Origin of the sequence: Pseudomonas sp. W4I3 (genome assembly GCF_030816195.1) — a bacterium.
Taxonomy (GTDB): domain Bacteria; phylum Pseudomonadota; class Gammaproteobacteria; order Pseudomonadales; family Pseudomonadaceae; genus Aquipseudomonas.
Map to the genome: position 1 here is coordinate 2,137,959 of NZ_JAUSXS010000001.1, position 451,394 is coordinate 2,589,352.

Genomic DNA, 451,394 nt, shown 5'->3' on the forward strand with positions numbered 1-451,394 from the left:
TGTGGTCATGTCGAATCTCCCAAAGGTTTTGCTGGACTCTAGGTTATTCGTCGCGCAAATTTAAATTCCGAGTTCTTATGCCGAGCATGCAGCTGATGAATGATCTCAGGCGCGTCGACCTCAACCTGCTGGTGGTGCTCGACGCGTTGCTCAGCGAGCAACACGTCACCCGCGCCGCCGAACGGCTGCACCTGAGCCAACCGGCGGTCAGCCATGCGCTGGCGCGCTTGCGTGACCTGCTGGGTGACCCGTTGCTGGTGCGCCAGGGTGGCTCTTTGATACCGACTGCCCGTGCGCTGGAACTGGCCACGCCGTTGGCAGAGGCGCTGGCCCAGGTGCAGGCATTGCTGGCGCCGAACCGCTTTGATCCGGCTTTGGCCAAGCGTCGGTTTCGCGTGGCGATGTCGGACTACGGCGCGGCGATTTTCCTGCCTGGTTTGGTGCGCCTGTTGCGCCGTGAAGCGCCAGGCATCGACGTGCAGGTCATCCAGGCCAGCCGCGAAGGCATGGTCGACGGCGTGCTCAATGGCGACCTGGACCTGGCCGCCGGGGTTTTCCCTGACCTGCCTGCCGAACTGCGCACCACGCCATTATTCGAAGAGCATTACACTTGCGTGGTCGACCGCGACAGCTTGCCGGCAACGGGTGTGCTGGACCTGCCCACCTACTTGTCACGCCCCCATGTCCTGCTGGAAATGCGCGGCAGCGGCACGCCGGAAATCGAGCGTGCGCTGGCCGCGATTCGTGAGCGGCGGCACGTGGCCGTCAGCCTGCCGCACTGGGGGGTGGCGCCGCAGTTGATTCAGGGCACGGATTTGATTCTGACCGTCTCGTCCCGAGGCCTGCTGAATATTGATCACGCTCATCTGATTGCGGTGCCACCGCCGTTTCATATTCCATCGTTTGCGTTTGAGCTGGCCTGGCATGCGCGACGCGGTGGAGACGCAGGGTTGCAGTGGTTGAGTGAGCGGGTGCAAGGTGTGCTGTCTGGTCATGAACCCTAGGAAAAATACGGAAGAATGGCGCGATAACCGCAGTGAAGGCGCCTCGTTCTATTTTCTCGACCCCGATGGCCATAAGCTCGAACTTCATGTGGGCGACCTGGCCTCGCGGCTGCAGGCTTGTCGCGCCAAGCCTTATGCCGGCATGAGGTTTTACCCTTAGCCTGTTAAGGCAGTGCCTGCGCCTTTGAACGGCTATCGGTGGGTGGTCGACGCCCAGCGTGCGCGTACGCGGTATCAGCGTCACGAAATCCTCATTGCCAAACGGTACGGCCAGCAAGCCTGCCTGTTTTTGTCACGACCGTTCGTCGCACTGGAAAGTTTTTTCTAAACCTTTGCCGCCCGTAAAATTCGAATCCAGGGCGAGGTGCAATTGCCTCGCACTCATTTTTGCCCTGGAGGAACTCATCATGAGCCGCATGGCTATCCGGTTACGCACCGCCAGTTTCGCGATGCTGCTGGGCCTCGGCGCCAGCAATGCTTTCGCCCAGACGCCTGCCGAATTTATCGAGCAGGCTTCGGCCAAAGGCATGGCCGATATCGAAACCAGTCGCATGGCCCACGCCAGGACCTCGTCCCAGGAAATCAAGGATTACACCATCGAGGTGATCAACGAGCGCACCCTGGCCAACCAGCACCTGGCGGCTATTGCGAAAAAACTCGACTTGCCGGTGGCCCCGCGCGAGAAGATCGTGGACAAAGCCGAAACCCTGATGCCCGAACTCAAGGACGGCGACTCTTTCGACGCCGCCTATACCGCGCAGCAGGTCAAGGAAAGTGAAGACGCCATCGCCCTGTTCAAGCAGGAAGGTGCTGCGTCGTCAGTGCCGGAGATAAAAGCGCTGGTGGATGAAACGCTGCCCAAGCTGGAGGAGCGTCTGCAAAAAGCCCGCGCCCTGGCATCGACCTACGGCAAGGGGCACCAAGGCGACGGTTGACTCTGTCGCTGGACATGAAAACGGCGGTTGGATCCTCTCCAACCGCCGTTTTTTTAGGCCTGGTTCAAATCGGTTTTGTGCTGGGCAGCGTCGGCGGCGGGGCCACTGCTGCTGTAGGGGTTCAAGCCGCCGGCTTTGCCGATATCGCGATATTCCTGGCGCAGTTTTTCAAGCTCTTTACGGTCCAGGCCGTCCAGGCTCAACACGGCGTTCTGCGCATCCTTGGACACACGCAACAACTCGTCGATCTTGATGTGCAGGATGTCATTGTCGCGGTTCTGGGTGTTCTGGATCAGGAACACCATCAGGAAGGTGATGATGGTGGTCGAGGTGTTGATGATCAGTTGCCAGGTGTCGTTGTAGTGAAAGTACGGCCCGCTCAGGCTCCACGCCAGGATCAATGCCACCGCCGTGTAGAACGTCCGGGGGCTCCCGGCCCAGCGCGAAAGGGTTTGGGAGACTGCGGAGAATTTCATGACCGTTTTCCTCAAAAGGGGGGTGATGAAAATACTGACCGCAGGCCGTCGCTGAAATTTCTTTTTACAACTTAATCTTCGGACGAGAGACTTCGAGTCTTACCCGCAATGCCGCCGTCAGAACGGCATTTTTACCTGACTGCGGTCCTCAAGCGTCAACAGATACTGCTTAGCCTCAAGCCCTCCGGCGAACCCGGTCAGCCCGCCCGAAGCCCCCACCACTCGGTGACACGGTGCGATGATTGAAATCGGATTACGCCCATTCGCCGCGCCGACCGCGCGCACGGCTTTGGGGTTGCCGATCTGCTGGGCTATCTGGCTGTAGCTGCGGGTTTCGCCGAAGGGAATGGTCAGCAGCGCCTGCCAGACTTGTTTCTGAAAGTCGGTGCCGGCGAAGTCCAGCTCCAGCTCGAACTGGCGGCGTGTTCCGGCGAAGTATTGCGTCAGTTGACGTTCGGCTTCCACTAACACCGGGTTGTGATTGGCCTCGAGCCGTTCACCCAGGCGCACACGGTTGGCGCGCTCTGTTTCCCAGAGGATGGCGCCAAGTTTGCCCTGGCGCGCCACCAGGGTGAGTTCGCCGACAGGGGAGGGCATCAGTTTGTACTCGTAGTGCATGAGCGGGCTCCTCGAAGGAATGTGCAAGCGTACAACGCCACTGTAGGCCCGTCAGCGTATGTGCAAACTACGTTTCTTGCGCTCGAATTCTCGGATCGTTCCCACGCGTGGGAACGAGCAAGCGTGGTTAGTCCTAAAGAACCGAATTCAGCGAAAACGGAATGCGCAACCCACCAATCGGCCCTTCGCGGACCCCGCACATCTCATCGTGCACGCTGTGTTGCACCAGCACGCAGGGAAACGCGGGCAACCCATGCAGCAGGTCGCGCAAGTGAGTGGTGGAGCGGATGCGCAGCGGCTGTTGATCATCGCCCAGCAGCGTCTTCTCGACGCTGTCCAGCCGGACCCGCGCCAGGTAAAAGCCGCCCTCCAGCGAAAGCAACTGCAGCTCGGTGATATGTCCCTTCACGGCCAGCTCGGTGAGCATTTGCACGTTCATGACTCGCCCCTCATTCAGTGTTTACTGACGCCGAAAAAACAACGTGACCTGACCCCATTCGACGCCGAACTTGGACATGCTCGAACGGTTGATCAAAGTGTCTTCGTCCATCAGGTACATCCAGTCGTCAAAGCTGACTTCGTACACCGAACCGTCTACCGGCAGGTTGAGCCGGTAGCGCCACCGCAGCGCGTTGCCGGCCACTTCGCCGATGGCCTCGCCCACCACATCTCCAGCCCGCCCACGCCAGCGGTTCGGGCCATCGGGCGTGAGCGTCCATACCCGACGCTGACGTGTGCCGTCGCTGTACAGAAAGCGTTCGTCGAGAATCAGATTATTGCCCTCGCGCCAGCTGGCAATATCCACTTCAAAGCGCTTGGCCACTTCGCCGGAACGCTTTTCGAAGATGCCCCAGGCCTTGACCGGTTTACTGAAGAAGCGCTCAAGGTCCAGGGACGGTTGCTGGTCGGCGTAGTGCTCGACGCCGACGCCAGTGCAACTGCACAGGCTCAGCATCAAGAACAGTGAAGCCAGAAGACGTAGCATGGCCCTGCTCCTCGATCGCGCCAGGCGGAGTGTCCGCGCTCAAGTTTTAATACTTGTACATATTTTAAGATTTGTACAGGTTTGCTCGGCGGCGAGGAGACAGGTGTCATCGGTAGCTGAACGACGGCCATAAAAAAACCGGCCACCAGGGGCCGGTTTCTTATGCATCCCGTGTCCGCCAGGGCGTGACAGGAAAGCCAATGTGAGTGGAGCGGGTAGAGGGAATCGAACCCTCAACTAAAGCTTGGGAAGCTTTCGTTTTACCACTAAACTATACCCGCTCAAAGCGGCTGACTTTGTACCAGATGTTCACCTGGATTTGAAGTTTTTCTTCGAAAAAATCGCAAGTTGCGCCCGCACCCTCCGCCGATAAGCGGTGCCACTGCAGGAACCTGCTCCTACAGTGGGCCTCACTTCAGACCGCAAATGCATGTTGCGTCTGACCGGGTTGATAGCGTAACCGACTCACCGGTCGCTGCCCCTTCAAGAAACCTACCACTGCCTCCCGACTGTCCCGGCACGCGGCTTTGTGCTCCATGTCCAGGAAATGCCCCGTGGCCTGGACAGTGCTGAAGCTGCTGTTGGTTATATGCTGCCCAAACAGCCTGGCATCCTGGGCACTGGTGTACTCGTCCCATTCGCCGTTCACGAACAGCACCGGAATATCGATCTGCCTGGCAGCATTGAGGTAGCACAACCGGTCGCTGTTGAGCACGTGGCTGATGTGGAAGTGCATCTGGCCGTATTCGTGCTCGGCCAGGCTGCTCACGTGCTTGTAGTTGAAACGCTTGAACAGTGACGGCAGGTGTTTGCCGATGGTGCTGTTGACCAGATGGCCGACGCGGTCGCGGTCGAGGTTGCCGAGGTAGTCGACGCCGCGTTCGAGGTAGTCGCGCATGGGCGCGTTGATCACCGGAGAGAACGAACTGATCACGGCCTTCTCAACGCGTTGCGGGCGTTGGGCGAGGGCGAGCAGGGTAGCGGCACCCGCCCCACGAGAAGGAGAGCACGTGTTCGGCGGCAAAGCGGTCGATCAGCTCCAGCAGGATCTGGCCTTCGACTTCCTTGGTCAGCATCCGCTCGTGGCGGTTGTGGATTTTGGAGCGGCCGGCGTAGGGCTGGTCGTACAACACCACATTGAACTGCGGGTACAGGCTTTTTACGGTCTGGGCGAAAGAGGCCGTGGTGGCCATCGAGCCGTTGACCAGGATGATGGTCTTTTCAGCGGCATCCGCGCGATAGAACTCCGTGTAAACCCGGTACTGACCCTGTATATCCAACACAGCGATTTCTGGCCTCATGTCGTAAGACTCCTGGCAAGCGGGTAGGGCGCGCAAACAACTTTGCACGAGCTTTATGACAGGTAGGCATACGCCTGGAAGATGAGCGCCCATGTCGGTCCGATTGCGGCAGGCCGACAGCGGTTGTCAGGGCGGGTGGTTTGCCGGGAAAGCCCGTTGATCAAGCGCGGGCGGGGCAAGGTGTTTCTTGGAGGTTATAGGTGACTCGCCGGTCATGGCTGAACGGTTGAAGTTGATTCAAGCACAGACTCGGCAGGCCGCAAGCTGCTTGGCTGGGTTTTCGCTGCCAGCGGCTGAACGGTCGTCAGACTTGCCGGATTTCGTCGTCAGTCAGGGCTCGGTACTCACCTGGCGCAAGAGACGTATCCAGTTGCAGCGGCCCCATGCGCTCACGATGCAACGCGATCACCTTGTTATCGAAGTGCCCGAACATGCGTTTGACCTGGTGATAACGGCCTTCGATGATGCTCAACCGCGCCGTGTTCGGCCCCAGTAATGCCAGTTCGGCGGGTTGGGTGGTGAGGTCTTCGAATGCGAAGTACAGGCCAGCCTTGAAGGTCTCTGCGTACTCGGGGCCGATTGGCTGCTCTGTTTCCACGCGGTAGACCTTGGGCAGCTTGGTGGACGGTTGGGTCAGGCGCCGCGACCACTGCCCATCGTTGGTGATCAAGATCAGCCCGGTGGTGTTGTAATCCAGACGCCCCGCAATATGCAGCGTGTGTTTGTCCGGCTCATCGAGCAGGTCGAGCACGGTAGGGTGTTGCGGATCCGAGGTGGCGCTGACGCAGCCTTGTGGCTTATGCAGCATGAAATAGCGCGCCTGTGTGCCGGCCTGTAGCATTTCGCCATCCACGCACACCCGGCTGAACGCACGTACTTCATGGTGGGGATCACTGACTGTCACACCGTCAACGCTGACGCGACGCTCCACCAACAGCAGCCGTACCTGCTTGCGATTGAATCGCGGCAGGTTGCTGAGAAACCGATCAACGCGCATCAGGGGTTCGCAACTGCTCGTCCACTTGGGCGCAACGCGGGCACAGGCAGGCCTTATTACGCAGTTCGTCAGGTAGCGCCTGAAGTACTGCCGGGTCGATGCTGACACTGAAGCACCAGCACGCCCGGTCAGCCGTACGTGGGTCGGCCAGGGTGCAGTCGTTGACGGCGCCGCAAGCGGGGCAAAGTGTGGGTGTGGTCATGGCAGGGTCGGGCTGTATCAGAAGGTGTGCGTGGCCTTGCACGATACAGCGCCGACCTGCGGCGGGCTACTTACAGTTTGAACTTGCTGACCAGCACGCTGAACGAGGTAGCCAGGCGCGACAGGTCCTGACTTGAGGCGTTGGTTTGATGCGCGCCGGCGGCGGTCTGGGTCGACAGGTCCTGGATATTGAGCAGGTTGCGGTCGACTTCACGCGCAACCTGGGCCTGTTCCTCCGACGCGGAAGCGATCACCAGGTTGCGTTCGTTGATCATCGCCACGCTGGCGGTGATACGTTCCAGCGCTTGGCCGGCGTTCTGCGCCATCGCCTGGGTGTTATTGGCCCAGTTCAGGCTCTTGTTCATCGCGGCGACAGCTTCATCGGCACCGATCTGCACGTTACCGATCATTTTTTCAATGTCCACCGTGGACACCTGGGTGCGATGGGCCAGTGCCCGAACTTCATCGGCGACCACCGCAAACCCGCGGCCCCTGCTCACCTGCACGGGCTGCCTCGATCGCGGCGTTCAGGGCCAGCAGGTTGGTTTGGTCGGCAATCCCACGGATGACATCAATCACCTTGCCGATCTCCCGTACCTGGTTGGCAAGACCCTCCACCGACTGCGTCGAATCGGTGATCTCCACCACCATCGAATTCATGCCGGAGACGGCCTGTGCCACTTGCGCTCGACCCTCCTCGGCTTCGGTGGTGGCCTGGTTTGATGCTTGCGAGGTAGACACCGCGTTGCCGGCCACTTCGTCGACGGCTGCGGTCATCTGGTTCACCGCCGTGGCGGCTTGTTGAATTTCGTCATTCTGACGGGTCAGGCCGCGGGTGCTTTCTTCAGTAACCGCGCTGAGTTCCTCGGCTGCGGAAGCCAGTTGATCGGAGGCGTTGGCGATCTCCAGCAGGGTATGCTTCAAGCCACCCTGCATGTCTGACAGTGCCATCAGCAATTGCCCGGCTTCATCGGTGCGCTCAGTGGTAATGGCCTGGGTCAGGTCGCCCCCGGCGATACGTTGTGCGCTTGTTACGGCCTGGGCGATAGGGCGCGTGATCAGGCGCGTAATCAGCGTGCCGACGATGAGGGCGATGATGAAGGCCAGAACGATGCCGCTGATCATCCAGGTAAGCGCACTGTTGCGCAGTGCCTGGGCGGCGACTGCGCCTTCGTTGATCTGGCGGCTGTTGGAGTCGACCATGATGCGGATCAGTTCGCGGGCCTGGCGGAACAGCTCATTATTGGTGGTGTTGAGCTCCGCGCGGGCCTGGTCGACCTGGCCCTTGTCGAGCATCGTCAGCACACGCTCGGAGCTACTGAGGTAGGTCGGCCAGACCTGGTCGAACTTGTCACCCGCCACTCGTTCATCCTCTTCCAGTGGCGTTGCGCGGTAGGCCGCGTATGCCGTCTGGCTGCGCTTGAGTTCGTTGGCGATGTCCTGGCGCACGCGGTCGCGGTCTTGCTGGCTGACGTGGCCGTTATCGGCATCCAGTAACCGGTACAAGCCTCGGTTGTGGGCGACCACGCCGTTGAGGGTGGCGGCGGTGTTGCCCACGGACACCAGGTTGTTGGAAAACGTGGATTCCAGGGCTGTAGAGAGCCGGACAACCCCTTTGATGCCCAGCAGGCCCACCCCTAGGGTGACCATGGCACACAGGAAAAATGAGAGCAGCAGTTTGGCGGAGATTTTCATGGCGCGAATCCGACGATAGGGAGCGGGAAGGGCACACTAGGGCCTCCCTGGCATTGTGCAGTATCACAATGACATCATCCAGGCCGGCAAAGTTTCTCTTCGACGAAAATGGCTGAAACGATACAGCCCGCGTTGGCGCCCAGGGCCACGTGAGAGGGCCTGCGCGTTGATGTATCAAGTTGTTACTAAAACGCACCAGATGTTGTTTTTGATGTCAGATATTTCGTCATTCGGTGCAAGCTGAATGCCGCTCTCCAGCGTCGCTGGAGGTGCTCTTCCGCGGTCCAGGAGGCCGCCATGTATCGACGACTGCTGCTCACTGCATTACTCGGCCTGACCCTTTCAGCCTGCGTGCCCTACTACGATGGAGGCGCCACTTACTATCGCTCCGAGGTGTATACCGCACCGGCACCTGCCTATTACTACGGCGGCCCTCGCTATTACGGGCGCAACTACTACACGCCGGCGCCGCGTTACTATCCGGCCCCGCGCTACTACTCGGCGCCGCGTTATTACCAACCCGCGCCACGTTATTACCCAAGGTCTGCCTACCGGTCGTATCCGAACCAGGGTTGGGGAGGAGATCGCTGGAGCAATGGCGGTCACGGACGGGGCGGCGAGCGTGGCGGTGGGCATGGTGGCCACCGCTGAAGAAAGGCTTTGTACCCAGCGGCGCATGATGCGCCGCTTTTTTTCGTCTGTTATTTTTAGATACTGTCAGATTTAACAGCTATCTTTGCGGCTCAAGATGTATTTCACTGCGCAAAACACGGTGTGCCTGTCGAAGGGAGCCTTCTATGTCCAAACACCTTATTTGTGCGTTTTTATTGTTCGGCTGCGTCATCGACCAAGTGTGTGCGAAGCAGTTTTGTCCGGACAAATCCATGATCCGCAACGTCAATGGCTACTTTCAATACCAGCGTGATGGAGTGCTCTGGCAAGGACCCAAGATTGACCCTAACGAATACATAAACGGCTTTCTTGGCGCTGTGTTCGCGCCAGAGAAGGGGGCTGATCGGAAAGTCGGCTACGTGGAAAGGTGTGTTTATAAAAACCACCGTGAAGAGCTGGTTGTCCTGCGCCCGTGCTTATCTCGCGGTGTGAACAGCATGTCGCTGACCGATAGTTTGCATTGGGCGCTCGGCGAGAGTTCATTCGATCAGCCGGTTTATGTGTGCCAGGACAATCAGCCGGATAACTGCGCATTCACGGTCAACGATTCGCGCCTATGAACTGTCAATAATCGGATAAGTCTGCCAGAGGATTCCTACCCTCCCAGGCTTTATCGAAATGCCGCCTGCACCACCGCCTCTGGAACGGTGTTGATGTCCGGCCAATGCCAGTGCGGTGTCTGGTCCTTGTCGATCAACCGCGCCCGTACCCCTTCGGCGAATTCCGGATGGCGGCAGCAATTGAGGCTCAGGGTGTACTCCATCTGGAACACTTGGGCCAACGACAGGTGGCGAGCCCGCCGGATTTGCTCCCACACCAGATGGGCGGTCAGCGGGCAGCCTTCGCTCAGTGTCTTGCCGGCGCGAGCCAGCAGCGGATCAGCGTGATCACGCAGCAGCGCCAACGCACGCCAGGCGCAGCGTACGTCACCTACATCCAGCCAGTTGTCGATCTGCCCGCGGCGTGGCAACCATTGCGCTTCGGATTGCTGGTCGACGGCTTCCTGGGCCAGGGCCTTGAGCAAGCTGTTGAGCTGCATCGCGGTCTGTTCCTGCCAGTTCAATTGCAGCAGGCCGTCGAGCAATTCGTCTTGCTGGTCATCGCGCAGGAAGCGGTCGGCCAGGCCCAGGTCCAGGGCGTCGCGACCATTGATATGGGCGCCGGTCAGACCCAGGAACAACCCGAGCTTGCCAGGCAGGCGCGACAGGAACCAGCTGGCGCCCACATCCGGGTACAGGCCGATACTGATTTCCGGCATCGCCAGACGACTGGTCGGCGTCACGATTCGCACGGACGCGCTTTGCAGCAGCCCCATGCCGCCGCCCAGTACATAGCCGTGGGCCCAACAGATCAGCGGTTTGGGGTAGGTATGCAGGCGATAATCGAGGCGATACTCCGCAGCAAAGAATTGCGCGGCCAGGGCGGGCACTTCACCGGGTTGTTCACGACAGGACTGCGCCAGGCTGCGGACTTCGCCACCGGCGCAAAAGGCCTTGGCGCCGTTGCCGCGCAGCAGTACGCAGACAATGTTCGGATCCTTGGCCCAGGCATCCAGGCGTTCGCTCAAGGCCTGGATCATCGGCAGGGAGAGGGCGTTGAGGGACTTTTCAGCGTCGAGGCTGGCGACGCCGATGCGGGCGCCACCACTGCCGGTCAGCTCTTCGAAGTGCAGGTTCATTGGGACCTCAGTCGAGAAGGTGAAGGATCAGTATGATCGCTTGGCGGGAAACTGCCGCTGATGCGTCGGATCAATTGACAAGCGGGGTCGGCTTTCCTAGGGTGCGCCCATTCTTTTTAGATGATGAACCCACCATGACCGAAGGCGACCGTATCAAACTCGAACCCAGCTGGAAACACGCCCTGCGCGATGAGTTCGAGAAGCCCTACATGGCCCAATTGCGCGAGTTCCTGCGCCAGGAACATGCGGCCGGCAAGGAGATCTACCCGCCCGGCCCGTTGATTTTCAACGCCCTCAACTCGACGCCGCTGGACAAGGTCAAGGTGGTGATCCTCGGCCAGGACCCGTACCACGGCCCCGGCCAGGCCCACGGCCTGTGCTTCTCGGTACAGCCTGGCGTGCCGACGCCGCCGTCGCTGGTCAATATCTATAAAGAACTCAAGCGTGACCTGAACATCGACATCCCCAATCACGGCTACCTGCAAAGCTGGGCCGATCAGGGCGTGCTGATGCTCAACACCACCATGACCGTGGAACGCGCCAATGCCAATGCCCATGCGGGCAAGGGCTGGCAGTTCTTTACCGACCGGGTCATCGAAGTGGTCAGCGAGCATCAGCCACATCTGGTGTTTTTGTTATGGGGCGCCCATGCCCAGAGCAAGCAGAAACTGATCGATGCAACCAAGCACCTGGTGCTGACGTCAGTGCATCCATCACCATTGTCGGCGTATCGCGGCTTCCTGGGCTGCGGGCATTTCAGCCGCACCAACAAGTTTCTCGAGCAGAATGGCGAGACGCCGATCGAGTGGCGGTTGCCGCCTATCTAAAAGCTGCGCAATTCAAAATGTGGGAGGGGGCTTGCCCTAATGCCAGTCAGTTAAGCGAAAGTAGTTCACTGTAGGAACGAGCTTGCTCGCGAAAAACTTCCAGGCAACACGTTCATTCTGGATAAACGCGGGAGGCCTGAGTTCTTCGCGAGCAAGCTCGCTCCTACAAAAAGCTTTAACTGTACAGCGCCATCGGGAGCAAGCCCCCTCCCGCCTTTGAACTGCGGTAAGTATTCAGATTGTTTCCGGCCGGCGGTTCCACTGCCTGAACAGCGGCTCCGCCAGAAACAGCACGAACAACAAACGCATCACCTGCATCGCCGTCACTAACGGCACCGACAGTTGCAACGTCTCGGCGGTGAGGCTCATTTCAGCAATGCCGCCGGGCATCATGCCCAAGGTGAGTGAGCGCGCGTCCAACAGTGTCAGGGCGCTCAAGGCCGCGGCCGCCAAGGTCGCCAGCGCCATGGTGAGTGCGGTGCCGACCAGGGTGCGGGCCATGAACGAAGGCGCGCGGCGGAAGAACTGCCGGTTGAAGTGGCAGCCCAGGCCGCTGCCGATCAGCCATTGGCCGATCTGGCTGCCGCCGTCGGGCAGGCCGATGTGCAGGTCCCACCCAACGCTGGCGGTCGCGCTCACCAGCAACGGCCCGAACAGCCAGGGGTTGGGCTGGCGCAGACGTTGCCATCCCCAGGCAACCAGCGCGCCGAGGGGAAACAGCACGGCCAACCATGCCCAGCTCACGGGCGCCGGATGAAACTGCGGCGCGCCAGTATCCAGCAGATACTTGAAGATCGCCGGCACGCACAGCACCACCGCCAGCACGCGCAAACTCTGGCCCGCCGCGACACGGCTGAGCACCGCGCCATTGCGTGCGCCGAGGTTGACCATCTCACCGGAGCCACCGGGCATGCTGGAGAAAAACGCCGTGGCGCGGTCTTCACCGCTGCGGCGCATCAACCACACGCCGACCACGCTCGATAAACTGGTCACCAAGGCACCGAAGAAGATCAACCCAAAGTGGCTCATCACCTGTTCGATCACCATCGGCGTGAAGTGCAGGCCGATGCCGATGCCCACCACCCATTGGCCGCATTTGCGCCCGCCGGGAATTTCGGCCAACTGCCACGGCGTCAGGCAACGCACCAGGATGATCGCCAGTAACGAACCAACCATGTAGGGCAAAGGCCAGCCGACGAGGCTGGCCAGGAAACCGCCGGCCAGGCCGACCAGCGGTGTTCCCCACCATTGCTTGAAGGTGACGTCAGACATCGGCCACGGCACGACGCTGCAAGGCACGTTTGCGGTAGATGCGCACCAGCGGGAACATCAACATCAGCGCGGTCAGCACCCAGACGCCAAAGGTGATCGGGCTCGACCACAAGATGTCCAGCGCACCGTTGGAGATCGACAGCGCCCGGCGCAGGTTCTGCTCCATCAGGCCGCCGAGGATAAAGCCCAGCAATACCGGCGACAGCGGGAAGTCCAGCTTGCGCAGGATGTAGCCGAAGATGCCGATACCGACCATCAGGAACAGGTCGAACGTGGTGGCGTGAACCGCGTATACACCAATCGCGGTGATGATGGCGATCACCGGCACCAGCGCCCAGTTCGGCACGGCGAGGATACGCGTGAAGATGCGGATCATCGGGATGTTGAGGATCACCAGCATGATGTTGGCGATGAACAACGACGCGATCAGGCCCCAGACGATGTCCGGTTGTTGTTGAAACAGCAGCGGGCCGGGCGTGATGTTGTACAGCGACAGGGCGCCGATCATCACGGCGGTGGTGCCCGAGCCGGGTACGCCCAGGGTCAGCATCGGTACGAGCGCGCCGCAGGCGGATGCGCCGATCGCGGTTTCCGGGGCGGCCAGGCCCCGCATGTCGCCCTGGCCGAATTTGCCGCTGGCGCCGGCCAAGCGTTTTTCGGTCATGTAGGCCACGGCGGACGCCAAGGTAGCACCGGCACCCGGCAATACGCCCATGATGAAACCGAGCAAGCCGCAGCGGATATTAACCACGAACACCGCACCGGCTTCCTTCAGGTTGAACATCATGCGTCCGGTGGCCTTGACTGCTTCCTGGCCACGGTGGGTTTTTTCCAGCAGCAACAGGATCTCACTGATGGAAAACAGGCCCAGTACCAACACCACGAACTGGATGCCGTCGGTAAGGTGGATGTTGTCGCCGGTAAACCGATACACGCCGCTGTTGGCGTCAATGCCCACTGCGGAGAGGAACAGGCCAATCAGCGCCGCGACGAAGGTCTTCAGCGGCTTGTCGCCCGCCATGCCGCCTAGGCACACAATCGCGAACACCATCAGCACGAAATATTCCGCCGGGCCGAAGGCAATTGCCCATTTGGCCAGCAGTGGGGCAAACAGCACCATGCCGCAGGTGGCGATAAAGGCACCGATGAACGAGCTCCACGCCGACAGTGACAGCGCCACGCCAGCCAGGCCTTTGCGGGCCATCGGGTAGCCGTCGAGGGTGGTCATCACGGTGGAGGCTTCGCCCGGAATATTGAGCAGGATCGAGCTGATACGGCCGCCGTATTCGCAGCCCAGGTACACCGCTGCAAGCAGGATCAAGGCCGACTCGGGCGGCAGGCCCAGGGCGAATGCAATGGGGATCAACAGTGCCACGCCATTGATCGGCCCCAGGCCCGGCAACAGGCCCACCACGGTGCCGATCAGCGTGCCGCACAGGGCGGTCACCAGGTTGTACGGGCTCAGCGCGACGCCGAAGCCCTGGCCCAAATAGCCAAAAGTATCCATATCAGTTCTCCAGTACGTCGAGCAGTCCGAGGGGCAGCGGCACATCCATGGCTTTGTCGAACAGCAGGTACAGGCCGATGGCCATCAGGCCGACGATCACCACGCTGGGCAGCCAACGTCCGCCGTACAGGCGCGCCATCGGGATACCGATCAGCATGCTGCTGAGGATGAAACCCAGCGATTCGAAGGTGGCGGCGAACACAATCAGCAGCGTGACGCAAATGCCGATCTTGATCAGCGTGTCGCGGTCCAGCGCCGGTTCTTCTTCGGTGTGCTTGGTCGGCTGCGGGCGAAACAGCATGTAGATCAGCGCCAGGCTCATCAGCCCGAGCATCAGCAGCGGATAGGCGCGGGGCCCGACCGGCTCGTAGGAAAACGCCGCCTGATAAGGCCAGGCCATCAGGGCGAGGCCGGCGCAGGCCAGCAGCAGTATGGCGGCAAAAATGCGTTGTGAGAGCATAGTGAACTCCTGGGCCACGCCGCTTGTGTAAGCGGGCGTGGCCGCGCGAAAGAGGTGGGCGTTTACTGGATCAGGCCGAACTCTTTGGCCAGCACTTTGTAGTCAGCCACCTGTTTTTTCACGTAGGTGTCCAGTTCCGGGCCCGTCATGGCGAACGGGAACAGCTCGCGCTGGTCACGCAGCTTGGCGAACTCGTCGGAGGCCAGCAGTTTGTCGAACGCTTCTTTCCACCAGGCATAGTCGGCATCGCTGACTTTTGGCCCGAGGTAGAACCCGCGCACCACTGGCCAGACGATGTCGTAGCCTTGCTCCTTGGCGGTCGGGATGTCCTTCATTTCCGGCTCGTCCAGGCGCTGTTCGGAGAACACCGCCAGCAGGGCGCATATCACCGCTGAGGATGTGGGGCATGGAGTCGGAGATGTCGGTACTGCCTACCTGAATGTGGCCGCCGAGCAGCGCGGTCGCGATTTCGCCACCGCCTTCGAGCGCGACGTAACGCAGCTCGCGCGGGTTGATGCCCGCGGCCTTGGCGATCAGGGCGGTTTGCATCCAGTCCTGGCTGCCGACCGTGCCGCCGGAACCGATCACCACGCTGCCAGGATCTTTCTTCAAGGCTTTTACGAGATCGTCGAGGTTCTTGTAGGGTGAATCGCTTTTCACCGCGATGGCACCGTAACTGGTGCCCACCGCCGCGAGCCAGCGTACGGCGCTTTCATCGAAGCGACCAAACTTGCCTTGGGCCAGGTTCAGCAACGAACCACTGGACCAGGCCACCAGGGTTCCGGCATCGGCAGGGCGCTGCGCGACCACCGCGTTGTAGGCCACGGCGCCCACGCCGCCTGGCATGTAGGTCACGCGCATCGGCTTGCTCAGCAGCTTCTCGTTGACCAGCGCGCTTTGCACCAGTTTGCAGGTCAGGTCAAACCCACCGCCTGGCGAGGCCGGGGCGATGCACTCGGGGCGCTTGGGCTCGTCGGCCGCCAGTAGTTGGCCGGCAAACAGCATGCAGCCGGCGGTGAGTGCAAATTTACGCAGTGAAAGGGTCATGGTGATCTCCATCTTGTTGTTATGAGTGGCTTACCAGAGTGCGATGCTGTACCTGGCGTTGCGCGAGCGCATGGCCATACGCTTGAACGTGCCGCTTTGCACCGTCATGTCAGTCATGGTTGAAGTACAGGTTGCGAGTTTCCAGGGGCGCACCACCGTCTTCGGAGACGGCAGCCTGGCCAAACGGCGAAAAGCCGGCAAGGGTAGAGCGGTGTGAGCGAGGCGGGAATTATGAACAGGCGGGCAAGCCTGGGGCTGTGTCGACAGCATCGTGGTGCACTCCGTTATTGTTCTTATTTTGGCGAAAACGCATCGAGGCGTTTTTCGGGCGCTACGGGTGAGGTAGCTGGGCGGGCGTAAACCACCGTAGCTGGATGCTAAAGGGCGAAGCTTTCACTAACCTTTCAGTTGCCTTTCAATGTTTTCGGGCTTCACAGGGCAGGTTGCGCCTGTAAACTGCCCGCCAAAGCGTGGCGTTGACCACTCCTGAACGAGGTAGAAATCCATGCGCGTCCTTCTGGTTGAAGACCATTTGCAGCTCGCCGAAAGTGTCGCCCAGGCGCTCAAGAGCACGGGTTTGACCGTCGACGTGCTGCACGATGGCGTGGCTGCGGACCTGGCCTTGAGCAGCGAGGACTACGCGGCGGCGATTCTCGATGTGGGGCTACCGCGCATGGATGGTTTCGAGGTGCTGGCGCGCTTGCGGGCCCGCGGAAAAAACTTGCCGGTGTTGATGCTGACGGCGCGCAGCGATGTCAAAGACCGCGTGCATGGCTTGAATCTGGGGGCCGACGATTACCTTGCCAAACCGTTCGAGCTGACGGAACTGGAAGCGCGGGTCAAGGCGCTGCTACGGCGCAGCGTGCTGGGCGGTGAGCGCCAGCAGGCGTGCGGCGTGCTGGTTTACGACCTCGACACGCGGCGCTTCACGGTCGGTGGCGAATTGCTCACGCTGACCTCCCGCGAGCAAGCGGTGCTTGAAGCACTGATCGCCCGGCCCGGCCGCGTAATGAGCAAGGAGCAACTGGCTTCGCAGGTGTTCGGTCTCGACGAAGAAGCCAGCCCCGACGCGATCGAAATTTACGTGCACCGCCTGCGCAAGAAACTCGACGGCCAGCCCATCGCCATTGTTACCTTCCGTGGCCTGGGCTACCTGCTGGAAGCCCGCGATGCATAAGCCCAGCAGCCTGCGTTGGCGCCTGCTGTGGAACCTGGCATTGCTGCTCGTGCTGCTGATGCTTGCCAGCGGCATGAGTGCCTACTGGAATGGTCGCGAAGCGGCCGACACCGCCTACGACCGCACGCTGCTGGCCTCGGCGCGCACCATTGCCGCCGGCTTGACCCAAGTGGACGGCACGCTCAGTGCCAACGTGCCCTACGTGGCCCTGGACACCTTTGCCTACGACAGTGCCGGGCGTATCTATTACCAGGTCAATGACATCGACCAAAAGCTGATATCCGGCTACGAAAATCTTCCCGGTCCGCCGCCCGGCACGCCGCGCACGGATGATTACCCGGCCCTGGCGCGGTTCTACGACGCCGTGTACCAGGGCCAGCCGGTGCGTGTGGTGAGCCTGCTCAAGGCCGTCTCCGAGCCGAACATGAACGGCATGGCGGAGATCCGTGTGGCGGAAACGGACGAAGCGCGCGTCGCCATGGCCCGCAGTCTGATGGCCGACACCTTGTTGCGCCTGGGCATGCTTGCCATTGGTGCGCTGTTGCTGGTGTGGTTTGCCGTCAGCGCGGCGCTGCGTCCGCTGGAGCGCCTGCGCACGGCGGTGGAGGAACGTCAGCCTGACGACCTGCGACCCTTGCCGCTGGTGGAGGTGCAGGATGAGTTCGGCCCGCTGGTGCGTTCTCTCAATCATTTCACCGAACGCCTGCGCGGCCAGTTCGAACGCCAGGCGCAGTTCATTGCCGACGCCGCCCACGAGTTGCGCACGCCTCTGGCCGCGCTCAAGGCCCGCCTGGAGCTGGGCCTGCGCGCCGAAGAACCGGCCACGTGGCGCAGCACCCTGGAAACCGCCGCCCAGGGCACCGACCGTCTCACTCACCTGGCTAATCAGTTGCTGTCCCTGGCCCGCATCGAAAACGGCGCCAGGGCCATTGCCGAAGGCGGCGCGCAGTTGCTCGACCTCAGTCAATTGGCCCGGGAACTGGGCATGGCCATGGCGCCGTTGGCCCATGCGCGGGGTGTTGCCTTGGCATTGGAGGCGGACGAGCCGGTGTGGCTGCGCGGCGAGCCGACGCTGCTCAATGAGCTATTGAGCAACCTGGTGGACAACGCGCTGGCTCATACCCCACCGGGTGGTAACGTGATTTTGCGGGTGACGGCGCCGGCGGTGCTGGAGGTAGAAGACGATGGTCCGGGTATCCCGCTGGATGAGCGGGACCGGGTGTTCGAGCGTTTTTATCGGCGCAGTCAGCAGGGTATGGGGTCGGGCCTGGGGCTGGCGATTGTCGGGGAGATCTGCCGTGCGCATCTGGCGCAGATCAGCCTGCATGACGGCGAGTCAGCGGGGTTGAAAGTGCGAGTGAGCTTTATCGCTGGTTGATCAGTAGAACATCGAACGTGCTTCGTCCAGCTCAAGACGCAATGTCTCGCTGTAGGGATCAATCCGCAGTTTTTGCATGGCCGGCACCAGGGTCACGTCGACTTTCGCCAAGGGGTGTTCGGTGTTGTGGTGACAATACAGCACGGCGATCTGCACCAGGTCGATGTAGTCGAGCTGGGCGCTGTCGCGTTCCAGGCTGAGGTACTGGCCCGGCAGTTTTGCCAGCATTTCAGGGAAGTCCCAGCCACCGAGCAACTTGTCGCCCAAAACCGGGTGAATGCTGTCGATCACGTGGTTGAGGCTGACCGGGTCGGACAGCAGCTCGTAATGGTCTTCGGCGTAGGTGAGGATCGGCAGCACGCCGATCTGGTGCACCAGGCCGCCCAGAGCCGCCTGGTCCGGCTTGAGATGGCTGTACCGGCGACACAAGGCATAGCTGACGCCCGCCACCTCCAGACTGCGGCGCCACACATCGCGCATTTTCTGTTCTACCACCTCGGAGCGGGCGTGGAAGATCTGCTCCATGACCAGGCCGATGGCCAGGTTGCTGCTGTAATTGGTGCCGAGCCGTGTGATGGCTGTGTGCAGGTCGGTGACTTCCTGGGTCGCCCTCAGCAACGGGCTGTTGACCACTTTGATCAGGCGCGCCGACAGCGCGGTATCGCGACTGATCACTTTACTCAAGTGGCTGATGCTGATTTCCGGGTCTTCGGCGGCCTGACGAATTTTCAGGGCCACCTCCGGTAATGTCGGCAGAACCAGGTCATCGTTGTCGATGGCCTTCATCAAAGCCTGTTGGACTTTTTCCGCCAGCTTGTTCATTCATGCTCTCTAGGGGTGCTACAAAAAAGTGCGGCGGTTAACGCTGGATCTCGCGGTCACGATCCAACGGGTAGGGCAGGTCGAGCATTTGCAGGCCGGGGCCTTCCAGGCTGCCCAGGCGCACGTCGCCATGGTCGGCAGCTTCGGCTTGCAACACGGCGAGAAGTTCAATGGACTGGTCGGCTTTTGCCGCAATGACCACTTCGCCGACCGAACTGTTATGGCTGGGGGAAAACAGCGCGGTGCCCGGTTCGGGTAGCTCGGCGGCTGCCAGGCTCAGGCGGTAGAGTCGGCGTTTGAGCTTGCCCAGGTACTGCATGCGCGCAACGATTTCCTGGCCGGTGTAGCAGCCTTTCTTGAAGCTGACACCGCCCACGGCTTGCAGGTTGAGCATCTGCGGGATGAACAGTTCGCGGGTCTGTGGCATCACCTGACCGATGCCGGCGCGGATTTGCGCCCAGCAGCCATTCGTTCAGATCGGCTTGCGGCAGGGTTGCCGCTAATTGGTTGCGCAGTTGGTCGGCCTGTTCGGCGGGCGCCCAGAGTTCGGCGCGGCCAGGCGATACGCGGATGGCGATCAGCGCCTCGGTGCGCGCTACGCTGTCAGTCTCGACCGGTAACGCCAGGCCAAGCGCGGACAGGGCCTGGTCGGCATTTGCCAGGCCGAAACGCACCCAGGCGGCGCTTTCGTCGGTGAGTTTGGATTTGGAGAACACTGCGTATTTCTTCAGGTCCGCCAGTTGCGGTTCGAGCAGTTCGCTGGCCATGGCCAGCAACACGCCGTCACCTTGTAACAGGATGCGAAAACTCGACTGCATCCGGCCTTTTTGCGTGCAGCGCGCGCCCAGGCTGGCCTGGGTGTCACTCAGGTAATTGAGGTTGCAGGTCAGTTGGCCCTGCAGGAACTTGGCAGCGTCAGCGCCGCGGACGGCAAGAACGCCTTCATGGGTCAGTGGGCAGAAAAAAGCAGAGTCGGCCATGGGTCATCGCAGGTTAAAAAGTCATAGGTGCATCATAGAGGGGCGCCCGGCAAATGCATAGTTTCCATGGGGCGCGACCAAAGCCGACTGTTCCGGTGCCGTCGTGCCTGTATACTCGCGCTCTATTTGAGGAGCGCTCCATGGTCGAAGATGTAGAAATCAATCGCCTCTACTGGCACAGCCGTCGCGGCATGCTGGAATTGGACGTGTTGCTGGTGCCTTTCACCAAAGAAGTCTACGCGACGCTCAACAAGGTCGATCGCGACCTTTACGTACGGCTGCTGGAATGCGAAGACCAGGACATGTTCGGCTGGTTCATGGAGCGCGCCGAATCGGAAGACCCGGAACTGCAGCGCATGGTTCGGATGATCCTGGATCGTGTCCAGCCCAAGTAACCGTTTCGAATGCCGCTGGCAGGCCTCCCGGCTGTTGCTGGCGGCGTATCTGTTTGCCCAGCTGTTCGCGTTGGGTGCCTGCCTGGCTGTCGACCTTCCTTTCGCCTCCCTGGGCATGCTGGTGTGCGTGGCCCATGCCGCCTGGGTGTTGCCGCGGCATGTCCTGCTGACTCACCGCTCGTCGGTGCAGGGCCTGCGCCGCGACGATGACGGCTGGCAATTGTTCAGCGCCGAACGCGGCTGGCACAGCGTGCAGTTACGGCCCGACAGCCTGGCGCTACCGCTGGTGGTAGTGCTGCGTTATCGCGTGCAGGGTGAGCGCTGGGTGCGCTCGACATGCATGCCCCGCGATGCGCAGACCGCCGATATGCACCGGCGCCTGCGCGTACGCTTGAAGTTCAGTCGCCGTAGGTGGCTGGCACCAGAATAGTGTCGCGGGCCTCGGGCAGCATCTGCGGGTAGTCGAGGGTGTAATGCAGGCCGCGGCTTTCCTTGCGCTCCATGGCCGAGCGAATCATCAGCTCGGCGACTTGAGCCAGGTTGCGCAGTTCGATCAGGTCGCGGCTGACTTTATAGTTGCTGTAAAACTCGTCGATTTCATCCAGCAGCAAACGCACCCGGTGCTGTGCCCGTTGCAGGCGCTTGTTGGTGCGCACGATTCCCACGTAGTCCCACATGAAACGCCGCAGCTCGTCCCAGTTGTGCGCGATGATCACGTCTTCGTCCGAATCCGTCACCTGGCTGGCATCCCAGCGCGGCAGGGCGGCCGGCACCGGGACGCGCGGCAATTGTTCAAGGATGTCCGCCGCCGCGGAACGCGCGTACACAAAGCATTCGAGCAACGAGTTGCTGGCCATGCGATTGGCGCCGTGCAGGCCGGTGAAGCTGGTTTCGCCGATGGCGTACAGGCCGGGCACGTCGGTGCGGCCATGCTGGTCGACCATCACGCCGCCGCAGGTGTAATGCGCGGCGGGCACCACCGGGATCGGGCCTTTGGTGATGTCGATGTTGAAGGTCAGGCAGCGTTCGTAGACGGTGGGGAAGTGCGTCTTGATGAAGGCTTCCGGTTTGTGGCTGATGTCCAGGTAGACGCAGTCGATGCCCAGGCGTTTCATTTCATGGTCAATGGCGCGGGCGACGATGTCGCGCGGCGCCAGTTCTGCGCGTGGGTCGAAGCGTTGCATGAAGCGTTCGCCGTTGGGCAACTTCAGGTGCGCGCCTTCACCGCGCAGGGCCTCGGTGATGAGGAAACTCTTGGCTTGGGGGTGATACAGGCAAGTGGGGTGAAACTGGTTGAATTCCAGGTTCGCCACTCGGCAGCCCGAGCGCCAGGCCATGGCAATGCCGTCACCGCAGGCGCCGTCGGGGTTGCTGGTATAGAGGTAGACCTTGGCTGCCCCACCGGAGGCGAGAATGGTGAAGCGTGCGCCGTAGGTGTCGACTTCGCCGCTGGTGCGGTTGAGCACGTAGGCGCCGAGGCAGCGCTCACCGCTGAGGCCCAGGCGCTTTTCGGTGATCAGGTCAACGGCCACGCGTTGCTCCAATAACTCGATGTTGGGGCGTTGGCGGGCCTGGTCGAGCAAGGTCTTGAAGATCGCGGCGCCGGTGGCGTCGGCGGCATGGATGATACGGCGGTGGCTATGGCCGCCTTCGCGGGTCAGGTGAAACTCGAAACCGCCATCGTCGTTGCCTGAATGCTCGTCGCGTGTGAAAGGCACCCCCTGGTCGATCAGCCATTGGATGGCTTCGCGGCTATGCTCGACCGTGAAGCGCACCGCGTCCTCATTGCACAGGCCACCGCCGGCATTGAGGGTGTCTTCGACATGGGACTGTACGGTGTCGGTGTCGTCCAGCACGGCAGCGACGCCGCCCTGGGCCCAGAATGTAGAACCGTTGGCCAGGTCGCCTTTGCTCAGTACGGCAATACGCAAGTGGCTGGGGAGGGTCAGTGCCAGGCTCAAGCCGGCGGCGCCGCTGCCGATCACCAGAACATCGTGTTGAAACTGTTGGCTCATTGAATGGATTCCGCAAAAAGCGATCCGAAGAGGAGGCGCAAGCAGGACGCCTGGATCGGCGAATCAAAGGGGCACACGGGCCACTAGTATATAGAGGGGTGGAGCGGCACAATAGCCAGGCATTCGTGGCATTGTGAGATTACGGTGCACAGCTTTGGTTAAACAGCCAGTCAGCGAGCGGGAACTTTTTGCATAAGCCCCGACTCAATAGCAGGTTGCCCGAAAGCTGGGAAAACGTTGAGTTTATTGGCCCGTCGGGAGCATTGGACGCGTCAGAAGACCGGCGACAAGATTATTCGCGCAGCCGGCGTTGCCTGAGCTGCGTTTTTCGTGTGTGCCAAATCAGTGCGTGCCGGAAACTTGCTTGAAGGGGGAGAACTTTTGCGAAAAGCCCGAGTCTATGTTTGCAAGCCTGATCGTTTAGTTATGCAAGCCTCCTTCGAGCACAACGAGGAGTGTTCATGCTAACCCAGGAAGAGGATCAGCAGCTGGTCGAGCGCGTACAACGCGGCGACAAGCGAGCATTTGATCTGCTAGTGCTGAAATATCAGCACAAAATTCTCGGGTTGATCGTGCGGTTTGTGCACGACACCCATGAAGCGCAGGACGTTGCACAGGAAGCCTTTATCAAGGCTTACCGTGCACTGGGCAATTTTCGCGGTGACAGTGCGTTTTATACGTGGCTGTACCGCATCGCCATCAACACGGCGAAGAACTATCTGGTGTCTCGCGGCCGCCGCCCACCAGACAGTGATGTCAGTTCAGAAGATGCTGAATTCTACGATGGTGATCACGGCCTCAAAGATCTCGAGTCGCCGGAGCGAGCATTGCTGCGCGACGAAATCGAGGGAACCGTTCATCGAACAATTCAGCAACTGCCAGAAGATTTACGTACGGCGTTAACTTTACGTGAATTCGATGGTCTGAGTTATGAAGACATTGCGAGCGTCATGCAATGTCCGGTGGGGACTGTAAGGTCACGGATTTTCCGGGCCCGGGAAGCCATCGACAAAGCCTTGCAACCGTTGTTGCAGGAAAACTAAAGACAGCGGCGACAGCCAAGAGAGGAACCGCCATGAGTCGTGATGCCCTGCAGGAATCGCTGTCCGCAGTGATGGATAACGAAGCGGATGAACTGGAACTTCGTCGAGTGCTCAACGCATTTGATGATGCCGAAACCCGTGATACCTGGTCTCGTTACCAAGTCGCTCGGGCGGTGATGCACAAGGATCTTCTAATCCCTCGTCTGGATATTGCTGCGGCCGTTTCTGCCGCGCTGGCCGATGAAGCCGTTCCGGCAAAAGCTGCTCGTGGTCCATGGCGTAGCCTGGGTCGTCTGGCAGTCGCTGCTTCGGTGACCGTCGCCGTACTGGCAGGTGTTCGTCTGTACAACCAGGACGAAATTGCGGGTGCCGAACTGGCCCAGCAGACTCAGCAACCGGTCATGGCCGGTCCGCAGGTCAAAGGCCCGGCTGTACTGGCTGGCTACAAGGAAAGCTCTGATACCGCTGGCCCTATGGCTAACGGTGTACTCCAAGGGCAATCCGGATGGCAGGATCAGCGTCTACCAGGCTACCTGCGCCAACACGCACAGGAAGCGGCCGGGAAGAATGCTGAAAGTGCTCTGCCATACGCTCGCGCAGCAAGCCTGGAAAACCGCTGAACCGCTAAGGAGCCCTATGCGCGCCATACCGCTCCTTACGCTTTTGCTCAGTAGTTGGTTTGCAGTACCCGCCCATGCCGATGACGCCCAAGACTGGCTGATTCGACTTGGGCGTGCAGAGCAGCAGCAAAGCTTTCAAGGTACGTTCATCTACGAGCGTAACGGTAGTTTTTCTACCCATGACATCTGGCAACGTGTCCAGAATGGACAGGTTCGCGAGCGGCTATTGCAGCTTGATGGCTCTGCTCAGGAAGTCGTGCGAGTAGACGGTAATACCCAATGTGTAAGCGGCACTCTTGTGGCCGGCATGGGAAACTCCCGTGACACTGCTTCACGTTCGCTGGACCCGCAAAAACTCAATCAATTCTATGACTTGGCCATCATTGGCAAATCTCGCGTGGCCGGTCGTAATGCGGTGATTGTTTCGATTACCCCGCGTGACCATTACCGTTATGGTTTCGAACTCCACCTGGATCGTGAGACGGCATTACCGCTCAAGTCGTTGCTACTCAGCGAGCAGGGTCAACTGCTGGAGCGCTTTCAATTCGTTCGATTGAATACGTCCGCAATTCCCTCTGATCGCGATTTGCAGCCCAGTGGTGAATGCACGCCGGTTGCGGTTGGCCGCGGCAAGGCAGCGCAAGCAACCGCTTCCAATGCGTGGCACCTGGATTGGTTGCCCCCTGGCTTTGAGCTGACCAACAGTACATCTCGCAAAGATCTACAGACCAAGTCCACCATCGACAGCTTGATGTATGACGATGGGCTCGCACATTTCTCGATATTTCTTGAATCGACCGAAGGCGCAAGCGTGCCGGAGACCCGCACTCAGCTTGGACCTACGGTTGCGGTGTCTCGGCACCTGAATACGGTGGACGGCGAAATGATGGTAACCGTAGTGGGGGGGAAATCCCAATCGGCACTGCCGAGCGCATCGCGTTGTCGGTTCGCGGTGAAAAGAACGCAGCCAAGCCGTGAGTCGTTAATCCAGTGTTCATCCTGATGTTGCACGCTGCGCCATGTTGCACGCTGCGCCCATGTCAGAGCGCGTACCGAGAGCATGAAATGTCTGGATCAGCATTTTCACTTGCAAAAAATCCGTATGTTTTTTATAGGTCAGGGCTTCTCGGCCCTGGCCTTGTTTTGTTCGCGGAACATGAAGAGTCGGTCGCGTTTCCGGCGTCTTTTTGAACCCTGTCGCTCAACCCTGCTCGTCGTAACGGGAGCTGTATGTCGATACCACGTTTGAAGTCTTACCTATCCATAGTCGCCACGGTGCTGGTGCTGGGTCAGGCCGTGCCCGCGCAAGCGGTCGAGCTGCCTGACTTCACCCAACTGGTGGAGCAGGCCTCACCTGCGGTGGTGAATATCAGTACCACGCAGAAGTTGCCGGATCGCAAAGTTTCGAACCAGCAGATGCCTGACCTTGAAGGCCTGCCGCCGATGCTGCGCGAGTTCTTCGAACGAGGCATGCCGCAACCGCGCTCGCCGCGTGGTGGTGGCGGTGGGCAGCGCGAAGCACAGTCTCTGGGTTCCGGGTTCATCATCTCGCCTGATGGTTATATCCTGACCAACAACCACGTGATTGCCGATGCTGACGAGATCCTCGTGCGCCTGGCCGATCGCAGTGAGTTGAAAGCCAAGCTGGTCGGCACCGACCCACGTTCCGACGTGGCCTTGCTGAAAATCGAAGGCAAAGACTTGCCGGTGCTCAAGCTGGGCAAGTCCCAGGACCTGAAAGCGGGCCAATGGGTGGTGGCGATCGGTTCGCCGTTCGGGTTTGACCATACCGTCACCCAAGGCATCGTCAGCGCCATTGGCCGCAGCCTGCCCAATGAAAACTATGTGCCGTTCATCCAGACCGACGTGCCGATCAACCCGGGCAACTCCGGTGGTCCGTTGTTCAACCTGGCGGGCGAAGTGGTAGGGATCAACTCGCAGATCTACACCCGTTCCGGTGGTTTTATGGGGGTGTCTTTCGCGATTCCGATCGACGTGGCCATGGACGTCTCCAATCAGCTCAAAGCCGGTGGCAAAGTGAGTCGCGGTTGGCTGGGCGTGGTGATTCAGGAAGTGAACAAGGATCTTGCAGAGTCTTTCGGTCTCGATAAGCCGGCAGGCGCGCTGGTCGCGCAGATCCAGGATGACGGCCCGGCTGCCAAAGGTGGCCTGCAGGTTGGCGACGTGATCCTGAGCATGAACGGCCAGCCGATCATCATGTCGGCCGACTTGCCGCATCTGGTAGGCGCGCTCAAGGCCGGCAGCAAAGCCAAGCTGGAAGTGATTCGTGACGGCAAGCGTCAGAATGTCGAACTCACCGTCGGCGCAATCCCGGAAGAGGGCGCGACCCTGGACGCCCTGGGTAACGCCAAGCCAGGTGCGGAGCGCAGCAGCAACCGCCTGGGCATTGCCGTGGTTGAGCTGACTGCCGAGCAGAAGAAAACCTACGACCTCAAGAGTGGCGTTGTAATCAAGGAAGTTCAGGACGGCCCAGCCGCGTTGATCGGCCTGCAGCCGGGCGACGTGATCACCCACCTGAACAACCAGGCAATCGATAACACCAAGGAGTTCACCGACATCGCCAAGGCGTTGCCGAAGAATCGCTCGGTGTCGATGCGCGTGCTGCGTCAAGGGCGTGCGAGCTTCATCACCTTCAAGCTGGCCGAGTAACTTTCCAGCCCAATAAAAAGCCCCGCTATCGGTAAACGATAGCGGGGCTTTTTTGTGGGCGATGGGTTTAGCTCATCATCCCTTTCACCAGGCGTTCCTGCTCAATCAACTCACGCTGGCGCGCATCGATTCGCGAGGACAACGGGAAATTATTGCCGGCGCGACGCTTGGCAAAGTCCAACTGCTGAATGGCCTGCTGGAAGTCGCCCACCAAGGCGAAATACTCGGCGCGTGCCTGGTGCAATCCAATGATGTTGCCCGACAAGCCGCGCGTTTCGGCGACCTGATACCACACGTCTGGATCATCCGGGCGCGACTTGAGCAAGCCATCCAGGGCTTTTTCCGCATCAGCCGTACGGTTCTGCTTCAGCAACAGGTCTACGCGGACCTGGTTCAGCGGATAGTTGCTCGGATACTGGGTAAGCATGCGGTCAGTGCGTTGTTGTGCGTCCGGCATGCGATTGCTGGTGATATCCAGCTCGATCTGCGCCAGGTTGTAGGTGATATCGTTGGGCGATTTGGCCAGCAACGGCGCCAGGCTTTCCCGCGCTTCCTTGAGCTGTGTGCCTTTGATCTGGGCGATGGCCAGGCCATAGCGCGCCACATCGTTCTTCGGATTCTCGTCTAGCTGTGCCTGGAAACGCTTGGCGGCGAGGCCTGGCGTGTCTTCGTACTTCAACTGCACCCGCGCGCGGATCAGTTGATAGCGCAGGCTGTCTTCCTTTCCACCGGGTTTGGCCTGCTCGGCGCGGTTACGGGTGTCGGCGATCCGCGATTCTGTCACCGGGTGAGTCAACAGAAATTCCGGTGGTTTGGCGTCGAAGCGATACTGGCGCATCAGGCGCTCGAACATGGTGGGCATTGAGCGCGGGTCGTAGCCGGCTTTCTCCAGGTTGAGAATGCCGATACGGTCGGCTTCCTGTTCATTCTGCCGGGAGAATCGACGTTGCTCCTGGATCGCGGCGGCCTGGGAGCCGGCAATCGCGGCAATGCCTGCATCGCCAGCACCGGCTGCGGCAGCAATGATGCCGCCGAGCAGGGCCGCCATCATCGGGATCTGCATGCGCGACTGCGCTTCCACGCCTCGGGCAAAGTGACGCTGGGATAAGTGCGCCAACTCGTGGGCCAGCACCGATGCGTATTCGCCTTCGGTCTGGGCATTGAGGAACAGGCCACCATTGACCCCGACGATCCCGCCGGGCGCCGCGAAGGCGTTGAGCTGAGGGCTGTTGATCAGAATGAATTCCAGGCGCCGGTCATTGACCTGGCTGGTCTCCACCAGCTTGTACACGCTGGTTTCGACGTAATCCTTGAGCTGCGGGTCATTGAGCTGCGAGACCTGGCCCCGCAGGTAGGCCAGCCATGCGCGGCCCAATTGATATTCCTGTTGTGGGGAGACAATGGCAGAACTGGCGTCGCCGAGTGACGGCAGCTCGTCAGCGAAGGCCGGGGAGGCCAGCAGGCAGGCCAGCGTCAGCAGGGTAGGGCGCAAAAAATTCATGCACGAAGCCTTTCGACAAAGAGCTTACTGTAGCCGGACACTGAGCTTCGGACCAGATATTCTAAGCAGCTCAAATGTTTGCCTGGAGTAACACCATGACCGACGCTGTAGCCTTTGACGCCGAACTCGATGCCAGCGGCCTCAACTGTCCGTTGCCCTTGCTCAAGGCCAAGCTGGAGCTCAATCGACTGGCCAGCGGCGACGTACTCAAGGTGACCGCCACCGACGCAGGCTCCCAGCGCGATTTTCGGACCTTCGCCAAGCTGGCGGGCCATACGCTGGTCCAGGAAGACGAGGCAGCAGGTGTGTACCGTTACTGGTTACGCAAGGCCTGATGCCCGCTAGGTCAGGCCTTGTTCAGTGCCTGTGCCGCCGCCAGAACCGCGTCCACATGCCCGGGCACTTTCACGCCGCGCCATTCCTGGCGCAGTACGCCTTCGCTGTCGATCAGAAAGGTGCTGCGATCCACGCCCAAGTATTCCTTGCCGTATAGCTTTTTCAGCTTGATCACATCAAACAGCTGACATACCGCTTCGTCCTTGTCGCTGATCAGTTCGAACGGAAATGCCTGCTTGCCCTTGAAGTTCTCGTGGGACTTAACGCTGTCGCGCGAAACGCCAAACACTTCGGTATTGGCAGCCTTGAATGCGGCGTATTGATCACGAAAACCCTGGCCCTCGGTGGTGCAACCCGGGGTGCTGTCCTTGGGGTAGAAATAGATCACCACTTGCTTGCCCTTGAGGGCGGCAAGGCTGAAGGTCTGGCCGCTGGTGGCCTGGGCTTCGAAATCGGCTACGGGTGTGTCGATGGCTACCGGCATATATACGTCCTTACATGGGGTTCTGTGGGCGCCAAGGCTCGATCAGGGCGTCAAGGTTCAGGGCGTCGGCGAAATCCAGGAACTGGTCGCGCAACCAGCTGATCTGCACGCCGGCCGGCAAGGTCACGGTGAAGGTGGCGTTGAGCATGGTGCCGCCGGTTTGTGGCGCCTGGTAGGTGTCGCAGGTGAGGTTCTCCAACTCGACGTTGTGGTCGATGAAGAACTGGCACAGCTCGTTGACGATGTCCGAGCGATAGGCCGAACTGACATACGCCACGTAAGGCAAGGCCTGCGGGCGATTTTCCAGGGCTGCGCTGCGTACCACGTTAACGGTGAAGTCGTGCTTCTTGGCCAGGCCCGGCAGGCCGGTCTCCAGGCGTGCGAGGGCGTCCCAGCTGCCGGAAATTTGCAGCACCAGCGCACTGCACTCGCCATGGCGGGTCAGGCGGGAGGTCACCACGGCGCAGCGGTTTTCATGGCTGGCGCGGCACAGGACGTTGGTCAGCTCCATGGGGTTGGCGCCGAGGGCACTGATAACAAGGAATTGTTCGCGAACTGTGGGGGTGGACATGCAGCCTTCCTAAAGCGATGAGCGGTCGATACCGCCAGAGCTGTATCGATCAAAGGATCAAGGGTAGCGAAAACCATCGCCAAGGGCTAGGAGGTGGCGTTTTCATTACGTGAACGACCCGCTTGAAGTGGTGCCTAGGCCTAATGATGGCATTGCCTGTCGTTTAGTTGCGCCAGAACGCATCCTCGCACGGTACTTCGCTTGTACAAGCATCTTGGCGCCAGTACCATTACGGCTCTCTTTTTCCGGCAGGAGCGGTTGCATGATTGCGGGCAGTATGGTGGCACTGGTCACACCCATGGATGCACAAGGTCATCTCGACTGGGACAGCCTGGGCAAACTGGTGGACTTCCACCTGCAAGAAGGCACCAACGCCATCGTGGCGGTCGGCACCACAGGTGAGTCGGCCACCCTCGATGTGGAAGAACACATCCAGGTGATCGAGTTCGTGGTCAAGCGCGTTGCGGGCCGCATCGCCGTGATCGCCGGTACCGGCGCCAACTCGACGCGTGAAGCGATCGAACTGACCCGCAACGCCAAGAAGGCCGGCGCCGATGCCTGCCTGCTGGTGACGCCGTACTACAACAAGCCGACTCAGGAAGGCCTGTACCAGCACTTTCGCACCATTGCCGAAGCTGTCGACATCCCGCAGATCCTCTACAACGTACCCGGCCGCACCGCGTGCGACATGAAAGCCGAGACGGTGATCCGCCTGTCCACCGTGCCGAACATCATCGGTATCAAGGAAGCCACTGGCGATCTGCAGCGCGCCAAGGACATCCTGGCCGGCGTGAGCAGCGATTTCCTGCTGTATTCCGGTGACGACGCCACTGCGGTCGAGCTGATCCTGCTGGGTGGCAAGGGCAACATTTCCGTGACCGCCAACGTCGCCCCGCGCGCCATGAGCGAAATGTGCGCCGCCGCCATTGCCGGTGACGCCGCGACCGCGCGTGCGATCCACGAGAAGCTCATGCCGCTCAACAAGACACTGTTTATCGAATCCAACCCTATTCCCGTGAAATGGGCGCTTTTTGAGATGGGCCTGATGCCGGACGGTATCCGTCTGCCGCTCACCCCGCTCAGCGAAGCCTGTCACGAACCGCTGCGACAGGCCCTGCGCCAGTCCGGCGTCCTGGTTTAATTGAGGAAGCACTACGCATGAAGCGATTGGCCGGACTTTCCGCACTTGCCTTGATTATCTCCAGCACCAGTGGCTGCGGTTGGGTATGGGGCCCGGAAGGCTACTTCCGTGACCGTGGCAGCGATTACCTGGAAGCGCAAGCAACCAAACCCATGCAACTGCCGCCTGACGTGAGCGTCGCCAAGCGCCTCGACCCGTTGCTTCCGATTCCGCGCAATGTCGCCGACGACACCGTCAAGGGTGAGTACGTGGTGCCACGCCCACAGCCGATCACGGCGGTGGCCGATGCCAGCGACTACAGCCTGCAAAAGAGCGGTGACAACCGCTGGATCGTGGCTCAGCGCCCACCCGCCGAAGTCTGGCCGGTGGCCGTGCAGTTCTTCCAGGACAACGGTTTCCGTCTCGACCAGCAGCGTCCGCAGACCGGCGAGTTCACCACAGCCTGGCAACACGGCAGCGAACTGTCCGCCAACATGGCCCAGCGTCTGCAGGCCAGTGGTGTAGCTGCCGATAACGAAGCCCGAGTGCGTGTGCGCATCGAGCCTGGCGTGCAACGTAATACCAGTGAAGTCTATGTGGTCAGCGCCGAGCGTCCTGCCGGCAGCACCGCCAACGTCGATTTCACCAACCGCTCGGTCAATACCGGCGTCGACGCCGCGCTGGTCGACGAGATGCTCGCCAGCATGAGCCGCATCTCCGAGAAAGGCGGCTCGGTTTCCCTGCTCGCCGCACGTGATTACGACACCCCTAGCCGCGTCAGCCTTACCGAAGACGGCAGCGGCAACGTGGTGCTGAACCTGGGTGAAGACCTGGACCGTGCCTGGGCCAGTGTGGGGCGCGCGTTGGAGCAGGGCCCTTGGCGGGTTGAAGACATCAACCGCAGCCTGGGCCTGTATTACATCAACGTGGCTGAAAAGGCCGAGAAAAAAGACGACGAGCCAGGTTTCTTCGGCAAGTTGTTCGGCAGTCAGCCGACCAAGGAAGAAGTCGAGACCCGCGCCGAGCGTTACCAGGTTCGTTTGAGCAAGGTCGGCGAAAGCGTTCAAGTCACCGTCGAGAAGAACATCAATACCGTCGCGCCAGCTGAAACAGCGCGCAAAGTGTTGGGCGTGATTCAGGACAACCTGGGCTGATCCGATGCGTTTTGCTGTTCTCGGTAGCGGTAGCCAAGGGAACGGCACGCTGGTCGCCCACGACGATACGTACGTACTGGTGGATTGTGGTTTCTCGTTAAGAGAAACCGAGCGGCGCCTGCTGCGCCTGGGGGTTCATCCTGCGCAACTGAGCGCGATTTTGGTGACCCACGAACATGCCGATCACGTGCATGGCGTGGGTTTGCTGTCTCGGCGCTACAATCTTCCGGTGTACTTGAGTCGCGGCACGTTGCGCGGGATGCGCAAACCCATTGAGCCCGCAGGTTTCCTGGCCGGTGGCGAGCAATTGCAGATCGGTGCCCTGAGCATCAATGTTGTCGCGGTGGCTCACGACGCCCAGGAACCCACGCAATATGTATTCAGTGACGGCGAGCGGCGCTTCGGTGTACTCACTGACCTCGGGTCCTACTGTGCCAAGGTGCTGGACGGTTACCGCGACCTCGATGCCTTGATGATCGAGTCCAATCACTGCCGAGACCTGCTGGCTCGCGGTCATTACCCCTACTTTCTCAAGCAGCGGGTGGGTGGCGAGCTGGGACATTTGAACAACCACCAGGCGGCGTACCTGGTGTACGAGTTGGGCTGGCAAGACCTGCAACACCTGGTCCTGGCCCACCTGAGCAGCAAGAACAACCTGCCGACGCTTGCCCGGCAATGTTTTGTCGACACCCTAGGGTGCGACCCGGACTGGCTGCAACTGGCCGATCAAGATTCAGGGCTCGACTGGCGACACATCGCCTAGCCCACCTCACTCAAAGCGGAGCCCATCATGGAAAAACGTGAAGAACTCTACCGCGGCAAAGCCAAGTCGGTATACAAGACCGACGACGCCAACCGCCTGATCCTGCTGTTTCGCAACGACACCTCGGCGTTCGACGGCAAGCGCATCGAACAACTTGATCGCAAGGGCATGGTAAACAACAAGTTCAACGCCTTCATCATGCAGAAACTCGAAGAGGCCGGTATTCCGACTCAGTTCGACAAACTGCTCGGCGACAACGAGTGCCTGGTCAAGAAACTCGACATGATCCCGGTCGAATGCGTCGTGCGTAACTACGCTGCCGGCAGCCTGGTCAAGCGCCTGGGCGTGGAGGAGGGCCTAAAGCTCAATCCTTACACCTTCGAACTGTTCCTGAAGGACGACGCCAAGGGCGACCCGTTCATCAACGAATCCCACGTCGTGGCCTTCGGCTGGGGCACCGCTGAACAACTGGCGCGCATGAAAGAGTTGTCCCTCAAGGTCAACGATGTGCTGAGCAAGCTGTTCGACGACGCCGGCCTGTTGCTGGTGGATTTCAAACTCGAATTCGGCGTTTTCCACGACGGTTCCATCGTCCTGGGCGACGAGTTCAGCCCCGACGGCTGCCGCCTGTGGGACAAAGACACCAAGAAGAAGATGGACAAAGACCGCTTCCGCCAGGGCCTCGGTGACGTCATCGAAGCTTACGAAGAAGTCGCCAATCGTCTCGGCGTACCGCTGTAATCGACGCAAGCATCTGATAGCACGGAAAAAAACCGCTTCGGCGCTTTGCATCCACGAACCATGCTGTTATGATGCGCGCCGTTGGAGAGATGCCAGAGTGGCCGAATGGGACGGATTCGAAATCCGTTGTACCTTCACCGGTACCTAGGGTTCGAATCCCTATCTCTCCGCCATTATTTATAAACGAAAACCCCCAATAGCTTAGATGTTATTGGGGGTTTTTGTTTTTGTAGCAGAAATCCCCGGGTGAATTCTGCTACGGTCGTCATCACCTGATGGCAGTGCGGGTCGGTCATGAATTTTGAAAAAGTGCTCACGCATTTGCAGGCGAATCTTGCGGGGCTGTTGGCTGTGTACGTCTTTGGCAGCCGAGTCACGGGCGATGCGAATGCTGACAGCGATCTCGACGTGGCTGTGCTGATAGAAGGGAGCATCGACCCCCTACAATTGTGGCGTTTATCCGGAGAGTTGGCGGATATCGTCAAAGCCCCTGTCGACCTGCTGGACTTGCGTGCGGCTTCGACGGTCATGCAATACCAGGTTATAACCACGGGGCGTCGACTCTGGAGTAAAGACAGCCAGGCCGGTATTTTTGAAAGTTATATTCTCAGCGAGAAGACTGCGCTGGATTCTGCCAGGGCTGGGCTGCTAGTCGACATTCATAAGGACGGGACGGTATATGGCCGATGATGTACTCATTAACAAGGCGGCCAGCATCGAACGTTGCGTTGCTCGGGCTCGCGAGGAATACGAAAAAGGCCCCCGCCAGTTTTGCCACCGATCTTACTCGTCAGGATGCGGCCATTTTGAACATTCAGCGCGCCTGTGAAGCCGCTCTGGACATGGGACAGCATCTTATCCGCCGCGAGCGTCTTGGCGTTCCCCAGGGAGCTCGTGACGTGTTCGAGCTGCTGGCACAGGGCGGATGGGTGAACCCTTCCTTGTTGACCAATCTGAAAAATATGGTTGGTTTCCGCAATATCGCAGTGCATGAGTATCAAACGCTGCAGCTGCCGATCACGGTTGCGATCATTACCAAACACTTGGGCGACTTTCTGGCCTTCAGCTCACAGGTTTTAACCAGGGACTCTGGTCAGCCAGGCGCTTCAAAAGCTCCTCCATGACACGTTACTGCGCCATGGAGCAAGCCTTTGAAGTGGGAGGGGCCACGCGGTCAGTGGTTTCAGTGCGACGCCTGAAGCTTCGATTTCTTACTCTGTGATTTTGCTGATGGCTTTTTATCCGTTTCCCTCACCGTTTCCCGCGGCCTCTTCTTCGCCTCATCCTCCGTCACATACTCTCCCGTAACCGCATCCCGATATTTCGTTGGCATATAAGCTCCTTGCAGTACGTCGCCACATCAGCGACCTTTTCAGGTTAGCCGAGGCACTTACGCGCACCAGCGTTACTGCGGGAATTGTGGTTACCAGGCTTTTCAAAAGCGGGTTCAATCATCTCCCGCACCCGAAATAAAAAAGCCTGCTGAACTCAACGCTCAGCAGGTTATTCAGTCACGCCTATCGGGTCAGCAGGGCTGCGCCACCAGGCTATTGCTCACCTTACGCCCGAGCACCAGTACGGTGGCAAAACCACATCCCACCAACACCGTGGCCAGGCTCAACAACACCGAGCTACCCATCTGATCGACGATGCGCCCACCGAAGAACGAGCCCAGGGCGATGATCACCTGAAACAGCGCCACAAACAGTGGCATGCCACGCTCTACGTCCTTGGGCGCCACGACGAACATCCAGATGCTGGCGCAGGCCGGGAACGCACCGAAGGCGAAGCCCCAAAGGGCGATCAGCATGGCTGCACCGGTCATGCCGGTGGCGAAGTAGGGGAACAGCGCGGTGCTGGTGCCGATCATCAGCGCAACCAGCAGCAGGGTGTTGCGTACGCTGCGGTTGGCGGCGAAGCCAGCGAAGATATTACCCATCACGCCCGCCACGCCATACAGCAGCAATAGTGAACCAATGGTCGGCCCGTCAAAGCCTGAACTGTGTTTGAAAAACGGGGCGACATAGGTGTAAGCGGCGAAGTGTGCCAGGCCGATCAGCAAGACGGCGATCAACCCCACCCGAGCTTGAGGGTTGATAAACAGGGCCGGCAGGTCGCGGACCTGAATGGCTTTTTCCGGGGTGAGTCGGGGCAGCAGGAAGACCTGCGCCAGCAGCACCGGAATGCCCACCAGCGCGGTGACCAGAAAGGTCATGCGCCAGCCCATCAGGCCACTGAGCCAGGTACCCACAGGCACGCCCAATACGGTGGCCAGGGTCACGCCCATCATGATGATCGAAGTGGCTTTCGCAACCCCCACGCCCTTGGGCGCCAGTCGCCCGCTGAGCGCGATGGCCGTCGCCCAGAAGCCACCAATGCTGATGCCGAGCAAGACGCGGCCGAACAGCAGCAGGCTGAAGTCACTGGCGAAGGCCACCACTGAGTTGGCGATGATCATCACCAGCGTCAGACCGATCAGCAAATAGCGACGGTCCATCGCGCCGATGCTCACCGACAGAAACGGCGCGGCGAGGGCGGCCATGATACCGGGCAGTGTCACCATCAAGCCCGCGTGACCAGCGCTGATGCCCAGGTCGCTGGCGACATCGTTGAGCACGCCCACCGGGAGAAATTCGCTGGTCACCAAGGCAAAAGCGCCCACGGCGACCGAAAGAATCGCCAGCCACTGCTGTTTGACGCTTTGTTGATTATGTTCGGGAAGCCCGCTAGGGGCCTGGCTCGCGCTTGGCATGGGATTGGGTTCCAGGAGGAAGTTCGCCTGAAGCCAGGCGGGAAGGGAATTTGGAAGGGATTATAGGAATCAGTATCGGCAATCGAGCAGGCGCTCGTTTCGATAGTAATCATCAGTGCTATCGATGTGACGAGGAGTCGGTTGTTCAATCGGCACTGTGAACGAAAGGCCTGCTGATCAGTTTCAGCAGGCTGTTTTCATCCATCGTTGGTGTTAATTTCCATCTCCCTGCAATAGCGCAGCGTAGTCTTGCCCCCCGTAAAATACGCCCACGATGGATACCGTTTTGCAATCAGGCCTCACCCTGAATGCAATGAGTGTACTGCGACGATAATGAGTGATGCGCAAGCCTGTCAGCAGGTCGTCGCGGCGCACGCCACGCAAGGGAAACAGGGCAAGGCTTTCGCAGTGGCCGACGAGGTTGTCTATGAAACGCGCGGCTACGGATGGGGAGCCGACATCGCTGATGTAATCTTCCAGGGCATCGAGTTGCGCCAGGACCTCAGGCGAAAAGACGACCGAGTGGCTCACGCTTTCCCTGTGCCTCTGCGCTGGCGCTTGACTGCCATATGTGCGCGCACCTGCTCAGCGGACAACCCGAGCTCCGGCTCAGCCTCGAGGGCGGTCGCTGCGGGAATGACTTCATCCCTCAGCCAGTTTTCCATGGCACGGTCACGCGCCAGCAGCGCTCGCAGACCGTCGCGAATCACTTCGCTTTCAGTGGCATATTCGCCGCAAGCCACCTTGGCTTTGACCAGAGCAGCCATTTCGAGAGGAAGCGTGATGCTCATTTGCTGGGTTGAACGCATTGGGGTGTCCGCCGGCAGTGGGTAGGATTCAATCCTACTTGACCATTGGCGCGATGCAAGAAGCAACTGATCGATGCCGATATCCGGCGTCTCTTCGTCCATCCAGAACTGATAGGTTTCCATGAGTACTACATCTCCTGTTGTGTTAGTCAGGCCGCAAGTATTGACCTGTTTTGGCGGTTGCGTGGTCGTGGGCGGCTGATAACCTGCTGATATGTATGACTCGATATGTGTAACAGGGTTATCCGGACAAAGCCGTCCCGGCACGCGTGGCGTCCCACCGGCTCCCATACGATAATGCTCGCCATCCCGACCACTTTGGCTCCCTCCCGTGATCATCAACTTCGACCTCAACGACCTCCAAGCCTTCCGCGCAGTCGTAGACAAGGGCAGTTTTCGCGGCGCCGCCGAAGCCATCCGAATCTCGCAGCCGGCCCTCAGCCGACGTATCGAAAAGCTTGAGTCCGCACTCGATGTAAAGCTGTTCGAACGCACCACGCGCAGGGTCAGCCTGACCATGGTCGGGCGGGCGTTCCTGCCCCAGGTCGAACGTATGCTAGACGACCTCGACATTGCCTTGATGGGCATCAGCAACGTCGCGTCCACGCGCATGGGCAACGTCACCATTGCCTGCGTGCCGTCCACCGCGTACTACTTCATGCCCCATGTCATTTCCGAATTCCACAAGCTGTATCCGAAGATTCGCCTGCGGGTACTGGATGCCAGTGCCGGTGAGGTGTGCAACGCGGTAGAAAGTGGCGAAGCGGATTTTGGCGTGAGCTTCAGCGGCAGCCTGGCTGATGAAGTGGAGTTCGAGTTGTTGCTGCAGGAGCGTTATGTACTGGCCTGTCGGCGTGACCATCCGTTGGCCACGCGTGAGAGCGTGACGTGGACCGAAGCCTACGAGCATGACTACATCACCGTGGACAAAACCTCGGGCAACCGCTTCCTGCTGGACCAGGCCCTGCGCGGTGTACGCGTGAAAAAACCGAGTATCTGCGAGACCCACCACGTGACCACGATGATCGGTTTGGTGGAGGCGGGGTTGGGCGTGGCAATGGTGCCGTCGATTGCAATGCCGGCGTGCGAACACCCAATTCTGGTGAGCGTGCCGCTGGTGGAGCCGCACGTGATGCGCAATGTGGGCTTGATCAAGCGCCGCGGGCGGACATTGCCGCCAGCGGCGCTGGAGTTGGAACGATTAGTGCGGGAGATGCCGTTTCGCTCAGCGTGACACCGAGTCCAGGCCGGTGGATTGCACCACCGGTTGAGCTTCGGGCGATGCCATGAACTGCAGCAGCGCCTTGGCCTCTTCCGGGTGTTCGGCATTGACCGGAATGCCCGCTGCAAAACGCGTAACGGACTGCACGTCTTCCGGGATCTTGCCGACAAACGTCACGCCCTTGACCGGCAATAATTCCGCCACCTGCTGCAAGCCGACTTCGTAGTCACCCTTGGCCACCTGCTCGCCCACCGGTACGCGTTCGATCATGGTGCCCTTGGCCGGCATGCCGAGCTTTTTGAACAGCTCTTTCTCCACATACACACCGCTGGCGCTGTCCGAGTACGCCACCGACTTGGCCTTGCTCAACACGGCCTTGAGTTCGGCATCGGTGCCGATGGAAGGTTTGACCGCACCTTCCTTCACCACCAAGCCAATCCGCGAATCCGCCAGTTCCACGCGTGAGGCGGGGTCGACCTTGCCTTGTTTGATCAGCTCATCCAGAGCGTAGCCGACCATGATCACCACATCAGCATGCTCACCACGGGCCAGGCGGTTGGGAATCGCTTCCGGCGCCTTGCCCATTGACGGGCCGAGAATGGTGTCGAGGGTGTCACCGCTATGCTTGGCATATTGCGGGCCGAGCAATTTATACGCGGCGGTGAAGCCACCGGAGGTCATCACCTTAAGTTCTTCAGCCTGGGCTGACAGCGCCAGGGCGCCGAGCACCATGGCGGTGAGGGTTTTGAACAGCGGCTTCATTGCGCGGCCCCCTGCATGACCTGGCCACGGGTGTTGGCACGGCGATACAGCGCCAGGGTAGAACACAGCGCGCACAGCGCAGCGAACATCATCCAGTAGGCTGGCGAAGCCTTGTCTTCGGTGATGTGAATGAACCACGTGGAGATCGCAGGCGTGAAGCCACCGAAAACCGCGGTGGCCAGGCTGTAGGCCAGGGAGAAGCCGGCAACGCGCACTTCCACCGGCATGATTTCAGTCAGTGCCGGGATCATTGCGCCGTTGTACATGCCGTAGAGGAAGGAGAACCACAGCAGGGTTTCCAGCATGTGTGCAAAGCTTGGCGCGTTGACCACGTAGGACAACGCTGGATAAGCCGTGAGAACGGTCAACACGGTCATGGCGATCAGTACCGGCTTGCGGCCAAAGCGGTCGCTCAGGGTGCCGCCGATCGGTAGCCAGACGAAGTTGGACACCGCCACCAGCAAGGTCACCAGCAGCGCATCGGAGGTGCTCAGTTGCAGCACGGTCTTGCCGAAGGTGGGGGCGTACACGGTGATCAGGTAGAACGCGGTGGTGGTCATCGCCACCATCAGCATGCCGCCAATCACCACGGTCCAGTTTTTCACCAGGGTGGCCATGACTTCACGCATGGTCGGGCGATGTTTGCGTTTGGCGAACTCTTCGGTTTCCTGCAGGTTACGTCGCAGCACGAAGATAAACGGAATGATCACGCAACCGACGGCGAACGGGATGCGCCAGCCCCAGTCGGCAACGACGGCCGGTTCCATCCAGACATTCAAGCCATAGCCCAGTGCGGCGGCGACCACGATGGAGATCTGCTGACTGCCCGACTGCCAACTGGTGTAGAAGCCCTTGCGACCAGGCGTGGCCATCTCGGACAGGTACACCGACACACCGCCCAGTTCCGCACCGGCCGAGAAGCCCTGCAACAGACGACCCAGCAGCACCAGCAACGGCGCCCATAGGCCAATGGTGTGATAACCGGGCACCAGCACGATCAACAGCGTGCCGCTGGCCATGATCGACAGGGTTACGATCAGGCCTTTGCGCCGTCCCACGTCATCGATATAGGCACCCAGAATGATCGCGCCCAACGGACGCATCAGGAAGCCTGCACCGAACACGGCAAAGGTCATCATCAAGGATGCAAATTCGTTGGCGGCGGGGAAGAAGGCAGCAGCGATGTAGGTGGCGTAGAACCCGAACAGAAAGAAATCGAACTGTTCGAGGAAGTTGCCCGAAGTGACGCGCAATACGGCGCCTACTTTTGAGGGGGCAGCCGCAGGCCGGGAAGGGCTAGTCATGGTTTTGTGTCTCCAGCGTTCTTTTTAAAGTGCTTGTTTCGCTTAAGACTTGGGATAGTGGCTGACACATTTAGAAATGATAAGTGACAAATTTGGATAGATTGATGCGCCATAGCTATCAATCGAAGCGCCCTGCTGAAAGCCGGTCCTTGTTCTATGCTTGAAACTGTGTCCAATTCTTATGGATGGGAGGTGGCTATGGGCAATGAACCGAAGCAGCACAACGAGCAGGAGAGCGAGCAACCCCGGCAGTGGCCTGAGGAAGAAAAACCGCAAACCTGGAAGCACCCGGACGACGGCACGGAGCTCTCCGAGCGGGATCAGGAGTTTCCGCTGAAACCTTGAGTTGCAAACCAAGGCGTACAAATTGTGGGGTGGGCTTGCCCTAATGCGGGTCAACAGGAAGCAGCCCAAGCGAGAAGTAACCTGTGGCGAGGGAGCTTGCTCCCGCTGGGTCGCGAAGCGGCCCTAAACAATGGGCCTGCTGCGCAGTCCAGCGGCAGCAAGCTTCCTCGCCACGGCTACGGTTTTCACCTCACATCAGGGCAAGCCCAGCTTTCACAATGGCTATAAATCTTTCCGGGAGCCCATAAAACCTGCGCCCAAATAAAACTGATGCGTCTACCGACATAGACGCCGCCCCATTGCCTTTCTAAACTGCGGCTTGTCTTGGGGAAGGGGCAGGCGCCGATGAATCGCAATGAATTACGCAAGGCTGATATCAACCTGATGGTGGTCTTCGAAGCGCTGATGCTCGAGCGCAACGTGACGCGTGTAGCGGAGAAGCTGTTTCTCGGCCAGCCGACCATCAGTTCGGCCCTCAATCGTCTGCGCACGTTGTTCAACGACCCGTTGTTCATCCGTGTCGGGCATCGCATGGAACCCACCGCGCGCGCCGAGGAAATTATCCAGCACTTGTCGCCGGCGCTGGATTCGCTGTCGTCGGCCTTGAGCCTGACCCACGATTTTGACCCGTCCATCAGCACCATGACCTTTCGTATCGGCCTGTCCGATGATGTTGAATTCGGTCTGCTGCCGCCGTTGCTGCGGGCGCTGCGCCAGGAAGCGCCGCAGGTGGTGTTCGTCGTGCAGCATGTGGATTACTGGCGCATTCCCGACCTGCTGGCCTCCGGCGATATCACCGTCGGCATCACCCAGACCCGCGGCCTGCCAGCCAATGCCAAGCGTAAGCTGTTGCGTCATATCCGGCCTTGCCTGCTGCGCGCCGATGCATCCGATACACCGCTGACCCTCGATGAATATTGCGCACGGCCCCATGTGCTGGTGTCCCACACCGCCAACGTGGCCGGGTTTGCCGATGAATGGCTGGCGGAGATCGGCCGCAAGCGGCACGTGGTGCTGTCGGTGCCGCAATACAGTTCGCTTCCGGCGTTGCTCGCCGGCACCGACATGATCGCCAGCCTGCCGGACTACACCGCCCAGGCCATGGCCGCTGGCGGGAATCTGTTCTGCGAGGCGTTTCCATTTGAGACGCCGACCCTGGACTTGTCGATGGTCTGGCTCAGCCACGTCGACACCGACCCGGCGGAACGCTGGATGCGCTCGCGACTGGAGGCGTTCATGAGTGATCGAGGGCTCGGCTTACAGGTCTGAGGCCTGCTTGCTTGTTGTATATTCAGCCAACTTCCTACAAAAAAATCGGAGAAACCCATGCCACATCTGCACTTGGAATACACCGCCAACCTGGCGCAACTGGACACCGATAAGGCTCTGTTGCGCCTTAACCATGCGCTGGTGGCTTCCGGTCAGTTTGGCGCCGAGTTCGACATCAAGAGCCGTACGGTGAAAGTCGAGAGCTTTCGCGTAGGCACCGGCTTGGGCGCGCGGGCTTTTGTCGCGGTACGCTTGGCATTGCTCAGTGGGCGCTCGCCGCAGATCAAGCAGCAACTGTCGCAAAGCCTGCTGGCGGTGCTGCAGGACCTGGGCCCCTGGCCTGAGGGTGTGCAGGTGCAACTGAGCGTCGAACTGCGGGATATGGACCGCGACGCCTATAGCAAAGAAGCAGTGGGGAGTTAACAGCTGCAAGCGCCAAGCTCACAGCGACCCTGCAACCTCTTGCCGCTTTCAACTTGCTGCTTGCAGCTGCTCCTCACACACCTTCACCACTTGCTCGCGAAACCAGGTATTGGCGTTGTCCTGTTCGCTGGTTTCGTTCCACTGCATCTGCAGGGTAAAGCCCGGCAAGCCGTTCGGGGCTTCGCAAAACCCGTACGTCGAGGTCGACGCCAACAGCTTTTGCACGCGGCGCGGCAGGGTCACGATGAAGTCGGTGCCGCTGATCAACTTCAACGCTGCGCTGTAGCTATTGGCGCGCGCAATCACCTGGCGTTTGTGGGCTTGTCGCGCCAGCCAGCCGTCGATCATGTTGGTGTCGGACGTCCAGGGGGTGGGAAACACGTGGCGTCGCTCAACGAAGGCTTGCAGGCTGAAGGCCGGTTCCCGGGGCGCCGCGCGTTTGTCGAAGACGCACACCAGGTCGTCTTCGAGCAGCATCTGGGTTTTGAAGTCTTTATGGGCGCGGTGAAAGTTCGGGCCGAAGCAGATCACCAGATCGAGGCGGCCTTCGCGCAAGTCGTCGGCGGGAATCTCGGTTTCCAGCTTCTGTACGTTGACGATGACCGGCAGGTCGGCGCGGTCGAAATTTTTCAGCAGGCGCGGCAGGATCAGCTGTTCGAAGTATTCCGGGGCGCACACATTGAAGGTCACAGCGTTGCGGGTTGGGTCGAAGTCTTGGCCACCGGCGTGACACAGGTTGATGCTCTCGAGGATTTTCTGCACATGGCCGTACATTGTGGTGGCCTTGTACGTGGGACGCATGCCCGCGCGCGTGTTGATAAACAGCTCGTCTTCGAAACTGGTGCGCAATTTCTTCAGGCTGTAGCTCACCGTGGACTGGCTGACGAACAGTGTTTCGGACACGTCGGTAACACTGCTCTGGTCGTAGACAGCGATAAACACCATCAAGTCCTGCATATCGAGCTTTCTGAGCAAGTTACTGTTTAGCATCGGTTTCGTCCGTAAACCCTTTGTACCGAACTCAGTACAAGACTGACCAAAATGTTAACGGAACGCTCGTACCAATAGAAAGCTCTGTAGGACTCTTCTATGTTTTGAGTGGGACAAATACTGTTTACAACACGACCTCAGCGGATATGTGTCGCGTAATGCTGCGGATTAAAGCGTGTGACCATCAGCAGCATGACCACCACCACTGCCGCCAATGACCACCAGGCCCATTCGAAGCTGCCCAACCCGTCGCGAATCATCCCGGCAACCAGCGGCGAGAGCCCGGCGATCAGGTAGCCGATGCCCTGCACGAACGCGGTGAGGCCACCGGCACGGCGCGGGTTGTCGAGGTGGTCCAGGGACAGGATCAAGCTCATCGGAAACAGGCCGCCGATACCCAGGCCGAGCAGGCACGGCCACAGCAGGCTGACGTGCTGCGGGCTGAGGATCAGGCCGCAGAAGCCGAGGATGATCAGCACCAGCAATACCGCGAACACGCCGCGTTTATCCCGGCGGCGGTTGGCGATGGCGGGGGTTGCAAGGCCCGAGACGACCTCCATGGCGGTGAGCAAACCCAAGAGCAAGCCGGCCTGCTGTTCACTCCAGCCCTGCTCGACGTAATACGGCGCCAGCCACGCCAGCACACAGGTGTAGCACGCCGTGCCGAAGCCAAAAAACAGGGCCAGCAGCCAGGCCCGGCGATTGCCAAAAAAAGACCCCTGCGGGCCGCTGTCGACCTGCGGCAAGGGCGGTAGCGCCGAGAGCTGGGCGTACCAGACCGCCATCGCCAGCAACGCCAGCCCTGACCATATCGCCAGGCCGATGCGCCAACTGCCGGTGTGCACTTGCACAAACGGCGAAAACGACGCGGCCAGTGCGGCGCCGCCCATGATCGCCGTGACATACAAACCCATGAACAACGAGACGTTATCGCCAAAGCGCGACTTGATCAGTGCCGGCATCAACGCCTGGATCAGCGCGATCCCTACGCCTGCCGCGATGGCACTGACGATCAACTCCAGCGCCGAATCCAGCCACAACCGCGACAGTGTCGCCGCCCCAATCACCAGCAGCGACACCACGATACTGCGGTGCTCGCCAATGCGCCTGGCCAGGCCCATGCCAAAGAACATCGCCAGGCCCATCCCCATCACCGGCAACATGGTCAGCAAGGCCGCGCTGCTGAAACTCAGCGGCACATCCGTGCGAATCGACGACAACAACGGACCCACAGCCGCCATTGACGGGCGCAGGTTAAGGGCGACCAGCACCACACTGATCATCAGCCACACGGCGGTGGTGGGTTTTGCGTGAAGGTTTTCCATGGGCCTGCCTTGAATGAACAAGCGTGAATCAGGCCACGGGCGCAGCGGTGGAGCAAATCAGAAAGTCGCAGACGCTATTGAAAAATTGCGGCCAGCTGAGCGTCGCTTATAGAGGGGGGAACGTCCAACTTTATGGGGTCAGTTCAGAGCGTGGGAACGATCAAATAAAAAGTGGGCACAGTCAAATGTGGGAGGGGGCTTGCTCCCGATGGCGGCCTTACAGCCGACCATGGTGTTGGATCAGAGCGAGTACATATCCGTTGCTGCGGTAACGGCGGCTTAGGGTTCCGCCCTTACGGCGGGTCACTTTTGGAAAAGAGCCCCAAAAGTAACCAAAAGGGCTCTTGCCCCACCACTCGGCACCTCGCTCACGCTCGGTGTGCCCATAATCCGACATTGATTTGGAGGGCCGCCGCCACGCGCCATCCATGGCGCGGGGCGGCTAAACCGGCATCCCTGCCGGTTCACCCCCCAAATCACTGTCGAATTCCGGCCAGCGTGGTTTAACGGGGCGCCAAAGATCAAGAGCAAGATCAAGAGCGGCTCGCTTCGCATCGTGGTTACTGTAGGCTGCTACAAAGTTGTGTAGATACCTATGCCCCGATGAGGGAGTGCCTGCTTATGCATTTCTCACTGAACCACCGCTATCGGGAGCAAGCCCCCTCCCACAATTTTTACCCGGTTGTGTCAGTAGCCTACGGTGAAGCGCTTGCGCGAGTGCTCGGGTGTTTCCACTTCATCGAGCATGGCAATGGCGTAGTCGGCAAAACTGATCGAGCTGTTACCGTCACTGCTGACCAGCAGATCATCCTCGCCCAGGCGGAATTTACCCGTGCGCTCGGTGCCATCGAACAGCGCCGACGGCGACAGGAAGGTCCAGTCCAGTTCCTGCTCCTGACGCAGCGCGTCGAGAAACGCAGCCCCTGCACTGGCTTCAGCTTTGTACTCGGCCGGGAAGCCCGGGCTGTCGATCACGCGGCTGCCGTCCGGCAGCAGCAGCGAACCCGCGCCACCCACTACCAGCAGGCGTTTGACTCCGGCCTTCTTCACCGGGCCGATCACGGCACTGGCGGGCAAAGTGGCAAAGTGCGCCGCACTGATCACCACATCGCTGCCGCTGATGGCCTGTTGCAAGGCGTCGGCATCCAGGGCATCGACTTGCCTGGCGGTGACGCCAGGGCGTACGGCCAGCTTGTCGGTATGGCGTGCGATGGCGGTGACGGTATGCCCACGGCGCAGCGCTTCTTCCAGCAGTTGGCTACCGGCACGGCCGGTGGCACCAATAATTGCGATCTTGCTCATGAGGTTCTCCAGTCAGGTCAGGGTTTAAAACCAATCACCACTTCATTTCGCCCTTGGCGACTTTGGCGCTCAGTTCCAGCGAGCTCTCGTCGGCGAGGGTCGGGTAACGTTTTTTCATGGCCGCGATCAGGGCGGCGGAATCCTTGGCCTTGGCGGTTTCGATGTCGAAGGCCTTGATGTAGTCGGCGGTAAATTTGACCGAAGCGGGCGACGGCGTGCCCAGGTAGTGGCCCGGAATCACGGTTGCAGGCTTCAGGTCTTCAATGCGTTGCAGGGTGGCCAGCCAATCCTGATGGGACTGCGCGGTCTGGGTGTCGGCCATCCACAGGTGAATGTTCTGCGCGACCACTACACCACCGACCACGGCCTTGATCGACGGAATCCACACGAAGCTGCGGTCCGGCTGCGGGCCGTCCAGGCCGATGACTTCCAGTTGCTGCCCTTCCAGCGTCAGGCTGTGGCCTTGGAGTACTTGCGGTACGAGGGTCTTGGCCGGTTTGTCGGCGCCCATTTTCGGGCCCCAGAACGCCAGCTTGTCGGCGACGGTGGCGTTGATATGGTCGACCACCGCTTGGGGTGCCAGTACGTTAGCGTCGGGGAAGGCGGTGGTGAGAGTGTCGAGGCCGAAGTAGTAGTCCGGGTCGCCATGGCTGATGTAGATGGTGGTCAGGTGCTTGCCACTGGCGCGGATTTTCTGCACCAGTTGCTCGGCCTGGCCCTTGCCGAATTGAGCGTCTACCAGGATCGCGTCCTTGGCGCCGCTGACCAGCACCGAACTGACCGGGAAAATCGCCGCTTCGCCCGGGTTGTACACGTCGAGCTTCAAGTCCGCCGCCATCGTGCTGGCGGCGAAGGCCAGGGCAGCCGTAGCCAGGGTCAGGCGTTTAACAGTCGAAAACATGGGGCAGCTCCTGCCATCGGTAAGGGATGCACAGAGCTTAGTTGCATAAAACACCACAAAAAATGCGATGCTGGGACATAGTTTGTTTCTGAAACCGGGCAAATCATGGATCGTCTTCAAGCAATGCGCGTGTTTGTCACCGTGGTGGACCTGGGCAGTCAATCCGCCGCCGCCGATCATCTGGACCTTTCGCGGCCGGTGGTCTCGCGCTATCTGGCCGAACTGGAAGATTGGGTCGGCGCGCGCCTGCTGCACCGCACCACGCGCAAGCTCAGCCTGACCGCCGCCGGCAGTGAAACCCTGCCACGTTGTCGGCAATTGCTTGAATTGAGCGCGGATATGCAGGCCGCCGTCAGCGAGCCCGATGACGCCCCTCGGGGCCTGTTGCGCCTGAGTGTCAGCACCTCCTTCGGTCAGGCGCAGCTGGGCGCTGCGATTGCCGAGTACGTCAAACGCTACCCGTTGGTGACGGTCGATCTGCAGATGCTTGATCGCACGGTGAACCTGGTGGATGAGCGCATCGACCTGGCGATCCGCACCAGCAATGACCTGGATCCTAATTTGATCGCCCGACGCCTGACGGTGTGTCGCTCGGTGGTCTGCGCCACGCCGGCTTATCTGCTGGAGCATCCGGCGCCGCAGAAAGTCGAAGACCTGGCCCGGCACAACTGCCTGACTCATTCCTACTTCGGCAAGAGCCTGTGGCATTTCGAGGAAAACGGCGAGCACGTGTCGGTGCCGGTGCACGGCAACATCACCGCCAACGAGGCCAGTACTTTATTGCGGATAACCCTGGCTGGGGCAGGGGTGGCGATGCTCCCCAGCTATCAGGCCGGCGACTTGATCCGCAGCGGCGAGTTGGTGCGCCTGCTGCCTGACGCCGAGCCACGGCAGATGAATATTTACGCGGTATACGCCTCGCGCAAGCACATGCCCTCGGCGTTGCGCAGCCTGCTGGATTTCCTGGTGCTGCGGTTTCCAGAGGCGCCTGTGTGGGACGTCGGTCTATAGGGATATAAACGCGCTGAATGGCCTGCGATCATGGCAACTTGCCCTGAGTGACCTATGCTTTAAACAGCACCGTGTAGATCCGCCAGGAGGTGTGCCATGAGCATCAAGACCAGAAAGTACCTGATGATTGTCAGCCTGTGCGCATTAGCCAGCGCACTGTACGGGACGGCTGCCTACCGGGTGGAACAGACCCGCATGCAGCCAACCTTTGCGATCAGTTGCCATCAGGACCTGTGCCTGCCCCGCAGCGGCAGTTTCAGCGCGTTGCGTTGATCAATAAGCTGATTGATTGAAGTTCCCGTGGGAGCGCTTTACGCCTGGTCAGCCTTTAGCTGCTCGCGAAACGCCTTCGGTGAAAACCCCACCCTGCGGCGGAACAGTCGCGAAAAGTTGGTGGGGTCGGAAAACCCCAGCACTTCCGACATTTCATTGATCGTCATGCTGGTGTAGGTCAGCAGGCGCTTGGCCTCCAGCAACTGGCGGTCATGCATGATCTGCAAGGCTGGCTGCCCACCCAATTCCCGACACGTGCCATTGAGGTGTGAGACCGAGATACCCAGTTTGTGGGCCAGGTCTTCAATTTTGGGGTGTTCGCGATAATGCTGTTCGACCAACTGGGTGAAACGCCGGAAATATTCACGGCTACGTGGCGCCCTGGGGTGGCGGCGCTGGATCGCCTGGCGGCTGACCCATACCAGCAGCACACTGACCAGCGCGTGCATCATCATGTCCCGTGCCGGTTGTTCGTCGGCGTATTCATCCTGCAAGCGGGTGAACAGGTTATTGAGGTAGTCGCTGTCCTTGCCCGCCGGGTAGTTGCCGAGGGTGTGCAGGCCATCGACCGTGCTGCCCAGTTGCGCCTGCAAGTGGCTGACCAAGGGCGCCGACAGCGTTACCACGTAACCTTCGACATCTTCGGAAAAGCGAAATCCATGCACACACAACGGCGGCAGCACCTGCAGGCTCGCTTCGTTGAGCGTGGTGCGCTGGCCTTCGATTTCCAGGTGTGCCTGGCCTTTGTGCACGTAGAGCAACTGGCACAGGTCCGCGTGCCGGTGGGGTTGGATCTCCCACTGGTATTCCCGACTGCGCCGGGAAATGGTTTCGCAGTGCAACAAATCGGGGGTTGGCCACTGTTGGCTTTCCCCGTAAAGCTTGAAGACCGGAATCGCGGTGTTGGTCATGGTTTCAATCCGATACTCAGGATAGTGGTTCGGTAATCGCCCCGATTGGCAAAAAGCGCAGGCTTTTAAGCAGTTTTCACCTTCTTATGCTGCTCGCTCAAGTGAAAAATGTCAGCCACACGTCCAATGACAACTCTTTCACTCGTTCGGTTCGGGTGAAGCTTGCAGGCCATAAAAATAATGAAAACGCTGAAAACCCAAGTCGCCATTATTGGCGCCGGTCCCTCCGGATTACTGCTCGGCCAGCTGCTGCACAATGCGGGCATCCACACCCTTATCCTAGAGCGCCAGAGCGCCGATTACGTGCAAGGCCGCATCCGCGCCGGGGTGTTGGAGCAAGGCATGGTCGACCTGCTGCGCGAGGCCGGTGTCAACCGACGCATGGACAGCGAGGGCCTGGTGCACGACGGTTTCGCCGTGGCGCGTGACGGTCGACTCACCCACATTGACCTCAAGGCTCTGACCGGCGGCCAGTCGGTGATGATTTACGGCCAGACCGAAGTCACCCGCGACCTGATGGACGCCCGTGCCGCTGCCGGCGCCACCACCTTATATGAAGCCTCCAACGTGCAACCCCATGACCTGAAAAGCGATCGCCCCTGGCTGACCTTCGAGCATCAGGGCCAGGCGTTTCGCCTGGAGTGCGATTACGTCGCTGGCTGCGATGGTTTTCACGGCGTGGCCCGTCAGTCGATTCCGCCCGAGGCGCTGCAGGTGTTCGAGCGCGTCTATCCGTTTGGCTGGCTGGGCATCCTGGCCGATACGCCGCCGGTGCACCCAGAACTGGTATACGCCACGCATCCGCGAGGCTTTGCGCTGTGCAGCATGCGCTCGCCGACCCGCAGCCGTTACTACTTGCAAGTGCCTGCGCAGGAGCCGTTGGCCGACTGGTCGGACGAGCGTTTCTGGGCGGAGCTGAAAACCCGTTTGCCCGTCGACCTGGCGCAACAGCTGGTCACTGGCCCATCCATTGAAAAAAGCATCGCCCCGCTGCGCAGCTTCGTGGTGGAACCGATGCAGTACGGGCGCCTGTTCCTGCTCGGTGATGCCGCGCACATCGTGCCGCCGACCGGAGCCAAGGGCTTGAACCTGGCGGCCAGTGATGTGAACACGTTGTTTCGGATCTTGCTCAAAGTGTATCGCGAAGGGCGCGTGGAATTGCTCGAGCAGTACTCGGCCATCTGCCTGCGGCGGGTGTGGAAGGCCGAGCGGTTTTCCTGGTGGATGACCTCGATGCTGCATCAATTTCCCGAAGCGGACGGCTTCAGCCAGCGCATTGCCGAGAGCGAACTGGACTACTTCATTCATTCCGAGGCGGGGCGCAAGACCATCGCGGAAAATTACGTCGGGCTTCCTTACGAGGCTATCCAATAGCCTGCTATCGTATTGAGCATTCCCGCAGGCTGCCATGGCCTGCGGGCCCTGCTCGAAGGTTCTGCCGTGACCCATCTCAATCAGCCCGCTCCAACCGTTCCCGCCGTGCGCAGCATTCTCGCCGCACTGATGTTGGCCATCTTTCTCGGTGCGCTGGACCAGACCATCGTTGCCGTGTCGATGCCGGCCATTTCCGCGCAGTTTCATGACGTCCACCTGTTGGCCTGGGTGATCTCCGGCTACATGGTGGCGATGACGGTGGCGGTGCCGATCTACGGCAAGCTCGGCGACCTGTATGGGCGTCGGCCGATGATGTTGATCGGCATGGGCGTGTTCACCGTCGCCTCGCTGTTCTGTGGCGTGGCGCAAAGCATGGAACAACTGGTGCTGGCGCGGATTATCCAGGGCATCGGTGCCGGCGGGATGGTCTCGGTGAGCCAGGCGATCATCGGCGACATCATCCCACCCCGTGAACGCGGGCGTTATCAGGGGTATTTCAGCAGCATGTACGCGGTGGCCAGCGTCGCCGGGCCGGTATTGGGCGGTTACATGACCCAGTACCTGTCCTGGCGCTGGGTGTTCCTGATCAACCTGCCGTTGGGCGCGGTCGCCTGGTATGTGGCCCACCGCACCCTCGTGGGACTGCCGGTGCCACAACGCAAGCCGATCATCGATTACCTCGGCACCGTGCTGATGATCATCGGCTTGACCGCCTTGTTGCTCGGCATCACCCAAATCGGCCAGGGCCATGCCTGGCATGACGACCAGGTGCTCGGGCTGCTGGCCTGTGCGCTGTTGGCGTTGAGCGTGTTCGTATGGCATGAACGCCGCACACGCGAGCCTTTGTTGCCAATGCACCTGTTCGTCAACCGCAGCGCGGTGTTGTGCTGGTGCACGATTTTCATCACCAGCTTCCAGGCAATTTCCCTGACGGTGCTGATGCCGTTGCGTTACCAGACCGTGACCGGCGCCGGGGCTGACAGCGCGGCCCTGCACTTGCTGCCTTTGGCGATGGGGTTGCCGATGGGGGCCTATTTCGCTGGGCGTATGACTTCCGTGACTGGCCGCTATAAACCGATGATTCTCAGTGGTGCTGTGTTGAGTCCGTTGGCGATTCTTGGCATGGCCTACTGTGCGCCCGAGGCAGTGGGGCTCACGTCGTTGTTTATGCTGTTGTGCGGAATTGCGGCGGGCATGCAGTTTCCGACGTCGTTGGTGGGGACGCAGAACTCGGTGGAACAGCGTGATATTGGCGTGGCTACCAGCACGACGAACCTGTTTCGCTCCCTGGGTGGTGCGGTGGGGGTGGCGTGTATGTCGGCGTTGCTGCTGGCGCTGCTGCAGGATGTGAGTTTTGCCCATTTCGCCAACGGGGCGCTGATGGGGGAGGGAGGCTCGGGCAATGCGTTGCTTGATGGGCTCAATGCTGCGCCTGGGGTGGCGCGGGATGCGTTGCGGGGGGAGTTGGCGGTGACGTTTCGGCATTTGCTGATGGTGAGTGCGGGGGTGTCGTTGTTTGGGTTGGCGGCGGCGGTTGCGATGCCGGATCGGGTGTTGCGGGGGCGTGAGGATAAGGTTGATCGGTGACTGGGGATTGGGTACATATCCGTTATTTAGGTCATGGCGGCCCCCCAAATCACTGTCGGATTACGGGCACACCGAGCCTGAGCGAGGTGCCGAGTGGTGGGGCAAGAGCCCTTTTGGTTACTTTTGGGGCTCTTTTCCAAAAGTGACCCGCCGTAAGGGCGGAACCCAAAGCCGCCGTTACCGCAGAACTGGATATGTACCCGGTCAACCCCACTCCCCATCAGGGACTGTAATACCCCACCGCCACCATCAAACGCCCCGTCTTACGCAAATAAGCATGCTTATTCTCAACCTTCCCCGTCACCGGATTCTTCCACCGATATTTGTACTCCCCCTGATCCTGCTCGCTCATCAGCTGAAGAATCGGCTCCCCCACAGGCTTGCCATCCGGGTCCTTGACCTTGGCAAAATCCGTATTGATCAAACGCAAGTTCGTGCCATGCGCCACATAGCGCCGCGTCTCCAGGTCCACCACAAACACATAGAGATCATCCTGCAGAAACCCTCCCCGCAATGAGTTGATCGCCTTGAGCGTACCCGCTTCATCCTTCACCAGCGCGTTCACCGCCTTGTTACGCAGCGCCCGCGCCTGTTCCGGCGTGGCCCGCGGCAGGTAATAACCGACCGCCAGGATGCGCTCGCCCACCCGCTGGTAAAACACGTGCTTGTTTTCGACCTTGCCGTCATTCCAGTTCTGCCAGCGATAATCGGCTTGCTGGATACCCTGGCCTTCCGGCGCGCTGATGGCTTGTTTGAACGAGGCTTGCAGATCAGGCCCGAGTACCTCGGACACGTCGCGACCGATCAACGCCGAAGAGGGGCCGCCGCTGGCCAGCAGCACGCCTTTTGTGTCGACCACGAAGACGTAGCGGTCCTGGTCGATGAATTCACCCTGGCGGCTGAACGCGGCCAGCGCCTTGTCGCCATTGCTCTGGTAGTACGCCAGGGCTTTTTCCAGCAACGCCTTGGCCGCTTGAGCGTCTGCATCCTGGGCCGTAACGGCGTGCACCTGGCTACCGCACAACAGCAGCAGCCAGGTGAGTCGCAGCAGTGTCTTCATTTACCCGTCCCTCGCGCTTGTTGGAATCACAAGAGCGTAGACGGTCAATCAGTGATCAGAAGGGTTTGGTTGGCAGGTATTTGCCGTCCAGGGTGATCACTGCGCGGGAGCCGCCGTCCGGGTCCTCGACTTTCTTGATGTCCAGCTTGAAATTGATCGCGCTGATGATGCCGTCGCCAAACTGCTCATGCACCAACGCCTTGAGGGTGGTGCCGTAGACCTGCAGCATTTCATAGAAACGGTACATCGTCGGGTCAGTCGGCACGCCGCCGGGGAAGCTGCCGCGCAGGGGTACGCTTTGCAGCAGGCGGCTGGCATCCTGGTCCAGGCCGAGCTTTTCGCACACGATGTCGGCGGCGTCCTTGGGCAGCGGGTGCTGGCCGAGCAGGGCGGCAGTGACGAACGCCAGGCTAAGGCCGGTGCCGTCGGCGAGGTCTTGCCAGGACAGGTCCTTGCGCGCCTTGAGGTCGATAACGGTGTCGGCCAGGGCCAGGCGTGGGGTTTGGGAAAAGTTGGATTGCAGCATGGTGATGTCCTCTGGGTTGAATAGGGTTCAGGCGGCGTGGGCGCGGGTGGTCGGGTGTTCAAGCAGGGACTGGAAGCGTCCGCTGCGTCCATCCAGTGCGTCGATGCCACCGGTTTCGATGTCGTACACCCAGCCGTGCAGGTTCAGCCGGCCTTGCTCCAGCGCCAGCGCGACGGACGGGTGAGTCTTGAGATTAGCCAATTGGGCGACCACGTTTTCACGCACCAGGGAATCCAGGCGCGCTGCGTCCGAGGCATGCTGGCGCGCCGCATTGATCACTTTGGCCGACTCGGCATGGCGCAACCAGTTGGCCACGGCGGGCAGGTGGTCCAGGCATTTGCAAGTGGAGATGGCAGTCATCGCGCCGCAGTCGGAGTGGCCGCAGATCACGATGTCGCTCACACCGAGTACGGCCACCGCGTATTCGACCGTGGCCGATACGCCACCCGGTTCCGGTCCGTAGGACGGCACGATGTTGCCGGCATTGCGGATGACGAACAGGTCGCCAGGTTCCTGCTGGGTCAGCAGCTCCGGGACGACACGGCTGTCGGAGCAAGACACGAACAGCGTGCCGGGGTTCTGCGTGGTGGCCAGGTGTTTGAACAGGCCGCTGCGCGGGGCAAAGGCTTCGCTCTGGAATTTGCGGAAGCCGTCGATGAGATGCTGCATGGTGTTTCTCCTTGCGTTGCTGATGGGGCAAGGATGAAAGTTTTCAGCTATAGCGTCCAAGACCGGCTTATTATGGTTTCTATAAGTACTGCCTATAGCTGGAGCGTCTTCGATGTTGCTGCGCCATATCCGTTACCTGCTGGCCGTCGCCGAGCACCGCAATTTCACCCGCGCCGCCGAAGCGCTGCATGTGTCGCAGCCGACGCTGTCGCAACAGATCAAGCAATTGGAAGACAGCTTGGGCGCGCCACTGCTCGATCGCTCCGGGCGCAGCGTCAGCCTGACGGATGCGGGGCAGGCCTATGTGCGCTTTGCGCGGCTGGCGTTGCAGGACCTGCAAGCCGGCACCCGTGCGATGCATGACGTGCAGGACCTCAGTCGTGGGCACCTGCGCCTGGCGATCACGCCGACGTTCACGGCCTACCTGATCGGCCCGTTGCTGGCGCGGTTTCATGGGCTGTACCCGGGCATCAGCGTGAGCGTCGAGGAATTGACCCAGGACCGCATCGAGGCCGCGCTGGGTGAGGATTTGCTGGATATCGGCATCGGCTTTACCGGCGAGCACGGTGCGGATATCGACTGCGAAGCGCTGTTTGACGAGGCGCTGAGCGTGGTGGTGCGGGCGGATCATCCCGAAGTGGATCGCCTGGCATGGTTCGAGCAGCCGCTGGTACTGCTCGATTCGGGTTTTGCCACGCGCCGCTATATCGATGACTACTGCCGCGAGCAAGGCGTGAAACCGCACATTGCCATGCAGGCCAATTCCATCAGCGCGATCATTGAAGTGGTGCGCAACACGTCACTGGCAACCATCCTGCCCCAGGCGCTGGCCGAGGCGCAGGCTGGGTTACGCGCCGTGGCCATCGAGCCGCCGTTGCCGCACCGCACGGCGGCGCTGCTGAGCCGCCGGGGTGCCTATCGCAGCGCCGCGTGCGCGGCCTTTGTCGAGTTGATCAAGGCGCCGCCAGCCACTGACTGACAATGCCGTCATACACTCCGGTCGCCACGCTCAGGTGCAGCCATTGGTCGACGTAGCTTTTCCAGGCCACATCGTCGCGAGGCAACAGGAAGGCTTTCTGGCTATATTGCATCTGCCGCTCGGGGTTCACCGCACACAGCCCCGGTTTTTGCTTTTGCTGGTAACGCGCTTCGCTGGCGTCGGTGATCATCACGTCGGCCTTGCCCGCCAGCAGTTCGTCAAAAATCGTCACGTTGTCGTGCAGGCGTATCTGCGCCTGGCCCAGGTGGGTGCGGGCAAACACCTCGTTGGTGCCACCGGCCGGTTCGATCACCCGCACCTGTGGCTGGTTGATCTGTTCGACGCTCTGGTAGCGCTGCACATCAGCGCAGCGCACCAGCGGGATCTTGCCGTCGACACCCAGTGGCTCGCTGAAGAAGGCTTTCTTCTGGCGTTCCAGCGACACCGAAATTCCGCCCACGGCAATGTCGCAGCGCTGCGCAAGAAAATCCGGCATCAGGGTTTTCCAGGTGGTGGGCACCCAGGTAATCGTCGCGTTGAGGCTCTTGGCCAGGGACTCGGCCATGGCGATGTCGATGCCTTGATAGCGGCCATCGGCACGCAGCGAGGTGTAAGGCATGTAGTCGCCGGTGGTGCACACGGTCAGCGTGCCGCGCTGAACAACTTCATCAAGGCGTGACGGGCTGGGATCGGCCAGGGCGGCGGTTGCCACGCTCGCCAATACACACAGGGCTAGAGGAGCTTTCATGCGGTCGAGTCCTTGGGGCAGGTCGGGCGGTCATTATTTCCAGCGCCGGGCAGGGTGGCAAGGCACAACCCACAGCGTTGCGGATTATCAACAACATGCACCGAAGGGCTTTCGACCTTTTTTTCACGTTGCAGTGGTTAAGCTGCGGATCAAGGTCGTTCACTTCCGTTATATCCACATGAGCCCGCGATGTCGTCACAACCTCCATCCACCATCGAGACCGAATTCACCGAACGCTATGACCGTGAGCATGCCAGGGTCTGCGGTGACACACGTCCGCCTCGGCTGTTGCAGCGCCTGGGCGCGTGGCGCGATGCACGGTTGGTGCGCCATGCGTTGAAGGTCGCCGGGGAGCCGGGCTTGATCCTGGACCTGGCTTGCGGCTCCGGGCGGTTCTGGCCGGTGCTGGGTGAACACGTCAATCGTGTAATCCTGGCGTCGGACCATTCCCAGGAAATGCTCGACCATGCCCGCACCCATCATCCGGCGGCTTTGCTCAAACGCGTCAAGACGTTTCCCGGTTCGGCATTTTCCATCGGCCTCTCGGCGAACGCGGTGGATTGCATCTTCTGCCTGGAGTTGTTTCGCCATGTGCCAAGCACTGAGGTGCGCCTGGCGTTGCTGCGTGAATTTCACCGCGTGAGTCGTGACACCGTGATTGTCTCCGTGGACTCGCGCACCCCGGTTGAGGATGAGTTTCGCCAGGCCGGCTTCAAAGTGTTGAATCGCCAGGAGTTCATGCCGGGCTCCACGCTGTGGTGTGTGTATGTCCTACGTAAGAAGGGATAACTCCCGCTTGTCGGACTATTCTTTATCTCCTGCCTGAGTTTTCATGGTTGCCTGTGCACTGCGGATGCTCGCAAGTCCCTTTCGCGATATATACTGCGCGCCATTCTTCAAGGGAGAGCCGTGTGGCCATCGATATTCACTGGATCTGCGACAACGATAGCCTCGGCCAGCATTGCGCCGAATGGCAGCAGTTGCCATTCGTCGCCCTCGACACCGAATTCATGCGGGTCGACACCTTCTATCCCATTGCCGGGCTGATCCAGATCGGTGATGGCGTGCGCGCTTACCTGATCGATCCCCTGACCATCGACAACTGGCAACCCTTGGCCGCCTTGCTGGAAAATCCGGCGGTGATCAAGGTGGTGCACGCCTGCAGCGAAGACCTGGAAGTGCTGTTGCGCCTGACCGGCAGCCTGCCGGTGCCGTTGTTCGACACCCAATTGGCGGCGGCTTACCTGAACCTGGGTTTCTCCATGGGTTACTCGCGCCTGGTGCAAGCGGTGCTCGACATCGACTTGCCCAAGGGCGAGACGCGCTCTGACTGGCTGCAGCGGCCCTTGTCCGAAACCCAGGTGAGCTACGCCGCCGAAGACGCTGTGCACCTGGCCGAGGTGTATATCCGCCTGCGCCCGCGTTTGTCGGATGACAAGTACGCCTGGGTGCTGGAAGACGGTGCCGAACTGGTGGCCAACCTGCGTCGCGAAGTCGACCCGTATGAGGTGTACCGCGACGCCAAGCTGGCCTGGAAACTGTCCCGCGCCCAGCTCGCCGTGCTGCGTGAACTGTGCGCCTGGCGTGAGCAGCAGGCCCGTGCCCGCGACCTGCCGCGCAACCGCATCATCCGTGAACACTCGTTATGGCCCCTGGCCAAATCCCAGCCGGATAACCTCGCCGCCCTGGGCAAGATCGAAGACATGCACCCGCGCACCGTCCGTCAGGATGGCCAGTTCCTGCTGGACCTGATCAAGCGTGCGGGCAGCGTGTCCATGGACCAATGGCCACCTGCCGTGCCTGAACCGCTGCCGGTCGACGCCGCTGCGCTGATCAAGCAACTGCGGGCCCTGGGCCAGGCCGAAGCCGAACGCCTGGACATGGCGCCGGAATTGATGCTGCGCAAGAAAACCCTCGAAGCCCTGGTTAAAAGCGGCTACCCCGATGGGCCTTACCAATTGCCAGACTCGCTGCGTGGCTGGCGCCGCGAGTTGATGGGCCAGGCGCTGCTCGACAGCCTGGCCACTGCCGGAGAACAGCCTTGAAACGTATCTGCTCCATTTATCGCAGCCTGAAAAAAGACGGCATGTACCTTTACGTCCTCAAAAGTGACGCCTTGGAGCGGGTGCCGGAGCCGCTGATGGCTGCCTTCGGCAAGCCGCATCATGCGTTCGATATGGTGCTGACACCGGAGCGCAAGCTGTCGCGCGAAGACATCGCCGTGGTCCTGGAAAACCTCGACAAGCAGGGCTACCACCTGCAGATGCCACCGGCCGAGGACGAGTACATCGAACACTTGCCCGAAGAACTGCTGCGCCGCAACGACCCGATGTGATCGGTGGGTGCCCGGTGCCGGGCACAGTCTTCAACGCAATCGTAATGAGTTGGCGGTGGCCGTAAGGATGCGGGCGGCCGTCTGCACTGTTTTTGAAAGGTTTGAACCATGCGTGTTCTGATTGCTGAACAGGATCACCCGCTCTACGCCCAACTGCTTCGCGACGCCGCACCGGACCTTGAGGTGCTGACCAGCGGCGACTCGGCCGAACTGTCGCGCCTGGCCGCCGATTGCCCGGTGTGGCTGGGTCAGCCGGACCTGCTCGCGACGCTGTTGCGCCAGGGCCATCACCCGCAATGGTTGCAATCGACCTGGGCCGGCATTACACCGCTGCTGGCCGAGGGCCTGCCGCGTGATTATCGTCTGACCCGCGCGGTCGGCATCTTTGGCCAGGTCATGGCCGAATTCGTCCTGACCTACATGCTCGGCCACGAACGTGAAGTGCTGGCGCGGCTGGTCAGCCAGGTTGAGCGCAAGTGGGACAACCGCATGGGCCAGAGCCTGGCGGGGCGCAAGGTGCTGGTGGTGGGTACCGGCGATATCGGCCAGAGTGTGGCGCAGTTTCTGCTGCCGTTTGGCGTAAAGCTGTACGGCATTGCCAGCACTGCTCGCGAGCAGGCGCCATTTATCGAAGTTGCCGGGCTCGACCAATTGGGCCGGCTGGTGGGCGAGGTGGATTATGTGGTCAACCTGCTACCCAACACGCCGGAAACCCACGATCTGTACGACGCTGCGCTGTTCAAGCAATTCAAGCCGACCGGGTTGTTTATCAACGTCGGGCGCGGCGTGGCGGTGGTCGATGCCGACTTGGTCGAGGCGCTGAAAGAAGGGCACCTGGCCGGTGCGGTGATCGACGTATGCCGCCAGGAGCCGCTGCCGCAGCGTCACCCGTTCTGGACCGCGTGGGGCTTGTTGTTGACAGGGCACAGCTCGGCGCCGACCTCGCCGTCGATGATGGTGGAGTTGTTCGTGCAGAACGTACGTGCGTACCAGGCTAAACAAGCCCTGCGCGGGGAAGTGGATTTCGAGCGCGGCTACTGATACGAACGCGGGCGTGGACAAAATGTGGGAGGGGGCTTGCCCCCGATAGCAGTGTGTCAGTCAATGCATAAGTTGGCTGATCCACCGCAATCGGGGGCAAGCCCCCTCCCACATGGGTTCTGCGCATAACTTAGAGAGTGAAGTCGCCTTCCGAGACCAGCTCGCTCAGCGGCTTGCGCGGGCTCGGCACCTCGCGGCCCTGCAGGTACTCCGGCAGGGTCGACTTGTCGCCCAGCTTGCCGATGGCCACGGCGGCATGCAGTGCATAACCTTGCGGAATCTTCAGCTCTTTGCGGGTCAGTTCCTGATCGAAGCCGGCCATGCCGTGGGTGTGCCAGCCGCTCAGGCTGGCTTGCAGCGCCAGGTGGCCCCAGGCCGAACCGGTGTCGAAGGTGTGCCACAGGGCAGGGGTTTCTTCCGTGGCGCCGGGGGCGATGAAGTCGGTTTTCGAGGCGATGATCACCAGCGCCGACGCATGCTGCGCCCAGCCCCGATTGAACTCGTTCAGCAGGCCCAGAAAACGCTCCCAATCCGGCGTATCGCGACGGGCGTAGAGAAAGCGCCACGGCTGCGAGTTGTAGGCCGAAGGTGCCCAGCGCGCAGCTTCGAAGAAGCTCAGCAGGGTGTCCTGGGAGATGTTCTCGCCCGTAAAGGCGCGAGGCGACCAGCGGTCGGTGAACTGGGTATGGATCGGATAGTCGGCAACACGTGTCATAAGCAGTTCCTGATCGTCAATTCGGCGCACAAAACTACTGCGCCGCCACTAGGCTGACAAGTGTTGTTACACCGCCAGTCGTAAGCGCTTGGCCCCAGAAGCCTTGGGCACTAGACTGGCGGCCTTTCCACCTACCGATACTGATGCAGAGCCATGGCCGCCAAAGTCGAACCTTTCTGGATACGCAAAACCCTCGAACACCTCGACCAGGAGGAATGGGAGTCGTTGTGCGACGGATGTGGCCTGTGCTGCCTGCAAAAGCTTGAGGATGAAGACGACAACAGCGTCTATTACACGCGCATCGCCTGCAAACTGCTGGACCTGAAAACCTGCCAGTGCACTGACTATCCCAATCGCCGCGCGTCGGTGCCGGACTGTATCCAGCTCACGCCGGGGCAGGCCGACCAGTTCAAGTGGCTGCCGCCCACCTGCGGCTACCGCCTGGTCAGCGAGCGCAAGGATTTGCCACTGTGGCACCACCTGGTCTGCGGCGACCGCGACGCCGTGCACCACGAACGCATTTCCCAGTCCGGGCGCATGCTCAGTGAAGGCAGCGTGCCAGAGGACGACTGGGAGGATTACCTGATCTTCCGCGCGGGTTGAACAAGGAGTGCGTATGAGGGTGCAATTCAAGCTGGCGACCTGTGCCCTGTTGCTGGCGCTGAGCATGCCGGCATGGAGCGCCAGGAAAGTCGACCTGGATTACCACGTCAAACTCCTGCCCCAGAGCGATCAGGCCGAAGTGCGCGTGAGCCTGTCCCAGGGTTCGGCGGTGCGCAGCCTGGATTTTGACCTGGGCCGCGACGGCGACTACAGCGACTTCAAGGCCGATGGGCAATGGAAGGTCAGTGGCCATCGTGGTCATTGGCAACCCAGCGCCGACAAGGCCAGCCTGAGCTACCGCGTACGCCTGACCCATGGGCACAAACCGGGCGTCTTCGAGGCGCGGATGACGCCGGGCTGGGCGCTGTTTCGTGGCGACGACCTGGTACCCACCGCACGGCTGGACCAGCAGGACGGCGTCGAGCTGGTCTCGCGGTTGATGTTCGAACTGCCGCCGGGTTGGAAAAGCATCGAAACCGCCTGGCCGCGTATCGGCAAGAACCGATTCCGCATCGACAACGTGTCCCGCCTGTTCGACCGCCCCACCGGCTGGATGCTCGCGGGTAACCTGGGCAGCCGCCGCATGCGCCTGGGGGAAACCGACGTCACCGTGACCTCGCCCAAGGGCCAGGGCATGCGGCGCATGGATGTGCTGACGCTGTTGACCTTCGTGTGGCCGCAAGTGGAGGCCGCGTTCCCGCGCCACCCGGCCAAGTTGCTGGTAGTGGGCGCCAGCGATCCGATGCGCCGTGGCGCATTTGCCGCGCGTGACTCGATCTACCTCAACAGCCGCACGCCGCTGGTCAGCGAAGACGGCAGCAGCCCGTTGATCCGCGAAGTGGTACAGGCGATCGCCCGCTTCAATGACCACGACACCAGTGACTGGATCAGCGAAGGCCTGGCCGAGTACTACGCCATCGAGCTGGTACGCCGCGCCGGAGGAATCACCGATGAGCGGTATCAGGCGATACAGGCGCGCTTGGCCAGGGAGGGCAAGGACGTGACCAGCCTGCGCGGAGAACGCGTGAGCGGTGCGGCGGTGGCACGCGCGGTGGTGGTGTTGCAGGAGCTGGACCAGGAGATCCGCCTGAAAACCCACAACAAGCGCTCGCTGGATGATCTGGCGCAAGCAGTGATGCGTGACGACAGCATCACGACAACAGCGTTTGTGCAGTTGGCCGAGAACATCATCGGCGAGTCATCGGTGGTACTGGATTCCAGATTATTACGCTGAATCCCGGCCATCCACATAGCAAAATGTGGGAGGGGGCTTGCCCCCGATCGCGATGGGTCAGCTAGAAACAGGCTAGCTGGCACTCTGCTATCGGGAGCAAGCCCCCTCCCACATTTGGATCTTCAATAGGCCGCAAACGTGGGTTAACCCGCAGTTTTCGTGACCTTCTCAGCCGCCACTTCGGCCTTGGTCTTCAGGTTTTTCAGTTCCGCGCCGGCCTGCTCAATCTTCGTGCGCACGCTGTTCATTTCCTGGCGACCGTGCTCCAGCTTGTCCTTCATCGAGCAGTGTCCGGTGAAACCACGGACCAGCGCCATGCCGCCGATTGCCACTTGAATCAGTCCGAAAAGCCCGCCACGACGCAGGCCTTTGCCGGCCATTATCGCCCCACCGGCCACCGAGCCGATGCGTTCCCAGCCGTGCACGTTCTGTGTGCGTAAGGCTGCAGGCTGCTGATGTTCGATGATAGGTCGCAGGGTTTGGCTGTCGCTCATGATCCGTCTCCAACAAAGGGGCAAGTGTAAGTAGCTGACTGTTCCCGAGCGCTGGATGTTCCCGATATTTCAGTATTTGGGGCCCGAGCGGGTGTTGTTGCCCTTGGCCAGGCGGTCGTAGAGCACCACGTTGACCGTGGCGGCGAGGTTCATGCAGCCGGTGGTCGGAATGTAAACCACGTCTTCGCACCAGTCGCGGATCTCTTTATCCAGCGAGCCGTCTTCCGGGCCGAAGATATACAGCGCGCGGTCGGGGTGGGTGTATTCGGGCAGCGGGCGGGCGCCTTCCACCAGCTCCACCGCGACAGGGATGCAGCCCAGGGGCAGGATTTTCTTCAGGTCATCAATGCCGATCAGCGGAATATCGTGATGAACCTTCTTGGTGTCGGTGATGAAATCCCGCGCGCGCTCGTAACGCACGCCGGTATAGAACACCGAAGCCACGCCGTAGCAGCCGGCGGCGCGCATCACCGAACCGACGTTTTCAGGGGATTTGGGGTTATACAGACCGATGCAGCTGTAGCGTTTATTGCCCACGGGGAAAGGTGCCTTGGAGAAAAGCCGCGATTATACGGCCTTGGGGCATCGTGGTGCTGGGTCGATCGCTATCGGGAGCAAGCCCCCTCCCACATTTGACTGTATTCACAAATCATAATGTGGGACGGGGGCTTGCTCCCGATGAGGCCAGAACGGGCAACAAAATTCTCAGTTGTCTTTCTTCATCAACCCCGCCAACGCCGCAAACGGGTTGTGCGTTGCCTTTGCAATCGTCGGGCTGCTGGTGGAGCCTTCGCCGAAATACTGCTGGTCGGTATAGCGCGAGTGCTCGTTGTCATGGCAGTACAGGCAGAGCAATTCCCAGTTGGAGCCGTCCTGGGGGTTGTCGTCATGATTATGGTTGCGGTGATGCACGGTCAGTTCGCTCAGGCGCTTGCCGGCGAACTCACGGGCGCAGCGGCCGCACACATGGGGGTACATTTTCAGGGCTTTGTCGCGGTAGCCCATTTCCCGGTCGCGCTGGGCATCGGCGAGGATGCGGTCCAGCTTGGCGGTGTGGGAGGGCGGGTTGGTCGAGCTCATCATGGCTCCTGGCTGTTTGGTGGTTCACGGATAGCGTTGATTCTAGCCGCAGACCGCTCACTTGGCTGCGGCTTTTTAACCCAGGTTTTGTCAAACCATGGCTACCCAGCACACGGTCACGCTGCGTCCCCGACACATTATGTACACCAATACCTGGGGGAGCGCGGCGGACAGCATTCGAGCCTTGTGTAACATCGCTTGCTCCAATTCATCGGACCGCAGAGGCGCGAATATGCCCCGTATCACTCCTTCAAACACCCTGTGGCCCACACACGGCCCTACGCCCGGCGATGGGGATCATCGGTCATCCCCAAAGCGCTCGATCATCTCCAGCTCGTTGCAGAGCGCGAGAAATCTGTTCCGCCCCGCCCATGGCACCGCTTGGCAAAAGGCAATGCCCTCCCATCCCACTACGGTCTCGGTCGACATGGGGCATTCCTTGACGCTCAACGGCGACCCCTCGACCCTGTCCACCCAGCACCTGTCCTACTGCTCGGCCTTGGCGGTGCTTTCAGACTGGAACGGATGCACCTTCGACACGCGTACGTTGATGCACCTGACCGGTAGCAGCCTGGAGCATGGCCTGTTCAATCAGGATGCCGGCGAGCTTATCGCCATGCTCAAGGATTCCCTGGCCAGCGGCGGCAAGATCATTTGGGTGGGCGGGGTGGATTCACAATCGGATTTCTCATTGGCGATGAGCCTTGATCAGACCCATGCCGGGCGCCAGCCCCTGCGGGAGTTGTTGGATTCACCGGGAGTGTGCGTCACCATTGCAGGGGCCAGCGGCATTGAGATCAAGGCAGACGGCACCTTCACGCTGACGGAAAACATCGGTCGCGGCGTACTGAGTGAGCAAGAGGTAGAGCGCCTGAATCATTTTGCGTAAAACAGGCGGCTGCGGGATCAGCCCTTGAGTTTCTCCGCAATCCAGATGGTGTGCCGCGTGCCTCTGTTGCCATGGGCAAACACCTGCACTTCTTCGGCCTTGAAACCGGCCTTGCGCAGTTTGTCGCTAAACAGTTTGTCGGCGCTGGCCGACCACACGGCCAGTACGCCCTTGGGGCGCAGGGCCTTGGCACAGGCGGCCAGGCCACCGGCCGAATACAGCCAGCTGTTGGCCTTCTGCGTGAGGCCTTCGGGGCCGTTGTCCACATCCAGCATGATCGCATCGAACCCTTGGGGTTCAGCCTGCAGCACCTTGGCCACGTCTTCCAGGCGGATCACCGTGCGTGGGTCAAGCAAGGGGCGGCCGGACTTTTCGCCCAGCGGCCCACGGTTCCACTCCACCACACCCGGCACCAGTTCGGCGACGACTACTTCGGCGCTCTTGCCCAAGTGCTTGAGCGCCGACGCCAGGGTAAACCCCATGCCCAAACCACCGATCAGCACCCGCGAGTTCGGGCGCCCGGCGACTTTACGGCAGGGAATCTCCGCCAGGGCGTCTTCAGAACCGTGCATGCGCGTGTTCATCAACTGACCACCGTCACCGCCCTGGATCTTGATGACGAAATCCTCGCCGTATTCGAACAGGCACAAGGCACCGCCGTTATCGGGGATCGGAGTGGTGTCCAGCAGAATGAAACGTTTCATGGAAATCTCATTGGGAAGGGCATTCTTGCGCGGTTGGGAGTAGCCTTGTGACATTCCGGTCAGGCCATGGAGCCATCGATGAAGTGCAGCATTCTAACGGTCATTGTGCTTGGCGCGCTCACATTGGGTGCAGCGCAGGCGCAGGAGTTGCAAACCGTGCCGGTCGCACCTGCGCCAACCCCTGGCGCGCCGGGGACGCCAACGCCCACGTTGTACCCGCAGGTCACGCCGCCCGTGGTGCCTAAAACCAACGGTTCGCCGCCCCTGGCGCCCATCGTGCTGCCGGCACCGCCAAAGGACCAGACCGTCCCAGGCTTGCAGCAGAACGACAGCAAGCCGAAGTCCCCCGGCGGTTAAAACTGTTGCGACAGCAGTTGCCCGTCCGCCATGCGCAAGCGCTTGGACAGGGCGATGGCAATCGCACGAATGATCTTGGCCGCCACCCTGGGCGCTTCGTTGAGCATTTTTTCCAGCGCGTCCTTGCCCAGGTTCAGCAGCACACAGTCGGTGGCCGCCACGCAGCTGGCCGAGCGCCGTTCACCGTCGAGCACCGCCATTTCGCCAAAGGCCCGACCGCTGCGCAAGGTGGCGATGGTCAGGCGTTCGCCGGTGTGGTTGGTTTTCTGCACCGCCACCTGGCCGCTGTGAAGGATGCACATGAAGGTGCCGGCATCGCCCTCGAGGAAAATCACCTCATCCTGGGCAATGCTGCTGATATTGAAATAGCCTGCGGCGATATGAAAATCTTCCGGCAACAGCGGGTCGAACAAGCCGCAGTCCATCAGCATGTCGCGGATTTCGTCGTTAAGCAGAGTGGGTTGTGACATAGCAGCAATCTTGATCCATCAATTTGGTAGGCGGTCCTGTGGTCAGACGGGGCCGCCTCACACTAAGTTCTCAAATCATTTCCAGCGCCTTGAACACAAAGGCGTATTCGAGCGCTACGTCACGTAATCCCTGGTAACGACCGCTCATGCCACCGTGCCCGGCACCCAGTTCGGTCTTGAGCAGCAGCAGGTTGTCGTCCGTCTTGGTGTCACGCAGTTTGGCCACCCATTTGGCCGCTTCCCAGTACTGCACGCGACTGTCGTTGTAGCCGGCAATCACCAGCATGTGCGGGTAGGCCTGGGCACGCACGTTTTCGTAAGGCGCATACGCCTTGATGCGCGCATAGACCTCGGGCTCCTGCGGGTTGCCCCATTCGTCGTACTCGGTGACGGTCAGCGGCAGCTCCGGGTCGAGCATGGTGTTGAGTACGTCCACAAACGGCACTTCGGCGATCGCCGCCTGGAACAGCTCCGGACGCTGGTTGAGCACGGCGCCGATCAACAGGCCGCCGGCGCTGCCGCCGCTGATCGCCAGTTGCCTGGAGGTGGTCATGCCCTGGGCGATGAGGTGTTCGGCGCAGGCGATGAAGTCACTGAACGTGTTCTGTTTGTGTTCCTGCTTGCCGTTGCGATACCAGGCCTCACCCAGTTCGCCGCCGCCGCGTACATGCGCGATGGCAAACGCCACGCCACGGTCCAGCAGGCTCAGGCGTGCGTGGGAGAACCACGGGTCGAGGCTTTGGCCGTAAGCGCCGTAGCCATACAGGTACAACGGCGTGGGCTTGCCCAGCTGGTCGCGCCGAACGACCAGGCTGATCGGCACCTGGGTGCCGTCGACGGACGTGGCCCACAGGCGTTGGCTGACGTAGTCGTCGGCATTGAACACGCCGAGAACCGGGGTTTGCTTGAGCACCTGCTGGGCACCGCTGGCCAGCTCCAGCTGGCGCACTTGGGCCGGGCGGTTCAGGGCTTCATAGCGCAGGCGGATCTTGTCGCTGGCAAATTCCAGACTGTTCTGTACGTAGAGGCTGTAAGCCGCGTCAGGCAATTCCACGCGATAGGCCGGCACGTCCTGGGGGTGCACTTCGATCACCGCGCAGGCCGCCAATGCGCAGGCTCAAGGTCATGGCGCTGGCATTCAGGCTGACGCCGTCCAGCATCACCTCGTCGCTGTGGGGGATCAGGTTGTGCCAGTCGGCTTCGGTGGGCACCGCGCCCGTGTCGGCGGCGACGAACAGCGCGTAGTTGATACCGTCGCGGTTGCTGCGGATAAACCAGGTCCACTGGCCGTTGAGCTGGCCGTGGTCGACATCGTATTCGTGGTCTTCCACCCGCGGCGCCAGGCAGGTGAAGTCCAGGTGCGGCTGGTCGGCGTCCAGCGCCCAGATTTCGCTGGTGGTCTTGCTGCCCAGGGCCAGCAGCAGCTGGCGCTCGGAGCTGGAGCGGTAGCAGTGCAGGAAGAAACGTCCGTCGGGCTCGTGGAACACTTCCTGCGCCGCTGTGCCGTCCAGGCGGTAGCGATAGAGTTTGTGCGGACGATGGGTGTCGTCCAGTTCGCCGAAGAACAGCGTGAGGCTGTCGTTGGCCCAGGTCATGCTGCCGTCGCAGTTGTCGAACGCCAGTTCGCTGACCTTGTCCGTCGCCAATTCCTTCACGTACAGGGTGTAGATCTCTTCACCGCTGGTGTCGAGGCTGTAGGCCAGGCGCTGATGGTCGGGGCTGATGCTGAATGCACCGAGGGAAAAAAAGCCGCCATTGGCCAGCACGTTTGGGTCCAGCAACAGTTCTTCGCTGCTTTCGTCCACCTGATTGCTGTCATCGGCCGGGCGACGGCAGCGGTAGTGGCGCGCGTACTCGTCACCGGCGGTGGTGCGGGTGTAATACAGATACGGGCCCCAGGGGGAGGGCAGGGACAAGTCGGTTTCCAGGATACGGCCCTTGATCTCGTCGAACAGGCTCTCGCGCAGCGCCTGCTGGTCGGCGAGCTGCGCTTCTTGCCAGGCGTTTTCGGCCTTGAGGTAATCGAGGACTTCAGTGCTGTCACGTTCCTGCAGCCAGGCGTAAGGGTCTGGGCCTGGGGCCTTGCGGGCAATCGGATGCGGTCGAAATAGGCATGGACAATTCTCTATCTGGCGGACGGTGGCCGGCATTGCAGCCGCGACACGCAAAAGTCGTTATCATAGCCGCCTCTTTGCCAGCCTTGCCATGGACACCATGACCGAGAACGACTATCTGACCGCTTGGGGCCTTTACGCCTTCGCCGCATTGGGCTGCCTGTTAGTGTGGTGGCGCATGACCCGCTGGATCTGGCGCTGGCTGCGCGAGCCGTTGCAGTTGCTGATGGCGGTGCTGTTGCTCAGCCCCACCATCGTCGACCCGGTCAAGACCCAGTTTGCGCCGGCCGTGGCGATCACGGCCCTGGACCTGCTGCTCAAGGTCGGCAATAACGCCTGGCGCGCCATCTCCGATCTGTTCATGTACACGATGATCGTGTTCGGGCTGTACATCGTGTTCGTGCTGATCCGCTGGCCCATCGAGCGCGCCGCCAAGGCCCGCCGCGAGCGCAAGGCTGCCACGGATGCCGCGTTGGCTGCCGAGCCGGAGGAAGACGAACCGTTCCGTCGCCCGGCGCCCACTGGTGGCATGCGGGTCGAACCGCGCCTTTAACGTTGTCTGCCCTGCAGCGAGAGCCCTGGCATGTGTGAATTATTGGGCATGAGTGCCAACGTCCCGACCGATATCGTGTTCAGCTTCACCGGGCTGATGCAGCGGGGTGGGCGGACCGGTCCGCACCGCGACGGCTGGGGCATCGCCTTCTACGAAGGCCGTGGCCTGCGCCTGTTCCAGGACCCGGCCGCGAGCAGCGAGTCGGAAGTCGCGTTGCTGGTGCAGCGTTATCCCATCAAGAGTGAAGTGGTGATCGGGCACATCCGCCAGGCCAACGTCGGCAAGGTGAGCCTGGCCAACACCCACCCGTTCGTGCGCGAGCTGTGGGGGCGCAACTGGTGTTTTGCGCACAACGGTCAACTGGCAGACTTCAACCCCCGCGCCACCTTCTACCGACCGGTAGGCGATACCGACAGTGAAGCGGCGTTCTGCGACCTGCTGAACCGCGTGCGCGAAGCCTTCCCGGAGCCGGTGGACATCGAGCAGATGCTGCCTGACCTGACCGCCGCCTGTGCCGAATACCGCAGCAAAGGCGTGTTCAACTGCCTGCTCAGCGATGGCGACTGGCTGTTTTGCTACTGTTCGACCAAGCTGGCGCAGATTACCCGACGCGCCCCGTTTGGCCCGGCCCGCTTGAAAGATGTCGACGTGATCGTCGATTTTCAGGCCGAAACCACGCCTAATGACGTAGTGACGGTGATCGCCACCGAACCGTTGACCGACAACGAAAACTGGACCCGCTACGAGCCGGGCCAATGGAGCCTGTGGCGGCGCGGTGAATGCGTCAGCCAGGGCGTTACCGAATAAGGAATCGACCATGTTGCTCAGTTATCTGCGGTTGGTGCTGTTTGCCATTGGCTTGTTGGTCGGCGTGCAAGTGCCGGGGTTTATCAACGATTACGCCAAACGCGTCGAAGCCCACCTGATCGAGGCCCAGACAGGCCTGCGCGGGTTTGAGTCCACCGCGCAGCAGTTCTTCAACGGCGACCTGCAAGCCCTGGTGGCGCATTACCGCGCCAGCGATGACCCGGTGTTCCAGAGCGACGCCAGCAGCCTGGGCGCGATGCTTGATCGGCAGCTGGCGTTGGACAAGCAGTTCCAGGCCATGCAAGGTCCCTGGTACATCCGCGCCCTGCAAGTGGCGGTGGCCGCCGACCCGGATATCCGCCTGGAAACCTGGAATGGCTACAGCTACCAGATCCTGCTGACCCCCGAAGCCATGGGCTGGGGCCTGGGCGGGGCGATGCTGTTGTCGTTCGGCATCGAATGCCTGTATCGACTGATCGACTGGGTGGTGCTGGGCGGCCGACGCCTGCGCCAGAGCCGGCCGATCGAAGAGCGGGACCTGAAGGGCCTTTAACGACCGACACAAAACCAATGTGGGAGGGGGCTTGCTCCCGATAGCGGTGGGTCAGATGTCAATAGACTGACTGACACCCTGCTATCGGGAGCAAGCCCCCTCCCACATTTGAATCCGGTTTAGTCAGTTGCTCAGTACCATCCGCTCTCTACCGACCTCCTCGGCATAGCGGGCAACGACGGTCTGGCACAACCCCACAATCTCCTCCACCAGTTCCACCCCGACCCGCCACGACACCACCACCTGCAGGTTCGGCAGTTTTTGCGCCATCGGCAGCATCACCAGCTCTCCACGTTCCAGCTCTTCGCTGACCAGCACCGGCGGCAGCGCGCCAATGCCGAAACCATCGCGCAGCAAGCGAGTGATGGCGGATACCGAGTTCACGCAGTTCATCCGCGGCGCGGCGACGCCATTGGCCTGCATCAGGCTCAGTACATCCTGGTGCGGGTGGGAGTTTTTCGAATAAGTAATGATGCGCTCCTGAGCCAATTCGGCGAGGGATGCGTAATCGCGGTTGTAGATCGAGTGGCTGGCGACAATCCAGGCCATGGGGTGGCTGGCCAGTTCCAGGCTGCGGACAGTTTCGAGGCGCAGCAGGTCGGTTTGCAGGATCAAATCGAGGAAGCCTTTTTGCAGCTGATCGCTTAAGTTCAGTGCGGTATCGGCGACCAGCTCGATTTCCACCAGCGGGTACAGGTTCATCAACTCGGCGACCAACGGGCTCAGCCAGGTGTGGATTACGGTGTCCATCGCGCCGATGCGAATCCGTCCGACCTTGCTGCTGGTGGTTTCCAGGGACTGCTTCAAGCCCTGCATGGTCACCATCATCTGCTCGGCATAATCGAGCACCTTCAAGCCTTCCGGAGTCAGGCTGACGCCGCGCGAGTCGCGCAGGAACAGCTTCACTCCCAACTCGCTTTCCAGCACAGCAATGCGGCTGGAAATCGAAGCCTGAGTGGTGAACAGCTTTTCGGCGGTCAGGCGGAAACTCTTGAGCTTGGCCACCCAGACGAAGGTTTCGAGGAACTTCAAATTCATGGGATCAACTTTTTCTTATGCTTGGATCGGTTTTTATTAGTTGGACGCCGCACCGGGCCAGCGCCAAAAATCGAAGCGTTCCACGATAAGCGTCGTTGGGTTTGAGGACAACATCGTTGCGAGATGTTGGTAAAAGATCCCACACTACAAAAAAACAAAGCCTACAGGAGCGACCCCGTGAGCCGCCTGCTATTGAATTGCGACATCGGCGAGAGTTTTGGCAACTGGACGATGGGTCTGGACGCCGAAGTCATGCCGTTCATCGATTGCGCCAACGTGGCCTGCGGCTTCCATGCCGGCGACCCGAGCATCATGCGCAAGACCGTCAGCCTGGCACTCAAGCACGGCGTAAAAATAGGCGCACACCCGGCCTACCAGGACCTGCAGGGGTTCGGCCGGCGCTCCATGAATTACACGCCCCAGGAAATCCAGGACCTGCTGCACTACCAGATCGGTGCGCTGGAGGGGATCTGCCGGGCACAAGGTGGCCGCGTCAGTTACGTGAAACCCCACGGTGCGATGTACAACGACATGATGGCCAACCCCGCACAGCTGCGCGCGGTGATCCAGGCCGTGGCCGCCTACGGCGATCTGCCGCTGATGGTGCTGGCCATGCGCGACAACAGCGCGGCCCAGGCGCTGGCTGATGAATTCGGCGTGAGCCTGTGGTTCGAAGCCTTCGCCGACCGCGCTTATGACAGCAGGGGCCACTTGGTTTCGCGCCAGTTGCCGGGCGCGGTGCACCACGATGCCGAGACCATCGTCAACCAGGCGGTGACCCTCTCCCGTGGCGAGGCGCTGACCGCCAGCGACGGCAGCGCGCTGGTGCTGCAAGCCAACACCTTGTGCGTCCACGGTGATAACACCAGCTCGGTGGCCGCGGTGCAGCGTATCCGCCAGGCGTTGACGCCAGCATGAAGTTACGGATTGAAGTGGTGGCCATCGACTGCCTGATGGTGCGCCTGTTTGATGAGATTGCCGAAGCCAACATGCCGTGGATGCTTGCCGCCACCCAGCGCCTGCGCAGCGGGTTTGGCAGTGCCTTGGTCGATCTGGTGCCGTCCTACACCACCCTGATGGTGCATTACGACCTCGCCGCGCTGGACCCGGCCCAGGCACGGGCGTTGATCGACCAGGCCCTGACCGATTTGCAGCCCAAGGCTCAAAGTGATGGCCGCTGTCATGTGCTGCCGGTCTGGTACGACCTGAGCGTCGGCCCGGAACTGACCTTGCTGGCCCAGCGCAGCGGGCTTGCGGTGGCTGAAGTGATTCGTCGCCACAGCACCCATACCTATCAAGTGTTCGCCCTCGGCTTCGCCCCCGGTTTCGCCTTTATGGGGCTGGTGGACGAAAGCCTCGCCACGCCGCGCCTGAGCACTCCGCGTAAGCGCGTCGCGGCCGGCAGCGTGGGGATTGCCGAGCGGCAAACCGCCGCCTATCCGGTGGTGTCCCCCGGTGGCTGGAACCTGATCGGACGCACACCGGCCAAACTGTTTGACCGCGAGCGTGACGGTTACAGCCTGATGCAGCCGGGCGACACAGTGCGCTTCGAGGCGGTCGGCCATGCGGAGTTCGTCAACCTGGGCGGCGATGACACGCCTTTGGAGGCGCAGGCATGAGCCGCTTGATGATCGAGGCCAGCACGCCGCTGTGCCTGTTGCAGGATGCCGGGCGTTTCGGCGTGCGCCACCTGGGCGTGACCCAGGGCGGTGCGTTGGACTGGGTGTCGATGTCGTGGGCTAACTGGCTGTTGGGTAACGCGCTGGATGCGCCGGTGGTGGAAATCACCCTGGGCGGTTTTACCGTGCAGGCGCAGGAGTACTGCCTGCTGGCCCTGGCCGGTGCCGACCTTGGCGCCTTTATCGACGAGCGCGCAATCAGCCCTGGGCGCAGTTTTATCCTGCAAAAAGGCCAGCGCTTGCGTTTTACCCAGCCGTTCAAGGGCGCGCGGGCTTACCTGGCGGCGCCGGGTGGGTTCGATGCGCCTGATGTGCTGGGCAGTTGCGCGACGGTGGTGCGTGAGGAGCTGGGCGGCGTCGACGGTTTGGGCAAGGCGCTGGCTGAAGGCGGGCGCTTGGCCTATTCCGGCACTGGGGGAGCGATGAAAGTGCTGACTCACCCGGATCTGCCATCCGCTGCATCACTGGACGTAATCGTTGGCGCACAGATCGGCCAGTTCAGCGGCCAAAGCCTGTTCGACGCCTTCAATACCGAATGGGTGCTGGACAGCCGCGCCGACCGCATGGGCATGCGCCTGCTGGGCGCGCCGTTGCAGTATCAGGGGCCGTCGTTGATTTCCGAAGGGATTCCCCTGGGCGCGGTCCAGGTCCCGCCGGATGGGCAGCCGATTGTGTTGCTCAATGATCGGCAGACCATTGGTGGTTACCCAAGGTTGGGGGCGCTGACGCCATTGGCGCTGGCGCGGCTGGCGCAGTGCCTGCCGGGGGAGAAGGTGCGCTTGGCACCGGTGGTGCAGCAAACCGCGCATCGACAGCACGTCGAGTACTTGCGCCGGTTCAACTAAACACCACAGTCCAAAGTGTGAGAGGGGGCTTGCTCCCGATGGCGGTGTGCCAGTCAACTCATCAGTGACTGGACTATGGCTATCGGGAGCAAGCCCCCTCCCACATTAGATCTTTGCAGGGCTTGGATTTTCATTCACTTGGACAGAAAGCGCATGCCTTCTTCCAAACCGCGCAACGTCAGCGGATACATCTGGTCTTCCACCAACTCCCGCACGATTCCCGTCGATGCCGTGTACCCCCAGGTCTCCTTGGGATACGGATTTATCCAGATCAGCTTCTTGTACTTGGCCATGAAGCGCTGCATCCACACATACCCAGGCTCCTCGTTCCAGTGCTCGACGCTGCCGCCGGCCTGGGTGATCTCGTAGGGCGCCATGGACGCGTCGCCAATGAAGATCACTTTGTAGTCGGCGCCGTACTTGTGCAGCAGGTCCTGGGTGGAGGTGCGTTCCGAAGTGCGGCGCTGGTTGTTCTTCCAGACCGACTCGTACACGAAGTTATGAAAGTAGAAGTACTCCAGGTGCTTGAACTCGGTCTTGCACGCGGAGAACAGCTCTTCGCAGATCTTCACATGGGCGTCCATCGAGCCGCCGATATCGAACAGCAGCAACAGCTTGATGGTGTTGCGCCGTTCGGGGCGCATCTGGATATTCAACAGCCCGGCGTCGCGTGCGGTGTGGTCGATGGTGCCATCGATGTCCAGCTCTTCGGCCGCGCCCTGGCGGGCAAACTTGCGCAGGCGGCGCAGGGCGATCTTGATGTTGCGCGTGCCGAGTTCCACCTGATCGTCGAGGTTCTTGTACTCGCGCTGGTCCCATACTTTCACCGCCTTGCCCTGGCGCTTGCCGGCATCGCCGACGCGGATGCCTTCCGGGTTGTAGCCGCCGGAGCCGAAGGGGCTGGTGCCACCGGTGCCGATCCACTTGTTGCCGCCGGCGTGGCGTTCCTTCTGTTCTTCCAGGCGTTTCTTGAATTCCTCGATCAGCTTGTCGAGGCCGCCGAGGGACTGGATCTGCGCGCGTTCTTCATCGCTCAGCGAACGTTCGAACTCCTTGCGCAGCCACTCCTCGGGAATCAGCGCCTGCAGGTGATCATCGAGCTTTTCCAGGCCATTGAAGTAGGCGCCGAAAGCCCGGTCGAACTTGTCGAAATGCCGTTCATCCTTGACCAGGATCGTCCGCGCCAAGTAGTAGAACTCGTCCATGTCGGCGAAGGTCACGCGCTGTTTCAGCGCGTTGATCAGGTCGAGCAGCTCGCGCACCGACACCGGCACCTTGGCGGCACGCATTTCGTTGAACAGGTTGAGCAGCATCAGCGATTACCGCGACGGCTCATGAACGCCAGACGCTCCAGCAATTGTACGTCCTGCTCGTTCTTCACCAGGGCGCCGGCCAGCGGCGGGATGGCTTTGGTCGGGTCGCGCTCGCGCAGCACGGCTTCGCCGATATTGTCGGCCATCAGCAGCTTGAGCCAATCCACCAGTTCGGAGGTGGAAGGCTTCTTCTTCAGGCCCGGGACCTTGCGCACGTCGAAGAACACGTCCAGCGCTTCGCTGACCAGGTCTTTCTTGATGTCCGGGTAGTGCACATCGACGATTTTCTGCAAGGTCGTGCGGTCGGGGAAGGCAATGTAGTGGAAGAAACAGCGACGCAGGAACGCGTCCGGCAGCTCTTTCTCGTTGTTGGACGTAATGATGATGATCGGGCGTTTCTTGGCCTTGATGGTCTCGTCGATTTCGTAGACGTAGAACTCCATCTTGTCGAGCTCTTGCAACAGGTCGTTGGGGAATTCGATGTCGGCCTTGTCGATTTCGTCGATCAGCAGAATCACCCGCTCATCGGACTCGAAGGCTTCCCAGAGCTTGCCCTTCTTCAGGTAATTGCGTACGTCGTGCACTTTGTCCACTCCCAACTGCGAGTCGCGCAGGCGGCTGACCGCATCGTACTCGTAAAGGCCCTGGTGGGCCTTGGTGGTGGACTTGATGTGCCAGGTGATCAATTTGGCGCCAAAGGACTCGGCCAGTTGCTCGGCGAGCATGGTCTTGCCGGTACCGGGTTCGCCCTTGACCAACAGCGGCCGCTCCAGGGTGATGGCGGCGTTGACGGCCAGTTTCAGGTCATCGGTAGCCACATAGGCCTGGGTGCCTTCGAACTTCATCGGTCATTCCTCGAATTCATCAATGCCCGACTATACCGCGCAGCCCCGGCGACTGTGAACGCAGACGGATTATTCAGTCTCTGAATGGCCGGTCACGTCAATCTTCTGGCCAATGGGGGAAATGTGGGAGGGGGCTTGCTCCCGATAGCAGTGTGTCAGGTTTATAGCTGTACCTGATCCACCGCCATCGGGAGCAAGCCCCCTCCCACAGTTTTAATCGGCGCTGGGCTTGGGTTGTTCATAACGGGCATTGAAGGCCTGGATGAAGCCATTGCGCAGAATCGCGATCACCGCGGAAAACGCGCTGACATTTTGCTGATGCACGCTTCCGCTCAGCTCCACGCGGGTGGCGAACTGGTTTTTGCGCTGGTTCTTCAACACCGTCTCGCTGGCGCCGACCACGGCCTCCCAGATCGAGCGGAAGATGTTCTTGTCTTTGTTTTCCACGTCCTGCTGCCAGTCGAACACTTCGACATCGCGCAGCAGCGGCTTGATATAGCCGGTCAGTTGGCCTTTTTCCGCCTGGGCTTCGATCACTACATCGCCGGTGCCGGCCTTGAAATCGAACTTGCCGTAGGCCGAGGCAAAGTCATTCATGCGCTTGAGTTGCAGGTCACGGGCGCGAAAGCGCAGCTCAAACTCTTCAAAATCGCTCAACGGGTCAAAGGTGGCGTTGGCTTCCAGCGGCGCCTGGCCTTGCAGCAGCGCCTTGCCTTCAAAGCGCGCGTCGCGCTTGCCTTGCACATCCACCACGTTAGTCAGGTTGTAGAAGCTGGCGTTGACCCCGGTGGCGTTGATGTTCACCTGGGGCTTGGAGTTGAAATTATGAAAAGCGATCTTGCCGTCTTCGATGCGCACCTCGTTGAGGGTGATCGGCAGCAGCTTGCTCAGTTGTTCCTGCCAGTCGGTGCCCTTACCTGTCTGGGATGCCTGCTTGTTGGCGCCACCGTCGACGAAGTTGATCTCTGGCCGCACGAAATGCCCCTCGGCCACCACCGCATGGTCGTACCACAGTGAATGCCAGCTCACCGCAAACTCGATCAGCGGAGCCTTGACGAACGGCACTGGCACCTTACCGTCCACCTTGACGATCTGCAGGCCGTTGATCCGATAGGCGCCGCGCCATAAGGCCAGGTCCACGTCGGCAATTTCGCCACGGTAATCGCCCATGTCGGCGAGCTTTTCATTCAGGTAGTTGCGCACCAGGTAAGGCAGCGCGATGTTCACGGCAACCAGGACCAGCACCAGCCCGGCGACGGTCCAGAGCGGCCAACTGTAGCGACGTTTCATGGGGCAGTTCTCCTTGCTCGTAGGAGATGGACTGCTGTGGGAGGCGCAACGTTCCTCTGACTGGACGCCCAAGGGCACGAGGCATACCCTTGGGACCTTTCCGGACATTGCCCAATAGGACCCGTCATGAGCCGCATCTTTGCAGACAACGCGCACTCCATCGGTAATACGCCCCTGGTGCAGATCAACCGCATCGCACCACGCGGGGTCACCATCCTGGCCAAGATCGAGGGGCGTAACCCAGGCTACTCGGTGAAGTGCCGCATTGGCGCCAACATGATCTGGGACGCGGAAAGCAGCGGCAAACTCAAGCCGGGCATGACTATCGTCGAACCCACCTCCGGCAATACCGGGATCGGCCTGGCGTTCGTGGCGGCGGCGCGTGGTTACAAGCTGCTGCTGACCATGCCGGCGTCCATGAGCATCGAGCGCCGTAAAGTGCTCAAGGCCCTTGGCGCCGAGCTGGTGTTGACCGAACCGGCCAAGGGCATGAAAGGCGCGATTGAAAAGGCGGCTGACATTGTCGCCGGCGACCCCGGCACCTATTTCATGCCGGCCCAGTTCGAAAACCCGGCAAACCCGGCGATCCACGAGAAAACCACGGGTCCGGAAATCTGGAACGACACCGATGGCGCGGTGGACGTGCTGGTAGCGGGCGTGGGCACCGGCGGCACCATTACCGGTGTGTCGCGTTATATCAAACACACGGCGGGCAAGCCGATCCTGTCGGTGGCGGTGGAGCCGCTCGTCTCGCCGGTGATCACCCAGGCGCTGGCCGGCGACGAAATCAAGCCGAGCCCGCACAAGATCCAGGGCATTGGCGCCGGTTTCGTGCCAAAAAACCTCGACCTGTCCATAGTCGATCGCGTGGAGCTGGTCACCGACGAAGAATCCAAGACCATGGCCCGGCGCTTGATGCAGGAAGAAGGCATTCTGTGCGGCATCTCTTGCGGCGCCGCGATGGCCGTGGCGGTGCGCCTGGCCGAGAAACCGGAAATGCAAGGCAAGACCATCGTGGTGATCCTGCCGGACTCGGGTGAGCGCTACCTGTCGAGCATGCTGTTCAGCGATTTGTTCACCGAGCAGGAAAACCAGGCTTGATACAGATCACGCTGTTTTCCCGGGCCTTCTGCATAATGCTCCAAGTGTTTATCATGGCTGGCTGCTACGTCTGGTTTCCCCGCGACGGGAAGCTGTTGGCCAGGCGCTTATTTCCAGGAGTTGCTGCATGACCTTTTCTTTGGCCGCCAAACTGTCGGTGTTGCTGCTGTTTATCGGCAGCACGCTGTATGTGCACCTGCGCGGCAAGGCCCGTTTGCCGATGTTGCGCCAGTTCGTCAATCATTCGGCGCTGTTCGCCCCCTATAACGCCTTGATGTACCTGTTTTCCGCGGTGCCGTCCAAGCCCTACCTGGACCGCAGCAAGTTCCCGGAACTGGACGTGCTCAAGGACAATTGGGAAGTGATCCGCGAAGAGGCCATGCACTTGTTCGACGAGGGCTACATCCGCGCCGCCGAAAAGAACAACGACGCCGGTTTCGGTTCGTTTTTCAAGAAGGGCTGGAAGCGCTTCTACCTCAAGTGGTACGACAAACCCCTGCCATCGGCCGAGGCCCTGTGCCCGAAAACCGTGGCGCTGGTCAGCAGTATTCCCAACGTCAAGGGCGCGATGTTCGCGCTGTTGCCGGGCGGCAGCCACTTGAACCCGCACCGCGACCCGTTCGCCGGCTCCCTGCGCTATCACCTGGGCCTGTCCACGCCGAACTCCGACGACTGCCGCATCTTTGTCGACGGTCAGGTCTACGCCTGGCGCGACGGCGAAGACGTGATGTTCGACGAAACCTACGTGCACTGGGTGAAAAACGAAACGGATAAAACCCGCGTGATCCTGTTCTGCGACATCGAACGCCCGCTGAGCAACCGCGTCATGACCCGTGTCAACCGTTGGGTCAGCAAGCAGCTGGGACGTGCGACCGCGCCGCAGAACCTGGACGACGAACGCGTGGGTGGGATCAACCAGGCGTATGCCTGGAGCAAGACCTTCAGCGACAAGTTCAGCGGCCAGGTCAAACAATGGAAGCGCAAGCACCCCAAGGCCTACCGCATCGCGCGCCCGGTGTTGGCGGTGGTTGTGCTGGTATTGCTGTGGAAGTGGCTGTTCGGCTGATCTGACATCTGGAATGCCATCAATGTGGGAGGGGGCTTGCCCCCGATAGCGGTGTATCAGTCAGCTTATCTTCAGCTGACCCACTGCTATTGGGGGCAAGCCCCCTCCCACATTTGATCTCCAGTGTGACTTAAGAGGCAATCAACTGGCGCAGCACGTAGTGCAGGATGCCGCCTGATTTGAAGTATTCCACTTCATTGAGGGTATCGATCCGGCACAGCACCTCGACCTTCTCGCTGCTGCCATCTTCCCGGGTAATCACCAGCGTCAGGTTCATCCGTGGTTCAATCTCGGCGTCCGTCAGCCCGAGGATATCGACCTTTTCCTTGCCGGTGAGCTTGAGCGACTTGCGGTTCTGGTCCAGTTTGAACTGCAACGGCAGCACGCCCATGCCTACCAGGTTGGAGCGGTGGATGCGCTCGAAGCTTTCGGCGATCACCGCCTTGACCCCGAGCAAATTGGTGCCCTTGGCCGCCCAGTCGCGGCTTGAGCCGGTGCCGTATTCCTGGCCCGCGATCACCACCAACGGTGTACCTGACGCCTGATACTTCATTGCCGCATCGTAGATCGCCATCTTCTCGCCGGTTGGGATATACAGCGTATTACCGCCTTCTTCGCCGCCGAGCATTTCGTTGCGGATACGGATGTTGGCAAACGTGCCGCGCATCATCACTTCATGATTGCCCCGGCGCGAGCCGTAGGAGTTGAAGTCCCGTGGGTCCACGCCTTGCTCGCGCAGGTAGCGGCCGGCGGGGCTGTCGGTCTTGATGTTGCCGGCGGGGGAGATGTGGTCGGTGGTCACCGAGTCGCCGAGCAGGGCCAGCACGTTGGCGCCCTTGACGTCCTCGATCACCGGCAGCGGGCCGCCAATATCGTCGAAGAACGGCGGGTGCTGGATGTAAGTGGAATCCTTCTGCCATACGTAGGTCGCCGCCTGCGGCACTTCAATCGCTTGCCACTGTTCGTCGCCGGCAAACACCTCGGCGTATTCCTTGTGGAACATGCCGGTGCTGACCTGGGCCACTGCGTCGGCAATCTCCTGGCTGCTGGGCCAGATGTCCTTGAGGTACACCGGGTTGCCGTGCGGGTCGTTGCCCAGTGGCTCGCTGCTGATATCGATCCGCACCGTACCGGCCAGGGCGTAGGCCACCACCAGGGGCGGCGAGGCCAGCCAGTTGGTTTTCACCAATGGGTGCACGCGACCTTCGAAGTTACGGTTACCCGACAGCACCGAGGCGACAGTGAGGTCGGCTTTCTGGATGGCTTTTTCAATCGGCTCGGGCAGCGGCCCGGAGTTGCCGATGCAGGTGGTGCAGCCGTAGCCCACCAGGTCGAAGCCGAGCTTGTCCAGGTACTGGGTGAGGCCGGCCGCCTTATAATAGTCGGTGACCACTTTCGAGCCCGGCGCCAGTGAACTCTTGACCCATGGCTTGCGCGTCAGGCCTTTTTCCACCGCTTTCTTCGCCACCAGCCCGGCGGCCATCATCACGCTGGGGTTGGAGGTGTTGGTGCAGGAAGTGATGGCGGCGATCACCACCGCGCCGTTTTTCAGGCGATAGGTGTTACCTTCGTATTCGTAGTCGGCTTCGCCCACCAAGTCGGCATTGCCTACGGCGACGCCGCCACCGCCTTCGCTTTCCAGGCGACCTTCTTCCTTGGTGGTGGGTTTGAATTGCAAGTCGAGGAAATCACTGAACGCCTGGCCCACGTTGGGCAGGGCGACACGGTCCTGCGGGCGTTTGGGCCCGGCGAGGCTGGCTTCGACGCTGCCCATGTCCAGGGCCAGGGTGTCGGTGAAGATCGGCTCCTGGCCGGCGTTGCGCCACAGGCCCTGGGCCTTGGTGTAGGCCTCGACCAGCTTGACGGTCTCCGCCGGGCGCCCGGACAGGCGCAGGTAGTCCAGCGTCACTTCGTCTACCGGGAAAAAGCCGCAGGTCGCGCCGTATTCAGGCGCCATGTTGGCGATGGTGGCGCGGTCGGCCAAAGGCAGGTCGGCCAGGCCGTCGCCATAGAATTCGACGAATTTACCCACCACGCCCTTTTTGCGCAGCATCTGGGTGACGGTCAGCACCAGGTCGGTGGCGGTGATGCCTTCTTGCAATTTGCCGGTGAGTTTGAAACCGATCACTTCCGGGATCAGCATCGACACCGGTTGGCCGAGCATCGCCGCTTCCGCTTCGATCCCGCCCACGCCCCAGCCCAGTACGCCCAGGCCGTTGATCATGGTGGTGTGGGAGTCGGTGCCCACCAGGGTGTCAGGAAAGGCGTAGGTGCGGCCGTCTTCCTCCTTGGTCCACACGGTGCGGCCCAGGTATTCCAGGTTGACCTGGTGGCAGATGCCGGTGCCCGGCGGCACGACGCTGAAGTTGTCAAAGGCGCTCTGGCCCCAACGCAGGAAGGCGTAGCGTTCGCCGTTGCGCTGCATTTCGATGTCGACGTTCTGTTCAAAGGCATCGGCGTTGCCGAACTTGTCGACCATCACCGAGTGGTCAATCACCAGGTCGACCGGCGACAGCGGGTTGATGCGCTGCGGATCGCCGCCGGCCTTGGCCACGGCGGCGCGCATGGCGGCCAGGTCGACCACGGCGGGCACGCCGGTGAAATCCTGCATCAGCACGCGGGCAGGGCGGTACTGGATCTCACGGTCAGACTGGCGTTCCCTGAGCCAGGCGGCGAGGGCCTTCAGGTCAGTGCCGGTGACGGTCTTGGCGTCTTCCCAGCGCAGCAGGTTTTCCAGCAGCACTTTGAGCGACATCGGCAGCTTGTCCAGGTCACCCAGGCTCTTGGCGGCTTCGGGCAGGCTGAAGTAGTGGTAGGTCTTACTGTCTATTTGCAGGGTTTTAAGGGTTCTCAGGCTATCAAGGGATGACATTACATGACTCCTTTTGATCCGCACGGCCACGGACCTGACGGGACGAACAGAGCGTTCAACTTAGCGCGGTTTTGCTTAGCAGGCTAATAACTGGACTCTATGGTTAAGTCCAAGGTTCCGAACTCGGCTATCATGCGCGCGTTTTCATGACAGGTATTGCGATAGAGCAATCCAGTTGCCAGGAGATTCAATTGAACACCCTTTTTATGCACTGCCGTCCGGGTTTTGAAGGCGAAGTCTGTTCCGAGATCGCGGAACACGCCGCGCGCCTGAACGTTTCCGGCTACGCCAAGGCCAAGACCGGCAGCGCTTGCGCCGAATTCGTCTGCACTGAAGAAGACGGCGCGCAACGCTTGATGCACGGCCAGCGCTTCGCCGAGCTGATTTTTCCTCGGCAGTGGGCGCGCGGGGTGTTCATCGACCTGCCGGAAACCGACCGCATCAGCGTGATCCTCGCGCACCTGCGCCAATTTCCGGTGTGCGGCAGCCTGTGGCTGGAGATGGTTGACACTAACGACGGCAAGGAACTGTCGAACTTCTGCAAGAAATTCGAAGTGCACCTGCGCAAAGCCTTGCTGAACGCCGGCAAGCTGGTGGACGACCCGAGCAAGCCGCGCCTGCTGCTGACGTTCAAGAGCGGCCGCGAAGTGTTCATGGGCCTGGCTGAGTCGAACAACTCGGCGATGTGGCCGATGGGGATTCCACGGTTGAAGTTCCCGCGTGAAGCGCCCAGCCGCTCGACCCTGAAGCTGGAAGAGGCCTGGCACCACTTCATTCCCCGTGAGCAATGGGACGAACGCCTGCACGGCGACATGACCGGTGTCGACCTGGGGGCGGCACCCGGTGGCTGGACGTGGCAGTTGGTCAACCGTGGCATGCTGGTGACCGCCATCGACAACGGCCCCATGGCCGAAAGCCTGATGGACACCGGCCTGGTGCAGCACCTGATGGCCGACGGCTTCACCTTCGTGCCCAAGCAGCCGGTGGACTGGATGGTGTGCGACATCGTCGAGAAGCCCGCGCGCAATGCGGCTTTGCTGGAAACCTGGATCGGCGAGGGCCATTGCCGCGAGGCAGTGGTCAACCTCAAGCTGCCGATGAAGCAGCGTTATGCCGAAGTGAAACGTTTGCTCGAGCGCATCGAAGACGGCTTCAAGGCACGCGGCATCCGGGTGGAGATCGGCTGCAAGCAGCTGTATCACGACCGCGAAGAAGTGACGTGCCACCTGCGCCGCCTCGTGGACGTCAAGAAATCGAGAAAGCACTGATCTCAATTGCCAGGAGTGAACTATGAGCGTTGATCTACCCGTCGATAGCATCCTCGATGCCACCGGCCTCAATTGCCCGGAGCCGGTGATGATGCTGCACCAGCACATCCGTGACCTGCCTGCGGGCGGCCTGCTCAAGGTGATCGCGACCGACCCGTCGACCCGTCGCGATATCCCCAAGTTTTGCGTGTTCCTTGACCACGAACTGGTCAGTCAACAGGAAGACGCCGGCACGTACCTTTACTGGATCCGCAAGAAAGCCGATTGACCGCCGACCCCTTGTAGGAGCGAGCTTGCTCGCGAAAAACCTGAGAGCGCCGCGTTAAACCAGAAGCGCTGCGTTATTGTTAGCGTTTTTCGCGAGCAAGGGCTAGCCGCCCGCCTCGCTCCTACAGTGCGCGCCTGAGCGCGTTGCCTGCCCGAATGCGCCTGCGTGCACTGCGCGCCAGGCGCACCAGCAGCATGCCGGCGGCGCAGCTCAGGCCGACGATCAGGCCTTGCCACAAGCCGCTTGGACCGCTGGGTTCGCCCAGCCAGTTGGTCAGCCCCAGGGCATAACCCACCGGCAAGCCCACACCCCAGTAGGCGAGCAGGGTCAGCAGCATGGTCACCCGGGTGTCCTGATAGCCGCGCAGTGCACCGGCAGCGGTCACCTGGATCGAGTCGGAGAACTGGAACAGCGCCGAGAACACAATCAGCGTCGAGGCCAGGTGGATGACCACCGGGTCTGGGGTATAGATCGCCGCAATCTGCTCGCGAAACACCAGCATCAGGCTGCAGGACAGGAAGGCATAGGCCAGTGCGGTGCCCATGCCGACCCCGGCGGCGAAGCGTGCTTCACGCGGTTCGCCACGGCCCAGGGCCTGCCCGACACGCACGGTGATGGCCATGCTCAGGGAATAGGGCACCATGAACACCAATGAGCTGACATTCAGCGCGATCTGATGGCCGGACACCACGGTGGCCCCCAGGCTGCCCAGCAGCAGCGCGATCACCGCGAAGATGCTCGACTCGGCGAAGATCGCCACGCCAATCGGCAGGCCAATGCCCAAGACACGTTTGATCACCGCCCATTGCGGCCAGTCGAAGCGCTTGAACACTTCACTGCTCTGATACGCCGCGCCCCAGCGCGTCCACCCAACCAGGCCGAGCATCATCACCCACATCGCAATCGCCGTGGCCCAGCCGCAGCCTACGCCGCCCATGGCCGGCAGGCCGAAGTGACCGTAGATGAAGATGTAGTTCAGCGGAATGTTCAGCGCCAGCCCGCACAAACCCATGACCATGCTCGGCCGCGTACGGCCCAGGCCGTCGCTGAAACAGCGGAACACGTAATACAGCGCAATGGCTGGCATCCCGGCCGCGATGCCCTGCAGATAGCCCATGGACGGTGCGATCAGGTCGGGCTCGACTTTCATCGCGTGCAGCACCGGTTCGGCGCACAGCAGCAACAGTGCGCCGCAGAGGCCGACCACCACGGCCAGCCACAATGACTGGCGCACCAATGGCCCGATTTCGTTGTACTGGCCGGCGCCGTAGCGCTGCGCGACTTTCGGTGTGGTGGCCAGCAGAGTGCCGGTCATCAATAGGTAGACCGGAATCCAGATCGAGTTACCCAGGCCAACCGCCGCCAGGTCCTTGGGGCTGACACGTCCGGCCATCACCGCATCGACAAAGCTCATTGCGGTGGTTGCCAGTTGGCCGATGATGATCGGCAGGGCCAGCGTCAGCAGGCCGCGCACTTCCCGGCTGATGCGGGCGGGGCGGGTGAGGGTAGCGGTAGCAGTGTTCACGTACAGGTGTCCAATAAAAAGGCAGTCGCAAGGACGGCGGATTCTACGCTTTGACGCAACGGTCAGGAAAAAACCTGTGTTGCTGATTTGTAATGCGGTATCGCAGGCACCTTGTAAACCCTGTGGGAGGGGGCTTGACCCCGATAGCAATGGCTCAGTCACAAATGCATCAACTGACCCACCGCCATCGGGAGCAAGCCCCCTCCCACATGGAATACTCACAAGGCTGTACACTGCTGATCCGCCAAAAGGAGCCTGCCATGCTGATTGTTGCCGACGAAAATATCCCGCTGCTCGATGCATTTTTCCAGGGGTTTGGCGAGATTCGCCGTGTCCCCGGCCGCTCCATCGACCGGGCCACGGTCGAGCAGGCCGATGTGCTGCTGGTACGTTCGGTGACCAACGTCAACCGGGCCTTGCTCGAGGGCACGAAGGTGGGTTTTGTCGGCACCTGCACCATCGGCACCGATCATCTGGACCTCGATTATTTCAGGCAGGCCGGTATCCAGTGGTCCAGCGCGCCCGGCTGTAACGCCCGAGGCGTGGTGGATTACGTGCTGGGCAGCTTGCAGACCCTGGCTGAAATCGAAGGCGTCGACCTCACACAGCGCACCTATGGCATCGTTGGCGCCGGTGAGGTCGGCGGGCGGCTGGTCAAGGTGCTCAAGGGCCTGGGCTGGAACGTGCGGGTATGCGACCCGCCCCGGCAGATTGCCGAAGACGGCGACTACGTCAGCCTGGAGCAGATCATCGAGCAATGCGATGTCATCAGTCTGCACACGCCGCTGACCAAGTCCGGCAATGGTTCCACCTGGCATCTGTTTGATCGTGAGCGCCTGGCGCAGCTCAAGCCTGGCACCTGGCTGATCAACGCCAGCCGGGGCGCGGTCGTGGACAACGCTGCCCTGCGCGAGGTGTTGCGCGAGCGCGAAGACCTGCAAGCGGTGCTGGATGTTTGGGAGGGCGAGCCCCAGGTGGATGCCGACCTGGCCGATCTGTGCGTGCTGGCCACGCCGCATATCGCCGGGTACAGCCTCGATGGCAAGCAGCGCGGCACGGCGCAGATCTACCAGGCGTTCTGCGCGCATCTGGGCCAGCAACCGAGCATTCAGTTGAGCGATTTGTTGCCGACGCCATGGCTGGCCGAGGTGCACTTGAATGCCTCAACCGATCCGGCCTGGGCGCTGGCGACCTTGTGTCGCAGTGTGTACGACCCACGTCGGGATGATGCGGACTTTCGGCGCAGCCTTGTAGGAACCGTAGAAGAGCAGCGCAAGGCCTTCGACCTGCTGCGCAAGCACTACCCCGAGCGCCGTGAAATCGATGGCTTGAAGGTGCGCATCAACGGTGAATCCTCAGCCCTGTCCGGCATCGTCGCCGCCTTGGGCGCCGAAGCGGTTTAACGCGTATAAAAAACCCGGCCACCGGGGCCGGGTTCGAAAGAGCGTGGGCGCTTCAGCCTTGCTGGGCAGGCTTGACCAGTTTCTCTTCCAGTTCGCTGCACGCTTGCTGGATCATTTCTTCGGTGATCTGCACCTCGCAGCCCTTGGCGTCGATGTACGAGCACGGCAATTGCTGCGGCTGGCGGATCACTTCAATTTTGGCATCGCTGCTGTTTTGCAAGGTCATGGCCTGTCTCCTCATCAGGTTGTGTACCTACTTTAATTCCCCCGCGTGACCGAGCTATTACAACTCCTTACACGATCATCGGTTCGAACGCCTAGTCCACCAGAAACCGGTCCATATTTCCAGATCAGTCTTAGACCGATAGCCTCTAGCGGCATAAGTCGGCGAGCATAATTAACCTGACTCATTGCTATTGGCCCAAGTTCCCCCAATGTTCATGAACAAACTCCTCATCGGTGAAGCCCTCCATGTTCTCAGTCCGTCAACGCCGTGCGATTCGCCTGGCCAGCCGCTTCATTGCGCCTTACCGCTGGCAGGCGCTGGGTGCCCTGTTGGCGCTGATCGTCACCGCCGGCATCACCTTGTCCATGGGGCAGGGTATCCGCCTGCTGGTTGACCAGGGTTTCATGACCCAGTCACCGCACCTGCTCAACCAATCCATCGCGCTGTTCATGCTGCTGGTGCTGGGCCTGGCGGTGGGCACGTTCACGCGCTTCTACCTGGTGTCGTGGATCGGCGAGCGGGTGGTGGCGGACATCCGCCGACAAGTGTTCAACCACCTGATCTACCTGCACCCGGGCTTCTACGAGAACAACCGCAGCTCGGAAATCCAGTCACGCCTGACCACCGACACCACCTTGCTGCAATCGGTGATCGGCTCATCACTGTCGCTGTTTCTGCGCAATGCCTTGATGGTGATCGGCGGCATCGTGCTGTTGTTCATCACCAACCCCAAGCTCACCAGCATTGTCGTGGTGGCGTTGCCGCTGGTGCTGGCGCCGATCCTGATCTTTGGCCGGCGCGTGCGCAGCCTGTCGCGGCAGAGCCAGGACCGTATCGCCGATGTCGGCAGCTATGTGTCCGAAACCCTGGGCCAGATCAAGACCGTGCAGGCCTATAACCATCAGGTCCAGGACGAACAGCGTTTCGCCCTGACCGTGGAGGAGGCATTCACCACGGCCCGCAAACGCATCCTGCAACGGTCGTGGCTGATCACCCTGGTGATCATGCTGGTGCTCGGCGCCGTGGGCGTGATGCTGTGGGTTGGCGGGATGGACGTGATCAGCGGGCGCATTTCCGGCGGTGAGCTGGCGGCGTTTGTGTTCTACAGCTTGATCGTTGGCAGCGCCGTCGGCACCTTGAGTGAAGTGCTTGGCGAGTTGCAGCGGGCCGCCGGTGCGGCTGAACGGATTGGCGAACTGTTGCAGTCAAGCAACGAAATCCAGGCCCCGGCCAGCGGCAGTGTGCGCTTGCCGGAGCGCGTCAGCGGGCGCATGGAATTGCAGGGCGTGCGCTTTTCCTACCCGTCACGGCCCGACAGCTTCGCCATCGACGGCCTTAACCTGACCGTCAATCCAGGTGAAACCCTCGCCTTGGTCGGCCCTTCCGGCGCAGGTAAGTCCACGATCTTCGACTTGCTGCTGCGCTTCTACGACCCCCAGCATGGCCGCATCCTGCTTGAAGGCCAGCCGCTGCCCGAGCTCGACCCGCTGGACCTGCGCCGCCACTTCGCGCTGGTTTCCCAGAGCCCGGCGCTGTTTTTCGGCAGCGTCGAAGACAACATCCGCTACGGTAACCCCACGGCCACCCGCGAACAGGTCGAAGCTGCGGCACGCATCGCCCACGCCCACGACTTCATCCTGCAAATGCCCGACGGCTACCAGACCCACCTGGGCGACGGTGGCCTGGGCCTCTCCGGTGGTCAGCGCCAACGCCTGGCCATCGCCCGCGCCTTGTTGGTGGATGCGCCGATCCTGCTGCTGGACGAAGCCACCAGCGCCCTTGATGCGCAGAGTGAACACCTGATCCAGCAAGCCCTGCCGCGATTGATGCAGGGCCGCACCACCCTGGTGATCGCGCACCGCCTGGCCACGGTGAAGAACGCCGACCGGATTGCGGTGATGGACCAGGGCAAGCTGGTGGCGGTGGGTACGCATCAGCAGCTGATTGCGAGCAATCCGTTGTATGCGCGCTTGGCGGCGCTGCAGTTCAGTGCAGATGACCCGCGCCAATAGCCTCACGGAAATACCAATGTGGGAGGGGCTTGCCCCCGATAGCGGTGTATCAGTCACCCGATGTATCAACTGACAGATTGCTATCGGGGGCAAGCCCCCTCCCACATTAGATATTCGGCAGATCCAGTGCCCTTACTGATCGTCAAAATACCGCTCATGCCAATCCACCAACGGCTGCGGTGAGTTGAGCTTCTGCCCGTAGATCACCGAATAAGACAGCACGTTTTGCACATACTGGCGGGTTTCGTCGAACGGGATGCTTTCCACCCACACGTCGAAACTCAGGTGGTCCGCACCGCGCAGCCATTGGCGCACGCGGCCGGGGCCGGCGTTGTAGGCGGCGGAGGCGAGCACGCGATTGCCGTTGAATTGGCTGTGCACCTGGCTCAGGTAGGCTGCGCCGAGCTGGATGTTTTTGTCCGGGTCCAGTACCTGGGCCGGGGAGGCCAGGGGAATGCTGAACTTGCGCGCGGTTTCCTTGGCGGTGCCGGGCATCAGTTGCATCAAGCCGCTGGCGCCGACGCCGGAGCGGGCGTCATCCATGAAGGCGCTTTCCTGGCGGGTAATGGCGAACACCCAGCTCGAATGCAGGCCACGCACCTTGGCTTCGCGCACCAGGGTATCGCGGTGGGCCATCGGGAAGCGGATGTCCAGGTCGTCCCAGTATTGCGCTTGGCTGATCGTGCGGATCGCCGGGAAGTACCATTTCATGTCATAGGCCAGCTTCGCCTGGGCGACCATTTCATCACGGTTGAAGTGACGGCTGACGTGGTACCACTCGCGGCGGCCGTCGACGATCTGGCCACGCGCATAGAATTCCAGGGCACGGCGCACGCCTGGGGTATTGCGCACTTTGTTGATCAGCGCCTGGCTCATCACCAGCGGTTTGTTGTTCAACTGGTAAGGGGTCTTGGAGCGGTCGGCGGCGAGGAAGCCGTAGAAGTCGCGCTCCTTGGCCACGTTTTTATACAGCACCAACGCTTGCGGGTTTTTCGGTTCGGCCAGCTCCAGGCTGCGCGCCTGCCAATAGCGCCAACGGTTGGTGGTGGCCAGGTCCTGCGGCAGCTTGCGGGTCAGCTGGTAGGCCTCTTCCCAGCGCGCCAGCCGCAACAGCAGGCGCAGGCGCCATTCGGAGACGGTGTTGTCACGCAGTTCCGGGTCGTATTTGGTCATCACGTCCAGGGCACGAGGATCGTAGCGACGGGCCAGGGTCAGGCCGATTTCCCGGGCAATCGAGACTTTTTCGTCACGGGAGAAGTGCATGCTGCTGGCGTAACCGTCCAGCAGGGCCATGGCCTTGTCCGGGTCCTGGCGTGCCAGCCGACGCAGGCCCAGGCCTACGGCGTCAGACATGGCTTCGGTGGCCGGCAGAAAGCGCGACGGGTCGCTGAGCATGTCGGGCTTTTGCGCCACGTCGATCATCAGGCGGCCCTGGGCGCCGAGCGTGGGCAGGGTTTTCACCAGGCTGTTAGCCAGCGCGTAGTTGCGCGCTTCGGCGGCGAGCTTGGTGCGGTCCCAGATTTTCTGCTCGGTCAGTTGCCCGTCGGATGCCCACTGGCCAAAGGTCACGTCACAGGCGGCGGGTTGGGATTTGCCGGTCATCCACAGCTTTTCGGCGGTCTTGTAGCCTTCGGCCTTGAGGTTGTGGGTGAGTTGATACTGGCCGTGCAGGCAGTCCAGTTCGACGAAATTGAGCTTGGTATCGTAGTACTTTTCAAAGGTCTGCCAGTCACCGCGCTCGGCCAGCCAGCGCAACCAGCGCAGCTTCATCCAGTTCGCTTGGGGCAGGTCGCCGTTTTTGGCGAGAAATTGCTCGATTTCCTGATTGCTCGCGCTTTTAAGGCGCGCGGTCAGCTCGTCATACGCCAGGTACGGCGTCAGCGGGTAGTCGGCCAGGGCCTGGCTGTATTGCATGTACGGGCCGCTGTCGCCCTTGGCCAGGGCCCGCTTGGCTTCATCGTAATATTGACGTTGGGTGGTGAGGTCCACGGCCTGGGCAGATTGAACGGCGGTGGCAGAAAGAAGCAGGCAGGATAAAAAGTTGAAAAGGCGACTGCGCATGAGACGTCCGTGCAGAGAAATCACGACTAGCACCGGCATCGCCGACACTGATTGCCCCTAGCTTAGCCTTTTGCCAGCGGCCGGCGAAAGCTTTGCCGGCCGGTTGGTTCAAGTTCGCGGCAAATGTCCTACGGAACGTGTCGGCAGCGAAAATGCTGGCCGCATCCAACCCTCAACTCAGGTAGAATGCGCGCCCAGTTTTTGGAGAAGCGTATGACCCTGCTCAAATTCAGCGATGTGTCCCTTGCTTTCGGCGCTATGCCGTTGTTGGACAAGGTGTCCTGGCAGATCGCCCGTGGTGAGCGGGTGTGCATCATCGGCCGCAACGGTACCGGCAAGTCCAGCATGATGAAGCTGGTCAAGGGCGACCAGAAGCCCGATGACGGCTCTGTCTGGCGTGCTCCCGGCCTCAAGATCGGCGAATTGCCGCAGGAATTGCCGGTAGCCGACGAGCGGACAGTGTTCGACGTGGTTGCCGAAGGCCTGGACGGCGTAGGCGAATTGCTGGCGCAATACCATCACCTCGCGCAGAACTGCGTCACCGAAGAAGACCTGGACAAGTTGATGCACGTCCAGCAAGACCTCGAAGCCCGTGATGGCTGGCGCCTGCAGCAACTGGTGGACAGCACCCTGAGCCGCCTGCAATTGCCGGCCGACAAGACCCTCGCCCAATTGTCCGGCGGCTGGCGTCGTCGCGTGCTGCTGGCCCAGGCGTTGGTGTCCGAGCCAGACCTGCTGCTGCTCGACGAACCGACCAACCACCTGGACATCGGCGCTATCGCCTGGCTCGAAGAAGCCCTGAAGGATTTCCAGGGCGCGGTGCTGTTCATCACGCACGACCGGTCCTTCCTGCAAAACCTGGCCACGCGCATCCTGGAACTGGACCGCGGTGGCCTGATCGACTGGAACGGCGACTACGCCAGCTTCCTGGTGCACAAGGAAGCTGCACTCTCGGCTGAAGAGACCGCCAACGCCCTGTTCGACAAGAAACTGGCCCAGGAAGAAGTCTGGATCCGCCAGGGTATCAAGGCACGCCGCACCCGTAATGAAGGTCGCGTGCGTGCGTTGAAAGCGCTGCGGGTTGAGCGCAGCGAACGTCGTGAACGCACCGGCAAGGCCAATATCCAACTCGATACCGCCGATAAGTCGGGCAAGCAGGTGATGGTGCTGGAAAACGTCAGCTTCCATCACCCGGACGGTCCGTTCCTGATCAAGGACTTCTCCATGGTCCTGGCGCGCGGCGACCGTATCGGCCTGCTGGGCGCCAACGGTACCGGCAAGACCACCTTGCTCAAGCTGATGCTTGGCGGTCTGCAGCCGACCAGTGGCACGGTGGAAGAGGGCACGCGCATCGACGTGGCCTACTTCGATCAGCTGCGCCATCAGTTGGACCTGGAAAAAACCGTGATCGACAACGTCGCCGAAGGTCGCGACTTTATCGACATCGACGGCCAGAGCCGCCACGTACTCAGCTACCTGGGCGATTTCCTGTTCAGCCCGCAACGTGCGCGGACCCCGGTGAAAGCCTTGTCCGGTGGCGAGCGTGCGCGCCTGCTGCTGGCCAAGCTGTTCAGCAAGCCGGCCAACCTGCTGGTGCTCGACGAACCGACCAACGACCTCGACGTGGAAACCCTGGAGCTGTTGGAAGAGGTCTTGCTGACCTTCAACGGCACCGTGCTGATGGTCAGCCACGACCGGGCATTCCTCGACAACGTGGTCACCAGCACCCTGGTTTTCGAGGGCGAAGGCAAGGTGCGCGAGTACGTCGGTGGTTATCAGGACTGGCTGCGCCAGGGCGGTTCGCCGCGCCTGCTGGGCGTGACCGAGAGCAAGTCCGGCAAGGCCGACTTGAACTCGGCGGTAGTGATGCCTGTGGCGGCTGCGGCCCCTGCACCGGAAGCTGCGCCTGCGGCCAACAAGAAAAAGCTCAGCTATAAGCTGCAGCGCGAACTGGAAGCCTTGCCGGCTGAGATCGACGCCAAGGAGCAGCAGATCGCCGCAGTAGAAGCAGAAATGGCTGACGCCGGTTTCTACCAGCGCCCGGCGGCGGAAACCGCCAAGGTCATCGCCTCCCTGGAAACGTTGAATCAGGAGCTGGAAGCACTGGTTGAGCGCTGGGCCGAGCTGGATGCCTGAGTGATTCCAAGGCATTAAAAACCCGGTGTTCATCTGATGAACACCGGGTTTTTTATATGAATTGCGGTAAAAATGTGGGAGGGGGCTTGCCCCCGATAGCGGTGTATCACTCACCTGATGCATCAACTGACAGACTGCTATCGGGGGTAAGCCCCCTCCCACATGGGTTCTGCGGTGTACTTAAGTATTTTTTACCAACCTTACCGCCAGCACATCGCACGGCGCGCCATGCAGCACATCATTGGCGGTAGAGCCCAGCAGCAGCGCCAGACCGTGTCGGCCATGGCTGCCCACCACGATCAGGTCGCAGCCTTGCTCCTTGGCGATGTGGTGGATTTCCTGGCGCGGTTGGCCGTAGGTGAGGTGGGAATTTTCCTTCTTTAACTCGGGATACTTGATGATCAACCGCTCCAGGCGCTCCTTGGCCTGGTCGAACTGTTGCTGCTGTAGCTGGGAAAGGTCCATCGGCACGTCGCCACCGAAGGCCATGGCCATGGGTTCGACGATATGCACCAGGGACAGTTTGGCGCCATTGGCAACGGCGGATTCCCGTGCACGCTTGATCACTGGATCGCACTCTTCGGTCAGGTCGACAGCGACCAGAATATGTTCGTAGGGCATGGGGCGTTCCTCCAGGGGGACTGCAATAAATTCAGTATGGCTGCTTTCAAGCGGATCGGCTTGCGTCAGATCAAGTCCGCTCATCAGGAAATTCGGGAGTACACATATGACGGTCTGGATAGTGGTGTCAATCCTTGTGGTGGTTCTGAGCCCTCTGGCATGGTTGCGCCCATCGCGCCATCAGAGCGGGCGCATGGCCTTGCGCATGGAGGCACGACGCATCGGGCTGGCCATGCAGCTGGCGCCCCAGGAGTGGCCGCACTGGCTCAAGCAAGAGCCGCCGAGCCCCTGCGCGCAGTATTGCCGGCCACGACGCGGCAGTACGCCGGCCATCTGGAGTTACTGGCAGTTGGAACCCGGGGTGTGGGTCAACCAATGGCGTGAGGTTTGCGTGGACGAGAAGTTGTTGCCGTATTTTTCTACGCTGCCGGCCAACGTCTACAAGGTCGAGGCCGACAGGCAAATGATCGCCCTGTATTGGGGCGAGAAGGGCGAGGCAAGCGTGTTGAAGGATATTGATGCGCTGCTCAAAGCATTGGCCTGACGCCGCCGCTTCCCTGTAGGAGCGAGCTTGCTCGCGAAGATCGTCAACGATGACGCAGGCATTTCAGGGTATCCGGGTCGCCCTCACGTTTTTCGCGAGCAAGCTCGCTCCTACAAAAAGCCAGGCAATAAAAAGCCCGACATATCATCGGGCTGGAGTTGGCCAGGCAGGCCGGTAAATTCATTCGAAAGCATTTGGGTTGCAGCTAGCCTAGCCGCATATCCCATTGCGTACAGCCTTTTCCGACAACTTTCCTATTATTGATCCTGTGAATATTTGAATATTGACGGGTGGCGGGCTTAGGGTTGGGGTTCTGAAATGACTGGAAAGTCGCGTTTTTCCTAGCCTTTGGAGCGATTGACAATTGCCCGGAATTGGATGAAGGTGGCGTACCCAAATCAAACGGGCGTATGAATTGAGCGTTTGTCCTACAGGCGACTCTGACATAACCCCGACTATCGCACTGGCGGGTGTGCCTGGCGTATTGGCGTGAGCATTGACGCAGCTGTCAATGTCAAACCAGAGGCCAGCGTCCGGTGTGTACTGTTCAGCTTCCATATCGTGGAGATCAGTTGATGATTTACGAAGGTAAAGCCATCACGGTTAAGGCTCTTGAAAGTGGCATCGTCGAATTGAAATTCGACCTCAAGGGTGAGTCCGTCAACAAGTTCAACCGTCTAACCCTGAACGAACTGCGTCAGGCTGTAGATACCATCAAAGCAGATGCTTCGGTCAAGGGCGTGATCGTCTCCAGCGGCAAGGACGTGTTTATCGTCGGCGCTGACATCACCGAATTCGTCGAAAACTTCAAGCTGCCCGATGCCGAGCTGGTGGCTGGCAACCTCGAAGCCAACAAGATTTTCAGCGATTTCGAAGACCTCAACGTACCTACCGTTGCTGCGATCAACGGCATCGCCCTGGGCGGTGGCCTGGAAATGTGCCTGGCGGCCGACTTCCGTGTGATGTCCGCGACCGCCAAGATCGGCCTGCCTGAAGTCAAGCTCGGCATCTACCCAGGCTTTGGCGGCACTGTGCGTTTGCCACGTCTGATTGGTGCCGACAACGCCATCGAATGGATTGCCGCCGGCAAGGAAAACAACGCTGAAGACGCGCTGAAAGTGGGTGCTGTCGATGCTGTGGTTGCCCCGGACAAACTCGCTGAAGCCGCGCTGAACCTGATCAAGGGCGCCATCAGCGGCGAATTCGACTACAAGGCCAAGCGTCAGCCGAAGCTGGAAAAACTCAAGCTCAACGCCATCGAACAAATGATGTCGTTCGAAACCGCCAAGGGTTTCGTAGCGGGCCAGGCCGGTCCTAACTACCCGGCGCCGGTCGAGGCGATCAAGACGATCCAGAAGGCGGCGAACTTCGGTCGCGACAAAGCCCTGGAAGTGGAAGCGGCGGGCTTCGCCAAACTGGCGAAAACCTCGGCTGCACAGAGCCTGATCGGCTTGTTCCTGAACGATCAGGAACTGAAGAAAAAAGCCAAGGCCTACGACGAAATCGCCAAGGACGTGAAGCAGGCCGCCGTACTGGGCGCCGGTATCATGGGTGGCGGTATCGCTTACCAGTCGGCGTCCAAAGGCACGCCGATCCTGATGAAAGACATCAATGAACACGGCATCGAGCAGGGCCTGGCGGAAGCCGCCAAGCTGCTGGTGGGCCGCGTTGATAAAGGTCGTATGACCGCCGCGAAAATGGCCGAAGTGCTTAACGGCATCCGTCCCACGCTGTCCTACGGCGATTTCGGCCACGTCGACCTGGTGGTCGAAGCCGTTGTCGAAAACCCGAAGGTCAAGCAGGCGGTACTGGCTGAAGTCGAAGCCCAGGTCAAAGACGACACCATCCTGGCCTCCAACACCTCGACCATTTCCATCAGCTTGCTGGCCAAGGCCCTCAAGCGTCCGGAAAACTTCGTCGGCATGCACTTCTTCAACCCGGTGCACATGATGCCGCTGGTGGAAGTGATCCGTGGCGAGAAGTCCAGCGAGTTGGCCGTTGCCACCACCGTTGCCTACGCCAAGAAAATGGGCAAGAACCCGATCGTGGTCAATGACTGCCCGGGCTTTTTGGTCAACCGCGTGCTGTTCCCTTACTTCGGCGGTTTCGCCAAGCTGGTCAGCGCGGGTGTGGATTTCGTGCGCATCGACAAGGTCATGGAAAAGTTCGGCTGGCCGATGGGCCCGGCGTACCTGATGGACGTGGTCGGCATCGACACCGGGCACCACGGTCGCGACGTCATGGCTGAAGGCTTCCCGGACCGCATGAAAGACGACCGTCGTTCGGCCGTCGACGCCCTCTACGAAGCCAAGCGCCTGGGCCAGAAGAATGGCAAGGGCTTCTACGCCTACGAGACCGACAAGAAGGGCAAGCAGAAGAAAGTCGCCGACCCGTCGGTACTGGAAGTGCTCAAGCCGATCATCTACGAACAGCGTGAGGTGTCCGACGAGGACATCATCAACTGGATGATGATCGCCCTGTGCCTGGAAACCGTGCGTTGCCTGGAAGACGGCATCGTCGAGACCGCCGCCGAAGCCGATATGGGCCTGGTGTACGGTATTGGTTTCCCTCCATTCCGTGGTGGTGCGCTGCGTTACATCGATTCGATCGGTGTGGCTGAGTTCGTTGCCCTGGCTGACAAATACGCTGATTTGGGCCCGCTGTACCACCCGACCGCGAAGCTGCGTGAAATGGCCAAGAACGGCCAGAGCTTCTTCGGTTAAGCGCCCAATCGACTAGAGCGAGAATATTTATGAGCTTGAATCCAAGAGACGTCGTGATTGTCGACTTCGGTCGTACGCCGATGGGCCGCTCCAAGGGCGGCATGCACCGCAACACCCGCGCCGAAGATATGTCGGCGCACCTGATCAGTAAGCTGCTGGAACGCAACGTCAAGGTTGACCCGAACGAAGTCGAAGACGTGATCTGGGGCTGCGTGAACCAGACCCTGGAGCAGGGCTGGAACATCGCGCGCATGGCCTCCTTGATGACGCAGATCCCGCACACCGCGGCCGGCCAGACCGTGAGCCGCTTGTGCGGTTCGTCGATGAGCGCGCTGCACACCGCCGCCCAGGCGATCATGACCGGTAACGGTGATGTGTTCGTGGTCGGTGGCGTGGAGCACATGGGCCACGTCAGCATGATGCACGGCGTCGACCCTAACCCGCACATGTCGCTGTACGCGGCAAAAGCCTCGGGCATGATGGGCCTGACCGCGGAAATGCTCGGCAAGATGCACGGCATTACCCGCGAAGCCCAGGACGCGTTCGGCCTGCGCTCCCACCAGCTCGCTCATAAGGCGACCGTGGAAGGCAAGTTCAAGGATGAAATCATCCCGATGAACGGCTACGACGAGAACGGCTTCCTGAAGTTGTTCGACTACGACGAAACCATTCGTCCGGACACCACCCTGGAAAGCCTGGCGGCGCTCAAGCCAGCCTTCAATCCAAAGGGCGGCACCGTGACTGCCGGTACGTCGTCGCAAATCACCGACGGTGCTTCGTGCATGATCGTGATGTCGGCGCAGCGTGCCCAGGACCTGGGTATCCAGCCGATGGCCGTCATCCGTTCGATGGCCGTTGCGGGTGTGGACCCGGCGATCATGGGCTATGGTCCAGTACCGGCCACACAAAAAGCCTTGAAGCGCGCGGGCCTGACCATCTCCGATATCGACTTCTTCGAGCTCAACGAAGCTTTCGCCGCACAGGCCCTGCCAGTGCTGAAAGATCTGAAAGTACTCGACAAGATGAATGAGAAGGTTAACCTGCACGGCGGCGCGATTGCCCTGGGCCACCCATTCGGTTGCTCCGGTGCGCGCATTTCCGGCACATTGCTTAACGTGATGAAGCAAAATGGCGGCAACCTTGGGGTTGCAACCATGTGCATTGGTCTCGGCCAAGGCATTACCACCGTCTTCGAACGCGTCTAAGCGTTAGGTTGACGGAAGCCGGGGCCCAGTGCCCCGGTTTTTGTTTTTTGGAATTTTTAATTTTTTTTCGACAAATTTTGTAGGGAGGTCAGAGCATGAAAGTCGAACCCGGGCTCTACCAACATTATAAGGGCCCGCAGTACCGCGTTTTCAGCGTGGCGCGGCACTCTGAAACCGAAGAAGAAGTGGTGTTCTACCAAGCACTGTATGGTGAATACGGCTTTTGGGTGCGCCCCTTGAGCATGTTCCTGGAGTCCGTCGAAGTTGACGGCGAGCAGGTCCCGCGCTTTGCTTTGGTCCAGGCCGAACCCAGTCTTTTTAAAGGGCAATAACGGCAGGTCGCGCAGAATGCTGCGCTTGACCTCACCCGGTTGCCACTATATATAGCGTTGCCGCGTCAGGCGCCAACTGCCTTTCACTTCTCGAATTCAGGAATTTTCCGATCCATGGGCAAATCGCTGGTCATTGTGGAATCCCCGGCTAAGGCCAAGACCATCAACAAGTACTTGGGCAACGAGTACGTGGTGAAGTCGAGTATCGGCCATATCCGAGACCTGCCCACCAGCGGTTCGGCTAGCGCCAGCAAGGAGCCTGCCGCCAAGCGCGGCAAGGCCGCCGCGGGCGAAGGTCCGGTGCTCACGCCCAAAGAGAAAGCGCGCAAGCAGCTGGTCTCGCGCATGGGTGTGGACCCGGATCATGGCTGGAAGGCCAAGTACGAAATCCTTCCGGGCAAGGAAAAGGTCATCGAAGAGCTGCGCCGGCTCGCCAAGGATGCTGACACCATCTATCTCGCAACCGACTTGGACCGCGAAGGGGAAGCCATTGCCTGGCACCTGCGGGAAGCTATCGGCGGTGACGACAGCCGCTACAAGCGTGTGGTGTTCAACGAAATCACCAAGAAAGCCATCCAGGAAGCCTTCTCCAAGCCGGGCGAGCTGGACATCGATCGCGTCAACGCCCAGCAGGCACGGCGTTTCCTCGATCGCGTGGTGGGTTATATGGTTTCGCCATTGCTGTGGGCCAAGATTGCCCGCGGCCTGTCTGCCGGCCGTGTGCAATCGGTAGCGGTCAAGCTGGTGGTGGAGCGTGAGCGCGAGATTCGTGCGTTCATCCCTGAAGAGTATTGGGAAGTCCACGCCGACCTCGGCACCGCCAAGGGCGCCAATGTGCGCTTTGAAGTGGCCCGCGAAAAAGGCGAAGCCTTCAAGCCGCTGAACGAAGCCCAGGCCATGGCCGCGCTGGAGAAGCTCAAGGCCTCCAGCTACAGCATCGTCAAGCGTGAAGACAAACCGACCAGCAGCAAGCCGTCGGCGCCGTTCATCACCTCCACCCTGCAGCAGGCGGCGAGCAACCGCCTGGGCTTCGGTGTGAAGAAAACCATGATGATGGCCCAGCGTCTGTACGAAGCCGGCTACATCACTTATATGCGTACCGACTCCACCAACCTGTCGCAAGACGCGGTAGCGATGGCGCGCACCTATATTGAAAGCGAATTCGGCAAGAAGTACCTGCCGGAGAAGCCCAACGTCTACAGCAGTAAGGAAGGCGCCCAAGAGGCTCACGAAGCGATTCGTCCTTCAGACGCCAACACCACGCCCGCCAAACTGAGCGGCATGGAACGCGACGCTGAGCGCCTCTACGAGCTGATCTGGCGCCAATTCCTGGCTTGCCAGATGCTGCCGGCGCAATACCTGTCCACCACCGTGAGCGTTGCTGCGTCCGACTTCGAGCTGCGTGCCAAGGGCCGTATCCTCAAGTTCGACGGCTACACCCGCGTTATGCCGCAGATCGCCAAGCCGGGCGATGATGATGTGCTGCCTGACATGGCCCAGGGCGACACGTTGAAGCTGATCAAGCTTGACCCGTCCCAGCACTTCACCAAGCCACCGGCGCGTTATTCGGAAGCCAGCCTGGTCAAGGAGATGGAAAAGCGCGGTATCGGTCGTCCTTCGACCTACGCGGCGATCATCTCCACCATCCAGGACCGTGGCTACGTGGCGCTGCACAACCGTCGTTTCTACTCGGAAAAGATGGGCGATATCGTCACTGAGCGGCTGTCCGAGAGTTTCTCCAACCTCATGGACTACGGCTTCACCGCCGGCATGGAAGAGAACCTCGATGACGTGGCCCAGGGCGAGCGCGACTGGAAAAGCGTGCTGGACGAGTTCTACGGTGACTTCAAGAAAAAACTCGAAGTGGCCGAAAGCCCTGAGAGCGGCATGCGTGCCAACCAGCCGGTGATGACGGATATTCCGTGTACCACGTGTGGCCGGCCGATGCAGATTCGTACGGCGTCCACCGGCGTGTTCCTGGGTTGCTCCGGCTACAGTCTGCCGCCTAAAGAGCGCTGCAAGGCCACCGTCAACCTGGTGCCGGGTGATGAAATCGCCGCCGATGACGAGGGTGAATCCGAGTCTCTGGTACTGCGCGGCAAGCACCGCTGCCCGATCTGCAGCACGGCGATGGACGCCTACCTGCTGGACGAGAAGCACAAGCTGCACATCTGCGGTAATAACCCCGATTGCAATGGTTACGAGATTGAAGAGGGCACCTATCGCATCAAGGGCTACGAAGGTCCGAGCCTGGAATGCGACAAGTGCGGCAGTGAGATGCAGCTCAAGACCGGCCGTTTCGGCAAGTTCTTCGGTTGCACCAACCCAACCTGCAAGAACACCCGCAAACTGCTGAAAAGCGGTGACGCGGCGCCGCCGAAGATGGACCCGGTGAAGATGCCCGAGCTCAAGTGCGAGAAGGTCAACGACACCTACATCCTGCGCGACGGTGCTTCGGGCCTGTTCCTGGCCGCCAGCCAGTTCCCGAAAAACCGCGAGACCCGTGCACCGCTGGTGATGGAGATCGTGCCGCACAAGGACGAGATCGATCCGAAGTACCACTTCCTGTGTGAAGCGCCGAAGAAGGACCCGGATGGTCGCCCAGCCGTGATCCGCTATAGCCGCAAGACCAAGGAGCAGTACGTGCAGACCGAAGTCGACGGCAAGCCTACCGGCTGGAAAGCGTTTTACGACGGTGGCAAGTGGAAGGTCGAGGACAAGCGCCAGGGCGCTTGATCCGCTAGTCTGATAACTTCAAAAGCCGTCTGCATAGGCGGCTTTTGCTTACTGTAGGAGCGAGCTTGCTCGCGAAAGTCGTTAACGAAAACGCGGAAGGTCTGACATCCCGCGGTGTCTTAAGGTTTCTCGCGAGCAAGCTCGCTCCTACACAGCCAGCATCACGCTTAATTCGTTGTGGAGATTGCCGTCGTGGCCCACGAGCTCTATACCCGTACCAACCAGAAAATCTACTTCGCGGGTTTGTCCCTGGAAGCCCTTGGTCGTGCCGAGGCGGGCAAGGAGATGAATGCCATCGCGCTGGTCCAGGCGGGGCGCGAAGCTGCTCTGTTCCACCTGTACGGCGCGTTGCTGGGGCTATGCCATGAAATCGCCGGGTTCTACCGCTTGCCCCAGGCCGGTTCGCCCCGCGCCGAAATGATCATGACCCGGGAAGTGCTGGAAACCATGGCCATCCCGGAACTGGCCGAACTGGTGGAAATGGCCCAGAGCCCGGACAGTTGGGTAGCCCGCCTGCTCAAGGCGCATGCCGACATGTTCCAGCCGCCGCGCGTTCCTCATGTACCCAAAGGTGATGTGACGCAGCCGCTGATCGTGGCAGTTGCGTTGGAAACGGATGAGCCCAAGCCTTTGAGCCGGGAAGAGCTGGAAAGCTGGCGCCAGGAGCTGAAAAAGCTGGCATTGCGCTTTCGTGAAGGCTTGAACGAGTGCTGAGCGGGCAAGCCTGCACGCCACAACACTGATATAATCCCGCGCTTTCGTGGAGAACAGACTTTTATGCCAACGTCCTTTCTGGAAATTGTTGAACTGCCTGACGGCCGAATCGAGCTGCGCCGGGCTGAGGACGAAGGTTCTCTGGTTATCCTGGACTTTTCCGAAGACGCAAAAGCGTTCCTGCAAGGCCAGCATGTGGAAGTGGCCAAAGCCATGTTGAGCGTTGGCGTGCAAATGGCAGGTCGCCTAGCTGAAGGCGAGCCTGAGAAGGAAGATGGGCCACGGATTCTTCACTGAGCCCTGTGTAACCCGCCTACCTTTTATCCCAGTCGAATATTCAAGCTTTGCGCATCGCCTGTGTGGGCGGCGCTGATCAACTGCTGCTTGGCCGTTGCATTCAACGGGTTCAGCCAGCTCACTACCGTATGGCTACGACCCAGGCGCAAGGCTTCGCAGGTCAATTGCTGGGCACTTTGCGCGCCCCGTGGCTGCAGCAACAGAATACGCTCACGGTTGAGGCCGGCATCCCGCAACCACGCCTGTGTCAGGCTGGCGGGCGGGGCGATCAGGGTCAACCAGCGCGCATCCTGCTCCTCGCTGAGTTCGCGCAGAATCGGCGCCAATAAGCTCAGGCAGCTCCCGGCAGCCCCACGCAACGACAATTCACTGAATACCTCGGGCTCGCAGCTCCAGGGAGCTTCGACCGTTTCCTTGAGGATGGGCGCAAGGGGTTGAGCCATAAAGGCCTCGAACAGCGACAGTTGTGTGTGTTGTGGGGTGTGCACGAGCTGCATGATGTCTCCTTTAGCGGCGAATAACGCCGACACTCAAGCCTTCGATCACCAGGTCCTGGTCTTTCAGGTTCACTTCAATCGGCGCGAACTCCGGGTTTTCCGCCATGAGCCAGACCTTGCTGCCTTCACGCTTGAAACGCTTGACGGTGACTTCATCACCGATCCGCGCCACCACGATCTGGCCATTACGGGCTTCGCGGGTGGTGTGTACGGCCAGAAGGTCACCGTCGAAGATGCCCACGTCCTTCATGCTCATGCCATGCACCCGCAACAGGTAATCGGCACGCGGATGAAAGAAGGTCGGGTTAATGTTGCAGGACTCTTCGACGTGCTGTTGCGCCAGGATCGGCGCACCGGCGGCCACTCGACCGATGATCGGCAGTGTCGATTCGTCGGCCTTGGCTTCGAAGCCAGGGATACGAATGCCGCGTGAAGCACCGGGGGTCATCTCGATCGCGCCTTTGCGAGCGAGGGCCTTGAGGTGCTCTTCGGCAGCGTTGGGAGACTTGAAACCCAGTTCCTGCGCAATTTCGGCGCGTGTCGGTGGGTAACCATTGTCATCAAGACAGCGCTTGATAAACCCCAGAATCTCAGCTTGGCGTGGCGTCAGTTTTAGCATGTTGATCGCTCTGGCTTTTTATACAGTGACTGGGATTATATACAGTGAACGGCGCTTGGCAATCATCCTTTTGTGCGGCCCCGCTGGACGGTCATTCATCACCTGTACTACAAGGCACGGATAGCGCTGCCTACAGACCGCGCAGGATGTGATTAAATAGCGACGAAATAGATGACTGACCGGCCGGAAAACGGACCCGCAGGCTTGACAAGACATACCCTGAAACGTATGTTTCAAACAAGTGTTTGTCAGGCGGAGTAGCCATGGCCCAGTCGGAAACCGTTGAACGCATTCTCGATGCTGCCGAGCAATTGTTCGCGGAAAAAGGATTTGCTGAAACTTCATTGCGGCTGATCACCAGCAAGGCCGGGGTCAATCTCGCTGCTGTGAACTACCATTTCGGCTCAAAAAAAGCCCTGATCCAAGCGGTGTTCTCGCGCTTCCTGGGGCCGTTCTGTGCCAGCCTCGATCGCGAGCTGGAGCGTCGCCAGGCCAAGGCCGACAACAAGCCAAGCCTGGAAGAGCTGCTGGAAATCCTGGTTGAGCAAGCCCTGGTGGTGCAGCCACGCAGCGGCAACGACTTGTCTATCTTCATGCGCCTTTTGGGCTTGGCGTTCAGCCAGAGCCAGGGCCACCTGCGCCGGTATCTGGAAGACATGTACGGCAAGGTGTTTCGCCGCTATATGCTGCTGGTCAATGAAGCCGCCCCGCGTATCCCGCCGATCGAACTGTTCTGGCGCGTGCACTTCATGCTCGGCGCTGCGGCCTTCAGCATGTCCGGGATCAAGGCGCTGCGTGCAATTGCCGAGACCGATTTCGGCGTCAATACGTCCATCGAGCAGGTGATGCGCCTGATGGTGCCGTTCCTCGCCGCGGGCATGCGCGCCGAAACCGGCGTGACCGACCAGGCCATGGCCGTCGCCCAATTGCGCCCGCGCAGCAAATCCACACCCACCCTCGCCAAGGTTTGACCGCAACGGGTGTGCGCGGCCGCTTGCATCCGCTAAGCTAGCCGCCATGTCGATTTCAGCTATTTATGGGCAACCCCTCGTGCTTACCGAATCGGGTAGGAATGGCGGGTTGCGCGCGTTATTTAAGGAAGGTTTATGACTGCTGCCCTGCAAGGTTCTTTGATGGTCGACGTGGCGGGTACCTGGCTGACGGCCGAGGATCGCCATCTGTTGCGTCAGCCGGAAGTGGGCGGCTTGATCATTTTTGCGCGCAACATCGAGCACCCGCGCCAGGTCCGCGAGTTGAGCGCTGCGATTCGTGCGGTGCGCCCGGACCTGCTGCTGGCGGTCGACCAGGAAGGCGGTCGCGTGCAGCGCCTGCGCCAGGGCTTTGTGCGCTTGCCGGCCATGCGCGCGCTGGCTGATAACCCCAATGCCGAATACCTGGCCGAACAATGTGGCTGGGTCATGGCCACCGAAGTCCTCGCCGTGGGCCTGGACCTCAGCTTCGCTCCGGTGCTGGACCTGGACTACCAGCGCAGCGCCGTGGTCGGCACCCGCTCGTTCGAAGGCGACCCCGAGCGCGCTGCCGTGCTCGCCGGTGCCTTTATCCGCGGCATGAACAGCGCCGGCATGGCCGCCACCGGTAAGCATTTCCCTGGCCACGGTTGGGCCGAAGCCGATTCCCACGTCGCGATTCCCAACGACGAGCGCAGCCTGGAACAGATTCGCGCCAACGACCTCGTACCGTTCGCCCGCCTGAGCAAGCAATTGGCGGCGGTGATGCCGGCCCATGTCATCTATCCGCAAGTCGATGCCCAGCCTGCAGGCTTCTCACGCCGTTGGCTGCAGGACATCCTGCGCGGCGAATTGCAGTTCGACGGAGTGATTTTCAGTGACGACCTGTCCATGGCCGGTGCCCATGTGGTGGGCGATGCCGCCAGCCGTATCGAAGCCGCGCTGACGGCGGGCTGCGACATGGGGCTGGTGTGCAACGATCGTGCGGCTGCCGAACTGGCGCTGAGTGCGGCGCAGCGGATGAAGGTCAAACCCTCGGCGCGGATTGCGCGTATGCGCGGGCAGGCGATTGCCTCGACGGAATACAAACAGGATCCACGTTGGCTGACAGCGCTTGGAGCGTTGCGGGATGCTCAACTGATCGAATAAGTATTGTTGAACGCTTGGTGTAGGAAACATCCGAATAAGGCTGTAGCTATCTCTTGCCGTAGTGTCAGAGTTGTCCTGCTTAAGTCCCATTGCTGGTGGCTGTAGAGTTCAGTTTTATGAACGACCTGATTGCCCGTATCGTCGAGTTGGATTGGCAAGCGTACTTTGAGCCTCGCTCGCTGGAGCGCGGGTTTGAGTACGCCGGCGAAAATCGCATTGAGATAAAAGAATTCGGACCTCACAGGTTGATCGCACGTTGCAAGGGCTCGGGCCGTAATGTCTATGGCCTGTCGATTGCCCTGGAGGGTGCACCATCCCGTTTGACGGGCATCAGGTGTGTGTGTTCTTGCCCGGTGGCGATCAATTGCAAGCACGCGGCTGCGGTCTTGTTTACGTTGACTGTGCTGTACGAAGAGCTGAACGAGACGAAAAAGCCGGTGGGTAATCGCCTGAGTCCGCAGCTCGAAAACTGGCTTGAAAGTATCCCCAAGCCCACCCCGCCAGGTGAGGCTGCGCCCAAGAACACCGGTACTTGTTTGCTGTACCAAGTCACTCCCGAGGTTTATTCCAGTGGCTGGACATTCGAGGTGTACCGGGCGCGCGTGACCAAAAAAGGTGAGTACAGCGATATCAAGCCCTTGTACTCGATAGATGAGACATTACGGCGTGCACCCAGCTACATGCATGAGCTGGATACGCGCATTGGTCGATTATTGTTGTTGGGCCGATCTTATGGCAGCTACGGCAGCAGTTTTCAGTTGGCCGGCGAGACGGGGGCCGAAATCCTCCAATTGGCGTTAAAAACCCAACGCCTGTTTCTTGAGCTGGGCCCAAGACTAGCGCTTAATCCCGGTCCGGCTCGCACTGGTCGTTTCGATTGGGCGGTGACACCCGATGGCGATTACATCCCCCGCTGGACCAGCGATGGCCGTGAGTTGGATGATATGTTTCCGCTCAAACCGCTTCACTATCTTGACCTCGACAACATGGAAGTCGGGGTGCTCGAGCATGGGCTGGATGAGAATCTGGCCATGCATCTTTGCGGCTTGCCGCTGATTCCAGCTGATCAAGCCGCGTTATTCAGTCAACGTATCAGTGCGGTGTCCAAGGTGATTCCTCCACCGCAGGAGCTGACCGAGCGCGTCGTGGATACGTTAGAACCCCAAGGATGTCTTACCTTGGGAAGCGACGAAGCCTACGTTTACGGCCGGTTCCATAGGGAGCATCGCGCGTTGTTGGCTTTCCGCTATGACACCAGCCTGACCAGCGGCAAGGGCACTGAGGATATCCAACTACTCAACGGCACCGAAACCCAGCGTATCCAACGCAAGCCTGAGGCCGAAAAAGCGCTGCGCAAGGCGCTCACGAAGATCGGATTCAAAGCGATCAATCGCAAAACCCGTGCGCTGCCTGAAAGCGCTGGGGAAATGTTCGATCTCCCCACCGATGAAGCCTGGCTGGGTTTCGTTGAAAACGATCTGGCGGCTTTGCGTGAAGCTGGGTGGGACATTGTGATCCAGCCCGGCTTTTATTACGACGTGGACGCGGTGGACCATTGGTATGCGGACATCGAGGAAGCGTCGGGTAATGAATGGTTCGATCTTGAGCTGGGCATTGAGGTCAATGGCGAGCGGCATAGCCTGTTGCCAATCATGCTCGACTTGATGCGACGTCAGCCCAAGCTGCTCGATGCCGCCTACTTGGCCGAACGTAACGACGATGAGCGCGTGTTGGTGAGTTTGGGCGCCCGCACTCAAACAAAGGTTGCGTTGCCTTACGGGCGACTCAAGCCCCTGATGGCAACCCTCGGCGAACTCTACCTGGGCGCAACCGAAGGTGATGCATTACGGCTGAGTGCGCCCGATGCGGCTCGGCTCAGTCATTTGGATGCAATGCCCTTGGTGTGGCGGGGTGGCGAGCGACTGCGTGATTTCGCCAGGCGCCTCAAGGACTCCACCCATGCCCAGGTATCTGCCCCGGAGGGCCTGAACGCCGAACTTCGTGGCTATCAGCTCGAAGGCCTGAACTGGATGCAGACTTTGCGCGAGCTGGAAGTCGGCGGGATTCTCGGGGATGACATGGGCCTGGGCAAAACTCTGCAAGCTCTTGCGCACTTGCTCTTGGAAAAACAGGCAGGTCGATTGCAAACGCCCGCATTGGCCGTAATGCCTACCAGCCTGATCCCGAACTGGATCGACGAAGCTGCACGGTTCACGCCGCAGCTCAGAGTCCTGGCGCTGCACGGTGCACAGCGTCAGGCTGACTTCGCACGTTTGACCGATTACGACCTGGTACTCACCACCTACGCGCTGCTGCCGCGAGACCTTGAAGTCTTGCAGCCTCAGCGCTGGAGCGTGCTGATCCTCGACGAAGCGCAAAATATCAAAAATCCCAACAGCAAGGCGGCCCAGGCCGCTCGCCAACTGGATGCCGGCCAGCGGCTGTGCCTGAGCGGGACGCCGTTGGAAAACCATTTGGGCGAACTCTGGTCGCTGTTTCATTTCCTGTTGCCGGGGTGGCTGGGTGACAGCAAAACCTTCAATCGCAATTACCGCACACCGATTGAAAAGCACGGTAATGCGCAACGCATGCAGCACCTGACGGCGAAGATCAAACCCTTCCTGTTGCGCCGTAAAAAAGAACAGGTTGCCACCGAGTTGCCGGCCAAGACCGAGATCGTGCACTGGGTGGACTTGAGCGACGCCCAGCGTGACGTGTATGAAACCGTGCGGGTGGCGATGGACAAAAAAGTGCGCGACGAGATTGCCCGGCAGGGTGTCGCCCGCAGCCAAATCATTATTCTCGAAGCGCTGCTCAAGTTGCGCCAGGTCTGCTGCGACTTGCGCCTGGTCAAGAGTGCACCAGCGTCCAAACTGGCGCGAGCGGGTACCGGCAAACTTGGCAGTTTGATGGAAATGCTCGAAGAATTGCTCAGCGAAGGGCGGCGCGTCCTGCTGTTCTCGCAGTTCACCTCGATGCTGGCGTTAATCGAAGAGGAACTGAAGCTGCGTGAGGTCGACTATTCAATCCTGACCGGTGAAACCCTAGACCGGCGCACCCCCGTGAAAGACTTTCAGGACGGCAAGACGCCGCTGTTCCTGATCAGCCTGAAAGCGGGCGGAACGGGCTTGAATTTGACGGCGGCGGATACGGTGATTCATTACGACCCCTGGTGGAACCCGGCTGTGGAAAATCAAGCCACGGACCGGGCTTACCGGATCGGGCAGGATAAGCCGGTGTTTGTTTACAAGATGATTGCCAGGGGCACGGTGGAAGAAAAGATTCAGGCGTTGCAATTGGAAAAGGCAGCGCTGGCCGACGGCGTGCTTGAAGGGGGCTCCAGTGCTGGCTGGAAGCTGGAGCAGCGGGATATTGAGGCGCTGTTCGCGCCGTTGCCTTAAGCCATCATGCCAGTAACGCTTTTTGTAGGAGCGAGCTTGCTCGCGAAGAACTCAGGGCCACCGCGTTTATCCAAAATGAACGCGTTGCCTGGATTTTTTTCGCGAGCAAGCTCGCTCCTACAGCGAACCACTTTCGCTTAACTGGCTCAGCGCTTCTCTTGCTTGTTGGGCAGCGGTGCGAAAAGCGCTTCGATATCCTCATTGCCCAACTGCCAGTCCCCAGTTGTTCGCCCATCCAGCACACCCGCAGCCAGATCGGATTTTTCCTTCTGCAAGTGCTGAATTTTCTCCTCCACCGTGCCCCTGGCAATCATCTTGTAGACGAACACCGGCTTCTCTTGCCCGATGCGGTACGCACGGTCGGTGGCCTGGTTTTCGGTTGCCGGATTCCACCACGGGTCGTAGTGGATCACGGTGTCGGCTTCGGTCAGGTTCAGACCGACGCCGCCCGCTTTCAAGCTGATCAGGAAAATCTGCAGCGTGCCGCTCTGGAACTCTTTCACGGGGGTGCGCCGGTCACGGGTCTGGCCGGTCAGCAGTGCGTAGGCGATCTGGCGTTTCTTCAGTTCAGCCTCAATCAGGCTCAGCATCGAGGTGAACTGCGAGAACAGCAGAATGCGCCGCCCCTCGGCGAACAACTCGTCGAGCATCTCCATCAAGCTGTCGAGCTTGCCCGAGCTGCTGCCACGGGCGGGCAGGGTGGCGTCGTTGACCAGGCGCAAATCGCAGCACACCTGGCGCAGCTTGAGCAGCGCCTCAAGGATGATGATCTGGCTGCGCGCCACGCCTTTGCGGGTAATCTCGTCGCGCACCTTTTTATCCATGGCCAGGCGCATGGTTTCGTACACGTCGCGCTGTGCTTCGTTAAGGTCGACCCAGTGGATAATCTCGGTCTTGGGCGGCAGTTCGGTTGCCACCTGTTCCTTGGTGCGGCGCAGCAGGAACGGCTTGATCCGACCGTTGAGGTGCTGCAATCGCACCTCGCTGGCGCGTTTTTCGATGGGGACGCGGTAATCGCGGTTGAAGCTTTTCACATCGCCGAGCCAGCCTGGCAGCAGGAAGTGGAACAACGACCATAGCTCACCCAGGTGGTTTTCCAGCGGCGTACCGCTCAGGCACAGGCGCTGGCGCGCATTCAACTCGCGCGCCGCTTGAGCCGCCTTGCTGGTCGGGTTCTTGATGTACTGGGCCTCATCGAGAATCAGCACGTGCAAAGGCTGGGCGGCGAGGGTGTCGATGTCTTTGGGCAACAGTGCGTAGGTGGTCAACAGCAGGTCAAAGTCCTGCAGATTGGCGAAGTGTTTCTTACGCCCTGCGCCGTACAGGGCCTGCACTCGCAGTTGCGGGGTGAAATGCGCGGCTTCATCCAGCCAATTGGGAATCAGGCTGGTGGGCATGACCACCATGCACGGTCGATCCAGGCGCCCGGCATTCTTCTCCGTAAGAATATGCGCAAGGGTCTGCAAGGTTTTACCCAGGCCCATGTCGTCCGCGAGAATCCCGCCCACGTCCAACTGGCGCAGCGACTGCATCCAGCTCAGGCCTTCCAGTTGGTAAGGGCGCAAGGTTGCATTCAGTCCTTCAGGCGCCACACAGGTGAAATCCTGGATATCGCGCAGGCGCTGGGCGAAATGGCGAATTTTCTCGCCGCCTTCCCATTGCAGCGGCAGGTCTTCCAACGGGTTCAAGCGGATCGCATCGGCCTTGGCCAGGCGCAAGGCCGTGGTGCCCGGTTCCTGCAGGTAGAACTCGCCCAAGGTGGCCAGTACCGGCTTCAAGCGTCCGTAGGGCAGCGCCACTTGCAGCGGGCCGTGGCCGTTGGGCAGGCCGGGAATATTCACCAGGATCAATTCATCATCGCGGCGCCGTGCGAGCTTTTCCGGGTTAAGGATTTCGGTGTGGGAGCGCATCAGGTTCAGCAGGATCGGCAGCAGGCTCAGCCGCTCGCCGTTGACGATAATACCCAGCTCCAGGTCGAACCAGTCGCGCTCGGGGGCTTCATCGACGCTGGCGTACCAGTCGTCCACCGGGCTGAGGTCGAAGCCGAAGTCTTCATCGATTTGCAGCTCCCAACCTTCGGCCCGCAGTGTAGGTGATGAGTTGAGGGTGAAATTCAGCCAGGCGCTGTCATTGACCATCTCGAACAGATCGCCGGCACTTTCCGGCAAGGCCTTGCTCTGGCGCGTGGCGATCTTGAAGCCGAGCAGGCGCAGTTGCTCGCGATAACGCTGTTCCAGCTCGGGGTGGCGCTTGATCCGCAGGCTCTGGGTTTCCTGGCGCACGATGATGTCGGCATTCTTTTGCCCGCTGATATAATTGCCCAGGTAGTTGAACGACAGCGCCGCACGATGCTGGATGTAACGCTGCATCTTGCCGTTGCGCGGCTCGAACGCGCTGAACTCCACGCTGGCCAGCCACAGGCGCGGCACCGGGTGCACATCCTCCATGACCACCTGCGGCAGTACCACGCGGCTATCCAGTACCGCCTGGAGTTTGCCCAGCAACTCGGCGTCCTGGGCTGCGGCCGGGTAGGCCAGGGTTTCCTGGACCTTGAGCAGCACCGCGGCGATATGTTTGCAATTGGTGTGCACCGGGCAGGTACAGCGGCTGTCTACCAGGATCAGCATGCCTTTGGCCGATTCGCGCAAGGAGATGGTCTGGCGGTAAACGTTGCCGCCCGAACCTTCGCAACTGGCCGTGATGGTGCTGTCGCCGGATTCGACGATGCGCACCCGATTCTCCAGCGCATAACGCCGCCCGCGCTGCAGGCTTTGCTCTTTGAAGCGATTGGCCCAGGAAGGCGCCAGGGGTTTGGTCAGTGACGATGTCAGGGGCATGGCGCTGGATCAGTCCTGCATGTCGGGCGGCGGTGCGCTGGGAGGCTTGGCGGTCAGCGAGGTGATCTTGATCAGCAGCGCCAGGTGGCCGCCATCCAGGTAATTGAGTTGGTTGTTCTTGGTGCGCACGTCCTTTTGGCTCAAATGTTCGCTGGCGATCACGCTGCCGTTACCGTCGAACTGGTTGATCCAGAAATCGGCGTCGATGTCAGTGAAACGACCCAGTTGCAGGTTCAGTACGCCTTCGATGGGGAACTGACCGAATTGCTCCTGGCCGTCGGTGATCGCGATTTTCACTGGCTGCTCGCCGAGGCTCTGCTCCCAGGCTTTGTGCGCGAGCACGGTGTAGTTGGCGTCGGAGCGCAGTTTTTCGACAATGTTGCCCAGGCGCGGCGGGCTCATCCGCTCGCCCAGGCGCTGCGCACCGCCATCCCAGTCTTCCGGGGCGGCGCGGCTGTTGATCACCGGCTCTGCATTCTGGCGCACCAGGATCATTTCCACCTGGTAAGGGCTGTCGGCAAATGCCGAAGGCGCAATGACCACCAACATCAGGCTCAGAATGCGGAACATGCGCATGGGGCGTCCTTCAAGCAGATTTCGGAATGAGGCGCTCAAACAGCGCCTCCAAGGTATTGAAGCGTTCTTCGGCGCGTTCCATCGGCACCATGAACTTGAACAGCGTAGCCCCTTCGAACTTGTAACGGTTGGGCTGGCCCTGGATCAGTTTGATCAGCACCAACGGGTCCACCGGGGTCTGCGCTTCGAATTCGATACGCCCGCCTTGCGGCCCGGCATCGACTTTCTTGATGCCCAACTGCTCGGCCTGCAGTTTAAGCAGGGTCAGGCGCACCAGGTTCTTGGTCGGTTCCGGCAGCAGGCCGAAGCGGTCGATCATTTCCACCTGCAAATCCTTGAGACCTTCTTCGTCGGTGGCCGACGCGATGCGCTTGTACAGGATCAGTCGTGCGTGCACATCCGGCAGGTAGTTCTCGGGGATCAACGCGGGCAAGCGCAGGTTGATCTCCGGGCCACCGCCCAGCGGTTGATCGAGGTTCGGCTGTTCGCCCTTGCGAATGGCTTTCACCGCGCGCTCGAGCATTTCCATATACAAGGTGAAACCCACCGCCTGGATCTGGCCGCTCTGGCCGTCGCCGAGCAGTTCGCCAGCACCACGGATTTCCAGGTCGTTGGTGGCCAGCACAAAACCGGCGCCGAGGTCCTGGGTGTTGGCGATCGCTTCCAGGCGCTTTTCCGCATCGGACGTGATCTGTTGGCGCGGTGGCGTCAGCAGGTAGGCATACGCCTGGTGGTGACTGCGTCCGACCCGGCCGCGCAGTTGATGCAGTTGGGCCAGGCCGAACTTGTCGGCGCGCTCGATGATGATGGTGTTGGCGCTGGGCACGTCGATACCGGTCTCGATGATGGTCGAGGCGATCAGTACGTTGAAGCGCTTGTGATAGAAGTCGCTCATCACCTGTTCGAGTTCGCGCTCGCGCATCTGCCCATGGCCGATGGCAATACGCGCTTCCGGCACCAGTTCGGCGAGGTCGGCGGCGCACTTTTCGATGGTCTTCACGTCGTTGTGCAGGTAATACACCTGGCCACCTCGCAGCAGTTCACGCAGCAGCGCCTCCTTGACCGTGCTTTTGTTCTGCTCCATCACGAAGGTACGCACCGACAGACGGCGCGCCGGTGGCGTGGCGATGATCGACAAGTCGCGCATGCCCGACACCGCCATGTTCAGCGTCCGTGGAATCGGCGTGGCGGTGAGGGTAAGAATGTCGACTTCGCTGCGCAGGGCCTTGAGCTGTTCTTTCTGGCGCACGCCGAAACGGTGTTCTTCGTCGATGATGACCAGGCCCAGGTTCTTGATTTTCACGTCGTCCGACAGCAGCTTGTGCGTGCCGATCACGATGTCGATCTTGCCTTCGGCCAGATCAGCGACCGCCGCGTTCACTTCCTTGGCGGACTTGAAGCGGCTCATCACTTCCACGGTCACCGGCCAGTCGGCAAAGCGGTCGCGGAAGCTGTTGTAGTGCTGCTGGGCGAGCAGGGTGGTCGGCACCAGGATCGCCACCTGACGACCACCGTGCACCGCAATGAAAGCGGCACGCATCGCCACTTCGGTCTTGCCGAAGCCGACGTCGCCACACACCAGGCGGTCCATCGGCTTGGGCGCGAGCATGTCGGCACGCACCGCTTCGATGGTGGTTTGCTGGTCGGGAGTCTCTTCGAAGGCGAAGCCGGCGCTGAATGTGGCGTAGTCGGCTTTCGGGTCGGCGAATGCATAACCTTCGCGCGCCGCACGGCGCGCATAAATGTCGAGCAATTCGGCGGCGACGTCGCGCACCTGTTCGGCGGCCTTGCGCTTGGCTTTCTGCCAGGTCTCGGAGCCCAGGCGGTGCAGGGGCGCCAATGCGTCATCGCTGCCGGTGTAGCGCGCGATCAGGTGCAGGCTGGCCACCGGCACGTAAAGTTTGGCGCCCTCGGCGTATTCCATGGTGAGGAATTCGGCGGCCTGGTTGTCGATCTCCAGGGTCTGCAAGCCGAGGTAGCGGCCCACGCCGTGGTCGATGTGCACCACCGGCGCGCCTTCACGCAACTCGGTGAGGTTCTTGATCACCGCGTCGTTGTTGGCGTCGGCGCGTTTTTCGCGACGGCGGCGCTGCATCACGCGCTGGCCGAACAACGGGCTTTCGGCGATCAGCGCCAGGGCCGGGTCGTCCAGCAACAAGCCCTCATCCAATGGCGCGATGGTGATCGCCAGGCGCTCTTTGCTCTTGACAAAATCCGGCCAGCTATCGACCGTTTTCGGGCGCAGCTTGAGGCGCTCCAGCAGTTCCAGCAGCACTTCGCGGCGCCCGGCGGATTCGGCGGTAAACAGCACGCGGCCGGGGAAATCGCCAAGGAAGTTGGACAGTGCTTCCAGCGGTTGCGTGGCTTTGGCCTGAATCGCCAGGTCCGGCAACGTGCCGGCCGGGAAGCGCTCGCGGCCACTGCCAGCATCCACATCCTGCTGGCTGGCGACCACGCGTGGCCAGTTTTTCAGGCGGGCGAAGCAGTCTTCCACCGGCAGGAACAATTCGGCGGGTGGCAATAAAGGCCGAGACGGGTCGACGCGGCGCTCTTCATAGCGGTTGCGCACGTCGTTCCAGAAGTTTTCCGCGGCCTGCTCGATACCCGGCAGCGAGAACACCTGGGTGTCCTGGGGCAGGTAATCGAAAAGGGTCGAGGTTTCATCGAAGAACAGCGGCAGGTAGTACTCGATACCCGCCGGTGTAATCCCGCTGCTCAGGTCCTGGAAGATCGGGCAGCGACGGAAGTCCACATCGAAGCGTTCGCGAAAGCGTGCCTTGAAACGTGTGACCGCATCTTTTTGCAGCGGGAACTCACGCGCCGGCAACAGCTTGATCGAGTCGACCTTGTCGATGGAGCGCTGGTTTTCCGGATCGAAGGTGCGCAGGGTCTCGATTTCGTCATCGAACAGGTCGATGCGGTACGGCAGTTTGCTGCCCATCGGGAACAGGTCGATCAACGCACCGCGTACGGTGAATTCGCCGTGCTCGTACACCGTGTCGACATACCGGTAGCCCGTAGCTTCCAGGCGCGTGCGCATCTGCTCCACGTCGAGTTTCTGGCCGACATCCAGCACCAGGCTGCTGCCGAGCAGGAACTTGGTCGGCGCCAGGCGGTGCAGCGCCGTGGTGATCGGCACCACCAGCACGCCGTGGGCCAGTTCCGGCAGGCGGTACAGGCTGGCGATGCGCTGGGAAATGATGTCCTGATGCGGCGAAAACAGGTCGTAGGGCAGGGTTTCCCAGTCGGGAAAGTGCAGCACCGGCAAATCCGGGGCGAAGAAGCTCAGCTCCTGCTCCAGCCGTTCGGCGCTTTGGCTGTCGGCGGTGAGCAGCAGGGTAAAGCGCTTGGCTGCGCTGGCAGCCTCGGCGATGGCCAGGCTCAGGGCGGCACCGGGCAGGTTGCCCCAGTGCTGTTTACCTGCCGCGGCAGGGAGTAGCGGTAGACGCAGAACGGGCACGGAAGGTTGAGCTCCAAGCGTTGCGACAAAGTCGGTAATTGTAACGGCCAGAGGTGCCGCCTGTCAGTTGCTGACTGTGCCTATTACGGTTTGTAGGAAATGTAGTGGCTAAGACAAACAATCGTCGGTTTTGACTCAATATGTAGTGCCAAAATGCGCGAATGTTTAGGAGGGTTACGGACAAGTTGGTCGCCTCGCCAAACTAGTGGCCTTCTGGAACCCGCGTGTTTCCTGGGCTGTAGCGGGGTGGTATTTTTTTGCAAGGGCTTTTTGTTGCCTGACGCGCATTGCTCAACCGGCACTCGGGCGACATAATGTAGCCCCTTTTTTCTGCCCCTACATGTGGAAGGTTCCCGTGACTCAGAAGCCCGACCAGTGTCTTGGTGAATGGATCGACCGTGAAGCACTCGCAGAAGCGATGATTCCGCTTATCGGCCAGCTGTACCGCAATAACAATGTGGTGAGCTCGATCTATGGCCGCAGCCTGATCAACCAGTCCGTCATCGCGATTCTCAAGGCTCACCGCTTTGCGCGCCATCGCTCTGCCGACGACAGCGAACTCTCCGTCCACGAAACATTCCCACTGCTTAAAGCCATGAGCGAGCTCAAGCTCGGCGCGGCTTCGGTAGACCTGGGCAAGTTGGCGTACAAATTCCGCAAAGAAGGCGCTGGCCGCAGCGCCGAGCAGTTCGTGCGTGAAGAAATGGCTGATGTGGTCGGCCAGCAGAACGCCGCTGCCCGCAAAGGCACTGACGTGGTGCTGTACGGCTTCGGTCGTATCGGCCGTCTGCTGGCGCGCATCCTGATCGAAAAAACCGGCGGCGGCGACGGCCTGCGCCTGCGGGCCATCGTGGTGCGCAAAGGCGCCGAGAACGACCTGACCAAGCGTGCCAGCCTGCTGCGTCGCGACTCGGTACACGGTCCGTTCAACGGCACCATCGTCATCGACGAAGAAAACAACACCATCACCGCCAACGGTAACCTGATCCAGGTGATCTACGCGAAGAACCCGTCCGAGGTGGACTACACCCAGTACGGCATCAAGGACGCCCTGCTGGTGGACAACACCGGTGTATGGCGTGATGCCGAGGGCCTGGGCCAGCACCTGGCCTGCCCGGGTGTCGACCGCGTCGTGCTGACCGCGCCTGGCAAGGGCAAGCTCAAGAACATCGTGCACGGTATCAACCACGCCGAAATCACCGCTGACGACAAGATCGTATCCGCCGCTTCCTGCACCACCAACGCCATCGTGCCGGTGCTGAAGGCCGTGAATGACAAGTTCGGTATCGTCAACGGCCACGTCGAAACCGTTCACTCGTACACCAACGACCAGAACCTGATCGACAACTTCCACAAGGGCGACCGCCGTGGTCGCAGCGCCGCGCTGAACATGGTGATCACCGAGACCGGTGCCGCCACTGCTGCCGCCAAGGCGCTGCCTGAGCTGGCCGGTAAGCTGACCGGTAACGCGATCCGCGTGCCGACGCCAAACGTGTCGATGGCCATTCTCAACCTGAACCTCGAGAAAGCCGCCACCCGTGAAGAGATGAACGAGTACCTGCGCTACATGGCGCTGCACTCCGATCTGCACAAGCAGATCGACTTCGTCAATTCGCAGGAAGTGGTGTCCACCGACTTCGTTGGCTCGCGCCACGCAGGTGTGGTGGACGCCGAAGCGACCATCAGCCAGGACAACCGCGTTGTGCTGTACGTGTGGTACGACAACGAGTTCGGCTACAGCTGCCAGGTGGTTCGCGTGATGGAAGACATGGCTGGGGTCAACCCGCCGGCGTTTCCGCGCTAAGCATCAACAGTAAATGAAAAAGCCCCGACTGGTTCGGGGCTTTTTTTGCCTGGGATTTGTAGGGTGGCTGAGGGCCCTATCGGGGGCAAGCCCCCTCCCACAGTTTGATTTGTGAACACAGTCAAAATGTGGGAGGGGGGCTTGCCCCCGATGAGGGCGGTGCAGTCGACTCACTTCAGCAGTTTGCCACGCAACTCATCCGACAACCCCTTGGGCGCCAACCAGATCCCCAGATAAGCACGCGCCAGCGCGTCGTTGCGACTGCTGAACACGACCTGCCCATTGATCTGTAAATTCAAGCCACGGCCCGGCCGAAAATCCAGGGCATAGCGATCGCCACTGCGGATGTTGCGAAAGCTGGCGTGCAGTTGATCCAGTTCCGGCTTCAATTCGGTGCTGGCCTGCTGGCGCTCCAGGGTGGTGTTGGCGGCCTTGATCACGTCATTACGGTCGATGTCGCGAAAGTAATACAGCTCAAGTCGCAGCGCCTGTTGCTGGTCCCAGGCCTGCTTCGCTGGGGTGGCGGCTGGCGCATACAGCGCAGCAGCGTACACATCCGCCCAAAGATAAGTGAGCACTGCCTGGTTTTTCAGGGTCAATTCCTGAGACTGTCTGGGGAAGTTAGCTTGCTTGAGCCGATCCGCATCGCTGGCCTGCGCGGTGATCGACAGCAACAGCATCAAACAGATAAAGAGTTGTCGCATAATGGCTCATCCTGAAATCGGCGCTGATTTGCGTGCTGTTAGTATGGCAAGACTGGCCTACGACGCGACCAAGGGTTAATGTGCGCGGCGTTGAGGCTTATATAGACTGTGCCCCGGTTCACACACTTGAGCCAAATTGTCCTTCATGCCCGCTGGCCGCGGCATGATTTAGCCCGGCGTCCAACCGTACGCCTGGCCTGTTCTGAGGAGTACGCATGGCTGTCTACAACTATGACGTGGTGGTACTGGGTTCCGGCCCGGCTGGAGAAGGCGCGGCGATGAACGCTGCAAAGGCAGGGCGCAAGGTGGCGATGGTCGATAGCCGTCGCCAGGTCGGCGGTAACTGCACCCACCTGGGTACCATCCCGTCCAAGGCGTTGCGTCACTCCGTGCGCCAGATCATGCAATTCAACACCAACCCGATGTTCCGGGCCATTGGCGAGCCGCGCTGGTTCTCGTTCCCGGACGTGTTGAAGAGTGCTGAAAAGGTCATCTCCAAGCAAGTCGCTTCGCGTACTGGTTACTACGCCCGTAACCGCGTCGACCTGTTCTTCGGTACCGGCAGCTTCGCCGACGAGCAAACCGTCGAAGTGGTCTGTGCCAACGGTGTGGTCGAGAAACTGGTGGCCAAGCACATCATCATCGCCACCGGTTCGCGTCCGTATCGTCCGGCGGATATCGATTTTCACCACCCGCGTATCTACGATAGCGACACCATCCTCAGCCTGGGCCATACCCCGCGCAAACTGATCATCTACGGCGCCGGCGTGATCGGCTGCGAATACGCGTCGATCTTCAGTGGCCTGGGTGTACTGGTGGAGCTGGTGGACAACCGTGACCAGTTGCTGAGCTTCCTCGACTCGGAAATCTCCCAGGCGTTGAGCTACCACTTCAGCAATAACAACATCACCGTGCGCCACAACGAAGAGTATGAGCGCGTCGAAGGCCTGGACAACGGTGTGATCCTGCACCTCAAGTCCGGCAAGAAGATCAAGGCCGACGCCTTGCTGTGGTGCAACGGGCGCACCGGCAACACCGACAAGCTGGGCATGGAAAACATCGGGGTCAAGGTCAACAGCCGTGGCCAGATCGAAGTGGACGAGAACTACCGCACCTGCGTGCCGAACATCTACGGTGCCGGTGACGTGATCGGCTGGCCAAGCCTGGCCAGCGCCGCCCATGACCAGGGCCGCTCAGCCGCTGGCAGCATTGTCGACAACGGCAGTTGGCGCTACGTGAACGACGTGCCGACCGGGATCTACACCATTCCCGAGATCAGCTCGATCGGCAAGAACGAGCACGAACTGACCAAGGCCAAGGTGCCTTACGAAGTGGGCAAGGCGTTCTTCAAGAGCATGGCGCGTGCGCAGATCGCCGGTGAGCCGCAAGGCATGCTGAAGATCCTGTTCCACCGCGAAACCCTGGAAGTCCTTGGTGTGCATTGCTTCGGCTACCAGGCTTCGGAAATCGTGCACATCGGCCAGGCGATAATGAACCAGCCGGGTGAGCAAAATACCCTGAAGTATTTCGTGAACACCACGTTCAACTACCCGACCATGGCGGAAGCCTATCGGGTAGCCGCGTACGACGGCCTCAACCGGCTTTTTTGAGCGGCTCCGGCCGGTGGCCTGAGCCGGCCGGGGAGACCGATTTCAGTAATTCCCGAGGGTGGCAGTGGCCAAACCGGGAAAGTCTGTAATCAGGCTATCTACGCCGAAGTCGGCGAGCCTGCGCATCAGCGCGGGTTCGTTGACCGTCCACACCGACACGTGCAGGCCCTGGCGCTGGGCTTTCTCCAGACGCTCAGGGGTGCACAGCGTCCAGTTCAAGGCCAGGAATTCACAGCCGTAGTTCTGCGCGACCTTCAACGGGTCGAGCCAGGCGTACTCGGCCACCAGCCCGCGTGACAGGTCTGGCGTGAGTTCAACCGCCGCTTTCAGGACTTCCCGCGAACTTGAGGTCACCGTGACCTTGTCCATCAGGCCATAACGCACGGCCATCTCGCGGATCGCCAGCACCGTTGTGGCGGCGCGGGTGCGCGAGGCGCTTTTGACTTCCAGTTGCCAGTGATCGAAGTCGCATTTTTCGAACAGCTCTTCCAGGCGCGGGATCGGGCAGGGGCTGACCCAGCCTGGGCCGCCTTTGCGCGCGTCCATCTTCACCAGGTCCGCCGCCGAGTACTCGACGACCTTGCCGCGCCGGTCAGTGGTGCGCTTGAGGGTAGGGTCATGAATGACCATCAGCTCGCCGTCCATGGACAGGTGCAGGTCCAGTTCGCAACGGCGCACGCCGTGTTTGAGGCATTCCTGAAAGCTGGTCAGGGTATTTTCCGGTGCTTCGCCTTTGGCACCGCGATGGCCGTAAATCAGGGTCACAGTTGCTCCTTTGCGCCAGGATGGCTGGCGTCGTGAATACGCATTCAGAGATCGTCGCTTTGTTCTCGTGCCAGGCGGCGTTCCTGGGCCTGTTTCTGCAGGATGTAGCGCGCCAGCAGCTGGCGTTGGGCATCGGTCATGAATTCGAATTCGGTGCCCACGTCAAAGCCGTCGCCCTTGGGGTCGCAATGGGTGACCCGCGCCCGCAGCAGCAGACCGAGCGCCTGGGGCATCAGCACCAGCTTGACCGCCAGGTGGGCGTTGGGGGTCAGCGGTTCGGGGTGATGGAAGTCGATACCGCCTTCGGAAATGATCACCGGCTGCGGCGCGCCGACTTCGCTGAGTAGCCCGCGCGCCATGACCTGGCTGAGCAGGTCCAGGCGTTTGTTCTGCACTTTGAGGAACGCTGCCAGGCTGCGGTCTTTTTCGTTGATCTGGCGCAGCAGGTGCTGGGCTTCGAATTCGCTCAGGTGCAATTCACTGAGCAGATTGAACAGCGGCGAATCATCCAGCAACACTTCCTTGCTCGCCGCGTCGGGGGCCGACAGGCTTTTGATTTGGAGTGCGATCATGTCGTCGATACGGTAGTATTCGCGGCGCTCTTCTTCATCTAATGTCGACATGGCGAACCCCAGGTAACGGTAATGGTCTGAGTGTAAAGCTGCTGACCAGACCCCGCCACCGGGACGTCTTCTTTTCCTCCGAACAAGCCCCGACATGTTCAGACCTCTCTTCGTATTTATTGGCACGCGTTATACCCGTGCAAAGCGTCGCAATCATTTTGTGTCGTTCATTTCCCTGACCTCGATGATCGGTCTCGCCCTGGGCGTGGTCGTGATGATTGTGGTGCTGTCGGTGATGAACGGCTTCGATCATGAGATGCGCACCCGCGTGCTGGGCATGGTGCCCCACGCGACCATCGAGGGCGATGCGCCCATCAGTGACTGGCAAAGCCTGGCCGACAAGGTCAAGCAGAACCCCAAGGTGGTGGCCGTTGCGCCGTTTACCCAGATGCAGGGGTTGCTGACCAACGATGGCAAGGTGCAGAAAATCCTGCTCAATGCGGTCGACCCGGCCCAGGAGCGCAACGTCTCGATCATCGACAAGTTCATGCTGCAGGGCAAACTCGACGCGTTGGCGCCCGGCAGTTTCGGCATCATCATCGGCGACAAGGCCGCGGCCAAGCTCGGTGTGAGTGTCGGCGACAAGCTGACCTTCGTCGCGCCGGAGGTCACCGTGACCCCGGCTGGCATGTTCCCGCGCATGAAGCGGTTTACCGTGGTCGGCACCTTCCATGTCGGCGCCGGTGAGATCGACGGCTACCTCGGCTTGACCAACCTCACTGACCTGGCGCGCCTGCATCGCTGGCAGCCGGACCAGGTGCAGGGCCTGCGCCTGAAGTTCAACGACCTGTTCGACGCCCCGCGCGGCGCCTGGGAAATCGCCCAGCACCTGGGCGAATCGCAGTATTACGCCCGCGACTGGACCCGTACCCACGGCAACCTGTACCAGGCCATTCGCATGGAAAAAGCCATGATCGGCCTGCTGTTGCTGCTGATCGTCGCCGTAGCCGCGTTCAACATCATTTCCACGCTGGTGATGGTGGTGAACGACAAGAAGGGCGACATCGCCATCCTGCGCACGCTTGGCGCCACGCCGGGGCAGATCATGGCGATCTTCATGGTGCAGGGCACGGTGATCGGCGTGGTCGGCACCCTGATCGGCACCGCCGTGGGGATCCTGGCCGCACTGAATGTCAGCGCCGCCATCGCCGCGCTGGAAAAAGTGCTCGGCCACAAATTCCTCAACGCCGACGTCTACTTCATCGACTACTTGCCGTCCCAGGTTCAGGCCCAGGACGTGCTGATGGTGGGCGGCGCCGCGTTGGTCCTGAGTTTCCTTGCCACCCTGTATCCAGCCTGGCGCGCGGCACGCACCCAGCCAGCACAGGCATTACGTTATGAGTGAATCGGGCATGAGTGAAAAAGCAATCCTGAGCTGCCGCAACCTGGGCAAATCCTACGAGGAAGGCCCGGAATCCGTGGTAGTGCTGGCCAACCTGCAACTTGAACTGCACCCCGGCGAGCGCGTGGCGATCGTCGGCAGTTCCGGTTCCGGCAAAAGTACCTTGCTCAACCTGTTGGGCGGCCTCGATACGCCGTCCCAGGGCAGTGTGTGGCTGGCCGGTGAAGAACTGTCGGCCTTGAATGAAAAGGCCCGCGGCCAGTTGCGCAACCGTTCGCTGGGTTTTGTGTACCAATTCCACCACCTGCTGCCGGAATTCACCGCCCTGGAAAACGTGTGCATGCCGCTGTTGATCGGCAAGACCGCCATTCCAGAGGCGCGCCAGCGTGCCACGGCCTTGCTGGAACGCGTCGGCCTGGGCCATCGCCTGGAGCACAAACCGGCCGAGTTGTCCGGTGGCGAGCGTCAGCGCGTGGCAATCGCCCGCGCCCTGGTGAACAACCCGGGCCTGGTGATGCTCGATGAGCCAACCGGCAACCTGGACTCGCACACGGCCCAGGGCATCAAGGACTTGATGCTGGAGCTGAGCACTCAGATGCGCACCGCGTTCCTGGTGGTGACCCATGACATGAGCATGGCCCGTCAGATGGACCGTGTACTGCATTTGCAGGAAGGTCATCTGGTCGCTATCTGACCTGCTGCAAGCCCGCTTTTTTGAAAGCGGGCTTTTTCATTTTTTCAACGGTGCCCGCGAATGTTCAGACCGTTATCGATTTTCATCGGCACGCGCTATACCCGCGCCAAGCGCCGCAACCGTTTTGTCTCGTTTATCTCGATGACCTCGATGATCGGCCTCGCCCTGGGCGTGTTGGCGATGATCGTGGTGCTCTCGGTGATGAACGGCTTCCAGCGCGAAATGAGCTCGCGCATTCTCGGCATGGTGCCCCACGCCACCATCGTGGGCGTGAACCCGATTGACGACTGGCAGCCGGTGGCCGCCGCAGCACTGAAGAACCCGCAAGTCACCGCGGCGGTGCCCTTCACACAGATGGACGGTATGTTCTCCTACAAGGGCGCGATGCAGCCGATCGAGATCAGCGGCGTCGACCCGGCCCAGGAAGGCAAGGTGTCGATCGTCGCCCAGCATATCGTGCGCGGCAAACTGGAAGACTTGAAACCCGGCGAATTCGGTGTGGTGATCGGCGACATCACCGCGCGTCGCTTTCGCCTGAACGTGGGCGACAAACTGACGTTGATCGTGCCGGAAGTCAGCACCGCGCCGGGGGGCATCACCCCGCGCATGCAGCGCTTGAACGTGGTGGGTATCTTCAAGGTGGGCGCCGAGCTGGACGGCTCCATGGCCTTGATCAACAGGGCCGACGCGGCTGAGATACAGCATTGGCAACCGAACCAGGTACAAAGCGTGCGGCTGGCGGTGACGGACCTGTACGCGGCGCCCAAGGTTTCGGCGGACATCGCTGCCAGCCTCGGCGCCGGGTATAAGGCGGATGACTGGACCCACACCCAGGGCAGCCTGTTCAGCGCGATGAAGATGGAAAAGACCATGATCGGCCTGTTGCTGCTGATGATCGTCGCCGTGGCCGCGTTCAACATCATCGCCACCTTGATCATGGTGGTGAACGACAAGGGCGCGGACATCGCGATCCTGCGCACCATCGGCGCCACGCCACGCCAGATCATGGCGATCTTCATGGTGCAGGGCACGGTGATCGGCGTGGTCGGCACCTTGATCGGCGGCGTGCTGGGCGTGATTGCGGCGCTGAACGTGAGTGAACTGGTGGGCTGGCTGGAGCGCGTGAGCGGGCAGCATATCTTCAGTTCGGATGTGTACTTCGTCAGCAACCTGCCGTCCGAGCTGCAGGGTGGGGATGTGTTGCTGATTTGCTCGGCGGGGTTTGTGCTGAGCTTTCTGGCGACGATTTACCCGGCGTATCGGGCGGCGAAGATCGAGCCGGCGCATGCGCTGAGATATTCGTAAGTATTGAGACCGCTATCGGGAGCAAGCCCCCTCCCACATGTTGACCTCATTCTTCCTGCAAATGAGGGCCACTGTGGGAGGGGGCTTGCCCCCGATAGGGCCGGCCCAGCCAACATCAATTCCCCTGAGGCAACTCGATCACAAACCGTGTCCATCCCACCTCGGATTCACAAAAGATCCGCCCCCCATGCGCCCGCACAATCGACTGGGTAATCGCCAACCCCAGCCCTGCATGTTCGCTGCTGCCTTCATGACGCGCCGGGTCGGCCCGGTAGAACCGGTCGAACAACCGCGGTAGCAACTCCGCTGGGATGCCTTCTCCGGTGTTCTCAACAGTGAGTGTCACGCCATCCACCATGCGTACCCGCACTTCGCCACCCGCTGGCGTAAATCGCAGCGCGTTATCGAGCAGGTTCGACAGCGCTCGACGCAACATACCGCGATCACCCATCGTATGGGCTGTGCCTTCTCGCACCAGGCTGACGTGGGCTTCTTCGGCCAGCAGCGCAAAAAACTCCAGCAAAGCCTCCACTTCATCGGCCAGCGCCAACGGCTCGCGCTTGGGCGTGAGCAAGCCGTGATCGGCCTTGGCCAGGTACAGCATGTCGTTCACCAACTGCGCCATCCGCTGCAATTCCTCCAGGTTGCTGTGCAGCGCTTCGCGGTAGTCCTCCAAGGGGCGCGGCTGGGTGAGGATGACCTGGGTCTGGGTCAGCAGGTTCGACAGCGGTGTGCGCAGTTCGTGGGCGATATCGGCGGAGAACGCCGAGAGACGCTGGAACGCGTCGTCCAACCGGCCCAGCATGGCATTGAAGGTCTGCGCCAGCTCCGCCAGTTCTGCCGGCATTTGCTGCTGCGGCAAGCGTTGCGTCAGAGAGTGCGCGGATACCCCGGCGGCGACTTCACCCATGCGCCGCAAGGGCCGCAATCCGCTGCGCGCCGCCCAGGCGCCGAGCAGTGCGGTGGCCAGGGCCGAGAGGCCGACGGTCAGCCAGATCAGGCGCTGCATGCGTTGCAGGAAATGCTGGTGGTGGGTGATGTCGAGTATCAGGGTCAATTGAGCTGAGCCGGGTTGGTCAGGGCTCAACGGCGCGTTATACACGCGATAGGCGGTGCCTGCGTTTTGCAGGCTATGCAGGCCGGGGGCATCGGGCAGCGCCATGCCCGGTGCATTGTCGAGCCAGCGCTGGCCGGCCGCGGTGATGCGCAAGGTGAGGTCGGGTTGATGGCTGAGGTCGGCGCGCAGTTGGGGTTCGCGCTGGGCGAAGGCCTGCGGCGAGTCGACACCCTGCAATGTACTGCGCAGCGCCACCAGCTTGCTGTCCAGTTGCTGCTGGTCCAGCTCGATGAAGTGCGCCTCACTGGCGTGGTTGAACAGCACGCCGGCCAGCAGCGAGACTACGGCGGTGCAGCCGGCAAACAGCAGCGCCAGGCGGCTGGCGAGGGACAGGCGCTGGATCACGTGAAACGCTCCTCCAGTACGTAGCCCATGCCGCGCACGGTGTGGATCAGCTTGTTGGGATAGGCATCGTCGACTTTCAGGCGCAGGCGGCGGATCGCGACTTCGATGATGTTGGTGTCGCTGTCGAAATTCATGTCCCAGACCTGCGAGGCGATCAACGACTTGGGCAGCACTTCACCTTGACGGCGCAGCAGCAGCTCCAGCAGGGAGAACTCCTTGGCGGTGAGATCGATACGCTGGCCGCTGCGTTCGACGCGGCGGCGGATCAGGTCCAGGCGCAGGTCGGCCATTTGCAGGTGGGTTTCCTGCGGCGCACTGCTGCCGCGCCGTAACAGGCTACGCACGCGGGCGAGCAGTTCGGAAAAGGCGAAGGGCTTGACCAGGTAATCGTCGGCGCCCAGTTCCAGGCCGTGCACGCGGTCCTCTACTGCGTCGCGCGCGGTCAGGAACAGCACCGGAATGTCCAGGCCGGCACTGCGCACCGCCTGCAGGATTTGCCAGCCATCGCGACCGGGCAGCATCACATCGAGGATCAACAGGTCATAGTCGCCGGTCAGCGCCAGGTGCTGCCCGCTGGTGCCGTCGGCCACGAGTTCCGTGGTAAAGCCCGCCTCGGCCAGGCCCTGGCGCAGATAATGGCCGGTCTTCGGTTGGTCTTCGACAATCAGCAGTTTCATTCAAGGCTCTTGGTAGTCGGGTACAGGACTATGTAGGCGCGAGCTTGCTCGCGAAAACGCCAACGATAACGTGGGCTGTCTGGCTTAACGTGTCGTGCTTAAACCCTTCGCGAGCAAGCTCGCTCCTACAAAAAAACATCGGGCTTTATACCGTGGGTTTCAGGGTATGGGCGCAACCTGACAAAGTTGTAATCTAGCAGTCAGTTGGCTGGCAGCGAGGCCATCTTAAAGTGCCATTCAAACGAGTCACCCATTTTGGAGCGTGAAAGATGGCGTTGCGTACACCTGTGTTCTTGGCCGGCTGCCTGTTGGCGCTGAGCTTCGATGCCATGGCCGATGCGGCTCACACCTATGCATTCGGCCAGCCGGCGGCGGCTGATAAAGCCACGCGCACGGTGGAAGTGGTGCTGCAGGACATTTCTTTTTCGCCCACGTCCCTGGACGTCAAGGCCGGTGAGACGGTGCGTTTTGTGCTGACCAATAAAGGTCGGTTGCTGCATGAGTTCAACCTCGGCGACGCGGCCATGCACGCCGCACACCAGAAGGAAATGCTGCAGATGCAGGCCAGCGGCATGCTCACGGCGACCGGTATGGGCGAAATGGACCACAGCAAGATGGACCATGGCGCCATGAAGCACGATGACCCGAACAGTGTGCTGGTCGAGCCCGGCAAAACCGCCGAGCTGACCTGGACGTTCTCCAAGGCCACCGGCCTTGAGTTCGCCTGCAACCTCCCTGGGCATTACCAGGCGGGCATGGTCGGCAAACTGACCGTTGAGTAAGGCGTTCCTTAAGGGCGGGAGCAAAGGCTGGTAGACTGGCGCGGTTTATTTAGCCAGGTTTCCGCCATGCATCCCGCAGCCGAACATTCGCCGCTGGGCAAGTCCAGTGAATACATCTCCACTTACACCCCTTCGTTGCTATTCCCGATCCCTCGCGCCGCCAAGTGGGCTGAGCTGGGCCTGTGCGCCGAGACCCTGCCTTACAAGGGTGTGGACTTCTGGAACTGCTTTGAACTGTCCTGGTTGCTGCCGTCCGGTAAGCCGGTGGTGGCCATCGGTGAATTCAGCATCCCCGCCGACTCGCCGAACATCATCGAGTCCAAGTCGTTCAAGCTGTACCTCAACTCGTTGAACCAGACAGCCTTTGCCGATACGCAGCGTCTGGAAGCGACCTTGCGCGAGGACCTCAGTGCGGCCGCCGGCAAGCCGGTCAGCGTGCGCATTCGCAGCCTGGCCGAGGTCGAGGCTGAAGGCGTGATGGCGTTGCCGGGCGTGTGCATCGATGAATTGGATATCAACGTCAGCAGCTACGAGCACCCGCGTCCGGAATTGTTGCGCTGTGACGATTCGCGCGTGGTGGAAGAGAGCGTGCACAGCCACCTGCTCAAATCCAACTGCCCGGTTACCAGCCAACCCGATTGGGGCAGTGTGGCGGTGGAATATCGCGGTGCGGCGCTGGATCACGCCAGCCTGTTGGAATACCTGGTGAGCTTTCGCCAGCACTCGGATTTCCATGAACAGTGCGTGGAACGCATCTTCCTGGACCTGCAGCGTTTGCTCAAACCTGAGAAATTGACCGTGTACGCGCGGTATGTGCGGCGGGGCGGGTTGGATATCAACCCGTATCGCAGTACCGAAGACGTGGCGTTCCAGAACGTACGCCTGGCGCGTCAGTAAGCCTGGATACAAAACCACATGTGGGAGGGGGCTTGCCCCCTCCCACATTTTGGATCGGTGCTTGGCGGCAGATCAGATGCCGATATTGCCCAGCGTGATCACGATATTGCGCAACGTTCCGGCAATGCCCGGATGGTCCAGTTCGAAGCCTTCCACCGCCCGGTTCACATCGTCGGCGATGCTGGGGGTCTGAGTGGCAGGTTCCAACTCAAGTTGCACGTCGAATTTGGCAATCAGCTCTTCAAGCGCTTCACGTTTTTCAGCGGGCAGCTCTGGATGATCTTCCAGCTGCTTGCGCACGATATCGGCCTGCTGTTGTAACTTCTCGCGATCAGGCATGACATTCTTTCCTTTTATCGATAGGCACTGGCATAGACCGCGGCACGCCGAGAAAGGTCTACGGGCTGGATTGTAGATTAATCCACAGCGGCCAAGCGTGCATGATCTCGATCAGGGCTTCTCGCCTTTGAGCCGGCGCAGGCGGATGTCGGCCAGGCAGGTGCCGAGTTCACCGAGGTGATCAATGACAGAGTGCACGCCCAATCCATAGAGTGCCACGGTGGCCTTCCCGCGTTTGTGCTCGCGTTCCTTATCGCTCAGTGCCTGCCACTGCTGCGGCGCCACCCCGCACAGCGAACCGCAGGAGGCGAGGCCAATGGTCCACAACCCCGCATTCAGACCCGCTTGCAAAAGGCGCGGTTCGCCGCTGACCAGCACACAGCCTTCCAGACGCGTGATGTTCAGCTCCATCAAGGCTTGCCAGCAGGCGTGGGGCGCCGGCCAGCGAATGGCGCAGGGCGAGGCGGCCTTGAGCCAGGCGGGCAGGGTGGCGGCCAGTGGCGTTGTGATGGAGGCGGGCAGCTCATCCAGCCAGGCGCAGGGCACGCCTTGCTCCTTCAGACTGCGCAGGATTTTCAGCGCCCCAGGCGTGGCCTGGGAGTCGGGAGAGGGTGCGTCGCTACGGGCCCGGGAACCGAAATCCACCAGGCAGCCACTCAGCCCAAACAACACGGCAGTCAACGCGGGGGCAGTAGCGACGGCTATCTCGGCATGTGGCATCTGAACGTCCCTGAAATAATTGCAACGCTATCGGGGCGGCATGACAGGTGCATGACATCGGCGGAATTTGTAGGAATTTTGTGCAAATCATGAAAGTCGTTTCCTTGCGACTGCCTAAATCGACACTTCCGTCATATACTGACGGCCTTATTCAGGGCATAGCGCCCATGACAGACCATCCAAGGAGCAAAAGCTATGCGCTGGAGCCAGTATTTCGCTCAGCTGTCGGTGTGTGCCACCGTCCTGTTGGCACCGTTCGCCGCCCAAGCAGCGACGGAAGACGACCCATGGGAAAGCGTCAACCGCCCGATCTTCACCTTCAACGACACCGTTGACACCTACGCGCTCAAGCCAATCGCCCAGGGCTATCAGTTCGTCACCCCGCAATTCGTGCAGGACGGCGTTCACAACTTCTTCCGCAACATCGGCGATGTCGGCAACCTGGCCAACAACGTCCTGCAGCTCAAACCGCACAATGCAGGCGTCGACACGGCCCGCCTGCTGGTCAACACCACGTTCGGCGTGCTGGGCTTCATTGATGTCGGCACCAAAATGGGGCTGCAGCGCAGCGACGAAGACTTCGGCCAAACCCTCGGCTACTGGGGCGTTGGCAGCGGTCCCTACGTGATGATCCCGCTGCTGGGCCCAAGCACCTTGCGTGATGCGCCGTCCAAGTACGTGGACAGCTACACCCAACCGTACCGCTACATGAACGATATCGGCTGGCGCAACAGCACCTTTGGCCTGAACATCGTCGATGTGCGTGCCAGCCTGCTCGACAGCGAGAAGCTGATCAGCGGCGACAAGTACACCTTTATCCGTAACGCCTATCTGCAGAACCGTGAATTCAAGGTCAAGGACGGCAAGGTCGTCGACGACTTTTAAGCTGTGACGTTTTGAAACGAAAAAGGCGACCTGTGCACGGTCGCCTTTTTTGTGGGCGCTGATCAGCGCATTTTCAGAATCCTGAGGCCCAGGTGCTGCTCGTCGCCCGCCGCCTTGGTCCACACCACCTCGGTATCGGCCTCGAGCCCCTTGAGTGCGGCGTGCTCTGAATCGATGCGCACGGTCAGCAAGTCGCCCACGCTGAACTGGCGCGGTGCCTGCACCTGCATGCCGGAGCTGGAAAGGTCCAGGCAGACCCCTGTAATCTCCTGCCCGGCGTGGATCAAGGACACATCGGCATCAACCCGCATGCGGATGAAATCGCGTTTTTCGGCGTAGTCGCGCTCGTGTTCGCTCACAGCATCCATCCTTACTTTGCGTTGTGGTGGTGAGCGTTCTTATAACTCCCGGTGATTTGCGGTGTAAAGACGTCCGGCGACCATCGGCATGAGCTTGAAACCCCTCACGGATGGGAGTACCGTCTGCGCCTTAGAAGGGCACCTCTGCTTTACCGTTGTGCATGGGCTAAATCCCAATGCTTTGTAGGACAGAGAGGCTAGAAAGCGAATCCAGTACGTGAGCCCGGCCATTGCCGAGCCGCCTACGCCAACCTAATTCTGGCGCCGTTTGCCCACATGCAAAAAACCAGTGCCACGCTGCTGATAATCGATGACGACGAAGTAGTGCGCGCGAGTCTCGCGGCCTATTTGGAAGACAGTGGCTTCAGCGTCCTGCAGGCCGGCAACGGCCAACAGGGTCTCCAGGTATTCGAGCGCGACAAGCCCGACCTTGTGATCTGCGACTTGCGCATGCCCCAAATGGGCGGCCTCGAGCTGATTCGCCAGGTGACCGAGCTCGCCCCGCAGACGCCGGTGATTGTCGTGTCCGGTGCCGGGGTCATGAATGACGCCGTTGAAGCCCTGCGCCTGGGCGCCGCCGATTACCTGATCAAACCCCTGGAAGACCTTGCGGTGCTGGAGCACTCGGTGCGCCGCGCCCTGGACCGTGCACGCCTGCTGGTCGAAAACCAGCGCTACCGCGAAAAGCTCGAAACCGCCAACCGCGAGCTCGAAGCCAGCCTGAACTTGCTCCAAGAGGATCAGAACGCCGGTCGCCAGGTGCAGATGAACATGCTGCCGGTCAGCCCTTGGACCATTGATGAGTTCAAGTTTGCCCACCAGATCATCCCGTCGTTGTACCTGTCGGGCGATTTTGTCGACTATTTCCGTGTGGATGAGCGGCGCGTGGCGTTCTACCTGGCCGACGTCTCTGGCCACGGTGCTTCCTCAGCTTTTGTTACCGTGTTGTTGAAATTCATGACAACGCGGTTATTGTTTGAATCCAAGCGCAACGGTACCTTGCCGGAGTTCACCCCCTCCGAGGTGCTGGGCCACATCAACCGGGGCCTGATCAGCTGCAAGCTGGGCAAGCACGTGACGATGGTGGGCGGCGTGATCGATGAAGAAACCGGTCTTTTGACCTACAGCATCGGCGGTCACCTGCCGATGCCGGTTTTATACACTCCTGACAGTGTGCGTTACCTGGAAGGGCGTGGCCTGCCGGTGGGCTTGTTCAATGAAGCCACCTACGAAGACCACATCCTGGAACTGCCGCCGACCTTCAGCCTGACGCTGATGTCCGACGGTATCCTGGACCTGCTTCCAGAGCCTACACTCAAAGAGAAAGAAGCCGCCTTGCCCCAAAAGGTCAAGTCGGCGGGCGGCAGCCTGGATGGTCTGCGGCAGGTTTTTGGATTGGCCACGCTAGGGGAGATGCCGGATGATATCGCCCTATTGGTGTTGAGCAGGAATCTTTGATGAGTACCGGAAGAATCCAATTCGCCGAGCAAGACGGGACCTTCGTCCTCAAGTTTGTCGGTGAAGTGCGCCTGACCTTGTGTTCGGCGCTGGATGCGACGATTGAGCGGATCTTCACAGCGCTGAACTTCTCGGCGATCGTGATCGATCTGACCGAAACCCGCAGCATCGATAGCACCACCCTGGGCCTGTTGGCCAAGTTGTCCATTCTGTCTCGGCAGAAGGTCGGCCTGCTGCCGACCGTCGTCACCACCCACGAAGACATCACCCGGCTGCTGCAGTCCATGGGTTTTGACCAGGTGTTCAACATCGTTGACCGCCCGATCCCCTGCCCGGAATGCCTGACCGACCTGCCTTCCCAGGATCAGTCCGAGGAAATCGTACGGGTCAAGGTGCTGGAAGCGCACAAGATCCTGATGGGCTTGAACGAGTCCAATCGCGAAGCCTTCCACGACCTCGTCAACGCCCTCGAACGCCACTGACCCCCACTTGAATGCAATCAAAATGTGGGAGGGGGCTTGCCCCCGATAGCGGTGTGTCAGTTATGAATAGCTGACTGACACTCTGCCATCGGGGGCAAGCCCCCTCCCACATTGACCTGCGACAGGCTTGAGACCGGCGCACACAAAAAAAGGGCGGCACCCGCGAAGGTGCCGCCCTTTTTGCCGACTAGGCTTTACAGCTTGGCCGACAACAACGCCTCCAGCTTCTCCTGGTCCCGAGCAAACTGACGAATCCCCTCCGCCAGCTTCTCAGTTGCCATCGCATCCTCGTTGGACTCCCAGCGGAACTGCGCTTCAGTCATGTGCACCCGCGCTTCACCGGCGTGGCCTGGCGACAACTTGCGCTCCAGCTTGCCTTCATCGGCCGCCAGCTTCTCCAGCAAATCCGGGCTGATGGTCAAGCGATCGCAACCCGCCAACTCCTCGATCTGGCTCAGGTTACGGAAGCTCGCACCCATCACTACAGTCTTATAGCCATTGGCCTTGTAGTAGTTGTAAATACGCGTTACCGACTGCACGCCCGGGTCATCGGAACCGGTGTAGTCGTTGCCGTTGGCCTTCTTGTACCAGTCGTAGATACGGCCCACGAACGGCGAGATCAGGAATACACCCGCTTCAGCACACGCCACGGCCTGAGCGAAGGAGAACAGCAGCGTCAGGTTGGTCTGGATGCCTTCTTTTTCCAGCTTTTCCGCGGCGCGGATCCCTTCCCAAGTGGAAGCGATCTTGATCAGCACACGATCACGGCTAACGCCGGCCTTGTCGTACAGGTCGATCAGACGATGCGCACGCTTGAGAATAGCGCCCTCGTCGAACGACAAGCGGGCATCCACTTCAGTGGAAATACGGCCCGGTACGACTTTAAGGATTTCCTGGCCTACCGCCACCGCGAAACGGTCACTGGCCAGGCCCACGTCGCCGTTGCAGTCCTGCACACATTCATCCAGCAGCTTGGCATAGCCTGCGATCGACGCAGCCTTGAGCAGCAGGGAAGGGTTGGTCGTAGCGTCTTGCGGCTTGAGCTTGGCGAGCGTGGAGAAATCGCCGGTATCGGCTACAACGGTGGTGAATTGCTTGAGTTGTTCCAGCTTGGAAGTCATGGGCGTGCTCTGTCCTGTGGGTCTGATGACATTACCCGAGCGCTGGCAGGCGCTCAAGGGCGCAAATGCGATAGGTCGTTTGCGAGGGCAATAACCTGAAAACAGCCGTTTGAATGGCGGCCGTACTGCTCAATAGGAGGGCAAAACCGCCGGCAGGTTCAACACAACTGCCCGATGACACGCAGATCAAACTGGGGAGCTGGCTTGCCTGCCATACCCCTGACACACACTGCACCAAATGGGGGAGGGGGCTTGCCCCTGATAGCAATGTGTCAGCCAATCCATAACCCACTGACCCCCGGCAAGCTACCCAGTCACCGCCCTTCCAACAACTCCCCAGCCTGGTCCAGCAACGCCAACGGATCCGCCGCCTTATGAATATCCACCGACAACAACTGCCTGAACCTGCGCGCCCCCCGGAAAACCAGTGCCTAACCCCAACACATGCCGCGTAATGTGATGCATCGTCCCACCACTGGCCAAATGCTCAGCAATATAAGGCCGCAATTGCGCCAACGCCTCAGCACGGCTAATCACCGGCGCCTCACTACCAAACAACCGCTGATCCACCTCCGCCAGCAGATACGGATTGTGATAAGCCTCCCGCCCCAGCATCACCCCGTCAAACGTCTGCAAGTGCTCCTGGCACTGCTCCAACGTCTTGATCCCACCGTTGAGAATAAACTCAAGCTCCGGGAAATCCTGCTTCAACTGCGCCGCCACGTCATAGCGCAACGGCGGAATGTCCCGATTCTCCTTCGGCGACAACCCCTCCAGAATCGCAATCCGCGCATGCACGGTAAAACTGGTGCAACCGGCGTCCCTCACCGTGCCGACGAAATCACACAACTCGGCATAACTGTCCCGCCCATTGATGCCGATACGATGCTTCACCGTCACCGGAATCGACACCGCATCGCGCATCGCCTTCACGCAATCGGCAACCAGGGCAGGGTGCGCCATGAGGATCGCGCCGATCATATTGTTCTGCACACGGTCGCTGGGGCAGCCGACGTTCAGATTCACTTCGTCGTAACCGGCCGCCTCGGCCATACGGGCGCACGCGGCCAGATCGGCGGGAACACTGCCGCCCAACTGCAGCGCCAAGGGGTGCTCGGCTTCGTTGTGACGCAGGAAGCGCTCGTGGTCGCCATGGAGGATCGCGCCAGTGGTGACCATCTCGGTGTAGAGCAGGGCGTGCTTGGAGAGCAGGCGCAGGAAGTACCGGCAGTGGCGGTCGGTCCAGTCCATCATGGGGGCAACGCTAAAGCGCCGAGACAGTGCGGGGCTTGATTCTGCTGGGCTAAAGCTTTGTTTATCTAGCATTTTTCTCAACGTGTTCTAGGCGTGTTTTCGGGCGTTTTCAGGCGTTTTTCAGGTCTCGGTGGTACGATGTACCACTTCAAAACTGACGCGTACCACTTTCAATATGGCGACTATCAGGGCAAGAAAACTGGCGGATGGGACTGTGAGCTACACGGCACAGATCCGCATCAAGCGCGACGGATTGCAAGTCTACCAAGAGAGCCAGACCTTCGCCCGAAAACAGGCCGCGCAGGCTTGGGCACGTAAGCGTGAGTCGGAGCTGGATGAGCCTGGTGCGATCGAGCGCGCAAACCGTAAGGGTGCCACGCTCAAAGAGATGACCGACCGCTACCTCGTCGAAGTTGAGAAAGCCAAGCCGCTGGGCAAAACCAAGCGCGGTACGCTCAATGCGATTGGCGAGACTTACCTTGGAAAGTTGACCGATACGGATATCAACACCCAGTGCCTGGTCGATTACGCACTCTGGCGGATGAGTGCGGAAGGCGGTGGTGTTCAGCCACAAACCGCCGGCAACGACCTGGCGCACCTCGGCGCTGTGCTGGCGATTGCCAAAGACGCATGGGGCTATCAAGTCGATCCGCTCGCCATGGGCGGTGCGCGGCGTGTGTTACGCAAGCTGGGCTACAACCTAAAAAGTCGTGAGCGTGACCGCCGGCCAACACTGGATGAGCTGGGAAGCGTGCTGACGCACTACCAGGCCATGCAGGCGAGGCGGCCGACCGTCATATGTATGCTGAAGGTTGTGGGCTTTGCCCTGTTCTCCACCCGCCGGCTCGATGAGATCACCCGGATTCGCTGGGCAGACCTCGACGAGGCCGGCCAGCGAGTGCTGGTGCGTGACATGAAAAATCCAGGGCAAAAGATCGGCAACGATGTTTGGTGTTACCTGCCGGACGAGGCGTGGCAGATCCTCCAGACAATGCCGAAGGCCGGCGAAGATATATTCCCCTATAGCCCTGAGTCGATCTCCACGTCCTGGACGAAAGCCTGCAAGTTTCTGGAAATCCAGGACCTGCACTTCCACGACCTTCGGCATGAAGGCATCAGCCGCCTGTTTGAAATGAGTTGGGACATCCCGCGTGTGGCGAGTGTTTCCGGCCATCGGGATTGGAATTCGATGCGGCGATACACCCACCTGCGGGGCAAGGGGGATCGCTATTTGGGATGGGAGTGGCACGACAAGATATTGAGGGCGCCCGTCCAACTGGGCGCCGCGTCAATGAAATGGCTCAAACGACGTGTTTTAACCCGTTGAGCTGGTTGTGCTCTTTAACCGCTGCGGCGCGTTGCAGGTCGAGGTAAGCCGCCAGGTCGGTGAGGTGGACGCCCTTCGCCGACTTCTGACTCGGCTCCAGTCGCGTGATGGGCAACTTGATCTGACCACTCATTACCTTGCGCTGGAACATGTCCGGCGTGAGGTGGGTGAAATAATCCCGGCACACCAGCTCCAGCGAGATAATCGCCTGACCATCATATTGGGCCATCAGGATAAAGGCTGTGTTCATGGTGACTCCCTCACATCCAAAAGGCTTGATTAATGAATGCCGGCTGAGCCCTGTTTTTCATAGACTTCACGCCATCATCCTGTATCTCGCAAACGAAGCGATGCCGCTTCCGGTTCAGCGCAGTAAGGGCCTCCGTCAGGCCGGGCACGACGTCGGCGCAGTGCTCGTAGGCGTGAGGGCCGCTCCAGCTATCAGTTCTCATCACCTGGCAATCTGTTCGGGTCGCATCCGCGCACAGGTAAAACAGCAGGAAAACAGTCATACCGCCTCCAAAATATTGACCGGCTCCCAGGCCGACTCGCAGAGTCCATAGGCGCTCGCGCAGGCCGTGCTGTCCGAGCTCGTCGATAGAAGGTCATACTGGATTCCGCCTCGGGCCGTCTTGGACCATTCAACTGCCTGGCGGATACTGGCAATCTCCATCACCTCCAGGGCAGTCATGTCGGAAATTGAGCCTTTCGGATGTTTGGCGTTGGAGCCAGCAAAGAACGTTGCCGCGCCGCGTTTACTTGCCTGCTGGACAATCCGCTCCCAATGGTCGATACGGTCAATCACCTCGGGGAAGCGCAAGGCGATTTCTCGCAGTTCGTCCTTCCTGCAGTTGATGCAGGGCATGCATCCGACGCGCCCCATGCCTTGGGAATAAAGCGGGTTCGGTTTGACGCCCATGTAACGATGAGCTTCGAACACAGCGGGGATATTCCACTTCAAGATCGGTCGATAATTAAACAGACCGCCGCCTACTTCGTCACATTCGGGCAAATATCGCCTGTTGATCGATTCGTCAGCACGTACACCCTGCCAGCTCATGATCATGTCGCCGACACCCATCAAGGGCATGACTACCTGTTCAAGCATCGGGTCTCGCTTCAGCTCCATAGTGCAGAACTGGGCCTTGCGGCTGGGGAATCTCCCTTTCCAAATGCACAGGTCGAGGAATGGATTGCCAGTGGGCTGTAGGACGGCCAGAGCTGCCAGGACCACCTCCTCGGAGATACCTTGTTCTCGCCACTTTGTTTCGATGAATCGGCGTTTACCTTCGATGCGCCGGCTGAAGTCGGCCTTGACTCGGGTTATTGGTATGCCGGTACGTTGTTCCAGGTAGTCCAGATACAAGTAGGTCTGGTCATGTTCGTTGCCGGTATCGGCAAAAACGGCCTGAAGATTCTCAGTTTCCAGTGCAATGGCTACCAATAGGGTGGCCGTGCTGTCCTTGCCACCGCTTACGCTGACAATATTCTGAGTATTCATTGTTGCTGCTCCAGCTGGGCTACGCTCAGCGCAATTGCCACCGGCTGCACCCAAACTGAAACGTTGCTGAGCATGAACGTCTCCCCCGCCTCCGAAAGCAGCAGCGTCATGCCGAACACGTCCGCCATCGCCCTTGCCGCCGCGCGCGGCACAGCATTACCAATCCGCTCCCGGTGGTGGCCGTCGTTGATACCGTCAAGCCGAAAGACCCCGGCCTGTTCAATCTTGCGAACCCGCTGCATACGCTCAATCTCCTGAGCGGTCTGCGGATCTGCCGACCAGTAATCTTCCGGATCAAACAGCGATTGCAGCGCGGCCAGCTCCAGGGTGGTGAACGGTCGGTGCCAGGTGTCGTCGAGGCTGGTGATCATGCAGGTCAGTCGGTCGTTGGGCGCCGGCATACGCTGATCGGCAACCGACCAGCGGCCGTTGTCGTGGCAGGCACTGGCGGACACGGCACCTGCCGGCGTGTTGTAGTCGACGACTCCGTAATGCCCACCGGTCAGGTAGGCATCGCCCTTGGTACGCGACATGCCTGGGCGCGGATCTGCGATCGATAAAGCCCCGCTGGCAACCTGCTGTGAGCCGGTCACGGTCTTGGCGCTCTCGCACCAGGGCGTGATGCGCAGCTTTTGAGTGCTGGCTCTCGGGTGCCAGTTTTTGAAGGCGGGATCTGCCACGGCAAAAGCGCCTTGACCGGTGGTGCTGCCGGCAATGACGGTGCCGGCTGGCTTGCTGTAGTCGGTGACCAGGTACTTGCCGAACCCCTTGGACGGTTGCCGAGGATCTGCAACTGCCTGCCCGCCGGAGCTGGGGCCGTGGCCTGCGGTAACCGTGCCGGCGGCTTGGTCATTGCGTACCACGCGGAATACATTATTGTGGCGCTCGCCGCCCATGCGCGGGTCAGCAACGCTAAATGTCCCTTGTCCTGGGCTGCGCTGGCCGGTGACCACACCGCAGTGGCGGTCAAAGGGCAACACTCCGTACTGGGTGTATTCGAATTTGCTAGTCGGGCGCGGATCTGCCACGGAAAACTTGCCGTTCATGGGCCGGCTCGCACCTGCAACCACGCCGGCTGTATCGTCCCAATCGACAACCCCGAGCACGCCGTTGTGGTATTCCGGCACGATCACGAAGTCACGAAGATGACCGTCCTCGATCGCAAACCGACTCAGGCTGCGCCAGTCCTTCCCGGCCTCAACCAGGGCCAGGCGCACCCAGGTTTTCCACTGCAACGCCGGCACCCGGTGCATCGGCCCTGCCTGATCAATATCGCCGGCCAGCGGCATGCGACTCAGCACGTCACCGACAGCGCGCAGGCTGCGCTTTTCAGGTTCATACAAAAATGCGGGGACCTGCTCGACGTGCCTGGCCACCAGCAAGAAACGCTTGCGACTCTGTGCCAGCCCACCGATTTCGCCACAGTCGTGTGTAGTTTCCGCCACCGCGTAGCCGTAATGGCGGAGCAGCTTGGTGATCTGGTCCAGCAGGTAGCGGCCACGGGTTGCCAGGCGCGGCACGTTTTCGAACACGATCAGCTTCACCGGTTTGTGCTTCCAGGCTTCGCACATCAGCCACACACACCGCAACGTCAGTTCGTTGAGCGCCCGGTATTTGGGAGTTTGGCTCATTGTCTCGGAAAGCAGGCCCGATGCGCCTTTGCAGGGGCTGCTTATGAACACCGCGTCCGGGTCTTCGTTGCCGGCAGCGCGGCGCAGATCCTCGGCGGTGGCCTCGCTCCAGCCGGCTGGTGGCTGCTGGCCGTGAAACGCTGTGTATTGTTCGCGTGTGAACAGGTCCATCAGCGTGCCAGGCACACCGGTCATCATCTGGAAGTCGCGCAAGCCGGCGGGGTCGACGTCGACGCCGCCCAGGCAGCGCCATTCAGCTTGGACGGGGCCCAGGACTGGTTTGGAGTCGCTGAAGCCAGCAGCGCCGCTGCCGAGTCCGCAGCAGAGGTGGAAGTGGGTAAGGGTGCGCTTAATCATTACCAGACCCTCCCGGCGGCGATACATCCATCGCAAAAGCCAACAGGCCAATCGCTGCAGGTTGGACATTCTTGCTCGGTCGCGTCTTCCGATAGTGCTTCGTCTCCCGGAAACCCCGGAAAGTCATCGTTGGTGTCGAGTTCGGCGTAAGCAAACACCCTCCAATGGATACCGCGACGAAGGTAGTGGCCGAGCATCCAGTGGATGACAGCGGCTTGCTCATCTTCACTACGCTCCGCAATACAGTGCCCCTTCTGCCGCAGTAGCTGGGCTGTATTGGCTAATTTGGTGTGAGGAATACCAAGGATGTAGCGCAGGTCAGCGGTCAGTTCCAATGGTGCCGATACGGGTGTCACTGGCTCGAAAGAGTTAAAAGTGCGGGTGTCGCTCGAGTTTTGATTTGAACGCATGGTGCTTCTCCTTTCAGGCGGTGGGGGAGTTGCAGCTCCCCGTGTCTCGCCTGTGTTGGGTATCAGTGTGCGTATCGACGCGGTTTGTTTTGTTTGGCCGCTTCACGCTCTGCCATGTATGCAGCCCACTCCGCCGTTTTGGTCTGCTGGCGGATACGGCTACAGAGCTGGTGTTTGCGGGTGGAGCGGGCATTGCCGCAGATGTCGCAACGGCTGGGCAGGTCAAGCCGATGGCTTGCCATAGCTGGGCGCTCGCGTTCAGGGCTGGCGTGCTCAGGCATTTGCCACCTCAATTGCCTTCAATTTTGCGAGGCGCGCGGTCTCGTATTCGCTGGCCAGGATCTCTATTGCACCGTCGATCCACCCGCTTGTTGGCTGGCCCGCCGCGACCAGGGAGTCGTGCTCGGCTTTGTTGATTTGAAAGCCCAGGTGGAAATAAGCGACTCCGTTGAGTTCAAACTTGATACCGCCACACATCCACAGGTTGCCGGTATTAATGCCAAGCCGATCCCAATAGTCGCTTCCGCTCAGCCGTCCTGGGCAATGCTCATTCCACTGAGCGATAAGGCGCTCGTGTTCCGCTCGAATCGCTGCTCGATCCTCCTTTGAAATGCCTTTGCCAGGCTTCGCAGCCGCACGCAGTGAGCGATAGCCGTGGTCATCAGGACGACACCAGTGCACATCCAGTTCTGCGCCGCCGCTGAGTTTCACGCCGCCGGCGTAGTTGGAGTCAACGTCGCGCATCGGGGCGACCTTGCCGCCGAACATCGAGCCGAGAACGGCCAGTTTGGCTAGGAAAATCTCCTTCTGAACATAGAAGTCGCGGACAATCGAAACGGCCGTGGGCTCGTTGGATTTGTAGAAGAAGTCAGCCATGATCACTGTCCTCCCATAAGCATGCGCGTCAGCGCATTGGGCTGGTCCGCAGGCGTCAATTTACTCAGCGGCTGTGTTGTGGTTCTGCCATTTGCACTGCGCAGTGTCGCGATGTCGTCAGTGATTGCCTCGATTACGGCTTTGCGAGCGCTGAAACGGTAGTTTCGACCACCTCCACTGATGGCGACGTAACTGACCTCGTCGCCGACGGCGAGCTGTGTTGTGGTAGCCTCTGCGGTGCCGCCTTGGGGTTGATTCACTTGCATGGTGCTTCTCCTTTGGGTGGTCGGTGTCGAGGGGTTGCAGCCCCTCGGCACCACCTTCTTACTGGCTTTCGCCGGTTGGGTTTTGCTGCCGCACCAAGTGCAGCAGCAGGTTTTCAAATTCAACAACGTCATCTGTTGCCGACTGCCATTCCAGCACTGCCTGGATCTGATCCCGGCTGCACTCCAACACCAGAATTTCTTTGTCGCTCACCGCACGAACCTCAAGGATTGCGACCAGGCCAGTTGGGTCGTAGGCTTCGGCGTGAACAATTTTCCCGGACTCGTTAAACCAGTCCTTCAGCTCTTTCAGGTGTCGAAGACGGTTGGTTTCGCCCTGTTGGCCGTCACCGGTGATGACTTGTACGTGCATGGTGCTTCTCCTTTGGGTGGTGTCAGATGTTGCAGCGCCTGGCGGGTAGGGCAGGTGATATGTCAGGCCTGGAAGTGCCAGCACTTCACGATGGGTTGCTTCGTGATAACGGCGTTGGTTTTGCTGGCCTGGTGAGCCCGTACCGCGCTGTCGGTCGCCTTGTTGACGTCGAGCAGCTTCCGCGAGCGGGAGTCCTTCAAGCGCTCGCGCAGCTCGCTGACATCAGCGATTTTTTGCCGGTTTTCTGCTGCGCATTTCACGAAGTCGTTGAGGTTGATGGCGATGATGTGGTCTTTCTTGCTGTGGTTGACCACTGGGCCTTCGGCGTCCAGGCCTTCCAGGTATTCGTAAACCTCCCAGAATTCAGCCACCACCGGATGGTCGGAACTGATCGAGGCCTGGCGCTCAATTGCCATGCGGATGATCTGCGAGCGGGTGTGCTCGACCTGGGCGTCGGTGAGGGGCACCACCATGCACAGACAGTCCAGCAGGGCGAGCATTTGGGCGTGGTTCTTGTTGATCCGCTCCACTCGGATGTAGCCGCGCAGCTTGTTGCCGCAATGGCTACATTCGCTGTGCTCGTCTTTGAACGGGGTGTCGCAGGCAAAGCAGTGGGAGTGCAAATTGCGCAACTTCGCCTCGTAGCCAGCTATCCGCTGGCCGAACAGCTCCATCACCTCCAGCTCTTTACGTACCGCCTGCAACACAAAGTTGCTGAGTCTCGAACCTTCCAGCGCATTGAGCCGATCTGCCGCCGCACGGCTTTCAGCGGTGACGTTCGGACGCACAAAGTGCAGTTTGACGATCCGGGTCATGATCGCTTCTGATGCCACAACAGGGGCGTTCTGGCTGATGGCGATGGTGCCGCGAAACGGTGGCTCGTAGGTTTCGTTACCGGCGGTTTTCACACCCTTGGTCGCCAGGGTGCCGCCGCCGTAGTAATCCTTGAGTTCGTCCCATTCGAAGGTTTTGGCATGGGCCTTGTCGTCGCCGCTGCGGTCTGATTCCAGCAGCACAATGGGCATGCCGGATACTTGGCCCATCAAGCGGCTGCGGCCGGCCTTTGTGGATTTGGACGGGTCGAACCCTTCGTATCCGTCGCGCCCCGCGAGTTTCCATAGCAGCGTGAGCAACGTGGTCTTGCCGGCGCCGGCCTCGCCAGTGGCCTCAAGGAAAGGAAACGACTGGTACCGGCCGCGGATCTGTTCGGCGAACAGCGAGCCAAACCAGAACGTCAACGCCACGATGCCCTGGGCACCGAAGCACTGCCACAGAAGCCCAAGCCACTGGTCATCGTATTTTTTGCCATCCTTCTCCAGATCGATCTTCACACCCTTTTGTAGAGTCTTGAGCTTCAACTTGCCCATCTCAAAAAACTCTTCCTCATTGATGTGAATTACCTGGCCTTCGCGGATGGCGACGTCGTTGAATACGTAGCAGTGGTATTCCTTGCTGTAGCCCACGTAGTCGATGGTCTGAACGGTCTTGATGCCGAAAAGTTGGTCTTTCATGAGTTTGTCCAATTGCTGTCCACTGCCGGTGAACACGGCTCCAGCACCCATGCCGAGAAGTCTTTTCTTGAATTCGCTGGCAGCGGCGACCTGACCACCCGTGAACGTGTTTTTCACTGAACCGCCGTCGTGCGGAAAGTCGACGCGGAAGAAGTACCAGGACTCGTCGGTAATCTCGTTGCGCTGGAAATAGAGGGCTTTGGGGTAGCAGTTGGCGATCTCGACGACGCAGCCGGCGACGTTCAGCGCCTTCTCCCGAAGCTGCTTTTCATTGAGTGTCTGGGCTTCGTGGCCATCGCTCTTTTCGAGGGCCTGCTTGGCGCTGTTGTATTTCGCCAAGTCCAATTTCCACCAGTACAGGCGGGAGTCGAAACAGAAGTGGAATTCCTCCCGTTCACGCCACTGGTACATGAGCAATGCCTTGTCGCTGGCACTTTCTGCGATCAGCAGGGCGCCCTGGTGGCGGGCTTCTTTCAAGTCCTTTTCGATGCGATCAGCGCGGACTTTTTCATCGTCGATAAATGCCCAGCGTTGATGCAGATCGTTCCAATCAACCTTGCGGGCGTCAGGCTGTGACACCTGAGCAGCCTCGCAAATAAAACCGAGTTCGCGGGCACGGTTGACCCACATACGGGTGTACTTGTGAGCGCCTGGCTCGTTATCCAGAGCCCAAACCAGCTTGGGAGTTTTACCGCCGCGAGCGGTGATCAGGTCCTTGAGTGATTCCTCTGGAAAGGCGTTTGAGGACAGCGCCGCAACCGCAGAGATACCGTTTTGAATGAGCGCTATGGCGTCGAAGATGCCTTCAACGATCCACAGCTCAGTTACTTCCAGCAGATCCACGCACGGCGGGCACCACCAGTGCCCCCTGTAGCTCTTGAGGGGTTGGAAGCGGGCCTTCTTCTTACCGAACCGTGACGGCTGGTCAATCAAGCGCTCCCAGTACCCGCCGTGTTCCAGGGGGAAGCGCACGGTGGCAGAGCCAATATTTAGGTCGCGATCAAAGTAGCTTTCCTGGGTGTACCAGCCCTCTATCAGCTCAACGCGGAAACCTCGGGCAAACGTCAGGTACGCTTTTGCGCTGGCGGCAGGCTCGTCACGGGTAGCCGGTGCGCGCTTGCTCCAGTCGTCGAACAGGTCTGGGTAAAGCTCTTTGGTGGGAGCCATGAAGCGGCAATTTTTCTCGCGGCCACAGCGGATGAACCAGGGTTCATCGTGGCGCGAAAACAAACGTTTCTGATTGCACTGCGGGCAGGTGCCCTTACGCATGTAATGCGTGCCTTTCATGTGCTGAAGGCCGTAATCAGATTCCAGGCGCTGAAGCACGTCAGCGCGGATCTTGTCTTCCATGGGCTTGCGAATCACTGCACATGCTCCGCAGCCGTAACAACGAGCTGTTTTTTCAGCTCGCTGCGCGTCCTGCAGATGCCTGCCAGGTAGGGCAAGTCCTCAAGAACCTTGGGCGCCCGCTGACCGCTCGGCACATTCCGGTAGCGGTCGGAGTACCAAATATCAGCCATCGTGACTTCGTACTGGCTGGTCAACCACAACAGATAGTGCTGCGCCTGTAGTTCGTCCAGCTCCAGTTTTATGGTGATTTTGCTCATTTCGGCCACCAGTAAGTTGCAAATTTCCCCTACCCACGCGGTGCGGGCATCAAACAGGGAGGGTTTTGGATTAGTGCGGGAGGTTGCGCGTCAGCAGCAGGCGTGTAGGAAGCAGGCGTGCTGAAATTGGGTGTCGCTGTTGGGTGCAGTTGTCGAGCAGCCAGATCACCGGACGGAACGGGCCGCTGGTGGGGTAGATGCCCAGCCAGGCAATACGCTTGCACGTCATGCTTTCGAACTCAGCCACCGCCAGCTCAGCAATGCGTTGCACCAGGTGCGTGGGCACCTCAAGCGACAGGGTCAAGTACCTGGTGCAGTTCTCTAAGAGCTGGCTGTCGCCAGCAAGATGCTCACAACGGTGGCGGTATAGATACGCCACGGCTGCTTGCTGCATCGCGGCTCGGTAGTCGGTAGCGGGGTTGGTAGTCAGGGCGACGGTGTTCATACAGTTGCGGCCTCCATATCCAGTTGGTCCAACAGATCGGGTTGATCGTTTTTTGCCGTGAGGTTTTGTCGAGCAAGCAGGCGCACTTTGGTGGGCGCCATGGGCAAAACGGTGAGGGGACGCTCGATGCCTGACGGGCTGAGCTGGTATTCCCAAACCAAGGAACCGGAGAACGTGGCGCCGCATAGCAGGTTGGTGCATTCCGAGTACATCGATCGGAAGCAAGGCGTTTGTCCTTCGGAGGTACGAATGCGCATCGAACTGCTGCAGCAGGGGCAAACCAGTTTGTACGTACTCACTAAACGGCTCCCTGGCTGTAAAGCTGGATGGTTGCGAACACTTCGGCGTAACGGGCTGACATGTACGTGATCAGGGCGGCGACAATCGCGTCGGCTTCACGTTTTTCGATAACCCCGTCATCCAGTGCCGCAGCCATGATCTGATCAACCTTGCCCCGTTGAGCCGAAGCTTTGAGCGAGCGGCTGTACAGCTCGACGTTGTCCAAGGTCTCCGGGAGGCTCAGCGGCACGAACATGCCGCCATACATAGAGGCGATGTAGTCGGCAAGGTAGGTAGTGCCGGCGACTTGCTCCAGGCGGTGAATGTGTTCGTCCGTCAGTGGGCGACTGCCCGCGTTCTCGTAGGCTTGGTTGTCGAACTTCTTAAGCGGCATGCCGAGGTCGGCCGAGGCGTACATCCGACCGCCAGGGTAGGCGCCGATGACGGCCATAACGACGCTCTTTCTGCTGTCTAGAACTGGGCGTTTCATCTTCTGGTTTCCCCTTGGAGCCAGAGGCCCTAATTTGCAATCTCGCCGTCTTTGATGCCGAGCAGTACGGCAGCGCGATGAGCTTCACCGCGCAGGCACTTTTTCTGTCCGTTCAAAACCGCGTAGACCGTCGATGGGTTGAATTCATGTTCTTCGGCCCAGTCTTTGGCTGAGATCCCGAGACGTGCGAGACGATCACGGGCCTCTTGGCATGCTTGCTCGATGGGGGATGCGTTCGGCATAGTCTCGTTTCGTGTGGTTTCGTGTGATGACAGGGGGAGAATATTCAACAAGCGTTGAATAGTCAACTCCATAAGGGGTCGTTTTGTTGAATATCGGTGAAAGGCTGAGGGAGGAGCGTGTCCGCTTGGGATTCAATCAAGCCGACTTCGCCGCATTGGCAGGCGTCGCCAAGACATCTCAGTTCAACTATGAAAAGGGCGAGCGAAGCCCTGACGCGGCTTATCTAGCAGCAGTTGCCAGTAAAGGCGTGGACGTTCTTTATGTCGTTACTGGCGAGCGGCTTTCGGTAGGAGAGGGGACTCTGTCAGCCGGTGAGCTGGAGATGGTCGAGGTCGTTCGCTCGTTGGATGAAGAAGACAAAGGTGCAGTCAAACGCTTGCTGCAAGCGTTCAATCAAAAGAAGTAGGGACCATGGGATGATTCAAGGAATGAAGTTTCTCGTAATCGCAGCAGCTTTGATGACGGGAATTAACTGTGCTGCGGATGTGAAGGTACACACTGTTTCCAGCTCCGACTTCGGTGACGCCTGGCCGTTTACAGTCGAAAGCGTTGATCTGATGTGCGACGGGCCATCGCCTAAAGCGCTAGCGCGGACGGCTGACGGGACTGTCTACGCCCTTAACGGGAGCGCCCGCAGAATCGCGAATGACCGAGGGTGGGCGGATGGGTTTGATATTACAAAACCCAGCTCTACGATGCCTTCTGTGAAGATGGACTACAGCGATATCGTTCAAATCGCGCAGGACCTTTGCTCCACCCCCTGACCTTTTTTCCGAAAGGCGTGTGCCAAACTGATTAAGCGGGGAGGGACAGTTGAAAATTACGCGACCTCCAGGTGCTTTTGTTGGCGCCTAGGTTGGTGCCGGGCACCCGGTTGTGTTGAAAGGAGTAACACATGTCGGTGCGTAAAGAGGTCCAGTCAAACCAGTCGGAAAACGTTGAGTTCACGGAGCTGACTCAGCTTGAAAGAATGGTGCTTCAATTGTTCAGACGACTGGATCATCAACAGCAGAAGGATATCGTGCGTTTCATTAACGTGCTGTTGAAAAAGTAAAAGGAAGCCCGGCATTGCCGGGCTTCTCATTCATCAAGCTTTCGTGGACTGCATCCTTGCCCACTCCCGATCTACTGCCCGCTTCGCTGTCTTCTCACTGGCGTACAACCATCGCAACCGCCTCGGCTTCGACTGATCCCCTGCTGTAACCGTTTTTTCCTTCCCGGTTTTCTGGTCGCGGTAGTAGGCGATGATGCCCGTGTAATCGCCCTTGTTTTCTTCCGCCAGGTCTTCGACGTTGTCTTCTGGCAACTTGCTTTCCAGTTCCAGGCTGACGGTGTAGCCGCCATCCGGGCTCAGGCTGTGCTGCACGTTGCCGCCGTACCAAATGATCTCGTCGATTTCCTCCTTAACCCCCTGGAGCGTGTAAGTCAGTTCGGGGATCAGGTCCGGCCGGCCCATTGCCAGGGTATAGCTGAGGGTGGCGCTACCACGTTGCAGTCGGCGGAACTCCGCGCGGGCGGCACGCAGTGCTGACTGCTGATCGCTGTAGGTGTGGCGCAGGTCCTTGAGATTCTCGCCACCGCCGGCAATCGCTTCCTGTTTCTTGGCACTGTGCACGTCGTAGAAATACGCGCGCACGCCGTCGTAGCTGTCCCGGTCAGCCTGCAGGTAACGGTGCTGGTCGCCGTCTGCGCGGGTGAGCGTGATGTGGGGTAGGGGAAGCCCACTGGCTGTCTTTCCACCGCCTGCAGGGATGCATAGCAGGCACCCGGCCTTCACGCTGGCTACCGCGTCGAACTCTTCGCCCAGGCGGGTGATCAGGTTGGCGTCCGATTCGTTGGCCTGGTCAAGCTGGAGGATCGGCAGCGCACCGAGCGCGCCGGCAACCGTTGAGGTCAAGTTGTTTCCCATGGCGATATCGCCGATGACCTTGCCCAGCGTGGTATTGCTCCAGCTACGTTCGCGCTTGGTCTTCAGCCCTTTGCGCAGGTCTGCCGATCGAGCGCGGATGCTGAGCACATCCGGCGCGCCGCTGTGCTCCGTCTCGTCGACGGTGTAAGTGCCCTTGTCCACCAAGCCTGTGTCGCTCCAGCCCAACCACAAGCGAAGTACCGCGCCTTTGGGCGGAATGGACAAAAGCCCGTCGTGGTCGCTCAGCGTGATCGTGAGCTGGTCAGCCTCAACGCCACGGTTATCGGTTAGATCCAGGCTCATCAGCCGCGGGCTCACCTTCATGGCGATATCGTTGCCATCGACCGTGAGGCGGAATGCCGGAACAGGATAGGCAGCGTCCCGAACGAAGCGTTCCGCCGTATCCACAAGGTAACCCGTGACTTTGGACAGCGCGGCCTCTATCACAGCAACCCCCGCAGAACGCTGAGCCCGGTGCTTGTAGCAGCGCCGAGAAGGTCGATACGGTCATCATCGGTACGCTTCAGCGTAAGGGTGAACTCGATACGGCGCGGCGTGCCGTCTCTGAAGAAGACAGTTTTAGTCTCGCTCAGGCTTTCTATCACCCACAGCCCGTATATCCGGCCGGTACCTTCAACCATCGGCCAGGCCTTGCCGGTGTTCGCCATCAACCGCAGAGCGTCCAGACTGAGAACACTGCCTGCCAATTCCGGGAGGATGATGCCGGGGAGGGTGATGGTGTCCTCGCCACGGCCAACAAACTGCAGCGCAGGGGATGTGCCGACGCGGCTGTTGCTGGCATGGCGCCAATTTGTTTGGCGCTGCAGCTCCTGGTAAGCGAGGGTCGATAGGCTGAACACGAACATGCCGAGGCTGAGCATCATGGCGATTAATCCCGGTCCGATAACTTGCTGCGCTGACGTGCGCGCTTTTCGTTTTCAATCTTGTTGAGCATGGCGCGCAGGCTTTTCTCCATGGCTTGCATGTCCATGCCAGGCGCTGCCGCGATGGTGATTTGGTAGGTGTCGTGGCTGTCGTAGACCGCCGATGTACCCGCGCTGCTGATGGGAGGACGATCATCAACCGCCAATGCCGGCATGGCTGTTGCGGTTAAAGCCAGAGTGCCGGCCGCTGTCAGTTGCTTGCCCATGCTCGACAACGCATTGAGCGGCCCCTTTTGTCCACCCTCCAAGCCCTTTGTCAGCCCCGCCATGGTGAAGCCGCCCAGCTCAGCAAACACCCGCGAAGGGCTGTGGATACCGAGCTTTTCCTTGAACCATCCGATGCTGGAATCGCCAATGGAGCTGATAGTGCTTTTGACGGCGCCGAGGCCAGCTTTCAGTCCGTTGACCAAACCATTGACGATCATCCCGCCGAATTCGGTGAATTTCCCCGGCAGCTCCACGCCGAAGTAACTCATCACCCCGGCGAACGCCTGGTAGAACAAGCCAAGCGGGCTGAAGTTGGTGATCATTTGCAGGATGCCGGCAAGGCCCTGGTCAAAGCTGGTTTTGATAGTGGTCCACACATTGACCGCGCCGGTTGCCATGGCGCCAATGCTTTTCAGCAGCGTCATGATCATGTTGCCGATGGCTGCGCCGAAGCGTTGACCCATCGACTGGGCGGCGCCGCCGACGTCGTCGACCGGTTTCAACAGGTCGGTGAACCAACCGATAACTCCGCTGATGCCGGAAGAGATCAAGTTGAACAAGGGGCGGACGATGCTGCCGAGCAGACGCAACGCAAAACCGATAACCGGAATCGAGTAGGCAGCTTTCGCCAGGCTGATCAGCAGCCCGCCGAACTTACCAAACCCTGCGAGCACCGGCTGCAGGGCTTCGGTGAGTCCCTGACAGAAACCGAGGAAGAAACCCTTCATCGGTTTCCAGTATTTGTAAATCAGCAACGCACCCGCGACCAGGCCCGCGACAGCGGCGATCAACCATCCGACCGGGGTTGCCAGAATAGCTGCACCGACCGCACTGATAGCGCTGCCGAGCATTGGTAATACGCTGACCGCCGCAAGCCGCGCGGAACTGATCAGCGTAGGAATGACGCCCATGATCCCGCCGACGGCCCGGCTGGCAGTGACGGTTCTCCAGACTTTTCCCATCCGGCCAACCTCTACGCCGGCGCCTGCGGCTGCGATACGGGTTCCGATCAGTTGAGCTTTGATACTACCCAAACGAATGCCGAACATCGCCATGCCATAACGCAGCACGGCGAAAGGGCCGAGCATGCTCGCCATGGTCAATGCCAGCGTGCCGAAGACCAGCGCTGCAGCCGCGACAGCCGCGACGACTTTTACCAGGCCGCCGGCTAACTTTGGGTTTTCCCTGGCCCAGGCTCCTACGCCGTTGGCAAGATCGCCCAGCGTATTGATCAGCCCTTTAAGCTCGGGAGCAACTGCGGCTCCGAACTCCGCCATGGCATTGGTAAAGCTGCCCTCGGCCGCTTCCATAACGTTGGTCAGGGTTCCGAGCTGCTCGTTAACGCGGGTACGCAGATCGGCCTGATTTTGCAGCTTCTGCTGTACCTCCCTATACCCGGCCAGACCCTTGCTCATCATTGTGTTCAAGGTAGTCATTGTTTCGGAGTCATCGCCGAACAAACTCTTGATGGTCGCGGTGCGGTCTTCATCGTTCAGTGTCTTGAGCTTCTCAACCTGAGCGAAAAGGTTTTCCAGTCCGGCGAAGTTGCCCTTGTCATCGGTAAACTTGAAGCGGATGGATTTACCTTCCAGCGCCATGATCTCGTTGACGTCCTTGACCCCGTCCTTGTCCAGGCCTGCCTGAAAGATCTTCCGGTACGCGTTGCCAGCGGCACCGCCTTCCATGCCTGCCTGGTCCATCATGACCAGGAGGGGGGCCAGCTCAGCGGCGGCGTCGATTCCCGATTTTTTGATGGTGTCCATCACCGGGGCAATTTTACTGAATCCCTGCAGCATGTTGGTCGGGTCAACGCCGGCATAGAAGCCTCGCTGGATGGTGTCCATCAGCGACATCATGTCTTTCTCTGACGTGCGCGTAGCGTCCTGCATCTTGGCAGCGAACTCAGCCGCGTCGGTGGCTTCCATCTTCAACTGCACGCCGAGGTAAGCAGCCGCCTCACCGGTGCCGCCCAGGATGCTTTGCGCGCTCAGGCCCTGGCGCCGAAGCATCGTCATCATGTTCTGGAAGTCGGCCGTGGTGCCTGGCAGGCGGTCGCCCAGCTTGGTCGCCAGGTCGGTGATCCTCTGGAAGTCTTCCGACACTTTGCCGGTGTCGCTCATCATCGACACTTTTAGCTGCGTGGCCGAGTCTTCATTTGGGGCAAAGGCTTTGATTGCCGACACCACGGGGCGGCTGGCGGCGTAGCCCGCGCCGAGGCTGCCGGCTCCGGCTACCGCAACGCTGCCGGCCAGACTCTGGGTTTTGTCGTAGGTGGCACGCGCCTTTGCCAGGCTGTCCTGCTTGCGCTTCAACGCATCCAGGTGGTCCATCTGCATTTTCATGGCCTGGGTGGCGGTGTCGATATCGCGCTTCAGCTTCAGTTCGTGCGCGCCCAGGGCATTGGTGTTGATGCCGGCGTTTTTGAGCTGCATGCCAAGGTTGGCAAGTTTTACTTGCTGCTGGCCGTACTGCTCGCCCAAGCGTTTCGACTCGGCGGTGTGCTGTTTCAGCAGCGCGAGCTGGTCCTTGAACGGGCTTTCCAGGCGGCGGATCTCGTCGCGCAGGCTGGCGTGGCCCGCACGACTGGTGCGCAACTGCGCGTTGTTGAGTGTGAACCGGTCAGCCAGGGCCTTTTCCTTGGCGGCGAGCTGGTCCAGCTGGGTCTTGCGCTCCCGCTGGGCGGCTGTGAGGCGGGTGTATTCGTCGTGCTGCGCTCGGGTCAGGGCGTTGCCCTTTTGCATCACGGTATTGAGCGCGGCGATCTGGCTGGCTGATTGGCGGTGTTCGTCGCTCATCAACCCCAGGGCATTGCGTGTCCCGGTGAGTTCGCGCTTGAGGTCGGTCTGACTGGTTTTGAGCGCGTCGACCTTCTGCCGGGACTTGTCGAACAGCGCCTGGGTCGGCGCGAGCTGCTGCCGGACTTTGGCCGTTTCGCGGGCGAGTTCGCCTACCTTGGTGTTGTTGGCGGCGAGCGCCTCGGATGTCGCGCGGGTTGCGGCCTGCAGTTCACGCCATGCGCCGACGTCGCGTTGCTGGGTGTTGAGTTCTTTCAGGCGGTCGCGAGCGGCTTTGAGGGCGCGGGCGGTTTCCTTGCTACCGCCCGTGATTTTGTTCAGCGGACCTGTGGCCTTGTCGATGGCGCTGAGCAGCACCTGAAGTCTCAGATCATTCGCCATCGTTGGCACTCCGCACCCTGGCGCGCTCGCGCCAGTCCATCAGGTCTTGCAGGCCCAACTGATCCATATCAGCCGGGGCCCAGTGAAAAACCACGGCCAGATCGGCCATGGCGTCTTCTACGCGACGAGGGATGCATCCGTCTTCGCCGACTTCTGCAACAAAAAACCAGAGATTTTGCTGCTCAAGGCCAGCAGATCGGCAGGGTCCATGCCGGTGACTTCGACGGCGGTAAGGCTCGGAGAGCTGATGCGCGGCAGAACCTTGATCAGACTGCCGACGTCCATCTGCAGTAGCTCCACCAGGCTCACGCCGCGCAACTCGCCGGAGTTCGGTTTGCGCAGGGTGATGCTGTCGATGGTGGTGATGCCGCGACGGATTGGCGTGTCGAGGATGACGGTGTTGTCGTCGGCCAGCTGCTGCACGTCGGGCTGTTCGATGGTTTCGTTCTTCATTGGATTTGCTCCTGGTGATTAAAGGGTGAGTCTCGATCGAGCGGGTGCTTCAAATGCCCATGCCGGTGCGGTGCTTCTCCAGCATGTCCACGCCGTTGACCTTCTCGACAAAGTTGAGCAGGTCGATTTCGATGATTTCTTCGCCATCCACGGTCAGCTTGTAGTAGCTGCAGGTGGTGGTCATGGAGTGCTCAGTGTCTTCACCGGGCTGGGCGTCGCCCATTTCGATGGTTTCGTGGCGACCGCGCACAACCACTTCCACGTTGCTGACTTCGCCAGTGTCGTCTTGCTGGTAAGGGCCAGAGAATCGCAGGGCCACGCTGGAGGCGTTGACCGCGCCGAACTGACGCAGAGAGATCAGATCGAGCCCACCGGTTTTCCATTCGAACTGGATGCCGTCGTCGGACATGCCCAGGTCAGCTTTGACCGGGCCATTCATGCCGCCGCCGCGATAGCCTTCCATCTTGCGGCCGAGGGCGGGCAGGGTGAGGGACTTCACCAAGCCGAGGTAGCTGTTGCCGTCATTGAACAGGTTGAGGTTTTTGAGCTTGCGTGGCATTGCCATGGCGGTGTTCTCCGGGATACGGGGTCAGGGTGAACTCCCCTTGCGGGGAGGCCCGGTTTAGCTGTTGATGCCTTTGGCGAAGTCGATCAGGTAACGGTCGGTGATTCGCTGGCGGAAGGTGAGGTTTTCAAGCGGCGGGACGGGGGTGTAGTCGTAATCCACCCACAGCTTGCCGTCCTTGAGGGTGTCCTTTGTGTTGACGTCGTCGGGGTACCAGCAGCCGCCGCCGATTAGATAGCCCTGGGACTTCAGCTCGCGCATCTTGGCGTTCACACCTTCGACCAGGTCGCGTGCCAGGGAGGCGTGCATAGGTCTGTCGATAGCCCACATGTGCGCTTCGCCCATGGTGTCCGCGATGATTTGCGCGGTGCGGGTATAGTTTTCGAAGGCGAATAGCGGGTCATCGCTGCAGGTGCGGCTACCCCAGAAGCGGAAGCCGTTGGCGTTGATCAGGGTGGTGACGTCGTTGCTGTTGAGGTAGTTGGCGTCCGTTGCCGGGTTTTGCAGATCCCAGAACACGTCGGCGCTGATACCCGTCACGCCGCTGACGGCCACGTTGGACAGGGTTTTATGCCAGCCTGTCTCCTGATCGATCTTGGCGCGCAGGCCAAGCGCACGGGCCACGGCCGAGGCGGTAGTGGTCTTGTTGGCGACGGTGTCCCAGTTCTGGAAGTCGGGCCAAATCACCATCATTTCGCGGGCGCCGAAGTTCGCGCGGTAAGCGACCACCTCTTCCTTGGTTTTGCAGCCCCAGGCGCTGACGTAGGCAAAGGCACGAAGGTCTTTGGCAATCGCACCGAGCGCGGTGGCCACCGGCAAACTGTCCAGGCCAGGCACCCCGAGAATGCGTGGCGCCATGCCCACACGGGACTTGGCGGCGAGCAGAGCTTTCATGCCGGTGTACTGGCCGTTGGGCGTGGTTCCGCCGATCAGGGCGCTGGTGGTGGCCGCTTCGTCGGCGCCTTCCTTGACCCGTACCACGATAACGTAGGGCTTGGTCTGGTCAGCGATGCCTTGCAGGCTCGCGGCCAGGGTGCCCTTGACGCCGGCTTTGCCGACGGCGGTTTGCACGTTGGTGAGCAGGACGGGCGTGTCCAGGGGGAAAACAAGCGGGTCCGCATCTTCAGCCGTGCAAACCATGCCGATAACTGCGGTGGGAATAGTGCGAATGGGGCGGGTGCCGTCGTTGAGTTCGATGACCCGCACGCCGTGGAGATAATCGGCCATGGGTTATGCCTGCGCTGTGATGGAATGACAGTGCAGAGGTTGCCGCGCGCGCGCCTGCTGGGCGAGCGCGGCACCTTGTAGGGGCCGCGTTTACAGGGGGAGTTCTATTGAACCTGATCTTTGATCCAGGCGGGAGGTACTGGACGGTTGCCGGCGTCTGGAAAATTGTCTGACTGGGGCCAGTCGCGCAGCTGCTGCATGTACGTCAGCAGTTCGCTGTATTGGTCTGCAGTGAGCGTTGTGTCTGAACCCAGCTCGGTCTGGTCCCTGTGACGCTCACGAAGCCAAGCGACGCCTTGTAGCTCCAAGTCTCGCCAGCGGCGCTCTTCCATGGCCGCTTCTTCAGTGGTCGATTTGGGTAGAGTTTGACCGCCGTCGGCAACCCATTCCAAGTAGGCCACCCAGTCTTTGTTGCCCATATCTTCCGGGATGAACACACGGTCACTCATGCGCCGAACGCCGGCTGGGGTGAATCGGTACTCAGTTGTATTCATAGTCATAACCTCAAAGTTCCGCGTCGGCGGTCCACTCGATCTGTAGGGTATAGCCAGGAATGGACCCAGCCGGCGGCAGGCATGAAAGCGCAAAGCCTGTTGCCCATAAGCTCTGGATATTCGTGGAGGTGCAGGGTTTGGCGGAGGACTGTGCCCAGATCTCCGACGAGTTATCACCAGGTGAAAACAATTTCAACGTAGGAACAACGCGTTTCACTTCCCGGAAGTCCATACGCAAGGCTGACTGCGAGGCCTGTGCTGCTGCGGATTGCGTGAAGGTGGCGATACAGGTCGACGGACCGTTGTTCGATTTCAGTGGGTGATCCTGCAGGAAAGACTTTTCGAAGTAGCGCAGGCATGCGCGGTACTCCTCCTGGTGCGTCCTGTAATCGTATGGCGTCGCCACGCTGCCGGACTCGATCTGAACGTTGGTAATGTCCGTGTAGTGGGCACCCGTGCCCCAGCTGGCAAAGATAACTTCCAGGAAGTCATTCGCGACGCCCTTGTTCTTGTTCACCACGCCGCCCAAGTCGAGGGTCACGACGTATTTTTTGTATACCGTCGTCAACTCCACCGAGGTGCCCACATCGACGTTCGGCTCGGTTGAGTTCACCCCGAAGTTCTGGCGAAGAATCACCGCACACGTATGTGGAACGCTGGTTTTCATATAAAACGAGACGGTGACCTTCCCGCCGGCCAGTGTTTCGACGTTCTCGATACGCTGACTGAGGTTCCAGCCCTGGCCTTCACCCTGGCGCGAAAGTCTCAAGGCAAACTTTGCCTCGTTGATATTGGCATCCTGCTCGAGAGGCAGCTGGCTCCAATTGCAGGTGGCGTTTTTTGGGCTGTAAATCATCCAGCGGTCCGGGCCGAACGTGCTTTCGGGGTCACCGTTGGCCTTTCCGACGATGCCTGACTTGCCTCGCTGCCAAATCTGGAAAGCGCCATTAATCAGCCGGTTCTTGCGGAAGACGTGCACCGGGAACTGCTGAAGTGCGCTCTCGATTTGGTTGCGCACTGCCTCGGTGTTGGTCACTCGTTTGGAACGGTCATTAATCGGCGGCGTTGGTGCGTTCTGCCCTCCTGCCCACTGGAACGACAGAGGCGTAGTGCCCAGGACGATGGGCGCGTCAGTGACCAGGTGCCAGAGCGTGTCGCCATTGGCGGCGCCCCGTTCGACGTGGACCAACAAACCAGGGGTCACCTCGCTGCCGATATCGGCATCCGTCGTGCGGGTCCAGATGTCGGCGGTGGTCAGGTACAAACCGTTGTCTTTACCCTGGATTTGGTCTTTCACCAACACCCGAGAGCCCACTGGCACTGCCACGCCGTCAATTGTCTGCGCACCGGCCAGGACGATTGGCCCCGTGGTGGCTACCAGAACGGACTGTTTCACATCCCGCTGATTGATGGCGTCAGTGATGGAGTCGGTCACGAACTTGCGAGTCGCGAGCACAACCGCCGGATCGATCATCAGCACGACGTTTGCCGCGCTGGACACGATGAAGTTCATGCGTATCACCTGGGTCCGGCCAGAACCCTGGGACATCAGCGGCTTGTAGCTGGGGGCGCAGTTCGCCACGGCCACCAGATCGCCGTCAACGTCGTACAGCCCGATCTCCCGCATCCACCATCCGCCTTCGTCGGCCGGAATGATTTGCTCGGCGATAAGGATATTGGGATTGGCGGGGTCGATCAAAAGCTGGTTCAACGGCCGACGGCGGCGCTCATTGATCAGCTTTTTTTGGTTCCGATCTGGAATAGGGTTGGTCTCATTGGCATCGCCCACGCCCATGTCGGTGAGTTTCCAGGGGATGCCGAGCGCGTCCGCGTTGGCCTGCTTTGCTTCACCGACAGCGGTGAGAATCGCAAAAAACTGAGAGGTGGGATCGATCATGGGTAGATGTCCAGTGTGTCGATGGAGTGTTCCCGGCCAGCGGCGCCGATGTAGCACGTAAGGTTGATAGGCCCTGGTACTGGCGGATAAATGTCGAGGGTGTCGATGGTGTGCTCTCGCCCTGGTGCGCGAATAACGCCCGTGGTGACGATGTCGCGAAGAACTGGCGGATAGACGTCGATTTCATCGCCGTCGTAAGTGCTCGCGAAAACGTTGATGCGGCCGGTGGTTTCGAGGCTGATGGCCAGGCCTGTCAGGTGGCGCGTAACGGGCCTGGCGTCGTCAATCAGCCAGGTCAGCTCCTGATACATTTCCTCGGTAATACCGGTTTCCAATACGCCCACCTTGATGGCGAACGTGCCCGGTACGCCGTTCGGCGTGGTTTGCCACCACTCCAGCACCTCGATCAAGTAACCGAGCGGTTCCACCACGCGGCGCAGGGCGCCGATGGTGCCTTTGCGCGAGTGGACGTAATGGGAGGAACGGATTGCTGCGCGTTTCGCAGCCTCGGTCCACTTGCTGTCCCAGCGATCAACCGAAAAAGCCCAAGCTAGATAGGGCAATAGGTCGACGGGACAGGTGTTCGGGTTGCAGAGTTGGCGCAGGGGGATCGGCACGCGCTGGATCTGCGCAAGTGCCTGCGCCGCCTGGCGTTCAAGCGGTGTAGCGTTTCCGGGCAACAGCTGCTGTGCACCCATTACTCGGCGCCTCGGCTAAGTGTGATGCCGGTGCAGAACGGCGCTTGGGCCTTGGTCGCGACAATGTCCACCCAGCCCTCCAGTTCGACCTTGCGCACGCCTTCGACGTGTAGTGCGGCGTGCAGGGCCGACTCGGAAACCTCCATGCCCAGGCGACGGCGCTGATGAACGTAGTCCAGCAGACGCTGTTCGGCAGCAGCCAAGATAGGCTCCGACTCCGGTCCGCTCGACAGCAGATAGAGCTTGGCCTTGACCTGGTAATTCAGGATCTGCGCGCCCTGAACGGTGAGACGATCGGCCACCGGCCGGCGGTCATCGTCGCTCAGATAAGCGTTGACGATGGCAAGCAGGTCGGGGGGGGCCGCTCCATCGCCCAGCAATGACTGAACCGTGACCACGGCAACAGCAGGCGAGGGGCTTTCGGCGGTGGCATCGGCCACCCGCCCATCCGCAGCCCTGGCGTGAAAGATGTAGCTATTTCGCGGGCCGGCGGTGCTCAAGCCTTCCCAGGCCATCTGCGCTCGTTCGCGCAGGCTGTCTTCGCCTTCCATCAGCTTCGGGATCGGCGGCACAGCATTGGCTTTGCCTTCCTGGATGACCAGGCGCTTGACGTTGAAGTTTGCGGCCAACTGCTCCAGGTCAGTGCCCCGCGCGGTGGCGAGCAGGTTGGCAAGCGACGCTTCGTTGACCCGCTGACGCCAGACGGTCTCGCGGTAGGCGTTTTCCTGCAGCAGCTTGGTCAGTGGCTCCGACTCAATCTCCAGGCGGGCCGCGATTTGGGCCTGCTCGTCGGCCGGCCATAGGCTGATCATGTACGTCTTTCGCTCGGCCAGGATCTGTTCGAAGTCGATCTGCTCGACGATCTGCGGCGGCGGCAGTTGGCTGAGGTCGATGGCTGCAAAACTGTTCATACACTGCCCCCCAGCTGCAGCGGCACGCTGAGGCTCAGCGGCTCATTCGTATCCACCTCGGTGCCCTCCACATCGATCGAGGCCTGGCCCTGCATGTTTGCGCCTGCAAACTGCACGCGGCTCAAGCTGATGCGGGGTTCCCAGCGCATAAGGGACATGACCGTGGCTGCATAAACCCGCAGGCGGTTGACGTCGTTGAAAGGGTGGTCGACCAGCTCGGGCACCAGGCTGCCGTATTCGCGGCGCATTACACGCGTGCCAATGCGGGTGGTCAGGATGTCGGTGATGGACTGACTGATGTGCTCGCGCTCGCTGATGGCGCCGCCGGTTTGTCGGTTCATGATGGGATGGGCACCCCGGACTGCTCGCTGCCGGCCTTGACGCCGGTGTGCGGGTGTTTGACCAGGCTGACGCCGGCTGCGACCACGTCAATCGACACGTCAACCCGACCGGTGACGGTCTGATTCCCGGTTTGGATGTAGTCGCCCTGGTGCGTAATGTCGCCGACCAGGTTGATGCCGCCCTTGCTGATCAGGTTGGTTGTGCCGCCGTCGACCAGCGTGGCGTTGAGGTGGTGGGCCACACTGTCGTATTCGATCACCGTGCCGTCGGCGTAGGTACGACGGTGCAGGCCTGGGCGGTTGCCGTTGGCCGGGATGTGGTCACTGAATACGCCAGTCACGGCGATGCCGTTGGCAAGTTGGCCGGATGGGCTGAGCAGGACCACTTGTTCTCCGAGCGTGGGCGGATCCCATTCACGGTCGGCCCCGGCGCGCCAAGCGAGCCATGGTAGCCAGGCAGTGGTCAGCGTCCCGGTTTTTACCTGCACGCGCGGGGGCTCCATCTGCACAGCGGCGATGACGCCGAAGCGGATGAGGTTTTCGAGCATGCGGGCGAGGGCGGCTAAGTCGTTCATGGCGCCGATGGTGGCGCCACGCGCGTGCGGGCGCAGCTTCGGCGCCTTGTAGGAAGGGGGGTTACAGTGTCAGGTGGGTCAATAAGCTGTCGCGGATCAAATCGAGGTCTTCGTCCGTAAAGCCCAGCAACTCGCGTTGTTCGTAGCGTACTTCGGGCGCGTCGCGCTCTGCGCGGTCCTTTAAACCGAGTTGGTGAACTCTGGCGATCCGGGCAATGCGCCCAGTGAAACTAACGATAGCGGCGTCGCCATCGCCTCGGGCTTTCATGTAGGTCGCGGTGCGCAGCTTTTTGAACATCTCAACCTTGCGCCGGATGCGGCCTTGCTTGCCGCGCAAGTCCCGCTTTTTCCGTGGTGCGAACTTGCTACCATCCGGGTTTTGCTGCATCAGCACACGCTTCTGCTGGCTACGCCGCAGGTCCTGAGCGATGGAGCGGGCGAGTTGATTGCGCGCACTTGGCTGTAGCTGCTCAAGCAGGCCGGACGCCCAGGTCTCAAGCGCTTCCAGCTTATTTGTCATCGGGGACCATCCATTCGCTGGCGTTGCCTTGGGAACCCGGTATCCAATTCGGATCGAGATAACCCGCCACTCGTTGTGGCTCACCGACATGACGAACAGTGGTTTTACCTTGCTCATCCGTGCCTACCACCACCCGTTCCGTTAGGCGCAATGTAAGGCCGAGATCCACTTTTTCTTTGTCGAGAATGTCAGCTTCGAACTGAATACCGTTCTGCATTTTTTCGTAGTTTTCCAGCAGCTCCGGTTGGTTGATGCTGATCCACCCCAATACGGGCAGCATCACACTGTCAGGGTGCCCCGCAAAGGCGGTCAAGATGATCTGCAGATCGTAGCTGTATTCAAAAGAAAGGGTTGCCGCAGCAGTGCAGCGGACCTTGCCGTTGTCGATGAAGATCAGCAACAGGTCCGGGTTGTGTTTCAGCTCGGCAACGGTAGCCAACAGGTGAGCGCGCAGGCTCTCATGCTTGTTCATGGATGGGCCTGCTGGTGTTTGTAGACCATGTCGACCTGGGCGGCGCAATCGGCCCAGGCGGCTTCGGCGCGGTCTTCGTCGGTGAGCAGATCACCGTTATTGGCTGGGCTTGTCGCTGGCAGTTGGCACGGCACCACGGCCGGACAGCCAGTCACGGTAAGCTGCGGCGCCGGTGAGGGCGGGGCGCTCGCGCAGCCGGCGAGCAGCGTCAGGCAGAGGCTGAACAGCCCAGTTGCGTAGTTCGTCGTTCTCACGTTTTAGTTCCTCTATGGTTCGCGCGCGCTTTGCCAGGGCCTGGCGCAGCTGGTCCTGCTGGGTGCGCAGAGCGGACTGGCTTTCGCGTTCCTGCTGCAGGGTGGTGGTGAGAGTGTTGACGGTGGCCAGGTTACGGTTCGCGTCTTCGCGGGCTGTTTTGGCGGCGTCATTTGCCCGCGCGGTTTCGTCCTCGGCGGCGTCTATGCGCTGTTGCTGGCCCCAGATCAGCAGCGCCAGGGCACCGAGCAGCGCAATGCCGTACAGAGCCTGGCGCAGGGTGCTCACGCCCGGTACCAGCCGAGTTTGTTCATGGCAGCGGTGTCGAGCTGTTTAATCGGGCCGCGTACGATTACTGCCCTTGCGTTGTTCATCAGCTGGATGCACTCGGCCAGCCGCACCATGTCTTCCTGTTCGGTCGATTCCGGCACCACCAAAAGGTCACCGTCCTGCACCCTCAGTTTTTGAACCGCTTCGAAGTCGATCACGCCGCCACCCCTTTCCCGCACTCGCAGCTGGCGTGCCGCTCATAGGCTCGCTGAAGCTTGGTGTCGTAAAGGTTGCGCAGATAGTCCGGCCCGTTGTAGAGACGTGCAAACTCGGCCCATTTGCGGGCCTTCAGGGCCTTGTGCAGCACCGGGTCCGTTTCGATGAAGCGGGTGAAGGCGTCGAATTGCTGCGATTCGCCGGTGCTCATTGCCGCCACAAAGTCCTGAACGCTGGCGTAGCCAAGACGTTGCCAGTGGTAGCCCATGATTTGAAAGGCGCCCCAGGACGCCGATTCCAGTGCGGCCGTGTCGTCGATCTGGCGGGCCATGGCCAGGCGTTGGTGCTCGGCGGTACCGCCGATGTAACCACCGGCCTTCGGGTTGACCAGGGCGGGATTCGTCGCAGCGAGTTCATCGGCGTGACGCTTGATCTGCGCCGGGTCATCACCGGTGTGTCGAACCTTCGCGAGCTGTCGGTACATGACGTGCCGTTCGAACAGGATCACCGGCTTGCCGTTTTCCAGGAAGCCTTTGCCTTTCGATTCCACTTCGTTGACGGCGTAGATAGTCGCCAGCGGCACGCCGAGGCGTTCAGCAGCGGTTACCAGGTCGTGGTTACGCAGCAGTTGGGCACAGTCGCCGCCTGCCAGGCTGGATTGGGTCTTGGTACCGGCAACGCCATCGGCTACCAAGCCAACTTTCAACTGGTAGGCGCGTACGGCGATCTCGGTGGCGTCACCGTAGTGACCGTCCGGCACCAGGTTGGCACCGTACCTGTTGAGGTTCTTTTGCAGAATAAGCACCGCCTGCGAGCGGTCGCCGTGGCGAAGGGTGGTGGTCATGCACTGGGCCTCAACAGGGCGGCGACGTTGCCGCGTGAACGGAAAATCAGGATGCAGAGCAGCACGATGGCTGCGGCCTGGCCGAAGCTCGTCGGCTGACGGTCCAGTAGGATTTCCAGACCGCAGATGCAGAGCACTCCGCCAAACAGGCTTGCCAGCAGGGAGATGCTGCGCCGGTACCGCGCATCACCTCGGGTGTAACAGGCCAGGCGCAGAGCGCTCAGCAAGTAGGCAATTGCCGCGATCAACTGCACGGCCAGTTCGATGTTCGGCATATCAGGTGCCCCCTCGGATGCGACGCCAGATGTCCCAGATATCCGCCTTTTCCACCCACACCATCAGTTTGATGCTGATCGGGATGACCACCAGGGCACAGAGAAAAGCGCTACCGCCGCTGGTGATGAACGGGATTGCTTGCAAGGCCATGGGTGCGAACAGGTAGCCCACCCCGGCCGATAGGAACAGAGAGCCCAGGCGCTGCCAGACCTTGAGGTCGCGCTTGGTGCTGGTGACCAGCCAAGCGCCGAGGATGGCGCCGAACAGCGCCCCGTCGTCGATGACTGGCGTGACGCTCGCCAGGCCCAAGCCAATGAGCAGGCCGGACACAACGCTGGAAGTCGGATCAGCCATGGTGTGGGTTTCCTTGGTAGCAGTGGGTCAGTCCCATAGGTTCACCATCTGCCGTTGGGGCGCGCTGGTTTGGGCTTCGGGCATGTTGATAACGAGGCCTTGTGGCAGGACGGGGCCGTAGTCGGCCAGGCCGGGGTTCGCCTGCAGCACTGCTTCGGTGACGCCTGCGGTTCGGCCGTAATACCGCCAGCACAGGGCGTCGACGGTGTCGTTTTGATTGGCGCGGACGGCGACGGCCATCAGATCAGCTCCACGGTGGTGCGGCTTTTTTCGAGAAAGTCACGCACCGCCCAACGCAGATCGCGGCGGTAGTCATCGATGGTAGGTGCGACCTCTTCGGCCTGGTTGCTGCCGGTGTTGGTGGCGCTGTAGTCGCGAAAGCGCTCGCAGACTTCGGCGCCGGTACCGGCCTCGATCGCGCGGCGGTAGAGGTGAGCCTTTACCGATACGTCTTTGATCCGATCACCTGGTACAGCGTCCAACGTGGCGTAACCAGCTGCCTGTTGAGCTGCTCGCCAGTCACTCAGCTCGCGGTTGAGGTTGATAGCGGCAGAGATCACGGCGGTTTCCAAGCGGGCCGGGGTGACGCTGGAGTCGATGCGCAGGGTGGCGCGCAGGCTATCCAGGTCAATCGACGGCCAGAACGGGTCGGTGTTGATGTGGCCGCTGGCGACGGTGCCGCTGGCTACAAATGCGCTCATGAGACTGCACTCAAAAATAGATCGCCGGTGGTCGGGGCTTCACGTTCAGGAGGAGCGGCCTGGCCGATCCGCCCCGAGCCGGCGGGGTGCGTGGGGACGCTCAGTTAGCTGCTGGAGCAGCGTATTTTTTCAGGAGGCGCTCGACGCGCTCCAAATCCTTCTTGCCACCGCAGTTGGTGTTCAGTTCGATGGCACGGGACAGATATTTTTTCGAGGACTCCAGGTGACACAGGGCGGCCACCTTGCTTTCCGACGTGTCGTCGTCCGAAACCATCTCCGCGAAAGCCTTGCCCAGGGCCAGATGCAGCTTGGCTTTAGCCTGGTCGGGCATGTCTTCTTCACCCGCGATTTGCTCAGTGCGCAGCAGCAGATCCACGTCGAACGTGCCACCCGCCTTCTGCGCCTTCAGGGCGACTTCGGCAATTTCTTCGGCAACGATGGTGCCGGTAGTGCGTTCGAAGCGGTCAGGCATGAGCAATGCGTGCTGAATGACGTACTCGGCAATGTCGAGGGCGCCGGCAAAGTCGCCGGCATCCATTCGCCAAACCATCAAAGTGGTTAGCACCTGGTCCTGCGCGCCTTTGCCGCCTGCCAGAACGCCTTCCACATATGGGACGTATTCGGGCAGCAGTTGCTTTTTCAGCTCTGCTTTGCCCTCGGTGGACTGCACCTGTTTCAGGCGCAAGTAGTCCTGCTGGAGCTTCGCCAGGTGCAGTTCGTAAACAGTGGAACCTTCCATGGTCATGGCTGGGCCGGCCACAGCGGCCGCTGCGACGGCTGCTGTGACGCGCTGGAAGTGACGACGGCAAGGATTGGTCATGGTTGCTCGCCTTAGCTCAGGGTGATGTTTTCGGCCATGGCGGCGCAGCCAAGGTCTTCGATCACGTAGGCTTCATTGACCGACTCGTAGTTTTCAATACGGTCGCGTTTGGCGTTATCCACCACCGTGCGGCGGCGGGTGCCTTCCTGCCAGTAGATCGACAGGTTGTCGAGGCGGGTAACCAGCAGGCCGTTCGGCGGGAAGTGAGGCACTCGCACAGCCGGCAGGTTGCCGATGCGCTTCTGGCTGGTGACGATATCGGCCGCGAGCATTTCGGTCGGCGCTTGGGTCTTGTTGATGATCGGGAAGTACTTGTCGGCCAGCAGCTGGCGTCCGCAGATCACCACTAGGTCAGTGTCTTCCTGATACCAGGGCTCGATGAACTCGTTGACCATACTCACGACCAGGGCGTCGATGTTTTCGAAGTCCTTGCCCGCGCCGATCTGGATCTTGCCGCTGCCGTCGACCACTTCTTTCATAACGCGCGCCGGGTTCTCCAAGCGCATCTTTTGCAGCCAGCCGACGTTAACGTCCTGCAGCAGCTTGTTGATGTCCGGTTTGGATGTCGCCGCACGGCTGGTACCGTTCCAGCCGATCATGATCCGGTTGAGCGCCTGGGCCCGGATGATGGCGTCACGGATACGCGCCTGGAAGTCTTTGAACTTGGCCCATTGATCCAGCTTCTGGTAGCGCAGGCCCGTATCGAAGTTGGTTTGGGTGCAAGTGTACCCACGGTTGTCGAGACCGGTAGGATCGCGTGGCTCGCGGTCTTGCTGGGTGGTATCGGTGGTGCCGGCAATAGTACCGTCGATACCGATGCCGATTTTTTCGCCCGACTGCTCAGCCACGCCGTAGACGTTGATCGAGCTGAGAAACGCGCTCGACTCCTGCATCCGGGTTTCCAACGTCTGTGCAACGGATGGAGCGGCTGTGAATTTTGTGGTGACGTCGCTCACGCCGTGCAGTTGGGCGAGTTGTTGCAGGTAAGCGTTGAAAAGAACGCGAGTATCGTTACGCATGGTGTTCTCCGATGTTCCTTGGCTGGGTGTTGTCCGTGATCTGGATTAGCAGTCGGTGACGAGTGCGCCGTCACCGCCCGTAGCCGGCGGGCGAACGGAGTACTGCGGTTTCTGGCCGGTGGTATCCGGGGTTTTTTCGAGCTGTTGAACCAACGCAGTGAAGTCGGCACACAGCTTTTCGTGAGCGGTCTGCAGCTTTTCGCGGGCGGTTTTTTCGGCGGTAAAGGCTTCGCCCTGACCGGCGACATGCTCGGCCATGGCTTCAACAGCCTCGCCGAGTTCAGTGAATAGGGCGGCGTCCTTGCCTTCCTTGTCCTTGCTCTTGCCGAGTAGGTCGAGAACGCGGCTAAACAGGCCTGCGACTTTGCCGCTTTCGTCCTCAACTTCTTCGAATTCAAGTTCGATCTCGACGACCTCAGAGAAGAGGTTGCCGGGATCGCGTTTGCGACTGGTCAGCGGGTTCATGTCCGGGTGTTGGGCGCTGAACGTCAGCATCTCAGTGCCCAGGCTGGCCGGGGTATCGGTAACGGCAATGCCGTCCAAATAGGCGCGGCCGGTGTCGGCGAATTTCGGCCGAATCTCGATGCTGGTGTACAGCTTCTGCCGTGCTTTGTTCATGGCGATCAGGTCGGAGGTCGGTTCGATTTGCGCGAACAAGGCCAATTTTTTGGCCCCGGCAATCTCCACCTCTTCCGTCTTCAGCGCGACGACATCGCCGTAAGCGCGGAAAGGGCTATCCGGCAGCAAGCTGCGCATGTGCTCAATCCAAACCCGCGCACCGTAGGTGTTCTGGCTGTAGGTTTCGGCAGCGTCGACGAGCCATTGGCGCTCGATCTGACGACCATCGGTGGTGGCGCCTTCAACGGCGACGCGGAAGAACTTGGAGCGTTGTTTCTTGGCTGGGTTGTCGGTTTTGCCGGCCATGCGTGAATCCCTCAGTGCGGTGGCAGTCTGCCTTGGCGATGAGCGCATGTTGTTGAGCGCGGGCGCGACGGGCAACGAGGCGCTGTTGTAGATCGTTGATCTACAAGGGGCGGAGGGGGAACTGTTCGCGCGCGGGCGGCAGCATCTGCGCCATGAATGCCATCGTCGAACTACCTACCGATCACCGCCGCCACGCCAAGCACCTGTATTGGCAGGGCTACCGCGTGTGCGAGATCGCTGAGTTGATCGGGGAGAAGGAAAAAACGCTGCACAGCTGGAAGGCCCGTGACGAATGGGACCGCGCGACACCGCTGGAGCGTATCCAGGCGGCGACCGAAGCCCGCCTGGTGCAGCTGATCCTGAAAGACCCGAAGTCAGGGTCCGACTACAAGGAAATTGACCTCTTGCACCGCCAGCTGGAGCGGCAAGCCCGTATCCAGCGCTTCAACGACGGCGGTACCGAAACCGAGTTGAATCCGAACTTGGCGAAGCGCAACGAGGGACCGAAAAAAGCGCCGAAACGCAACGAGTTCGACGAAGAACACATTGAAAAACTGACGGAAGCGTTCATCGACGGCTGTTTCGGGTACCAGTTGGATTGGTACAAAGCCGGCAATCAGCGAACCCGCGCAATCCTCAAGTCACGGCAGATCGGCGCGACCTACTATTTCGCCCGTGAAGCGCTGATCGATGCGCTGACGACAGGCCGTAACCAGATTTTCCTGTCAGCCTCGAAAAACCAGGCGCACATTTTCAAGGCCTACATTCAGGCCTTTGCCCGTGAGGTGGTCGGTGTTGAGCTGACGGGCGATCCGATCATTCTGGGCAATGGCGCCGAGCTGCATTTCCTGGGTACCAACGCGCGGACGGCCCAGGGCTATCACGGCAACTTTTACTTCGACGAATTCTTTTGGACTTTCAAGTTCAAGGAACTCAACAAGGTCGCCAGCGGCATGGCGATGCAGAAGCAATACCGCCGAACGTACTTTTCGACGCCTTCCAGCATGGCCCATGAGGCCTATACGTTCTGGACCGGTGAGCGGTTCAACAAAGGCAAACCGGCGGCGCAACGGGTCAAAATCGACGTCTCTCATGATGTTCTGCAACAGGGCCGGCTGTGTGAAGACCGGGTGTGGCGGCAGATCGTCACCATTCTGGACGCTGAGGACCGTGGCTGCGACTTGTTCGACTTGGACGAGCTGCGCCAGGAATACGATGCCGAAGCTTTTCAGAACCTGCTGATGTGCCAGTTCATCGACGACGGGGCGAGCATTTTCCCGCTTGCGATGCTGCAGCCTTGCATGGTGGACAGCTGGGATCTATGGGCCGAGGACTACAAACCGTTTGCCGCGCGTCCGTTTGGAGATCGCCAGGTTTGGGTGGGCTACGACCCAGCTGAGAACGGCGACAGCGCTGCATTGGTGGTAATTGCTCCACCAACGGTTCCCGGCGGCAAGTTCCGGGTGCTGGAAAGACACCAATTCCGGGGAATGGACTTCGCCGCCCAGGCCGAATCAATCCGCCAGGTCACCAGACGCTACTGGGTGACCTACATCGGTATCGACATCACGGGTATGGGGTCTGGTGTGGCCCAGCTGGTGAAGCAATTCTTCCCGAATATCACCACGTTCAGCTATTCGCCCGAGGTCAAGACGCGCCTGGTGTTGAAGGCGTACGACGTCATCAAGAACGGCCGTCTGGAGTTTGATGCCGGTTGGACGGATATGGCGCAGTCGTTGATGGCTATTCGCAAAACAGTCACCGCCTCCGGGCGCCAGTTCACCTATACGGCCGGTCGCACCGACGAGACGGGCCATGCCGACTTGGCGTGGGCGACCTTCCACGCCCTGCATAACGAGCCTCTTGAAGGGCAGACCACGGCGAATACCGGATTTATGGAGTCCTATTGATGAGCAAACGTAAGCGCGGAACCCAACTGAGCACCGTCCAGCAACCCATTGAGGGGGACGTGCTACCCGCTGAATCCGGCCCGGTCGAGGCATTCACCTTCGGTGATCCGGCGCCCGTGCTCGATAGCAGGGAGATCCTTGACTACCTTGAGTGCTGGGCCAATGGGCGTTGGTTCGAAACACCTATGTCCATGGATGGGTTAGCCAAGACGACCCGCGCCAGTGTGTACCTGCAGTCCGGCCTCAACTTCAAGCGCAACATGCTGGCCCGTACGTTCGTTCCTCACCGGCTGCTGAGCCGTCAGGCCTTTGAGCAGTTCGCCCTGGACTGGCTCTGGTGCGGCAACTGCTACCTGGAAAAGCGCAACAACATGCTGCGCAATACCATGGGCTTGCTGCCGCCGTTGGCGAAGTACATGCGTCGAGGCGTCGACATGGAAACCTATTACCAGGTGCGCGGCTGGAAGGATGAGCACGAGTTTGCACCAGGTTCGATTTGCCACCTACGTGAGGCCGATATCAATCAAGAGATTTATGGGTTGCCGGAGTGGCTGGCAGCGCTGCAGAGCGCGTTGCTCAACGAGAGCGCCACGCTATTCCGTCGCAAGTATTACAACAACGGCAGTCACGCCGGATTCATCCTGTATATGACCGACGCGGCGCAGAAAGAAGAGGACATCGACTCACTGCGCACCGCACTGAAGAACTCGAAAGGGCCGGGTAACTTTCGAAACCTGTTTGTGTACGCGCCGGCCGGTAAGAAGGATGGCATCCAGCTCATCCCGGTGAGCGAGGTTGCTGCCAAGGACGAGTTCAGCTCGATCAAGAACATCAGCCGCGACGATCTGCTCGCGGCGTTGCGTATTCCACCCCAATTGATGGGCATCGTCCCGCAGAACGCGGGCGGTTTCGGGTCGTTGCGAGAGGCTGCTGAAGTTTGGGCGGTCAACGAGCTGGAGCCGTTGCAGGCCAGGCTGGCCCAGGTTAACGACTGGCTGGGTGAAGAGGTTGTCAGCTTCAAAGAATTTGAGCTTCCAACGGGGGGGAAGTAGTACCCCCGCGCAGTAAACGAGGCGACGAGCGTGTGCGCTAACACCCGCTCGACGCTGAATCACTCGAACACGCCGAGTGCTCCAACCAAGGCCTCGCCCCACTGCGCAGGGGGTGCGAAGCCTAAGCGAATCCAATTTTCAAAACAAGGATCACTTATGAGCACACCGATTATCCCGTGGATGGGCGGCAAGCGTCGCCTGGCAGATCGTCTTATTCCACTGTTCCCGCCGCACGAATGCTATGTCGAGGTCTTTGCCGGCGGCGCCGCGCTCTATTTCATGCGTCCCCAGGCTGCGCCTGTCGAAGTACTCAACGACATCAACGGTGACCTGGTGACGCTGTATCGGGTCGTTCAAAACCACTTGGAGGAGTTCGTGCGCCAGTTCAAATGGGCGCTCAGCTCCAGGCAGGTGTTCGAATGGCAGAAGATGACCCGGCCGGAAACCCTGACCGATATTCAGCGGGCGGCCCGTTTTTTCTACCTGCAGCACCATGCCTTCGCCGGCAAGGTCAGCGGGCAGACCTTCGGTACCGCCACCACCGGCCCAGCCATCAACCTGTTGCGGATCGAGGAAAACCTGTCTGCGGCCTGGCAACGGTTGTCTGGCACCTATGTCGAGAACCTGGGCTGGCTTGAATGCGCTGAACGCTACGACAGACCGCACACCTTCCACTACATGGACCCGCCTTACTGGCAGACAGCTGGCTATGGGGTGGACTTTCCGTTTGAGAACTATGAGCGGATGGCCGACTTCATGCGGCGTTGCAAGGGCAAGGTGATGGTGAGTATTAACGACCACCCAGATATCCGCCGGGTGTTCGAGGGCTTTCACTTTGAAACGGTGGATATTCGGTACAGCACGGCGAATCAGCGGCAAGGCAAAGCAGAAGTGAGCGGGGAGCTGATCATCATGAACTGGGAGCCGAACGCCTTCGGCGGCCTGTTCTAGCGCATTGGCTGGATCAAACTGGGTCCTTTGTTTTTTACGTTACCGACCGCGACGTCGACCTTGAACCATTCAAAGGCCTCGGCCGGCTCGCCTTGATGCAACACCATCTGCTCGGCACGTTCCTTTGGCGTTGCCGGGTCCAACCATTCACGGGCCAGGTCCGGGGTTAACACCACGGGCCTTCGGTCGTGGATGTCCACCATGCCCCCGACACTGTCTGCGGTAATAATCACGAAGCCGTCATGCTCGCCTGGTCCGTGATCGACGTCGGGCAGCTGACCGATCGATGCGCACAGCACTGGCGCGCCATCCCTCCGGCGGATCAGGTAGGGCTGTTTTTTGGGGCCGCCTTCGTCAACCCATTCAAACCAGTTATCTATTGGCGCGATTGCGCGGTATGGCCAGATCGAGCGGAAGAACGATCCGTGCGCGACTTTCTCGACTCGGGCATTGATTGGCGCAGCTCTGTCCTTTGCCCAATGCGGTCGCCACCCCCAGCGCACCGGGTCGGCATGCAGCAGGTCGCCCTGCAGGTGCAATAGAGCAACCTGGGTGGTTGGAGCCACGTTGTAACGATCAAGCGGCAGCTCACCGACGGAATTTGCCAGGGCATTAGGCATGCTCAATGCCGCAACGAAGTCATGAATGCCGCTGTATTGTGAAAGTCGTCCACACATAACTATCTCCGCTCGTCGGTCCTGGTGAACAGCCGCGCTCCGGCCGGCCTCTACCCAATAGACACCGACGCCGGAGATTTGTCATGACAACCGACATTCGTCAGGTTAACGAGATGGAAGCGTGGCATGCGCTTCTCAATGACGCTGAGTTTGAGGCGAGGTCGCCAGAGTACCGCTATGAAACACGCCTCGCCCTGGCGGATAGCATGCTTGAGCGCAAGGTGATCGACTGCGGCGAATGGAGGGAGTTGGTTGAGGAAGCGGTCGCCGCTTATGCAAGCGACGCTGGTTGATTATCGCCTTTGGGGACAAAGCCCTGACCTGAGCAAGTCATGCAGTCCTCCCGCAGGTCGAAGCGGTCATGACACGCGGTGCACTTGCTGAATTTGGCGGATAGCAACAAGGGCCTCGCTATCCTATAACCCTCAAAATCGCGCTCTTCCAAGGTCACCTGCGCGCAATCTACAAGTGCCCGATAGGCGTCCGCGTCACCGATGATCGGGTAAACCTTCCCATTTATAACTTGTGCGGTCTGCACCAGATCGTACAGTTCGCCTGATGGCGCGGTGAGCAGCAGCCCATTTATCCGCCAGACTTCCTTGTCAGAGCGAAATATCAAGCGCAGGTCAGGTTTGTTGCCAATCACTTTCCCGTCAAATCCATCCGCACCTGGGCCAGTGGCTGAATAGTACGTGTTGGCGGTGATCCGCCCAATGCGCTCTGACGTGGACCTATCCACTACATCATAGTCGCCGCCAAACATGTACCCCTCAGCGGCGGTAGCCAGCTCTTCAACGGCGTGCCAATAAGCCGCGTCAACCTGCTCGTCCATTTCAAACTTTTCCAGCTCATCAATCACGCCTGCCTCCAGCATGTCGCGGGTTTCCCACCGGCAACTAACTCTGTGTGCCTCGGGGTGATCCATGCGGTACACGTTGTCGTCCAGCATCCCTCGCCATTTTGCGAGCCAGGCCTGTTTGAGTTCTGTAGGGGTCATGGGGGTGACTGCTTAGTTTTTACTGTATGCGTATACAGTAATCGAGGTTTGCCCAAGACGCGATTTGAGGCGACGAACTGTAGCGGAGGAGGGAGGGCTGTTTGCAGGAAAGAGGGTCAGGAGGGATGAAGATCGGTGGTTCTACAACGTGAAAAAGCCCAGTACAACATAGCATTTTGGGCAGGTCACTACAAGGCTTAGCACACGTTGGAGCCACCAAACACGGGGCCGGCGCTGTTCTGAAGCACTGGTCGGGACCCTGTCGGACAGAAGCCGAGTGGCGCGGCACCGGGAGCTTGCCCTACCCGATCTGGATGGGGGAGTGACGTGCTACATGGCGCGGGGGAAGTGACGTGCTACAGGCTGTGGGTAGGAGGGTCTGCACCTGGCGCGCGCCGTCGTCCCCCCACCTCGCCTGCGGGCTAAATGGGTCGTTTTTTCTGCGCCCCTGCGGACCACTCTCGACGGCGCAGGCTGGGCGCTTGCTTGGCGTTTTAGAGGGTGCAGAAACCTGCGGAACCCTGCGAAGGTGGATGTTTTTCGCAACGCTAATAAGCACGCACAGACAGCGGGATTCAGTAGGTGCCTCGGGAAAAAGGTTAGTTTTTTTTGGAGGGGGGTGTTGGGACTTGGAAGGCCCGTGTTTGTTGGGCTTGAGACCTAACTTTGATGGGTTAGGTTGGGTTAGGTTGAAGGTTAGTAATTTATAAGTGACTGTTTTTAAAGGAATTAATATATTGGATATTTAACACTAATAAAAGTTAGGAAATAACCAGACCTAACCAAGAAGCTAACCTTGCCAACCCTTCGAAAAGCCATAACAAACAAGGCTTTCAGGGCACCCAGTAAAAAACTAACCCTCCTAACCTCTTTCCCGTGGGTCAACATGAAAACGCGAGATGTGCCTAGGGCGGCGCGCTTTTTGAACCCGCGTGCTGCATTGCGCAGTAGTCACGACCTTTACGTTCACGCGCCCGCACCCTCACTCACACAGCGTCAGCTGTTGGCGTCTACAGGGGATGTTGGTATTGGAGCGACAGGCACTGGCGACAGGCACGGTGGCGCGGCCGTGTGGAGGCTGTTCTTCGACCAGGCGAGGGTGGTATCAGGAGGTGAGTGGTACGAAAGTGGTACAGGGAATTTTAAGGTGCGCTACAGGGCGCGTATTACAAGGCCCGTGGAATTAGTAGTTCCAATCCATCATGGGGGCGACGGAGAAGCGGCGGGAGAGGAGAGCGGATTGTAGGGGCATTGGGAATCTGAGTCAGCGGGGCGAATGGTGCGCAGTTTATCAGGGATGCATCTTGGGTGTGGGAGAGGCGTGTTTCGCGCTTCTCATCATTTTATGCGGAGCCCTGTCGTGCGTTGAATATTGTGGTCTTGAATATTGTGGTCTGACTCTGAGAAATCCCCACAAAACTTCCTTGCAGATCAGTCAGATAGCTTGAACTAGCCTGCATGAGTCGGGCAGTTTGGTAGTCGCCAAACAAACCAATCACCCGAGACTCATGCAGGCCGTACGATTCTTACACAAGGCATTTTCCCAAGCACTCCCCACTCTGCACCGCAAGCGCCTGAGCGCCCTGATGAGCTGCGTCAGCGCTTTGCTGTATGGGCACCGTCTGACGCTGACCGATCTGGGCAGAGCTATGCCCAGCAGAGCTTACGTCAAGCATTCGATCAAACGTGTGGATCGCCTGCTCGGCAACGTTCAGTTGCAACATGAACGTCCGCTGTTCTACTGGAAAATGCTCACGGCACTGATTGGCTCCTTGCGCCATCCCTTGATTTTGGTGGATTGGTCGCCGATCAATGCCGCTTCTGATCTTTACCTGCTGCGGGCGTCAATTCCGCTGGCTGGCCGAGTGTTCCCTACTTACGAGAGCGTGCATGATCGTGAAGGACATCGACCGCACGTTCGCTTGGCCAAATTGAGATGACGCGTAGCGCACCGTACCGGGTTGCGCTGTACGGCATTCACCAACCGCCCAAGGGAAGAAAACATCGGCGAGTGACGGGTAGCATCGCGCGCAGCAAACTCAGCCGACAGAACGCTCGCCGTGAACAAGAACCCTGGCTGCTCGCCAGCAATTTGCCGCAACCGCAATGGATGGCTCGGAAAATTGTCGGTATTTACCGCAAGCGGATGCAGATTGAGGAAGGTTTTCGGGATATGAAGAGTCTGCGTTTCGGCTTTGCCTTTGACCTGCATCGAACGCGCTACCCACGGCGTATCGAGATCCTGCTGCTGATCGCCGCGTTGGCCTGTTATGCACTGTATCTGGCTGGTCTTCAGGCTCGAACGACAGGGCGGTCACGTCACTTCCAGAGCAACAGCATCAGGCATAAACCGGTGCTCTCACTCTGGCGTCTTGGCCTCGAATACTTGAGATGCTCCACCACCGGATTGTCCTGCTCGAAATTGGCGGATATGGAGCTATTGCTGCGCGATGAAGTGCACCGGCAAGCTCAGAGGCTGGAGTAGATTTGTGGGGATTCCTCAGGGTCTGACCCCGATATTCCACGCTCTTCCCACCGCACGAATGCTACGTCGAAGTTTTTGCCGGCGACGCCGCGCTCTACTTCATGCGGCCCCAGGCAGCGCCGGTTGAAGTCCTCTACGACATCAACGGCGACCTAGTGACGTTGTACCGCGTCGTACAGCACCACCTGGAAGAATTTGTGCGCCATTTCAAATGGGCGCTCAATTCTCGGCAGGTGTTCGAGTGGCAGAAGATGACCCGCCCCGAAACCCTTACCGACATCCAGCGTGCGGCCCGTTTTTTCTACCTGCAGCACCATGCCTTTGCCGGCAAGGTGACGGGGCAGACGTTTGGTACCGCGACCACAGGCCCGGCTATCAACCTGCTGCGGATCAAGGAAAACCTCTCGGCCGCCTGGCAGCGACTGTCCGGCACTTATGTCGAAAATCTCCCTTGGCTTGACTGCGCTGAACGGTACGACCGTGCCCATACCTTCCACTACATGGATCCACCTTACTGGCAGACGGCCGGTTATGGCGTGGACTTTCCCTTCGAGAATTACGAGCGCATGGCATGACTTCATGCGGCGCTGCAAAGGGAAGGTCATGGTAAGCCTCAACGATCACCCAGGCATCCGACGGGTGTTTGACGGCTTTCATATCGAGAAGCTTGACATTCGCTACGGCTCCACGAATCAGAGGCAGGGGCAGGCTAAGCTAAGTGGTGACTGGTGATTATGAATTGGTGCCCCGATGCGCTAGGCGATTTTTTCTTAAGGTGAATTGGGCCGTGCACAAATTTGGTGACTGCCAGAAGCTGAATTCCAATGACGTGGTCATTGGTGCTCGATACGTTGCTGTGTAAGAATAGCTGTTCATAAGGAGAGCTGACGTTGAAATGGGGTGAGTAGTTTTCAGCGTAAGTTATACGAAATTTAGGAGTGAGCGCATGGCAACCGTGGTAGGTTTTATCAGTGAGAAAGGAGGCGTTGGTAAAACTACGTCGTGTTATCACGTAGCTGTTGCGTTGAATCGTTACCACGGTAAAAGAGTACTGGTGATTGATGCGGATTATCAGCGTGGAGGGATTTCTGGCAGGTTTTTCCCGGATTTAATTGAAGATTTCGGTACCGTAAATCCAATAGGCTCTACGTTGTACCAGAAATTTCAACAGCTATATAGTGCTACGATTCAGACCTCTGATATAGATATCGTGCAATTTGCTGATGGGCTTGATTTGGCGCCGGCTGACTTTCGGTTGTCTACAGTCTCGGTAAATAAGCTTCCAAGCACAAATAATATTAGAGAAAATAATTTTTCTCTGCTTGCGCACATGAAGACGATTGATTTGGTATTGCGTCCGCTTCGTGATCAATATGATTATGTATTGATAGATTCTCATCCTGAAATTTCAGATGTTTTAAAGTCTATAATATACGCTTCGCACTACTGTGTTTCTCCTGTTAAGTTGGACAGACAGTCTGCAATTGGCGTTGCTTCAGTTATGGCTGAGATTTTAAATGTCAATTCAGATATAGCTATGATTAGAAGCGCTTTGAGTATAGAGGATGATTATCAAGATACTGTTTTCTCGGGCGCAATCGGGATGATGGCGAGAGAGTATGCAGAGGTTTTGAAATATTCGGAGCATTCCGAGTACAACCTTCTAAGAAGATCCGGGCCAGTGTTTGAGACCTATGTTACTGAGGGAGATGGATTGAGGATGGCTGCTGCGACCAGGCAGGCTGTTTATGATGTCGTCGGAGCTAATGCTACTAAACAAGCTCAGCAGTTTCGTGACTTAACAGTTGAATTTATGCGGATATGTCCATGATTGATCTAGCGCAATTAATTTCTTGGCTTGGTGTCGAAGGGGCGCAAGCTGGTTTAGATAAAAGTGATTTAACGATATCTGAAATTTTGGATCTGATGCCGGGAGATAAGATTCCTGTAAATAGCAAAATGCGACGACTTGAAGTCATTGATATGGTCATTGATTTTAAGCGCAAGGAGCTATATAAAACACCAGAAGAACTCATGGATATGGATATCGATGCATTGAAGTTGTATTTCTCGGACTATAGGTTTACTAGGCAGGAACTTTTGACCTTGCTTGAAGCATTGGATATTCGGCCGAGCGGAGAGGCGCGGAAAAAATTGAATGACTTTGCCGCTCGAGAGATAAGCGAGATAGGCCGCTTTAGGCGTGTGGCTCATGGAAAGACTCAAGTTGATAGCGCGCGGACGAAATGAGCTTGGCGTGGCAGTCTGATTTTTATTGCTGACTAGATTGCACGATGTGATGAGAGGCTTCTTAGAGGGGGCTTCTCTTTTTTTATACGGAGCTGGTTTTTTTGCTGTGCTCAACTTTTTTTGGTTTTACTAGGTGTCATGGGTGGTGTTGCAGTGTCTAAGTGGTCGTGTATCTAATTACGAGTATTCTGCTAGCATAGATTGGGTATGTATCAAAAAATATTATCCAGTTAGAAATCTCACATGAAAGTTATGTTTTTGTTTTATTGGCTTGTGAAAGTTTTGCTCAACACGGCCATCTCCTGGGTCGGGAAATTTCAGAGTGTGCGGCAGTGATTTATTAATTTTTTGTAAGTTGCTCAAAAGCCTTTTGTATAAGTTGGAATAACTGCGTATCCCCTCCTTTGTCTGGATGAACGCGCTGGCGTAGTGATCTATACCTTTTTTTTAGTTCTTCGGGCTGAGGTGTATTGGCAAATCCAAATATTTCGTAATTTCTTACGGAGCTGTTTGAATTTTGAGCGTGGGATGAATTACGTCTTAGGCCTTCGTTTTCGCTGTACAGTTCGTCGCAAGCTTTCTGAAGTCGAGTGATCTCTTGTCGAAGTCTATTAATTTCAAGCTTCTCATTTTCTTTAAATATTTCCACTGCGCGTAATGGAGTAGGGGCCCAAATTTCACTACAAGCTATGAAACCTTGATCATACAACGCATTAAGTTCGTCGCTGATAAAGCTGTACGCTCCTTTTGGGATTGCGAGAATTATTTCCTCTTTTCGTATTAATGTATGTAGGTATGAACGTGCAAACACAATTTTTCTCGCTAAAAAGTTGATGTGCTATCTCATGGGTGCTTTTGACGAGTATGCGGATGTATTATCGGCTAATAGCATCGGCAAACGCAAATGTGCCAAACATAACGTATATTTCAGCAACACCTGTCGCCTGAAAACAAGGAGCCTGCGACGCGAAACGAATTCTTGCTGTGGACTTTAAAAATAGCGAGCCCCTATTCATCGTCGTACAGCGGGAGTTGCTCAACTCCGAGCCGCGCGTAGGGGCAAAAATGGGGTAAACCATACGCCAATCTATGCTATCCAATGGCAATTAAGCAGTCGCCTGCATACGCGCATTACAGCATGCAACTATGGGCTTTTCCTCAAAATCGCCCGCATACCCTTATATAATAGGGGGTGCTTTTTCAGAGACGATTGGTTCGTAGCTTCGCAGGCCCTGCTTGATGTGCCCAGCGTTTTCGTCGATCACGAATAGCACACCACGTACGTTACTAGCAACCTCATCCAAGCCTTGCTTCTCGATTTGGAGAGTCAATTCCATCAGAGCAGCTTCTAACGCGAGCTGATTCTCATACAGTCGTTCGAGCAAATCCGCGAGTTAGTATTCCCCTGATATGTGTGCAACCTCGTCGAAAAGGTCTAAGCATAGCAGCGGTCTACCAAATTGTTGCTCGCTTATAAATTGCTACGACACCAGCCGCTCAATTGACGGCAAGCGACGTTGGCGGTGGTTTTGGGGAAGGCTATGTCCAATCCATCATGGGGGCGACGGAGAAGCGGCGGGAGAGTGGGGAGTTTTGTAAGGACATGGGAGCTTGAGTCAGCGAGGCGAATGGCGCGCAGTTATCAGGAACGGATCTTGGGTGCCGAAGAGGCAAGTTTTGCGCGCATTGCCACTCGAACGAGGACCTTGCCGCGTGTGGAATACGCCAAGGATCTGCAGTCGATCGCCCCGCATTTTATACGGGATCAGATAGGACCAGTTCGGAACTACCCATTCGCGGGTATATTTCACCCGGCCTTAGCGTCCCTTGGAAGAGAACTGAGCCAGTCTGTCGACGCTGGCGAAAATGGCATCCGAGAAGTCGTCAGCGGCTTTGGATTTTCGAGAGCGATGTAGTTCGCTTCGTCTTCCAGATTTTTGAGTGCTTTTTCAAGCCACTCAACCTGCATTCCGGCTCCAGCGCCTAGCGCGCATGGCCGCCACTTGGTCATCGGTGGCGAATTTGCCTTCGTCGGTGTCTTTTACCGCCAGTTCGATCTGAGCGGTCAGCTTTTTTTCATGCTCGATGTAGTCGCGAAGAACGCCCATCGCCAAGGCGTTCGCAGTCTGGCCAGTGGTTTTGGCGAGGTCGGCGAGGGAATTGGATAGGTCTTCCGGCAGATTTAAAGATATTCCAATCATGACAATCTCGATGATGGACAGTTGAGGCCATCTTATCACCGTGGAGCACTGAGTTGGATCAGCAAGTCGTCGTGGGGTCTATCTGGGGGGATCGTTTGATTTCCTCTGCCAACTCAAAGCCAGAGGTATCGTGGTCTGATCCCGATATCGTGCCGATATCTTAAAAGTTTCCTAAATTTACTCTGATGTCTCATATTGTTTAATTGCGACGAAGAAAGCTAAAAATTCCGGAGTTGTCTTTCTTTTTTAATCCGTGGTCGGAGCAAATATCTTGCCAAGCTTGTTCTAAAACCTCACTAGCTTTTACGGATATTTTGTTTGCCAGCTCATTGATATTATCGCTGTCATTGGAATACTTAAGCGCTTTTATGATTTCTTCAATAAGGCGTGTGAGCTCATTTGATGATTCTTTTTTTCTATCAAGCATTAGTTCAATTGTAGTTTGTAAAAAGATTATTTCACTATAGATTTCATCTGACGAAGGGCTTTTAAGGAAACTTGTATCAGAGCTTAGTTTTGAGTGAAGCAATGCAAGTTTAGCCATAAGTTCTGAGATTTTAGATCGTAAATTATTTAGCCAGTCATGTCTGAAGTTTGCTACGTTAGATCGGATTTGACTACGTTGGGTTGTGCTTGCTAGCCAAGCAATCGTTATGCCTACAATAATTGTGGCGCCTACAGCTGGCCAGTCTGTATCTGTTTCAATCTTAATTCCGCTTTTTGCAGCCACAACTAGCGTTTGTGCTTCTGTAGTTGTAGGTTTTTCTAATTGTGGCAGTCCGCCGATATTGATGTTTATACTTTGGTCTTTAGTGTTAGTGCTTTGGTTTTTGTTGTGGCTTATTCGACTATTATCGATGTTGCCTTCAGAGGCTGGGATTGAGCATTTAGCTTCATTTGTTAATGTGGAATTTTTTTAAAAGGTAAAGTAACTGAGCTACTGGAAGGGGAGCATCCATTCATTGAAAAGCCTGCATTTCTATAGATAATTAAAGTGAGAACTGTTGGTGCGCAATGATATCATAATGATATCTTTATCGTGCCAAGATATCACTAAGAAACTTCCCACACTTTTCTCAGCTTGCCCCTAAGACCACCCCTAGCTAACCTCCTCAAGCCGCTGTCAATTCAGCGGCCGGATGTGGAAGTCCGACCAAGCTGAAGGCGCTCAATCGCCCATAAACACCTACCGGCGTTTTTTTACGTCTGTATGATTGCTTATGGCGGCTGTGCGCGGGGCACTTCGGTGCGCCGGGTCCTTTAGCCCTGGTCTTCCACACCTGCGTACAGCTGCCACCCCTCATGTGGAAGTGAGATAGGCAGTTCCTTAAACGCTAAAGGAGCTTCGCCATGTACAAGGTCACACCTAATCCGCCTTACGCTTCAAACGCTGCATCTTCTGATCCCAAGTTTCAAGCCGCCGCCCAGCGGGCAATCCATCATCACTTGCCCCCATCCGACGACGTAGCGCCCGCCGAGCGTCCAATCGTCAACCTCTTCCTAGTCGACCCCACCATCGACCCCGAAACCCTCCTGGCCAACGCCGCCGAAAACCTCGCCTCTGCCAACGAAATGGCCGCCGCCCTGGCGTTCGACCTGGACGCCTCCCAACGCGCCATCGCCCTGGGCATTCAGCAGTTAATCGAGTTGAGTTCGCTGCTCGTAGACCGAGCCCAAGAGCAAGTCGCGCCTGTAACCGACGCGGCCAGAGCCTGACAACCCAACCCTGCCGCCTTACCCCAAGGCGGCAACCTGAACCCATGCTGTCCCGCAGCAAAGTTTCATAATTCCCTGCGCCGTTGAGGTCTACGATTCCCCGCAAGAGAGGACCCCAGCGCCTCCAGCCCACAGGGAACTGAGACCATGATTTCGAACCTCGTCAAAGTCGTGATGATCACCGGCACGTTGTTGTTGAGCGCTTGTTCATCTTCACCGGCCGTGAGCAGCGACCCATGCTTCTCAGGCGGATGCCAGGCATTCGGCGACCACAGCCCCAGCAAAGCCGCCAAGATGAGTTTTGGCGGCAGCGGGCTGGGCAGCAGTTATGGGGAGTATGGGTCGGGGTTGTTGCATGATGATTGAGGGTGGTGAGGCAGTCACTGGTGTGGTGACTGGCTCATTGCTATCAGGGGCAAGCCCCTCCCACATGGGATCTATGATCGGCGCGAAACGTGTGGCGTTAGTTGCCACCCTTCATACGGCGCGCGATCAGGTAGAGGCCCAGTCCGATCAGCGCCGTTACCGCGCCGATGTAGCCGGTGCTGGTCCAGCCAAACCCTGCCGTAATCGCCATCCCGCCAAACCACGGCCCCAGCGCATTCGCCAGGTTGAACGCGGCGTGGTTGGACGCCGCCGCCAGGCTCGGGGCTTCGTGGGCGATGTCCATCAGGCGGATTTGTAACGGCGCCGCCAAGGCGATCATGGTGCCGACCAGGCCGATGCCCAGCAGTACGCTCCACAGGGCGCTGGCGGCGAAGGTGAAGAAGATCAGCACGGCCATCGACCACACCAGAATCCAGCCCACGGCGCGAAATTGCATGCGGTCAAACAGTTTGCCGCCGGCGATGTTGCCGATAATGCCGCCCATGCCAAACGCGGCGAGGCCGAAGGGGATCCATTGCGGCGAGACTTTGGTCACTTCCAGCAGGGTTGGTGCCAGGTAGCTGAACACGCAGAACATGCCGGCAAACCCGATCGCGCCTATGGACAGCGCCATCCACACTTGGGGTTTGGTGAAGGCGCGCATTTCCTTGCGCGGGTCGCTGCGTTCTTCATCGTGGCGGTGCGGGACGAATTGCCAGACCAGGGCAATGGTGCACAGGGCGATGACGCTGACCAGCGCGAACGCCGAGCGCCAGCCCAGGTGTTGGCCGAGGAAGGTGGCGATGGGGTTGCCCAGCAGCATGGCCAGGGTCAGGCCCATCATCACCCGGGCCACGGCGCCAGCGCGTTTGTCGCTGGGTACCATGCTGGAGGCGACCACGGCGGCGATGCCGAAGTAGGCGCCGTGGGGCAGGCCGCTGATAAAGCGGAAGGCCACCAGTGAGCCGAAGCTGGGGGTGAAGGCGGTGGCGAGGTTGCCCAACGCGTAAAGGCCCATCAGCAATAACAGCATGTGTTTGCGCAGCAGTTTGGCGCCGAGGATGGCCAGCAGCGGGGCGCCGACCATCACGCCCAGGGCATAGGCGCTGATGGCGTGGCCGACTTGCGGTTCGCTCAAGCCCAGGTTCTGGGCGATGTCGGGCATCAGGCCCATGATGGCGAATTCGCCGGTGCCGATTGCGAACGCGCCCACGGCCATGGCCGCTTCCATTTTGGCGGCACTGCGCGCGGGCAACACGTGCCCGGGTGTTTGCTGGATAGACATGGATTGCTCTATTGGATGAGGTGCACGAAAGACAGTCGCCGATGCTACGCATGGGACGGTGAGGGTGTCTAGAACAGCCAGGTCCAGCAGAGTTCCAGGCCTGTGACCTCACGTCGCGGCTGGCCGCCTTGACACCTGCGCGATAAAACCCGCGATTTAGCGGTGTCAATTGGCCAAACGGCGCATAAACGCGGTTTGGCGTGATATTCTGCGCGCCGTCCTGGTCTAGTCTTTCCCTGGTGCGTACACCCGTATACGTCCCAGCGGTTGGCTGTCGCCCAGGTAGCTGAAGCCAATAATGATAAGAAGTCAGCGCAGAAGGGACATAACAGTGAGGTCGATCCATCGGCCTTGTGTGCCCACCCTGCGGTCCTCATGTGAATGCGTAGACCCCGCGGTACGTTGCCTGACGTAGCGTGATCGAGGGTCGCCCATGATCAGGGGCGGTGGGGCGGATGGCGTTTTATCATAGGTGCTACTGATGTTTAAGAAAGTAAACACTGCCCTGCTGGGGCTGGCTTTGTCGATGGGGATCACGTCCGTTCATGCGGAAGAGGCAAAGAAAGTCGATGTGCTGCTGATCGGCGGCGGCATCATGAGTGCGACCCTGGGTGTCTGGCTCAACGAGCTGGAACCGGACTGGTCGATGGAAATGGTCGAGCGCCTTGATGGCGTGGCCGAAGAAAGCTCCAACGGCTGGAACAACGCGGGTACCGGTCACTCGGCCCTGGCTGAGCTGAACTACACCCCGGAAGACAAGAACGGCAACGTTGAGATCCCCAAAGCGGTCGAGATCAACGAAGCATTCCAGATTTCCCGTCAGTTCTGGTCCTGGCAGGTCCAGCAGGGCGTGCTGAAGAACCCGCGTTCGTTCATCAACTCCACGCCGCACATGAGCTTCGTGTGGGGCGATGACAACATCAAGTTCCTGAAAAAGCGCTACGAAGCCCTGAAGGCCAGCCCGCTGTTCGCTGGCATGCAGTATTCCGAAGACCCGGCGCAGATCGCCAAGTGGGTTCCGCTGATGATGGAAGGGCGTGACCCGAACCAGAAAATCGCGGCCACCTGGACCCCGATCGGCACTGACGTGAACTTCGGCGAGATCACCCGCCAGTTCGTTGCCCACCTGCAAACCACCCCTAAGTTCGACCTGAAACTGTCGAGCGAAGTGCAGGACATCACCCGTAACGACGACGGTTCGTGGCGCGTGAGCTACAAGAACCTTAAGGACGGTACCAAGACTGAAACCGACGCCAAGTTCGTGTTCATCGGCGCCGGCGGCGGTGCCCTGCACCTGCTGCAAAAGTCCGGTATTCCTGAAGCCAAGGAATACGCCGGGTTCCCAGTGGGTGGTTCGTTCCTGGTGACCGATAACCCAACCATCGCCGAGCAGCACCTGGCCAAGGCCTACGGCAAGGCATCGGTCGGTTCGCCGCCAATGTCGGTGCCTCACCTGGACACCCGCGTGCTGGATGGCAAGCGCGTGATCCTGTTTGGCCCATTCGCGACCTTCTCCACCAAGTTCCTCAAAGAAGGCTCGTACCTGGACCTGCTGACCAGCACCACCACCCACAACATCTGGCCAATGACCAAAGTCGGTATTCGTGAATACCCACTGGTCGAGTACCTTGCCGGCCAACTGATGCTGTCCGATGACGACCGCTTCAAGGCGCTGCAAGAGTACTTCCCGAACGCCAAGCAGTCCGACTGGCGCCTGTGGCAAGCCGGCCAGCGTGTGCAGATCATCAAGCGTGACGAAGAGCAGGGCGGCGTCCTGAAACTCGGTACCGAAGTGGTCAGCTCCGCCGACAACTCGATGGCAGGCCTGCTGGGTGCATCGCCAGGCGCGTCCACCGCGGCTCCGATCATGCTGACCGTGCTGCAGAAAGTCTTCAAGGACAAGGTTGCAAGCCCGGCCTGGCAGGAAAAGCTGCACCAGATCGTGCCAAGCTACGGCACCAAACTGAACGACAGCCCTGAAGCTGTTGCCAAGGAATGGGCTTACACGGCCGGTGTGCTGCAACTGACCCCACCGCCAGCGATCCCGCAACTGGCTGCTCCACAGGCCACCGAGGCTGCCAAGCCTGCGGCTGAGCCAAGCAAGCCGGCGTCTGATCTGGCGCTGTAAGCAACGCTCAAGTAAAAGCCCGCTGAACCGGTGACGGTCAGCGGGCTTTTTTGTGCGCGGCGTTCAGACCCGGAAGTGCCTGACTTGCTCGTACAGGTGCAAGGCCAGCGCATTGGCGGTGTCGCACATCAGATACAGATGCTGCGCGGGCAGTGCCGGCAGTTCTGTGACGTGCCTCAGCCCTTCACCCATGCGGCTTTGCTCCATCAGGCCGGCAGCCACACCGCTGCGCACGCAGGCTTCTACCGCCGAAGAGTTGGGGCTTTCCAGCAGCACCCGGTGATAAATCCCGTGGTCTTTCAACGCCTGTAACGCCGCCGCACGGTACGGGCAACCCGCGATTGGCACGGTGATGGGTAGCGGCGCGTTTGGCGGGTAATCGAAGTGCTCGGCGGCGACCCACAGCGGTTGCACGGGGCCCAAGCGCTCACCCTGCGCCAGCGGCTGTGCGCTGACGGTGATGGTCAGGTCCAGTTGGTTTGCCATGAACAGGTTCAACAGTTCGCCACTGGTGCGCGCCTCGATTTCCAGCTCCAGCAGCGGGTTGTCGGCGATCAGCCGTGGCACAAACTCCTGGATGAAGGCGGGGGCATAGGTGTCGGGCACGCCCAGGCGGATCTTGCCCTGCATGCGCTGGGGCATCAGCGAGATCAGCAGGCGGTCGTGGCTTTTTAGAAACTCGGTGGTTTCGCCCAACAGCTTTTTGCCGTACAGCGTCAGGTCTACCCCCTGATTGCTGCGGCTGAACAGGCGTTGGCCGACCTGGTCTTCCAGTTTCTGGATTTGCGTCGTCACGGTGGAAGCGCTGCGATGCACATGCTCGGCCGCTTCGTTGAAGCGGCCAAAGCGCGCCACGGCGTGAAAGGTGCGCAAGAGATCGATATTCAGCTGTTTGGCCATGATTCTATTTATTCGGATTGATGGTGCGGGTTATTCAAATATACAGAAGCGTCCTCCTTCCTTAGCCTTGAAGTCAACCTACAAGGGCTGGAGGCTGCATGAAGCGATCAACGCTGGGATTGCTGCTGTTGCAAGTGGCGTTTGTGCTGTCGTGGAGTTCGGGCTATATCGGCGCGAAGCTGGGTACCCAGGGCGGCGGTGCGTTCAACCTGCTGTTCTGGCGATTCCTGCTGGTGTCGCTATGCCTGGGGGTGTTCCTGAACGTCAGGCTGTTGAAGGTGTCATGGGCGCAGGTCCGCCATTACGCGGTTGTCGGCTGCCTGTCGCAGTTTTTGTACCTGAGCTGCCTCTATGTGGCGATTCAGAACGGTTTGCCGCCGGGTATTGCCGCGATCATCGCAGCCTTGCAGCCGTTGATGACAGCAGCCTTGTCGGCAGGCAGCGCCACTGAGCGCAGCGGCGGCTGGCAATGGCTGGGGCTGGTGATCAGCTTTGTCGGCGTGGGTATCGTGATCGCCGGGCAGTACAGCGACGGCGCAAAAGGGGTTGGCCTGCTCATGTATGGGTTGCCGCTGGTGTCGGCATTGGGGCTGACGCTGGCGACGCTGTACGAGCGTCGTTCGCCGCAGAGCCAGAATGCCGGTTTGCTGGTGCCGCTGTTTATCCAATCGCTGCTGACGTTGTTCGGCTTCACTGCCGCTGTGCTGTATACCGATACCTTGAGCATTCCCCATGACACCGACGTACGGGTGTCGATTGTGTGGTTGACGGTGTTTTCCACCTTTGCCGCCTATTTGAGCCTCTGGAAGCTGCTTCGCGTGATGACCGCTACCCAGGTTGCGGCGCTGGTTTATCTGGAGCCGCCGGTCACCCTGGTATGGGCGGCGCTGATGTTCGGCGACAGGATCCAGGCCTCGACCTACGTGGGCATCGCCGTCGTCATTACCGGTCTACTGCTGCTGCGCCTGAAGCGGCCGGCCGTCGCCTGCGCCTCTTGAGCCCTTAAGGTTCAGCAATCTGACAGACATCTCCTGTTAAAAATAACCCAAGCCCAGGCAGGAGCCAGGCTGGAACAAGGGGGGATTTCTTTCAGATACAGGTACAGGGCGATCACGCCCGAGGGTTTTGTATGTTGCTACGTTACGCGGCAATGGCGGCGGTGGTCGTCGCGGCATCCGGGTGTGTGCAAGAGCGTGTCGTGCATGAACGCAGGCCAGTACAGCATGACTATGTAGAAGTCGTGGCGCCGCAGCCGCCGCCGGTGCAGGTGATCGAAGTCGAGCCGGCGGTGCGCGAAGGCTATATCTGGTCACGCGGTTACTGGCGCTGGGAAGGCGGACGCTATGTGGCGGTACACGGACATTGGGAGCCGGTGCGCGAAGGCTATCGCTATGTGCATCCGCACTGGGTTCAGCACAACGATGGTTACCACTGGCAGGTCGGTGGCTGGGTGCGCTGACCGAGCGGCCTCTCCCCTTTGTAGGAGCGAGCTTGCTCGCGAAAAAACCACAGGCGCCGCGTGCTACCTGAATGTTCGCGTAATCGTTGGCGTTTCTCGCGAGCAAGCTCGCTCCTACAAAAGACGGCCTAGCCGATCCGCTTCATGCCCGCTGCCTTGGCTGCGTTGAGGTCGAAGGTAGCGGTGTACTCGCAGCCGGCGGCATGGGCGCAGCGTTCGATCAGGCAATCGGCGAAGTCAGCCTTGTTCGCAACAAACTTGCGCAGTGCCTGCCAGATGATATCGGCGTGCTCAACCGTGAGCTCGCGCGTATGCAACAGGGTTTCGAGCACCATCACCACATCGCTTTTGGCCGATTGGTAGCAGGACTGCAGTACCCACACCAACTCCACAATGGTCACCAGGCTGACAAAGCCCGGTGACGTGGCGGTCAACGATTCGATCAGATGCGACGCCTTGGCTGATTGAACCGGTTCATCCTGGGTGACGTAGCGCACCAGCACGTTCGTATCCAGCCCGATCATCCAGCCTTTGCTCCCTGTGCCGCGATGGCACGGTTCATGTCCTCGATGGACACGGCATGGGCAGGCTTGCGAATCAGCCCCTTGAGGTCTGCGACGGTTTTGCTCGCGGCGATCATGGAAAACTTGCCGTCTTCCATTTCGACGAACTCCACCCGGTCGCCTGTTTCCAGGCCCAGGGCCGTCCTGACCTGGACGGGGATGGTAATTTGCCCTTTTGAAGTAAGTGTGGCGGTAGCCATAATAAAGATCTCCATCGTGATATTCCTTACCCTAGGGTAAGGAATGACAGAGGACAATATCCGTTGGTCCATAGGTTGCTCGCAGAGGTGGGTTCGTGATTAGAACCCTAGTCTGGACTGGCGATTCCCACCCCTTCAGCCGTGCGCTAAACCGATACAAACTATGACTGAGCCCCGCTGGCTCACTGCACTACCCGGTAGCACGGCACATACGCTGCTCCGCCCGGCAATTTCATCCGATGCTGGGCGACGAATGCTTTCAACAGTTCATCCAGCGGCTTCATGATCGCCGGGTCACCGTGAATCTCGTACGGGCCGTTTTCTTCGATCAGGCGGATGCCTTTGTCCTTCACGTTACCCGCCACGATGCCCGAGAATGCGCGGCGCAGGTTGGCCGCCAGCTCATGGGGCGCCAGCGCATGGTTCAGTTGCAGGCTGGCCATGTTTTCGTGGGTCGGGTCGAAGGGGCGCTGGAAGCCTTCGTCAATCTTCAGCAGCCAGTTGAAGTGGAACGCGTCATTGCGCTCGCGACGGAACTGTTTCACCGCTTTGAGCCCGGCGGTCATCTGGCGCGCGACTTCAGCCGGGTCGTCGATGATGATCTGGTAGTGCTTCTGGGCCGCTTCGCCAAGGGTGGCGCCGACGAACGCGTGCAGTTGTTCCAGGTAAGGCGCCGCATGTTTGGGCCCGGTAAGCACGACCGGGAACGGCAGGTCGCGGTTGTCCGGGTGCATCAGGATGCCCAGCAGGTAGAGGAATTCCTCGGCAGTGCCCGCGCCGCCGGGGAAGATAATGATGCCGTGGCCGACACGCACGAAGGCTTCGAGGCGTTTCTCGATGTCGGGCAGGATCACCAACTCGTTGACGATCGGGTTTGGCGCTTCGGCGGCGATGATGCCCGGCTCGGTCAGGCCCAGGTAGCGGCCGCTGGTGATGCGCTGTTTGGCGTGGGCGATGGTTGCGCCTTTCATCGGCCCTTTCATCACGCCGGGGCCGCAACCGGTGCACACGTCCAGGCTGCGCAGGCCCAGTTCGTGGCCGACTTTTTTGGTGTATTTGTATTCTTCGGTGTTGATGGAGTGGCCGCCCCAGCACACGACGATCTTCGGTTCGACGCCTGCGCGCAACGTACGGGCGTTGCGCAGCAGGTGGAACACGTAGTCGGTGATGCCTTGGGAGTCGCTCAGGTCGATGCGCTGGCTGCCCAGTTCGTTCTCGGTGTAGACGATGTCCCGCAGGGCGCTGAACAGCATTTCGCGGGTGCTGGCGATCATTTCGCCATCGACGAAGGCATCGGCTGGGGCGTTGAGCAGTTCCAGGCGTACGCCACGGTCCTGCTGGTGGATACGTACTTCGAAGTCTTTGTAGGCGTCGAGGATGGTCTTGGCGTTGTCGATATGTGCGCCGGTGTTGAGGATCGCCAGCGCGCACTGGCGGAACAGGGTGTAGATACTGCCGCTGCCGGCTTCACTCAGTTGCTGCACTTCACGTTGGGACAGGGTTTCGAGGCTGCCCTTGGGGCTGACGGAGGCATTGATCACATGACGTTGGGGCATTCTGATTCCTTGAAAGCACAGCCACCGCCGCCATTAAGGCGCGATGGCTTGAGAATGATGCGCGCCGTATAAGGTCGCACGAGACAGTTATTTACCTCAGGCGCAACGCCGAGCGCAAATACCGTCCAGCACCATCATGCCGCAGAACTCACTGGATCAGCTTCCAGTTTTTGTAGAAAACCCGACGCAGGGTAAACACCAGGCCGGCAAAGCCGGAGATCACGGCGTTCAACACGGAGGGGATGCGGCTCGGTCGCACGATATCGATGAACAGGCAGTAGCGTTTCGCGTCGTTCTTGTTGAAGGACGCATGCATCAATGTGTCATCGAAGATAAACAGCGGGTCGTTGTGCCAATAGTGCTTGTGCTTGCCCACCTGGATATACACACCCTCGTGGTGCGGTGCCGGTGCCATGTTGTAGAGCACGCGGAACATCATGCGCAGCGGGCCGAAATGGAAGGACGTCGAGCGGTTTTCGTTGAACACCGACACGCCGATGGTCTTCACAAACGGCAATTTCTTGCGCAGTTGCGGGATGTCCAGCGTGGTTTCGATCGGCCGACCATACCACTGGAAAAACAGCATGCCGCGTTTCTTCTCGGCCATGCGTTCGTCCAGGTAACTGATGATTTCTTCCTTGCGGGCCATGGCATCGTCGATCACCTGTTGCAAGTCTTCGCGCCAGGCGGGCGGCAGGTCGCGCATCGTGTAGACATGGCGGTTGCGGCTGCTCACCAGGTCGAACAGGGTATTGAATGGTGCCAGAATCCAGGTATTGCGGCCGTTGCCGATGAAATATTTCTTGATGGTGTCGCGGTCATAGAGGCCATTACGCAGGAAGTCATAAAGGCCGCAAAACACCACCAGCAGCAAAAAAACCAGGCTGGAACGCGGGAAACAGGCGATGAACAGTAAAACGCCGAGCACCCAGGCGAGGGAGATCAGCTTTTTACCAACGGCACTTTTGCTCATGAAACGCGGCTCCAACTTTGAAACATAATGAAACAATATGGTCATGATAAGGGTTTATGACGAGCGCAGGCGTTTTAAATAGTTCGAAAATTGTGAAGCCGCTGCACAATTTGTAACCGCGGCCAAGCATGACCTGGGTTGGGGTGGATTGAATTTTGAGAACGGAAGATTTGCGACTATCGTGACGCTTCGGTTTTTCAGACGTCATAGACCGGTACGATTGAAGTTGAATGGCCACCATTGGCCTTCGGCACCTTGGAAGAGGCAGAATTTTTATGATCATCAAACCGCGGGTTCGTGGCTTTATCTGTGTGACGGCTCACCCTGTTGGCTGTGAAGCGAACGTCAAGCAGCAGATCGACTACGTCACCCAGCACGGCGCCATCGAAGGCGGCCCAAAGAAGGTGCTGGTCCTCGGCGCTTCCACCGGTTACGGCCTGGCCGCGCGCATCAGTGCCGCGTTTGGCTGCGGCGCCGACACCCTGGGCGTGTTTTTTGAGAAAGAAGGCGAAGAAGGCAAGCTGAGCTCCGCCGGCTGGTACAACAGCGCGGCGTTCGAGAAGTTTGCCGTGGAAAAAGGCCTGTACGCCAAGAGCATCAATGGCGACGCGTTCTCCGATGAGATCAAGCGCCTGACCATCGAAACCATCAAGAAAGACCTGGGCAAAATCGACCTGGTGGTCTACAGCCTGGCCGCGCCACGCCGTACCGACCCGCAAGGCGTGGTGCACACCTCCACCCTCAAGCCGATCGGCAAGGCCGTGACCCTGCGCGGTATCAACACCGACAAGGGCGTCGTGGTCGACACCACCCTTGAGCCTGCCACCCAGGAAGAAATCGACGGCACCGTCAAAGTGATGGGCGGCGAAGACTGGCAACTGTGGATCGACGCCCTGCGTGACGCCGATGTACTGGCCGAAGGCGCCAAGACCACTGCCTTTACCTACCTCGGTGAGAAACTGACCCAGGACATCTACTGGAACGGCTCCATCGGCGAAGCCAAGAAAGACCTGGACAAGAAAGTCCTGACCCTGCGCGAAAACCTCGCTGCACTGAAGGGCGACGCTCGCGTATCGGTGCTCAAGGCCGTGGTCACCCAGGCCAGCTCGGCGATCCCGATCATGCCGTTGTACCTGTCGCTGCTGTTTCGCGTGATGAAAGAGCAGGGCACTCACGAAGGGTGCATCGAGCAAGTCTACGGCCTGTTCAAGGACAGCCTGTACGGCAGCGAGCCGAAGCTGGATGCGGATGGCCGCCTGCGCGCCGACCTCGCCGAGCTTGAGCCGAAGGTTCAGGACGCCGTGGCGGCGCTGTGGAACCAGGTTACCGATGAAAACGTCAACGAAATCAGCGATTTTGCCGGTTACAAGGCTGAGTTCCTGCGCTTGTTCGGTTTTGAAATCGAGGGCGTGGACTACGAAGCGGACGTGAACCCGACCGTCGAGATCAACGGTCTGGTCCAGGCGTAAATGCTGTAACGGCGGCGGCCTGACTATCGGGCCGCTGCTTGCTGCAATGGATGTCAGGCGTGCCTGGAACCCGACAGGCGCTGTTGTGCCAGGGTGAAGTCTGATCGCCTGATATTCACCACCTCCTTCTCCCAAAGTGGATTGAGCGGCACGTGATAACCACTGTCTTTGGCGGTTTTTATCAGCTCGGCCATTTCCCGGCTGTCATGGATGATGCTTATTTCATCGAACCTGCCCAATTTTGAGGGCAGGAAGAACGTTGCCGGATAGTTCGCAGCCACTTCCGTCGCTGGGCTGCCTGAGTCTGCGTTGTGGTGGACCACCCGCTCTCCATCGCCGACCAACTTCTGGTTGATGATGCCGATCATTCCCTCTATTCGCGGTGTGATGTTTCCGAGATCGGGATTTTCCTTTCGGTAGAAATGCGCGGCGCTTTTAAAGTCCGCCGTCAATTCCTGTGGCACCTGCTGGTAGCGGCCAACTCGGTCTTTGAAGACGCTGTGGGCGACATCGGGTACCGGCAGCTTGTCCTGAACGCCGACGTCACTCAGGTGAGGCGCGATCATGTGCAGGTCATAGTCGGCGGTCAACGCCTTGCCTTCTGCTTGCTTGGCCAGCACTTCAAGCGCTTTGCCTTTGTGCGTGATGAGAAAATTGTCGTGCCCAGGCGAGACGGGACGAGCATCGAATGTATACGACTGCTGACTCGGCCCTCGGGCGCTCAATTGCAGGGTACCGTCAGTTTTATCGGCTGCCACCTCAGTGATCTGGCCAAGTTTCACCAGTTCGTCAATGCGATGACGCGAGACTTCCAAGGGGATCGGGATCGCATGGCCATGCGCGATGCAGTCCAGGATCTGCGCGTTGGCTTTGGCCAGTTTTTCCGGTGATGTCTGCGCGGCCTGTTCAAGTTTGCTGAATGCCTGGTCCGTACAGATCAAACCGGCCTGTGGTCCCCAGTTGGCACTCTTGCCTTTGATATGAAAGTCCTTGGTGGGATGCCCGGCCTCTATCAGCCCGGTGGCCACGCGTTCGACCGGGCGTATGCCGATGATGGAGTTGGTTGCTACTGCTATTTGTTGCAAGGGGGCGAGATGGCTCGACACTATTCCTGTGTGCTGTTTTACCTGCTCTACCAGCGTACGCAGGTGATTGGCATCCTGGCTGGCGCTGGTGTGCAGGAGTGCCTGGTGACGTTGCAGCAATTGCAGGCTGAGCGCCGAAGGTGATGTTGGAAGCATGTTGATCATTGGAACACCTCTACGTCACGTTGATGGCCGCATAGAAAATTCCTTTCAGCCATGGGGCTCCCTTAAATGAAAGCCGACCTTAAACGATGCTATTCGCGCTGTGAGGGGGCGTTTTAGTTTTCAGAATGGTCCTACCGTGGCCGGGCGACCCTCGCACATCTACGCGAGGCGGGAGACTTCTAGCGCGCCCACTTTTCCATCGCAAAGTCGACGAAGGCGCGCAGTTTGGGCAAGCGGTAGCGGTCTTGGCGATACAGCAGGTGCATGGGACGGCTGGACAGTTGATAGGCGGTCAGCAAGGCCACCAGCTTGCCGCTCTCCAGGTCCGGTTGCACCAGGGCATCGGCAAGCATGATGATGCCCATGCCGTTTATGGCTGCCTGGCGCAAGCCTTGCGAGCTGTTGATGGTCAATGAGCCGGTCACCGGAACCTCCACCTCGCCTTCCTCTCCGGTCATGCGCCAGAGCTTGCTGGTGTCGCGCCAGTTGTCGGTTGCAGGGTAGGCGAACGCCAGGCAGTCGTGCCGGCGCAGGTCATCGGGCCTTGATGGAGTGCCACGCCGGGCCAGGTACGCCGGTGACGCGCAAAGGGTGAGGGTGTAGGCCTGCATGGGCCTGGCGATCAGGCTGGAGGGTTCCAGTTCGCCGAGACGGATCGCCACGTCGAAGCCGCTGTCAACCAAGTCCATCCGTTCGTTGCTCAGCTTCACGTGCAGATCGATCAGCGGGTAGCGCTGGGAAAATTCGCTCAGGGCCGGTGCCAGGCGTTCGGTGCCGAACACTGGGGGGGCGGTGATACGCAGACTGCCTTTGGGGCTTTCGCTGTGGATCTGTTCTGCCAGCAGCTCGGAGTCAGCCACCAGCCCCAGTACTTCCAGGCAGCGCTGGTAGTACTGCCCACCAAATTCCGTGAGGCTTTGTTTTCGAGTGGTGCGTATCAGCAGGCTGACCCCCAGGCGTTGCTCCAGGGCGCGCAAGTGATTGCCGACCATGGTGGTCGACATTCCGCATTCCTGCGCGGCGGCGGTCATGCTGCCGGCTTCCACCACTTTCACGTACACCGACATTGCCTGGAACACATCCATTATCAAGCCCTGCTTCAAAGTCATTGCATGAAATCACAGTTTATCTACTGAGGGTGGCTAACGATACTCAAGGCCTCTCAACGATTGACTGGAGCCTGCCACCATGACCGCCGCCTGCCTGATGAGCACGTATCAACCTTTGGCCCTGAGCTTCAGCCGTGGCTTGGGCACGCGTCTGTGGGACCAGCAGGGCCGCGAATACCTGGACGCGGTTGCCGGTGTGGCGGTGACCAACGTCGGCCATTCCCATCCTCGGCTGGTCACGGCCATCAGCGAGCAGGCCGGTTTGCTGTTGCACACCTCCAACCTCTACAGCATCGACTGGCAGCAGCGGCTGGCCCTGCGCCTGACCCAGTTATCCGGGCTGGACCGCGCCTTCTTCAATAACTCTGGAGCTGAAGCCAACGAGACGGCGCTGAAGCTGGCACGGCTGCATGGCTGGAAAAAAGGCATTGAGCAACCGTTGGTGGTGGTGATGGAAAACGCTTTCCATGGGCGCACGCTAGGCACCATGGCGGCCAGTGATGGGCCTTCGGTGCGCCTTGGTTTTCAACGCTTGCCGGGGGATTTTCTCAAGGTGGGGTTTGGCGATCTGAACGCGTTGGAACGCATCACCCAGCAGTTCGGGCCGCGCATCGCTGCCGTGCTGTTGGAGCCGATCCAGGGCGAAAGTGGCGTGTTGCCGGCACCTCCCGGCTACCTGCAAGCCTTGCGCGATCACTGCACGCGCCACGGCTGGCTGATGATGCTTGATGAAATACAAACGGGCATTGGCCGGACCGGAACCTGGTTCGCCTTCCAGCACGAAAGCATCGTCCCCGACGTGATGACCCTGGCCAAAGGGCTCGGCAACGGCGTGCCGATTGGCGCCTGCCTGGCCCGCGCCGCCGTCGCCCAGTTGTTCACGCCCGGCAGTCATGGCAGCACCTTCGGCGGCAACCCGCTGGCGTGTCGTGTCGGTTGCACGGTGCTGGAGATCATCGAAGAGCAGGGCTTGTTGCACAACGCCGCGCAGCAGGGCGCACGTTTGCTGGCGCGGCTGCGGGTGGAATTGAGCGAGCACCCGCAGGTCGTGGCGATTCGTGGGCAGGGCTTGATGATTGGCATCGAACTGGCCAGCGCCCACCGTGACCTGGCCCAACGCGCGGCGCACGAACACGGGCTGCTGATCAACGTGACGCGGGGCAAAGTGATCCGGCTGTTGCCGCCGCTCACGCTGGATGCCAAGGAAGTCGAGATGATCGTGCGGGCAATCACGCGTCTATTGGAGTGAGTTAAGGCGAACACCGTACTGTGGCGAGGGAGCAAGCTCCCTCGCCACAAATTCTTCCCGCTTCTGCTGCTTCTAGCTGACTGGCATTATGGCAAGCCCTCTCCCACAGAGGGTCCGCGTCACCTTCAAAGGTCATTACCGTTCAGCCACTCCTGGTTCAGGGTCTCTGTGTCTCCCAGGTACTCCAACAACCACGCCATGGCCGGGGACAGTTTGTTCTGCGCCCAGGCCACGCACGACGGGCTGGCCGGGAAGGGCCGGTGCAGCTGCAGCGCCACCAGCTCACCGCGCTCGATCCACGGCAGCACTTGATGCGCCGGAGCCATGCCGACGCACAGCCCATCGCGCAGGCAGTCGATGGCCGATGACCAGTTGGGTACCACCAGGCGACGTTGGTTATCCAGGGTCCAGGTGTCGCGCTTGGGCAGGTTGCGTGAGGTGTCGGTCATGCACAGGGAGGCGAATGGGCGCAGTTGATCGTCACTGAGCAGGCCGCTGACGCTGGCCAGGGAATGCTTGGCGCTGACCACGCACAACCAGTTCAACAAACCCATGTCACGAAAGGTGAAGTGGCTGGCCACCGGCACCGCGCTGGTGGCGCCGATCACGATGTCGGTGCGCTCGTCCGCCAAGGCATCCCACACGCCGTTGTACACCTCGTACTCCAGCAGCAATTCCACTTCGGGAAACTGCCGATAGAAATCCAGCACCAGCTGCCGACAGCGCTGCGGCTTGACGATGGAATCCACCGCCACCTTCAATTGACCGCTCCAGCCATTGGCCACCTGCTGGCACAGGCGCCGTGTGCCGAGCATTTTTTTCATCACGCCACGGGCTTCGTCTATAAACAGTCGGCCGGCGGGCGTCAGCTCCACGTCGCGGTGGCGCCTTATAAACAGGGGTACCGCCAGCCACTCCTCAATCTGACGCACCGTGTAGCTGATGGCCGACGGTACGCGATGCAGTTCCTGCGCGGCGGCGCTGAAGCTGCCGTGGCGCGCGACGGCATCGACTACATCCAGCGAGTATTCGGACCACATGGCGGCTGCCTTCAAAATTATTGATAGGAATGTCCAATTATTATCGCTTCACAGGGAAACTGTCAGCTTCATAATGGGCGCCAGTCAGCAAATAGTTTGATGGCAGGACTTACAAGGCTTCAATGAAAAATTCTTTTGGTTTCACAGGGTATCTGGCGGGGCTGAGCATGCTCGGTTATCTCGCCATGGACATGTATCTGCCGGCGTTTGGCGCCATGGGCACGCAGTTGCAGATTGGCGCCGGCGCAGTTGGCGCCAGCTTGAGTATTTTCCTGGCCGGTTTTGCCGTAGGGCAATTGCTCTGGGGCCCATTGTCCGACCGGCTCGGGCGCAAGCCGGTGCTGCTCACGGGGTTGAGCCTGTTTGTGTTGGGGTGTCTCGGCATGTTCTGGGTGCAGACCGCGCCGCAACTCTGGGCGTTGCGTTTTATCCAGGCGATCGGCGTGTGTTCCGCCGCCGTGAGCTGGCAGGCGCTGGTGATTGACCGCTATCCGGCCGACAGGGCTCATCGCGTGTTCGCCAGTATCATGCCGCTGATGTCGCTGTCGCCGGCCTTGGCGCCGTTGCTGGGCGCGATGGCGCTGAACCACTTTGGCTGGCAGGCGATTTTCGGCGTGCTGCTGGGGGTTTCGTTGCTCTTGCTGCTGCCAACCGTGTTCCTGCGCAGCCCGCCCAAGCGTCAGACGGACGCACCTGTGCGCCTGGGCTACGCGCAGTTGCTCACCTCAAGGATATTCACGGGCAACGTCATGATATTCGCCGCCTGCTCCGCCAGTTTCTTTGCCTGGCTGACCGCGTCGCCTTTCATCCTTGGCGCCATGGGCTACAGCCCGAATGACATCGGCCTCAGCTACGTGTTGCCGACCCTGGCGTTTCTCGTCGGTGGCTACAGTTGCCGCAGCGCCTTGCAGCGTTTGCCGGGCAAGACTCTGCTGCCGTGGCTGCTCGGCTTCTACTGCCTGAGCATGGTGGCGTTGTATCTGGTTGCGACCCTGACAGTGCCGACCCTCACTACCTTGCTGATTCCGTTCTGCCTGATGGCGCTGTGCAACGGGGCGAGCTACCCGATCGTAGTAGCGAATGCGCTGATGCCGTTTGCGGAAAATTCCGGCAAGGCGGCGGCGCTGCAAAATACCCTGCAGCTGGGCTTGTGCTTTCTCGCCAGCCTGGTGGTGTCTTCGATGATCGAGCAACCGCTGTTGATTACTGCGATCGTGATGCTGGCGACCGCGCCGTTGGCGGTGCTGGGTTATTGGCTGGCACGGCCGAAGGGCAATGCGTCCGAACTGGCCAGCGCCTGACTTGCAATGCGGTCAAATTGTGGGAGGGGGCTTGCTCCCGATAGCTGTATATCAGCCACAACAGCAGTGACTGACACACCGCTATCGGGAGCAAGCCCCCTCCCACATTTAAGTCGAGTTTCGGCAGTTAGAACGTCACTTCCATATTCACCGTCGGCGTTGATGTGCGGCTACCGCGGCCACCGTCCACGCCGAACTTGTTATGCCAGTACTCGTAACCCACGCCGAGGTACAGGTTCGGCTTGACGCTCTTGCCCGGCCGCACCGCCACCATCAGTGCGGTGCGCATCAGGGCTTCCGGCGCGGTATCGCGGCCGTGATAGTCCTCGCCTTTGTCCCCCACGTAATTGATGAAACCCTGGAATTTCGCCGCGTGGTTGGCGATCTCGAATGGGCGCATCCACGTCAGGTTGAGCATGTAGGTGTCGTCGAAGGTGTGGTTCGATTCTTTCGCGCCGGGAATGCCTGTGTGGTTCTTTTCCTTGTAGTACATCAGGCTCAGGTCCAGCACACCGACGGTGTTGAACTTCAAGGTGGGGCCGATCACCAGCGCATGTTTTTTGGCGGAAGCGAAGTTGTTGTTGCGGTTGGCATCGAAGCCCAGCGTCAGCGCGTAGTCCTTGATCAGCCCGCTACCCAGCGGCGTGTCGAATACCCGTGAGGCATACAGTTGGTGCCGGTACACCGCGTACACCTCGCTGCCACCGTGGTCGGTGCCCTTGCGCGGGTCCTTGCTGTCGGACAGGAACACATCCAGGTTGAGAAAGTTGCTGCCGTACTGGTAACCGCTGGCGTGGGTGAAGCTGTAGATGCGCTTGCTGAAGTCGTCGGGGTTGTTCGGGTTGGTGAAGTGCTGGCCGTAGCGAAACCCTATGCTGTTGTTCATCCATTCCACTGCGACTGCCTCCCCGCCGCCGAGGAGGGTCAATGCGACGGTGGCGCCCTGCAATGCCTTTTTCATTCTGTTGGGTCCTTTGGCGTTCTGGCTCATAGCGGCCGGATTGTTTTTGTAACGCCGCGGCAGGGTATCTTGTTCGATTGATTGTATACAACTCTATGGACATACAGTCTCAACATTGCATACAGTGAGCGCACAACAAAAACAGAGACCCCTCACCATGACTATCCCGAAGGCGTCACCGCAGCGGCCCGAAGATGAAAATCTCGGCGTCGCCGCCAACATGGCTTACGGCCTGCAGCATGTGCTCACCATGTACGGCGGCATCGTTGCCGTACCGTTGATCGTCGGCCAAGCGGCCGGGTTGTCGCCAGCGGATATCGGCCTGCTGATCGCCGCATCGTTGTTTGCCGGCGGCCTGGCCACGTTGTTGCAAACTCTGGGTTTGCCGTTCTTCGGTTGTCAGTTGCCGCTGGTACAAGGTGTGTCATTTGCCGGTGTGGCGACGATGGTGGCGATCGTTGGCAGCGACGGGGCAGGGGGCGTGCCGGCGATTCTCGGCGCGGTGATGGCCGCCTCGTTCATTGGTTTATTGATTACCCCGGTGTTCTCGCGCATCACCAAATTCTTCCCGCCGTTGGTGACAGGCATCGTGATTACCACCATTGGCCTGACCCTGATGCCCGTGGCGGCGCGCTGGGCCATGGGCGGCAACAGTCGCGCGGCGGATTTCGGCAGCATGCCAAATATCGGCCTGGCGGCGCTGACGTTGGTGCTGGTGCTGCTGCTGAGCAAAATCGGCAGTGCAGCCATTTCGCGCTTGTCGATCTTGCTCGCGATGGTGATCGGCACGGTGATCGCGGTGTTCCTGGGCATGGCCGACTTCTCTGCCGTCACCCAGGGGGCCATGTTCGGTTTTCCCACGCCTTTCCATTTCGGCATGCCGACCTTTCACGTGGCGGCGATCATTTCCATGTGCATCGTGGTGATGGTCACGCTGGTGGAAACCTCGGCGGACATCCTGGCGGTGGGCGAGATCATCGACACCAAAGTCGACTCCAAACGCCTCGGCAATGGCCTGCGCGCTGACATGCTGTCGAGTATGTTTGCGCCGATCTTTGGCTCATTCACGCAAAGTGCCTTCGCCCAGAACGTCGGCCTGGTGGCGGTTACCGGCGTGAAGAGCCGGTTTGTGGTGGCAACCGGCGGAGTGTTCCTGGTGGTGCTTGGCCTGCTGCCGTTCATGGGTCGGGTGATTGCCGCAGTGCCCACGTCGGTGCTTGGCGGTGCTGGCATTGTGCTGTTCGGCACGGTGGCGGCCAGCGGTATTCGCACGCTGTCCAAGGTGGATTACCGCAACAACATGAACCTGATCATCGTGGCCACGAGCATCGGCTTCGGCATGATTCCCATCGCCGCACCCAGCTTCTACGACCAGTTTCCCAGCTGGTTCGCGACCATTTTCCATTCGGGTATCAGCTCGTCGGCGATCATGGCGATCTTGCTGAACCTGACGTTCAACCATTTCACCGCCGGTAACTCGGACCAGCAGTCAGTGTTCGTGGCGGGCACCGAGCGCAGTTTGTGCTTCCGTGACGTGGCGGCGCTGCGCGATGGCGATTACTACCGAGGCGGGAAGTTGTTCGATGCCGAGGGCAAGGAGATTCCGCTGGTGGCGGATACCGTTAAGAAAGCCGCAAAGCCCGAGACCACTGAGGTTTGAATGTGGGAGGAAGTAAGGCCTGATGCCAGTCTGTAGGAGCGAGCTTGCTCGCGAAAAACGTCAACGGTAACGCGTGCTTTCTAAATGAACGCAGTGCCTGTGAGTTTTTCGCGAGCAAGCTCGCTCCTACAAAAAGCCCTAAGGCAAGCCCCCTCCCAGATTGGAGTTCAGCCAGCTCTGAGGGCTGTGTGCTGCATTGAACACACCTCATCCAGAAACTTCACCACGGTCCCCATGCACGCCTGGCGTTCTTCCACATGGGGCATGTGGCTGGAGTCTTCAAACAGCGCCCAGCGCACATCCGCGATTTCATCCAGGAACGGCTTGACCACCAGCGGCGTGGCTTCGTCATGACGACCGGAGATCACCAGGGTCGGCACCTGGATGGCCGACAGGCGACCCATCACGTTCCAATCCTTCAAGCTGCCGATCACATGGAACTCAGTCGGGCCGCTCATGGCGTGGTACACGGTCGGGTCGGCGTCGACCTGGGCAAAGGTGCGCGCCACTTCTTCCGGCCACGGGTTGACCCGGCATACGTGCTGATCGTAGAAAATCCGCGAGGCGGCCTGGTATTCCGGATCCTGGTAGTTGCCGGTGGCTTCATGCTTGAGCAACGTTTCATGCACGCCTTCTGGCAACAACTGGCGCAGCCGATTGGCCTCGCTGACCCAGGTGCGCATGCACGTTGGTGAATTGGCCGGGATAAAGGCGCGCAGGCCCTTGGGCTGCAAGATGGCATGCTCGCTGCCGAGCATGCCGCCCCAGGATTGCCCGAGGATCGCGTAGTTGTCGCTGATTTGCAGGTGGTCGAGCAGGTTGTTCAATTCGTCGAGGAACAGGCCGATGGTCCAGAACGAAGAAGGTTTTTCTGGCAAGTGCGTAGAGCGACCGTTGCCCAACTGGTCGTAATGAATGACCGCATGGCCGCTGGCGGCCACATCCTTGAATGCGTCGACGTAATCGTGGGTGCAGCCAGGGCCGCCATGGAGGATCACCAGCGGTGTGCGGCCCGTGCTCAGGTCGCCCGTGATGCGGTACCAGGTCTGATAGGCGCCGAAGGGCGCGTAGCCTTCGCGGACTTTGTCGATGAATTCCATTTCGTACCCTGCGTTGAAAAAAAGGATCAGGGCTACGATAGTCTGCACGCAACGTTTAGGTAACTAGCAAAACAGCTAGGTTTTGCTGAAGGATCAATCGTCCAGTAACCGGTAGTGCGTGGCCCGTACCACCGCCTGCACGCGGTTTTTTGCACTCAATTTGTGCATGGCGGAGGCCAGGTGCAGGGTGACCACCGCCAGCGAACGGCTCAATTGCGTGGCGATCTCGGCCGCAGTCAGGCCGTCGGCGGCCCATTTCAGGCACTCGCGTTCGCGTTTGGTCAGATGAATATGCGGGTAGGTGCGCAACGCTTTGTTGAACAAGGGATAAGCCGCCTCCTGCAATGCATGGCTGATCACGCTGAAGTCCGACAACGTCTGCTGCGCATCCTTTAATACCGTGCTCGCCTTGCCGGTGCGCAGGCCGGTCAACGAGGCGAAGCCGCCGCGGGGCAGGTGGATCGGTACGCTGACACCGCAGGTCAGCTGCTGTTCGTGCAGGTAGGAAGAAACGGGGGCATGGCAGGGATCGATAATCTTCTGCAGCGCCGTCTCGGCCTTGGCCTCGTAAGACCAGACGAAGGGCGACACGCTGCTCAGGGCCAGGTGTTGCACCGGGTCGATCTGGTAAAACCCTTCGCTGCACCACAAGGCGTGCCAGTCGGTCGGCGTGTTGCGCAGTTGCAGCACCGAGGGCGTGATCAGCGCACCATTAAGGTCGATGGGCACCGGCGTGTAGTCGTACACCAGCGCATCGAAGCCCAGCTGCTGGGCGAGGATAAACGTATTGTCCATCTGCTCGTCCAGGCTCCTGCCCGGCATCAGACGATTATTGAAGGCAGTTAGCTTGGCCAGCATCCGTTCTGCTCCCGAATTCATTTGAATCTCGACTTGCTGCAAGTAGAATGCCACGCCCCGGCGAAGGACTGCCAGGCCAAACCTATAAGAAACGCTAGGTTATGGACGCGCGGCATCCTCGGTAGTGTTGACGTGATAAACGGCCACTACCTGCCAGGCCGATACAACACAAGGAATGTATGCATGTGGCGTGAAATTGCCCCCGACCAGCAGTACAACGTGCAAGTCGACGGCCACAACCTCGTGGTCTATAGCTTTGGCGAAGGCGATGAGGTGTTGCTGTGCCTCAACGGCGGCCCGGGTCTGCCGTGTGATTACTTGCGCGACGCCCATGGCTGGCTCAAAGACCATAACCTGCGAGTGGTTGCATTCGACCAGCTTGGCACCGGCGCATCAGCCAGACCGGACGACGTTTCCCTGTGGGAAATCCGCCGTTATGTCGAAGAAGTCGAAACCGTTCGCCAAGCCCTGGACCTGGGCCGTGTGCACCTGCTCGGGCATTCCTGGGGCGGTTGGCTGGGCATCGAGTACGCCATCCATTACCCCGACCGCCTGAAAAGCCTGATCCTGGAAAACACCGTTGGCGATATTCCCCACCTGTCCCAGGAACTGGAGCGCCTGCGCGGCGCCCTCGGCAGCGAAACCGTGGCCATGATGCAGCGTCATGAAGCCATGGGTACCCTCGACCATCCGCAGTACCAGGCCGCCATCACCTTGCTCAACTATCGCCACGTGTGCCGCCTGGATGAATGGCCGGAACCGGTCAAACGCTCCCTCGGCGACTGGAACATGGGGCCCTACCAAACCATGCAAGGCCCCAACGAATTCCTGTACGTCGGCAATCTCAAGGACTGGAACCGCATTGCCGAAATGGCCGATTTCAGCATGCCGATGCTGATCACCACCGGCCAGCACGATGAACTCACGCCCGCCTGCGCCATGCGCATGAAGATGGCGGCCCGGCACGCCGAATTGCACGTGTTTCCCAACAGCAGCCATATGCCGTTCTACGAAGAACCCCAGGCGTATTTCCCGGTGCTGCTGGACTTTCTCGCCCGCCACCGAGGCTGACGGATGAACCTGGCGCGCTACCGTTTTGTGCTGTCCCGGCCCCTGCAATTGTTACCGGTGCTGCTGGGCATCAGTTTGATCACCTTCGTGCTGGTGCGCTCGATACCGGGCGATCCGGCGCGTGCGCTGCTGGGCTCGCGCAGCACGCCGGACGCGTTGCTGAAAATCCGCGCCCAGTACGGCCTCGATGAGCCGTTGTGGCTGCAGTACTTCTACTTCCTGAAGAACCTGCTCAAGGGCGACCTCGGCCAATCGCTGCTGTACAAGGTCGACGCCCTCAAGCTGATCGCCACCCGCGTCGAGCCGACCCTGGTGCTGGTGTTGGGCAGCGTGGTGCTGGCGCTGCTGATCGCGGTGCCGCTGGCGACCCTGGCGGCGCGCAATAAAGGCGGCTGGACAGACAACCTGATCCGGGTGTTCACCACGGTCGGCCTGGGCATGCCGGCGTTCTGGCTGGGCCTGATGCTGATTTTGTTGCTGAGCGTGCAATGGGGCCTGTTTCCGGTGTCTGGCTATGGTCGCACCTGGCTGGACAAGGCTCACCACATGGTGCTGCCGTGCCTGACCATTGCGCTGGCGCTGTCGGCGGTGCTGGTGCGTAACCTGCGCGCCAGCATGCTGGTGGAACTGCAGGCAGACCATGTCACCGCGGCACGGGCGCGGGGGCTGTCTGAAACCGCCGTGTTCCGCCGTCATGTGCTGCCCAACTCGCTGGTGCCGGCGGTCAACCTGCTGGCCGTCAATATCGGCTGGCTGATCAGCGGCACGGTGGTCATCGAAAGCCTGTTCGCTATTCCCGGCATCGGCCAGTTGCTGGTGCGCGGCATTTTTACCCGCGACTACATGGTGGTGCAGGGCGTGGCGATGGTGCTGGCCTGCGCGACGGTGGTGGTCAACTTCGTCGCCGACGTAGCGACGGTGGCCCTCGACCCACGGGTGAAGATGCAATGAACAGTCGCCTCGTGATGAGCCCCTGGCGTCTGAACCTGCGCTTCGGGTTTCGCAATGGTCGGCTGACGGCCGCGTGGGGCCTGTTGATACTGCTCGCGTGGTTGACCCTGGCGCTGTTCGCGCCGTGGATCGCGCCGTACGACCCGATTGCGCAGAACACCGACATGAGCCTGCTGGCCCCTGGTGCTGCACACCCGTTCGGCACGGATAACTACGGTCGCGACATTCTTTCGCGTGTGATCTGGGGCGCGCGCATCGACCTGCAACTGGCAATTGTCGGGGTGATCTTCCCGTTCATGATCGGCACCTTTGTCGGTGCGGTGTCCGGCTATATCGGCGGGCGCTTCGACACGGTGTGCATGCGCGTGATCGATGTGGTCCTGGCGTTTCCATTTTTGGTGCTGATGCTGGCGATCATGGCCATTCTCGGGCCGGGGCTGCAGAGCTTTTACATCGCCATGGCGCTGGTGGGCTGGGTGTCGTATGCGCGGTTGATCCGCTCGCAGATCCTGGTGCTCAAGGAAAGCGATTTTGCCCTGGCCGCCAAGAGCCTGGGGTTTGGCCATGGGCGCATTCTGTTCCGGCATTTGCTGCCCAATGCGCTGTTTGGCTCGATTGTGTTTTCCATGTCCGACGCGGTGCTGGTGCTGCTCAACGGTGCCGCCGTGAGCTACCTGGGCCTGGGCGTGCAACCGCCCACCGCCGAATGGGGAACGATGGTCGCCGAAGGCCAGGCCTTTATCACCACCGCCTGGTGGATATGCACGTTCCCAGGGTTGGCCATCGTGACGCTGGCCATGGGCTTCAGCCTGCTGGCCGACGGTGTGGCCCAAGTGTTGGGGGATCGGTCATGAGCTTGCTGCACGTGCGCAACCTCAGCGTGATCGCCGATAACGCCGGGCGCGAGCTGAGCCTGGTCGACCGCGTGTCCTTTGACCTGGCCGAAGGCGAAATCCTGGGCTTGGTCGGCGAAAGCGGTTCGGGCAAGACCATGGCCTGTCGCGGTCTGATGCGCCTGCTGCCATCGCCCAACCTGCGCGTGCAAGGCGGCGGGGTAGAACTGGCCGGCCAGGACCTGTTGCGCCTGGATGAAGCCGGCATGCGCGCCGTTCGTGGCGGGCAATTGGGCATGATTTTCCAGAACCCCAGCAGCCACCTGGACCCCTTGATGCGTATCGGCGAGCAAATCGCCGAGGGCATCCGCCTGCATCAAGGCGCCTCGAAAAAAGACGCGCGCCGGCAGGCCATCGACGTGCTGCGCCAAGTGGGTATTCCTGACCCGCAGACGCGAGTCGACAACTACCCCCATGAGTTTTCCGGCGGCATGCGCCAGCGCGCGATGATTGCCGTGGCGCTGGGATGCAACCCGAAGGTGCTGATCGCTGACGAACCCACCACGGCCCTGGATGTGACGGTGCAGGCGCAAATCCTGCGGCTGTTGCTCGACCTTCGCGACCGGCGTGGCCTGGCGATCATCATGATCACCCACGACCTCGGCGTAGTCGCGCAAAGCTGCGACTCCATCGCGGTGATGTATGCCGGGCGCCTGTGCGAACACGGCAGCAAATACGAACTGCTGGCCCATCCGCAGCATCCGTACACCGCCGGCCTGATCGACTGTCAGCCGGCCCATAGCAGCGGGCATGCCTTGCTGCGCACGATCCCAGGCCAGCCACCGCTGCTCGACGCATTGCCTGACGGTTGCCGCTTCAACCCCCGCTGCCCGCAGGCCGGCCCCCTGTGTAGCGAGCTGTTGCCCGAAGGCGCGCGGGTTGCCTGCCACTATCCCCTCGGAGGGCGCCCATGAGCCTGTTGCAGATCAAGGACCTGGAGGTGCGCTTTGCGGCGTCCGGCAGTGGCCTGTTCGGGTTGACCAAGCAGTGGGTGAGGGCGGTGAACGGGGTTTCGCTGAACCTGGCGGCGGGGGAAACCCTTGGGCTGGTGGGCGAGTCCGGCAGCGGTAAAAGCACCTTGGGCCGGGCGATTTTGCACCTGAACCCGATCAGCGCCGGGCAGGTGTTGTTTGATGGTGTCGACATGGCTCAGGGCAGCGCCATTGATATTGCGCGGTTGCGCCAGGAAACCGCGATGATTTTCCAGGACCCGTATGCGGCCCTGAACCCACGTCACACTGTCGGCGAAACCCTGGCCGAAGTGTTGCGCGTGCAGCGCAAGGTCGCGCCGCAACATATCCGCGCCCGTGTCGATGAGCTGCTCGAGCTGGTTGGCCTGCGGCCTGAATTCGCCTCGCGCAAGCCGGGCTCCCTCAGCGGCGGTCAGTGCCAGCGCGTGGGGATTGCCCGAGCGCTGGCGGTGGAGCCGCGCTTGATCGTCGCCGACGAGTGCGTGGCCGCGTTGGATGTGTCGATCCAGGGCCAGATCATCAACCTGCTGCTGGAACTGCAACAGCGCATGAACCTGGCCATCCTGTTTATTGCCCATGACCTGGCCATCGTGCGCCGCCTGTGCGACCGCGTGGCGGTGATGTACCTGGGCAGCATCGTCGAGGAAGGGCCGGTGGAGGCGGTGTTCACCGCACCGCGTCATCCGTATACGGCGGCGTTGATCCAGGCGATTCCGCAGATCGACCCGCATCGTCCGTTACCTGCGCAGCCGCTGCCCGGCGAGCCGCCCAGCCCACTGAATTTGCCCAGCGGGTGCGCGTTTCACCCACGCTGCCAGTATGCCCAAGCCATGTGCTCCGAGGTGTTGCCGCCCACACATTCATTGCACGAGCATCGATACAGTTGCGTGCTTGAACAACCGTTGACCCTTCCTGCCCATCATGAACAAGGAGTTATGACATGCAATCGCGCCATCTGAAGTTGCTCGCCGCCGCCACGCTGACCGCATGGTCCCTCACTGCCGGCCTGGCCCAGGCCGCCGGTGTGCTGACCATCGGCTGCCGAGAGGACAGCACCACCTTTGACCCGATCAAAAGCGCGCAGAACCGCGACACCTGGGTGTTCGCCAACGTCTACGACACCCTGGTGCGCGTGGACAACCTGGGCACCAAGATGGAACCGGGTCTGGCCGAGAGTTGGGAAATTTCCAAGGACGGCCTGACCTACACCTTCAAGCTGCGCGAGGCGAAATTTTCCGACGGTTCGCCGATCACCGCCAGCGATGCGGCGTTCAGCCTGTTGCGCATCCGCGATAACAAGGCGTCGCTGTGGAGTGACCCGTTCAGCCTGATCGACACCGCCAAGGCCAGCGATGCGAAGACGCTGGTGGTCACCCTGAAAACCCCGGCGGTGGCGTTTCTCTCGCAATTGGCGTCGCCAACGGTGTCGATCCTGTCGGAAAAAGCCATGACGTCCATGGGCGAAGACGCCTACTCGGAAAACCCGGTGACCTCCGGCGCGTTCACCGTGGACGAATGGCGCAAGGGCGACCGCGTGATCCTGAAGAAGAACCCGAACTTCTGGCAGGCCAAGAACGTCAGCCTGGATGGCGTGGAATGGGTGTCGGTCACCGACGACAACACCCGCATGCGCATGGTGCAGAACAACGAGTTGGACACGGCGATCTTTGTACCTTTCTCCCGTGTCGAGGAACTGAAGAAAGATCAGAACGTGGTGATCCATGCCGACCCGTCCACCCGTGAAGATCACCTGCTGATCAACCACGCTCACGGCCTGTTGGCCAAGCCTGAGGTGCGCGAAGCGCTGGACATGGCCATCGACAAGCAATCGTTGGTGAAGACAGCCACTTACGGTCAAGGCACCGTGGCTTATTCCTACATTCCAAAGGGCTCGCTCTACCACTACGCCAACAACCTGCAGCGCCCGTATGACCCGACTGCCGCGAAAAAACTGCTGGAGCAGGCCGGTGCCAAGGATTTGAAGCTCAACTACGTGGTCAACGCCGGCAATGAAGCCGACGAGCAGATTGCAGTGATCATCAAGGATCAACTGGCCAAGGTCGGCGTCACCGCCAACCTGCAAAAGGTTGACCCAACCCAGAGCTGGCAGATGCTGGTGGACGGTGAGTACGATATTTCGGTGATGTACTGGACCAACGACATCCTCGACCCGGACCAGAAGACCACCTTCGTGCTGGGCCACGACACCAACCAGAACTACATGACCCGCTACAAGAACGACAAGGTCAAAGCGCTGGTGGCCCAAGCCCGCATCGAGGCCGACCCGGCCAAGCGTGAGCAGATGTATGTGGAATTGCAGAAACTGGCGAAACAGGACGTGAACTGGATCGACCTGTATTACAGCCCGTACATCAACATCTCACGCAAGAATGTCAGCAACTTCCTGCAGAACCCGCTGGGTCGCTTCACCCTAGAGGAAGTGGTGAAGAACTAACTTTCGCAGAACGCTGCAATACCAACGTGGGAGGGGGCTTGCTCCCGATAGCGGTGGGTCAGTCACTGTATCTGTGACTGACCCATCGCAATCGGGAGCAAGCCCCCTCCCACATTTTGATTTAGGTTGTGTCAGGGGTTATTGCGCGTCAAATGCCTGCCCATTGATGCCCGCACTGTCCGGCCCCATCAGGTACAGGTACACCGGCATGATCTCTTCCGGTGCCGGCCGCTCCATTGGGTTTTCCCCTGGGTACGCCTGGGCCCGCATGCTGGTGCGGGTACCGCCCGGGTTGATGCTGTTGGCACGCACTGCGGCCACATCTTCCAGTTCATCGGCCAGGGTTTGCATCAAGCCTTCGGTGGCGAATTTGGACACCCCATAGGCGCCCCAGTAGGCACGGCCTTTGCGCCCGACGCTGCTGGACGTGAACACCACCGACGCATCCTGAGACAGCTTGAGCAGCGGCAGCAAGGTGCTGGTCAGCATGAACATCGCGTTGACGTTGACGTGCATCACCCGCATGAAATTTTCGCCGGACAACTGTTCGATAGGCGTACGCGGGCCGATGATCGAGGCGTTGTGCAGCAGGCCGTCGAGGTGGCCGAACGCCTTTTCGATCATCGCCGCCAACTCATCGTATTGATGGGGCAGGGCGGTCTCCAGGTTGAACGGGATGACTACCGGTTGCGGGTGGCCGGCGGCTTCGATTTCGTCATACACCTGGGCCAGGTTGGCTTCGGTCTTGCCCAGCAACAGCACGGTGGCGCCGTGGGCGGCGAAGGTTTTCGCCGCTGCCGCGCCGATCCCACGGCCGGCGCCTGTTACCAAAATGATGCGGCCTTTGAGCAGTTCTGAAGGTGCAGCGTAATCAAACATAAATAGCCTCGACAAAATTCAGTATGTGGCTAAAACCCAAACAGTACACAAATCCAAATGTGGGAGGGGGCTTGCTCCCGATAGCTGAGGGTCAGTCACTGTATGTATTGACTGGCCCACTGCTATCGGGAGCAAGCCCCCTCCCACATTTTGGATTTTCATCGGTCAGCGGGATCGGTGAGCGATCAGCAACTGCACAGTGCGTTGTCCAGCACCTTGCGCAGTTCCAGCGGATGGTCCACCACCACATCCGCGCCCCAGTGACGAGGATTGTCGTCCGGGTGAATGTAGCCGTAGGTCACCGCCGCCGTGCGCGTACCGGCATCGCGACCGGACTCGATGTCACGCAGGTCATCGCCCACGAAAAGCACGCTGGCCGGGTCCAGGTCGAGCATCTTGCACGCCAGGAGCATCGGTTCCGGGTCCGGCTTGCTGTTTTTCACGTGGTCCGGGCAGATCAGCACGGCCGAGCGCTCGGCCAGGCCCAGTCGCTGCATGATCGGCTCGGCAAAGCGCACCGGCTTGTTGGTGACCACGCCCCAGATCAGCTTGGCTTTCTCGATGTCTTCCAACAGTTCGGCCATGCCGTCGAACAGCTTGCTGTGGACCGCGCAGTCCTTGAGGTAGCGCTCGAGGAACTCCTGGCGCAGTTCCTCAAAGCCTGGCGACTCCGGGTCCATCGAAAAGGTCACGGCAACCATCGCGCGCGCGCCACCGGAGATTTCGTCGCGAATGTGCTGCGGGTTGACCGGTGCCAGGCCGCGGTCGGCGCGCATGGCCTGGCAGATGGCGATAAAGTCCGGCGCGGTGTCCAGCAGGGTACCGTCCATATCGAAGAGAACCGCTCGCAACTTCACAGGCTTACTCCTCGCGCAGGGTCTGGATCATGTAGTTGACGTCAACATCGTTGGCCAGCTTGTAGTGCTTGGTCAGCGGGTTGTAGGTCAGGCCGATGATGTCTTTGACGGTGAGGCCGGCCTGACGGCTCCAGGCACCCAGCTCGGAGGGGCGGATGAATTTCTTGAAGTCGTGGGTGCCACGCGGCAGCAGCTTCATGATGTATTCGGCGCCGATGATCGCGAACAGGTAAGCCTTGGGATTGCGGTTGATGGTGGAGAAGAACACCTGGCCGCCTGGCTTGACCATGCGAAAGCAAGCGCGAATCACCGAGGACGGGTCCGGCACGTGCTCGAGCATTTCCAGGCAGGTGACCACGTCGAATTGCTCGGGCATTTCCTCGGCCAGGGCTTCGGCGGTGATCTGGCGGTATTCGACGCTCACGCCGGATTCCAGCTGGTGCAGCTGGGCCACGGCCAGCGGCGCTTCGCCCATGTCGATGCCCATCACGGTGGCGCCGCGCAGGGCCATGGCTTCGCTGAGGATGCCGCCGCCGCAACCCCACATCCAGGACCTTTTTGCCGGCCAGGTTGACGCGTTCATCAATCCAGTTGACCCGCAGCGGGTTGATGTCGTGCAGGGGCTTGAACTCGCTTTCACGGTCCCACCAGCGGTGGGCCAGGGCTTCGAATTTGGCGATTTCGGCGTGGTCGACGTTGCTCATGGTGAATCCTCTGAATCTGATAAGTCGGTTTGTCGCGGCTGAACGCACCGGTTCAGCCGCGGCGTTATTCGCTGTGCCCGCTGATGCGTTGGCCCCAGGCAATGGCCGTGGCGGTCAACTGGGGTTCGTCCATGCGGGTCAATTGTCGGTCGTCGAGCAGTTGCTTGCCGGCGACCCACAGGTGTTTCACGCAGTCACGTCCGGTGGCATAGATAAGTTGTGAGACCGGATCGTAGATCGGTTGTTGCGCCAGGCCGGAAAGATCAAACGCCACGATGTCCGCAGCTTTACCCACTTCCAGTGAGCCAATCTGGTGTTCCAGGCCCATGGCCCTGGCCCCGTTGAGCGTCGCCATGCGCAGTGCGCGGTGGGCATCCAGTGCAGTCGCCGAACCTGCGACCGCCTTGGCCAGCATCGCCGCCGTGCGGGTTTCGCCGAGCAGGTCCAGGTCATTGTTGCTGGCGGCGCCGTCGGTGCCGATGGCCACATTGACGCCAGCCTGCCACAAGCGCTCCACCGGGCAAAAGCCGCTGGCCAGTTTCAGGTTCGATTCCGGGCAATGAATGACGCTGGTGTTGCTTTCTACCAGCAAAGCCAGGTCATCCTCGCTGATTTGGGTCATATGAACGGCCTGGAAGCGCGGCCCCAGCAAGCCAAGGCGACCGAGGCGGGCCAATGGCCGCTCGCCGGTCTGTTCCACGGCTTGCTGCACTTCGAAGGCGGTTTCGTGTACGTGCATATGAATTGCAGCGTCCAGCTCTTCGGCGATGATCCGGATCTTTTCCAGGTTGTCATCGTTCACGGTGTAAGGCGCGTGGGGGCCGAAGGTGATCTTGATGCGGGGATGATGCTTGAGGTCGCCGAACAACTCGATGCCCTGACGAATCGCCTCATCGGCGCTGCTGGCGCCGGGAATCGGGAAGTCGAGGATCGGAATGGCGATCTGCGCGCGCATGCCGCTTTTATGCACGCAATCGCTGGCGACCTTGGGGTAGAAATACATGTCGGAAAAGCAGGTGATGCCGCCCTTGAGCTGCTCGGCAATGGCCAGATCGGTGCCGTCGCGCACGAACGCTTCATCGACCCACTTGGCCTCGGCGGGCCAGATGTGTTTTTCCAGCCAGGTCATCAGCGGCAGGTCATCGGCCAGGCCCCGAAACAGGCTCATCGCCGCATGCCCGTGGGCGTTGATCAGGCCTGGGCTGAGCAACATGCCGGGCAGCTCGCGCACTTCGCTGGCTTCCAGTTTGAGCGCCGCCGCCCGTGGCCCGATAAACACGATGCAGCCGTCGCGGATACCCAGGCCATGCTCTTTAAGCACTACGCCAGCGGGTTCGACGGGGACCAGCCAGGTCGGCAGGAGCAATAAGTCGAGCGGGGCGGCAGTGGGCGTCATCGCAGGCTTCTTCCTGGGCAGCTATAAAAGAAGGGCGAAGTATACCCGAGCGTCCTGGCTGGCGGATCGCTATAATCGGCGGCTTTTGTTCATGAGTACGGGGTAAGGGATGCGCGATCGACTGTTGGCTGCAGAGAAGGTGAAGGCCATCGAGTGGCGTGATGGCGTGCTGCACCTGCTCGATCAGCGCGCGCTGCCGTCTCGGGAAAGCTGGGTGGTCTGCTCGACCGCAGGCGAGGTGGCTGCCGCCATTCGCTCGATGGTGGTGCGCGGCGCGTCAGCCATCGGCATCAGCGCCGCCTATGGCCTGGTGTTGGCTGCCCGCGAGCGCATGGCTGAAGGCGGCGACTGGCAAGCGGCGTGGGAAGAAGACTACGCATTGCTGGCCGATAGCCGTCCCACTGCCGCGAACCTGTTCTGGGCGCTCAAGTGCATGCGCGAACCGCCTCGACCGTCTGAAGCCGCACGCCGATCCGTTGGCGGTGCTGGAAGCAGAAGCCATCGCCATCCACGAAAGTGACCGCGAAGCCAACGTCGTCATGGCCCAGTTGGGCATGGAGCGGATTCGCAAGCATCAAGGCAATGCCCAGGCGATCCTCACGCATGGCAACGCCGGTGCATTGGCCACGGGTGGTGTCGGCACGGCCCTCGGGGTGATTCGCGCGGCGTTTCTGGAAGGGCTGGTCGAGCAGGTCTATGCCAACGAAACCCGTCCCTGGCTGCAAGGCTCGCGCCTGACGGCGTGGGAACTGGCGGGCGAGGGTATCCCGGTGACGGTGAATGCCGACTCCGCCGGAGCGCATATCCTCAAGACCAAAGGCGTGACCTGGGTGATAGTGGGCGCTGACTGCATCGCGGCCAATGGCGACGTGATCAGCAAGATCGGTACGTATCAGTTGGCGGTGTGCGCGATGCATCACGGCGTACGCTTTATGGTGGTGGCGTCGAGTTCGACCCTCGATCTGATGATGGCCACTGGCGATGATGTCGCCCTGGAAGAGCGTGATGTGGGTGAGTTGCTGGAGGTTAATGGTCAGCAGTTGGAGGCGCAGGCCTTCAATCCGGTTTTCGATGTCACCCCGGCCGACCTGATTGATGTGATCGTTACCGAGAAAGGCGTGGTGGAGCGGCCGGATGCGGCCAAGCTGGCCAGGTTGATGTGCCGTAAGCGGCTGCATTGAGGGTTGTGGTGTCTGTTAAATAGCTATCGGGAGCAAGCCCCCTCCCACAGTTGATTTGTGACCACATTCAACGTGTGGGAGGGGGCTTGCTCCCGATTGGCCCTTGAAGTCAATAAATCTTCCAGATTTACCCTCAAAAAATAGCACCACCCCACCTCTGAGCCTCTCTCGTCCCCCTCAAGCCTGTCATTCATCAAATTACTAGCCTCCATGCGCATCAGGGGGATAGGTGCGTGGCGGCGATTGTGATAACATCCGGCGGTTTCCAGGACCGCCCCGAGGGGTTGTCCATAACGTGCAGATCCGTGTCATAACTCGTTGATTTGTCGTAAGTCGTTGTCAGGCACCGTGCCGGCAGCGGCGAGCTTCGTTCGTCCCATATGGATGTGACGAGGTTTCACCCGAAAAAGGAATCAGGCTTCTCATGGGCGAACTGGCCAAAGAAATCCTCCCGGTCAATATCGAAGACGAGCTGAAACAGTCCTACCTCGACTACGCGATGAGCGTAATTGTCGGTCGGGCACTGCCTGATGCGCGCGATGGCTTGAAGCCCGTGCACCGGCGTGTGCTGTTCGCGATGAGCGAGCTGGGTAACGACTGGAACAAGCCGTACAAGAAATCTGCCCGTGTTGTCGGTGACGTGATCGGTAAGTATCACCCTCACGGCGACACCGCGGTGTACGACACCATCGTTCGGATGGCCCAGCCATTCTCCCTGCGCTACCTGCTGGTAGACGGCCAGGGCAACTTCGGTTCGGTCGACGGCGACAACGCCGCGGCCATGCGATACACCGAAGTGCGCATGACCAAGCTGGCGCACGAGCTGCTGGCCGACCTGCATAAAGAAACCGTGGACTGGGTGCCGAACTACGACGGCACCGAAATGATCCCGGCTGTCATGCCTACCCGAATCCCCAACCTGCTGGTCAACGGTTCCAGCGGTATCGCCGTTGGCATGGCGACCAACATCCCGCCGCACAACCTCGGTGAAGTCATCGACGGTTGCCTGGCCCTCATCGACAACCCTGAGCTGACTGTCGATGAGCTGATGCAATACATCCCCGGCCCGGACTTCCCGACCGCTGCGATCATCAACGGTCGCGCCGGTATCATCGAAGCCTACCGCACCGGCCGTGGCCGCATTTACATGCGCGCCCGCTCGATGATCGAAGACATCGACAAGGTCGGTGGCCGCCAGCAGATCGTCATCACCGAACTCCCGTACCAGTTGAACAAGGCGCGTCTGATCGAAAAGATCGCCGAGCTGGTCAAAGAGAAGAAGCTCGAAGGCATCACCGAGCTGCGCGACGAGTCCGACAAAGACGGCATGCGCGTGGTGATCGAGCTGCGTCGTGGCGAAGTGCCTGAGGTAATCCTCAACAACCTCTACGCCCAGACCCAGCTGCAAAGCGTGTTTGGTATCAACGTTGTCGCGCTGATCGACGGCCGCCCACGTATCCTGAACCTCAAGGATCTGCTGGAAGCCTTCGTGCGTCACCGTCGCGAAGTGGTCACCCGCCGCACCGTGTTCGAGCTGCGCAAGGCCCGCGAGCGCGGCCATATCCTGGAAGGCCAGGCGGTTGCGCTGTCGAACATCGACCCGGTGATCGCCCTGATCAAAGCCTCGCCAACCCCGTCGGAAGCCAAGGAAGCGCTGATCAGCACGCCTTGGGAATCCAGCGCCGTGGTGGCCATGGTTGAACGTGCCGGCGCCGACTCGTGCCGTCCGGAGACCCTGGACCCGCAATACGGTCTGCGCGAAGGCAAGTACTTCCTGTCGCCGGAACAGGCCCAGGCCATCCTGGAACTGCGCCTGCACCGCCTCACCGGCCTGGAACACGAGAAACTGCTGGCCGAGTACCAGGAGATCCTCAACCAGATCGGCGAGTTGATCCGCATCCTCAACAGCGCCGTGCGCCTGATGGAAGTGATCCGCGAAGAACTCGAAGTGATCCGCGCCGAATACGGCGACGTGCGTCGCACCGAAATCCTCGATGCACGCCTCGACCTGACCCTGGGTGACATGATCCCGGAAGAAGAGCGCGTAGTGACCATTTCCCACGGTGGCTATGCCAAGACCCAGCCATTGGCGGCCTACCAGGCCCAGCGTCGTGGCGGCAAAGGCAAATCGGCTACCGGCGTGAAGGATGAGGACTACATCGCTCACCTGCTGGTCGCCAACAGCCACACCACGCTGCTGCTGTTCTCCAGCAAGGGCAAAGTGTACTGGCTGAAGACCTACGAAATCCCTGAAGCCTCCCGTGCTGCCCGTGGTCGCCCACTGGTCAACCTGCTGCCGCTGGACAGTGATGAATACATCACCACCATGCTGCCGGTCGAGGAATACACCGAAGGTCACTTCATCTTCATGGCCACCGCCAAAGGCACCGTGAAGAAGACCCCGCTGGAATCCTTCAGCCGTCAACGCAGCGTGGGCCTGATCGCCCTGGAGCTGGATGAAGGCGACGTGCTGATTTCGGCAGCCATTACCGACGGCGAGCGCGAAGTGATGCTCTTCTCCGACGGCGGCAAGGTCACGCGCTTCAAGGAATCCGACGTTCGCGCCATGGGCCGTACTGCCCGCGGTGTACGTGGCATGCGCCTGCCAGAAGGGCAGAAGCTGATTTCCATGCTGATCCCGGAAGAAGGCAGCCAGATCCTCACCGCTTCCGAGCGTGGCTACGGCAAGCGTACCGCCATCAGCGAGTTCCCGGAGTACAAGCGTGGCGGCCAGGGCGTGATCGCCATGGTCAGCAACGACCGCAACGGCCGTCTGGTCGGCGCGGTGCAGGTGCTCGACGGCGAGGAAATCATGCTGATTTCCGACCAGGGCACACTGGTACGTACTCGTGTGGCAGAAGTGTCGAGCCTGGGCCGTAATACCCAGGGCGTGACCTTGATCAAGCTGGCCAAGGACGAAAAACTGGTCGGCCTGGAGCGTGTGCAGGAGCCTTCGGAAGTCGAAGGTGAAGAGCTCGAAGGCGAGGAATTTGACGGCGAGGTGATCGCAACCGGCGATGACAACGTCGACGAGCCAACCCTCGATGCTGCCGCAGACGAAGAAGAACCGCAGGAATAAGCGGGCACACAGGGGGCGGATGAAGATTCGCCCCCTTGTTGTTTGTCCCCTTGGAAATAACAACGCCGCCCCTGTAGGAGCGAGCTTGCTCGCGAAAATCGCCAACGATAACGCGGGCTACCTGATACGCCCTTGTGCTCTCGGGTTTTTCGCGAGCAAGCTCGCTCCTACAGTGTTTGATTTCAGTCCCACCAGATCAGAGAGATTGGATGTGAGCAAGAGAGCCTATAACTTCTGTGCCGGTCCCGCGGCGCTTCCTGAAGCAGTCCTGCAGCGCGCGCAGACTGAACTCCTCGACTGGCATGGAAAAGGCCTCTCCGTGATGGAAATGAGCCATCGCAGCGATGAGTTCGTGTCCATCGCCACCAAGGCCGAGCAGGACCTGCGCGACTTGCTGGGCATCCCTTCCAACTACAAAGTGCTGTTCCTGCAGGGCGGCGCGAGCCAGCAGTTCGCCCAGATCCCGTTGAATCTGCTGCCGGAAGGCGGCACGGCGGACTATATCGATACCGGTATCTGGGGTCAGAAGGCCATTGAAGAAGCCTCCCGCTACGGCCATGTCAACGTGGCGGGCACCGCCAAGCCTTATGACTACTTCGCCATTCCCGGTCAGAACGAATGGAAGTTGTCGAAGGACGCGGCTTACGTGCACTACGTCGCCAACGAAACCATCGGTGGCCTGCAATTCGATTGGGTGCCGCAAGTCGGCGACGTGCCGCTGGTGTGCGACATGTCTTCGGACATCCTCTCGCGCCCGATCGATGTGTCCAAATACGGCATGATCTACGCCGGTGCGCAGAAAAACATCGGCCCGAGCGGCATTTTGGTCAACATCATCCGCGAAGACCTGCTGGGCCGTGCCCGTTCGGTGTGCCCGACCATGCTCAACTACAAGGTCGCGGCTGATAATGGCTCGATGTACAACACCCCGCCGGCGTTCGCCTGGTACCTGTCGGGCCTGGTGTTCGAATGGCTCAAGGAGCAGGGCGGCGTGGCTGCCATGGGCAAGCTCAACGAAGTTAAAAAACGCACGCTGTATGACTTCATCGACGCCAGCGGCCTGTACAGCAACCCGATCAACCTCAGCGACCGCTCGTGGATGAACGTGCCGTTCCGCCTGGCTGACGACCGCCTGGACAAACCCTTCCTGGCCGGCGCCGACGAGCGTGGCCTGCTGAACCTCAAGGGCCACCGTTCGGTCGGCGGCATGCGCGCCTCCATCTATAACGCTGTCGACATCCACGCGATCAACGCGCTGGTTGCCTACATGGCAGAGTTCGAAAAGGAACACGGCTAATGTCTGAGCAAGAACTCAAGGCCCTGCGTGTACGCATCGACAGCCTGGACGAGAAAGTTCTGGAGCTGATCAGTGAGCGCGCACGCTGCGCCCAGGAAGTGGCGCGGGTGAAGATGGCGTCCCTGGCGGAAGGCGAGGTGCCGGTGTTCTACCGGCCCGAGCGTGAAGCCCAGGTGCTTAAGCGTGTGATGGAACGCAACAAGGGCCCGCTGGGCAACGAAGAGATGGCGCGGTTGTTCCGTGAAATCATGTCCTCGTGCCTGGCCCTCGAGCAGCCGCTGAAAGTGGCTTACCTCGGCCCGGAAGGCACCTTCACCCAAGCGGCGGCCATGAAGCATTTTGGCCACGCCGTGATCAGCAAGCCGATGGCGGCCATCGACGAAGTGTTCCGCGAAGTGGCGGCCGGTGCGGTGAATTTTGGCGTGGTGCCGGTGGAAAATTCCACCGAGGGTGCGGTCAACCATACGCTGGACAGCTTCCTCGAACACGACATGGTCATCTGTGGCGAAGTCGAACTGCGCATCCACCACCACCTGCTGGTGGGCGAGAACACCAAGACCGACAGCATCAGCCGGATCTATTCCCACGCCCAGTCCCTGGCCCAGTGCCGCAAGTGGCTGGATGCGCATTACCCGAATGTCGAGCGCGTGGCGGTCTCCAGCAATGCCGAAGCGGCCAAGCGGGTCAAGGGCGAGTGGAACTCGGCGGCGATTGCCGGTGATATGGCGGCGGGCCTGTACGGCCTGACGCGCCTGGCCGAGAAAATCGAGGACCGTCCGGACAACTCCACGCGCTTTTTGATGATCGGCAGCCAGGAAGTGCCGCCCACTGGCGACGACAAGACGTCGATCATCGTGTCCATGAGCAACAAGCCCGGTGCGCTGCATGAACTGCTGGTGCCGTTCCATGACAACGGAATCGACCTGACGCGCATCGAGACGCGTCCTTCGCGCAGCGGTAAATGGACCTACGTGTTCTTTATCGACTTTGTCGGGCATCACCGCGACCCACTGATTAAAGGTGTGCTGGAGAAAATCAGCCAGGAGGCCGTGGCACTCAAGGTGCTGGGCTCTTACCCGAAAGCGGTTTTGTGAGGCTTTAACATGAGTGGCAACTTCCTCGCCCTGGCGCAGCCGGGCGTGCAACAACTGTCGCCTTACGTTCCGGGCAAGCCTGTGGACGAGTTGGCGCGCGAGTTGAATCTGGACCCGGCAAAAATCATCAAGCTGGCCAGCAACGAAAACCCGCTGGGCCCAAGTCCCAAGGTGCTGGCGGCGATTCGCGAAGAGCTCGCTGAATTGACGCGTTATCCTGATGGCAATGGCTTCGCCCTCAAGTCGCTGCTGGCGCAAAAATGCCGGGTGGAGCTGAGCCAGGTAACCCTGGGCAACGGCTCCAACGACATCCTTGAGCTGGTCGGTCGTGCCTATCTGGCGCCGGGCCTGAATGCTGTGTTCAGTGAGCACGCATTTGCGGTCTACCCGATCGTCACCCAGGCCGTAGGCGCTGATGCCCGCGTTATCCCGGCAAAAGACTGGGGCCATGACCTGCCGGCGATGCTGGCGGCCATCGACGCCCAGACGCGCGTGGTGTTCATCGCCAACCCGAACAACCCCACCGGCACCTGGTTCGACGCGCGGGCGCTGGACGACTTCCTGCAAGCCGTGCCCGAGCACGTGCTGGTGGTGCTGGACGAGGCCTACATCGAGTACGCCGAAGGCGGCGACCTGCCCGATGGCCTGGACTTCCTGGCGGCCTACCCGAACCTGCTGGTGTCACGCACGTTTTCGAAGGCCTACGGCCTGGCGTCGCTGCGGGTGGGCTACGGCTTATCCACGGCGATAGTCGCCGATGTGCTGAACCGCGTGCGCCAGCCGTTCAACGTCAACAGTCTCGCCCTGGCGGCGGCCTGCGCGGCGCTGAAGGATGCCGACTACCTGGCAGAAAGCCGTCGCCTCAACGAAAGCGGCATGCAGCAGTTGCAGGAAGGCTTTCGCGAGCTGGGCCTGGATTGGATTGCATCGAAGGGCAACTTCATCTGTGTCGACCTTGGACAGGAAGCTGCACCGGTGTTTCAGGGCTTGCTGCGCGAAGGCGTGATCGTGCGCCCGGTGGCCAATTACGGCATGCCGAATCACCTGCGTGTCACCATCGGCCTGCCGGCTGAGAACAGCCGCTTCCTGGAGGCGTTGGCCAAGGTTCTGGCTCGTGGTTGATGTCACTGCATTGCAACCTGCCGTGCCTATGATTGGCCGCTTGGTGGTGGTCGGTCTCGGGTTGATCGGCGGTTCCTTCGCCAAAGGCCTGCGCGAGAGCGGGCTGTGTGGCGAAGTGGTCGGTGTGGACCTGGACCCGCAATCGCGCAAGTTGGCGGTGGAGCTGGGGGTGGTGGACCGCTGTGAGGCGGACCTGGCCATCGCTTGCCAGGGCGCCGACGTGATCCAGTTGGCCGTGCCAATTCTGGCCATGGAAAAGCTCTTGGCGATTTTGGCCGGCCTGGATTTGGGCAGCGCGATTCTTACAGATGTCGGCAGTGCCAAGGGCAACGTGGTGCGCGCGGCGCAACTGGCGTTTGGCGAGATGCCGCCGCGCTTCGTACCGGGTCATCCGATTGCCGGTTCCGAGCAGAGCGGGGTGGAGGCGTCCAATGCGCAGCTGTTTCGCCGGCACAAAGTGATCCTGACGCCGCATGCGCAGACCGACCCTGCGGCGTTGGCCGTGGTGGATCGTCTGTGGCGGGAGCTGGGTGCTGATGTGGAACACATGCAAGTCGAGCGTCACGACGAAGTGCTCGCGGCCACCAGTCATCTGCCGCATTTGCTGGCGTTCGGCCTGGTGGATTCGTTGGCCAAGCGCAACGAGAATCTGGACATTTTCCGCTATGCCGCTGGAGGCTTTCGCGACTTCACGCGCATTGCCGGCAGCGATCCGGTGATGTGGCACGACATCTTCCTCGCCAACCGCGAAGCGGTGTTGCGCACCCTGGACACCTTCCGCAGCGACCTCGATGCCCTGCGCGATGCGGTGGATGCGGGCGATGGTCATCAACTATTGGGCGTGTTCACTCGCGCGCGGGTGGCGCGTGAACACTTCAGCAAGATCCTGGCGCGCCGGGCCTATATGGAAACCGCAGTGAACACCGATGACCTGACCTTCATCGCCAGTCCCGGTGGCCGCTTGAGCGGGCGCATTCGGGTGCCGGGTGACAAGTCGATCTCCCATCGGTCGATCATGCTGGGCTCGTTGGCCGATGGCGTCACCGAAGTCGAAGGCTTCCTTGAAGGTGAGGATGCCCTGGCGACCTTGCAGGCGTTTCGCGACATGGGCGTGGTGATTGAAGGGCCGCACCATGGTCGTGTGACCATTCATGGTGTGGGCTTGCACGGCTTGAAGCCTGCGCCGGGGCCGATCTACCTGGGCAATTCCGGTACGTCCATGCGGCTGTTGTCCGGTTTGCTGGCGGCGCAAAGCTTCGACAGCGTGCTGACCGGCGATGCGTCGCTGTCCAAGCGCCCGATGAGTCGCGTGGCCAAGCCGCTGCAGGAAATGGGCGCGGTGATCGAGACCGGGCCGGAAGGACGCCCACCGCTGACCATTCGCGGTGGCCAAGCGCTCAAAGGCTTGAATTATGTACTGCCAATGGCCAGTGCCCAGGTGAAATCCTGCCTGTTGTTGGCCGGACTCTACGCCGAGGGCAAAACCTCGGTCACCGAACCTGCACCGACCCGGGACCACACCGAGCGTATGTTGCGCGGTTTTGGTTACCCGGTGGTGGTGGAGGGCGCGACGGCGTCGGTTGAGTCCGGGCATGGGCTGACCGCTACCCATATAGAGGTGCCGGGGGATATTTCCTCTTCGGCATTTTTCCTGGTCGCGGCAACGATTGCCGAGGGTTCCGAATTGTTGCTGGAGCATGTGGGCATCAATCCGACCCGCACCGGGGTGATCGATATCCTGCGCCTGATGGGGGCGGATATCACCTTGGAAAACCCACGCGAAGTGGGCGGCGAGCCGGTTGCCGACTTGCGTGTGCGCGCCGCGGTACTCAAGGGTATCGAGATTCCCGAGGCGCTGGTGCCCTTGGCGATCGATGAGTTCCCGGTACTGTTCGTTGCCGCCGCCTGCGCGCAGGGGCGGACCGTACTGCGTGGTGCCGAGGAGCTGCGAGTGAAGGAGTCCGATCGAATCCAGGTCATGGCCGACGGTCTGTTGGCGCTGGGTGTGAAGTGTGAACCGACGCCTGATGGGATTATCATTGACGGTGGCCCGATAGGCGGTGGCGACGTAGATGCCCAAGGTGATCATCGGATTGCCATGGCGTTCAGCGTGGCGTCCCTGCAAGCGGCGGCGCCGATTCGTATCCATGACTGTGCCAACGTCGCTACATCTTTTCCGAATTTTCTTACACTGTGTGCCCATGTCGGCATGCGTGTAGCCCAAGAGGCTCAATTGTGAATATCAAAGCACCGGTGATTACCATCGACGGGCCAAGCGGCTCGGGCAAAGGCACGATCGCCGGCATCCTGGCCAAGCGCCTGGGCTGGTGCCTGCTGGATTCCGGCGCGCTGTATCGCCTGCTGGCGTTCGCTGCGCGTAACCATGGCGTCGACCTGACCAACGAAGAGTTGCTGACGAAAATCGCTGCTCATCTGGACGTGCAGTTCATCGCGGCGACCGACGGTCAATTGCAGCGCATCATTCTTGAAGGTGATGAAGTCAGTGATGTGATTCGCACCGAGAGTATTGGTGCCGGCGCTTCCCAGGTCGCGGCTCTGCCGGCGGTGCGTGACGCGCTGCTGCAGCGCCAGCGTGCGTTTCAGGAGCCGCCGGGGCTGGTGGCCGATGGCCGCGACATGGGCACCGTGGTGTTTCCCGAGGCACCGCTGAAGATTTTCCTGACCGCCAGCGCCGAAGAGCGTGCCCGTCGCCGCTACTTGCAGTTGAAGGGCAAAGTCGATGGTGTTAGTCTGTCGAGTCTGCTAGATGAGATCCGTGCACGCGATGAGCGTGATACCCAGCGTGCGGTAGCCCCGCTCAAGCCGGCGGCTGACGCCATACAGCTGGATTCCACGGAGTTGTCCATCGAGCAGGTGCTGGAACGCATCATGAGCGAGATCGCCATTCGCGATATCGCCGGGTGACCAAGAAGGCTGCAGGGGACCAGTCATAGTCCTGCGGTGCTTCTTTTAATTGAAACTGACCCACGCCGTCTGGGGTGTGGAGATGGGCGTATTCTTCGCCCTTATCAACAGGAATTAAAATGAGCGAAAGCTTTGCGGAACTCTTTGAAGAAAGCCTAAAAACCCTGAACCTTCAGGCAGGCTCCATCATCACCGGTGTTATCGTTGATATCGATTACCAAGCTCGCTGGGTAACCGTTCACGCTGGTCTGAAGTCTGAAGCTCTGATCCCGCTGGAACAGTTCTACAACGATGCTGGTGATCTGACAATCAATGTCGGTGACGAAGTTCACGTTGCTCTGGACTCGGTTGAAGACGGTTTCGGTGAAACCAAGCTGTCCCGTGAAAAAGCCAAGCGCGCTGAATGCTGGATTGTTCTCGAAGCAGCCTTCGCAGCTGAAGAAGTGGTCAAGGGCGTTATCAACGGTAAGGTTAAAGGCGGCTTCACTGTCGACGTTAACGGCATCCGTGCGTTCCTGCCAGGTTCTTTGGTCGACGTTCGTCCAGTGCGCGACACCACGCACCTGGAAGGCAAAGAACTCGAATTCAAAGTCATCAAGCTCGACCAGAAGCGCAACAACGTTGTCGTTTCCCGTCGCAGCGTGCTGGAAGCAGAGAACTCCGCCGAGCGTGAAGCTCTGCTGGAATCCCTGCAGGAAGGCCAACAAGTCAAAGGTATCGTCAAGAACCTCACCGATTACGGCGCATTCGTCGATCTGGGTGGCGTCGATGGCCTGCTGCACATTACCGACATGGCTTGGAAGCGTATCAAGCATCCTTCCGAAATCGTCAATGTTGGCGACGAGATCGATGTCAAGGTTCTGAAATACGATCGCGAACGCAACCGTGTTTCCCTGGGCCTGAAGCAACTGGGTGAAGATCCATGGGTCGCTATCAAAGCCCGTTACCCAGAAGGCACTCGTGTTACTGCACGTGTTACCAACCTGACCGACTACGGCTGCTTCGCTGAGCTGGAAGAAGGCGTTGAAGGCCTGGTACACGTTTCCGAAATGGACTGGACCAACAAGAACATCCACCCTTCGAAAGTCGTACAAGTCGGCGACGAAGTGGAAGTTATGGTTCTGGACATCGACGAAGAGCGTCGTCGTATCTCTCTGGGCATCAAACAGTGCAAATCTAACCCATGGGAAGATTTCTCTGGCCAGTTCAACAAGGGCGATAAAATCTCCGGCACCATCAAGTCGATCACCGATTTCGGTATCTTCATTGGTCTGGACGGCGGCATCGACGGCCTGGTTCACCTGTCCGACATCTCCTGGAACGAAGTTGGCGAAGAAGCTGTTCGTCGTTTCAAGAAGGGCGACGAGCTGGACACCGTTATCCTGTCGGTTGACCCAGAGCGCGAGCGCATCTCCCTGGGCATCAAGCAACTGGAAAGCGATCCGTTCTCCGAGTACGTTCAAGAGAACGACAAAGGCGCAATCGTTAAAGGTACAGTGAAAGAAGTTGACGCCAAAGGCGCCATCATCACTCTGGCCGACGATATCGAAGCGACTCTGAAAGCCTCCGAAATCAGCCGTGACCGCGTTGAAGACGCGCGCAACGTTCTGAAAGAAGGCCAGGAAGTAGAAGCCAAGATCATCAGCGTTGACCGCAAGAGCCGCGTAATCCAACTCTCCATCAAGTCGAAAGACGAAGTGGAAGAGAAGGAAGCGATCCAGAGCCTGAAAGAAGCTCCGGAAGCTGCTGCTGATACCACCATGGCGGCACTGCTGCGCCAGGCAATGGCTAAGCAGAACTAAGTTCTGTAAAGCTGTAGAGAAAGGGCGACTTCGGTCGCCCTTTTTTGTGCATGAAATTTGATGAATCAACAACGCCGAACCAAGGCATTCAGCCCACGGTCAGAACTGGCTATAGTCTTTAAAAAGACAATTCGCGTTACTGATTTTATAAGGGTTTGAATGAACAGGATTCTCGTTGTACTCGCGTTAGTCATACTTGTGGGTTGTTCAAGCACCAGCGCCAAGACTCACGTCAAGCGAGGTGTCAGCGGCATTGAGGTCGATTGCTCTGGGCTTGGCAACAAGTGGGAGAAATGCGAGAAGCGTGCCGCTCGTGAGTGCAAGATGCAGGGATACAAAGTCATCACTCGTTCCAGTGATGCGGCGGACGAAGAAGGCGACTTTCCGTTCGGCTGGAATCCCGCCGGCGCCGTGACACGCACCATGCTGGTGATCTGTAAGTAAGTTCTTGGCCTGGGTAGAGGGTGTTTATTCAGCCAGCAAATAAGTTGTTATACAGGCTGTTCAAATTCATCAACTCATGCTAAAACCTTCGGAGCGCTTTTCCTAGCTGCTTGAAAAAGAAGGGAAAAATATGACGAAGTCGGAGTTGATCGAACGAATTGTCACCCATCAAGGGCTGCTCTCATCCAAGGATGTGGAGCTGGCTATCAAGACCATGCTCGAGCAAATGTCCCAATGCCTGGCCACCGGAGATCGCATCGAAATCCGCGGCTTCGGCAGCTTCTCCCTCCACTACCGCGCCCCGCGCGTAGGCCGCAACCCTAAAACTGGCCAATCCGTCAGCCTCGACGGCAAGTTCGTTCCCCACTTCAAGCCGGGCAAGGAATTGCGCGATCGGGTGAACGAAGAAGAGGAAGAGGGCGTCTGAGTGTTTTTGGTGTAGGAGAAGGATATGCGTGGGGTTAGGCGCGTTGTTGCGGTATTGGTTGCAGTGCTTGCAGCGTTGGTTGTTTTGGCGTTTGTGCTGGAGAATCAGCAGGGTGTTGCGCTGTCGTTCCTGGGGTGGAGTACTGTGCAGATGCCGGTGGCGGTGTTTGTGGTGGTGGCTTTGATTGTGGGGATGTTGATTGGGCCTCTGTTGGGGGTGGTTGTGCGCAGGCGTAGGCATAAGTCGGTTGCCTAGAGGATCGCCTAGCGCGATGCGATCGGATAGCCGTCGGGGTGACCGTTTGTCAGTAATTCCATTCCGGTAGACGATCGGAGTCTACACAACTGCCTGCCTACGTTGCCCCCCCCCTACTTTGCGACGCATCCCCTAAAAAGTCAGATTTGTCTGACATACATGTCAAGTCTTGTAATATGCCAGAGAGATGGCAGAATGGAATCTGTTCTCGATAACAGGCATTTTGTGCGCTCAGAATTCGGCAGAGACGCTGGGTTTTGGCGGTTATCTAATTAAAATAAAAAATACGCAATTTTGTCTGCATAACGAGCCCGCAGTTTCTCTTGAAGGCAGGTTTTTGTTGTGAGTAGTAGCTTTCGCATCCCCCCTACATCGTCGCAGGGCGAAGTTGACATTTCCTCGGTTTTTCGAGCGCTGTGGTACCAGAAAACGCTTGTTCTATCGGTGACCTTCGGAATAACCCTGATTGCGGCAGCCTATGCTTTTACTGCGACTGCAGAGTACGAAGTAAGTAGTGTTCTGCGCCCTGCAGCTATTAATGAACTCGACGCCTTGAATCGCTCGGAAGTTTATCAACTCCCGCCAGGGGATGCGCTCATTAAGGTCGGTTCCTCTCTTGAATCTTATGAGACCCGGCTTAATTTCTTTAGGGCTAACCAGGCTTTGTTTAAACCATTCGAACGTCCTGGTAGGACGCTTGAGCAAAGCTTTGATGTGTTTAATCGTGATTCTCTTAAGCTGGTTCTTCCTGATCCGAAAAAGTCTGATTCTCTAAGTGCATACATCGGTCTTGGGCTTATATATACAAAAGGTATTGATGGTGTAAGTATTCTCAATAAATTTGTTGACTACGCAATTGAGGCTGAGCGCGAGCAGATTGCTGCAGACCTGCGGGTCATTGTTCAAAACCGTCTGACCGAGCTGGAGGGTAAGATCGAAGCTGCGCGATCTAGCTATAAGACGGAGAAAGACGCGCGCATAGCGACGCTTCAAGAGGCTGATAATCTTAAGCGAGCGCAGTTACAAGATGAGTTAAAAGCACTGCGTCAGCAAATAAAGACTGCTCGGCAAGATCGGATTTCGCAATTGGGTGAGGCAATCGAAATTGCTCGGTCTCTTGGGATTTCAAAGCCTACGACGCCGTCCGCATTGAGTGAGAGAGGTGCCGGCTCGCGCGAGACTAGCGTAATGCGCACGGAGATTAATAACCAACAAATACCTCTCTATTTTATGGGTGTTGAAGCGTTGGCAGCTGAGCGCACAGCTCTATTGCAGCGAAAGACTGATGATTTCACTGAAGGCCGGATCGCCCAAATTGCTCGTGAGTTACAGCTGTTGCAGAGCAATCGTGAGATTGAGGTGCTGAAACAGCGCCAAAATGAAGATCTCTTTCTTTCGGGGGTTGAACCTCTTAGAGCTGAGGTTGTGCGCCTGAAAAATTTAGGCAATCTTGACATCAGCAATATGAAGCTGGTGACGGTGGACCGCAAAGCCCTTGAGCCGCTGCGTCCAATTAACCCCAAGAAAGCATTGATATTAACGATTGGATTTTTATTAGGGGGGATTTTGGGCGTCTTGGCCGGGTTGATTAGGCATTTTGTCATCAGTGGGCGGCGGTAAAAGGAATTACTGCTTCGCTCTCCAGCGCTGTAGGCGAGTCAGTGCACGGGGCTGCGATGTGTTAATTCTGCAGTCCCAAAAAAATAATGAATTATGACGACAGGTAAGTCATGGGCCATTAGTGGTTTCGCTTCAAGCCACCGTCGCTGAATTTTCAATTGGCGAAGCTGATTTCAACCAAAGGCTCGATGACAGGCAGTATTCGGATTTCTCGAGTAAGGATCTGCTGCTCTCTCTGCTTCATTTTCGGAAGCCTTTGCCATTTGACGCGATTTCAAATCACCGTCCTGTAGGGGAATTGCTTCTGGGGGCCTGGCGTTTGGGCTTCAGTGCAGGCGTTCATTAGGTCGTCGAGCCTTTTGCGGCTCGTTTTGTTGAATTGGGGTGGGAGCGCTGTATCATCACATTCCCTGCACCTTTACATATTCGATGTAGGCAAGCCTCTTAAGGGGCAATTGGCGGATATGGTCAGATGCCGTACAGGGTTTAGTAGCGTAGCAGTGCTTGCGATGAGCGCCTTGTGGCGCGTGCAGCGATGCAGCAGCACCATTAGCGGGTTCGTTGGCGAAAAAATCAGGAAACCTCCGTCCGAACGGCGGCGGAATCTGAACGTTAAGGATGTGTTTTAGATATGACAATGTTGAAGCGTAAGGGGATTGTTCTTGCTGGAGGTGCGGGTACCCGTCTCTATCCATTGACGCTGGGAGTGTCGAAGCAAATGCTCCCGATCTACGACAAACCTATGATTTTTTACCCGCTGTCCGTGCTGATGCTTGCAGGCATCCGTGAAATTCTGATTATCTCAACGCCCGATGACTTGCCAGGGTTCAAGAAATTATTAGGGGATGGCAGTCAGTACGGTGTGCAGCTGAGCTATGCGGAGCAGCCTAGCCCCGATGGTCTGGCACAGGCATTCATAATTGGCGAAGATTTTATTGGCGAAGATCCTGTGTGCCTTATCCTGGGCGACAACATTTTCTATGGCCAGCATTTTTCCGACAATTTGCGATCTGCCATGTCGCAGGCTTCCGGTGCTACCGTGTTCGGTTACCATGTATCAGATCCAGAGCGCTTCGGTGTGGTTGAGTTTGACCATACTGGACGCGTGCTCAGCATCGATGAGAAACCCGCCAAACCCAAGTCGAACTATGCTGTCACTGGGCTGTACTTTTACGACAACCAAGTCGTGGAGATTGCTAAAAGCATTCGGCCATCCTCACGTGGTGAGCTTGAAATTACCGATGTGAACCGTGCTTATCTTGAGCAGCAAAGCCTCACTGTCGAAATGTTGGGCCGAGGCTTTGCGTGGTTGGATACAGGGACCCATGAGTCGCTGTTAGAGGCAAGTCAGTTTGTACATACGATTGAGCACCGGCAGGGCTTGAAAGTGGCCTGCCTCGAAGAAATCGCCTTCCGTGCAGGCTGGATTACAGCTCAACAATTGGCCATTCAAGCGCAACACTTGAGTAAAACAGGTTATGGGCAATATCTGCGGAACATTTTGACAGAGCATAAGAGCTGATGAAGTTTATAGAGACCAAGTTGGCCGGCGTCGTCATCATCGAGCCCCGCGTGTTCAAGGATGACCGTGGATGGTTTATGGAGAGTTTTAATGAGACGTTGTTTCATGAACAACTCGCTGCCTTAGGCCACCCCATTCCGCGTCCGTTTGTGCAAGACAATCATTCTTACTCAAAAAAACATGTATTGAGGGGGCTTCATTTTCAGAGCGATCCTCATGCTCAGGGCAAGCTGGTGCGAGTTACTGCAGGCAGCGCCTATGACGTGGCTGTTGATATCAGAAAGGGCTCGGAAACATTTGGCCAGTGGGTGGGAGTTGAGCTGTCAGCGAGCAATGGCCGGATGCTTTGGATTCCAGAAGGCTTTGCTCACGGCTTCCTGGCCTTGGAAGACAACACGGAGTTTGTATATAAGACCACTGACACCTACTCCAAGGCCTGCGAGCAATTGATTAACTGGAGCGATCCTGTCATCGGTATCCAATGGCCAGTGACGGAAGGGTTGATCATCAGCCAGAAAGATAACGAAGCGCCATTGCTCTATGACGTAAGTTCTTTTGTGTCCACACTGGCGGGCAATGTGACATCAAGTGAGCTGCAGATTATCGGAGATGATCGTGGCAGCCTGATTGCCTTGGAGCAAGGGCGTGATATCCCTTTCGCCGTCAGGCGAGCCTATTATATTTTCAATACCAAAATGGACATAAGCAGGGGCTCGCACGCACATTTTAGATTGGAGCAGTACATTATCTGCTTATCAGGTAAGTGCCGAATCTTGATCGATGATGGTGTGACGCAGGAATCAATATGGCTGGACGCTCCGAACAAGGCCATCCACATCAAAAAATTGATTTGGCGCGAGATGCACGATTTCAGCGAAGATTGCGTCCTCTTGGTATTTGCAAGCAATCACTATGATGAGGGCGACTATCTGCGAAACTACGATGATTTCATTCGTGCAGTTAAACGATACACTTGATTGAACAGTACACTTGCTGCGAGCTCATGTCAGCGAGCCGGCATTTTTGAGTGCCGGTTGATCAAGCAAGCGGCGTACAGATTTGCAGCGGGTGCAGCATGGGCTGTGCCTGTAAGCACCTAATAACGAAGCACCGACGTCAGGTATTTTTGATGATTCCGTTTCTCGATCTAAAATCATTGAACAAAGCTCATCGTGAAGAGCTCATAGAAGCTGCGACACGTGTCATTGATTCGGGTTGGTACATTCAGGGCGAATGCCTCAAACGCTTTGAGCAGGAGTTTTCAGTCTACACAGGCGCGCTGCACACCGTTGGTGTAGCGAACGGTCTGGATGCATTGACTCTGACCATACGTGCCTGGAAAGAGTTGGGAAAGCTCAAGGATCACGACGAAGTAATAGTTCCGGCCAATACGTATATCGCCACATTACTGGCCGTTACCGAAAATAACCTGACCCCGGTTTTGGTTGAGCCTGACCCAGATACCTATAATTTGAGCCCTAAGAATATCGAGGGTGCGTTGACCGACAAGACTCGGTTAGTCATGCCTGTGCACCTTTATGGGCGGTTGGCTGATATGCCTGAAATTGATGCAATCGCAAAGCGCGAAAATTTGCTTGTCCTAGAAGACTCTGCTCAAGCTCACGGCGCGCAGGTGGCGGGTAGGAGTGCCGGTAACTGGGGAGATGCATCGGGCTTTAGTTTCTATCCTGGCAAGAACTTGGGAGCGCTGGGAGATGCAGGTGCGATTACCTCCAGTGATGCTGAACTGGTCAATATGATTCAGGCATTACGAAACTACGGCTCCCATGAGAAGTACAAGAACCTGGTGCAGGGCGTTAATAGCCGGCTGGATGAAATACAGGCCGCCATGTTGAGCGTAAAACTGAAATATCTGCAGGCGCAGACCGAAGCTCGTCGACGCGTGGCTGCCATCTATATGGCTGGAATAAAGAACCCTTTAATCAAGTTGCCGTTAGATACCAGCGTTGATGTGATGGATTACACCTCACACGTGTGGCATCTTTTTGTGGTGCGATCCGAGATGCGTGACGCACTGCAGCGTCATCTAGCGGAATCCGGTGTTCAAACGCTGATCCATTACCCTATCGCGCCTCATCAGCAACAGGCTTACACACAGTCCGACTTTTACAACAAATCATTTCCTATTACTGAACGTATTCACCGTGAAGTACTGAGCTTGCCAATCAGCCCAGTAATGACCGAAGCGGAGGCTTACCATGTCGTTGAAGCTTGCAACAGCTTTTCTGTAGACGCCTGATATGACGCTGCTTCGGACAAGCTTTCTAAATGGTATTGCCGTCATTATCAAAATGCTCACTTTGCTGGGCATCAACAAAATGCTGGCCATTTATGTAGGGCCTTCTGGTTACGCTGCGTTAGGCCAGTTTCAAAACGCTGTGCAAATGGTAACGACATTTTCGACGGGTGCCATTAGCAATGGGGTGACTAAATACACCGCTGAATATAAAGACGACGAGGAGTCACAGCGCCGAGTGTGGCGCACTGCGGGGACCATTGCATTTATCGGTTCAGTCATAACATCTGTCTTGATTGTTTGCTTCAGCAAACCGCTGGCGGTGTGGTGTTTCAATGACGAGTCCTTGTACAGCGTATTCATATGGTGCGCTGCTACGGTAATATTTTTCTCGTTCAACACCTTGCTGCTCGCTATTCTTAATGGCAAAAAAGAAATCAGTCGCTACATTTTGGCGAACATCGGTGGCAGCATCCTCTCCCTGATGGTGACTATTGTCATGGTTGTACAGTACGGATTGTACGGTGCGTTGATTTCTCTGGTGCTCTACCAATCTATCGCTTTTTTCGTGACGTGCCTGCTTTGCTATAGAACACCGTGGTTTCGGTTTTCGAATCTGCTGGGGCGGTTGGACAAGCAAATTGCTATCAACCTGACAAAATTTACCGCCATGGCGCTCACGACAGCTGCATGTGTGCCGGTGAGCCACATTTTAGTCCGCAACTATCTTGGTTCGGAATATGGTTGGGAGACGGCCGGTTACTGGGAGGCTATGTGGCGCTTAAGTACGGCGTATTTACTGCTCGTGACAACGACGCTGGGTTTGTACTTTTTGCCGAAGTTATCAGAGCTGGTTAATCCAGAGGATATCAAAAAAGAGATAGTGCAAGGGTATAAACTAATCCTGCCTGTTGCGATGATCTCTGGCTTGATGATCTACGTCTTGAGAGATTTTATTATCGGTCTTCTATTCACCAGCGCATTCAGTCCAATGAGAGACTTCTTCGCGTGGCAGATGCTGGGTGATACGCTGAAAATTGCAAGCTGGATACTCGCTTATCTGATGCTGGGTAAGGCGATGGTTAAGATGTATATCGTCACAGAAGTAACTTTTGCGTTCGGCTTTTATCTGTTGACGGTAGTGTTGACGAAGATCGGTGGGCCAATTGGCGTGACGTGGGCGCATGCCGTTAATTACGGTTTTTATTTGGTTGTCATGTACTTTCTTATTTACAGAAAGTTAAATACAAATAACGCGGTATGAGGTCTTTTTTATCCATGAGTCTCTTGTTAACCTCGATTCGCGATTTGATTTTAACGCAAAAAAATACCAATAAAAGTGTCGAGCTGGCTGAAGTCTACGGGGCTATGCTCTGGGCTGTTGACAAGGGTATTTATGATGATCCCGAGTTGGAGGATATATTAACTGAGCGATGCATGAGCGACGTTCAGGACGGAGAAGTTTATACACTTACCAAGGATTGCGTTCATCTGATATCTGAGCCTTATTTGATCGGGGGGCATACCCGGTTGATGGAACAGCTCTCTACTATGCATTTTGAAAAACCCGACCTCTTGATAACCCGCCAAAGCGATGAAAGAGCGGTCGAACGCACACGGAGTTTTTTTAATGACTGCACCGTTGTACAGCCTGGTACAGCATTGCAGAAAATAGCGGAAATTGTAGCGTGTTTGAAGCCCTATAATCGGGTGGTTTTGCATATTCACCCCGATGATATGGTCGCTGTGATTGCTTGCCGGATTCTGAAAAGAATTACCGGTGCCAAAATTTTCTTCGTGAATCACGCTGATCATGTCTTTACCTATGGCAGCACGGTCGCTGATGTGTATTTCGAAATCAGTACATTCGGCCTGCACCGGGACCTGAAGAAAAATATATCAGGGAAAAAATCTTTTCTGGGTATTCCGTTAAGTACTCAACTCGTCCAGAAAAAACATCCTTTGCCCGGAAAAAATGATGTGCTGCACTTTTTTAGTGCTGCGTCGCCGTTTAAGTTTAAGCCAGTTAAAGAGTATGATTCACGACCTACGATTCATAGAGTTTTGTCGGAGTTCAAAAACTCGACATTCTGGATAGTTGGCGCTAATCCCTATACTAATATTTGGTGGTGGCCACTAAAGCTAAAGTATTGGCGCCGGTTCAAGATCTTGTCGTCTGTGCCTTACGCAAGTTATTTAAAGCTTTTGGAAAAAGCCGATTTTTACGTTGATAGCTATCCGACGCCCGGCGGCACCGCGTTTGCAGAGCAACTCGTCAATGGTCGTCGCTGTGTAGGGCTCCGTGCGCCGATACAAGGGTATTCGCCTGCAGATAATTTGAAGAGTCAAACTGTGGACGACTTAATTAAAAGCGTTCTGCATTCTGACAATGACGAGGCGGTGATCGAGTCTGTTTTCGCGGTAAATGGCTACGACGCTGTGAAGTCGCGCTACTTGGAATGTCTATATAGCAATGTTTTATGTGCCAATGAAATGGAAAAGTATGTGCCGTGGACAGGCGATATTGCCGTTTATGAGCAAACAGGAAGGATAGACTCAGCTATTCCTCCTGCTGTGATTGCTAAGTTGATCAGTTACCAGAGGGGCTTTTTATTTGCAGTGCTGCGAGAGTTGAGCACAATTCAAAAAGTAAAAATGCTGATTAAGCTTGCGCATTTGAAGCTCAAAAAAATTGCAGGAAAAGGCGCAAGGTCAGGAAACATATGAGGGCGCTAGAACTGCGTTTTTTTATTATTTTGCTCCTGCTTTCTGATTACGTCATGTTGACGTTTCATGCGCCTGCTGCTTTTGGTGCTTGGCGCGAAGGCGTGGTATTAGTCTATATCCTCCTGACGGTACTGCTCGTATTTTTTGAGGTCGGAAGTCGTCATTCGATACCACGAAGGTATAAAGAGCAGCTGTTCGCGTTCGCATTTTTTATTGTATTTTATCTGATGTGTGGAGAACTGTCTGATAGTTCGCTTCGAATGTTCCGGTCTTTCGCGATGCCGGTTCTTTTTGCATTGATGGTAAATGCAGCATGCCGCAAGTTAGAGCTCGAAGTGAAACTTCAAGTGATATATTCCACTTTGGTGTTGATGACTTTTATTTCTGGTAGTTACGCTGCTTACCAATACCTTACCATCAACACAGCTGAGCAATTTTGGTATTGGCCTTTGCTGTCAGAAAAGGGCTTTGAATTGGAGGCGTATAACTCCATGAGGGAAGGGAGCGCTCGCATGTCAGGGTTCTTTACCGGGACCCTCGAATTCAATGCGTTCGTTTTGAATACTGCTATATTCGCAAGTTGTCTGCTAGTGCAGGCTGTCAGGACGCGAAAATATAACTTGAGTTTCATAGGGCTGCTTCTGACGGTTTCTTTTGCGTCGCTGCTGATTTTTTATGGTTCTGTCAGAACTGCCGTTATCGGAATGATCTCTGCGTTGTTTTTTCTGGCGGCATTGCAGTTGTTCAGACGGAAATGGCTCATCAGTTTGCTAGGCTATAGCTATTTCCTGTTTTTCACATCCTCCATATTTCTCTATCTTGCGTTAGGGTACACGGAAGATTTGTCTGCGCTTGACCGGGTAAGGCAGTGGTATGTAGTACTTGAATCGCTTGGTTCTATGCCCTTGGGGCTGGGGTTCGGTGCCATAGGGCCAGGTCAGGCGTATTGGTATGACTCCTTTTGGTTGAACCTCTTGGCCTCCGCTGGCTATCTAGGACTTGCCGTCATGGTCGGGCTGATCATGTTCTACGGCAAAGTTGTCACAGTTGCCCAACAGTTACGGTTGGGGGGAAGCGCCTTTATGGCAGGCGTTGCCGACTACCTGGTTATTAGCTATCCGTTTTTCTTGAGCAGTTTTTTCTTTCAGTCTTACACCAATAGTATCGTTTTGTATCTTTTTGCGCTGGTTATAGTGGTGGTGATGTATGACTCAAAATATCGTGCAAATTAAATTTTCAATATTGGTTGTTCTCTATAAGCGGCATTATAAGGACTCTGTCGCTATCACTACGTTATTAGAGTGTGTTAAGCACTTTCAGGAGAGGGGTATATGCGTCAGTGTGTTTGTCTGGAATAATACCCCGCAGTGTTCGCCAGTTCTAGTTAAAGAAAATTTGACGTGGTTAGAGGGGAATAACGAGGGGTTACCTCATATTTATAATCGTGTTGCTGCGCAGGCTTTTGAAGCAGGCGCTACACATTTTCTGATTTCGGATGATGATACTGATTACTCTGCGCCAAATTATGTGGGGGCAATTGCAAGTGCGGTCGAATTTGAAACGAACTCGAAGCCTGATGCATTTGGGGTGATGCTGCCGAAGATTTATTCGGGAGGGGGGCTGATCAGTCCAGGTGAGCGTTTCTGGTTTTTGGGTCGCTTGTCGACGACAGTCGAAGGTGGAATGAATACCTCACTTAATAAGCTTGCAATCAACAGTGGTGTTATCTTCACGAAAGCTTGTTATGAGCGGATGGCACCGCTCTTTGATGAACGTCTCAAATTTTATGCCACGGATACAGCGTTTTTCGTGAAGTATGAGTCTTACTATTCGCACTTCTATGTGCTTGATATTGCGCTGCAACATGATCTTTCAGAGCACACATCGGACAGTCCAGAGCGGGCAATTTTTCGTTTCCAAGAGATGATCCGTGGTTTTAGGGTGATTTTTGAACGAAAAAATTATTTTTTTCGCTGTGTGATGGAAGCTTATTTGATAGTTTCCGCATTGAGAAAAAATATTTCTTATCGGGATTCTGGATTTCTTCGATCTTATATTTCGTCTTCCAAAGAGAAAAAAAATGATGTTGGTAGAACTGGTTGAATTTCTTTCTTTGAAAATCAGAAAGCGCAGCATCAAAATTGATAAGCGTATTCCTGACGGTTATCTTTTTGTCTTCGTACTGTCTAAAGCGTTCATGTTAGTAAATGGCTTCCTGAAGTTTAGACGGCTCTCGGTCATGCTGGTAGGCAAGCGAGTTACCTTGAAGGCACGATCGCTGATCTATGGAGGCAAAGGGCTAGTGGTCGATGATGGGTGCTATATTGATGCTTTGGCAGTCAAAGGCATTACCTTTGGCCGGGGGGTTTCTTTGAAAAAGAATGTTACCATTGAATGTACGGGCAGCCTTACCAAGTTAGGCGTAGGGCTTTCGATTGGTAATAATGTAGGTATCGGAAGCGGTAGTTTTTTAGGATGTGCGGGCGGTATCAGCATAGGCGATGACACGATCATTGGTAATTATGTATCCTTCCACTCGGAGAATCATAATTTTTCTGATCTCGCAACACCTATCCGTCTTCAGGGAGTAAATAGTGCAGGAATCCAGATCGGTAATAACTGCTGGTTAGGCGCCAAAGTGACGGTGCTCGATGGTGTGATCCTTGAAGACGGTTGTATAGTAGCAGCTGGAACCGTTTTGAAGGCTGGTCGATATGCCTCTAACGCTATTTATGCGGGTGTTCCTGCAAAGCAAATAAAAGAACGTAGCTAAAAGGACGTGTAGTGAAAAAAATTATATTTTTTCATTTGCTTAATGATTATAGCGGGAGCCCGAAGGTTCTTTCCCAAGTGATAGATGCAGTACAGAAGAAGGGATATTGCGCTGAGTTATATTTAGGTGGCAAGGCGGGAGAGGGCTTTCTTTCGTCGATATCATGTGTTAAGCATCGCTATTTTTACAAGCGTTTTAATAATAAATTTCTGACTTTGATAAGTTACGTGCTGTCACAGGCCGTGCTTTTTTTTAAGCTGCTTAAGTACCGGAAGTCTTCTACTATTTTTTACGTCAATACATTGCTGCCTTTTGGCGCGGCTTTGGCGGGGAGGTTGCTTGGGGTTAAGGTCATATATCATATTCATGAAACATCTATTCGCCCGTGGCCGTTAAAGATCTTTTTGCGTTGGGTCGTTAAGGTGTGTTCAAGCGGCAATATATTTGTTTCGCATTTCCTTTCACGAACGGAAGGTTTTTCTAACGTAGGGGGTCAGGTAGTTTACAATGCTATCCCCCAAAAAATGAGTCGTGTCGCTGCCATCCATATATATCAGCCGCTACGTGATGGCAGCTTTAATGTGTTGATGATTTGCTCATTAAAGCTATACAAGGGCATTAATGAGTATATTCAGATTGCTCGCTCGCTAAGTGCGCAGGAGATATTCGAATTTACTTTGATTTTGGGCGCAACTGAGGCTGAAGTTGCACATTTTTTTTCAAATATTGAAATTCCTAATAATCTGAATATTCTCTTTAGTTGCGATGACGTTGTACCTTATTATCAAAGGGCGAGCGTTTTGCTCAGCCTTTCGAAGCCGGATGAATGCGTAGAAACGTTCGGTTTGACGATTCTTGAAGGGCTTTCATTTGGAATCCCATGCATTGTACCGCCGGTAGGGGGGCCCGTTGAGCTCGTATCTGACGGTTGTGACGGGTATCTGATGGCCTCTGACAGGGTCGACGATATTTCAGAAAAATTGGTATTTCTACAACAAAATTTGGATGCCTGTTATCGCCTATCTGCAGCAGCGAAGGTAAAATCACTTAGTTTCTCAAGTGAAAAATTTGAAAGTGGTGTGCTCGGGGTGTTTGATGGGATTTAAATTTGCAGTCATAGGCACAGTCGGTCTGCCAGCTCAATATGGTGGATGGGAAACGCTGTCAGAGCAACTGGTTACATATCTGGATCATGAATATGAGATTTCGGTATATTGCAGTTCGAAATCCTACACGTCTCAACCCGAAAAATATCGTAATGCTAATTTGATTTACATTCCGTTAAAAGCTAACGGTGTGCAAAGTATTCCTTATGATATTGTTAGTATGCTGCATGCCTATCGCAAGAACGATGTGCTGTTGATCTTGGGTGTTTCCGGCTGTATTGCACTTCCGTTCATAAAAATGCTTACAAAGAAGAAGATTGTCGTCAATATTGATGGTTATGAATGGAAACGTGCAAAATGGTCACCTTTGGCCAAGAAATTTTTGAAGTTTTCAGAGGCCGTAGCAGTCAAATATTCTGACGCAGTCGTTACTGATAACCAGGTTCTTCAGGATTATGTACGTAGTGAATACGGTCTGGAAAGTACCCTTATTGCCTATGGCGGTGATCAGGCCAAAACGCGCGCATTAGTTGAATCGGACCGAGAACGCTATACGTTCCTGCATCACCCTTATGCGTTTTCTGTCTGTAGGATTGAGCCTGAAAATAATATCCACATTATCGTCGAAGCGTTTCACTCCAGTGGATTGCCTTTAGTCATCGTTGGGAACTGGAAGCAAAGCGAATATGGGAAGGCGCTTCAAGATAGGTACGCGAATGCGGAAAACCTTCATCTGCTGGACCCTATCTACAACAGCGATGAACTGAGCCCATTACGCAGCAATGCCACTGTTTATATCCACGGCCACAGTGCGGGCGGGACCAACCCCTCTCTCGTGGAAGCGATGTGGTTGAGCTTGCCTATCATCGCCTTCGATGTTTCATTCAATCGTGCCTCTACCGAAGACAGCGCGAAGTTCTTCGATTCCAGTGAGTCACTTATAGCTCAGGCATCCGTGCTTTTTGCCGACGAAGCTGCGCGTGCAGCCTTGAGTGAAAAAATGCATGAAGTTGCGGTCCGCCGGTATCGTTGGGAAGGTGTGTCTTCCCAATACGATAAGCTATTCAAACAACTGCTGTCTTCTGATAAGGCTTGAATATGTCCGTTGGTTTGAATAACGCTTCCATTGCACAAAAACCGAAGATTCTTCTTACCGGCGGTACTGGCTTTGTCGGGCGTCCACTGCTTGAGTCCCTCGTTACTGCTGGCTATCCGTTTGTCAATGTGACACGCAGGGACAGCGCTCTTGTGCTGCCCGGCGTTCAAACTTGCGTGATCCCAACGTTGTCTGGTGATAACAACTGGAGCGCTTCGTTGCAGGGCGTGGAGGTAGTAATCCACTCTGCTGGACGTGCCCACATTATGAACGAGACCCACAGCAACCCGTTGCAGGCCTTTCGGGAAGTGAACGTTGACGCTACGCTTAACCTTGCCAGGCAAGCTGCGGAAGCTGGAGTGAAGCGTTTCATATTTCTCAGCTCCATCAAGGTCAATGGCGAGGAAACCGACAAAAATCGCGCATTCAAGCCTTCGGATGCTCCAGCACCGCTTGACGATTACGGTGTATCTAAGCTGGAAGCGGAGCAGGCGTTGATGGCGCTGGCGAAGCAAACAGAGATGAACGTGGTAATCATCAGACCTGTCTTGGTCTACGGCCCGGATGTGAAGGCAAATTTCGAAAAAATGTTAGCTACCGTTGACAAAGGTCTTCCTCTGCCATTTCGCACGATTAACAATCGTAGAAGCCTAGTGTTCATTGACAACTTGATCGACTTGATTCATGTATGCATTCACCACCCAAAGGCGTCAAATCGTATATTTCTGGTTAGTGATGGTGAAGACTTATCTATCGGACAGATTCTTGAAAAGCTGGCTTTAGCAATGAATAAAAAGTCTCGCATATTTTCTTTTCCGCAACCCCTATTGGGGTTAGTTGCATCTATGGTGGGTAAGAAAGAATTTTTTCAGCGCCTGTGCGGATCGCTTCAAGTGGATATTTCAGATACGCGAAAGCTTCTCGGCTGGGCGCCACCTGTCAGTATTGATGAAGCATTTGCTATTACAACTCGCTCTTATCAAAAAAAACAAAGTGGCAGCTCTCATGGCTAATTTGGCGGAGATGCTCAGCACTCGGGATAATAACTTTAATTTTATTCGAATGGTTGCAGCCCTTTTTGTTCTCGTATCCCACGCATACCCGCTTTCGCGTGGTGCCTCTGAAGTTGAGCCGTTGGTGAGGCAGCTCGGTTTTTCACTCGGTGGTTTAGGTGTATTTACATTTTTCTGCATTTCTGGATTTTTTATATCGCTGAGTTATGATCGGTCGAAAAGCAAGGTTGATTTCGTGGTTGCAAGATTTTTAAGATTATTCCCTGCCCTCTTGGTTGTTCTAGTGTTAAGTGCATTTTTTGTTGGGCCATTATTTACGACCATGGGCCTGCACGATTACTTTTCCTCAAGTGATGTCTATAGCTATGTGACGACTAATTTGAAACTGAAAAATATTCAATTTCAATTGCCTGGCTTATTTCAGGATAATCCGTATCCAGGAATTAATGGTTCGTTGTGGACGCTCTATTATGAAGTTTTACTGTATGCCTTGGTCTTGGCATTGGGTGTCGTTGGTCTGTTGAAAACCCTAGCCCGGACATCGATATTTTTTATAGCATATTTTTTATTTTATTTTGCATTTAGATTTTTCCTAGAAGGGGAGCTCATTCAACCCGGTTTTCAGACCCGCATGTGGGTGCAGTGGAGTTTCGCATTTGTAGTGGGTATGTTGTTTTATTCGTACAGGTTCAATATCCGTTTGGACTATCGTTTTTTAGGTGCCTGTTGGTTAGTTGTGTTTCTGCTGTACAGATCTCCTGTGTTCGTAGAATTTTTTGTGGGGGCATGGTGCTACTCTGTGTTCTGGGTTGCGTTTAATACGCAATGGCTTGCTCGTCAGTATAACAGGTTGGGTGATTATTCTTATGGGCTGTATATCTATGCGTTTCCAACCCAAGAGATTTTGGCCTACCTATGGAAAGGCATATCGCCGGTCGCCATGATTTTGGTGGCCTTACCCGTAGCGCTTATTCCTGCGATACTTTCCTGGCGCTTTATTGAACACCCTTGTATTTTACGTAAAAAGGTGATCTCCGAGAGAATCTCTCAGTCGTTCGCTAGACGTTCGAAAAAATCACTAAAAACTTAACTGCATAGCTCTGGATTTAAAGGTTGGTGCTAGAAAATGAAGCGTGTTTTTGATCTTTCGCTGAGCCTGCTTTCGCTGCTCATACTATTGATCCCGATCGTACTTGTTACCCTAGCGGTAAAATTGACGTCAAGAGGCCCGGCTCTTTATTGGTCTGACCGTGTAGGAGTGAATAATACGGTATTCAAAATGCCAAAGTTTCGCTCAATGCGCACGGGAACGCCTGCTGTGGCTACACATTTGCTGCTTGACCCCGCTCAGTACCTTACGCCAATTGGAAATTTCCTAAGAAAGTCCAGCTTGGATGAGTTACCTCAGTTGTGGAGCATCATTGTTGGCGATATGAGTTTTGTCGGGCCAAGACCGGCGCTTTTTAACCAGGCAGACCTTATTGCATTGCGCACTGAGAAAGGCGCTCATCTTATACGACCAGGCCTCACTGGTTGGGCGCAGGTTAACGGGCGGGACGAGTTGCCGATACCAGTTAAGGTTAGCTATGATGCGTATTACGCGCAAAATATGAATTTGTTTTTTGATCTGAAGATCTTGTTTTTGACAGCTTTGAAGGTACTCAAGAGAGATGGCGTTTCCCATTGACGCGCTGAAACGAGTCAATGAGTAGCTTGTTCAGGCAGGCAGGGTACAGTGTTTTTTGTTCTGCGTTTATTGCGCGGTCGACAAGAATTTTGATCTAACGCAAGGACCGTAGGTGAATCATGATTAACCGATTGCGCACTTGGCTATTGAAACTGCCTCGTCACCAAAAACGGCTGATGCAGGTATTTGCAGATGTTGTCTTGGTTTTTTTGGCGCTTTGGATGGCGTTTGTTGTTCGCCTCGGCATTGATGAGATGATCAACCCGGTAAAAATGCATCTTTGGTTGTTTTTAGCTGCGCCGGTGGTCGCTATACCGCTTTTCATTCGTTTCGGTATGTACCGCGCGGTCATGCGCTATTTTGGCAACGATGCGCTGGTAGCGATTATCAAGGCTGTCAGTCTTTCATCACTGATCTTGGGCGTAGTGGTCTATTGGTATAGCAACCATCAAAACGTCGTGCCTCGGTCAATTATCTTCAATTACTGGTGGTTGAGCTTGATCATGGTCGGTGGTTTGCGCTTGACTATGCGCCAGTACTTTTTGGGCGATTGGTTTGCTGCTGCCCAGCATGTGCCATTCACCAATCGGGATGATGGCCTTGCGCGTGTTGCTATTTATGGCGCCGGTGCCGCGGGAAACCAGCTGGTTGCTGCGCTACGAATGGGGCGCGTGATGCGGCCCGTTGCTTTCATTGATGACGATCTAACTATTTCGGACCGTGTTATTTCTGGGCTTCAGGTTTATAAACCCAAGCACATCCAAAGGATGATCGATGCTACTGGTGCTCAGGAGATCCTTCTGGCTATCCCATCATCGAGCCGTGGTCGGCGTCGTGAAATTCTTGGCTTTCTGGAAGGCTTTCCTCTTCATGTACGCAGCGTGCCAGGTTTCATGGATCTCGCCAGTGGGCGTGTGAAAGTTGATGATATCCAGGAAGTCGACATTGCTGATCTACTCGGTCGTGATTCCGTGCCTGCGCAAGATGAGCTACTCGAGCACTGCATCAAGGGGCCAGAGTGTGCTTGTAACCGGAGCCGGTGGGTCAATTGGCTCTGAGCTCTGCCGACAGATATTGGAGCTGAGACCCACAACCCTTCTGTTGTTCGAGCACAGTGAGTTTAATCTTTATAGTATTCTTTCTGAGCTGGAGCAGCGTATTGCTCGACATTCGTTGCCGGTCAAGTTACTGCCAATATTGGGTTCGGTGCGTGATAAGGCCAAGCTGCTAGACGTAATGAAAACCTGGCGTGTCGATACGGTTTACCATGCTGCGGCCTATAAACATGTACCGATCGTTGAGCACAATATCGCGGAAGGTGTATTGAATAATGTTATAGGCACACTAAATACAGCACAGGCTGCACTTCAGTCGGGCGCGTCTAATTTCGTGCTGATCTCTACAGATAAGGCTGTGCGCCCAACAAATGTTATGGGCAGTACCAAGCGCCTCGCTGAACTGACGCTCCAAGCTTTGAGCCATGAGCCGGCTCCGCGGCTGTTTGGTGATGAGTCCAATGTCCCCCACGTCAATAAAACCCGATTCACGATGGTGAGATTTGGAAATGTACTAGGTTCGTCCGGCTCCGTAATCCCTCTGTTTCACAAGCAGATTAAATCGGGTGGGCCCCTGACTGTTACGCATCCGAAAATTACTCGTTATTTCATGACGATACCTGAAGCTGCTCAATTGGTCATTCAGGCAGGTTCAATGGGACTTGGTGGCGATGTATTCGTGCTGGATATGGGGGAACCCGTCAGGATCGTCGAGTTAGCTGAAAAGATGGTTCACCTGTCTGGCTTGAGCGTTCGGTCAGACAAAAACCCCCATGGTGATATTGCCATAGAGTTTTCAGGTTTAAGACCGGGAGAAAAACTGTATGAAGAGTTGCTAATTGGCGATAACGTCGTTGCGACTCAACACCCGATGATTATGAGTGCCAATGAGGATCACTTACCTTGGGAGGCTCTCAAGATCAAGTTGTCTGAGTTGCTCGCGGCTGTTGATCAGGATGACTATAATCGGGTACGCCAGCTATTGCGTGACACAGTCAGCGGCTATACCCCAGATGGAGAAATTGTCGATTGGATTTATCAGCAGCGTCGACTTGAGCCATGAATCAAGAGTTATTGTAGCGCTCGCCCCACGGGCTCGAAACTTTCCCTAGTTTCATAGTTTCGCGCAGCTTGTAGCAAGCCGGTCGTTGACCGGCTTATTTTTTTGCGCAGTTAATTAAGCTTTTACACGGTTCTCTTTGTCTGAGCGCTTACTATTTTTGCTGGATTACCTACTACGGTCGCGTTTGCAGGTACTGATCGAGTAACTACGGCGCCTGCGCCTACCATTGCGTTTTCACCGATCTCTAAGCCAGGCAATATGGTGCAGTTGGCGCCTAAGGATGCACCTCTGCCCACAACAGTACGAGCGAAACTTTCAGGATAAATTTTGCTTCTGGGATAAATGTCATTAGTGAACGTAACGTTTGGTCCAATAAACACGTCATCTGAAATAGTGATGCCATCCCAGATTTGCACACCACATTTGATCGTGACACGGTCCCCAATAGTCACATCATTTTCAATGAACACATGGTCGCAGACATTGCAGTCAGCTCCAATTTTTGCGTTAGGCAAAATATGTGTGAATGCCCAAATTCTAGAGCCTTTGCCAATGTCTGATGATTCGCACAGTGCATGAGAGTGCACAAAGTAGTCTTTGGAATCGCTCATTTGTTTTCTACCTCTTTTTGGCTCAAAGCGTGATAGTTTCTTGGAAAGGACACCAATTTTCCATTATTTTCGCGTCTTTTTACTTAGGGGCCATAGATGCTCAGCAGCGACGAGATTCGCCTGGCGCTTCTTTCATGAGGTTTTCTGTGTGTTTTCCTCGACCATAGATCTTCCTTGACGCTGTCTTTTTCTGCCAAGAGCTTTGCTGAGGCTCTGTCGGAAACGATTTCGTGGTTTTAGAGAGCAGTCAAACATACGCTGTTACTCACCCATTTTTGACACCCTCCAATCATCGCCTAAGTTAGAAAAGCAGCTTCGGAAAAGCTGCTTTTCCCTCACCGATGTCATGGAGCGTCACCAATGCAAAACACCTACATTTCCTCCCTCATCTTCGCCTTCCTCACCACCCTCTCTGTCGCGACCACCGCAGCCCCATCCGCCAAACCTGAGGCACCAACCCCCATCTCCGCGCAGATGACCAAAACCGAGCAATCCGCCAAGGTCAATCTCAACGCCGCTGATGCCGAAACCCTGCGACGCGATCTGTTCGGTATTGGTGCTTCCAAGGCCAAGGCGATCGTTGCCTTCCGCGAGAGCAATGGCCCCTTCACAGCGGTGGATGAATTGCTGGAGGTAAAGGGGATTGGCAAGGCTTTGCTGGAAAAGAATCGTGAGAGGCTGGTGATCAACTAAGGGATGTAGCGCAGAAGGCCGATCGTTGAGCGGCCTTTTTCATCGCGTTGATCTTTATGCCCCTGACCCACCTGGCATGAAAAGTGGTTACCTCAACAGCAGTGATTGTTCAACAATCTTGAGGTGTGAATGAAGCTCAATGTGTCCCTGGCCGATCAGATCGCCTTGGAGTTGCGTGCCGATATCATCGGTGGGCGGTTGTTGCCGGGTATGCCGTTGGTTGAGGTCGACTTGGTCAGGGCCTACAACGCATCGCGCAATACCATTCGCGAGGCCCTGCATCGGTTAGGGCAGGAGGGGTTAACTCGGTATGTGCGTAACAAGGGCGTGATGGTGCGCCGCCTGGAACGTGAGGAAGTGCGTGATCTGTTTGTGGTCCGCCGCACTTTAGAGCTGCAAGCCATTGCCCAAAGCGGCTCTCTGACCAACGATCAATCCGAGGGCATGCAAAACGCAATCGACGCCACCGCCTTGGCGCGGGAGCGTGAAGACTGGCGCGCCGTGGCCACTCACAGCCTGGTGTTTCACCAACAGATTGTCGGGCTGATGCGCAGCCCATTGTTCGATGATTTTTTCGCTCAGGTGATCGCCCAATTGCGTTTGGTGTTTTGCGCCGCGCCTGACGAACAACGCTTCCAATCGCCCTGGCTGGAACGCGATCGTGAGATTTACACACTGTTAGCCAGCGACAACAAACCAGCCGCCAGCGAGGCGATGAGCCTCTACCTGGACGATTCGGAACACCTTTCCCTCGCCTTGTTTGATCACCCTTGATGGAGGATTGCCTCATGTACAAAGACTATCCAGCCGCTTACCAGGTCAGCAAAGGTTCGGCGTTGCAGGTAAACACCGCGTTCTATGAACGCATCCGTGACAGCAAGAACCAGCGCACCCTGATCGAACAGTTCGAGGTGCCAATCCGCACGGGCAGGGCGTGGAACGTACCGGCCGGGCATGTGTTTCGTGTGACGACGCCGGTGGGGCCGCAGGTAGGTGATTTCAACGTGTGGAACGGCAATGACCCTCGCGAGCGCTTGTGGGCGGCGCGTACTCGGCAGCTTCAAGGCGCCCACGTCAGCACGCATGACCGTTTGTGGTCGAACCTGCCGTTTCTACGACCGCTGGTCACGATTACCGACGACAGCCTGGCAAGCTACGGCATCGATGAACACGGTGGGCGCCTGCACGATTTGCTAGGCACGCGTTGTGACCCCTATGTAAACCGCATGCTTACTGGCGAGGACTTCCATCATCACTGCCACTCGAACCTGACTCGCGCGGTGTTGCCTCACGGCCTGACGGAATTCGATGTGCATGACGTGCTGAATATTTTCCAGTGCACCGGCCTCAATCACGACGACATGTATTTCATGAAAGCCTGTCCGGCGCAGAAGGGTGATTACCTGGAGTTCTTTGCCGAGATTGATCTGTTATGTGCATTGTCGACGTGCCCAGGTGGGGATTTGTCACTGCCGATGTGGGGGCCGGATGCGCAGGATCCACTGACGGTGTGCCGTCCGTTGGGGGTTGAGATCTACAGGCTGGAGGATGAATTGCTGAGTGGCTGGAGCCAGCCGGAGCGAGCGGCCTATAAGGGGCAACATGGGTTACATATTGCCAAGGCGCAATGGGAGTAGGGCTGCTTCGCAGCCCAGCGGGAGCAAGCTCCCTCGCCACAGGGTTGTAAGCGATTTAGCGGTCTTGCGCATCCTTGGCGTCCGCTTGCGCATTGCGCTCGGCCACGCGTTTGCGTTGTTCGTCGGTGAGTTCCACTTTGTTGGCGCTGTCACGCAGCATCATCAGTCCACCGACGATCGACCCGATCGCGACTACCATAATCAACCATGCATACCACGGCATAAGGCTCTCCTTGAGGCAGATGCCCGTGGGGAAATTTCCCACGGGAATGACTGCTTTGAGTGACGGGCGTTCTGAGTAGTTCAGTGTACGCCCGTTCTGCCTCGCAGGCCTTATAGTCCCGTCAACATTGCGTCCGCCGGGGCGTCGGCGCGGTCTTGTGCAGTCAGTTGGAAGTAGACGAAGCCCACCACCATAAAGCCCAGGAAGATCAGCCCGATCAAGGCATTGAACCAGGCCATCGCTACCAGGCACACCACTGCCAGTACCAGCGCGATACCCGGCACGATGGGATAACCCGGCGCGCGGAAGGTGCGTTCCAGCAGCGGTTCGGTTTTGCGCAGCTTGAACAGGCTGAGCATGCTCATGATGTACATGACGATGGCGCCGAACACGGCCATGGTGATCATCGCGGCGGTCAGGGTCATGCCGCCCAGATTGATCAAGCCATCGCTGTAGATCGCGGCGATACCGACCACGCCGCCAGCGATGATCGCGCGGTGGGGTGTCTGAAATCGCGACAGTTTGGCCAGGAAGGAGGGCAGGTAACCGGCGCGGGCCAGGGCGAAGAATTGGCGCGAGTAGCCGAGGATGATGCCATGAAAGCTCGCCACCAGGCCGAACAGGCCGATCCATACCAGCATGTGTAGCCAGCCGGAGTGTGTGCCTACTACGGTTTTCATGGCTTGGGGCAGTGGGTCGTTGATGTTCGACAGGGTGCGCCAGTCGCCTACGCCGCCGGCGAAGAACATCACGCCCATGGCCAGGATCACCAGGGTCAGGATGCCGCTGATGTAGGCTTTTGGAATCGTACGCTTGGGATCTTTCGCTTCTTCGGCTGCCATGGCCGCGCCTTCGATGGCAAGGAAGAACCAGATGGCGAAGGGGATCGCCGCGAACATGCCGGCAATCGCCGGGGCACCGAAGGTGTCGGAGCCGGCCCAGCCGTTCAGGGCGAAGTTGCTGAAGCTGAATGCTGGGGCAACGACGCCCATGAACACCAGCAACTCGGCGACGGCGAGTACGCAGACCACCAGTTCGAAAGTGGCGGCGAGTTTCACGCCGAGGATGTTCAGGCCCATGAACACGATGTAGGCGCCGACGGCGGCGTGTTTCGGGTCCAGTGCTGGAAATTGCACGTTGAGGTAGGCGCCGATGGCCAGGGCAATGGCGGGTGGGGCGAAGACGAATTCGATCAGGGTCGCCAGGCCGGCTATCAGGCCGCCTTTTTCACCAAAGGCGCGGCGGCTGTAGGCGAACGGTCCACCCGCATGGGGAATCGCGGTGGTCAGCTCGGTGAAACTGAAAATGAAGCAGGTGTACATCGCGGCGACCATCAATGAGGTCACCAGAAAGCCCAGCGTGCCGGCCACGCCCCAGCCATAGCTCCAGCCGAAGTACTCACCGGAAATCACCAGGCCGACCGCGATGCCCCATAGATGCAGGGTGCCCAAAGTGGGTTTGAGTTGTGTGTTCATTATGAAGAGCTCCCTGAACGGTTTGGAATGATTCAGGGTGTTGCAGTGGACATGCCAGCCTGAGAATCATTGTCGTAAAGCTGCACGACTGTCGTTTGGGGGATGGTTTGGCGTTTGAATGTTGGCAGCGGTGCACCAGTTGAGTGCGAGGGTGGCTTGGCTGGCGCCATCGGGGGCGAGCCCCCTCCCACAGGTGATCGGCGCTCGGGCAAGTGGGGATTGCTCCCGATAGCACCTGCAAAGGCACCGAAATCCCAGGTGTAAACCCCGCATAAAGCCACTCTTTACGCCATCTTTACGCGCCACGCCCCGCCTCGCTCTCGTTCCTTTACACGCCTCCTGCGGACAATTGCCCCACACGCGGCACTTGCCGTTAAACGGAGAAACTTCCATGAGCGTTCTGGACGGGGTGTCACTGCTATTGGCCGTGGCGCTGTTCATTTATCTGCTGGTTGCGCTGTTACGCGCGGATCGGAACTAGGAGCAGGCTATGCACAGTTATGACTATTGGCTGATCATCGCCTTCTTCGCCGTGGTACTGGTGCCGGCACCGTTTCTGGGGCGGTTCTACTACAAGGTGATGGAAGGCCAGCGCACTTGGCTGACGCCGGTGTTGGGGCCTGTCGAGAAAGCCTGTTATCGCCTGTCGGGCGTGGACGATCAGCAGGAGCAAAGCTGGCAGAAATACATGCTGGCCTTGCTCGCGTTCAACCTCGCGGGCTTCCTGCTGTTGTTCGCAATCCTGTTGTTTCAGAACTATCTGCCACTCAACCCGCAGAAATTGCCGGGCCAGGAGTGGACACTGGCCTTCAACACCGCGGTCAGTTTCATGACCAACACCAATTGGCAGAACTACAGCGGTGAAGCGTCCCTGAGCTACCTCAGTCAAATGGTCGGCCTTACCGTGCAGAACTTCGTCAGTGCCGCCACTGGCCTGGCAGTCCTGGTCGCGCTTTGCCGTGGGATCGGTCGCAAATCCACCAAGACGTTGGGTAACTTCTGGGTCGACATGACCCGCGCCACCCTCTACGGCTTGCTGCCGTTATGCCTGGTGCTGGCGCTGTTCCTGGTATGGCAGGGCGTGCCGCAGACTTTTGCCCATTACGTTGATGCCGTGACCATGCAAGGCGTGGATCAAGTCATCCCACTGGGCCCGGCGGCCAGCCAGATTGCGATCAAGCAACTGGGCACCAATGGCGGCGGCTTCTTTGGGGTGAACTCGGCGCATCCATTTGAAGACCCGACCGCATGGGCCAACCTGTTCGAGCTGGCGTCGATCATCCTGATCCCGGTGGCCCTGGTGTTTACCTTCGGCCACTACGTCAAAGACTTGCGCCAGAGCCGGGCGATCCTCGCCTGCATGCTGGCCTTGTTCCTGATTGGCGGCGCGACCTCGCTATGGGCCGAGTACCAGCCCAACCCAACCCTGAACAACCCGGCCGTTGAACAAACTGCGCCACTGGAAGGCAAGGAAGCACGTTTCGGCACCACCGGCACGGTGCTCTGGTCGGTGACGACTACCGCAGCGTCCAACGGTTCGGTCAATGGCATGCAGGACAGCCTCAATCCCCTGAGCGGGATGGTGGCGCTGGTCAACATGATGGTCGGCGAAGTGATCTTCGGCGGCGTCGGCGCCGGTATGTACGGCATGCTGCTCAACGTGTTGATCGCGGTGTTCCTCGCCGGGTTGATGATTGGGCGCACCCCGGAATACCTGGGCAAGAAGCTCCAGGCCAAGGAAGTGCAATTGCTCGTGGTGACCCTGCTGGTGATGCCGGTGGGTGTGCTCGTGTTGGGCGCCATCGCCGCCAGCCTGCCAGGCCCGGCCGGTGCCATCAGCAACCCTGGCCCCCACGGCTTCAGCCAGTTGCTCTACGCCTACACCTCGGCCAGTGCCAACAACGGTTCGGCATTCGGCGGTTTCAGCGGCAATACCGCGTTCCACAACCTGATGCTCGGTCTGGGCATGTTGATCGGCCGTTTCGGCTACATCCTTCCCGTACTGGCCCTGGCCGGTAGCCTGGCGATGAAGAAGACCGCGCCGATTGGCCAGAACAGTTTCCCGACCCACGGCCCGTTATTCGTGACCCTGTTGACCGTGACTATTTTGTTGGTCGGCGGCCTGACTTTCCTGCCGACGCTGGCGCTGGGTCCTATTGCTGAACACCTGAGCATGGGCTTCTAAAGGGGATATGAACATGAATATGCCTGTAAAAAATGCGGCCCCGGTCAAACCCCAGGAACCCGCCAAAACCGCGATATCTGCCCTGTGGCGCCCGGCGCTGATCCAGGCGTTCGTCAAGCTGGACCCACGCCAGCTGCAGCGCTCTCCGGTCATGTTGGTGGTCGAGCTGACCGCCATCTTCACCACCGTGCTGTGCTTTGTACCGGACACCGCCGTGCCGACCTTCGTGGCCGTGCAAATCGCTGTGTGGCTGTGGTTCACCGTGCTGTTCGCCAACTTCGCTGAAGCCTTGGCCGAAGGCCGTGGCAAGGCCCGCGCCGACAGCCTCAAGGCCGGCAGTGAAGGACTGAGCGCACGCCGCAAGGAGGCCGACGGCAGCTTCAAGGTGGTCCCGGCCACAAGCCTGCGCAAAGGTGATGTGGTGCGCGTCGCTGCCGGTGAAATGATTCCTGGCGACGGCGAGGTGGTCGAAGGCATCGCCGCCGTCAACGAAGCCGCGATCACTGGCGAATCCGCTCCGGTGATCCGCGAATCCGGCGGTGACCGTTCGGCCGTTACCGGCAACACCCGGCTGGTGTCGGACTGGCTGCTGATCCGCATCACCGCCAACCCCGGTGAGTCCACGCTGGACCGCATGATCGCCCTGGTGGAAGGCGCCAAACGCCAGAAAACCCCCAACGAAGTCGCGCTGGATATCCTGCTGATCGGCCTCACCCTGATCTTCCTGTTGGTGGTGGTCACCCTGCAGCCGTTCGCCCACTTCGCCAATGGCAGCCTGCCTCTGGTGTTCCTGGTCGCACTGCTGGTGACGCTGATTCCTACAACCATCGGCGGCTTGCTGTCGGCCATCGGCATCGCCGGCATGGACCGTCTGGTGCGTCTCAACGTGATTGCCAAGTCCGGTCGCGCGGTGGAAGCGGCGGGGGACGTGCATGTGCTGTTGTTGGACAAGACCGGCACCATCACCTTCGGTAACCGTCGTTGCACGGCAGTAGTGGCGGCGCCGGGCGTCAGTGGCCGGGAAGTGGCGGAAGGTGCGCTGTTCGCCTCCCTGGCCGATGACACGGCGGAAGGCAAGTCCATCGTCGAATACCTGCGCGCCTTGCACCCCCAGGCAGAGCCGACGCTGGACGAACTGACCGCAGTCCCCTTCAGTGCCGAAACCCGGTTGTCGGGTGTCGATTATCAGGGCCGCGTTTTCCGCAAGGGCGCGGTGGATTCGCTGCTGGCGTTTATCGGCCAGCAACGCGCCGACCTGCAGCCAGCGTTGTCGCGGGAAATCGACAAGATCGCCCAAAGTGGCGGCACCCCATTGCTGGTGTGCGCCGATGGCAAGTTGCTCGGTGCGATCCATCTCAAAGACGTGGTCAAGCCCGGTATCCGCGAGCGTTTTGCCGAGCTGCGCAAGTTGGGCATTCGTACCGTGATGGTCACCGGCGACAACCCGTTGACCGCCGCCGCGATTGCCGCTGAAGCGGGTGTGGATGACGTGTTGGCCGAAGCCACGCCAGAGAAGAAGCTTGCGCGTATCCGCCATGAACAGAACGACGGCCGCCTGGTTGCGATGTGCGGCGACGGCGCCAACGATGCGCCGGCGCTGGCCCAGGCTGACGTCGGCATGGCGATGAACGATGGCACCCAGGCTGCACGTGAAGCCGCCAACATGGTCGACCTCGACAGCGATCCGACCAAGCTGCTGGACGTGGTCCAGATCGGCAAGGAATTGCTGGTAACCCGCGGCGCGCTGACCACCTTTTCCATCGCCAACGACGTGGCCAAATACTTCGCGATCCTGCCGGCGCTGTTCGCCGCGATCTACCCGCAATTGGGCGTGCTCAACGTCATGCATTTGCAGAGCCCGCAGAGCGCGATCCTGTCGGCCATCGTGTTCAACGCGCTGATCATCGTGGTGCTGATTCCCCTGGCCCTGCGCGGCGTGCGGGTGCAGGCGGCGAGTGCGGCGGCGTTGCTGCGACGCAACCTGCTGATCTACGGCCTGGGCGGGCTGCTGGTGCCGTTTGTGGGCATCAAGGCAATCGACATGCTGCTGACAGCGCTGCACCTGGTTTGACCAGCAGTCCTTTGTGGTGAACGTGCTTTGGTCGTTCCCAGCTCTGCGTGGGAACGATCCAATCGAGTCAATGTGAGGAGTTTGAAATGACCAACATAATCCGCCCGGCCCTGAGCCTGCTGGTGCTCATGACCCTGATCACCGGCGTGGCCTATCCGCTGGTGGTGACCGGCGTCGCTCAGGTTGCTTTCCCGGAGCAGGCCAACGGCAGCCTCGTGCGCGATGCCAGCGGCAAGGTGCGCGGCTCCAGCCTGATCGCCCAGGATTTCAGCGGTGATGGCTGGTTCCATCCACGCCCCTCGGCCGGGGCATTCGCGACCGTCTCCAGCAGTGCCAGCAACCTGGGGCCGAGCAACCCCGCGCTGGCCACGCGTATCTTCGATGACGCAAATAAACAACAGGTGCCTGGCCAGGGGCCGGTGCCGTTGGCCTCGCTGACAACCTCCGGCAGCGGACTCGATCCGCACTTGCCACCACCGGCAATTGCCTATCAACTGGCGCGAGTGGCAGCGGCGCGGAATGTGCCGGTGTCGACCTTGCAGCGGTTGCTGGATGAGCACATCGAAAGCCCGTTGGTGGGGCCACCGGTCGTCAACGTACTGGCACTGAACATGGCCCTGGAAAAACTCTAAAACCCTGTGGGAGGGGGCTTGCTCCCGATAGCGGAGTATCAGCAAACACTATTTCAGCTGAGCCACCGTTATCGGGAGCAAGCCCCCTCCCACATGTGATTTGCATTGAGCCTGACTACTTTGATACCTGAAGGACACTATCCGCATGAGCGACTCCGGCCGCGCCGATGCCCTGCTAGCCGATCTGCCCCGCAACGGCCGTGGCCGGCTCAAAGTTTTCCTCGGCGCCGCCCCCGGCGTGGGCAAGACCTACGCCATGCTCCAGGCGGCCCACACCCAGCTGCGCCAGGGTGTGCCGCTGATTGCCGGGGTGGTCGAAACCCACGGCCGTGCGGAAACCGAAGCGCTGCTCAGCGGCCTGCCGCAACAACCGTTGCTGCGCAGCGAATACCGTGGCGTGATGCTCGAAGAAATGGACCTCGACGGCTTGCTCGCCGCCAAGCCCAAGCTGGTGCTGGTCGACGAACTGGCCCATAGCAATGCACCCGGCAGCCGGCATGAAAAGCGCTGGCAGGACATTCAGGAATTGCTCGCTGCCGGCATCAACGTGTTCACCACCGTCAACGTCCAGCACCTGGAAAGCCTGAATGACCAGGTACGTGGCATCACCGGCGTGCAGGTGCGTGAAACCCTGCCGGACTGGGTGCTGCAAGAGGCTGACGAGCTGCTGCTGATCGACTTGCCGTCCCGCGAATTGCTCGAGCGTTTGCGCGACGGCAAGGTGTATGTGCCCGAACAGGCGCGTGCGGCCATCGATGCGTTTTTCACCCAGACCAACTTGATGGCCCTGCGCGAGCTGGCCATGCAAACGGCTGCAGCCCATGTCGATGACGACCTGGCCCAAGGGTATCGCCAACTCGGCCAGGCTGCGCCGGCGGTACGTGGTCGTTTGCTGGTGGGTATAGATGGCGACGCTCAAGCCGAACGTCTGGTGCGCCACGCCAGTCGAGTCGCCCAGCGTCGGCATCTGCCCTGGAGCCTGGTGCATGTCGATAACGGCCGTGCACGCGATGAGCAATCGCGCCTGCGCCTGCAAAACGCCCAGCAACTGGCCGAGCGGCTGGGTGGGGAAGTGGTGTTGCTGCGCGCTGGAGAAGTGGCCAAGACGCTGATCCAGCATGCCGCCGAACGCCGCGCGAGCCTGGTGCTGGTCGGGCAGTCGCGTATGCGCTGGCGTCGACGGCTGTTCGGCGGTGGCCTCGCCGCACGCTTGTTGCGCAACGCGCGGGGCCTGGAAATCAACGTGCTCGACAGCGACGATATTCCCGCACCGCCGCGCCTGCCGGATGCGCGTGGGCTGCGCTGGTTCGACTACGCCTTGGCCGTGCTGGCCACCGTTGTTGCGGCCGGCGTGGCCTGGGGCGTGTCCAGCGTATTGCCGTTGCCGAATATCTCGCTGGTGTTTCTCGCAGCGGTCCTGCTGGTGGCGGTGCGCAGCAGCCTGGGGCCTTCACTGGTGTGTGCGGCCTTGTCGTTCATGACCTACGACTTTCTGTTTATCCCGCCGAATTTTTCCTTTGCCATCCAGCGTGAGGAGGATGTCCTCACCCTGTTGTTTTTCCTGTTGATGGCGGCGCTCACCGGCAACCTGGCCGCCCGCCAACGTCGGCAACTGCAGGCGCTGCGCGATACTCAGGAAGAAACCAGCGAACTGCTCGACCTGTCACGCAAGCTCACCGCCGCCACAGATCGCCAGGCCGTTGTCAGTGCGGCGGCGCATCACCTGCAAGGCTGGAATGACTTGGATGTGTGCCTGATCAATCGCGACAGCCAGGGCGGTTGGATGATCGAGACCGGCGGCCCGCTGAACCTTACCGAGGCCGAACGTGCCGCTGCCGACTGGGCTTGGCAGCACGATCAACCGGCAGGCAAAGGCACCGGCACCTTGCCATTTGGGCGTTGGTGGTGGTGGCCGTTGTCGGGTGAAGAGGGCCCGCTCGGCTTGCTGGGCGTCAGCGCGAAGGCCGGCATGGACTTGAGCGGCCAACGCCGCCGTCTGCTCACGGCCTTGAGCCAGCCGCTGGCCCAGGCGCTGGCGCGGGCACAGCTGGGGCAGGAGTTGGAGTCCGCGCGTTTGCACGGCGAAACCGAACAATTGCGCAGCGCCTTGCTCGCCTCCGTATCCCACGATTTGCGCACGCCGCTGACCTCCATGCGCGGGAGTATCGACAGCCTGCTGGCGCTGGGCGAGGCAATCCCTTTGGAGGATCGTCGCGAATTGCTCGAAGGCACCCGCGACGAGGCCGAGCGCCTCGATCGCTATATCCAGAACCTGCTGGACATGACTCGCCTGGGCCACGGTGCGCTGAAGCTGGCCCGCGACTGGGTCTCGCCCGGCGATATCGTCGGCAGCGCCCTTGGCCGATTGCGCGCGGTGCTGGCACCGTTGCAGGTGAGTACCGATGTACCGCCGGAGCTGCCGCTGCTCTACGTGCATGCGGCATTGATCGAGCAGGCTTTGGTCAATGTCATGGAAAACGCTGCGCGCTTTTCGCCGCCCCAGGGCCGTTTGCAATTGAGCGCCGGTATGGTGGACAACCAGTTGTTTTTCGCCGTGGCCGATGAGGGGCCGGGGATTCCCGAGGATGAGCGGGCAAAGATCTTCGACATGTTCTACACCGCTGCCCGAGGTGATCGGGGCGGGCAAGGCACCGGCCTCGGCTTGGCAATCTGCCAGGGTATGGTCGGCGCGCATGGCGGGCATATCAGCGTGGCGGATGGCATTGACGGGCGGGGCACGTGCATCACTTTGTTTCTGCCATTGCCGACACAGCCTGCCGTGGAGCAAAACCTTTAGGAGCGAGCTTGCTCGCGAAGGTCGTTAACGATAATGATGGCATCCTGAATGCACGCGGTGGCTGTAGTTTTTTCGCGAGCAAGCTCGCTCCTACAATGGTTTGTTTTTTACGGATTTTGATTGGACACCATGAGCCAGACCGCGACGATTCTAGTCATTGATGACGAACCGCAGATCCGCAAATTCCTGCGCATCAGCCTGGCCTCCCAGGGCTATAAGGTGATCGAAGCCGGCACCGGCAACGAAGGCCTCGCCCAGGCGGCATTGAGCAAGCCGGATTTACTCGTGCTCGACCTGGGCCTGCCCGATATGGACGGCCAGCAAGTGCTGCGCGAGTTTCGCGAATGGTCGACGGTGCCGGTACTGGTGCTGTCGGTACGGGCCAGCGAAGGCCAGAAGGTCGAAGCCCTTGATGGCGGCGCCAACGACTACGTAACCAAGCCCTTTGGCATCCAGGAGTTTCTCGCCCGTGTACGCGCGCTGTTGCGTCAGGCACCGGCGGGCGAGGCCCAGGAAGCGGCGTTGAATTTCGGCCCGCTGACGGTTGACCTGGCCTACCGCCGCGTCCTGCTGGACGGCGCCGAAGTGGCGTTGACCCGCAAGGAATACGCAGTGCTGGCGCAACTGGCGCGGCATCCTGGGCGGGTGATTACCCAGCAGCAATTGCTCAAGGACATCTGGGGCCCGACTCATACCGAAGACAGCCACTACCTGCGCATTGTAGTGGGGCATTTGCGCCAGAAGCTGGCGGATGATCCGACCCAGCCGCGGTTTATCGTGACGGAGGCGGGAGTGGGGTATCGGTTGCTGAATGCTTAGGGCGAATAGAGTTTCGCTCTCTCAACTAACGCCATCGCGGGCAAGCCCACTCCCACATTCGACCCCGTGCTCATGTTGAACCCGGTCCAATGGTGGGAGTGGGCTTGCCTGCGATGGGGCCATCAGCAATGCCTACACTCTCAAGACTGCTCACTCTCATACCGATCCAACGTATCGCTGGCAATTTCCCGCCCCAACGCGATCAATTCAGGCGCCTTGTAGAACTCGAAAAACCGGCACACCCGCTTTGGCACGTTGATCAACACGTCTGGTGGGTAGCCGGCGATTTTGTACTGCGCCAGTGACGTTTGCATTACCTCGAAACTCTGGTTGATCAGGTCCAGCAATGAGGCCGGCCCCACGTTGTCGATGATGAACGAGCCGGTGGCCGACTTAGGCGCACCGGGTTTTTCCGGCGCGGCGGCGGGTTGCTGGGATTCCGGCTCGGCGGACTCCAGCCACGGGTTGATCTCGGCGGCCTGGGCCTGCAAGGCTTCCTGTTCGAGCTTCATCAACTGCTCTGCCTGTTTGCGACGAAACGGCAAGTGTGAACCCAATGATTTGGCCAGGCTGTTGAAGCGGCTTTTGAAGGCTGGCGGGCGCTGGATTACCGGCAAATGGTAGTGCTTCTGGTTGGTGGCGTTGAGGTTGACGGCAATGATCAAGTCACAATGGCTCGACACCACCGGCACGATGGGCAGCGGGTTGAGCAAGCCGCCGTCCACCAGCATGCGGTTGCCCTGCATCACCGGCGTGAACAGGCTGGGGATCGCTGCCGAAGCGCGCATGGCCTGGTGCAGGCAACCTTCCTGGAACCAGATTTCCTGTTGGTTGGTGAGGTCGGTGGCCACAGCGGTGTAGGGGATGCGCAGCGCTTCGATATTGATTTCGCCGACGATCTTGCGGATCTGCCCGAATACCTTTTCGCCGCGAATCGCGCCCAGCCGAAAGCTCACATCCACCAGGCGCAAGACGTCGAGGTAATCGAGGCTTTCGATCCAGTTTCGGTACTCGTCCAGCTTGCCGGCCGCGTAGATCCCGCCGACCACGGCGCCCATCGAGCAGCCGGCAATGCAAGCGATGTCATAGCCGCGTCGTTCGATTTCCTCGATCACCCCGATATGGGCGTAGCCCCTTGCTCCGCCGGAGCCCAGCACTAAGGCAACACGTTTCTTCATAACCAGACCCTTCGCAAAACAGATGCCCACAATGCACCCATCCAGGGGGCTGCTTCAATCCTCGGTGAGCCCTGGCAATATTTTTCCAGAATCGCGCCTGGGCTCGGGTATGCTCTGGCAATAGGTACTGCGGTTTTCAGGCCAGGGACAAGGCACTTTTCCCTGTAGGTAACGTCTACAGGCTACGACAGATTTTGTATATTTTGAGGTGTCATCAATGAAAGCCTGGATGTGTGTGCCTGTGATCCTGTTGGCCCTGGCTGGCTGTGCCGGGAAAACCGCGTACCGCGATAGCTGCGGGTCGCAGTTGGATGCCGCCTGGAAAGAACTGGACCTGGCCAAGGCCGAGGGTTTCGCCGGCACCGTCAGCTACTCCAAGGCGTTGTCGCTGTTGACCGGGGCCAAGACCCAGCAGCAATTCGAAGCGTTCGAAGGGTGCGCCAACAAGGCCGAGAAGGCGCGCTTCTATATCCGTGAGTCACGCGCCGGGCGTTGATGCATCAGCCCGCGACTGAGGTTTTACATCACAAGGGGAGGGCAGGATGTCAGCGCTGGTCAATCAGTTAGTCGCTCAGGTCATTGGCCTGGAAGTAGGGTTACTGAGCTGCCAGGCTCGTCTTGCTGCCGTCACCGACGATGAAGCCTTGCACGATCTGCGCACCACGGTGCGCCGACTGCGCAGCCTGTTGCGTCCTTTGCGTGGGCTTCCGGGTGTGGAACAGCTGGAAGCGGCCGCCAGCGCCGTCGGCCAATTGACTACGCCGCTGCGTGACCGTGAGGTGCTGGCGGCGTACTTGCATCGGCAGGGTCACGATGCCGCGGCTGATCGGCGTCTGCGCCTGCAACCGGACGCTTATCGCCAGGTGGCGCAGAGCCCTGAGCTGGCGCACCTGCTGCTGATCCTCGATGCGTTTCCACGGTTCCTTCGCGCCTCCCAGCATCAGAAGTTGCTCAAGGGGTTGCGTTCGCGCATTCAGAAGCGCCTGGCCAAGCAATGCAAGACACTCGATCACGCGCTGAAGGATCAGGAGCATGATCGCCACCGTTTGCGCCTGCTGATCAAACGCGTGCGCTATGCCGCTGAAGCCTATCCCGAGCTGGACAAACTGCCGGCCAACGCCCTGTCAGGCTTGAAAAAAGCCCAGGGCGCCCTGGGAGATTGGCATGACTGCTGGCAGTGGCTGATCCAGGCCGAGCACCAGGCTGACCTGCAACCCTGTATGGCGACCTGGCGTGCAACCATGGTCAAGGCCGAGGCGCGGGCGGATCGGGTGCTGGACAAGTTCAGCGCCAATTTCTTCTGAACCGGTCCGGCTTTTGGCCGGAATAGGCGCTGTACCTGACGGGGGTGGTGGTTAAGATCCCTCATCGATTTTCTTGATGTGAGGTCGCCATGCGCTTTAGTGATTTGCTCGACGCTGCCCGCAGCCAACCGCTGGATGTCACCATTCCCGCCGATTGGGCCCAAGGCCGCGCCACCTTTGGTGGTCTGGTCGCTGCATTGCAATACGAAGCCTTGCGTGCACAAGTGCCGGCGGACCGACCGCTGCGTTCCTTGGCGATCACCTTCGTTGGCCCGGTAGCGCCCGATGTACCCGCCAGCTATCAAGTTGAAGTGTTGCGCGAAGGCAAGGCCGTCAGCCAATTGCTGGGTCGGGTGGTGCAGAACGGTGAAGTGGCGACGTTGGTCCAGGCCAGTTTCGGTGCGTCCCGCGAGTCGGAAATCGACGTCGCGAGCGAGCCGCCACCTGTGTTCAAACATTGGGATCAATGCCAGGAGCTGCCTTATATCAAAGGCGTCACGCCCGAATTTATGCGCCACCTGGCAATGCGCTGGAGCGTCGGCGGCCTGCCGTTTACCGGCACTCAATCCCGCGAGATGGGCGGTTGGGTGCGTTTGCGTGGGGATGTGAAAGAAGAGCCGCTGACCGAGGCACATATTCTTGCGCTGGTCGATGCCTGGCCGCCGGCTCTGCTCCCCTACCTCAAGAAACCGGCGCCGGGCAGCACCCTGACCTGGACCATCGAATTCATCCAGCCACTGCAGCACCTGACCACCCTCGACTGGTGCCAATACCACGTCCACATCGAACACGCCCGCGACGGTTATGGCCATGCCGCTGCCGCGCTCTGGAGCCCGACCGGTGAATTGATCGCCCTCAGCCGCCAGACTGTGGTGGTCTTCGCCTGATCCTCAATATCGGTGGCGCTGGCGCCAGGCACGCCACCAGCCACCGCTGAGTACAAAGCGCGGAAACGTGACGAACTGCTCGACCACCAGGCGTTGCATCGCATCTTTGCGGTCACTGAACGGCTCACTCGTCTGGGCTTCCAGGCTATGGCCGTGACGCTGCAGCGCCAGGCCTGCCAGAATGCCGATCACGCCGACAGCCAAACTCACCAGACTCAGGCTGAACACACCGGAAACGATCAACAGGAAGCCGATGATGAACAGCGGCACGGCGATCAGGTGCAAGGCCAGGTTGGCGGGGTGTTGATGATTTTGTGGGTAATTACGCCATTGCCAGGCGGGGAGATTGGGGTGACGTTTGCCCATGGTGGTGAATCCTCTGTCCGTTGAAACAACTTGGACAGAGTGTAGGTTGGGGGTGGCGGGTCGGCGAATTGGGGTTGGCTATGGAAGCCATAGAGAGTAATTCCGGTGCACGCCCGTTAAGCCCAAATGACACAGTCGTGATCATCCATGTGTACTAGGAACGTAAGTTTTCTATCCGTTACCCAGAATGGATATCCCGAGGTCTCACCTAAAATAGATGTGATATCGCGCGCGCAGTCGATTTCCCAACCTTTATATGTTGAGTCAAATACTAGGAGAAACAGATTTTTTTCGTCAATGCGATGCTGTATTTCTTTCCAGAAGTCAGGGTTGTGCTCGGTGCTTTTCTCGTTTATTTCGACGGCGTCAAGAACGTTGCTTTGAAACTTGAAAAAATGTTTCGTGAGAGCAGTTACCACGGTTGTTAGCTCCTCCGGCCCAAGTTTTTTGGCGTTTATAGCCAATGTTATGCAGGCTTCGTCTATTTCCTTTTCGAGGTAATTCATCACAAGGTACCAATCTTAGATCGGGTAACGAGGACCAGCTTTAGAAGTATATGGCCTCTTTTTGCGCTACCGCCCGCTCTTTTGCCTAGAGGTTGATAAACAATATTAGGCGATTTCGGACATGTTTTTGATTATGGAAAGTCTGGATTATCAATGCTAATTTTTCTGCTTCTCTATCTAGGATCTCTTTAATTTAGGGTTGCGTGAAGTATAAATTGGAAGTGGAGTTTTGTATTTTTTTGGCTTTGCCTTTTGTTAGGTAGTTATTGAAATGAATTTCTAGGTAGTTCCTGTTTGTATACTTTTCGTATTTGTTCGAAGTTTCACATGCGTATATATACAATCTCCAGACATCGAAGCCGTCTATCCTCCCGTCAGGGCCATAATCAAAATCGACACATATTTTAGGTAGGTAAACCCTACATCCAATCCCGTGCAGTTCGTAAGTGATATCGTCAACAACCGTCCCACATTGCGGGATTTTTTTGGATCGCCATAAGCCTAAGATGTTTTTCGTGCCAAACGCCTGTTCAAGTAGGTCCGTGGCTGTTTTTACTTGTTTTAAGTACTCGTTGATCAAATCTTCTAAGGTGTGATCGCTCATCGTCTTGGCCTTTCCAGTCTATCGAGACCTACCGTATTTGAAGAGTCTATTACATCTTTGACACTGCTAAACGAGCTTTCGTGGCTGCCTATATTCTGGATTAGTTTTATGGTGACCGGTGTATGTGTTTGTCTCGCAGCGGACGCTCTATGGTGCCCGTCAATAATATAGTGCTGCTCGTTATGCTCAACGACCTCTATTGGGTTGTTTTTATCGTATCCATTGTTTCGCATGCTGCTCGCAATTTCCTCCACTCGTTTGGTTGATCGCTTTCCTTCGATGCTGTGCGTTCTATTTAAAGTGGCAGCGTCTACTCCGTGGATAAGAGGGGCGGAAGGCTGGCCCTCGTTCACGCTTGATCTGTAGGTTGGATCGTCAGCATAGGCTCGTGGTTTACACCCGTCGTCACCTGGGCAAGTGTTCAAGCCTAGCGGATCAATCCAGCCTATAGGGTTAGGCACGTACTGGTACGCGTTGATCCCACCCGCCAGCTTCACCGGATCAGGCGTCAGGTATCGACCAATATCTGGATTGTAGTAACGATGGCGGTTGTAGTGCAGACCGCTTTCCTGGTCGAAGTATTGGCCTTGGAAACGTAGCGGGTTGTCGATTTTGCCTACGTCGAGCCGGCTGATTTCTCCGTAGGCGCGGTAGTGGGCGGACCAGACGATGTCGCCTTCAGGCGTGGTGAGTTCCTGCGGTGTGCCGAGATGGTCGAGTTGGTAGTGGTAGGGCTTGGTTTCTCGTGGGCCGAAGCCTTCCAGCATTGCCAGCGGGCGGAAGCTGCCTGGCTCGTAAAGGTAACTACGATGATGATCGGCATGGTGTTCGGCGATCAGTTTGTCGCCTTGCCAGAAGAACTCCGTGGTGATGCCGTCGACGGTTTTGCTGATACGCCGTCCAAACGGGTCATAGCGATAACTGGCGGTTTGGCCGTTGGGTTTCGTGACGCCGATCAACCGGTGCTGGCAGTCGTAGCGGTATTCGGTGACGAGTGAATGGCCTTTGCCTCGCCGCTCATGGATCAGGTTGCCGAAGGCGTCATAGTCGTAGTGGTGATCGCCTTGGATCACGAGCCGGTTACCCGCAACGATGTCCGGCCCCGGCCGGTTTTGCATGAGTAAATTGCCCGCCGGGTTGTGGCCGAAACGCTCCTGTACGTCTTGCGAATGGTTGGCGCGGGTCAGGCGCTGGAGCGGGTCGTAGTGGTAAAGATGTTCGCCTTTGCGCGTGTCGTGCAGGCGGGTGAGGTTGCCGGTTTTGTCGTAGTCGTAGTGGCGTTGGTAAAGGTGATTTTGTTGTTGGGTGACGGCGTGGGCGTGCAGGCGGTTTTGGTCGTCGTAGTGGTAGTGGCTGAGCAGTTGGCCTTGTTGACGTTGTTGTTCGCGGCCGGCTTTGAACAGGTGGGAAGTCAGTAACGAACCGTTCAGTTCGACGGTGGCGAGGTGGCCGCCTTTGTCGTGGTTGAAGGTGAGGCGGTTGTTGTCCGGTAGGCGTAAATGTTGAAGCTGGCCGCAGGCGTCGTAGCCGTAGCGCAAGGTGCCCCAACCCTGATGTTCGGCGGTGAGACGGTTTTGGCGGTCGTACTCGTAGGCCAGAAACCAATGGCTGTCGTCGACGCTGAGGAGGTTGCCTTGGCGGTCGTAGGCATAGTCGACAGTGCTGCCATCGGGCAGGGTTTTTCGTACGAGACGACCGGCGTGGTCGCGCTGGTATTGGGTGACTAGCTGACTGCCGTCGTCGCCGTGTTCGGTCTTTTCCTGCAGGTTGCCGTTGAGGTCGTAGATGTAGGCGGTGCGCTGGCCGTCGAAGCCGGTTTCCTGTTGGATCAGGCCGTTGGGGTGGTAGTCGAGTTGGTAGGTTTCGCCGACTTCGTTTTCGATGGCGGTCAGCAGCAGGCGGGCGTTGTCGTAGCGGTACTTGACCTGGCTGCCATCGGCGTTGATGCGACGGCTGATCAAGTGCAGGCCGTCGGCGTATTCGTAGCGGGTGACGTGGCCGAGTTCGTCGCGTTCGGCGATGATTTTTCCGTAGGGGTTGTAGCTGAATTCCCGGCACGTACCGCCGGGCTGGGTCAGTTTCAGCAGGCGTCCTACAGCGTCCCATTGATACTGGGTCAGCGCGCCATGCTCATCCTCACGCGCAATCTGCCGGCCCAAGTCGTCATAGCGATAGCGCTTGGTTGCGCCATTGGGCAACTGTTCTTCAACGAGCTGTCCGCGCTCATTCCACACCAACCGATGGCAACTGTTGTCGGGGTACCAAACGCCGGTGAGTTGCCCCTGCTTGTCGTAGCTGTAGTCGGTCGCATGGCCATCGGGATCAATCTGGCGAATGACATCGCCCTGGTCATTACGCTCGTATGTCCAGACCGCCTCACCCCGGCGCATAACCCGTACGAAGCCGTTGTCATGCTCGTAGGACGTCGGCTCGTCATCCCCCGGAAACAGCGCCACCAGGCGCCCGGCGGCGTCGTACTGATACGCCGTCACCGCGCCCAGCGGGTCTTGCTCGACGGTCAGGCGGCCCTTGTTGTCGTAGGATTTGAAATGCTGGGCGCCGTCCGGATCGATGCGCTGTACCAGCCTTGCCCTTTGATCGTGGACGTAGACTTCTTGGCTGCCATCGTCGTTGTGCACGGTGACGCTGCCGTCGTCGCCCCAGGCATAGCGCGTGTCCATCTGCGAAAAGTTGGCCCAGTGCCGGACACAGCGTGCGGCCTTGCCGGCGCGTTCCCATTCCCAGAAAAAACTCGCGCCACCGGCCAGTTGTCGCTCGAGAATGACGTGTTGTTCGTCGTACCGATAACGCTCACATTCACCGACAGCGTTGGTCGCCGACACCAGTCGTCCAGCGTCGTCATAGGCGTAGGAAACGACGTTCTGCTCGGTCACCCAAACAAAGGGTTCATGGCCCTTGGCGCGATGAACCTGGTAGTCCACCGCCACAATGCGATCCAGTTCGTAGCGCAACAGCAAAGAGCGGCCCACGCCGTTATCCAGCCGTTCAATCCGCCCCAACCGATCCCGGAAAATGCGCAACCGGTTGTCATACGCATCGCTGATCGCCGTCAGCACGCCGTCGCAAAAGTGGTAGAACCGCGACCCCTGGGCCAGCACCAATTCATCCGGCAACGACCCCAGGTAAATCGCCGCTTCGGCCAGGCTATTGGTAATCGCCGGCCGAGCCACCGTCGGCAAGGGCAGGGGGGTCGAGCGGTTCTCGTGGTCGGTCCACACCACCGAATCGCCCGACACCACCAGCCGCTGGGCCAGCGCATGACTCCAGCCAAACCCCAACCCGCAATCCATTTCCACCGCGCTGGTGCGATACAAGCGCGTCCACTCGAACGGCAACATTCCATCCAGTGCGCCATCGGTGAGCGTCAGCAATTCCTCGCCGGTAACCATCGACACCGGGCAGCCATGGGTGACGGTCTTGTCCGAAGAAGCAGCAGCATCCCCGGCCGGATTTTTCGCGGAAGCAGGCACATCATCCACCGCCTCCTGGCGAACCAACGCCGTGCGCTGCGTCTTGCTGCGAACCGCCGGCACCGGGTTGGCAACCAATTCCTCACCCGCCTTCAACGACGCCACCGGCACCGCCTTGACCGGCACCGCTGCACTGTTCAGCAACACCGGCTTGGCGGCCTCCACATGTGTTTCCAGCCGAGGCCCTGCAACCTGCTTGGCCAAAAGCTCCAACAACGCCCGCGCCCGCCCGGATTTGACCTGGCTGAGTACCTGAGCCCCCAGCCGAAGCTGGAGCCCAATCCCCCGCGTCGCCCAAATCAGCAACAGGTTGATCAAGACTTCGCCGGTTATCTCACCCAGCAGTTCGTACATCTCGGGCGGCGGCAGCAGGCGTAGCCAGGCCACCATCGCCGCTAAATAAATGAACAACAGCGGCTCATCACTGAGCACCAGCAACCCCTGGGCGAGCGTGTCTTTACCCAGCTTGAGTAACTGATCAAGCTCGGCTTGAGAGAGGTACTTCAGCAACTGTTCGCTGTTGGACTTGAGGTTCGCCAGCAGGTCGACCAGCTCGGTAAGGTTGTCCCACAGGTTGTAGAAGGCCTTGCCGACGCCGGTCGCAAAGGCCACGCCCTGTTTCGCGCTGCGCTCGAAGCGCGGGGCTTTTGCAAAGTCGGCCCATTGAGGCTGGAACTGCTCGTTCCATTGCTGGCGCAGGTCTGCTTCCAGCCCGGCAATCACCGACTGGTAGGACGCATACAGTGCCTTGACGTGATCTCTGGAAACGTTGGGGTAGAACGTGATCTGGTACTGCTGGTCGCGGGTGCACTCGGGCACTTTAAGAATGCCGCTGGGCCCGATGGTTCGCTGCAACGGCGCGCCCATGGGCGTGCCGTCCTGGGCGATGGCTTGCAGCGTGACCGGCGTATTGCCGATCGGCACGAACCGGGTGCTCTCGAACAGATGCACCAGGGTCAGCCCGCCCTGGGCCTTGCACTGGGCGACGGTGCGACTGGGCTTGTCGGAAGAAATCGGCGCAACCAGTGCGACGTCGTCACCGACCTTGAACACCTGCTCCACTTCCAGTGCCGAGCCACTTAAAAAGCTGTCGGCCCACGTATCGAAGGTGTTCAGGCAGTTGCGGAAATCACGAAGAACCTCTTCAGCGTCCAACGCTTCGGGATCCATCGGCGCCAGTACAAAGCTGGCAATCACCGGAATCAAAAGACGCCCCGGACAACCTGGGCGCTAACGAAAAAAACCATCTGCAATCCCTCGCACTGTTTGATCAGGCGAGGGACTTTGCAGCGGTTCGTAGGTAAAAGAAGTCGGCGTTAATCGCGGGGATGAGGAGGAAGTTTCGTCTTGATCTCAGGCAAGCTGCGCCTTGGTCGTAGGACTTGGATTAGGGGCTGAACGGTCTTACAGCTTCAACTGCCCAATCGCTTTGCTCAGCTCTGCGGCCAAGGTCGCCAGCTCATTGCTGGTGGTGGCTGAGTCCACTGTCTGCTGCACGGTGTTTTCGGTTACATCACGAATACTCACCACTGCACGGTTCATCTCTTCGGCGACATGGCTCTGCTGTTCGGCGGCCACTGCGATCTGGGTGTTGCTCTCGCGCATCTGCGCCACGGCACCGGTGATTTCGCCGAGCGCGGCACCGGCTTCCTGGGCCTGTTGAACGCAGTCATCGGCCTTGAACGAGCTTTCCTGCATGAAGTCCACCGCATCGCGGGTGCCGGCTTGCAGCGCCGAGACCATGCGCGTGATTTCGTCGGTGGAGCTTTGTACGCGCTTGGCCAGGTTGCGCACTTCGTCTGCCACCACCGCAAAGCCACGGCCCATTTCTCCGGCGCGGGCGGCTTCGATGGCGGCGTTGAGCGCCAGCAAGTTGGTTTGTTCGGCGATGCTGTGGATCACCCCGACCACGCCGTTGATTTTCTGGCTGTCTTCGGCGAGTTTCTGGATCATTTCAGCAGTTTGTTGCACGCCGGTGGACAGCCCGGCAATGGAACGTTGCACGCGGATAACCACTTCCCGGCCGCTGCCGGCGAGGGTGTCAGCGGTTTGCGAGAGGTCGCGGGTGGCGCCGGCATGCTGGGCAATATGGTGAACGGTGGCGGTCATTTCGTTGATGGCCGTGGCGGCCTGGTCGGTCTCGCTTTGCTGGCCGAGCATGCCGTGCTGCACCTCGTTCATGCTGCTGGCCAGCCGCGCGGCGCCTTCGTCCAATTGCCTGGCGGTACGGGCCACGGTGTTGACCACCCGCTGGTAGCCGGCTTGCATGGCGTTGAAGGCGCTGGCCATCTGCCCGACCTCATCCTTGCAGGCCAGCGGCACGCGGGCGGACAAGTCGCCGGTTTTCTCGACATGCAGCATCACGTCCTTGAGGGTGTTGAGCTGGCTGAGCAGGAAGCGGATCAGCAGTTGTGAGGCGCCGAGCATCGCAAGCATCAGGATCGCCACCGCCACCGCATAGTTGACGAAGCGTTCGCCGAACACTTGGCGCAGGCTTGGCGCGTAGGCGAGTACGGCGACCTGTTGCCCATCGGCACGGTGGATGACGTCAGCGCCCACCAGCGGATTGATGCCGAACCATGGCAGGTGACTGAGTTCGACCCAGCCGCTGGCGCCTTGCAAGGCTGAAAGATCCTGGCCTGTTCGTTGTGGGACCTGGTCGCGGCTGAAGGTCAGCCAGTTCTCACCAGTGGGCAGTGCCTTGTCAGCCGGCCAGGCGCTGAGCAGCTGTCCTTGGGCCTGCGCTGAAAGCTGCGACGCATGGCTGCGTGCCTGTTGTTCGAGCTGGACGGCATACAGCACCAGCAGCAGGGTGGTGATGAACGCCACCGCGTTGACGGCCCAGAATTTGTACTTCAGCGAGATATTGCTAAGCCAGGCACCCATGGAAGGTTTTCTCTGATAGCGGAAACAGCATTGGCAAGGTGCCATTATTGTGCCGCTATTCAGGAAAGCATTTTTGACATGGGTCAATGCGCCGCATCACTCCACGGCCGGCAAGCCGAAAAAAGCGCGGGCACAGGCGGTGCTGTGCAACGCCAGGTCTTCCATCGTTTCATTGCGATGCAGGGCCACCTCACGCAACACTTCGGTGAGGAAGGCAGGTTCATTGCGGCCGTTTTTTGGCTTGGGGCGCAGCGTGCGAGGCAGCAGGTAGGGCGCGTCACTTTCCAGCATCAAACGGCCTCGGGGAATTTCCCTGACCAACGGGTGCAGATGCGTCCCACGGCGCTCGTCGCAGATCCAGCCCGTGATGCCAATGTGCAGGTCTAGGTCGAGGTAGCTGAAGAGCGCCGCTTGTTCGCCCGTGAAGCAGTGCACCACGGCGGCGGGCAGATGGTCACGGTAGTCCTTGAGGATCTCCAGCAGGCGCTGATTGGCGTCGCGTTCGTGAAGAAACACGGGAAGTTTCAGTTCGACAGCCAGGGCCAGGTGTTCCTCGAGGACTTTTTCCTGCTGTGGGCGCGGCGAAAAATCACGGTTGAAATCCAGCCCGCACTCGCCGACGGCGCGCACGCGCGGTTCACTGAGCAAGCCGCGCAGACGTTGGGCGCTGGCGCTGTTCCAGTCGCTGGCGGAATGGGGGTGGATGCCGGCGGTGCTGAACAGACGTTGCGCGCTTTCATCGAGTTTCACGCACAGCTCCAGAGCCTGCTCGCTGCCTTCGACACTGGTACCGGTGAGCACTAATTGTTGCACGCCGGCGGCGTAGGCACGCTCGATGACGGCCGATTGCCTCTCGTCGAAACTGGGGTTGGTCAGGTTGACGCCGATATCAATGAGTTGCATGGTGCTACCTCCGCCTGCGGCCGGAAAGCATATCAGAGCTGTAGATTTATAAGAAAAACGAAGAACTACAACGCGTTATAGCTGTCTTTGAACGTTGCACGCGACATTGTGCTGGGCCTGCTGCCTGTCACCGTGCCGCCGTTGCGCGCCTTGCCAGCGCATAAAGCGCTCTGTTTCTGACGCCCAGCACCTCGTTTTTCACGAAGGCGCTGGCCAGTATTCTTTCCGGAGAGCGGATGATCCGACCCTCGGCGTTGCTTATAGTGTGCGTGACCTTGCTGCTGCCCATGGCGGCGGTCGCACGTCTCGACGGTCCGCTGGAAGTGACAAAGCCCGGCAAGGTGCGTGACCTGGCAGACATCCGTTCCAGCCGCACCCTGCGTGTACTGGTCAACCAGAGCCGCAACAGCTCCGGTGAAGTGCAGGGCCAGGCCATCGGTGTTGAATACCATCGCCTGCGTGCATTCGAGCAATACCTCAATGGCCGTGCCCGTGATGGCCAGGAGATCAATCTCAAGATCATTCCCAAGGCCAAGGAGCAGTTGCTCGGGGCACTGGCCCGTGGCGAAGGCGACCTGGTTGCCCCTGGCGAATTGCTGGATGTAAAAGCCGCGCACAAGATCAGCACCAGTGACCCTATCGCCAGCGGCGTGCCGTTATGGCTGGTCGGCGTCAAGGGTGAACGACGGTTTACCAAGCTGGAGCAGTTGTCGGGTCGCACTCTGACGCTGACTACCGGCAGTGCGGCCGCAGATGCAATCAGCCAGGTCAATCAGAAGCTGGCCCTGCACAAGCAGCCGCCGATCAAGGTGGAATGGGTCGACCCGAGCCTGGCGGTGGAAGACGTGCTGGAAATGGTGCAGGCCGGGATCTATCACCTGACCATCGTTGAAAAACCGATTGCCGAGCGCTGGTCGAAAATCCTGCCCAGGTTGCGCTTTGACAAGCAGGTGGCCATCAGCGAGCCAGGCGACGAGTATTGGTTTGTGCGCCAGGATGCGTCGATGTTGCGGGCGAGCATCGATCGTTTCCTCAAGACCTACCGAACCCCTTCCGATCAGGATGTGGCGTTCCAGCGTATCTATCGACGTCTCTATCAAGTGCGCAACCCGTTGGCCCGCGCGGACCGTCAACGCCTGGAGAAGCTGCGCCCGGTTCTGCAAAAGCATGCGCGCGAGCAAGGCATGGACTGGCTGAACCTGGCTGCACTGGCATTCAAGGAGTCTGCGCTCGACCCTGGCGCGCGCAACAGTGGCGGTCCTACCGGTTTGATGCAGATCACGCCTTCGGCTGCGCAGCGGGTGGGCGTGAATAATATCGAGAGTCTGGACAGTAATGTGCAGGCGGGGGCGCGCTACCTGGCGATGATCCGTCGTAAATTCTTCGCCAGCCCCAAGCTCAATGAGCGCGAACGCATGGCCTTTGTGCTCGCGGCGTACAACATGGGACCAGAGCGCGTGCAGGGCATGCGCACCGAAGCCAGACGTCGGGGGCTCAATCCCAATCAGTGGTTCTTTCAGGTTGAACGTATTGCCATGGAGCAGGTAGGAATGGGCGGCGTCAGCTATGTTAATAGTGTCAACAAGTACTACTTGGCGTTTGATCGGGAGCGTGAGTCTCTGGAGCCGTCAATGGGGAAAATTGCATCACGCAAGTAATCGATTTTGTCGATGTTTATGGCGCAATTTTTCGGCTTTTATCATTGTTTAAACTGATTAATATAGCGGCCAACCAACCCCCTACCTGAAAAAGGATTTACCCCATGAGCCCACTGATCACCCGTGTCCTGTCCACTCGCGCCGGTTATGGCCTGACTGTTCTGCGCGTCTTCGTCGGCATTATTTTCGCTGCCCACGGCTCGCAAAAACTTTTCGGCTGGTTTGGCGGCGGTGGTCTGGCGGGCACCGCACAGTGGATGGAAAGCATTGGCCTGGCGCCGGGTACGCTGATGGCAGTGTTGTCAGGCGGCACCGAGTTCTTTGCCGGGCTGGCGCTGATCATCGGCTTGCTCGCACGCCCTGCGGCATTGGGTTTGACCTTTCTGACGCTGGTGGCAATTTTTTCGGTGCACATTCATAACGGGCTGTTCATGGCCAACAATGGTTATGAGTTCGCACTTGCCCTGCTTGGCGGCTCGCTGGCAGTACTGTTCGAAGGCGCCGGCAAACTGTCGGCCGACCGCGCCATCGCCAACTGACCGTTTCGCAAGTCTTGGGAGGCCCGCCGTGTGCGGGCCTTTTCGTTGCTCGGGATTCTTGACACTGCCCCGCCAGCTTCTCTAGGATGCTGCTCATGCGCCGATTTAAACAGCTAATTGCGGGGCGCCACTGGACTCGATGCAGTCCGACAGAACCATGCACTCATCAGTAGGCACGGTTCGAAATACCGCTAAAGCGCTGGTTCGGTGTTGCCTCTCACCTGCCCGCAGACTTTTGAGGTAGAGACACGACACGATGAATGCACCACGCCCCCTGATACGCCTGGCCCCGATCACTGCGGACCTGACTCAACGCAACCCGAAAATCCTCTTGGGCGGCAAGCACCAGCCAACGCTGCTGCGTTACCTGGATGGCTGGCCCCGTCGTACTGGACGGCCTTCGGCGTTCTTGATCCAGTTCGTGGAAGACGGTGACTCCCTGGCGCGTTTCGCCAATAACAGCTTTGACCTCGCCGTGATCCAGGCCCCGAGTGCAGACAATGCCGAAGAGGTGATTCGCCAACTGACGCGTATCGCACGGCAAGGGCTGATTGCCCGTCGCTGATTCGCTGCGCGACGTGTTCAGCTAAACGCTGCTGGCGGCCATCGGCGTCGACACAAGCAGCGATAACGTACAAAGGCTATCAAGCACAGGACCAGCGGGACCGTCGCGATCATCAGCAGTTTGACAGTGCGTTCGAAGCGCTGCAGCGGTGCATAGGCTTGAGTCTTTAGGACGTGGAGTTCCATGGGCAGGCGCAGGCGCTCCTTGTTGAGCGCTTGCAATTGGGTATCGGTGTCCACGGCCTGGGTGCCCAAGCGAGGAGCCTGCGGGTTCATTCGCTGCCAGGCTTGCTCGGTCTGCTCACGTCGACGTTCTAGTTCTGCAGCCTGTTCCCGATAGGCCTGTGCAGCGGCTTCACGCATGGGCTCGAGGGTGCTGAGTGGACGCGACGTGATGCGCGGGCGAATGTTCGCAAGTTCTGCGGGAGCCGCCAGGTTATCCAACGTGTTCAACACGAACCGCAGGTTGCCATTGGCGGTTATCTGGCTGACAGCGTCTGCCAGTATGTCGGTATCGGCGACCACCACTACTTCGATCCGCGTGGCTTTTTGTAAGCCTGGCTGCTGCCCCCCGACACCGTCAGGAAATGCCGAAAAGGCCGGTCCCTCGATCCGCGCGGCGATCACATGGCGCTGACCTGCAGTGGACGCTTCTTCCATGAGCGATTCGAACTGCGTTGCGCAAGCGAAACGCGCCGCGTCCAGCAGCGCAGACTGTCGCGAGCTTTGGAGCAGCGGGGTGAATGTCGTCCGGCTTTTGCGCGTGCGTAACAGCGCACCGCTGCTTGATACGCTCAGGCTGTCCAGTTTCCAACTGCTGACGTCGTGCGCCGTCATGGCCTGTCGTGGCAGTTTCAACCTGGCTGGGTGCAAGACCGTGGGCATGCCTGGGCCGAGCGAGGCCGAGGAGGCGTAAAGACTGTCAACCAGCAGCTTGTTCGCGGGCATCCGAATGCCCCATGTGGCCAACAGACCATCGAACATGGAATCCACCGATAGGCTTTCAGTCTCCATCTCGCTCACCGGGTCGATAAAAATCATCAGCTTGCCGCCGTTCAAGACGAACTGCTCGATGGCAAACAGGGTGTGTTCGGCCAGCGCACGTGGCTGCACGACCATCAAGCTGTCTATCGATGGAGGGATCTGGGTGATGTTGGAGGCTAGCTCCACCAGGTTGAAATGCCCGCGCGTCTGTTCCATCAGTCGCTCGGCGGAATCATTCAACGGCAACCCGGACAACAGGCCGACGGTGGGAGGTTGAGGGCGCATCAGTTTATAGATCAGGTGGCTGATTTGATATTCAAGCAACGGCTCGTCGTCGGGGTTGAAGGCTTCGATGCGGTGCGTGCCCTGGCCGGCACGCGTGCCTATGAGGCCAAGGTATCCCTGTGTGTCATCCAATCCAAACAAGCTGGCTTTGTAGGCATCCTCTGAAAAGGGGACGGGATCGATAATGTGCAGGTTGATCATTCCGTCGGCGGCTGCTTCGAATTCCTGGAGTAAATCTTCAATGCGTTGGCCGAAGCGTTTCAGGATTCGGCTTTTGTTTGGCGCAGTAAGCGAGTTGAAATAATACAGGTCCAGCGGGCTTTCAAGCGTCTCGAGCAGTTGCCGCGTCGGTGGCGATAAGGTATGAATTTTCTGTTGTGAAAAGTCCCAGCGGATATCGGGTAATTTGTTTATCCAGACCAGATTGAATGCGAGGAACAGTAACGACATGACGATCAACGTCATGCCCACACGAAGAGCGGATCGCATCAGCGACTTTCCTTCTCAGCTGTTTTTATAGTTGAGTGTGACAATGGTTGCAGAGAGAAAAGCAAAGATCATGCTGATAAAATATAAGCCGTCATGAAGTGTGATTTTGCCGTTATCCATAGAACTGAATCGAGCAATCGGGTCAAGTTTCATCATGCTGTCGACTATCCAGATCGGTGCCTGATGTTCAAGTGCATCCATGACTGAAAAAAGTCCGCTGAGGGTCAGTAGCAAGCCCATCGTCAACAGGAAGATAACAACGCGCTGGTGCGTGAGGGCGCAGATAAAACAGCCGACAGACAAGTAACTTCCCGCCAGCAGCCAACTGGCCAGAAATTGTGACGCGATCACCCCGTCATCCGGCGTTCCAAGATAATGGGCGGCAATCACCAGGGGGAAATTCAACAACAGAGCAACGCTGCATACCACCCAGGCTGCCAGGAATTTTCCGATCACTCGTTCTGTTGATGTGATGTGCAGGGTTTTCAGCATGTTGGAGAAGCTCGTGCTGTGTTCGTCAGACCACAAGTGCATTGACAGGCCGGGTATCAGCAGCAGATAGAGCCAGGGGTGCAGCTCGAAAAAAGCCTGCAGGTCACTGCTGTCTCGCTCCATCCACTGGTTGCTGTGCAACCCAAGTGCCGCGCATAGCACAAGGAAAACCGCCACGCTCAGATAGGTGCTGGGGGTGCAGGCATAGCTGGCGAGTTGGCGTTTGAAAATGAGTGGCAGCAGTCTCAAGGGGATACCTCGTGGCTCAGATGATGAACGACATCGTTCAGGCGACCTGGCTCTATATGCAGTGACGTTATGTTCCAACCGCGATGGGCGATGAGTGAGTTGATGGCGGGAAAGACCGCGTGCCCGGGCATGGCCAGAACCGTTACTTTGCCTGGGTTTTGCCGGTCTTCTTCGATGCCGGCGACCCCAGGCAAGACCGCCAGAGCGAGCAGATCCAGAGGTGGATCCGCTGCGAGCGTCACTGCCTGGAAGTGCCGGGAGCTGCGCTGCAAGTCCTGCAGCGAAGAGTCGGCCATCAGTCGCCCATTTGCGATGACCAGAGCGCGGGTGCAAATGTCGGACAGCGAGTCGTAATGGCGAGAGGCAATGATGACGCTCATTTCTTCGCTCAAGGACTGAACGAGCGCCCTGAATTTAAGCCGCTGCTCGGCATTCAACCCTTCGGTTGGCTCGTCCAGCAGAAGCACGCTGGGGGAGTGCAGAATGGCTTGTGCAATCGCGACTCTGCGCTTCAAGCCAAGGCCGAGTACATCGACGGGGCAGTTGAGCACGGGGTGTAGCTCCAGTCGCGTGGCGACCCGGTCCACATGCCTGCGTTTTTCAGCGCCGCTGAGCCCTCGAGCGGCGGCGACAAAGTTCAGGATGCCTGTGACCGACAGCGTGTGATGGCTTATGCCCCCTTGAGGCTGGTAGCCCACGGCTTGCCTGGCGATAACTGGATGGGCTTGGGTGTTGAAACCTCCAATACTGACGTGCCCACTGGTGGGCCTGGTTATGCCGCAGATCAAATTCAGCAACGTTGTTTTACCAGCGCCATGCTCTCCAAGCAGTCCCACGCATTCCTGGCGTTGGGCACAGAATGAAAAGTCGCTGATCACGCTTTTTTTGCCCAGGTACTTCGTCAGGTTGCTGACCTCAATCATAGGATTACCGAATCAATTGGACGGTGCTTGAGTAAAGTTTCGTCGTATGTAGCGCTGCGTTAAAAAGATTACGTTTAATACCTGTGCTTGGGAACGCTGGGTGCATTTAATAAGTAAAGTCCTACGTTTGAATTGATTACGCCCTGAAACAATTGTTGTGTTTGAAGTACTTAATAATGGTCGGATGTTGGTCTGATATTTATATAAGGTTTTCTTTTTTCATTGAGGCCCGATTGCCATGATGCTTCTACGTACCCTTGTTCTTGAGCGCAGCGGCGAGGATGCTCCGGTCAACGGCGCACTGCTGTGTGGATTCGCTGTCGAGCGCACTGCCTCCAACTTCCTGGTGTATAGCCTGGATGAAGAAGCTGAACCGGGTCACTCCAGGGTGTATATCGCGGCGCTGCGCAAAAAGCTTGAGCGTTACTTTCTAGGTGGGGTCGAATCCAAGGAAGACCTGCAAGTAGCAATGCAAGTTTTCAAGCAAATTCTGATGATGGCGGCGGCGCCAGGCAATAAGGAAGGTGCCAGCGCGGAGTCTCAGGTTCCGTTTCACTTCATTGATTTGAAAGGCTGCAGGTTGCCGCCGGCCAGGCCCGAAGACCATCACTCAGTGATCGTCAAGAAAGCGCTGGTGATGAAGGTGATTACGTTGGGCATGTCGGCCCCCGCTGCGCCCGCGATTGAAAGCAGTGCCGTCATCGTGCCGTCCATTCGCTTTTCATCGCAAATGGTTGCTCCACCCCGAGGCAAGAGCCGGCCAACGTCCGCCCCGCCGCCTGGGGACGAAGACAGTGTTGAACAGCAACCCCATTCCCAGGTGACGGTCCCCGAGGTCGCGCAGGAGCCAGCCGAACCCCGGGAGCCGTCTGCTCAGCCAGAACATGTCGAAACCCAGTCTGTTGCCGTCTCGGCGAAGGCAGATACTTCCATGCTCGAGATAGACAGTACGCTGAGCAACCTCGCAAGGGTTGCCCACGAACTGACGCAAAAAAAACAGGCAGTCATCGAGCGCGAAGAGATGCTCGAGCAGTGGCAGGCTCGACTGCAACAACAGCAGACTCAGCAGGATGAAGAAAACCGAACGTTGGAGCAACGCCATTCACGTCTGCAGGAGCAAGCGCTGGAGGTGAGTCAAAAAACCGAAAACATGGCGCGGATGATGTCGCAGCTATCGTTGATGCGACAGCAGCTGCAAGGCGCGCTGGTTGAACTGGATCAGGTCCTCGAGGGGCAGGGCTGAGGCGAGGAGTCAGTCGACCTGGATACTTTGTCCCGTTGATTTATCATCGATCCCCACCAGCCGGCGCCGGGGTATGATGCCCTGGTCTGTCGACACTATTGGACATTGCCTGGGGATATGCGCGTTTGAGTACCAAGCTGATTACCAAAGAAGGCCACGAAGCGCTGAAAAAGGAGCTGGACTACCTTTGGCGTGAGAAGCGCCCGGACACCACGCGCAAGGTTACGTGGGCAGCTTCCCTGGGAGATCGCAGCGAAAACGCGGATTACCAGTACAACAAAAAGCTGTTGCGTGAGATCGATCGGCGGGTGCGCTACCTGCGCAAGCGCCTCGAAGATATGCGCGTGGTGGAGTACATGCCCGAGCAGGAGGGCAAGGTATTCTTTGGGGCATGGGTCGAGGTCGAAAACGATCAGGGCGAGACCAAGCGTTTTCGCATTGTGGGTTATGACGAGATCTACGACCGGATGGATTACATTTCGATCGACTCACCCATGGCACGTGCGCTGCTGCGCAAGGAGGTGGACGATGAAGCGATCGTGCAGACCCCGGGCGGCGAGGTGTGCTGGTGGATTACCCGGATTGAATACGTGAAGTAGCAACGGATGGCCCTTGCTCTGAATGGAGCAAGGGCCATCCGTGTTTTCAGCCCTCGCGCAGCACCGTCAGCGGGCTGGCGTTCAGCGCACGGCGTGTACCGAACACTCCGGCGGCGCCTATCAGCAGCGCACCGATCACCGGCAGCAGCAATAGCCAGGGGTGAGGGTGCCAGGCCAGATCAAAGGCGTAGCGGTACAGCACCCAAGTCACCAGCTCAGTCCCCAGTGCCGCCAGCAATCCACTGACCGCCCCCAGCAGGCCGAACTCGATGCGCCGAGCCTTGACCAGCAGTCTGCGCTCTGCGCCCAACGCACGCAGCAGCGCACCTTGGCGAATTCGCTCATCCAACGTGGCCTGCAAGCCGGAAAATAGCACGGCCATGCCTGCTGCGAGCACGAACAGCAGCACGTATTCCACCGCCAAAGTCACCTGGGCGAGGATGCTGCGCAGTTGTTCCAGCAAGGCCTCGACCTGCAGGATGGTAACCGCCGGGAAGGCTCGGGACAGGTCGACGATCTGCTGGTCATGCCCAGGGGCCAGGTAGAAGCTGGTCAGGTAAGTCGTCGGTAAGTCCTTCAAGGTGCCCGGTTGGAAGATCATGAAGAAATTGGGCTGGAAGTTATCCCAGTTGATGGTCCGCAGGCTGGTGACCCGAGCCTCGCGATTCTCGCCGCCGATGGTGAATACCAGATGGTCGTTGAGCTTGAGCTTCAGGCTTTCAGCCACCTTGGCTTCCACCGATACCCCGGGAATCTCATCGCCCGGTTGCGCCGTCCACCAGGTGCCTGCCGTCAGTACGTTGCCTGGGGGTAAGTCGGCGGCCCAGGTCAGGCTCAAGTCCCGTTGTACGGCGCGGTCGCCGCTGGAGTCCTTGCTGACAATCTCTTGTACGGGTTCGCCGTTGATGCTGATCAACCGGCCGGGCACGACGGGATAGAGCGGAGCGGATTGCGCTTGAACCTCCAGAAGGCGGGCGCCAAAGGCGTCTTTGTCGGCCGGCAGGATATTCAGCGCAAAGTAGTTGGGCGCATCCTTGGGCAGCTGGTTCTGCCAGGTGTCGAGCAGCTCGCCGCGCAGCAGGGCGATCAAGCCCATGGATAACAGGATCAAGCCAAATGCCAGGGACTGTCCGGCTGCCGCCAATGGATGCCGCAGCAATTGTCCCAGGCCCAGCCTCCAGGGCAAGGAGGCGCGCGCCAGTAACCGACGCAGGCTTTGCAGTAACAACAGCAGCAACCCGCCGAGCATCAATGCTGCCACCACGCCACCGCCCAGTAACGCGAAGGTCAGTACCAGGTCTAGGCTCAGGCGCCACATGATCAGGCCCAGGGCAAAGAGAGCCGCCCCATACACCATCCAGGTGCTCGAGGGCATAGGCAGCAGGTCGCGACGCAATACCCGCAGCGGCGGCACCCGGCCCAGCGCGGCCAGTGGGGGAAGGGCAAAGCCGGCGAGGGCGACGAGCCCGGTGCCGATACCGGCAATGGCCGGCAGCAACCCACCGGGTGGTACGTCTGCGGGCAACAGGTCGTGCAGGAAGTAGAACAGGCCAAATTGCGCGAGCCAGCCGAGGAGGGCGCCGGCCAGGCTCGCCAACAGGCCCAATACGCTCAGTTGCAGGCTGAACAGCAGCATCGTTTCGCGTCGCGACAGCCCGAGGCAGCGCAGCAGGGCGCTGGCATCGAAGCGGCGGCTGGCAAAGCGGTTGGCCGACAGCGCCACGGCCACACCGGCCAGCAACACCGCCACCAGGCTGGCCATATTCAGGTAACGCTCGGCCTTGCCCAGGGCGCCGCCGATCTGCTGGTTACCATCGCGCGAGTCCTGCAGGCGTTGGTTGGCTGCGAGGCCCGGCTTGATCAGATCGCGATAGGTTTGCAGCGCCGTGCTGCCGGGAGGGGCGCGCCACAGTTCGCGGTAGCTCACGCGGCTGCCAGGCTGGACCACGCCAGTGGCGTCCAGGTCTGCCAGGTTGATCATCACCCTGGGCGTGAGGCTGTAGAAGTTGCCGGCGCGGTCGGGCTCGTAGGTGAGTAGGCGTGACAGGCGCAAGGTCTTCATGCCGACATCGATACTGTCGCCGACCTTCAGGTCCAGCGCTGTCAGCAGCCGTGCTTCCACCCAGGCTTCGCCGGGTTTGGGGCCACCGCCTGGGGTTTCGGCGCCAAAGGGTTCGCCCGTACTTTTGAGTTCGCCACGCAGCGGATACTGCTCGTTGACCGCCTTGATGCTGGAGAGCTGGATGCCGTTGTCCGCGGCGATAACGCTGGAAAACTCGACGATGCGCGCATGATCCAGACCCAGCTCGGTGCCGGATCTGATTTGCTCGGGGCGGGCCGGCGAGCTGCCTTCGAGCACCAGGTCCGCGCCCAGGAACTCGGTGGCGCGCAGCAGCATGGCGCCGTTGAGGCGTGCACCGAAGTAGCCGATAGCGGTACTGGCGGCCACGGCCACCAGCAGGGCGAAGAACAAGACGCGCAGCTCACCGGCGCGGGCATCGCGCAGTAACTGGCGCATGGCAAGGCTGAACAGACGTAACAGCGGCAGGCGTGCCATCAAGGCTCCAGGGGCGCGACCATCAGGCCGGCTTCAAGGCGGATCAGGCGTCGGCAACGATGGGCCAGGCGCTCGTCGTGAGTAACCAGTACCAGGGTCGTGCCGCTCTCTTTATTGAGTTCGAACAGCAGGTCGCTGATGCGCTCGCCGGTATGGCTGTCGAGGTTGCCGGTGGGTTCGTCGGCAAACAGTACATCCGGCTCGGCGGCGAACGCGCGGGCAATGGCGACACGCTGCTGCTCGCCGCCGGAAAGCTGGCGTGGTGAATGGGTCAGGCGCTTGCCCAGGCCGACGCGCTCCAACAGATGCGTAGCGCGTTCGCGGGCGTCCTTGCGACCGTCGAGCTCCAGCGGCAGCATGACGTTTTCCAGTGCATTGAGGCTGTCGAGCAGTTGGAACGACTGGAATACGAAGCCCACGTGTTCGGCGCGGATACGGGCGCGCTGGTCTTCGTCGAGGCTGCTCAGGGCTTGACCGGCCAGGGTGACTTCACCGCTGCTGGGCAGGTCCAGGCCCGCCAGCAGACCGAGAAGGGTGGATTTGCCGGAACCGGAGCTGCCGACGATAGCCAGGCTATCGCCCTTGTTCAGTTCCAGGCTCAGTTCGTGCAGGATAGTCAGTTCACCTTCCGCGCTGGGAACCACTTTGCTGAGGTTTCGCGCGGTGAGAATGCTTGCGCCCATGGAGAATCCGATGCGAATGTGGTTTTTGAGTGCTGGCCTGGCCTTGATGTGCATGGCCCAGAACGCAGCGGCGGGTACAGTCCTGATCGTTGGCGATAGTATCAGTGCCGGTTTCGGCCTGGATACCCGCAAAGGGTGGGTAGCGCTGCTGGAGCAACGGCTCAAGCAGGAGGGTTTTGACGATAAAGTGGTCAATGCGTCGATCAGTGGCGACACCAGTGCCGGAGGCCTCGCGCGGTTGCCTGCGGCACTTGCAGCGCATAAACCGGATGTGGTGGTGATCGAGTTGGGTGGCAACGATGGGCTGCGTGGTCAGCCGCCGGCGCAATTGAAACAAAATCTTGCTTCGATGGTTCAGGCGTCCCAGGACAGCGGCGCCAAGGTGTTGCTGCTGGGCATGCAGATCCCGCCCAATTATGGCAAGCGTTACGTCGACGCGTTCGCCAAGGTATTCGGCGAGGTGGCAGAGGAAAAAAAGGTACCGCTGGTGCCGTTTTTCCTGGAAGGGGTGGGTGGTCATCCAGACCTGATGCAAGCGGACGGCTTGCACCCGGCGGTCGCGGCGCAGGGCAAGTTGCTGGAAAACGTCTGGCCGACGCTAAAACCGCTGTTATGACGCTTTTCTACCGGCAGGCTTTCGGCTAAGGTGGCGCCCCCCCGATTTGGAGCCCCTGATGTCGCGTCCTGCCTGGTCCCTGTTTAACTATCAACTGATCGAGCCGGACGAGCAGCTGGATCTGTTCGCCTGCCAGGAAGTCCGGGTGCATCTGGTGGCGCGTCAATTGGAGCTGGGCGGCTCGATTGACCGCACGCTCTGCGGCACCTTGTTGCCGGCGCAACCGCTCTGGTCGTCGGTGGACCGTTCGATTTTCCAGGACCAGCGGTTGTGCCCGTTGTGCAGGGCCATCCTCGAGTCGCAAAAGCGCGGTACACCGCCGATCTGGCCAGAGCTGCGCTTCGAACTCTAGCGCGGGCGGCTTGATGCCAGCCCCGCGCTTCACGTATACAATCAGTCTTTTCCTACCGTCGTTCTGCGAAGGATTTTCCGGATGTTGTCGCGCCTCTCCGTCGTTACCTGCTGCCTGTCTCTCGCTGCGCTCTGTGCGGCAGGTTCCGCGCAAGCCTTGCAGTTGCCCTTGCCGCCGCCCGGTGAGGACATCGTCGGTCAGGTCCAGGTGATCAAGGCCAAATACGAAGACACCTTTGCCGACCTGGGCACTACGTATGACCTGGGTTATTCGGAGATGGTCGCCGCCAACCCTGGCGTCGATGCCTGGTTGCCTGGGGCGGGCACGGACATCGTGCTGCCGACACGTTTCATTCTGCCGCCGGGGCCGCGTGAAGGTATCGTGATCAACCTTGCGGAATACCGGCTCTACTACTATCCCAAGGGGCAGAACGTGGTTTACACCTTTCCTTTGGGGATTGGTCGTGAAGGCTGGGGATCGCCGATTGCCCACACCAGCATCATTGCGAAGACGCCGAACCCTACCTGGACGCCACCTGCCTCGATCAAGGCCGAACATGCGGCCAACGGTGATCCGCTGCCCAACGTGGTGCCGGCTGGCCCGGACAATCCGCTGGGTCCGTTCAAGTTCACCCTCGGTACGCCGGGTTATCTGATTCACGGCTCCAACATGAAATTTGGTATCGGCACGCGTACCAGCCACGGTTGTTTCCGTATGTTCAACAACAATGTGCTGGAAATGGCTGGCATGGTGCCAGTCGGCACGTCGGTGCGTATCATCAACGATGCGTACAAGTTCGGCAGCGCCGGCGGCAAGGTCTACCTCGAGGCCCATACACCGTTGAATGACGATGGCACGCCTTCGGTGGTCGACAAGCACACGGCGGTCATCAACGCCTTGCTCAAGCGTGAGGACCTGGCCAATAGCCTGCGGGTAAATTGGGACCAGGTACGTGATGTAGTCGCGGCTGAGGATGGCTTGCCGACAGAAATCGGTGTGCCGGGCGTCGCTCCGGTGGCTTCCAGCGCGCCGGTTGATTTTCAATAGACGCCCAAAGCTCTAATGCCAGTCAGTTAAGGCTTTTTGTAGGAGCGAGCTTGCTCGCGAAGAACTCAGGGCCGCCGCGTTTATCCAGAATGAAAGCGTTGCCTACACGTTTTTCGCGAGCAAGCTCGCTCCTACAGTGGCCCTCTTTCGCTTAACTGACCGGCATACCCCAAGCCCGCTCCTGCTGCCTGGCGCAGTAGATCCCAGGCAAAAAAAAGCCGACCCATAAATGGATCGGCTTGATAACAACCCCGAAGGATTATTACTTGCGGCTTGCTTTTTCAAGCATGCGCAGAGCGCGCTCGTTAGCTTCGTCAGCAGTCTGTTGTGCTTTTTGAGCAGCAGCCAGAGCTTCATCAGCTTTACGGTAGGCTTCGTCTGCACGAGCCTGGGAGCGAGCTGCTGCATCTTCCGTTGCAGTCAGACGAGCTTCGGTTTCTTTGGAGACGCTGCTGCAACCGGTGGCCAGAACTGCGGCCAGAGCCAGAGCAGAGAATTTCAGAACGTTGTTCATCGTGTTCCCCTTCAAGGACTTTCTATTAGATGGCTACTGTCTCAGGGTGAGCCAATAGCCGGCGTACATACTACCCATTACTTGTAGTAAGTAAACTGACGTTGCGCAAGAAGCAAAAAAATTCTCGCACCGAATCTATTTTGGCTAATCTTTTGAAGGTTTGTATAAAAGCTCGCCAGATTTTTTCATTCTGTCGAAGATTGGATCCAGGCTGAAAGCGCCGGCCCGCATGCGTCAAGCTGTGTGAATAAATGAAATTTTATATATGCAAGCTGGCACTTGCGCTGCGCTTGCTCGTCTCGCTTCAAGCATCTTTTGCTCATCTAGAGGTGACTTTAACAGCGCCAGTTCGTCTCAAGCTTCAACTGCCGGCAATGTTCAGGCTTTCGATCAACCGATGATCGAGACGCTTTCTATTAATCCACCCGCGGCAGGGGATGACGAGTGTGCCTTGAGCAATTGCTGGATTGGTGCCTACTATTCCCTACGTGCAGGTGTGAGCGCTCAGGGTTTTCTCGCTGTCGAAACCGGCACGGGGTGGCGTAGATGTTCCTTCGCCGGAAAAACATCGGTAAGGTAGGGTCAATATTCAAGACCCGCGAGGAGTAGTGATGAGCGAGGCGTTGTCCATCCACCATGACCAGGCTGGTCATCAGTTCGAGACCAATGTGGACGGTCATCGTGCCTATCTGACCTACATGGACCTCGGAAAGCAGACCCTGGATATCTATCGCACGTTTGTGCCCAACGCATTGCGCGGGCGGGGCATTGCCGCTGCGTTGACCGAAGAGGCATTGAAATTCGCCGAAGAGTCAGGCTACACGGTCATCCCGTCTTGCTCTTATGTGGAACGCTACATGGAGCGCCATCAGCGCCATGCCGCAAAGCTGTGAATCAACAGCCATAAAAAAACGCCGGGTTTAGCCCGGCGTTTTTGTGTGTGCCTGATTCACAGGCACGTATAGCTTCAGGTGCGTTTGCGTTTGGGCAATACGTCCTTGAGCTTGGCATGCATGCTGCGCAGGGTGTTCTCGGTAGCGGCCCAGTCGATGCACGCGTCGGTGATGGATACGCCGTACTGCAAGTCGGCCAGGTCTTTTGGAATGGCCTGGCAACCCCAGTTCAGATGGCTCTCGACCATCAGACCGATGATCGACTGGTTGCCTTCCAGGATCTGGTTGGCGACGTTTTCCATCACCAGCGGCTGCAGGGCCGGGTCCTTGTTGGAGTTGGCGTGGCTGCAATCAACCATGATGTTTGGCTTGATCTTGGCCTTGTTCAGCGCCTGTTCGCACAGCGCAACGCTGACCGAGTCATAGTTGGGCTTGCCATTGCCGCCGCGCAGTACCACGTGGCCGTAGGCGTTGCCCTTGGTCGTGACGATGGACACGCCGCCTTCCTGGTTGATACCCAGGAAACGGTGGGGGCTGGAAACCGATTGCAGTGCGTTGATTGCTACCGTCAGGCCGCCGTCGGTGCCGTTCTTGAAGCCCACGGCCGAGGACAGGCCGGACGCCATTTCACGGTGCGTCTGGGACTCGGTGGTGCGGGCACCAATGGCCGACCAGCTGATCAGGTCCTGCAGGTACTGCGGGGAGATCGGGTCCAGCGCTTCGGTAGCGGTGGGCAGGCCCATTTCCGCCAGGTCCAGCAGCAGCTGACGACCGATGTGCAAGCCGTCCTGGATCTTGAACGAGTCGTCCAGGTACGGGTCGTTGATCAAGCCTTTCCAGCCCACCGTTGTACGCGGCTTCTCGAAATAGACGCGCATCACCAGGTACAAGGTGTCGGACACTTCAGCCGCCAGCACCTTGAGGCGTTCGGCGTATTCGTGGGCGGCCTTGAGGTCGTGGATCGAGCAAGGCCCGATGACGACGAAGAGGCGGTGGTCGGTGCCGTCGAGAATGTCACGGATGACTTCGCGGCCCTTGGTGACGGTCTGCAGGGCAGCGTCACTCAGGGGGATTTCGCGCTTGAGCTGATCGGGCGTGATCAGGGTCTCGTTGGATTCAACGTTAAGGTCATTGATCGGTAAATCAGCCATCGTGTTACTCGTCAGGGTCACGGGTGCCGGCCGCCAGCCATCCCCGTGCGGCGGAGCACAGCATGATTTGAATGCAGGGGGGAGGAACCTTAGCGCGTAATACGGGCCCGCGACAATGGGCAAAGCCCGCTTTAATCCAGCACTGGCTGCACAATGGCCTCGTGGGAGTACTCACCAGCGTGGCGTGATACCCAATCGCGGGCCAAGGCTTCGAGTTGCTCGGGCGTGGCCTCGGCGGCTTCGTGCAGGCGGCAGTAGCGTTCGATCTGGCACACTTGCTCGCCCATTCGCGCGCCGAACAGGGCATGTTCATCGGTAAAACTGATGCCTATGCGATAACCGGCCTGCACTTTGCGGCACCACGCGACATAGCCTGGATAGCGGGCACTGGCGCCCAGCGAGGGGATATGCAGATCGACCGCAGTGCCAGGTTGCCAGGCGCGTGGCCAGTTGCAGGCGATGCCACCGCGGCCGATAGTGCGCAGGTGTTGGCGGGGCAGGGCAGGAGAGGGACGTTGGATCAACTCGACAGCGACATCATCAGGGTGAGGTAGAAAACGACCCATGTACACGGACTCCGAGCACCGTCCAATGGACGGCAGTGGCAGCAGTATAGTGAAGCAACTGGAATTGACCGATCTGGATATCGACCAGCAATTGCTGGGATTGCCGGGGTGTTCGCTGGTAGTGTTCACCAGTGTCGGGTGTTCCAGTTGCCGCTGGGCACGCCAGCAGTTACCGGGCTGGCGCTTGCCGGTGGACCGGCTGTGTTGGGTAGATGCCGGGCACAACGGCGGCGCGGTCGAACGTTACCAGATCTTTCATTTGCCCGCGTTGTTCCTCGTGTGCGAGGGTCAATTTCTTGGGCAATTACAGACAAGTCTTACGCAATCAGCGCTTATCGATGCCCTGAACCACGCACGGACACAAACCCCAGAGGAGTTGCCATGACTGCAATTGCACAGCCTTCGCCACGTATCGGCATCATCGGCACCGGCGCCATTGGCGGTTTCTACGGCCTGATGCTGGCGCGTGCCGGGTTCGATGTGCATTTTTTGCTGCGCAGCGAATACGCGGTCGTCAGTGAGCGAGGGCTGCGCGTGAACAGTAGCGTGCATGGCAATCTCCACCTGCACCCGGTGCAGGCGTATGCCAGCCCTGCCGACATGCCGCCGTGCGATTGGTTGCTGGTGGGCACCAAATCCACCGGCAACGCGGACCTGGCGCCGACCATCGCCCAGGTCGCGGCACCGGATGCCAAGGTGGTGCTGTTGCAAAACGGCCTGGACGTGGAAGACAGCCTGCGCGAGCACTTGCCGCCGTCGCTGCACTTGCTCGGTGGCCTGTGCTACATCGGCGTGCATCGCTCTGGCCCTGGCGTCGTCGAGCATCAAGCGCTGGGGCGGGTCAACCTGGGCTATCACAGCGGCACGGCGGCCAACGATCAAGCGCGCCAGCAGGCGATTGTCGAAGAAGGCGCCGGGCTGTTTCATCAGGCCGGCATTGAGTCTCAGGCCATGGCCAACGTGCATCAGGCCCGCTGGCATAAACTGGTGTGGAATGTCCCGTTCAACGGCCTATCCGTGTTGCTCGGCACAGGGACCCGCGCGATGATGGCCGACGAATCCAGCCGCGCACTGATCCAGGCGCTGATGGCCGAAGTGGTACAGGGCGCTGGCGCCTGCGGCCACGACATTCCGGCGAGCTACGCCGAGCAGATGTTCGCCATGACTGAAACCATGGACGACTACCTGCCCAGCATGTACCACGACCACGTGCATAAGCGCCCGCTGGAACTGGCGGCCATCTACGCCCGGCCGTTGGCCGCCGCCAAAGCGGCCGGCTGCGAATTACCGCGCATGCAGGCGCTTTACCAGGCCTTGAGCTTTATTGACCGGCACAATCGCTGATTCGGGGGCAAGCACATGGCGAAGGGATTGAGCGAAAAATTGGTGCTGGCGATTTCATCGCGGGCCTTGTTCGACTTGAGCGAGAGCCACACGGTCTACCTCGCCGAGGGGGTGGAGACCTATCGCAAGTACCAGATTGAGCACGAGGAGGAAATCCTTGAACCCGGCGACGCCTTCCCGCTGGTCAAGAAACTGTTGAGCCTCAACGCCAGCCTCGGGCGTGCCCGTGTCGAGGTGGTATTGGTGTCGCGCAACAGTGCCGATACCGGCCTGCGGGTATTCAACTCGATCCAGCATTACGGTCTGGATATTTCCCGCGCCGCTTTCGTCGGAGGGCGTAGTCCCTATCCGTATCTGGCCGCCTTTGGTTGCCACCTGTTTCTGTCGACCCATGCCGAGGACGTGCGCAGTGCCCTCGACGCCGGTTTTGCCGCGGCGACAATTCTGTCGGGCGGCCCCCGCCGGGCATCGAGCGAAGAATTGCGGATCGCCTTCGACGGCGATGCGGTGCTGTTTTCCGACGAGTCCGAGCGCGTCTACCAGGCTGGCGGGTTGGCAGCGTTCCAGGCCAACGAGCGAGAGTCGGCGCGCCAGCCGTTGCACGGTGGCCCGTTCAAGGGGTTCCTGGCCGCACTCAACCTGTTACAGCGCGAATTCGCCGATGAAGCGTGCCCGATTCGCACGGCACTGGTCACCGCGCGCTCGGCGCCGTCCCACGAGCGGGTCATTCGTACGTTGCGCGAATGGGATATCCGCCTGGATGAATCGCTGTTCCTGGGCGGCCTGGATAAATCCGCGTTCCTCGAAGCGTTTGCCGCCGACGTGTTCTTCGATGATCAGGCCGGCCATTGTGAAAGAGCCAGGGAAGTGGTGGCCACCGGGCACGTGCCCCACGGCATCAGTAATGAGTTGAAAATCCACAGCGACAGCTGAGCCGAACTGCCCAAGGCGCTGCTAAGCTCAGTTGATCTCCGCCATCCTGGCAGCCCAGGAGGTTCTATGATTCGTTCGATGCTGTACGCCACGGATCTTGGCTTGTATGCGCCGTACGTCATGCAACATGCCCTGGCATTGGCGCGAACGTTCAAGGCGGATTTGTATGTGGTTCACGTGGTGGAGCCCATCGGGCTGTTCGCTGAGTCGGTGTTGCAGAGCTACCTTGATGAAAAGGCACTCAGCGAATGGCAGAGCCAGGGGCTGACCACGGTCATGGCGACCATCGAGCAACGAGTGCTCGACAGCTTTCGCGAGGAGCTGGGGGACGGGGAGCAGGACCTCAAGTTGATTCGTTCGGTGCGCGTTATCCAGGGGGACCCTTGCGAGGTGATTCTCGACCAACTGCATAAACTTTCAGTTGATCTGTTGATCGTAGGAAGTCATAGCCATGCAAGCGCAGCGGCGACACCGCTTGGGCGTACCGCCGCACGGTTACTGCAGCTGGCGAGCGTGCCGGTTTACCTGGTGCCGTCGCTGCAACGTCGACGCAGTGATGATCGTGATCGGTAAAAAACGATAAAAAGTTCTAGATTTATATATCTTACCTTTAATATAGTTATATACCGTCGCTGATACCCGTGGCGTCTATCTGCTTTGAGGGATTCATATGAAGCTTCAACAACTGCGCTACATCTGGGAAGTGGCGCACCACGACCTCAACGTTTCCGCTACTGCTCAAAGCCTTTACACGTCGCAACCCGGTATCAGCAAGCAGATCCGCCTGCTCGAAGACGAGCTGGGCGTTGAAGTGTTTGCACGCAGCGGCAAGCACCTGACCCGCGTCACTCCGGCGGGCGAGCGCATCATCACCACGGCCGGCGAAATCCTGCGCAAGGTCGAGAGCATCAAGCAGATCGCCCAGGAATTTTCCAACGAGAAGAAGGGCACCCTGTCGATTGCCACCACCCACACCCAGGCCCGCTACGCATTGCCGCCGGTGATCCGCGACTTCATCAAGCAATACCCGGATGTGGCGTTGCACATGCATCAAGGCTCGCCGATGCAGATCGCCGAGATGGCCGCCGATGGTACCGTCGATTTCGCCATCGCCACCGAAGCCCTGGAGCTGTTCGGTGATCTGGTGATGATGCCGTGCTACCGCTGGAACCGTTGCGTGGTTGTGCCTCAAGGGCACCCCTTGGCCAAGTTGCCGAAGCTGACCCTGGAAGCGCTGGCGGAATTCCCGATCGTCACCTATGTGTTTGGTTTCACTGGCCGTTCGAAGCTCGATGAAGCCTTCAGCCACCGTGGACTCACGCCAAAAGTGGTGTTCACCGCAGCCGACGCCGACGTGATCAAGACTTACGTGCGCCTGGGCCTGGGCGTGGGGATCGTCGCCAAGATGGCGGTCGACACCAACCTCGATAAAGACTTGGTGGTACTCGATGCCAGCGAGCTGTTCGAGTCCAGCGTGACCAAAATCGGCTTCCGTCGTGGCACGTTCCTGCGCGGTTTCATGTGCGATTTCATCGAAAAGTTCGCACCCCACCTGACCCGCGAAGTGATGGCCAAGGCGATCCAGTGCCACAACAAGCAGGAACTCGAAGAGCTGTTCGACGGCGTTGAACTGCCGGTTCACTGATACGTTCAGGCGTAAGCTCGAACCGGTGCAGTGAGGCAGCCAGCTCCTTCACTGCACCGGTTTATTTGGCCTCGGTCACGGTGAAATATTGCCGAGTACCCGCCACCAGAACCTCTACCTCATCCTCGACATGCTTACCCAGCAGGCCCTTGCCCAAAGGCGAGCGCGGGGTGATCACGGTCACCGGCTGGCCGACCACATCGACCTTCAACCCTGCGGCATCCGGCGCCAGGAACAGCCATTGCTGACGACCGTTCTCGTCTTCCAGGCCTAACAGCGTACCGACTTCGATCCCGCGCTGATCGTCATACGCGCGCAACTGGAGATTCTGGCACAGCGCCAGCGCCTGCTTGATCTCTTCGACCCGTTTGGCCTGGCCGGCCGCCAGGTAAGACGCTTCCAGTCCCAAGGTGTCGTACTTGTTTTCAGCGATGTTCTCTTCGTGTGTCGCGGTCTCGTAGGCGGTCTGCGCGGCGCGCTGGGCAACGTCGAGGTCGGCGCTGAGTTTTTCCAGGATCAACTGGAGCACGGCGTGTTTATTCATGATCACTCATCGCAGAATTGCAGGACATTGGCTTTGGTTTTTTCATTCGGGGCGTTCTGGTCCTGTTGCAGCCAGAACTGGCATTTGGGGTTGGACAGGTTGCGCGCATTGTTTCGCGCCTGGTCCAGGGCTTGTTGCTGCGCCTGCTTTTGCAGGTTCTGCTGGTACTGCTCGAACATCCGGTTCGGCGGCTCCGGTACGACCACGGTCGGCTTGCCCAGTTGCTGCACCGCCTGGGCCACGGGTGCCAGGCTCTGCGGGAACAGGTAGCGCGATGCCAGCCAGGTGGTCAGCGCGATGGCGATAAACCCCAGCCACACACCTGCGGCGATGGCGAGGCAAAGCTTGGGCAGCGACAGCGAACGGTCAGACATGGTGGCCTCCTGGCGGGCTTTGACGGCATAGGTGGCGATTGTCGCACAGCCACTGTGCAGAATAATCGCGGTCAAGCCTTCTGTATCCGCGCATTTATGCGGACAATCGAGCCTTTGAGTCGTGGAGCCCGGAATGAAAGCCCGCTGGGATATTTTTTGCAGCGTCGTCGATAACTACGGCGACATTGGCGTGACCTGGCGACTGGCCCGGCAATTGGTTGCGGAGCACGCCTGTAATGTGCGCCTGTGGGTCGATGACCTGCGCGCTTTTGAGCGCATGTGCCCGCAGATCGATGTAAGCCTGGAGCAGCAGTGGCAAGAGGGTGTCAATGTGCGCTACTGGCCGTGCGAATGGTCGGCAACGCCTGCGGCCGATGTGGTGATTGCCGCGTTCGCTTGCCAGTTGCCACCCGACTATATGGAAGCCATGGCCGCGCGCGAACACACGCCGTTGTGGATGAACCTGGATTACCTCAGCGCCGAGGACTGGGTGGTGGGCTGTCATCGCTTGCCCTCGGTGAAGTTCAAAGGCGTGCAGAAGTACTTCTTTTTCCCGGGCTTTCGGCCCGGCACCGGCGGGCTGTTGCGTGAGGCCGGCTTGCTGCAACAGCGTCAGGCGTTTCAGCAGGATGGCGATGCGCAGCGACAATTCCTGCAAACGCTGGGCGTTTTTCCAGTCGCCGATGCGCGGCTGATCTCGCTGTTCGCCTATGAAAATGCCGGGCTCGGGAGCTGGCTGGATGTGTTGTCGACAGACGGGCGTGCCACTCATCTGTTGGTGCCGGAAGGGCGCATCCTGGGTGATGTGCAGCGCTGGCTGGGCGAGGAGGGGCTGACCGTGGGGGCTGTTCATCAGCGCGGGGCCCTGACTGTGCAAGTGCTGCCGTTCGTGCGCCAGGCGCAGTACGACCAGTTGCTGTGGTGCTGTGACATGAATGCCGTGCGTGGCGAAGACTCGTTCGTGCGCGCCCAGTGGGCCGGGCGCCCGTTGCTGTGGCACATCTACCGTCAGGACGAAGACATCCACCTCGACAAGCTCGAGGCGTTCCTGGCGCTCTACACCGCTGCGTTGTCGCCGGCGGCCAGGGCGGCGCTGATTGCACTCTGGCAAGCCTGGAACACCGAGGGCGATATGGCCCAACCTTGGAAAATGCTGCTGGAGCACTGGCCGGAACTCAATCGGCACGCACAAAGCTGGTGTCTGGAACAGGCCTTGCAGGCCGATCTTGCGACGGCGCTGGTACAGTTTTATGAAAGTTGGATATGATACGCCACCTTGATTTTTGTAAATCCCATCCAAATTTCGGATATATGCAATGAAAACTGGTAAAGAACTGAAACCCGGTACAGTGATCCGTCTCGAAAACGACCCTTGGCTGGTTCAGAAAGCTGAGTTCACCAAGTCTGGTCGTAACAGCGCCATCATGAAGACCAAGCTGAAGAACCTGCTGACCGGTTACAAGACCGAGATCGTCTACAGCGCCGATGACAAACTGGACGACGTGATCCTCGACCGCAAAGAAGCGACCCTGTCCTTCATCAGCGGCGACACCTACACGTTCATGGACACCACTGACTACACCATGTACGAGCTGAACGCTGAAGATATCGAAGCCGTTCTGCCGTTCGTTGAAGAAGGCATGGAAGACATCTGCGAAGCGATCTTCTTCGAAGACCGTCTGGTTTCCGTAGAGCTGCCGACCACTATCGTGCGTCAGGTTGACTACACCGAAGGTTCCGCTCGCGGTGACACTTCGGGCAAGGTGATGAAGCCTGCCAAGCTGAAAAACGGTACTGAGCTGGCTGTTGCTGACTTCATCGAAATCGGCGACATGATCGAGATCGATACCCGCGAAGGCGGTTCGTACAAAGGTCGCGCCAAGAAGTAATTCTGGCCCTGCCGTACGAATAGAAAAGCCCGACCATGTGTCGGGCTTTTTTGTGCGCGCTGTACTTACTTGAGGTGTTGCTTGAGCTCATCCGACGCTTGCAGCAAGGCGGAACGTACCGCGGGCACCTGGCTGACCACGTTGAGCAAACCGTAGTCGTGGATCATCCCGTTATAGCGCACTGCAGTGACCGGCACACCGGCCTGATCCAGCTTGCGGGCATAGGCTTCACCCTCATCACGCAACACATCGGCACTGGCGGTCTGCACCATCGCCGGCGGCAACCCCTTGAGTTGATCGGTGGTGGCTCGCAGCGGCGAAGCGTAGATCTCGGCGCGTTGCTTGGCGTCGGTGGTGTAGTTGTCCCAGAACCACTTCATCATGTTCCTGGTAAGGAAGTGCCCTTCGGCATATTGGTTATAGGACGCCGTGTCGAAGCTGGCGTCCGTCACCGGCCACAGCAGCAGTTGGAACTTGATCGCCGGTGTACCTTTGTCCTTCGCCATCAGGCTGACCACCGCGGCCATGTTGCCGCCGACGCTGTTGCCCGCGACCGCCAGGCGCGTGCCATCGACATTGAGCTCTTTGCCGTGTTCGGCCACCCATTTTGTCGCGCCGTACGCTTGGTTGATCGCCACTGGATAGTGCGCTTCGGGGGATGGCGTGTAGTTGACGAACACCGCTACAGCTCCCGAACCCACCACCAGATCCCGCACCAGGCGTTCGTGGGTTGGGTAATCCCCCAGCACCCAGCCGCCGCCGTGGAAGAACATGAACACCGGCAAAGTACCCTTGACCCCGGCCGGACGCACGATGGTCAGGTCCAGCGGCTGGCCGTCGACCTGGATGGTCTTCTGGCTTACGTCCGCCTTGGGCAGCGTCAGCTTCACGCCGGCCTGGGCACTCGTCAGCACCGCGCGGGCTTGCTGAGGCGTCAATTGCTCGATCGGCTTGCCGGTTCCGGCGTTCAGCGCATCCAGGAAACCCTGGGTGTTGTGCTCCACCTCACCGGTAGCGGCGAAGGCGGTGCTGATGGACAGGGCGAGCAGGCCGCCGGTGAGCGCTTTGGCAATGGTGTTCATGTTCTTCTCCGATCAGGGCTGCGAGGGTTAGACGGTTACGTGCAGACGCACATCGACGTTGCCGCGAGTGGCGTTGGAGTACGGGCAGACCTGGTGAGCGGCGTCGACCAGACTTTGCGCATCGTCCTGGGCCAGACCGGGCAGGCTGATGTGCAGGTCGATGTCCAGACCGAAGCCACCGGGGATCTGGCCGATGCCGACATGGGCAGTGATCGAAGCGTCGTCCGGGATTTTGCGTTTGTTCTGGCTGGCGACGAATTTGAGTGCGCCGATAAAGCAGGCCGAGTAACCGGCGGCGAACAGTTGTTCAGGGTTGGTGGCTTGGCCGCCAGCACCGCCCAATTCTTTGGGGGTGGACAGCTTGACGTTGAGGATGTTGTCGCTGGAAACAGCGCGACCATCACGGCCGCCGGTGGCGGTAGCTACTGCGGTATAGAGAGTTTGCATGGTGTCGTCCTCTTGGTGTTTGGCGCTAAATGTTTGCGCGCTAAGTAGTTGGTGAGGTGAATGTATAGCGCTAATGTTTAGCGCGCAAGATAAATTTATAAATATTTCTCGAGCCATGGGAAAACAATGTGGAAGGGGGCAAGCCCCCTCCCACATGTTCAGTATTTTTTGCTTCTTTAGATTGCGTTCTGCAGGTTGCTGCGCAGGGTAATCAGATCCGCCTGCAGCTTGCGCAATTGCTCCAATTCCAGCCCGCTGGCCCCCAGGATGCACTGAGGAATCCCCATCGCCTTGTCCTGCAAGGCCCGCCCGGCATCGGTCAATTCCACCACCACCACGCGCTCATCTTCGCGGCTGCGGGTGCGGCTCAGCAGGCCTTCGGCTTCCAGGCGCTTGAGCAGGGGCGTCAGGGAGCCGGGGTCGGTGAGCAGGCGATTGCTGATTTCGCCGACGGTCAAACCGTCTTCTTCCCACAGCACCATCATGGCCAGGTATTGCGGGTAGGTCAGGCCGAGCGCTTGAAGAAGCGGCTTGTACACCTTGGTCATCAGCAGCGAGGTGGAATGCAATGCGAAACACAGCTGGTTATCCAGCAGCAAGGATTCGCAGGGTGTGGGGTTCTTGCTCATGGGCGCGCCTCTAAAAAGCCTGTATGGACTGGAATCTAGCGGGCAAATCTTTAATGCGCCATATAATTCTGTCCGGGCGGTCAGACCAGACCGCTTTGCAATGCCAGATCCCACGGTGGTATCGGGCTGAAGCGGGATTTCAAGTATTCCAGCAGCAATCGGCTACGTGCATTGGGTTGTTGTTCCAGGCGTAGCGCGTAAATGCCAGTGGTTTCCGGGCTGGGCAAGCCGTTCTCACAAAACAGTGGCAAAAGTTCGCCCCGCACCAGGTATTCGCTGGCCAGCCAGGTGGGCAGATGCGCAATCCCCAACCCCGCCAGGGCGCCGGAGAGCAGGGCTTCAGCGTTGTTGGCACTCATGCGGATACGGCGGGGTCGGTAGATGGCACGGCGACCGTCCAGTTCGAAGCGCCAGGCGAACATCGGCGCCAACCCGTCCCAATCCAGGCCATCGTGTTCGCTCAACTCCCGCGGGTGCGTCGGCGTACCGCGGCTTTTCAGGTAGCCCGGGCTGGCGCAGGCGATGCGCACAATGCTGGCGAGCGGCGTGGCGATCAGCCGGGTGTCGGCGATGTGCCCGGCGCGCAACACCAGGTCGACCTTGCCCAGATGCGCGCCCTGCATATCGACAAAGCTGTCGATCAGATGCAGGTGCACATCCAGCCCTGGGTACAGCTTCAGGAAATCTGCAATCACTGGCGCCAGGTGCCGCCGCCCGAAAGCCGCCGGTGCATCCATGCGAATCAGGCCTTCCGGCGCATGGCTCAGAGACACCGCTTCGGCGCGGGCCAGTTGCAGTTCACCGACAATCCGTCGCGCCCGCTCGGCAAAGGCCAGGCCGGCCGGGGTGGGCAGCACGGCATGGGTGCTGCGCTGGAACAGGCGGCTGCCGACTGAATTTTCCAGGCTGTCGATACGCCGCGCTACCGCTGAGGGGGTCAATGGATGGCGGCGCGCAGCGGCGGAGAAGCTGCCGGTTTCCAGCACATCCAGAAACAGACTCAGTTGATCGGTCAACGTATTTGGATTCATGGGTTCGTGCTTATGCGAGATTGGCACAGCCATTGTGCGTTGCTGTGCGTTTCCGTGCCAGGGCCGACTGCGTAGCATGCAAGCCAATGAGACTGTGGAGTGGCGAGCGGTGTTGGATTTAGCGATGTACCTGGTATTGGGCGCGGCCCTCGGCACCGTGGGCGGTTTGTTTGGCATTGGCGGTGGGCTGATTGCCATCCCTGTGCTGGGTGTGCTGTTCGGGCTGGATCAGCAGGTCGCCCAAGGCACTGCACTGGTGATGGTGGTACCCAACGTGATGCTCGCCCTGTGGCGGTATCACCAGCGCAACCGCATCGAGCTGCGCCATGCCTTGCCGCTGGGAGTGATGGGGTTCAGCTTTGCCTGGCTGGGTTCGATCTGGGCGGTGGGGCTGGACGCTGGGGCGATGCGGATAGGGTTTATCGTCTTTCTGGTGGTACTGGCGGCCTACAATCTGCTGCGCATGTTTACCCGGAACGCACCGCCGACCGCGCAAATGCGCTATTCGTGGCCCTGGTTGGGCGTACTTGGCGCAGCGTCAGGCTCGATGGGCGGGTTGTTTGGCGTGGGTGGCGCGGTGGTTGCCACGCCGGTACTCACCAGCGTCTTCGGCACCACTCAGGTCGTCGCCCAAGGCTTGTCCCTTGCGTTGGCGCTTCCCAGCACCGGTGTAACGCTGGTCACTTACGCCTGGCATCATCAGGTGGACTGGTTGATCGGCGTGCCTTTGGCGGTGGGAGGCCTGCTCAGTATCAGTTGGGGGGTGAAAGTTGCGCATGCGCTGCCCGAGCGCGTCTTGCGCGGCCTGTTTTGCGGCTTTCTGGTGGTGTGCGCGGTGATGCTCGCCTTTAAAGTCTGAACCCTTCGAGGATGTAGTCGGCCAGGCATTCGGTGATGGGCGACGTCATGTGTGGGTTGCGCAGCAAGCGCAGCTGCATCGATGGCAAGGGGGGCAAGCCTTCTTCGCTGCCGAGTACGCGCAGGCCTTGGGTCACCAGGCTTTCCATGCTGACCATCGCCGCCAAGCCGGCGCTGACCACCGCCAGGATCGCCGCGCCATTGGAGCTGTGGTAGGCCAGGCGATAATCGCGTCCGGCCGCGTCCAGTGCGGCCCGAGCCCACTGGGTGTAAACGCAGTCACCGTCGGACACCGCCAGTGGCAGGGCGTCGTGCTCCTCCACGCAAAAGCACGGTGATGCGGCCCACACCATGCGCTCGGTGCGCAAGAGTTCACCGAGATCATTGCCGGGCTCGCGACTGATGACGGTCAATGCCAGGTCCCGTCGCTGCATCAGCACCGCTGACGACTCGCAGTGCAGCTCGATCTGGATCAGCGGGTACGCCTTGGAAAACTGCTTGAAAATGCCCGGCAGGAAGCGCATCACGTAATCGTCTGGCGTGCCGATGCGCACCAACCCCACCATATGCGGCTCGCGCAGGGTGTTGAACACCTCGCTGTGCAATTTCAGGATGCGCCGTGCATAACCCAGCAACACCTGGCCCTCAGGCGTCAGCCGCACCTGACGGCCGTCGCGTTCGAACAGCTTGCGCTGCAGCACGTCCTCTTCCAGGCGCTTCATCTGCATGCTCACCGCTGATTGGGTGCGGTTGACCAGCTCTCCAGCCCGAGTAAAACCGCCCTGGTCGGCGATGGCGACGAAGGTGCGCAGCACGTCGGTGTCGAAGCTTGGATAACTGGCCAATAGATCAATTCCTGAGATGTATTGCATAAGAAACATTCGTTGGATTGATCATAAGCCCCGGCACACACTGGCGCCATCCCCACGGGAGGGCGAAAAGATGAAAGGTCAAAAAAGCGCTGTGTTGGTGGCGAGGTCGTCGGTTTTCGGGCTACTTCATACGATATCGCGTTGGCAGGTTCTGCATCGTGAACGCCAGATGCTGGCGGGTATGAGTGACGACGCGCTCAAGGACATCGGTCTGAGCCGTATCGATGTGGAGCAGGAGATCCATCGGCATTTCTGGGAAGACCCACTGCGAAAGTAGCCCGCGATGCAGTAGGGTAGGGCGTGCGCATTCAAGGAGTTTTCCATGCCCGCCGTCCTCGCCTTTTCCCTCAAGCAAGCACGACGCATGGCGCTGGTGGCCCAGGGTTTTTCCGGGCGCCAGCCGCCGGCCCAGATAAAAGCTGCGCACCTCAACCGGTTGATCGAGCGCCTTGGTGTGCTGCAGATCGATTCGGTCAATGCCGTGGTGCGGTCCCACTACCTGCCGCTGTTTTCTCGGCTGGGCAGTTACTCTCCGTTAATACTTGAGCAGGCCGCCTGGAGCCAGGGGCGGCGGCGTTCGCTGTTCGAGTATTGGGGGCACGAAGCCTCGTTGATGCCCATCGCGATGTATCCCCTGATGCGCTGGCGCATGGAGCGGGCCAGGCGGGGGCAGGGTATCTACGCGCAAATGGCGCGATTCGGGCGTGAGCGGCAGAGCACTGTCGAGCGCGTTCTGCAGGCCGTCGAACAGCAAGGCGCCGTGGGCGCAGGCAGCTTATCGACGCGCGAGGAGCGTGCCGGGCCCTGGTGGGATTGGAGTGACGAAAAACATGCGTTGGAATGGCTGTTTGCTGCCGGCCTGGTCACCGTGGCGGGGCGACGTGGGTTCGAACGCCTCTATGATTTGCCTGAACGGGTGCTCCCTGGCGAAATCCTTCAAGCCAACGTAAGCGAAACCGAAGCCCAGCGGGGGTTGTTGTTGCACAGCGCAACCGCATTGGGCGTGGCCACGGAAAAAGACCTGCGCGATTACTTTCGTCTCGAACCCGCCGACAGTCGCCAGCGTCTGGCCGAGCTGGTTGAGGATGGGCAACTGCTGAGCTGCCAAGTGCAAGGTTGGAAGCACGCGGCGTATTGCCTGCCGGAGCCCAAAGTGCCACGTAGCGTGGCAGCCAGTGCATTGCTGTCGCCATTTGATTCGTTGGTCTGGGAGCGGGCCCGTACCGAGCGCCTGTTTGATTTCCGTTACCGATTGGAAATCTACACCCCACAGCACAAGCGGGTGTTCGGCTACTACGTGCTGCCGTTTTTGCACAACGAGCGGATCGCTGCGCGCGTTGATTTGCGCGCCGAGCGGGCCAACGGCTGCCTGGCGGTGCATGCGGTGCACGAGGAAGAACCGGGCCTGGACGAGCAGGGGATGGTGGCGTTGGCGCGCAGCCTGCGGCAGATGGCTGACTGGTTGGGGCTGCAGCGGGTGCTGCTCAATTGCCAGCGGGTGAGTGCTGCGCGGTTGCGGGTGGCAATGCTGGGTATCGATGTGGGCCCTTAGGGCGCTATCGGGGGCAAGCCCCCTCCCACATGTGGCGTGCATACAGTGTGGGAGGGGGCTTGCCCCCGATGGCGATGGTCCAGGCGATCACAACCCTAGCGTTTGACCTGTTTCAGGGTCTCGGCAATCAGGAACGCCAGTTCCAGCGACTGATCGGCATTCATCCGAGGGTCGCAGTGGGTGTGGTAGCGGTCCGACAAACCATCCTCGGTGATCGGTCGTGCGCCGCCGATGCATTCGGTGACGTTCTGCCCGGTCATCTCGATATGGATGCCGCCGGCATAGCTGCCTTCGGCCTGATGGACCTGGAAGAACTCCTTCACTTCGCCGAGGATTTGCGCGAAGTCGCGGGTCTTGTAGCCGCTGCTGGCCTTGATGGTATTGCCATGCATCGGGTCAGAGCTCCACAGCACCTGCTTGCCTTCGCGCTGAACGGCGCGAATCAGGGCTGGCAGGTGGTCGCCGACCTTAGTGGCGCCCATGCGGGCGATCAGGTTCAAGCGGCCAGGGTCGTTGTCCGGGTTGAGGATGTCGATCAGGCGGATCAGGTCGTCCGGGTTCATGCTCGGGCCGACCTTGACACCGATCGGGTTGTTCACCCCGCGCAGGAACTCGACGTGGGCGCCATCCAGCTGGCGTGTACGGTCGCCAATCCAGAGCATATGGGCCGAGCAGTCGTAGTAGTCGTTGGTCAGGCTGTCACGACGCACGAAGGCTTCTTCATAGTTGAGCAGCAACGCTTCGTGAGCGGTGAAGAAGCTGGTCTCGCGCAGTTGCGGCGAATCGTCCATGCCGCAGGCGCGCATGAAGGCCAGGGTTTCGTCGATGCGGTCGGCCAGTTGGCTGTATTTCTCGGCCAGCGCGGAGTTGGCAATAAAGTCCAGGTTCCACTTGTGCACCTGGTGCAGGTCAGCGAAGCCGCCCTGGGCAAAGGCACGCAGCAGGTTGAGGGTGGCGGTGGACTGGTGGTAGCTCTGCAGCAGGCGGTCCGGGTCCGGTACGCGGCTTTTTTCGTCAAAGCCGATGCCATTGACGATGTCGCCGCGGTAGGCCGGCAGGGTGATGCCGTCGATGGTTTCATCGTTGGACGAACGCGGCTTGGCGAACTGGCCGGCCATGCGCCCGACCTTCACCACTGGGCAGCCGGCGGCGAAGGTCATGACGATCGCCATCTGCAGCAGCACTTTGAAGGTGTCACGGATTTTTGCGGCGGAAAACTCGGCAAAGCTCTCGGCGCAGTCACCGCCTTGCAGCAGGAAGGCGCGACCCTGGGTCACTTCGGCAAACTGACGACGCAATTCGCGGGCTTCCCCGGCAAACACCAGTGGCGGGTAACTGGCCAGGCTCTGCTCGACTTGCAGCAGGTGCGCGGCATCCGGGTACCGGGGTTGTTGCTGGATCGGCAAGGCACGCCAGCTGTCGGGGCTCCAGGGTTGGCTCATCATGCACTCGTTGGGTAGGTTGACGTTCGGGCGTCATGTTAGCAGCAATTAGTGCGTGACCTGCTGCTGCCGCTTGGCCGACAATCGCGCACTTTGCCCCGCAGCAAACCCGTTAGGAGTAGTGATGAGCGAGGAGCGTGTCGAGCGCCTGCTGGCCGAAGTCCATGATGAGTTCGGCATGATCCGCGTGCTGGAAGTGGCCGATTACCGTTTTCTCGAATTCGGCGATGCCATCGAGCAGAGCTGTGTGTTCACAGCCGACCCAAGCTGGCTGGAGTACGACTACACCCGCGCCATGTTGATTGGGGCGTTGTGCCATGAGCAGCCCGAAAGCGCGCTGTTTCTTGGCCTGGGCGCCGGCACGCTGACCCAGGCATGCCTCAAGTTCCTGGCGCTGGAGGATGTCGAAGCCATCGAGCTGCGCCCCGACGTACCGCGCCTGGCCATTGAATACCTGGGCCTGGACGATGATCCTCGCCTGTATATCCGTATCGGCGATGCCCTGGAGTTGCTCGACAGCGCCGAATCGGCCGAACTGATCTTCGTCGACCTGTACACCGACGTGGGGCCAGGCGTCGGCCATCTGGCCTGGACATTCCTCGAGAATTGCCAGAAGAAGCTCAATCCCGGCGGCTGGCTGGTGATCAACCAATGGGCCACCGACGATGGCAAGCCGCTGGGCGCGGCCTTGTTGCGCGGGTTGTATCACCGGCATTACTGGGAACTGCCGGTGAAGGAGGGCAACGTGATCCTGCTGGTGCCTTCGGAGCTCGATCAGGAGCTGGACCTGGACGCGCTGTCCGCTCGCGCCGAGGCCTTGGCGCCGCGACTGGGTTATTCGTTGCAGACGTTGATCAAGGCGATTCGGCCGGCGACCTAGGCGTCTGTTCCGGCGCTATCGGGAGCAAGCCCCCTCCCACACTTGCAACGCATTTCAACTGTGGGAGGGGGCTTGCTCCCGATGAGGCCGGCACTGCCCGCTCAAATCCCCTTGAACACCCCCGGCCGCTTCTCGACCATCGCCCTTACGCCCTCCTTGGCGTCTTCGCTGTTGAGCAACTTGTCCACCATCGGCGGCAATGCGGCGGCCGCCACAGTCTCGCCTTCCGTGCGGGCCAATCGCGCCGACATCAGCGTTGCCTGCACCCCAAGCGGAGCCTGGCGTGCGATGCGATTGGCCAGCTCGATGGCACGCGGCAGCAGGTCTTCGCTGGCCATCACTTCCTGCACCAGGCCCAGGCGCAAGGCTTCATGGGCGTCGAACTCATCGCCGGTCAACAACCAGCGCATCGCATTGCCCCAGCCGGCGATCTGGTGAAAGCGTAATGTCGCGCCGCCAAACGGAAATATCCCACGCTGCACTTCCATCTGCGCAAAGCGGGTGTTGCTGGCGCACAAGTTGATATCCGCCGCCAGCATCAGTTCGATGCCGATAGTCAGGCAGTAGCCTTGGGCGGCAACGATCACCGGCTTGTTCACCCTGGGGCCTGCGAACACGCCCCAGGGATCGCAGCCTCCCAGGGGCGGTTGCCAGCCGCCGGCCATTACCCCGCTGACATTGGCCAGGTCGAGCCCGGCAGTGAAGTGGTCGCCATGGGCAAACACCACGGCAACCCGTGCATCATTGTTTCGATCAAAATCACCATAGGCCATGCTCAACTCGTTGAGCAGGTCCAGGTCGAACGCGTTACGCTTCGCCACTCGATCCAGCCCCAGTAGCAGGACATGGCCCTGGAGTTCACGCGATACGCGGCTGGTGCTGGCTTGATTCATCGGGTGTGCCCTCGGGCGCTAAAAATAGGTTTCAGACCAAAGGGCCGGTCTGTACAGGTGAATCGTTTAAGCGTGATGCCCAGCAGGGCCGGGCCTTTGAAAAATAGACCCTGGCGCACTTATCTGCAAAGACCGTGACGCAGCGTGGTTTATCGGTGCTTTCTGATAAAAAAAGCTCCCTTTTTCAGCTATTTCCGGTATAGTGCGCGCCGGCCTTTAACCGGGCCGCGTTTAGGTAGCGCAATTCCCCGAAGTCAGCTTCGGCTGCACGTCCGCACAGCGGACTCTCCCTTGACGAATCTTTTTCATTCATTCGTTTTCGCAAATCCCCGCCGACAAAGCAGCCAGGGCGACTCTTGAGTCTCAACACGGCATGCGCAGCTTTGGAGCATGGGTCTTTGCGGATGCACTTAGAGGCAGACCCATGACCCAGGAAACCGGCGGCTTCGCCGCTTTTAATCTTAATCCGAACATTCTCGCCGCCGTCATCGCGACTGGCTACGAAGAACCTTCGGCTATTCAGCAGCAATCGATCCCGATCATCATGGCCGGCCAGGACATGATTGGCCAGGCGCAAACCGGTACCGGTAAAACCGCCGCGTTCGCCCTGCCTATCCTGCACTGCATCGATCCTGCCAAGCGCGAACCGCAAGCCCTGATCCTGGCGCCAACCCGTGAGTTGGCGCTGCAAGTAGCAACCGCTTTCGAAACCTACGCCAAGCAAATGCCAGGTGTAACCGTTGTGGCCGTTTACGGCGGCGCGCCTATGGGCCCACAACTGAAAGCCATCCGCAATGGCGCACAGATCGTTGTCGCCACCCCGGGCCGTCTGTGCGACCACCTGCGTCGTGACGAGAAAGTCCTGTCGACCGTGAACCACCTGGTTCTCGACGAAGCCGACGAAATGCTGAAACTGGGCTTCATGGACGACCTGGAAGTCATCTTCAAGGCGCTGCCACCGACCCGTCAGACCGTGCTGTTCTCGGCCACTCTGCCGCAGTCGATCCGTGCCATTGCCGAACGCCATCTGCGCGATCCGCAACACGTGAAGATCCAGACCAAGACCCAGACCGTTACCGCGATCGAACAGGCTCACCTGTTGGTTCACGCTGACCAGAAGACCTCGGCTGTATTGAGCCTGCTGGAAGTCGAAGACTTCGACGCCCTGATCATGTTCGTGCGCACCAAGCAAGCGACCCTGGACCTGGCCAGCGCCCTGGAAGCCAAAGGCTACAAGGCCGCCGCGCTGAACGGTGACATCGCCCAGAACCAGCGTGAGCGCGTGATCGACTCCCTCAAGGATGGCCGCCTGGACATCGTTGTGGCGACCGACGTTGCCGCTCGTGGTCTCGACGTTCCGCGTATCACCCACGTGTTCAACGTTGACATGCCTTACGATCCAGAGTCCTACGTTCACCGTATCGGCCGTACCGGCCGTGCCGGTCGCGAAGGTCGTGCACTGCTGCTGGTGACTCCACGTGAGCGCCGCATGCTGCAAGTGATCGAGCGTGTAACCGGCCAGAAAGTCGCTGAAGTGCGCCTGCCGGATGCCCAAGCCGTTCTCGATGCCCGCATCAAGAAACTGACCAACAGCCTGGCGCCGCTGGTGGCTGACGCTGAATCGACCCACGGCGACCTGCTGGACCGCCTGACCGCCGATATCGGTTGCACCCCGCGTGCCCTGGCTGCAGCGTTGCTGCGCAAAGCCACCAACGGTCAGGCCCTGACCCTGGCAGCGATCGAGAAGGAACGCCCACTGGTCCCGAACAACGCGCCACGCGGTGATCGTCCAGAGCGTACCGGCGACCGTCCAGACCGTGGTGATCGTGAGCGTCGTGCTCCGGTTCCATTGGCTGAAGGTCGTGCTCGTTGCCGTACCGCGCTGGGTGCGCGTGACGGTATTGCTGCCAAGAACCTGCTGGGCGCTATCCTCAACGAGGGTGGCCTGGCACGTGAAGCCATCGGTCGCATCCAGGTCCGTGACAGCTTCTCCCTGGTGGAGCTGCCGGAAGACGGTCTGGAAAAACTGCTGGCCAAGCTGAAAGACACACGCGTTGCCGGCAAGCAGTTGAAGCTGCGTCGCTACCGCGAAGATTGATCCGCCCTTCGGGCTGATTGATCGCACATAAAAAATCCCCGACCGGTTCGGGGATTTTTTTTGTCTCGGGTTCCGTATTTATCGTTTGGATTTTTTATCCGTTCAGGGCGCGCATCGGCTGAAGGTTAAACAAAACAGAGTGGATGCCTGCCTTGTTATCTTCAGTAAAGTCCGATGGTTGGTGGTAACCCAGATAGTTAATCTTTTTACTCTTGTCAATGAGCGAGGATAATCGATGAACATTCAAGGTAGTCCACTGGCACAGAGTTATGGGTCGTTACGGGATGTCGGGGTGGTCGTCTCCGATGCACCTATGAAAAAAGCTCCACATCCGATGCAGGCGACACTGGATGGACTGGGTATTGATGTGAACTTGAATGACCGGTCAGCGCAGAACTCTCAAGGCGTGCGTACGGTCTTTGCTCAGAAAACTCCAACTGGGTACGACTTGAATACCGGGCTATTTATTAATGATCCTGCGCAGGGCGATCGGTATGGAGAGTTTAGGTTTTACTCAGGGTTGGGTGCAAAGAAATACCAAAGTCCAGAGTGCAATGTGTTGAGTTTTGATAAGCCAAGTCTTGACCGCCTGAAGAGTACGTATCACGGCGTGGAGGGTGTTACGAAATTCTTGCATGAATTCCTCAATTTGGCGCCCTGTAAGGACAGCGAGGGCTATCAACTTTCCCCCAAAAGATTCGAATATTTTTCGCCGAAGGACAGCGCATCAAATGGGTTTTTGATATTCCCAAATTTGCCCTACATCGATATGAAAGAATATTCCGAGAGTGCGGAATCTCTCAAGAATAAGAAGGGCGGTGTAACCCTGGGCGCTTGGGCAATTCATCCTAATCAACCAATGCCTTTGATAGAGCAGATGACAGGCGGCGCCGCTGCCCGTCGGGAGTTCAAAGGCGATGATAAGAGTAACTCACGAAACCTGGACGAGATTGAGAAGGGGACCGGTGTCAAGTACCTTTCCTCTATTCTTGATCTGGATAAAAGCGATTTGCCCATGCTGGAAAAGTTAAAGGCAGATTCTTATCGCCATCTTTCTGAAACGTATGACGTGAAGGCCGGGGAGGACAAAATTAAAATGTTTTTCCATTTTCCGGTTGCAGAAAAGACCGCAACGTTACACCTGCATGTCTGGGCGAATAAGGCTGATCACCCGCTTAATAACGCTCGGTCATTCGAGCTTGATGAAATAATCAAGACCCTGTCCAGTGGAGGTACTGTAGAAAATATGGTGCTTAACCGCAACGGTGGAAAGTTCTACGTGCCGACATCTGACACCATCGGTTCAATAGACGGAATCCCTAATGGCGGCGTGCGAAGTAATCCTCATGTCATGATGTACTCCTCTTCGCCTGATCTTACAAATTTACGCTGTATGACCCTTCAGGCTAACGGCTGATATAGGTATTAGTCGATGACACTGACCGGCACTTTGGTGAAAATGGGTCGAACCAGCACCAAAGACAGTGGAAGTAACTATTCAATAGAGGATGCCGGTCATTTTTGTCAGTAGGATTCCAGTTGAAGGGGCCGATAGATATAGTGGGATGCGTTGCATTGATCCGCCAGCGGCGTGCTAATCAAACCGATAGATATCCATTCCCAGTGCACCCATAGTGAAACCCTGATGCGTGACGCTAAATGCTTTTCCCGCGCCTCGCGCAAAGAATAACGGCAACAGATGTTCATCGCTGGGATGGCTGCGTTCGGCATGGGGGGCCAGGTGTCGATAGCCGTGCAGTGCGGTTTCATCATTGGCGTCGAGCCTCTCCACCATCCAGTCGCGAAAATCACGCGCCCAGGGTTCGATGCTTTCAGGCCCGGCGCGCCAGTCCAGTTCGCCCAGGTTATGGGTGATGCTGCCGGAACCGATTAAAAATACGTCTTGCCCGCGCAGGCTGGCTAGCGCATGTCCGACCCGTGTCTGCAGGGCCGGGCCCAGGCGACTGGGCAGCGATACCTGTACCACCGGGATATCCGCCGCCGGATACATCAGCGACAGCGGCACCCAGGTGCCATGGTCGAAGGGGCGGTGCTCATCGATCCGCGCGTCCAAGCCCTCGGCGTGAAGCAACTCGACGATTTCAGCTGCCAACCGGGGCTCGCCCGGCGCTGGATATTGCACGGCAAACAGCTCGCGAGGGAAGCCACCGAAGTCATGCCAGGTCTCGGGGGCAGCGCTGCCGCTGACTAGCAGCCCCTGGCTTTCCCAATGCGCCGATACCACCACGATCGCCTTCGGGCGGGGCAGCTCGGCCGCCAGGCGCCGCAATGCCGGGCCGCTGGCGCCCGGTTGCAGGGCGAGCATGGGCGAACCGTGTGAGATAAACAGGCTGGGGAGCATAAAAGTGGGGCCTGGGTAATAATAGAATCCCATCTTCAATCAGATCATCGGTCTAAATCTAATATAAGTTTTAGTGCCTTTTGATCGAATTTTTGAGGTGACCTATGGAAGCCGAATTTTGGCAGGCGCGTTGGGCGAGCAATCAGATTGGCTTTCACTTGCCCGAAGTTAACCCCTATCTACAGCGGTACTGGCCGCAGCTGGGACTGGCGGGCGGGGCCAAGGTGCTGGTGCCGTTATGTGGCAAAAGCCTGGATTTGGTATGGCTTGCCAGTCAGGGCTATCGCGTGATGGGAGTCGAGCTATCTGAGCAGGCGGTTGAGGCGTTCTTCAGCGAGCAGGGGCTGGTGCCGCAGATCATTCGGCGGGGTGCTTTCAAGGTGTACCAGACGAGCCTGGTCGAAGTGTGGTGTGGCGATTTCTTCGCCCTCGACCCACAGGCAGTGGTCGATTGCAGCGGGCTGTATGACCGCGCGGCACTGATCGCTTTGCCGCCGTTGATGCGGGTGCAATACACCGAGCGGCTCAATGAGTTGCTGGCCCGGGGCTGCAAGGGCCTGCTTATTACGCTCGATTATGACCAAGTACAAAAAGCCGGGCCGCCATTCGCAGTGGGCGATGATGAAGTGCGTGTGTTGCTGGGCGAGCATTGGGCGCTGGATGCGCTCGAAGCGCGGGACATTCTGAGTGAAAGCCCCAGGTTCGTTCAGGGCGGCGTTACCCGCCTTGAAGAGCGGGTTTATCGGTTGACCAAGGCTTGAATTGCGGCATGAAAAAAGGGGCGATCCATTCGCCCCTTCTTATCTCGCTGCTATCAGCCGCGACGACGCAATGCGTCAATCCGCTCTTCCAGCGGCGGGTGGCTCATGAACAGGCGAGCCAGGCCCTGCTTGATGCCGCCGTTGATCCCGAAGGCGGTCAGGCTGTCCGGCATATGCACCGGCAGGCCTTGTTCGGAGCGCAAGCGTTGCAGCGCGCCGATCATTGCGCTGGTGCCCGCCAGGCGTGCGCCGGCTTCGTCTGCGCGGAATTCACGTTTGCGCGAGAACCACATCACGATGGCGCTTGCCAGGAAGCCCAGCACCAGCTCGGCGAAGATGGTTGCCACGAAGTAGGCGATGCCGCGGCCTTCTTCGTTCTTGAAGATCACCTTGTCGACGAAGTTGCCGATGATTCGAGCAAAGAACATCACGAAGGTGTTCACCACACCCTGGACCAGCGCGAGGGTGACCATGTCGCCGTTGGCCACGTGGCCGATCTCGTGCGCCAGCACCGCTTTGACTTCGTCGGGCGAAAAGCGCTCCAGAAGCCCCTGGCTGACCGCCACCAGCGCGTCGTTCTTGTTCCAGCCGGTGGCGAAGGCGTTAGCCTCATAAGCAGGGAAAATCCCCACCTCGGGCATCTTGATGCCTGCTTCTTGAGACAACTGCTCCACGGTTTGCATCAGCCATTGCTCATGGCGAGTGCGTGGTTGAGTAATGATCTGGGTGCTGGTGCTCATTTTCGCCATCCACTTGGAGATGAACAGCGAGAACAGCGAACCGGCAAAACCAAAGACCGCACAGAAAATCAGCAGCTGATTGAGGTTCAGATCAACCCCGTTGGCCGCCATGAACCCATTGAAGCCAAAAAGGCTCAGGGTGACGCTGGCAATCAGTACGACCGCCAGGTTAGTGGCCAAGAACAGCAGGATGCGCATCATGGTTGTAGAGTTCTCCTCATGCTTAATATGTCGCTTACTGCGGGGTATATAAGGTGCGGCATGGGGTGATTCAACCGAGCGACTATTTCAAACTGTGTCCTACAGCGAAAACGTAGCGCTTTGAAGGGATTTTCCCACAACAATTGCCTGTGTTACCTGGCCGTCAAGCATGTCGCACCCCCGCTAACATTGGGGTAGGGCGGCTGGCGCGGTGCCATCATCCTGTTCAGGGTGCCAGCGCCAGAGAAGTGTTGCCAGATAATCGCTGTACGACCCAATGAAGGTCGTACGGCAGCATTTCCCTTACTGGCGATAGGATTTCAGGAAGTTGCCGATGCGACCGATCGCCATATCCAGTTCATCCACGCGCGGCAAGGTCACCACGCGGAAGTGATCCGGCCACGGCCAATTGAACGCGGTGCCTTGCACCACCAGCAGCTTTTCCGACAGCAGCAGGTCGAGCACGAATTTTTCGTCGTTGAGGATCGGGCAGACTTTTGGATCGATCCGCGGGAACGCGTACAACGCGCCCATGGGCTTCACGCAACTGACGCCCGGGATCGCATTGAGCAGCTCCCAGGTGCGGTTGCGTTGCTCCAGCAAACGACCCTGCGGCAATACGAGGTCGTTGATGCTCTGGTAACCGCCGAGGGCGGTCTGGATCGCGTGCTGGCTCGGCACGTTGGCGCACAGGCGCATGTTGGCCAGCATGTCGATGCCTTCAATATAGCTCTGGGCGTTGTGCTTGGGCCCGGAAATGGCGATCCAGCCGGAGCGGAACCCCGCCACGCGGTAGGACTTGGACAGGCCGTTGAAGGTCAGGCACAGCAGGTCTGGGGCCAGGGATGCGGTGCACACGTGCACCGCATCATCGTAAAGAATCTTGTCGTAGATCTCGTCGGAGAACACCACCAGGTTGTGTTGGCGCGCCAGTTCGAGCATGCCTAGCAGCACTTCCTTGGAGTACACGGCGCCGGTGGGGTTGTTCGGATTGATGATCACCAGGGCCTTGGTGTTCGGAGTGATCTTGGCCTTGATATCGGCCAGGTCGGGGAACCAGTCGGCACCTTCGTCGCACAGGTAATGTACCGGGTGGCCACCGGCCAAGGTCACGGCGGCGGTCCACAACGGGTAATCCGGTGCTGGCACCAGCACTTCGTCGCCATTGTTGAGCAAGGCCTGCAGCGACATCACAATCAGTTCGGACACGCCATTGCCCAGGTAGATGTCTTCAATACCGACACCTTCTACCTGTTTCTGCTGGTAATACTGCATCACCGCCTTGCGTGCGCTGAACAGGCCTTTGGAGTCGCTGTAGCCTTGGGCGGTGGGCAGGTTGCGAATCACGTCCTGGAGAATTTCGTCTGGCGCTTCGAAACCAAAGGGCGCCGGGTTGCCAATGTTCAGCTTGAGGATGCGATGGCCTTCCTCTTCCAGGCGTTTGGCGTGCTTGAGCACCGGGCCGCGAATGTCGTAGCAGACGTTAGCGAGCTTGTTCGATTTGCTGACCTGCATGGTGATGTGATCCCGAAAATGAACGATCCAGACGGTGCAAGCACTACCGTACTGTTGAATCCTGCGCGACTAGCACCCATAAATACGTTTGAATGGTGATGGCGCGGGTGCCAGACTGGCGTTTTGAAGAGGGCGCAATCATACGTGCCGCCTGATCCACGGAAAAGACACAGATCAGGGTTTTTCAGTTGCCGAGGTGTATCGATGGACAAGTTGGAGAAAACACTCGAAGAATGGCGCGACATGCTCGACCCCGCGCAGTATCAGGTGTGCCGTCTCAAAGGCACCGAGCGGCCTTTTAGCGGCAAGTACAACGAGACCAAGACCGACGGCGTGTACCACTGCATTTGCTGCAATGAGCCGCTGTTCGATTCCGCCGCCAAGTTCGATTCAGGCTGCGGCTGGCCGAGCTTCTACGAGCCGATTGCCGATAGCGCGATGGTGGAAATCCGCGATGTCAGCCACGGCATGATTCGCACCGAAGTCACCTGCGCCAAGTGCGACGCGCACCTGGGGCACGTGTTCCCGGACGGTCCGCCGCCGACCGGCCTGCGCTACTGCATCAACTCGGTGTGCCTGGACCTGGTGCCACGCTGAGTGCGCACCTGCTCGGTCAAATAATGTGGGAGCGAGCGTGTTGGCGAAAAACACCTGGGCAGCGTGTCCGTTCTGAATAAACGCGGTGCCCCACGTTCTTCGCGAGCACGCTCGCTCCTACAAAGCGCTGGGTTGATTGCATGCCATCACTGTCATCAATTGAGTTGACGCAACTCAATGGCGGACTACCTTTCTGCTTCTTCCCCTAATCAGAGGCACTGCCATGAGCGACAACTTGCTGAGCATCCCTTGCACCACCATCAAGGGTGAGCAAAAGACCTTGGCCGATTTCGCCGGCAAGGCCATTCTGGTGGTCAATACCGCCAGCAAGTGTGGTTTCACCCCACAGTACAAAGGCCTCGAGCAGCTCTGGCAGCAATACAAGGACCAGGGGCTGGTGGTGCTGGGCTTCCCGTGCAACCAGTTCGGCAAGCAGGAGCCGGGCAACGAAGGCGCAATCACCGAATTTTGCGAGCTGAACTTTGGCGTCAGTTTCCCCCTGTTCAAAAAAATCGACGTCAATGGCAGCGATGCCCACCCACTGTTCGTGCAGCTGAAAAAACAGGCGCCAGGCCTGCTGGGCTCGAAGAACATCAAGTGGAATTTCACCAAGTTCCTCATCGGGCGTGACGGCCAGCAGGTCAAGCGATTTGCACCCACAACAAAGCCCCAGGACCTGAGCCAGGAGATCGAAGCACTGCTTAAATGAGACGTGTCGTCTCAGGCGCCCACAGGTCCAGCAAGGCCTTGAGTTCCTCACGGCGAAACGGCTTGGCCAGGTAATCATTCATCCCCGCCGCCCGGCAGCGCTCACGCTCTTCGGCCAGGGCGTTGGCGGTCAAGGCGACGATTGGCAGGTCCGGCCAGCGGCCGCTCTGGCGAATCTGCCGGCTGGCCTCGTAGCCGTCCATCACGGGCATGTTGCAATCCATCAACACCAGATCGAAGCGTTGGTCCTCAAGCAACTTGAGGGCTTCGCCACCGTGGGCGGCCACGATGACCTCGCAGCCGAGCTTGCTGAGCATGCCCTTGGCCACCAGTTGGTTGACCGGGTTATCCTCCACCAGCAGGATGCGCGCTCGATGGCTCAGAGGCGAGGCGTCGATTTGCACTGGGTCTAGAACCGGTTGCGTGTCGCTGCGCAGATTGCGCTGCAAAATCTGGTAGAGCGCGTTACGACTCAGCGGGCGAGCTTGTTGCTGCAGCGGCGCCAGTGCCGCAACTTCTTCGCTGGGCATGAAATTGCCATAGGCGGTCACTACCAGAATCGGTGCGGTAATGCCCGGCCTCAGGCGGAACAGGCATTCCGGACAGTCGGTGATCAACAGGTCGGGGTGCTGGCCGCTCAGGTCGTCTTCCATCGAGTAGCAACGCGGCGCCAATCCCCAGTGGGGGAGCAGGGTGGTGAGCAATTCTCCCAGGCCGCTGCTTTGGTTGGTAATGACGATCACGTCGCCTGCCAATGGCACCTGGGCGACCGCCGGCAGGTGAGTGGGCAACGGCAGGTCGGCGCAGAATTGGCTGCCGAAGCCGACCTCCGAGCTGATGCTCAATCGACCCTTCATGGCTTCACACAGGTTATGGGTCAAGGCGAGCCCCAAACCCGTGCCGCCAAATTGGCGCGTGATACCTGCACCGGCCTGGGTAAAAGGCTGGAAAATCTTCACTTGGGCATCCTGGGCAATCCCGATACCGGTATCACAGACCTCAATGCGTACTCCGTCGCCGTGGTGGCTGAGGCGCACATCCACACGGCCGAAGCGGGTGAACTTCAAGGCATTGGACAGCAGGTTGCTGACGATTTGCCGGACCCGCGTCGGATCTCCAATGACCTGGGCGGGAAACAGCGGGTCGATCAGGCAGGTCAGCTCCACACTGGGCGCCGCGTTTTGCGACAACAGGTTGGCGGTGTCTTCCACCAGTGAACCGAGGTCGAACGGGATACGCTCAAGCTCCAGTTGGCCCGCGTCGAACTTGGACAGGTCGAGGATATCGTTGAGCAATTCCACCAGGACCTTGCCTGAATCGTGGGCGATGGACAGTTGCTGGCGCTGTTCGGCGTTGAGCGGGCTGTCCAGCGACAGGGCAATCATGCCCAGCAGGCCATTGAGTGGGGTGCGGATTTCATGGCTCATATTGGCCAGAAACGCCGCCCGAGCCTGTGCCATGCCCAGGGCCGTCAATCTCGCGGCTTCCAGTTCGTCGTTGAACTGGCTCAAACGCTGGTTGCTGGTCTTGAGCTCGAGGGTGCGCGCCGAAACGATGTCTTCCAGTTGGCCGAGGTATTCGGTGAGGCGATCTTCGGCATGGCGACGCTGCTGAATTTCGGTTTCCATGTTTTCAAATTGCTGGTTGGCAACGTCGACCAGTACGCCGATTTCGTCATGCTCATGCCCCGGCGGGCAGTCCAGGCGCGTCTGTTTGCGCGTGCTCAATGCTCGAATAATGCGCACCAGCGGCTGGGTGAGCATGACGTAGAACAAGCCCAACAGGATCCCGGTCAGCAACAGGCTGCGGACAAAACCGTTGAGCAGCGTGATCTCGGCGCGGCGTAGGAAGCGGCTGCCAAATGCGTAGGTGTCTACGTCGAGGCGCAGCACACCCAGGGCTTCGTTGGGCATGTGGCTGAGGTACAACCGGTCTTCAAATTGGCGATTGGCGCCAAACAGAAAGTCGCTGACCGGCCGATAATGGCTTTCCTGGCGCGGCCGGTCGACGTCCGCCAGCACCACGCCGTTATTGTCGACCAACTGTGCATGGACGATGGCGGGGGAGTGCAGCAGGCCCAGGGTCAGTTCCTGGGCGAGTTCAGCATCGATGTTATAGGCGATGCGCGAGGCAGGGTTGTGGCTGATTTCGATCAGCGAGCGTATTTCACGGTTGATGGACGCGTCTTCACTGGCATAATCAATGCCGATTTGGATAAAACTGAGCAGGGTTCCCAAGACGAAACCGACCAGCACAGTCAATCTGGCTTGTTTATAAGACAAGCGGTGGGCGAACTTGATATCCATCGAGTGTTGAACCACTTCACGTTTCCCTTCGCCCGGCAAGCATAGCTGAACATCCACCAGCGCTGACTTGCCCGGCATGAATCGATTTTCTTGACGCAGCCTTGTGCGGTCTGCCACAGGGTTGCCAATACGCCATCTTTTACAAGAACTTGCCAGAGGAATAGATGTGGATTCTCGATTGAATGCCTTTCTTGAGCGGGCTGACGCGGTGCTCGCGCGCCTGGAACCCCTGTTACCCGCCCCACGCCAAGCCATCGACTGGAATCACTGCCTGGCCGCCCGCTGGCAGCGCGAAGGCCGCACAGGCTTCCTGCTGCCGCTGGAAGTCAGCCTGGACATGCGCCTGTCGGACCTGATTGGTGTCGACAAGCAACGGGAGCAGTTGGCGCGTAACACCCAACAGTTTCTTGACGGGTTGCCTGCCAACCACGCGCTGCTGTGGGGTTCGCGTGGCACCGGAAAATCCTCCATGGTACGCGCCTTGCTCGCCCAGCACGCCAACGCGGGCCTGCGGTTGATCGAAATCGAGCGCGATCATCTGGCCGATCTGCCGCGTGTGGTCGAGCAACTGCTCAAGCTGCCGCAGCGTTTTATCCTGTTCTGCGATGACCTGTCGTTCGAGGCCGGTGAAGGCGACTACCGCGTGCTCAAGAGCGTATTGGACGGCTCTCTTGAGCAGGCACCGGAAAACGTGCTGCTGTACGCCACCTCCAACCGCCGTCACCTGGTGCCGGAAAACCAGAGTGATAACGACAACTGGAAACGCGTGGATGGCGAGCTGCACCCGAGCGAGGCAGTGGAGGACAAGATTGCCTTGTCCGACCGTTTTGGCTTGTGGTTGTCGTTCTACCCGTTCACCCAGGAACACTTCCTGAATGTGGTGGAGCATTGGATCGGCGAGTTGGCAGGCAAGTCCGGCTTACAATGGAAGCGCGATGAACAACTCGATATTCTCGCCGTGCGCTGGGCAACCGGACGCGGCAACCGTAATGGCCGCTGCGCCTATCAATTCGCCCGTTACTGGGTAGGTCTTAAATTGCTGGAACGTCAACCATGATCGATTTGCAACAGGCCGACACCGGCCTTGATGGCTACGCCCTGCTTTGCGCGCAATTGGAATCACTGCTGGCCGATGAGCGGGATTTCATCGCCAACAGCGCGCAGTTCTCCGCGTTCCTGTTCAATCAGCTGGACGACCTGAATTGGGCGGGTTTTTACCTCAATCGCAATGAGGAGCTGGTTCTTGGCCCGTTCCAGGGCCAGATCGCCTGTGTGCGGATCCCTTTCGGTCGTGGCGTGTGTGGCGCCGCCGCAGCGTCCCGGCAAACCCAGCGAGTGGAAGACGTGCATGCGTTTGCCGGGCACATTGCCTGTGACAGCGCTTCGAACAGTGAATTGGTGGTACCGCTGGTCAAGAACGGCCAATTGATTGGCGTGCTTGACCTCGACAGCCCGTTACTGGCTCGTTTCACGCCTCAGGACCAGGCGGGTATCGAACAACTGGCGGCTATTTTCCTGCGCTTGACCGACTGCTGAGGGAACGAGGCGCGGGGCGAGCCCTAATGCCAGTCAGTTAAGGCTTTTTGTAGGAGCGAGGCGGGCGGCTAGCCCTTGCTCGCGAAGAACTCAGGGCCACCGCGTTTATCCAGAATGAACGCGTTGCCTGGATGTTTTTCGCGAGCTCGCTCCTACAGCGAGCCCTGCCTCCTATTGGCTGTCCAGTTCATGCAGTTGCACCTGCAGTGCCCGTTCCAGCTCGAGCATGAGTTTTTCCAGGGATTTGATACCGGTCTCAATCACTCGCCGATCATCATTGCCAGAGCAGGCGTGCTCCAGGGCTTCGCACTGTCCGGCCAAGGCATTGGCTTGAACGATCCGCGCGGCCCCCTTGATCTTGTGCGCTTGCTCGATGATGTCCGTGGGTGAAGCCTTGCGATCCAGCAGTTCGATGAGTGCCTGACGATCGTGAACGCTGCTGGTCAGCAACTCTTCGAGCAAACGTCGACTCATTTGCGGATCGCCTCCGGTCAGCGCGTCCAGGCTTCCCAGGTCCAGCCGCTGGCTCGTCAGCTGAGGAATGATCTGTGCCAGTTGCCGCTCCAGCACAGTAAGACTGATCGGTTTGAACAGGCAGTCATCCATGCCGGCTTCCACGCAGCGTTGTCTTTCCTCCGGTTGGGCATTGGCCGTGAACCCCAGCACCACGCAGGGCGCCAGGTGTTCGCGTTGCTCGTACTCGCGAATGGACCGGGTCAACTCGTAGCCATTCATGATGGGCATGTTGCAGTCTGCGATCACCAGGTCGAACTGTTCCTGGCGCCAAGCCTGGAACCCGGCGGCACCGTGCTCGGCGGCGGTGAATTGATGGCCTAGGTAGCCCAGTTGCTGGCACATCAGTAGGCGGTTCGCCGGATGATCGTCCACCACCAGCACATTGAGCACCGGGGTAGAGGTCGGCTTCGCAGGCGTTTGCTCACCCAGAGGCGTGATCGGTTGCAGGCGCGGCATTATGAGGTTGACGTGCACCTGGGTACCGACCATGGGCACGCTGCTCAGGCTCAACTGGCCGCCCATCATTGCGCAGAGGCTGCGACAGATCACCAGGCCCAGCCCGGCACCGCTTCTGGCCAGGTGCCCGGAATTATCGGCCTGGGCGAATGGCTCGAACAGGCGCAATTGGTCGTCCCGGTTGATACCGATACCGGTGTCTTCCACGACCAGCTTCATTTCGACCTGTTCCTGCGCCTGGCTCGGTTGCACCTCCACCTTGATTTTCACCTGCCCATGTTCGGTGAACTTGATGGCGTTGCTCACAAGATTGGACAGCACCTGCTTGAAGCGCAACGGGTCGATGAGTACGTCGATGTCGTTCAGGTCGGGCTTGAACTCCAATAGCAGGCTCAGGGTTTTCTGCCGTGCCAGGCCGTCAAAGACGCGCACCACGGACTCAATCACCTCTCGCAGGTTGACGCGCTCCGGCGCCAGGCTGAGCCGGCCGGACTCAATGCGCGCGATGTCGAGAATGTCGCCTATCAGCTCCAGTAGGTCCTTGGCCGAGTTGTAAGCCACTTCTATCGCCGGGCGGTCGAGATGCCCTTGGTCGGCGCGCTTGAGCGTCAGTTCGAGCATGCCGATCACAGCGTTCATTGGCGTGCGGATCTCGTGGCTCATGGTGGCAAGGAACGTGCTTTTGGCGCGGTTGGCCTCGTCGGCACGCTCTTTGGCGGCGCGCAGTTCATCAAACAACTGGCGCCGTTCGCTGATGTCGATCCAGCCGCCGATGATGCCCTGGACTTCGCCGATGGAGTCGCGGTAGGGCAGAATCCAGTGGTAGATCGTCAGCTTCCTCCCGTGGATATGCAGGGTGCGGTCCAGAATCAATGGATTGCCTTCGGCCACCACCCGCAGGTAGTCGGCATGGTACTGCGCGGCTTCGGACGTGAGGGCCAGGCTCATCTGGGTCACGCTTTTGCCGATTACATCCTCGCGCTTGACGTCGAAGGCCTGCAGGTAGCTGTCGTTGCAGGTTTGCAGCAAGCCATTACGGTCGCGTACATAGATGGGGTGGGGCGTTTCGTTGACCAGCGCGCGCATGAATTCGAACTGATCATTGAGGGCGCGCTCGGCCATTTTCCGGTGCCTGATCTGTCGCCGCATATAGGCATTCCAGGCCAGGGAAACCAGGAGCAACAAGCCCGTACCGATGACGATCCTGGCAATCACTTGATTGTAATTGCGCCAGTAACTGTCGGACTCGACTGTGTAGCCACGCCAGCGGCTGTTGATCACGCCCATTTCATCCGGGGCGATGCTGAGCAGCGCTTTGTCTAGGATCGAGCTCAATTCGGTGGCATGGCGTGATGTGCCCAGGGCGAACGTTGCCGGCGTTGTGCCGATGCTGGTAGTGATCTGCAGTTTGTCCTGGAAAACTTTCGAGGACAGGAAATAGTTGGCGATCAACAACGTATTCACAGCGCCATCCACGTGTCCTTGTGCAAGCAACTCGGATGCCCTGAAAGCATCGCCGGTTTCCACCAGTTGAATCTGGGGAAAGTCCTTGCGAAGGGTATCGGCCAGTGGGGTACCTCGGGTCAGCGCCAGGCGCTTGCCCGCCATCTGCTCCAAGTTAGAGGGCGCTCCTGGCTCTTTGCGGGTCAACAGGACATATGAGTTCTCCAGGTAAGGACGGCTGAAACTCAACTGCGCCTCCCGCTGGTTACTCGGCACGATGGCACCGATCATATCGACTTTTTGCGTGGCGACCTGCTCGATCATGGCGTCGACTTCACGGCCACGCTCAACCGCGAAACGCAAGCCGGTACGCAAGCGAATGAGTTCAAGAACGTCGGCGGTAATGCCGCGAAAGTTGCCTTCCGCATCGAAGAAGGTGAGCGGGGCGAAGGTTTCATTCACGATGACCTTCACAACCGGATGCGCCTTCAGCCAACGCTCTTCGCGCGGCGTCAGTTGCAGTTTCTTGTCGGTCAGCAGGATATCGCTGCCGGCGCTCCAGCGTTTGGCGATGCTATCGCGTTCGTTGATCGGCACAGCCGCCAGAACCGTGTCGACAATGCTCAACAGAGTGAGGTTATCGTGGCGCAGGGCAAAGCTGAAACCATAGGCCTCATGCTTGCCGAAATTGGCCATGCGAATGTTTTTGAGGTAGCCCTTGTTGATCATGAAATGGGTAGAAATCGTATCGCCAAGAAAGACGTCCGCCTGATCGAATGCCACTGCATTCAGGGCATTCTGATAGGAGGGATAGCTGCGAATATCGGCCTTGGGATACAGCTTTTCCACTTCATCGAGTGGCAAGTAATGATAGACGAGGCTCAAGCGCAGCCCTTCCAGGCCATCGCTGAGGCTGCGGGTTTCCCCCTCGCGGGTGACCAGTACCGGCTGGTCCACGGCGTAAGGTGCCGACAGGGTGAGAGCGGGGTTTGCGGCCTCGAAGCCGTTGGAAGAACCCAGCAAATCGATGTCGCCGGCCTCAAGGGCTTGAATGGCGGACAACCGGGAAGGGTAGCGAAGGACCTTGACCGGTAGGGCAAGGGCCTTGGCCAGCAGACCTGCATAGTCTGCAGTAAGGCCTTCGTAATCGCGGCCACTGGAGGTGAGGTCGAACGGCGGGTAATCGGGCGCGGCGGTACCCAGTACCAGTTCGCGCTTGTGCTGCAGCCACTGGCGTTGGGTCCTGTCCAGTTGAGTGTCCAGTTGGACGATTCCCGCGCGACTCAATAAGGTGAGGTGTTGCGGGTCGGTGGAGGCGTCCGCAAGCACGGCAGTGCTGAAGTACAAACCGGCACTCAATATAATCAAATAGTCCTTGATACGGCTGGGCATCCGCTTTCTCACACTAGCGCGTTTCGTTTTGCCATCTCGATGAGCTCGACTAAAGATTGGGCTTTTAGTTTTTGCATTAGTCGCTTTTTATAAGTGCTGACTGTTTTGTTACTCAAAAACATGCCCTTGGCTATTTCCTTGTTAGTGCGGCCTTGTGCAAAAAGTTGCAGGACCATGAGTTCTCGATCATTAACCGCTTTGAAGAGCTCCAACTCCTGGGTGTCCCCACCTTCTACGCCATTTGCATTCAATGCTTGGCTGGGGAAATAGTTGTAACCGGACAGTACTGCGCGAATAGCACTCAATAGTTCGCTCAGGTCCCCCTCCTTGCAGACATAGCCGTCGGCGCCCGAACGCATGCAACGCGTGGCAAACAGGGTTGGACACTGGGCTGTGAGGACCAGGGTTTTCATCGACGTGTTCATGGCGTTGAATCGGCAGAGTACTTCGAGGCCGTCGAGTTTCGGGATGCTGATATCGAGAATGACCAAGTCCGGCAGGCATTCGCGGACCATTTGTATGGCGTCGCACCCGTTATCCGTTTCTCCAACGACTTTGTAACCTTCATGTTCCAGTAACATTCTGATGGCAAGCCGTATAACGGGGTGGTCGTCGATAATAAAAACGGTGTTCATAATCACATTCCATGCAGGTGCAAATAAAGCGGTCACATTAGCTCAGAAGAAGAGGCAGCAGCATGGAGCGTGGGGGGGACAAGCATAAAACAGGATGTTTCCTACATCAAAAAAGGTACAGGCCTACAAGCTGTTAGGTAATCGTGACACGGAGTCTGAATGTTTTCAGGGCGGCTGGCGTAGTTAGCGGGCACAGGGGTATTACGACGGCCCTTACGTTATTTTTCGCTCCTGATAAAGTTTAAAGTCCTACATTGGTAAGGCTTAAGTTGAGGGCATTAAACCTTCAAGTTCATCTTTGTTTAATGGTTTTGACAAACAGCCCAATAGTGGAAGGTTTCGCTGCGCAGCTTCTGTGGTCAGTTTGAGTAACTCTGTCGTCGGCAGCCCGCTTAACAGAATTGCGCTGATAATGAACTGACCACGGCTGGCGATCTCCACCAATTCAATGCCGGGTAGGTCAGGTAGGCATTGGTCGCATAACATCAAGTCGAAGGGCAATTCAGACTGGGTCATTGTGCGTATGGCCTGTTCGGCATTTTCGACGGGGGTGAGGTGGTGGAAGCCGAAGCTTCTGAGCAAGCATTGGGCGGCCAGGAGTTGAAAGGGGTGGTCCTCCACCAAAAGAATACGTAGGGGATGTCTGGGCATAGGGTGCACACAGTGATTCAAGCGTCGATGGGGCGTAGGAATTGCTCGGCTGGTCCGCAATAGCGTGCGTGATTATTCCTCGGGGGTGTGTACGAATTCGATCAGGCCGCTCTGTTCCCATCGTAGGGCGATTCTTTTCAGGGAACAGAGCCAATCGGTCGGGTCGTTATTGAGGGCTGGAGCGCCCGGTCATCTCCCGTGCCATCTCGGTGGCATAGCTGTCGGTCATGCCGGCGATGAAGTCGATCATGCGCAGGAACGAGGCGTGCAACGGCCAGGTGGGGTCCGGTGCGCTATTGCCCAGCAAGTCTAGAATGCGCCGGTGCTTGAACGACGGCGTACGCCCTCCGTGTTGCTCCAAGGCTGCACCGCAAAACGCGTTCAGCAGAATTTCCAGGGTGGTGTAGGCGCCGATTTCATGCAGGGTCTTGCGTTTATCCTGGAAGATTTTCTTGCGCGCCATGTCCTTTGCATCCAGTACGCAACGCTTCGCCGGACCGTGCATGTGTTCAACCAGATCGCCAGGCAGGGTGCCGGCAAGCAGGGCGTCCTGTTGCTCGACAAACGCTCGCGCGGCGGCGTTGGTCAGGTGCTCGATGGCCTTGCCGCGCAGGATCGCCAGCTTGCGGCGACGCGAATCCGACGAGCCTAACTGTCGATACGTCTGCGGCAGGTCATCACCCACCAGGTCGAGCAGCAGTGACTCGACTTCGGCGTATTCGAGCAACTCCATCTCCAGGCCGTCTTCCAGGTCGATCAACGCATAGCAGATGTCATCGGCCGCCTCCATCAAGTACACCAACGGATGGCGGGCCCAGCGTTGCTCTTCCAGTTGAGGCAGGCCCAGTTTATGGGCGATCTGTTCCAGAATCGGCAGCTCACTCTGGTAGCAGCCGAACTTGTGTTTCTTGTAACCCAACGAGTCCGCGTGGCGGGCAGTCCAGGGGTACTTGAGGTAGGTACCCAGGGTGGCATAGGTGAGCCGCGTGCCACCGTCGAACTGGTGATATTCAAGCTGGGTCAATACCCGGAAACCCTGCGCATTGCCTTCGAAATTGAGGAAGTCATTGCGCTCGGCGCTGCTCATATCATCCAGCCAGCCGCGCCCGGCGGCTTGCTGAAACCAGTGGCGAATGGCGTCTTCGCCGGAGTGGCCGAAGGGCGGATTGCCGATGTCATGGGCCAGGCAAGCCGACTGCACCACCATGCCCAAATCGCTGGGGTCGCACCAGTCGGGCAGGGCGCCGCGCAATGTTTCGCCGACGCGCATGCCAAGGGAGCGCCCCACACAGCTGACTTCCAGCGAGTGGGTCAGGCGCGTATGGATATGGTCATTGCTGGACACGGGATGCACTTGGGTCTTGCGGCCCAGGCGGCGGAAAGCGCCGGAGAAAATGATGCGGTCATGGTCTTTGTGAAAAGGACTGCGGCCCAGTTCTTCAGGGCTGTGCAGGGGTTTGCCAAGACGTTCGCGGGTCAGCAGGGTAGGCCAATCCAAGGCAGGTACTCTCCGTACGGTGAATGACACCATCAGCTTCCCGTTTCCGCGTTGGCGGGGCAAGCGGAAATCTTCAGGTCGAGGGTGTCGATTGCAACAAACAGCAGGCGCTGACCGCCGTTGCAGAATTGTCCGGCGGTCAGGTCGTGGTATTGAACTCGCAAGCGGGGCTTACTTTCTGCGCGAAGCGCCTTGCATGGCCAGTTTGATCAGCGGGATCAACCCGGCCCCCAGCCGTACCAGGCGTGTCACGCTGCTGATACTGCCGCCCTTGGCGCCCTTGCCGGTAAAGAACCCCATCAGTGTCACCGCCGCCACGCCCCACAACGGCGCGTGCTTGATGCCCAGGCTGTCCTGCCAGTTGTGACGCAGGTTGCGCATTCTGTGCAGCGGCCCCATCAGTTGCTGGGACTCATGCCGGATTTCCTGACGGTGCATTTCCATGCGCAGGCGAATCAACGCTTTGCGCATTTCTCGACGGGACGTGTTTTGCGGGATTTCAGGCAGGCTCATGGCAGTAGGCGCTCCCGATCATTGGCCAATTCTTCGAGGGTGGCATGGAACGGGGTGGACTCATCGAACACCGCCGCTTTCAAGCGTACCCCGCAGAATGCTGCGGCAAGGCTGTAAAACACGCACAGGCAGATGATGCCGGTCAGGCGGTAGCCGGTGTCCCAGACCAGGATCATTACCAGCGTCGATAAGCCGACCAACAGCAACAGGGCGAACACCAGTGCCAGGCCGGCAAACAGCAGCAGGCTGACGGTACGTGCCTTCTGTTCCTGCAGCTCGATGCCAAACAGTTCGACATGGCTGTGCAGCAAGCCGAGCACGGCAGCGCCCAGACGACGGGAGGTGGAACCTGCGCCCTTTGACGAGCTGGTTTCGTCGATAGCCATGATATTAGCGCCTGGTAGCCAGCAGACCGATCAAAAAGCCTACGCCGGCAGCGATGCCGACAGACTGCCATGGGTTGGCTTGAACGTAGTCTTCCGTCGCGGTAATGGCCGCCTGGCCACGCTCACGCAGGGAGTCTTCAGTCAATTGCAGGGTTTCACGGGCCTTGAGCAGACTTTCGTGGATCTTGGTGCGCAGCTCATCGGCCTGGTCGCCGGCCAGGATGGCGGTGTCATCCAGCAACCTTTCGGTATCGCTGACGAGGGCCTGAAAATCCGCCATCAATATTTCTTGAGCAGTCTTTGCTGTTTTGCCGGCCATGGGTATCTCCGTGTGTGGCTGTTCTGTACGTGTGGTTTCGAGTCGCGAGCTTCGCCGAAGGTTCACTGCAATTGTCTGGTACAGCTTTTGCTTTGCCTTGGTGCGCAGGCCCTGACGCCTGCGCTGAATCCGGGCGGTCGAGGTGCAAGCCTTGAAAAACCTTACCCTAATTAACTGAAACTCGCGCAAATACCCTGTCGGGGACCGCCGGTTGTGTTGATCGCTGCGCTAAAGCGGTTCACGCCCCTTTGAAGTAGGGAGCGAGCTTTGGTGCCAATTTAGTGCGGACGATCGCGGTTTGAACCGATTTGGTGCTGTTTGCCTTACTGCAGGCCTGCCAACCTCCATGGAAAATTTGCAAAGTGCGGTGGACACGCTTGTCCATAGCTCCAACACGCTGTTCATCTTGATTGGCGCGGTGATGGTCCTGGCCATGCATGCCGGTTTTGCCTTTCTGGAAGTGGGTACGGTGCGCCAGAAGAACCAAGTCAACGCGTTGTCGAAAATCCTCAGCGACTTTGCAATCTCCACCCTGGCTTATTTCTTTATAGGCTATTGGATTTCCTATGGGGTCAGTTTCCTGCAGCCGGCGGCGGTGATCAGCGCCGATCATGGCTACAGCCTGGTGAAGTTTTTCTTCCTGCTGACCTTCGCCGCGGCGATCCCGGCGATCATTTCCGGGGGGATTGCCGAGCGCGCGAAATTTGCTCCGCAGTTGTGCGCGACGGCATTGATCGTGGCGTTCATCTACCCGTTTTTCGAAGGCATGGTGTGGAATGGCAACTTCGGCCTGCAGGCCTGGCTGCTCGCGACCTTTGGCGCCAGCTTCCATGACTTCGCCGGTTCCGTGGTGGTGCATGCCATGGGTGGGTGGCTGGCGTTGGCGGCGGTGCTGTTGCTCGGCCCGCGCAACGGACGTTACCGCGAAGGGCGCCTGGTGGCGTTTGCGCCCTCGAGCATTCCGTTTCTCGCGCTGGGTTCGTGGATCCTGATCGTGGGCTGGTTCGGGTTCAACGTGATGAGCGCGCAAACCCTCAATGGCGTCAGCGGCCTGGTGGCGGTCAACTCGTTGATGGCAATGGTCGGTGGCACCGTTGCCGCGCTGGTGATCGGCCGCAATGACCCAGGCTTCCTGCACAACGGCCCGCTGGCTGGGCTGGTGGCAATCTGTGCCGGTTCCGACCTGATGCACCCGGTGGGCGCGCTGGTCACCGGTGTGGTCGCGGGAGGCTTGTTTGTATGGTGCTTCATGGCCGCCCAGGATCGTTGGAAGATCGATGACGTGCTGGGGGTGTGGCCGCTGCACGGCCTCTGTGGCGTATGGGGCGGCATTGCCTGCGGCATCTTCGGGCAGACGGCCCTGGGCGGGCTGGGCGGTGTCAGCCTGATCAGTCAGTTGATCGGCACCGCCCTCGGCGTCGCCGTGGCACTGGTGGGTGGCCTGTTGGTGTACGGCGTGATCAAGCGCGTGTCCGGGCTGCGTCTGAGCCAGGAAGAGGAGTATTACGGGGCGGACCTGTCGATCCACAAGATCGGCGCGGTCAGTCAGGATTGATCGGCGCGCTTGCCGGGCAGTGTTGGGCTTAGAATGGTGGCGTGTTTTCCCAATCGAGTTGATTTGCCATGCTTCCTGAATGCCAGCTGTTCGGCACCCTGGGTTGCCATCTGTGTGAAATTGCCGAAGCCGAAATCATGCCGCTCGTCGAGCACGGGTTGCTCGTGGAGCTGGTGGATATCACCGACCCCGACGACCTGACCGAGGCCTACGGCCTGCGGATTCCGGTGCTCCGACGGGTAGACACGGGGGCTGAACTGGATTGGCCTTTCGACACTGAGCAAGTTGTTGCCTTCCTGCGCTGACGTTTAGGCTATGGCGGGTTTCCAATTATTAAGTTACTGTATGTTTGTACAGCGATTGAATAGAGGGAACGCCCGTGGTGAATGTCGAACAACTGAAAAGCAGCGTCAATCGCATGTCCGCCGACATCGTGCGCGATGCGGTGAACGAGCTGCGCCTCGATGGCTTGGTCACGGAAGGCAAGACGCCCTTCAACAAGGTGCATTTCAATACCTGCTTTGCCGAGATCGAGGCGTTGTTCCAGCGTGCCGGTTATCACAAGCAGCTGGATGTCGTGGGTTATCAGGGCTTGCTCTACGCACTTTACGATCCGGGCCGTTGGGAGGCCGTGGACGTGCTGCGCTGGCTCAAGGAGTTTACCGAGGCAGCGAGTGCTTCGAAGGTTTTGCGCGCGCAATTGGCCAAGGCCTGATAACTCTCCTAGGCTCAATCCCGCACCCTGCGGGATAATGCCCGCCTGTTTATTCCAGGCGTTGAGCATCGGCATGTCCACTTCCGGTTTTTCCCCTTCACAGCACCAAGCCAGTACCTTGTACCTGCCGCCTGGCTCTTGGGCGACAGTGCTCGATTGCCTGTGCGATCACTTCCCGGCCATCGCCCGTGAACAGTGGCTGGACCGCGTTGCCCGTGGCCGGGTACTGGATATCAACGGTCACCCCATCAGCCTGGACCTGGCTTACAAGGAAGGCCTGTGCATTTATTACTTTCGCGAAGTGCTCAACGAGAAAGTGATTCCGGTACAGGAAACCATCCTGTACGCCGATGAACACCTGGTGGTGGCTGACAAACCGCATTTCCTGCCAGTGACCCCCGCCGGCGAGTATGTGGAGCAAACGCTGTTGCGCCGTTTGATCCGGCGTCTGGGCAATCCCGCCCTGGTGCCCTTGCACCGCATTGATCGGCATACCGCAGGGCTGGTGCTGTTCTCGGCCAACCCCGACAGCCGCACGGCCTATCAGCAGCTGTTTCCCACGCGGCGCATCGATAAATTCTACGAAGCCATTGCGCCGGCCCTGCCTGGCCTGACCTTCCCGCGGGTGCACAAAAGCCGGCTGGTGGACGGCGAACCGTTCTTCCGTATGCAGGAAGGCCCAGGTGCCAGCAACACCGAAACGGCCGTTGAAGTGCGCGAGAAACATGGCGATCTATGGCGCTATGGCCTGTTTCCGGTGACCGGCAAGAAGCACCAGTTGCGTGTACACATGACTGCGCTTGGCGCGAGTATCTGCAATGACCCGTTCTATCCCGAGGTGATCAAGGACGCCCAGGACGATTACGCCCACCCGCTCAAGTTGCTGGCCCAGGGCGTGCGCTTTGTCGACCCGGTCAGCGGCCAGGAACGCAGCTTTCGCAGTGAAATCACGCTGGACTGGTGAGCGCCAGAAACAACAAGGCCCGCGCGAGGCGGGCCTTGTGTGCAAGCGGTGGCTTACAGGTCTTTAACGGTGCGAACCTGATCTTTGTTGATGCGGGTGTGCTTGCCGTCCAGCTGTTCGAATTCGTAGAAGCCCGAGTCTTCATCGTATTTCGGGGTGTCGACGGCCTGGATTTCGCGACCGTCATTCAGGGTGATCACTGTTGGCGAAGCGCAACCGGCGAGGGTGGCGAGGCCCAGTGCAAGCATGAGAGCGGCGATGGTCCGTTGAGTCATGGGTGTGTCTCCGAGAGAATACGTTTGAAATGCTGACCTTGTGACGTGTGCAACGCCGGCAAAGTTCCTGATGCAGCGCTCATTCTGACATGCCAGCCGGCGGGTGCAACAGCTCAGGGGTATTAAGGTTGGCCAGGCGTGGGTCACCGTTCGGGCATTCCAGGCCTACGGCGCCCAGCTGCAACAGGATTTTGCGTGGGCTACGTTCGCCAGCACTCCAGGCCTGCTCCACCTGATCTTTCAAGGCGGTGGGGATAATGCAGAGCAAGGGTTCCCAGAACTCGCCATGGCGTACCATCACCGGAACCTGCGGGTTGCCTTGGGCAATGGCACGCAGGTCGGCCAGCAGCCGCGCGTCGATCTGCGGCACATCGCAGGGCAAGATCAGCAGATGCTCATGACGCGCGGCGAACAGTCCCGCGCGTATGCCGGCAAGTGGTCCGGGAAAGTCCTGGCTGTCGTCGCTCACCAGTTGGTCGGCATAGGGCGCATACCGCGCATGGTTGCGATTGCACGAGATGATCAAGTCGTCCGTGAGCGGTCGTACTAATTGATGCAGGTGCGCGATCAAGGGTTGGCCGCGCCATTCCAGCAGGCCTTTGTCCTCGCCGCCCATGCGCTGGCCGCGACCACCGGCCAACAACAAAACCGAGCAAGGCAGGCGTAGAGACTCAAGGGACATGGCGGTTTCGCTGCGGCAGATAAACAGGGGCCTGTGATATAACACCGGGCTGTTCCTTCGACAACCGGACCGTGCCATGAAAGCCAAGGCTGATGCGCCCTTCGTACCTCTGAATATCGCTGTGTTGACCGTCAGCGACACCCGCACCCTGGACACCGACACCTCGGGCCAGGTCTTCGTCGACCGCCTGGCCGCCGCCGGCCACAACCTGGCCGAACGTGTGCTGCTCAAGGACGACCTTTACAAAATTCGCGCCCAGGTGGCCCACTGGATCGCCGAGGACGTGGTGCAGGTCGTGCTGATCACCGGCGGCACCGGCTTTACCGGCCGCGACAGCACGCCGGAAGCGGTGAGCTGCCTGTTGGACAAACAGGTGGATGGTTTTGGCGAGCTGTTCCGCCAGATCTCGGTCGCCGATATCGGCACCTCCACGGTGCAGTCCCGAGCCCTGGCCGGCCTGGCCAATGGCACGCTGGTGTGCTGCCTGCCGGGCTCCACCAATGCCGTGCGCACCGGCTGGGACGGCATTCTGGCCGAGCAGTTGGACAACCGTCATCGCCCCTGCAACTTCGTACCCCACCTCAAGCAGGCCGAGCCCTGTGAATCCCGTGGATAAGCCCGGCAAGACCGGCGCCTTGATGCCGGTGGAGGAGGCCTTGCAGCGTTTGCTGCAGATGGCCGGCGCCACGCCGATCCTCGAGCGCGAAGCGGTGAGCCTGGCCCAATGCGATGGCCGCGTATTGGCACAAGACCTGGTCTCCACCCTTGATCTGCCGCCCTGGCCCAACAGCGCCATGGACGGCTACGCCCTGCGCGTGGCGGACTGGGCTGGCGAGCCTTTGTCGGTCAGCCAGCGCATTTTCGCCGGCAATGCGCCTGAGCCTTTGGCGCCCGGAACCTGCGCACGCATCTTTACCGGCGCGCCGGTACCCGAGGGTGCCGATTGCGTGGAAATGCAGGAAAACGCGATCATCCACAGCGATGAACGCGTGGGTTTCAGCGAGCCGTTGCACGCGGGTCAGAACATCCGCCCTCAAGGCCAGGAAACCACGGTCGGTGAATTGGTGTTGCCCGCCGGTACGCGCCTGGGCCCGATCGAATTGGGCCTGGCCGCATCGCTCGGGCTTGATCGCCTGGACGTAGTGCGCCGTGTGCGGGTGGCCGTGCTGTCGACGGGGGACGAGCTGATCGAACCCGGTTTGCCGCTGGGGCCTGGGCAGATCTACAACAGCAACCGCCGTGTACTGTGTGCCTGGCTGGCGCGCATGGCGTGCGAAGTGATTGATGCCGGGATTCTGCCGGATGACCTGGAACAGACGCGTGCGCGATTGGCGAGCCTGGGGGATGTCGATCTGATTCTGTCCACGGGCGGTGTGTCGGTAGGCGAAGCGGACTTCCTGGGCATCGCCCTGCGTGAAGAGGGCGAACTGGCCCTGTGGAAACTGGCGATCAAACCCGGCAAACCGTTGACGGTCGGCCACTTCCGTGGCGTGCCGGTGATCGGCTTGCCGGGCAACCCGGCCTCGACTCTGGTGACGTTTGCGCTGTTGGCGCGGCCTTACCTCCTGCGGCGTCAAGGCGTGGACGTTGTCGAGCCGCTGCGCTTCGAAGTGCCGGTGGGTTTCGTATGGCCCAAACCGGGCAACCGTCGCGAATATCTGCGCGGGCGTATCGAGCACGGTCAGGCGATCATCTACCGCAATCAAAGCTCCGGCGTCCTGCGCAGCGCGGCGTGGGCCGAGGGATTTGTGGAGGTGCTGGAAGGGACGACGCTGGAACTGGGTGACCGGGTCAATTTCATTCCGTTGAGTGAGGTCATGGGCTGACGGGCCACCGCAGGCGTTGTTCATGGTGCGGTGTGCAAAGGAAAAGTCCTATTAGCAGGTCTTGGCGTGTGCGTTACGTTTCCAAGACTTGATTGACTGGATGACTGGCTATGTTGATTCACTCTGCGCTGCACGTTCCGCCCTTGTTGAGGCCCGCTTCGATAGAGCGCGGTGGATCCTTTTCATCGATCAACGCGAGCAACGCGCGTGAACGCTTGAGCGAGCTGGTGCGCAGGCCGTTGTCCGAGAACAATTATCGAGAGCGGCTGGCGTGCATGCTGGCTGACCCCGCCATCAGCTCCTGGCAGGCGCTGACGCGTGACCCTCAACGGCTGCAAAGGCTGCAGGACAATGAGCGCAAAGGGTGGTCCGACCCGGCTGCCGTGGACAAAAGCCTGCCGACGTTGGCACAGGCGTTGGCCGGAAAAGATCTCTGGTTGCCCGAAGCGGAAAACTTCAACGCCAACATTCTGAAAAACCTGACCACACAGATGGCAGAAAAATATCTGGTGCAGTTCCGGTCCATCCTTCAGGACCCGGTACCTGTACGGGCACAGGATGTATCGATCGTGCGCGGCGCCCCGTCAGCGGGCAAGACCACCTTTCTCAAGGGCCAATTCGCGCTCAACACCGACGCTGTGAAAAACATGCTCCAGGACCGTATGCCAGGCGCCGGGATGATGCAGGTGCATGACCAGGCCGTTGCCTTGGTTCAACGGTTTAGCGCGACCATGGAAAAACACCTGGCGCAGCCTTTGACGCGGGACGCGTTGTACCTGTGGCCAAGCGACTTCAAGCCAAAAATTGTCGGGGTGGAGCAAATATCGACTGAGCCCAAATTGCGCTTCCACGATATACAGGTCGACCTCACCACGCTGTGTTGCCGGATTCTCAAGCGAGGTACCGATGAGGCAGTCATGAATTTCGATGTATTGAGCCAGTTTTTCAGCGCCGGGCTGGAGCATCGGAATCAGAGTATCGATTCGATAAAAGGCACCAAGGGCGTGCTCAAGGAGTATTCGCTGTCGGCCTGGGACGGCCAGCGCAATGTGTTGGTGGCGCAGCGGGCTCGCGATTCTCAATCGTTCGTGGTCAGGGACCAGGCGTTATTCGACAACGTCACAACGCGCGACAAAGACTCCATAAGCGCCGAGATAAGCCGTGTTCGCGATACCCTCATTGACGCGCACTTCATTGATACCTTCACCGCGCCGTTGCCCGTCGAGCACGCCAGCGCGTTCCGAGCGGCGCTCGGTATTTACCGGGGCCTGACCCTCCAGCAAGCCCTGGAGCAGCATGCCCAACGCAAGCCGGTGGTCACCTCAATCGCCTCGAGAGTGCTGGCGCAGGTGGTGCCAAACTGAGTCAGTAATCGTCGCCACGCGCAGTGACATCCCGCTCGACGGGGCCGGCATTGGGGTCATACCCCACCGGAAACTTGCCCTTCAATGTCCAGGCAAACGCGATGATTTCGGCAATGGTGCGGTACAACTCCTCGGGAATGCTGTCCCCCAGTTCCATGCGCGCCAGCAGTTTCACCAGCTCGGCGTTTTCATAGATGGGCACTTCATTTTCCCGCGCCAGCTTGAGGATCGCTTCCGCCAAGGCTTCATCGCCCTTGGCGGTCAAGGTGGGCGCTTGCTGGCCGTCGTACTTGAGGGCGATCGCCTGGCGGGGGGTGTCAGGGTTCTTCATGCGGTTTCATCCACCCAGCGTTGCTCCAGTCCGGTTTTTGGCCCGCGTGGCGGGGTGCCGAGGTGGCAATCCAGGTCGCCGACATTGAGTCCCGATGCCACCAAGCGCTCGCGCAGGCTACCCAAGTGGTTTTCGATCAGGCTGGCGGTGAAGGCGCGGGTGGCCCACAGCTGGCTGGAGAGTTTGCCTTGCGTCAGCTGCGCCTGGACCTGCAAAGGGCCCAATGGCTCCATGTCGAAGGCCAGCTCGACGCGCCAGAGCATTTGCTTGGGGTCTTTACGTTCGTTGCGTTCGCACTGCTCCTTATCGGAGGGTGGCTCTTCGCGCTGGAACTTCACCTGCAGCGGGACGATGTCCTGCAGGCTGCGCATGGGGATTTCCAGCTGCCAGGTGGTTTGCAGGCGGCCATCGGCGGTGGTGCCGGTCTGTTCCAGGCTCGACAGTTGGTGGCTCTGTAACCGGGAAATTGCCCCGGCGGCCAGGCGCAGCAGGTTTTCCAGGTCGCCTTCGCCTTCCAGTTTGGCCATCAGCCGCTCGGGCAACGGAAAACTGGCGGGCGCCTGACGCGCACCGACCTGGCCGAGCGTGCCCAGTGGGCTGCGCACAAAATTGGGCAATACCTGGGCCAGCGTATTGGCCGCGAGGATGGCATTCAGATTGGTGCTGGCGGGCAGGGCAGGCAATAAATCCCCGACCAGGCGCAACAGCGCGCCCTTCATGTCCAGCGGTGGTATTTGCGGGTTCTGTCCGGCCAGTAATTTGGCTTCCAGGAAAGCCCCGCTGTTCTGCACCAGCTGCGCCAACACCTTGGGGTTGCTGACCTGCGCGAGGTCGGGCAAAGCCGCCAGTAAACGTTCGGCCGCCGCGCGCAGGTCGGCGGAGGTGCTGTCGCCGCGGGGCAGGTTTTGCAAGGCGGTAAACACCGCATCCAGCGAGCCTTGGCGACTCTGCTGGGTCGAGAGCTGCTGCGCGACCTCCAGTTGGTCCTTCAGCCCGCTCAACGGCACAAAGCTCAGCGTCTGCGTGTCTTGCACCACCGCGCTGAGCAAGCTGCCGACCCTTAGTGGTTGAGGGCTTTCGACGGTGAGGGTCGCGCTGGCCATGGCGGTATTGAGCACGCTCACCAGCGAGCGATAGACCGCTGGCTGCGCGGTGCCCTGGGGCAACATCTGGGTGGTCAGTACTTTGGCTTGCAGCAGTGTGCCCACTGGCATCTGCGTGGTGTCGATGCGGGTGAGGGCGGCGACATTGGCACTCAACGCTTGCTGCAGCGAAAGGGTCAGGTTGCCCGCCGGCGTCTGGCCCACGGCCACGTTACTGCCCAGCGGCAACGGCTGGAGGCTGCTGGCTTGCACCAACGTCTGGCGCCCGCCTTCGAGGGTCAACTTCAACAATAGCTGAAAAGCTTCACCGCCTTGTTTAAGCGCGATGACCTCGGCGTTTACGGTTTTTCCGGGCGCGATCAACCCGGTCTGCGGCTCCAGCAGCTTGAGCAGCTCTCCGGCTGCAGGCAGCGGGGCAGGGCCCGGGGTCGCGGCTGGGGGCAGGGTAGGTAGGTTGATCTCACCGGTCATCGTGCACGTCGTCTCAGGGGAAATTGCCCTCTTTAGAGTAGGGCATCGCATGTATAATGCCGCCCGTCTGCAAAGAGAGCGGTAAAAACCTCACAACTATTTGATCCAGCTCTCTAAAATCGGTCGCCAAAGCCGTTATTGTGCATCTCACTGTAACGGCCGCTGCACCGCCGACTTGAACCGTAAAGGCCCGCGATCTCTTGACCAGCCCTCTTCTTGAAGCCGTAGCGCTTGCCTGTGAACGCGACCTGCGCCTGCTGTTCGAACACCTCGAACTGCGCCTGGCGGGTGGCGACATGGTGCAAATCAGCGGCCCCAACGGCAGTGGCAAGACCAGCCTGCTGCGCTTGCTGGCCGGGCTGATGCAGCCGACGGCGGGCGAGGTTCGGCTTAACGGCAAGCCCCTGCATGAACAGCGCACCGAGTTGGCCCGCAACCTCATCTGGATCGGCCACGCCGCCGGGATCAAGGACGTACTCACCGCCGAAGAAAACCTCAGCTGGCTCAGCGCCCTGCACCATCGCGCTTCCCGCGACGCGATCTGGCAGGCCCTGGCCGCTGTCGGTCTCAAGGGCTTCGAAGACGTGCCCTGTCACACCCTGTCAGCCGGCCAGCAACGCCGCGTCGCGCTGGCGCGCCTGTATTTGCCCGGCCCGCCGCTGTGGATTCTCGACGAACCGTTCACCGCCCTCGACAAACAAGGTGTGGCCCAATTCGAAGACCACCTGGCCCGGCATTGCGAGCAGGGCGGCCTGGTGGTGCTCACCACCCACCACACCCTGACGCGCAGGCCCGCCGGTTACCGCGAGCTGGACCTGGGGCGGTGGCCGGCATGAGTGTGTTTGCCCTGTTGGTCGCCCGCGAAGCGCGGTTGTTGTGCCGTCGCCCGGCCGAACTGGCCAACCCGCTGGTGTTCTTCGCCATCGTGATTGCCCTGTTTCCCTTGGCGGTCGGTCCCGAGGCTAAACTGTTGCAAACCTTGTCCCCGGGACTGGTGTGGGTCGCGGCGCTTTTGTCCGTGCTGCTCTCGCTGGACGGGCTGTTTCGCAGTGATTTTGAAGACGGTTCCCTGGAGCAATGGGTCCTTTCGTCGCACCCTTTACCCCTTCTGGTATTGGCCAAGGTACTGGCACACTGGGCGTTTTCCGGCCTCGCGCTGGTCTTGCTTTCGCCGTTGCTGGCGCTGATGCTGGGCTTGCCGGTTGAATGCCTCCCGGTGTTGCTCCTGTCCTTGTTGCTCGGTACGCCGGTGCTCAGCCTGTTGGGGGCGGTGGGCGCAGCGTTGACCGTCGGTTTGAAGCGCGGTGGCCTGCTGTTGGCCCTGCTGATTCTGCCTTTGTACATCCCGGTTCTGATCCTCGGCAGCGGTGCTTTGCAGGCTGCGCTGATGGGCATGCCGGCGACCGGTTACCTCCTGTGGCTTGGCAGCCTGGCCGCCCTGGCGGTAACCCTGACACCCTTTGCCATAGCGGCCGGCCTGAAGATCAGCGTCGGCGAATAATGAGGTCTGGTCAGGCTTTACACGCTTGGCCAGTAAAGACCCTACGCTGCTTGTCACGACAAGCAGCAACCGTGAGAAACAGCAATGAACTGGACCTGGTTTCACAAGCTCGGCTCGCCCAAATGGTTTTACGGCATCAGCGGCAAGCTGCTGCCGTGGTTGAGCGTTGCCGCCGTGTTGCTGATCGGCATCGGCCTGGTCTGGGGCCTGGCCTTCGCGCCGCCGGACTATCAGCAAGGCAACAGCTTTCGCATTATCTATATCCACGTGCCCGCCGCCATGCTGGCGCAGTCCTGCTACGTGATGCTGGCGGTGTGCGGCATCGTCGGGCTGGTCTGGAAGATGAAGCTGGCCGACGTTGCCCTGCAATGCGCCGCGCCGATTGGTGCATGGATGACCGCCGTGGCGCTGGTCACCGGGGCGATCTGGGGTAAACCCACCTGGGGTTCGTGGTGGGTATGGGATGCGCGGCTCACGTCGATGTTGATTCTGCTGTTCCTGTACTTCGGCCTGATTGCCCTGGGCAACGCGATCAGCAACCGTGACAGCGCCGCCAAGGCCTGCGCGGTGCTGGCGATTGTCGGCGTGATCAACATCCCGATCATTAAGTATTCGGTGGAGTGGTGGAACACCCTGCACCAGGGCGCCACGTTCACCCTCACCGAAAAGCCGGCGATGCCCGTGGAAATGTGGGCACCGTTGCTGCTGATGGTACTGGGCTTCTACTGCTTCTTCGGCGCGGTGCTGCTGCTGCGCATGCGCCTCGAAGTGCTCAAGCGCGAAGCCCGGGCCAGTTGGGTCAAGGCCGAAGTTCAAGCCAGCCTGGGAGCGCATGCATGAGTTTTGCTTCATTCAGCGACTTTCTCGCCATGGGCCATCATGGCCTGTATGTCTGGACGGCCTATGGCATCTGCCTGGCGGTGCTGGCCCTCAACGTCGCCGCGCCACTGCTGGCGCGCAAGCGTTACCTGCAACAAGAGGCGCGTCGTCTGCGCCGGGAGACCGATCAGTGAATCCGTTGCGCAGAAAGCGTCTGTTGATCATTCTTGCCATCCTGGTCGGCGTTGGTGCTGCCGTGGGCCTGGCCCTGAGTGCCCTGCAGCAGAACATCAACCTGTTCTACACCCCAACCCAGATCGCCAATGGCGAAGCGCCTGTCGACACGCGGATTCGCGCCGGCGGCATGGTGGAGAAGGGCTCCTTGAAGCGTTCCGGCGATTCCCTCGATGTGACCTTCGTCGTCACCGACTTCAACAAGGCCGTGACCATCACCTACCGCGGCATCCTCCCGGACCTGTTCCGCGAAGGTCAGGGCATCGTCGCCCTGGGCAAACTCAACGCCAATGGCGTGGTGGTGGCCGATGAAGTGCTGGCCAAGCACGATGAAAAATACATGCCGCCGGAAGTTACCAAAGCGTTGAAAGACAGCGGTCAATCCGCACCCGCGCCCGCGAAGGAGGGTTGATCGATGATGTCCGCACTGTTTATTCCCGAGCTGGGTCAGTTGGCGATGATCCTCGCGCTGTGCTTCGCCATTGTCCAGGCCGTGGTGCCGTTGCTCGGTGCCTGGCGCGGCGACCGCCTGTGGATGAGCCTGGCGCAGCCGGCGGCCTGGGGCCAGTTCGCGTTCCTGCTGTTCGCATTTGGCTGCCTCACCTACGCCTTCATGACTGACGATTTTTCCGTCGCCTATGTGGCCAACAACTCCAACAGCGCGCTGCCCTGGTACTACAAATTCAGCGCCGTGTGGGGCGCTCACGAAGGCTCGTTGCTGCTGTGGGCGCTGATCCTCGGCGGCTGGACCTTCGCCGTGTCAGTGTTCTCGCGCCAGTTGCCTCAAGTCATGCTGGCGCGGGTGCTGGCGGTGATGGGCATGATCAGCATCGGTTTCCTGCTGTTCCTGATCATGACGTCCAACCCGTTCAGCCGCATTCTGCCGCAGGTTCCGGTGGACGGGCATGACCTCAACCCGCTGTTGCAAGACATCGGCCTGATCGTGCACCCGCCGATGCTTTACATGGGTTATGTCGGCTTCTCCGTGGCCTTTGCCTTCGCCATCGCCGCGTTGCTCGGCGGGCGCCTCGATGCGGCCTGGGCGCGCTGGTCGCGGCCGTGGACCATCGTCGCCTGGGCCTTCCTGGGCATCGGCATCACGCTGGGCTCATGGTGGGCCTACTACGAACTCGGCTGGGGTGGCTGGTGGTTCTGGGACCCGGTGGAAAACGCTTCCTTCATGCCCTGGCTGGTGGGCACCGCGCTGATTCACTCGCTGGCCGTCACCGAAAAACGAGGGGTGTTCAAGAGCTGGACCGTGTTGCTGGCCATCGCGGCATTTTCCCTCAGCCTGCTTGGCACCTTCCTCGTGCGTTCGGGCGTACTGACGTCCGTGCACGCGTTTGCTTCGGACCCGGCGCGCGGCGTGTTCATCTTGATCTTCCTGCTGTTCGTGGTCGGTGGTTCGCTGACGCTGTTCGCCCTGCGCGCGCCGGTGGTCAAGAGCCAGGTCGGCTTCAACCTGTGGTCGCGGGAAACCCTGCTGCTGGGCAACAACCTGGTACTGGTGGTGGCCGCGTCGATGATCCTGCTCGGTACCCTGTACCCCTTGGTGCTGGATGCCTTGAGCGGTGCCAAGCTGTCTGTCGGCCCACCGTATTTCAACGCTTTGTTCATTCCATTGATGGGCCTGTTGATGGTGGTGATGGCGGTTGGCATGCTGGTGCGCTGGAAAGACACCCCGGTGAAATGGCTGGCCGGCATGCTGATGCCGGTGCTGCTGGGCAGTGTGGCCCTGGCCGTGATTGCAGGGGTTGCCTACGGCGACTTCAACTGGGCGGTGCTCGCCACGTTCCTGCTCGCTGCCTGGGTGTTGCTGGCCGGGGTTCGCGACATCGCCGACAAGACCCGTCACAAGGGCTTGCTCAAAGGCCTGCCGACCTTGACCCGCAGCTACTGGGGCATGCAGATCGCCCACATCGGCATCGCCGTGTGCGCCCTGGGCGTGGTGCTCTCCAGCCAGAACAGTGCCGAGCGCGACCTGCGCCTGGCTCCCGGCGAGTCCATGGACCTGGCCGGTTACCACTTCATCTTCGAAGGCGCCAAGCATTTTGAAGGGCCGAACTTCACGTCAGACAAAGGCACTGTGCGCGTCGTGCGCAACGGCAAGGAAATTGCCGTGCTGCACCCGGAAAAACGCCTGTACACGGTGCAAAGCTCGATGATGACCGAAGCCGGTATCGACGCCGGTTTCACCCGTGATCTGTATGTGGCCCTCGGCGAACCGCTGGGCGACGGTGCCTGGGCGGTGCGCGTGCATGTGAAACCGTTCGTGCGCTGGATCTGGTTCGGCGGCTTGCTGACAGGTTTCGGTGGTTTGCTCGCCGCGCTGGACCGGCGCTATCGGGTCAAGGTCAAAAGCCGGGTGCGTGAAGCCCTTGGTATGGGAGCTGCGGTATGAAACGTTGGTTGATGGTGTTGCCGCTGGCAGCGTTCCTGGTGGTAGCGGTGTTCCTCTATCGCGGCTTGTACCTGGACCCGGCCGAGTTGCCGTCGGCCATGATCGGCAAGCCGTTCCCGGAATTCACGCTGCCCAATGTGCAAGGCGACAAGCAACTGACCCGCGCCGATCTGCTGGGCAAGCCGGCGCTGGTCAACGTGTGGGGCACCTGGTGCATCTCCTGCCGCGTCGAACATCCGGTGCTCAATAAACTGGCCGAGAAAGGCGTGGTTATCTACGGCATCAACTACAAGGACGACAATGCAGCGGCCTTGAAGTGGCTGGCCGAATTCCACAACCCGTACCAGTTGGATATCCGCGATGAAGACGGCAACCTTGGCCTGAATCTGGGCGTGTACGGCGCCCCGGAAACCTTCTTCATTGATGCCAAGGGCGTGATCCGTGACAAGTATGTCGGCGTAATCGACGAAGTGGTGTGGCGCGAGCAACTGGCGGCCAAGTACCAGGCGCTGGTCGATGAGGCCAAACCATGAAGCGCCTGTTAGCGGCTACGGTGCTGGCGCTGGGGCTGGCCGGTGTGGCCCACGCCGCCATCGACACCTATGAATTTGCCAACGACACCGAGCGTGAGCGTTTTCGCGAGCTGACCAAGGAATTGCGCTGCCCCAAGTGCCAGAACCAGGACATCGCCGATTCCAATGCACCCATCGCTGCCGACTTGCGCAAAGAAATCTTCCGCATGCTGGGGGAGGGCAAGGACAACCAGCAGATCGTCGACTTCATGGTCGACCGCTACGGTGATTTCGTGCGCTACAAACCGGCGCTCACCGCCAAGACCGCGCTGCTCTGGTTCGGCCCTGCGGGGCTGTTGCTGACCGGGGTAGTGGTCATGGCCGTCATCGTGCGCCGTCGCCGTACCACGCCTGCCGATGGCAGCGACGCGCTGTCCCCCGAAGAGCGCAAACGCCTCAACCAATTGCTGGACACCAAGACTGATGATTGATTTCTGGCTCGCAGCCGGCCTGCTGCTGTTGATTGCCCTGAGTTTTCTGTTGATCCCCGTACTGCGCGGCCGTCGTGCCCAGCGTGAAGAGGATCGCACCGCGCTGAACGTGGCGCTGTATCAAGAGCGTGTCGCCGAACTGCAAGTGCAGCAGGAAGAAGGCGTGTTGAATGCCGCGCAACTGGACACCGGTCGCGCCGAAGCGGCGCGTGAATTGCTGGCCGATACCGAAGGCGTGGCAAAGCCTCGCGAGTCACGCCTGGGCAAACCGCTGCCGTTACTCGCGGCGGTGCTGGTGCCGGTGCTGGGGCTCGGTTTGTACCTGCATTTTGGCGCCAGCGACAAAGTCGAGCTGGCCCGTGAGTTCTCCCAACCACCGGTGTCCATGGCCGACATGACCCAGCGCCTGGAGCGCGCCGCCGCCGCGCAAACCGGATTCGGCCGAAGGCCTGTACTTCCTGGGCCGCGCCTACATGGCCCAGGACCGTGCGGCCGATGCGGCTAAAGTCTTCGAGCGCACCGTGGCCCTGGCCGGTCGCCAGCCCGAGTTGCTCGGGCAGTGGGCTCAGGCGCAGTATTTTGCCGACAACAAGCAGTGGTCACCCAAGGTTCAGGCGCTGACCGACGAAGCCTTGAAGCTGGACCCCAAGGAAGTCACCAGCCTTGGCCTGCTGGGGATCGCCGCCTTTGAAGGCCAGCGCTATCAGGAGGCGATCGATTACTGGAACCGTCTGCTGGCGCAACTGCCTCCCGAAGACAATTCGCGCATCGCGCTGCAAGGCGGCATCGATCGCGCGGCGGAAAAGCTCAGGGAGAGCGGCGGAACTGTCGCGCAAAACGCTGTGCTGAAAGTACGCGTGGACCTGTCCGCCGAGGTGAAAGCCAAGGCCCTGCCAGGCGACAGTGTGTTCATCTTTGCCCGCGCCGTCAGCGGCCCGCCTGCGCCGCTCGCGGCCAAGCGCGTCACCGTCGCCGAGCTGCCCATCACTGTGGAGTTGGGCGATGCCGACGCGATGATGCCGCAGTTGAAACTGTCCAACTTCCCTGAAGTCCAACTGGTTGCGCGCATATCCCGGGCGGGTCTTCCAACCGCCGGTGAGTGGATCGGCCGCAGCCAACCCCTGGCCAGCAGCACCACTGCGCTGCAGCAACTGACTGTCGACAGTCCGGACAAGTAATTCGAGGAAACGCCCATGACCGCATTTGCACGTATGACCCTGCTCAGCCTGATCGTGGGCTTGAGTGCCTGTGCGGTCCATCGGCCACCGCCAGCACCTACCGGCCCGACCATTCCACCGTCCGGCCCGTCGACCCAGCCGACCCAGCCGACCACCAAGCCTTCCGGCCCGGTCACCCCGGCGCCCAAACCACTGCCGACGAAATCGCCGACCTTCGCCCCACCGCCCGGCGCCGCCAGCCACTGGGACGGCAAGATGCAGGTCTACGTGCTCGACGACCAGCCCGACACCTTCTACCGCCAGCGCACCTACTACCGTTGGAGCAATGGCTGGAGCCGCTCCATCAGCCCGAACGGGCCATGGGAAGAGACCAACGTGCAAGGCGTGCCGCCGGGGTTGAGCAAGCAGTACGCGCAATGAAAAAAGGCGACCTTCGGGTCGCCTTTTTCATACCCGTGCGTCCAAACACTGAAGATCAAATGAGGGAGGGGGCTTGCTCCCGATGGCAATATGTCAGCTAGAAATTGTTCGAATGAAACACCGCCATCGGGAGCAAGCCCCCTCCCACATCAGGCCACGGGGCAGCGCAGCGATCGAGCGCTTGCCTGACTGACGAGCGCTCGCTGGATATACTCTTGTGTACCAAGCCAACCAGTGCGCAAACAAACAAAGAGGGTGTTGTGATGGCAGGCAGGTTGATTTATCTCATCGGGCCGTCGGGTTCGGGCAAGGACAGCCTGCTGGACGCCGCGCGCCCACGGTTGGCCGAGCGCGGTTGCCGCATTGTGCGCCGGGTCATTACCCGCTCTGCGGAATCGGTGGGCGAAGCGGCGGTAGGCGTGAGCCCGGCGCAGTTTGCGGCGATGCAGGCGCAAGGTGCCTTTGCTCTCAGTTGGCAGGCCAATGGGCTGAGCTATGGCATCCCCACGCAGGTCGATGAGTGGCTGGCGGCGGGGGAGGACGTGCTGGTCAACGGCTCGCGCGCGCACCTGGCGCAAACCCGCGAGCGGTACCCGACGCTGCTGGTCCTGTTACTGACGGTTGATCAGCTTGTATTGCGCCAGCGTCTGCTCGCGCGCGGACGGGAGCCATTGGTGGATATCGAAGAACGCCTGGCACGCAACGTGCGGTTCACCGAGGAATTGATCACCGCCAATGGCGAAGGTTTATTCGTGCTGGACAATTCAGGCCCGCTGGAACACACGGTCGAGCGTTTGCTGTGCTGCCTGGACCAGGCGCGCCTGGTCTGAGCCCGAGCGACTCCGACACGTTGCACGCCGCACCGCCAGGCGCGCCTGCATTTTTGTGCACATCCGGTAAAACAACCGTCAGTCAGCCCCGCCCATTTTGTGCTTGAGTAAAGGTAACTCTAGGGTTATTTTTATTCGGTCCGAGCCAAGGAGGCAGGGGTGCAAAGCAGGCTATTGATCAAGGAGTTGCAAGAGGCGGGTTGGGTGCTGGATCGGGTCACTGGCAGTCATCATATTTTTACCCATCGCTATAACCCGTACACGATCCCGGTGCCTCATCCGAAGAAGGATCTTCCTCTGGGCACCGTCAGAAGCATCAGGAAACGCGCCGGGCTGTTTCAGTTTTAAGGAGAGCATTCATGCAATACCCAATCTGTATCGAATGGGGCGATGACTTTACCGCCACCGGTATCCAGATCCCCGATATTCCAGGCGCGGTCACCGCCGGGGACAGTTTTGAAGAGGCGTACAACGCTGCCGTGGAGATTGCGCACATCCTCTTGCAGGAAATCGCCGGGGAGGGGGGGCAGATTCCAATGCCAACGTCGGTGGCCAATCATCACACTCACGAAGACTACGCCGGAATGGGCTGGGGCATGCTGGAGTTGGACATCTCGCCCTATCTGGGCAAGACCGAAAAGGTCAATGTGACGTTGCCCGGTTATGTCATCCAGCGTATCGACCGTTATGTGCGCGAGCACAATGTGAAAAGCCGCTCGTCATTTCTGGCCGATGCGGCTTTGGAGAAGTTGGTGCGTTCCTAAGCGGTGGCGACCGCTGCCTGGCGCGACGCACTGAGGAAGCGTAACAGCGCCACCAGCGGGAACGCACTGCCCACCAGCATCACGCCCAGCCAGCCGCCGTGTTCATACACGCTGCTGGCAATCGCCGAGCCGAAGGCGCCGCCGATGAAGATGCTGGTCATGTAGAGCGCGTTCAGGCGGCTGCGGCTGTGGGCGTCGAGGGCGTAGACGGCACGCTGGCCCAGCACCATGTTCATCTGCACGCAGAAGTCCAGCACCACGCCGGTCACCGCCAGGCCGATCACGCTGTACAGCGGGTGCACGAAGGCGGGCAGGAAGCTCAACGCCGCCAACAGCATCGCCAACAGTGAGGCGCGGTGGGTGTGGCCGGCATCGGCCAGGCGCCCGGCGATGGGCGCAGCGATGGCGCCCAGGGCGCCGACCAGGGCGAACAGCGCGATTTCGCTCTGGGTCAGGCCGTGATTACGTGCCAGCTCCAGTGGGGCTGCGGTCCAGAACAGGCTGAACGTGGCAAACATGCAACCCTGGTAGAACGCGCGTTGACGCAGAACCGGCTGGCGACGCAACAGCGTGCCCAGCGAGCCCAGCAATTGGCCGTAGCTGGCGCTGTGGTCGGGCTGGCGCTTGGGAATGGTCAGCATCAATACCACACTGATAAACACCATCAACGCCGCTGCGGCCATGAACATTGCACGCCAGCCAAAGTGGTCCGCCACCACGCTGGAAATCGGCCGTGCCAGCAGGATGCCCAGCAACAAGCCGCCCATGATGCTGCCGACCACTCGACCACGGGATTCGGCCGGGGCCAGGTGTGCGGCCAACGGGATCAGGATCTGCACCGACACCGAACTGAAGCCGATCAGCAGCGACACCAGCAGGAACAGATTGGGCTGCTCGGTGAACGCTGCGCCCAACAGGCTGGCAATGGCCACCAGGGTGGTGAAGATCATCAGCCTGCGGTTTTCCAGCAGGTCGCCCAGCGGTACCAGGAAGAACAGGCCCAGGGCATAGCCAATCTGCGTCAGCGACACAATCAGGCTGGCCATGGCCGGCGTGAGGCCAATGTCCGGGGCGATCAGTTCGATGATCGGCTGCGCGTAATAAATGTTCGCGACGATGGCGCCGCAGCAAAACGCAAACAGCATGACCATGCCTCGGGTCATGGTGCCTGTAGCCTGGGAGGTAGCGTTCATGGTGTTCTCATAAAAGCGAAGGAAGATGGCGTGAGAGGGTAAAGACAAGGCTCGATGCTGGGTAGGCCGCTTGTGGTGATAATGGACATGCCGCGAAATAATGTGGGAGGGGGCTTGCTCCCGATAGCGGTGTATCAGTCAATGCCTGTGCTGCTGACCCACCGCTATCGGGAGCAAGCCCCCTCCCACAGTATTGAGGAAACGCTTACTGGCCGGAGTAGATCTGGTCGAACACCCCACCATCGTTGAAGTGGGTTTTCTGCACGGTGCGCCAATCGCCAAAGGTCTTCTCCACCGACAGGAAGTCGACTTTCGGGAAACGGTCGGTGTATTTGGCCAGTACCTTCGGATCACGCGGGCGCAGGTAGTTGTTGGCGGCGATTTCCTGACCTTCCGGCGACCACAGGTACTTCATGTAGTCTTCAGCGGCCACGCGGGTGCCTTTCTTCTCGACCACTTTGTCCACCACCGACACCGGCGGTTCGGCTTCGGCGGAAACGCTTGGGTAGATCACCTCAAACTGATCACGACCGAATTCACGGGCGATCATTTCCGCTTCGTTTTCAAAGGTCACCAGCACGTCGCCGATCTGGTTGGTCATGAAGGTGGTGGTGGCGGCGCGGCCACCGGTGTCGAGTACCGGCGCTTGTTTGAACAATTTGCCTACAAAGGTCTTGGCTTTTTCTTCATCGCCGCCGTTCTTCAGTACGTAGCCCCAGGCCGACAGGTAGGTGTAGCGGCCGTTACCCGAGGTCTTCGGGTTGGGCACGATGACCTGTACGCCATCCTTGAGCAGGTCCGGCCAGTCTTTCAGAGCCTTCGGGTTGCCCTTGCGCACGATAAACACGGTAGCCGAGGTGAACGGTGCGCTGTTGTTCGGCAGGCGCGTGACCCAGTTGTCCGGCACCAGCTTGCCGTTGTCGGCCAGGGCGTTAATATCGGTGGCCATGTTCATGGTGATCACGTCCGCGGGCAGGCCGTCGATCACCGAGCGCGCCTGTTTGCTGGAGCCGCCGAAGGACATCTGCAGGGTCAGCTTGTCATTCGGGTGCTCGGCGTCCCAATGTTTCTGGAAGGCGGCGTTGTAGTCTTTGTAGAAATCACGCATCACGTCGTAGGAGACGTTGAGCAGAGTGACCGGTGCAGCCTGGACGGCGCCGGCCAGGGCCAGGCCGGCGGCCAGGAGAGAGGCGCTGAGGATGTTTTTCACTGCTCATTCCTTGTTGTTCGAGAGAAGGGGGGAGGCACAATGCCAGCGACTATAGCCGGGGCCGCATAGTCGCTTAAAGATTAAAAAGAACTTTGCTTATTCCACTTTCTTAAACAGGTTGCTGCCACAGCGCGAGCAGAATGCTGCATTGGGCTCGTGGCTGTTTTTCTGGCATACCGGGCAGTCGGTCTGCAGTTGTTCACCGCGCATGGCGCTCGCCAGTTCTGCGGTGAATATCCCGGTGGGCACGGCAATGATCGAGTAACCGGTGATCATCACCAGCGATGAAATCACCTGGCCCAGGGGAGTCTTGGGCACGATGTCGCCAAAACCCACGGTAGTGAGCGTCACGATCGCCCAATAGATGCCCTTGGGAATGCTGGTAAATCCGTGTTCCGGGCCTTCGATCACGTACATCAGGGTACCGAACACCGTCACCAGGGTGCACACGCTCACCAGGAACACCACGATCTTCTGCTTGCTGCCGCGCAGCGCCGCCATCAGGTAGTTGGCCTGCTTGAGGTACGGGCTGAGTTTGAGCACGCGAAAGATCCGCAGCATGCGGATGATGCGGATGATCAGCAGGTACTGCGCGTCGCTGTAATACAGCGCGAGGATGCCGGGGACGATGGCGAGCAGATCCACCAGGCCGTAAAAGCTGAAGGCATAGCGCAATGGCTTGGGCGAGCAGTAAAGCCGCAGGCCGTACTCGATCAGGAAGATGACGGTAAAGCCCCACTCGATATACGCCAGCACGTTGGCGTAGTTCTGGTGGATCTGGTCGATGCTGTCGAGCATCACGATGACCAGGCTGGCGAGGATGATCAGCAACAGGATGCCGTCAAAGCGGCGCCCGGCGACGGTGTCGCTTTGAAAAACCATGACGTAGAGCCGCTGGCGCCAGTCGTTGTTGCTGTCCATAAGTGCTGCCCGAGATGAATATCGGCAAAGCCTAGGGGGATTCGAACGGCCTGTCCATGCGCGGTGTGCGCAGCATTCGCTGGCTGGCGCGCACCAGCCAGCAGGCGAGAATGAACGGCGCGGTCAGCGCCGGCAAATGCAGCGCGGCGAAGCCCGGCGTGAGCAGGATGGCCAGCACGATGCCAATCAGCGGCAACCAGGGGCGGCGGCGAGACTGGCTCAGCGCCAGGGCGGCCAGCGCGGGGTTGTAACTGTGCAGGCCGAGCAGGGCACCGCTGGTTTCGCCCAGCAGCACGGCGACCAGTATGCCGGCGATGGCGCCGGTCAGTGCCCACATGGCGGCGCGACGGTCAGCCAGCAGCAGGCCGAACGCAATCAAGGCTCCGGCCAGGGGCTGGTCCAGCAACATGACTTGCGCCAGCCCGGTGAATGGGGCGCCGAGCAGCGCCAGCGTATCGGGCTCGCTCAAGGCGAGGGTGCCTGGCGCCATGTTGCCCAGCAGCAACCAGCCCAGGCCGACAAAGGGCGCAGTGTAGGCGGGCAAATTCTCGGGGCGCGAGGCATGCTTGAACCACTGGCGCACCAGCATTGCGCTCAGGCCGCCACACGCCAGGATCAGCGGCGGTACCAGCGCCGACCAGGCAAAGTGCTGGCTGATCAACAGGCCCAGCAGCACGCCGTTGTAGCTATATAAGCCGGCCTGCCGCTCAGGCTTGGGGTAACCCCGGCGCTGGGCCGTGAGCAACCCCGCGACGCCGCCCAGCAAGGCGCCGCCGAGCAACGCCGGGGCGCCGATCAGGATCGCCAGCAGGCACAGCAGGCCGCACAGCGGGTGGCGCTGCAGGAAAATCTGGCTGAAGCCATTGAGCAGGGCTTCGGCCCAGTCGGGGCAGGTGGGGTTGTGCATGGCAGCTCCCTGTAGGAGCGAGCTTGCTCGCGAAAAACCCAAGGGCGCCGCGTGCATTCAGGATGCCCGCGTCATCGTTGACGTTTTTCGCGAGCAAGCTCGCTCCTACAGTAGGGTTTCGATACGCAGCGAATTGGTAGACCCCAACTGCCCGAACGGCACCCCCGCGGTAATCACCAAGGTATCCCCGCGTTGCGCCATGCCTTGCGCCTGGGCGATCTCCAGCGCGGTGGAACACACCTCATCCACCTGGCGCAACCGATCGTTGACCACCGAGTGCACCCCCCACGCCACGCTCAAGCGCCTTGCCGTGGACAGGTTCGGTGTGAGGTTGAGGATCGGCGCCACCGGCCGCTCCCTGGCCGCGCGCAGGCTGGAAGCGCCCGACTCGCTGTAGTTCACCAGCACCGCCACCGGCAGGATGCTGCTGATACGCCGGATCGCACAGCTGATGGCGTCCGACACCGTGGCATCCGCCCTCGGCCGGCTGACGTCCAACTGAGCCTGGTAATCCGGGCCGTTTTCCACCTGGCGGATAATCTTGCTCATCATCTGCACGGCTTCCAGCGGGTAGTCGCCCGATGCGGTTTCCGCCGACAGCATCACCGCGTCCGCGCCTTCGGCCACCGCATTGGCCACGTCGGTGACTTCGGCGCGGGTCGGTGCCGGGGAGAAACGCATGGATTCGAGCATCTGTGTCGCCACCACCACCGGTTTACCCAGCTGGCGGCAGGTTTTGATGATGTCCTTCTGGATTTGCGGCACGCTTTCGGCCGGCACTTCCACGCCCAGGTCGCCGCGGGCGACCATGATCGCATCGCTCAGTTCGGCGATTTCCCGCAGCCGTTGCACCGCCGAGGGCTTCTCGATCTTGGCCATCAGGAACGCCCGGTCGCCGATCAGCGCGCGGGCTTCGCGGATGTCTTCCGGGCGCTGCACAAACGACAGCGCCACCCAGTCCACGCCCAACTCCAGGCCGAACGCCAGGTCGCGACGGTCCTTGGCGGTGAGCGGGCTGAGTTCCAGCAGCGCCTGCGGCACGTTCACGCCTTTGCGATCAGATAGTTCGCCGCCATTGAGCACCGTGGTGTCGATGGCGTCGGCGTGTTTGGTGAGCACGCGCAGGCGCAGCTTGCCGTCGTCCAGCAACAGGTCCATGCCCGGTTGCAGTGCCGCGATGATTTCCGGGTGGGGCAGGTTGACCCGACGTTGATCGCCTGGCGTTTCATCCAGGTCCAGGCGCAACGCCTGGCCGCGCACCAGTTGCACCTTGCCTTCGGCAAAACGTCCCACCCGCAGCTTGGGCCCTTGGAGGTCCATGAGGATGCCCAGCGGGTAGTTCAACTGGCGCTCTACCTGGCGAATCCACTGGTAGCGTTGCGCGTGATCGGCATGGTCGCCGTGGCTGAAGTTCAGCCGGAAGATATTCACCCCGGCTTCCACCAGTTCGCGGATGTCATCGATCCCATCGGTGGCCGGGCCCAGGGTGGCGAGGATTTTGACCTTCTTGTCAGGCGTCATGTTTGGCAGTCTCAAGGATCAGGATGGCGCGGAAGTCGTTGACGTTGGTGCGGGTCGGCTCGGTGACAACCAAGTCGCCCAAGGCGGCGAAATAGCCGTAGCCGTTGTTGTTATCCAGCTCGTCGCTGGCGCTCAGGCCCAGGGCTTCGGCGCGGCGGTAGCTGCAGGGGGTCATGATTGCGCCGGCGTTGTCTTCCGAACCGTCGATGCCATCGGTGTCGCCGGCCAGGGCGTAGACGCCGGGCAGGCCCTTGAGGCTGTCGGTGAGGCTGAGCAGAAACTCTGCGTTGCGCCCGCCACGCCCATTGCCGCGAACGGTGACGGTGGTTTCGCCGCCGGAGAGGATCACGCACGGCGCCGCCAATGGCTGGCCGTGCTGCACAATCTGCCGGGCGATACCGGCGTGCACCTTGGCCACGTCGCGTGCTTCACCTTCGAGGTCGCCGAGGATCAGCGGGCTGAAACCGGCCTGGCGTACTTTCACCGCCACCGCTTCCAGGGACTGCTGCGGCCGGGCGATCAGTTGGAAGTGGCTGCGGGCGAGCAACGGGTCGCCGGGTTTGACGGTCTCCGACGCGGGGTCCTGCAACCAGTTACGCACCGAGGCGGGAACGTCGATGCTGTAGCGCTTGAGAATCGCCAGGGCCTGTTGCGAGGTGCTTGGGTCGCCCACCGTGGGGCCGGACGCGATCACCGTCGCCTGGTCACCCGGCACATCGGAAATCGCGTAGGTGTAGACCGTTGCGGGCCACGCAGCCTTGGCCAATCGCCCGCCCTTGATCGCCGAGAGGTGCTTGCGCACGCAATTCATCTCGCCAATGGTCGCGCCGGACTTGAGCAGGGCTTTGTTGATGCTTTGCTTGTCGGCCAGGGTAATGCCTTCGGCGGGCAGGGCGAGCAATGCCGAGCCGCCGCCGGAGAGCAGGAAAATCACGCGGTCGTCATCGTTCAAATGGCTGATCAGTTCCAGCACGCGTTTGGCCACGGCGAGGCCGGCGGCGTCGGGCACGGGGTGCGCGGCTTCGACCACTTCGATTTTCTTGCACGGTGCGCCATGGCCGTAGCGGGTGACGACCAGGCCGGACACCTCGCCCTGCCAGCAGTCCTCCACCACCAGCGCCATGGCGGCGGCGGCCTTGCCCGCGCCGATCACGATCACGCGGCCACTGCGGTCGGCGGGCAGGTAAGGTTCCAGCACTTGTCGGGGATGGGCGGCGTCGATGGCCGTGGCGAACAGCTCGCGAAGCAGGTGTTGTGGATCGACCGACATAAGCGGGCTCCCGGGGGGTTCTTGTTATTAGGGCTGCAGCAATTTCAGACTTGAAATGGGACTAAATGTGGGAGGGGGCTTGCCCCCGATGACGGTGTGTCAGGTGTAGATGATGTGACTGAAACACTGCTATCGGGGGCAAGCCCCCTCCCACACTGATTTGCATTTCATTGCGGCTTATTTATCGCGAATCGAAAAATTCGCCATATGCTCCAACCCCTTGATCAGCGCCGAGTGGTCCCAGTTACCGCCGCCAATCGCCGCACAGGTGCTGAACACTTGTTGTGTGCCGGCGGTGTTCGGCAGGTTGATCCCCAGCTCCCTGGCACCGGCCAGCGCCAGGTTGAGGTCCTTCTGGTGCAGGTTGATGCGAAAGCCTGGGTCAAAGGTGCCCTTGATCATGCGTTCGCCATGCACTTCCAGGATCTTCGACGAGGCAAAGCCGCCCATCAGCGCTTCACGCACTTTCGCCGGGTCGGCGCCGTTCTTGGAGGCGAACAGCAACGCTTCGGCCACCGCCTGGATATTGAGCGCCACGATGATCTGGTTGGCGACCTTGGCGGTCTGGCCATCACCGTTACCGCCGACCAGGGTGATGTTCTTGCCCATCGCCTGGAACAGCGGCAGCGCGCGTTCGAAGGTTTGCGGCTCGCCGCCGACCATGATGCTCAGGGTGCCGGCCTTGGCGCCGACTTCACCACCGGACACGGGTGCATCCAGGTACTGCGCGCCGGTCGCGTTGATTTTTGCCGCGAACGCCTTGGTGGCGGTGGGTGAGATCGAACTCATGTCGATCACCACCTTGTTGGGCGACAGGCCGGCGGCCACGCCGTCGGCGCGCAACAGCACGTCTTCGACCTGCGGGGTATCGGGCACCATCACGATGATGAACTCGGCTTCCTGCGCGACTTGCTGCGGGTTGGCCAGGGCCACGGCGCCGGCGCTGATCAATTCAGCCGGGGCCTTGCCATGATGCTCGGAGAGGAACAGTTGGTGACCTGCTTTCTGCAGGTTGGCGGCCATGGGTTGGCCCATGATGCCGGTGCCGATAAATCCGATTTTAGCCATGAAGAAAATCCTCTTTTTTATTCGATAGATCGTTCCCACGCTCTGCGTGGGAATGCCTCTTGTGACGCTCCGCGTCACGCTTTGGAACGCAGAGCGTTCCTGGCTGAATTCCCACGCAGAGCGTGGGAACGATCAGTGGGCGTTAAATGGCGTTGTGAGTTTTGAGCCAGCCAAGACCGGCTTCGGTGGTGGTCAACGGCTTGTATTCACAGCCGACCCAACCCGCGTAGCCAATGCGGTCCAGATGCTCGAACAGGAAGCGGTAGTTGATCTCACCGGTGCCCGGTTCGTTGCGCCCCGGGTTGTCGGCCAGCTGGATGTGGTTGATCTCGCCCAGGTGCGTGGCCATGGTGCGGGCCAGGTCGCCCTCCATGATTTGCATGTGATAGATGTCGTATTGCAGGAACAGGTTGTCACTGCCCACCTGCTCGCGAATCGACAGCGCCTGCGCGGTGTTGTTGAGGTAGAAACCCGGAATGTCGCGGGTGTTGATCATCTCCATCACCAGCTTGATGCCCACCGCCTGCAACTTCTCGGCGGCGTACTTGAGGTTGGCGACGAAGGTCTTTTCCACGGTTTCGTCATCCACGCCCTGCGGCCGGATGCCCGCCAGGCAGTTGACCTGGGTGTTGCCCAGCACCTGCGCGTAGGCGATGGCCAGCTTGACCCCGGCGCGGAATTCCTCGACCCGGTCGGGGTGGCAGGCCAGGCCGCGTTCGCCTTTGGCCCAGTCACCGGCCGGCAGGTTGAACAGCACCTGGGTCAGGCCGTTGGCGTCGAGCTGCGCCTTGATCTCGGCTGAGCTGAATTCATACGGGAACAGATATTCCACGCCCTGAAAGCCCGCATCGGCGGCCGCTTTGAAGCGGGCAAGGAAATCCTGTTCGGTAAACAACATGGACAGGTTGGCGGCAAAGCGCGGCATAGGGTTCTCCTTAATCGAGCAGGGAAATGGCGGTCGGAGCGTCATTGCCGACCAGGGCCAGGTCTTCGAATTCGTTGACGGCGTTGATCTCGGTGCCCATGGAAATATTGGTCACGCGTTCCAGAATAATCTCAACGATCACCGGCACCTTGAATTCTTCGATCATTTCCTGGGCGCGGCGCAGTGCCGGCTGGATCTGGCCCGGCTCGAACACGCGCAACGCCTTGCAACCCAGGCCTTCGGCCACCGCGACGTGGTCCACGCCATAGCCGTTGAGCTCCGGCGCGTTGAGGTTGTCGAAAGACAACTGCACGCAGTAGTCCATTTCAAAACCGCGTTGCGCCTGGCGGATCAGGCCCAGGTAGGAATTGTTCACCACCACGTGGATATACGGCAGCTTGAATTGCGCGCCCACGGCCAGCTCTTCGATCATGAACTGGAAGTCGTAGTCGCCCGACAGTGCCACCACCTTGCGGCTCGGGTCGGCCTTGACCACGCCGAGCGCCGCCGGAATGGTCCAGCCCAGGGGGCCGGCCTGGCCGCAGTTGATCCAGTGGCGTGGCTTGTACACATGCAGGAACTGCGCGCCGGCGATCTGCGACAGGCCGATGGTGCTGACGTAGCAGGTGTCTTTGCCGAACACTTGGTTCATCTCTTCGTACACCCGCTGCGGCTTGACCGGCACGTTGTCGAAGTGGGTCTTGCGGTGCAGGGTGGCCTTGCGCTGCTGGCAGTCATGGAGCCAAGCGCTGCGGTCCTTGAGTTTGCCAGCGGCTTTCCATTCGCGGGCCACTTCGATGAACATCGTCAGCGCGGAACCGGCGTCGGACACGATGCCCAGGTCGGGGGTGAATACGCGGCCAATCTGGGTCGGCTCGATGTCGACATGAATGAACTTGCGGCCCTCGGTATACACCTCCACCGAACCGGTGTGGCGGTTGGCCCAGCGGTTGCCGATGCCCAGCACCACGTCCGACTTGAGCATCGTCGCGTTGCCATAGCGGTGGGAGGTTTGCAGGCCGACCATGCCCACCATCAGCGGGTGATCATCGGGAATGGTGCCCCAGCCCATCAGGGTCGGAATCACCGGGATGCCTATGAGTTCAGCGAACTCCACCAGCAACTCGCTGGCGTCGGCGTTGATGACACCGCCACCGCTGACCAGCAGCGGGCGCTCGGCCTGGTCGAGCAGGGCCAGGGCTTTTTCCACCTGAATGCGCGTCGCCAACGGTTTGGCCAGGGGCAGCGGCTGGTAGGCGTCGATGTCGAATTCGATTTCGGCCATCTGCACGTCGAATGGCAGGTCGATCAGCACCGGGCCAGGGCGGCCGGAGCGCATTTCGTAGAAGGCTTTCTGGAACGCATAGGGCACCTGGCCGGGTTCGAGCACGGTGGTCGCCCACTTGGTCACTGGCTTGACGATGCTGGTGATGTCGACGGCCTGGAAGTCTTCCTTGTGCATCCGTGCGCGGGGCGCTTGCCCGGTAATGCACAGGATCGGGATCGAGTCGGCCGAGGCGCTGTACAGGCCGGTGACCATGTCGGTGCCCGCCGGGCCCGAGGTGCCGATGCACACACCGATATTGCCGGCCTTGGTGCGGGTGTAGCCCTCGGCCATGTGCGAGGCGCCTTCAACGTGGCGAGCAAGGACGTGATCGATGCCACCCACCTTTTGCAAGGCCGAGTACAGTGGGTTGATCGCGGCGCCTGGGATACCGAAGGCGGTGTCCACCCCTTCACGGCGCATCACCAGTACGGCGGCTTCGATTGCTCTCATTTTGCTCATGGTTTTGGTGCCTCTTGCGTTTTGTAATTGTATACAAGTGGTGTCTGGACAAAGTGTATTCACGGCGAGCAACGCAGGTCAATGCATTTTATAAACTGGCCTTTGCGTTCGTCGGAACGGCTTTTTTCGACGTATGGAAGGTTTTTCTGGAAATATTGTATACAAAAACAAATGTCATTGTGTTCTATTTGTTTGATCGAGCATCTGAACAAACAGACCTCCATCGCATTCCCAATAACAAAAGAAGGACGGCACCATGAGCGCTTTAACCTTGAAACTCGCCACCCAACTGGCCGGCCAGGCCCTCGTCGCAGGGCGTACCATTTCGGCCGCGCCGCTGACCATTGCAGTGCTCGACAGTGGCGGCCACCTGGTGACCCTGCAACGCGAAGATGGCGCCAGCCTGTTGCGCCCGCAGATCGCCATCGGCAAGGCCTGGGGCGCGATTGCCCTGGGCAAGGGCTCGCGCCTGCTGGCGCTGGATGCGCAGCAGCGGCCGGCATTTATCGCGGCGTTGAACAGCCTGGGGCAGGGCAGTGTGGTGCCGGCGCCCGGTGGCGTGTTGATTCGGAATCAGGACGGTGTGGTGCTGGGGGCGATCGGGATCAGCGGGGATACGTCGGATATTGACGAGCAGTGCGCGATTACCGCGATCGAAGGGGTGGGGTTGATGGCGGATGCGGGGGTGTCAGCTTAAGTATTGAGTGGCTGTCAGGTCGCTATCGGGGGCAAGCCCCCTCCCACACTTGATCGGGTTTACACATTTCTATTTGAGAATACAGTCAAATGTGGGAGGGGGCTTGCCCCCGATTAGCCCAGGCACTGCGGTGCATCAGTCCGGCTCACAGCCCTTGAGCACCAGCCGGATAATGGTCTGCGCGGCCGCCTCATAGTCCGCTTCATCCAGCTTGGCCTTGCCGGTCACTGCTGAAATCTGCCAGTCAAAATCCGCGTAGGTCTGGGTGGCGGCCCAGATGCTGAACATCAGGTGGTTAGGATCGATCGCCGCGATCAGGCCACGGTCGACCCAGTTCTGGATGCAGTCGATATTGTGCTTGGCCTGGGCATTGAGCTGTTCGACCTGTTCGGCGCTCAGGTGCGGGGCGCCGTGCATGATTTCGCTGGCGAACACTTTGGAGGCAAACGGCAGGTCGCGGGAGATGCGGATTTTCGAGCGAATGTAGTTGCTCAACACTTCCTTGGGCTCGCCTTCGGGGTTGAATGGCGTGGAAGCCGCCAGGATCGGCTCGATGATGCTTTCGAGCACCTCGCGATAGAGGTTGTCCTTGGACTTGAAGTAGTAATAGACGTTGGGCTTGGGCAGCCCCGCCTTGGCGGCGATGTCGCTGGTTTTGGTCGCGGCGAAGCCCTTGTCGGCAAACTCCTCGCTCGCCGCCCGCAGGATTTTTTCTTTGTTGCGCTCGCGAATGGTGCTCATAAACCAGGAACTTCCTTGCCATGACAGGCGGTTGCGCATGGTAGCACCGGCTATCTGCGGGTCTCAACAATGCACCCGTAAAGCATTGCGCCGCGCTATGCTCTCGCCATCTCTTACTTAACGGATACCCGATTCATGGCAGGAAGCAGCTTGTTGGTTTTGCTTGACGATATCGCCGCGGTACTCGATGACGTGGCCCTGATGACCAAGGTGGCCGCCAAGAAGACCGCCGGCGTGCTCGGCGATGACTTGGCGCTTAACGCCCAGCAGGTTTCCGGCGTGCGTGCCGAGCGGGAAATCCCGGTGGTGTGGGCGGTGGCCAAGGGCTCGTTTCTGAACAAACTGATCCTGGTGCCGGCTGCCTTGCTGATCAGCGCGTTTGCGCCATGGGCGGTGACGCCGTTGCTGATGCTGGGCGGCGCCTACCTGTGTTTCGAAGGTTTCGAAAAACTCGCCCACAAGTTTCTGCACAGCAAGGCTGACGATCAGGCTGAACATGCGCAGTTGACCGAAGCGGTGGCCGACCCGGCGACAGACCTGGTGGCCTTCGAAAAGGACAAGATCAAAGGCGCGGTCCGTACCGATTTCATCCTCTCGGCCGAAATCATTGCGATCACCCTGGGTACCGTGGCGGATGCACCGTTGATGCAGCAGGTGATTGTGCTGTCGGGTATCGCGATTGTGATGACTATCGGCGTCTATGGCCTGGTGGCCGGCATCGTCAAACTGGATGACCTGGGCCTGTGGCTGGTGCAGAAACCCGGCCAGGTGGCGCGCAGCATCGGCGGTGCGATTTTGCGCGCGGCGCCGTACATGATGAAGAGCCTGTCGGTGATCGGCACGGCGGCAATGTTCCTGGTCGGCGGCGGGATTCTCACCCACGGCGTGCCGGTGGTGCATCACTGGATCGAAAGCGTCAGCCAGAGCATGGGCGGGCTGGCGTGGTTGGTGCCGACGCTGCTCAATGCAGTGGCGGGGATAATCGCAGGCGCGGTAGTGCTGGCCGTGGTCAGGGTGGTCGGCAAGGGCTGGAAAGCGCTCAGGGCATAAATTGACGCGCACAAAAAAGGCCATTCGATTGAATGGCCTTTTTTTCGCCTTTTAATTACTCGGCGATCTGCAACTTGCGCGATTCGGTGTAGATATAGCGCACCTTCTCATACTCGAACGGTGAGTTCATCTGGCCGTAGCGGAAGCTGGTCTGGTAGCGCTTGTCTACGGCGCGCAGGGCCCAGATTTCCGGGTGATTGGAGCTGACTTCGGACACGTTGAGGAAGTTGATCTGCGACTCGGCGGTGTAGTCCACCAGCAAACCGCCGGTGTCGCGCACGTTCGACGGGCCAAAGATCGGCAGCACCACGTAGGCCCCGCCCGGCACGCCGTAGAAGCCCAGGGTCTGGCCGAAGTCTTCGCTCTGGCGCGGCAGGCCCATGGCGGTGGCCGGGTCCCACAGGCCGGCGATGCCGAGGGTGGTGTTGACCAGCAAGCGTCCGGTGGTCTCCAGGGAGCGATGGCCCTTGAGTTGCAGCAGGCTGTTCAACAGGTTGGGCACGTCGCCCAGGTTGTTGAAGAAGTTGCTCACGCCGGTGCGCAGGAAGCTCGGTGTGACGTAGCGGTAACCGTCCACCACGGGCAGGAACACCCATTGGTCGAAGCGATAGTTGAAGTGGTACACGCGGCGGTTCCACGACTCCAGCGGGTCATAGACGTTGAGCGCGGTCAGCGATGAGCGCTCGAATTCACGCTGGTCCAGGCCTGCGTTGAATTTGAGTTTGGTCAACGGTTCCTTGAAACCGTCGGCATCGACCTTGACCGGTTCATGGGCCTTGCTGTTGTCGGCATTGGCCACGCCAGCGCACATCAGTGCGGCAAGCAGCAGAAGATATTTAGCCACGGAAGAACTCCAGCATGGCGTCGGCGTTGACGCGGTAATTGAGGTTGCCGCAGTGGCCGCCCAGCGGGTAGACGGTCAAGCGATCGCCGAAGGTTTTACGCAGGAAACCCAGGTCGCCCGGGCCCAGGATGACGTCGTCGGCGTTATGCATCACCGCGATCTTCGGGCTGGCGTGCAGGTAATCCTTGAGTGCATACAGGCTTACCTGGTCCACCAGTTGCAGCAGGCTGCCACCGTCGGAACGGGCGCGCCACATCGGGATCACCTGTTCGGTGAGGTAGCAGTCGAAGTCGCATTGCAGGGCACGCTTGAGGAACGGCGTGAGGCTGGTGCCTTCGGTGATCGGGTATTTGGGCGGGATGATCAGGCCACGGCGGTTGATCAGGTCCGAGGTAAAGGCGATGTCGGCGGCGGAGAAGCGGAACGAGGTGCCGATCAGCATGGCCATCTGTTCGTTGGTCAGGTGCTGCTTGGATTGCTGGAAGTCGTAGAGCAGGGCGTCATTGAGGTCAATGTAGCCCTTCTGCTGGAAGTAGCGGGTCAGCTTGCTCAACACCAGCTCATAAAAGGTGGTGGTGTTGTTGATGCCCTTGACCTCGGTCTGCACCAGCTTGTCGAGGTTGGTGATCGAGGTGTAGAGGTTGACCGGCGGATTGAGCAGCAGCACTTTCTTGAAGTTGAAGCTGCGACGGGTTTCGTCGAGCTTGCTGACAAACGCCGCATCCAGGGCGCCCAGGCTGTAGCCGGTGAGGTAGAAATCGGTGACGGGCAGCGAGGCGTTCTGCGCGCGTACGGCCTGCATCACGCGGTACATGTCTTCGGCGTCTTCCTGGGTGATACCCGGGGTGGCGAAGCGCGAGGCGGCGCTGATGAAGTCAAAGCTGGTCGGTGAGGACAACTGCACCACGTGGTAACCGGCCTGGTAATACAGTTTCTTCAGGTACTCGTTGATGCTGCTGTCAAACCGCGCACCGGTGCCGGCGATCAGGAAGATCAGCGGTGCGGCGCGGTCCTGCTTGGCGATACGGTAGGTGAGTTTCTTCACCGCCCAGAAGTTGTCCGGCAGGCTGAACTCGCGCTCAGGGCGCATGTTCAAGGTGTAGTCGGACTGATTGATCTCGTCGTCAGTCGGCAAGGTTGGCCGAAGATCGGGTGGAGTAGTGGCGATGGTCGCTTCGAACGGGTTGGTCAAAGGGTAGCCATAGCTGGCCTGGTCGATATCGACGGCCAGTGCTGACGCACTCAAAAAAAGGCTGCCCAGCAAGGCAGCACAGCGCAAGGAACGGAGCATGACTTAATCCCTAAGAGGAAAGGTGCTGAATGAAATTCGCAGGCTATGACCACCGCGTTGCCACCGAAGTGCCAGCCCTCGGCACGAAAAGTCGGAAAAAAACGTCGGAATCAGAGTAATAGCTGCCAGACGATACACTTTGCCACGCATTGATGAACAGATATCTGCGCAGACACCTTGCTAACGGCCGCCGTGGGATTAAGCTGAGCGCCGTTTTTGCCTATCGGAGTGCCCCATGTCCCGCCGCTTGCCGTTTATCCTGCTGCTTATCGCCCTGCCGTTATGGTTGGCGGCCAGTTACGCCGCGCGTTATGGCTTCATGGAGGACGGGCAGTGGGTCGGTCTCTGTGCGGATGAGGCCAGCCGCTGGGAGTGCCAGGTGCGTTCGAACCTGGGGCTGATGATTCATTTCAAGGTACTGGGTTGGGCGGCGTTGATCACGTCGGTGCTGGCGTTTTTCGTGCCGGGCCGTGCGGGTTGGGCCTTGGCGGTGCTGGGAATGGTGTTCGGGTTGCCGGCGTTGGCGCTCTACAACACCACTTTTGCGGTGTTTGCGGTGGTGATTGCGGGGTTGCGGTTGGTCAGAAAACCTCGCGTCGCCTGACAGGGCCAATCGGGGGCAAGCCCCCTCCCACATTTGACCGTATTCACAAAAAGAAATGTGTGAACCCAATCAAGTGTGGGAGGGGGCTTGCCCCCGATGGCGGTGTCAGGGCTTGCGCACCCGCAGGCAACGCCACAAAGCTGCAACCATGAGCCCGCTCACCAGCGCCCAGCCCCACGCCTGCTGATTCAACAGACCTTCCCGGAACAACTGCGGCGCAATACCGGCACCGATAATGAAGGCCAGCAACGCAATCTCCCGACGCGGCCCGCTCACCGGGCGAACCAGGTACACCAGGGCCGGCAACAGCAGTGCCGCACTTGGGAAGCTGCGATAGCGCGGGTCGAACACCAGCGCCAGCATCATCACCGCGCCGGCAAACCCGGCAATCGCCACCAGCCAGCCTGCACGTTGCTGCAGCCAGTTGAAGGCCCGTTCACGCCAGCCGTCCCTCGCACCGAGCGCCAGCGCGGCGTGCGCCAGTACCAGCAGGTTCAGCACCACCAGCAAGCCTGCCCATACCCACTCATCATTGAAGCGCGCGGTGACGCGGGTGAGTTCAGCCCAGGTACCGATGGAGCACGCGGCGACCACACCCAGCAGCGGCAGCGCCATTGCGTTGCGTGCGCTGCGTACGCGGCCACCCAGCGCCAACGTCGCTAGCACAATGATGCCGCCGACGCCCAGCCACAGCGGCCAGTACGGCACGTTGGTCACCGGCCCGGCGAGGATGCCCTTGTCCTGGCGATCAGCGTCGAACAGGCCCCAGTAACCGCCCACGGCGCCTTCACTGGCGCGTTTCCAGGGCTGGTCAAAGGCTTCAATCAGGTTGTAGCGCCAGCCGTTGGCTTCGGCCATCGCCACGAAACCACGCATGAATTTGGCCTCGTTGACCCGGCTCGGCACGGCGGTTTCGCGTTGGCGGCCTTCACTGGGCCAACCGGTTTCGCCGATCAATATGTCCTTGGGCGCGAACCTGTTGCCGAAGGTCTGGCGTACATCGCCGACGTGCTTGAGCGCCTGGTCGATGCCCGATGGTTCATCTTCCCAGTACGGCAGCAGGTGAATGGTCAGGAAGTCCACCGCTGGGGCAATTTCCGGGTGTTGCAGCCAGAACTCCCACACATCGGCATAGGTGACCGGCTGCTTGATCTGGCTTTTGACCGTCTGGATCAGCGTCACCAGTTGTTTGGCCGTGACTTCCTTGCGCAGCAGTGCTTCGTTGCCGACGATCACCGAGGTCACCACGTCCGGGTTGGCATTGGCGGCCGTGATCAGCTCGTCGATTTCCTTGCGGGTCGCCACCGGGTCACTGCTGACCCAGGCGCCGGCCATTACCTTCAAGCCATGCTTGCGCGCCATGTCCGGCAGGGCTTCCAGGCCGGTCATGGAGTAGGTCCGAATGCATTCGAAACGCGTGGCCAGCAGGGCCAGGTCGGCGTCCATGCGCTCGGGGCGCAGCGTGAACGGCTGGTCGAACGGCGACTGGTCCTTGTCGAAGGGGGTATAGGAGGCACATTGCAGCTTGTGGCTGGCGCTCGCCACATCCGGCAGCACCACTGGCCGGCCGAGGCCATACCAGTAGCCGACGAGGGCGAGCAGGCCGAGGATCAGGGCGAAAAAATAGGGCAGGGCAGGGAAGCGGGCAGTCGCGGGCATGGTCGGCTTATCTGGGGGAGCAAAGGCGCGCATCTTACCCGTAATTGCCGCGTTCCAGTGGGGCTGCATGATTTTGACATGCAAAGTTCGGGCGGGATTTTGTCGGCATGTCCTACAAAATGGCCTGCTGGCGTTGTGATGTCGTTTCTTGCTCAACCAAGGTCGCTGGCAGAGCAGGGTAAAGGCCTACGCAGGTTGATGATAAAACGGTCAGCACTCCACTGATGCCTCAGCAACCGGATCGATGCGCGTGAAGGGGGCGCGGTGCACCGTATAACAACAGGTTGACGTCGCTCGGCATCCGTCGGGCGCAGCACTTTCGGGGAAGTATTATGAAGATGCGACGACTCTTGGGCGCAGCTGCCACTCTGGTAGTTGCGATGGGCTCCACACTGGCCAGTGCCGACAGCAAAACCCTGAGCATCGGCTACGTCGATGGCTGGTCGGACAGCGTTGCCACCACCCATGTGGCGGCAGAAGTGATCAAGCAAAAGCTCGGCTATGACGTGAAACTGCAAGCGGTCGCCACCGGGATCATGTGGCAGGGCGTCGCCACCGGCAAGCTCGACGCCATGCTGTCCGCCTGGCTGCCGGTAACCCACGGCGAATACTGGACCAAGAACAAGGACAAGGTGGTCGACTACGGCCCTAACTTCAAAGACGCGAAAATTGGCTTGATCGTGCCGGAGTACGTCAAGGCCAAGTCCATTGAAGACCTCAAGACCGACACCACCTTCAAAAACAAGATCGTCGGCATCGACGCCGGTTCAGGCGTGATGCTCAAGACCGACGAAGCCATCAAGCAATACGGCCTGGACTACAAGCTGCAAGCCAGCTCGGGTGCCGCGATGATCGCCGAACTGACCCGTGCCGAAGACAAGCAGGAATCCATCGCCGTCACCGGTTGGGTGCCGCACTGGATGTTCGCCAAGTGGAAACTGCGTTTCCTGGACGACCCAAAAGGGATTTATGGTGCTGCTGAAACCGTCAACAGCATCGGCAGCAAGGGCCTGGAGAAGAAAGCGCCGGAAGTCGCGGCCTTCCTGAAGAAATTCCAGTGGGCCTCCAAGGATGAAATCGGTGAAGTCATGCTCGCTATCCAAGAGGGCGCCAAGCCTGATGCGGCGGCCAAGGACTGGGTCGCCAAGCACCCTGAGCGTGTAGCGGAATGGACCGCTAAATAACCCTGCACCTTGATGCAATCCCTTGTGGGAGGGGGCTTGCTCCCGATAGCGGCGTGTCAGCCAGCCAGTTTTCAACTGACACACCGCCATCGGGAGCAAGCCCCCTCCCACATTAGTTTTGCACCGCCTCACATTTTTCTGTGCTCCAGCAATCCCTCGCTACACTCGATCTACTACTAAGGTCGTCTGGAACCCTTTCCACAGCCGCATACAGTGGATACGTTCCAATAATAAAAAAGCTGTGCTGCGAGGATAAAAACAATGAACGACAGCATTTACCTCTCGATTCAAAACAGCCCGCGCTTCAAGGAGCTGGTAAGAAAAAGGGAAAGGTTCGCCTGGATTCTCTCGGCGATCATGTTAGGGCTTTACTCCGCTTTCATCCTGTTGATCGCCTACGGGCCACAAGTGCTGGGGGCCAAGCTCAGCCCTGGTTCTTCGATTACCTGGGGCATTCCCCTGGGCGTCGGGCTGATTGTGTCCGCTTTCATCCTGACCGCTATCTACGTGCGCCGCGCCAATAGCGAATTTGACGACCTGAACAATGCGATTCTCAAGGAGGCTGCGCAATGATCCGGCGTCTATTGGCTCTATTCGGCGCCTCGCTGTTCGCTCCGGCCCTTTGGGCGGCCGACGCGTTGACCGGCGAAGTGCACAAGCAACCACTGAACGTTTCGGCCATCGTGATGTTTGTCGCGTTCGTTGGCGCCACCCTGTGCATCACTTACTGGGCGTCCAAGCGCAACAAATCGGCAGCCGACTATTATGCGGCTGGCGGTAAGATCACCGGGTTCCAGAATGGCCTGGCGATTGCCGGTGACTACATGTCGGCGGCGTCCTTCCTGGGGATTTCCGCGCTGGTGTTCACTTCCGGTTACGACGGCCTGATCTACTCGATCGGCTTCCTGGTGGGCTGGCCGATCATTCTGTTCCTGATCGCCGAGCGCCTGCGTAACCTGGGCAAGTACACCTTTGCCGACGTGGCGTCCTACCGCCTCGGGCAAACCCAGATCCGCAGCCTGTCGGCCTGCGGCTCGCTGGTGGTGGTGGCGTTCTACCTGATCGCGCAGATGGTGGGCGCGGGCAAGCTGATCCAGCTGCTGTTCGGCCTCGATTACCATGTTGCGGTGATCCTGGTGGGCATCCTGATGTGCATGTACGTGCTGTTCGGCGGCATGCTGGCGACCACCTGGGTGCAGATCATCAAGGCAGTGCTGCTGCTGTCCGGTGCCTCGTTCATGGCGCTGATGGTCATGAAACACGTCAACTTCGACTTCAACACGCTGTTTTCCGAGGCGATCAAGGTTCACCCTAAAGGTGAAGCGATCATGAGCCCGGGCGGCCTGGTGAAAGACCCGATCTCGGCATTCTCCCTGGGCCTGGCGCTGATGTTCGGTACTGCCGGCCTGCCGCACATCCTGATGCGCTTCTTCACCGTGAGCGACGCCAAGGAAGCGCGCAAGAGCGTGCTGTACGCCACCGGCTTTATCGGCTACTTCTATATCCTGACGTTCATCATCGGCTTTGGCGCGATCCTGCTGGTCAGCACCAATCCGGCGTTCAAGGATGCAGCAGGCGCCTTGCTCGGCGGCAACAACATGGCGGCGGTGCACCTGGCCAACGCGGTGGGCGGCAGTATCTTCCTGGGCTTCATTTCGGCCGTGGCCTTCGCCACCATCCTCGCGGTGGTTGCCGGCTTGACCCTGGCCGGTGCGTCGGCGGTGTCCCATGACCTGTACGCCAGCGTGATCAAGAAGGGCAAGGCCAACGAAAAAGATGAGATTCGCGTGTCGAAGATCACCACGGTGGCCTTGGGTGTGTTGGCAATCGGCCTGGGTATCCTGTTCGAAAGCCAGAACATCGCGTTCATGGTTGGCTTGGCCTTCTCGATTGCCGCCAGCTGTAACTTCCCGGTGCTGCTGCTTTCCATGTACTGGAAAAACCTCACCACCCGTGGCGCCATGATTGGCGGCTGGCTGGGCTTGATCAGTGCCGTAGGCCTGATGGTTCTCGGCCCGACCATCTGGGTATCGATCCTGCACCATGAGAAAGCGATCTTCCCGTACGAATACCCGGCGCTGTTCTCGATGATCATCGCATTCGTGGGTATCTGGTTCTTCTCCATCACCGACAAGTCGGCGGCGGCAGAGAAAGAGCGTGCGCTGTACTTCCCGCAGTTTGTGCGTTCGCAGACTGGCCTGGGGGCGAGTGGGGCGGTTAATCACTAAGGTTGTAGCTGGATAAGAATGCCCCGGTCGAAAGGCCGGGGTATTTTTTTGTCTGCAGATTTGTGGTGCCTGCTCCGGCCTCATCGGGGGCAAGCCCCCTCCCACATTTGACTGTATTCACACGTTCAGATGTGTGAACCCAATCCAGTGTGGGAGGGGGCTTGCCTCCGATAGCGATACCTCAGGCGGCACAAACAAAAACGGCCTCCACTAAGGGAGGCCGTTTTCAATCCAGCTGGGCAATGCTTACTTGCGATCTTCCAGCTTGGTAATGTCACGCGACTCGTAGCCGGTGTACAGCTGGCGCGGGCGGCCAATCTTGTACGGGCTGGAGAGCATTTCCTTCCAGTGGGAGATCCAGCCCACGGTCCGCGCCAGGGCGAAGATCACGGTGAACATGCTGGTTGGTATGCCGATCGCCTTGAGGATGATCCCCGAGTAGAAGTCGACGTTCGGGTACAGCGAGCGTTCGATGAAGTACGGGTCGGTCAGGGCGATCTCTTCCAGGCGCATGGCCAGTTCGAGTTGCGGATCGTTCTTGATGCCCAGTTCCTTCAACACTTCGTCGCAGGTCTGCTTCATCACGGTAGCGCGCGGGTCGCGGTTCTTGTAGACCCGATGACCGAAGCCCATCAACTTGAACGGATCGTTCTTGTCCTTGGCCTTGGCGATGAACTTGTCGATGTTCGACACATCGCCGATTTCATCGAGCATGGTCAACACGGCTTCGTTCGCACCGCCGTGGGCAGGGCCCCAGAGCGCGGCGATACCGGCGGCAATACAGGCGAACGGGTTGGCACCCGAAGAGCCCGCCAGACGCACGGTAGAGGTGGAGGCGTTCTGTTCGTGGTCGGCGTGGAGGATGAAGATCCGGTCCATGGCCTTGGCAAGCGTCGGGCTGATCGGTTTGATCTCGCACGGCGTGTTGAACATCATGTGCAGGAAGTTTTCCGCGTACGTCAGGTCGTTGCGCGGGTACATCATGGGTTGACCCATGGAGTACTTGTAAACCATTGCGGCCAGGGTCGGCATCTTGGCAACCAGGCGGATCGCTGAAATTTCGCGATGCTGCGGGTTATTGATGTCCAGTGAGTCGTGATAGAAGGCCGACAGGGCGCCGACCACGCCGCACATGACGGCCATCGGGTGGGCGTCGCGACGGAAGCCGTTGAAGAAGGTCTTCAACTGCTCGTGAACCATGGTGTGGTTCTTCACGGTGCTGACGAACTGGGCTTTCTGCTCGGCTGTTGGCAATTCGCCATTTAGCAGCAGGTAGCAGGTTTCCAGGTAGTCCGACTGCTCGGCCAGTTGCTCGATCGGGTAGCCGCGGTGAAGCAGAATGCCATTATCGCCATCGATATAGGTGATCTTCGACTCGCAAGAGGCGGTCGACATGAAGCCTGGGTCGAATGTGAAACGGCCCGTGGCCGTCAGGCCCCGTACGTCGATAACATCGGGACCAACGGTGCCGGTTAAAATGGGCAGCTCGACGGGGGCTGCGCCCTCGATGATCAACTGCGCTTTTTTGTCAGCCATGTGGCCTCCTATTTATGCTTCAAATCATCAGACAGACCCCCCACGCAGGGCCCGCACCACTATAGTGAGATAAATTCAGATGTCAATTTGCCTAAAGTCTTGCTCCAGAAGGCTTTAACCGTACTTTTTCGTCGAAATTGACTGCCATTTACGCCTTTTATCCCGTCAGCGCAATCCGCTATTAGGGTGAGGTGTGCGCGTTGTCATTAGTAACCTAACTGTCTATACTCGGCCACCGACCGCCAAGGGCTTTTGGGCTTGCTTTCATTGGGGGTCGCACTCCCTGGGTGGTGCTTACCTGACCAGTCGCACTCCCCAACAACTTTGCCCTGATTGTTAGGGGCTCTTCAGTGTGAAAAAAAGCCGTGAATAGCCAACGACCTGTAAACCTAGACCTAAGGACCATCAAACTCCCCATCACCGGCGTTACGTCGTTCCTGCACCGTGTTTCCGGCATCATCCTGTTCCTGGGCCTGGGCATCATGCTTTATGCATTGAGCAAATCCCTGGGTTCCGCGGAAGGTTACGCCGAGGTGAAGGCAACCTTGACCAGTCCGCTGGCCAAGTTCGTAGCATGGGGCCTCCTGTCCGCTCTGCTGTATCACCTGGTAGCCGGTGTGCGCCACTTGATCATGGATGCGGGTATCGGTGAGACGCTGGAAGGCGGCCGCCTGGGCTCGAAAATCATCATCGCCATTTCCGTGGTGCTGATCGTTCTGGCAGGAGTTTGGATATGGTAACCAGCGTAACGAATCTGTCGCGTTCGGGCCTCTATGACTGGATGGCACAGCGTGTGTCTGCGGTCGTTCTCGCGGCTTATTTCATTTTTCTGATCGGATACCTCGTCGCAAACCCGGGCATCGGCTATGAGCAATGGCACGGCCTGTTCGCCCACAATGCGATGCGAATCTTCAGTCTGCTGGCCCTTGTGGCCCTGGGCGCTCACGCCTGGGTCGGCATGTGGACCATCGCGACCGACTACCTGACGCCAATGGCGCTGGGCAAGTCCGCGACCGCAGTACGTTTCCTCTTCCAGGCAGTATGCGGCATCGCGATGTTCGCTTACTTCGTCTGGGGTGTGCAGATTCTTTGGGGTATCTGATTCATGGCTAACATTCCTACTATTTCATTCGACGCCATCATTATTGGTGGCGGCGGTGCCGGCATGCGCGCTGCGCTGCAGCTGGCCCAGGGTGGCCACAAGACCGCCGTGATCACCAAGGTGTTCCCGACGCGTTCGCACACCGTATCGGCCCAGGGTGGCATTACCTGCGCGATCGCTTCCGCCGACCCGAACGATGACTGGCGCTGGCACATGTACGATACCGTCAAGGGTTCCGACTACATCGGCGACCAGGATGCTATCGAATACATGTGTCAGGAAGGCCCGGCCGCGGTGTTCGAGCTGGACCACATGGGTCTGCCGTTCTCCCGTACCGAGCAAGGCCGTATCTACCAGCGTCCATTCGGCGGCCAGTCGAAGGATTACGGTAAAGGTGGCCAGGCTGCCCGTACCTGCGCTGCGTCCGACCGTACCGGTCACGCACTGCTGCACACCCTTTATCAGGGCAACCTGAAAGCCGGTACCACGTTCCTGAACGAGTACTACGCAGTGGATCTGGTGAAGAATGCCGACGGCGCGTTCGTCGGTGTGATCGCCATCTGCATCGAAACCGGTGAAACCACCTACATCCGCGCCAAGGCTACCGTGCTGGCAACCGGCGGTGCAGGTCGTATCTACGCCTCGACCACCAACGCCCTGATCAACACCGGTGACGGCGTCGGCATGGCACTGCGTGCAGGCGTGCCGGTACAAGACATCGAAATGTGGCAGTTCCACCCGACCGGCATCGCCGGCGCCGGTGTACTGGTCACCGAAGGTTGCCGCGGTGAAGGTGGCTACCTGATCAACAAGCACGGCGAGCGTTTCATGGAGCGTTATGCTCCGAACGCCAAAGACCTTGCTGGTCGTGACGTTGTGGCTCGTTCGATGGTTAAAGAGATCATCGCCGGCAACGGCTGTGGCCCGAACGGCGACCACGTACTGCTCAAGCTCGATCACCTGGGCGAAGAAGTGCTGCACAGCCGTCTGCCAGGTATCTGCGAGCTGTCCAAGACCTTCGCTCACGTTGACCCGGTGGTTGCGCCCGTTCCAGTGGTTCCAACTTGCCACTATATGATGGGCGGCGTGCCGACCAACATTCATGGCCAGGCGATCACCCAGAATGCCGAAGGCGTGGACGAGATCATTCATGGTCTGTTCGCGGTAGGCGAAGTCGCCTGCGTATCGGTTCACGGCGCCAACCGCCTGGGCGGCAACTCGCTGCTCGACCTGGTGGTATTCGGCCGCGCCGCCGGCCTGCACCTGGAAAAAGCCCTGACCGACGGCATCGAATACGATGACGCCACCGACGCCAACATCGAAGCCGCCCTGGCGCGTCTGAACGCTCTGAACGAGCGCACGGATGGCGAAGACGTGGCAACCTTGCGTCGCGAGCTGCAAAGCTGCATGCAGAACTACTTCGGTGTGTTCCGTACCGGCGAATACATGCAGAAGGGCATCGCCCAGTTGGCCGACCTGCGCAAGCGTATCGCCAACGTCAAGATCAACGATAAGAGCCAGGCGTTCAACACCGCTCGTATCGAAGCCCTTGAGCTGCAAAACCTGCTGGAAGTGGCTGAAGCGACTGCGATCGCCGCCGAGGTTCGTAAAGAATCCCGTGGTGCTCACGCTCGTGAAGACTTTGAAGACCGCGACGACGAGAACTGGTTGTGCCACACCCTGTACTTCCCGGGTGACAAGCGCGTGACCAAGCGTGCCGTGAACTTCTCGCCGAAGACGGTGCCGACGTTTGAACCGAAGATTCGGACTTACTAAGGGTGGCTGCCATGTTGAAAGTCAGTGTTTATCGCTACAACCCTGATCAGGACGCTGCGCCGTTCATGCAGGAGTTCCAGGTCGATACCGGTGGTAAAGACCTGATGGTGCTGGATGTACTGGCACTGATCAAAGAGCAGGACGAGGGTTTCTCCTATCGTCGCTCTTGCCGTGAAGGTGTGTGCGGTTCCGACGGCATGAACATCAACGGCAAAAACGGCCTGGCGTGCATCACGCCGCTGTCCGCCGTGGTTAAAGGCAACAAGCTGATCGTTCGTCCACTGCCAGGTTTGCCGGTTATCCGTGACCTGGTTGTCGATATGAGCATCTTCTACAAGCAATACGAGAAAGTTAAGCCGTTCCTGCAGAACGACACGCCGGCTCCGGCCATCGAGCGTCTGCAGTCCCCGGAAGAGCGTGAAAAACTCGACGGTCTGTACGAGTGCATCCTGTGCGCTTGCTGCTCGACTTCGTGCCCGTCCTTCTGGTGGAACCCGGACAAGTTCCTGGGTCCAGCTGCGCTGCTGCAAGCCTACCGCTTCCTGGCAGACAGCCGTGACACCAAGACGTCCGAGCGCCTGGCTTCGCTGGATGACCCGTTCAGCGTATTCCGCTGCCGCGGGATCATGAACTGCGTCAACGTATGTCCCAAAGGCCTGAACCCGACTAAGGCCATTGGTCACATTCGTAACATGCTGCTGCAGAGCGGCGTGTAACTGACGTTGCAGTAAAAGCAGGACCGTTGTGCCCGTAAATGCTGCGGCGCAGGCTTCAACCGGCGCCGTAGTTTTAACTTGAGCAGCGACTTACAAAGCCGCAGCTCTTATTTTGAAGAAATGAGACAAGCAGGGGCATTCGGGTTGGTACCCGAACTATCAGCGTGATCCTAAGTGGCTTGTTTTGGTCGCTGCACTTGGCCTTTTGCAAGCAAACTCGGTGTTTTCGCCGGTGGTGTCCCCAAATCGAGGGTGACCAAGCATGCAAGAAAGCGTGATGCAGCGCATGTGGAACAGCGGCTATCTTTCAGGTGGTAACGCTGCCTATGTGGAAGAGCTTTATGAGCTCTACCTGCACGACCCTAACGCTGTGCCAGAAGAATGGCGCACCAAATTTCAGACGTTGTCTTCAGACGGCAACGCTGCCACCGATGTATCGCACGCTGCGATTCGCGATCATTTCGTGCTGCTGGCAAAGAACCAGCGCCGCGCCCAACCGGTTTCCGCCGGCAGCGTGAGCAGTGAGCACGAGAAGAAGCAAGTTGAAGTACTGCGACTGATCCAGGCTTACCGGATGCGTGGCCACCAGGCGGCCCAGCTTGACCCGCTGGGGCTCTGGCAGCGTCCTGCACCTGCTGACCTGTCGATCAATCATTACGGCTTGACCAATGCCGATCTTGATACGACCTTCCGTGCCGGCGACCTGTTCATCGGCAAAGAGGAAGCGAGCCTACGCGAAATTCACGAAGCGTTGCAGCAGACATATTGCCGCACCATCGGCGCTGAATTCACGCACATCACCGATTCCGAGCAACGCCACTGGTTCCAGCATCGCCTGGAAGGCGTGCGTGGCCGTCCGGTATTGTCCGCCGACGTGCGCAGCCACCTGCTTGAGCGCGTGACCGCTGCCGAAGGTCTCGAGAAATACCTGGGCACCAAATACCCGGGCACCAAGCGCTTCGGCCTGGAAGGCGGCGAAAGCCTGATTCCGATGCTTGACGAGCTGATCCAGCGTTCCGGTTCCTATGGCACCAAGGAAGTCGTGATCGGTATGGCTCACCGTGGTCGCCTGAACGTGTTGGTCAACACCTTCGGCAAGAACCCGCGCGAGCTGTTCGACGAGTTCGAAGGCAAGAAGAAGGTCGAGCTGGGTTCCGGTGACGTTAAATATCACCAGGGCTTCTCGTCCAACGTCATGACCACCGGCGGTGAAGTTCACCTGGCCATGGCCTTCAACCCATCCCACCTGGAAATCGTTTCTCCAGTGGTCGAGGGTTCGGTGCGTGCTCGCCAGGATCGTCGTAACGACACCACCGGTGAGAAGGTTCTGCCGATTTCCATCCACGGCGACGCGGCGTTCGCCGGTCAAGGCGTGGTTCTGGAAACGTTCCAGATGTCGCAGACCCGCGGCTTCAAGACCGGCGGTACCGTTCACATCGTTATCAACAACCAGGTTGGCTTCACCATCAGCAACCCGCTGGACGCGCGCTCCACCGAGTACGCCACCGACGTTGCCAAGATGATCCAGGCGCCGATTCTCCATGTGAATGGCGATGACCCGGAAGCCGTACTGTTCGTGACCCAGCTGGCTGTCGACTACCGCATGCAATTCAAGCGTGACGTGGTGATCGACCTGGTTTGCTACCGCCGTCGCGGTCACAACGAAGCCGACGAACCAAGCGGCACCCAGCCGTTGATGTACCAGCAGATCACCAAGCAGCGCACCACCCGTGAGCTGTACGCCGAAAGCCTGACCAAGGCCGGCGTGCTGGATGATGCGCGTGTTCAGGCGAAGATCGATGAATACCGCAACGCGCTGGACAACGGCCTGCATGTAGTGAAAAGCCTGGTCAAGGAGCCGAACAAAGAGCTGTTCGTTGACTGGCGTCCGTACCTGGGTCACACCTGGACCGCGCGCCACGACACCAGCTTCGACTTGAAAACCTTGCAGGAATTGTCCGCCAAGTTGCTGGAAATCCCTGAGGGCTTTGTGGTTCAGCGCCAGGTTGCGAAGATCTACGAAGACCGTCAGAAGATGCAAGCCGGCGGCCTGCCGATCAACTGGGGTTACGCCGAAACCATGGCGTACGCGACCCTGGCGTTCGAAGGTCACCCGATCCGCATGACCGGCCAGGACATCGGCCGTGGTACGTTCTCGCACCGCCATGCTGTGTTGCACAACCAGAAAGACGCGGGCACCTACATCCCGTTGCAGAACCTGTACGAAGGCCAGCCACGTTTCGATCTGTACGATTCGTTCCTGTCCGAAGAGGCCGTACTGGCGTTCGAATACGGCTATTCCACCACCACGCCTAACGCGCTGGTGATCTGGGAAGCCCAGTTCGGCGACTTCGCCAACGGTGCCCAGGTGGTTATCGATCAGTTCATCACCAGCGGCGAGCACAAGTGGGGCCGTCTGTGCGGTCTGACCATGCTGCTGCCACACGGTTATGAAGGCCAGGGTCCTGAGCACTCCTCGGCCCGTCTGGAGCGTTACCTGCAGCTGTGCGCCGAGCACAACATCCAGGTGTGCGTGCCGACTACCCCGGCGCAGATCTACCACTTGCTGCGTCGCCAGGTGATCCGTCCGCTGCGCAAGCCGCTGGTTGTGTTGACTCCGAAATCGCTGTTGCGTCACAAACTGGCCGTTTCGACCCTGGAAGATCTGGCCGAAGGTTCGTTCCAGACCGTTATTCCGGAAATCGATACGCTGGACGCCGCCAAGGTCACTCGCCTGATCCTGTGCAGCGGCAAGGTCTATTACGATCTGCTGGAAAAACGCCGTGCCGAAGGCCGCGAAGACATCGCCATCGTGCGTATCGAGCAGCTTTACCCGTTCCCGGAAGATGACCTCATGGAGATCATCGCGCCTTACACCAACCTCACGAATGTCGTGTGGTGTCAGGAAGAACCGATGAACCAGGGCGCGTGGTACAGCAGCCAGCATCACCTGCGTCGCAGCATCGGCAATCACAACAGGGCCCTTGGCCTGGAGTACGCCGGTCGTGATGCGTCTGCTGCACCTGCTTGTGGTTATGCGTCGATGCACGCCGAGCAGCAGGAAAAACTGCTGCAAGATGCTTTCACTGTTTAACGCCTTCGCGCTGACTGAAACCGAATTTTAAGGACCTACAGATAATGGCTATCGAAATCAAAGCCCCGTCATTCCCGGAATCGGTTGCCGATGGCACCGTTGCCACCTGGCACAAGAAACCAGGCGAGGCCGTCAAGCGTGACGACCTGATCGTCGACATCGAGACCGACAAGGTCGTGCTGGAAGTGCTGGCCGAAGCCGACGGCGTGCTGGGCGCAATCGTTGCAGAAGAGGGCGCTACCGTTCTGTCGAACCAGGTCCTGGGCTCGATCGAAGAGGGCAGCGCTGCTGCTCCTGCTGCCGCCGCACCAGCTGCCGCTGCCGCTCCTGCCGCAGCCCCGGCTGCGGGTGGCGAAGATCCAATAGCTGCACCGGCTGCGCGTCAGCTGGCTGAAGAGAACGGTATCAACCTGGCTTCCATCAAGGGCACCGGCAAAGACGGCCGTGTGACCAAGGAAGACGTGGTTGCTGCTGTTGAAGCCAAGAAAAACGCTCCGGCTGCCGCACCGGCCAAGGCCGCTGCTCCAGCTGCCGCCGCGCCTGTGTTCGCTGCTGGCGATCGCACCGAGAAGCGCGTACCGATGACCCGTGTGCGTGCCACCGTGGCCAAGCGCCTGGTTGAAGCACAGTCGAACATGGCGATGCTGACCACGTTCAACGAAGTCGACATGACCGAAGTCATGGCCCTGCGTTCCAAGTACAAGGACCTGTTCGAGAAGAGCCACAACGGCGTGCGCCTGGGCTTCATGTCGTTCTTCGTGAAAGCGGCCACCGAAGCGCTGAAGCGCTTCCCGGCAGTCAACGCTTCCATCGACGGCGGCGACATCGTTTACCATGGCTATGCAGACATCGGCGTTGCCGTGTCCAGCGACCGTGGCCTGGTGGTTCCGGTTCTGCGTAACGCCGAGCTGATGAGCCTGGCCGAAATCGAAGGCGGCATCGCCGGCTTCGGCAAGAAAGCCCGTGACGGCAAGCTGACCATCGACGAGATGACCGGCGGTACCTTCACCATCACCAACGGTGGTACCTTCGGTTCGATGATGTCGACGCCGATCGTCAACCCGCCGCAAGCTGCGATCCTGGGCATGCACAACATCATCCAGCGTCCGATGGCCATCAACGGCCAGGTCGTGATCCGCCCAATGATGTACCTGGCACTGTCTTACGATCACCGCTTGATCGATGGTAAAGAAGCCGTGACGTTCCTGGTGACCATCAAGAACCTGCTGGAAGATCCGGCTCGTCTGCTGCTGGATATCTGATAAAAGCAGCTACAAGTTGCGAGCTGCAAGCTGTAAGAAAAATCAGCTTGGCTTGCAACTTGTCGCTTGAAGCTTGTCGCTGAATAGAGGATCTATTTTCATGACACAGAAATTTGACGTTGTAGTGATCGGTGCAGGCCCAGGCGGCTATGTGGCCGCCATCAAGGCCGCACAGCTGGGCCTCTCGACTGCTTGCATCGAAAAGTACACCGACAAGGAAGGCAAACTGGCGCTGGGCGGTACCTGCCTGAACGTGGGTTGCATTCCTTCCAAGGCGCTGCTGGACAGCTCCTGGAAATTCCACGAAGCCCAGGATGGTTTCGCGATCCACGGCATCAACCATGCTGGCGTGACCATGGACGTGCCAGCGATGGTCGGCCGTAAAGCCAACATCGTCAAAGGCCTGACTTCCGGCGTTGCCACCTTGTTCAAGGCCAACGGCGTTACTTCCCTGCAAGGCCATGGCAAATTGCTGGCCGGCAAGAAAGTTGAAATCACCAAGCCGGACGGCTCGGTAGAAGTCATCGAAGCCGAGAACGTGATCCTGGCCCCAGGCTCGCGTCCAATCGACATTCCGCCTGCTCCAGTTGACCAGAACGTGATCGTTGACTCCACCGGCGCCCTGGAATTCCAGGCCGTACCTAAGCGTCTGGGCGTTATCGGCGCTGGCGTCATCGGCCTGGAACTAGGTTCGGTATGGTCCCGCCTGGGTGCTGAAGTCACCGTTTTGGAAGCCCTGGACACGTTCCTGCTGGCCGCCGACAGCGCGGTGTCCAAAGAAGCACTGAAAACCCTGACCAAGCAGGGCCTGGACATCAAGCTGGGCGCTCGCGTGACCGGCTCGAAGGTCAACGGCGAAGAAGTTGTCGTGACCTACACCGACAAGGAAGGCGAGCAGACGATCACCTTCGACAAGCTGATCGTAGCCGTTGGTCGCCGTCCAGTGACCACTGACCTGCTGGCCTCCGACAGCGGCGTGAGCATCGACGAGCGTGGTTTCATCCACGTCGACGATCATTGCGCCACCACCGTACCGGGCGTTTACGCGATCGGCGACGTGGTTCGTGGCATGATGCTGGCCCACAAGGCTTCCGAAGAGGGCATCATGGTTGTCGAGCGCATCAAGGGTCACAAGACCCAGATGAACTACGACCTGATTCCATCGGTTATCTACACCCACCCGGAAATTGCATGGGTCGGCAAGAACGAACAGCAGTTGAAAGCTGAAGGCGTTGAAGTTAACGTCGGCACCTTCCCGTTTGCCGCTTCCGGCCGTGCCATGGCAGCCAACGACACGGGTGGTTTTGTCAAAGTCATCGCTGATGCCAAGACTGACCGCGTATTGGGCGTCCACGTGATTGGCCCGAGCGCTGCGGAACTGGTTCAGCAAGGCGCTATCGGTATGGAATTCGGCACCAGTGCCGAAGACCTGGGCATGATGGTCTTCTCCCATCCGACCCTGTCCGAAGCGTTGCACGAAGCAGCGTTGGCAGTGAATGGCGGCGCCATTCACATCGCCAACCGCAAGAAGCGCTAAGCGAGATAATAAGAAACCACGGCGGAGTTGCCCGTCGTGAGCCTTGCGCGCAAGACTCACCGCGGAATATCCGCTGGACGCAGCCTTGCGCAGCTTTACGGGCGATAAGCCCCGCAAGTTGCGCGAGCAGCAGTCACAGGTGGCGCGGCACTCATAATGAGCGCAGCGCCGAATGCGCAGTACCTAACGAAGACGGTAAAAAGCATGAATCTTCACGAGTATCAGGGTAAGCAGCTGTTCGCTGAATACGGCCTGCCAGTTTCCAAGGGCTACGCAGTAGACACCCCGGAAGCAGCAGCAGAAGCTTGCGACAAAATCGGCGGCAGCGAGTGGGTTGTCAAAGCCCAGGTCCACGCCGGTGGTCGCGGTAAAGCGGGCGGCGTTAAGCTGGTTCGCAGCAAAGAAGACGCCAAGGCCTTCGCACAGCAGTGGCTGGGCAAGCGTCTGGTGACTTACCAGACTGATGCCAATGGCCAGCCAGTCACCAAGATCCTGGTTGAATCGTGCACTGATATCGCTAAAGAGCTGTACCTGGGCGCTGTCGTTGACCGTTCGAGCCGTCGCATCGTGTTCATGGCTTCCACCGAAGGTGGCGTGGACATCGAGAAGATCGCTCACGAAACCCCAGAAAAAATTCTGAAGGCCACTATCGATCCACTGGTTGGCGCTCAGCCATTCCAGGGTCGCGAGCTGGCTTTCCAGCTGGGTCTGGAAGGCAAGCAGGTTGCCCAGTTCGCCAAGATCTTCGTAGGTCTGGCCAAACTGTTCCAGGATCACGATCTGGCCCTGCTGGAAGTGAACCCGCTGGTGATCAAGGCTGACGGCGATCTGCACTGCCTCGACGCCAAGATCAACATCGACGCCAACGCCATGTACCGTCAGCCTAAGCTGAAGACTTTCCACGATCCGTCCCAGGACGATCCGCGCGAAGCGCACGCTGCCAAGTTCGAACTGAACTACGTGGCCCTGGAAGGTAACATCGGTTGCATGGTCAACGGTGCTGGCCTGGCCATGGGTACCATGGACATCGTCAACCTGCATGGCGGCAAACCAGCCAACTTCCTCGACGTAGGTGGTGGCGCTACCAAGGAACGCGTTACCGAAGCGTTCAAGATCATCCTGTCCGACTCCAATGTTGCGGCAGTACTGGTCAACATCTTCGGCGGCATCGTTCGTTGCGACATGATTGCCGAAGGCATCATCGGTGCAGTGAAAGAAGTTGGCGTTAAAATCCCGGTTGTTGTTCGCCTTGAAGGTAACAACGCTGAACTGGGCGCTAAAGTACTGGCAGAAAGCGGTTTGAACATCATCGCGGCTACCAGCCTGACCGACGCTGCTCAACAAGTTGTCAAAGCTGCGGAGGGCAAATAATGAGCGTCCTGATCAATAAAGACACCAAAGTTATCTGCCAGGGTATTACCGGTTCGCAAGGTAGTTTCCACACCCAGCAAGCCATCGAATACGGCACCAAGATGGTTGGCGGCGTAACGCCAGGCAAAGGCGGCACCGAGCACCTGGGCCTGCCAGTGTTCAACACCGTGAAAGATGCTGTAGCTGCCACTGGCGCCACCGCCAGCGTCATCTACGTTCCAGCTCCTTTCTGCAAGGACTCGATCCTGGAAGCGGCGTTCGGCGGCATCAAGCTGATCGTGTGCATCACCGAAGGCATTCCTACCCTGGACATGCTGGACGCTAAAGTTAAGTGCGACGAGCTGGGCGTAGTCCTGATCGGCCCTAACTGCCCAGGCGTGATCACTCCAGGCGAATGCAAGATCGGCATCATGCCAGGTCACATTCACTTGCCAGGCAAGGTCGGTATCGTTTCCCGTTCCGGCACCCTGACCTACGAAGCTGTGAAGCAGACCACTGACGCCGGTTTCGGTCAGTCGACTTGCGTCGGCATCGGCGGTGACCCGATCCCGGGCTCCAACTTCATCGACATCCTGAAGCTGTTCCAGGAAGACCCGAAGACCGAAGCGATCGTGATGATCGGTGAGATCGGCGGTTCGGCTGAAGAAGAAGCGGCTGCCTACATCAAGGCACACGTGACCAAGCCGGTTGTTTCCTACATCGCTGGTGTGACTGCCCCTGCGGGCAAGCGCATGGGCCATGCTGGCGCAATCATCTCTGGCGGCAAAGGCACTGCAGACGAGAAATTCGCTGCGCTGCAAGACGCAGGCGTTAAAACCGTGCGTTCGCTGGCAGACATCGGCAAGGCCCTGGCCGAGCTGACTGGTTGGGCTGTCAAGTAAGCCTCGCGCTTAACTGACGCTCTTCCACACAAAGGCCACCTTCGGGTGGCCTTTGTGCTTTCTGGAACTTGCGCTAACCAAATGTGGGAGGGGGCTTGCTCCCGATAGCGGTGGTTCAGTTCACAACTAAGTGACTGACACACCGCAATCGGGGGCAAGCCCCCTCCCACATTTTATTTGTATTGCCAAATTAAGTATGAAAATGCGACACCAAGATGTCGCTTATCGGACAGTCCGCCCCGCAACAGTGCGTTTGTCAGCCCAATTCTGTAACCTAGCCGCCTCTTTATGCGCCCGCATCCCAAAAGGAAGCGGCGCGCTAGATCGGTCGGTCCCCATAAGGGCCGGCAGCATTTCCCTCATCCACAGGGAAGCCCCTCTCTAAATTCCGATTCAGTAGTGTGGTATTTCCTCAAATGAAAGTGTTGAAAAGCCAGGATATCCTGGCGTTGGGCTTTATGACGTTTGCCCTGTTCGTGGGCGCCGGCAATATCATCTTCCCGCCGATCGTTGGCTTGCAGTCCGGGCCTCACGTCTGGATGGCGGCCCTGGGTTTCCTGATTACCGCAGTCGGCCTGCCGGTCGTCACCGTGATCGCGCTGGCCAAGGTCGGCGGCGGTATGGATGCGTTGAGCAGCCCGATCGGCAAGATCGCCGGCGGCCTGCTTGCGGCGGCGGCGTACCTGGCGGTAGGGCCGCTGTTCGCCACGCCGCGTACCGCGACGGTATCGTTCGAAGTGGGCCTGGCGCCGCTGACGGGGGAAAGCCCGCTGGCGCTGTTCCTCTACAGCTCGGTGTATTTTCTGGTGGTGTTTTTCGTGTCCCTGTACCCGGGCCGTCTGCTGGACACCGTGGGGCGCTTCCTCGCGCCGCTGAAGATTGTCGCGCTGGCTATCCTCGGCATTGCTGCGTTTGCCTTGCCGGCCGGTGAGGTCGGTGTCGCCACGCCGGAATACGTCGCTGCGCCGTTCTCCCAGGGCTTTATCAATGGCTACCTGACCATGGATACCCTTGGCGCGCTGGTGTTCGGCATCGTCATCGTCAACGCGATTCGCTCCCGTGGCGTTGAATCGCCCAAGCTGATTACGCGTTACGCGATCATTGCCGGACTGATCGCCGGCGTGGGCCTGGCGCTGGTGTACGTCAGCCTGTTCCGCCTGGGTTCGGGCAGTCATGCCGTGGCCGCAGGGGCCAGTAACGGTGCCGCGGTGCTGCACGCGTATGTGCAACATACCTTCGGCTCCCTGGGCAGTGGTTTCCTGGCTGTGCTGATCTCCCTGGCGTGTCTGGTCACTGCCGTGGGCCTGACCTGCGCCTGTGCCGAGTACTTCAGCCGAGTGCTGCCGCTGTCCTACAAGACCCTGGTGGTGATCCTCGCGCTGTTTTCACTGTTCGTCTCCAACCTGGGGTTGACCAAGCTGATCGCGTTCTCGATTCCGGTGCTCACTGCGATCTACCCGCCCTGCATCGTGTTGGTGGCACTGAGCTTCTGTAAGGGCTTCTGGCAGGAGCAGGGCCGTATCGTCGGCCCGGTCATGCTGGTTTCGTTTATCTTCGGCTGCATTGACGCACTCAAGGGCGCGGGCCTGGCGGACTGGATGCCGTCGCAACTGACGCACCTGCCGTTGAGCGAGCAGGGCCTGGCGTGGCTGGTACCGTCGGTGATGGTCCTGGTCGTGGCGGTGGCGATTGATCGCATGCTGGGCAAGCGCAGCGAGGCCATCGCGTAATAGCGGTTTACTGCATCACTGAAATGCCCCGTATCAATCGATACGGGGCATTTTTTATGGGCGTCATGCAGTGTCTTTTTGTATGAGCTAGCGTCGAACAGATGACTCATTTCTCAAATGGAAACTGTGAACAAGGGGCCCACATGTCGTTTGTCGAAACCAATCAGATCCACTTGCTTGCCGCCCTCTGGTTCGTGTTGTGCTGGGGCGGCTACACCCGCTACGCCACTTGGAGAGCCCGCGACACAGCCTGCCTGGCCAGCGTGTTGCACCTTTATCGTGAAGACTGGATGCGTCGCATGCTGCTGCGCGATAACCGCATCGCCGACGCCAGCGTGATCGGTAACCTGGAGCGTAACGCCTCGTTCTTCGCCTCCAGCACGTTGATCATCCTTGCCGGCATCCTGACCGTGCTGGGAGCTTCCGAGCGAGCCGTGTCGCTGCTGGCGGACATCCCGATGGTGCAGCAGGCCTCCCAGGGCATGTCGGAGATCAAGCTGCTGTGCCTGGCGCTGGTGTTCGTCTACGCCTTCTTCACCTTCAGTTGGTGCATGCGCCAGTACAATTTCGCCGCGGTGCTGGTGGGCTCGGCACCGATGGTCGGGGAGCGGCATGTGTCGGAGCAGGAGCGCAATGCATTTGCCTTGCGCGCGGCGCGAGTGATTTCGATGGCGGCCAACCAATTCAACTTTGGCCTGCGCGCTTATTATTTCGGCATGACCATGCTGGCCTGGTTTGTCAGCCCGTGGTTGTTCATGTTGATGAGCGCCGGGGTGGTACTAGTGCTTTATCGTCGTGAATTTCACTCCGACGTTTTACAGGTGATGGTGTATACCCCGACGGATATGCACGCCCAAGACCCTGCAAAAGACAGCGTATCTTAATGGCTGGATAAAACAGCAGACAAAGAAAAGCCCGCTTTATAAGCGGGCTATCTTTTGCAGCACTACAGCGTTACACCGCGCAATTACTGCTTGGCAGGCTCTGCAGGTGCGGCAGGTGCAGCTTCTTTAGCGGCGGCAGCGTTCGATTCAGCCTGAGCTTTGGCAGCATCGGCGTTTTCTTTCGCAGCGTCGTTCACTTTATCCTGTGCTTTCGCCATGTCTTGCTGAGCTTGCTCAGAATGTGCGGCGGCGTCTTGTGCTTTGTCTTCGGATTTCTTGTCGCAGGCAGCCAGACCGAGTGCAGCGGCCAGCATCATGGAAATAGCTAATGTCTTGCGCATGGTGTTTCTCCTTATTGAAGATATCTACTGGCCTTTCGAACTCAAGGGGCCAGCATTAGTTCCTTTTGTTCCACAGATATATAAAGCTTTTCGCCAGGAACTTTCAAAATTATTACCTATCTGCCCCGTCCACACTAATAAGAATTCAAAAACAATGGCCCAAGCCCACTTGTTAGACCGCGCCACTCGCTTCGTTTCGGCGCTTCGCCACTGCCAGATACTGGGGGTTACGGTGCATGCTGCGACGCAGGAGGGCATGACGCTGGTCTTGCCTTACGGCCCGCATATCGTTGGTGACCCCCAGACCGGCGTCATCCATGGTGGAGCGCTGACTTCGTTGATGGACACCGCCTGCGGCATGGCCACCCTGTGCGTACTGCCTGAGTTCGAGGTATGCCCGACCCTGGATTTGCGCATCGACTACATGCATCCCGCCGAGCCGCATAAGCCTGTATACGGCTTCGCGCAGTGCTACCGGGTGACCAGCGACGTGATTTTCACCCGCGGCTTTGCCTATCAGGACGACCCGCAGCAACCCATCGCCCATGTGGTAGGCACCTTCATGCGCATGGGCAAGCGACTCAATGGCACGCAAGGACTGGGCGACGCGATCAAGGGGGAGCAGGCATGACCCATCGATTCAAGACTCGCCTGGAGCAAGCGCTTGAGCGCGGCAATTACGACGCACTGCTAGAGCTGATTCCCTATGCAAAGCTGATTGGCGTCGAATGCACGCGCTCAGGGGAGGAACTGTTGTTTCGCCTGCCAGCGAACAAGGACAACATTGGTAACCCTATATTGCCGGCGCTGCACGGCGGGGTGATCGCCGGCTTCATGGAATTGTCAGCAGCGTTGCATTTGCTTGTGTCCACGGGCGCGCCGGGCTTGCCGAAGATCATCGATTTTTCCCTGGATTACCTGCGCGTCGGCCAGTTTCGCGACACCTACGCCACGTGCCAGGTGTGCCGCCAGGGGCGGCGTGTCGCCAACGTGGCAATCACTGCCTGGCAAACCACCCCAACCGAGCCGATCGCCACCGCTCGCGCACATTTCAAGATCGAGCCATTGCCGCACCCTTGAAATCCAGCGTGGAGTCCCCAACTTTGATGACAACCCGCCGCTAACCCTTTCGGGCGCGGCCACTGCCATCCAATTGGAGTTTGATGACCATGAGTGTGGAAACTCAAAAGGAAACCCTGGGCTTCCAGACCGAGGTGAAGCAACTGCTGCACCTCATGATCCATTCGCTGTATTCCAACAAGGAAATTTTCCTTCGCGAATTGATCTCGAACGCCTCTGACGCTGTCGATAAATTACGTTTCGAAGCCCTGTCCAAGCCTGAGCTGCTGGAAGGTGGCGCGGAACTGAAAATCCGTGTGAGCTACGACAAAGACGCCAAGACCGTCACGCTCGAAGACAACGGTATCGGCATGAGCCGTGACGATGCGATCACCCACCTGGGGACCATCGCCAAATCCGGCACCGCCGATTTCATGAAGAATTTGTCGGGCGACCAGAAAAAAGATTCTCACCTAATCGGCCAATTCGGAGTTGGCTTCTATTCGGCCTTTATCGTTGCCGACAAGGTTGAAGTGTTCAGCCGCCGTGCCGGCCTCGACGCCAGCGAGGGCGTGCATTGGGCGTCGAAAGGCGAGGGCGAGTTTGAAATCGCCACCATCGACAAGCCTGACCGTGGCACCCGTATCGTGCTGCACCTGAAAGAGGGCGAAGACGAGTTCGCCGATGGCTGGCGCCTGCGCAACATCATCAAGAAATACTCTGATCACATCGCATTGCCGATTGAGCTGCCAAAGGAACAAACGGCTGCCGAAGGTGAAGAAACACCGGCGCTCGAATGGGAAACCGTCAACCGCGCCAGTGCCCTTTGGACCCGTCCGCGTACCGAGATCAAGGACGAGGAATACCAGGAGTTCTACAAGCACATCGGTCACGACTACGAGAACCCGCTGAGCTGGAGCCACAACAAGGTCGAAGGCAAGCTGGAATACAGCTCGCTGCTGTACGTGCCGGCCCGTGCTCCGTTCGACCTGTACCAGCGCGAAGCGCCGAAAGGCCTGAAGCTTTACGTACAGCGCGTATTCGTGATGGACCAAGCCGAATCGTTCCTGCCGCTGTACCTGCGCTTCATCAAGGGCGTGGTCGACTCCAACGACCTGTCGCTGAACGTGTCGCGGGAAATCCTGCAAAAAGACCCGATCATCGACTCCATGAAGTCGGCGTTGACCAAGCGCGTACTCGACATGCTGGAAAAACTGGCGAAGAACGAGCCTGAGAAATACAAAGGCTTCTGGAAAAACTTCGGCCAGGTCATCAAGGAAGGTCCGGCGGAAGATTTCGCCAACAAGGAAAAAATTGCCGGCCTGCTGCGTTTTGCCTCGACTCAAGGCGAAGACGGTGAGCAGGTTGTGTCGCTGGCCGACTACCTGGCACGCGCCAAGGAAGGTCAGGACAAGATCTACTACCTCACTGGCGAAACCTACGCTCAGGTCAAAAACAGCCCGCACCTGGAAGTCTTCCGCAAGAAAGGCATCGAAGTGCTGCTGCTGACCGACCGTATCGATGAATGGCTGATGAGCTACCTCACCGAGTTCGACGGCAAGTCCTTTGTGGACGTGGCGCGAGGCGACCTGGACCTGGGCAACCTGGATTCCGAAGAAGACAAGAAAGCCGCTGAAGAAGTCGCCAAGTCCAAAGAAGGTCTGGTTGAGCGGATCAAGGCGTCTCTGGGCGACGCGGTCAGCGAAGTGCGGGTTTCCCATCGACTGACCGACTCGCCTGCGATCCTGGCCATTGGCGAGCAGGACCTGGGCATGCAGATGCGTCAGATCCTCGAAGCCAGCGGGCAGAAGGTGCCGGATTCCAAGCCGATCTTCGAGTTCAACCCGGCTCACCCGCTGATCGAGAAGCTCGACGGTGAGCAGAGCGAAGAGCGGTTTGGCGACTTGTCGCACATCCTCTTTGACCAGGCGGCCCTGGCCGCTGGCGACAGCCTGAAGGATCCGGCCGCCTATGTGCGCCGACTGAACAAGCTGTTGGTTGAACTGTCGGTTTAACACCGTTGTAGAAAAACCCGCTTCGGCGGGTTTTTTCGTTTTAGCGCACCTCAACTGGAGTGAATCATGAGCCAAGTCACAGTACGTTCCGTGGTCTATCAGATTGATGGCCAGTCTTATGAAAGCCGCCTGGCGTTTGATGCCAGCCACAAAGGCCCGCTGCCGGGGCTGCTGATGGCACCGAACTGGATGGGTGTGAGCGCGGGGGCCGAAGAGATCGCCAAGGCTGTTGCCGGTAAAGGCTACGTGGTATTGATCGCCGACCTCTATGGGCAAACCGTGCGTCCTTCGAACGGCGATGAGGCCGGTGCGGCGATGATGCCGTTGAAGAATGACCGTCCCTTGCTGAACAAGCGCATGCAGGCTGCCTTCGAGCAACTGCAAGGCCAGACGGAGGCGGCGGTCGATACCTCGAAGCTGGCGACCTTCGGCTTCTGCTTTGGGGGTTGCTGCTCGCTGGAATTGGCCCGTACCGGTGCGCCGTTGAAAGCGGCCGTATCGTTCCATGGCACCCTCGACACGCCGAACCCTGCGGATGCGAAGAACATCAAGGGTTCAGTCCTGGTGCTGCATGGCGCCTCGGACCCGCTGGTACCCAAAGAACAACTGCCGGCGTTCGAAGATGAAATGAACGCGGCAGGTGTGGACTGGCAGTTGCTCAGCTACGGCGGCGCAGTGCATTCCTTTACCGACCCCCATGCCAACGTGCCAGGCAAGATGATGTACGACGCCAGGACCGCTGCGCGGGCTTTCCAGTCGATGCATAACTTGCTGGATGAAGTGTTCAAGGGCTGATTTTTCAGCGCCAGTCAGGGCCTCATCGGGAGCAAGCCCCCTCCCACATTTTGAAAGTATTCGCAGTTCAAGTGTGGGAGGGGCGGTGCGACGATTCGACTTGCCCCCGATGACTATCTGACAGGCAACTCAATCCTTTCAGACTCCCCCGGCACCGTCGGCCAATCCCCGGCCGCCCAGCGCTGCCGGGCCTGTTCGATGACTGCCGGATCGCTCGCCACAAAGTTCCAGTTGATCCGCCGTGGCCCATCCAGCGGCGCACCGCCCACGATCACCAGGTGGCAGTCGCTCTCGGCATACAGCGTCATCTCCTGGTCAGTGGGTAAAACCACCAGGCTGTGTATCTCCAGCGCCTCACCGTCCAGTTGCACGTCACCCTCCAGCACATACACCGCGCGCTCTTCATGCTCATCGGGGATCAGTAGGGTAGTGGCGGTCTGCATCCGCACCTCTGCATACAGCGTGGGCGACAGCACCGGTACGGGTGACTTGAGACAGAACCCGCTACCGGCGATCAGGCGCACCTGCACGCCCAGGTTGTCGCTGGCCGGCAAACTTGCCGCAGGATGATGGCTGTAGTGGCCTGGCCCGGTTTCATGGTCCCTGGGCGATGCCAGCCACACTTGCAAGCCATGCAGCCTAAAGCCACTGGCCTTGACCGCCTCGGGAGTGCGCTCGACGTGGGCAATCGCACTGCCTGCGGTCATCCAGCTGACATCGCCGGCCTGCACCACCTGGTCCGAACCCAGGCTGTCCTTGTGCTGCAGGGTGCCTTCGAACAGATAGGTGAGGGTAGACAGCCCGATGTGGGGATGCTGACGGATGTCCATCCCGCTGCCCGGCGCATAACGGGTAGGCAGCATGTGGTCGAAAAACACGAAAGGCCCGACGCTGCGGCATTCACGCGAAGGCAGTGGGCGCAGGATGGGCTGGCCTTCCACATCTTCGGGGCGAGGGCGGATCACGGTAAGGGGGGTCATGGTGCATCCCTGTCTGAGCGGGTTCGATGACACTGAGCATAACCCGCTCGACCGGCAGTTGGCGCTATTGACTGAAGGCGCCTTCCGACAGTGTTGTCTCGATGCGGACTTCGGCGGTGGTCATCAGTTTGTGCACCGGGCACTTGTCGGCGACGCGGTGCAGTTCATCGCGCTGTGCGTCGGTGAGTACGCCCTTAAGGGTCAGTTTCACGTTGAGCTTGTATTTGCCTTTTGTCTCTTCGGCAGCGTCGTGGGTGACTTCTACGGTGACGCCGGTAAGGGGGATGTTCTTTTTCTGTGCATAGAGCCTGACGGTCAAGGCTTTGCAGGAGGCCAGAGCAGCGTCGAAATAGTCGTGGGGAGAGGGCGCTGAATCGTCACCCCCGAGGCTCTTGGGCAGGTCGGTAAACAGCTCATGGTTGTTGATATTGACGCTGTGACGGAAATTTTCGGCATTCAACGTATTGACGGTAACAGGCATGACGAACCTCACAAGGCTGTGGATGACGGTCAGCCACTAATAGAACATGCTGGCACTGGCGGTTCCAGGCTTTTGTCCCTGCTGAACCGCGACGCGCAGTGCAAGGTCTACCCGTATCAGCCCCTACCGAGGTATCCCGTCGTGCTCTGGACCCGTGTGAGTTTCGCCCTGTTGCTCGCCGCCAGCAGCCTTGCCGTGCAAGCCCGAGATTATGCCTACAGCGATGCGCACCTGCATTACGTGGACTTTTTCCAGGAAACCGCGGGCATGGACAAGCTGCTCAAGGCCATGGCAGACAATCGCATCGAACACGTGATGATTTCCGGCATTCCCGTGGCCAAGAAGTGGCATGAAGACGAACCCAAGCGCCCGCGCTATTACGCGGGTGACGACGCCGATGCCTATTGGTACAGCGCCACCGACGTCATCGTCGCTGCGGCAGTCAATAAGCTTGCCCCTGAACAGCGCCAGCATTTCCATCCGTTTCTGGCCGGTTTCAATCCCAATGACAAGAACTCCGCTGCCCATATCCAGCGCATGCTCGACCTCAACCCAGGGCTGTGGCAGGGCATCGGTGAAGTATTCACCCGCCACGACGATCTCACCGCGCTGACGTCGGGTGACACGCCGCGCGCCAACAACGAAGCCATGACGCGCATCTATCACTTGGCGGCGGAAAACGATCTGCCGGTGATGCTGCATTCGAACATCACCTCCAAGCGCGAGCGCAACCCGTTGTACCTCGCCGAAGTCGAGCAGCCGTTGCGCAACCACCCACACACGCGCTTTATCTGGGCCCATGCCGGAACCAGCAAGGAAATCCACCGCCACCAGGTGCAAATGGATTTCCTGTTGCCCACCTTGAGTCGCCTGCTGGAGGCTTACCCCAACCTGTATATCGATCTGTCCTGGAGCATGCTCACCCCGTATCTGCTGGATGATGCGGGCAAGCCCCGGCCAGAGTGGGTCCAGCTGGTGGAGCGCTTCCCGGATCGCTTCATGCTGGGCTCCGACGTGGTAGGGCGCTTTAACAAGCTGGGGAAGGAAATGCGCCGTTTCGATCCCTTTCTCGATGCATTGCCCGAAGACGTTGCCCACAAGGTTGCGCGGGACAACTTCCTTGCTGTTCTGCCCAAGCTACCTCGCAATGAGAGCGCGCGTTGATATCGCGTTTTCGTCTTACGTAAATCATGCAGGGCGCCGATAACGTCCAAGAGTCCCGCTGCAGGTAGATGCAGCACTTTTGGAAGGAACCCTGGCAATGAGTATCCGTAGTTTGAATATCGCTCCACGCGCAGGCCTGGGCTTTGGCGTGCTGGCGCTGATGGTGTGCGCATTGGGCGGTTTCGCCCTGCTGCAAATGGCCAATATGCGCCAGCAGTCGGACCAGGTGGAGAACAACTGGTTGCCCAGCGTGATGGCGGTAGGGGAGATGAGCCAGGATTTGCTGCGCATTCGCGCTCTTACGTTGCGTCTTTTGGTCAATCGCGACCCCCAGGCGCTGGTGCAGAACGAGCAAAAGCTCATCGATCTCAAAGGTGGCTTGCAGCATGCGCAAACCCAGTACGAAACGTTGATTGTTCTGCCGCAGGAGCGCACGTTGTTCGAGCGTTTCAAGGGCCAGGAGCAACAATACCTGCAACGCCAGGAACAGGTTGTGGGGTTCTCCAAGGCTGGTCAGCTTGAAGCGGCGATCAAGGTGGCAAACGGCGAGATGAACCAGTTCGCCGATGACATGGCCAAGAGTTTGTACGATTTGGTTGCCTTGAACAAAGCCAGTGCCAACCAGGCGGCGAGCCTGGCCCAGAGTGTGTTCAGCCAGTCACGCAACTGGGTGATCGGGATGATCCTGCTCACCGCTCTGGTCACTATCGGTTTGGCCGTGTGGCTGACGCGCAGCATTGTGCTGCCATTGGCGCAATCGCTGAAGCTCGCCCAAGGCGTGGCGGGTGGCGACCTGACCGGTGAGATCCACATAAGTGGCAACGACGAACCTGCGCGGCTGCAGCAGGCGCTCAAGGGCATGCAGGAGAATCTGCGTGACACCATTCGACGTATCGCCCTGTCATCGAACCAACTGGCATCAGCCTCTGAAGAGCTCAGTTGCGTGACCGAAGATGCCACGCGTGGGCTGCAGCAGCAGAACCAGGAAATCGAACAGGCGGCCACGGCGGTCAACCAGATGACGGCGGCGGTGGAGGAGGTGGCCAGCAATGCTGTGGCCACATCCCACGCGTCCCGCGAGTCGGACCGTATTGCCCAGCAGGGGCGTGAGCAAGTGCAGCAGACGGTAGTGTCGATCGAGGCGCTGGCCACGGACGTGACCGCCAATGCAACTCAGGTCGAGGATCTGGCGCAGAAGGTGTATGGCATCAGCAAAGTGCTGGACGTGATTCGTTCGATTGCCGAACAAACCAACCTGTTGGCATTGAACGCGGCGATTGAAGCGGCGCGGGCCGGCGATGCCGGGCGTGGTTTTGCCGTGGTGGCTGATGAAGTGCGCGCCCTGGCCCATCGCACCCAGCAGTCGACTCAGGAAATCGAGCAGATGATCAGTGGCATCCAGCAGGGCACTGATCAGGCTGTCAGCTCGATGCAGCACAGCAACACGCGGGCGCGCTCGACATTGGAGATTGCCAAGTCGGCGGGGATGGCGCTGGAGGAAATTGCCTCGGCCTTCACGTTGATCAATGAGCGCAACCTGATAATCGCCAGCGCTTCAGAGCAACAAGCGGCGGTGGCGCGGGAAGTGGATCGCAATCTGATGAACATTCGCGACCTGGCGCACCAGACGTCGACCGGGGCCAACCAGACCAGCGCGGCCAGCCAGGAGTTGTCGCGGCTGGCGGTGGACCTGAATTCGATGGTGGCGCGGTTTTCGGTGTAGGGCAGGAGCAGCGGCAAGCCTTAAGCGACAAGCTGCACGTGGTTGGAATGCGCGTCTCTTGCAGCTTGCGGCTTGAAACGGATAGTTCTGAAAGCAAAAAGCCCCGAACCAGTCGGGGCTTTTCATTGGATGAAGCTACAGGATTACTTACCCTGCCAGCGCTTCAGCACCAGGGTGGCGTTAGTGCCACCGAAGCCGAAGCTGTTGCTCATCACGGTGTCGATTTTTACATCTTCAACGGTCTTGGTCAGGATTGGCATATCGGCGACGACCGGGTCGATCTCGTCGATGTTGGCCGAGCCGGCCATGAAGTTGCCTTCCATCATCAGCAGGCAGTAGATCGCTTCGTGAACGCCGGCGGCGCCCAGGGAGTGACCCGATAGGCTCTTGGTGGAGCTGATTTTCGGCGCCTTGTCACCGAATACCGCACGCACGCCTTCCATTTCCTTGGCGTCGCCGACCGGAGTCGAGGTGCCGTGGGTGTTCAGGTAGTCGATTGGCGTGTCCACGGTGGACATTGCCATCTGCATGCAACGGATGGCGCCTTCACCGCTTGGGGCAACCATGTCGTAGCCGTCGGACGTCGCGCCGTAGCCGACGATTTCGGCGTAGATCTTCGCGCCACGGGCCAGAGCATGTTCCAGCTCCTCGACCACCACCATGCCGCCACCGCCGGCGATGACGAAACCGTCACGCTTGGCGTCGTAGGCGCGGGAGGCCTTGTCCGGGGTTTCGTTGTACTGGGTGGACAGTGCGCCCATGGCGTCGAACAGGAACGACTGGCTCCAATGCTCTTCTTCACCGCCGCCGGCGAATACGATGTCCTGCTTGCCCAACTGGATCTGCTCAACGGCAGTCCCGATGCAGTGGGCGCTGGTGGCGCAGGCAGAGGAGATCGAGTAGTTCACGCCCTTGATAGCGAACGGCGTAGCCAGGCAGGCGGAAACAGTGCTGCCCATGGTCCGCGTTACACGGTACGGGCCGACGCGCTTCACGCCTTTTTCGCGCAGGATGTCCAGCGCTTCCATCTGGTTCAGGGTGGATGCGCCGCCGGAGCCGGCGATCAGGCCGGTGCGTACGTTCGATACCTGGTCTTCGCTCAGGCCGGAGTCGGCGATCGCGTCTTTCATGGCCAGGTAGGCGTAGGCGGCAGCGTGGCCGACGAAGCGATAGATCTTGCGATCGATCAGCTCTTCGAGGGGCAGGTCGATGGAGCCGGAAACCTGGCTACGCAGACCCATTTCGGCATATTCCGGGTTGAAGCGGATGCCAGGGCGACTTGCACGCAGGTTAGCGGTGACGGTCTCTTTGTCATTGCCCAGGCAAGAAACGATGCCCAGACCAGTGATAACGACGCGGCGCATGCGGATAACCCTTAAAAGTTGTCAGTGGAAGTGAATACGCCGACCCGAAGGCCTTCGGCAGTATAGATCTCGCGACCGTCGACAGTCACCGAACCGTCGGCAATGGCCAGGTTCAGCTTGCCCTTGAGGACGCGCTTGATTTGAATGTTGTAGGTGACTTTCTTGGCGGTCGGCAGGACCTGGCCAAAGAACTTCACTTCGCCCGAACCCAGGGCGCGACCACGACCCGGCAGGCCTTGCCAGCCCAGGTAGAAGCCGACCAGTTGCCACATGGCGTCAAGGCCCAGGCAGCCCGGCATCACCGGGTCTCCTTCGAAGTGGCAGGCGAAGAACCACAGGTCAGGGGTGATATCCAGCTCGGCGACCAATTCACCTTTGCCGTACTTGCCACCCTCTTCGCTGATATGGGTGATGCGATCCACCATCAGCATGTTCGGGGCGGGCAGTTGCGCGTTACCTGGGCCGAACAGCTCACCGCGACTGCAGCGCAGCAGGTCTTCCCGAGTAAAGGCGTTTTGTTTGGTCATGCGAGCTCCTCAATAATCCCATGCGGCAGGGCAGGGCAAATCTTCCCGAACCGAATGAAGCGTTCATGCCTCATAGCGGTAGCCTACACATAGACTATTGCGTTGTAGTGAAAGTCACAGCGTCAAGGTACTCAATGTACACTTGTTCACTGAAATTTTAAACCGGGCCTGTTTATCAGTCCGTTTGGGTGCCTAAGACTGCCGCACTTTCGTCTTCCACGCCAGTCGGAGTTGGCTTAGACCACACAGCTAATGCACCCAGCGCTGGAGGATTTGCTGCAAATCCGTGCGTTTGAACGGTTTGGCCAGGTAATCGTTCATTCCAGCGGTCAGACAGGCTTCGCGGTCGCCCTGCAACGCGTTGGCGGTCAGCGCGATAATCGGCAGATCGGCGCAGCCGGGCAGTTGGCGAATTTGCCGGGTGGCCTCGTAGCCGTCGATCAATGGCAGGCGGCAGTCCATCAGAATGGCCGTGAAAATCAGGCTTTCGGCACTGCGGATCGCTTCGGCGCCATCGGTGGCCAGGCTGACTTCAAAGCCCAGGCTGCGCAGCATGGCTTCGACCACGGTGCGGTTAACCGGGTTGTCTTCCACCAGCAATATATGCCGCCCGTCACCCGTACTGGTTTTACCCCCGGCGTCGGGGGCGATGGCAGGCAGGCTTTGTTGATCGATAGCCAACGGGATCTCCAGAGTGAACACCGAACCCCGACCTTCCTCGCTCTGGGCGCGCAGGGTGCCGCCCATGCGTTCGGCCAGGGTGCGGGCGATCGGCAAGCCGAGGCCGGTGCCGCCGTAACGTCTTGAAATGGAACTGTCGGCCTGTTGGAACGCGTCGAACATCAATTCCAGGCGCTCGGCGGAAATGCCGATACCGCTGTCGCGCACGGTGCAGGTGAACCACACCAGTTCATGGTCCAGGGTTTGCCAGTGCGGCTCCACGTGCACCGTGCCCTGCTCGGTGAACTTCAAGGCATTGCCGATCAGGTTTACCAGGATTTGCCGGATACGCGTCGGATCGCCGCGCACCCGCAGGGCGTCCATGCCCAAGGGAATCGGCAACTCCAAGGCCAGCCCGCGCTGCTGTGCACTGTGCTGGAACGCTTGGGCACAACTGTTGATCAGCTCCGCCAGGTTGAACGAAATATGTTCCAGCTCCAGCGCGGCCCGTTCGATTCGCGAGAAGTCGAGGATGTCGTTGATCACCTTGAGCAGGTGCTCGGTGGACTCGGAGGCCAGCGCCGCGTACTCGGTCTGCTCGTCAGTCATCTCGGTGGTTTCCAACAGTTGCAGCATGCCCAGGACGCCATTCATGGGCGTGCGCAACTCATGGCTCATCATCGCCAGGAAGTCCGACTTGGCATTGTTCGCGCGCTCGGCTTCCTCGCGGGTCTGGATCAATTGGGCCATGGCCTGCTGCTGTTCCCGGCTGGCCTGGTTGAGGCCCGCGGCGAGGTTGTTGATGTGCCGCGACAGGTCGCCCAGTTCGGAGTCGTCGACAATCGGCAGCGGAGTCGTGTAATCGCCCTGCTGGATGGCTTTCACCGCGTGCCCCATGGCGCTGATCGGCTGCGACAGGCTGGCGGCCAGGCGTCGCGCCAGCAGGAAGGTAAACAAGAGTGCAAACAGCGCCAGAATCCCCGCCTTGAACAGGATTTCCTGCTGGCGCTGGCTGAACGCGTCGTTGGACATGCCCACGATCACCCGGCCCAGGTAGTCCGCACGCGGCGCGATCGGTTCATTGAGGTTGTCCTGGAAAAAGTCATTGCCCAACTGGATATGCTGCAAGCGGATCGGTGCCTGGAACACCTTCACCGACAGTGAGCGATCGTGTTTCTCCGACGGCTGCTCGACGTACACCAGAATGTTCTCGGCGCTGTCCTGAATCTCCAGGAAGCGCACGTGGGGTGTGGCCAGCGTCGCGCGCAAGAGGGTATCGAGCACGTCGTTGTTGCCGGAAATAACCCCGTATTCGGTGGCCGGCGCCAGTTGGTTGGCGATCAACTGACCGGTGTGGTCCAGTTCCTGGCGCAAGTCCTGGATACGTACGAAGGTAAAGAAGCTGATCAACAGCAAGGTCAGCAACAGCGCGGGGCCCAGGGTGATGAGTTGGGTGCGGGTGTTGATGTCCCAGCGACGGCGCAAGGTCATGGGCGTTGATCTCCTTCGGCCAAGCGGGCGGCGACGGCAGCTTCGTCGACCTGTTCGATGCCCAGTGAGCGCGCAACCTGCGGGTTGCCCACCACTTTGAAGTGTTCCGGATAGAGGGTGCGCGGCCAGTTGGCCGGCGGGTGATCCAGCAAGCGATCGAGTACGGCGAGCCAGTCGGACTGATCGCTATAGGTGCTGGCCAGGCTACCGGCCCGCACGAACCCGGCATTGGGGCCTACCAGTGGCAATTGTTGGGCATAGCTGCTCAACAGCAGGTTCTTGGCGGTTTTAGGGTTGTACAGTTGCGGATCGTCCAGGCCCAGCAGCACGTCACTGTCCTTGAACAAGGTTTGCAGGGGGCGGCTGTCACTGGTGTTGTCCCAGCGTTGGGGCACGATTTCCAGGCCCAACGGCGCGGCGTACCGGTCAAGCTCAGGCAGCAGAAATTCACTGTCGCTGCCGTAAAGCACGCCGATACGCCGGGCCTGAGGCAAAATGCTGGCGATCAAGCGCAATTGGCGCATCAGCGGCGGGTCGCTCCACAACAGGCTGATTTTAGCCGGGTGAGCGCCGCCCAGGCGCTGGTGGGCTTGCAACCGGCTGATACGCAGCACCAGGGTCGGCGGGCCCTGGCTATCCTGCAAGCGCCAGTCGAGGCCGGGCAGGTCCAGCAGGATCAGGCGGGTATTGGCGGGTAACTGGCTCGGTGTCGGCAGGTTTTTCAACAAGGTGAAAGAAACATGGTCTTCGGGGCGCTGCTCGATGAGGGCTTGAGTAAAGGCTTGGACCCCGGCACCGTCTTCGGCGGCAGTCAGCAGGATCTCGGCGCTCCACACCGGCGTCGCCAGCAACAGGCACGCCAGCAGCAGGCCGCGCCGCCACAGTCGTGATACCACAGGCAAGGTCATCCGTGACGGGGCGCCCATGTCAGAACTCTAACTGCGCGCTGAAGTAGAGCACATGGCGATCGTCGTAGTTGTTGTCGGCCCAAGTGGTCGGCTGATTGTCCAGGCGTTGTTGGAGCATGCCGGCCAGTTCCACGTTGGCTTTGCCCAGGGCAATGCGCTTGGCTACCCGCAAATCGACCCGTTCGAAGCGATACTCGTTGAGTGCGTCGTCACCGTAGTAGAACAGGGCGCTGGACCAGCCGTGGCCCCATTCACGCAACCAGCCGGCCGAGCCGCTGTTGCGCGCGGTCTGGGCCTTGTCCAGCGGGTTGCTGGAACTCGCGTCGACGTAAGCGTAGGTCAGGCGCAGGCGGTCGGCGTTGCTCACCCGCCAGTCGAACTGTGATTCGGCACCGGTAAAGCGCGCGCTGTTGGCGTTGCTGGCGATATATTGGTTGTTGCGCAACGGCGAGCTGATCATGTCGGTGATTTCGTCATAGAACAGCTTCACGTCGACATTCAACCCGAGGTCGGCAAAGAAGCCGTTGTAGCCCAGTTCCCGCGAACGCATCAACTCTTTATCGAGGTTGCCCGGGCCGCGTGTCACCACAAAATATTGCCCGGAGTTCTGCCCATAGGTGGGTGAGCTGAGGTTGGTGACGCGGTAGCTCCAGTTGACGTTGTTCTCGAACATGTCCGGTGAGCGGATCGCCTCGGAGTATACGGCCCGCAGGCCGTGACGCGGGTTGATCAGGTAGTTGACCGCCAGGCGAGGTGTCAGCGAGTTGCCGCTCAAGTGGGTGTCTTCGTACATCGCGCCGCCTTGCAGCAGCCAGTGTTCGCTGGCCCGCCATTCCAGGTGGCCGAACAGGCGCCAAGTGGTGTCGTCCAGCGTCCCGTTGAAATAAGTGTCGGAGTCAGCGCGGTCGTAACGGTAATTCATCCCGCTGACCAGGCGCAGGCTATCGGAGAGGCTGAGGGTGTCTTGCAGTTCCAGGTCGTAGCGGCTTTCCTTGGCGCTCTGGTCGATGTCGCCGCACACGCTCTGGTTGGCGCCGTTGCGCCATTGGTCCAGTACCTGGTTGCCCAACGCCTGTTCGGCGGCGCTGCCGGGTGGGGCGCTACCCTGGCTGAATTGATCCATGTGCCGCGCCAGCCGCTCGGCGTAGTTGGGGTTGAGCTGCCACAACTGGGTCAATTCAGGGCTGAACGATACTTTGGCGTCACAGGCTTTCCAGATCTGTCGACGGTCCCATTGCTGGGCCGACCCCTGGATATACAGGCTGTGTTCCGGGTTGAAGTCGAAGTTCCAGCGCATCGAGCCTGCATAGTCCTTGGCGGTGGCGTCGGAATTGGTGCCGCCTTCGGTAATCCCGGCGAATACCGGAGCGTAGGTATAGGGGCGCTGATTGGTCCCTTCCTTGGCATCCAGTTGCCAGTCGATGCTCTGTTGCGTATTCAGCGTCTGGCTGACGGCCAGACTGAAACGGCTGAGGCGGCGGCTGTCACGGCGATCAGCTCCGGCGGCATCGCTGTCAAAACCGTCGTCCTCTTGCCCGGACAGTGACAGGCGCAAATCGCCGGTTTCCCAGCCCACGCCCTGGCTGGCATAGACATCGTTGATTCCGCGTTCGCCACGGATGACCTTTACCCGCGTGCCCTGGCTGTTGGCCGGTGAACGGGTGAGGATATTGACTACCGCCATCAGCGCGTTGGCACCGTAGCTGACGGTGTTGGGGCCACGAAACACCTCGATCCGCTCGATGTCTTCCATGGCAACCGGAATGTCGCTCCAGTCCACCGTGGCCAGGCCCGCACGGTACACCGAGCGCCCGTCGATCAAGACTTGCATGCGCCGTGCATCGCTGGCGCTGGTGCCGTGGTAATTCACCGCCGCCTGGTTGCCGGTGGTGTAGCCAACCATCATCCCGGGCACCAGTCGCAACAGCTCGGCAATGTCACGCGCGCCGCTGGCCTTGATCAACTCGCTGTCGATCACGGTCATGCTGCCGGGTACGGCAGCGGCCGATTGCTTGAGGCGCGTGGCGGTCAATACCTGCGGCAGCGGTTGGCTGTCGAGAAACAGATCGTCGGCCGATGCACTGGCGCTGCACGCGAGCATCAACGGCAGCACCAACAGCAGGGATGAGCGGGGAGGAGGGCCCAGATACACGGCACGGCCTTGATAATTACGGATAGCCGCCCATGTTAACTGAGGTGAGGCCTTTTGCCAGTCGTGAGACCTGCAATTACTTCACTCAAGTGTGGCATTTTCCGACAAGCGCACGAATTCACGCGGGGGCTGGCCGCAAGCGGGTCGCCCCGTATAATGCCGCCATCGCCACTGGTATGGATTAACGGATTGCATATGACTGAACAGCGCCCTATTGCGGTCCTGGGAGGCGGAAGTTTTGGTACCGCCGTGGCTAACCTGCTGGCCGAGAACGGCCACGCAGTGCGCCAGTGGATGCGTGATCCCGAGCAGGCCGAGGCCATTCGCGTGCACCGGGAAAACCCTCGCTACCTTAAAGGCATCAAGATTCATCCGGCGGTCGAGCCCGTTACCGATCTGCTGGCAACGCTTACCGACTGCGACCTGTGCTTTGTCGCGCTGCCTTCCAGCGCTTTGCGCTCGGTGCTGGCGCCTCACGCCGAACGCCTGGCAGGCAAGCTGCTGGTCAGCCTGACCAAGGGCATCGAGGCACAGACATTCAAGCTGATGAGCGAAATCCTCGAAGAGATCGCACCCCAGGCGCGCATCGGTGTGCTGTCGGGGCCGAACCTGGCGCGGGAAGTGGCCGAGCATGCGCTGACCGCCACGGTGGTCGCCAGTGAAGACGAGGCCCTGTGCGAGCGTGTCCAGGCCGTGCTGCACGGTCGTACCTTCCGCGTCTACGCCAGTGCCGATCGCTTCGGCGTCGAATTGGGCGGGGCGTTGAAGAACGTCTATGCAATCATCGCCGGCATGGCCGTGGCGTTAGGCATGGGCGAAAACACCAAGAGCATGCTGATTACCCGCGCCCTGGCGGAAATGACCCGTTTCGCCGTGAACCAGGGCGCCAACCCGATGACATTCCTGGGCCTGGCGGGCGTTGGCGATCTGATCGTCACCTGCTCGTCGCCAAAAAGTCGTAACTATCAGGTCGGTTTCGCGCTGGGCCAGGGGCTGAGCCTGGAAGAGGCCGTGACACGCCTGGGCGAAGTAGCCGAAGGGGTCAACACCCTCAAAGTGCTGAAGGCCAAGGCCCAGGAAGTCGGTGTGTACATGCCGCTGGTCGCCGGGTTGCACGCCATTCTGTTTGAAGGCCGCACCTTGAGCCAGGTCATCGAGCTGCTGATGCGCGCCGAGCCCAAAACCGATGTCGACTTTATTTCCACCAGCGGTTTCAACTGAGGAACGCGGCATGAACGATTCCAAAGCAGCCCCCAAGTATGAGTCCATTGTGCTGCGCATCCTGTGGATGCTGGTATTTGCGCTGGTGTGGCAGGTGGCGCAGTTCCTGCTCGGCGCCCTGGTAGTGGTGCAGTTGATTTACCGGCTGATCTACGGCGCGCCGAACCTGGGCCTGATGAACTTTGGCGACAGCCTCAGTCAATTCCTCGCGCAGATCGGGCGCTTCGGCAGCTTTCACACCGAGCAGAAGCCTTGGCCGTTCGCTGACTGGCCCACCCCGCGCGCACCGGAAGGCGAAGCCGCCCATAGCGTGCCGCCAGCGCCGCACCCGGCGCGTGATGAAGAGCCCAAACTATGAAGCTGTGGATCCTGCGCCACGGCGAAGCGCAAGGGCATGCCCGCACCGACGCCGAGCGCAACCTCACCGAGCATGGCAGGGCCGAAGTGTTGCGCAGTGCTGCGCACCTGACCGGCGAGCCGCTCAGTGCCATCATCGCCAGCCCCTATGCGCGGGCACAGCAGACGGCGAACCTGGTTCGCGAGGCCCTGGGTTTCGAGCCAGAAATACGCACGGTGCCGTGGCTGACACCTGAGTGCAGTCCGTTGCAGGTGCTGGACAAGCTCGACACTGATGACAACGTGCTGCTCGTCAGCCATCAACCCTTGGTGGGCAGCCTGATCAGCTTTTTGCAGCACGGGCACCCGCGTCAGCCGCAGCCGATGTACACCGCCAGCCTGGCCGAACTGGAAGGGGATTTCCCGTTGGCGGGGCTTATGAGCCTGGTCAGCGTGCACAATCCGTAGGCTATATCGATACGGTGGGTGTGCTATATCTGTGGCAGGATTAGGGCGGTAATAAAACCAATAAGGACACCCCGTATGAGCCTGTGGCGCACGCAACCGAATATCGAACACCTCAACGCGATTCAGAAAAATACCATCGGTGAGTTGCTGGACATTCGCTTCGAAAGCTTCGACGACGAATCCCTCACCGCCAGCATGGTGGTCGATCACCGCACCCATCAGCCCTACGGCCTATTGCATGGCGGCGCCTCCGTGGTGCTGGCCGAAAGCGTAGGCTCCATGGCGGCCTACCTGTGCATCGATGCGAGCAAATTCTACTGCGTGGGCCTGGAGGTCAACGCCAACCACCTGCGCGGTGTGCGCAGCGGGCGGGTAACGGCGGTGGCCAAGGCCATTCATATCGGGCGCACGACCCAGGTGTGGGACATCCGCTTGACCAGCGACGAGGGCAAGGCCAGCTGCATATCGCGCCTGACCATCGCCGTGGTGCCCCTGGGCGAGCAGCCGCCGGCGCGATAGGCATGGCGTGAGTGTCATCATTCCTGGCGGTTACGGTCATTGCCGTGAACGCCAGGCATGGTGACAATCAACCTCCGTTTCTGTAGAGCGAGCCGGTATGTCGCAGCACGTGTTTTTCGCCCACGCCAATGGCTTTCCGTCGGCCACTTACGGCAAATTATTCGCGGCCCTGGCCCCCGAATATGCCGTGGCGCATTTGCCGCAGCATGGCCACGACCCCAGGTTTCCGGTGGACGATAACTGGCAGAACCTGGTGGATGAACTGATCCATCACCTGCAACAGCAACCGGAGCCGGTGTGGGGCGTCGGCCATTCCTTGGGCGGGGTGTTGCACTTGCACGCCGCCATGCGCTGCCCGCAGTTGTACCGTGGCGTGGTGATGCTGGACTCTCCGGTATTGACCCGCGCTGACCGCTGGGTGATTCGCGCCGCCAAACGCCTGGGTTTCATTGACCGTCTGACCCCGGCCGGTCGCACCCTGGGCCGTCGTGAAGAGTTCAGCGACCTGGACGCCGCGCGTGCGTACTTCGCCGGCAAGACCCTGTTCCGAGGTTTCGACCCCGAGTGCTTTGACGCGTATCTGCAACACGGGCTGCTGCAAGTGGGCGACCGCCTGCGTTTGCGTTTCGACCCGGCTACTGAAATCAGCATCTACCGAGGCGTGCCCCACACCAGCCCCGGCCAGGTGCGCCAGTTGAAAGTGCCGCTGGCGGTGGTGCGCGGCCGTCAAAGCCGTGTGGTCATGCGCCATCACGCCAGCGGCGTCGGGCGCCTGCCCATGGGTGAACTGCTCACCATGCCCGGCGGCCATATGTTCCCCCTTGAGCGACCCCAGGACACCGCCACCTTGATCAAGAACCTGTTTGCCCGCTGGCAAGCCCGTGAGCGCAGTTGCGCATGAGCGCGCCCGTGGAAGAAGTACGCCTGAGCCTGCCGCATATCGAATTGGCCGCCCATCTGTTTGGTCCTGAAGACGGTTTGCCGGTCATTGCCCTGCATGGCTGGCTGGACAACGCCAACAGCTTTGCGCGCCTGGCGCCGAAGCTGCAGGGTTTGCGCATCGTCGCGTTGGACATGGCCGGGCACGGGCACTCGGCGCACCGTCCGCCGGGTGCCGGTTATGCGGTGTGGGACTATGTCCACGACGTCTTGCAAGTGGCCGAACAGCTGGGCTGGCAACGTTTTGCATTACTTGGCCATTCCATGGGTGCGATCGTCTCCCTGGTTCTGGCCGGCGCGTTACCCGAGCGCGTGACGCACCTGGGCTTGATCGACGGCTTGATCCCGCCGACCGCCAGCGGCGAGAACGCGGCCGAGCGCATGGGCAGGGCATTGCAGGAGCAATTGAGCCTGGGCAAGAAGCGCAAGCCGGTCTATGCCAGCCTGGATCGGGCGGTCGAGGCGCGGATGCATGGCCTCGTCGCGGTCAGCCGCGAAGCCGCCGAACTGCTGGCCCAGCGCGGTTTGATGCCGGTGCCGGGGGGCTATACCTGGCGCAGCGACAGCCGCCTGACCCTGGCGTCACCGGTGCGTCTGACCGATGAGCAAGCCATGTCTTTCGTACGACGAGTGGCTTGTCCGACGCAGTTGGTGGCGGCGGCTGACGGCATGTTGGCGAAACATCCCGAATTGCTTTCACAGCTACCCTTTAGCGTAACGACGCTGCCGGGCGGTCACCATTTGCACCTGAATGACGAGGCCGGTGCGGTTCTTGTTGCAGACTGTTTCAATCGGTTCTTCTCCGCGCCTTGACTTGGCGCGGTCAACTGCCGACGCTGGGCGGATTGAAAGGGAGTCAACCATGAACCATCTTCAAACCGCTGCACCGCTCCATGGCCAGGGCTCACTGATCCGATGAGCCTGGTTAAAGGCTGTATCCGTGCCCTTGGACTCTGCTGCTTCAGCCCGCTCGTGTTCGCCGCCGATGTGCCGGGAAGCCAGGATTTACCCGTCATTGCCCGCCAAGTGGACGCGCAGATCGTCGACTACCGTCCCGCTGAAGAAAGGGAGCGCATCTACCCCTTGGGTGCGATCCGCAAGATCAGCGGCCAACTGCGTTCCGAAGGCCAGGCCACCGCGCGCGGCCAAACCACCGCGATTACTTACGAATTGCCTGCCGAGCACAGCTCCAGCGTGGCGTTTACCGCCACCCGCGAAGCCTTGCAGGCCAAGGGCGCGCAACTGTTGTTCTGGTGCCAGGCCCGCGATTGTGGCGAAAGCAGTCTGTGGGCCAACGAAGTGTTCGGCAATGCCAAGCTGGTAGGAGCCGACGGCCAGCAGGAGTACCTGCTGTTGCGTCTGGCGGCGCCGCAGGACAACTCGCTGGTGGCGCTTTACGGCATCACCCGTGGCAACCGTCGCGCCTACCTGCATGTGGAGCAGTTGGACGCCAGCACGCCATTGGGCACGCTTTTGCCCACTTCGGCGACGCTGTTGCGGGAGCTGAAAAGCACCGGCGACCTGGACTTTCCTGCGCTGGGCGCCGAGCCCGACGCGACCTGGTTAACCTTGATTTCCCGTGGGTTGAACCTCGACACCACCTTGCGCGTCAGCCTGAGCGGAGCCAACGCCCAAGCCTGGCGTCAGGGCCTGATCGACAATGGCGTGCGCGCCGCGCGCCTGGAAATCGGCAACGGCGACGCGCAAGGCCTGCACGTGCATCTGATACGCTAAGCGCCACAGGGCGAACGGACCTGCGCCGTTCGCCTAAGCTGTCCTCTACAGCCCCTTTTTCGAGATACCCGATGCTCAATAACGATCGCCTGCTGGTGCAAATCCTGCTGCTGGTGCTGTTTGGTGCCAGCTTCTGGGTCATGGCGCCCTTCTGGTCGGCGCTGTTCTGGGGCGCGGTGCTGGCGTTCGCCAGCTGGCCGCTGATGGTACTGCTGACGCGTGGGTTGGGCGGTCGCGAATCGCTGGCGGCCGGTATCCTGACGTTGGGCTGGATGTTGCTGGTAGCGCTGCCGCTGGTGTGGCTGGGTTTCAACCTGGCGGACCATGTGCGCGATGCCGTGTTGTTGATCAAGGACATCCAGGTCGACGGTTTGCCCGATGCGCCCGCCTGGTTGGGCTCGCTTCCTCTTATCGGCGAGCGGTTGGTGGCGACCTGGGACAGCATCGACCAACAGGGTGCCGCGCTGATGCTCAGCATCAAGCCTTACCTGGGCCAGGTCGGCAATTGGTTGCTGGCGCGCAGTGCGCAAATTGGCGGCGGCATTCTCGAACTGACCTTGAGCCTGGTCTTTGTGTTCTTTTTCTACCGCGACGGGCCGCGCCTGGCGATGTTTGTGCACCGTCTGCTCGAGCGCCTGATCGGCGACCGCGCCGGTTACTACATCGAGCTGGTGGCCGGTACCGTCCAGCGGGTGGTCAATGGCGTGATCGGCACGGCTGCCGCCCAGGCCTTGCTGGCGCTGATCGGCTTCCTGATCGCCGGCGTGCCTGGCGCGTTGCTGCTGGGCGGCGTCACCTTCCTGCTCAGCCTGATTCCCATGGGCCCGCCGCTGGTGTGGATTCCCGCCACGGCGTGGTTGGCGTGGAAGGGTGACTACACCTACGCAGTGTTCCTCGGCGTATGGGGTACTTTCATCATCAGCGGCGTGGACAACGTGCTCAAGCCTTACCTGATCAGCCGTGGCGGCAACCTGCCGCTGGTGATCGTGCTGCTGGGAGTGTTCGGCGGTTTGATCGCGTTCGGCTTTATCGGCCTGTTTATCGGCCCGACCCTACTTGCGGTGGCCTACAGCCTGTTGACCGACTGGAGTGCAACCCAGGCCCAGGCGCGGCGCGAAGACCGCCCGCTTTAGGCCCTGGGCAGCCACATCACGGCAGTCAGGCCGCCGCCTGGCGTATCGTCCAGGCTCAGGTGGCCGCCAAGGCGCTCGACCGCTTCCCGGGCGATCGTCATGCCCAGGCCGACACCGCCGGAATTACGGTTGCGCGAGCCTTCCAGGCGAAAGAACGGCTCGAACACCGCTTCGCGCTTGTCAGCCGCAATGCCGGGCCCGTGGTCAATCACGCGGATCACCAGGGCCCCGCGGCTGTCCGCCAGTTCCACGCGCGCCGAGCCGGCATAGCGCAGGGCATTGTCGATCAGGTTGTTGAGGCACGAGCGCAGCGCCATCGGCTGCACCTGCAACGGCGCGCAGGTGCCGCAAAACTGCACGTCGCTGCCTTGGTCCTGAGCGTTTTCGCTGAGTGATTCCACCAGCGCCTGTACGTCGAGCCAGTGGCGGGTCTCGCTGGTGCGCTGTTCGTGCAGATAGCTCAAGGTGGCGTCGAGCATGCCGATCATGTCGTCCAGGTCCTGGCGCATCTGGCCTTGCAGCCTGGTGTCTTCGATCTGTTCCAGGCGCAGTTTCAGCCGCGAGAGGGGCGTGCGCAGGTCATGGGAGACCGCGCCAAGCATGCGCGCGCGCTGGCTGACCTGTTCGCGGATGCGCCTTTGCATCAGGTTGAAGGTGGACGCGGCCTGGCGCGCTTCGCGAGGCCCGGACTCGTCGAGAGGCGGGCTGTCGAGATCGACACTCAAGCGCTCGGCCGCCGCACTGAGCCGCTGGATCGGCCGGCTCAACAGCTTGGCGCCGTACCACGCGGCGATGATCAGCGAGATGAACTGGAACGTCAGCGGCACCACCGGGCCACCGAACCAGGGGCGATGGTGCTTGACCAGGGGCTTCATCGAGCCGTCCGGCTGCTCGACGAAGGTTTCCTGTGGCGGTGGCGGTGGCGGCGGGCCGTAATGATGGAACCAGAAGAACGCCAGCAGATGCGCCAGCACAATGGCCACCAATAACACGCCGAACAGCCGGCCGAACAACGTATTGAAGGTGGCGCGCATCAGCCGATATCCCGCGCGTCGAACAGGTAGCCTTCGCCGCGAACGGTCTTGATCAGGTGGGGGGCCTTGGGATCGTCGCCCAGTTTCTGGCGCAGGCGCGATACCAGCAGGTCGATGCTGCGATCAAAGGCTTCGATGGAGCGACCGCGGGCGGCATCCAGCAATTGCTCGCGGCTCAATACGCGGCGCGGACGTTCGATGAACACCCACAGCAGACGGAACTCGGCATTGGACAGCGGCACCACCAGGCCGTTGTCGGCGACCAATTGACGCAACACGCTGTTGAGCCGCCAGTTGTCGAAGCGGATGTTGGCGCGTTGCTCGGTGCGGTCATCGCGCACCCGACGCAGGATGGTCTGGATGCGTGCCACCAGTTCGCGCGGTTCAAAGGGTTTGGACATATAGTCGTCGGCGCCCAGTTCCAGGCCGATGATGCGGTCGGTGGGCTCGCAGCGGGCGGTGAGCATCAGGATTGGAATGTCCGATTCAGCCCGCAGCCAGCGGCACAAGGTGAGGCCGTCTTCGCCCGGCAGCATCAGGTCGAGCACCACCACATCGAAGGTTTCGGCTTGCATGGCCTGGCGCATCGCCGCGCCGTCGGTGACGCCCGTGGCGAGAATGTTGAAGCGCGCCAGGTAGTCGATCAGCAGTTCACGAATCGGCACATCGTCATCGACGATCAGCGCACGGGTGTTCCAGCGCTTGTCGTCGGCGATCACCGCGCCTGTGTGCTCGTCGTTTACCGGGACGGAAGGAGTATGCATAGTGCGGTCATCTGCCTGATTGTTACGGCCAGCATAGGCGCCCAACCCCATGGCTGGAAGTGCTGGACGTTCGGTCATGCGGGCGAGGCTAGCGGTAGGGCGTGTTGGGTGCATGTCGTGAATGTATCGCTTTTGAAATAATGCCCGAAAACCTGCGCCACTCAACGCCGAAATGGGTATTTACCGATCATCGGATCCCGCAACGGCGCCGCTTGCGCTACAATCCGCGCCGATTTCGACTTGCCTGAGAGCCTATTCCAATGTCCGTCTGCCAGACTCCTATCATCGTCGCCCTGGATTACCCTACCCGTGACGCCGCACTGAAGCTGGCTGACCAGTTGGACCCCGCGCTCTGCCGGGTCAAGGTCGGCAAGGAACTGTTCACCAGTTGCGCGGCGGAAATCGTCGGCACCCTGCGTGACAAAGGCTTCGAAGTGTTCCTGGACCTGAAATTCCACGATATCCCCAACACCACCGCCATGGCGGTCAAGGCGGCGGCCGAGATGGGCGTGTGGATGGTCAACGTGCATTGCTCCGGCGGCCTGCGCATGATGAGTGCCTGCCGTGAAGTGCTGGAACAGCGCAGCGGGCCCAAACCGCTGCTGATCGGCGTGACCGTGCTGACCAGCATGGAACGTGAAGACCTGGCCAGCATCGGCCTGGACATCGAGCCGCAGGAGCAGGTGTTGCGCCTGGCCGCCCTGGCGCAGAAGGCCGGCCTTGATGGGCTGGTCTGCTCGGCGCTGGAAGCCCAGGCACTCAAGACCGCCCATCCGGCGCTGCAACTGGTGACCCCTGGAATCCGCCCGGCGGGCAGCGCCCAGGATGACCAGCGCCGTATTCTGACGCCACGCCAGGCGCTGGATGCCGGTTCCGACTACCTGGTGATTGGCCGTCCGATCAGCCAAGCGGCCGATCCGGCCAAGGCGTTGGCAGCCGTCGTCGCCGAGATAGCCTGATACAGAATGTGGGAGGGGGCTTGCCCCGATGGCGGTGGATCAGCCGGTGCATCTGCTGACTGTCACACCGCAATCGGGAGCAAGCCCCCTCCCACTTTTTGATTCGGTTTCGCCAGCTATATATGAGCGATGAAGATCCCCTGTGGGAGGGGGCTTGCCCCCGATGACGGTGGTTCAGCCAGTGCATCTGTTGACTGTCACACCGCCAGCGGAAGCAATCACATTCATCTGTTGCGTATCAACTGACCTTCAGCACCAACTTGCCAAAGTTCTCACCGTTGAACAGCTTCATCAACGTCTCGGGGAATGTCTCCAGCCCTTCTACGATATCTTCCTTGCTCTTGAGCTTGCCCTGCGCCATCCAGCCGGCCATCTCTTGCCCGGCCGCGGCAAACTTTGCCGCGTGATCCATCACCACAAAGCCTTCCATCCGTGCGCGGTTGACCAGCAGTGACAAATAGTTGGCCGGGCCTTTCACGGCTTCTTTGTTGTTGTACTGGCTGATGGCCCCGCAAATCACCACCCGCGCCTTCAGTGCCAGGCGGCTGAGCACCGCGTCGAGAATATCGCCGCCCACGTTATCGAAATACACATCCACGCCTTTGGGACACTCACGCTTGAGGGCGGCGGGTACATCTTCGTGTTTGTAGTCGATGGCGGCATCGAAGCCCAATTCGTCGACCAGGAACTTGCACTTGTCGGCGCCGCCGGCGATGCCCACCACGCGACAGCCCTTGAGCTTGGCGATCTGTCCGGCAATGCTGCCTACCGCACCGGCTGCGCCGGAGATCACCACGGTCTCGCCAGGCTTGGGTGCGCCCGTTTCCAGCAGCGCAAAGTAGGCGGTCATGCCGGTCATGCCCAGCGCGGACAGGTAGCGGGGCAGGGGCGCCAGCTTCGGGTCGACCTTGTAGAACCCGCGCGGCTCGCCCAGGAAGTAATCCTGCACGCCCAAGGCGCCGTTGACGTAGTCGCCGACCGCAAAGTTCGGGTGGTTGGAGGCGATCACTTTGCCCACGCCCAATGCCCGCATCACTTCCCCAAGGCCCACCGGTGGAATGTAGGATTTGCCCTCATTCATCCAGCCGCGCATGGCGGGGTCCAGGGACAGGTACTCGTTCTGTACCAGCACTTGCCCGTCCTGCGGCGTGCCCACCGGCACTTCCTGATAGGTGAAGGTTTCCCGCGTGGCCGCTCCGACCGGGCGTTTGGCAAGCAGGAACTGGCGGTTGGTGTGGGCAGTCATGGCGGCAACTCTTTAGAAATGAACTAGGAGTGATAGACAAGGAACGGTCCGTGAGCAAGTTTGTTCGCTCTACGCGAATGCTTGCCGATAGACAGGCTTGATAGTCTGCCGGGGCGCTTTATCACCCAGACTCATGCAGCGCCAACCGGCCTTTTGATAATGCTGACGCGCCGCTCCGGTCCTTGGCTAGACTCGCTCGACGGCTATTAACCCACAGGACATTCCCCATGAGCATGACATTTTCCGGCCAGGTCGCCCTGGTGACCGGCGCCGCCGCCGGTATTGGCCGCGCTACCGCGTTGGCGTTTACCGCCGAAGGCTTGAAAGTGGTGGTGGCCGACCTGGATGTGGCGGGCGGTGAAGGCACTGTCGCGTTGATTCAGCAGTCCGGGGGCGAAGCGATGTTCGTGCGCTGCAACGTCACCCTGGAGGCGGATGTGCAGCAGTTGATGGCGCAGACCGTCGCTGCCTACGGGCGCCTGGACTATGCCTTCAACAATGCCGGGATCGAGATCGAGAAGGGCAAGCTGGCCGACGGCAGCCTGGATGAGTTCGACGCCATCATGGGTGTCAACGTCAAGGGCGTGTGGTTGTGCATGAAGTATCAGCTGCCGCTGTTGCTGGCCCAGGGCGGTGGAGCCATCGTCAATACGGCTTCGGTAGCGGGTTTGGGGGCGGCGCCCAAGATGAGCATCTATGCGGCCTCCAAGCATGCGGTGATCGGCCTGACGAAGTCGGCAGCCATTGAGTACGCAAAAAAGAAAATCCGCGTCAACGCCGTCTGCCCGGCGGTGATCGATACCGATATGTTCCGCCGCGCCTATGAAGCTGATCCGCGCAAGGCCGACTTTGCGGCGGCGATGCACCCGGTGGGGCGCATTGGCAAGGTCGAGGAAATCGCCAGCGCAGTCTTGTACCTGTGCAGTGATGGTGCGGCTTTCACCACCGGCCAGGCGCTGGCGGTGGACGGTGGTGCGACGGCGATTTAAGACTTCACACTGCAGGCTGTTCGAAAAGGACTGGGGTGCTGTGAGGTGTTTCCATAGCTGGCAAAAAGCCGTGATCGAATGTGTATCAACAGGTTAAAAGCTCAATAAAATCAACACTTTAATAAACTCTGGGTCCGGGTTTTATTGAGCTTCTGTGCTTAACTGTTTGGGTTGAATACAAACAGTTGAAGTGAGTGGCTCATGGATTTAGGGATTGATCGACAAGCCCCGGTACCGGTGGTGCAGCAAATCATCAGCGCAGTCGCGGGATGGATTCGCAGGAATGGGGTGAGCCCCGGCACACGCTTACCGTCCGTCCGGCAATTGGCCCTCGACAATCTGCTGAGCCAGTCCAGCGTGGTCGAGGCATTCGAACGGATGGTGGCCCAAGGTCTGTTGGCCTCGAAGAAAGGCTCGGGGTTTATGGTGGCGCAGCCCGCGAGCGTTCAGGAAAACCATTGGTACGAAGGCGCCGAACAGGGGTGGGGCAGGTTTACCGACAGCCCTTTGGGCGAGCTTAAACTCGGCTGTGGCTGGCTACCGGACAGCTGGCGCGAGAGCGATGACATCAGCTACGCGATCCGCGAAGTCAGCCGCACCGACACCGCAGGCCTGTTCAACTACAGCACGCCGCTGGGGCTGCCGGCCCTGCGTGAGCAATTGCTCAAGCGCCTCACCCAGATTGACGTGCCCAGCAGCCTGGAGTGCATTCTCACCACCCACGGCGCCAGCCATGCCCTGGACCTGCTCATACGCACGCTGCTCAAGGCAGGCGATACCGTGGTGGTCGAGACGCCTGGACACGGCAACCTCTACCGACAACTGGCGTTTCACGGAGTTACGTTGCTCGAAGTGCCGCGCACGCGCAGCGGCCCGGATATGGAGGTGCTGGAGGCGCACCTGCGTTGCCATCGTCCCAAGTGCCTGTTCATCAGCAGCCTCTATCACAACCCTACCGGCACCAGCCTCTGCCGCGCGGTGGCCGAGCGTTTGCTGGCGCTGGCCTGCAGCCAGGATTTTCTGATCATCGAGGAAGACGTCTACGGCGACCTGCAACATGCCAGTTGCACACGGTTGTCGGCGTTGCCCCATGAAGACCGCGTCATCTACGTCTCCAGCTTTTCCAAGACGCTGAGCAGTGCCCTGCGCGTGGGCTACCTGAGCGCCGGTGCGGCGATCATCGCGCAACTGGTTCATCTCAAGACCCTGACGGGCATCGGCACCTCGCGTTTTGCCGAAGCAATGGTGGCGACCTTGCTGGCCAATGGCACCTACCGCAAGTGGGTACAGCGGTTGCGCAAGCGTCTGAATACACAAATGGCCGCGACCTTGCAGGTGCTGGAGGATGAAGAATGGCAAGTGTTTGCAGTACCTGCTGGCGGCATGTTCCTGTGGGCGCGACCTGGCACGCCACACCCCTCGTGCATGCAGACGTGCGCCCGTAGGCTCGGTGTCTTGCTGTCGCCAGCATCGCTGTTCAACCCGACGGGTGAGTGCAGTGAGTGGCTGCGCATCAACGTGGCCTATGCGGCGGATCAACGTGCATTGGCGCTGTTTCGCGAGCTGGGGCCCGCCAGATCGACCTCGAGCATTCTGAAAACGACGGGGATGTAGCTTTTTGCCATTATTGTGGCGCCAATGACTTGTGCTCAGTGGCCTGTGGTTGCCAATCTCGCTGCTGGTACAGCGGGTTTATGGCATCTGCCATTGCAAGAGGACTCAACTGCAATGATTTCGGCCGCGCAACGACGTTTCGCCAACCTCGGTATGGCGAAAAAACTGAGTTTGGGTTTCACCTTGGTGCTGCTGCTGACGGCCTTGGTAGCGGCTATTGGCATAGGGTCCCTGCACACCGTTGGCCAGCGCTTCGACGGCCTCAAGCAGATGTCTTCGCTCAACAGTGGCCTGCTCAAGGTGCGCCTGATCGAACAGGATTACGCCCTGCACGCCGACCCAAAGTCCGTCGACGCCCTGCACGAAAGTGTCGACGCGCTGGCGGCGCTGGCCCTCAGTCTCAAGGCACAATCGGCTGCCAACGTGCCGGTAATGACCGATGTGGAACAAGCCCTGACTGCCTACCGCAAGGCGTTCGACGAGTTTGTCGAACTGACCCAGGCCAAGGAGCTGGCCCTGGAGATGGCCAGTTGGTCGGTGTCCAGTGTGGCCAATAACCTTGATGTGTTGCAGGCCGGCCTGGCCGACGATGGCACCTATGGCCTGAAGGAAAGCCAGGGCAAGGAAGGTGCCGAGTTTATCGAGCAGGCCGGGCAGGTCAGCCAGGTGTCGCGGTTGATGTTGCAGGCGATGAACGAAGCGCGGCTGCGCCTGGATCAGAGCCGCAAGGCCGACGCGGACGAGGCCGAGCAGGGCAAGATCGAACAGGCCGATCAGGCGCTGGCTCAGGTGGAGCAACTGAAAACCTCGGTCAAGGACCCCGGTTACCAGACCGTGCTCAATGAAGTGTCTGGGCACATCGCCTCGTTCAGCGAGAAGCTCGGCGAGTACACCGGTCTGCTGGCTCAGGAAAAGGTGGTTTACAAACAACTGCATGATCGCGCCGATCAGGTGGTCAGCCGGGTCAACCAGGCCTATGACGCCGAAGACCAATCGATGCAGGCGCAACTGGCCAAAAGCACGCTGCTGATCATTGGTTCATCCGCCCTGGCGTTGCTGGTGGGGCTGATCGCGGCATGGGTGATCACCCGCTTGATCGTGGCGCCGCTGCGCAGGGTGATCGCGGTAGCGCAGCAAATTGCCTCCGGTGACCTGAGCGGTCGCATGGAGGTCAGCCGCCGCGATGAGATCGGCCAGCTGATGCAGGCGATGCAGCAGATGGGCAACGGTCTGAGCCAAATGGTCAGCGGGTTGCAGGCCGGTATCGAGCAACTGGCCAGCTCGGCACATTCGTTGTCCAGTGTGACCGAGCAGACCAACGTCGAGGTCAGCAGCCAGAAGGAGGAAACCGAACAGGTGGCCACGGCGATGAACCAGATGACCGCCACGGTGCACGACGTGGCGCGTAACGCCGAAGAGGCTGCGCAAGCGGCACAGACAGCGGATGACAAGGTCGAGAGCGGCCAGCAGGTGGTGCGTCAGAGTTTGCAGCGCATCGAATTGCTGGCCTCGTCCAGCAACAGTGCCAGCGCCAGCATCGAAAGCCTCAGCGCCGAAATCCAGAACATCGGCACGGTCTTGAGCGTGATCAAGAGCGTCGCCGAGCAAACCAACCTGCTTGCCCTGAATGCCGCGATTGAAGCAGCCCGCGCTGGGGAGCAAGGACGCGGCTTCGCGGTGGTCGCCGATGAAGTGCGCGCCCTGGCCAAGCGCACCCAGCAATCAACCGAAGAAATCGAGCGCCTGGTCAGTACCTTGCGCAGCGCGGCGCAGTCGTCGGTACAGCAGATTCAGCACAGTGGCGAGTTGGTGAAACTGGCCGTCAGTGATGCGTTGGAAACCGAAAGCGCCCTGGGCAGCATTGCAGCGGCGGTGTCGTTGATCCAGCAGATGAACCAGCAGATTGCCGCAGCGGCTGAAGAGCAAAGCTCGGTGGCCGAAGAAATCAACCGCAGTGTCACCAGCATTCGGGCGAGTGCCGACCAATCGGCGTTGAGCATGCAGGGCAACGCCGCGTCGAGCATAGAGCTTGCGCAGCTGGGCGCGGAGCTCAAAGGCATGGTCGGGCACTTTCGCCTCTGATCGCGGCGCGGGCGCCGCGATCAGCGGGGAAGGGCATCAGGCGTTGTTGGCGAGGAACGTCAGCAGCGCTTCATTGACGAAGTCCGGGTTCTCCCGGCTGGAAATATGCCCGGCGTCGGGAATCAGCGTCAGGGCGCAGCCGATCAGCTCGGCCATTTCCTTGGACTCCGCCGGTGGCCGCGGCTTGTCCTGCTCACCGCACATCACCAGGGTGGTATCGCAATCCAGGCGTGGAAGCTGATCGAGGATATCTGCGCGGCTGAAAATCAAGCGGCCCAGGGGCACGACGCTGTCCAGCAGGCGTTCCCGGGGGAAATCCTGCAGCGACTGGCGAAAGTCCTGATACAGCGCTGATTCGTGGTCGATGTCCGCTCGGAAGAAGATCGGTGCGATCACATCCAGCAGCGTCGGCGGGATGGCGCCGGCGTCTTCGATCATCTTGAACAGCGAGAAGTAATACAGGCGCGTAGCTTCCGGCTCGGCGCCCAGGTAGGTGTCCATCAGCACCAGGCTGTTGATGCGTTCAGGGGCCAGCAGGGCGAGGCGGGCGCCCCACATGCCGCCGACCGACAGGCCAACCAGGTTGACCTGTGGAATATCCAGGTGGTCCAGCAATGCCAGGTTCTGACGGGCCAGGTCGTCAAGGGATCGGGTTTGCGCAGGCAGTGTGCCCGACTCACCATGGCCCCATAGTTCAGGGACGATCACCCGGTATTGCTGCGACAGCGCGTCGATCTGCGGTGCCCACATGTGGCGGTCCCACAGGTAGCTGGAACCCAACAAAACGACCGGGCCGGTGCCCTGGTCGATATAGTGCAGCGGTTGTCCATCAATCACGGCGACAGGCATAGCAGGCCTCTAACTTCACGGAGTGAGGGGCACTTTTTTACGCTAGTCGGGGGCAGGGGGATAGGTGCAAATTGATGGCACTCTCATGCGCGGCTGAGGCAGAAGCGAGCAAGCCCGCTCCTGCCCTCGACAATCGGCCCGTTGCGGGCCAAGGGCGCTTAATCGTAGATGGCTTTCTTTTTCCACTCGGCATCGGCGTCGACGACTTTCAAGCCTTCGGTCAGCTCGTTGATTTCGTCTTCGGCCGGCTGGCTGTTGGTCAACACCGTGGAGTTGGCGCGGGCCAGTTGCGACTCCAGCAACTGCAACTGGGCGCTGTAGAGCACAGGCTCCGGTTGTTTGCGCAGGTACTGTACGCCACGCTCGAATGCCAGGCGCGCCTGGCCCGGTTGACCTTGCTGCAGCGCATGCTGGCCAAGGTTGTTGAAGAACTCGATGTGCAGCAGCACCAGGATATGGCGGATTTCCTTGATCCAGTGCTTGGCCTCGTTGGCCGGCAGGAAGCCGTCCTGGGCTGCACGGGTGACTTGGCCATGCAGTGCTTCGAGCAGAAAGCGCACATCCTTGGCCTTGGCTTCGGTCTGGATCGGCGAAGGTGGGTTGGCCACCGGAATCGACTCGCCCTGGGCGATCAGTGCATTCAGCTCGCTGATTCGCGCCTTGAGTGGTGCACTGGATTTGTTCAGGTTCAGCAGGCGTTGGTTGACGTTGAGTTCCAAGCGGGTCAGCAACAGCTTGAGCGCCGGGGTCATCAATTGGCCGGGAAAGGTCTCGGTGATTTCACCACAGCGACGCAGCCGATCATTGAGCTCGATCTCGGTACGCTTCTTTTCCAGCTTATTGTTTTCCACCACATGGTTCATGTAGCCAATGGCGATCAGTATTGCGATCCCGGCTATTACCAGCAGGGTGATCATGAGTGGTGTCACCGGTGTGACCTCTTTATAGGGTTTGCTGTTGAGTGTAGTGACTGAGCCAACTGGCGGATAGGACTGTTCGACCAGTTGCCCAGGTAGTTTCTTCTATATAGGTAAAGTCTTCCCTGAATGGATGCACATTGCCATCATTTGCCTGGGGCAACTATAACGCCTTGTCGTGCGTCAGAATATAGGCGCCAAGGCTTGGACGGGCAGATTGCCTGTTCCAGCCCGTGAACGGGGGCGAAGTCATTGATTTAAATAAATTTATCCTTGGGGGTTGACGACCTTTCAATCCATCCATAGAATGCGCGCCACTTACAGCGTAAAGCACACAGCGAAACGCGGTAGGGAGTGAATGTTGTACGTGTGTCCCCTTCGTCTAGTGGCCTAGGACACCGCCCTTTCACGGCGGTAACAGGGGTTCGAGTCCCCTAGGGGACGCCATATGCGGGAATAGCTCAGTTGGTAGAGCACGACCTTGCCAAGGTCGGGGTCGCGAGTTCGAGTCTCGTTTCCCGCTCCAATTTACAAGCAGTGTGGCCTTCGGGCGGCATTGAGTGAAACCAGGACCCCGTCTTCGGATGAGGCCTCTGGGCACTGGAATACACACCATGTGTTTCAGTAGCGTGTCCCCTTCGTCTAGTGGCCTAGGACACCGCCCTTTCACGGCGGTAACAGGGGTTCGAGTCCCCTAGGGGACGCCATTTGCGGGAATAGCTCAGTTGGTAGAGCACGACCTTGCCAAGGTCGGGGTCGCGAGTTCGAGTCTCGTTTCCCGCTCCAATTCAAAGAAAAAGCCACTCAATCGAGTGGCTTTTTTTTGCCTGCGAAAAACTGCGGCCCTACGACATCCAGGGCACTAAAGGCTGTCCGCCGCTTGGGCCAGACGCAAGGTGGCTTGACGGATTTCTTCCTGGTTGAGCGACGCGAAGCCCAGCCGCAGCGCGTTCTCCGGTGTGTCCATCGGCGAGAACTGCCGGCCGCTGCGCACCACCAGTCCGTGGTCCAGGGCGACTTTTACCATTCGATCAACGTCTATTTCATCCTCAAAACGCACCCACAGCGCCAGGCCGCCTTCCGGCTCGCGCACCTGGATGCGATCGCCCAACGCTTCATGCAGGCAGGTTTGCAACGTCTCTCGACGCAGCCGATATTCTTTCGACACGCGGCGCAGATGCTTTTTCAATTCACCGTCATTGATCAGGTCGGCCAACATCTTCTGGGCGACGGCGTCGGCGTCTCCCAACATCAGCGCCGCATTGCGGTGCAAGGCTTCGATGACCTGGGCGGGGGCGACCACATAGCTGCAGCGAAACGTCGAGCCAAGCGCTTTGGATAGCGAACCGACATAGATCACATGACGCTGCGCGCGATCACTGGCGAGCGGCAGGTAAGGGCGACCGTTAAAGTGGAATTCATGGTCGTAGTCTTCTTCAATGATGCAGAAGTCGTGCAGCGCGGCGAGCGCCAACAGCTGTTGTCGCCGTGCGGCGTGCAGGCTGACGGTGGTGGGGAACTGGTGGTGCGGGGTGAGATAGATCATGCGCACGTTGTGGGCCTGGCATAAGCGGTCGATCTGGTCCGTACGGCAACCTTCTTCATCGATGTCCACCGTGACCAGTTGCGCGCCCAACTGACGGAAAATTTCCCACGCAGGCGGGTAACTCAGGCGCTCCACCAGTACCACGTCTCCCGGTTTGAGCAGCAAGCTGGCGCTCAGGTACAGCGACATCTGAGTGCCCTGGGTCAGGCAGATATTGTCGGCGCTGACCGCCAGCCCGCGTTCGTTGCGCAGCATCTCGGCGAGGGCGCAGCGCAGGTGATAGCCGGTGCCTTCGCTGCCGTAGCGCACGGTGTTGGAGGCAAAGCTGTTGCGCAGGGCGTTGCGGTAGTAGCGGTGCAACACGGCTTGGGGCAGCAGGCGGTGGTCGCTGGTGCCGTTGTCGAAAAACAGGGCGTCATGCCGATGGCGCAGCGCGGTGACCTGCGCGTTATGGCTGAAGTACGGCACCACCGCCTGCGCCAGGATCGCTGGCGCAAAGGACTGCGGAGCGCGACCGCGCAGTTGCTTGGGCGTCAGTTGGGTGTTGACGAACGTCCCGCGGCGCGGCTCGCTGATAAGCCAGCCTTTGGTCGCCGCTTCTTCGTAGGCCAGGATCACCGTCTTGCGGTTGACGTCGAGCAATTGCGCCATTTCCCGTGTACCTGGCAGCAAGGTGCCGGGCGGCAGGCGCCCTTCGACAATAGCGGTCACCAGGCCTTCGGCAATCTTGCGGTAGGACGCTTGTGGTGAATGCTCGTCGAGCTTGAGCAAAGGGCGCCATTTACGCATCTGGACCATCTGAAGTATCCAAAACTGGAGGTTCTAATGGGCCTAGTCTAGCGTAACAATCCAGCGTCACTCATCCTTAGGTCCCACGAACATGCGTCATGTCATCGAACTGTCTCCCTCGGGAAAAACCTTTGAGGCCGGCGACGAGCTGTTGCTTGACGCCATGCTCGCCAGCGGCTTGTCCGTGCCGTTCTCCTGCCGCCGTGGCGCCTGCGGTTCGTGCAAGGTGGTGGTCGCCGCAGGCGAGTATCGGCCCAAGCACCTGTCGCCGGACGCACCCGTACCCTGTTACCCCCTGGCGGCCAATGAAATGTTGTTGTGCCAGAGCCACGCGTGCACCGACATGCGTCTGGAAATACCTGGCTGGTCCCTGGATAGCCCCGCGCTGGTCGTCGATGCGCAGGTACTCGACAAGCGCGCACTCGCGCCGGACGTCATCGAGTTGGTACTGAAGCCGGATGCGCCGCTGCTGGCCCGGCCCGGCCAATACCTCAAGTTCCGTCTGGCAGACGGGGACACGCGCTGTTTCTCGATTGCCAACCTGCCTGCGCAGGACGACGGGCGTCTGGTCTTCCACATTCGTCGGGTCTGCGGCGGGTACTTTTCCGACGGTATTCTGGACGGCTTGGCCGTGGGTGAGCGCGTGCAATTGGAGGGGCCGTTCGGCGCCTGCACCTGGCAGGAGGATGATGCCGCCGCCGTTGTCCTGTTCGCCACGGGCACCGGTTACGCGGGCATCAAGCCGATTCTGTTGAGCGCACTCAAGCGTGATCGTGAGGTGACCTTGTATTGGGGCGGGGCGCACTCCGCGGATTTTTATGACAGCGCCTTCCTGGACCAGTCGATGCTCGAGCATCCAGGTTTTCACTGGCACCCCGTACGCTCATCCGAGGGCAGGGTGCACGAGGTTGCGTTGAGTCATGGGCACCACTGGGAAGTGGCGCATGTCTATGCGTGCGGTAACGCCACTATGCTTGGCCAGGTACGCAGCCATTGCCTGGAGGCGGGGTTGCCAAGCCATCGGTTTGTCGCGGAGGCCTTTGTCGCCAGTGGTCGGTCAAGCACTGTAAGACTCTCTCCGGGGTTCGACCCGATCTGGGAGAAGGTCGGCCCGCGTTACTCCCTGGATGGCATGCTGGCGGCGCGAGAAAAATCCATACGCGCCCTCGCGGCCATCGTCAGCCAGTTGAAAGTCGGCATGACCACCGGCGAAGCCCTGGAGATGGCTGCGCAGCAACTTCAGGCCATGGGCGCTTCGCACACCTGGCATCCCACTTACATCCGTTTTGGCGCCGACACGGTGCGCCCGCCCCGCGAAGGCATCGACCCTCAGCGCAGGCTGCGCGCCACGGATATTGCCGTGGTCGATCTAGGCCCGGTGTGGGACGGTTATGAAGGCGACTACGGCGACACCTTTGTATTTGGCGACGCACCGCTGCACCTGGCCTGTACCACCGCGCTGCATGGGGTGTTCGATGAAACGCGCCAGGCATGGCTGCGCGGCCTGACCGGGCGCGAACTCTACGACTTCGCAGAACAGAGCGCCGTGGCCAAGGGCTGGAGACTGGCGCGCAACCTGGCCGGGCATCGCCTCGCGGATTTTCCCCATGCGTTGTTCGAGAGCAAGCAGTTGGCCGACCTGGAGATTGCGCCGAGTGAAATGGCCTGGGTACTGGAGATCCAGCTGTGCCATCCCACGGAGCCAGTTGGTGGGTTCTTTGAAGACATGCTGATGTTGCAGACCTGAATACCCGATCTGCAAGACGCACCAGAGCCCAATGTGGAAGGCGCTTGCTCCCGATAGCGGTGGGCCAGTCAAGCACGCGTTGACTGACATGCCGTCATCAGGGCATAGGTAATACACAACGTTGTTGCACCTACTCTAACCACGATGCGAAGCGAGCCGCTCTTGATCTTGATCTTGATCTTAGGCGCCCCGTTAAACCACGCTGGCCGGAATTCGATAGTGATTTGGAGGGTAAACCGGCAGGGATGCCGGTTTAGCCGCCCCGCGCCATGGATGGCGCGTGGCGGCGGCCCTCCAAATTACTGTCGGATTACGGGCACACCGAGCGTGAGCGAGGTGCCGAGTGGTGGGGCAGGAGCCCTTTTGGTTACTTTTGGGGCTCTTTTCCAAAAGTGACCCGCCGTAAGGGCGGAACCCTAAGCCGCCGTTACCGCAGCAACGGATATGTACTCGCTCTGATCCAACATCATTGTTGGCTTTCAGGCCGCCATCGGGGGCAAGTCGAACCGTCGCACCGCCCCTCCCACATTTAAGCGGTGTTGCCTTTTAGATCGGGCCTCCCACGTGGAGGCTCAGAGCTTGGGCAACTGGCCGACACGGCCCATCATTTCGGTGACGATCTGCAGGTCCAGCAAAAATTGCGGGACGGTCTTGAACTCGCCGTCGGTGTGTCCGGTGTATTTCTCCTCCGGACGGGCCAGGCCGAATTGCACGCCGTTAGGCAGGTCGTGCACGGAGGTGGCGCCGGCGGAGGTGCCGAACGTGTGCTGCATGCCCAGGTTTTCAGTGGCCACCGCCAGCAAGGCTTTCACCCATTCACCTTCGGGGTTGCGGTACATCGGGGTATCCAGCGAATACGTGAAGTTCACGTTGACCTTGGCTTGCTGGTCCCACGCGTTCAGCTTCTGCTCGATCTGTGCCTTGAGTGCCTCCGGGGTTTTGCCCTTCGGTGCGCGCAGGTTCACGGCCAGCTTAAGGGCTTTGTCATCCAGGCCGACAAAGGTTGGCGAGGTGGTCAGCGGGCCCATGAAATCATCCGAGTAGCCCACGTCCAATTTGCCGCCCAGGTAATCCAGGCCCCAGTTGTCCGCCGCGTACTTCGCAGCATCCGTGATGTGGTTGTGCTTGAAGGCAATCTTGCCGTCGACGCTGTGGATCAACTCCAGCATACGGGCGACCGGGTTGACCCCGGTTTCGGGTTCCGAAGAGTGGGCAGACACGCCGGTGACGGTGAGTTTGACGTCCTTGCCGTCGACCTTGGTGCTCACTTGGAAATTGCCGCCGTTGCGCTTGGCATAGTCATCCCCGGCCTGCTGCAGGCTGGCCGCCAATTCAGCCGGTTTATCGCTGACCAGGGTTGCGACCGAAACCGATGGAATCTGGTTGGTGGCCTTGCCGCCGGTCAACCCGATAATTTCCGCGCCGGTGCCTTCACCCTTGCGCACCGGGAAGGTGGCCATGACCGTGCCCGAGCCTTTCTCGGCGATCACTACCGGGTAACCGCCATCCAGCGCCAGGTTGTACTGCGGCGTGGGATTACGTTCGAAATAGTAGGGAATGGCGTCACCGGAGGTTTCTTCGGTGGTGTCCACCAGCAGCTTGAACGTGCGCGCCAGCGGCAGCTTTTCTTCCTTGATCACCTTCATGGCGTACATCGCCACGATGATGGCGTTCTTGTCATCCTCGGTGCCACGGCCGTACATGCGGTCGCCGATCAGCGTGACCTTGAACGGGTCCAGTTTGGTGCCATCCTTGAGTACCCAGTTCTCTGGCGTCACCGGCACCACGTCGGCGTGGGCGTGGATGCCCACCACTTCGTCGCTGCTGCCTTCCAGGGAAATTTCATACACACGGTTATCGACGTTGCGGAAGTTCAAGTTGAATGACTTGGCCAGGGCCTGGATCTTGTCGGCGATCTTGAGAAATTCCGGGTTTTTGTACTGTGGCAGGCCGTCTACGTTGAACGTTGGGATTTCCACCAGTTCGCGCAGGTTGTCGAGCGCAGCCTTGCCGTATTTCACGCGGGTATAAATGCCCAGCAGGCGATTGATCTCGTCTTGCTGGTCGACGCTCAAGGTTTTGTTGTCGAGAAACGCGCTGATAGCCGGGCCGACGTCAGCGCTCTTGCCCGGCTCGACCTTGGCCAGGATGGCGAGGAAACTGCGGAAATCGGTGACGGGCGTTTCGCTGAAACTCTTCAGGATCGCGGTGCTTTGGTCAGCGGTGATGTTAGCAAAAGCAGGGGTGGCGACTGCCGAAAGACCCGCGGCGAGCAGGGTGGCAGCCGCCAATTGCTTGAGTGGAAAGTACATGGATGAAGGCACTCCTTTGCAGGTAATAAGTGGGAGGTTTCTGACGGATTAGTCAGAAACATTTCCACACACTACCATCACTCAGGTGTGGGAGGTCAATGCTGGCCAGGGTGGGGCGCGGGGTATTCATCCGCCACGCCAAGGGCTCTGGCATAGGGTCCATCCCATAGCTGTTCATGCAGTTCGCCTAAACGCTTGGCCATGGCGTCGCTGCGCATCACCACTTCTAGATTGCGCGAGTTATCCAGGTAGCCGCCCAACCAGTTGCTGGTCCCAACCCACGCTACCTGCCCGTCGATCTCCATGGCCTTGCTATGGATCACCCGCGCATACGGGATAAAGCCTTGCTTGGCTTCGGGCAGGGTGACGATCCTGATCTGCACATTCGGCAGCACCGCGAGGCTCTTGAGGTAGGGCAGTTCCAGCGGGTCGGTGTTCCAGTTGGACACCATCAGCTTGATCGACACCCCCCGCGCAGCGGCGGCGCGCACGGCGTTGTCGATCACCGCGTAGTAGGGGCGGGTCCGATCCGGGCCGTAGGACAGCGGTGCATAGTCGAGCAACTGCACACGCACCTCCTTCTTCGCTTCGCCCAGCAGGCGCGGCAACTCCAGCTGTGAATCACCGACGCCGGGCGGGTTGTAGCGATGTGGGCTGGCCACCAGGTAGTTACCGGTGCGCGCAGGTTCCTGGCCGGTGGCCGGCAGCGGCACCGGCCGGTGTTCGGCGAGGGCCTGTTGGGCTTGCCAGTCCTGGTCGAAGATCGCCTGGACCTGCCCGACTACAGTCGCATCGCTGATGCGCAGTCCGGTTTCGTGGATATGTTCCAGGGAGCGCCAGTCGAAATTCTGGCTGCCGATAAATGCCTGCTCGCCGTCCACTACCATGTACTTGGCGTGGATGATCCCGCCGCTCACTTGCCCGAAAGGCAGTACGCGGAACGTCAGGTTTGGGATGGCGCGCAAGCGTTCCAGGGTGGCCGCATCCGACAACTTGAGGCCTTTTTCTTCAAGCAGAAAACGAATCTTCACGCCGCGCTTGCCGGCGGCTTCCAGGTGTTCGGTGACCTTGTCCATCACCGAGCCGGGATGATCGGCCGCGTAGAACTGGCCGATATCAATGCGCTGTTTTGCGCCGTCAAACAGCTCGATCCACACAGGCCCAGGCTGACGCAAATCGGCGGTACCCAGCACAGTGTCGACCGGTACGGTATGCACCAGCTCAAAGCCTGGAATTGAAAAATCCGCCTGGGCCAGCGGACTGAGCAGCAGGCCGGTGAGGCCTGCGATACGCAACTTGATCGATAGGGACATAGGTGTCTCGGCGGGCAAAAAAAGGACGGGCGCCTATAGCGCCCACCCCGAAGGTCATGCCGTGCGGGTGTGCAACGGCGTCGGTACCAGATGCGGTACTTCACCCTGCACACGGGCACCGCTGGCGGCGCGAATCAGCAGGATCTTCAACTGGTCGTTGATGCGCTCCAGGCTGTCTTGGAAGAAGTTGTGAAACACCACGCAGAACAGCGCGATGGCGATACCCAGCCCGGTGGCGAACAAGGCCGTGCCGATACCACCGGAAATCTGCCCTGGGTCGGACACGCCCGCCGTGGCCAGCGCCTTGAAGGTGTCGATGATGCCCAAGATGGTCCCCAGCAGGCCAAGCAGCGGGGCGGCAGTGGTGATGGTCTCGATGATCCACAGGCTGCGGGCCAGCGGGGCGCGGGTCTTGAGGTACTGGGTGTCGATTTCGTCGTCCAGGTCTTTGCGCGAACCGTGAGATGCCTTCTGGGCCAGCACCGGCAGGATCATGTCCAGCGCCAGGCTGCGGCGACCGGTCAGGCTCTGCGGCAAGTCGCGTTCGCTGTGCACGTTGGTGCCCAAGGCGTCGATCAGGGCGCGGGCCTGGCGGCGTACGTAAGCGAAGTAGATGCCACGCTCGATGGCGATGAAGATGGCGATGGCCATCGCGGCATACATCACATAGAAGGTGACGTCGTGGAGCAGGTTCATATCCATGCTTGCGATCCTCTTGGGTCAGTCTTAGAAATTGGCTTCCAGCGAAACCGTGACGGTGCGGTCCAGGCCGACGATGTACGCCGGGTCGCCGTCGCGAAAGCCGCTGTAGCTGGCGGCGTTGGTCTTGGTGGTGTACACGCCGTCCAGGTATTTCTTGTCGAACAGGTTGTCGACGTTCAGGCGCAGGGTCGCGTCCTTGACCACTTTCTTGTCCACCGGCAGGTAGATACCGGCGCCGAGGTTGAACACGGTGCGCCCGGAAATGGCTTCGTCGTTGGTCAGGTCGCCGTAGAGTTTGCTGGTGTACTTGCCGCCGAAGGTGCCGTAGAAACGCCCGTCGTCGTAGCCGATGTTGGCCGCCAGCATGTTCTTCGGCACGTTGGCAAATTGCTTGCCGCTGGTGGGCAACAGGATGGCCTGGCCGGCGTTATAGACGCTCATGTCATCTTGCTGCTCGGCCTTGGTGTAGGTGTAGGAGGTGTAGTAATTGAAGTGGTTGGGCAGCAGGCCGCTCCATTCCAGTTCCAGGCCTTTGTTGGTGACGGCGCCGACGTTGATGTCGGCAGCGTCGCCGTTGATGTCCTTGGAAGACACCTGACGATTCTTGAAGTCCATGTAGAACAGGGTCGCGGCCAACGTCATATCATCGCCGTTGTAGCGCCAGCCCAATTCGTGGTTCCAGCTGGTTTCCGGCTCGAGGTTGATGGAGTCGACGCCCTTGTCATACAGCGCATAGTTTTGCGGTACGCGCATGTTGCGTGACAGGCTGTAGAACAGCTGGTCGCGCTCGTCCAGCTGGTATTTGAGGCCGACGTTGGGCAGCAGTTTGTTGTAGGTCTGGTTACGCTTTTCCGGCTGCTCGTTGAGGCTGCCGTGGTTGGTGCCGTCACGCTCGACGTTCATGTAGGCCAGGCCTGCGATGAAGGTCCAGTCCGAGTTGATGTACCAGGTGTCCTGGGCCCAGACTTTTTGCGCCGGGGTCACGGTGAAGCGGTCGCGGCCCTGCACGGTGTTGCCGTTGGCATCGACGATGGCGCTGTTGGAATCCGGCCAGGTGTCGACCGGCTTGCCATTGCTCTTGAGCGCAATGAATGGCTGGGTCTGGCTCTGGCGCGCACGCTCGTACCAGTAACCGAATTGCAGGCTGTGGTCGCCCAGGTCCCAGGTCAGTTTGGTGGTGATGCCCGGGCGCCAGGTTTGCGTGCGCGACGGGCGATAGTACACGCCGCTGTTCGGCGTGCCGTCGGCGGTGTATTGGGCGGCAGTCGGCAGGTTGCCGAGGTCGAACACGCCGCCTTGGTTGGAGCCACGGTTGAGGGCATAGCTGGATGCACCGACGCCACTGCCATTGCCCCAGAAGTAATACGGGATCACCGACAGGGCCAGGTTGTCGGCCAGTTTGAACTGGGTATTGAGCACGGCGGTAAAGGTCTGGAACGGGTTCTGCGCCAGGGCGTAGTAGCTGTTGTACTTGCCGTTGCTGCCCACGGTCGGCGTCGCCGGGTAGGGGTCGTACTTGCGCCCGTACTGCTGGAATTGGGCCTTGGTCAGTTGGCTGTAACTGTTGTTGTCCTGCTCGTGGTACTTGAGGATCAGGTTGGCGGTGTTGCCATTGCCGGCGTCGAAAAAGCTATTCCATTCCACCTTGTCCGCACGCACGGCCCCCGAGCCGCGCCACATATCCCCTTCGGTATGGGACACCGATAGCCAGTTGCTCAGGCCGTTGACCTCGCCGCTGTTGAGGCGGGCGAAGGTCTTGCGGGTGGCGTTGCTGCCGACGATCTGTTTGACGAAGGCGCCTGTTTCCTTGGTTGGTCGAATGGTCACGATGCCGATGTTGCCGCCACTGGAGCCGATGTGCGGGCCGTCGGCTTCCGACGCGCCTTGGGTGACGAAGATCTGGTCGATGTTTTCCGGATCGCCCAGCAGGTTGGAGTACAGCGCATAGTTGCCCGAGTCGTTGATCGGCATGCCGTCCACCGACATGCCCACCTGGTCGGAGTTCATGCCGCGCATCGTGAAGCGAAAGCCCGAGAGGCCGGTGTTGTCTTCGCTGGAAATGTTCAAGCCTGGGGTGTACTTGAGCTTGTCGATGGCGTTGCCGGTCGCGGCCTGCTTGTCCAGCGCTTCCTTGGTCACGGTGGAGCGGCCCTTGATGCTTTCTTCCGGCACCATGTAGCCGCCCCCGGCGCTGGCCTTGCCCTGTACGCCGATGGTGCCGACGTTACTGTCGCTCGTGTCTGCCATGACCACGGCCTGGGTCATGCTGGTGGCGGCAACGAGTGCCAGATGCATGCGGGTGAACTTCATCACGGTCGTCCTGGTGTCGGGTGCTTATTGCACGCTGTAGTTGAAGGTGGCGGTGAAGCGCTGTTCGTTGCGGCCCCCGAAGGCTTGCTCGGGGAACGGCTTGACCTGCTTGATGCGACGCAAGCTGTTGCTGGCGGCCCGGTTGAGCAACATGCTCGCGGCCTGGGTTTGCAGGCCCGAATCCAGCACGCGGCCCTGGCGGTCCACCAGCAGCCACACCACCACTTCGCCACTGGGGCGTTCGAGGGATGCCTGACGCCCGGTGGGGTACTGCTTGTAGGTGTCCAACTCGTTGCGCAAGCCCTTGAGGTAGCCGCCTTCCAGCGCCTGGCTGTCGACCTTCGGCGGCGCGGGCGGGGCGGGTGCTTGCACGGTCTGTGGTACCGGCGCCGGTGCTGGTTTGGCGGCTACCGGTGGCGGCGTCGGCACGGGCTTGGCGACCACGGGCGCAGGCTTGGGCACAGGTTTTGGCTTGGGCTTGGGTTCAGGTTTGGGCACAGGCTTGGGCGGGGGCGGCGGAGCGGGCTCGGCGTCCTCCTCCTCGATGACCGGCGGTGGTGGCGCTTGCTCTACCACGGGCTGCGGGACCACTTGCGGCTCTGGCTCAACCAGCGCCAACTCGACCGCCGACTCGTCATACACCGGCTCGACCTTCAAGGTCTGCGACTGGATACCCAGCGCAATCAGCACCAGGGCAATCAGGGCCGGGACACTGCCCAGCAGCTGACGCGCACGAAACAGGACGTACATGATCAGGACTTGCGCGTGGCAATGGACACGGAGGTGAAGCCACCCAGGCGCAGGGTGTCCATCACTTCCACCAGGCGCGAGACTTCAACGCCTTTGTCGCTGTTGACGATGATCGTCGACCGGGTATCGGGCTTTTGCGCCGCCTTCAGCGCCGGCACCAGGGCATCCACCGTGAGGTCCTTGCCATCCAGTTGCAGTTGGCCTTCCAGGCCCAAGGTCAAGATGAACTTGTTCTGCGGTTTGAGCTGCTGCGAACTGCTGGCGCTGGGCAGCTGAGTCTTCATGCCCAGGGCCGGAATCACGTTCAAGCTCACCAGTACAAAAAACACCAGGAGGAACATCATCACGTCGATCATTGGGATCAGTTCGATGTGCGCCTTGCGCTTCTTGGGTTCATCCCAGGTTCTCATTCCGTTACCCCGTTATTGAATTAGGGGCAACACGCTAGCAAGCAAAAATGACCGAACGGTTAACTTTAATTTACGTTTTGAAGGCTCTAGAAAGGGTCTTACAGACGCGTGGTGAAGTGATCTTATGCAGTCATGAAACTGACATGACGGCGCTACATGCTCGAAAAATTTATATCGGGAGCTGCCAGCCATGAGTCGTTCGTTGCCGCATTTGTTAACTGCGCGTTTGCTGTTGCAGGCGCTGGACGCGGAGCAGGCCGAGATGTCTTTTAGTCTTGTGAATTGGAAGCGTGGGTTATGAATGGCGCGGTAGACCCCGAACGCCGCCGAGTCCTCACTGGGATTGCCGTCGCGACCGCATTTTCCATCCTGAGTCCCTTTGCGCGCAGCGCCGGGGTCGATTATCCATTCACCCTGGGCGTGGCGTCGGGTGACCCGCTGCCGGACGGTTTTGTGATTTGGACGCGCCTGGCGCCCTGCTTCAATGCCGAAGATGGGCGCGGTGGCTTGCAGCGTGCGGTGCCGGTGCGCTGGCGGGTGGCCAGCGATGCGGCGATGACCCGCATCGTCAAGCAGGGCGAGGTGATGGCGACCGGGCATTTTGCCCATTCGGTGCATGTGGAAGTGGCGGGGCTGGCGGCGGGCCGGCCGTATTGGTATCAGTTCGAAGGCCTTGGCGCGCAGAGCCCGGTCGGCCAGGCGCGCACCACGCCGGCGCGGCATGAGATGGCGTCGGTCCGGCTCGGGTTCGTCTCGTGCTCGCACTGGGAGCGCGGATATTTCAGTGCCTACCGTCACCTGGCGGTCGAGCGACCGGACCTGGTGTTTTTCCTCGGTGACTATATCTACGACAGCTCGTACGCGGCGGACTCCGGCAAAGTCTTTCGCGCCCACGGCAGCGGCAATGCGGTGAGTTTGCGCGACTACCGCAACCGCTACGCGCTGTACAAGACCGACCCGGATCTGCAGGCCCTGCATGCCGCCGCGCCCAGCGTGGCGACCTGGGACGATCACGAAGTGCAGAACGACTATGCCAACCGCTGGTCCCAGGACCCGAATATCCCTGTGGCGCCGTTTCTCCAGCAGCGGGCGGCGGCCTACCAGGCGTTTTACGAGCACATGCCGTTGCGCGCGAGCAGCCGGCCACAGGGGCCGGACATGCGCATCTATCGACGCCTCGACTACGGCCAGTTGGTGCGTTTCCATGTGCTCGACGGTCGACAGTATCGCTCCGAACAACCGTGCATCCAGGCCAACGGCAGTCATCAGGGGCATGTTGCCATCAACCCCTGCAGCGATCTGCGTGATCCAGGTCGCACCTTGCTTGGCTGGCAGCAGGAGGCCTGGCTGGACCAGGGGTTTGCCCAATCCAAAGCGCAGTGGAACGTGATCGCCCAGGACCTGCTGGTCGCGCCGCTGGTGCAGCGTGACCTGACCCAGCACAAGGTCGGGCGCTGGACCGATGGCTGGGATGGTTATATGGCCAACCGCACGCGGATGCTGGCGTCTATCCAGCGCAATCGCGTGCAGAACCCGGTGTTCTGGGGCGGCGATATTCACTCGTTCTGGGCCACGGATCTACACGCGGATGGCGATGATCTTGATTCACCGATTGTCGCGACCGAGTTCGTCGGCTCTTCGGTGACCTCCGATGGTCCGCCTTATGAAGCGTTCAGGAAGATCCTGCCGCTCAACCCCCATGTGAGGTTTTTTGACAGTCGTCAGCGTGGGTATGTGTCGGTGCAAGTGGACGCGCAGAAAATGCTCACGCATTTTCGCGTGATCAGCGATCCACGGGATCCAGCGGCCACGGTGTCCACGCTGCAGTCATTTGTGGTCGAGCCGGGCAGGGCGGGGGCGATGGCTGTGTAGCTGGATGTTTTTTGTAGTGCACAGACTTAAATGTGGGAGGGGGCTTGCTCCCGATAGCAGTGTGTCAGTCAGCTTATTTGTAACTGACACACCGCCATCGGGAGCAAGCCCCCTCCCACATTTTGGCGCTCGGCGTGTCAGGTGATTTCGTAGCGAACCGACAACGCGCCTTTTTTCTCCGACAGGGCCAGGATCGTTACTTGGCCCACTTCCGCCAGCGCCTGGACATGAGTACCTCCACAGGCATAGGCCGGCAGCTCGCCGAAGCCGATCTCGCGAGTGCCTTCCTCCAGCTTCATATGCCGTGGATAGTCAGCGGCGATCCAGCGATTGACCTGCTGTTGAAGCGCCTCGGCGTCCATGGGCTGTGCAGCGTCGCCACGGATAAAGGTGATCTTGCCTTCACCCGGCCAATGGTGAGCCTTGATCGGCATCCAGCCTAGGCGTTCGCCGGCATTGCCAATCAAATGGCCCGCTGAATGAAGACGCGTGTGCAGCGTGCGGCGTTGCGCATCGACCCGCGCGGTCACCAGACCGGGTGCCACGGGTTGATCGACGTAGTGCACCACCTGCTCGGCTTCCTGTATGACGCGCAGCACCTGGCTGTTGCCGAGCCATCCGGTATCGAATGGCTGTCCACCGCCTTGGGGATGGAAAATCGTTGATTGCACAATCACGGCGAAGTGGTCCTCGTGCGGTGTGCAACGCAGCACTTGCAGCTCGGCCGTCAGGTGATCGTGGGTGAAAAACAGGCGCTCGGTCATCGTCTACATCCGCATCCAGGTGGCGTGGGCAGTATAAATAGTGCGCTGATGGGTGATAATCCATCGAAATATCAATGGACCTGTGCGTCATGAGCATCAATCTTCCTTTGCCGCTGCTGGGCGAAATGGCGATTTTCGTCAAGGTGGTGGAAACCGGCAGTTTCTCCGAAGCGGCGCGCCAACTGAGCGTTTCACCGTCGGCGGTGAGCCGCAGTATTTCGCGCCTGGAGCAGGCACTCGCAACCCGCCTGTTACAACGCACCACGCGCAAGCTGCGCCTCAGCGAGGGCGGCGAAGAGGTGTTCAAACGGTGCCAGGAGATGGTCAACGCGGCGCGTTCGGTGATGGAGGTCAGTGGGCAATTCACCCATGAAGCCGAAGGCCTGGTGCGAGTCAGCGTGCCCAAGGCGGTGGGGCGGTTTGTGGTGCATCCGCATATGTCGGCGTTTTTGCGGCGCTATCCCAAAGTGGATGTACAACTGATCCTTGAGGATCGGCACGTGGATTTGATCGACGACAATGTTGATCTGAGCATCCGCATCACCGACAGCCCGCCGCCGGGTCTGGTCGGGCGCCAGTTGTTGCCGATCGAGCATTTGCTGTGCGCAACGCCGCAGTACCTGGCCGAGCACGGTACCCCGAGTCATCCCCATGATTTGCAGGAGCACAGCTGCATCTACCTGGGCGAAACCCCTGGGGATTCACGCTGGAAGTTTCGCCAGGGCGGCAAGGCGGTGACGGTTAATGTACGCGGGCGGTATGCGGCGAACCACACGGGTGTGCGCCTGGATGCCGTGCTGCAGCATGTGGGGATTGGCAGCTTGCCCTATTTCACGGCGCGGCATGCACTGGAGGAAGGGCAGTTGGTGCAGGTGTTGCCGGCGTGGGACTTTATCGCGTCGTACCACGGTGAAGCGTGGTTACTGCATTCGCCTACGCGGTATTTGCCGCCAAAGTTACGGGTGTTTATCGATTATCTGGTGGAGTGCATGGCCAACGAGCCGACACTGCGCCGCCGTTAGAAATGTGGTTAAAAATGTGGGAGGGGGCAAGCCGCCTACCACATTTGGGGTTTTGGTGTTCTGAAGATCAGTGCTTGCTTTGATCTTGCGGCATGGCCAGCAGCTGTTTTTCCTGGTTCCAGTCGAACGGCTCTTCGTTCTGTTCGGCTTCATAGCGACGTTCTTCCAGGGCCTGGTACAGATCCAGTTCTTCGTCGGGCATGAAGTGCAGGCAATCGCCGCCAAAGAACCACAGCAGGTCGCGCGGCACCAGATGGGCGATTTGTGGATAGCGCAGGATGACCTGACTCATCAAGTCCTGGCCCAGGTACTGGCTTTCGATCGGGTCGATCGGCAGCAGGGCGCGCAGTTCGTCAAAACGTTCCAGAAACAGCGAATGGCTTTCCTCGGGCACCTGTTCGGCTTCGCCGACGGCAACCAGGATGCTACGCAGGTGGTCGAGCAAGACGAGATGATCGGCAACGACGTTGGACACGAGATAAGTCCTCTAAAGCAAAAACGGGCGCGAGAGTATATGCCTCTCGCGCCCGTATTTATATGACCGCTGGTATCAGCGGACCTTGCCCTCAGCCTGCATCAGCTCTTCCTTGCTGAAATCATCCACGTCGATCACCTTGCGGCGAGCCGCTTCGGCGTCACGCAGGGTTTGCGCTTCGGCCGGTTGCAGCACACCGGCGTGCAGCGCTGCGTCGATGGCATGCTCGCCGGCAGTCGGTTTGACTTGCCCGCTCTTGAGCGCGGCGTGCAGCTTTTTCTGCAGCGGATGGCTGGCGCCGAGCAGATCGTAGGCATGTTGCAGTGCGCCCACTGGGTCTTGCGCCGATTGCGGGCGGTAGCAACCCGCCAGCAGCTCTTCCAGGGTCGGGTCGCCCTTGGCGCGGCCGATCACGGCGGCAACCTCGGCATCCAGGGCATCGGACGGCCCGGTATGCCGGCGCCCAAACGGGAACACAATCACCCGCAGCAGGCAACCGAGTACCTTGTTCGGGAAGTTGCCCAGCAACTCATCCAGTGCGCGCTCGGACTGGCCAAGGCTTTCTTCCATGGCCCAGGCGAACAGCGGTTCCAGGTGATCCGGCGAATCCAGGTCGTGGTAGCGCTTGAGCGCCGCCGACGCCAGGTACATGTGGCTCAGCACATCACCCAGGCGCGCCGACAGCCGTTCACGGCGTTTCAACTCGCCTCCCAGCAGCATCATGCTCAGGTCGGCGAGCAGGGCGAACGCGGCGGCCTGGCGGTTAAGTGCACGGAAATAACCCTGGCTCAAACGGTTGCCTGGGGCTTTTTCGAAGTGACCGATGCCCAGGTTCAGCACCAGCGTACTGGCGGCGTTGCTCACGGCGAACCCGATATGTTGCATCAACAGGCCATCGAACTCCTTCAAGGCCTGGTCATGGTCTTCGCGACCGGCCAGGGCCATTTCCTTGAGCACGAACGGATGGCAGCGGATCGCCCCTTGGCCGAAGATCATCAGGTTACGCGACAGGATATTCGCGCCTTCCACGGTGATGAAGATCGGCGCGCCTTGCCAGCTGCGGCCCAGGTAGTTGTTCGGGCCCATGATGATGCCCTTGCCGCCGTGCACGTCCATGGCGTGGCTGATGCACTCTCGGCCACGTTCGGTGAGGTGGTATTTGAGGATCGCCGACAGCACCGAGGGCTTCTCGCCCAGGTCCACGGCGTTGGCGGTGAGCATGCGCGCGCTGTCCATCAGCCAGGCGTTGCCGCCAATGCGCGCCAGGGCTTCCTGGATACCTTCGAAGGCCGACAGCGGCACGTTGAACTGTTCACGTACCTGCGCGTATTGGCCGGTCACCAGGCTGGTGAACTTGGCCGCGCCGGTGCCCACCGCAGGCAGGGAGATCGAACGGCCCACGGACAGGCAGTTCATCAGCATCATCCAGCCCTTGCCGAGCATCTCCTGGCCGCCGATGAGGAATTGCAGCGGAATGAAGACGTCCTTGCCCGAGTTGGGGCCATTCATGAACGCAGCGCCCAAGGGCAGGTGGCGGCGGCCGATTTCGACGCCGGGGGTGTCAGTGGGGATCAGTGCGAGGCTGATGCCCAGGTCTTCTTCATCACCCAGCAAATGGTCCGGGTCATAAGCCTTGAACGCCAGGCCGAGCAACGTCGCGACCGGGCCGAGGGTGATGTAGCGTTTTTCCCAGTTCAGGCGCAGGCCGAGGGTTTCCTTGCCTTCCCATTCACCTTTGCAGATCACGCCGGTGTCGGGCATGGCGCCGGCATCGGAGCCGGCCAACGGGCCGGTCAGGGCGAAACAGGGAATATCGTCGCCACGCGCCAGGCGCGGCAGGTAGTGGTTGCGTTGTTCGTCGGTGCCGTAGTGCAACAGCAGCTCGGCGGGGCCCAGTGAGTTGGGCACCATGACGGTGGACGCCAGGTCGCCGCTGCGGGTCGCCAGTTTCATCGCGACCTGCGAGTGGGCATAGGCGGAGAAGCCCTTACCGCCGTATTCCTTGGGAATGATCAGCGCAAAGAAACCGTGGGTCTTGATGTGTTCCCAGGCAGCAGGCGGCAGGTCCATGGCTTGACCAATTTCCCAATCACTGACCATGGCGCAGAGTTCTTCGGTGGGGCCATCGATGAACGCTTGTTCTTCCTCGGTCAATTGCACCTTGGGATAGGCCAGCAATTTGTCCCAGTCGGGACGCCCGCTGAACAGTTCGCCGTCCCACCACACGGTGCCCGCGTCGATGGCATCGCGCTCGGTTTCGGACATCGGCGGCAGGACTTTCTGGAACCAGCTGAACAGCGGCTTGGTGAAGTACTGGCGGCGCAGGTCGGGCAGCAGCAGGGGCACGGCCACGACGGCGATCAGCACCCAGAAAATCAACAATAGCCAACCCGGTGCATGGCTCCAGGCGCCCATCGCCAACAGGTAAACGGCGACCACACCCAGGGCGGGCAGGGGCGCGGTGCGGCGGTGTGCCAGGTAGGCAATGCCGAGCACCAGAACCAGTATCCACAACAACAGCATATTCAATCCTCCGTGAAACCAGGGGCGAAACCACCAGGGAGCTTAGTCGGCGTCCGGCCAAGCGGGGTGATCAGGGTGTTACAAGGTGTACTGGGGATACCTGAGTCCCAGCCGCTTCATCGATAGTGACCACCCCGCGGTGGTGGAGTTCGCCGGGAAACATCGCGGAACCCGCGCGGATTTATGTGACCAGGCGGTCAATCAGGCGGTGCGCTGCAACCCCTGCACTTCGAACACCCAGGCCAGCCCGGCGACAGGCAGAGTGATTCAAGCCGCGTGTGAACCGGCGTATGCTGCGTCGTTCATCAAGCCATGTTCACCAACAATAAGGCGCGGTCATGCTGAAGATCTGGGGTCGTAAGAATTCGTCAAACGTCAGGAAAGCACTGTGGTGCGCCGAGGAACTCGGCCTGGACTATGAGGCAATTGATGCGGGCGGGGCTTTTGGTGTGGTCGACACGCCGCAATACCGTGCCTTGAACCCCAATGGCCGGGTGCCGATGATCGAAGACGGCGACTTCGTACTGTGGGAATCCAACACCATCGTGCGTTACTTGTGCGCCAAGCACGCGTCGGACTTTTACCCAAGCGATCTGCAAGCTCGCGCCAGCGCCGAGAAGTGGATGGACTGGACCACGTCCACACTCGCCGATCCGTTCAAGGCGGTGTTCTGGGGCATCGTGCGCACACCGGCCGAACAGCGCAATTGGGACAGCATCAATGCCGGGCGCCAAGCCTGCATCGATGCACTCACGACCGTCGACCAGGCCCTTGCCGAGCAACCTTACCTTTCCGGAGCAGCCTTCGGCATAGGCGATATTCCCTTGGGCTGCTTTGCCTACCCCTGGTTCGAGATGCCCATCGAGCGCCCGGCGATGCCCAACCTGGAGGCCTGGTACCAGCGCCTGAAACAACGCCCGGCCTACCGCAAGGCGGTGATGACCGCGTTGACCTGATACACACTATTAACAGACGTGACTGTACTTGTGCGGCGCGGGCACGCACCATGCGGGCACCTCATCGCAGGTTGAACTACCTGCGGTGTGCCCTCATCTATTGTTTCTATTCTTTTCTTTGGTGCGTAATCCGATATGAGTTCCGCTCTGTCCATCCGGCAGCTAACCAAAACCTACGGCAACGGTTTCCAGGCCCTGAGTGGTATCGATCTGGACGTCGCCGAAGGTGATTTCTTCGCCTTGCTCGGCCCCAACGGTGCCGGCAAATCCACCACCATCGGGATCCTTTCGACCCTGGTCAACAAGACCAGCGGCTCGGTGAATATCTTCGGCCATGACCTGGACAAATCCCCGGCGGCGCTCAAGCGCTCTATCGGCGTGGTGCCCCAGGAATTCAACTTCAACCAGTTCGAAAAGACCTTCGATATTGTCGTGACCCAAGCCGGCTACTACGGCATCCCGGCGAAAATCGCCAAGGAACGCGCCGAGCAGTACCTGACTCAACTGGGCCTGTGGGACAAGCGCGATGTGCCTTCGCGGTCGTTGTCCGGGGGCATGAAGCGACGCCTGATGATCGCCCGCGCCCTGGTGCATGAACCGCGCCTGCTGATTCTCGACGAACCCACCGCTGGCGTGGACATCGAGTTGCGTCGTTCGATGTGGACCTTTCTCACCGAGCTGAACGAGAAGGGCATCACCATCATCCTCACCACGCACTATCTGGAAGAGGCCGAGCAGCTGTGCCGTAACATCGGCATCATCGATCACGGCACCATTGTCGAGAACACCAGCATGGCGTAACCTGCTGGGCCAGTTGCACGTGGAAACCTTCGTGCTCGACCTGAAAAACAACCTGTCGGCGCCGCCGCAGCTGTTGGGCTACCCGAGCCGTCTGGTGGACAGCCACACGCTGGAAGTCCAGGTGGACAAAGCCATGGGCATCACTGCGCTGTTCAGCCAACTGGCGACCCAGAACATTGAAGTGTTGAGCCTGCGTAACAAAACCAATCGCCTTGAGGAGTTGTTCGTGTCCCTGGTGGAGAAAAATCTGGCGAAGGTGGCGGTATGAGTTCCGAACTGCAACCCAACCTCGTCGCGCTGCAGACCATCGTCTACCGCGAAGTGAAGCGCTTTACCCGGATCTGGCCGCAGACCCTGCTGCCGCCGGCAATCACCATGGTTCTGTATTTCGTGATCTTCGGTAACCTGATCGGCCGGCAGATCGGCGATATGGGTGGTTTCACCTACATGGAGTACATCGTGCCGGGCCTGATCATGATGTCGGTGATCACCAACTCTTACGGCAACGTGGTGTCGAGTTTCTTTGGCAGCAAGTTCCAGCGCTCCATTGAAGAATTGATGGTTTCACCGGTGTCGCCGCACACCATCCTGATCGGCTACACCCTGGGCGGCGTGCTGCGTGGCTTGATGGTCGGGGTCATCGTGACCTTGCTGTCGTTGTTTTTCACCCACCTGCAGGTGCATCACCTGGGCGTCACCATTCTGGTGGTGGTGCTCACGGCGACGATCTTCTCGTTGCTGGGGTTTATCAACGCGGTATTTGCGCGCAACTTCGATGATATTTCGATCATCCCGACGTTCGTGCTGACGCCATTGACCTACCTGGGCGGGGTGTTCTATTCCATCACCTTGCTGCCGCCGTTCTGGCAGACGGTGTCCCTGGCCAACCCGGTGCTGCACATGGTCAACGCCTTTCGCTACGGCATTCTGGGCGTGTCGGATATCAAGATCAGCGTGGCGATCACCTTCATGATCGTCGCCACCATCGTCCTGTATGTCGGTTGTGCGCGGTTGCTGGTGAGCGGGCGCGGGATGCGTACGTAACCGCTGACGAATACGCGGTAAAAAATGTGGGAGGGGGCTTGCTCCCGATAGCGGACTGTCAGCCACCCTTTTACTGACTGATCCAAAGCTATCGGGAGCAAGCCCCCTCCCACATTTGGTTTTGCATGAGGCTTTAGTTTTTCAAAGCCAAGTCGATCAGCGTGTGCAGTTCTTCAACAGCCAACGGCTGCGTCGAAAACAGAATACGAAACACCGTGGGGGCTGCGAGCAGGTTGATCAAGCGATCCACACTGGGTGCCGCCTGGTCCGGGTAACGGTCAACGATCACCTGCAACTGCCCGCTCAGAATGCTCACGCAATACCCCGGCGTGACGCTGCACTGCACGTCGCGCATCATGTTGCGTCCGGGCTCCGAGCTCATTTCATCCAGATACTGTTCAGCCCAGGCTTGCAGGTCGCCGCGCAGGCTGCCGGTATTGACCGGCTCGGTGTCCGGCCGCAGGCGCGCCAGGGCCACATCGGCCAGCAGCGCGGAAAGGTCACCCCAGCGCCGGTAAATGGTGGAGGGCGTGACGCCCGCGCGCGTCGCAATCATCGGCACGGTGATACTGGCGCGCTCATGGGTTTCCAGCAGTTCACGCACGGCCGAATGCACGGATTCTTGTACCCGGGCACTACGGCCCCCCGGGCGAAGGCCTTCTTTGATCGCCATGGCTAAAACCTTAACACAAAGAATTTGCTTTAAGCGCTGTCGGGTAGCACACTCCACAAAAGCAAAATATTAGCTTTAGTGGAGCGTGCCTATGCCCAGCAACCTTTCTCAACGGTCCAGCCTGACTTTTCTGGTGATCATGCTGTTGACCTTCCTTGCCGCCTCCAGCGCGCCGACGCCGTTGTACCAGGTGTATCAGGACAACCTGCATTTCTCGGCGGCAATGTTGACGCTGATCTTTGGCGTGTATGCCATGAGTCTTTTGGCCGCGCTGCTGACGGTAGGGTCGCTGTCGGATTACGTCGGGCGCAGGCCGGTGATTTTCGTTGCGTTGATCCTGAATATCGTGGCGATGCTGCTGTTCATCAACGCCAGCAACACCGCCTGCCTGATCGCCGCGCGGGCGCTGCAAGGTTTCGCCACGGGGATGGCGACGGCGGTGTTGAGCGCGACGTTGCTCGATACCGACCGCCTGCGTGGCCCTATGCTCAATAGCCTCGCGCCAATGCTGGGCATGGCCAGTGGCGGCCTGGGCAGCGGTGTGCTGGTGGAATACGCGCCATGGCCAACCCAGTTGGTGTACTTCGTCCTGCTGGGATTGATGGTGCTTCAGGCGCTGTATGTCTGGCGCTTGTCGGAAACCGTCAGCCGCATACCCGGTGCTTTGAAATCCCTGGCGCCGACCCTGCATGTGCCGAAGCAGGCGCGCCGGGCCCTGGGGTTGGCGATGCCGCTGAATGTGGCGGTATGGGCGCTGGGTGGTTTCTATTCATCCCTGGCGCCGTCTCTGGTGCGGGCCGCAACGGGTTCGACGTCGCACCTGATCGGCGGCGGGCTGGTGGCGGTGATTACCCTCAGTGGCGCGGTGATGATCTACAGCCTGCGCGAACACCCGGCGGATAAGGTCATGCGGCTGTCGGCGATGTTGCTGGCGGCGGGCGTGGCGCTGTTGCTGACGGCCGTGCAAAGCGCCAGCCTGTGGCTGTTCTTTGTCGCGAGTGTGGTGGCCGGCCTGGGGTTCGGCGGCGGATTTATGGGCAGTGTGCGCAGTATCGTAGGGTTGGCCTTGCCCCATGAGCGGGCGGGGTTGATGTCAGCGTTCTACGTGTTGAGCTATCTGGCGTTCTGCTTGCCGGCGCTGCTGGCGGGTAGCTTGAGCCGGGAGTTTGGGTTGATCGCCACCACCGATGCGTACGGCGCGCTCCTGATCCTGCTGGCCCTGGGGGCTTTGGTCTGAATGCTCTAGCAGCGTCGTCTATATCTGCACAATATATAATAGATAGAGATATTACCCGTTATATAGATATTCGATCAGCTTCTATGATGGTCTCAACCTCATGCGAGGAAGAGGATTGCCATCATGACCTGCTCGACCACCCTCAGCTACAAACCCTTCAGTCACCTGACCCGTCCCCGGGAAGTGATTCGCCAGTTCACCCCGAACTGGTTTGCCGCGACCATGGGCACCGGCGTGCTGGCGCTGGCCCTGGCGCAACTGCCGGTCAATCTGCCCGGCCTGCGTGCCATCGCCGAAGGGCTGTGGATGTTCACCATCGGCCTGTTCATTCTGTTCAGTGCCCTGTATGCCGCACGCTGGGTGATGTTTTTCCACGAGGCGCGGCGGATTTTCGGGCACTCCACCGTCTCGATGTTTTTCGGCACCATCCCCATGGGCTTGGCCACCATTCTGAATGGTTTGCTGCTGTTTGGCCTGCCACGCTGGGGCAACGCTGTGATCCCTTTGGCCGAAGCCCTGTGGTGGCTGGATGTAGCCATGGGCGTTGGCCTGCGGTGTGTTGATTCCGTTCATGATGTTCACCCGCCAGGAACACAGCATCGACCAGATGACGGCGGTTTGGCTGCTGCCGGTGGTAGCCGCCGAAGTCGCCGCCGCCAGCGGTGGCCTGTTGGCACCGCATTTGGTGGACGCCCACTCGCAACTGGTGATGCTGGTGACCAGCTACGTACTTTGGGCGTTCTCCCTGCCGGTGGCCTTCAGCATTCTCACCATCCTGATGCTGCGCATGGCCCTGCACAAACTGCCCCACGCCAACATGGCCGCATCCAGCTGGCTGGCGCTGGGGCCCATCGGCACCGGTGCCTTGGGCATGTTGCTGCTCGGCGGCGATGCACCGGCGATTTTCGCAGCCAACGGCCTGCCGGGGGTCGGGGAAATGGCCAATGGGCTCGGTCTGGTGGCAGGCATTACCCTGTGGGGTTTTGGTTTGTGGTGGATGTTGATCGCGGTGTTGATCACCCTGCGCTACCTGCGCGCCGGTATCCCGTTCAACCTCGGCTGGTGGGGCTTCACCTTCCCGCTGGGGGTATATGCCCTGGCGACGCTGAAACTGGCGAGCGTGTTGAATCTGCAGTTCTTCAGCGTATTGGGCAGCGTGCTGGTGGTGGCCCTGGCCCTGATGTGGCTGATCGTGGCCAGGCGCACGGTGCAGGGCGCCTACAAGGGCGAGCTTTTTGTTTCACCTTGCATTGCGGGGTTAGCGAATAAGTAAGCAGGATTAGGTAAAGTCGTGGCCTGATCAATAACAGGCCACGCAGGAACACGGACGATGAGCCACCCCTCACAATTCACCTTGCTGCGCACACGGCGCTTCCTGCCGTTCTTCATCACCCAGCTGCTGGGCGCCTTCAACGACAACATCTTCAAGCAATCGTTGATCCTGGCGATTCTGTACAAGCTCGCCATCGAAGGTGACCGTTCGATCTGGGTCAACCTGTGCGCCTTGCTGTTCATCCTGCCGTTCTTCCTGTTCTCGGCGCTGGGCCGGGCAGTTCGGCGAGAAATTCAACAAGGACGCGTTGATCCGCGCGATCAAGCTCGGTGAAATCGTAATCATGGCCGTGGGCGCCACCGGTTTTCTGTTCAATCATCTGGAGTTGATGCTGTTGGCGCTGTTCGCCATGGGCACCCACTCGGCGCTGTTCGGCCCGGTGAAATACTCGATCATGCCCCAGGCCCTGCACGACGATGAACTGGTCGGCGGCAATGGCCTGGTGGAAATGGGCACGTTCCTGGCGATCCTCGCCGGTACCATTGGCGCTGGCATCATGATGTCTTCCACCCATTACGCGCCAGTGGTGGCCGCAGCGATTGTCGGCGTGGCGGTGCTGGGCTACCTCGCCAGCCGCAGTATTCCGCGGGCGGCGGCTTCCACGCCGCAATTGCGCCTGGACTGGAATATTTTTACCCAGTCCTGGGCCACGTTGCGCATGGGCCTGGGGCAGACTCCGGCGGTGTCGCGTTCGATCGTCGGCAATTCCTGGTTCTGGTTCGTCGGCGCGATCTACCTGACGCAGATCCCGGCCTACGCCAAGGAGTGGTTGTACGGCGACGAAACCGTCGTCACCTTGATCCTCACGGTGTTCTCGGTGGGCATCGCCCTGGGTTCGATGCTCTGCGAAAAGCTCTCCGGGCGTAAGGTGGAAATCGGCCTGGTACCGTTTGGCTCGTTCGGCTTGACGGTGTTTGGCCTGCTGCTGTGGTGGCATTCCGGCGGCTTCCCCCAGAATGTCCAGGCCAACGACTGGCTTGCGGTGCTCAGCTACGGGCAAGCCTGGTGGGTGTTGTTCGATATCCTCGGCCTGGGCGTGTTTGGCGGCTTTTACATCGTGCCGCTGTATGCGCTGATCCAGTCGCGCACCGCCGAAAACGAGCGCGCACGCGTGATCGCGGCCAACAACATTCTCAATGCGCTGTTCATGGTGATGTCGGCCATTGTGTCGATCCTGCTGCTGAGCGTGGCCAAGCTGTCGATTCCCGAGCTGTTCCTGGTGGTGTCGCTGCTCAACATTGCCGTCAACACCTACATCTTCAGGATCGTGCCCGAGTTCACCATGCGCTTCATGATCTGGCTGCTCAGCCATTCCATGTACCGCGTCGAGCACCGCAACCTGGAGCAGATTCCGGATGAAGGCGCAGCCTTGCTGGTGTGCAACCACGTGTCGTTTGTCGATGCGCTGCTGATTGGTGGCGCAGTGCGTCGGCCGATTCGGTTTGTCATGTACTACAAGATCTATCGCTTGCCGGTGCTCAACTTTATCTTCCGCACCGCCGGGGCGATTCCGATTGCCGGGCGTAACGAAGATATCCAGATCTACGAAAAGGCCTTCACGCGGATTGCCCAGTACCTGAAGGACGGCGAACTGGTGTGCATTTTTCCGGAAGGCAAGTTGACCGGCGATGGCCAGATGAATGAGTTTCGCGGCGGAGTGACGCGGATTCTGGAAGAGACGCCAGTGCCGGTGATTCCGCTGGCATTGCTGGGGTTGTGGGGGAGCTTTTTCAGCCGCGATCCGAACAAGGGGTTCTTCCATCGGATCTGGTCGCGGGTGGTGTTGGTGGCGGGGGAGCCGGTGTCGGCTGAGGCCGCCACGCCTGCGCAGTTACAAGCGGTGGTCGGTGTGCTGCGGGGGAGTGCCAGGTAGTTCTGTGCTGGATGTGCTGGCCTCATCGGGGCATAGGTATCTACACAACTTTGTAGCAGCCTCCGGTAACCACGATGCGAAGCAAGCCGCTCTTGTTCTTGCTCTTGATCTTAGGCGCCCCGTTAAACCACGCTGGCCGGAATTCGACAGTGATTTGGGGGGTAAACCGGCAGGGATGCCGGTTTAGCCGCCCCGCGCCATGGATGGCGCGTGGCGGCGGCCCCCCAAATCAATGTCGGATTACGGGCACACCGAGCCTAGGCGAGGTGCCGAGTGGTGGGGCAAGAGCGTTTTGCTAACTTTTGCGCTTTTCAAAAGTGAGCCGCCGTCAGGGCGGAACCCTAAGTCGCCGTTACCGCAGCAACGGATATGTACGCGCTCTGATCCAACATCCTGGTCGGCTGTCAGGCCGCCATCGGGAGCAAGCCCCCTCCCACATTTGGATCGCGCGGCATCAATCAGATAGCTATAGGCCGCCAGGTCGCCACGGGAGCAAGCTCCCTCGCCACAGGTTCAGGGCTACGCCAAAGCTGTGTAGATACCTATGCTCATCGGGGGCAAGCCCCCCTCCCACAGTTGACCGCGTTGACCAGTGTGGGAGGGGGCTTGCCCCCGATGGCGGTGGTGACCTAAGTGGAGATCTTGAGGCCAATCAGCCCGCAAATGATCAACGCCACACTGGCCAACCGAAACAGCGCCATGGATTCCCCAAACAGGATAATCCCGGCGATCACCGTGCCTACGGCACCGACTCCGGTCCAAACGGCGTAGGCGGTGCCCAGCGGCAGTTCCTTCATCGCCAGCCCCAGCAGGCCAAGGCTGATAGCCATGGCGACAAGGGTCAGGACGGTGGGCAATGGCTTGCTGAAGCCGTCGGTGTACTTCAGGCCGACGGCCCAGCCGACTTCGAACAACCCGGCAAAAAACAGAATGATCCAAGACATGCTGACCTCGCTTCTTCAGGCGGGGTCGTCCCCGGATTCAACGCTCAACGGCGTCGCGGGGTCGTCCCCGCGAGGGGCCTAGAGTGCCGAACATGGACCGCACGATCAAGTTTGCGGGGTATTCTCCAGCGCGCGGCGGTCCTGCTTTTCGCTCATGCGTCGAAAGTAAGTGGAGAGCAACGCCCCGGAAATATTGTGCCAAACGCTGAACAGTGCACTCGGCACCGCCGCCAGTGGCGAGAAATGCGCGCTGGCCAACGCGGCGCCGAGTCCGGAGTTCTGCATGCCCACTTCCAGCGCCAATGACTTGCGTTGCGCCAATGGCAACTTGAACAGGCGCCCGGTGAAGTAACCGAGCAGATAGCCGAAGCTGTTGTGCAGCATCACCACGGCCATGATCAACAGGCCCGACTCGGCGATCTTCGCCTGGCTGGCGGCTACCACCGCGGCGACGATGATCACGATGCTGACCACCGACACCAGCGGCAACACCTCGACCGCATGCCGTACCCGACTGCCCAGCAACCGCTGCGCGACCACGCCCAGCACGATGGGCAGCAGCACCACTTGCAGGATCGACCAGAACAACTCCATGAACGACACCGGCAGCCAGGCCGAGGCCAGCAGCCAGATCAGCGCCGGCGTGAGCAGCGGGGCGAGGAGGGTGGTAACGGCAGCGATGGCCACCGACAGGGCCAGGTCGCCACGGGCCAGCCAGGTCATCACGTTGGACGAGGTGCCGCTTGGGCAGCAGCCAACCAGAATCACGCCGACGGCGATTTCCGGCGGCAGATGGAAGACTTGGCACAGCAACCACGCCATCCCAGGCATGATCACAAAATGCGCGACCACGCCGAGGGCGACGCGCCACGGATGGCGGGCAACCTCAGCGAAATCTTCAAGTTTCAAGGTCAGGCCCATGCCGAACATCACCAGGCCCAGCAACGGTACGATGGCGCTTTTCAGGCCGATGAACCAGCCGGGTTCGAGGAACGCGAGCACGGCAAATATCAGCACCCAGTAGGCGAAGGTATTGCCGACGAAGCGGCTCAGGGCGGCGAGTGCGCGCATGGGGAAGTCCTTGTTATAGATATGTGTAAATGCGGTCGAATGTGGGAGGGGGCTTGCTCCCGATGGCGCAGTGTCAGCCAGCGCCGCTTTGACTGAACTACCGCCATCGGGAGCAAGCCCCCTCCCACAGTCTGATCTTCACACGGCTTAGATGCCCTGTGGGGTTTCTTCGCCGCCCAGTGCTTCGACCAGTGCCGGCAGGAACTCGCCGAAGGTCAGCATCATCAGGGTAAAGCTGGCATCCAGTTGGCCCAGGGCTTCGTCGCCACCGTCCTGTTCGGCCTGGTCCTGCAGCAGGTCCTCGAACTTCAGGCGCTTGACGGTCATTTTGTCGTCGAGCATGAAGGACAGCTTGTCCTGCCAGGCCAGGGACAATTGAGTCACGACCTTGCCGGTAGTCAGGTGCAGTTGGATCTCTTCGCCGGTCAGGTCCTGGCGCTTGCAACGTACGATCCCGCCGTCTTCGTGGGTGTCGCGCAGTTCGCACTCGTCGAGAACGAAGAAGTCGTCAGCCGGTTTCTGGGTGGTGACCCAGTCGGTCATGATCGCCGTCGGTGCGGTTTTCACGGTCAGTGGGCGCACGGGCAAGGTGCCGATCACTTCGCGCAGGGTGGAGAGCAAGTCTTCGGCGCGCTTCGGGCTGGCCGAGTTCACCAGGATCAGGCCCTGCTTCGGCGCGATGGCGGCGAAGGTTGACGAGCGACGAATAAAGGCGCGCGGCAGGAAAGCCTGGATAATTTCATCCTTGATCTGGTCCCGTTCCTTTTTATAGACCTTGCGCATTTGCTCGGCCTCGATTTCCTCGACCTTCTCTTTAAGCGCATCGCGTACCACGCTGCCCGGCAGAATGCGTTCTTCCTTGCGCGCGGCGATCAACAGGAAGTCACCGCTGACGTGAACCAGGGGCGCGTCTTCACCTTTACCGAAAGGGGCGACAAACCCATAAGTAGTCAACTCCTGGCTTGCGCACGGGCGCGCCAGTTTGGTGGCCATGGCCGCTTCCAACGCCTCGGCATCAACAGGCAGATCTTGGGTCAGGCGATAGATAAGCAGGTTCTTGAACCACATGGGGTGAGTCTCTCCTCTATACAAAGGGGGGCATTATTCTCTTGATCACGCCGCAGGCCAACCCTGCGTAAGCCATTGGAAGGGCTCAAAAAAAAGATTTAAGAAAGTGCTTGCCAGACCTAGGGACGCTCCGTAGAATGCGCGCCACACCGAAACGAAGGGTGATTAGCTCAGCTGGGAGAGCATCTGCCTTACAAGCAGAGGGTCGGCGGTTCGATCCCGTCATCACCCACCATTCGCTTCATGTGTTACGCGCAGCGGTAGTTCAGTCGGTTAGAATACCGGCCTGTCACGCCGGGGGTCGCGGGTTCGAGTCCCGTCCGCTGCGCCATATTCGGTAATCTGGTACGCTGAACGCCAGATCACTACGGAAAGCCCGCTCACTGAGCGGGCTTTTTATTGTCCGAAATACAGCAAAAAATCGCGCTGCAAACTTTTTTTAAATAAAGTGCATTTAAATCAAGACATTACGTTTTTTTGGTGTATGATGCGCCCACACCGAAACGAAGGGTGATTAGCTCAGCTGGGAGAGCATCTGCCTTACAAGCAGAGGGTCGGCGGTTCGATCCCGTCATCACCCACCATTCGCTTCATGTGTTACGCGCAGCGGTAGTTCAGTCGGTTAGAATACCGGCCTGTCACGCCGGGGGTCGCGGGTTCGAGTCCCGTCCGCTGCGCCATATTCGGTAACCTGGAACGCTGAACGCCAGGTCACCACAAGAAGCCCGCTCACTGAGCGGGCTTTTTTTCGTCTTCGATTTATCCATTTGGCTTTTTCTTGCGTGACTCACGCGTTGCCAAGTGCTCGAAGCAAAAGGATGCGGTGCCGAACACCGCGATGAGGGTGAGTACGATCATGCCGAGGGTTGAGCTTTCCACGCTGGCTTCCTACGCAGTGATGGGGTGGGCCATCACCGTAATAGCGAGGTGCGAGCGGCTCAATAGACCCGACGTAATCCTTACGGCGTCGGGCCCATTCTTACGCCGTCTTTACGGCGCGTTGCGGCTGTGGCGGTAGTCACTGACCGCTTCGTAGACCGCTTTGCGCAGCCGGTTGATACCGCCGATGGGGCGGTGCGCTTCCACGCCAAACCAGGGGTTGAACGACTGGTTGTCGCACGCCAGGTTCAGTGCAGGCGTGTCGAAATCCTGCGCGGGAATCCGCACCGTGGCCACGGTTTCATAGAGCGCGTCGCTTTCCTTCCACTCGATGCTGGTGTCTTCGATCGGCATGAATTTGTGCGGGTTCTGTCGCTGGATCTGCAACACGAAACACGCAGGCACCCGGTCGGCGGACAGTTGTTGGTTAAGCGCGCTGCGCAGGAAGTTCGGCAGGTCCTGGTTTTGCTTGGGTAAGCGGTATTCCGGGCAGCTTTGCGGGTCTGGCGCGACACGGAACTTGGCGTTCGCTGCACCGAACTTGTAGGGCGATACGGAAAAGTAGGTGGCCTGCGTCGGGCTGGCGGGCGCGGGCGCCAGTGTCGCCAGGGCGATGAACAGATGGCGCACTTGCCAGCTGCGCGGGTCGAGCGTGGGGAAGAACGCCAGGACTTTTTTGCCATCTGCCTGGGCGCCGATGTTTTGCGCGTACTCCGCCACATCGCTGACGAAAAAGTTTGGATGGCTGAACATCACGAAGTCCTGTTCCGTGCGTGCCTGCTGATCGGCCATCAACTGCTTGCCGGGCACATCCAGCAGCTTGATGGCCATGCCGCGAGCGTCGCGGATGCTGTCGAATTGCGGGTAGGCGTTGCCGTTGGACAGGCGCATCGTTGCTTGCCAGGTCTTGCCCGGTTCGGCGAATACGCCCTGGCGCAAGGCCGGGTCCAGCTCGGCCAGCACGCTGACTTCGGCGTTCACGCAACCATGCGCCTTGGCGTGGGCATCACGCAGGTAGCGGGTGCCTTCGCGGTGCTGGTCGACGATGCGTACCGCCGTCTGGATGATGCCCTGGGTCATGGCGGCTTCTCCCGGCGGGATCTGCTCGTCCGGCGACACCGGGCCGCTGTGCTGCCAGGCGAACCAAACGCTGGCGGCCAGCCATACCAGCAAGCCCAGGCCCACCAGCCACAGCAGTGTTTTGCCGACGAAGGCGCCGAGGCGCAGCCAGATACGCGCGAGCATGGAGGGTTCCTTGTGTTGTGATCGGATAATCATGGCAGTTGTTGCTCCAGCGGCCCGCCGAGGACTTTCAGGTATTCCAGCAGCGCCCAGCGTTCCTCTGGCAACAAACCGCGGCCGATGACGCCGTTGCCGCGCTTGCCGGCACGGAATTCGTGGCCACTGTTGTGGTTGCCGGTCACCCTGGTATCGAACAGGAAGGCATTGTTGAATGCCGCGGTTTCAAAGCCCAGGTGACGTGGGTCGTAATTGAACGTGCCTTTATAGAAGGTGCTGCTGCGTTCGTCCTGGGGTGAAAGCAGCTGGTAAATCGTCGGCACGGAGCCGTTGTGCAGGAACGGCGGGGTGGCCCACACGCCCGCCAGTGGCCGCGCTTTATAGGCACGCAGTTCCCGCACCCCGATGGGCAAGCCAAAACCGTCCAGGCTGGGGCGCTCGGCTGGGGTGACGCCTGCTGCGCGGTAGGCATGTTCTTCAACGAACGCGGTGACATACGCCAGGCCTTGGGCCACGGACATGCGTTTCGGGTCCAGTGGCTGGGTGGGCGCGGGGTGCAGTTGCACATTGAGTCCTGCCAACTCCTTCGGGTCCCATTGCAGGGCGCTGAGGTCGTAGCGCTGGTCGGCAATGTTATTGGCGGCGCCGGGGTCGGTGCCGATGTAGTCCACCGCTAGCATCTTCAACTGCCGCACCGGGCGTCCCTGTTCCTGAGTGACGATGGGCTCGTGGCAACCGGCGCAGTTTTGCGCAAACAGCGCGCGGCCCCGAGCGGCGAGCGGCTTGTCGACGGCGCCGAACAGGTCTTCCGGCCAGGTGGGTGGCTTGAGGCGTTGCAAGGTTTCTTCGATCAGGTTCAGGTCACGTACGCGTACGCTGGAAGGGTAGCGCGCATCGCCCTGCAGGGGCTGGCCGGCACTGTCGAAGAAGTCCAGGGTCGCGCCCACGCCGAGGGCTTCACCGATATTGCGTGCCATCGGTTGCTGCGCCGAACCGTTCCATTGCACCCAGTCGAAGGTCCAGATGTCCCACAGTTGCGGGTAGTCCACGGGGGCGTTGGCGATACGATAGTTCTCTGGGGAGATGGCATCGCCAAAGCTGGCATTGGCGATGCGCCCGAAGGCGTCGGTGCGCCCGCGGCCCTTCTTCGGTGGGGTAGAGGCCACGGTGGGTATCGTTCCAGGCAACCTTGAGAAATGTGTTCAGCGACTGTTTGAAGTCCTGGCGCAGTTGGCTGTGCTCTGCGTCGTAGCGCTCACCCAGGACCTGACGGGCGAAGCGCTCGAATTTCCAAGGGTTGTAGTAGGTTGCCGCAAGGCTGGCGACCAGGGCTTGGCCGAAACTGCCGCCGCGCAAGGTCGGCACGCTCGACGGCAGCACGTGCTGCGCGGAGCCACCGTCGACACGCAGGGCCTGGCCTTTGAAGTGCAGCTCGCCGGTGTGGCAGGCGGCGCAGGTGATATCCAGGTATTCACTGTTGCTGCCCGCATTTTTATGCCGGGCAAAGCCCACGGGGAGGTTGCCGGGGTTTTGCGTGGTGGGCACCTGCTTGGGGTCCACCAGGAAGCCGAAACGGGCCAGGTACGCCGGTGTGGCAAAGCGGCGTTCGGAAAAAGGCAGCTCGAGGGCGGTGAACCAGTCGTAGCGCAGGCCTTTTACCTGGGTGCCCTGGGGGGTGAAGTAATAGGTCTGGCGATCCGCGGCGCTCCATTGGTCCTGGTAGTGCACCTGCTCAACGGGCACGTAATCGGGCAGCTTTGGATTGATCGTGTAATAGAGCACCACGGCCAGAATCAGGCCCAGGGCGATGAGGATCAGGAGGAAAATACGGGAAAAAATGCGCAAGTTAACTATCCTTGTCGAGTTGTCGCGTTGTTATGCCACTACGCCAAGGGGGCGGCAAGTGGCCATGAGCCTGATAATGGCAGGTCCCACGATCCGTCGCGGGCCTCCATCATGAATGAAAATGCTTTTAAACACGTGAACTTATCGGAAGTTTCCTGCTCACATGCCGGTAGCCATTGGTCGTGGCCGCCTGATAAGCTCGCGACTTTATTCGAATGCCCTTTTGGCGCATGAACAAGGAAATAGCATGAAACAGCATCGGTTGGCGGCGGCGGTGGCCCTGGTTAGCCTGGTACTTGCGGGTTGTGATTCGCAGACCAGCGTAGAGCTGAAAACCCCGGCGCAGAAAGCTTCCTACGGCATCGGCCTGAACATGGGCAAAAGCCTGGCTCAAGAAGGCATGGATGACCTGGACTCCAAAGCGGTAGCCCAAGGCATCGAAGACGCTGTCGGCAAGAAAGAGCAGAAGCTAAAAGACGACGAGTTGGTTGAAGCCTTTGCCGCACTGCAAAAGCGCGCTGAAGAGCGCATGACCAAGATGAGCGAAGAGTCGGCAACAGCCGGCAAGAAATTCCTCGAAGACAACGCCAAGAAAGACGGCGTCGTCACCACCGCTTCCGGTCTGCAGTACAAGATCGTCAAGAAAGCCGACGGCGCCCAGCCCAAGCCGACCGACGTCGTGACTGTTCACTACACCGGCAAGCTCACCAACGGCACCACCTTTGACAGCTCCGTGGACCGTGGCAGCCCGATTGACCTGCCGGTCAGCGGTGTGATCCCAGGTTGGGTCGAAGGCCTGCAACTGATGCACGTGGGCGAGAAGGTCGAGTTGTACATCCCGTCCGACCTGGCTTACGGTGCCCAGAGCCCGAGCCCGGCGATTCCAGCCAACTCCGTGCTGGTATTCGACCTGGAGCTGCTGGCCATCAAGGACCCAGCCAAGGCTGAAGCCGCTGACGCACCTGCTGCACCTGCCGCCAAGAAGTAATCGGCACTTGCACACCCAACGCCCCGTCTCGACGGGGCGTTGTTGTTTACGAGGTTTAAGAGCGACGCGACGCCTGCGCAAATCCAAACGAACGTCCGCAACCTGACGCAGTCTGATATAAAACTCGAGCACGGGTAGCCGCACATGCTTGCCAAGTCAATGAAATCTTGGCTTTTTTTGATGTGCGCAAAAAACGCCCGATCTGACTGCAGGCCTTGTAGCCCGTGGCTTTCAGCCATGAAAAAAGGCTCTGTTCACAAGGTTATCCACAATTTGTGTGGATAACCTTTCTGTCGTATGGAACTGGAGTGACACATGAAACCACCTTTCAACTTCACCCGTTTCCTGCCCATTGCCGCCCGTTTGCTCGGACGTGGCCGTTTACCGACCCTGCTGTTTGCCGTGGCTGCCAAAGGCTCGAGCCAGGGCAACCGCCTGGGCCAGCTCAAGGATGATCTCAAGCTGCTCCAGGCCCTGTGCCTGGCGTACTGGCGTGGCGAGTATCGGGCCATCAGCCCCAAGGCGCTGATCTCGGTGGTGGCGGGGTTGATGTACTTCGTCAGTCCGATTGACGCGATCCCGGACTTTATCCCCATGTTCGGTATGTTCGACGACATCGCCGTGCTGGCATGGGTCATGAAGACCCTGAGCGGTGAGCTGAGCGCCTTTCGCGCCTGGCGCGATGCGCAGCGCCCGGAAAAGCTGGCGGTGGTTGAGCGCCTTCCTGCCACGCCAGAGCTGCTTGCCCGGGAAAACCCGCAAAAAAACTAATGCGGGTGGCTATCCCCTGCGACCTCTGTGGCTGTTAGGATTACACTTCTAAGGAAAGAACTTACTTAGTAAGTGTATTTATCCTACGGGGCAGTCATGGATATCCAGATCATTTCACGCAATGGCGAACCCGAATATGCGGTGTTGCCATGGGACCAGTACCAGGCGCTGCTAAAAGCGGCCGGTCAGCAGTCACCCACCCTCGCTGCATCCCCTGCCACACCGATCGCCACTGACCAGAATCTGTGCCCGCTTGCAGATCTGCGCGAACTGCGTGAAGCCAAGGGCCTGGCCATCGAAACCATGGCGCGCACGGTCGGTATCAGCCCCTCGTATCTTGGATTGATTGAACGTGGTGAACGCCAGCCGGATGCCGCCATTCGCCGCAGCCTGGCCTGGGAATTGGGCGTTGCAGGTTGGAGGGATGAATCTTGAGCCTACGTATCAGCCGTCAACATTGGGATGGGTTACTCAACGAATTGGACCAGGCGCGGCGCCAGCGCCATCTGCTGACCTACCGTGCGCTGCTTGAGCGACTGCAATTCCCGACGCCGGCGATGCAGACGCTGGCCGCGGCCCTGGAGCATCTGGCTGCGCTGGACGCCAAGGCCGAGCAACCGCTGCGCAGTTCCCTGGTGATCAGCCAGGGCGCCAGCCGCCTGCCGCGTACCGGGTTCTTTGAATGTGTGGAGCGCCTGGGGCGTTTCAGCGGGCCGTCCGACGGCGTGGCCGCCGCCTCCTGGCACGCATCGGAGGTGGTGCGGGTGTTCGAGTACGAGTATCCGGAATCGGCCGAGGCTTAAGCCGGCTGCAGGGCCAGGCTGTCGATCACATGGATGCTGTAGCCGGCCACATCCTTGGCATGATGCTTGGCCTGCGACGCCAGTTCCGCCAGCTGACTGGCATCGAGTTGTGCACAGGCCTGCGGATACAAATGCACCACCCCGATCGACAGTGAAAGCAAGGCGAACTCCTGGCGTACGCCCTGGCGGTTGAGCGCAACGAAGCAGCCCGCATCGAGGTGCTCGGCGCGGTAGAAACGCCGGCATTGGGTGTGAAAATCATCCAGTAGCTGATTGAGCCGCTTGCGCCAATCCTGTGGCCCCAATACCAGCAGAAAGTCATCACCGCCGATATGCCCGACAAAGTCGCGGCTGGGATCGACCCGGTCGTTGAGGCATTGCGCCAGGCACAACAGCACCTCATCCCCACGGCCATAGCCGTAGATATCGTTGAATGGCTTGAAGCTGTCGATATCCACATAGCAGATCACCGATTCACGCTCTTGCTGCAGCAGACGCGCCAGGCACTGTTGGATCGGCACGTTGCCGGGCAGCAGGGTCAGCGGGTTGGCATAGCGCGCCTGCTGGATTTTCAGTTCGGTGATCAGCTTGAGCACATCGATGACCCGGCCCAGGCCCAGATAGTCGCCGTTCAAGGTGATGATGAAGTCTTCTTCAATGCGTTGCCGTGCGCGGCTGGTCAGCAAGCGGCTGACCTGCTGCAGGGATTGGCTCAACTCGACTGCCAGAAAGTCATCGCTCATCAGGCGGCTGATGGGTTTGCGTGCGAACAGGTCGGTAGCGAATGGTTTAAGCAGCGCGTCCGACAGCGAGTGTCGATGCACAATGCCCACCGGCTGGCCGCGGCTATCGAGCACCGCCAGTGAATTGAGATTGGCCTGGCGGCGGAATAACTCGAGTACCTGGGCGGTCGCCGTGTCTTGATCCACTGCCGGCTGTTCGTTGAGCAGGGCACTGAGGTCACTGCCTTCTTCATTAAGGGCGATGGTGGCGCTTTCCGGCTTGGGCAGCATCAAGCGTGCTTCCTGCGGCGGCTGTTCCTGGGGTCGGCAAAGCAGGTAGCCCTGGACCAGGTCGACGCCCATTTCCGTCAACACCGCCAACTCTTCCGGCAGTTCAATGCCTTCGGCGATCACTTGCGCACGGGATGCCTTGGCAATCTGCAGGATCGAACCGACGAATTCGCGTTTGAGGGCGTCCTGGTGAATGCCGTCGATAAAGTGCCGATCGATCTTCACATAATCCGGGCGCAGCTCCGACCACAATCGCAGGCTGGAATAACCGGCGCCCAGGTCATCCAGGGCAATGGCAAAGCCCATGTCGCGATAGTGATGCAGCGCGGTCTGCAACAGCTGGAAATCATCGGTGGGCGTCTGCTCGGTGAGCTCGATCACCACCTGGCTGGGCGAAATACCGAAGTCGCGCAGCAGTTGCAGCGTGCGCCCCGGTTGGTGTGCCGTCTCCATCAGGGCTTCTGGCGAGATATTGAGAAACAGCTTGCCCGGCAGTTGCTGCTCGCTGAAGCGTCGGCATGCGCTCTCACGGCAGGCCATTTCCAGTTCGCTCAGGCGCCCGGCATGGCTGGCGATGGAGAACAGGGCGACGGGGGAGTGCAGCGGGCTGTTGGACGGGCCGCGGCTGAGGGCTTCATAACCCAGGACGCGTCGTTCAGACAGGCAAATAATGGGTTGGAACAGGCTGTGCAAACTGCCTTGAGCCAGGATAGAGCCCAGTGCCGCCAGCTGTTCGGTCATGGTCATGGTGATCTCGATCGAAAAAAAAGGACCGCAGGCTTGAAACCTGCGGTCCTTTATTTCACGACAGAATGATGTCTATATGATGACACTCTTGGGAGCGTTCACATTAAATCGCCATCATTTACTGCTTGGCCACCTGCTTGGTGATTTTCAGGTAGTCCAGCAGGATGCGACCGGTCTCGGCCAGATAGGCGTCGTCTTCCGGCTTGGTTTTATCGGCCTCGGTCGGCAGCGCATCTTCATCTTCTTTCTTCAGCTCTTTGAGCGGTTCTTCGCCCTTGGCCTTGCGGCGCACGTTTTCCAGAACCAGCTGTTGGTTCTCGATGTCGGCGTGCTGCTTGCGACGATCCGCTTCATTGAGGCTGACGGTTTTCTCTTCCATCAACTTCTTGGCCAGGGCCAGCTTGTCGCGGATGAATACAAACTCGGCGTCCTTGGCGGAGCGAGTATCGTGGTCAGCTTTCAGTTGGGTCAGGAACGGCTTGAACGGGTCCGATGCCGGCTTGATCGCAGGACGGATGGTGTCCCACGGCATGGCCTCGGGCAGGGCGCTCTCGCCGATTTCCTTGGTGTCGATGATCGACGGGAAATCGATGTCCGGCAGTACGCCCTGATGCTGGGTGCTCTGCCCGGAAACCCGATAGAACTTGGCCAGTGTCAGTTTGAGCTCGCCGTGGTTCAACGGCTGGATGGTCTGCACGGTGCCTTTGCCGAAGGTCTGGCCGCCGATGATCAGCGCACGGTGGTAGTCCTGCATCGCGCCGGCGAAGATCTCCGAGGCCGAGGCCGAGAGACGGTTGACCAGCAACGCCATCGGCCCTTTGTAGAAGGCGCCCGGGTTCTCGTCTTCCAGCACGTCGACACGACCGTCAGCATTGCGCACCAACACGGTAGGGCCCTTGTCGATGAACAGGCTGGTCAGCTCGGTGGCTTCCTGCAGGGAACCGCCGCCGTTGTTGCGCAGGTCGATGACCACGCCGTCGACTTTTTCCTTCTGCAGTTCCGTCAGGATTTTCTTCACATCACGGGTGGTGGACTTGTAGTCCGGGTCACCGGCACGGAAGGCCTTGAAGTCGAGGTAGAAGGCCGGGATTTCGATCACGCCCAGCTTGTAGTCCTTGCCGTCCTGCTTGAGGTTGAGGACTTTCTTCTGCACGGCCTGGTCTTCGAGCTTCACCGCTTCACGGGTGATGGACACGATCTTGCTGGTCTGGTCGTTCGGTGCATTGGTGTGCGGAATCACTTCCAGGCGCACCACGCTGCCTTTCGGCCCGCGGATCAGCTTGACCACTTCGTCCAGGCGCCAGCCGACCACATCGACCATCTCTTTGTCGGCCTGGGCCACGCCGATGATCTTGTCGGCCGGGGCGACCTGCTTGGTCTTGTCCGCCGGCCCAGCCGGTACCAGACGCACGATCTTGACCTGGTCATTGTCGCTCTGCAGGACGGCACCGATGCCTTCCAGCGACAGACTCATGTTGATATCAAAGTTTTCCGCGTTATCCGGCGACAGATAATTGGTGTGCGGGTCGTAGGACATCGCGAAGGTGTTGATGTAAGCCTGGAAGATATCTTCGGCACGGGTCTGGTCCAGGCGCGCCAGCTGATTCTTGTAGCGCTTGGTCAACAGCTCCTGAATGGCCTTGGGCTCTTTGCCGGCGATCTTCAGGCGCAGCACCTCGTCCTTGACGCGTTTGCGCCACAGGTCGTCGAGCGCGGCGGTACTGGTCAGCCAAGGGGCGTCCTTGCGATCCACCAGAAGGGTTTCCTTCTCGGTGAAGTCGAGCTTGTCGACGCCCTTGTTCAACTCAGCCAAGGCGAAGTCCAGACGCGCTTTGACGCGGTCCAGGTAACGCTTGTAGATGGTGAAACCGGGCTGCAGGTCGCCGCTCTTGAGGAAGTCGTCGAACTGGGTCTTCCACTTGTCGAACTCAGTGATGTCACTGGCCAGGAAGTAGCTGCGCGACGGATCCAGCAGCTTGAGGTAGCTGTCGTAGATGATCACCGAGCGCGCGTCGTCCAGCGGCGGCTTGCTGTAGTGATGGCGCTTGAGCAACTCGACGACGTTAAGGCTGGCAATCACCTCATCGCGATCAGGCTGAAGGTTGTCCCAGCTGTTGGCTGCGAACGTATTGGTCGACATCGACGCGAAGCCGAGACCAATGAAAAGAGCGAGGGCGGTGCTGGGGAACAGATGCTTCATGCTGATTCGACGCGGGGGCAATTGATAACGCATATTAGGCCGTCTTTGAGGGAGCCGGTTCCATATGGTCCGGTCGCATAATGCAAAAAGCCCGGCGCTACTGCTACGGGCTCAGTCCAGACTCACTATGGAGGCACAGTGAAAGCATTGCAAGGCGTTGAGGGTCATGTCGAGCGGTGTGATCGCTCGTTCCTACGTGCGATGTAGGCCAAGTTTGTATCCGTGGGGTGGCAGCGAACTCTCATCGCGCTGAATTCCAGAGTGGGAGGGGGCTTGCTGTCGATGGCGGTGTATCAGTGAAGAATGTTTCATCTGATACATCGCCATCGGGAGCAAGCCCCCTCCCACATGGGGATCCCGGTTGGTTCAGACCCAATGGTGGATCGGCCAGCCGGCTTGTTCGGCGTGGGCGCGCAACACCGGGTCCGGGTTGACTACCTGCGGATGGTCCACCTTGAGCAATAACGGCAGATCGTTGCGCGAATCCGAATAGAAATAAGCGCCCTCCAGGCTTTCGCCTTCCTGCTCCAGCCATTCCAGCAGCCGTGTAATCTTGCCTTCGCGATAAGTCAGCACGCCGACCGTACGGCCGCTGTACACCCCGTGGCTGACTTCCAGGTCGATGCCCAGCACTTCGTCGATGCCGATGCGCGCCGCAATCGGTTTGACCAAGTGCGTGCCCGACGCGGAAATCACCAGGATCCTGTCGCCGTTGGCGCGATGCCGGGCGATGGTCTTGGTCGCTTCGCTGTAGATCAGCGGCTCGATCACGTCCTCGACCCACGGTTCTACCAAATGCTCGATTTCTTCCGGGGTGCGGCCGATCATCGGTTCCAGGCTGAAATCCATGAAGTCTTCCATGCGCAACTCGCCTCGGCTGTAGGCGGCCATCAGTTCGTCGTTCCTACGCATGAAGGATTCAGGGTCGACCCAGCCCAGCCGGCCCATCTGTGCGCTCCACAACGTGGCGCAGTCGCCGTGGATCAGGGTGTCGTCCAGATCAAAAATTACCAATGCCATCCGTTCATGCTCTCTCAGTCGGTCGTTGCCCGTCAGGCTACTTCACACAGTGCGCTGGGGTCGATGGAAAGTGCCAGGCGCTGGCCGTCCGGGTGCAGGTCATCAGCGCTGCGGTTAAGCACATCCACCACCAG

The 451,394-nt window shown here is 59.6% G+C and carries 426 protein-coding genes, 10 tRNA genes and 26 pseudogenes (2 of these 462 cut by a window edge); 243 read left to right on the top strand and 219 right to left on the bottom strand.

Annotated elements, in window-relative coordinates:
- On the bottom strand, nt 1-9 hold the beginning of the coding sequence (locus QF045_RS09690; RefSeq protein WP_306492009.1) for a DMT family transporter. 480 nt of this gene lie to the left of the window's left edge; only the first 9 of its 489 coding nucleotides appear in the window; the start codon lies at nt 7-9; the stop codon falls past the left edge of the window.
- Between the two features lie 68 nt (nt 10-77).
- On the opposite strand from QF045_RS09690, the gene QF045_RS09695 reads away from it, so the two are divergent.
- The 3 genes and pseudogenes from QF045_RS09695 to QF045_RS09705 all read left to right on the top strand — a co-directional run bounded on the left by QF045_RS09695 (nt 78) and on the right by QF045_RS09705 (nt 1,939).
- Nucleotides 78-1,004 carry a LysR family transcriptional regulator gene (locus QF045_RS09695; protein WP_306492010.1) on the top strand — a complete coding sequence of 309 codons (927 nt, stop codon included), beginning with the start codon at nt 78-80 and terminating at the stop codon, nt 1,002-1,004.
- 13 nt (nt 1,005-1,017) lie between these two features.
- Nucleotides 1,018-1,164, top strand: a pseudogene (locus tag QF045_RS09700) (glutathione transferase); the annotation flags it as partial.
- 247 nt (nt 1,165-1,411) lie between these two features.
- Entirely contained in the window at nt 1,412-1,939 is a 528-nt protein-coding gene (locus QF045_RS09705) for a DUF4142 domain-containing protein (RefSeq protein ID WP_306492011.1), read from the top strand.
- A 53-nt stretch (nt 1,940-1,992) separates the two neighbouring features.
- Here QF045_RS09705 and QF045_RS09710 read toward each other — a convergent pair whose 3' ends face one another.
- The 9 genes and pseudogenes from QF045_RS09710 to QF045_RS09750 all read right to left on the bottom strand — a co-directional run bounded on the left by QF045_RS09710 (nt 1,993) and on the right by QF045_RS09750 (nt 8,212).
- Nucleotides 1,993-2,415 (bottom strand): low affinity iron permease family protein, encoded by a 423-nt coding sequence (locus QF045_RS09710; RefSeq protein WP_306492012.1) that lies wholly within the window; start codon nt 2,413-2,415, stop codon nt 1,993-1,995.
- 117 nt (nt 2,416-2,532) lie between these two features.
- Nucleotides 2,533-3,033, bottom strand: coding sequence for a methylated-DNA--[protein]-cysteine S-methyltransferase (locus tag QF045_RS09715; RefSeq protein WP_306492013.1), 501 nt, complete (start codon nt 3,031-3,033; stop codon nt 2,533-2,535).
- Nucleotides 3,034-3,166: 133 nt separating this feature from the next.
- Nucleotides 3,167-3,472, bottom strand: coding sequence for a DUF6482 family protein (locus tag QF045_RS09720; RefSeq protein ID WP_306492014.1), 306 nt, complete (start codon nt 3,470-3,472; stop codon nt 3,167-3,169).
- Between the two features lie 21 nt (nt 3,473-3,493).
- Nucleotides 3,494-4,018: a DUF3833 domain-containing protein gene (locus QF045_RS09725; protein WP_306492015.1), complete on the bottom strand. Its 525-nt coding sequence runs from the start codon at nt 4,016-4,018 to the stop codon at nt 3,494-3,496.
- A 207-nt stretch (nt 4,019-4,225) separates the two neighbouring features.
- Nucleotides 4,226-4,299 (bottom strand) — tRNA-Gly (locus QF045_RS09730).
- A gap of 134 nt (nt 4,300-4,433) precedes the next feature.
- Nucleotides 4,434-5,319: pseudogene (locus QF045_RS09735) on the bottom strand (alpha/beta fold hydrolase).
- 304 nt (nt 5,320-5,623) lie between these two features.
- Nucleotides 5,624-6,316: a pseudouridine synthase gene (locus tag QF045_RS09740; RefSeq protein WP_306492016.1), complete on the bottom strand. Its 693-nt coding sequence runs from the start codon at nt 6,314-6,316 to the stop codon at nt 5,624-5,626.
- A complete protein-coding gene (locus tag QF045_RS09745) occupies nt 6,306-6,518 on the bottom strand; it encodes a cysteine-rich CWC family protein (RefSeq protein WP_306492017.1) in 213 nt (70 codons plus the stop codon). The genes QF045_RS09740 and QF045_RS09745 overlap by 11 nt, the downstream gene beginning before the upstream one ends.
- 70 nt (nt 6,519-6,588) lie before the next feature.
- Nucleotides 6,589-8,212: pseudogene (locus tag QF045_RS09750) on the bottom strand (methyl-accepting chemotaxis protein).
- Between the two features lie 297 nt (nt 8,213-8,509).
- Between QF045_RS09750 and QF045_RS09755 the strand changes: the two are divergent.
- Together QF045_RS09755 and QF045_RS09760 are read left to right on the top strand one after the other, a co-directional pair.
- Nucleotides 8,510-8,863, top strand: a complete 354-nt coding sequence (locus QF045_RS09755; protein ID WP_306492018.1) for a hypothetical protein — start codon at nt 8,510-8,512, stop codon at nt 8,861-8,863.
- A 146-nt stretch (nt 8,864-9,009) separates the two neighbouring features.
- On the top strand, nt 9,010-9,444 hold the full coding sequence (locus QF045_RS09760; RefSeq protein ID WP_306492019.1) for a DUF3757 domain-containing protein: 435 nt from the start codon (nt 9,010-9,012) through the stop codon (nt 9,442-9,444).
- 4 nt (nt 9,445-9,448) lie between these two features.
- Here the strand turns inward: QF045_RS09760 and QF045_RS09765 are convergent.
- Nucleotides 9,449-10,562, bottom strand: a pseudogene (locus tag QF045_RS09765) (enoyl-CoA hydratase/isomerase family protein).
- A gap of 134 nt (nt 10,563-10,696) precedes the next feature.
- On the opposite strand from QF045_RS09765, the gene ung reads away from it, so the two are divergent.
- Nucleotides 10,697-11,389 (top strand): uracil-DNA glycosylase, encoded by a 693-nt coding sequence (ung, locus tag QF045_RS09770; RefSeq protein WP_306492020.1) that lies wholly within the window; start codon nt 10,697-10,699, stop codon nt 11,387-11,389.
- Between the two features lie 234 nt (nt 11,390-11,623).
- Here ung and QF045_RS09775 read toward each other — a convergent pair whose 3' ends face one another.
- The 5 genes and pseudogenes from QF045_RS09775 to QF045_RS09795 form a co-directional block, all read right to left on the bottom strand.
- Nucleotides 11,624-12,661 carry an AbrB family transcriptional regulator gene (locus tag QF045_RS09775; RefSeq protein ID WP_306492021.1) on the bottom strand — a complete coding sequence of 346 codons (1,038 nt, stop codon included), beginning with the start codon at nt 12,659-12,661 and terminating at the stop codon, nt 11,624-11,626.
- Nucleotides 12,654-14,168: a tripartite tricarboxylate transporter permease gene (locus QF045_RS09780; RefSeq protein WP_306492022.1), complete on the bottom strand. Its 1,515-nt coding sequence runs from the start codon at nt 14,166-14,168 to the stop codon at nt 12,654-12,656. Before QF045_RS09780 ends, QF045_RS09775 begins: the two co-directional genes overlap by 8 nt.
- Nucleotide 14,169: 1 nt before the next feature.
- Nucleotides 14,170-14,628, bottom strand: coding sequence for a tripartite tricarboxylate transporter TctB family protein (locus tag QF045_RS09785; protein WP_306492023.1), 459 nt, complete (start codon nt 14,626-14,628; stop codon nt 14,170-14,172).
- 62 nt (nt 14,629-14,690) lie between these two features.
- Nucleotides 14,691-15,681 (bottom strand): annotated as a pseudogene (locus QF045_RS09790) (tripartite tricarboxylate transporter substrate binding protein).
- Nucleotides 15,682-15,787: 106 nt separating this feature from the next.
- Nucleotides 15,788-15,945 (bottom strand): annotated as a pseudogene (locus tag QF045_RS09795) (outer membrane porin, OprD family); the annotation flags it as partial.
- A 235-nt stretch (nt 15,946-16,180) separates the two neighbouring features.
- Here QF045_RS09795 and QF045_RS09800 point away from each other — a divergent pair.
- A complete protein-coding gene (locus QF045_RS09800; RefSeq protein ID WP_306492024.1) occupies nt 16,181-16,852 on the top strand; it encodes a response regulator in 672 nt (223 codons plus the stop codon).
- Nucleotides 16,845-18,230 (top strand): sensor histidine kinase, encoded by a 1,386-nt coding sequence (locus tag QF045_RS09805; RefSeq protein WP_306492025.1) that lies wholly within the window; start codon nt 16,845-16,847, stop codon nt 18,228-18,230. The genes QF045_RS09800 and QF045_RS09805 overlap by 8 nt, the downstream gene beginning before the upstream one ends.
- On the opposite strand, the gene QF045_RS09810 is transcribed toward QF045_RS09805, so the two are convergent.
- Both QF045_RS09810 and QF045_RS09815 read right to left on the bottom strand, forming a co-directional pair.
- A complete protein-coding gene (locus tag QF045_RS09810) occupies nt 18,231-19,052 on the bottom strand; it encodes an HDOD domain-containing protein (protein WP_306492026.1) in 822 nt (273 codons plus the stop codon).
- Nucleotides 19,053-19,089: 37 nt separating this feature from the next.
- A pseudogene (locus QF045_RS09815) lies at nt 19,090-20,032 on the bottom strand (folate-binding protein YgfZ).
- A gap of 140 nt (nt 20,033-20,172) precedes the next feature.
- Here QF045_RS09815 and QF045_RS09820 point away from each other — a divergent pair.
- Nucleotides 20,173-20,427: a succinate dehydrogenase assembly factor 2 gene (locus QF045_RS09820; protein ID WP_049709510.1), complete on the top strand. Its 255-nt coding sequence runs from the start codon at nt 20,173-20,175 to the stop codon at nt 20,425-20,427.
- Nucleotides 20,411-20,857 (top strand): protein YgfX, encoded by a 447-nt coding sequence (locus tag QF045_RS09825; RefSeq protein WP_306492027.1) that lies wholly within the window; start codon nt 20,411-20,413, stop codon nt 20,855-20,857. Before QF045_RS09820 ends, QF045_RS09825 begins: the two co-directional genes overlap by 17 nt.
- On the opposite strand, the gene nadB is transcribed toward QF045_RS09825, so the two are convergent.
- Nucleotides 20,826-22,442 (bottom strand): L-aspartate oxidase, encoded by a 1,617-nt coding sequence (gene nadB, locus QF045_RS09830; RefSeq protein WP_306492028.1) that lies wholly within the window; start codon nt 22,440-22,442, stop codon nt 20,826-20,828. The two genes, QF045_RS09825 and nadB, sit on opposite strands and share 32 nt — an antisense overlap.
- A gap of 461 nt (nt 22,443-22,903) precedes the next feature.
- Between nadB and rpoE the strand changes: the two genes are divergently transcribed.
- From rpoE to QF045_RS09850, 4 genes and pseudogenes are all read left to right on the top strand, one after another.
- Entirely contained in the window at nt 22,904-23,485 is a 582-nt protein-coding gene (rpoE, locus tag QF045_RS09835; RefSeq protein ID WP_003172477.1) for an RNA polymerase sigma factor RpoE, read from the top strand.
- Nucleotides 23,486-23,517: 32 nt separating this feature from the next.
- The gene (locus QF045_RS09840; RefSeq protein WP_124385582.1) at nt 23,518-24,105 is read left to right on the top strand and encodes a sigma-E factor negative regulatory protein; all 588 of its coding nucleotides are present in this window, start codon (nt 23,518-23,520) and stop codon (nt 24,103-24,105) included.
- A gap of 16 nt (nt 24,106-24,121) precedes the next feature.
- Nucleotides 24,122-25,083, top strand: a pseudogene (locus QF045_RS09845) (MucB/RseB C-terminal domain-containing protein).
- Between the two features lie 252 nt (nt 25,084-25,335).
- Nucleotides 25,336-26,775 carry a DegQ family serine endoprotease gene (locus QF045_RS09850; protein WP_306492029.1) on the top strand — a complete coding sequence of 480 codons (1,440 nt, stop codon included), beginning with the start codon at nt 25,336-25,338 and terminating at the stop codon, nt 26,773-26,775.
- A gap of 67 nt (nt 26,776-26,842) precedes the next feature.
- Here QF045_RS09850 and QF045_RS09855 read toward each other — a convergent pair whose 3' ends face one another.
- Nucleotides 26,843-28,276: a M48 family metalloprotease gene (locus QF045_RS09855; RefSeq protein WP_306492030.1), complete on the bottom strand. Its 1,434-nt coding sequence runs from the start codon at nt 28,274-28,276 to the stop codon at nt 26,843-26,845.
- Nucleotides 28,277-28,371: 95 nt separating this feature from the next.
- Between QF045_RS09855 and QF045_RS09860 the strand changes: the two genes are divergently transcribed.
- Nucleotides 28,372-28,611, top strand: coding sequence for a sulfurtransferase TusA family protein (locus tag QF045_RS09860; RefSeq protein WP_306492031.1), 240 nt, complete (start codon nt 28,372-28,374; stop codon nt 28,609-28,611).
- A gap of 11 nt (nt 28,612-28,622) precedes the next feature.
- On the opposite strand, the gene QF045_RS09865 is transcribed toward QF045_RS09860, so the two are convergent.
- Nucleotides 28,623-29,096 (bottom strand): peroxiredoxin, encoded by a 474-nt coding sequence (locus QF045_RS09865; RefSeq protein WP_306492032.1) that lies wholly within the window; start codon nt 29,094-29,096, stop codon nt 28,623-28,625.
- A gap of 10 nt (nt 29,097-29,106) precedes the next feature.
- Entirely contained in the window at nt 29,107-29,667 is a 561-nt protein-coding gene (locus QF045_RS09870; protein ID WP_003189463.1) for a glycine cleavage system protein R, read from the bottom strand.
- 262 nt (nt 29,668-29,929) lie between these two features.
- Here QF045_RS09870 and dapA point away from each other — a divergent pair, with 262 nt between their 5' ends.
- The 7 genes and pseudogenes from dapA to QF045_RS09905 all read left to right on the top strand — a co-directional run bounded on the left by dapA (nt 29,930) and on the right by QF045_RS09905 (nt 34,569).
- Nucleotides 29,930-30,808 (top strand): 4-hydroxy-tetrahydrodipicolinate synthase, encoded by an 879-nt coding sequence (gene dapA, locus QF045_RS09875; protein ID WP_306492033.1) that lies wholly within the window; start codon nt 29,930-29,932, stop codon nt 30,806-30,808.
- Nucleotides 30,809-30,825: 17 nt separating this feature from the next.
- Nucleotides 30,826-31,941 carry an outer membrane protein assembly factor BamC gene (gene bamC / locus QF045_RS09880; RefSeq protein ID WP_306492034.1) on the top strand — a complete coding sequence of 372 codons (1,116 nt, stop codon included), beginning with the start codon at nt 30,826-30,828 and terminating at the stop codon, nt 31,939-31,941.
- Between the two features lie 4 nt (nt 31,942-31,945).
- Nucleotides 31,946-32,704, top strand: a complete 759-nt coding sequence (locus tag QF045_RS09885; RefSeq protein ID WP_306492035.1) for an MBL fold metallo-hydrolase — start codon at nt 31,946-31,948, stop codon at nt 32,702-32,704.
- Nucleotides 32,705-32,731: 27 nt separating this feature from the next.
- On the top strand, nt 32,732-33,445 hold the full coding sequence (gene purC / locus QF045_RS09890) for a phosphoribosylaminoimidazolesuccinocarboxamide synthase (protein ID WP_003172493.1): 714 nt from the start codon (nt 32,732-32,734) through the stop codon (nt 33,443-33,445).
- An 83-nt stretch (nt 33,446-33,528) separates the two neighbouring features.
- A tRNA-Ser gene (locus QF045_RS09895) sits at nt 33,529-33,618 on the top strand.
- 121 nt (nt 33,619-33,739) lie between these two features.
- Nucleotides 33,740-34,135, top strand: coding sequence for a nucleotidyltransferase domain-containing protein (locus QF045_RS09900; RefSeq protein WP_306492036.1), 396 nt, complete (start codon nt 33,740-33,742; stop codon nt 34,133-34,135).
- A pseudogene (locus QF045_RS09905) lies at nt 34,125-34,569 on the top strand (DUF86 domain-containing protein). The gene QF045_RS09900 and the pseudogene QF045_RS09905 overlap by 11 nt, the downstream one beginning before the upstream one ends.
- 401 nt (nt 34,570-34,970) lie before the next feature.
- Here QF045_RS09905 and QF045_RS09910 read toward each other — a convergent pair.
- The 3 genes from QF045_RS09910 to QF045_RS09920 form a co-directional block, all read right to left on the bottom strand.
- Entirely contained in the window at nt 34,971-36,197 is a 1,227-nt protein-coding gene (locus QF045_RS09910; RefSeq protein WP_306492037.1) for an MFS transporter, read from the bottom strand.
- A 213-nt stretch (nt 36,198-36,410) separates the two neighbouring features.
- Nucleotides 36,411-36,728, bottom strand: coding sequence for a type II toxin-antitoxin system RelE/ParE family toxin (locus tag QF045_RS09915; RefSeq protein WP_306492038.1), 318 nt, complete (start codon nt 36,726-36,728; stop codon nt 36,411-36,413).
- On the bottom strand, nt 36,725-37,006 hold the full coding sequence (locus QF045_RS09920) for a type II toxin-antitoxin system ParD family antitoxin (protein ID WP_306494876.1): 282 nt from the start codon (nt 37,004-37,006) through the stop codon (nt 36,725-36,727). The genes QF045_RS09915 and QF045_RS09920 overlap by 4 nt, the downstream gene beginning before the upstream one ends.
- A 331-nt stretch (nt 37,007-37,337) precedes the next feature.
- On the opposite strand from QF045_RS09920, the gene QF045_RS09925 reads away from it, so the two are divergent.
- A complete protein-coding gene (locus tag QF045_RS09925; RefSeq protein WP_306492039.1) occupies nt 37,338-38,240 on the top strand; it encodes a LysR family transcriptional regulator in 903 nt (300 codons plus the stop codon).
- Here the strand turns inward: QF045_RS09925 and QF045_RS09930 are convergent.
- Both QF045_RS09930 and QF045_RS09935 read right to left on the bottom strand, forming a co-directional pair.
- Nucleotides 38,232-38,990 (bottom strand): substrate-binding domain-containing protein, encoded by a 759-nt coding sequence (locus QF045_RS09930; protein WP_306492040.1) that lies wholly within the window; start codon nt 38,988-38,990, stop codon nt 38,232-38,234. The genes QF045_RS09925 and QF045_RS09930 overlap by 9 nt on opposite strands.
- Nucleotides 38,987-40,294, bottom strand: coding sequence for an MFS transporter (locus QF045_RS09935; protein WP_124385599.1), 1,308 nt, complete (start codon nt 40,292-40,294; stop codon nt 38,987-38,989). Before QF045_RS09935 ends, QF045_RS09930 begins: the two co-directional genes overlap by 4 nt.
- A 198-nt stretch (nt 40,295-40,492) precedes the next feature.
- On the opposite strand from QF045_RS09935, the gene QF045_RS09940 reads away from it, so the two are divergent.
- The 3 genes from QF045_RS09940 (at nt 40,493) to QF045_RS09950 (ending at nt 42,331) form a co-directional block, all read left to right on the top strand.
- A complete protein-coding gene (locus tag QF045_RS09940; protein ID WP_306492041.1) occupies nt 40,493-40,639 on the top strand; it encodes a hypothetical protein in 147 nt (48 codons plus the stop codon).
- Between the two features lie 345 nt (nt 40,640-40,984).
- A complete protein-coding gene (locus QF045_RS09945; RefSeq protein ID WP_124385603.1) occupies nt 40,985-41,908 on the top strand; it encodes a LysR substrate-binding domain-containing protein in 924 nt (307 codons plus the stop codon).
- A gap of 57 nt (nt 41,909-41,965) precedes the next feature.
- Nucleotides 41,966-42,331: a 5-carboxymethyl-2-hydroxymuconate Delta-isomerase gene (locus QF045_RS09950; protein ID WP_306492042.1), complete on the top strand. Its 366-nt coding sequence runs from the start codon at nt 41,966-41,968 to the stop codon at nt 42,329-42,331.
- 48 nt (nt 42,332-42,379) lie between these two features.
- Here QF045_RS09950 and QF045_RS09955 read toward each other — a convergent pair whose 3' ends face one another.
- The 4 genes from QF045_RS09955 to QF045_RS09970 form a co-directional block, all read right to left on the bottom strand.
- A complete protein-coding gene (locus QF045_RS09955) occupies nt 42,380-43,321 on the bottom strand; it encodes a LysR family transcriptional regulator (protein ID WP_306492043.1) in 942 nt (313 codons plus the stop codon).
- A 137-nt stretch (nt 43,322-43,458) separates the two neighbouring features.
- Nucleotides 43,459-44,646, bottom strand: coding sequence for a cyanate transporter (locus QF045_RS09960; protein WP_306492044.1), 1,188 nt, complete (start codon nt 44,644-44,646; stop codon nt 43,459-43,461).
- 687 nt (nt 44,647-45,333) lie between these two features.
- Nucleotides 45,334-45,948 carry an NAD(P)-dependent oxidoreductase gene (locus QF045_RS09965; protein ID WP_306492045.1) on the bottom strand — a complete coding sequence of 205 codons (615 nt, stop codon included), beginning with the start codon at nt 45,946-45,948 and terminating at the stop codon, nt 45,334-45,336.
- A gap of 34 nt (nt 45,949-45,982) precedes the next feature.
- A complete protein-coding gene (locus tag QF045_RS09970; RefSeq protein WP_306492046.1) occupies nt 45,983-46,849 on the bottom strand; it encodes an MBL fold metallo-hydrolase in 867 nt (288 codons plus the stop codon).
- 105 nt (nt 46,850-46,954) lie between these two features.
- Between QF045_RS09970 and QF045_RS09975 the strand changes: the two genes are divergently transcribed.
- Together QF045_RS09975 and QF045_RS09980 are read left to right on the top strand one after the other, a co-directional pair.
- The gene (locus tag QF045_RS09975; protein ID WP_306492047.1) at nt 46,955-47,860 is read left to right on the top strand and encodes a LysR family transcriptional regulator; all 906 of its coding nucleotides are present in this window, start codon (nt 46,955-46,957) and stop codon (nt 47,858-47,860) included.
- Nucleotides 47,861-47,956: 96 nt separating this feature from the next.
- Nucleotides 47,957-48,133, top strand: coding sequence for a hypothetical protein (locus QF045_RS09980; RefSeq protein WP_306492048.1), 177 nt, complete (start codon nt 47,957-47,959; stop codon nt 48,131-48,133).
- Between the two features lie 38 nt (nt 48,134-48,171).
- Here the strand turns inward: QF045_RS09980 and QF045_RS09985 are convergent, their stop codons facing one another.
- The gene (locus QF045_RS09985) at nt 48,172-49,044 is read right to left on the bottom strand and encodes a helix-turn-helix domain-containing protein (protein WP_306492049.1); all 873 of its coding nucleotides are present in this window, start codon (nt 49,042-49,044) and stop codon (nt 48,172-48,174) included.
- A gap of 180 nt (nt 49,045-49,224) precedes the next feature.
- Between QF045_RS09985 and pobA the strand changes: the two genes are divergently transcribed.
- Nucleotides 49,225-50,418, top strand: a complete 1,194-nt coding sequence (gene pobA, locus QF045_RS09990; RefSeq protein ID WP_306492050.1) for a 4-hydroxybenzoate 3-monooxygenase — start codon at nt 49,225-49,227, stop codon at nt 50,416-50,418.
- Between the two features lie 66 nt (nt 50,419-50,484).
- Nucleotides 50,485-52,005 (top strand): MDR family MFS transporter, encoded by a 1,521-nt coding sequence (locus QF045_RS09995; RefSeq protein ID WP_306492051.1) that lies wholly within the window; start codon nt 50,485-50,487, stop codon nt 52,003-52,005.
- Between the two features lie 220 nt (nt 52,006-52,225).
- On the opposite strand, the gene QF045_RS10000 is transcribed toward QF045_RS09995, so the two are convergent.
- The 3 genes from QF045_RS10000 to QF045_RS10010 are packed head-to-tail and all read right to left on the bottom strand — an operon-like array spanning nt 52,226 to nt 54,260.
- Nucleotides 52,226-53,065, bottom strand: coding sequence for a cache domain-containing protein (locus QF045_RS10000; RefSeq protein WP_306492052.1), 840 nt, complete (start codon nt 53,063-53,065; stop codon nt 52,226-52,228).
- A gap of 55 nt (nt 53,066-53,120) precedes the next feature.
- The gene (gene cynS / locus QF045_RS10005; protein ID WP_306492053.1) at nt 53,121-53,591 is read right to left on the bottom strand and encodes a cyanase; all 471 of its coding nucleotides are present in this window, start codon (nt 53,589-53,591) and stop codon (nt 53,121-53,123) included.
- A 27-nt stretch (nt 53,592-53,618) separates the two neighbouring features.
- Nucleotides 53,619-54,260: a carbonic anhydrase gene (locus QF045_RS10010; protein WP_306492054.1), complete on the bottom strand. Its 642-nt coding sequence runs from the start codon at nt 54,258-54,260 to the stop codon at nt 53,619-53,621.
- A 112-nt stretch (nt 54,261-54,372) separates the two neighbouring features.
- On the opposite strand from QF045_RS10010, the gene cynR reads away from it, so the two are divergent.
- Nucleotides 54,373-55,239 carry a transcriptional regulator CynR gene (gene cynR, locus QF045_RS10015; protein ID WP_306492055.1) on the top strand — a complete coding sequence of 289 codons (867 nt, stop codon included), beginning with the start codon at nt 54,373-54,375 and terminating at the stop codon, nt 55,237-55,239.
- On the opposite strand, the gene QF045_RS10020 is transcribed toward cynR, so the two are convergent.
- On the bottom strand, nt 55,214-55,987 hold the full coding sequence (locus tag QF045_RS10020; protein ID WP_306492056.1) for a transporter substrate-binding domain-containing protein: 774 nt from the start codon (nt 55,985-55,987) through the stop codon (nt 55,214-55,216). The two genes, cynR and QF045_RS10020, sit on opposite strands and share 26 nt — an antisense overlap.
- 189 nt (nt 55,988-56,176) lie before the next feature.
- Here QF045_RS10020 and QF045_RS10025 point away from each other — a divergent pair, with 189 nt between their 5' ends.
- The 4 genes from QF045_RS10025 (at nt 56,177) to QF045_RS10040 (ending at nt 59,363) form a co-directional block, all read left to right on the top strand.
- Nucleotides 56,177-56,776: a class I SAM-dependent methyltransferase gene (locus QF045_RS10025; protein WP_306492057.1), complete on the top strand. Its 600-nt coding sequence runs from the start codon at nt 56,177-56,179 to the stop codon at nt 56,774-56,776.
- Between the two features lie 122 nt (nt 56,777-56,898).
- On the top strand, nt 56,899-58,032 hold the full coding sequence (gene rnd, locus QF045_RS10030; RefSeq protein WP_306492058.1) for a ribonuclease D: 1,134 nt from the start codon (nt 56,899-56,901) through the stop codon (nt 58,030-58,032).
- A complete protein-coding gene (locus QF045_RS10035) occupies nt 58,029-58,322 on the top strand; it encodes a YcgL domain-containing protein (RefSeq protein ID WP_124357485.1) in 294 nt (97 codons plus the stop codon). The genes rnd and QF045_RS10035 overlap by 4 nt, the downstream gene beginning before the upstream one ends.
- A gap of 108 nt (nt 58,323-58,430) precedes the next feature.
- Nucleotides 58,431-59,363 carry a D-2-hydroxyacid dehydrogenase gene (locus QF045_RS10040; RefSeq protein ID WP_306492059.1) on the top strand — a complete coding sequence of 311 codons (933 nt, stop codon included), beginning with the start codon at nt 58,431-58,433 and terminating at the stop codon, nt 59,361-59,363.
- Nucleotides 59,364-59,493: 130 nt separating this feature from the next.
- Here the strand turns inward: QF045_RS10040 and QF045_RS10045 are convergent, their stop codons facing one another.
- Nucleotides 59,494-60,078 carry a nitroreductase family protein gene (locus QF045_RS10045; protein ID WP_306492060.1) on the bottom strand — a complete coding sequence of 195 codons (585 nt, stop codon included), beginning with the start codon at nt 60,076-60,078 and terminating at the stop codon, nt 59,494-59,496.
- A 153-nt stretch (nt 60,079-60,231) separates the two neighbouring features.
- On the opposite strand from QF045_RS10045, the gene QF045_RS10050 reads away from it, so the two are divergent.
- Together QF045_RS10050 and QF045_RS10055 are read left to right on the top strand one after the other, a co-directional pair.
- The gene (locus QF045_RS10050; RefSeq protein WP_003172524.1) at nt 60,232-60,681 is read left to right on the top strand and encodes a YcgN family cysteine cluster protein; all 450 of its coding nucleotides are present in this window, start codon (nt 60,232-60,234) and stop codon (nt 60,679-60,681) included.
- A gap of 13 nt (nt 60,682-60,694) precedes the next feature.
- Complete coding sequence (locus tag QF045_RS10055; RefSeq protein ID WP_306492061.1) at nt 60,695-61,915, top strand: hypothetical protein; 1,221 nt, start codon at nt 60,695-60,697, stop codon at nt 61,913-61,915.
- Between the two features lie 143 nt (nt 61,916-62,058).
- On the opposite strand, the gene QF045_RS10060 is transcribed toward QF045_RS10055, so the two are convergent.
- The 3 genes from QF045_RS10060 to QF045_RS10070 form a co-directional block, all read right to left on the bottom strand.
- Entirely contained in the window at nt 62,059-62,409 is a 351-nt protein-coding gene (locus tag QF045_RS10060; RefSeq protein WP_306492062.1) for a DUF2892 domain-containing protein, read from the bottom strand.
- Between the two features lie 69 nt (nt 62,410-62,478).
- Nucleotides 62,479-62,946 carry an RNA methyltransferase gene (locus QF045_RS10065; RefSeq protein ID WP_003189607.1) on the bottom strand — a complete coding sequence of 156 codons (468 nt, stop codon included), beginning with the start codon at nt 62,944-62,946 and terminating at the stop codon, nt 62,479-62,481.
- 168 nt (nt 62,947-63,114) lie between these two features.
- Nucleotides 63,115-63,489, bottom strand: coding sequence for a YajD family HNH nuclease (locus tag QF045_RS10070; RefSeq protein ID WP_078732012.1), 375 nt, complete (start codon nt 63,487-63,489; stop codon nt 63,115-63,117).
- A 394-nt stretch (nt 63,490-63,883) separates the two neighbouring features.
- On the opposite strand from QF045_RS10070, the gene QF045_RS10075 reads away from it, so the two are divergent.
- Nucleotides 63,884-64,378 (top strand): hypothetical protein, encoded by a 495-nt coding sequence (locus tag QF045_RS10075; protein ID WP_306492063.1) that lies wholly within the window; start codon nt 63,884-63,886, stop codon nt 64,376-64,378.
- A gap of 17 nt (nt 64,379-64,395) precedes the next feature.
- Here QF045_RS10075 and QF045_RS10080 read toward each other — a convergent pair whose 3' ends face one another.
- Nucleotides 64,396-65,082: a spermidine synthase gene (locus QF045_RS10080; RefSeq protein WP_306492064.1), complete on the bottom strand. Its 687-nt coding sequence runs from the start codon at nt 65,080-65,082 to the stop codon at nt 64,396-64,398.
- A 78-nt stretch (nt 65,083-65,160) separates the two neighbouring features.
- On the opposite strand from QF045_RS10080, the gene QF045_RS10085 reads away from it, so the two are divergent.
- On the top strand, nt 65,161-65,439 hold the full coding sequence (locus QF045_RS10085) for a hypothetical protein (RefSeq protein ID WP_306492065.1): 279 nt from the start codon (nt 65,161-65,163) through the stop codon (nt 65,437-65,439).
- Here the strand turns inward: QF045_RS10085 and QF045_RS10090 are convergent.
- Nucleotides 65,436-65,909, bottom strand: a complete 474-nt coding sequence (locus tag QF045_RS10090; protein WP_306492066.1) for a cyclic nucleotide-binding domain-containing protein — start codon at nt 65,907-65,909, stop codon at nt 65,436-65,438. The genes QF045_RS10085 and QF045_RS10090 overlap by 4 nt on opposite strands.
- Nucleotides 65,910-65,979: 70 nt before the next feature.
- Nucleotides 65,980-68,059: pseudogene (locus tag QF045_RS10095) on the bottom strand (S9 family peptidase).
- Between QF045_RS10095 and QF045_RS10100 the strand changes: the two are divergent.
- From QF045_RS10100 to QF045_RS10110, 3 genes are read left to right on the top strand one after another with little or no spacing between them, the layout of a single operon-like run.
- Nucleotides 68,049-68,576 carry an MFS transporter gene (locus QF045_RS10100; protein ID WP_306492067.1) on the top strand — a complete coding sequence of 176 codons (528 nt, stop codon included), beginning with the start codon at nt 68,049-68,051 and terminating at the stop codon, nt 68,574-68,576. The pseudogene QF045_RS10095 and the gene QF045_RS10100 sit on opposite strands and share 11 nt — an antisense overlap.
- A gap of 30 nt (nt 68,577-68,606) precedes the next feature.
- On the top strand, nt 68,607-69,383 hold the full coding sequence (locus QF045_RS10105; RefSeq protein ID WP_306492068.1) for a class II glutamine amidotransferase: 777 nt from the start codon (nt 68,607-68,609) through the stop codon (nt 69,381-69,383).
- A 10-nt stretch (nt 69,384-69,393) separates the two neighbouring features.
- Complete coding sequence (locus QF045_RS10110) at nt 69,394-69,936, top strand: DUF2937 family protein (protein ID WP_306492069.1); 543 nt, start codon at nt 69,394-69,396, stop codon at nt 69,934-69,936.
- Nucleotides 69,937-70,059: 123 nt separating this feature from the next.
- Here QF045_RS10110 and QF045_RS10115 read toward each other — a convergent pair whose 3' ends face one another.
- On the bottom strand, nt 70,060-70,974 hold the full coding sequence (locus QF045_RS10115; protein WP_306492070.1) for a LysR family transcriptional regulator: 915 nt from the start codon (nt 70,972-70,974) through the stop codon (nt 70,060-70,062).
- 177 nt (nt 70,975-71,151) lie between these two features.
- On the opposite strand from QF045_RS10115, the gene QF045_RS10120 reads away from it, so the two are divergent.
- Genes QF045_RS10120 through QF045_RS10130 form a run of 3 tightly spaced genes read left to right on the top strand, consistent with a single transcriptional unit; the run spans nt 71,152 to nt 73,498 of the window.
- A complete protein-coding gene (locus QF045_RS10120; RefSeq protein ID WP_306492071.1) occupies nt 71,152-71,892 on the top strand; it encodes a 5-oxoprolinase subunit PxpA in 741 nt (246 codons plus the stop codon).
- On the top strand, nt 71,889-72,593 hold the full coding sequence (pxpB, locus tag QF045_RS10125; RefSeq protein WP_306492072.1) for a 5-oxoprolinase subunit PxpB: 705 nt from the start codon (nt 71,889-71,891) through the stop codon (nt 72,591-72,593). Before QF045_RS10120 ends, pxpB begins: the two co-directional genes overlap by 4 nt.
- Nucleotides 72,590-73,498 (top strand): biotin-dependent carboxyltransferase family protein, encoded by a 909-nt coding sequence (locus QF045_RS10130; protein ID WP_306492073.1) that lies wholly within the window; start codon nt 72,590-72,592, stop codon nt 73,496-73,498. Before pxpB ends, QF045_RS10130 begins: the two co-directional genes overlap by 4 nt.
- A gap of 134 nt (nt 73,499-73,632) precedes the next feature.
- On the opposite strand, the gene QF045_RS10135 is transcribed toward QF045_RS10130, so the two are convergent.
- The 3 genes from QF045_RS10135 to QF045_RS10145 all read right to left on the bottom strand — a co-directional run bounded on the left by QF045_RS10135 (nt 73,633) and on the right by QF045_RS10145 (nt 76,946).
- Nucleotides 73,633-74,811 (bottom strand): VWA domain-containing protein, encoded by a 1,179-nt coding sequence (locus tag QF045_RS10135; protein WP_306492074.1) that lies wholly within the window; start codon nt 74,809-74,811, stop codon nt 73,633-73,635.
- Nucleotides 74,811-75,656: a MoxR family ATPase gene (locus QF045_RS10140; protein WP_034112447.1), complete on the bottom strand. Its 846-nt coding sequence runs from the start codon at nt 75,654-75,656 to the stop codon at nt 74,811-74,813. The genes QF045_RS10135 and QF045_RS10140 overlap by 1 nt, the downstream gene beginning before the upstream one ends.
- Nucleotides 75,657-75,869: 213 nt before the next feature.
- The gene (locus QF045_RS10145) at nt 75,870-76,946 is read right to left on the bottom strand and encodes a DUF748 domain-containing protein (protein WP_306492075.1); all 1,077 of its coding nucleotides are present in this window, start codon (nt 76,944-76,946) and stop codon (nt 75,870-75,872) included.
- Between the two features lie 126 nt (nt 76,947-77,072).
- Here QF045_RS10145 and cysK point away from each other — a divergent pair, with 126 nt between their 5' ends.
- Nucleotides 77,073-78,047, top strand: a complete 975-nt coding sequence (cysK, locus tag QF045_RS10150; RefSeq protein ID WP_306492076.1) for a cysteine synthase A — start codon at nt 77,073-77,075, stop codon at nt 78,045-78,047.
- 127 nt (nt 78,048-78,174) lie between these two features.
- A complete protein-coding gene (locus QF045_RS10155; RefSeq protein ID WP_306492077.1) occupies nt 78,175-79,113 on the top strand; it encodes an aspartyl/asparaginyl beta-hydroxylase domain-containing protein in 939 nt (312 codons plus the stop codon).
- A 130-nt stretch (nt 79,114-79,243) separates the two neighbouring features.
- Here QF045_RS10155 and acnA read toward each other — a convergent pair whose 3' ends face one another.
- Nucleotides 79,244-81,985: an aconitate hydratase AcnA gene (gene acnA, locus QF045_RS10160; RefSeq protein WP_306492078.1), complete on the bottom strand. Its 2,742-nt coding sequence runs from the start codon at nt 81,983-81,985 to the stop codon at nt 79,244-79,246.
- A gap of 191 nt (nt 81,986-82,176) precedes the next feature.
- On the opposite strand from acnA, the gene rlmM reads away from it, so the two are divergent.
- Nucleotides 82,177-83,253 (top strand): 23S rRNA (cytidine(2498)-2'-O)-methyltransferase RlmM, encoded by a 1,077-nt coding sequence (gene rlmM, locus QF045_RS10165; RefSeq protein WP_306492079.1) that lies wholly within the window; start codon nt 82,177-82,179, stop codon nt 83,251-83,253.
- Nucleotides 83,254-83,275: 22 nt separating this feature from the next.
- Complete coding sequence (tusA, locus tag QF045_RS10170) at nt 83,276-83,521, top strand: sulfurtransferase TusA (RefSeq protein WP_306492080.1); 246 nt, start codon at nt 83,276-83,278, stop codon at nt 83,519-83,521.
- Between the two features lie 121 nt (nt 83,522-83,642).
- On the opposite strand, the gene QF045_RS10175 is transcribed toward tusA, so the two are convergent.
- Nucleotides 83,643-85,046 carry an MATE family efflux transporter gene (locus tag QF045_RS10175; protein ID WP_306492081.1) on the bottom strand — a complete coding sequence of 468 codons (1,404 nt, stop codon included), beginning with the start codon at nt 85,044-85,046 and terminating at the stop codon, nt 83,643-83,645.
- Nucleotides 85,047-85,306: 260 nt separating this feature from the next.
- Between QF045_RS10175 and pdxB the strand changes: the two genes are divergently transcribed.
- Complete coding sequence (pdxB, locus tag QF045_RS10180; RefSeq protein WP_306492082.1) at nt 85,307-86,449, top strand: 4-phosphoerythronate dehydrogenase PdxB; 1,143 nt, start codon at nt 85,307-85,309, stop codon at nt 86,447-86,449.
- A gap of 52 nt (nt 86,450-86,501) precedes the next feature.
- Here pdxB and QF045_RS10185 read toward each other — a convergent pair whose 3' ends face one another.
- Nucleotides 86,502-86,675, bottom strand: coding sequence for a PA1571 family protein (locus tag QF045_RS10185; protein WP_306492083.1), 174 nt, complete (start codon nt 86,673-86,675; stop codon nt 86,502-86,504).
- A gap of 245 nt (nt 86,676-86,920) precedes the next feature.
- Here QF045_RS10185 and QF045_RS10190 point away from each other — a divergent pair, with 245 nt between their 5' ends.
- Complete coding sequence (locus QF045_RS10190) at nt 86,921-88,687, top strand: ABC transporter transmembrane domain-containing protein (RefSeq protein ID WP_306492084.1); 1,767 nt, start codon at nt 86,921-86,923, stop codon at nt 88,685-88,687.
- A 132-nt stretch (nt 88,688-88,819) separates the two neighbouring features.
- Here QF045_RS10190 and QF045_RS10195 read toward each other — a convergent pair whose 3' ends face one another.
- The gene (locus QF045_RS10195) at nt 88,820-90,748 is read right to left on the bottom strand and encodes a transglycosylase SLT domain-containing protein (protein WP_306492085.1); all 1,929 of its coding nucleotides are present in this window, start codon (nt 90,746-90,748) and stop codon (nt 88,820-88,822) included.
- A 213-nt stretch (nt 90,749-90,961) separates the two neighbouring features.
- Between QF045_RS10195 and QF045_RS10200 the strand changes: the two genes are divergently transcribed.
- The gene (locus QF045_RS10200; protein ID WP_306492086.1) at nt 90,962-92,884 is read left to right on the top strand and encodes an ATP-binding cassette domain-containing protein; all 1,923 of its coding nucleotides are present in this window, start codon (nt 90,962-90,964) and stop codon (nt 92,882-92,884) included.
- A 180-nt stretch (nt 92,885-93,064) separates the two neighbouring features.
- On the opposite strand, the gene QF045_RS10205 is transcribed toward QF045_RS10200, so the two are convergent.
- On the bottom strand, nt 93,065-93,505 hold the full coding sequence (locus QF045_RS10205) for a universal stress protein (RefSeq protein WP_306492087.1): 441 nt from the start codon (nt 93,503-93,505) through the stop codon (nt 93,065-93,067).
- 106 nt (nt 93,506-93,611) lie between these two features.
- On the opposite strand from QF045_RS10205, the gene QF045_RS10210 reads away from it, so the two are divergent.
- The 7 genes from QF045_RS10210 (at nt 93,612) to QF045_RS10240 (ending at nt 102,056) form a co-directional block, all read left to right on the top strand.
- On the top strand, nt 93,612-94,049 hold the full coding sequence (locus QF045_RS10210; protein ID WP_306492088.1) for a hypothetical protein: 438 nt from the start codon (nt 93,612-93,614) through the stop codon (nt 94,047-94,049).
- Nucleotides 94,050-94,624: 575 nt separating this feature from the next.
- On the top strand, nt 94,625-96,772 hold the full coding sequence (gene fadB, locus QF045_RS10215) for a fatty acid oxidation complex subunit alpha FadB (RefSeq protein ID WP_306492089.1): 2,148 nt from the start codon (nt 94,625-94,627) through the stop codon (nt 96,770-96,772).
- Nucleotides 96,773-96,801: 29 nt separating this feature from the next.
- Complete coding sequence (fadA, locus tag QF045_RS10220; protein WP_306492090.1) at nt 96,802-97,977, top strand: acetyl-CoA C-acyltransferase FadA; 1,176 nt, start codon at nt 96,802-96,804, stop codon at nt 97,975-97,977.
- A gap of 95 nt (nt 97,978-98,072) precedes the next feature.
- Entirely contained in the window at nt 98,073-98,309 is a 237-nt protein-coding gene (locus tag QF045_RS10225) for a DUF1653 domain-containing protein (RefSeq protein WP_124385650.1), read from the top strand.
- A gap of 114 nt (nt 98,310-98,423) precedes the next feature.
- A complete protein-coding gene (gene topA / locus QF045_RS10230; protein ID WP_306492091.1) occupies nt 98,424-101,045 on the top strand; it encodes a type I DNA topoisomerase in 2,622 nt (873 codons plus the stop codon).
- Nucleotides 101,046-101,237: 192 nt separating this feature from the next.
- Entirely contained in the window at nt 101,238-101,759 is a 522-nt protein-coding gene (locus QF045_RS10235; RefSeq protein ID WP_306492092.1) for a DUF6586 family protein, read from the top strand.
- Nucleotides 101,760-101,822: 63 nt separating this feature from the next.
- A complete protein-coding gene (locus QF045_RS10240) occupies nt 101,823-102,056 on the top strand; it encodes a hypothetical protein (RefSeq protein ID WP_003218969.1) in 234 nt (77 codons plus the stop codon).
- Nucleotides 102,057-102,079: 23 nt separating this feature from the next.
- On the opposite strand, the gene sulA is transcribed toward QF045_RS10240, so the two are convergent.
- Together sulA and lexA are read right to left on the bottom strand one after the other, a co-directional pair.
- Nucleotides 102,080-102,553, bottom strand: coding sequence for an SOS-induced cell division inhibitor SulA (sulA, locus tag QF045_RS10245; RefSeq protein WP_065886339.1), 474 nt, complete (start codon nt 102,551-102,553; stop codon nt 102,080-102,082).
- A 10-nt stretch (nt 102,554-102,563) separates the two neighbouring features.
- Nucleotides 102,564-103,172, bottom strand: a complete 609-nt coding sequence (gene lexA, locus QF045_RS10250) for a transcriptional repressor LexA (protein ID WP_306492093.1) — start codon at nt 103,170-103,172, stop codon at nt 102,564-102,566.
- Nucleotides 103,173-103,435: 263 nt separating this feature from the next.
- Between lexA and QF045_RS10255 the strand changes: the two genes are divergently transcribed.
- The 3 genes from QF045_RS10255 to QF045_RS10265 all read left to right on the top strand — a co-directional run bounded on the left by QF045_RS10255 (nt 103,436) and on the right by QF045_RS10265 (nt 108,690).
- Nucleotides 103,436-104,143, top strand: a complete 708-nt coding sequence (locus tag QF045_RS10255) for a TetR/AcrR family transcriptional regulator (protein ID WP_124409313.1) — start codon at nt 103,436-103,438, stop codon at nt 104,141-104,143.
- Between the two features lie 135 nt (nt 104,144-104,278).
- Entirely contained in the window at nt 104,279-105,289 is a 1,011-nt protein-coding gene (gene nagZ / locus QF045_RS10260; protein ID WP_306492094.1) for a beta-N-acetylhexosaminidase, read from the top strand.
- Nucleotides 105,290-105,405: 116 nt separating this feature from the next.
- Nucleotides 105,406-108,690 carry a DEAD/DEAH box helicase gene (locus tag QF045_RS10265; protein ID WP_306492095.1) on the top strand — a complete coding sequence of 1,095 codons (3,285 nt, stop codon included), beginning with the start codon at nt 105,406-105,408 and terminating at the stop codon, nt 108,688-108,690.
- A gap of 146 nt (nt 108,691-108,836) precedes the next feature.
- Here QF045_RS10265 and QF045_RS10270 read toward each other — a convergent pair whose 3' ends face one another.
- From QF045_RS10270 to mfd, 3 genes are read right to left on the bottom strand one after another with little or no spacing between them, the layout of a single operon-like run.
- Nucleotides 108,837-111,527 carry a DEAD/DEAH box helicase gene (locus QF045_RS10270; RefSeq protein WP_306492096.1) on the bottom strand — a complete coding sequence of 897 codons (2,691 nt, stop codon included), beginning with the start codon at nt 111,525-111,527 and terminating at the stop codon, nt 108,837-108,839.
- Nucleotides 111,528-111,536: 9 nt separating this feature from the next.
- Nucleotides 111,537-112,103 carry a CsiV family protein gene (locus QF045_RS10275; RefSeq protein WP_306492097.1) on the bottom strand — a complete coding sequence of 189 codons (567 nt, stop codon included), beginning with the start codon at nt 112,101-112,103 and terminating at the stop codon, nt 111,537-111,539.
- A gap of 10 nt (nt 112,104-112,113) precedes the next feature.
- Nucleotides 112,114-115,563 (bottom strand): transcription-repair coupling factor, encoded by a 3,450-nt coding sequence (gene mfd, locus QF045_RS10280; RefSeq protein WP_306492098.1) that lies wholly within the window; start codon nt 115,561-115,563, stop codon nt 112,114-112,116.
- A 340-nt stretch (nt 115,564-115,903) separates the two neighbouring features.
- Here mfd and QF045_RS10285 point away from each other — a divergent pair, with 340 nt between their 5' ends.
- Nucleotides 115,904-117,367, top strand: coding sequence for a glyceraldehyde-3-phosphate dehydrogenase (locus QF045_RS10285; protein WP_306492099.1), 1,464 nt, complete (start codon nt 115,904-115,906; stop codon nt 117,365-117,367).
- Nucleotides 117,368-117,537: 170 nt separating this feature from the next.
- Here the strand turns inward: QF045_RS10285 and QF045_RS10290 are convergent, their stop codons facing one another.
- Nucleotides 117,538-118,071, bottom strand: a complete 534-nt coding sequence (locus QF045_RS10290; protein WP_306492100.1) for a chalcone isomerase family protein — start codon at nt 118,069-118,071, stop codon at nt 117,538-117,540.
- Between the two features lie 215 nt (nt 118,072-118,286).
- On the opposite strand from QF045_RS10290, the gene sthA reads away from it, so the two are divergent.
- Complete coding sequence (sthA, locus tag QF045_RS10295) at nt 118,287-119,681, top strand: Si-specific NAD(P)(+) transhydrogenase (protein WP_003189670.1); 1,395 nt, start codon at nt 118,287-118,289, stop codon at nt 119,679-119,681.
- 42 nt (nt 119,682-119,723) lie between these two features.
- On the opposite strand, the gene QF045_RS10300 is transcribed toward sthA, so the two are convergent.
- Nucleotides 119,724-120,446 (bottom strand): glycerophosphodiester phosphodiesterase family protein, encoded by a 723-nt coding sequence (locus QF045_RS10300; protein ID WP_306492101.1) that lies wholly within the window; start codon nt 120,444-120,446, stop codon nt 119,724-119,726.
- A gap of 44 nt (nt 120,447-120,490) precedes the next feature.
- Complete coding sequence (locus tag QF045_RS10305) at nt 120,491-121,069, bottom strand: PilZ domain-containing protein (protein WP_306492102.1); 579 nt, start codon at nt 121,067-121,069, stop codon at nt 120,491-120,493.
- Between the two features lie 94 nt (nt 121,070-121,163).
- On the opposite strand from QF045_RS10305, the gene QF045_RS10310 reads away from it, so the two are divergent.
- From QF045_RS10310 to QF045_RS10320, 3 genes are read left to right on the top strand one after another with little or no spacing between them, the layout of a single operon-like run.
- Nucleotides 121,164-122,414: a lipoprotein-releasing ABC transporter permease subunit gene (locus tag QF045_RS10310; RefSeq protein ID WP_306492103.1), complete on the top strand. Its 1,251-nt coding sequence runs from the start codon at nt 121,164-121,166 to the stop codon at nt 122,412-122,414.
- A 7-nt stretch (nt 122,415-122,421) separates the two neighbouring features.
- Nucleotides 122,422-123,105: a lipoprotein-releasing ABC transporter ATP-binding protein LolD gene (gene lolD, locus QF045_RS10315; RefSeq protein ID WP_164484517.1), complete on the top strand. Its 684-nt coding sequence runs from the start codon at nt 122,422-122,424 to the stop codon at nt 123,103-123,105.
- 60 nt (nt 123,106-123,165) lie between these two features.
- Complete coding sequence (locus QF045_RS10320; protein ID WP_306492104.1) at nt 123,166-124,410, top strand: lipoprotein-releasing ABC transporter permease subunit; 1,245 nt, start codon at nt 123,166-123,168, stop codon at nt 124,408-124,410.
- A 115-nt stretch (nt 124,411-124,525) separates the two neighbouring features.
- On the opposite strand, the gene QF045_RS10325 is transcribed toward QF045_RS10320, so the two are convergent.
- Together QF045_RS10325 and QF045_RS10330 are read right to left on the bottom strand one after the other, a co-directional pair.
- Entirely contained in the window at nt 124,526-125,872 is a 1,347-nt protein-coding gene (locus tag QF045_RS10325; protein ID WP_306492105.1) for a heavy metal sensor histidine kinase, read from the bottom strand.
- Nucleotides 125,869-126,549 carry a heavy metal response regulator transcription factor gene (locus tag QF045_RS10330; protein ID WP_306492106.1) on the bottom strand — a complete coding sequence of 227 codons (681 nt, stop codon included), beginning with the start codon at nt 126,547-126,549 and terminating at the stop codon, nt 125,869-125,871. Before QF045_RS10330 ends, QF045_RS10325 begins: the two co-directional genes overlap by 4 nt.
- 269 nt (nt 126,550-126,818) lie before the next feature.
- On the opposite strand from QF045_RS10330, the gene QF045_RS10335 reads away from it, so the two are divergent.
- The gene (locus QF045_RS10335) at nt 126,819-127,331 is read left to right on the top strand and encodes a cupredoxin family protein (protein WP_306492107.1); all 513 of its coding nucleotides are present in this window, start codon (nt 126,819-126,821) and stop codon (nt 127,329-127,331) included.
- A gap of 66 nt (nt 127,332-127,397) precedes the next feature.
- Nucleotides 127,398-128,228, top strand: a complete 831-nt coding sequence (queF, locus tag QF045_RS10340; RefSeq protein WP_306492108.1) for an NADPH-dependent 7-cyano-7-deazaguanine reductase QueF — start codon at nt 127,398-127,400, stop codon at nt 128,226-128,228.
- A 72-nt stretch (nt 128,229-128,300) separates the two neighbouring features.
- Here the strand turns inward: queF and QF045_RS10345 are convergent, their stop codons facing one another.
- On the bottom strand, nt 128,301-128,567 hold the full coding sequence (locus tag QF045_RS10345; protein WP_306492109.1) for a DUF4404 family protein: 267 nt from the start codon (nt 128,565-128,567) through the stop codon (nt 128,301-128,303).
- A 111-nt stretch (nt 128,568-128,678) separates the two neighbouring features.
- Nucleotides 128,679-129,287 carry an HAD family phosphatase gene (locus QF045_RS10350; protein ID WP_306492110.1) on the bottom strand — a complete coding sequence of 203 codons (609 nt, stop codon included), beginning with the start codon at nt 129,285-129,287 and terminating at the stop codon, nt 128,679-128,681.
- A gap of 195 nt (nt 129,288-129,482) precedes the next feature.
- Here QF045_RS10350 and QF045_RS10355 point away from each other — a divergent pair, with 195 nt between their 5' ends.
- Nucleotides 129,483-130,172, top strand: a complete 690-nt coding sequence (locus tag QF045_RS10355; RefSeq protein ID WP_306492111.1) for a VacJ family lipoprotein — start codon at nt 129,483-129,485, stop codon at nt 130,170-130,172.
- Nucleotides 130,173-130,234: 62 nt separating this feature from the next.
- Here the strand turns inward: QF045_RS10355 and QF045_RS10360 are convergent, their stop codons facing one another.
- Entirely contained in the window at nt 130,235-130,531 is a 297-nt protein-coding gene (locus QF045_RS10360; RefSeq protein WP_306492112.1) for a PilZ domain-containing protein, read from the bottom strand.
- Between the two features lie 276 nt (nt 130,532-130,807).
- Here QF045_RS10360 and rssB point away from each other — a divergent pair, with 276 nt between their 5' ends.
- A complete protein-coding gene (gene rssB / locus QF045_RS10365; protein ID WP_060753168.1) occupies nt 130,808-131,989 on the top strand; it encodes a two-component system response regulator RssB in 1,182 nt (393 codons plus the stop codon).
- On the top strand, nt 131,989-132,471 hold the full coding sequence (rssC, locus tag QF045_RS10370; protein WP_010212025.1) for an anti-sigma factor antagonist RssC: 483 nt from the start codon (nt 131,989-131,991) through the stop codon (nt 132,469-132,471). The genes rssB and rssC overlap by 1 nt, the downstream gene beginning before the upstream one ends.
- A gap of 194 nt (nt 132,472-132,665) precedes the next feature.
- Here the strand turns inward: rssC and tal are convergent, their stop codons facing one another.
- Both tal and dusA read right to left on the bottom strand, forming a co-directional pair.
- Nucleotides 132,666-133,592, bottom strand: a complete 927-nt coding sequence (gene tal, locus QF045_RS10375) for a transaldolase (RefSeq protein WP_306492113.1) — start codon at nt 133,590-133,592, stop codon at nt 132,666-132,668.
- A 314-nt stretch (nt 133,593-133,906) separates the two neighbouring features.
- Nucleotides 133,907-134,918 (bottom strand): annotated as a pseudogene (dusA, locus tag QF045_RS10380) (tRNA dihydrouridine(20/20a) synthase DusA).
- Nucleotides 134,919-135,021: 103 nt separating this feature from the next.
- Between dusA and QF045_RS10385 the strand changes: the two are divergent.
- Nucleotides 135,022-136,173, top strand: a complete 1,152-nt coding sequence (locus QF045_RS10385) for a site-specific integrase (protein WP_306492114.1) — start codon at nt 135,022-135,024, stop codon at nt 136,171-136,173.
- Here QF045_RS10385 and QF045_RS10390 read toward each other — a convergent pair.
- From QF045_RS10390 to QF045_RS10460, 14 genes are all read right to left on the bottom strand, one after another.
- Nucleotides 136,148-136,423, bottom strand: a complete 276-nt coding sequence (locus tag QF045_RS10390) for a pyocin activator PrtN family protein (protein ID WP_306492115.1) — start codon at nt 136,421-136,423, stop codon at nt 136,148-136,150. The two genes, QF045_RS10385 and QF045_RS10390, sit on opposite strands and share 26 nt — an antisense overlap.
- A 10-nt stretch (nt 136,424-136,433) precedes the next feature.
- Complete coding sequence (locus tag QF045_RS10395) at nt 136,434-136,685, bottom strand: hypothetical protein (RefSeq protein WP_306492116.1); 252 nt, start codon at nt 136,683-136,685, stop codon at nt 136,434-136,436.
- The gene (locus tag QF045_RS10400) at nt 136,682-137,674 is read right to left on the bottom strand and encodes a phosphoadenosine phosphosulfate reductase family protein (protein ID WP_306492117.1); all 993 of its coding nucleotides are present in this window, start codon (nt 137,672-137,674) and stop codon (nt 136,682-136,684) included. Before QF045_RS10400 ends, QF045_RS10395 begins: the two co-directional genes overlap by 4 nt.
- Nucleotides 137,671-139,662, bottom strand: coding sequence for a DNA cytosine methyltransferase (locus QF045_RS10405; protein ID WP_306492118.1), 1,992 nt, complete (start codon nt 139,660-139,662; stop codon nt 137,671-137,673). The genes QF045_RS10400 and QF045_RS10405 overlap by 4 nt, the downstream gene beginning before the upstream one ends.
- Nucleotides 139,662-140,072: a hypothetical protein gene (locus QF045_RS10410; RefSeq protein ID WP_306492119.1), complete on the bottom strand. Its 411-nt coding sequence runs from the start codon at nt 140,070-140,072 to the stop codon at nt 139,662-139,664. Before QF045_RS10410 ends, QF045_RS10405 begins: the two co-directional genes overlap by 1 nt.
- A 273-nt stretch (nt 140,073-140,345) precedes the next feature.
- Complete coding sequence (locus tag QF045_RS10420) at nt 140,346-140,948, bottom strand: hypothetical protein (RefSeq protein WP_306492120.1); 603 nt, start codon at nt 140,946-140,948, stop codon at nt 140,346-140,348.
- Between the two features lie 2 nt (nt 140,949-140,950).
- Nucleotides 140,951-141,214, bottom strand: a complete 264-nt coding sequence (locus QF045_RS10425) for a hypothetical protein (RefSeq protein ID WP_306492121.1) — start codon at nt 141,212-141,214, stop codon at nt 140,951-140,953.
- 58 nt (nt 141,215-141,272) lie between these two features.
- On the bottom strand, nt 141,273-141,584 hold the full coding sequence (locus QF045_RS10430; RefSeq protein ID WP_306492122.1) for a hypothetical protein: 312 nt from the start codon (nt 141,582-141,584) through the stop codon (nt 141,273-141,275).
- Between the two features lie 62 nt (nt 141,585-141,646).
- Nucleotides 141,647-144,445, bottom strand: coding sequence for a toprim domain-containing protein (locus QF045_RS10435; RefSeq protein ID WP_306494877.1), 2,799 nt, complete (start codon nt 144,443-144,445; stop codon nt 141,647-141,649).
- 11 nt (nt 144,446-144,456) lie between these two features.
- Nucleotides 144,457-144,702: a hypothetical protein gene (locus QF045_RS10440; RefSeq protein ID WP_306492123.1), complete on the bottom strand. Its 246-nt coding sequence runs from the start codon at nt 144,700-144,702 to the stop codon at nt 144,457-144,459.
- 70 nt (nt 144,703-144,772) lie between these two features.
- Nucleotides 144,773-145,147, bottom strand: coding sequence for a hypothetical protein (locus QF045_RS10445; RefSeq protein WP_057704572.1), 375 nt, complete (start codon nt 145,145-145,147; stop codon nt 144,773-144,775).
- Complete coding sequence (locus QF045_RS10450) at nt 145,144-145,446, bottom strand: ogr/Delta-like zinc finger family protein (protein WP_306492124.1); 303 nt, start codon at nt 145,444-145,446, stop codon at nt 145,144-145,146. Before QF045_RS10450 ends, QF045_RS10445 begins: the two co-directional genes overlap by 4 nt.
- Nucleotides 145,446-145,916, bottom strand: coding sequence for a YmfL family putative regulatory protein (locus QF045_RS10455; protein ID WP_306492125.1), 471 nt, complete (start codon nt 145,914-145,916; stop codon nt 145,446-145,448). Before QF045_RS10455 ends, QF045_RS10450 begins: the two co-directional genes overlap by 1 nt.
- A gap of 29 nt (nt 145,917-145,945) precedes the next feature.
- Complete coding sequence (locus QF045_RS10460; protein WP_124435134.1) at nt 145,946-146,158, bottom strand: DNA-binding protein; 213 nt, start codon at nt 146,156-146,158, stop codon at nt 145,946-145,948.
- A gap of 86 nt (nt 146,159-146,244) precedes the next feature.
- Between QF045_RS10460 and QF045_RS10465 the strand changes: the two genes are divergently transcribed.
- The 3 genes from QF045_RS10465 to QF045_RS10470 all read left to right on the top strand — a co-directional run bounded on the left by QF045_RS10465 (nt 146,245) and on the right by QF045_RS10470 (nt 147,213).
- The gene (locus QF045_RS10465) at nt 146,245-146,565 is read left to right on the top strand and encodes a helix-turn-helix domain-containing protein (RefSeq protein WP_306492126.1); all 321 of its coding nucleotides are present in this window, start codon (nt 146,245-146,247) and stop codon (nt 146,563-146,565) included.
- Nucleotides 146,566-146,617: 52 nt separating this feature from the next.
- Nucleotides 146,618-146,923, top strand: a complete 306-nt coding sequence (locus tag QF045_RS27715) for a DUF2511 domain-containing protein (protein ID WP_373424478.1) — start codon at nt 146,618-146,620, stop codon at nt 146,921-146,923.
- A gap of 131 nt (nt 146,924-147,054) precedes the next feature.
- Nucleotides 147,055-147,213: a hypothetical protein gene (locus QF045_RS10470; protein WP_306492127.1), complete on the top strand. Its 159-nt coding sequence runs from the start codon at nt 147,055-147,057 to the stop codon at nt 147,211-147,213.
- A gap of 33 nt (nt 147,214-147,246) precedes the next feature.
- Here the strand turns inward: QF045_RS10470 and QF045_RS10475 are convergent, their stop codons facing one another.
- The 26 genes and pseudogenes from QF045_RS10475 to QF045_RS10600 all read right to left on the bottom strand — a co-directional run bounded on the left by QF045_RS10475 (nt 147,247) and on the right by QF045_RS10600 (nt 166,224).
- A complete protein-coding gene (locus QF045_RS10475; RefSeq protein ID WP_306492128.1) occupies nt 147,247-148,515 on the bottom strand; it encodes a phage late control D family protein in 1,269 nt (422 codons plus the stop codon).
- Nucleotides 148,512-148,952, bottom strand: a complete 441-nt coding sequence (locus QF045_RS10480) for a phage tail protein (RefSeq protein ID WP_306492129.1) — start codon at nt 148,950-148,952, stop codon at nt 148,512-148,514. Before QF045_RS10480 ends, QF045_RS10475 begins: the two co-directional genes overlap by 4 nt.
- A gap of 5 nt (nt 148,953-148,957) precedes the next feature.
- On the bottom strand, nt 148,958-152,395 hold the full coding sequence (locus QF045_RS10485) for a phage tail tape measure protein (RefSeq protein WP_306492130.1): 3,438 nt from the start codon (nt 152,393-152,395) through the stop codon (nt 148,958-148,960).
- Nucleotides 152,385-152,504, bottom strand: a complete 120-nt coding sequence (locus QF045_RS10490; protein ID WP_306492131.1) for a GpE family phage tail protein — start codon at nt 152,502-152,504, stop codon at nt 152,385-152,387. Before QF045_RS10490 ends, QF045_RS10485 begins: the two co-directional genes overlap by 11 nt.
- A gap of 8 nt (nt 152,505-152,512) precedes the next feature.
- Nucleotides 152,513-152,848 (bottom strand): phage tail assembly protein, encoded by a 336-nt coding sequence (locus QF045_RS10495; RefSeq protein WP_306492132.1) that lies wholly within the window; start codon nt 152,846-152,848, stop codon nt 152,513-152,515.
- Between the two features lie 49 nt (nt 152,849-152,897).
- Nucleotides 152,898-153,413 (bottom strand): phage major tail tube protein, encoded by a 516-nt coding sequence (locus QF045_RS10500; RefSeq protein ID WP_306492133.1) that lies wholly within the window; start codon nt 153,411-153,413, stop codon nt 152,898-152,900.
- 57 nt (nt 153,414-153,470) lie between these two features.
- The gene (locus tag QF045_RS10505) at nt 153,471-154,640 is read right to left on the bottom strand and encodes a phage tail sheath protein (RefSeq protein ID WP_306492134.1); all 1,170 of its coding nucleotides are present in this window, start codon (nt 154,638-154,640) and stop codon (nt 153,471-153,473) included.
- 104 nt (nt 154,641-154,744) lie between these two features.
- Nucleotides 154,745-155,089 (bottom strand): phage tail assembly chaperone, encoded by a 345-nt coding sequence (locus tag QF045_RS10510; protein ID WP_306492135.1) that lies wholly within the window; start codon nt 155,087-155,089, stop codon nt 154,745-154,747.
- Nucleotides 155,090-155,144: 55 nt separating this feature from the next.
- Nucleotides 155,145-157,031: a phage tail protein gene (locus tag QF045_RS10515; RefSeq protein ID WP_306492136.1), complete on the bottom strand. Its 1,887-nt coding sequence runs from the start codon at nt 157,029-157,031 to the stop codon at nt 155,145-155,147.
- Nucleotides 157,028-157,729, bottom strand: a complete 702-nt coding sequence (locus QF045_RS10520; protein ID WP_306492137.1) for a phage tail protein I — start codon at nt 157,727-157,729, stop codon at nt 157,028-157,030. The genes QF045_RS10515 and QF045_RS10520 overlap by 4 nt, the downstream gene beginning before the upstream one ends.
- Nucleotides 157,729-158,640 (bottom strand): baseplate assembly protein, encoded by a 912-nt coding sequence (locus QF045_RS10525; RefSeq protein ID WP_306492138.1) that lies wholly within the window; start codon nt 158,638-158,640, stop codon nt 157,729-157,731. Before QF045_RS10525 ends, QF045_RS10520 begins: the two co-directional genes overlap by 1 nt.
- A complete protein-coding gene (locus tag QF045_RS10530) occupies nt 158,637-158,981 on the bottom strand; it encodes a GPW/gp25 family protein (RefSeq protein ID WP_306492139.1) in 345 nt (114 codons plus the stop codon). Before QF045_RS10530 ends, QF045_RS10525 begins: the two co-directional genes overlap by 4 nt.
- Nucleotides 158,978-159,556 carry a phage baseplate assembly protein V gene (locus QF045_RS10535; RefSeq protein ID WP_306492140.1) on the bottom strand — a complete coding sequence of 193 codons (579 nt, stop codon included), beginning with the start codon at nt 159,554-159,556 and terminating at the stop codon, nt 158,978-158,980. Before QF045_RS10535 ends, QF045_RS10530 begins: the two co-directional genes overlap by 4 nt.
- A 61-nt stretch (nt 159,557-159,617) precedes the next feature.
- Complete coding sequence (locus tag QF045_RS10540) at nt 159,618-160,076, bottom strand: phage virion morphogenesis protein (protein WP_306492141.1); 459 nt, start codon at nt 160,074-160,076, stop codon at nt 159,618-159,620.
- Complete coding sequence (locus QF045_RS10545; RefSeq protein ID WP_306492142.1) at nt 160,066-160,548, bottom strand: phage tail protein; 483 nt, start codon at nt 160,546-160,548, stop codon at nt 160,066-160,068. Before QF045_RS10545 ends, QF045_RS10540 begins: the two co-directional genes overlap by 11 nt.
- Nucleotides 160,545-160,730, bottom strand: a pseudogene (lysC, locus tag QF045_RS10550) (Rz1-like lysis system protein LysC); the annotation flags it as partial. The pseudogene lysC and the gene QF045_RS10545, both read right to left, overlap by 4 nt.
- Nucleotides 160,645-161,088, bottom strand: a complete 444-nt coding sequence (gene lysB / locus QF045_RS10555) for an Rz-like lysis system protein LysB (RefSeq protein ID WP_306492143.1) — start codon at nt 161,086-161,088, stop codon at nt 160,645-160,647. The gene lysB and the pseudogene lysC, both read right to left, overlap by 86 nt.
- The gene (locus QF045_RS10560; protein WP_057704552.1) at nt 161,085-161,288 is read right to left on the bottom strand and encodes a hypothetical protein; all 204 of its coding nucleotides are present in this window, start codon (nt 161,286-161,288) and stop codon (nt 161,085-161,087) included. The genes lysB and QF045_RS10560 overlap by 4 nt, the downstream gene beginning before the upstream one ends.
- The gene (locus QF045_RS10565; protein WP_306492144.1) at nt 161,285-162,130 is read right to left on the bottom strand and encodes an N-acetylmuramidase family protein; all 846 of its coding nucleotides are present in this window, start codon (nt 162,128-162,130) and stop codon (nt 161,285-161,287) included. Before QF045_RS10565 ends, QF045_RS10560 begins: the two co-directional genes overlap by 4 nt.
- Nucleotides 162,127-162,405, bottom strand: a complete 279-nt coding sequence (locus QF045_RS10570; protein ID WP_065932284.1) for a phage holin family protein — start codon at nt 162,403-162,405, stop codon at nt 162,127-162,129. Before QF045_RS10570 ends, QF045_RS10565 begins: the two co-directional genes overlap by 4 nt.
- 1 nt (nt 162,406) lies before the next feature.
- Nucleotides 162,407-162,760: a putative holin gene (locus tag QF045_RS10575; RefSeq protein ID WP_019818195.1), complete on the bottom strand. Its 354-nt coding sequence runs from the start codon at nt 162,758-162,760 to the stop codon at nt 162,407-162,409.
- 27 nt (nt 162,761-162,787) lie between these two features.
- The gene (locus tag QF045_RS10580; protein WP_065932283.1) at nt 162,788-163,000 is read right to left on the bottom strand and encodes a tail protein X; all 213 of its coding nucleotides are present in this window, start codon (nt 162,998-163,000) and stop codon (nt 162,788-162,790) included.
- Nucleotides 163,000-163,461 (bottom strand): head completion/stabilization protein, encoded by a 462-nt coding sequence (locus QF045_RS10585; RefSeq protein ID WP_306492145.1) that lies wholly within the window; start codon nt 163,459-163,461, stop codon nt 163,000-163,002. The genes QF045_RS10580 and QF045_RS10585 overlap by 1 nt, the downstream gene beginning before the upstream one ends.
- A 100-nt stretch (nt 163,462-163,561) precedes the next feature.
- A complete protein-coding gene (gpM, locus tag QF045_RS10590) occupies nt 163,562-164,281 on the bottom strand; it encodes a phage terminase small subunit (protein WP_200648173.1) in 720 nt (239 codons plus the stop codon).
- Nucleotides 164,282-164,292: 11 nt separating this feature from the next.
- Nucleotides 164,293-165,300 (bottom strand): phage major capsid protein, P2 family, encoded by a 1,008-nt coding sequence (locus tag QF045_RS10595; protein ID WP_124414151.1) that lies wholly within the window; start codon nt 165,298-165,300, stop codon nt 164,293-164,295.
- Nucleotides 165,301-165,345: 45 nt separating this feature from the next.
- The gene (locus QF045_RS10600; protein WP_306492146.1) at nt 165,346-166,224 is read right to left on the bottom strand and encodes a GPO family capsid scaffolding protein; all 879 of its coding nucleotides are present in this window, start codon (nt 166,222-166,224) and stop codon (nt 165,346-165,348) included.
- Between the two features lie 152 nt (nt 166,225-166,376).
- Between QF045_RS10600 and QF045_RS10605 the strand changes: the two genes are divergently transcribed.
- The 3 genes from QF045_RS10605 to QF045_RS10615 all read left to right on the top strand — a co-directional run bounded on the left by QF045_RS10605 (nt 166,377) and on the right by QF045_RS10615 (nt 170,137).
- On the top strand, nt 166,377-168,134 hold the full coding sequence (locus QF045_RS10605; RefSeq protein ID WP_306492147.1) for a terminase ATPase subunit family protein: 1,758 nt from the start codon (nt 166,377-166,379) through the stop codon (nt 168,132-168,134).
- Nucleotides 168,134-169,186, top strand: a complete 1,053-nt coding sequence (locus QF045_RS10610; protein WP_306492148.1) for a phage portal protein — start codon at nt 168,134-168,136, stop codon at nt 169,184-169,186. Before QF045_RS10605 ends, QF045_RS10610 begins: the two co-directional genes overlap by 1 nt.
- 156 nt (nt 169,187-169,342) lie before the next feature.
- The gene (locus QF045_RS10615; protein WP_124414154.1) at nt 169,343-170,137 is read left to right on the top strand and encodes a DNA adenine methylase; all 795 of its coding nucleotides are present in this window, start codon (nt 169,343-169,345) and stop codon (nt 170,135-170,137) included.
- Here the strand turns inward: QF045_RS10615 and QF045_RS10620 are convergent.
- On the bottom strand, nt 170,134-170,814 hold the full coding sequence (locus QF045_RS10620) for an SOS response-associated peptidase family protein (protein WP_124414155.1): 681 nt from the start codon (nt 170,812-170,814) through the stop codon (nt 170,134-170,136). The genes QF045_RS10615 and QF045_RS10620 overlap by 4 nt on opposite strands.
- 83 nt (nt 170,815-170,897) lie before the next feature.
- Between QF045_RS10620 and QF045_RS10625 the strand changes: the two genes are divergently transcribed.
- The gene (locus tag QF045_RS10625) at nt 170,898-171,107 is read left to right on the top strand and encodes a hypothetical protein (protein WP_306492149.1); all 210 of its coding nucleotides are present in this window, start codon (nt 170,898-170,900) and stop codon (nt 171,105-171,107) included.
- On the opposite strand, the gene QF045_RS10630 is transcribed toward QF045_RS10625, so the two are convergent.
- Complete coding sequence (locus tag QF045_RS10630) at nt 171,086-171,811, bottom strand: hypothetical protein (RefSeq protein ID WP_306492150.1); 726 nt, start codon at nt 171,809-171,811, stop codon at nt 171,086-171,088. The genes QF045_RS10625 and QF045_RS10630 overlap by 22 nt on opposite strands.
- A 1,508-nt stretch (nt 171,812-173,319) precedes the next feature.
- On the opposite strand from QF045_RS10630, the pseudogene QF045_RS10635 reads away from it, so the two are divergent.
- From QF045_RS10635 to QF045_RS10650, 4 genes and pseudogenes are all read left to right on the top strand, one after another.
- A pseudogene (locus QF045_RS10635) lies at nt 173,320-174,296 on the top strand (transposase).
- Between the two features lie 29 nt (nt 174,297-174,325).
- Nucleotides 174,326-175,075 (top strand): annotated as a pseudogene (locus QF045_RS10640) (DNA adenine methylase); the annotation flags it as partial.
- A gap of 167 nt (nt 175,076-175,242) precedes the next feature.
- Nucleotides 175,243-176,127 (top strand): ParA family protein, encoded by an 885-nt coding sequence (locus QF045_RS10645; protein ID WP_306492151.1) that lies wholly within the window; start codon nt 175,243-175,245, stop codon nt 176,125-176,127.
- Nucleotides 176,124-176,546, top strand: a complete 423-nt coding sequence (locus QF045_RS10650; RefSeq protein WP_306492152.1) for a hypothetical protein — start codon at nt 176,124-176,126, stop codon at nt 176,544-176,546. The genes QF045_RS10645 and QF045_RS10650 overlap by 4 nt, the downstream gene beginning before the upstream one ends.
- Nucleotides 176,547-176,886: 340 nt before the next feature.
- Here the strand turns inward: QF045_RS10650 and QF045_RS10655 are convergent, their stop codons facing one another.
- The 5 genes and pseudogenes from QF045_RS10655 to QF045_RS10670 form a co-directional block, all read right to left on the bottom strand.
- Nucleotides 176,887-177,357, bottom strand: coding sequence for a DnaJ domain-containing protein (locus QF045_RS10655; RefSeq protein WP_306492153.1), 471 nt, complete (start codon nt 177,355-177,357; stop codon nt 176,887-176,889).
- Between the two features lie 367 nt (nt 177,358-177,724).
- Nucleotides 177,725-177,931 (bottom strand): hypothetical protein, encoded by a 207-nt coding sequence (locus QF045_RS27720; protein ID WP_373424433.1) that lies wholly within the window; start codon nt 177,929-177,931, stop codon nt 177,725-177,727.
- Nucleotides 177,932-178,240: 309 nt separating this feature from the next.
- Nucleotides 178,241-178,515, bottom strand: a pseudogene (locus QF045_RS10660) (type II toxin-antitoxin system RelE/ParE family toxin); the annotation flags it as partial.
- A complete protein-coding gene (locus QF045_RS10665; protein ID WP_306492154.1) occupies nt 178,505-178,747 on the bottom strand; it encodes a CopG family ribbon-helix-helix protein in 243 nt (80 codons plus the stop codon). The pseudogene QF045_RS10660 and the gene QF045_RS10665, both read right to left, overlap by 11 nt.
- A gap of 199 nt (nt 178,748-178,946) precedes the next feature.
- Nucleotides 178,947-179,477, bottom strand: coding sequence for a hypothetical protein (locus QF045_RS10670; protein ID WP_306492155.1), 531 nt, complete (start codon nt 179,475-179,477; stop codon nt 178,947-178,949).
- A 620-nt stretch (nt 179,478-180,097) separates the two neighbouring features.
- Between QF045_RS10670 and QF045_RS10675 the strand changes: the two genes are divergently transcribed.
- Both QF045_RS10675 and QF045_RS10680 read left to right on the top strand, forming a co-directional pair.
- Nucleotides 180,098-180,463, top strand: coding sequence for a DUF6124 family protein (locus tag QF045_RS10675; protein WP_306492156.1), 366 nt, complete (start codon nt 180,098-180,100; stop codon nt 180,461-180,463).
- A 147-nt stretch (nt 180,464-180,610) separates the two neighbouring features.
- Nucleotides 180,611-180,829, top strand: a complete 219-nt coding sequence (locus QF045_RS10680; RefSeq protein WP_306492157.1) for a hypothetical protein — start codon at nt 180,611-180,613, stop codon at nt 180,827-180,829.
- 97 nt (nt 180,830-180,926) lie between these two features.
- On the opposite strand, the gene QF045_RS10685 is transcribed toward QF045_RS10680, so the two are convergent.
- Nucleotides 180,927-182,114, bottom strand: coding sequence for an MFS transporter (locus QF045_RS10685; protein ID WP_306492158.1), 1,188 nt, complete (start codon nt 182,112-182,114; stop codon nt 180,927-180,929).
- 481 nt (nt 182,115-182,595) lie between these two features.
- On the opposite strand from QF045_RS10685, the gene mqo reads away from it, so the two are divergent.
- The gene (gene mqo / locus QF045_RS10690; protein ID WP_306492159.1) at nt 182,596-184,242 is read left to right on the top strand and encodes a malate dehydrogenase (quinone); all 1,647 of its coding nucleotides are present in this window, start codon (nt 182,596-182,598) and stop codon (nt 184,240-184,242) included.
- A gap of 63 nt (nt 184,243-184,305) precedes the next feature.
- On the opposite strand, the gene QF045_RS10695 is transcribed toward mqo, so the two are convergent.
- Nucleotides 184,306-185,142: a LysR family transcriptional regulator gene (locus tag QF045_RS10695; RefSeq protein ID WP_306492160.1), complete on the bottom strand. Its 837-nt coding sequence runs from the start codon at nt 185,140-185,142 to the stop codon at nt 184,306-184,308.
- A gap of 98 nt (nt 185,143-185,240) precedes the next feature.
- On the opposite strand from QF045_RS10695, the gene QF045_RS10700 reads away from it, so the two are divergent.
- Entirely contained in the window at nt 185,241-186,140 is a 900-nt protein-coding gene (locus tag QF045_RS10700; protein ID WP_306492161.1) for a DMT family transporter, read from the top strand.
- Nucleotides 186,141-186,271: 131 nt separating this feature from the next.
- Entirely contained in the window at nt 186,272-186,601 is a 330-nt protein-coding gene (locus QF045_RS10705) for a hypothetical protein (RefSeq protein ID WP_306492162.1), read from the top strand.
- A 128-nt stretch (nt 186,602-186,729) separates the two neighbouring features.
- On the opposite strand, the gene QF045_RS10710 is transcribed toward QF045_RS10705, so the two are convergent.
- From QF045_RS10710 to QF045_RS10725, 4 genes are all read right to left on the bottom strand, one after another.
- Nucleotides 186,730-187,125, bottom strand: coding sequence for a PIN domain-containing protein (locus QF045_RS10710; RefSeq protein WP_306492163.1), 396 nt, complete (start codon nt 187,123-187,125; stop codon nt 186,730-186,732).
- Nucleotides 187,122-187,379: an AbrB/MazE/SpoVT family DNA-binding domain-containing protein gene (locus QF045_RS10715; protein ID WP_306492164.1), complete on the bottom strand. Its 258-nt coding sequence runs from the start codon at nt 187,377-187,379 to the stop codon at nt 187,122-187,124. The genes QF045_RS10710 and QF045_RS10715 overlap by 4 nt, the downstream gene beginning before the upstream one ends.
- 167 nt (nt 187,380-187,546) lie before the next feature.
- The gene (gene ppnN, locus QF045_RS10720) at nt 187,547-188,920 is read right to left on the bottom strand and encodes a nucleotide 5'-monophosphate nucleosidase PpnN (protein ID WP_306492165.1); all 1,374 of its coding nucleotides are present in this window, start codon (nt 188,918-188,920) and stop codon (nt 187,547-187,549) included.
- Nucleotides 188,921-189,068: 148 nt separating this feature from the next.
- Complete coding sequence (locus QF045_RS10725; RefSeq protein WP_306492166.1) at nt 189,069-189,893, bottom strand: aspartyl/asparaginyl beta-hydroxylase domain-containing protein; 825 nt, start codon at nt 189,891-189,893, stop codon at nt 189,069-189,071.
- Nucleotides 189,894-190,168: 275 nt separating this feature from the next.
- On the opposite strand from QF045_RS10725, the gene fabV reads away from it, so the two are divergent.
- The gene (gene fabV / locus QF045_RS10730) at nt 190,169-191,362 is read left to right on the top strand and encodes an enoyl-ACP reductase FabV (protein WP_306492167.1); all 1,194 of its coding nucleotides are present in this window, start codon (nt 190,169-190,171) and stop codon (nt 191,360-191,362) included.
- Between the two features lie 53 nt (nt 191,363-191,415).
- Here the strand turns inward: fabV and QF045_RS10735 are convergent, their stop codons facing one another.
- Together QF045_RS10735 and QF045_RS10740 are read right to left on the bottom strand one after the other, a co-directional pair.
- On the bottom strand, nt 191,416-192,612 hold the full coding sequence (locus tag QF045_RS10735) for an anthrax toxin-like adenylyl cyclase domain-containing protein (protein WP_306492168.1): 1,197 nt from the start codon (nt 192,610-192,612) through the stop codon (nt 191,416-191,418).
- Nucleotides 192,613-192,791: 179 nt separating this feature from the next.
- Nucleotides 192,792-193,697, bottom strand: a complete 906-nt coding sequence (locus QF045_RS10740; protein ID WP_306494878.1) for a LysR family transcriptional regulator — start codon at nt 193,695-193,697, stop codon at nt 192,792-192,794.
- 103 nt (nt 193,698-193,800) lie between these two features.
- Here QF045_RS10740 and QF045_RS10745 point away from each other — a divergent pair, with 103 nt between their 5' ends.
- Entirely contained in the window at nt 193,801-194,970 is a 1,170-nt protein-coding gene (locus tag QF045_RS10745) for an aspartate aminotransferase family protein (RefSeq protein ID WP_306492169.1), read from the top strand.
- Between the two features lie 125 nt (nt 194,971-195,095).
- On the opposite strand, the gene punR is transcribed toward QF045_RS10745, so the two are convergent.
- A complete protein-coding gene (gene punR, locus QF045_RS10750; protein WP_306492170.1) occupies nt 195,096-196,010 on the bottom strand; it encodes a DNA-binding transcriptional activator PunR in 915 nt (304 codons plus the stop codon).
- Nucleotides 196,011-196,132: 122 nt separating this feature from the next.
- Between punR and punC the strand changes: the two genes are divergently transcribed.
- Nucleotides 196,133-197,311, top strand: coding sequence for a purine nucleoside transporter PunC (punC, locus tag QF045_RS10755; protein WP_306492171.1), 1,179 nt, complete (start codon nt 196,133-196,135; stop codon nt 197,309-197,311).
- Between the two features lie 127 nt (nt 197,312-197,438).
- Here the strand turns inward: punC and QF045_RS10760 are convergent, their stop codons facing one another.
- Nucleotides 197,439-198,272: a nucleoside-binding protein gene (locus tag QF045_RS10760; RefSeq protein WP_306492172.1), complete on the bottom strand. Its 834-nt coding sequence runs from the start codon at nt 198,270-198,272 to the stop codon at nt 197,439-197,441.
- A gap of 157 nt (nt 198,273-198,429) precedes the next feature.
- Here QF045_RS10760 and QF045_RS10765 point away from each other — a divergent pair, with 157 nt between their 5' ends.
- A complete protein-coding gene (locus QF045_RS10765) occupies nt 198,430-199,932 on the top strand; it encodes a nucleobase:cation symporter-2 family protein (RefSeq protein WP_306492173.1) in 1,503 nt (500 codons plus the stop codon).
- Nucleotides 199,933-200,099: 167 nt separating this feature from the next.
- Here the strand turns inward: QF045_RS10765 and QF045_RS10770 are convergent, their stop codons facing one another.
- Complete coding sequence (locus tag QF045_RS10770) at nt 200,100-201,032, bottom strand: proline iminopeptidase-family hydrolase (protein WP_306492174.1); 933 nt, start codon at nt 201,030-201,032, stop codon at nt 200,100-200,102.
- Between the two features lie 93 nt (nt 201,033-201,125).
- The gene (locus tag QF045_RS10775; RefSeq protein ID WP_306492175.1) at nt 201,126-201,890 is read right to left on the bottom strand and encodes a LuxR family transcriptional regulator; all 765 of its coding nucleotides are present in this window, start codon (nt 201,888-201,890) and stop codon (nt 201,126-201,128) included.
- Nucleotides 201,891-202,073: 183 nt separating this feature from the next.
- Between QF045_RS10775 and QF045_RS10780 the strand changes: the two genes are divergently transcribed.
- Genes QF045_RS10780 through QF045_RS10805 form a run of 6 tightly spaced genes read left to right on the top strand, consistent with a single transcriptional unit; the run spans nt 202,074 to nt 208,231 of the window.
- A complete protein-coding gene (locus QF045_RS10780) occupies nt 202,074-202,961 on the top strand; it encodes a proline iminopeptidase-family hydrolase (RefSeq protein WP_306492176.1) in 888 nt (295 codons plus the stop codon).
- Between the two features lie 3 nt (nt 202,962-202,964).
- Nucleotides 202,965-203,912, top strand: coding sequence for an ABC transporter permease (locus tag QF045_RS10785; protein ID WP_306492177.1), 948 nt, complete (start codon nt 202,965-202,967; stop codon nt 203,910-203,912).
- A complete protein-coding gene (locus QF045_RS10790) occupies nt 203,909-204,766 on the top strand; it encodes an ABC transporter permease (protein ID WP_306492178.1) in 858 nt (285 codons plus the stop codon). The genes QF045_RS10785 and QF045_RS10790 overlap by 4 nt, the downstream gene beginning before the upstream one ends.
- Nucleotides 204,763-205,719, top strand: a complete 957-nt coding sequence (locus QF045_RS10795; protein ID WP_306492179.1) for an ABC transporter ATP-binding protein — start codon at nt 204,763-204,765, stop codon at nt 205,717-205,719. Before QF045_RS10790 ends, QF045_RS10795 begins: the two co-directional genes overlap by 4 nt.
- A complete protein-coding gene (locus QF045_RS10800; RefSeq protein WP_306492180.1) occupies nt 205,716-206,735 on the top strand; it encodes an ABC transporter ATP-binding protein in 1,020 nt (339 codons plus the stop codon). Before QF045_RS10795 ends, QF045_RS10800 begins: the two co-directional genes overlap by 4 nt.
- Nucleotides 206,717-208,231 (top strand): ABC transporter substrate-binding protein, encoded by a 1,515-nt coding sequence (locus QF045_RS10805; RefSeq protein ID WP_306492181.1) that lies wholly within the window; start codon nt 206,717-206,719, stop codon nt 208,229-208,231. Before QF045_RS10800 ends, QF045_RS10805 begins: the two co-directional genes overlap by 19 nt.
- 138 nt (nt 208,232-208,369) lie before the next feature.
- Here the strand turns inward: QF045_RS10805 and QF045_RS10810 are convergent, their stop codons facing one another.
- The 4 genes and pseudogenes from QF045_RS10810 to QF045_RS10825 all read right to left on the bottom strand — a co-directional run bounded on the left by QF045_RS10810 (nt 208,370) and on the right by QF045_RS10825 (nt 212,067).
- Entirely contained in the window at nt 208,370-209,110 is a 741-nt protein-coding gene (locus QF045_RS10810) for a YciK family oxidoreductase (RefSeq protein ID WP_306492182.1), read from the bottom strand.
- 185 nt (nt 209,111-209,295) lie between these two features.
- Nucleotides 209,296-209,967, bottom strand: a complete 672-nt coding sequence (gene mupP / locus QF045_RS10815) for an N-acetylmuramic acid 6-phosphate phosphatase MupP (protein WP_306492183.1) — start codon at nt 209,965-209,967, stop codon at nt 209,296-209,298.
- Nucleotides 209,968-209,971: 4 nt separating this feature from the next.
- A pseudogene (gene ubiG, locus QF045_RS10820) lies at nt 209,972-210,671 on the bottom strand (bifunctional 2-polyprenyl-6-hydroxyphenol methylase/3-demethylubiquinol 3-O-methyltransferase UbiG).
- Between the two features lie 64 nt (nt 210,672-210,735).
- A complete protein-coding gene (locus QF045_RS10825; RefSeq protein WP_306492184.1) occupies nt 210,736-212,067 on the bottom strand; it encodes a TRZ/ATZ family hydrolase in 1,332 nt (443 codons plus the stop codon).
- A 109-nt stretch (nt 212,068-212,176) separates the two neighbouring features.
- Between QF045_RS10825 and mtnA the strand changes: the two are divergent.
- The 27 genes and pseudogenes from mtnA (at nt 212,177) to QF045_RS10960 (ending at nt 243,612) form a co-directional block, all read left to right on the top strand.
- Nucleotides 212,177-213,248 (top strand): annotated as a pseudogene (gene mtnA / locus QF045_RS10830) (S-methyl-5-thioribose-1-phosphate isomerase).
- Between the two features lie 424 nt (nt 213,249-213,672).
- Complete coding sequence (gene gyrA / locus QF045_RS10835; RefSeq protein WP_306492185.1) at nt 213,673-216,327, top strand: DNA gyrase subunit A; 2,655 nt, start codon at nt 213,673-213,675, stop codon at nt 216,325-216,327.
- A 211-nt stretch (nt 216,328-216,538) separates the two neighbouring features.
- Complete coding sequence (serC, locus tag QF045_RS10840; RefSeq protein ID WP_306494879.1) at nt 216,539-217,624, top strand: 3-phosphoserine/phosphohydroxythreonine transaminase; 1,086 nt, start codon at nt 216,539-216,541, stop codon at nt 217,622-217,624.
- Nucleotides 217,624-218,718: a prephenate dehydratase gene (pheA, locus tag QF045_RS10845; RefSeq protein WP_306492186.1), complete on the top strand. Its 1,095-nt coding sequence runs from the start codon at nt 217,624-217,626 to the stop codon at nt 218,716-218,718. The genes serC and pheA overlap by 1 nt, the downstream gene beginning before the upstream one ends.
- Before the next feature lie 9 nt (nt 218,719-218,727).
- Nucleotides 218,728-219,840 carry a histidinol-phosphate transaminase gene (gene hisC / locus QF045_RS10850; protein ID WP_306492187.1) on the top strand — a complete coding sequence of 371 codons (1,113 nt, stop codon included), beginning with the start codon at nt 218,728-218,730 and terminating at the stop codon, nt 219,838-219,840.
- Nucleotides 219,841-219,868: 28 nt separating this feature from the next.
- Nucleotides 219,869-222,079, top strand: a complete 2,211-nt coding sequence (locus tag QF045_RS10855) for a bifunctional prephenate dehydrogenase/3-phosphoshikimate 1-carboxyvinyltransferase (RefSeq protein WP_306494880.1) — start codon at nt 219,869-219,871, stop codon at nt 222,077-222,079.
- The gene (gene cmk, locus QF045_RS10860) at nt 222,076-222,765 is read left to right on the top strand and encodes a (d)CMP kinase (protein ID WP_306492188.1); all 690 of its coding nucleotides are present in this window, start codon (nt 222,076-222,078) and stop codon (nt 222,763-222,765) included. Before QF045_RS10855 ends, cmk begins: the two co-directional genes overlap by 4 nt.
- A 119-nt stretch (nt 222,766-222,884) precedes the next feature.
- Nucleotides 222,885-224,567 carry a 30S ribosomal protein S1 gene (rpsA, locus tag QF045_RS10865; RefSeq protein ID WP_306492189.1) on the top strand — a complete coding sequence of 561 codons (1,683 nt, stop codon included), beginning with the start codon at nt 222,885-222,887 and terminating at the stop codon, nt 224,565-224,567.
- Nucleotides 224,568-224,726: 159 nt separating this feature from the next.
- On the top strand, nt 224,727-225,011 hold the full coding sequence (locus QF045_RS10870; protein WP_306492190.1) for a hypothetical protein: 285 nt from the start codon (nt 224,727-224,729) through the stop codon (nt 225,009-225,011).
- Between the two features lie 130 nt (nt 225,012-225,141).
- Entirely contained in the window at nt 225,142-225,438 is a 297-nt protein-coding gene (gene ihfB / locus QF045_RS10875; RefSeq protein ID WP_003189779.1) for an integration host factor subunit beta, read from the top strand.
- Between the two features lie 24 nt (nt 225,439-225,462).
- Nucleotides 225,463-225,693, top strand: a complete 231-nt coding sequence (locus QF045_RS10880; RefSeq protein ID WP_306492191.1) for a LapA family protein — start codon at nt 225,463-225,465, stop codon at nt 225,691-225,693.
- 342 nt (nt 225,694-226,035) lie between these two features.
- The gene (locus QF045_RS10885) at nt 226,036-227,313 is read left to right on the top strand and encodes a Wzz/FepE/Etk N-terminal domain-containing protein (RefSeq protein ID WP_306492192.1); all 1,278 of its coding nucleotides are present in this window, start codon (nt 226,036-226,038) and stop codon (nt 227,311-227,313) included.
- A gap of 631 nt (nt 227,314-227,944) precedes the next feature.
- Nucleotides 227,945-228,835 carry a glucose-1-phosphate thymidylyltransferase RfbA gene (gene rfbA / locus QF045_RS10890; RefSeq protein WP_306492193.1) on the top strand — a complete coding sequence of 297 codons (891 nt, stop codon included), beginning with the start codon at nt 227,945-227,947 and terminating at the stop codon, nt 228,833-228,835.
- Nucleotides 228,835-229,392: pseudogene (rfbC, locus tag QF045_RS10895) on the top strand (dTDP-4-dehydrorhamnose 3,5-epimerase); the annotation flags it as partial. The gene rfbA and the pseudogene rfbC, both read left to right, overlap by 1 nt.
- Before the next feature lie 21 nt (nt 229,393-229,413).
- Nucleotides 229,414-229,812, top strand: coding sequence for an FdtA/QdtA family cupin domain-containing protein (locus QF045_RS10900; protein ID WP_306494881.1), 399 nt, complete (start codon nt 229,414-229,416; stop codon nt 229,810-229,812).
- A 152-nt stretch (nt 229,813-229,964) separates the two neighbouring features.
- Complete coding sequence (locus tag QF045_RS10905; protein WP_306492194.1) at nt 229,965-231,095, top strand: DegT/DnrJ/EryC1/StrS aminotransferase family protein; 1,131 nt, start codon at nt 229,965-229,967, stop codon at nt 231,093-231,095.
- 1 nt (nt 231,096) lies between these two features.
- A complete protein-coding gene (locus QF045_RS10910; RefSeq protein ID WP_306492195.1) occupies nt 231,097-232,356 on the top strand; it encodes an O-antigen translocase in 1,260 nt (419 codons plus the stop codon).
- A gap of 14 nt (nt 232,357-232,370) precedes the next feature.
- Nucleotides 232,371-233,819, top strand: coding sequence for a hypothetical protein (locus QF045_RS10915; protein ID WP_306492196.1), 1,449 nt, complete (start codon nt 232,371-232,373; stop codon nt 233,817-233,819).
- Entirely contained in the window at nt 233,816-235,051 is a 1,236-nt protein-coding gene (locus tag QF045_RS10920; protein ID WP_306492197.1) for a hypothetical protein, read from the top strand. The genes QF045_RS10915 and QF045_RS10920 overlap by 4 nt, the downstream gene beginning before the upstream one ends.
- On the top strand, nt 235,026-235,922 hold the full coding sequence (locus QF045_RS10925) for a hypothetical protein (protein WP_306492198.1): 897 nt from the start codon (nt 235,026-235,028) through the stop codon (nt 235,920-235,922). The genes QF045_RS10920 and QF045_RS10925 overlap by 26 nt, the downstream gene beginning before the upstream one ends.
- The gene (locus tag QF045_RS10930) at nt 235,900-236,592 is read left to right on the top strand and encodes a DapH/DapD/GlmU-related protein (protein WP_306492199.1); all 693 of its coding nucleotides are present in this window, start codon (nt 235,900-235,902) and stop codon (nt 236,590-236,592) included. The genes QF045_RS10925 and QF045_RS10930 overlap by 23 nt, the downstream gene beginning before the upstream one ends.
- An 11-nt stretch (nt 236,593-236,603) precedes the next feature.
- Entirely contained in the window at nt 236,604-237,698 is a 1,095-nt protein-coding gene (locus QF045_RS10935; RefSeq protein WP_306492200.1) for a glycosyltransferase family 4 protein, read from the top strand.
- Nucleotides 237,688-238,794, top strand: a complete 1,107-nt coding sequence (locus QF045_RS10940) for a DUF1972 domain-containing protein (RefSeq protein WP_306492201.1) — start codon at nt 237,688-237,690, stop codon at nt 238,792-238,794. The genes QF045_RS10935 and QF045_RS10940 overlap by 11 nt, the downstream gene beginning before the upstream one ends.
- Nucleotides 238,795-238,796: 2 nt before the next feature.
- Nucleotides 238,797-239,807: an NAD-dependent epimerase/dehydratase family protein gene (locus QF045_RS10945; RefSeq protein ID WP_306492202.1), complete on the top strand. Its 1,011-nt coding sequence runs from the start codon at nt 238,797-238,799 to the stop codon at nt 239,805-239,807.
- Entirely contained in the window at nt 239,743-240,897 is a 1,155-nt protein-coding gene (locus QF045_RS10950) for an acyltransferase (RefSeq protein WP_306492203.1), read from the top strand. Before QF045_RS10945 ends, QF045_RS10950 begins: the two co-directional genes overlap by 65 nt.
- Nucleotides 240,898-240,933: 36 nt before the next feature.
- The gene (locus QF045_RS10955) at nt 240,934-241,494 is read left to right on the top strand and encodes a sugar transferase (RefSeq protein WP_306492204.1); all 561 of its coding nucleotides are present in this window, start codon (nt 240,934-240,936) and stop codon (nt 241,492-241,494) included.
- 119 nt (nt 241,495-241,613) lie between these two features.
- A pseudogene (locus QF045_RS10960) lies at nt 241,614-243,612 on the top strand (polysaccharide biosynthesis protein).
- A 122-nt stretch (nt 243,613-243,734) separates the two neighbouring features.
- Here QF045_RS10960 and QF045_RS10965 read toward each other — a convergent pair.
- Nucleotides 243,735-244,223, bottom strand: a complete 489-nt coding sequence (locus QF045_RS10965; RefSeq protein WP_306492205.1) for an acyltransferase — start codon at nt 244,221-244,223, stop codon at nt 243,735-243,737.
- A gap of 360 nt (nt 244,224-244,583) precedes the next feature.
- Here QF045_RS10965 and QF045_RS10970 point away from each other — a divergent pair, with 360 nt between their 5' ends.
- The 3 genes from QF045_RS10970 (at nt 244,584) to QF045_RS10980 (ending at nt 246,553) form a co-directional block, all read left to right on the top strand.
- Nucleotides 244,584-244,916, top strand: coding sequence for a ComEA family DNA-binding protein (locus QF045_RS10970; protein ID WP_306492206.1), 333 nt, complete (start codon nt 244,584-244,586; stop codon nt 244,914-244,916).
- 129 nt (nt 244,917-245,045) lie between these two features.
- Nucleotides 245,046-245,690: a GntR family transcriptional regulator gene (locus QF045_RS10975; RefSeq protein WP_306492207.1), complete on the top strand. Its 645-nt coding sequence runs from the start codon at nt 245,046-245,048 to the stop codon at nt 245,688-245,690.
- A gap of 14 nt (nt 245,691-245,704) precedes the next feature.
- Entirely contained in the window at nt 245,705-246,553 is an 849-nt protein-coding gene (locus tag QF045_RS10980) for a DUF1989 domain-containing protein (RefSeq protein ID WP_306492208.1), read from the top strand.
- 55 nt (nt 246,554-246,608) lie between these two features.
- On the opposite strand, the gene QF045_RS10985 is transcribed toward QF045_RS10980, so the two are convergent.
- Together QF045_RS10985 and eat are read right to left on the bottom strand one after the other, a co-directional pair.
- Nucleotides 246,609-246,776, bottom strand: coding sequence for a DUF2897 family protein (locus QF045_RS10985; protein WP_003172675.1), 168 nt, complete (start codon nt 246,774-246,776; stop codon nt 246,609-246,611).
- Between the two features lie 110 nt (nt 246,777-246,886).
- Complete coding sequence (eat, locus tag QF045_RS10990; protein WP_306492209.1) at nt 246,887-248,251, bottom strand: ethanolamine permease; 1,365 nt, start codon at nt 248,249-248,251, stop codon at nt 246,887-246,889.
- A 391-nt stretch (nt 248,252-248,642) separates the two neighbouring features.
- On the opposite strand from eat, the gene kdpF reads away from it, so the two are divergent.
- The 6 genes from kdpF (at nt 248,643) to QF045_RS11020 (ending at nt 256,755) form a co-directional block, all read left to right on the top strand.
- A complete protein-coding gene (kdpF, locus tag QF045_RS10995; protein ID WP_003218754.1) occupies nt 248,643-248,732 on the top strand; it encodes a K(+)-transporting ATPase subunit F in 90 nt (29 codons plus the stop codon).
- A gap of 9 nt (nt 248,733-248,741) precedes the next feature.
- A complete protein-coding gene (kdpA, locus tag QF045_RS11000; RefSeq protein WP_306492210.1) occupies nt 248,742-250,436 on the top strand; it encodes a potassium-transporting ATPase subunit KdpA in 1,695 nt (564 codons plus the stop codon).
- Nucleotides 250,437-250,443: 7 nt separating this feature from the next.
- Entirely contained in the window at nt 250,444-252,507 is a 2,064-nt protein-coding gene (gene kdpB, locus QF045_RS11005) for a potassium-transporting ATPase subunit KdpB (RefSeq protein ID WP_306492211.1), read from the top strand.
- An 86-nt stretch (nt 252,508-252,593) separates the two neighbouring features.
- Nucleotides 252,594-253,139 carry a potassium-transporting ATPase subunit KdpC gene (gene kdpC, locus QF045_RS11010; protein ID WP_306492212.1) on the top strand — a complete coding sequence of 182 codons (546 nt, stop codon included), beginning with the start codon at nt 252,594-252,596 and terminating at the stop codon, nt 253,137-253,139.
- A 145-nt stretch (nt 253,140-253,284) separates the two neighbouring features.
- On the top strand, nt 253,285-255,936 hold the full coding sequence (locus QF045_RS11015) for a sensor histidine kinase KdpD (protein ID WP_306492213.1): 2,652 nt from the start codon (nt 253,285-253,287) through the stop codon (nt 255,934-255,936).
- A gap of 129 nt (nt 255,937-256,065) precedes the next feature.
- Nucleotides 256,066-256,755 carry a response regulator gene (locus tag QF045_RS11020; protein ID WP_134659778.1) on the top strand — a complete coding sequence of 230 codons (690 nt, stop codon included), beginning with the start codon at nt 256,066-256,068 and terminating at the stop codon, nt 256,753-256,755.
- A 140-nt stretch (nt 256,756-256,895) separates the two neighbouring features.
- On the opposite strand, the gene QF045_RS11025 is transcribed toward QF045_RS11020, so the two are convergent.
- Complete coding sequence (locus QF045_RS11025; protein ID WP_306492214.1) at nt 256,896-257,933, bottom strand: patatin-like phospholipase family protein; 1,038 nt, start codon at nt 257,931-257,933, stop codon at nt 256,896-256,898.
- A gap of 217 nt (nt 257,934-258,150) precedes the next feature.
- Between QF045_RS11025 and QF045_RS11030 the strand changes: the two genes are divergently transcribed.
- The 3 genes from QF045_RS11030 to QF045_RS11040 all read left to right on the top strand — a co-directional run bounded on the left by QF045_RS11030 (nt 258,151) and on the right by QF045_RS11040 (nt 260,124).
- Complete coding sequence (locus tag QF045_RS11030; protein ID WP_124385743.1) at nt 258,151-258,429, top strand: hypothetical protein; 279 nt, start codon at nt 258,151-258,153, stop codon at nt 258,427-258,429.
- Nucleotides 258,430-258,475: 46 nt separating this feature from the next.
- The gene (locus QF045_RS11035) at nt 258,476-259,237 is read left to right on the top strand and encodes a CHAD domain-containing protein (protein WP_306492215.1); all 762 of its coding nucleotides are present in this window, start codon (nt 258,476-258,478) and stop codon (nt 259,235-259,237) included.
- Between the two features lie 89 nt (nt 259,238-259,326).
- Nucleotides 259,327-260,124, top strand: a complete 798-nt coding sequence (locus tag QF045_RS11040; RefSeq protein WP_306492216.1) for an acyl-CoA thioesterase II — start codon at nt 259,327-259,329, stop codon at nt 260,122-260,124.
- Nucleotides 260,125-260,127: 3 nt separating this feature from the next.
- Here the strand turns inward: QF045_RS11040 and QF045_RS11045 are convergent, their stop codons facing one another.
- The 6 genes from QF045_RS11045 to QF045_RS11070 form a co-directional block, all read right to left on the bottom strand.
- A complete protein-coding gene (locus QF045_RS11045) occupies nt 260,128-260,490 on the bottom strand; it encodes an Mpo1-like protein (RefSeq protein WP_306492217.1) in 363 nt (120 codons plus the stop codon).
- A 116-nt stretch (nt 260,491-260,606) separates the two neighbouring features.
- Entirely contained in the window at nt 260,607-260,996 is a 390-nt protein-coding gene (locus QF045_RS11050; RefSeq protein ID WP_306492218.1) for a hypothetical protein, read from the bottom strand.
- Between the two features lie 193 nt (nt 260,997-261,189).
- Nucleotides 261,190-261,600 (bottom strand): hypothetical protein, encoded by a 411-nt coding sequence (locus QF045_RS11055; protein WP_306492219.1) that lies wholly within the window; start codon nt 261,598-261,600, stop codon nt 261,190-261,192.
- A complete protein-coding gene (locus QF045_RS11060) occupies nt 261,597-266,297 on the bottom strand; it encodes an RHS repeat-associated core domain-containing protein (RefSeq protein ID WP_306492220.1) in 4,701 nt (1,566 codons plus the stop codon). Before QF045_RS11060 ends, QF045_RS11055 begins: the two co-directional genes overlap by 4 nt.
- 198 nt (nt 266,298-266,495) lie before the next feature.
- Nucleotides 266,496-267,977 carry a methyl-accepting chemotaxis protein gene (locus QF045_RS11065; RefSeq protein WP_306492221.1) on the bottom strand — a complete coding sequence of 494 codons (1,482 nt, stop codon included), beginning with the start codon at nt 267,975-267,977 and terminating at the stop codon, nt 266,496-266,498.
- A gap of 96 nt (nt 267,978-268,073) precedes the next feature.
- Nucleotides 268,074-268,880: a TatD family hydrolase gene (locus tag QF045_RS11070; RefSeq protein ID WP_306492222.1), complete on the bottom strand. Its 807-nt coding sequence runs from the start codon at nt 268,878-268,880 to the stop codon at nt 268,074-268,076.
- 236 nt (nt 268,881-269,116) lie between these two features.
- Between QF045_RS11070 and QF045_RS11075 the strand changes: the two genes are divergently transcribed.
- From QF045_RS11075 to QF045_RS11085, 3 genes are all read left to right on the top strand, one after another.
- Nucleotides 269,117-270,538, top strand: a complete 1,422-nt coding sequence (locus QF045_RS11075; RefSeq protein WP_306492223.1) for a transglycosylase SLT domain-containing protein — start codon at nt 269,117-269,119, stop codon at nt 270,536-270,538.
- 104 nt (nt 270,539-270,642) lie between these two features.
- Nucleotides 270,643-271,077: a DoxX family protein gene (locus QF045_RS11080; RefSeq protein WP_306492224.1), complete on the top strand. Its 435-nt coding sequence runs from the start codon at nt 270,643-270,645 to the stop codon at nt 271,075-271,077.
- 256 nt (nt 271,078-271,333) lie between these two features.
- A complete protein-coding gene (locus QF045_RS11085; RefSeq protein WP_306492225.1) occupies nt 271,334-271,642 on the top strand; it encodes a class I SAM-dependent methyltransferase in 309 nt (102 codons plus the stop codon).
- A gap of 17 nt (nt 271,643-271,659) precedes the next feature.
- Here the strand turns inward: QF045_RS11085 and QF045_RS11090 are convergent, their stop codons facing one another.
- From QF045_RS11090 to QF045_RS11100, 3 genes are read right to left on the bottom strand one after another with little or no spacing between them, the layout of a single operon-like run.
- Nucleotides 271,660-273,399, bottom strand: coding sequence for a Gldg family protein (locus tag QF045_RS11090; RefSeq protein ID WP_306492226.1), 1,740 nt, complete (start codon nt 273,397-273,399; stop codon nt 271,660-271,662).
- Between the two features lie 15 nt (nt 273,400-273,414).
- Nucleotides 273,415-274,140, bottom strand: a complete 726-nt coding sequence (locus tag QF045_RS11095; protein ID WP_306492227.1) for an ABC transporter permease — start codon at nt 274,138-274,140, stop codon at nt 273,415-273,417.
- On the bottom strand, nt 274,137-275,063 hold the full coding sequence (locus tag QF045_RS11100; protein ID WP_306492228.1) for an ABC transporter ATP-binding protein: 927 nt from the start codon (nt 275,061-275,063) through the stop codon (nt 274,137-274,139). Before QF045_RS11100 ends, QF045_RS11095 begins: the two co-directional genes overlap by 4 nt.
- Nucleotides 275,064-275,301: 238 nt before the next feature.
- Here QF045_RS11100 and QF045_RS11105 point away from each other — a divergent pair, with 238 nt between their 5' ends.
- On the top strand, nt 275,302-276,306 hold the full coding sequence (locus tag QF045_RS11105; protein WP_306492229.1) for a hypothetical protein: 1,005 nt from the start codon (nt 275,302-275,304) through the stop codon (nt 276,304-276,306).
- A gap of 125 nt (nt 276,307-276,431) precedes the next feature.
- Nucleotides 276,432-276,905, top strand: coding sequence for a transcription elongation factor GreB (greB, locus tag QF045_RS11110; RefSeq protein WP_306492230.1), 474 nt, complete (start codon nt 276,432-276,434; stop codon nt 276,903-276,905).
- 46 nt (nt 276,906-276,951) lie between these two features.
- On the opposite strand, the gene QF045_RS11115 is transcribed toward greB, so the two are convergent.
- Both QF045_RS11115 and QF045_RS11120 read right to left on the bottom strand, forming a co-directional pair.
- Nucleotides 276,952-279,462 carry an ABC transporter permease gene (locus tag QF045_RS11115; protein ID WP_306492231.1) on the bottom strand — a complete coding sequence of 837 codons (2,511 nt, stop codon included), beginning with the start codon at nt 279,460-279,462 and terminating at the stop codon, nt 276,952-276,954.
- A complete protein-coding gene (locus QF045_RS11120) occupies nt 279,462-280,145 on the bottom strand; it encodes an ABC transporter ATP-binding protein (RefSeq protein WP_065885127.1) in 684 nt (227 codons plus the stop codon). The genes QF045_RS11115 and QF045_RS11120 overlap by 1 nt, the downstream gene beginning before the upstream one ends.
- 10 nt (nt 280,146-280,155) lie before the next feature.
- On the opposite strand from QF045_RS11120, the gene QF045_RS11125 reads away from it, so the two are divergent.
- From QF045_RS11125 to QF045_RS11135, 3 genes are all read left to right on the top strand, one after another.
- A complete protein-coding gene (locus QF045_RS11125) occupies nt 280,156-280,761 on the top strand; it encodes an arylesterase (RefSeq protein ID WP_306492232.1) in 606 nt (201 codons plus the stop codon).
- 58 nt (nt 280,762-280,819) lie between these two features.
- Nucleotides 280,820-281,113 carry a hypothetical protein gene (locus QF045_RS11130; protein ID WP_057722836.1) on the top strand — a complete coding sequence of 98 codons (294 nt, stop codon included), beginning with the start codon at nt 280,820-280,822 and terminating at the stop codon, nt 281,111-281,113.
- Nucleotides 281,114-281,194: 81 nt separating this feature from the next.
- Nucleotides 281,195-282,160 (top strand): L,D-transpeptidase family protein, encoded by a 966-nt coding sequence (locus QF045_RS11135; protein WP_306492233.1) that lies wholly within the window; start codon nt 281,195-281,197, stop codon nt 282,158-282,160.
- Nucleotides 282,161-282,422: 262 nt separating this feature from the next.
- Here the strand turns inward: QF045_RS11135 and oprI are convergent, their stop codons facing one another.
- The gene (gene oprI, locus QF045_RS11140) at nt 282,423-282,674 is read right to left on the bottom strand and encodes an outer membrane lipoprotei OprI (protein ID WP_003172710.1); all 252 of its coding nucleotides are present in this window, start codon (nt 282,672-282,674) and stop codon (nt 282,423-282,425) included.
- 611 nt (nt 282,675-283,285) lie between these two features.
- Here oprI and QF045_RS11145 point away from each other — a divergent pair.
- Complete coding sequence (locus QF045_RS11145) at nt 283,286-283,567, top strand: GNAT family N-acetyltransferase (RefSeq protein WP_003233387.1); 282 nt, start codon at nt 283,286-283,288, stop codon at nt 283,565-283,567.
- 74 nt (nt 283,568-283,641) lie between these two features.
- Here QF045_RS11145 and QF045_RS11150 read toward each other — a convergent pair whose 3' ends face one another.
- Nucleotides 283,642-284,718 (bottom strand): 3-deoxy-7-phosphoheptulonate synthase, encoded by a 1,077-nt coding sequence (locus tag QF045_RS11150; RefSeq protein WP_016975370.1) that lies wholly within the window; start codon nt 284,716-284,718, stop codon nt 283,642-283,644.
- Nucleotides 284,719-284,849: 131 nt separating this feature from the next.
- Nucleotides 284,850-285,284 carry a PilZ domain-containing protein gene (locus QF045_RS11155; protein WP_306492234.1) on the bottom strand — a complete coding sequence of 145 codons (435 nt, stop codon included), beginning with the start codon at nt 285,282-285,284 and terminating at the stop codon, nt 284,850-284,852.
- On the opposite strand from QF045_RS11155, the gene QF045_RS11160 reads away from it, so the two are divergent.
- The 5 genes from QF045_RS11160 to cysB all read left to right on the top strand — a co-directional run bounded on the left by QF045_RS11160 (nt 285,283) and on the right by cysB (nt 289,206).
- Nucleotides 285,283-285,669: a thioredoxin gene (locus QF045_RS11160; RefSeq protein WP_306492235.1), complete on the top strand. Its 387-nt coding sequence runs from the start codon at nt 285,283-285,285 to the stop codon at nt 285,667-285,669. The genes QF045_RS11155 and QF045_RS11160 overlap by 2 nt on opposite strands.
- A complete protein-coding gene (locus QF045_RS11165) occupies nt 285,666-286,628 on the top strand; it encodes a putative 2-dehydropantoate 2-reductase (RefSeq protein WP_306492236.1) in 963 nt (320 codons plus the stop codon). Before QF045_RS11160 ends, QF045_RS11165 begins: the two co-directional genes overlap by 4 nt.
- A 15-nt stretch (nt 286,629-286,643) precedes the next feature.
- Nucleotides 286,644-287,561 carry a 5'-nucleotidase gene (locus QF045_RS11170; protein ID WP_306492237.1) on the top strand — a complete coding sequence of 306 codons (918 nt, stop codon included), beginning with the start codon at nt 286,644-286,646 and terminating at the stop codon, nt 287,559-287,561.
- 66 nt (nt 287,562-287,627) lie between these two features.
- The gene (locus QF045_RS11175) at nt 287,628-288,134 is read left to right on the top strand and encodes a universal stress protein (protein ID WP_306492238.1); all 507 of its coding nucleotides are present in this window, start codon (nt 287,628-287,630) and stop codon (nt 288,132-288,134) included.
- Between the two features lie 97 nt (nt 288,135-288,231).
- Complete coding sequence (gene cysB, locus QF045_RS11180; RefSeq protein WP_306492239.1) at nt 288,232-289,206, top strand: HTH-type transcriptional regulator CysB; 975 nt, start codon at nt 288,232-288,234, stop codon at nt 289,204-289,206.
- A gap of 61 nt (nt 289,207-289,267) precedes the next feature.
- Here cysB and QF045_RS11185 read toward each other — a convergent pair whose 3' ends face one another.
- Together QF045_RS11185 and QF045_RS11190 are read right to left on the bottom strand one after the other, a co-directional pair.
- Nucleotides 289,268-289,750 (bottom strand): transcription elongation factor GreAB, encoded by a 483-nt coding sequence (locus QF045_RS11185; RefSeq protein ID WP_306492240.1) that lies wholly within the window; start codon nt 289,748-289,750, stop codon nt 289,268-289,270.
- 2 nt (nt 289,751-289,752) lie between these two features.
- On the bottom strand, nt 289,753-290,124 hold the full coding sequence (locus tag QF045_RS11190; RefSeq protein ID WP_306492241.1) for a hypothetical protein: 372 nt from the start codon (nt 290,122-290,124) through the stop codon (nt 289,753-289,755).
- Nucleotides 290,125-290,257: 133 nt separating this feature from the next.
- Here QF045_RS11190 and earP point away from each other — a divergent pair, with 133 nt between their 5' ends.
- Together earP and QF045_RS11200 are read left to right on the top strand one after the other, a co-directional pair.
- A complete protein-coding gene (gene earP / locus QF045_RS11195) occupies nt 290,258-291,391 on the top strand; it encodes an elongation factor P maturation arginine rhamnosyltransferase EarP (protein WP_306492242.1) in 1,134 nt (377 codons plus the stop codon).
- A gap of 49 nt (nt 291,392-291,440) precedes the next feature.
- Nucleotides 291,441-292,013 carry an elongation factor P gene (locus tag QF045_RS11200; protein WP_017734414.1) on the top strand — a complete coding sequence of 191 codons (573 nt, stop codon included), beginning with the start codon at nt 291,441-291,443 and terminating at the stop codon, nt 292,011-292,013.
- Nucleotides 292,014-292,078: 65 nt separating this feature from the next.
- Here the strand turns inward: QF045_RS11200 and QF045_RS11205 are convergent, their stop codons facing one another.
- The 4 genes from QF045_RS11205 to QF045_RS11220 all read right to left on the bottom strand — a co-directional run bounded on the left by QF045_RS11205 (nt 292,079) and on the right by QF045_RS11220 (nt 295,202).
- Nucleotides 292,079-293,095: an alpha/beta hydrolase gene (locus tag QF045_RS11205; protein WP_306492243.1), complete on the bottom strand. Its 1,017-nt coding sequence runs from the start codon at nt 293,093-293,095 to the stop codon at nt 292,079-292,081.
- 27 nt (nt 293,096-293,122) lie between these two features.
- Entirely contained in the window at nt 293,123-293,542 is a 420-nt protein-coding gene (locus tag QF045_RS11210) for an organic hydroperoxide resistance protein (protein ID WP_306492244.1), read from the bottom strand.
- Between the two features lie 176 nt (nt 293,543-293,718).
- Nucleotides 293,719-294,171 (bottom strand): MarR family winged helix-turn-helix transcriptional regulator, encoded by a 453-nt coding sequence (locus tag QF045_RS11215; RefSeq protein ID WP_306492245.1) that lies wholly within the window; start codon nt 294,169-294,171, stop codon nt 293,719-293,721.
- An 80-nt stretch (nt 294,172-294,251) separates the two neighbouring features.
- Entirely contained in the window at nt 294,252-295,202 is a 951-nt protein-coding gene (locus tag QF045_RS11220) for a LysR family transcriptional regulator (protein ID WP_306492246.1), read from the bottom strand.
- Nucleotides 295,203-295,311: 109 nt separating this feature from the next.
- Here QF045_RS11220 and QF045_RS11225 point away from each other — a divergent pair, with 109 nt between their 5' ends.
- Nucleotides 295,312-296,061: a sulfite exporter TauE/SafE family protein gene (locus tag QF045_RS11225; protein ID WP_373424434.1), complete on the top strand. Its 750-nt coding sequence runs from the start codon at nt 295,312-295,314 to the stop codon at nt 296,059-296,061.
- On the opposite strand, the gene QF045_RS11230 is transcribed toward QF045_RS11225, so the two are convergent.
- Nucleotides 296,051-296,932 carry a LysR family transcriptional regulator gene (locus QF045_RS11230; RefSeq protein WP_306492248.1) on the bottom strand — a complete coding sequence of 294 codons (882 nt, stop codon included), beginning with the start codon at nt 296,930-296,932 and terminating at the stop codon, nt 296,051-296,053. The two genes, QF045_RS11225 and QF045_RS11230, sit on opposite strands and share 11 nt — an antisense overlap.
- A 70-nt stretch (nt 296,933-297,002) precedes the next feature.
- On the opposite strand from QF045_RS11230, the gene QF045_RS11235 reads away from it, so the two are divergent.
- Nucleotides 297,003-297,209 carry a DUF1127 domain-containing protein gene (locus tag QF045_RS11235; RefSeq protein WP_306492249.1) on the top strand — a complete coding sequence of 69 codons (207 nt, stop codon included), beginning with the start codon at nt 297,003-297,005 and terminating at the stop codon, nt 297,207-297,209.
- A 45-nt stretch (nt 297,210-297,254) separates the two neighbouring features.
- A complete protein-coding gene (locus QF045_RS11240) occupies nt 297,255-298,484 on the top strand; it encodes a winged helix-turn-helix domain-containing protein (protein WP_306492250.1) in 1,230 nt (409 codons plus the stop codon).
- Nucleotides 298,485-298,579: 95 nt separating this feature from the next.
- Here QF045_RS11240 and QF045_RS11245 read toward each other — a convergent pair whose 3' ends face one another.
- On the bottom strand, nt 298,580-299,926 hold the full coding sequence (locus tag QF045_RS11245) for a class II 3-deoxy-7-phosphoheptulonate synthase (RefSeq protein ID WP_306492251.1): 1,347 nt from the start codon (nt 299,924-299,926) through the stop codon (nt 298,580-298,582).
- Nucleotides 299,927-300,050: 124 nt separating this feature from the next.
- Here QF045_RS11245 and QF045_RS11250 point away from each other — a divergent pair, with 124 nt between their 5' ends.
- Nucleotides 300,051-300,806, top strand: coding sequence for a spermidine synthase (locus tag QF045_RS11250; RefSeq protein WP_306492252.1), 756 nt, complete (start codon nt 300,051-300,053; stop codon nt 300,804-300,806).
- A 101-nt stretch (nt 300,807-300,907) separates the two neighbouring features.
- On the opposite strand, the gene QF045_RS11255 is transcribed toward QF045_RS11250, so the two are convergent.
- The gene (locus QF045_RS11255; RefSeq protein WP_306492253.1) at nt 300,908-301,699 is read right to left on the bottom strand and encodes a crotonase/enoyl-CoA hydratase family protein; all 792 of its coding nucleotides are present in this window, start codon (nt 301,697-301,699) and stop codon (nt 300,908-300,910) included.
- 424 nt (nt 301,700-302,123) lie between these two features.
- On the opposite strand from QF045_RS11255, the gene QF045_RS11260 reads away from it, so the two are divergent.
- Together QF045_RS11260 and QF045_RS11265 are read left to right on the top strand one after the other, a co-directional pair.
- Nucleotides 302,124-303,797: a DEAD/DEAH box helicase gene (locus QF045_RS11260; RefSeq protein WP_065885148.1), complete on the top strand. Its 1,674-nt coding sequence runs from the start codon at nt 302,124-302,126 to the stop codon at nt 303,795-303,797.
- 235 nt (nt 303,798-304,032) lie between these two features.
- Nucleotides 304,033-305,214, top strand: a complete 1,182-nt coding sequence (locus QF045_RS11265) for a hypothetical protein (protein ID WP_306492254.1) — start codon at nt 304,033-304,035, stop codon at nt 305,212-305,214.
- Between the two features lie 177 nt (nt 305,215-305,391).
- On the opposite strand, the gene QF045_RS11270 is transcribed toward QF045_RS11265, so the two are convergent.
- Entirely contained in the window at nt 305,392-306,159 is a 768-nt protein-coding gene (locus QF045_RS11270) for a class III extradiol ring-cleavage dioxygenase (protein ID WP_306492255.1), read from the bottom strand.
- A gap of 104 nt (nt 306,160-306,263) precedes the next feature.
- Between QF045_RS11270 and QF045_RS11275 the strand changes: the two genes are divergently transcribed.
- A complete protein-coding gene (locus QF045_RS11275) occupies nt 306,264-306,920 on the top strand; it encodes a thiopurine S-methyltransferase (protein ID WP_306492256.1) in 657 nt (218 codons plus the stop codon).
- A 53-nt stretch (nt 306,921-306,973) separates the two neighbouring features.
- On the opposite strand, the gene htpX is transcribed toward QF045_RS11275, so the two are convergent.
- A complete protein-coding gene (htpX, locus tag QF045_RS11280) occupies nt 306,974-307,861 on the bottom strand; it encodes a protease HtpX (protein ID WP_003189904.1) in 888 nt (295 codons plus the stop codon).
- 303 nt (nt 307,862-308,164) lie between these two features.
- Nucleotides 308,165-309,376: a pyridoxal phosphate-dependent aminotransferase gene (locus QF045_RS11285; protein WP_057722784.1), complete on the bottom strand. Its 1,212-nt coding sequence runs from the start codon at nt 309,374-309,376 to the stop codon at nt 308,165-308,167.
- Nucleotides 309,377-309,580: 204 nt separating this feature from the next.
- Between QF045_RS11285 and msrB the strand changes: the two genes are divergently transcribed.
- On the top strand, nt 309,581-309,973 hold the full coding sequence (gene msrB / locus QF045_RS11290) for a peptide-methionine (R)-S-oxide reductase MsrB (RefSeq protein WP_306492257.1): 393 nt from the start codon (nt 309,581-309,583) through the stop codon (nt 309,971-309,973).
- Nucleotides 309,974-310,196: 223 nt separating this feature from the next.
- Nucleotides 310,197-310,682 carry a glutathione peroxidase gene (locus tag QF045_RS11295; RefSeq protein ID WP_306492258.1) on the top strand — a complete coding sequence of 162 codons (486 nt, stop codon included), beginning with the start codon at nt 310,197-310,199 and terminating at the stop codon, nt 310,680-310,682.
- Here QF045_RS11295 and QF045_RS11300 read toward each other — a convergent pair.
- Nucleotides 310,675-312,987 (bottom strand): response regulator, encoded by a 2,313-nt coding sequence (locus QF045_RS11300; protein WP_306494882.1) that lies wholly within the window; start codon nt 312,985-312,987, stop codon nt 310,675-310,677. The genes QF045_RS11295 and QF045_RS11300 overlap by 8 nt on opposite strands.
- Before the next feature lie 166 nt (nt 312,988-313,153).
- Here QF045_RS11300 and QF045_RS11305 point away from each other — a divergent pair, with 166 nt between their 5' ends.
- Both QF045_RS11305 and QF045_RS11310 read left to right on the top strand, forming a co-directional pair.
- Nucleotides 313,154-314,044, top strand: coding sequence for an ATP-binding protein (locus tag QF045_RS11305; RefSeq protein WP_306492259.1), 891 nt, complete (start codon nt 313,154-313,156; stop codon nt 314,042-314,044).
- The gene (locus QF045_RS11310; protein WP_306492260.1) at nt 314,041-314,523 is read left to right on the top strand and encodes a GAF domain-containing protein; all 483 of its coding nucleotides are present in this window, start codon (nt 314,041-314,043) and stop codon (nt 314,521-314,523) included. The genes QF045_RS11305 and QF045_RS11310 overlap by 4 nt, the downstream gene beginning before the upstream one ends.
- 171 nt (nt 314,524-314,694) lie before the next feature.
- Here the strand turns inward: QF045_RS11310 and QF045_RS11315 are convergent, their stop codons facing one another.
- The 7 genes from QF045_RS11315 to QF045_RS11345 form a co-directional block, all read right to left on the bottom strand.
- Entirely contained in the window at nt 314,695-318,330 is a 3,636-nt protein-coding gene (locus QF045_RS11315; RefSeq protein WP_306492261.1) for a transporter substrate-binding domain-containing protein, read from the bottom strand.
- An 8-nt stretch (nt 318,331-318,338) separates the two neighbouring features.
- Nucleotides 318,339-318,965 (bottom strand): response regulator transcription factor, encoded by a 627-nt coding sequence (locus QF045_RS11320; protein ID WP_306492262.1) that lies wholly within the window; start codon nt 318,963-318,965, stop codon nt 318,339-318,341.
- A gap of 264 nt (nt 318,966-319,229) precedes the next feature.
- On the bottom strand, nt 319,230-319,616 hold the full coding sequence (locus QF045_RS11325; protein ID WP_306492263.1) for a response regulator: 387 nt from the start codon (nt 319,614-319,616) through the stop codon (nt 319,230-319,232).
- 166 nt (nt 319,617-319,782) lie between these two features.
- Entirely contained in the window at nt 319,783-321,114 is a 1,332-nt protein-coding gene (locus QF045_RS11330) for a deoxyguanosinetriphosphate triphosphohydrolase (RefSeq protein WP_306492264.1), read from the bottom strand.
- A 171-nt stretch (nt 321,115-321,285) separates the two neighbouring features.
- Nucleotides 321,286-321,627 carry a hypothetical protein gene (locus tag QF045_RS11335; RefSeq protein WP_306492265.1) on the bottom strand — a complete coding sequence of 114 codons (342 nt, stop codon included), beginning with the start codon at nt 321,625-321,627 and terminating at the stop codon, nt 321,286-321,288.
- On the bottom strand, nt 321,624-322,013 hold the full coding sequence (locus tag QF045_RS11340; protein WP_306492266.1) for a phage holin family protein: 390 nt from the start codon (nt 322,011-322,013) through the stop codon (nt 321,624-321,626). Before QF045_RS11340 ends, QF045_RS11335 begins: the two co-directional genes overlap by 4 nt.
- 4 nt (nt 322,014-322,017) lie before the next feature.
- The gene (locus QF045_RS11345) at nt 322,018-322,332 is read right to left on the bottom strand and encodes a YqjD family protein (RefSeq protein ID WP_306492267.1); all 315 of its coding nucleotides are present in this window, start codon (nt 322,330-322,332) and stop codon (nt 322,018-322,020) included.
- 346 nt (nt 322,333-322,678) lie between these two features.
- Here QF045_RS11345 and QF045_RS11350 point away from each other — a divergent pair, with 346 nt between their 5' ends.
- The 4 genes from QF045_RS11350 (at nt 322,679) to QF045_RS11365 (ending at nt 325,566) form a co-directional block, all read left to right on the top strand.
- On the top strand, nt 322,679-323,887 hold the full coding sequence (locus tag QF045_RS11350) for an ammonium transporter (RefSeq protein WP_306492268.1): 1,209 nt from the start codon (nt 322,679-322,681) through the stop codon (nt 323,885-323,887).
- A gap of 68 nt (nt 323,888-323,955) precedes the next feature.
- Nucleotides 323,956-324,192: a glutaredoxin family protein gene (locus QF045_RS11355; protein WP_124385795.1), complete on the top strand. Its 237-nt coding sequence runs from the start codon at nt 323,956-323,958 to the stop codon at nt 324,190-324,192.
- Between the two features lie 74 nt (nt 324,193-324,266).
- Entirely contained in the window at nt 324,267-324,602 is a 336-nt protein-coding gene (locus tag QF045_RS11360; protein WP_306492269.1) for a transcriptional regulator, read from the top strand.
- Between the two features lie 73 nt (nt 324,603-324,675).
- Complete coding sequence (locus QF045_RS11365) at nt 324,676-325,566, top strand: pseudouridine synthase (protein WP_306494883.1); 891 nt, start codon at nt 324,676-324,678, stop codon at nt 325,564-325,566.
- A 53-nt stretch (nt 325,567-325,619) separates the two neighbouring features.
- Here QF045_RS11365 and QF045_RS11370 read toward each other — a convergent pair whose 3' ends face one another.
- On the bottom strand, nt 325,620-325,841 hold the full coding sequence (locus QF045_RS11370; protein WP_003189935.1) for a YgdI/YgdR family lipoprotein: 222 nt from the start codon (nt 325,839-325,841) through the stop codon (nt 325,620-325,622).
- 79 nt (nt 325,842-325,920) lie between these two features.
- Complete coding sequence (gene mobA, locus QF045_RS11375) at nt 325,921-326,523, bottom strand: molybdenum cofactor guanylyltransferase MobA (RefSeq protein WP_306492270.1); 603 nt, start codon at nt 326,521-326,523, stop codon at nt 325,921-325,923.
- Nucleotides 326,524-326,599: 76 nt separating this feature from the next.
- Here mobA and moaB point away from each other — a divergent pair, with 76 nt between their 5' ends.
- The 3 genes from moaB to QF045_RS11390 all read left to right on the top strand — a co-directional run bounded on the left by moaB (nt 326,600) and on the right by QF045_RS11390 (nt 329,713).
- Nucleotides 326,600-327,139, top strand: coding sequence for a molybdenum cofactor biosynthesis protein B (moaB, locus tag QF045_RS11380; RefSeq protein ID WP_017136189.1), 540 nt, complete (start codon nt 326,600-326,602; stop codon nt 327,137-327,139).
- On the top strand, nt 327,123-328,349 hold the full coding sequence (gene glp / locus QF045_RS11385; RefSeq protein ID WP_306492271.1) for a gephyrin-like molybdotransferase Glp: 1,227 nt from the start codon (nt 327,123-327,125) through the stop codon (nt 328,347-328,349). Before moaB ends, glp begins: the two co-directional genes overlap by 17 nt.
- 383 nt (nt 328,350-328,732) lie before the next feature.
- A complete protein-coding gene (locus QF045_RS11390) occupies nt 328,733-329,713 on the top strand; it encodes a hypothetical protein (RefSeq protein ID WP_306492272.1) in 981 nt (326 codons plus the stop codon).
- 1 nt (nt 329,714) lies between these two features.
- On the opposite strand, the gene QF045_RS11395 is transcribed toward QF045_RS11390, so the two are convergent.
- Both QF045_RS11395 and QF045_RS11400 read right to left on the bottom strand, forming a co-directional pair.
- Entirely contained in the window at nt 329,715-330,044 is a 330-nt protein-coding gene (locus QF045_RS11395) for an EscU/YscU/HrcU family type III secretion system export apparatus switch protein (RefSeq protein WP_306492273.1), read from the bottom strand.
- Nucleotides 330,041-331,618, bottom strand: a complete 1,578-nt coding sequence (locus QF045_RS11400) for a flagellar hook-length control protein FliK (RefSeq protein ID WP_306492274.1) — start codon at nt 331,616-331,618, stop codon at nt 330,041-330,043. The genes QF045_RS11395 and QF045_RS11400 overlap by 4 nt, the downstream gene beginning before the upstream one ends.
- 200 nt (nt 331,619-331,818) lie before the next feature.
- On the opposite strand from QF045_RS11400, the gene ccmA reads away from it, so the two are divergent.
- The 13 genes and pseudogenes from ccmA to QF045_RS11465 all read left to right on the top strand — a co-directional run bounded on the left by ccmA (nt 331,819) and on the right by QF045_RS11465 (nt 340,768).
- Nucleotides 331,819-332,454: a cytochrome c biogenesis heme-transporting ATPase CcmA gene (ccmA, locus tag QF045_RS11405; protein ID WP_306492275.1), complete on the top strand. Its 636-nt coding sequence runs from the start codon at nt 331,819-331,821 to the stop codon at nt 332,452-332,454.
- Nucleotides 332,451-333,119: a heme exporter protein CcmB gene (gene ccmB, locus QF045_RS11410; protein ID WP_306492276.1), complete on the top strand. Its 669-nt coding sequence runs from the start codon at nt 332,451-332,453 to the stop codon at nt 333,117-333,119. Before ccmA ends, ccmB begins: the two co-directional genes overlap by 4 nt.
- Before the next feature lie 84 nt (nt 333,120-333,203).
- A complete protein-coding gene (locus tag QF045_RS11415; protein WP_306492277.1) occupies nt 333,204-333,959 on the top strand; it encodes a heme ABC transporter permease in 756 nt (251 codons plus the stop codon).
- Nucleotides 333,956-334,132 carry a heme exporter protein CcmD gene (gene ccmD, locus QF045_RS11420; RefSeq protein ID WP_124385805.1) on the top strand — a complete coding sequence of 59 codons (177 nt, stop codon included), beginning with the start codon at nt 333,956-333,958 and terminating at the stop codon, nt 334,130-334,132. Before QF045_RS11415 ends, ccmD begins: the two co-directional genes overlap by 4 nt.
- Nucleotides 334,129-334,584 carry a cytochrome c maturation protein CcmE gene (ccmE, locus tag QF045_RS11425; RefSeq protein ID WP_306492278.1) on the top strand — a complete coding sequence of 152 codons (456 nt, stop codon included), beginning with the start codon at nt 334,129-334,131 and terminating at the stop codon, nt 334,582-334,584. Before ccmD ends, ccmE begins: the two co-directional genes overlap by 4 nt.
- A 3-nt stretch (nt 334,585-334,587) precedes the next feature.
- Nucleotides 334,588-336,573 (top strand): heme lyase CcmF/NrfE family subunit, encoded by a 1,986-nt coding sequence (locus QF045_RS11430; protein ID WP_306492279.1) that lies wholly within the window; start codon nt 334,588-334,590, stop codon nt 336,571-336,573.
- A complete protein-coding gene (locus QF045_RS11435; protein WP_306492280.1) occupies nt 336,570-337,106 on the top strand; it encodes a DsbE family thiol:disulfide interchange protein in 537 nt (178 codons plus the stop codon). The genes QF045_RS11430 and QF045_RS11435 overlap by 4 nt, the downstream gene beginning before the upstream one ends.
- Nucleotides 337,103-337,576, top strand: a complete 474-nt coding sequence (locus tag QF045_RS11440) for a cytochrome c-type biogenesis protein (protein ID WP_306492281.1) — start codon at nt 337,103-337,105, stop codon at nt 337,574-337,576. Before QF045_RS11435 ends, QF045_RS11440 begins: the two co-directional genes overlap by 4 nt.
- Nucleotides 337,569-338,754 (top strand): annotated as a pseudogene (gene ccmI, locus QF045_RS11445) (c-type cytochrome biogenesis protein CcmI). Before QF045_RS11440 ends, ccmI begins: the two are co-directional and overlap by 8 nt.
- Before the next feature lie 15 nt (nt 338,755-338,769).
- Nucleotides 338,770-339,174 (top strand): hypothetical protein, encoded by a 405-nt coding sequence (locus tag QF045_RS11450; protein WP_306492282.1) that lies wholly within the window; start codon nt 338,770-338,772, stop codon nt 339,172-339,174.
- A 263-nt stretch (nt 339,175-339,437) separates the two neighbouring features.
- Nucleotides 339,438-340,004, top strand: coding sequence for a phosphonate metabolism protein/1,5-bisphosphokinase (PRPP-forming) PhnN (gene phnN, locus QF045_RS11455; RefSeq protein ID WP_306492283.1), 567 nt, complete (start codon nt 339,438-339,440; stop codon nt 340,002-340,004).
- Between the two features lie 159 nt (nt 340,005-340,163).
- Nucleotides 340,164-340,352: a type II toxin-antitoxin system HicA family toxin gene (locus QF045_RS11460; RefSeq protein ID WP_065901605.1), complete on the top strand. Its 189-nt coding sequence runs from the start codon at nt 340,164-340,166 to the stop codon at nt 340,350-340,352.
- A gap of 11 nt (nt 340,353-340,363) precedes the next feature.
- Nucleotides 340,364-340,768 (top strand): type II toxin-antitoxin system HicB family antitoxin, encoded by a 405-nt coding sequence (locus QF045_RS11465; protein WP_306492284.1) that lies wholly within the window; start codon nt 340,364-340,366, stop codon nt 340,766-340,768.
- Here the strand turns inward: QF045_RS11465 and QF045_RS11470 are convergent.
- The 9 genes from QF045_RS11470 to gcl all read right to left on the bottom strand — a co-directional run bounded on the left by QF045_RS11470 (nt 340,765) and on the right by gcl (nt 351,569).
- Nucleotides 340,765-341,961 (bottom strand): MFS transporter, encoded by a 1,197-nt coding sequence (locus tag QF045_RS11470; protein ID WP_306492285.1) that lies wholly within the window; start codon nt 341,959-341,961, stop codon nt 340,765-340,767. The genes QF045_RS11465 and QF045_RS11470 overlap by 4 nt on opposite strands.
- A gap of 205 nt (nt 341,962-342,166) precedes the next feature.
- Nucleotides 342,167-343,171: a sulfate ABC transporter substrate-binding protein gene (locus QF045_RS11475; protein WP_306492286.1), complete on the bottom strand. Its 1,005-nt coding sequence runs from the start codon at nt 343,169-343,171 to the stop codon at nt 342,167-342,169.
- A gap of 96 nt (nt 343,172-343,267) precedes the next feature.
- A complete protein-coding gene (locus QF045_RS11480; protein ID WP_306492287.1) occupies nt 343,268-344,092 on the bottom strand; it encodes an ion transporter in 825 nt (274 codons plus the stop codon).
- Between the two features lie 31 nt (nt 344,093-344,123).
- Nucleotides 344,124-344,999, bottom strand: coding sequence for an urea transporter (locus tag QF045_RS11485; RefSeq protein WP_306492288.1), 876 nt, complete (start codon nt 344,997-344,999; stop codon nt 344,124-344,126).
- A gap of 105 nt (nt 345,000-345,104) precedes the next feature.
- The gene (gene pyk / locus QF045_RS11490; RefSeq protein WP_306492289.1) at nt 345,105-346,520 is read right to left on the bottom strand and encodes a pyruvate kinase; all 1,416 of its coding nucleotides are present in this window, start codon (nt 346,518-346,520) and stop codon (nt 345,105-345,107) included.
- Nucleotides 346,510-347,790 (bottom strand): glycerate kinase, encoded by a 1,281-nt coding sequence (locus QF045_RS11495; protein WP_306492290.1) that lies wholly within the window; start codon nt 347,788-347,790, stop codon nt 346,510-346,512. The genes pyk and QF045_RS11495 overlap by 11 nt, the downstream gene beginning before the upstream one ends.
- A gap of 177 nt (nt 347,791-347,967) precedes the next feature.
- Nucleotides 347,968-348,858, bottom strand: coding sequence for a 2-hydroxy-3-oxopropionate reductase (locus QF045_RS11500; protein WP_306492291.1), 891 nt, complete (start codon nt 348,856-348,858; stop codon nt 347,968-347,970).
- Nucleotides 348,859-349,000: 142 nt separating this feature from the next.
- The gene (gene hyi / locus QF045_RS11505; RefSeq protein WP_306492292.1) at nt 349,001-349,783 is read right to left on the bottom strand and encodes a hydroxypyruvate isomerase; all 783 of its coding nucleotides are present in this window, start codon (nt 349,781-349,783) and stop codon (nt 349,001-349,003) included.
- A 10-nt stretch (nt 349,784-349,793) separates the two neighbouring features.
- A complete protein-coding gene (gene gcl / locus QF045_RS11510; protein WP_306492293.1) occupies nt 349,794-351,569 on the bottom strand; it encodes a glyoxylate carboligase in 1,776 nt (591 codons plus the stop codon).
- Between the two features lie 256 nt (nt 351,570-351,825).
- On the opposite strand from gcl, the gene QF045_RS11515 reads away from it, so the two are divergent.
- A complete protein-coding gene (locus tag QF045_RS11515; protein WP_124385821.1) occupies nt 351,826-352,266 on the top strand; it encodes a heme-binding protein in 441 nt (146 codons plus the stop codon).
- A gap of 135 nt (nt 352,267-352,401) precedes the next feature.
- On the opposite strand, the gene QF045_RS11520 is transcribed toward QF045_RS11515, so the two are convergent.
- Nucleotides 352,402-353,007 (bottom strand): TetR/AcrR family transcriptional regulator, encoded by a 606-nt coding sequence (locus QF045_RS11520; RefSeq protein ID WP_306492294.1) that lies wholly within the window; start codon nt 353,005-353,007, stop codon nt 352,402-352,404.
- Nucleotides 353,008-353,142: 135 nt separating this feature from the next.
- Here QF045_RS11520 and QF045_RS11525 point away from each other — a divergent pair, with 135 nt between their 5' ends.
- Nucleotides 353,143-354,057: a DUF808 domain-containing protein gene (locus QF045_RS11525; protein WP_306492295.1), complete on the top strand. Its 915-nt coding sequence runs from the start codon at nt 353,143-353,145 to the stop codon at nt 354,055-354,057.
- Between the two features lie 55 nt (nt 354,058-354,112).
- Here the strand turns inward: QF045_RS11525 and QF045_RS11530 are convergent, their stop codons facing one another.
- Entirely contained in the window at nt 354,113-354,901 is a 789-nt protein-coding gene (locus tag QF045_RS11530) for a VacJ family lipoprotein (RefSeq protein WP_306492296.1), read from the bottom strand.
- Nucleotides 354,894-356,192 (bottom strand): serine/threonine protein kinase, encoded by a 1,299-nt coding sequence (locus QF045_RS11535; RefSeq protein ID WP_057722697.1) that lies wholly within the window; start codon nt 356,190-356,192, stop codon nt 354,894-354,896. Before QF045_RS11535 ends, QF045_RS11530 begins: the two co-directional genes overlap by 8 nt.
- A 235-nt stretch (nt 356,193-356,427) precedes the next feature.
- On the opposite strand from QF045_RS11535, the gene QF045_RS11540 reads away from it, so the two are divergent.
- Nucleotides 356,428-356,796 carry a hypothetical protein gene (locus QF045_RS11540; RefSeq protein ID WP_306492297.1) on the top strand — a complete coding sequence of 123 codons (369 nt, stop codon included), beginning with the start codon at nt 356,428-356,430 and terminating at the stop codon, nt 356,794-356,796.
- Between the two features lie 105 nt (nt 356,797-356,901).
- Here QF045_RS11540 and QF045_RS11545 read toward each other — a convergent pair whose 3' ends face one another.
- Nucleotides 356,902-358,455 carry a glycosyl hydrolase family 17 protein gene (locus QF045_RS11545; protein ID WP_306492298.1) on the bottom strand — a complete coding sequence of 518 codons (1,554 nt, stop codon included), beginning with the start codon at nt 358,453-358,455 and terminating at the stop codon, nt 356,902-356,904.
- 332 nt (nt 358,456-358,787) lie between these two features.
- On the opposite strand from QF045_RS11545, the gene QF045_RS11550 reads away from it, so the two are divergent.
- From QF045_RS11550 to QF045_RS11560, 3 genes are all read left to right on the top strand, one after another.
- Nucleotides 358,788-359,639: a glycine betaine ABC transporter substrate-binding protein gene (locus QF045_RS11550; RefSeq protein ID WP_003233255.1), complete on the top strand. Its 852-nt coding sequence runs from the start codon at nt 358,788-358,790 to the stop codon at nt 359,637-359,639.
- A gap of 261 nt (nt 359,640-359,900) precedes the next feature.
- On the top strand, nt 359,901-360,212 hold the full coding sequence (locus QF045_RS11555) for a DUF485 domain-containing protein (protein WP_306492299.1): 312 nt from the start codon (nt 359,901-359,903) through the stop codon (nt 360,210-360,212).
- On the top strand, nt 360,209-361,867 hold the full coding sequence (locus QF045_RS11560; RefSeq protein ID WP_306492300.1) for a cation acetate symporter: 1,659 nt from the start codon (nt 360,209-360,211) through the stop codon (nt 361,865-361,867). The genes QF045_RS11555 and QF045_RS11560 overlap by 4 nt, the downstream gene beginning before the upstream one ends.
- Nucleotides 361,868-362,113: 246 nt before the next feature.
- On the opposite strand, the gene gltA is transcribed toward QF045_RS11560, so the two are convergent.
- A complete protein-coding gene (gene gltA / locus QF045_RS11565) occupies nt 362,114-363,403 on the bottom strand; it encodes a citrate synthase (protein ID WP_078047629.1) in 1,290 nt (429 codons plus the stop codon).
- A 365-nt stretch (nt 363,404-363,768) separates the two neighbouring features.
- Here gltA and sdhC point away from each other — a divergent pair, with 365 nt between their 5' ends.
- From sdhC to QF045_RS11620, 11 genes are all read left to right on the top strand, one after another.
- On the top strand, nt 363,769-364,143 hold the full coding sequence (sdhC, locus tag QF045_RS11570) for a succinate dehydrogenase, cytochrome b556 subunit (protein ID WP_124361976.1): 375 nt from the start codon (nt 363,769-363,771) through the stop codon (nt 364,141-364,143).
- Nucleotides 364,137-364,505, top strand: a complete 369-nt coding sequence (sdhD, locus tag QF045_RS11575; RefSeq protein ID WP_003233245.1) for a succinate dehydrogenase, hydrophobic membrane anchor protein — start codon at nt 364,137-364,139, stop codon at nt 364,503-364,505. Before sdhC ends, sdhD begins: the two co-directional genes overlap by 7 nt.
- Nucleotides 364,506-364,508: 3 nt before the next feature.
- On the top strand, nt 364,509-366,281 hold the full coding sequence (gene sdhA / locus QF045_RS11580; RefSeq protein WP_027607057.1) for a succinate dehydrogenase flavoprotein subunit: 1,773 nt from the start codon (nt 364,509-364,511) through the stop codon (nt 366,279-366,281).
- An 11-nt stretch (nt 366,282-366,292) separates the two neighbouring features.
- Nucleotides 366,293-366,997, top strand: a complete 705-nt coding sequence (locus QF045_RS11585) for a succinate dehydrogenase iron-sulfur subunit (RefSeq protein ID WP_003172807.1) — start codon at nt 366,293-366,295, stop codon at nt 366,995-366,997.
- A gap of 262 nt (nt 366,998-367,259) precedes the next feature.
- Nucleotides 367,260-370,091: a 2-oxoglutarate dehydrogenase E1 component gene (locus QF045_RS11590; RefSeq protein WP_306492301.1), complete on the top strand. Its 2,832-nt coding sequence runs from the start codon at nt 367,260-367,262 to the stop codon at nt 370,089-370,091.
- A gap of 44 nt (nt 370,092-370,135) precedes the next feature.
- Nucleotides 370,136-371,353 (top strand): 2-oxoglutarate dehydrogenase complex dihydrolipoyllysine-residue succinyltransferase, encoded by a 1,218-nt coding sequence (gene odhB / locus QF045_RS11595; RefSeq protein ID WP_306492302.1) that lies wholly within the window; start codon nt 370,136-370,138, stop codon nt 371,351-371,353.
- A 100-nt stretch (nt 371,354-371,453) separates the two neighbouring features.
- Nucleotides 371,454-372,890 (top strand): dihydrolipoyl dehydrogenase, encoded by a 1,437-nt coding sequence (lpdA, locus tag QF045_RS11600; RefSeq protein ID WP_306492303.1) that lies wholly within the window; start codon nt 371,454-371,456, stop codon nt 372,888-372,890.
- A gap of 204 nt (nt 372,891-373,094) precedes the next feature.
- A complete protein-coding gene (sucC, locus tag QF045_RS11605; RefSeq protein WP_003190011.1) occupies nt 373,095-374,261 on the top strand; it encodes an ADP-forming succinate--CoA ligase subunit beta in 1,167 nt (388 codons plus the stop codon).
- Nucleotides 374,261-375,142, top strand: coding sequence for a succinate--CoA ligase subunit alpha (gene sucD / locus QF045_RS11610; RefSeq protein WP_003172813.1), 882 nt, complete (start codon nt 374,261-374,263; stop codon nt 375,140-375,142). The genes sucC and sucD overlap by 1 nt, the downstream gene beginning before the upstream one ends.
- A 416-nt stretch (nt 375,143-375,558) precedes the next feature.
- Complete coding sequence (gene brnQ / locus QF045_RS11615; protein ID WP_306492304.1) at nt 375,559-376,872, top strand: branched-chain amino acid transport system II carrier protein; 1,314 nt, start codon at nt 375,559-375,561, stop codon at nt 376,870-376,872.
- Between the two features lie 143 nt (nt 376,873-377,015).
- The gene (locus QF045_RS11620; protein ID WP_306492305.1) at nt 377,016-377,756 is read left to right on the top strand and encodes a DUF599 domain-containing protein; all 741 of its coding nucleotides are present in this window, start codon (nt 377,016-377,018) and stop codon (nt 377,754-377,756) included.
- A gap of 83 nt (nt 377,757-377,839) precedes the next feature.
- Here the strand turns inward: QF045_RS11620 and QF045_RS11625 are convergent, their stop codons facing one another.
- A complete protein-coding gene (locus QF045_RS11625) occupies nt 377,840-378,097 on the bottom strand; it encodes a hypothetical protein (protein ID WP_057722672.1) in 258 nt (85 codons plus the stop codon).
- A 154-nt stretch (nt 378,098-378,251) separates the two neighbouring features.
- On the opposite strand from QF045_RS11625, the gene QF045_RS11630 reads away from it, so the two are divergent.
- The 4 genes from QF045_RS11630 to QF045_RS11645 all read left to right on the top strand — a co-directional run bounded on the left by QF045_RS11630 (nt 378,252) and on the right by QF045_RS11645 (nt 381,966).
- Nucleotides 378,252-378,728 carry a PaaI family thioesterase gene (locus QF045_RS11630; protein WP_306492306.1) on the top strand — a complete coding sequence of 159 codons (477 nt, stop codon included), beginning with the start codon at nt 378,252-378,254 and terminating at the stop codon, nt 378,726-378,728.
- On the top strand, nt 378,725-379,177 hold the full coding sequence (locus QF045_RS11635) for a PaaI family thioesterase (protein ID WP_306492307.1): 453 nt from the start codon (nt 378,725-378,727) through the stop codon (nt 379,175-379,177). The genes QF045_RS11630 and QF045_RS11635 overlap by 4 nt, the downstream gene beginning before the upstream one ends.
- Nucleotides 379,178-379,266: 89 nt before the next feature.
- Nucleotides 379,267-381,171, top strand: coding sequence for a molecular chaperone HtpG (gene htpG / locus QF045_RS11640; protein WP_306492308.1), 1,905 nt, complete (start codon nt 379,267-379,269; stop codon nt 381,169-381,171).
- A 66-nt stretch (nt 381,172-381,237) separates the two neighbouring features.
- Nucleotides 381,238-381,966, top strand: coding sequence for a dienelactone hydrolase family protein (locus QF045_RS11645; RefSeq protein WP_306492309.1), 729 nt, complete (start codon nt 381,238-381,240; stop codon nt 381,964-381,966).
- A gap of 113 nt (nt 381,967-382,079) precedes the next feature.
- Here QF045_RS11645 and QF045_RS11650 read toward each other — a convergent pair whose 3' ends face one another.
- Together QF045_RS11650 and QF045_RS11655 are read right to left on the bottom strand one after the other, a co-directional pair.
- Nucleotides 382,080-382,946, bottom strand: coding sequence for a pirin family protein (locus QF045_RS11650; RefSeq protein WP_306492310.1), 867 nt, complete (start codon nt 382,944-382,946; stop codon nt 382,080-382,082).
- A 64-nt stretch (nt 382,947-383,010) separates the two neighbouring features.
- Nucleotides 383,011-383,427, bottom strand: coding sequence for an OsmC family protein (locus QF045_RS11655; protein WP_306492311.1), 417 nt, complete (start codon nt 383,425-383,427; stop codon nt 383,011-383,013).
- 141 nt (nt 383,428-383,568) lie between these two features.
- Here QF045_RS11655 and QF045_RS11660 point away from each other — a divergent pair, with 141 nt between their 5' ends.
- On the top strand, nt 383,569-384,591 hold the full coding sequence (locus QF045_RS11660) for an amidohydrolase family protein (RefSeq protein ID WP_306492312.1): 1,023 nt from the start codon (nt 383,569-383,571) through the stop codon (nt 384,589-384,591).
- 97 nt (nt 384,592-384,688) lie between these two features.
- A complete protein-coding gene (locus QF045_RS11665; protein WP_306492313.1) occupies nt 384,689-386,314 on the top strand; it encodes a methyl-accepting chemotaxis protein in 1,626 nt (541 codons plus the stop codon).
- Between the two features lie 143 nt (nt 386,315-386,457).
- Here QF045_RS11665 and fabB read toward each other — a convergent pair whose 3' ends face one another.
- The 5 genes from fabB to QF045_RS11690 form a co-directional block, all read right to left on the bottom strand.
- On the bottom strand, nt 386,458-387,678 hold the full coding sequence (gene fabB / locus QF045_RS11670; RefSeq protein ID WP_306492314.1) for a beta-ketoacyl-ACP synthase I: 1,221 nt from the start codon (nt 387,676-387,678) through the stop codon (nt 386,458-386,460).
- Nucleotides 387,679-387,689: 11 nt separating this feature from the next.
- Complete coding sequence (gene fabA / locus QF045_RS11675; protein ID WP_003210552.1) at nt 387,690-388,205, bottom strand: 3-hydroxyacyl-[acyl-carrier-protein] dehydratase FabA; 516 nt, start codon at nt 388,203-388,205, stop codon at nt 387,690-387,692.
- Nucleotides 388,206-388,454: 249 nt separating this feature from the next.
- Nucleotides 388,455-390,356, bottom strand: coding sequence for an ATP-binding protein (locus QF045_RS11680; protein WP_306492315.1), 1,902 nt, complete (start codon nt 390,354-390,356; stop codon nt 388,455-388,457).
- On the bottom strand, nt 390,353-391,282 hold the full coding sequence (locus tag QF045_RS11685) for an ABC transporter substrate-binding protein (RefSeq protein WP_306492316.1): 930 nt from the start codon (nt 391,280-391,282) through the stop codon (nt 390,353-390,355). Before QF045_RS11685 ends, QF045_RS11680 begins: the two co-directional genes overlap by 4 nt.
- A gap of 1 nt (nt 391,283) precedes the next feature.
- Complete coding sequence (locus QF045_RS11690) at nt 391,284-393,416, bottom strand: TonB-dependent receptor plug domain-containing protein (RefSeq protein WP_373424435.1); 2,133 nt, start codon at nt 393,414-393,416, stop codon at nt 391,284-391,286.
- A 195-nt stretch (nt 393,417-393,611) separates the two neighbouring features.
- Between QF045_RS11690 and QF045_RS11695 the strand changes: the two genes are divergently transcribed.
- The 8 genes from QF045_RS11695 (at nt 393,612) to QF045_RS11730 (ending at nt 399,766) form a co-directional block, all read left to right on the top strand.
- On the top strand, nt 393,612-394,637 hold the full coding sequence (locus QF045_RS11695) for an NAD(P)H-dependent glycerol-3-phosphate dehydrogenase (RefSeq protein WP_306492317.1): 1,026 nt from the start codon (nt 393,612-393,614) through the stop codon (nt 394,635-394,637).
- Between the two features lie 10 nt (nt 394,638-394,647).
- Nucleotides 394,648-394,995 (top strand): DUF4389 domain-containing protein, encoded by a 348-nt coding sequence (locus tag QF045_RS11700; RefSeq protein ID WP_306492318.1) that lies wholly within the window; start codon nt 394,648-394,650, stop codon nt 394,993-394,995.
- Nucleotides 394,992-395,441 (top strand): phosphohistidine phosphatase SixA, encoded by a 450-nt coding sequence (sixA, locus tag QF045_RS11705; RefSeq protein ID WP_306492319.1) that lies wholly within the window; start codon nt 394,992-394,994, stop codon nt 395,439-395,441. Before QF045_RS11700 ends, sixA begins: the two co-directional genes overlap by 4 nt.
- A 75-nt stretch (nt 395,442-395,516) precedes the next feature.
- The gene (locus tag QF045_RS11710) at nt 395,517-395,960 is read left to right on the top strand and encodes a hotdog fold thioesterase (protein ID WP_306492320.1); all 444 of its coding nucleotides are present in this window, start codon (nt 395,517-395,519) and stop codon (nt 395,958-395,960) included.
- A 97-nt stretch (nt 395,961-396,057) separates the two neighbouring features.
- Nucleotides 396,058-396,861 (top strand): alpha/beta fold hydrolase, encoded by an 804-nt coding sequence (locus tag QF045_RS11715; protein ID WP_306492321.1) that lies wholly within the window; start codon nt 396,058-396,060, stop codon nt 396,859-396,861.
- Nucleotides 396,858-397,712 carry an alpha/beta hydrolase gene (locus tag QF045_RS11720; RefSeq protein WP_306492322.1) on the top strand — a complete coding sequence of 285 codons (855 nt, stop codon included), beginning with the start codon at nt 396,858-396,860 and terminating at the stop codon, nt 397,710-397,712. The genes QF045_RS11715 and QF045_RS11720 overlap by 4 nt, the downstream gene beginning before the upstream one ends.
- Nucleotides 397,713-397,814: 102 nt before the next feature.
- The gene (locus QF045_RS11725; RefSeq protein WP_306492323.1) at nt 397,815-398,633 is read left to right on the top strand and encodes a DUF4892 domain-containing protein; all 819 of its coding nucleotides are present in this window, start codon (nt 397,815-397,817) and stop codon (nt 398,631-398,633) included.
- A 71-nt stretch (nt 398,634-398,704) separates the two neighbouring features.
- A complete protein-coding gene (locus QF045_RS11730) occupies nt 398,705-399,766 on the top strand; it encodes an AI-2E family transporter (RefSeq protein WP_306492324.1) in 1,062 nt (353 codons plus the stop codon).
- Here QF045_RS11730 and QF045_RS11735 read toward each other — a convergent pair.
- Nucleotides 399,763-400,800 carry a HAMP domain-containing sensor histidine kinase gene (locus QF045_RS11735; RefSeq protein WP_306492325.1) on the bottom strand — a complete coding sequence of 346 codons (1,038 nt, stop codon included), beginning with the start codon at nt 400,798-400,800 and terminating at the stop codon, nt 399,763-399,765. The genes QF045_RS11730 and QF045_RS11735 overlap by 4 nt on opposite strands.
- Complete coding sequence (locus tag QF045_RS11740) at nt 400,800-401,564, bottom strand: response regulator (protein WP_306492326.1); 765 nt, start codon at nt 401,562-401,564, stop codon at nt 400,800-400,802. The genes QF045_RS11735 and QF045_RS11740 overlap by 1 nt, the downstream gene beginning before the upstream one ends.
- 260 nt (nt 401,565-401,824) lie before the next feature.
- Between QF045_RS11740 and pyrF the strand changes: the two genes are divergently transcribed.
- Nucleotides 401,825-402,523 carry an orotidine-5'-phosphate decarboxylase gene (pyrF, locus tag QF045_RS11745; protein WP_306492327.1) on the top strand — a complete coding sequence of 233 codons (699 nt, stop codon included), beginning with the start codon at nt 401,825-401,827 and terminating at the stop codon, nt 402,521-402,523.
- A gap of 238 nt (nt 402,524-402,761) precedes the next feature.
- On the opposite strand, the gene QF045_RS11750 is transcribed toward pyrF, so the two are convergent.
- Nucleotides 402,762-403,769, bottom strand: a complete 1,008-nt coding sequence (locus tag QF045_RS11750) for an NADP-dependent oxidoreductase (protein WP_306492328.1) — start codon at nt 403,767-403,769, stop codon at nt 402,762-402,764.
- A 227-nt stretch (nt 403,770-403,996) separates the two neighbouring features.
- Here QF045_RS11750 and QF045_RS11755 point away from each other — a divergent pair, with 227 nt between their 5' ends.
- From QF045_RS11755 to QF045_RS27730, 4 genes and pseudogenes are all read left to right on the top strand, one after another.
- Nucleotides 403,997-404,758, top strand: coding sequence for an SDR family oxidoreductase (locus QF045_RS11755; protein ID WP_306492329.1), 762 nt, complete (start codon nt 403,997-403,999; stop codon nt 404,756-404,758).
- Between the two features lie 201 nt (nt 404,759-404,959).
- On the top strand, nt 404,960-406,372 hold the full coding sequence (locus QF045_RS11760) for a PLP-dependent aminotransferase family protein (RefSeq protein ID WP_306492330.1): 1,413 nt from the start codon (nt 404,960-404,962) through the stop codon (nt 406,370-406,372).
- A gap of 996 nt (nt 406,373-407,368) precedes the next feature.
- A pseudogene (locus QF045_RS27725) lies at nt 407,369-407,596 on the top strand (HAMP domain-containing protein); the annotation flags it as partial.
- Between the two features lie 15 nt (nt 407,597-407,611).
- Nucleotides 407,612-408,454, top strand: coding sequence for a methyl-accepting chemotaxis protein (locus QF045_RS27730; protein ID WP_373424479.1), 843 nt, complete (start codon nt 407,612-407,614; stop codon nt 408,452-408,454).
- A 36-nt stretch (nt 408,455-408,490) separates the two neighbouring features.
- On the opposite strand, the gene QF045_RS11770 is transcribed toward QF045_RS27730, so the two are convergent.
- Together QF045_RS11770 and QF045_RS11775 are read right to left on the bottom strand one after the other, a co-directional pair.
- Nucleotides 408,491-409,303 carry an alpha/beta fold hydrolase gene (locus QF045_RS11770; protein ID WP_306492332.1) on the bottom strand — a complete coding sequence of 271 codons (813 nt, stop codon included), beginning with the start codon at nt 409,301-409,303 and terminating at the stop codon, nt 408,491-408,493.
- 158 nt (nt 409,304-409,461) lie between these two features.
- Nucleotides 409,462-410,232 carry a hypothetical protein gene (locus tag QF045_RS11775; protein ID WP_306492333.1) on the bottom strand — a complete coding sequence of 257 codons (771 nt, stop codon included), beginning with the start codon at nt 410,230-410,232 and terminating at the stop codon, nt 409,462-409,464.
- A gap of 359 nt (nt 410,233-410,591) precedes the next feature.
- Here QF045_RS11775 and QF045_RS11780 point away from each other — a divergent pair.
- The 4 genes from QF045_RS11780 to QF045_RS11795 all read left to right on the top strand — a co-directional run bounded on the left by QF045_RS11780 (nt 410,592) and on the right by QF045_RS11795 (nt 411,006).
- A tRNA-Glu gene (locus QF045_RS11780) sits at nt 410,592-410,667 on the top strand.
- A gap of 3 nt (nt 410,668-410,670) precedes the next feature.
- A tRNA-Gly gene (locus QF045_RS11785) sits at nt 410,671-410,746 on the top strand.
- Between the two features lie 105 nt (nt 410,747-410,851).
- A tRNA-Glu gene (locus tag QF045_RS11790) sits at nt 410,852-410,927 on the top strand.
- A 3-nt stretch (nt 410,928-410,930) separates the two neighbouring features.
- Nucleotides 410,931-411,006, top strand: a tRNA-Gly gene (locus QF045_RS11795).
- A 76-nt stretch (nt 411,007-411,082) separates the two neighbouring features.
- Here the strand turns inward: QF045_RS11795 and QF045_RS11800 are convergent.
- Nucleotides 411,083-412,564, bottom strand: coding sequence for a PLP-dependent aminotransferase family protein (locus QF045_RS11800; protein WP_306492334.1), 1,482 nt, complete (start codon nt 412,562-412,564; stop codon nt 411,083-411,085).
- Nucleotides 412,565-412,646: 82 nt separating this feature from the next.
- Between QF045_RS11800 and QF045_RS11805 the strand changes: the two genes are divergently transcribed.
- Nucleotides 412,647-414,302 carry a M24 family metallopeptidase gene (locus tag QF045_RS11805; protein WP_306492335.1) on the top strand — a complete coding sequence of 552 codons (1,656 nt, stop codon included), beginning with the start codon at nt 412,647-412,649 and terminating at the stop codon, nt 414,300-414,302.
- A 572-nt stretch (nt 414,303-414,874) separates the two neighbouring features.
- Here the strand turns inward: QF045_RS11805 and QF045_RS11810 are convergent.
- From QF045_RS11810 to QF045_RS11835, 6 genes are all read right to left on the bottom strand, one after another.
- Nucleotides 414,875-416,614 carry a dipeptidase gene (locus tag QF045_RS11810; RefSeq protein WP_306492336.1) on the bottom strand — a complete coding sequence of 580 codons (1,740 nt, stop codon included), beginning with the start codon at nt 416,612-416,614 and terminating at the stop codon, nt 414,875-414,877.
- A gap of 95 nt (nt 416,615-416,709) precedes the next feature.
- Nucleotides 416,710-417,927, bottom strand: a complete 1,218-nt coding sequence (locus tag QF045_RS11815; protein ID WP_306492337.1) for a phospholipase D-like domain-containing protein — start codon at nt 417,925-417,927, stop codon at nt 416,710-416,712.
- A 54-nt stretch (nt 417,928-417,981) separates the two neighbouring features.
- Nucleotides 417,982-418,629, bottom strand: coding sequence for a MotA/TolQ/ExbB proton channel family protein (locus QF045_RS11820; RefSeq protein WP_306492338.1), 648 nt, complete (start codon nt 418,627-418,629; stop codon nt 417,982-417,984).
- A 24-nt stretch (nt 418,630-418,653) separates the two neighbouring features.
- On the bottom strand, nt 418,654-420,939 hold the full coding sequence (locus QF045_RS11825; RefSeq protein ID WP_306492339.1) for a TonB-dependent receptor: 2,286 nt from the start codon (nt 420,937-420,939) through the stop codon (nt 418,654-418,656).
- 24 nt (nt 420,940-420,963) lie between these two features.
- Entirely contained in the window at nt 420,964-421,689 is a 726-nt protein-coding gene (locus QF045_RS11830; RefSeq protein WP_306492340.1) for an energy transducer TonB, read from the bottom strand.
- Between the two features lie 2 nt (nt 421,690-421,691).
- Entirely contained in the window at nt 421,692-422,099 is a 408-nt protein-coding gene (locus QF045_RS11835) for a biopolymer transporter ExbD (RefSeq protein ID WP_306492341.1), read from the bottom strand.
- A gap of 297 nt (nt 422,100-422,396) precedes the next feature.
- Here QF045_RS11835 and QF045_RS11840 point away from each other — a divergent pair, with 297 nt between their 5' ends.
- Entirely contained in the window at nt 422,397-423,971 is a 1,575-nt protein-coding gene (locus QF045_RS11840; RefSeq protein WP_306492342.1) for an alkaline phosphatase, read from the top strand.
- Between the two features lie 137 nt (nt 423,972-424,108).
- On the opposite strand, the gene QF045_RS11845 is transcribed toward QF045_RS11840, so the two are convergent.
- A complete protein-coding gene (locus QF045_RS11845; RefSeq protein ID WP_306492343.1) occupies nt 424,109-424,735 on the bottom strand; it encodes an alanyl-tRNA editing protein in 627 nt (208 codons plus the stop codon).
- Between the two features lie 89 nt (nt 424,736-424,824).
- Here QF045_RS11845 and QF045_RS11850 point away from each other — a divergent pair, with 89 nt between their 5' ends.
- The gene (locus tag QF045_RS11850) at nt 424,825-425,757 is read left to right on the top strand and encodes a LysR family transcriptional regulator (RefSeq protein ID WP_306492344.1); all 933 of its coding nucleotides are present in this window, start codon (nt 424,825-424,827) and stop codon (nt 425,755-425,757) included.
- Nucleotides 425,758-425,824: 67 nt separating this feature from the next.
- Here the strand turns inward: QF045_RS11850 and QF045_RS11855 are convergent, their stop codons facing one another.
- Together QF045_RS11855 and QF045_RS11860 are read right to left on the bottom strand one after the other, a co-directional pair.
- The gene (locus QF045_RS11855; RefSeq protein WP_306492345.1) at nt 425,825-426,232 is read right to left on the bottom strand and encodes a PA2817 family protein; all 408 of its coding nucleotides are present in this window, start codon (nt 426,230-426,232) and stop codon (nt 425,825-425,827) included.
- Between the two features lie 75 nt (nt 426,233-426,307).
- Nucleotides 426,308-428,755 carry an acyl-CoA dehydrogenase gene (locus QF045_RS11860; protein ID WP_306492346.1) on the bottom strand — a complete coding sequence of 816 codons (2,448 nt, stop codon included), beginning with the start codon at nt 428,753-428,755 and terminating at the stop codon, nt 426,308-426,310.
- 85 nt (nt 428,756-428,840) lie between these two features.
- On the opposite strand from QF045_RS11860, the pseudogene QF045_RS27735 reads away from it, so the two are divergent.
- The 4 genes and pseudogenes from QF045_RS27735 to QF045_RS11875 all read left to right on the top strand — a co-directional run.
- Nucleotides 428,841-428,984: pseudogene (locus QF045_RS27735) on the top strand (cysteine protease); the annotation flags it as partial.
- Between the two features lie 109 nt (nt 428,985-429,093).
- Nucleotides 429,094-429,711 (top strand): glutathione S-transferase family protein, encoded by a 618-nt coding sequence (locus QF045_RS11865; protein ID WP_306492347.1) that lies wholly within the window; start codon nt 429,094-429,096, stop codon nt 429,709-429,711.
- A gap of 135 nt (nt 429,712-429,846) precedes the next feature.
- Nucleotides 429,847-430,780: pseudogene (locus QF045_RS11870) on the top strand (ABC transporter ATP-binding protein).
- Complete coding sequence (locus tag QF045_RS11875) at nt 430,777-431,556, top strand: ABC transporter permease (protein WP_065888200.1); 780 nt, start codon at nt 430,777-430,779, stop codon at nt 431,554-431,556. Before QF045_RS11870 ends, QF045_RS11875 begins: the two are co-directional and overlap by 4 nt.
- A gap of 133 nt (nt 431,557-431,689) precedes the next feature.
- Here the strand turns inward: QF045_RS11875 and QF045_RS11880 are convergent, their stop codons facing one another.
- A complete protein-coding gene (locus QF045_RS11880) occupies nt 431,690-432,229 on the bottom strand; it encodes a TetR/AcrR family transcriptional regulator (protein ID WP_306492348.1) in 540 nt (179 codons plus the stop codon).
- 91 nt (nt 432,230-432,320) lie between these two features.
- Between QF045_RS11880 and QF045_RS11885 the strand changes: the two genes are divergently transcribed.
- From QF045_RS11885 to QF045_RS11895, 3 genes and pseudogenes are all read left to right on the top strand, one after another.
- Nucleotides 432,321-433,466, top strand: a complete 1,146-nt coding sequence (locus tag QF045_RS11885) for an MFS transporter (protein ID WP_306492349.1) — start codon at nt 432,321-432,323, stop codon at nt 433,464-433,466.
- Between the two features lie 123 nt (nt 433,467-433,589).
- Nucleotides 433,590-434,739 (top strand): annotated as a pseudogene (locus QF045_RS11890) (TDT family transporter).
- A gap of 57 nt (nt 434,740-434,796) precedes the next feature.
- A pseudogene (locus QF045_RS11895) lies at nt 434,797-436,672 on the top strand (MFS transporter).
- A gap of 629 nt (nt 436,673-437,301) precedes the next feature.
- Here QF045_RS11895 and sugE read toward each other — a convergent pair.
- From sugE to rdgC, 3 genes are all read right to left on the bottom strand, one after another.
- Entirely contained in the window at nt 437,302-437,616 is a 315-nt protein-coding gene (gene sugE, locus QF045_RS11900; RefSeq protein ID WP_306492350.1) for a quaternary ammonium compound efflux SMR transporter SugE, read from the bottom strand.
- Between the two features lie 105 nt (nt 437,617-437,721).
- Nucleotides 437,722-438,687, bottom strand: a complete 966-nt coding sequence (locus tag QF045_RS11905; protein WP_306492351.1) for a bile acid:sodium symporter family protein — start codon at nt 438,685-438,687, stop codon at nt 437,722-437,724.
- A 147-nt stretch (nt 438,688-438,834) separates the two neighbouring features.
- Complete coding sequence (rdgC, locus tag QF045_RS11910) at nt 438,835-439,755, bottom strand: recombination-associated protein RdgC (RefSeq protein ID WP_003172886.1); 921 nt, start codon at nt 439,753-439,755, stop codon at nt 438,835-438,837.
- Between the two features lie 159 nt (nt 439,756-439,914).
- Here rdgC and QF045_RS11915 point away from each other — a divergent pair.
- From QF045_RS11915 to QF045_RS11930, 4 genes are all read left to right on the top strand, one after another.
- Nucleotides 439,915-439,990, top strand: a tRNA-Val gene (locus tag QF045_RS11915).
- A 19-nt stretch (nt 439,991-440,009) separates the two neighbouring features.
- Nucleotides 440,010-440,086: transfer RNA gene (locus tag QF045_RS11920), tRNA-Asp, on the top strand.
- 177 nt (nt 440,087-440,263) lie between these two features.
- Nucleotides 440,264-440,339: transfer RNA gene (locus QF045_RS11925), tRNA-Val, on the top strand.
- A 19-nt stretch (nt 440,340-440,358) separates the two neighbouring features.
- Nucleotides 440,359-440,435 (top strand) — tRNA-Asp (locus QF045_RS11930).
- Between the two features lie 310 nt (nt 440,436-440,745).
- Here QF045_RS11930 and QF045_RS11935 read toward each other — a convergent pair.
- Both QF045_RS11935 and QF045_RS11940 read right to left on the bottom strand, forming a co-directional pair.
- Nucleotides 440,746-441,879, bottom strand: coding sequence for a catalase family protein (locus tag QF045_RS11935; RefSeq protein ID WP_373424436.1), 1,134 nt, complete (start codon nt 441,877-441,879; stop codon nt 440,746-440,748).
- 29 nt (nt 441,880-441,908) lie between these two features.
- Nucleotides 441,909-443,718: pseudogene (locus QF045_RS11940) on the bottom strand (di-heme-cytochrome C peroxidase).
- Between the two features lie 247 nt (nt 443,719-443,965).
- Here QF045_RS11940 and QF045_RS11945 point away from each other — a divergent pair.
- The 4 genes from QF045_RS11945 to QF045_RS11960 all read left to right on the top strand — a co-directional run bounded on the left by QF045_RS11945 (nt 443,966) and on the right by QF045_RS11960 (nt 446,280).
- Nucleotides 443,966-444,706, top strand: a complete 741-nt coding sequence (locus QF045_RS11945) for an FKBP-type peptidyl-prolyl cis-trans isomerase (RefSeq protein WP_306492353.1) — start codon at nt 443,966-443,968, stop codon at nt 444,704-444,706.
- 315 nt (nt 444,707-445,021) lie between these two features.
- Nucleotides 445,022-445,477 (top strand): YkvA family protein, encoded by a 456-nt coding sequence (locus tag QF045_RS11950; RefSeq protein ID WP_306492354.1) that lies wholly within the window; start codon nt 445,022-445,024, stop codon nt 445,475-445,477.
- 96 nt (nt 445,478-445,573) lie between these two features.
- Nucleotides 445,574-445,912 (top strand): helix-turn-helix transcriptional regulator, encoded by a 339-nt coding sequence (locus tag QF045_RS11955; RefSeq protein ID WP_306492355.1) that lies wholly within the window; start codon nt 445,574-445,576, stop codon nt 445,910-445,912.
- The gene (locus QF045_RS11960) at nt 445,909-446,280 is read left to right on the top strand and encodes a hypothetical protein (RefSeq protein ID WP_005786715.1); all 372 of its coding nucleotides are present in this window, start codon (nt 445,909-445,911) and stop codon (nt 446,278-446,280) included. The genes QF045_RS11955 and QF045_RS11960 overlap by 4 nt, the downstream gene beginning before the upstream one ends.
- Here the strand turns inward: QF045_RS11960 and QF045_RS11965 are convergent.
- The 4 genes from QF045_RS11965 to QF045_RS11980 form a co-directional block, all read right to left on the bottom strand.
- Nucleotides 446,277-448,040 (bottom strand): bifunctional diguanylate cyclase/phosphodiesterase, encoded by a 1,764-nt coding sequence (locus tag QF045_RS11965; RefSeq protein ID WP_306492356.1) that lies wholly within the window; start codon nt 448,038-448,040, stop codon nt 446,277-446,279. The two genes, QF045_RS11960 and QF045_RS11965, sit on opposite strands and share 4 nt — an antisense overlap.
- 118 nt (nt 448,041-448,158) lie before the next feature.
- Nucleotides 448,159-450,240, bottom strand: coding sequence for a carboxy terminal-processing peptidase (locus QF045_RS11970; protein WP_306492357.1), 2,082 nt, complete (start codon nt 450,238-450,240; stop codon nt 448,159-448,161).
- Between the two features lie 366 nt (nt 450,241-450,606).
- Nucleotides 450,607-451,260 carry an HAD family phosphatase gene (locus QF045_RS11975; RefSeq protein ID WP_306492358.1) on the bottom strand — a complete coding sequence of 218 codons (654 nt, stop codon included), beginning with the start codon at nt 451,258-451,260 and terminating at the stop codon, nt 450,607-450,609.
- A 32-nt stretch (nt 451,261-451,292) separates the two neighbouring features.
- Nucleotides 451,293-451,394, bottom strand: partial view of an ABC transporter ATP-binding protein gene (locus QF045_RS11980; protein ID WP_306492359.1) — the end only. The gene runs 888 nt beyond the window's last position; the window shows 102 of its 990 coding nt (coding positions 889-990); its start codon lies beyond the right edge, outside the window; the stop codon is at nt 451,293-451,295.

Coding starts and splice junctions, on each gene's coding strand:
- QF045_RS09695 (WP_306492010.1), top strand. CDS start 78: ATGCCGAGCATGCAGCTGATGAATGATCTCAGGCGCGTCGACCTCAAC.
- QF045_RS09705 (WP_306492011.1), top strand. CDS start 1,412: ATGAGCCGCATGGCTATCCGGTTACGCACCGCCAGTTTCGCGATGCTG.
- QF045_RS09710 (WP_306492012.1), bottom strand. CDS start 2,415: ATGAAATTCTCCGCAGTCTCCCAAACCCTTTCGCGCTGGGCCGGGAGC.
- QF045_RS09715 (WP_306492013.1), bottom strand. CDS start 3,033: ATGCACTACGAGTACAAACTGATGCCCTCCCCTGTCGGCGAACTCACC.
- QF045_RS09720 (WP_306492014.1), bottom strand. CDS start 3,472: ATGAACGTGCAAATGCTCACCGAGCTGGCCGTGAAGGGACATATCACC.
- QF045_RS09725 (WP_306492015.1), bottom strand. CDS start 4,018: ATGCTACGTCTTCTGGCTTCACTGTTCTTGATGCTGAGCCTGTGCAGT.
- QF045_RS09740 (WP_306492016.1), bottom strand. CDS start 6,316: ATGCGCGTTGATCGGTTTCTCAGCAACCTGCCGCGATTCAATCGCAAG.
- QF045_RS09745 (WP_306492017.1), bottom strand. CDS start 6,518: ATGACCACACCCACACTTTGCCCCGCTTGCGGCGCCGTCAACGACTGC.
- QF045_RS09755 (WP_306492018.1), top strand. CDS start 8,510: ATGTATCGACGACTGCTGCTCACTGCATTACTCGGCCTGACCCTTTCA.
- QF045_RS09760 (WP_306492019.1), top strand. CDS start 9,010: ATGTCCAAACACCTTATTTGTGCGTTTTTATTGTTCGGCTGCGTCATC.
- ung (WP_306492020.1), top strand. CDS start 10,697: ATGACCGAAGGCGACCGTATCAAACTCGAACCCAGCTGGAAACACGCC.
- QF045_RS09775 (WP_306492021.1), bottom strand. CDS start 12,661: ATGTCTGACGTCACCTTCAAGCAATGGTGGGGAACACCGCTGGTCGGC.
- QF045_RS09780 (WP_306492022.1), bottom strand. CDS start 14,168: ATGGATACTTTTGGCTATTTGGGCCAGGGCTTCGGCGTCGCGCTGAGC.
- QF045_RS09785 (WP_306492023.1), bottom strand. CDS start 14,628: ATGCTCTCACAACGCATTTTTGCCGCCATACTGCTGCTGGCCTGCGCC.
- QF045_RS09800 (WP_306492024.1), top strand. CDS start 16,181: ATGCGCGTCCTTCTGGTTGAAGACCATTTGCAGCTCGCCGAAAGTGTC.
- QF045_RS09805 (WP_306492025.1), top strand. CDS start 16,845: ATGCATAAGCCCAGCAGCCTGCGTTGGCGCCTGCTGTGGAACCTGGCA.
- QF045_RS09810 (WP_306492026.1), bottom strand. CDS start 19,052: ATGAACAAGCTGGCGGAAAAAGTCCAACAGGCTTTGATGAAGGCCATC.
- QF045_RS09820 (WP_049709510.1), top strand. CDS start 20,173: ATGGTCGAAGATGTAGAAATCAATCGCCTCTACTGGCACAGCCGTCGC.
- nadB (WP_306492028.1), bottom strand. CDS start 22,442: ATGAGCCAACAGTTTCAACACGATGTTCTGGTGATCGGCAGCGGCGCC.
- rpoE (WP_003172477.1), top strand. CDS start 22,904: ATGCTAACCCAGGAAGAGGATCAGCAGCTGGTCGAGCGCGTACAACGC.
- QF045_RS09840 (WP_124385582.1), top strand. CDS start 23,518: ATGAGTCGTGATGCCCTGCAGGAATCGCTGTCCGCAGTGATGGATAAC.
- QF045_RS09850 (WP_306492029.1), top strand. CDS start 25,336: ATGTCGATACCACGTTTGAAGTCTTACCTATCCATAGTCGCCACGGTG.
- QF045_RS09855 (WP_306492030.1), bottom strand. CDS start 28,276: ATGAATTTTTTGCGCCCTACCCTGCTGACGCTGGCCTGCCTGCTGGCC.
- QF045_RS09860 (WP_306492031.1), top strand. CDS start 28,372: ATGACCGACGCTGTAGCCTTTGACGCCGAACTCGATGCCAGCGGCCTC.
- QF045_RS09865 (WP_306492032.1), bottom strand. CDS start 29,096: ATGCCGGTAGCCATCGACACACCCGTAGCCGATTTCGAAGCCCAGGCC.
- QF045_RS09870 (WP_003189463.1), bottom strand. CDS start 29,667: ATGTCCACCCCCACAGTTCGCGAACAATTCCTTGTTATCAGTGCCCTC.
- dapA (WP_306492033.1), top strand. CDS start 29,930: ATGATTGCGGGCAGTATGGTGGCACTGGTCACACCCATGGATGCACAA.
- bamC (WP_306492034.1), top strand. CDS start 30,826: ATGAAGCGATTGGCCGGACTTTCCGCACTTGCCTTGATTATCTCCAGC.
- QF045_RS09885 (WP_306492035.1), top strand. CDS start 31,946: ATGCGTTTTGCTGTTCTCGGTAGCGGTAGCCAAGGGAACGGCACGCTG.
- purC (WP_003172493.1), top strand. CDS start 32,732: ATGGAAAAACGTGAAGAACTCTACCGCGGCAAAGCCAAGTCGGTATAC.
- QF045_RS09900 (WP_306492036.1), top strand. CDS start 33,740: ATGAATTTTGAAAAAGTGCTCACGCATTTGCAGGCGAATCTTGCGGGG.
- QF045_RS09910 (WP_306492037.1), bottom strand. CDS start 36,197: ATGCCAAGCGCGAGCCAGGCCCCTAGCGGGCTTCCCGAACATAATCAA.
- QF045_RS09920 (WP_306494876.1), bottom strand. CDS start 37,006: ATGCGTTCAACCCAGCAAATGAGCATCACGCTTCCTCTCGAAATGGCT.
- QF045_RS09930 (WP_306492040.1), bottom strand. CDS start 38,990: ATGAAGCCGCTGTTCAAAACCCTCACCGCCATGGTGCTCGGCGCCCTG.
- QF045_RS09935 (WP_124385599.1), bottom strand. CDS start 40,294: ATGACTAGCCCTTCCCGGCCTGCGGCTGCCCCCTCAAAAGTAGGCGCC.
- QF045_RS09940 (WP_306492041.1), top strand. CDS start 40,493: ATGGGCAATGAACCGAAGCAGCACAACGAGCAGGAGAGCGAGCAACCC.
- QF045_RS09945 (WP_124385603.1), top strand. CDS start 40,985: ATGAATCGCAATGAATTACGCAAGGCTGATATCAACCTGATGGTGGTC.
- QF045_RS09950 (WP_306492042.1), top strand. CDS start 41,966: ATGCCACATCTGCACTTGGAATACACCGCCAACCTGGCGCAACTGGAC.
- QF045_RS09955 (WP_306492043.1), bottom strand. CDS start 43,321: ATGCTAAACAGTAACTTGCTCAGAAAGCTCGATATGCAGGACTTGATG.
- QF045_RS09960 (WP_306492044.1), bottom strand. CDS start 44,646: ATGGAAAACCTTCACGCAAAACCCACCACCGCCGTGTGGCTGATGATC.
- QF045_RS09965 (WP_306492045.1), bottom strand. CDS start 45,948: ATGAGCAAGATCGCAATTATTGGTGCCACCGGCCGTGCCGGTAGCCAA.
- QF045_RS09970 (WP_306492046.1), bottom strand. CDS start 46,849: ATGTTTTCGACTGTTAAACGCCTGACCCTGGCTACGGCTGCCCTGGCC.
- QF045_RS09975 (WP_306492047.1), top strand. CDS start 46,955: ATGGATCGTCTTCAAGCAATGCGCGTGTTTGTCACCGTGGTGGACCTG.
- QF045_RS09980 (WP_306492048.1), top strand. CDS start 47,957: ATGAGCATCAAGACCAGAAAGTACCTGATGATTGTCAGCCTGTGCGCA.
- QF045_RS09985 (WP_306492049.1), bottom strand. CDS start 49,044: ATGACCAACACCGCGATTCCGGTCTTCAAGCTTTACGGGGAAAGCCAA.
- pobA (WP_306492050.1), top strand. CDS start 49,225: ATGAAAACGCTGAAAACCCAAGTCGCCATTATTGGCGCCGGTCCCTCC.
- QF045_RS10000 (WP_306492052.1), bottom strand. CDS start 53,065: ATGAAGACACTGCTGCGACTCACCTGGCTGCTGCTGTTGTGCGGTAGC.
- cynS (WP_306492053.1), bottom strand. CDS start 53,591: ATGCTGCAATCCAACTTTTCCCAAACCCCACGCCTGGCCCTGGCCGAC.
- QF045_RS10010 (WP_306492054.1), bottom strand. CDS start 54,260: ATGCAGCATCTCATCGACGGCTTCCGCAAATTCCAGAGCGAAGCCTTT.
- cynR (WP_306492055.1), top strand. CDS start 54,373: ATGTTGCTGCGCCATATCCGTTACCTGCTGGCCGTCGCCGAGCACCGC.
- QF045_RS10020 (WP_306492056.1), bottom strand. CDS start 55,987: ATGAAAGCTCCTCTAGCCCTGTGTGTATTGGCGAGCGTGGCAACCGCC.
- QF045_RS10025 (WP_306492057.1), top strand. CDS start 56,177: ATGTCGTCACAACCTCCATCCACCATCGAGACCGAATTCACCGAACGC.
- QF045_RS10040 (WP_306492059.1), top strand. CDS start 58,431: ATGCGTGTTCTGATTGCTGAACAGGATCACCCGCTCTACGCCCAACTG.
- QF045_RS10045 (WP_306492060.1), bottom strand. CDS start 60,078: ATGACACGTGTTGCCGACTATCCGATCCATACCCAGTTCACCGACCGC.
- QF045_RS10050 (WP_003172524.1), top strand. CDS start 60,232: ATGGCCGCCAAAGTCGAACCTTTCTGGATACGCAAAACCCTCGAACAC.
- QF045_RS10055 (WP_306492061.1), top strand. CDS start 60,695: ATGAGGGTGCAATTCAAGCTGGCGACCTGTGCCCTGTTGCTGGCGCTG.
- QF045_RS10060 (WP_306492062.1), bottom strand. CDS start 62,409: ATGAGCGACAGCCAAACCCTGCGACCTATCATCGAACATCAGCAGCCT.
- QF045_RS10070 (WP_078732012.1), bottom strand. CDS start 63,489: ATGAGCTCGACCAACCCGCCCTCCCACACCGCCAAGCTGGACCGCATC.
- QF045_RS10075 (WP_306492063.1), top strand. CDS start 63,884: ATGCCCTCCCATCCCACTACGGTCTCGGTCGACATGGGGCATTCCTTG.
- QF045_RS10080 (WP_306492064.1), bottom strand. CDS start 65,082: ATGAAACGTTTCATTCTGCTGGACACCACTCCGATCCCCGATAACGGC.
- QF045_RS10085 (WP_306492065.1), top strand. CDS start 65,161: ATGAAGTGCAGCATTCTAACGGTCATTGTGCTTGGCGCGCTCACATTG.
- QF045_RS10090 (WP_306492066.1), bottom strand. CDS start 65,909: ATGTCACAACCCACTCTGCTTAACGACGAAATCCGCGACATGCTGATG.
- QF045_RS10105 (WP_306492068.1), top strand. CDS start 68,607: ATGTGTGAATTATTGGGCATGAGTGCCAACGTCCCGACCGATATCGTG.
- QF045_RS10110 (WP_306492069.1), top strand. CDS start 69,394: ATGTTGCTCAGTTATCTGCGGTTGGTGCTGTTTGCCATTGGCTTGTTG.
- QF045_RS10115 (WP_306492070.1), bottom strand. CDS start 70,974: ATGAATTTGAAGTTCCTCGAAACCTTCGTCTGGGTGGCCAAGCTCAAG.
- pxpB (WP_306492072.1), top strand. CDS start 71,889: ATGAAGTTACGGATTGAAGTGGTGGCCATCGACTGCCTGATGGTGCGC.
- QF045_RS10130 (WP_306492073.1), top strand. CDS start 72,590: ATGAGCCGCTTGATGATCGAGGCCAGCACGCCGCTGTGCCTGTTGCAG.
- QF045_RS10135 (WP_306492074.1), bottom strand. CDS start 74,811: ATGCTGCTCAACCTGTTCAACGAAATGCGTGCCGCCAAGGTGCCGGTG.
- QF045_RS10140 (WP_034112447.1), bottom strand. CDS start 75,656: ATGAAGTTCGAAGGCACCCAGGCCTATGTGGCTACCGATGACCTGAAA.
- QF045_RS10145 (WP_306492075.1), bottom strand. CDS start 76,946: ATGAAACGTCGCTACAGTTGGCCGCTCTGGACCGTCGCCGGGCTGGTG.
- cysK (WP_306492076.1), top strand. CDS start 77,073: ATGAGCCGCATCTTTGCAGACAACGCGCACTCCATCGGTAATACGCCC.
- QF045_RS10155 (WP_306492077.1), top strand. CDS start 78,175: ATGACCTTTTCTTTGGCCGCCAAACTGTCGGTGTTGCTGCTGTTTATC.
- acnA (WP_306492078.1), bottom strand. CDS start 81,985: ATGTCATCCCTTGATAGCCTGAGAACCCTTAAAACCCTGCAAATAGAC.
- tusA (WP_306492080.1), top strand. CDS start 83,276: ATGAGCGTTGATCTACCCGTCGATAGCATCCTCGATGCCACCGGCCTC.
- pdxB (WP_306492082.1), top strand. CDS start 85,307: ATGCTGATTGTTGCCGACGAAAATATCCCGCTGCTCGATGCATTTTTC.
- QF045_RS10185 (WP_306492083.1), bottom strand. CDS start 86,675: ATGACCTTGCAAAACAGCAGCGATGCCAAAATTGAAGTGATCCGCCAG.
- QF045_RS10190 (WP_306492084.1), top strand. CDS start 86,921: ATGTTCTCAGTCCGTCAACGCCGTGCGATTCGCCTGGCCAGCCGCTTC.
- QF045_RS10195 (WP_306492085.1), bottom strand. CDS start 90,748: ATGCGCAGTCGCCTTTTCAACTTTTTATCCTGCCTGCTTCTTTCTGCC.
- QF045_RS10200 (WP_306492086.1), top strand. CDS start 90,962: ATGACCCTGCTCAAATTCAGCGATGTGTCCCTTGCTTTCGGCGCTATG.
- QF045_RS10205 (WP_306492087.1), bottom strand. CDS start 93,505: ATGCCCTACGAACATATTCTGGTCGCTGTCGACCTGACCGAAGAGTGC.
- QF045_RS10210 (WP_306492088.1), top strand. CDS start 93,612: ATGACGGTCTGGATAGTGGTGTCAATCCTTGTGGTGGTTCTGAGCCCT.
- fadB (WP_306492089.1), top strand. CDS start 94,625: ATGATTTACGAAGGTAAAGCCATCACGGTTAAGGCTCTTGAAAGTGGC.
- fadA (WP_306492090.1), top strand. CDS start 96,802: ATGAGCTTGAATCCAAGAGACGTCGTGATTGTCGACTTCGGTCGTACG.
- QF045_RS10225 (WP_124385650.1), top strand. CDS start 98,073: ATGAAAGTCGAACCCGGGCTCTACCAACATTATAAGGGCCCGCAGTAC.
- topA (WP_306492091.1), top strand. CDS start 98,424: ATGGGCAAATCGCTGGTCATTGTGGAATCCCCGGCTAAGGCCAAGACC.
- QF045_RS10240 (WP_003218969.1), top strand. CDS start 101,823: ATGCCAACGTCCTTTCTGGAAATTGTTGAACTGCCTGACGGCCGAATC.
- sulA (WP_065886339.1), bottom strand. CDS start 102,553: ATGCAGCTCGTGCACACCCCACAACACACACAACTGTCGCTGTTCGAG.
- lexA (WP_306492093.1), bottom strand. CDS start 103,172: ATGCTAAAACTGACGCCACGCCAAGCTGAGATTCTGGGGTTTATCAAG.
- QF045_RS10255 (WP_124409313.1), top strand. CDS start 103,436: ATGGCCCAGTCGGAAACCGTTGAACGCATTCTCGATGCTGCCGAGCAA.
- nagZ (WP_306492094.1), top strand. CDS start 104,279: ATGACTGCTGCCCTGCAAGGTTCTTTGATGGTCGACGTGGCGGGTACC.
- QF045_RS10265 (WP_306492095.1), top strand. CDS start 105,406: ATGAACGACCTGATTGCCCGTATCGTCGAGTTGGATTGGCAAGCGTAC.
- QF045_RS10270 (WP_306492096.1), bottom strand. CDS start 111,527: ATGCCCCTGACATCGTCACTGACCAAACCCCTGGCGCCTTCCTGGGCC.
- QF045_RS10275 (WP_306492097.1), bottom strand. CDS start 112,103: ATGCGCATGTTCCGCATTCTGAGCCTGATGTTGGTGGTCATTGCGCCT.
- QF045_RS10285 (WP_306492099.1), top strand. CDS start 115,904: ATGTGGAAGGTTCCCGTGACTCAGAAGCCCGACCAGTGTCTTGGTGAA.
- QF045_RS10290 (WP_306492100.1), bottom strand. CDS start 118,071: ATGCGACAACTCTTTATCTGTTTGATGCTGTTGCTGTCGATCACCGCG.
- sthA (WP_003189670.1), top strand. CDS start 118,287: ATGGCTGTCTACAACTATGACGTGGTGGTACTGGGTTCCGGCCCGGCT.
- QF045_RS10305 (WP_306492102.1), bottom strand. CDS start 121,069: ATGTCGACATTAGATGAAGAAGAGCGCCGCGAATACTACCGTATCGAC.
- QF045_RS10310 (WP_306492103.1), top strand. CDS start 121,164: ATGTTCAGACCTCTCTTCGTATTTATTGGCACGCGTTATACCCGTGCA.
- lolD (WP_164484517.1), top strand. CDS start 122,422: ATGAGTGAAAAAGCAATCCTGAGCTGCCGCAACCTGGGCAAATCCTAC.
- QF045_RS10320 (WP_306492104.1), top strand. CDS start 123,166: ATGTTCAGACCGTTATCGATTTTCATCGGCACGCGCTATACCCGCGCC.
- QF045_RS10330 (WP_306492106.1), bottom strand. CDS start 126,549: ATGAAACTGCTGATTGTCGAAGACCAACCGAAGACCGGCCATTATCTG.
- QF045_RS10335 (WP_306492107.1), top strand. CDS start 126,819: ATGGCGTTGCGTACACCTGTGTTCTTGGCCGGCTGCCTGTTGGCGCTG.
- queF (WP_306492108.1), top strand. CDS start 127,398: ATGCATCCCGCAGCCGAACATTCGCCGCTGGGCAAGTCCAGTGAATAC.
- QF045_RS10345 (WP_306492109.1), bottom strand. CDS start 128,567: ATGCCTGATCGCGAGAAGTTACAACAGCAGGCCGATATCGTGCGCAAG.
- QF045_RS10350 (WP_306492110.1), bottom strand. CDS start 129,287: ATGCCACATGCCGAGATAGCCGTCGCTACTGCCCCCGCGTTGACTGCC.
- QF045_RS10355 (WP_306492111.1), top strand. CDS start 129,483: ATGCGCTGGAGCCAGTATTTCGCTCAGCTGTCGGTGTGTGCCACCGTC.
- rssB (WP_060753168.1), top strand. CDS start 130,808: ATGCAAAAAACCAGTGCCACGCTGCTGATAATCGATGACGACGAAGTA.
- rssC (WP_010212025.1), top strand. CDS start 131,989: ATGAGTACCGGAAGAATCCAATTCGCCGAGCAAGACGGGACCTTCGTC.
- tal (WP_306492113.1), bottom strand. CDS start 133,592: ATGACTTCCAAGCTGGAACAACTCAAGCAATTCACCACCGTTGTAGCC.
- QF045_RS10385 (WP_306492114.1), top strand. CDS start 135,022: ATGGCGACTATCAGGGCAAGAAAACTGGCGGATGGGACTGTGAGCTAC.
- QF045_RS10390 (WP_306492115.1), bottom strand. CDS start 136,423: ATGAACACAGCCTTTATCCTGATGGCCCAATATGATGGTCAGGCGATT.
- QF045_RS10395 (WP_306492116.1), bottom strand. CDS start 136,685: ATGACTGTTTTCCTGCTGTTTTACCTGTGCGCGGATGCGACCCGAACA.
- QF045_RS10400 (WP_306492117.1), bottom strand. CDS start 137,674: ATGAATACTCAGAATATTGTCAGCGTAAGCGGTGGCAAGGACAGCACG.
- QF045_RS10405 (WP_306492118.1), bottom strand. CDS start 139,662: ATGATTAAGCGCACCCTTACCCACTTCCACCTCTGCTGCGGACTCGGC.
- QF045_RS10410 (WP_306492119.1), bottom strand. CDS start 140,072: ATGCGTTCAAATCAAAACTCGAGCGACACCCGCACTTTTAACTCTTTC.
- QF045_RS10420 (WP_306492120.1), bottom strand. CDS start 140,948: ATGGCTGACTTCTTCTACAAATCCAACGAGCCCACGGCCGTTTCGATT.
- QF045_RS10425 (WP_306492121.1), bottom strand. CDS start 141,214: ATGCAAGTGAATCAACCCCAAGGCGGCACCGCAGAGGCTACCACAACA.
- QF045_RS10430 (WP_306492122.1), bottom strand. CDS start 141,584: ATGCACGTACAAGTCATCACCGGTGACGGCCAACAGGGCGAAACCAAC.
- QF045_RS10435 (WP_306494877.1), bottom strand. CDS start 144,445: ATGGAAGACAAGATCCGCGCTGACGTGCTTCAGCGCCTGGAATCTGAT.
- QF045_RS10440 (WP_306492123.1), bottom strand. CDS start 144,702: ATGAGCAAAATCACCATAAAACTGGAGCTGGACGAACTACAGGCGCAG.
- QF045_RS10445 (WP_057704572.1), bottom strand. CDS start 145,147: ATGAACACCGTCGCCCTGACTACCAACCCCGCTACCGACTACCGAGCC.
- QF045_RS10455 (WP_306492125.1), bottom strand. CDS start 145,916: ATGAAACGCCCAGTTCTAGACAGCAGAAAGAGCGTCGTTATGGCCGTC.
- QF045_RS10460 (WP_124435134.1), bottom strand. CDS start 146,158: ATGCCGAACGCATCCCCCATCGAGCAAGCATGCCAAGAGGCCCGTGAT.
- QF045_RS27715 (WP_373424478.1), top strand. CDS start 146,618: ATGACGGGAATTAACTGTGCTGCGGATGTGAAGGTACACACTGTTTCC.
- QF045_RS10470 (WP_306492127.1), top strand. CDS start 147,055: ATGTCGGTGCGTAAAGAGGTCCAGTCAAACCAGTCGGAAAACGTTGAG.
- QF045_RS10480 (WP_306492129.1), bottom strand. CDS start 148,952: ATGATGCTCAGCCTCGGCATGTTCGTGTTCAGCCTATCGACCCTCGCT.
- QF045_RS10485 (WP_306492130.1), bottom strand. CDS start 152,395: ATGGCGAATGATCTGAGACTTCAGGTGCTGCTCAGCGCCATCGACAAG.
- QF045_RS10490 (WP_306492131.1), bottom strand. CDS start 152,504: ATGGCCGATCTGGCCGTGGTTTTTCACTGGGCCCCGGCTGATATGGAT.
- QF045_RS10495 (WP_306492132.1), bottom strand. CDS start 152,848: ATGAAGAACGAAACCATCGAACAGCCCGACGTGCAGCAGCTGGCCGAC.
- QF045_RS10500 (WP_306492133.1), bottom strand. CDS start 153,413: ATGGCAATGCCACGCAAGCTCAAAAACCTCAACCTGTTCAATGACGGC.
- QF045_RS10505 (WP_306492134.1), bottom strand. CDS start 154,640: ATGGCCGATTATCTCCACGGCGTGCGGGTCATCGAACTCAACGACGGC.
- QF045_RS10510 (WP_306492135.1), bottom strand. CDS start 155,089: ATGAGTGACCGTGTGTTCATCCCGGAAGATATGGGCAACAAAGACTGG.
- QF045_RS10515 (WP_306492136.1), bottom strand. CDS start 157,031: ATGATCGATCCCACCTCTCAGTTTTTTGCGATTCTCACCGCTGTCGGT.
- QF045_RS10520 (WP_306492137.1), bottom strand. CDS start 157,729: ATGGGTGCACAGCAGCTGTTGCCCGGAAACGCTACACCGCTTGAACGC.
- QF045_RS10525 (WP_306492138.1), bottom strand. CDS start 158,640: ATGAACAGTTTTGCAGCCATCGACCTCAGCCAACTGCCGCCGCCGCAG.
- QF045_RS10530 (WP_306492139.1), bottom strand. CDS start 158,981: ATGAACCGACAAACCGGCGGCGCCATCAGCGAGCGCGAGCACATCAGT.
- QF045_RS10535 (WP_306492140.1), bottom strand. CDS start 159,556: ATGAACGACTTAGCCGCCCTCGCCCGCATGCTCGAAAACCTCATCCGC.
- QF045_RS10540 (WP_306492141.1), bottom strand. CDS start 160,076: ATGACAAATAAGCTGGAAGCGCTTGAGACCTGGGCGTCCGGCCTGCTT.
- QF045_RS10545 (WP_306492142.1), bottom strand. CDS start 160,548: ATGAACAAGCATGAGAGCCTGCGCGCTCACCTGTTGGCTACCGTTGCC.
- QF045_RS10565 (WP_306492144.1), bottom strand. CDS start 162,130: ATGACCACCACCCTTCGCCACGGCGACCGCTCGCAGGCGGTGCTTATT.
- QF045_RS10570 (WP_065932284.1), bottom strand. CDS start 162,405: ATGCCGAACATCGAACTGGCCGTGCAGTTGATCGCGGCAATTGCCTAC.
- QF045_RS10575 (WP_019818195.1), bottom strand. CDS start 162,760: ATGGCTGATCCGACTTCCAGCGTTGTGTCCGGCCTGCTCATTGGCTTG.
- QF045_RS10580 (WP_065932283.1), bottom strand. CDS start 163,000: ATGGCCGTCGCCGTCCGCGCCAATCAAAACGACACCGTCGACGCCCTG.
- QF045_RS10585 (WP_306492145.1), bottom strand. CDS start 163,461: ATGAGCGCATTTGTAGCCAGCGGCACCGTCGCCAGCGGCCACATCAAC.
- gpM (WP_200648173.1), bottom strand. CDS start 164,281: ATGACCAATCCTTGCCGTCGTCACTTCCAGCGCGTCACAGCAGCCGTC.
- QF045_RS10595 (WP_124414151.1), bottom strand. CDS start 165,300: ATGCGTAACGATACTCGCGTTCTTTTCAACGCTTACCTGCAACAACTC.
- QF045_RS10600 (WP_306492146.1), bottom strand. CDS start 166,224: ATGGCCGGCAAAACCGACAACCCAGCCAAGAAACAACGCTCCAAGTTC.
- QF045_RS10605 (WP_306492147.1), top strand. CDS start 166,377: ATGAATGCCATCGTCGAACTACCTACCGATCACCGCCGCCACGCCAAG.
- QF045_RS10610 (WP_306492148.1), top strand. CDS start 168,134: ATGAGCAAACGTAAGCGCGGAACCCAACTGAGCACCGTCCAGCAACCC.
- QF045_RS10615 (WP_124414154.1), top strand. CDS start 169,343: ATGAGCACACCGATTATCCCGTGGATGGGCGGCAAGCGTCGCCTGGCA.
- QF045_RS10620 (WP_124414155.1), bottom strand. CDS start 170,814: ATGTGTGGACGACTTTCACAATACAGCGGCATTCATGACTTCGTTGCG.
- QF045_RS10625 (WP_306492149.1), top strand. CDS start 170,898: ATGACAACCGACATTCGTCAGGTTAACGAGATGGAAGCGTGGCATGCG.
- QF045_RS10630 (WP_306492150.1), bottom strand. CDS start 171,811: ATGACCCCTACAGAACTCAAACAGGCCTGGCTCGCAAAATGGCGAGGG.
- QF045_RS10645 (WP_306492151.1), top strand. CDS start 175,243: ATGGCAACCGTGGTAGGTTTTATCAGTGAGAAAGGAGGCGTTGGTAAA.
- QF045_RS10650 (WP_306492152.1), top strand. CDS start 176,124: ATGATTGATCTAGCGCAATTAATTTCTTGGCTTGGTGTCGAAGGGGCG.
- QF045_RS10665 (WP_306492154.1), bottom strand. CDS start 178,747: ATGATTGGAATATCTTTAAATCTGCCGGAAGACCTATCCAATTCCCTC.
- QF045_RS10675 (WP_306492156.1), top strand. CDS start 180,098: ATGTACAAGGTCACACCTAATCCGCCTTACGCTTCAAACGCTGCATCT.
- QF045_RS10680 (WP_306492157.1), top strand. CDS start 180,611: ATGATTTCGAACCTCGTCAAAGTCGTGATGATCACCGGCACGTTGTTG.
- QF045_RS10685 (WP_306492158.1), bottom strand. CDS start 182,114: ATGTCTATCCAGCAAACACCCGGGCACGTGTTGCCCGCGCGCAGTGCC.
- mqo (WP_306492159.1), top strand. CDS start 182,596: ATGTTTAAGAAAGTAAACACTGCCCTGCTGGGGCTGGCTTTGTCGATG.
- QF045_RS10695 (WP_306492160.1), bottom strand. CDS start 185,142: ATGGCCAAACAGCTGAATATCGATCTCTTGCGCACCTTTCACGCCGTG.
- QF045_RS10700 (WP_306492161.1), top strand. CDS start 185,241: ATGAAGCGATCAACGCTGGGATTGCTGCTGTTGCAAGTGGCGTTTGTG.
- QF045_RS10705 (WP_306492162.1), top strand. CDS start 186,272: ATGTTGCTACGTTACGCGGCAATGGCGGCGGTGGTCGTCGCGGCATCC.
- QF045_RS10710 (WP_306492163.1), bottom strand. CDS start 187,125: ATGATCGGGCTGGATACGAACGTGCTGGTGCGCTACGTCACCCAGGAT.
- QF045_RS10715 (WP_306492164.1), bottom strand. CDS start 187,379: ATGGAGATCTTTATTATGGCTACCGCCACACTTACTTCAAAAGGGCAA.
- ppnN (WP_306492165.1), bottom strand. CDS start 188,920: ATGCCCCAACGTCATGTGATCAATGCCTCCGTCAGCCCCAAGGGCAGC.
- QF045_RS10725 (WP_306492166.1), bottom strand. CDS start 189,893: ATGAGCAAAAGTGCCGTTGGTAAAAAGCTGATCTCCCTCGCCTGGGTG.
- fabV (WP_306492167.1), top strand. CDS start 190,169: ATGATCATCAAACCGCGGGTTCGTGGCTTTATCTGTGTGACGGCTCAC.
- QF045_RS10735 (WP_306492168.1), bottom strand. CDS start 192,612: ATGATCAACATGCTTCCAACATCACCTTCGGCGCTCAGCCTGCAATTG.
- QF045_RS10740 (WP_306494878.1), bottom strand. CDS start 193,697: ATGGATGTGTTCCAGGCAATGTCGGTGTACGTGAAAGTGGTGGAAGCC.
- QF045_RS10745 (WP_306492169.1), top strand. CDS start 193,801: ATGACCGCCGCCTGCCTGATGAGCACGTATCAACCTTTGGCCCTGAGC.
- punR (WP_306492170.1), bottom strand. CDS start 196,010: ATGTGGTCCGAATACTCGCTGGATGTAGTCGATGCCGTCGCGCGCCAC.
- punC (WP_306492171.1), top strand. CDS start 196,133: ATGAAAAATTCTTTTGGTTTCACAGGGTATCTGGCGGGGCTGAGCATG.
- QF045_RS10760 (WP_306492172.1), bottom strand. CDS start 198,272: ATGAAAAAGGCATTGCAGGGCGCCACCGTCGCATTGACCCTCCTCGGC.
- QF045_RS10765 (WP_306492173.1), top strand. CDS start 198,430: ATGACTATCCCGAAGGCGTCACCGCAGCGGCCCGAAGATGAAAATCTC.
- QF045_RS10770 (WP_306492174.1), bottom strand. CDS start 201,032: ATGGAATTCATCGACAAAGTCCGCGAAGGCTACGCGCCCTTCGGCGCC.
- QF045_RS10775 (WP_306492175.1), bottom strand. CDS start 201,890: ATGCTGGCCAAGCTAACTGCCTTCAATAATCGTCTGATGCCGGGCAGG.
- QF045_RS10780 (WP_306492176.1), top strand. CDS start 202,074: ATGTGGCGTGAAATTGCCCCCGACCAGCAGTACAACGTGCAAGTCGAC.
- QF045_RS10785 (WP_306492177.1), top strand. CDS start 202,965: ATGAACCTGGCGCGCTACCGTTTTGTGCTGTCCCGGCCCCTGCAATTG.
- QF045_RS10790 (WP_306492178.1), top strand. CDS start 203,909: ATGAACAGTCGCCTCGTGATGAGCCCCTGGCGTCTGAACCTGCGCTTC.
- QF045_RS10795 (WP_306492179.1), top strand. CDS start 204,763: ATGAGCTTGCTGCACGTGCGCAACCTCAGCGTGATCGCCGATAACGCC.
- QF045_RS10800 (WP_306492180.1), top strand. CDS start 205,716: ATGAGCCTGTTGCAGATCAAGGACCTGGAGGTGCGCTTTGCGGCGTCC.
- QF045_RS10805 (WP_306492181.1), top strand. CDS start 206,717: ATGCAATCGCGCCATCTGAAGTTGCTCGCCGCCGCCACGCTGACCGCA.
- QF045_RS10810 (WP_306492182.1), bottom strand. CDS start 209,110: ATGTTTGATTACGCTGCACCTTCAGAACTGCTCAAAGGCCGCATCATT.
- QF045_RS10825 (WP_306492184.1), bottom strand. CDS start 212,067: ATGACGCCCACTGCCGCCCCGCTCGACTTATTGCTCCTGCCGACCTGG.
- gyrA (WP_306492185.1), top strand. CDS start 213,673: ATGGGCGAACTGGCCAAAGAAATCCTCCCGGTCAATATCGAAGACGAG.
- pheA (WP_306492186.1), top strand. CDS start 217,624: ATGTCTGAGCAAGAACTCAAGGCCCTGCGTGTACGCATCGACAGCCTG.
- hisC (WP_306492187.1), top strand. CDS start 218,728: ATGAGTGGCAACTTCCTCGCCCTGGCGCAGCCGGGCGTGCAACAACTG.
- QF045_RS10855 (WP_306494880.1), top strand. CDS start 219,869: ATGATTGGCCGCTTGGTGGTGGTCGGTCTCGGGTTGATCGGCGGTTCC.
- rpsA (WP_306492189.1), top strand. CDS start 222,885: ATGAGCGAAAGCTTTGCGGAACTCTTTGAAGAAAGCCTAAAAACCCTG.
- QF045_RS10870 (WP_306492190.1), top strand. CDS start 224,727: ATGAACAGGATTCTCGTTGTACTCGCGTTAGTCATACTTGTGGGTTGT.
- ihfB (WP_003189779.1), top strand. CDS start 225,142: ATGACGAAGTCGGAGTTGATCGAACGAATTGTCACCCATCAAGGGCTG.
- QF045_RS10880 (WP_306492191.1), top strand. CDS start 225,463: ATGCGTGGGGTTAGGCGCGTTGTTGCGGTATTGGTTGCAGTGCTTGCA.
- rfbA (WP_306492193.1), top strand. CDS start 227,945: ATGACAATGTTGAAGCGTAAGGGGATTGTTCTTGCTGGAGGTGCGGGT.
- QF045_RS10905 (WP_306492194.1), top strand. CDS start 229,965: ATGATTCCGTTTCTCGATCTAAAATCATTGAACAAAGCTCATCGTGAA.
- QF045_RS10910 (WP_306492195.1), top strand. CDS start 231,097: ATGACGCTGCTTCGGACAAGCTTTCTAAATGGTATTGCCGTCATTATC.
- QF045_RS10915 (WP_306492196.1), top strand. CDS start 232,371: ATGAGTCTCTTGTTAACCTCGATTCGCGATTTGATTTTAACGCAAAAA.
- QF045_RS10920 (WP_306492197.1), top strand. CDS start 233,816: ATGAGGGCGCTAGAACTGCGTTTTTTTATTATTTTGCTCCTGCTTTCT.
- QF045_RS10925 (WP_306492198.1), top strand. CDS start 235,026: ATGACTCAAAATATCGTGCAAATTAAATTTTCAATATTGGTTGTTCTC.
- QF045_RS10930 (WP_306492199.1), top strand. CDS start 235,900: ATGATGTTGGTAGAACTGGTTGAATTTCTTTCTTTGAAAATCAGAAAG.
- QF045_RS10940 (WP_306492201.1), top strand. CDS start 237,688: ATGGGATTTAAATTTGCAGTCATAGGCACAGTCGGTCTGCCAGCTCAA.
- QF045_RS10945 (WP_306492202.1), top strand. CDS start 238,797: ATGTCCGTTGGTTTGAATAACGCTTCCATTGCACAAAAACCGAAGATT.
- QF045_RS10950 (WP_306492203.1), top strand. CDS start 239,743: ATGAAGCATTTGCTATTACAACTCGCTCTTATCAAAAAAAACAAAGTG.
- QF045_RS10955 (WP_306492204.1), top strand. CDS start 240,934: ATGAAGCGTGTTTTTGATCTTTCGCTGAGCCTGCTTTCGCTGCTCATA.
- QF045_RS10965 (WP_306492205.1), bottom strand. CDS start 244,223: ATGAGCGATTCCAAAGACTACTTTGTGCACTCTCATGCACTGTGCGAA.
- QF045_RS10970 (WP_306492206.1), top strand. CDS start 244,584: ATGCAAAACACCTACATTTCCTCCCTCATCTTCGCCTTCCTCACCACC.
- QF045_RS10975 (WP_306492207.1), top strand. CDS start 245,046: ATGAAGCTCAATGTGTCCCTGGCCGATCAGATCGCCTTGGAGTTGCGT.
- QF045_RS10980 (WP_306492208.1), top strand. CDS start 245,705: ATGTACAAAGACTATCCAGCCGCTTACCAGGTCAGCAAAGGTTCGGCG.
- QF045_RS10985 (WP_003172675.1), bottom strand. CDS start 246,776: ATGCCGTGGTATGCATGGTTGATTATGGTAGTCGCGATCGGGTCGATC.
- eat (WP_306492209.1), bottom strand. CDS start 248,251: ATGAACACACAACTCAAACCCACTTTGGGCACCCTGCATCTATGGGGC.
- kdpF (WP_003218754.1), top strand. CDS start 248,643: ATGAGCGTTCTGGACGGGGTGTCACTGCTATTGGCCGTGGCGCTGTTC.
- kdpA (WP_306492210.1), top strand. CDS start 248,742: ATGCACAGTTATGACTATTGGCTGATCATCGCCTTCTTCGCCGTGGTA.
- kdpB (WP_306492211.1), top strand. CDS start 250,444: ATGAACATGAATATGCCTGTAAAAAATGCGGCCCCGGTCAAACCCCAG.
- kdpC (WP_306492212.1), top strand. CDS start 252,594: ATGACCAACATAATCCGCCCGGCCCTGAGCCTGCTGGTGCTCATGACC.
- QF045_RS11015 (WP_306492213.1), top strand. CDS start 253,285: ATGAGCGACTCCGGCCGCGCCGATGCCCTGCTAGCCGATCTGCCCCGC.
- QF045_RS11020 (WP_134659778.1), top strand. CDS start 256,066: ATGAGCCAGACCGCGACGATTCTAGTCATTGATGACGAACCGCAGATC.
- QF045_RS11025 (WP_306492214.1), bottom strand. CDS start 257,933: ATGAAGAAACGTGTTGCCTTAGTGCTGGGCTCCGGCGGAGCAAGGGGC.
- QF045_RS11030 (WP_124385743.1), top strand. CDS start 258,151: ATGAAAGCCTGGATGTGTGTGCCTGTGATCCTGTTGGCCCTGGCTGGC.
- QF045_RS11035 (WP_306492215.1), top strand. CDS start 258,476: ATGTCAGCGCTGGTCAATCAGTTAGTCGCTCAGGTCATTGGCCTGGAA.
- QF045_RS11040 (WP_306492216.1), top strand. CDS start 259,327: ATGCGCTTTAGTGATTTGCTCGACGCTGCCCGCAGCCAACCGCTGGAT.
- QF045_RS11045 (WP_306492217.1), bottom strand. CDS start 260,490: ATGGGCAAACGTCACCCCAATCTCCCCGCCTGGCAATGGCGTAATTAC.
- QF045_RS11050 (WP_306492218.1), bottom strand. CDS start 260,996: ATGAATTACCTCGAAAAGGAAATAGACGAAGCCTGCATAACATTGGCT.
- QF045_RS11055 (WP_306492219.1), bottom strand. CDS start 261,600: ATGAGCGATCACACCTTAGAAGATTTGATCAACGAGTACTTAAAACAA.
- QF045_RS11065 (WP_306492221.1), bottom strand. CDS start 267,977: ATGGGTGCCTGGCTTAGCAATATCTCGCTGAAGTACAAATTCTGGGCC.
- QF045_RS11070 (WP_306492222.1), bottom strand. CDS start 268,880: ATGCAACTCATTGATATCGGCGTCAACCTGACCAACCCCAGTTTCGAC.
- QF045_RS11075 (WP_306492223.1), top strand. CDS start 269,117: ATGATCCGACCCTCGGCGTTGCTTATAGTGTGCGTGACCTTGCTGCTG.
- QF045_RS11080 (WP_306492224.1), top strand. CDS start 270,643: ATGAGCCCACTGATCACCCGTGTCCTGTCCACTCGCGCCGGTTATGGC.
- QF045_RS11085 (WP_306492225.1), top strand. CDS start 271,334: ATGAATGCACCACGCCCCCTGATACGCCTGGCCCCGATCACTGCGGAC.
- QF045_RS11090 (WP_306492226.1), bottom strand. CDS start 273,399: ATGCGATCCGCTCTTCGTGTGGGCATGACGTTGATCGTCATGTCGTTA.
- QF045_RS11100 (WP_306492228.1), bottom strand. CDS start 275,063: ATGATTGAGGTCAGCAACCTGACGAAGTACCTGGGCAAAAAAAGCGTG.
- QF045_RS11105 (WP_306492229.1), top strand. CDS start 275,302: ATGATGCTTCTACGTACCCTTGTTCTTGAGCGCAGCGGCGAGGATGCT.
- QF045_RS11115 (WP_306492231.1), bottom strand. CDS start 279,462: ATGGCACGCCTGCCGCTGTTACGTCTGTTCAGCCTTGCCATGCGCCAG.
- QF045_RS11120 (WP_065885127.1), bottom strand. CDS start 280,145: ATGGGCGCAAGCATTCTCACCGCGCGAAACCTCAGCAAAGTGGTTCCC.
- QF045_RS11125 (WP_306492232.1), top strand. CDS start 280,156: ATGCGAATGTGGTTTTTGAGTGCTGGCCTGGCCTTGATGTGCATGGCC.
- QF045_RS11130 (WP_057722836.1), top strand. CDS start 280,820: ATGTCGCGTCCTGCCTGGTCCCTGTTTAACTATCAACTGATCGAGCCG.
- QF045_RS11135 (WP_306492233.1), top strand. CDS start 281,195: ATGTTGTCGCGCCTCTCCGTCGTTACCTGCTGCCTGTCTCTCGCTGCG.
- oprI (WP_003172710.1), bottom strand. CDS start 282,674: ATGAACAACGTTCTGAAATTCTCTGCTCTGGCTCTGGCCGCAGTTCTG.
- QF045_RS11145 (WP_003233387.1), top strand. CDS start 283,286: ATGAGCGAGGCGTTGTCCATCCACCATGACCAGGCTGGTCATCAGTTC.
- QF045_RS11150 (WP_016975370.1), bottom strand. CDS start 284,718: ATGGCTGATTTACCGATCAATGACCTTAACGTTGAATCCAACGAGACC.
- QF045_RS11160 (WP_306492235.1), top strand. CDS start 285,283: ATGTACACGGACTCCGAGCACCGTCCAATGGACGGCAGTGGCAGCAGT.
- QF045_RS11155 (WP_306492234.1), bottom strand. CDS start 285,284: ATGGGTCGTTTTCTACCTCACCCTGATGATGTCGCTGTCGAGTTGATC.
- QF045_RS11165 (WP_306492236.1), top strand. CDS start 285,666: ATGACTGCAATTGCACAGCCTTCGCCACGTATCGGCATCATCGGCACC.
- QF045_RS11170 (WP_306492237.1), top strand. CDS start 286,644: ATGGCGAAGGGATTGAGCGAAAAATTGGTGCTGGCGATTTCATCGCGG.
- QF045_RS11175 (WP_306492238.1), top strand. CDS start 287,628: ATGATTCGTTCGATGCTGTACGCCACGGATCTTGGCTTGTATGCGCCG.
- cysB (WP_306492239.1), top strand. CDS start 288,232: ATGAAGCTTCAACAACTGCGCTACATCTGGGAAGTGGCGCACCACGAC.
- QF045_RS11185 (WP_306492240.1), bottom strand. CDS start 289,750: ATGAATAAACACGCCGTGCTCCAGTTGATCCTGGAAAAACTCAGCGCC.
- QF045_RS11190 (WP_306492241.1), bottom strand. CDS start 290,124: ATGTCTGACCGTTCGCTGTCGCTGCCCAAGCTTTGCCTCGCCATCGCC.
- earP (WP_306492242.1), top strand. CDS start 290,258: ATGAAAGCCCGCTGGGATATTTTTTGCAGCGTCGTCGATAACTACGGC.
- QF045_RS11200 (WP_017734414.1), top strand. CDS start 291,441: ATGAAAACTGGTAAAGAACTGAAACCCGGTACAGTGATCCGTCTCGAA.
- QF045_RS11205 (WP_306492243.1), bottom strand. CDS start 293,095: ATGAACACCATTGCCAAAGCGCTCACCGGCGGCCTGCTCGCCCTGTCC.
- QF045_RS11210 (WP_306492244.1), bottom strand. CDS start 293,542: ATGCAAACTCTCTATACCGCAGTAGCTACCGCCACCGGCGGCCGTGAT.
- QF045_RS11215 (WP_306492245.1), bottom strand. CDS start 294,171: ATGAGCAAGAACCCCACACCCTGCGAATCCTTGCTGCTGGATAACCAG.
- QF045_RS11220 (WP_306492246.1), bottom strand. CDS start 295,202: ATGAATCCAAATACGTTGACCGATCAACTGAGTCTGTTTCTGGATGTG.
- QF045_RS11230 (WP_306492248.1), bottom strand. CDS start 296,932: ATGCAATACATCTCAGGAATTGATCTATTGGCCAGTTATCCAAGCTTC.
- QF045_RS11235 (WP_306492249.1), top strand. CDS start 297,003: ATGAAAGGTCAAAAAAGCGCTGTGTTGGTGGCGAGGTCGTCGGTTTTC.
- QF045_RS11240 (WP_306492250.1), top strand. CDS start 297,255: ATGCCCGCCGTCCTCGCCTTTTCCCTCAAGCAAGCACGACGCATGGCG.
- QF045_RS11245 (WP_306492251.1), bottom strand. CDS start 299,926: ATGAGCCAACCCTGGAGCCCCGACAGCTGGCGTGCCTTGCCGATCCAG.
- QF045_RS11250 (WP_306492252.1), top strand. CDS start 300,051: ATGAGCGAGGAGCGTGTCGAGCGCCTGCTGGCCGAAGTCCATGATGAG.
- QF045_RS11255 (WP_306492253.1), bottom strand. CDS start 301,699: ATGAATCAAGCCAGCACCAGCCGCGTATCGCGTGAACTCCAGGGCCAT.
- QF045_RS11260 (WP_065885148.1), top strand. CDS start 302,124: ATGACCCAGGAAACCGGCGGCTTCGCCGCTTTTAATCTTAATCCGAAC.
- QF045_RS11265 (WP_306492254.1), top strand. CDS start 304,033: ATGAACATTCAAGGTAGTCCACTGGCACAGAGTTATGGGTCGTTACGG.
- QF045_RS11270 (WP_306492255.1), bottom strand. CDS start 306,159: ATGCTCCCCAGCCTGTTTATCTCACACGGTTCGCCCATGCTCGCCCTG.
- QF045_RS11275 (WP_306492256.1), top strand. CDS start 306,264: ATGGAAGCCGAATTTTGGCAGGCGCGTTGGGCGAGCAATCAGATTGGC.
- htpX (WP_003189904.1), bottom strand. CDS start 307,861: ATGATGCGCATCCTGCTGTTCTTGGCCACTAACCTGGCGGTCGTACTG.
- QF045_RS11285 (WP_057722784.1), bottom strand. CDS start 309,376: ATGCAGGTCAGCAAATCGAACAAGCTCGCTAACGTCTGCTACGACATT.
- msrB (WP_306492257.1), top strand. CDS start 309,581: ATGGACAAGTTGGAGAAAACACTCGAAGAATGGCGCGACATGCTCGAC.
- QF045_RS11295 (WP_306492258.1), top strand. CDS start 310,197: ATGAGCGACAACTTGCTGAGCATCCCTTGCACCACCATCAAGGGTGAG.
- QF045_RS11300 (WP_306494882.1), bottom strand. CDS start 312,987: ATGGATATCAAGTTCGCCCACCGCTTGTCTTATAAACAAGCCAGATTG.
- QF045_RS11310 (WP_306492260.1), top strand. CDS start 314,041: ATGATCGATTTGCAACAGGCCGACACCGGCCTTGATGGCTACGCCCTG.
- QF045_RS11315 (WP_306492261.1), bottom strand. CDS start 318,330: ATGCCCAGCCGTATCAAGGACTATTTGATTATATTGAGTGCCGGTTTG.
- QF045_RS11320 (WP_306492262.1), bottom strand. CDS start 318,965: ATGAACACCGTTTTTATTATCGACGACCACCCCGTTATACGGCTTGCC.
- QF045_RS11325 (WP_306492263.1), bottom strand. CDS start 319,616: ATGCCCAGACATCCCCTACGTATTCTTTTGGTGGAGGACCACCCCTTT.
- QF045_RS11335 (WP_306492265.1), bottom strand. CDS start 321,627: ATGAGCCTGCCTGAAATCCCGCAAAACACGTCCCGTCGAGAAATGCGC.
- QF045_RS11340 (WP_306492266.1), bottom strand. CDS start 322,013: ATGGCTATCGACGAAACCAGCTCGTCAAAGGGCGCAGGTTCCACCTCC.
- QF045_RS11345 (WP_306492267.1), bottom strand. CDS start 322,332: ATGGCCGGCAAAACAGCAAAGACTGCTCAAGAAATATTGATGGCGGAT.
- QF045_RS11350 (WP_306492268.1), top strand. CDS start 322,679: ATGGAAAATTTGCAAAGTGCGGTGGACACGCTTGTCCATAGCTCCAAC.
- QF045_RS11355 (WP_124385795.1), top strand. CDS start 323,956: ATGCTTCCTGAATGCCAGCTGTTCGGCACCCTGGGTTGCCATCTGTGT.
- QF045_RS11365 (WP_306494883.1), top strand. CDS start 324,676: ATGTCCACTTCCGGTTTTTCCCCTTCACAGCACCAAGCCAGTACCTTG.
- QF045_RS11370 (WP_003189935.1), bottom strand. CDS start 325,841: ATGACTCAACGGACCATCGCCGCTCTCATGCTTGCACTGGGCCTCGCC.
- mobA (WP_306492270.1), bottom strand. CDS start 326,523: ATGTCCCTTGAGTCTCTACGCCTGCCTTGCTCGGTTTTGTTGTTGGCC.
- moaB (WP_017136189.1), top strand. CDS start 326,600: ATGAAAGCCAAGGCTGATGCGCCCTTCGTACCTCTGAATATCGCTGTG.
- QF045_RS11395 (WP_306492273.1), bottom strand. CDS start 330,044: ATGAAGAACCCTGACACCCCCCGCCAGGCGATCGCCCTCAAGTACGAC.
- QF045_RS11400 (WP_306492274.1), bottom strand. CDS start 331,618: ATGACCGGTGAGATCAACCTACCTACCCTGCCCCCAGCCGCGACCCCG.
- ccmB (WP_306492276.1), top strand. CDS start 332,451: ATGAGTGTGTTTGCCCTGTTGGTCGCCCGCGAAGCGCGGTTGTTGTGC.
- QF045_RS11415 (WP_306492277.1), top strand. CDS start 333,204: ATGAACTGGACCTGGTTTCACAAGCTCGGCTCGCCCAAATGGTTTTAC.
- ccmD (WP_124385805.1), top strand. CDS start 333,956: ATGAGTTTTGCTTCATTCAGCGACTTTCTCGCCATGGGCCATCATGGC.
- QF045_RS11430 (WP_306492279.1), top strand. CDS start 334,588: ATGATGTCCGCACTGTTTATTCCCGAGCTGGGTCAGTTGGCGATGATC.
- QF045_RS11435 (WP_306492280.1), top strand. CDS start 336,570: ATGAAACGTTGGTTGATGGTGTTGCCGCTGGCAGCGTTCCTGGTGGTA.
- QF045_RS11440 (WP_306492281.1), top strand. CDS start 337,103: ATGAAGCGCCTGTTAGCGGCTACGGTGCTGGCGCTGGGGCTGGCCGGT.
- QF045_RS11450 (WP_306492282.1), top strand. CDS start 338,770: ATGACCGCATTTGCACGTATGACCCTGCTCAGCCTGATCGTGGGCTTG.
- phnN (WP_306492283.1), top strand. CDS start 339,438: ATGGCAGGCAGGTTGATTTATCTCATCGGGCCGTCGGGTTCGGGCAAG.
- QF045_RS11465 (WP_306492284.1), top strand. CDS start 340,364: ATGCAATACCCAATCTGTATCGAATGGGGCGATGACTTTACCGCCACC.
- QF045_RS11470 (WP_306492285.1), bottom strand. CDS start 341,961: ATGAACGCTACCTCCCAGGCTACAGGCACCATGACCCGAGGCATGGTC.
- QF045_RS11480 (WP_306492287.1), bottom strand. CDS start 344,092: ATGGACAGCAACAACGACTGGCGCCAGCGGCTCTACGTCATGGTTTTT.
- QF045_RS11485 (WP_306492288.1), bottom strand. CDS start 344,999: ATGCACAACCCCACCTGCCCCGACTGGGCCGAAGCCCTGCTCAATGGC.
- pyk (WP_306492289.1), bottom strand. CDS start 346,520: ATGACGCCTGACAAGAAGGTCAAAATCCTCGCCACCCTGGGCCCGGCC.
- QF045_RS11495 (WP_306492290.1), bottom strand. CDS start 347,790: ATGTCGGTCGATCCACAACACCTGCTTCGCGAGCTGTTCGCCACGGCC.
- QF045_RS11500 (WP_306492291.1), bottom strand. CDS start 348,858: ATGGCTAAAATCGGATTTATCGGCACCGGCATCATGGGCCAACCCATG.
- hyi (WP_306492292.1), bottom strand. CDS start 349,783: ATGCCGCGCTTTGCCGCCAACCTGTCCATGTTGTTTACCGAACAGGAT.
- gcl (WP_306492293.1), bottom strand. CDS start 351,569: ATGAGCAAAATGAGAGCAATCGAAGCCGCCGTACTGGTGATGCGCCGT.
- QF045_RS11515 (WP_124385821.1), top strand. CDS start 351,826: ATGAGCGCTTTAACCTTGAAACTCGCCACCCAACTGGCCGGCCAGGCC.
- QF045_RS11520 (WP_306492294.1), bottom strand. CDS start 353,007: ATGAGCACCATTCGCGAGCGCAACAAAGAAAAAATCCTGCGGGCGGCG.
- QF045_RS11525 (WP_306492295.1), top strand. CDS start 353,143: ATGGCAGGAAGCAGCTTGTTGGTTTTGCTTGACGATATCGCCGCGGTA.
- QF045_RS11535 (WP_057722697.1), bottom strand. CDS start 356,192: ATGCTCCGTTCCTTGCGCTGTGCTGCCTTGCTGGGCAGCCTTTTTTTG.
- QF045_RS11540 (WP_306492297.1), top strand. CDS start 356,428: ATGTCCCGCCGCTTGCCGTTTATCCTGCTGCTTATCGCCCTGCCGTTA.
- QF045_RS11545 (WP_306492298.1), bottom strand. CDS start 358,455: ATGCCCGCGACTGCCCGCTTCCCTGCCCTGCCCTATTTTTTCGCCCTG.
- QF045_RS11550 (WP_003233255.1), top strand. CDS start 358,788: ATGAAGATGCGACGACTCTTGGGCGCAGCTGCCACTCTGGTAGTTGCG.
- QF045_RS11555 (WP_306492299.1), top strand. CDS start 359,901: ATGAACGACAGCATTTACCTCTCGATTCAAAACAGCCCGCGCTTCAAG.
- QF045_RS11560 (WP_306492300.1), top strand. CDS start 360,209: ATGATCCGGCGTCTATTGGCTCTATTCGGCGCCTCGCTGTTCGCTCCG.
- gltA (WP_078047629.1), bottom strand. CDS start 363,403: ATGGCTGACAAAAAAGCGCAGTTGATCATCGAGGGCGCAGCCCCCGTC.
- sdhD (WP_003233245.1), top strand. CDS start 364,137: ATGGTAACCAGCGTAACGAATCTGTCGCGTTCGGGCCTCTATGACTGG.
- sdhA (WP_027607057.1), top strand. CDS start 364,509: ATGGCTAACATTCCTACTATTTCATTCGACGCCATCATTATTGGTGGC.
- QF045_RS11585 (WP_003172807.1), top strand. CDS start 366,293: ATGTTGAAAGTCAGTGTTTATCGCTACAACCCTGATCAGGACGCTGCG.
- QF045_RS11590 (WP_306492301.1), top strand. CDS start 367,260: ATGCAAGAAAGCGTGATGCAGCGCATGTGGAACAGCGGCTATCTTTCA.
- odhB (WP_306492302.1), top strand. CDS start 370,136: ATGGCTATCGAAATCAAAGCCCCGTCATTCCCGGAATCGGTTGCCGAT.
- lpdA (WP_306492303.1), top strand. CDS start 371,454: ATGACACAGAAATTTGACGTTGTAGTGATCGGTGCAGGCCCAGGCGGC.
- sucC (WP_003190011.1), top strand. CDS start 373,095: ATGAATCTTCACGAGTATCAGGGTAAGCAGCTGTTCGCTGAATACGGC.
- sucD (WP_003172813.1), top strand. CDS start 374,261: ATGAGCGTCCTGATCAATAAAGACACCAAAGTTATCTGCCAGGGTATT.
- brnQ (WP_306492304.1), top strand. CDS start 375,559: ATGAAAGTGTTGAAAAGCCAGGATATCCTGGCGTTGGGCTTTATGACG.
- QF045_RS11620 (WP_306492305.1), top strand. CDS start 377,016: ATGTCGTTTGTCGAAACCAATCAGATCCACTTGCTTGCCGCCCTCTGG.
- QF045_RS11625 (WP_057722672.1), bottom strand. CDS start 378,097: ATGCGCAAGACATTAGCTATTTCCATGATGCTGGCCGCTGCACTCGGT.
- QF045_RS11630 (WP_306492306.1), top strand. CDS start 378,252: ATGGCCCAAGCCCACTTGTTAGACCGCGCCACTCGCTTCGTTTCGGCG.
- QF045_RS11635 (WP_306492307.1), top strand. CDS start 378,725: ATGACCCATCGATTCAAGACTCGCCTGGAGCAAGCGCTTGAGCGCGGC.
- htpG (WP_306492308.1), top strand. CDS start 379,267: ATGAGTGTGGAAACTCAAAAGGAAACCCTGGGCTTCCAGACCGAGGTG.
- QF045_RS11645 (WP_306492309.1), top strand. CDS start 381,238: ATGAGCCAAGTCACAGTACGTTCCGTGGTCTATCAGATTGATGGCCAG.
- QF045_RS11650 (WP_306492310.1), bottom strand. CDS start 382,946: ATGACCCCCCTTACCGTGATCCGCCCTCGCCCCGAAGATGTGGAAGGC.
- QF045_RS11655 (WP_306492311.1), bottom strand. CDS start 383,427: ATGCCTGTTACCGTCAATACGTTGAATGCCGAAAATTTCCGTCACAGC.
- QF045_RS11665 (WP_306492313.1), top strand. CDS start 384,689: ATGAGTATCCGTAGTTTGAATATCGCTCCACGCGCAGGCCTGGGCTTT.
- fabB (WP_306492314.1), bottom strand. CDS start 387,678: ATGCGCCGCGTCGTTATCACTGGTCTGGGCATCGTTTCTTGCCTGGGC.
- fabA (WP_003210552.1), bottom strand. CDS start 388,205: ATGACCAAACAAAACGCCTTTACTCGGGAAGACCTGCTGCGCTGCAGT.
- QF045_RS11680 (WP_306492315.1), bottom strand. CDS start 390,356: ATGACCTTGCGCCGTCGCTGGGACATCAACACCCGCACCCAACTCATC.
- QF045_RS11685 (WP_306492316.1), bottom strand. CDS start 391,282: ATGGGCGCCCCGTCACGGATGACCTTGCCTGTGGTATCACGACTGTGG.
- QF045_RS11695 (WP_306492317.1), top strand. CDS start 393,612: ATGACTGAACAGCGCCCTATTGCGGTCCTGGGAGGCGGAAGTTTTGGT.
- QF045_RS11700 (WP_306492318.1), top strand. CDS start 394,648: ATGAACGATTCCAAAGCAGCCCCCAAGTATGAGTCCATTGTGCTGCGC.
- sixA (WP_306492319.1), top strand. CDS start 394,992: ATGAAGCTGTGGATCCTGCGCCACGGCGAAGCGCAAGGGCATGCCCGC.
- QF045_RS11710 (WP_306492320.1), top strand. CDS start 395,517: ATGAGCCTGTGGCGCACGCAACCGAATATCGAACACCTCAACGCGATT.
- QF045_RS11715 (WP_306492321.1), top strand. CDS start 396,058: ATGTCGCAGCACGTGTTTTTCGCCCACGCCAATGGCTTTCCGTCGGCC.
- QF045_RS11720 (WP_306492322.1), top strand. CDS start 396,858: ATGAGCGCGCCCGTGGAAGAAGTACGCCTGAGCCTGCCGCATATCGAA.
- QF045_RS11725 (WP_306492323.1), top strand. CDS start 397,815: ATGAGCCTGGTTAAAGGCTGTATCCGTGCCCTTGGACTCTGCTGCTTC.
- QF045_RS11730 (WP_306492324.1), top strand. CDS start 398,705: ATGCTCAATAACGATCGCCTGCTGGTGCAAATCCTGCTGCTGGTGCTG.
- QF045_RS11735 (WP_306492325.1), bottom strand. CDS start 400,800: ATGCGCGCCACCTTCAATACGTTGTTCGGCCGGCTGTTCGGCGTGTTA.
- QF045_RS11740 (WP_306492326.1), bottom strand. CDS start 401,564: ATGCATACTCCTTCCGTCCCGGTAAACGACGAGCACACAGGCGCGGTG.
- pyrF (WP_306492327.1), top strand. CDS start 401,825: ATGTCCGTCTGCCAGACTCCTATCATCGTCGCCCTGGATTACCCTACC.
- QF045_RS11750 (WP_306492328.1), bottom strand. CDS start 403,769: ATGACTGCCCACACCAACCGCCAGTTCCTGCTTGCCAAACGCCCGGTC.
- QF045_RS11755 (WP_306492329.1), top strand. CDS start 403,997: ATGAGCATGACATTTTCCGGCCAGGTCGCCCTGGTGACCGGCGCCGCC.
- QF045_RS11760 (WP_306492330.1), top strand. CDS start 404,960: ATGGATTTAGGGATTGATCGACAAGCCCCGGTACCGGTGGTGCAGCAA.
- QF045_RS27730 (WP_373424479.1), top strand. CDS start 407,612: ATGGTCAGCGGGTTGCAGGCCGGTATCGAGCAACTGGCCAGCTCGGCA.
- QF045_RS11770 (WP_306492332.1), bottom strand. CDS start 409,303: ATGCCTGTCGCCGTGATTGATGGACAACCGCTGCACTATATCGACCAG.
- QF045_RS11800 (WP_306492334.1), bottom strand. CDS start 412,564: ATGGTCCAGATGCGTAAATGGCGCCCTTTGCTCAAGCTCGACGAGCAT.
- QF045_RS11805 (WP_306492335.1), top strand. CDS start 412,647: ATGCGTCATGTCATCGAACTGTCTCCCTCGGGAAAAACCTTTGAGGCC.
- QF045_RS11810 (WP_306492336.1), bottom strand. CDS start 416,614: ATGTACTTTCCACTCAAGCAATTGGCGGCTGCCACCCTGCTCGCCGCG.
- QF045_RS11815 (WP_306492337.1), bottom strand. CDS start 417,927: ATGTCCCTATCGATCAAGTTGCGTATCGCAGGCCTCACCGGCCTGCTG.
- QF045_RS11820 (WP_306492338.1), bottom strand. CDS start 418,629: ATGGATATGAACCTGCTCCACGACGTCACCTTCTATGTGATGTATGCC.
- QF045_RS11825 (WP_306492339.1), bottom strand. CDS start 420,939: ATGAAGTTCACCCGCATGCATCTGGCACTCGTTGCCGCCACCAGCATG.
- QF045_RS11830 (WP_306492340.1), bottom strand. CDS start 421,689: ATGTACGTCCTGTTTCGTGCGCGTCAGCTGCTGGGCAGTGTCCCGGCC.
- QF045_RS11835 (WP_306492341.1), bottom strand. CDS start 422,099: ATGAGAACCTGGGATGAACCCAAGAAGCGCAAGGCGCACATCGAACTG.
- QF045_RS11840 (WP_306492342.1), top strand. CDS start 422,397: ATGAATGGCGCGGTAGACCCCGAACGCCGCCGAGTCCTCACTGGGATT.
- QF045_RS11845 (WP_306492343.1), bottom strand. CDS start 424,735: ATGACCGAGCGCCTGTTTTTCACCCACGATCACCTGACGGCCGAGCTG.
- QF045_RS11850 (WP_306492344.1), top strand. CDS start 424,825: ATGAGCATCAATCTTCCTTTGCCGCTGCTGGGCGAAATGGCGATTTTC.
- QF045_RS11860 (WP_306492346.1), bottom strand. CDS start 428,755: ATGCTGTTGTTGTGGATACTGGTTCTGGTGCTCGGCATTGCCTACCTG.
- QF045_RS11865 (WP_306492347.1), top strand. CDS start 429,094: ATGCTGAAGATCTGGGGTCGTAAGAATTCGTCAAACGTCAGGAAAGCA.
- QF045_RS11875 (WP_065888200.1), top strand. CDS start 430,777: ATGAGTTCCGAACTGCAACCCAACCTCGTCGCGCTGCAGACCATCGTC.
- QF045_RS11880 (WP_306492348.1), bottom strand. CDS start 432,229: ATGGCGATCAAAGAAGGCCTTCGCCCGGGGGGCCGTAGTGCCCGGGTA.
- QF045_RS11885 (WP_306492349.1), top strand. CDS start 432,321: ATGCCCAGCAACCTTTCTCAACGGTCCAGCCTGACTTTTCTGGTGATC.
- sugE (WP_306492350.1), bottom strand. CDS start 437,616: ATGTCTTGGATCATTCTGTTTTTTGCCGGGTTGTTCGAAGTCGGCTGG.
- QF045_RS11905 (WP_306492351.1), bottom strand. CDS start 438,687: ATGCGCGCACTCGCCGCCCTGAGCCGCTTCGTCGGCAATACCTTCGCC.
- rdgC (WP_003172886.1), bottom strand. CDS start 439,755: ATGTGGTTCAAGAACCTGCTTATCTATCGCCTGACCCAAGATCTGCCT.
- QF045_RS11935 (WP_373424436.1), bottom strand. CDS start 441,879: ATGCTCGCGCGTATCTGGCTGCGCCTCGGCGCCTTCGTCGGCAAAACA.
- QF045_RS11945 (WP_306492353.1), top strand. CDS start 443,966: ATGAAACAGCATCGGTTGGCGGCGGCGGTGGCCCTGGTTAGCCTGGTA.
- QF045_RS11950 (WP_306492354.1), top strand. CDS start 445,022: ATGAAACCACCTTTCAACTTCACCCGTTTCCTGCCCATTGCCGCCCGT.
- QF045_RS11955 (WP_306492355.1), top strand. CDS start 445,574: ATGGATATCCAGATCATTTCACGCAATGGCGAACCCGAATATGCGGTG.
- QF045_RS11965 (WP_306492356.1), bottom strand. CDS start 448,040: ATGACCATGACCGAACAGCTGGCGGCACTGGGCTCTATCCTGGCTCAA.
- QF045_RS11970 (WP_306492357.1), bottom strand. CDS start 450,240: ATGAAGCATCTGTTCCCCAGCACCGCCCTCGCTCTTTTCATTGGTCTC.
- QF045_RS11975 (WP_306492358.1), bottom strand. CDS start 451,260: ATGGCATTGGTAATTTTTGATCTGGACGACACCCTGATCCACGGCGAC.